Origin of the sequence: Rhodoferax sp. TS-BS-61-7, assembly GCF_002943465.1 — a bacterium.
Classification (GTDB): domain Bacteria; phylum Pseudomonadota; class Gammaproteobacteria; order Burkholderiales; family Burkholderiaceae_C; genus Allorhodoferax.
Genome location: NZ_PTQY01000001.1, coordinates 391,228 through 843,665, shown reverse-complemented (window position 1 = coordinate 843,665; position 452,438 = coordinate 391,228). Strand labels below are relative to the sequence as shown.

Sequence of the window (452,438 nt, the reverse complement as noted above, 5' to 3'; positions counted from 1 at the left end):
GGGCTCCGGTGGCTGCAATGCCTTTGCCGGCCGTGCGGTGGTGAACCAAGGGGCGCTGCAAGTCGGGCGCCTGGCAGCCACGGGCCGTCTGTGCGTGGTGCTGCCTCAGGGTGGTCAGGAAGACCGTTTCTTCAAAGTGCTGGAGTCGGCTCACACCGTGCGCCTGGTGGACGGGCAACTGGTGCTGCAAGACGCAGCGGGCCAGACCCTGGCCCGTTTTGCCAAAAAATAAACGCGCTGTCTGCTGCCAAGCGTGGCGTCAGGTGGCTTTGACCAAAGGCAAGCGGCGGTGGCGTTGCCCGGTGAGTGCAAACACCGCATTCGCCACGGCAGGGGCAATCGGCGGCACTCCCGGTTCGCCGACTCCACCGGGCGCCCGGGTGCTGGACACGATGTAGGTTTCCACTTTGGGCGCTTGCGCCAGCTGCACCACCGGGTAGGTGGGAAAGTTGGTCTGCTGTACCACACCGTCCTGGATGTCGACCTTGCCGTAGAGCGCAGCGCTTAATCCAAAAATCACTGCGCTTTCCATCTGTTGGGCCACGGTGTCGGGGTTGACCACGGTGCCGCAGTCCACCGCGCACACCACGCGGTGCACACGCGGCACACCATCCTGCAGCGACACCTCGGCAATTTCCGCCACGATGGAGCCAAAAGACTCATGCAAAGCCACGCCCATGGCATGCCCCTTGGGCAGGGCACTGCCCCAGCGGGCCTTGTCGGCCGCCAGTTGCAGCACGGCGGCGTAGCGCGGTGCATCTTTAAGCAAAGCCAGCCGGAAACCCAAGGGATCCTTCTGGGTGGCCGCGGCCAACTCGTCGATAAAACTTTCCGAGAAAAATGCGTTGTGTGAATGGCCCACGGAGCGCCAAAAACCTACCGGAACCTCCATGCGCGTGGCTACATGGGCCATGTGCTGGTGGGCAAAGCCATAAGGCAGGTCAAACAGGCCTTCGGCCGTGGTTTTGTCCGGCATGTCCACCGGGCCCGACAGGGCGGGCAATCCCCGGGCCATCCAGCGCGGGCTGATGGCATCACCGGCCGATTTGATGCGCAGGCTGCTGACCTGGCCTTGTGCATCCACCGCTGCGCGCAGCTGGGCCACATGCATGGGGCGGTAGAAGTCGTGTGTCATGTCCTCCTCGCGCGACCAGACCAGTTGCACCGGTTTGCCGTCACACGCCATGGCGACCTGCACGGCCTGGGCGACATAGTCCACCTCCAGCCGGCGCCCAAAGCCGCCTCCCAGCAGGGTGACGTGCAGCGCCACGTCCTTGGCATCCACACCGACCACCTTGGCGGCCATGGCGCGCGCCATTTCGGGCACCTGGGTGGGCGCCCACACGGTGACCTTGCCGTCCTTCACTTGGGCAGTGCAGTTCATGGGCTCCATGGTGGCGTGCGCCAGGTAGGGGGCCTGGTAGCTCGCTTCTACGAGCTTGGCGGCTGACGCTTCGGCCTGGTTGGCGTCGCCTTTCTCGTAAAAGGCAAAACCGTCTTCCGCCTTCAGCGCCTCCAGCATCCGGGCCTCAATGGCCTGGGTGTCCAGGGCCCCATTGGGCGGGGCTGCCCATTGCGCCTGCACCGCCTGCGCGGCCTGGCGGGCGTGCCAGGTTGTCTGGGCCACTACGGCAAAACCGGCGGTGGAGCCCCCCAGTGCCTCCAGCGGCACCACCTTGTGTACACCGGGTAGGGCCAGGGCCGCTTGGGTATCCAGGGCTTGAACGCTGCCGCCGATTTGTGGCGCCAAACGCAGGCTCGCGAACAGCATGCCGGGCTGGCGCACGTCAATGCCGAACTGCGCGGCCCCGGTGGTCTTGGCCGGAATGTCGCCACGCGGGGTGGGCTTGCCCAAGAGAGTCCATTGTTCGCGGGCCTTGAGGTTCACATTTTTGGGGCTGACACCGGCCGCACCCGCGGCCAACTCTCCAAAATGGGCCGTCTTACCGGAGGCGTGTTGCACCACACCTGCTGTGATGCGCAGCTCGGAGGCCGGCACTTGCCATTGCTTCGCTGCAGATTCCAGCAGGGCGGCGCGCGCTGTGGCGGCAGCGGTGCGCAGGGGCTCCCAGGCATCGGCCACGCTGGATGAACCGCCGGTGGCATTGATACCCAGCTCGCGCGCAATCTTGCCCACAAACCATTCGCCGAGTTTCACTTTGGTGGGTTTGCTGCCGCCCTCGGATTCCAGCGGGTGGAAGGGCAGGGTGGCGGTGAGCATGACCACGTTGCCATAAATGGTGTCAGGTCCGGCCTGTTGCAGCCGCAGCTTGGCCAGCGGCAGGTCCAACTCTTCAGCCACCAGCATGGACAGGGCGGTGTGCACACCCTGGCCCATTTCGCTGCGGGGCATGGCCAGCACCACCGTGCCATCGGTGGCCACCTTGATCCAGCCGTTCAGGGCCACTTCGCCGCCTTCGGGCAGCATCAGTTCGGCGCTGCCCATGCGGGAGCGGGCGGGCATCACGCCCCAGCCCACCACCAAGGCACCGGTTGCGCCCAGGGCGCTCAGTATCCAGGTGCGGCGCTTCATGCTGCGGCTCCTTGCAGTTGGCCGGCAGCGCGGTGGATGGCGGCGCGCACACGCTGGTAGGTGCCGCAGCGGCAGATGTTGGTCATGGCCTCGTCAATGTCCGCGTCGGTGGGCTTGGGTTTGCGGGCCAAGAGCGCGGCGGCGGCCATCAGCATGCCGCTTTGGCAGTAGCCGCACTGGGGCACCTGCTCGGCAATCCAGGCTGTTTGCAGCACATGCAGTTTGTCGGGGCTGCCCAGGGCCTCGATGGTGGTGATCTTTTGGCCCACCACTGCAGAGGCTGGCATGACGCAGGAGCGTACCGGCTGGCCATCCACATGGACCGTGCAGGCACCGCAGGCGGCGACACCGCAGCCAAACTTGGTGCCGGTCATGTTCAGGGTGTCGCGCAGCACCCAGAGCAGGGGCATGTCGGGTGGGACGTCGGCCGTGACGGCCTTGCCATTGATGTTGAGTTCCATGGGGCGCACTCCTTGCGGGTTCTTGTGGCCCGCATCATAGAGGTGGCGCCCGCGCCCTTGTGTCACGCAGGGCCACACAGCGGGTAATCCATGAGGGCTTTTAGAGCGCCCAAACAAAAAGCCAGACGTCTTGCGAACGTCTGGCTTGTATGTGGTGCCCGGGGCCGGACTCGAACCGGCACGCCTTGCGGCGGGGGATTTTGAGTCCCCTGAGTCTACCAATTTCACCACCCGGGCAGGGTATTCTGTGAAGCGCGAATTATGGCACATTTATGGGCATGACATTTCCCACCATCGAAGACGCCATCGGAAACACCCCCTTGGTCGCACTGCAGCGCATCCAGGCCAACGACAACCAGTCCCGCAACACCGTGGTGCTGGGCAAGCTCGAAGGCAACAACCCCGCCGGCTCGGTCAAAGACCGCCCGGCCCTGTCCATGATCCAGCGCGCGCAGGAGCGCGGAGACATCAAACCGGGTGACACCCTCATCGAGGCTACGTCGGGCAACACCGGTATTGCCCTGGCCATGGCCGCGGCCGTCAAGGGCTACCGCATGGTGCTGATCATGCCGGAGGACCTGTCCATCGAACGCGCCCAGACCATGAAGGCTTTTGGCGCCGAACTCATCCTCACGCCCAAGAGCGGTGGCATGGAGTACGCACGGGACCTGGCCGAGCAGATGCAACGCGATGGCAAAGGCCGCGTGCTGGACCAGTTTGCCAACGGCGACAACCCCCGCATCCACTACGAGACCACGGGCCCCGAAATCTGGAAGCAAACCGATGGCCGCATTACCCACTTTGTGAGCGCCATGGGCACCACGGGCACCATCACCGGTGTGTCGCGCTTTTTGAAGGAAAAGAACCCGGCCATCCGGATCATTGGTGCCCAGCCGTCCGAGGGCTCGCGCATCCCCGGCATTCGCAAATGGCCCGAGGCATACCTGCCCAAGATTTACGACCCCAAAAACGTGGACGAGCTGGTCTACGTGAGCCAGGCCGATGCCGAAGACATGTGCCGCCGCCTGGCGCGTGAAGAAGGCATCTTTGGCGGCATCTCGGCTGCCGGCGCCTGCTGGGTGGCGCAGGAGATTGCCCGGCGCGAGCGCGACGCGGTGATTGTGTTTGTGGTCTGCGACCGCGGCGACCGCTACCTCTCCACAGGTGTGTTTCCCGCCTGATTCTGAATCAAATAGGCCTCTAGCCCTCGTGGAATATGCGCGAGTAGCTACTGAATAGATAGCGAATAAATCTGCAGAAGGGTAGGTATGTCAGCAGCTTTCAAGTTCTGTCCGCAGTGCGCCACGGCGCTGGAGCACATCACGCTGGCCGAAGACGGCGGCGACAAAACCCGCCTGCGCTGCCCGGCCTGCGACTTCACGCACTGGAACAACCCCACGCCCGTGTTGGCGGCGGTGATTGAGTACAACGGGAAAATTCTGCTGGCGCGCAACGCAGCCTGGCCCGGCAAGATGTACGCGCTGATCACCGGCTTCATGGAGGCCGGCGAGACGCCCGAAGAGGGCATTGCGCGCGAGATTTTGGAAGAGACCAACCTGACCACCAGCGCGCTCAAGCTGCTGGGCGTGTACGACTTCCAGCGCATGAACCAGATCATCATTGCCTACCACGCGGTCTGCCATGGTGATGTGACGCTGAGCCCGGAGCTGGTGGACTACCGCCTCTACAACCTGGAAGACGTGAAGTGCTGGCCGGCCGGCACCGGTTATGCGCTGGCCGAGTTTTTGCGCTCGCGCGGGCACGAGCCTACCTTCATCGACCCGGTGTGGCGCCAGGACGCAGAGAAGCTGGCGATTTAAAATCAGCCTTCACGCCAGAAAGCCCATCGCATGCACACCGACAAAGAAGTTGATACCCGCGGACTGAACTGCCCGCTGCCCATCCTCAAGGCCAAAAAAGCTTTGGCGGAGCTGGTGAGCGGCCAGACGCTCAAGGTGGTGGCCACCGATCCCGGCTCCATCCGAGACTTTCAGGCCTTTGCCAAGCAAACCGGCAACGAGCTACTGGAGCAAGAGACCGTGGGCGCCGAATACATCCACGTGCTGCGTAGACGCTAAACGTTTCTTCGCTCAAAACAAAAACGCCGCAGGGTTTCCCATGCGGCGTTTTTGTTTTGCACAGGCCCCAGCGGGCCTCAGCATCAACCTAAGCGGGCCAGCTGCTCTTTCACCTTCTCCAGCGTGGCGGCAAAGTCAGCCACGCGTTTGCGCTCCTGTTCCAGCACGGCAGCAGGCGCTTTGGCCACAAAGGCTTCGTTGCTCAACTTGACGCTGGCCTTGGTGATCTGCTCTTCCAGGCGCGCCACTTCCTTGCCCAGGCGGACCTTTTCGGCGGCCACGTCCACTTCCACAAACAGGCAGACACGGGCTTCACCCACCACGGCCACGGGGGCCGACTGGGCGGCGGCTTGCCAGCTGGCTTCGTCAGCAAACACCTTCACCTCGCTGAGCTTGGCCAGCGACTGCAACACGGCGGCTGAGGCTTGCAGGAACTCACCTTCGGCCGCGCTATGGGCCACCACGAACAGCGGCAGGCGCGCGGCGGGCGACACGTTCATCTCACCGCGCAGGTTGCGGCAGGCGTCCACCAGGGCCTTGAGTTTGGCGACGTGGGCAATGGCAGCTTCGTCGATGCGTTCAGGCTGGCTGACGGGGTAGGCGGCCACGGCTACCGAGGGACCTGCACGGCCTGCAACAGGCGCCACCTTTTGCCACAGCTCCTCAGAAATGAAGGGTGTGATGGGGTGGATCAGGCGCAGGATGACTTCCAGCGTGCGGATCAGCGTGCGGCGGGTGGCGCGTTTTTGGGCGTCGGTGCCGGTGTTGATTTGCACCTTGGCAATTTCCAGGTACCAGTCGCAGAACTCGTTCCACACGAAGTCGTAAATCGTGTTGGCCACGTTGTCCAGGCGGTACTCGGCAAAGCCCTTGGCCACTTCGGCCTCGGTCTTTTGCAGCAGCGAGACGATCCAGCGGTCGGCCTGACTGAATTCCAGGTAGCCATGGGCTTCGCCGCCGGGCGCGCACTGTTCCTTGGTGTGCTCGTTCAACCCGCAGTCGTTGCCTTCGCAGTTCATCAGCACAAAGCGCGTGGCGTTCCACAGCTTGTTGCAGAAGTTGCGGTAGCCCTCGCAGCGCTTGCTGTCGAAGTTGATGCTGCGGCCCAGGGATGCGAGTGCCGCAAAGGTGAAGCGCAGCGCGTCCGCACCATAAGCGGGGATGCCTTCAGGGAATTCCTTCTCGGTGTTCTTGCGCACTTGCGGCGCGGTCTCGGGTTTGCGCAGGCCTTCTGAGCGTTTGACCAGCAGGGGCGCGAGCGAGATGCCGTCGATCAGGTCGACCGGGTCCAGCACATTGCCCTCGGACTTGCTCATCTTCTTGCCTTGCGCGTCTTTCACCAGGCCGTGGATGTAGACATGCTTGAATGGCACACGCCCCGTGAAGTGCGTGGTCATCATGATCATGCGGGCGACCCAGAAGAAGATGATGTCGTAGCCCGTCACCAGCACGCTGCTGGGCAGGTAGAGGTTGTAGTCGTCGGTGGCGCCAGTGCCCGCGCCTTCGTTGCCCCAGCCCATGGTGCTGAAAGGAACCATGGCAGATGAGTACCAGGTGTCGAGCACGTCTTGGTCTCTGGTAAGGCACGACATTGGGTTTGTCTCCAGAGCATCCTGTTCAAGGCGTGCCACCAGAACATTGTTTCCCTCTGCTTTAGCTTTTGCAATGCGTACTGGCAGGGACTGCTTCCACTGTGCAATTGCTTCAGCTTCGTTTTTGGCTACATAGTGGTTGCCGTAGTCGTCATACCAGGCCGGAATCTGGTGGCCCCACCAGAGCTGGCGGCTGATGCACCAGTCCTGGATGTTGTTCATCCACTGGTTGTAGGTGTTGACCCACATCTCGGGCACAAACTTGACCTCCCCGCTCTGCACCACGTCGATGGACTTTTGCGCGATGGACTTGCCGGTGGCGTCGCCCTTGCCCACGGTGTTCATGGCCATGAACCACTGGTCGGTCAGCATGGGTTCGATCACCTGGCCGGTGCGCGCGCAGCGCGGCACTTGCAGCTTGTGTTTCTTCACCTCGACCAGGAAACCGCCGGTTTCCAAATCTGCCACGACCTTCTTGCGCGCCACAAAACGGTCCAGGCCTTGGTAGGCCGCGGGAGCGTTCTCGTTGATCTTGGCGTCCAGCGTCAGCACACAAATCATGGGCAGCTTGTGGCGCTGCCCCACGGCATAGTCGTTCTGGTCGTGGGCGGGCGTGACCTTCACCACGCCGGTGCCAAAGGCCTTGTCCACGTAGTCGTCGGCAATCACCGGAATCTCGCGGTCGCACAGGGGCAGCTTCACCATCTTGCCGATCAGGGCGGTGTAGCGCTCGTCCTCGGGGTGCACCATCACGGCCACGTCGCCCAGCATGGTCTCGGGGCGGGTGGTGGCCACGGTGATGTCGCCGCTGCCATCGGCCAAGGGGTAGCGGATGTGCCACAGCGAGCCGTCTTCCTCTTCGCTCTCCACCTCCAGATCGCTCACCGCGCTCATGAGGATGGGGTCCCAGTTCACCAGGCGCTTGCCGCGGTAGATGAGGCCTTGCTCGTAGAGCTGGACAAAGGTTTCGGTCACCGTTTTGGACAGCTTGGGGTCCATGGTGAAGTACTCGCGGCTCCAGTCCACGCTGTCGCCCATGCGGCGCATCTGGCCGGTGATGGTGTTGCCGGACTTTTCTTTCCACTCCCACACCTTGGCGGTGAAGGCCTCGCGGCCCAGGTCGTGTCGGCTGATCTTTTGCTCTTGCAGCTGGCGCTCCACCACGATCTGCGTGGCAATGCCGGCGTGGTCGGTGCCCGGAATCCAGGCGGTGTTGAAACCGGCCATGCGGTGGTAACGCGTCAGGCTGTCCATGATGGTCTGGTTGAACGCATGGCCCATGTGCAGCGTACCCGTCACATTGGGCGGGGGCAGCTGAATACAAAACGCGGGCTGGCCGGCTTGCGGGGCTTGCGTGCCGCGGTAGCCCGCGATGCCATAGCCACGCTTTTCCCACTCGGGGCCCCAGTGCGCTTCCAGCGCGACAGGCTCAAACGATTTGGACAGGGACTGCAGGCCCGGTTGTTCGGGGGCAGTGGGGGCGGCGGTGGAGGGCGTGGAGGCGGTGTCAGACATGGGGGTTGTTCTAAGAGCGAGCGGCGATTTTACCGGGGCAGGGCTGGTCAGGATGGTGCGCGAGTCCAAATGCGCATAATGGCTCTGCCATTGACTGCTTGAGACGCCACATGTCCTTGAAGAAAAGCTCCCTCGGCCTTTGTTTTGCAGCCTTGCTGTGTGTTTGTATTGCTGCGCAGGCCCAAACTGAGGCGCGTTGTATGCAGCACTATGACGCGGAATCCATGCGAATTCAGCGTGAATTTGGGCAGAAATTACCCAATCCCGACTCGACGGAGCAAAAGCAGTCGTGGGCCAAGTCCCTGCAATCTGCCATGGCCCTGGCCGCCAAAAACGCGGAAGCCTGTGTGGCGCAGGCCAACAAAGCCACCCAGCCTCAGCGCATGGCCGCGCAACAAGGCTGCGCCGAGCAGTCGCATCGCGCTGCTGAAGAGTTGGCGCGCCGGTACCGGGGGCGAACATTGACGACCGCAGAGCAAGCTGCCTACCGAGACGAAGAGACCCAACTGCTGGATGCCCGGCAGGCGTGTATGGTGCGTGCGCTCCAGGCAGGCAAGCCATGACAAGCGTGTTACCCCCAATGCCATCGGGTACGCGCATTGCCGTGGCTGCCACCGAGGTGGCGCCGCGCACCAAGCCTTCCAACTACCCCGCGCCTTTTGCTGCGCGCGTGGCCGGGCGCGAAAAGCGGCAGCTGGGCGAGGTGTTTGGGTTGAGCAACTTTGGCGTGAACTTGGTGCGTATGGCGCCGCACACCATGTCTGCTTTGCGCCACGCGCACACCCGGCAGGACGAATTTGTTTACATCCTGCAAGGCCATCCCACGCTGCAGACGGACGAGGGGGCCACGTTGTTGGCGCCCGGCATGTGCGCGGGTTTCAAGGCCGGCACGGGCAACGCCCATTGCCTGCAGAACAACACGGCGGAGGACGTGGTGTATCTGGAGGTGGGCGACCGCACGCCGGGTGATAGCGCCAGCTACCCTGACGATGATTTACAGGCGGTGCTGGAGGCCGGCGTCTGGCGTTTTCTGCACAAGGACGGCACGCCCTACTGAGGCGTGGTCTGTCAGGCGGTGGGCGGTGCCAGGTAGGTGCCCGACTTGCCGCCGTGTTTTTCCAGCAGCTTCACGTCGGTCATCACCATGCCCTTGTCCACGGCCTTGCACATGTCGTAGATGGTCAGCAGGGTGATTTGCACGGCCGTCAGGGCTTCCATTTCCACACCGGTGCCACCCGTGGTTTCGGCAATCGCCAGGCACTGCACGGCGGGCAGGGTGGTGGCGGTGGCGGGCACCACTTCAAATTCGATGGCCACGCGCGACAGCATGATGGGGTGGCACAGCGGGATCAGGTCGCTGGTGCGTTTGGCAGCCATGATGCCGGCCACGCGGGCTACGCCCAGCACATCACCTTTGGCTGCCTGGGCGTTCTGGATCAGGTCCAGCGTGGTTTGTTGCATCTGGATGCGGCCACCAGCCACGGCCTTGCGCGCGGTCAGGGGTTTGCCGCCAATGTTCACCATGTGGGCGTCGCCCTTGGTGTCGAAGTGGGTGAGGGCAGAGGGGTTGGTATCGGTCATGGTCAATCCTGTCGTCTATGGCTTACAGCCTGCGCAGCGTGCCGTCTATATGCGGCTCGCTGCTGGGCTGCACTTTTAAAACAAAGCGGGTCATGTTCTGGTCGTCACCCGCACCCTGCGCCGTATGTAAGGCCACCTGGCCCGGAATCAACAGGGGGCGCTTGAAGCGCAGGTCCAGCGCCAGTGGTGCGTCGGCCGGCAGGTCGCGTTGCAGCAGCGCCAGGCAGCGCGCGGCGCTGAACATGCCGTGCGCAATGGCGCGTGGGTAGCCAAACAGGCGCGCAGTCAATTCGCTTACGTGGATGGGGTTCCAGTCGCCAGAGGGGCCGGCAAAGCGGCGCCCGGCGTTGCCGGCCACGGCCCACTGGGCGATGGGTGGGCCCCAGTCGGGTTCGCCACCATCGGCCGCGGTTTTTTTGCCCGACTTGCTGCGCGCCAGGGGCGACAAAAAGGTGCTGGTCTCGCGCCAGGCCACGCTGCCGCCGGTGCTCAGCGTGGTGTGGATGGCAAAGGACTGGCCGCGCTCGGTGGTCTGGATGCCGTCCAGCGTGCAGTGCATGTCCATGGCCTCGCCGTTGGCAATGGGGCGCAGGCTCTCCAACTGGTTGCTCCAGTGCACCAGGCCCAGCAGGCGCAGCGGAAAACGCGCGTGGCTCAGGATGGCCATGTGCAGCGGCATGGCCATGGCGTGCAGGTACAAGAGTGGCAGGGTGCCGGTGTCGGGCAGGTCACAGACCTGGCGGTACCTGGCCAGTCGCGTGGCATCGGGGCGGGCGCCGTGCCAGCGGGCGTCAAAACGGATGCCGTGTTGGGCATCGGGGGCCTGGGCCGGGCGTGCGGCAAACAGGCTACGCACCAAGGCGCCGCCATTGCGGGGCGGGGCCTGGTACAGAAGGGAAATGGGTGCGTCGGACATGGTCGCCATTGTGCATGGCGACCATGTCCGAGTCGTCTTACTTCGCGTCTACGAGAGCCTTGATGTCCAACAAGGTCAGCTCGTTGTCGTCCGGCTGCCCCAGGGTGCGGCCGCTGGAGTAAGGGAAGTTGTTGTCGTTCACCACCACGATGTGGGTCGCGTCCACCACGCTCAGGCCTTCAGGGCCCAGGTGCGGCAGCACAAAGTTGGCTTCGTTGGGGCCGCGCTTGGCTTTGCCATTCGGGTTGGCGATTTTGGTCAGGTCGATAAAGGCCACCTTCTTCACAAAACCATCGGCATCCAGCTGCGACAGGTCGATCTTGTAGATGCGCTTGAACTTGGCGGGGCGTGTGAAGCAGTCGGTGCGCGGCTCGTCCTTGCAGACATTGCCCGAACCTTCCGTGGCATCGTCGCGCTCGATCACCAGGCCGGTGTTCGCGTCCAGCATCTGGAAGTCGGCGGCCACATGGCCAGCCTCTTCAAACGCGTATTTCCATTGGCGCGTGCCGTAGGTGCGGGTAGCCACGTCCAGCTCCAGAATGCGGGTGAAGGGTTTGCCGTTACGCATTTCCTGGGCCTTGGCGGCGGCGTCCCACAGCGGCCACTCAAACATGGGGTACACGGTTTTGCCGTCCACCGATTTGGCCATGGGCTCGAAGCCGCCGCTGCGGCGGGTCTCGAAACCGGCGTCGCCCGGGTAGTTGGGCAGGCGGCCATTCATATAGTGGTCGGGGCTGCGGTGGGCCTTGCCACCCACCACGGTTTCCACCACACCCAGCACCTTGCCTTTGGGGTCCACGCGCAGGATGTAAGGGCCAAACTCGTCACCAATCCACCACTCGTTGCCCACCACCTGGATGGACTCGGGGTCGAAGTCGATGCCGGTCAAAAAGCGCTCGGCGGTGGCTTCGTTCTGGATGGCAAAGGGCACCTTGCGGTCGGGGTCACGCAGAAAGGTGGTTTGCTGGCGCTTCACGCTGCCCTGGGCCCAGTCGGCCTTCACGTGGTGCACCATCAGCAACGCATCCTGCGAGTTGATCTTGCTGCCAAAGCCGTTGTCGGTGAGCGCCAAAAACTCGCCCTTGCCCAGCGACACGATGCCCGAAAAGCCCTGCACGGCCTGGCCTTTAATGGGCAGGGTGCCACCGGACTTGCGCGGGTACTTAGGGTCGCCCACAAAACTGATGCCGTCGATACTGTTCAGCGTCTCGGTGCGCTGGCGGTTGGCGGCGGCAAACTTGCCCGCGGTTTCAAAAAACTTGCCGGCCGACTTGGGCGCGGTCACGGTGGTGCTGGAGGGCAGGGCAGCGTGGCCAGTCAGGGTGGCGGTGACTTCGGTTTGGGCGGATGCCGCAGCGGCGCCCAGGGTCAGGGCCGCGGCCAGGGCCAGGTGGGTCGGGGTAAAAGTGCGCATGGTCAAGAGAATTCCCGGTGGTGATGAACAAGCGGCGAAGCCTAGGCGCCCCATGTGAAACCTCCGTGACTGCCCGCCGTGGCACAAGCCCCGCCGCGCCTCTGGCCATGCCTTTCACGCTAAACTGCCCCGCACTCCCTCTGGCGCACCCTGTCTGCCTTGCCCTCACCACCATGCTGTTTCTGCTTTCCCCCGCCAAATCCCTGGACTACGACACCCCGCTGAACGGTCAGCCCCACACCGCGCCGCTGTTCGTCAAGCAGTCCAAAGAACTGATCGCCCTGCTGCGCGACTACTCGCCGCAGCAAATTGCCGGGCTCATGGACCTGAGCGACAAACTGTCCACGCTGAATGTCGCGCGTTATGCGGCCTGGTCGTCCCGCGCCACGCCCAAAAACGCGCGCCAGGCCGCGCTGGCCTTTGATGGCGATGTGTACGACGGCCTGCAGGCCAAAACCCTGGGCGCAGACGACCTGGCCTGGGCGCAGGACCACCTGTGCATCTTGAGCGGCCTGTACGGCGTGCTGCGCCCGCTGGACCTGATGCAGCCCTACCGGCTGGAAATGGGCACCACGCTCAAGGGCCCACACGGCAGCAACCTCTACCACTTCTGGGGCCGCCAGATTGCCGACTACCTGAACACCCGCCTGCGCAAGGATGCGTCGCCCGTGGTCATCAACCTGGCCTCCAACGAGTATTTCAAGTCGGTGGACACCAAGGCGCTCAAGGGCCGCGTGGTGGAGTGTGTATTCCAGGAATACAAGGACGGCCAGTACAAGGTCATCAGCTTCTTCGCCAAAAAGGCGCGTGGCCTGATGGCGCGTTACGCCATCGAACACCGCCTGATGACGCCGGACCAACTACGCGCCTTTGACGTGGACGGCTACGCCTATGCCGCCGCCGAGTCCACCCCCGAGCGCCTGGTTTTTAGACGAAAACAGGCCTGAGAGCCCGAATTACTTGCGCGAGCAGCTACTAAAACAGGAGCAATGACCAGTGCAGCCCAAGATCATCATCATTGCGGGACCCAATGGCGCAGGAAAGACGACCTTTGCACGGGAGTTCTTGCCCAATGAGGCTGCGTGTCCGGTGTTTGTGAATGCGGACTTGATTGCTGCCGGTTTGTCGCCTTTTGCACCTGAGCAGGCCGCCATCCAGGCGGCGCGCTTGATGCTGGATGCGATTGCGCAGCATGTGGCGAGACGGGAGCGTTTTGCGTTTGAGACCACCTTGTCCGGGAGGGGTTATGCACGGCAGATTCCCCAGTGGCGCAAAGCAGGATATTTGGTGGAGCTTTTCTTTTTGAGTCTTCCGAATGCTGATATGGCGGTTCAACGTGTTGCGGAGCGTGTGCGCCAGGGCGGCCACCACATTCCCGAAGACACCATCCGCCGTCGGTTCGATTCCGGACTGCAACTGTTGCGTACGGTCTACCAACCGTTGGTAGACCAATGGGTGGTGTATGACAACGCGGGCGATGAGCCCCAACTGATAGATTGGAGTGACAAACCATGACAAAGCCACATCAAGTCAATGAACCCCAGCCTTCTTATGGGCCAAGCGTTTCAGACGCCAAGTCCGACATGGCGGGGGCACAGGCTGCCATGCACCGCGCGGCACAACGTGCACGGCAGATTGCGCAACAAACGGGAACCGATTTGATCGTTGCGCGCGCGGGCCATGTTGTACGCATTTCGCCAGGAAAAATTGAAGCCAAATAGGGCCTAAGCCCCCGAATTAATTGCGCGAGCAGCTATGAAAATAAGAGCAAACGGAATCGACATTGAAGTGGAAGACAGCGCCCAGATGGATGCGTCGTTCGCCAGCAAACCTGCGGTGCTGCTCATCATGGGCCTGGGCATGCAGCTGATTGCCTGGCCGCCCGAGATGGTGGATGCCTTGGAGAAAGCGGGTTACCGCGTGGTGCGTTTTGACAACCGCGATGTGGGTCTGAGTAGCCACTTCGATGCGCTGGGCAAGCCCAATCTGCTGTGGGCCAGTCTCAAGTACAAGCTGGGCCTGGTGCCCGCTGCGCCTTACAGCCTGGCCGATATGGCAGCCGACGCCCTGGGTGTGCTGGACGCTTTGAAGATTGACCAGGCCCATGTGGTGGGCGTGAGCATGGGCGGCATGATTGCGCAGCGCGTGGCGCTGGCGGCACCCGCGCGCACGCTGAGCCTGACCAGCATCATGAGCACCAGTGGTGCGCGTGGCCTGCCGCAGGCGGCACCTGAGGTGGTGCGCGCCCTCATCAGCCGCCCGGCGGGTAGCGGTACTGATGCCGTGGTCGCCCATTCGGTGCGCCTGTTTCAGACCATTGGCAGCCCTGGCTACCCCACGCCCGAAACCGAACTGCATACACGCGTGCGCGCCAGTGTGCAACGCGCCTTTCACCCCGTGGGCACCGCGCGCCAGATGTTGGCCGTGGTGGCCGACATCACACGTGCGGCGCTGCTCTCGCGCATCACCGCGCCCACGCTGGTGGTCCACGGCAAAGCCGACCCGCTGGTGCCGCTGGCCTGTGGCGAAGACACCGCACGTCGCATTCCGGGTGCCCAGCTGCTCACCATCGACGGCATGGGCCACGACCTGCCGCCCGAACCGGTGCGCCAAATCCTGGCCGCGCTGATCCCCCATTTGAAAGCCACCGCATGAACACCCCCGAACAATCCCAGCTTGGCAAAACCTCGGCCTATGTGGACCAGTACGACGCCTCACTGCTGTTCCCCATCCCGCGTGCGGGCAAGCGCGTCGAGATTGGGATCACCGGCGCCGCGCCGTTTTTTGGTGCCGACATGTGGACTGCGTTTGAGCTGAGCTGGCTCAACCTGCGCGGCAAACCGCAGGTGGCGCTGGTGCACTTCACCATTCCGTGTGAGTCGCCCAACATTGTGGAGAGCAAGTCCTTCAAGCTCTACCTCAACAGCTTCAACAACACCCGCTTTGCCGATGCCACCGAGGTGCTGGAGCGGCTGCGTACAGACATTGCTGAAGCCGTGTGGCGCGGCGGCGTGGTGCAAAGCTCCATCGGGGTGAGGCTGATCGACGCGGCCCTGTTTGACCGCGAGCCCGTGCACGAGCTGGACGGGCTGAACCTGGACCGGCTGGACGTGGAATGCACCCACTACCAGCCTGCGCCCGAGCTGCTGACCACCGTGCCCGATGAGGGCGCTGTGGACGAGGTGCTGGTGAGCAATCTGCTCAAAAGCAACTGCCTGGTGACCGGCCAGCCCGACTGGGGCAGCGTGCAGATTCGTTACGCGGGCCTGCCGATTCAGCAGGAGGGGCTGCTGCAGTACCTGGTGAGTTTTCGCAACCACAACGAGTTCCACGAGCAGTGTGTGGAGCGCATCTTCATGGACATCTGGACGCGCTGCAAACCCACCAAGCTGACGGTGTATGCGCGCTACACGCGCCGCGGCGGGCTGGACATCAACCCCTTCCGCACCAGCCACCCACAGGCCCTGCCGGGCAATACGCGCACAGCTCGCCAATAGGCTGGGTTGCTATTGTTTTAGGAGCTGCTTGCGCAGATGGCGCGGGCGCTAGGCCGCGATTTCCTTCTGATTCAGCAAGACTTCCAGCCCGGCGGCAGGCAGAGGCCGCGCAAACAGGTAGCCCTGGAAGAGGTGGCAGCCGTGGGCAGCCAGAAAGTCGCGCTGGTCTTCGGTTTCCACCCCTTCGGCAATCACCTCCAGCCCCAGGGTTTCTGCCATGCCGATGATGGTTTGCACCATCACGGCGTCGGCGGCCTGCTCACCCAGGTTACGGATGAAGGACTGGTCGATCTTGAGCTGGTCCAGCGGCAGCCGGGTCAGGTAGGTTAGCGAGGACTGGCCGGTGCCAAAGTCGTCCATCGAAAAACGCAGGCCCAGCGCCTTCAGGGCCTGCATTTTTTCAATCGTGTCTTGCACGTTGTCCAGCACCAGGCTTTCGGTCAGCTCCAGCTTGAGCAGGTGCGGGTTGGCGCCGGTGTCTTGCAGTGCGGTGCGCACCAGGTCCACAAAGTCTTCTTGCCGGAACTGGAGTGCGCTCACGTTCACCGCCATTTGCAGCTCGGCGCGCAAAGGGTGTTGCGCCCACAGTGCAAGTTGCGCACAGGCGGTGCGCAGCACCCACGCCCCCAGTGGCACGATGAGCCCGGTCTCTTCGGCCAGGCCAATAAATGTCAGGGGGGACACCATGCCGCGCACCGGGTGGCTCCAGCGCACCAGGGCCTCGGCCCCGACGGGTTCGCCTTCGCGGGTGACCTGCAACTGATAGTGCAGCTGGAACTGGTCCAGTGCCTGTGCCTGGCGCAGGTCGCGCTCCAGCTCGGCACGCGACTCGATGGCTGCCAGCATTTGGGGGTCAAAAAAGCACAGCGCATTGCGCCCCGCATTTTTCACCTGGTACATGGCAATGTCGGCTTGCTTGAGCAGGTCAGAACTGGGCTGCTGGGTGGCGCCAAACAGCGTGGCGCCCACGCTGCAGGTGCTGCGGTACACGGTGCCGTTGAGCTCGTAGGGTTCGTTCAGCGCAGCCAGTATGTTGTCACCCACCATCTTGGCTTGTGATGCGGCTTCCATGGCGTGCATGCTCAGGTCTTGCAGCATCACCACAAACTCGTCGCCACCCAGGCGGGCCACCGTGTCGGTCTCGCGCACACAGGCCTTCACGCGCTGGGCCACTTGCTGCAGCAGCAGGTCGCCTATGTCGTGGCCCAGCGTGTCGTTCAGGGTCTTGAAGTGGTCCAGGTCCATGAACAACAGCGCCCCCCTGTAGCCGTTGCGCGCACTGGCCATGATGGCTTGCTGCAGCCGGTCGCTCAGCAGGCGGCGGTTGGGCAGGCCGGTCAGCGGGTCAAAAAACGCGAGCTGCTCGATCTCGGCGCTGGCGCGGCGGATGTGGGTCACGTCCTGGTAAACGATGACCACGCCACCGGCGGCGGTGGAGCGTTCAGTGATCTCGATCACATGGCCACCAGGCAGGTTGCGCTCGTGGCTGTGCAGGCGCTTGTGCAGCAGGGCCATGCGCTCCAAAACCCACTCCCGCCGAGCCTCGTCGCTGGCCTGCGGCAGTGTCATGCGGGCGGTGGCGGTCAGCATGGTTTCAAACGGTGTGCCCACAGCAATGTGTTCGCGCTGCCAGGGGTAGATTTCCAGGTAGCGCCGGTTCCAGCTCAGCACGCGGTGTTGTGCGTCCAGCAGCAGAAAACCGTTGTCCATCGACTCCAGCGCCTGGTCCAGGGTGGACTTGGCCTCCGAGATGGACCGCTGGGCCTGGGCCATCTGCTCCAGGTAACGCAGCGCCACGGCGCCGGCCCCCAGAATCATCAGCACAAACACAGTGGTGACGCCGGCCATCAGCCAGCTCTCGCGTCGCCACTCGCCCAGCACCGTGTCCATGGGAATGCTGGCCGTGATGAGAATGTCGTGGTACAGCATATTGCGCTGCACCACCAGGGCGGGGGCACCACTCAGGCGTGCCGGCATGCGCAGCGCGCCGGCTAGCGTGGCCCGCCCGCCCAGCGCGGGCTTTAGCAGCGTGCCAGAGAGCGAGTCCATGGCCGGCACGCTGGCCAGCAGCTGGCCGTTGCCACGCTCCAGCGTGGCCTCCAGCCGTTCAATGTCCACACCCTGCACCAGGATGGTGGCGAGCAGGGACACCTGCACCTCGGCGATGGCCAGCACCTTGGAGCCATCGGCCAGGCGGATGTGGCGTGCCAGGTACATGACCTGTTCGGAGCTGTTGAAGTTCACCACCGGCGCGCTGATGGCCAGGCTGGAGACCGGCTGGTTCAGCGCCTGCGCAACAAAGCCTTCTGGCGTGGCCAACACCAGTTCGGCGCCGCGTGGGTCGGACGATGCGAGCATCTGGCCCTGCGCGTCCAGCAAGGCCACATGGCGCACCAGCAGGTTTTGCCGCAGCGCCCCCTGGATCAGGCGGCTGGCCAGCGGGCCATCAATCCATTCGCGCTGCAGGTTGGACAGGCCAAGCAGGTTGTCCAGGCTGGCCAGCAACACGTCCACACCCAGCAGGTTGCGGTTGACGGCGGCCTCGGCGCCAGCCACAAAACGCAGGGCCTGGCCCTCGCTGTTGGCCAGCGTGGTGCGGTAGTTGTCGCGCACCAGCAGTGCGGCCAGTACCACCACGGTGATGGCAAAAAACAGCACCGAACCGATGACGGCCCGGGTAGCGCGGGACGATACCAGTCGTGTCACTTGGGGGGTGGTGCCACGATGCCGTGGGCCTGTCCGATGGTTTGGTCCCACAACTCTTTGCAACGCTGGTTGCAGCGCTGCAACCAGCGCGGCAGCACCGTGCCCACAAGAATTTCCTTGCGCCAGCGCTCGTCTTCCTTGGTGCTGGCCACTTCGGTCATGCTGCCCTTGCGGGCAGTGGTGCAGCTGGGTTGGCCGCGGTTGCAGGCCAGGCCTTCGGCGGTTTCGCGTTCGCTCTCGGCCCAGATGGCGGTTTCCAGCTTGGGCAGCTCGTGTGAGAGCACCGCCCGCAGGTCACCGGGCAGGGCCTGCCAGGCGGCCAGGTTGGCGCCAAACACGGCCAGGCCCCAGGTCACCGGCAGGGTGTGCACATGGGTGGTGACCTCATGCAGGCCCAGCAGATTGCCAGACATGGTGCCCGTGATGGCGCACTCGGTGTTGCCCGAGGCCATATTGGGCAAGAGCTGTGCAAAGCCCACCAGTACCGGGATGGCACCCAGTGCGGTCATGAAGTCGGCTTGGGTGGCAGACGACACGCGCACGCGCCGGCCCTGCAGATCGGTCAGCGAGGCCAATGCACGTTTGCAAAACAGTACCTGCGCCGGGTACACGTATACCGCCAGTACCTCGATGTCATGGCGCTCGCGCAGCGATTTTTCAAGGTAAGGGCGAAACGCCGCCAGGGTTTTGCGCAGTGTGGCAATGTTGGGGTTCAGGCCCGCCAGGTCGGGGGCCGCGTACTCGGGGTACTGGGCCGAGATATTGCTCAGCAATGCCGTGCCAAAGGGCACCACCCCCAGTTGGATGAGGCGCAGCATTTCGGTGCCCGGCACGCCAGCACGGTCAAACGGCGCAATTTCGGCGGTGTAGCGGCCCTGCGTCAGGCGCGGCAGCTCCTTGGTCCAGAACGGTTCTTCGTTGCGGGTGTACTGGTTCAGACCGGCCAGCCCGCCCACAATGCGCAGTTTTTGGGGCGGCGCGGGGCTGCTGGGGGTTTGCGCCCAGGCGGTCAGCGCGCTCCCCAGTGCCAGTGCCAGTGCCAGGGTGCGTAAGCCCGCGGTGGTGTGTGTGTTCATGACGACCTTTCGCGCTTGGTCGGGTGCTGACCTGCTTGCGCTCTGTGGCACAGCTTGGGCCCGGTTATCTTCCTGGCGCCAAGTCTAGCGGGTCTGCCAGCGCCTGAACACCTAGTTCCCGTGCGGGTGCCGGGCGGCCCAAAAAGTAGCCCTGAAAGGCGTCGCAGCCCATCTCGGCCAGCGCGTCGCGCTGGGCTGCCGACTCCACGCCTTCGGCAATCACATGCAGGCCCAAGCTGTGGCCCAGCGCCACCACAGTGCGCGCAATCACCGCATCGCTGGGGTCGGTCAGCACATCGCGCACAAAAGACTGGTCGATCTTGAGCTGCGACAGCGGAAGACGCTTGAGGTAAGACAGCGAGGAGTACCCGGTGCCAAAGTCGTCCAGCGAGAAACTCACCCCCAGCGCCTGGATGGCACCCATCTTCTCAATGATGTCTTCCATGTCGTTGACCAACATGCTTTCGGTGATTTCGAGCTTGAGTTGTGTCGCCGGCGCGCCCGACTGGCGCAGAGCCCTGCCCACGCTGCAGACAAATTCCGTCTGCGCGAGTTGTGATGCGCTCACGTTGACGGCCACGGTCCAGTGGGCGGTGGCAGGCTGCTGGCTCCAGGCCAGCAGCTGGGCGCAGGCGGTTTCCAGCACCCACTGGCCCAGCGGCAGGATCATGCCGGTCTCTTCGGCCAGCCCGATGAACTGGTTGGGTGCTACCAAGCCGCGTGTGGGGTGGTTCCAGCGCACCAGGGCCTCCACGCCCAGGCAGCGCCCCTGCTGGTCCACCTGTACCTGGTAGTGCAGGACAAACTCCTGGCGCTGCAGGCCCTGGCGAATTTCCTTGGCCAGCTCGGCGTGGGTGGCCACGGCGGCCTGCATCACGGGGTCGAAGAAGCGTGCGGTGTTGCGCCCGGCGGCTTTGGCCTGGTACATGGCGACATCGGCTTTTTTAAGCAGGTCGTCCATGCTCTCTACGTCTTGCATGAACACCACAATGCCAATGCTGGGTGTGCTGCTGTAGCTGTGTTGGCGCAGGCTGTAGGGCTGGGCCAGGGTTTCCAGAATCTTGTGGGCCACCAGCTCGGCCTGGGTGGCGGCCTCGCTGGCGTGGGCGTTCAGGCCTTCGAGCAGCACCACAAACTCATCACCGCCCAGGCGGGCCACACTGTCCCCGTCGCGCACACAGCTGCGCAGGCGTGTGGCTACCTGCTGCAGCAGTTCGTCGCCCACGTCGTGGCCCAGGGTGTCGTTGAGCACCTTGAAGTGGTCCAGGTCCAGAAACATCAGCGAGCCATGCTGCTGCAACCGTGCGGCGTTGGCCATGGCGTGGCGCACCCGGTCCAGCAGCAGGCGGCGGTTGGGCAGGCCGGTCAGCGGGTCGTAGAACGCCAAGCGGCGGATTTCTTCCTCGTCCTGGCGCTGCTGGGTGATGTCGCGCAGCAGCACCACGTAACTCTGGTGTGTGGCATGCGGGATTTTGGAGAAAGACAGGCTCACCGGAAACGTGTGCCCGTTGTGGTGGTGGGCCCGGGCTTCCACGGTTTTGCCGCTACCGCCCAGGCTGTCTACCTCTTGTAGCAGCGCCAGAACGTCGGTGGGGGTGGCCAGCAGATCCGACAGCGGCCCTGGCTCCGCCCGAGGGGCCTGCAGCCCCAGCATGTGGCCGGCGGCATTGTTGTGGCTCAGGATGCGCCCCCACCGGTCCACCGTGAGCAGGCCGTCCACCATGCTGTCCAGAATCGCCTGGCGGTAGCGTCCGGCATCCTCTAGCGCGTGCCGGGTGGCGTCCATGTGGCGCAGGTTGCGGTCCCGCTCGATGGCCAGGCCCAGCAAGTAAGCACTGCGCTGGATGGCCCCCAGCTCGGCCTGTGAGGGCGAGCGCACATGTTGGTAGTAATTGCCAAAGGTGCCCAGTGTGCGACCCTGCGAAGATCGGATCGGGATGGACCAGCAGGCTTTGAGCCCGTGGCCCAGCGCTAGGTCACGAAACGCGGCCCAGATGGGGTCGTTGGCAATGTCGGCCACCAGCACGTCCTGGCCCGTGAAAGCCGCCGTGCCGCAGGAGCCCACCCCCAAGCCAATGGCCGTGCCGTCCAGCGCCGCGCAGTAGGCGGCGGGCAGACTGGGGGCGGCACCGTGGCGCAGGTGCACGCCATCGTCGTCCAGCAGCAGCACCGAGCAGTGCACGTCCGCAAAGGTGGCCTCAAAGTCGGTGATGAAGCTGTGCATGATGTCGCCCAGCGTGGCCTGGCTGACCAGCATTTCCAGCAGCTTGCGTTCGGAGTGGGCTTGCTGCTCCAGGTGCCGTTGTTCGGTGATGTCTTGGGTGGTACCCACCAGAAACTGCGGCGCACCCGCGGCATCAAAGACCGGGGCCAGCGTGGTGTGCATGCGGCGGCGGTGCACTGCATCGGCTTGCCAGACCAGGTCTTCGTTGCTGATGGCATGGCCCTGGGCGAAGGCCGCCTGGTCCTGGGCCGCAAAACGCGCCATTTGGGCGGGGGTGAAAAACGCCGCGTCGGTGCTGGGCGCCATGGGGGCATCGCCCAGCGCCAGCGTGTTGCGCCAGGCTTGGTTCAGAAACAGCACTTCGCCCTGCGCATTTTTGATGAACAGCGGCACCGGCACCGCGTCCAGCAGGCGCTGCAGATCGCCAGGGGGGAGGGTGTTGATCAGCGAAGCGGGCATGGTCAACACTGTAGCCGTGTTGACCCCTGCTTATGGCAGCTTGAACACCTGCACCGAACGCGCCAGGGTGGCGGCGCTGGAATTCAGGCCCGCTGCGGAGGCGGCCGATTCCTCCACCAGCGCTGCGTTTTGCTGGGTCACGGTGTCGAGCTGGGTGACGGCTTCATTCACCTGCGCAATCCCCACCGCTTGCTCTTTGGTGGCGTTGCTGATTTGCTGGATCAACTCGCCCACCTCTTTGACGGACTTCACCACCTCGTCAATGGTGCGGCCGGCGCCGGTCATCTGCTGGTAACCGGCCGAAATTTGCTCGGACGATTGGGCAATCAGCTCACGAATCTCCTTGGCCGCCACGCCGCTGCGCTGGGCCAGGGCCCGTACCTCGGTGGCCACCACGGCAAAGCCGCGCCCTTGTTCCCCAGCACGTGCGGCTTCCACCGCCGCGTTCAACGCGAGGATGTTGGTCTGGAAGGCAATCCCCTCGATCACCCCAATGATGTCGCGCATCTTGCCGGAGGACGCGTCAATGGCCTGCATGGCCTGGCTCACCTGGTGCACGGCTGCACCGCCTTGGGTGGCAATGTCGGTGCTCTTGGCGCTTTGGCCCGACACCCGGTTGGCCGTCTCGGCGGTTTGCTTGACGGTGCTGGAGAGCTCTTCCATCGAGGCGGCGGTTTCTTCCAGGCTGCTGGCCTGGGATTCGGTGCGCGAGGACAGGTCCATGCCGCCCTCGGCAATCTCGGCGGCGGAGCGCGTGAAGATCGCAATCTCCCCACGCACATCGCCCACCACGGCGCGCAGATTGATCTGGATCTGCCGCAGTGCGCGAATCATGGTGCCCAGGGGCGGCGGGTACTGGCCGTCCACCGTGGTGGTCAGGTTGCAGCCGGCCAGGTCATCGGCAAAGGTTTCGGCCGCACCAATCGCGGCGGCAAAGCGCAGCTGGAACCAGGCCAGTACGCAGCCCGCCCCTAGCAACAGAGAGGCAAGCTGTGCGGCAACCGCCTGCCAGCCCTGCATGCCCAGGAACTGCGGAACCATGGCCAGCAGGGTCATGCCCAGCAGGGCCAGACCCAGGCGGGCCGTCAGGGTAATGCGCGTGAGGGCGCTAAACCAGCCGCGCGGGCCTTTGTAGCGCACCTCGCCACCACGCAGGTAGATCGATCCACCGCCTTGTTGTGCATCGGCCCGCATCTGGGCGTACAGCGCTTCGGCAGCCTGGGTGTCCTGGCGGCTGGGTTTGATGCGCACCGACATGTAACCCTTGGGCTTGCCGTTTTCCAAAATCGGGGTGACGTTGGCCTGCACCCAGTAGTGGTCGCCGTTTTTGCGGCGGTTTTTGACCAGGGCGGTCCAGGGGTGGCCGTGGCCTATGGTTTGCCACATGTCCTTGTAGGCCTCGGGCGGCATGTCGGGGTGGCGCACCAGATTGTGGGGTTGGCCTATGAGTTCTTCGTAGGTGAACCCACTGGTTTCTACAAAAGCATGGTTGCAATGGGTGATGATGCCCTTGGTGTCCGTCATGGACACCAGCATCTGGTCGGCCGGGTACTCGTACTCCCGCTGGGTTACCGGTAGGTTGGTGCGCATCAGATCTTCTCCCTAGTTGTTTAGACAAACTGTTCTTGATCAACCGCAAAAACATTTAGCAACAATCTCGGGGGGCACGTCAACCTGGATCGGGTGGGGTGTGCTGCTTAATTGACTTGGATCAAGCTTTTTCCAGTCGGGCTTCCAGTCAGGCAGGCGGTATGATTTTTGCCATGCAACGCCGTCACTTCCTCATCACTCCCCTCGCTTTCACCACCGGAGCCACCATGGCCGATACCCCCAAGGTCCAGTCGCTGGACGATGTGCTGCGCTGGCTGGACAAGCTGGACCGCGCCACCCTGGTGCACAGCGGCACGGCCTGGAAGATGTCCGCCGTGCTGGAGCACATGGCGCAGAGTGTGGACATGAGTCTGGATGGTTTTCCCGAGCCCAAAAGCACGCTGTTTCAGGCCACGCTGGGTTCGGCTGCGTTTGCGGTGTTCCGCTTGCGCGGCCAGATGACGCATGGATTGACCGAACCCATCCCCGGTGCGCCAAGCTTGCCGCAGACCGAGGGCTGGAAACCCGGCGTGGCCCGCCTGCGCACGGCGGTACAGCGTTTTCAGGCCCATACCGGCCCGCTGCAACCGCACTTTGCCTATGGCGCGCTGAGCCGCACCGACTTTGCGCTGGCGCATGCGCTGCACATTGCCAACCACCAGGACGAGATCTTGGTGGCCTGAGGGTTTTCAGGGTTTGCCCAGGGCCAGCAAGCCGGTGCGCAGTGTCTGCCAGCCGTCCATGGCGGGAGCCGTTTGGCCCAGGGCGCAGTTTTCTTCGAGGGCCTGTGCCTGGGTGCTCAAGGCGGGGTAACCCAGCATGCGCAGCACTGACTTGAAGTTGTGCGCCAAGTGCCGCAGGGCCACCAGGTCAAGCGCTTCCCAGGCCGCATCGCCGGTTTGCACATCGTGTGGAAACTGGGCCAGGCAGCTTGCACGGTAGCTTCGGAACAGTTCGCCATTGCCTGCGAAAAACAGGTCAATTGCCGTTTGGGCATGGGCGCGTTCGGTGTTTTCAGGCCAGCGTGCCACCACTGCAGCCGCAGCTTCAGGGCGCGGTGCCGGGGCGGCAGGGGGCGCCAGCGCCTCCTCCATGCAGGTTATCAGCTGCACCACAGACACCGGTTTGTCCAACATGGACCATACCCCCATGTGCGCCAGCTGCTCGCGTTTGGCCGTTGTCAGCCCGGCGCTGAGGATCACAACCCGCGCCGTGCCGCGCAACGCAGGCTGGTCTTTCAGGCGCTGCAGCAAGCCCAGCCCGGATTCGCCGGGCATCATGAGGTCGGTCACGATGGTCTGTACCGTTCCCTGCTGCAGCACCTGCACGGCGGCGTTCACACTGTCGCAGGCGACCAGGTCCACCGGCATGTCTTCGAGCGCCATCTGCACAAAACGCCGCAAGGCTGGGTCGTCATCGACCAGAAGAATGCGGGGGCGCTTCTGGGTCATCCGCGCGGCCCCGATAGTTGCTGCAGGCACGCGCTCAGCAGGCTGGGGAGCTGGCCTACGAGCTGCGGTTTGTGTACGACCGCAATGCCTTGCAGGGCAAACGCATACGGGGCCAGTTGCTGCGTGTCCAGCGAGGTCACCACGATGATTTGCATGGACTGAAACTGCGGCATGGCGCGCAGGCTGGTAATCAGTGCAGCCCCGTCAATACCTGGCAGGAGGATGTCCACCATCAGCACATCGGGCTGGTACTGCCCGACCATGGCCAGGCCCGCAATACCGTCGCTGGCGGTCAACAACTCTACCTGGGGGAATTGTTGGCCCAGTAGCAGCTTGATCAGGTTCTGGAAGTGAACCGAGTCCTCGATCAGCAGCACCCGGGCGGCGCGCTCGCCTGGCGCTGGGTTCGCGCGCGGCGTGTTGGAGGGTGTATGCGCCGGCGGCACCGTCGCACGCTCGCCCTGGCGCCATCGCTCTACGGAGGCACGGGCGATGCGCCGGTGCCCGCCGGGTGTTTTCCAGGCCTCCAGCTCGCCCCGGTCCACCATCAACTGGACGGAGCGTACCGCCAGGCCCAGCAGGCGTGCGGCTTCCAGCGTAGTGACGTGGTCGTCTGTGGCTAGCGCAGAAGGGGAGGAATTGTTTGATTGCATCAAATAAGTCTACCAAAAACATCAACTTTGACAAAAATTGATTGCAAATGATAAAAATGATACATATGATTCGTGCATTGATACAGAACAACGGTACCGCCTTGTGTGCGGATATGGCTTATGAAAAAGATTTTGATTGTGGAAGACCACGCCGACATCCGGCGCCTGATCCGCATGACGCTGGAGTTTGATAACTACGAGATTCGCGAGGCCGTGGACGGGGACTCTGCGCTGGCCATGGCCCAGGAGTTCGAGCCCGATCTGTTGCTGCTCGACGTGATGATGCCTGGCGGTCTCAATGGTCTGGACGTGTGTTCCATGGTCAAGCTTCAATACAAAGCACCTCGCGTGGTGCTGTTGTCAGCGCGGGGGCGCAGTGAGGATTTCGAAGCCGGAATGCAGGCCGGCGCCGATGCCTACCTGGTCAAACCCTTTAGCCCGCTGGCCCTGATAGAAACGATCAACGCCCAGTGGGAGGCGGCATGATTGGCGAGCCCTCACCCGGCCTGCCGGAGGCACCCGGCGCAAGCAACAGTTTCTCCTTGGAGGCTTCGATGCAGATGGAGCGACTGGTGGGCGACTTTGGCCGTATGTATCGCGAACGCAACGATGCGCTGAATGAAGTGGCCCACGCGCACCACGAGGCGCTGTTTCGCCTCTCGCTGGCCGCTGACCTGAAAGACGACGATACCGGCGTGCACATCATCCGCATCGGATTTCTGTCTGAGGCACTGGCTCTGCTGCTTGGCGAGTCTCCGGCCAAAGCAGCCATGCTGCGCAAAGCGGCCCCCATGCACGACATAGGCAAGATAGGCATTCCCGACAGTGTGCTCAAGAAGCCGGGAGCCTTTGATGTGCAAGAGCGTGCCATCATGAACGAACACTCCCGCATGGGTGCAGAAATACTGGGTCGTTCACGCATACCGTTGTTTCAGCTGGCTGCGGAGTTGGCCCTTTCGCACCATGAACGCTGGGATGGCAGTGGTTACCCGTCCCGCTTGGCGGGTCAGGCCATACCGCTGTCTGGCCGCATCGTGGCAGTGGTTGATTTTTTTGATGCTTTGACCATGGACCGCGTGTACCGTCCGGCCATGTCCGTGGACGTGGCTCTGGCGATGTTGCGGGAGCAGCGCGGGAATGCGTTTGACCCGGCGATTGTGGATACATTCTTGGAAAACGCTGTGGAACTCAATGCCCTGCGCGAGCGTATCAACGCCAGCCACTTGAGTTATTCGGATTTGGTCAGTGGAGGAGTTTAGGATGGCTAAGAAACAAGAAACCCCTGCGCAACCTTGGCAACGCTTGGCCCAAAAGTCCACGCGGCTGGTCTGGGCGGTGTCTGCAGTTGCTGGAATGTTAGCAACACATCCTGCCACTGCAGCCGGTGTGCTGGACCGGGTCAAGGCGACCGGCAGTGTGCGGGTGTGCATCTGGCCCGATTACTTTGGTGTCAGCCATCGCAACCCCAATACCCAGCAGCTCGAAGGCGTGGACATCGACCTGTCCTCAGAGTTGGGCAAAGACCTCAAGGTCAATGTGCAATATGTGGATTCCTCGTTCGTCACTTTGGTGGACGATGTGACCACCGACCGGTGCGATGTGGCCATGTTTGCCGTGGGCATGCTGGCCCAGCGCATGCAGCATCTGAAATTCTCGCGGCCCTACATGCAAAGCGACATTTACGCCATCAGCACGAAGAGCAACCGCACGGTGCGCCAATGGTCCGACATTGATCAGCCCGGGGTGCTGGTGGGCGTGCAGGGCGGCACATTCATGGAGCCGGTCATGAAAGCCAAGCTGACACAGGCCGAGATGGTTGTCATCAAGCCGCCCCTGACGCGGGAGCGTGAGCTGGAGGCGGGGCGCATCGATGTTTTTATGACCGATTTTCCCTACAGCCGCCGCTTGCTCAGCAATGCCGACTGGGCCAAGTTGATTGCGCCCCCCGCGCCTTTCTCGGTGTTGCCCTACGGGTATGCCGTCAAGCCGGGGGATGACGCCTGGCTGGCCGTGATCGACGGATTTGTGGCCCGCATCAAAAAGGATGGACGTCTGCGCGCAGCCGCTACCCGCCATGGCTTGCTGCCGATTGTGGTGAACGAATAGCTTTCGTAGCGGCACATGCACGAGTCCGAGTTTTCTCCTCACACCTTGCGCCGCATGTCGGCGCTGGCAACTGCTTTTGGGCTCGTGCTGTCGCTGGCCGTGGTTGCTGCGGTGGTATGGCTGGGTTCGTACGAGTACCAGGAAGTACTCGAATCAGACCGGGCACGGAGCGCGCTTGAAGCGCGGGTGATGGAAGACCATGCGACCCGCACGGTGGAGACATCCTCGCTGGTGCTGACCTACATCGGCGGGCAGTTGCATGCCCCTGACATGGCGCAACAGCACAAAGCAGACCCTTTGCTGGCACAGGCCTTGGCAGCGCTTCCTTTTGTACGCAGCCTGCACTTGCTGGATGAAAAAGGCCAGGTGTTGGCCAGTACGGCAGCCAGCGATGTGGGCCTGACGGTCCCGCTGGACCGGCTGGGCACCGTGGCCGAGCCTGGTCGTGAAGCCTTGGGCGTCTACCAGCGCGGACGGGGGCTCAGCGCCATGGCGCTCGCTACCCCGTCCTCTGCCACCGGCATAGGCTTTATTCCCTTCAGCCGCAGTTTACGGACGATGGACGGCAAGGCGCTGCTTCTCATCGCACTGATCAATCCGGACTTTTTGTCCGGCTTCCAACTCCTCACCCTGGGGGAGCAGAAGGACAGTGTGTACCTGTTGAACTACCAGGGTGAGGTCCTGGTCAGCAGCGGGCCAAGAGCCGCGAGCCCCGGCACCTTGTTTGGCAAGCACCCGGTATTCAGCAAGTTTTTACCCTCTACCGAGCATTTCACTTACGAGGGGGAGGGGGCCTCGCCTGGTGCCCAAGTGGTGTCTTTCCGGCTTTCCAAAAGCCGCCCCTTGGTGGTGGTGGTGGAGCAGCCTTTAAGCGCCACACGCGAGCACTGGCTCACCTCGGTGCGCTGGTTCATGGCCGCCGCGGTGGTTTCGGTACTGTTTTTGGGGCTCATGACCGTGGGTATTCGCCGCAGCTTGCGTGCCCGCGAGCAGGGTTTGGTGGCCTTGCTGCGTGCCCGCGCAGAGGTGGCCCGCAAAGAACATGATTTGCATGTGCTGGTCAAAAGTGTCCAGGAACTGCTTTTTCGCACCGATCCTTCAGGCGTCCTTACCTATGTCAACGAGCGTTGGGTCAACATGACGGGCCATAGCGTGGCGCAGGCGGAGAACCACGCCTTGACGGAATGGGTGTGTGAGGCGGACCGCGCAGGTGTGGCCCAGCTCTTTGCGCTGGATAACACGGCCCCCGTGCGCACGCAAACTGCCAGCATGCGGGCCAGCGATGGCAGTCTGCATCGCTTTGATGTTGCGGTGGTGCCGCTGTGGGAGGGCGAGCAGATCATCGGTTTTGCCGGCAGTGCGGTGGATGTCACCGAGCGGCTGGCTGCCGAAAGTGCGTTGCAGCACCAGCTTGACTTTGTCGCCTTTCTGCTGGAGATCAGCCCGCTGCCCGTAGCCACCTTTGACCGTTATGGCCGTTATGTTTCGGTCAATCGGGCCTGGGAGGACTTCACCGGATTGCAGCGCAGCAAGGTGATGGCGCAGACGGCAAGCGACTTCATGGTGCCTGCCGATGCGGCCTTTCATGCTGAAAAGGATGCCCAGGTTTGGCGTTCAGGGGGCACCTTGCGTTACGAATCCACGGTTCGGCACCGCGATGGCAGCCTGCGCGAGGTGATCATCACCAAAGTGGTCTTGCCCGGTGACGACCAACATGCCAACGGTGGCTTGCTGAGCACCATGATGGATGTGAGTGAATTTCGGGCTGCCGAACGTGCCAAGGACGCCGCCCGGCATGCGGCGGAGGAGTCGTCCCGCACCAAGTCTGATTTCATTGCCAACATCAGCCATGAACTGCGCACGCCACTGCAGTCCATTCTGGGTTTCTCCGAGCTGGGCATGATGCGTGGCAAGGACCAACCCCGGCTGATGGGCATGTTTACCGATATCCATGCGGCGGGCGCACGCATGCTGGCACTGGTCAACGATTTGCTGGATGTTTCCAAGATTGCCAGCACCCTGGGTGTGGTCAATCTGGAGCGTACGGATGTTCGGGGCCTTATCGCACCAGTGCTGCAGGAGCTGGCGCCACAAATCCAGGCCAAGGGTCTGGAGGTGGATGCCCAGTTGGGCCCCATGCCGCTGATTGCCAAAGTTGACCCAGTACGCTTTGCGCAGGTGGTGCGCAATGTGCTTGCCAACGCCATCAAGTTCGCACCGCAGCAGAGCGCGATTGAGATCAACGGCTACCTGACCAGTGATGAGCACATCTGCATCAGCGTGCGGGACCATGGCGCGGGCATTCCGTCGACGGAGCTGGAACGCATTTTTGAAGCCTTTGTGCAATCCAGCCGCACGCAGGACGGTTCTGGCGGCACGGGATTGGGGCTGGCCATTTGCAAGACCATCATGGAGGCCCACGGTGGCCGCATCGTGGCGGACAACGCCGCAGAGGGTGGTGCCACCTTCCGCATCTACCTGCCTGCACGACGCAGTGCGCAGCGCGAGACAGATTTCCACTCCCTGTATTGAGCCCCGGCCATTCTGGCGCCCCGCACACTCAGAAAAGCTGCCCCGTTAGGGTGTCTTCTGCTCCTGAATTGATAGCTGTTTGCGCAATATCTACGGGGGCTAGAGGCCTATTTTGCTTGTAATTCGGGGCTTCCTCGGCACTCAGCAGCGCACCCATGCGTACGCCCAGCAGGCGCAGTTTTTTCTGCAGCGGTGCGCGTTTCAGGCACAGGCCGGCCACGCGGCGAATCTCCTTGGCGTCGGCAATGTGGCGTTCTACCGTGATGTCACGCGTCACCGCGGTGAAGTCTTCGTACTTGAGTTTGATGCCAACCGTCTTGCCCACATAACCTTTGCGTTGCAGATCGTCGGCCAGTTGCTCGCACAGGCGCGTGAAGATGGTGCCCAGCTCGGCCTTGTCGCGCACCGCGTGCAGGTCGCGTTCAAAAGACGTTTCGCGGCTGATGCTGACCGGTTCGCTTTCCAGAGAGATGGGCCGGTCGTCGCGGCCACGTGCGGCATCAAACATCCAGGCGCCGGTGCGCTGACCAAAGGTGTCCATCAGCCACTGCAGGTCTTTGGACGCGAGCTGGCCGATGGTCTCTATGCCATGGCCCTTGAGCTTGGCGTCCGCCTTGGGGCCAATGCCGTTGATCTTGCGGCAGGCCAGCGGCCAGATCATGGTTTCGACATCGGCCTCGTAGACGATGGCGATGCCGTTGGGCTTGTTGAACTCGCTGGCCATCTTGGCCAGCAGTTTGTTGGGTGCCACGCCCACCGAGCAGGTCAGGCCCGTGTCGTCAAAAATGGCTTTCTGGATCAATCGTGCCAGCACGCGCCCACCTTCGCGCTGGCCGCCGGGCACATCGGTGAAGTCGATATACACCTCGTCCACACCACGGTTTTCCATCAGCGGCGCAATCTCGGTGATGATGGCCTTGAAGCGCTGCGAGTAGTGCCGGTACTGCGCAAAGTCCACCGGCAGCAGTATGGCTTGCGGGCACAGCTTGGCCGCCTTCATCATGCCCATGGCCGAGCCCACGCCAAACTGCCGCGCGGCGTAGGTGGCGGTGGTGATGACGCCGCGCCCCGTGTAGTCGCGCAGCAGGGGGAAGGCCGCTACCGGAATCTCATGCAACGGCAGCTCGGCGTACGCGTCACGCAGTGCATCGTCCAGCGCACGGCGTCCACCGCCAATCACCACCGGCAGGCCCTTGAGCTGTGGGTAACGCAGCAGCTCCACCGACGCGTAGAAGGCGTCCATGTCGAGATGGGCGATACGGCGTATCGGAAGGGTTGGGGTACGCATGGCACCCGAGGATAACAAGCGTCCGGTGTCACAATACAGGCGGGTGAACCCCTTTATTTCCACAGCCAGCATGACGTCGTTGTTACCACCCAAGCCTGTGAACCTGCGGCCACGTCGCCAGGTTTTAAAAAGTGCTGTGGCCGTGTTTGGCGCCGCACTGCCCCTGGCCAGCAGCCGCGCGGCGGACCGGTATGCCAAGTACCGTGGCCAGACCGTGGCGTTCAGCATTCCAGACCACCCGCACTATGACGCTATGGTCAAGCTGCTGCCGCGGTTTACCGAAGAAACCGGCATCAAGGTGGAACTGGCGCGCGAGCACATCCTGCGCATGAAGCACCGGCAAATGGCCGAAATGTCGCAGGCCCACAGCAAACTCGATCTGGTGACCTACGTCGTCACCTGGAAAAGCGAGTACGTGCACCACCGGCTTATCCGTCCGTTGCAGCCTTTCTTCAGCGATCCGGCGCTGGCCGACCCGACGTTTGACTTGGCCGATGTGGTGCCCGGGTACTTGCAAAACATGGGTTTGGTGGGTGGCCCCAAAGGCTACCTGCCTGGCCCCGGCGCGCGCCTGTATGGCCTGCCGTATGGCGCAGAAACCTCACTCTTGGCCTACCGGCGCGATGTGTTTGCCGCGCTGAAACTGCAGCCACCCAGCACCTACACCCAGCTGCGCCGCCTGCTGCCCGTGTTGCGGGACAAGGCGGGCATGGCCGCGCTCACCTCGCGTGGGCAGGCCGGGCACAACTGCGTACACGCCTGGTTGTTGCACCTCAACCCGCTGGGCGGGCAGGTGTTTGATGCGCGCTGGGTTCCGACCTTTCACCAAACACCCGGTGTGCAGGCGCTGCAATTGCTCAAGGACATTGCCGACACCGGCCCCGCAGGCATGGGCAATTTTGACTACAACGAGATGCTGCACACCTTTCTGGAAGGGCGCAGCGCCATGTACCTGGACTCCACGGCCGTGTTCGGCGCGGTGCGCAGTTCGCCGCTCTCCAAGGTTGCTGGCAAGGTGGCCTATGCCTTGCACCCGCGCGGCACCCGCATGGCTTCGCAGGCCGGCGGCATGGGTCTGGCGCTGGCCCGCACGTCCGAGCGTGCCAATGCGGCGTTTTTGCTGATGCAGTGGCTCACCTCCAAAGCGCAAGACAAGGCGGTTTGCCACTTGGGCGCGGCGCCCATGCGCCTGTCCACCCTGCGTGATGCCGAGCTGGTGCGCCGTTACCCCGAGTTCACGCTGTTGCGCGAGCAGCTGCGCCATGCCGACCCGGACTGGCGCCCCATCATCGCCCCGTGGGATGAGATCAACACCGGGCCGCTGGGGGCTGCCGTGCACCAGGGACTCACCGGTGCCCTCCCGCCCGACCAGGCGCTGGGCGCCATTCTGGGCCGGGTGACCGACATCATGGTGGCTGCGGGGTACCGCTGAGCGCGATGCAGTCTGGGGTACTGCGGCCTGGCGTTAACGCCTAGTAGGTGCCCGGAATCAGAATGCCTTTGTCCACGTTCTGGATGTTGGTGTGGCCACAAAAGGCCATGGTCACGTCCAGTTCCTTGTGGATGATTTGCAGGGCCTTGGTTACACCGGCTTCGCCCATGGCGCCCAAGCCATAGACCATGGCGCGGCCGATCATCGTGCCCTTGGCGCCCAGGGCCCAGGCCTTGAGTACGTCTTGCCCACTGCGCACGCCGCCGTCCATCCACACCTCGATCTGGCTGCCCACGGCCGCCACGATGGCGGGCAGGGCGCTGATGCTGCTGGGTGCGCCATCCAGCTGGCGGCCACCGTGGTTGCTCACCACAATCGCATCGGCCCCGCTGGCCACGGCCAGCTGCGCGTCTTCCACGTCCTGAATGCCCTTGAGGATCAGCTTGCCGCCCCATTTTTCTTTCACCCACTTCACGTCGTCCCACGACAGGCGCGGGTCAAACTGCTCGTTGGTCCAGGCCGCCAGCGACGACATATTGCTCACCGCCTCCACATGGCCCACCAGGTTGCGGAAGGTGTGGCGCTTGGTACCCAGCATGCCCAGGCACCAGCGCGGCTTGGTCGCCAGGTTGATGATGTTGGCCAGCGTGGGCTTGGGTGGGGCGGTCAGGCCGTTTTTCAAATCCTTGTGGCGCTGGCCAATCACCTGCAGGTCCAGCGTCAGCACCAGGGCGCTGCAGCGGGCCGCGCGGGCGCGCTCGATCATCTTCACCATGGCATTGCGGTCCCGCATCATGTAGAGCTGGAACCAGAAGGGCGCACTGGTGTGTTCGGCAATGTCCTCAATCGAGCAGATGCTCATGGTGGACAGCGTGAACGGAATGCCAAACTTTTCGGCCGCGCGCGCCGCGTGGATTTCACCATCGGCATGTTGCATGCCGGTCAGGCCCACGGGGGCAATGGCCACTGGCATCTTGGCGTCTATGCCAATCATCTTGGTGGCCGTGCTGCGGTTTTCCATGTTCACCGCCACGCGCTGGCGCAGCTTGATCTTCTGGAAATCGTCTTCATTGGCACGGTACGTGCCTTCGGTCCACGAGCCGGAGTCGGCGTAGTCGTAAAACATGCGCGGCACGCGTTTTTCGGCCAGCACGCGCAGGTCTTCAATATTGGTGATAACGGGCATGGAGTCTCCTGTAATGGCGCAAATGGTAGCGGCGCAGGGACAAACGGTGCGTGAAATCACCCACGCGTCGATTGAAATTATTTGCGCCTGTCTTGGGCTAGACTGGCCCGCCACAACGGCAGACAACAAGCACAGGGAGTCACAGCATGGTGATATGGGGCGCAATCTGGGGGGGCATCGTGGGTTACCTCACGGTGGAGTACGACGAGGAGGTGGGCCTGTTCATCGGCGCCATCTTGGGAGCCATTGCGGGCTGGACCCTGCGCATGGCGGTGCGCCGCGAAATCGCCGCGCAGCATGCCAAGGCCCCTGCGTCTGAGGCCGTGGCCTTCGAGCGCGCCACGGCCGCCGAACAGACCCCTGTGCCTGCAGCCGCCGCAGCCATTCCTACGCCGGCCACTGCCGTGCCTGCCGCGTCACCCGGGCTGCAGCGTGCGGACGAAGAGCCCGACGAATTTCTGGATGCCCCGTTGCCACGTGCACCGCAACCCACTACCGCCCGCGAACGCGTGGGCCGCGTGGAAGACCTGCCCGACACCGACGAATGGGTGGCCCAGCCGCCCGACGTGTTGATTCGCCTGGTGGCGCAAGCCAAGGGCTGGCTGCTGGGGGGCAACACCATCGTGCGCGCGGGGGTGTTGGTGCTGTTTGTGGGCCTGGCGTTTCTGGCCAAGTTCGCCATGGACAACGCGCTGTTGCCGCCTGAGTTGCGCCTGACCGCCATTGGTGCGGCGGGTATTGCCTTGTTTGTGTTCGGCTTTCGCCTGCGCGGCCGCCAACCCGACAAGCTGGCCTACGCGCTGACGCTGCAGGGCGCCGGGGTGGGTGTGCTTTACCTCACGGTGTTTGCGGCGTTCCGGCTCTACCAGTTTTTGCCGGCCGGTGCGGCGTTTGGTGTGCTGGCACTGGTGTGTGCGTTTTCTACCGCCATTGCCTTGATGCAAAACGCCATGCCCATGGCCTTCATCGGTTTTGCGGGTGCGTTTGCGGCGCCCATTCTTGTGTCCACGGGGCAAGGCAACCATGTGGGCCTGTTCAGTTATTACCTGGTGCTGAACCTGGCCATCGTGGCGGTGGCCTGGCTGCGCGCCTGGCGGCCGCTGAACCTGCTGGGCTTTTTTGCCACCTTTGGCGTGGCCACGGCCTGGGGCGCACTCAAGTACCAGCCCGAGCACTTTGCCAGCACCGAGCCGTTTTTGCTGGCCTTCTTCGCTATCTACCTGCTGGCCAGCCTGCTCTATGCCACGCGCCATTCGCTGGCGCCCAAACAGGCGGTGGACGCCACGCTGGTGTTTGGCACGCCGCTGGTGGCCTTTGGCTTGCAGGCCGCGCTGGTGCAACACATCGAATACGCCACGGCCTTCTCGTCGCTCGCGCTGGGTGCCTTGTATTTGGGGCTGGGCTGGTGGGCCGTGAAGCGCCAGGGCGCCAACCAGGCCGTGGGCCAGTGGCTGGCCGAGTGTTTTGCGGTGCTGGGCCTGGGCTTTGTGACACTGGCCGTGCCGCTGGCGCTGGATGCGCGCTGGACCAGCGCCGTGTGGGCCGCCGAAGGCGCTGCGGTGTACTGGATGGGCCAACGCCAGGGCCGCTGGCTCGCGCGCCTGGCAGGTTTGGTGCTGCAGGTGCTGGCCGCGGGCAGCTACCTGCACGGCCTGGACCAGATGCACACCAGTGCCTGGCCGATTGCCAACCCGGCTTTCATCGGTGCGGTGTTGCTGGCCGCCTCCGCGCTGGCTTTGGCGCACTGGACACGTTTTGCTGCCGAGCCTGCCGCGGCGGGCTCCGGCGCCAGCTGGCTGCTGGCCAAGCTGGAGCAGCGGCTGTCGCCGGTGTTGTTCTGGGTGGGTTTTCTGTGGTGGCAGTTTGCGTTGCTGCACGACATTGAACGTGCCTTGCCCGGGGCGGATGGCAACTGGGCACCGGTGCTGAGCAGCGCGCTGCAGTCGCACCTGGAGATGTTGGGCTGGGTGGCCAGCGCCTGGGTGGCACACCGCTGGGCCCTGCCCACACGCGCCAAGCCCTGGGCCATTGCGGCCACACCGGCCTGGTTCTCGCTGCCCATCATGGCTTTGTTTGCGCTGGAGGGCGTGGTGGCGCTGGACCACGTGTTCCAGGCCTGGGGCTGGATGGTCTGGCCGCTCACGCTGGTGCTGCATGCCGTGACCCTGCGCAAGCTCGATGCGCTGGCGCCCCAGCCCTGGTGGCGCGCGGTGCACACCGGGGGTGTGTGGCTGCTGGCCCTGCTGGTGGGCAACCTGCTGGTCTGGGCCGTGGGCCAGGCGCAACTGGGCGGCACCGCCTGGGCCAGCGTCATCTTTTTGGTGGCCAGTGTGCTGGTGCTGCTGGCGCTGTGTGCGCGCAGCCTGTATGACGCAGGCAGCCGTGTGCGCCAGGCCTGGCCGCTGGACCGTTTTGCCATGTCGTATTTGTGGCACGCCGCCGCACCGCTGGCAGTGGCGGTGGGCCTAGGGGCTTTGCTGGTAGCGGTGTCGTCCAACGGCAATGCACGGCCCTTGCCGTATGTGCCCTTGCTCAACCCGACCGACTTGACCGTGGCGCTGGCGCTGTTGGCCGCAGCCCTGTGGCTCACAAGGGTGCGCCAGAGTGATTTGCCGGTGCCCGCCTGGGTGTTCGGCACACGCTGGACGCTGCTGTTGTGTGCGCTGGGGTTTGTGGCGGTCAACACCGTGTGGCTGCGCGTGGCGCACCACTACGCGGGCGTGGCCTGGGATGCAGAACGCCTGTTTGCGTCATTCCTGGTGCAGGCGGGGTACTCCATTTTGTGGACGCTGCTGGCGCTGGGCCTGATGCTGGTGGCGCACCGTCGCCATACGCGCCCGGTGTGGATGGGCGGTGCGGCCCTGTTGGGGCTGACGGTGGCCAAGCTGTTCCTGGTGGACCTGAGCAACCGCGGTGGATCTGAGCGCATCGTGGCCTTTATTGCGGTGGGCGTGATGATGCTGGTGGTGGGTTACTTTGCACCCATACCGCCGGCGGCACCGGCGTCTGCGCAGGACAAAGAAGAGGAGGCTGCAGCATGAACAAGCCCCGAATCGCCCGCGTACTGCTGGCCCTGTGCAGTGTGGTCAACGTGGTGTGGGCGGCCGATGCCCCCACACCGGCCGAATTTGCCTGGCGCGGCCAACTGCTGCTGCCCCCCGGTGCCAGCCTGGTGCGGGCCGAGCTGCCGGTGGAGGCCTTGCTGCGTATGCAAAGCAGCGCCGGCCATGACCTGCGGGTGTTCAACGCCGACGGTGCCGTGGTGCCCTACGCATTGCTGCGCCCGGCCGACCTGGAACGCAGCGCCCCGGCGGTGCAAACCCGCGCCTACCCGGCCTACCCGCTGTTTGCCACCACCGCGGGTACCGCTGCCGCACGCGGTGCGGTGGAAGTGCATGTGTCTGCGGATGGCGCTGGCCCCGGCAGCGCCTGGGTGCGCTGGGGTGCGGCGGGCACCAAGGCCGGTGCTTCACTGCCGGCTGGCGCGGCGCCTTTGCAAGCCGCTTTGTTTGACACCCGGGCCGAGCAACACACCTTGTCCGCCCTGCGCCTCAAGGCCGAGCTGCCGCGCAATGCCCTGGTGCACCTGCGCCTGGAGAGCAGTGCCAACCTGCAAGACTGGCAGACCGTGCCCGTGAAAGGCCCGCTGTTCCGTTTTGACGGGGCTGACGCGCCCAACAGCACGATGCTGGAACTGCAGCAACCCCTGGATGTGAAAGGCCGCTACCTGCGCCTGGGCTGGGCCGGGCAGGACGGCGTGCAGGTCAGCGCACTCACCGGCCAGGTGGCCACGCCTCACACGCAGCCCCCGCGTGTGCGCGCCGCCTTGCCCGCTGGTGCGCCCGATGGCAATAGCCTGGTGTGGACGCTGCCTTTTGCCACGCCGCTGATGGCCCTGCATTTGCAGGCCGGGCAAGACAACACCCTGGTGCCGGTGCGCATTTCGGGCCGCAGCGACGCGGCCCAACCTTGGCGCGCGCTGGCGTCGGCCGTGGTGTACCGGCTGGACACGGTGGGCCAGGGCAGCAGCAATAGCGCGCTGACCTTGCCCGCCACATCCGTGCGGGCGCTGCGGGTGGAGGCCAGCAATGGCCAGCCACTGCCCGCTGGCGGGCTGCAGGCCACGGTGGAGTTTGCGCCGCTGCAGCTGGCGCTGCTGGCTTCGGGCACCGGGCCCTTCACCTTGGCCGTGGGCCGTGCCAACACCGCGTCGGCCGCGGTAGAGGCCACAGTGCTGGGGGCGGTGTCCCCTGCCAAGCTGGCCGAACTGCCCGCCGCCGCCGTGCAGCAGCTGCGGGCCGATTCACCCGATGCGCCCCAGCTCTGGGCCGCCAAGCTGTTGCCCAGCGGCGTGAGCTTGCGCACTGCCGCGCTGTGGCTGGTGCTGGTGGCCGGGGTGCTGGTGTTGGCAGCAGTGGCCTATGGCCTGCTGCGCCAGATCACTGGCTCAAAATGATCTGCGCAATGATGCCGGTGGCAATCGCGATCAGCACATAGTCGCCGCCCACCTGCACCCACTGGTGGCCGCGGCGGGGCGCCGGCAGGTGGTGGCCGTAGTAGTTGTTCACCACATAGATGGGGCGGCGATACTCGTGGGGCATGTAGCCGCCACGGCGGAAGTCGGGTCCGCGGGCGCCGTAGTAACCGGGGTGGCCATCCCAGCGGTGGTCCCGTCGGCCGTCGCGGTGGTCATCGTGCCGGTTGTCGTGTCGGTCATCCCGGCGCTCATCGCGGGAGTCGTTGCGGTCATGGCCACGGCCGTTGTCGTGGCGTCCCTGGTTCTGCTGGCTCCAGCGTTCGTCGTCCGGCCCGTGTCGACCACGGCCCTCGGCCTGCGCCAGGGTGCCAAACCCCATGCTGGCGATGACGATGGTGCACACAATGGCGGTAGATTTCATAAGGTGCCTATGGAAGTGAAGGAGCTTGCATAGTCCCCCGCCCAGGTGTCGGGCATGTAAAGCCTTTGCGCTTTTGTGCAAGCAATGGTTGCACTCTGTGGCGCCCCATTTTTGATTCAAATCGCCATCTAGCCCTTGTGGGATATGCGCAAACAGCTACTAAATTGATAGCTAAATACGAGCGCTTGCACGCACTTACTCGTCAAACAAGCCTGGCCCGTTGAAGCGGGCGCGCTCGGCCAGCAGCATGTGCAGTTTGGTGTTGATACCGCCGGGGGCCGAGAAGCCGCCTGCCCCGCTTTTGGCTGCCAGGATGCGGTGGCAGGGCACCACCGGGGCAAACGGGTTGGCCCCCAGCGCCTGGCCCACGGCGCGTGCGGCACCGGGCTCACCCATCAGATGGGCCAACTCGCCGTAGGTGAGTGTTTCGCCGGGCGGAATATGGCGTGCCAGCGCGTACACACGCTGGTGAAAGGGCGGCACACCCTCCATGTCCAACACCAGATGGCTCAGGTCGCGCGATTCGGTGGGCGCACCGGCCAGCAGTGCCACGATGGCGTGTATGGCGGTTTGTACTTCGGGCGGCGGCGCGGCCTCCGGCGCACGCGGATAACGGGCCTGCATGCGCAGCCGCGTGGTGGCTTCATCGGCCTCGGGCAGTTGCACACCGGTCAGGCCCTTGGTGCCCCAGGCAATGCCGCAGTGGCCCAGGGGCGTGGCAAACAAAGCAAAGGCGACGGTGGGCATGGGCGGAATGGTTTAACGGCGGTTTGTAGACGCCGCACTCTGCATGCGGGCCTGTACAAAGTCAATCAACACGCGCAGCTTGCGCGGCATGTGCAGGCGGCTGGGGTAGTAGATGTGAAAGCTGCTAACCGTGGGCCACCACGGTTTGAGCAGCGGCACTAGGCGCCCGGCGTCCAGGTCGGCCTGCACCGTCGACTCGAAGGCGCAGGTGATGCCTGCACCGGCCCGCGCGTTGCTCAGCACCACGTCGCCATCGTTGCTGATCAGCGCGCCCTCCACATCAACCTCCAGCGTGCGGCCCTTGTGGCTGTATTCCCAGCGGTACAACTTGCCCGCCCCGGGAAATCGGACATTCAGGCAGCGGTGGTGCTGCAGGTCTTGTGGCGTACGGGGTGGTGTGCGACCGAGCAGGTAACTGGGCGCGGCCACCGTCGCAATGCGCATCGTGCCGCTGAGGGGCACGGCCACCATGTCTTGCGCCAGAAACTCCCCAATGCGGATACCCGCGTCAAAGCCACCGGCCACCAGGTCGACAAAACCGTTGTCGCAGTGCAATTCCAGTTGCACGTCGGGGTAGGCGTTCATGAAGTCGGCCAGGTGCGGCAGCAACACGGTATCGGCGGCGGTGCGCGACAGGTTGAGCCGCAGTAGTCCCGCTGGTTTGTCACGCGATTCGTTCAGTGCGTCCACTGCCTTGTCCAGTGCGCTCAGGCCCGACTGGGCATCGGCCAGAAAGCGCCGGCCTATCTCTGTGACGCCCACTTTGCGGGTGGTGCGGTCTAGCAAACGCACGCCCAGGCGCTGCTCCAGCGTGCGCACGGTTTGCGACAGTGCAGAGGGCGATACCCCCATGGCCGCCGCCGCCTGCGTGAAGCTGGCATGGTGGGCCACACGCGCAAAGGCCGCAATAGCGGGCAACAACTCAGGGGGCAGGGTTGCAGTCATGCCTTTCATTGTAAAGCTGTGCTTCAAAGAGCATGCGCATTTACATGCTTTATCAAATGCAATGTGCCGCCTACAGTCGGACCTTCTTTTACCGATTGCGGTCCATTTTTTAAAGGCAAACCACCATGCGTTACAACCCCCTGGGCCACACGGGCCTCTTCGTGTCTGAACTCTGCTTTGGCACCATGACCTTCAGTGGCCAAGGCGCCTTTGGTTTTATCGGCGCCGTGCAGCAAACCGAAGCCGAGGTGCTGCTGGGCCGCGCACTGGACGCAGGCATCAATTTCATCGACACGGCCGATGTGTATTCCGAGGGCCAGAGTGAAGTGATCACAGGCCAGGCCCTGAAGAACCTGAGCGTGGCACGCGACAACGTGGTGGTGGCGACCAAGGTGTTTGGCGACATGGGCAAGGGTGCCAACCAGCGCGGCGCATCCCGCAAACACATCATGGACGCGGCCAAGGCCAGCCTGCAGCGCCTGCAGTTGGACTACATCGATCTGTACCAGTTGCACGGCTTTGATCCTGCTACGCCCATCGAAGAAAGCCTGCGCGCGCTGGATGACCTGGTGCGCCAGGGCCATGTGCGTTACATCGGTGTGTCGAACTGGGCGGCCTGGCAAATCAGCAAGGCGCTGGGGATTGCCGCGCTGCGCGGCTTGGAGAAGTTTGCCTCGCTACAGGCCTACTACACCGTGGCCGGGCGTGATGTGGAGCGTGAGCTGGTTCCCATGGCTGCCAGTGAAGGCCTGGGCCTGCTGGTATGGAGCCCCTTGGCCGGTGGTTTGCTGAGCGGCAAATACAGTCGTGCGAATACGACGGTGGAAGGCAACCGCCGGGCCACCTTTGCGTTTCCGCCGGTGGAGATGGAGCGCGCGTACGACGTGATTGAGGTGCTGCAAACCTTGGCCACGGCCAAGCAGGTAAGCGTGGCGCAGGTAGCGCTGGCCTGGCTGCTGCACCAGCGCCAAGTCAGCAGCGTGTTGCTGGGTGCGCGCACGCTGGCGCAACTGGAAGACAACCTGGGCGCGGTCCACATCACGTTCACTGCGGATGAATTGGCACAGCTGGACACGGTCAGCAAGTTGCCCAACGAGTACCCCGGCTGGATGACAGATCTATGGAGCCAGGGGCGTGCGCAACAGCTGGCGGCTGCGCGGGTGGCAGGCCCAAGCCGGGTCTGATGCCGCTCAGATAGCCTTGTGCACCACGGCGTCCTGGAACAAATAGTTGGTCATGGGCGCCATCAGCCTGCCGCGTGCAGCGCCTGGCCCAGGGTTTGCGCGCCCGGTGCGTAGGCCGCCAGGCCCGCACCGACCAGCGCTACAAATACGGCCGTTAGCGCAAAGGGCAATACGGTGCGCCTAAACGCGGTGCTGAGCCAGTGGCTGCTGTCGGCGTTGCGCAGGCGGCGGTACAGCGTGTACGACAGTACTCCGTCAAACAACAGCTCGGCAAACAGCGCGGGCGCCAGGTACACCACATACAGCGATGCAAACGCCAACCCGATGGCCAGGGCAATGGCCAGCAGCGGGATGGCGAACTCGTCTGCATCACCCACCGAGCTCACCGCATCCCCGACCGACGAGAGCACGCCGGGCTCGTCGGCAGGCAAGGCGGTTGCGGTGTCGAAGTTGCCGCTGGCGCCACCGCCGGCAAAGTCCCCGCCACCCCCGCTCTGCATCGAAGGCAGCCGCACGTCCCCCGCGCCACCGTCGCAGCCGCCCGGTGTGCCCAAGTCCGCCAGATCGGGCAAGAAGTCGTAGTCTTGCGCCTGGGTGCGCAGCCACAACCACAACAGGCCCAGAAACACCAGGTAGGCACCCGCCAGCGCTGCGGGGTAACGCAGCGCCATCTGGTCCATGCCCAGTGCCAACAAGAGGACGGACAGCAGCCAGCCTGCGGCTCCGGTGAGTGCCACGATCAGCCCCATCTGCAGGCGCGGGTAGGCCTCGTGCTCCAGCTGGCGCTGCAGGCGAACGATGGCCAGGGAACGGGTGAGGCGAATGTGGCGGCTCATGGGGGCATTTTTCGCGCGGATTGGACACCGGCGCCACGCACCTCGATGCGCACGTGGTCCAGCACCTGGCCCTTGGCGTCGGCAATCTGCACCACATGCCGCCCCGGCCACAAGGGCCACAGTGCGGTGTTGCCTTTGGCCAGCGGTTTGCCGTTCACCAGCCAGCGCAGGTTGGCGCCTTCGGCCTGCAGTGTCAGGCGTTGGGCTTGGGGCGGAATATCGGGGTCCAGCGCGATGATGGTGCCCGTGGTGGGCGCGGTGATGCGGGCCGTGGGCGTGGCCTCATTTTTTAAGCCTTTTAGGCCTCTAGACCTCGTAGATATTGCGCGAGCAGCTCCTGAATCCATAGCAAATGTGGTCTGCTGCGTGCCGTCTACAAACCACTCGGTGCGCGCAGCCTCCAGGCTGGGTGTATTGGCGGCATTGGCAAACTGCACCGCCTTTTGCACCACACCGGCGGGCGCCTTGGGCGCACGGCTGACTTGTTTGGCGTGCAGAAAGTTCATCACCGCGGCCCAGATGGGTGCTGCGCCCGTGGTGCCGCTTACGTCCCACATGGGCGCACCGCTGGCGTTGCCCACCCACACGCCCACGGTGTAGCGCTGGCTGTAGCCCATGGCCCAGTTGTCGCGCATGTCTTTGCTGGTGCCGGTTTTCACCGCGCTCCAGAAACGTGTGGCCAGCACGCTGTCGGTGCCAAAGGTGCGGGCGCGGGCCATGGGGTCACTCATGATGTCGCCCACGATGAAAGCGGCGCGTGGGTCCAGCGCCTGCGTGGCGGGTGCGGCTTTACCGGGTAGCAGCCTGGTGGGGCTGGCGCGCCCGCCATTGGCCAGAGCACGGTAGGCGTTGCTCAGGTTCAGCAGAGAGACTTCGGCGCTGCCCAGCGCCAGGCTGTAGCCATAGTAGTCGCCACTTTCTTTGAGCGGCAGGCCCAGGCGCACCAGTTGTTTCTGGAAGGCATCGGGCGACACCATCACCAGCGTGCGCACCGCCGGCACGTTGAGCGAGGCACCCAGCGCCGTGCGGGCCGACACCCAGCCCTTGAAATGCCGGTCGTAGTTCTGCGGAATGTAGAGGCCGCCCGTGGTCTGGATCTGCGTGGCCGAATCTTCCAACAGCGAGGCAGCGGTGATGCGCCGTTCGGCAATGGCCTGTGCGTAAAGAAAAGGCTTGAGCGTGGAACCAGGCTGGCGCAGCGCGGTCACCGCGTCCACATCGGCCGCGCTGCTGAGCGGGCCACTCGACCCGACCCAGGCCAGCACCTCGCCGCTGGCGTTGTCCAGCACCAGCAGGGCCGCGTCCTCCACATGGCGGCCGGCCAGTTCGCGCAAATGGCTTTGCAGCGTTTGCACGGCAAAGCGCTGCAGCGGGGCACGCAGGGTGGTGCGGATCGTTGCCGTTCGGGCTGCGCTCGTCGAAGCCTTGAGGTTGGGCAAGCCTTCGACAGGCTCACCGCGAACGGCCGTCAGTTGTCGGGCCACATGTGGCGCCACGCCTTCACTGGCCGCATAGTCGCGCCGCTGCAGCGCACCGGTCACAAACAGGTCCAGCGCTGCACAGTTGGCCGCTGCCGTTTCCAGGCTCTTGAGCACGCTGCAGGCGCGCTGCACCACCTGCGGCTCTTTAGCGTTGGGCGCGCGCACCAGGGCGGCAGCCACGGCGGCTTCGCGGTTGTCCAGCCCGTGGGCAGCCTTGCCAAACAGGGTTTGGCTCAGCGCGTCTATGCCCACCAGTTCGCCACGAAACGGCACCAGGTTCAGGTAGGCCTCCAGAATCTGGTCCTTGCGCCAGCCGCGCTCCAGGCTCTGGGCGGACCAGGTTTGGCCCAGCTTCTGCACCACGCTGCGCCCGCCGTTGCCGCGCTTCAGGTCTTCGTCCAGCAGGCCGGCCAGCTGCATGGTGATGGTGGAGGCGCCGCGCGTTTTGGTGTTCCACAGGTTGCCCCAGGCCGCGGCCGACACAGCGCGCCAGTCCACCCCGCTGTGTTCGTAAAAGCGTTTGTCCTCCGACAACACCAGCGCAGTGCGCAGGGCGGGGGACACATCGGCTAGCGCCACCCACTGTCCGCGCCGCACCGTGGCATCGGTGCGCAGGCGGTGCAGCAGCTCGCCTTCGCGCGAGAGGATGTGGGTGTCGGACGACTGGTAGCTAGTCTTTACTTCATTAAAAGTGGCTGCGGAACCCGTGGAATATGCGCAAGCAGCTATTAAAAAAATAGCAACACCCTGTATCAGGGTGTTGCTAGGGCGGGCCCTATCGCGATGGCGACGGCCCCGTACGGGCGCTTGCACCTGGGAGGTGGCTGGCGGGTGCAAGCGGGTGGTCCGGTTACTGCGATATGTGCATGTCGTAGGTTGCGCCGTTGGCAAAAGTGCAGGTGCCGGTGCCCAGCTGTGCGCTGCTCATCGTGTAGTTGCACTTGACGTAGCTGCCGCGGTTGCCGGTGGCGTTGGCAGTGCCTTTGGTGGCGCCAGGGGCGCGTGTGGCTTCGCCAGAGAACGACTCATTGGCCAAAGTAAAAGCAAACTCGCCATGGCCCCGCTCTGGGTTGCTGATGGTTCCCGACACGCGGCCCAGCGCGGCAGCGGCGTCGTTGGTGGGGTACAGGCGTGCTGTGTACACCGGGCGCATGACAGGCTGCATTGCGCCGGGCTGCTGGTTGTTGGTGGCGCCGGGTGCGGGGTGCATGGGCACCACGTAGCAACCGGTCAGCAGCGTGCTGGCTGCCAGCGCGGTGACAATAGCTTTGACTTTGAACATGCTTGAATTTTTCATTTCTATTTCGGTGTCCCATAAAAAGTTGTAGACATCAACGGAGCCGCTTCTCCTCGCTATCCCTGTATCCGCTGACCGCCGCATATTAACAAGCATTTTGCGATCGAATTTTGCGTCCGGGCTGGGTCTTGCAAGAAGCGCTGCGATCGCATCCGGACCCGCTGTAGCCTTGGTGACCCTACTGCGCTATTGCTGGGGTAGGTGCCCGTAAACTGGGTTGATCCGCAACTCACCCATCCCCGTCTGTATGTCCCACGCCGCTCCGTTGTTCCAGCCCTTCACCTACAAGGGCCTCACGCTCGCCAACCGCATTGTCATGGCACCCATGACACGTTCGTTTTCGCCCGGTGGTGTGCCCACCAAAGAGGTGAGTGAGTATTACCGCAAGCGTGCCGCATCCGCCGTGGGCCTGATCGTGTCCGAGGGCACGGTAGTGCAGCGCCCGTCGGCTGCCAACGACCCCGATGTGCCGCACTTCTGGGGCGATGCCGCGCTGGCTGGCTGGCAAGACGTTATCAACACCGTGCACGGCGCCGGTGGCGTGATGGCGCCGCAGCTCTGGCACGTGGGCGCCGCGCGCAACCCGCGCACCACCTGGGTCGCACCGTCGCCTGTCGATTCGCCCTCTGGCCTGTCACGCCCCGGCAAGCAGTTTGGCGCGCCCATGAGCGATTCGGATATTGCCGACACCATCACCGCCTTTGCCAAGGCCGCTGGCGCCGCCAAACGCTTGGGCTTTGACTGCATCGAGTTGCATGGCGCCCATGGCTACCTGATCGACCAGTTTTTCTGGGAAGGCACCAACCAGCGCAGCGACCGCTTTGGCGGCAGCGACTTGGTGGCACGTGGCCGTTTTGCAGCCGACATTCTGAAAGCCGTGCGCGCCGAAGTGGGGCCAGACTACCCGGTCATCATCCGCCTGTCGCAGTGGAAGCAGCAGGACTACAGCGTGCGCATGGCGCAAAACCCCGACGAGATGGCCGCCTGGCTGCAGCCCCTGGCCGATGCGGGCGCCGACATCTTCCATTGCTCGCAACGCCGTTTCTGGGAGCCGGAGTTTGATGGTTCCGATTTGAACTTTGCCGGTTGGGCCAAGAAGCTCACCGGCCGTCCCACCATCACCGTGGGCTCGGTCGGCCTGAGCGGCGAGTTCATCGCGGCATTTGGGGGAGAAAGCTCCAAGCCCGCATCGCTGGACGAGCTGCTGCGCCGCTTTGACCGTGGTGACTTCGACCTGGTGGCCGTGGGCCGCGCCCTCATCAGCGATCCGGATTGGGCGCTGAAGGTGCGCGAAGGCCGCATGGGCGAGCTGTCGGACTTTTCGCCAGCGGCCTTGGCGAGTCTGGTTTAAGCCAAAGTGTCCACAAGGAGCATTGCATGCAGAAACTACTTCGCCGCAAACAGGTGTGTGTATTGGGAAGCGCAGAGCCCGGTTCTGCGGCCTACGACCTCGCAGGGCAGGCCGGGGAGCTGATGGCCCGCTTGGGTATCACCGTGGTCAGTGGGTGCGGTAGTCCGGCCACCCGGTTTGCCGCAGAGCGTGCCATGGCGGCCGGTGGCACGGTGGTGAGCATCATTCCCGAAGGGGAAATGCCCGCTGCGGACTGGCCGGCGACGGTGGTGATTCCCTCCGGTGTGGGCGATGCCCGCAACCTGTTGATGGCACTGGCAGGGGACGCCTGTCTGGTGATTGGTGGGCGCGCAGGCACCATCTCCGAGGTATGCCTGGCTTGGCTGCACAAGCGGCCCTTGTTGCCGCTCACGGGTTGTGGTGGCTGGTCTGACCAGCTGGAACAGAACCCGCCCGACGAACGCAAAAACTCACCCATCCTGCCCTGGAACAGCGTGGACGCGTTGGAGCAACAGCTGCGCGCCCTGGGCCTGGTGCAGGCTTAGCGCCTGCAGCGCCAGTCGCTTTTTACAGCAGGTACAGCGCGACCAAGCCCAACACCGCGGGTACGGTCTGGATGTAGAGAATGCGCACCATCACCGTGGCAGCACCCCAGATGCCCGCCACCGCCACACAAGCCAAGCCAAAGGTGGCAAAGGCCTTGGCAATGGCCGGGTCGGGGTAGACCAGACCCAGCAAGCAGGCCGCCGCCAGAAAGCCGTTGTAGCAGCCCTGGTTGGACATGGCGGCCTTGCGCATGGCCACCTCGGCTTTCGGGATGCCAAACACCTTGACCCCACGCGACTCAAACAACACGGTTTCCAGCAGGAAGATGTAGACGTGAATCAGGCAGACCACGGCAATGAGAATTTGGGCAAGGATGTGCATGGAAAAATCTCTGGTTGATGAAGTGAAACGAAGAATACATAATAACGTTATGTTTGTAAAGAAGCCCGTTGTCGCCCACGTTACCCATGGCTGAAACCCCCACCAAACGCGACGGCCGCAAAGAAAACGCCAGCGCCACCCAGGCCGCGCTGCAGATGGCCGCGCTGCGCTGGTTCAGCGCGCAGGGCTTTGAAAAGGCGCCCGTGAGCAGCATCTGCGCCGATGCCGGTGTGACCGTGGGCGCGCTGTACCACCACTACGGCGACAAAAAAGGCCTGTTTGCCGCCGTGGTGGAGCAGGTGGATGCCGGGCTGGTGCTGGCCGCTTTGGTCGCACGCCAGGCGGTCATTGACGGCGGTGGCAGTGCCTGGGATGCATTCCTGGCGTCCATCGACACCGTGTTGCAGGCCGGTACAAATGCGCCCATGCGCCGCTTGATGCTGGTGGATGCACCTGCGGTGCTGGGCGCGCAGGTGTGGGGCGACATCCGTCAGCGGCAGGGCTTGGGCGCCATGCGCGGCAGCATCGTCGCCATCCAGGCGCATGGCATTTTTCAAGGACACGATGCAGAGCGCTTGGCACGCATCGTGTTGGGCGCGCTCTATGGCGGTATGGACTCCCTGCCGGACGATGAGGCTGGCGTGCAAGATGCGCTGGCTGACACCCGGCAATGCCTGGTGGCCATGCTGGAGGGCCTGCGAAACAAGGATGTGCGATGACGGTTCAAACCACACTTCAGCTCGGCACTGAGACCAGCACGGTGCTGTGCGCCGAAGACGGCCATGTCGTCTTGCAGCAAGAGTTGCCGCTAGGCACTGCATCACTGGCCCGCCAATGGATGCGCCACACACCGCCCACACCGCTGGACATTGAACACGCCATCGAGCAGACCGAAGACGTGGTGATGCCGTTGGCTGCCAAGCTGGTGCGCACAGAACTGTTGCAGCTAAGTGGCTCAGGCGCTGCGTTGATTCTGCAAGGTGTGGGCGCTGCGCCGGACGCCGTGTTGCACTGGAGTCTGGAAGATGTGGAAGACCTCTTCAACCGCATCGCCATGGTGAGCCAAGGGCGGCCCAGCGGGCAGGAGGCTTTGCCTACCGCGCGGGAGTTTTATGCGGCGCTGGTGATTCTGCGGGAGTGCTTGCACCACCTGCGGTTTGGTGGGGTGGTCGTGCAGGCGCCTTGATCCGGCCTCTTCAAACTTCTTGGGGCCGGATCAATAGTCGGTAGCCGTGAGTTCTTTGACCACCACGGCCACAGAGCCGGCATCTGGCAGATGCGACAGGGCTCCCACCAAAGCGTCATGTACATGGGCAAGATGTCCTTCAAAGCGCGTTGCATCGACACCTAGCGCCGTCGCAATCTCATGTATGAGAGCATGTTCGGTGGAACTAAGTTGGCCGTCGGCGTAGGCCGTCATCAGGCACATTAACACCACAGTATCGGCAAATGCTGTGCTGCTGCCTTTAAGCGCTTCCACATCTAAAACATGGTTTTTCGGAGTGGCCAGAATAGCCGCCGTGATAGGCATATCCGCACTGCGCGAGGACTCGTAGAACTGACCTATCAACGCTGCTTCCGCAGGGTGAATACCATCTACCATCGCCACAGACAACATGGCTTTAGTGAGCTGGGTAACTTGGGTGCTGCTCAGGTCCTGGTCTTGCATAGGATTCATGAAAACTCCTCAAAAAATAGAACAATCAAGTCACCTGCTCAGGGCACGCCGTTTGGCGGCCAATAGATTGCTTTGGATATCGGCCATCGCCATGTCGCGAAATCGCTTGGGCAGCATGCTGCGCCGTGATGTTTCCGAGACAGCTAGTAGTTCCATAAATTCAATCATGTCGCGTTCTTGCGGCGGCATAAAGTCAGCGCAGGCTTGGGTCAGTGCAACTGCATCCAACGGTGTAGCAAGGTTACGGGCTAGTTCAACAGCCAACAAAGCTACAGCTTCCAGATCAGCATTTGAGTAGCCGCCTAGGCTGTCGCATAGCTTGAGCAATTCCTCGTTGGTAGCCATGCAATTCTCGCCATAGCGGGACAACACTGCTTGCAACACTTGGGCGCGCTCGGCGGCAGACTCGCAGTAAAAAAACGGAATCTTCCGGTCCAGGCGGCCGGGCCGCTTGATGTCTGTATCGAGCTTATCGGGCCGGTTGGTCATCATTACAAACAGTACCTGACCCCGGTTCTCAGTTTCAGCCATAAATTCTTTGAGTCGTGCAATCACCCGCGAACTGGTGCCATCATCTCCGCCTTCGCTATCGCCAGAGCCAAAGCTGCGGTCGCCTTCGTCAATGATGACGGCAATGGGCCCCATGGCTTTGACCGTGGCAAGTACACGCTCCAGATTGGCTTCAGTGGAACCCACCCACTTGGAGCGGAAGTTCTTCAGTGCCACGGCTGACAGTCCTGCTTCTTTGAGGAAAGCTTTGATAACGAAAGTCTTGCCTGAACCCATGGGGCCCACAGCTAGCAAACCCATAGGGGTAAGCGTGGCCTCGCCTTCCTTGAGGTTTTTGGCAATGGCCAACAACTCAGTCTTGATGTTTTCGTGTCCACCCACGCTCGCCAGCCCGTGCTTGGGCTCAATGAATTCGATCAGGCCCGCACACTCTTTTTCAATCATTTCACGCTTGCGGGTGTGAATGACTTTCAGCACTTCTTGGTTCGCACCCCCTTCAGGCAAAGCCTTGCTGGGTTCTATCAGCTTGCCGATTTCTCCCGGGCTCATACCGGCAGTGATGGTGGCCAGTGTGGTCGCGCGCGTGTCGGCATCGGGCGTGCCGTGCAGCAGTTGCAAGATGAGCGTGCGCCGCTCAGCCTCACTCATGCCATGACCTTCCGAGCTGGCCATGATGCTAGCCAATTGCACGGTGCGCAAACCACCCGTTCGCTCCGAAAAAAGAGTTACCTGGGGTTCACTGAGTTTTGGGGCAAAGAACGCAATCACCTTCTGCCTCACCACTAAATCAGGCATGGGTATTTCTATCGCCGCCACCTTGGGGTTGGACAGTAGGCCCGGGTTGATGGCATTGAGCGACTCGGTGATTAGGATGGTGATGTTGTCGCCTGTAGTTAATGTCTTGTCCAACGACCAGCGGTGAAACGCCAGATAGATCTGGCGATCTTGCTGGGCCATGAAGCTGGGGTCAGCCGCAGGCAGTAGCGCATCGGCGTAGGGCACGATGACGGCGGTGGACTGTTCGTTGCGCATCTGGGCTTCTAGCGCGTGCATTGCGGTGAGTAGGCCCACATCCCCCGTTGAAGGTTCCTGCACGTCTTGGTTAGCCGCAGATGTGCCTGCGGGTTGGCCCCGCAAGGCGCGAATGCCGCGTTCCAGGCTCACTTCACAAATATGCTTCTTGGTATCCCGAAAAAGCTCAGTTACCAAAAAAGACTGCAGGTTATGCAGCGTGTCACCCACCAGGAAATTGTCAAACACATTGCGGTAAAGCACGAAGGTGGACGCTTCTCCTGCAAGGTATTTTTGGCGCAGGGACTCTGCCCATTTAGGCAAGGTGGTGCGAGTGGTTGGGGCTGTCAAAACAGTGAGTCCTAGTTCGAGACGAAGGTTTTATAGGTTTTTGGCCGGTGCGGTTTGGGCTGCCGCGCGGGCTTGCTTCATTGCATCTAGTTGTGCTTTGGCAGTAACGCTGCCACTGCTTTGGCGTAGTTTGTTCAGACGGACATCCAAGTCTGAGTTGTGCAGTTCGGAGCCCAGGCTGGCTTGGGCTACCTGGCTCTTGATGTGGTCGCGCACGGCCCCCAAGGCTTGTACTTCTGCATCTACTGACAAGCCGTCAAGCTGTCCTTGAATTTTCAATCGTGCCTGGGCGCTATGCATTTGTGCCAGCATGCGATCTTTTTCTGCCTTGAGTTTTTCAATTTCAGACTTCACTTGCATCAGAGAGTCCTTGGCGCCGTCAGCGTCTGCAGTGGCTTGAGTAGCATCTGCTCGTAGCTCGGCAATTGCTGCATCAAGTGTGTTTTTCTTTTGAATCAGCACCACAGCCAAATCATCCTGGTTGGTGGCCAGGGCGGTCTCCAGATCGGCAGCCACCGCCACTAACTCGCGTTCAGCAGATTCGAGGCGCGATGTAATTTCTTGGCGGCGCGCGATGATAGATCCTGTAGCGGCCTTGAGTTGGGTGTATTTTTCGATCATCGACGCAATCGCATTTTGGTATGCGATCTCTGGGTGAGCCTTCTCTACATCCGATACCCATAGTGAAATGAAACCGGTCCAAAGATTGGCAAGGCGAGCGAAAATTGCGTTGTTGGCCATAGGATTCTCCAGGTAAAAATTTGGTTCACCGCGAGGTGGATTGCGTGGTGCGGCGTGCCGCTGTTTGGGCTGATGACCGAGCCGTGATAGTTCCATCCGGCGATGTCAGTGGCTGTGTACTCAATTCAAACGCAGCAGAGTTGTCAAACTCAGCTGCTACTTCTTCTGCAATGCGCAGGCGTGACAAGGATTCTTCGAGCTTTTCGCCCATGTCCGAGGAGTAGGGCGAAGTGATGACCAACTGGTACACCTCCTCCATTTTGTCTGGCATAGCCAACAAGGTCGCTTCAAGCGCGCTGCGGCGCACGGCCAGACGGCGTGAGCGCTGCATGACCTCAGTGTATTCACCCAGAGCGTTACGCAGTTGACGCTCCTGTTCGAGTGGGAGGCCTGGGTGCTTCAGTTGGGCTTGCAAACTGGCAATGCGCTTGGCAGCTATTTCATCGCTGGCATGGTCTTTGCGTTGCTTGAGTGACAGGTTGACTACACACAGGCTCAAGTAGTGCACCGTTAAGTCTTCCAACTTCTCAACATCCTGGCGGGTCAGGCTGTTGCGGTTGTCGCCTGCCGTGGTGTACAGCGCCTGCACGCGATTGAACATGTGCTGGTAGGTATTCAGCGCGTTGGTGTCCCCAAAATTACTCACTTCATTTAGCAATTGCAAGCGTCTCTGGGCACGGGTTAGCAGGTGGTGTTCGCGGTCTACCCAAGCTTTGAAGGAAGGTAACTCTGGTACGCCCAGTGCAGCCAGTATCTCGGTGCCCAAGGCCACTACGCCAACCAGAGCTACACCCGTCCAGCCAAATGGAATAGAGGCAAAGATGGCTACCACGCCGCTGGTCATGAGTGCCATGCGGTTAACGCGGTGGCGCAGGAAAGCGCCCAAATAGGAGGGTTTGGAAGGCAGTTTGGACTCTGGGAGCTCAGCCATTTGTCATCACTTGGATAGCTTGTTCCAGATGCGAGCAATGTCCTGTTGGTCTTGTTCCGATAAAACGGGAATCGGGGACGAGCGGCTGAGTGAAGTAGTGCTTGGCACTACGGCAGGATTGGACTTGATACTGTCTGCCATAAATTCAGCAGCTTTCAGATTGGCATTGGCAAAACCCACGGTGTTGGATACCTTCGCAATGACTTGCGGGCGCATAAGGTAGTCGATGAATAGGTGCGCTTCACGTTTGTTCTTCGCGTTGGCCGGGACCGCCATCGCGTCAATCGCCAGTAGGCCACCGTCTGTTGGCACGCGGTATTCCACCGTGCCACGAGATTTGGCTTGCGCCTGCACAGCGTCGCCCGAAAAACCGATGGCTACGCACACCTTGCCTGTAGCCAGAGCGTCAATGTATTGGTCGGTAGGAATCACCTTGACGATGCCCACCAGACGATCCAGCACCTGAGCTGCAGCATTGATGGACGCCTTTCCATCCCACTTGGGTTGGCCGCCTGCCATCGCAGCCAGAGGCACAATATCGCTCGCAGAGTCCACTACACCTACGCCGCAGGACTGAAAGCGCCGCGCAGTTTCTGGGTCAAATACATTCGTAAGGGAATCCATGGCGCGGCCGGGATAGGCCTTTGCGGTCAGCTTTGGGTTCCATGCGATTCCCACCGTGTACCACATGTAAGGCAGACTGTAGGCGCCTTCCTTGTCCCATGCTCGCAGAGTTGCATCCACACGCGGATCAATGTTTGACAGGTTCTTTAGGTTGCCTTTGTCCAGCTTGCCGAGTAGACCTTTGGCGGCCATGGCAGGTACTGCGTTGGCTGTGGGAAACACCACGTCATATGGCATCCCGCCCCCGCGCAATTTGGTTTGCAGGTCGTCGTTGCTGGCGTAGATGTCGTACACCACGCGAATGTTGTATTCCTTCTCAAAGTCTTGCAGCACGCTTGGCTCAATGTAGTCGGGCCAATTGAGAATACGCACGGTGTCCTTGGTGTTCGCACCTGCTCCATTCACGGCGCGGCGCAGGTTCATCAGTACGGTGGCCGTAATCAAACCGTCCACACTAACGTTTTGTGACTCCTGGAATGCCTCAGTTGCCACTTGGGTTTGTGGGCCGAAAGTCCCGTCCAGGGGACCCGCGTTGAAGCCCAGTTTTCCGAGCAAAATTTGAGCTTCGCGCAGGCCAGCAGCGTCTACCAGTTTTTCACGACCTTTGTAATTTCCGCTGGACCAGTTCTGGCTCTGCCAGATGACGCGCCGAATGGAATTGAGTAGCCCATCTGTAACCTGGTTGGTGGGTACCAAACCGTGCTGACTGGAGAACGTGCGAATGGCTTCCAGTGTGGCCGGGGTCAATTGGCCGCTGGGCGGTTCGCGGAATAGACCCATACGCGCGAGTAGGCGCTGGGCCGTCTCCACTTTCCCTGAACGCGCGCCATTGGCAGCCTGCCCAGGTACCGGAGCCTGCGTTTGAGTGGTAGCTGGCTTTGCCGGCTCAGCGGTGCCAAATACAAAACCTTGGGCGTTTGCCGTAGTAGTAAGAAGTGCGCTGCAGCCCAGGGCGGTGACAAGTACGAGCGGCCGAATGGAGCAAAAAGTGGAAAGGGGCTTGCGGTTCATGGCGGGATCCTGTTCAAAAATGAAATACGGGCAATGGGCTTACTTGCCAGAGGCAAAACAAATCGCACCACGGCTTTGCGCAAGCTGGAACAGCGCGGCGGCTTTTTCCTGATTGGCGTTGATGCCACCCTGGCCCTTGAGGGTCATTTCACCCAAATGGCAGGCGGCACCGGCGTCTCCTGCCTGCACGGCGACTTCCAGATGTGTTCTTGCTTTTGCGTAGTCGCCAGTGTCGAGCAGCTTGCGGCCCAACTCTGCATTCTCTACGCCAGATGCTTTGCCATTTGTGAGATTGGTGTCTTGCACCATGGGTGCTATGGCCGGTGTAGGGCTCTCAACTGCAGCATCTTGCGGCACGTTGGTGGTTGCGCTGGCTTGTGTCGTGTTACCTGCCAACTTTTCTTTTAGGCCCAAGTGCCACACCGCAGATGCCATGGCTCCCACAACGGCTAAGCCCAATAGTCCTTTGGACAGAGGAGTCAAACTTGCCATGACGATCAATCCTTCGTGGAAGATGGGGGGGGATTTTGGAATTGCGTTGCGAGACCTTGCAAGCGCTGACGCAGTGCGTTGATGTCACTCAGCTCCCGTGCGGTTTGATCTTGGGCTGCTTTCAGGTTACTTTGCTCAGCGGTAGACTCTTTGACTGCACGGGTTTGTTCGCGTGTAGCCAGAGCCTCAAGCTCGGCAATTTGCTTGCGGATATCACCCACCGCCTGGTCTGCTCGTGCCGTAATGGCATTCATACGTGACTGGGTTTGGTCCTGCAGTATCTGCAAGTTATTTTGTAGTTGTTCAGTATGGGTGGCTAGTACGACAAGCTTGGCCGCAGCATCGGATAGTGGATCTTGGATAGACCATGATTCGTCTGCTTCATCCATCGCCTTGATGGCCATCAGTCGTGTGGCTTCATCCATCGCACTCAGACCGTCGAGCAAGCGGAGAAGACGTTCCGCAGGGTATATCGAGGGTGCAATTCCACTGTTTGCGTAAATGCTCTCCAGATCTGGCGCGTTTCCGGGAAGGGGGCTTAGCGCGGGGCCCGCGTGGAGTGCTTCTTGTCCGAGTGTTGTCGATAGGGGCTCGGCTACCGGAGGTTCAGGGGGCGGGGCCGGTATGTCGTTTTTCACGAGCCCAGCCTTCTCTAAAAATTCCAGCATCCCCTTCATTACAAAGCCCCTCCCAAGGTTTACCTCCAAAAACACAAGTTTCTGTAAAGGCTAAATGGAGTTTAATGCCAATCACTAATACAAATAGGTCCATAGCCTGTGGGTATTTCAGTGATTAGCGTGTTCATCAAACGATAGGCCGTCGCCAGACTCGAACGATCCCTACCGCCAGGACGATGAGGGACACTGTCGCAATCAGAGTTCCAAAAAACCAATACGGCAATCCCAAAACTTGGGCGATGACTGCACTGTCCGATGGGTGGCGCATGCCGTTTACGACGGCCTCTGCGGAAAACATGTAGTCCAAATCCGTAAACCAAGACATGCATAACGTGGCCGCTACCAGGTTCAGAAGAAACGCCGCCAGAACATCCGATAGCCAACGTGCTGCAAGAATCAGGATTGCAGATGTTGACAACAGAAAGAAGACACCGAAAGCATTGCGTGACCACAAAGCTGCGCATATCACCAGCAAGACCGCCAGCAACGCCAGCAATGGCCGTGCGAGCTTTGTTGAGCGTGCAAGCAGCAAAAGCGTAACGCCACCCAAGCTGGGACCAAAGAGCCCGCCAGCAGCAATGGCTGCAGTCGCCAGTCGTCCCGGGTTGCCGTGCCACACGGCAGTGCCCGAGCCATCGACATTTAACAATATGTAGTCAAAGTCTGCCCCTGTAAGTAGTGCCGTGATTCCATGTCCCATCTCATGGGCGAAAGTGGCAATAAGCGTAAGGGGGTAGAGCAACTGCCGCCCCAGTGGCAGTTGCCAAATAATGGCGATGCCAGCAGCGATAAAAACCAAAATTACACGTTGGGTCATTGGTCGGCAACTTTGTCTGCGTTTTTTTGATGCCGGATTCCACGGTCACTTCACCCCAACTACCTTCACCCTCGCATTCGGCGCCTCCCCAAACATCTCCGGCGCATACATGGCCTCCACGCGTGAGGGCGGCAGCGAGAACTCGCCGACGTTGTTCAGGCGGATGGTGTATTCCATCTTCACCACGCCTTTGGGCAGGTACTCGTAATAGCTGCGGAAGGACTCGAAGCTGCGCTCTTCGAACGCGGCCCAGCCGTAGCCTTCTTTCTTCTCGCCTTGCGTGGCGATTTCGCTGTCGCGGCCAAGGCCGCTGCCCAGAATGGTGGCGCCGCCGGGCACGGGGTCGGTGATGGCGACCCAGGTCATGTCGGCGCTGGCGTTCACCTCGATGCTGATGCGCAGCACGTCACCGCGCGTGTAGCTGCCGGCGGGCAGGCTCTTGTTGGCCTGCTCCACGGGGGTCACTGTCTTCTTGATCTGGTAGCCCGCAAAGAAGGGTGCCTTCAACTGCACCGCAGCCACCGACTGCAGCGTGAGCCAGGGCTTGCCCGCGCCCTGGTGGGTCACGTTCAGCGTGTCTTTGGCAGCCGTATTGCCCCAGGGCAGGAACATGGTGTTGTTCTTCAGGTTGCCCGGCGAAGCAGGCGCGCCAAACATAGTGGTCTGGTGCGCAGGGCCCGATGCGTCGGTGGTCTTGATGCGTTCCACTTTGTTCCAGTCCACGCTGGCTGCACCCGTGCTCATGGATGCCTTGGTGGTACCCGCCACCGGCACGGCTTCAAACTTGGCGCTGAATTTCTCCAGTGCCAGGCCGCCCCACAAGTTGGCCGTGGTGGTGTGCCAGGCGCCGTTTTGCTGGCGGCTGATGAAGCCGTTGGCCAGGCGGCCCATGTCGTCCTTCCAGGCCGGGTCGTCCAGCACACTCAAGATCAGGCGCGCGGTGTTCACGTCGCCGTTTTGCATCAGCCACCACCAGTAGTCGTCCTTCTCGCTGCTGAAGATCATCTTGGTGCCCTGATAGCTGATGCGGCTGCGCAGGATCTGGTTGGCCTCCGCAATGCGCTTGTCGCGCTCGGGCACATCGTTCACACGCTTCAAGATGTTGAGCCAGTCAATCACCGCATGCGTGGGCCACTGGTTGGGCGCGATGGTGATGCTGTTGACCATACGGCCCTGCGCCTTGCCGTAGCGCGACAGTGCTTCAATCGCGGCCAGCTTGCGCATGTCCAAGTCTTTGCGCGGGCTCCAGAACTCGCGCTGAATGCGGCCTTCCACAAACGCGATAAGGCCGCGCTCCATGGGTGCGCGAATCTCATCGCTCAGTGCAAACGCCGGGTTGATGCCCGATGCCTCATGCGTAGCTGCCAGCAGGTAGGCGGTCAACGTATCGCTGCCGCGGTTGGCCTCGCCATCGCGTGGCGGGAAGTAGTTGGCCAGCCCGTCGCTGTCCAGGTAGCTCGGGATCTGCGTGGCCACGGTTTGCCACAGCTTGCCGTCGCGCAGGCCCACGCTTTTGCTGGTCTTTTGCTCCAGGCAGGCAAAGGGGTAAAGCGCAAACCAGTCACGCACGCCTGGCAGGCCTTCAGCCAGCTTGGGCTGCAGCGCCATCTTCAGGCCACCGCGGCCGGGCAGGGCGTCCGCTGGGGCATTTACGTCCATGGTCAGCGGACCGTCGATCTGCACCAGCGTGGCTTGCTGCACGGTCAGCGGCACGGCCGGGATGATGCGCTGGCGCGCCTTCAGCGCATCACGCGCGCCACTGATCGTGTCCTTGGCCTCAATCTCCCACAGGATGGCCTCGTTGCGCGTCAGTGCCAGTTGTGCAGGCGCCGTCACATTCCAGGCCACCTCGCGCGCATCACCAGCGGGGATGTCCACCGTTTGCGGCTCCAGGGTGAGCAACGTGGCGCGCGGTGTCACCAGCACCTTCATGGCCTGTTTGGTGGTATTGCGCAGGGTCAGCTGCGCGCGGTACTGGTCGTCCTCGCGCACCAGCGGCGGCAGGCCGCTGATGATTTGCAAATCTTGCGTCGCGCGGATGCTGGTGCTGCCGGTACCAAACATGCCGGTAAAAGCATCCGCCACCGCCACGATCTTGAAGGTGGTCAGTGCATCGTTTAGCGGCACGGTGACCACAGCTTGGCCATTGGCGTCCAGCTTCACACTGGGGTTCCATAGCAGCAGGGTCTCCAGCAGCTCACGCGCGCCACTGTGGCCACCACCACCACCGGGGGCCACGGCCTTGCGGCCATAGTGGCGCCGGCCAATGATTTCCATCTGCGCGGTAGACGTTTCCACGCCCCAGCTTCGGCGCTGCAACATCGCGTCCAGCAGGTTCCAGCTGCTGTTGGGCATCAGTTCCAGCAGGGCCTGGTCCACGGCGGCCAGGGCCACCTCGGCGTTGGCGGCGGGCTGGCCATTGGGCAGCTTCACGGTGATGGTGACCTTGGCCTGGCTGCGCACCGCGTAGCTCTCTTTGTCGGCCTTCACGCTCACCGACAGCTCATGCGCCTTGGTGCCCACACGAATCTCGGCCACACCCAAACGGAAGGCGGGCTTGCTCAAATCCACCAGCGCGGTGGGCGCCACGTACTCGCGCCCCTCGTACCAGAAGCTGGTCCACCACTCGCGCGGCGCCTTGTAGCCCCAGGTGAAGAAGCTGTACCACGGCACCTCGCGCAGGCGGCCGCGCAGCACCAGCGCGCTCACATACACATTGGGGCCCCAGCCTTCCTGAATCTTCAGGCTGATGGTGGGGTCTTGCCCGTTGAGCTGCACCACCTCGCTGTGCACAATGCCTTCGCGTTCCACCGACACCAGCGCGGTGGCAAAACGAAACGGCATGCGCACCTGGAACTTGGCAGTCTCGCCGGGTTGGTAGCTCTTTTTCTCAGGCAGCAGGTCAATGCGGTCGGTGTTCTCGCCGCCAAACCACAGCTCGCCCTGCTTGGTGACATACACGCTGCTGGCGGCCTGGATGCTGTTGCCACTGCCGTCTTTGGCCGTGACCACAAGCTCCACTTCGCCGGCTTCGTTGAGTTCGGTTTCGCACAGCAGCAGGCCGCGCGAATCGCTCTTGCCGCTGCAGACACTGCCCATTTCTTTGGTGCTGGTTTTGTTGTCGTAGGTGTAGAAGCCACCCACCATGCGCTTGCGTGTGGTGGTGGTGATGCGGGCGGTGGCTTTCACCTCCAGCGCCACGCCTTCCTGCGGCTTGCCCGTCAAGTCCAGCGCCAGCGCGCGGAACTTGATCTTTTGCCCACTGGACACCCAGCCCTCGGTGCGAATGCCGGCCACCACGCTGGCGGGCCACAGCGTTTGTGTGCTGCGGATGGTTTGCACCTCGCCATTGGGGTCGGAGTAGGTGGCTTCCAGCAGCAGGTCTTGCGGCTGGCGGCTCTTGGGTACTTGCTCCAGCGTAAGTTTGCCTGCGCCGTTTTTGTCCAGCGTCAGCGGCAGCTTGTCGGCAATCACGCGGTTGTCCGCGCTGGCGTTGGCGTCTTCCTCGCCCTCACCACTGCTGGCCTGTTGGTTGCCACGCGGGGCTGAAAAATTGAACTCGCTGAAATCCGCAAAGTTGAGGTATTTGGCGCGCACCAGCGCCGACACGCGTACTGGCAGGTTCACCGCACCGCCGCCCGACACATAGTTGATCTGCACATCCACCGGCACCTTGTCCACGCTCACCAGCGCCTTCTTCTCGGCCGGTGTTACGCGGCCTTCCAGCACCGGCAGGCGGAACACTTCCACGCGGAACTGGCCGGTGTAGAAGTCTTGCTCTTCCCTGCTGCCAGACAGCTGCACCTGGTACACACCCAGCTTGGCGGCGGGGGGGATAGAGAAGCTGTTCTCGGCACTCAGACCACCGGTGGCGGTCTTGCGCCATGTCAGGTCCAGCTCGTACTGCTGGCCGCTGCCCACGTGGGTGATTAGCAGGGTGTCGGGCTGCTGTGCGGGCAGGCCAAAGCCTTTCGATGTTTCGGTGCGCAGCAGGTGTTTCATCGACACGGTTTCGCCCGCGCGCAAGAGCGTGCGGTCAAAGACGGTGTGGGCGCGTTCATCGGGCACCACGTCGCGGCTGGTGGGCACGTTAAAACGCCAGGGTTCGATGCCACGGTTCCAGTCGCTCCAGGTAAAGGCCAGGTCTTGCACCGTGCCTTTGCCGTCGCCCGCAGGTTGGGCGGCGCGCGCGCTCACAAAATAGGCTTGGCCGTAACCCTCTTCACCACTGCAGCGCGGTGGCTGGGGCGACAGGCCTTCAAAGTTGGCCACACCTTGCGCATTGGTCACGCCGGTGGCCAGTTCTTTGCCCCGGCAGTCAGACACACGCACCGTGGCACCCGCCACCGGCGTGCCCTTGTCTAGCGAGGTGACCCAGGCCAGCGCGTTCTCGCGCCCCAGCTTGAAGTGCACGCCCAGGTTGGTCACCAGCGCCGAGGTGCGCACAAACATCGTGCGGCTGTCGCCATGGCGTTCGTCCAGCAGGCTGGTGCCCAGCTTTTGCGAGGCAATCTCCACCACGTGGAAGCCGGGGGTGAGCGGAATGCCCACCACTTCAAACGGGCGCGGGTCTTTGTTTTCGGGCTTGGGCAGGTCCAGCGTCTTCACGTTGGGGCGGCCCTGCAAGAGCGACACCATGCGCGTCTGCACATAGTGCGTGTCCATATCACTCACGACCTTGGGCAGGGTGCCCTGCACATCGGCTGCGGCCTGCTTGCGCGACACGGTGTAGCTGTCATACCGCTGCAGCTTGCGCCACCAGGCAATGATGTCGGCGTCCGTGCCGGGCTGGAAGGTGCTGACCTTGCCGGCCGGTACTTTGGGCGCGGCGGTTTTGGCCTGTTCGGTGTTCAACCCCTTCACGTTCAGCGCAACTTCCACATTGCGCAGCGTCACCGGCAGCAGCGCCACGCCATTGGGTTCGGCAAAACGCTCCACGATGCCAAAGGGTGACGCCGCAAACTTGGCCAGCGGCGGCATGGCGGCGGTGGCCGTCTTGAGCGGAAAGCTGTCTGCATTGCGCAGCGTGCGGCCCGAGGCATCTTTAAAGTTCTTGGGTAGCTCAATGGTGAACGGGGTTTGCTCGGGCAGTGGCGCCGCGAAGCTGATGCCGTTGACCACGCCATCCTCGTCTTCGTTCTCGCCCAGGTTGGGCTTGAAACTCTTTTTGCCACCCACCAGGCGAATGCCTTGCAGCAGCTTCACCGGCACCGGCGCGTTGAAGTTCAGCGTCATGGGCCGAATCGGCAGGCAGGCGCTTTGCGCGTTTTCGCGTTCGCAGCTAAAGGTGGCGGCAAAAGGCTCGCGCACCTGGAAGTTAAAACGCTTCTCCACACTGTTGGGCACGCCCGCAGCGCCACCGCGCGCGGGTGTGGCCACGCCCTTGCCAAACACAATCTGCACCTTGGCCGACGACGACAGCTTGCGGTTGCAGGCCAGCGTGACGATGGACAGCGGGTTGGCCTTGGCCTCGTGTTCCATGCCTTGGGCCTGCAGCAGGCCCTCGCGCTCTTTGCCGCTGATCAGGCGCACCGCCACGCGCTCGCCCAGGCCTTCTACCGCGCACCACACATTGGCCTGCACGCTCTCCAGCGTGGCCGCACCGTTCAGGCGCAGGGTGAAGAACTGTTCCTCGTCAATGCGGTTGCCCGAATAGGGGCGAATGCTCTGCACAAACGGGCCGCCGCTATTAAATTTGTAGCTGCTTGCGCCCGTCAGCTCTGCGCCTTTGGGCGATTTGAAGCCTGCTTTGGCCTGCGCCGTGCAGCTGATGCCGGGTGGGAGGTCGTTCTCGAAATCAAACGCCCACACCCGGTCGTTCACCCAGCGACCGGTGCCCTGGGTGACCTGGGCGTCGCTGCAGCTCAGCGTCAGCGGGGCTTCCGCCTTGGGGTCGCCAAAGTTGACGGCACTTTCGTCAAATTTGGCCACCAGCTGGCGCACCTGGGCGACTTCACCCTGGGGGGACAGGCTGGTAATTTGCAGGGCCAGCGCGGCCCAAGAGGACGCGGCCAGGCCGCAGGCGATGATGATTTTTGATGTTTTCACGCGGGCTCCCGAAAAGCAGCTTGGAGGGTAGCCGAAAAAAATTGAAACCAATTGAATCCAGTCGGTCTTGGGCTGCGTACCTGTAACAAGCCGCAACGCGTTTGCCTGCGTGCCCACCTTCAACCCCTGATCGATTGGATGCCCCATGAACCACCTTCGCACCGCATTGCTCGTCAGTGCCGCCAGCCTGTGCAGCGGCCTGGCCTGTGCCGACACCGGCAAACTCCTGCTCACCGGGGGCGTCAGCTCCATCGACGGCGCCGCCGGCGGGGGCTTGACGCCCTGGGCCGTGATTGGCACCAACGCCACCGAGGGCGAGATGGGCGTGTCTGCCCACGTGAGCCGCGCCGCCACGCAGGACTACAGCCTCAACACCATGGGTGTGGCCTTTGCCTTTAACGACCGGCTGGAAATCTCGCTGGCGCGGCAAGACTTTGACGCCTCACCCGCCACGGCGCTGAACGGCCTGGGCTTTGCGGTGCAAAACGGCCAGCGCGTGAAGATGGACGTGCTGGGCGTGAAGGTGAAGGTAGCCGGCGACGCTGTGCTGGACAGCGACAGCTGGATGCCGCAGATCGCCGTGGGCGTGGAACAAAAGTCGGTGGATGCGGGCTCCATCAAGCCGGTGCTGGACTTTTTGGGTGCCAAGACCATGGGCACCGACTTTTATGTGAGCGCCACCAAGCTGTTTTTGGGCCAAAGCCTGCTGCTGAACGGCACGCTGCGCTACACCAATGCCAACCAGAACGGCCTGGTCGGCTTCGGCAGCAAAGCGCCGGGCACGAATGAAGGCAGCTGGGTGCCCGAGGTGTCGGTGGCCTACCTATTGCGCAAAAACCTGGCCATTGGCGCCGAGTACCGCGCCAAACCCAACAACCTGCGCGCGCTGGGCCAGTCCGCCGGCCTGGGCGAAGGCCTGCAGGAAGACGCCTGGAAAGACCTCTTTGTAGCCTGGGCGCCCAACAAAAACACCTCCATCACCCTGGCCTATGTGGATCTGGGCCGCGTGTTGCCCGGCGTCACCGCCAACCGCAGCCAGTCCGGCTACTACCTCTCGGCCCAAGTGGCGTTTTGATTTGAAACACAGCAAGGAACTGACATGAAACACCTCCTCATCGCACTCGCTATCGCCACCCTGGGCTTGAGCACAGCCCCCGCCATGGCACAAAGCGCCACCCCTGCGCAAAACGACACGCTCTACCAAGCCTTGGGCGCCAAGCTTGGCCTGCAGGCACTGATGGAAGTGTTTGTGGCCGGCCTCAAGGCCGACCCGCGTATTGGTGTGCAGTTCAAAGACACCAAGTCGTCTTACCTGCAAGAGCAGCTGGTGGACCAGTTTTGCGTGGTGAGCGGCGGCCCCTGCAAATACCAGGGCGCCGACATGAAGTCCGCCCACGCGGGCATGGAAATCAACAAGGCCCAGTTCAACGCGCTGGTAGAGGTGCTGCAGGTGGCCATGGACGCGCGCAACATCCCGTTTGCCACCCAAAACCAGCTGCTGGCTCGCCTGGCGCCCATGCACCGCGATGTCATCACCGCCAAGTGAGCACCACACCATGCGTTTAACTGTGAGCATGGCCGCCACCTGCGCGGCCTGGGCCCTGGCCGCCAGCGGGGCTGCAGCCGGTACCCTGGAGGTGCTAGTGCTGGACCGCGATGGCAAACCCACGCCCGATGCGGTGGTGATCGTCACCCCCAGCGGCAAAGGCCAGCCCAAAACACCGCTGCCCAACAGCGCGGTGGTGAACCAGGAGAAGCAGCAGTTTGTGCCCGCTGTCACCGTGGTGGCCGTGGGTGCCCGCGTGCGTTTCATCAATAGCGACCCGTGGAACCACCATGTGCGTGTGGGCACGGCTGGCGCTGCGGTGGGCGCGTCAGACGGGCAATCCGCCCTGCTGGAAGGCAAGGCCGAGGGCAAACCCGCCAGCGCCGCCGTATTCACCATGGACAAACCCGGCGCCATGGGCGCAGCCCTGCTGGGCTGCTTCATCCACAGCCGCATGGGCGGCGCCATCTACGTGGCCGATTCGCCTTGGACGGTGAAGACCAACAGTGAGGGCGTGGCCGTGCTGGAGGATGTGCCGGAGGGCGCCGCCAGCATCAAGGTCTGGCACGCCGCGCAGCTGGTGGAGAAAACGCCGCTGCTGGTGAATGTGTCGGGCGCACCCGCGAAGGTGACGTTTCAGCTGGACGTGGCGCCACGGCGGCGCAGCTGATCTTGCGTGGGCGTGGCGCTTAGGGGCCGGGTGCCAAAAGCAACCCGCGCCACTTCCACTCCAGGCTAGCCAACCTGCCGACAAACAGCGCCTCTGCGAGCAGATGTGCCATGCCAAAAAGTGTGGCCGTACCTGCCCAGTGCACAGCCAGCCCCACGCACACCAACGCCCACACACCGTTGGCGACGATCAAGGCGTTGAGCAGGATTGGTGTGCGCGTGCGGCGGATGGCTAGTGACAACGAGTAGCTCGCGTAGAGCACGTTGGCGACGCCAATGAATACCAAGAGGTCTGTGGGCATGCCGTACAGCGCGGCCAGCCAGTCCAGCAGTAACAACATGGCGACACCGGCGAGGGCACCGGCGATACAGTCAATCCAGAGCAGGTTTTTCATGCTGTTTGGCTTTGCAAGTTTTTGTCCCATTGTCTTTGTTGGCATCCATCAACCGCACTCGCAGAGTTGGGGCTATGGGCTCTCGCCGATTTCTGGGCGTTTGACAGTATGAGGCGGGGGCCCATAGCCCCGGCTCTGCGCGCCCACACAGCCCGACAGAAGCTAAGAGCAAAAAGCGCTATCAATTCAGTAGCTGCTCGCGCAATATTCACGGGCGCTAGAGGCCTAATTCTTATAAATCCAGCCGGAACGTTGCACCCCGGTGGCCCTTCACAACATCTTCTGAATCAGCGCGCCCTTGAACAGCACCGGCCCGGTCGGCCCAGTCTCGCTGGGCACGCCGCCTTTGGGCTCCAGACTGATGGCCAGGGTGGGTACTTCGCGCACATCGCTCTCACCGGCGGTCAGGCGCAGCAGCTTGTCGCTGCCCAGCACGCCGAGTGACTTGGGGCCGCCGGAGGGGGGCAGGGCCCAGAGTTGCAGGGAGCGGTCGCCGGCTTCCTGGTAGGCGCCCACGCGTTGCAGGGTGAGCTTTTTGGCCTTGGGGTCGAAGGTGACGAGCATGGACGCGGCCGACTTGTCGTCGGCCAGCACGGCCACGTATTCGATTTGCGGGGCGCTTTGCAACTGGGTTTGCAGACGCGCAATCTCGCCACCCAGTTCCTCGCGCATGCCAATGCCCACCGATACGGCGGCGATGGTGGCAAAGGCACCGGCCGCGGTGGCGGTGCGCCACACGGTCAGGCTGCGCAGCCAGCCACCCAAGCCGGGGGGGGCTGCAGACACAGTAGCGGCTTGCGCGCGCACGGCTTGCTGGGCAGCGCTTTGCTTCTCGCCCTGCACCAGGTTGTCAATGCGCGTCCACACCGCGCCGCTGGGTTGGGCTTGCGGTTGCAGTTCGTTGAGGCTGGCCAGGCGGCTTTGCCAGATGAGGGCGGCGGCGCGCACGGGGGCTTGCTCGCGGGCCATGGCTTCAAAGCGGCGGCGGGCGCCACCGCGCAGGGTGCCCAGCGCGTAGTTGCTGGCCAGGCGGTCCAGCAGTTCGGGGTGTTGCATCAGGTTCATGCCGGGCTCCTTAGGCAAAACGCGCCATGCACAGGCGCAGTTGGTCCAGCCCGCGGCGGATCCAGGTTTTGACCGTGCCCAGCGGCAGGCTGAGTTGCTGGGCTAGCTCGCTGTGGCTCAGGTCGCGCACATAGGCCAGGCTCACCACCTCGCGTTGTTTGTTCTCCAGCTTGCCCAGGCACTGGTGCAGGGCCCAGGCCTGTTCGCTGGCTTGCGCCGTGTCCATGGGGGTGGGGCCGTCGCCAGGCAGGGTGTCGGCCAATACCTCGTCCAGCTCGTCGGTGAGGTGGCTGCGCTCGGCAGCGCGGCGGCGCAGCATGTCCAGGCCACGGCTGCGCACGATCAGGCCCAGCCAGGCCATGGGGGGGCTCAAGCTGGCGCGGTAGTCGGCGGCAGAGCGCCATATGGTCAAAAACGCTTCCTGCAACACGTCTTCGGCCAGTTCGCGCTGGGGCACCACACGCAGGGCCAGGCCATAGAGTTTGCTGGCGCATTGGTCGTACAGGGCTTTCAGCGCAGCCTCGTCCTGGTGGGCAATGCGGTCCAACAGGACGATGAGCAGGGCGTCGTGGTTGTCGGTGGTCATGCTGCCATTGTCTTGCATGCGTGGTACCGCAGTGGGGCGCTGCGGCTTGCGCACAAAGCTGCGTAGCTTGCTATGAAAAGAGGAGCTGCTCGCGCTGTTTGCACGGGGGCTAGAGGGCAAAAACATGCTGAATTACCAGGGTTGCAAGCCAACAGGGCTTGTACTGGGTACGCAATGCGGGCGCCGCCGGATTCAGCCAGGGAATGCCCGACTGTGGCGCGGGGGCAATCTGAATCCAGTGGGGCGCGGACTGCGTATTGGCAACGTGGGACGTTTTTTTTCGTTCCCTACGGTCTCCCTCGTTTCCGCCCTTACCGATGCAAAGGACAACACCATGGCGCCCCTGACTCACCCCCCGTCTGCGGTTTCTGCCCAGGCTTCACGCAGTGCTTGCATGGGCCGTACGGGCATGTGGCCTGTGGGCGCTTTGTCTTTTGGTGCGTGAGCGGCCGCATGCGATGGCCTGTGGGTTTGCTGCTGGGCTTGTTGGGTCTTGGCATTGCAGCCCAGGCCCAGTCGGTGGCGCGCGGGCAAGCGCTGTTTGAGAGCCGCTGCACAGCCTGTCACAGCCTGGACGCCAACCGCGCGGGGCCCGCTTTGCGTGGTGTGCTGGGCCGCGCGGCGGGCAAGGCCAATGGCTATTTTTATTCCGAGGCCATGGCCGCGGCCACCCATGTGTGGGATGTGCCCCAACTCAAGGCCTGGCTGACCAACCCCGAAACCGTAGTGCCCGGGCAAGACATGAACTACCGCCTGGACATGCCCCAAGACCGCGACGACATGGTGGCCTACCTCGCTTCCGTATCGCCCGCACCTCCCATTTCCCCCATTTCCTCCACCCCCAGAAAGTAGAACCATGAAAACACGTACCGCTTTGTCCCTCTTGCTCGTTGCTGGTCTGGCCGCTTGTGCTAACCAGCCCATGCGCGCACCGTTTAACCAAGACAGCCTGCCCGCCGCCGTGAAGGTGCCCACAGGCCACACCGTGGCCATGGAAACAGCCGCCGCAGGCGACATTACCTACCAGTGCCGCGCCAAGAAGGACATGGCCGGCCAGTTTGAATGGGTGTTTGTGGGGCCAGCCGCCGGCCTGAAGGACCGCAGCGGCAAGACAGTGGGCAAGTACTACGGCCCGCCCGCCACCTGGGAGAGCACCGACGGCTCCAAAGTGACCGCAACCCAAGTGGCCGTGGCCCCCAATGGCGACGCCAACATTCCGCTGCAACTGGTGAAAGCCAACCCCGCCACGGGCATGGGCGCCATGCAAGGCGTGAGCTACATCCAGCGCGTGGCCACCGTGGGTGGCATTGCCCCCAAGGCCGCGTGCGCCCAGGCCAACGAAGGTGCCCAGCAAGTGGTGCAGTACCAGGCGGACTACATCCTTTACAAAGCCATGTAAGCGCTGCGCCGTGGTCAGGCACGGAAGGTGCTGCGTCCAAGCTGCAATATACTGTTCTTAAAAACAGTATTTGCATTTTGAACAGGGAGCCCTTCCATGCTTGACGACACCACTGCGCCTACCGGCCTGTTTGCCGACGACACCCAGGTCACCCGCTGCGTGTGGTGCCGTGCCACGCCGCACTACCAGCACTACCACGACCACGAGTGGGGCTACCCGGTGGCCAGCGACACGCGCCTGTTCGAAAAGATTTGCCTGGAAGGGTTTCAGGCAGGCCTGAGCTGGCTCACCATCCTGAACAAACGCGAGGGTTTTCGCGCGGCGTTTGCCGGTTTTGACATGGACAAGGTGGCCACCTTTGACGACGCCGACGTGAAGCGCCTGGTGCTGGACGCCGGTATCGTGCGCCACCGCGGCAAGATTGTCTCCACCATCAACAACGCGCAGAAGGCGATGGAGCTGCGTAAGGAGTTCGGCTCGCTGGCCGCCTATTTCTGGCGCTTCGAGCCCGAGGCCACCACGCGCCCCAGCCAGATCACGCGCCAGACCCTGAGCGGTATCACCACCTCAGCCGAATCCATTGCCCTGTCCAAAGACCTGCGCAAACGCGGTTGGAGTTTTGTCGGGCCCACCACCATGTACGCCTTCATGCAGGCCATGGGCCTGGTGAATGACCACCTGGAAGGCTGCCACGCGCGCGAACGTGCGCTGCAGGCGCGCCAAGTTTTCAAGGTGCCGACGCGCGCATGACGCGGCAGGCGGTGTGGCCCTAAGCCTGGGCCAGTGCCGCCCGCAAATTCTCCACACTGCCGTACAAGGCATTGCCCTGCAGCAGCCGGTCGCCCGCGGCGCTGTGCACCACCAGTGCCGGCACGCCTTGCGCGCGGTGCTGGCGCATCAGACGCTGCGCAGCTGATACGCGTGCAGCGTGGGCTTCGTGCAAGTCGGCATCGGGGTTCAGCAGGCGTTCGGCCGCCGCGGCCAGGCCCTGCGTGCGCAGCAGCTGCGCCACCACCTCCGCATCGGCCGTGTCCAGGCCCTGCACATAACGCGCCTCTTGCAGCACCTTCAGCGCTTCCAGCTCGCGGGCCGGCTCCGTCAGCGCCACGGCGCAGAGCGCCAGCGTGCTGGTGGTGGAGTCAAAGCGGCTGCCCAGCTTGCCCAGCACGTTGGCGCGGTAGGCCTCGGTGAATCGCTGGCCGGTGAGCTTGGCAATGCGCTGGTCGTTGGACCAGGCGTAGTCGGCAAACGCCGCATCCATGGTGCGCCCGCCGCCAGAAAACATGCCGGTGGGCGCCAGCGCCAGCGAGACCGATGCGTCTTGCGCCAGCTGCTGGATGGCAGGGGCGGCGCCGTAACACCAGCCGCACAGGGGGTCGAACAAATAGGTGACTTGGGTTGACATGGATGTGTGCTTTTCGGGGTCAGGGTGTGGGGTGTTGTGCAAGTGCTGTTTCAAACAGCGCCAGTTCTTCTTCCAGCGTGCCACGGCTGCGGAAGTGGCGGTTGGCGCGGTCGTACCAGTTCTCTGCGTCTTCCAGATCGCCTTCCTGCAGGTGCAAGATGCCGTGCAACCAGGCGCCCAACATGGAGCCATCTTTTTGCACCAGGTCGTGCGCAGCGTTCCAGCGCCCGGCGCGCAGGTCTTGCAACACTTGGTGAAGAATGGTCATGGTGGGCTCCTGGGTGCAAGCAGTGTGCCTGCGTTACGGGCTGGTGACGGGGTTTACCACTTCATCTCGCCAGTGTTGACCTTGGCGCCAATGTCCAGCGACAGGGCACCGTCCGTCAAGGCCGGGTAGGCCTGTTTCATCGCCGGGATCAGCGTGGCGCTGGTTTTATTCACGGCCAGGTTCTTCTCAAAGGTCTGCAGGTAGTCCTTGGTGAAGCTGATGGCACTGGCGTCCACCTGGGTGCCGGCCTTCATGTGGCCGGGGATTACCAGCGTGGGCTTCAGCGCGGCCATCTCGTCCAGCTGGGCCACCCAGGCGGCGCGCTCGGCGGCGGTCTGCGTGTCGGCGGTCCAGACATGCATGTTGCCGAACACGCCGATGTTGCCCACGATAGTCTTGATGGACGGAATCCAGGCATAGGGGCGGTGGGCCAGCAGACCCTGCGTGCCGCGGATCTCGATGGTCTGGCCTTCCAGCGTCAGCGTGGTGCCTTCCAGTGCGCGTGGCACCACGGGTTTGCGCGGTGCATTGGCGCCCATCTTGGGGCCCCAGAACGCGACCTTGCCAGCCAGCTTGGGCGACAGCTTCGCCAACACGGCGGGTGTGCTCACCACATCGGCCTGGGGGAAGATTTCTTTCAGCGCTTCCACGCCAAAGTAGTAGTCCGGATCGGCCTGGCTCACGTAGATGGTGGTGAGCTGCTTGCCGCTGTCCAGCACGTTGGCGGCAATGCGCAGCGCGTCGGCGCGGGTGAAGCCGGCGTCGATGACGATGGCGTCTTTCTGGCCATAGACCAGGGTGGAGTTGACGTTGAAGCTGTTGCCGTCGGCGTTGTAAATCTTGACGGTGAGCGGCTGCTGGGCGTGGGCAGAGGTAAAAGCGATGGCCAGAGAGGCGGCAATAACGGTGGTGCGGATCATGGAGAGCTCCTGAAGGTGGATGGGACGCTGTGAGAACATCCCGTCAGCGTTGGAGTGAACTTTAGTTTCAATAATCGCGCAGATAAACCCGATAATTTGCGCATTACTGTTTCATAAAGTGCGCAAATCATGGACCGACTGACCGCCATGCAGGTGTTTGTGGACGTGGCCCAGAGCGGCAGCTTTAGCGCCACGGCCGACAAGCTGGACATGTCCCGCGCCATGGTGACGCGTTATGTGGGCGCGCTGGAGCAGTGGCTGGGCGCGCGCCTTCTGCAGCGCACCACACGCAGCGTGACGCTGACCGATGCAGGCGAAAGCTGCCTGCGCCGCAGCCAGCAGATGCTGGCGCTGGTGGAAAACGTGGAAGAAGAAACCAGCCACCACGGCAGTGCGCTGCGCGGCCAGCTGCGCATCACCTGCAGCATGTCGTTTGCCTACGCCCAGCTGGCGGCGGCGGTGGCAGAATTTTTGGCGCAGCACCCGCAGCTCAAGATCGACCTCAACGCCAGCGAAGGCGCGCTCAACCTGGTGGAGGCGCGTATTGACCTCGCCATCCGCATCAGCGCGGAGCCGGACCCGGCGCTCATCGGCCGCATGCTGGCGCCCTGCACCTCGGTGTTGGTGGCGTCGCCCGCGTATCTGGCGCAGCACGGCACGCCGCAGCTGCCGGCCGACCTGGCCACGCACCGCTGCCTGACTTATGCCAACTTTGGCAAAAGTGTGTGGAAGCTGCAGCGGGGCGACGAGCATGCAGAGGTGCGCGTGGGCAGCCACTTCAGCGCCAATGAAGCCACGGCGCTCATGTGTGCGGCCCTGGCCGGTGGTGGTGTGGCCCTGCAACCCACCTACCTGGCCAGCCCGCACCTGGCCGATGGCCGCCTGCAGGTGGTGCTGCCGGACTGGGCGTTGCCCGACATGGCGATCTATGCGCTCTATCCCTCGCGCAAGCATTTGTCGCCTGCGGTGCGGGCCTTGCTGGACTTTTTGGTGGCACGTTTTGCCACCGTGCCCTGGTAACAAGTTTGGTAAAGGGGCGCAAATTCACCCGTTTGGGGGATAGGCATGTGGGGGGACACCCCCGCAGAATGGACGTGACGGCAGCACACACTGCCAAACGGACCAATTGGCCTCTCAACCCCCTGCGGGAAAAGCCTTGTGAAACCGATCTGGCAACGATTGATTCAGCGTTTGGGCGCACACAACCACCGTGAGGTCATTGGGCTTCTGGGCGGGCTGCTGATTTGCATTTGGGGTTTTGTCGGGTTCTGGTCCTGGTGGGAGTACACCAACACCATGAGCTCCAACACCCGGGTTCTGCAGCAGCTCACCGCCGCTGTGCAGGCGCAGACCCACAGCCTGTTCAAGCAGGCGGAGTCGCTGCTCATCGTCACCAGCCACTGGATGGCCGACCACCCCAACCAGGACCCCTCCAAAAGCCCCGATTTCATTGCCCAGGTCAACAAGCTGCGCAAAGCCTCGAACGGATTGCTCGATGTGCGCTTGGTCACGAAAACGGGGGAAGTCCGTTTTGTGCCTGACCAGGGGCAGGGGCAAAACGTCAACGTGGCGGACCGCGATTATTTTCTGGCCCAGCGCGATCCGAAAACCCGTGGCCTGTTCATCGGGCAGCCCCTTTTGGGGCGCGTCAACAAAAAGTGGGTGATCCCCATCTCGGCCCCGGTGGAGCGCGCTGGTGGTGATGTTGCGCTGGTGCTGGTGATCATTGAGCTGGAGCGTATTGACAGTGTGTTTGACGCCGAGCGCATCAAACCGGCGGGCACGATTGGCATGGTGCGCACTGATGGCACGGTGTTGTTTCGTAGCCCCATGGACCCCAAGACGATTGGCCAGTCGATTGCCAAAGGCCAGGCCTGGGGCAATTACATGAGCGTGATGGCCAAGGGGGTGTATGAATCGGCGGTCAGCCTGTTTGACAACCGGCCCCGGCTGGTGACGTTTTCGCGGGTCGACGACTACCCGCTGGTGGTGTACGTCAGCGCCAGCAAAGAGGACCTGCTGGCACCCTGGCGGCGGCACACCACCATCTTCGCCGCCTTGGCCGTATTGCTGTCCATCGTCAGCCTGGCCATGAGCTCCGCGCTGATGCGCGCCCTGACGCTCTCGCGCCGTTCTGAGGCCATCATCCATTCCACCGACGAGGCCATCGTCGGCAAGTCGCTGGACGGTGTCATTACCAGTTGGAACCCGGGAGCCGAACGCATGTTTGGCTACGCGGCCGCCGAGATGATTGGCCAGCCCATTCTGCGGTTGTTGCCTGCGGAGCGGTTGGGGGAAGAGGCCGTCATTCTGGAGAAAATTCGGCGCGGCGAAGGGGTAGAGCACTTCGAGACGGTGCGTGTTTGCAAAGACGGGCGCGAGATCAATGTCTCCGTCACCATCTCGCCGATTCGCAACAGCTTTGGTCACCTGATTGGGGCCTCCAAAATTGCCCGCGACATCACCGCCCAGAAGATGGCCACCCGGCAATTGCGGCTCACCGCCAGCGTGTTCAACAACACGGGTGAGGGCATCATGATCACCGACCGGGCCGGCCTGATTGTGGAAGTGAATGAGGCGTTCACCCGCATCACGGGCTACAGCCGCGAAGATGTTTTGGGCAACGACCCCGGTATGTTCCGCTCCAGCCGGCAGGGGCCGGAGGTGTTCCAGAACTTGCGCCGCGCGCTGCTGCGGCAGGGCGAGTGGAAGGGCGAGATGTGGAGCCGCCGCAAAGATGGCGAGGCCTACTCGGCTTGGCTCACGGTGAGCAAGGTGCGGGGCAGCTCGGGCAAGGTGCGCAATTACGTGGCGCTGTTCTCCGATGTGACCGTGCTCAAGCTGCAACAGGAAGAGCTGGAGCACGGCGCCCACTTTGATGCGCTGACCGATTTGCCCAACCGCCTGCTGCTGTCAGACCGCCTGCACCAGGCCATGACCATGTGCCAGCGCCATGGCCGGAGCCTGGCCGTGCTCTACCTGGACCTGGACGGCTTCAAGGCGGTGAACGACCAGTTTGGTCACGAGGCGGGCGACGCCTTGCTGGTGGCCGTGTCGCAGCGCATGCAGGCTGCGCTGCGCGATGTGGACACCCTGGCCCGCATGGGCGGCGATGAGTTTGTGGCAGTGCTGACCAATGTGGAAAACATCCAGGATTGCATCCAGATGGTCACACGTGTGTTGCTGGCCTGCTCGGAGCCGGTGCATATTGAGGGGCGCGATCTGAAGGTGACCGCCAGCATCGGCGTCACCATGTACCCGCAGGACAACGCCGAGGCCGAGCAGCTGATGCGCCACGCCGACCAGGCCATGTACGAGGCCAAACAAGGCGGCAAAAACCGCTTTCACATGTTTGACTCCGCCCAGGACGCCGAGGTGAAGAGCCGCAGCCTGCTGCAGGAGCTGATTGCACTGGGCATTGCCCAGCGCGAGTTTGTGTTGCACTACCAGCCCAAGGTGAATATGCGTACCGGCGCCATCGTCGGGGTGGAGGCGCTGATCCGCTGGCAGCATCCCCAAAAAGGGCTGCTGTCGCCCGATGCGTTTCTGCCTTCCATCGAAAAACACCCGCTGAGCGAAGCCCTGGGTGCCTGGGTGGTGAATGACGCGTTGCGGCAAATGGGCGTGTGGAACGCGCAAGGCCGGACGCTGCCGGTGAGCATCAACATTGCGGCGCGGCAACTGCAGCACCCGGACTTTGCCCAACACCTGGCCGGGCTTTTGGCCAAACACCCTGAGGTGGACGCCAGCCATGTGGAGCTGGAGGTGCTGGAGACCAGCGCGCTGAGCGACCTGAACTCAATTACCACCACCTTGCAAGATTGCCACCGCCTGGGTGTGCGTTTTGCGATTGACGACTTTGGCACCGGTTACTCCTCGCTCACCTACCTGCGCCATTTGCCGGTGGAAGTGCTCAAGATCGACCGCAGTTTTGTGCGTGACATGCTGGACGACCAGAACGACCTGTCCATCGTCAACGGCGTGATAGGCCTGGCCGCGGCCTTCCACCGTGAGGTGATTGCCGAGGGCGTGGAGAGTGTGGCCCACGGCCAGCGCCTGATTGAACTGGGCTGTCACCTAGGGCAGGGCTATGAGATTGCGCGCCCCATGCCGGCCGACCAGGTGCTGGCCTGGTGCGCCACGTGGAAGCCCCCGGTGGAGTGGACAGTCAGAGCCCACGAAGCGGCGGCGCAGGCCGGTTAGCTACTGTTTTAATAGCTGCTCGCGCATATTTTGCGGGGGCTAGAGGCCATTTTCGCAGTATTTTCCGCAGGTGGCTGACGCCGCAAGCCGTGTGGCAACTGGTGAGTTAGCTGTGATTCAGATGGATATCGATTTTCCCTGTCCCACGTCGGGCCGCTGCCCGGTATCCGGCAGAATGGTATTGGTACAAAAAAGCATTTATCAACTGCTTAAGCATTCAACACATTTCTAAGGGAGTATTCCGTTGGCTCAAATTACCCGGTACCCAGTGTTTGCCCATCTGCGTGGCGAGCCCAACCAGTACATCCTGCACTATTCGGCGGGTCAGATTACCCGTGAGGGGCAGGGTGCCGCATATTGGTTTCGGCCGCTGTCTGCATCTGTGGCGCAGGTGCCAGTGGAAGACTGCAGTGCCACTTTCATTCTGGCGGAGCGCAGCGCCGACTTTCAGGAGGTGTCTGTTCAGTGCACGGTGGTGTACCGGTTTCAAGATCCGCGCCTCGCGGCCAGCCGCATCAACTTCAGCCTGTCGCTAGCGACGGGACAATGGGTGGAGGACCCTCTTGAAAAGGCATCCCGGCTCTGGAACCAGCGGGCGCGGCCAGCGGTCCGCTCGTACTTGGCAACTGTTCCAGTGGCAGATGCCATTCGGACTGGCCCCGTTGCATTGGGGCACGCGTTGGGGGACTCACTGGGTGAGGATGCTGAGCTGGCGGCCATGGGCTTGAGGTTGGTCAGTGTGCAGGTTGACCAAGTGACAGCAACTCCCGAGGTGCGCAAAGCGCTGGAAACACCAACACGGGAAGCGATTCAACAAAAAGCAGACGAGGCAGTCTTTGAACGCCGCGCTTTGGCTGTAGAAAAGGAGCGCGCAATCAAACAGAATGAGCTGTCGACGGAAATTGAATTGGCCCGTCGTCAGGATGAACTGATTCGCCAGCAAGGTAGCAATACTCTGCGAGAAGTGGAAAGTGCCTCTGCAGCGGAGCGCGCCCGTCTGGATGCAGAACTGACACGCCAGAAATTGGTAACCGAAAGTGGTGTCAACGATCTAAAACTTAAGACGGAAGCCGAAGCGGCTGCTCGCAAAGCCATGGCAGATGCTGAAGCGACCAGTACCCAGTTGGTTGGGCACGCCAATGCCGCGTCTCGCAGGGCGATGCTGGATGCAGAAACAGAGGCCGAGATCCGTGGGCTAGCGGCTTGGAAGGATGTCAGTCCCGAAGTCGTGGCTGCGCTGGGCTTTAAATCCCTGAGCGAAAAAATTACCAAAATTGGCGACGTGCATTTGACGCCAGACCTGGTGGGCGACTGGCTTGGCAAATTGCTCAAGAGCAAGGCGGTGGGTGCCTTGCCCAGACCGGCTGGTGGGGTTAAAGAAACGGACGCTGCTTGAGTTTGGGTGTGTCTACCAGTCTGCCGCGCGTTGTGCTGGTCACGCGCCCGACTATGCTGGAATCCATGGTGGAGCGCTATGGCACGCGAGGGCAAGTAGAGTTTGTCCTGCGCCAACGCGGGCAGACGGTGGGGCTATTGGAGGATGCGCACCAAAAACAGATGCACGCTCTGGCAGAGGTGACGGGGAAATTACCTCCCGACCAACGACGTTCGCACATTGAGCGCTCAGACTTGCCGCAATTCTTGTTTGCTCCCGATGACGTGGTGGTGGTGGTCGGTCAGGATGGTTTGGTGGCTAATGTCGCCAAATACTTGCAAGGTCAGCGAGTTTTAGGGGTGAATCCTGACCCGGAAACCTATGACGGTGTGCTGTGTCGGTTGCGTGTGGAGCAGACCCGCCAGGCAATCGCCTGGGCTGCAGGCAATCCCGGCGGTTCTGCGCGCGCGTTCGAAATCCAGTCTCGCACCATGGCGGAGGCGCGTCGTGACGATGGCCTGCGTCTTTTGGCTTTGAATGAGATTTTTATGGGACACCGCAGCCACCAGTCCGCACGGTATGTATTACTGGCAGGTGACCGGCGAGAGCGGCAAAGTTCTTCTGGGCTTATTTGTGCCACGGGTACGGGAGCGACCGGATGGGCACGCTCCATCACCATGCAGCGGAACATGGACCATTCGCTGCCCGCGCCCTCCGATGACCAACTGGCTTGGTTTGTGCGCGAACCATTTCCTTCTGTCAGTACCGGCATCAGTCTGGATTTCGGGTCTGTGGACAAAAGTGAGCGCTTGGAGGTGATTTCGGAAATGGGGGAAGGAGGAACGCTGTTTGCCGACGGTATAGAACAGGACTCCATGGAGTTCCTGGGACCTCAAAAGGTCACTATTTCCGTGGCCGATGAGCGTCTGGAGCTGGTGATTCCGCAGGTGGCGGCCTCTTAACTTCTGGGTACACCGCTGTGGCGGCGTAATTTCAGGCAGCTTGCAGAGCTATCAATTGAGTAGCTTTTTGCGCATATTCCACGGGCGTTTGATGTCTACTGGATGCTCATGTTCAGTGCAGGTATTCAACCACCAGCAGTGCCTTGGCCAGACCCTTGCCGGTATTGCGGATGGCGTGTTGCACGTCCACCGCGTAGCGCGCGCTGTCGCCCGCTTTCAGCACCTTGCTACTGTCGGCCGCTTGCACGGTAAGCGTGCCGCTCAGTACTGACAAATGTTCACGCGCCCCCGCCTCGTGCGGTTCGGACGCCAGCACACCACCGGCCTCCACCGCCAGCTCGTACCACTCCACCTTGCCGGCCAGCGCAATGGGCCCAAGGATGCGCAGAGTGCACTTGCCGTCCGGGCTGGTGGTGACCGGGATGCTGTGCGCGGCCACCAGTTCCACCGTGGGGGCGGCCTTGTCGGCCACGCCACCGGCCAGCAGGTCGGTCAGGTTGATACCCAGTGCGGTAGCCAGGCGCCACAACACGCCTACCGTGGGGTTGGCCTGGTTGCGCTCCACCTCGGACAACATGGATTTGGACACCCCCGCGCGCTTGGACAGTTCGTCCAGCGAGAGTTGTTGCGCCTTGCGGATCTCCTGCAGCTTGGAGCCGACGGCCGGTGGGCCGTCGATGAGGGGACTGGAGGAGGGGACTTGCGCCATGGTGGTTTTGGTCGTTAAAATGGATTTTTGTTCGATATACCGGAAATATCCGTTAATCCAATCTTACACCGCCCACGCCACCATGACTACCGCCACCCCCCTGCACCCCGGCTACTACCTGCAATTCGCCAGCGACAACACCTCCGGCATCTGCCCCGAGGCTATGCAGGCCTTTGCCGCGGCCAACACGGGTTTTGCCGCGTCTTATGGCAATGACGACGCCACGCGCCTGGCGTGTGACCGGTTGCGCGAGGTGTTTGAGGCGGATGCCGAAGTCTTCTTCGTCTTCAACGGCACGGCGGCCAACTCGATTGCGCTGGCTTCGCTCTGCCAGTCTTACCAGGCCGTCATTTGCAGTGACACGGCCCACGTGGAAACGGACGAGTGCGGCGCGCCCGAATTCTTCTCCAACGGCTCCAAGCTGTTGTCGGCCCCCCACCGCCACGGTAAGCTCACCTCGGCCGGTGTGCTGGAGGTCATCACCCGCCGCACCGATGTGCACTACCCACGGCCCAAGGTGGTCACGCTGACCCAGTCCACGGAAATGGGCACGGTCTACCAAAAAGGCGAAATCAGTGGCATCAGCCGCATCGCGCAGGAGCATGGCCTGAAGGTGCACATGGACGGCGCGCGTTTTGCCAACGCGGTGGCCGCGCTCAAGGTGGCGCCGGCCGACATCACCTGGCGTGCGGGCGTGGACGTGTTGTGTTTTGGCGGTACCAAGATGGGCCTGCCGATTGGCGAGGCCATCGTGTTTTTTGACCGCAAGCTGGGCGAGGAGTTTTCTTACCGCTGCAAGCAGGCCGGGCAACTGGCCTCCAAGATGCGCTACCTGTCGGCCCCCTGGCTGGCCATGCTGACCGACGGCACCTGGCTGCGCCACGCGGCGCACGCCAACGCCATGGCGCAGCGTCTGTCTGACAAGGTGGCCGGTATCGCCGGCGCCGAACTGTTGCTGCCCACCGAGGTGAATGGCGTGTTTGTGAACCTGCCCGAACCGGCGATCGTTCGCCTCAAGGCCCTGGGCTGGACCTTCTACACCTTCATCGGCGGCGGTGCGCGCTTCATGTGCTCTTGGGCCACCACCGAAGAGGCGGTGGACCATTTGGCGCATGACCTGGAGCGGGCGCTGGCGGGTTGAGTGGTGCGGCGGATGCTACTGATTTAATAGCTGCTCGCGCATATCCCACGTGGGTTAGAGGCCTGTTTTGCTTGTAAAAAGCTATTGAAGCGCCTTGGCGGCCCAGGCTTGCAGGGCCAGGCGCACCGTGTGGCGGGCACTGGCGTCGGCGCGGCCACCGAGCCAGTAGCTCAGCAGATCGGCTGCCATCTCGTAGGGGTGGTAGAGCCCGCTGCGATCGGGGAAGGCGTTCACATACGCTGCCACGCCCAGCAGGGGCTGGGTTACGGGTTGGCCCTCGCGCTCTTGCAGGCGCCACTCGCCCTGTTCTTGGCGGTACATCACGGCCACCATCTGGAAGTCGCGCGGCATGCTGGGGGTTTTGAGGTTGCTGAGTTGCAGGTAGGGCAGTACCGCCTGGCCCGGCGCATCGGGCAGCGGGAAGATCCACTCGCTCAGCGGCGCATCAGGGTTGACCACACCGCGCGCCAACAGCGCTGGTGTTTGCGGTGCGGCAATGCGCGTAAAGCCCAGCACCTGCGTGGCCAGGGTGTCAAAAAGCGCGGACTGGCTGCGTTGCAGCACATGGGTTTGCTCGTGCACCAGCAGGTAGCCCAAAAAGCCCAGCAGCCCAGACCGATCGCCCGCGCGGTAGGGCGCCAGCAGGTTTTGCATGAGGCCGGCACTGAACACGATGGTGTCACCGCGTGTATGCGGCAAGCCGCCTTCCACCTTGTCGCTGACTTTGGCAAATTTCCAGGGCGTGCGGGCGTAGAGTGGGGCTTTCTCGGTCAGCGTGGGCCAGAGCGTGCCCACGGCCCAGCGCAACATGGCCTGCTCGTCGGCAGAAAACTCTTGCACCTCGCTGGCGTAGTGGGCGCGGGCTTGTTCACGCGCGGTCGCTAGCGGCAGGTTCAGCAGGTCCAGCCGGGTTTTGGCCACCAGCTCGGGGCCTTGCATGGCGTCGAAGTAGGTCTGTGCGCCGGGGCCTGCCATCAGGGTGGCGGCTTCGCTGCGGTTCAAAAACTGCAGCGCTGGCTCGGCGGCTTGGGCCAAGCCCATCCAGCTGCTGCCGGCCAGGCACAGGGCCAGAAGTCCCAGATGGCGGCGCAGCATGGGCGCCTCAGACCAGGCGGGCGCGGTGCCGAGCAATCTGTGCCCGCACCTGGGCTGGCGCAGTGCCACCCAGAATGTTGCGCGCGTTGAGCGAGCCACGCAGGCTCAGGCACTCGTACACATCTTTTTCGATGCTGGCATGGAAGCCCTGCAGCACGGCCAGTGGCAGTTCGGACAGGTCGCAGGCATGCGACTGCGCCGCCTTCACCGCGTGGGCTACCGTCTCATGCGCATCGCGGAAGGGCAGGCCCTTCTTCACCAAATAGTCGGCCAGGTCGGTGGCGGTGGCGTAGCCCTTGAGTGCGGCGCGCTCCATGGCTTCGGCGTTCACGCTGATGCCACCTTCTTTTTTACCCGTGGCTGCGTTCACCTGGCCGCCAATCATTTCGGAGAAGATGCGCAGCGTGTCTTTCAAGGTGTCCACGGTGTCGAACAGCGGCTCTTTGTCTTCCTGGTTGTCCTTGTTGTAGGCCAGGGGCTGGCCCTTCATCAGGGTGATCAGGCCCATGAGGTGGCCGACCACGCGGCCGGTCTTGCCGCGTGCCAACTCGGGCACATCAGGGTTTTTCTTCTGCGGCATGATGCTTGATCCCGTGGTGAAGCGGTCGGCAATCTTGATGAAGCCGAAGTTCTGGCTCATCCAGATGATGAGTTCTTCGCTCATGCGGCTGATGTGAATCATGGTCAGGCTGGCGGCGCTGGTGAACTCGATCGCAAAGTCACGGTCGCTCACGGCGTCCAGGCTGTTCTGGCACACACCGTCCATGGCCAGGGTCTTGGCCACGCGCTCGCGGTCCAGTGGGTAGCTGGTGCCGGCCAATGCGGCGCTGCCCAGCGGCAGACGGTTGGTGCGGCGGCGCACCTCGGCAAAGCGCTCGGCATCGCGGCTGAACATTTCCACATAGGCCAGCATGTGGTGGCCAAAACTCACAGGCTGGGCTACCTGCAGGTGCGTGAAGCCAGGCAGGATGACCTCGGCATTCGCCTCGGCCACATCCACCAGCGACTTTTGCAGGTCCACCAGCAGTTCGCCGATCAGATCAATCTCGCTGCGCAGCCACAGGCGCACGTCGGTGGCGACCTGGTCGTTGCGGCTGCGGCCGGTGTGCAGGCGCTTGCCGGCGTCGCCCACCAGCTGGGTCAGGCGGGCTTCGATGTTCAGGTGCACGTCTTCCAGGTCCAGCTTCCATTCAAAGGCGCCAGATTCGATCTCGCCCCAGATCTGGGCCATGCCTTTCTGGATGGCGGCGTGGTCTTCGGCGGCAATGATGCCCTGCGCGGCCAGCATGTCGGCATGCGCCAGACTGCCGGTAATGTCGGCCTGCCAAAGGCGCTTGTCAAAGAACACGCTGGAGGTGTAGCGTTTGACCAGATCACTCATGGGCTCAGAAAACAGCGCGGACCACGCCTGGGACTTTTTATCGAATTGGTTTTGGGACATGGGAGACGCTTTGCAGAATGGAGTCAAAATCCGGTGAACATGAACGACACCCAAATATTATCGACGTTCCAGGAGCTGGCCCCAGCGCAGCCGACGGACGCCAAGGCCCCGGCCCTGGTGTTCGACGCCTGCCAAATGGGTGTGGTGCTGCGGGCGGTGTTGTTTGTGGAGCTGGGGGTGGCGGTGGCGGCCATGTTCGCGTCCACCACGCTGTGGAGCTGGGTGCTGCGCTTCTCGCTCGTCACCGGCGGAGCTCTACCGGCCACGCTGGCCTGGCTGCTCTCGGCCTGCATGGCCAAGCGCTGGTTGGCGCGCCTCAAACCTGCGGCACAGTATTCGGTCGCCATTGGTTTGGGCGCGGTGGCGGGGCTGTATGGCTGTGGACTGCTCGCCATTTCGGGGCTGCTGCCCGATGCGCCCTGGGTGGGCAGCGCCAGCAGCGGGGCTTTGCTCTCGTCTATTTTGGTAGCGGCGCTGGTGATGCGTGCCAAGGGGCGCACCCCGGCTGACACGGCGGCGCGCCTGGCCGAGCTGCAGTCGCGCATCCGCCCGCACTTTTTGTTCAACACCCTCAACAGCGCCATTGCACTGGTGCGCGCCGAGCCGGCCAAGGCCGAGGCGCTGCTGGAAGACCTGAGTGATCTGTTTCGCCATGCGCTGATGGACCAGGGAACGGCCGTGACCCTGGCCGACGAGATTGCGCTGGCCCAGCGTTACCTGGCCATCGAGCAGGTGCGTTTTGGCGAGCGCCTGGATGTGCAATGGGCGCTGGACCCCGAAGCCGAACAGGCCAAGCTGCCCCCGCTGTTGCTGCAGCCGCTGGTGGAAAACGCGGTGCGCCATGGGGTGGAGCCCAGTGCCACCGGCGCGGCCATCCGCATTTCCACCCAGCGCCGGGGCTCCTCCGTGGTGGTGAAGGTAACCAACACGGTGCCCGCCGGGCAGGGTTCTGAGGGCCATGGCCTGGCCCTGCGCAATGTGCAAGATCGCCTGGCCCTGCTGCACGATGTGCAGGCCCAGTTTCGCTGTGGCTTGAAAGACGGCGTGTACCAGGTTCGCATGGAGTTCCCCGCATGACTGCAATTGCCCCTATGCGTCGCCTGCAGGTGATGGTGGTGGACGACGAGGCCCTGGCCCGTTCGCGCCTGCGCACCCTGCTGGGCGACTGCCACAACCCCGGTGCCGAGGTGGTGGCCGAAGCCGCCAACGCCGGCCAGGCCCTGGAACTGTTGCGCGGGCGCCGCCTGGATGTGGTGTTTCTGGACATCCACATGCCCGGTGCCGATGGCCTGACGCTGGCGCAAACCCTCAAAACCCTGCCGCAGCCGCCCGTGGTGGTGTTTGTCACCGCACATGCCGAACACGCCTTGCAGGCCTTTGACCTGGAGGCCGCCGACTACCTGACCAAACCCGTGCGGCTGGAGCGGCTGCAAACAGCGCTACAAAAAGCAGAGCGGCTTGCGCATGTTCCATCAGGGCTGGGGGGCGTTTTTGCTTCAGAAGAGGTGCTGGTCATCCAGGAGCGCCACCGGACCGAGCGCGTGCCGCTGCAGCAGGTGCTGTATTTCAAGGCCGAGCTGAAATACATCACGGTGCGCACTGCGGCGCGCAGCTACATCCTGGACGGGGCCCTTAACGACCTGGAGGCCAAATACGCCGAGCATTACCTGCGCATCCACCGCAACGCCATCGTGGCGCGCTGGGCCATCCGTGCGCTGGAGAAACATTACGACGCCGAAGAGGGCGAAGGTTGGGCGGTGCGCTTGCAGGGGGTCGATGAGCTGCTGTCGGTCTCGCGCCGCCAACTGGCCGCAGTGCGCAGCCTGATTGCCCAATGAAGCCTGCCCAGCGCCCCCACTGGTGGCAGGTGGCCCGAGTTGTCCTCTTTTGCTGGGCGGCTGGTGTGGCTGGGGCCGGTAGTGCGGCAGCGGAGCGCATTCGTATTGGCGCCGAGGACGATTGGCGCCCTTACTCGTATGTGGTGGAGGGCAAGCCCGTGGGTTTTGCGGTGGACTTGGCACGTGCGGCCTGGGCCGCAGCCGGGATCGAGCTGGAACTGGTGCCACTGCCCTATGCCCGTTGCATGAAAGAGGTGGACAACGGCACGCTGGCTGGCTGCTTTGACACCCTGCGCGACGCCCGCACCGAAGCCCGCTACCTGTGGCACAAACGGCCTCTGTTCAAGGCGCGCATCGCCATTTACGGGCGCAGCAATGCGCCCAACACGCGCCCCGTGGATGCTGCGGGTCTGCTGGGGTTTCGCATTGGCGTGACCAATGGCTACGACTACGGGGAGGCCTTTGACAACGACGCGCGTATGCAGCGCGACGTAGCGCCGTCCGATCTGATATCCCTGCGCAAGCTGGTGGCCGGGCGGGTGGACTATGCGCTGGTGTTTGACCGGGTGGCGCAGCAGATTGCATCCGTGCACCCGGAGCTGGCCAAGGGCTTCACCCAGCGTGGGGTGCTGGTGGAGCCTTTGCTGTACATCTCGTTTACAAAACGCATGCCGGGCCTGGAGGCCTTGATTGCCCGCTTTGACGCGGGCCTGGAGCGGGTGCGCCAATCGGGCGAATACGCCCGTATTGAAGCCCGTTGGCGCTGAAAATTACCCCGTGTTGCGCAGTCCGGCGGCAATCCCGTTGATGGAGATGTGGATACCACGCTGCACGCGTTCGTCGGCCTTGCCTTCGCGGTAGCGGCGCACCAGTTCCACCTGCAGGTGGTGCAAAGGGTCGATGTAGGGGAAGCGGTGGCGGATGGAGCGCTGCAAGGCCGCGTTGTTGGCCAGGCGGTTCTTTTCACCGGTGATGGTGGCCAGCGCTTGCGCGGTGGCGTGCCATTCGGCCTCGATGGCCGTGAAGATCTTCTTGCGCAGGCGCGCATCGCCCACCAGCTCGGCATAACGTGAGGCCAGGGCCAGGTCGCTCTTGGCCATCACCATGTCCATGTTGGATAGCAGGGTGCCGAAGAAGGGCCATTGCTTGTACATCTTCTGCAGCAGCGCCAAACGCTCTTTCTGCTCGGCCGCAGTGCCGTTGCTGATGAACTTCTGCACCGCAGAACCAAAGCCGAACCAGCCTGGCAGTGTCAGGCGGCACTGGCCCCAGCTGAAGCCCCAGGGAATCGCGCGCAGGTCTTCGATCTTCTGCGAGGCCTTGCGAGAGGCAGGGCGTGAGCCGATGTTGAGCTCGGCAATCTCGCGGATCGGGGTAGAGCTGAAAAAGTACTCGGTGAAACCGGGAGTTTCGTACACCAGCGCGCGGTAGGCCGACATGCTGTTTTGCGAGAGCTCGGCGGCGGCTTCCAGGAAGGCCTTGGTGGCCGATTTGGTGGGCTGCAGCAGGGTGGCTTCTAGCGTGGCAGCGACCAGGGTTTCCAGGTTGCGTCGGCCAATTTCGGGGTTGGCGTATTTGGAGCCAATCACTTCGCCCTGTTCGGTCAGGCGGATCTGGCCGCGTACGGTGCCGGGGGGCTGGGCCAGAATGGCTTGGTAGCTGGGGCCGCCGCCACGCCCCACCGTGCCGCCACGGCCGTGGAACATGCGCAGCTGGATCTTGTGTTGGGCGGCCAGCACGTCGAACAGCTCCACCAATGCGATCTCGGCGCGGTACAGCTCCCAGTTGCTGGTGAAGATGCCGCCGTCCTTGTTGGAGTCGGAGTAGCCCAGCATGATGTCCTGCTCGGAGCCACTGCGTTTGACCAGCTCGGCCACGCCAGGCAGGGCGTAGAACTCCCGCATGATGGGCGCGGCGTTGCGCAGGTCTTCAATGGTTTCAAACAGCGGCACCACGATCAGGTCGGCCGTGGCCTGTGCGTCCAGCGTGCCGCGCATCAGGCCCACTTCTTTTTGCAGTAGCAGCACTTCGAGCAAGTCGCTCACGGTTTCGGTGTGGCTGATGATGTAGTGGCGGATGGCTTCATGGCCAAAACGTTCACGCATGACCTTGGCGGCAGCAAAGATGGCCAGCTCGCCCTGGGCGTGGGCCGAGTACTCGACACCGTGCACGCGCAGGGGGCGGGCGTCGTTCAGCAAGCCCAGCAACAGTGTGCGTTTGGCGGCTTCGTCCAGTGCGCTGTAGTTGGCTTCCACGCGGGCCGTGGCCAGCAGTTCGGCTACCACTTCTTCGTGTTTGTCCGAGCTTTGGCGCAAGTCCACTGTGGCCAGGTGAAAGCCGAACACGTCCACTGCGCGGATCAGCGGGTGCAGGCGTTGTTTGATCAGGGCGCCGCCGTGGTGGGCCTTGAGCGAAGCGGCGATGGTGCGCAGGTCGGCCACCAAGTCCTGCGCCTGCAGGTAGGGGTTTTGTGGCGCGACGGCGTGGCGTGCGGCCTCGGTGCCGGTCAGGCTTTTCAGGGTGGCGGCCAGGCGGGCGTACATGCCGGTCAGGGCGCGGCGGTAGGGTTCGTCTTTGCGGTGTTCGTTTTGGTCAGGCGAGCGTTCGGCCAGGGCCTGCATCTCGGGAGTGCAGTCGGCCAGCATGGCAGAGATGGACAACTCGCCACCCAGGTAGTGCACCTCGGTCAGGTAGTGGCGCAGGGCCACTTCGGCCTGGCGGCGCAGCGCGTATTCCAGGGTCTGGGCGCTGACGTTGGGGTTGCCGTCGCGGTCGCCGCCAATCCACTGGCCCATGCGCAAAAAGCTGTGCACCGGCTGGGTGCCCAGCATGTCTTCCAGGTCGGCGTAGAGCTTGGGAATCTCGCGCAGGAAGGTGGACTCGTAATAACTCAGCGCGTTCTCAATCTCGTCGGCCACGGTGAGCTTGCTGAAGCGCAGCAGGCGGGTCTGCCAGAGCTGCATCACGCGGGCGCGCATCTGGGCTTCGTTGGCTGCCAGTTCCTTGGGCGTCAGCGCGTCTTTTTTGCTGTCCACCGAGACGGCGCGCAGCTTGATTTCATCACGCGTGGTCAGCAGCTGGGCGATGTCGCGCTCAGCATCCAGAATGCTCTTGCGTTGCACTTCGGTGGGGTGGGCGGTGAGCACGGGCGACACAAAACTTTGCGCCAGCGTCTGCGAGATGGTCTTGGGTGCGATGCCGGCCCAGCGCAGGCGCGACATGGCGACCTCGATGCTGCCTTCTTGCGTGTCGCCGGCACGTTCGTGGATGGCACGGCGACGGATATGGTGGCGGTCTTCGGCCAGGTTGGCCAGGTGCGAAAAGTAAGTGAAGGCGCGGATCACGCTCACGGTCTGGTCGCCCGAGAGGCCCTTGAGTAGTTTCTTCAGTGCCTTGTCGGCTTCGTGGTCGGCATCGCGTCGAAACGCCACCGACAGCGTGCGGATCTGTTCGATCAGTTCGTAGGCCTCTACGCCCTCTTGCTCCCGAATCACATCACCCAAAATTCGCCCTAAAAGGCGGATGTCTTCAACCAAGGGACGCTCGTTGTCTTTGCTGCGCTTGGCCGTCTCTGCGGCAGGTGCTTTTTTCATGGGTCTGGATGGAGGTGGGAGAGGGGGCTTCGAATGAAGCAAGGATCGCGCCCATGCTAGCATCGAAGGCATTCCACCGATTACTAGCAGGTTACGACTTTGCCCCATTTTACGATCGCCACACGCGAGAGCCGGCTGGCCCTTTGGCAAGCAGAACACGTCAAGGCCTTGCTGGAGCAGCAAGGCGCCGCCGTCACCCTGTTGGGTATGACGACCAAGGGCGATCAAATCCTGGACCGCTCGCTCAGCAAAGTGGGCGGTAAGGGCCTGTTTGTCAAAGAGCTGGAAGTGGCCTTGGAAGAAGGCCGCGCCGACCTTGCTGTGCATTCGCTCAAAGACGTTCCGATGGAGTTGCCCGCGGGTTTTGAGCTGGCCTGCGTGATGGAGCGTGAGGACCCGCGTGACGCCTGGGTGTCTACCCGTTATGCGAGTGTGCTGGATCTGCCGCAAGGCGCGGTGGTGGGCACGTCGAGCTTGCGCCGCGTGGCGCTGCTGCGCGCCATGCGGCCTGACCTGAAGATTGAGCCCTTGCGCGGCAACCTGGACACCCGTTTGCGCAAACTCGATGAAGGCCTGTACGACGGCATCGTGTTGGCCGCCGCCGGACTCAAGCGCTTGGGGCTGGCCTCCCGCATCCGCAGCACCTTTGCAGTGGAGCAGATGCTGCCGGCGGCCGGGCAGGGGGCCTTGGGCATTGAAGTGCGCACGGGCCGCGACGATGTGCGCGACGCGCTGCAGCACCTGGCCCACCAACCCACTTGGCTGGCCGTGGCCGCCGAGCGCGCGGTAAGCCGCATGATGGGTGGTAGCTGTTCCATGCCGCTGGCGGCTTACGCCACGCTTGAGGGCACGCAGCTGCACATCCGCGCCGCCTGGGGCGATGCCGAGGGAAGGTACCCGCTGGTGACCGCCCAGACGCAAGGCTCCGTACACAGCCTGGCTGATGCCACCGCCTTGGGCGAACAGGTCGCCCTGCAGTTGCAGGCCGGTGTACGGGCTTTGCCGCAAGCAGGAGTCTGATGCCATGCGTGTGATCGTTACCCGTCCCGAAGGCGAAGCCCAGAAGTGGGTCAGCACCCTGCAGAGTGCGGGTTACCAGGCCTTGAGTCTGCCTTTGATCAAGGTGCTGCCAGCCGCCCAGCCGCAAGCGGTGCATGAGGCCTGGCAGCAGATCGCGCAGTGGGACGCCGCGATGTTTGTCAGTCGCAATGCCGTGGACCACTTTTTTGCATTAAAACCGGTTGAAACCCTCGTATTTACTGCGCAGGCAGCTATCAAAAGTAGAGCGTATGTGACCGGCCCAGGCAGCTATTCCGCCTTGCTGCGTGTGGGCGCTGAGGCCTCGTGCATCGACTCCCCCGACCATACCGCTGGGCTGTTTGACTCGGAGGCTCTATGGCATGTGGTGCGCGGCCAGATGCGTCCGGGTTTCCGGCTGCTGATTGTGCGGGGCACCACGGTGGATGGTGCGGCCGGTGACGAGGGGGTGGGGCGCGATTGGTTTGCCAAGCAGGCCACGGCGGCCGGGGCCCAGGTGGATTTTGTGGTGGCTTACCAGCGTCAGCAACCCCAACTCGACCCCCAGCAGCAGGCCCAGGCGCAGATTGCGGCCAGCGATGGCACGGTGTGGCTGTTCAGCAGTTCGGAAGCGATTGCCAACTTGCAGGCCCAATGCCCCGCGCAGCTGTGGCAGGGCGCCCGTGCTGTTGTTACCCATCCACGTATTGGCAAGGCCGCGCGTGAGGCGGGCTTTGGTGTGGTGCGCGAGTCACGCCCAGCGCTGCCGGCGCTGATGGCGTCGATAGAATCGCTGCAATGAACGACGCGTCTGCCGCCCCACCCGAAACATCCACTGCGGAACAGGCACCGCCTGCAGCCTTGCTGCCCACGGTAAAGTCGTCGCGCCGCTGGTTGCGTGGTGTGGCCGTGGTGGCGGTGGTTGGCCTGCTGGGCAGCGCCTTGTTGTGGCAAAAACTCAGCACCATCCAGGAGCAGTTGGCGCGCCAGAGCGCCGACACTGGCTCCCAGGCCAACGAAGCGCGGGCCATGGCCCGCCAGGCGCAGGAGCTGGCCATTGAAACCGCAGCCAAACTCGCCATGACCGAGGCGCGGCTGAGCGAAGTGTCCTTGCAGCGCAGCCAGCTCGAAGAGCTGATGCAAAGCCTGTCCCGCTCGCGCGACGAAAACCTGGTGGTGGACATTGAATCCGCTGTGCGCCTGGCCCAGCAACAGGCCCAACTCACCGGCAGTGCTGAGCCCCTGTTGGCCGCCCTCAAAACTGCCGAACTGCGCGTGGCCCGTGCGGCACAGCCGCGCCTGACCCCGGTGCAGCGCGCCATTGCCAAAGATGTGGCGCGCATCAAGGCCACGGCATTGGCCGATTTGCCCGCCTTGCTGGTCAAGCTGGACGAGCTGGTGCAGGTCACTGACGAGCTGCCCATTGCCAACGCCGTTGCCGTTGCACGGCCGGCCGAGAGCCTCAAGCGCAAGGAAGCCGAATCCATGGCCGGCTGGTGGAACCGTGCGATTGCGGTGGTGCATGCCGAGCTGCAAAGCCTGGTGCGCGTGAGCCGCATCGACAACCCGGATGCCGTGTTGCTCACGCCCGAGCAGTCCTTCTTTTTACGCGAGAACCTCAAACTCAAATTGCTGAACGCCCGCCTGGGCCTGCTCACACGGCACAACGATTCGGCGCGTTCGGATCTGGCTGCCGCCTCCGCGGCCATGGCGCGTTACTTTGATGTGTCTTCGCGCAAGACGCAGGCCGCGCAGGCCTTGTTGCTGCAACTGCAGGGCCAAATGCGTGCGCTGGAGCTGCCGCGCGTGGATGACACCCTGGCGGCGCTGACCACGGCCGCAGCGGGGCGCTGAGATGCGGGCCGCACTTTGGCTTCTTGCCCTGTTTGCGGTGGCGGTGGCCACCGCCTTGTTTGCCGGTAACAACCAGGGCACGGTGACCCTGTACTGGCCACCGTACCGTGTGGACCTGTCACTCAACCTGGTGCTGGTGCTGCTGGCCCTGGTGTTTGTGACCCTGCACCTGGCTTTGCGCGCACTCTCGGGCCTGCTGCACATTCCGGTGCAGGCCAAGCGCTGGCGCCTGCTCTACAAAGAGCGCGCCATGCACGAGGCGCTGCTGGACTCTCTGTCCAACCTGGTGGCCGGGCGTTTTGTGCGGGCCCGCAAGGCGGCCGAGCTGGTGGTCACGCTCGAAGAGTCGCTGCGCAGCAGCGAAGAACACACGGTACACGGCGTGCGCCTGCGCACCATGTCCCACCTGATTGCTGCCGAAAGTGCCCATGCGCTGCAAGACCGCAGCCGCCGTGAGCAACATTTTCAGAGCGCACTGGAGCTGACCCGGCCGCGCGACGCGCAGGATGGTCGCGATGGTGTGCTGATGCGCGCAGCACGTTGGTCGTTTGAGGACCGTGACGCCTCTTTGTCGCTGGAGTGGTTGGACCAATTGCCCCAAGGCACAGCCCGCCGCACTATTGCCCTGCGTTTGCGCCTCAAGGCGGCGCGCCTGGCTGGCCAGGCGCGTGCGGCATTGGATGCGGTGCGCCTGCTCACCAAACACCGGGCGTTCTCGGAAGTGGCGGGTGCCGGTATTGCCCGCGGGCTGGCACTTGAAATCCTGCGCTCGGCCCATGACCCCATGCAGTTGCAACGCGCTTGGGAGGCATTGGAGACGGCAGAAAAACACATGCCCGAGGTGGCGCTAGAAGCCGCAGAGCGTTGTCTGCAACTGGGCGGCGATGTGGCCCTGTCACGCCAGTGGGTGCTGCCGCTGTGGATGGCCATGGGCGAACGCCTGGATGCATTGAGCCCGGCGCTGCGCGTGCGTGTGGTGCGCGTGCTGGAAAAAGGTTTTGCCCAGGCCACCGGCACGCCCGATGCGCCGTGGCTGCAGCGCATCGAGTCGCTGCAGTTGGCCAACCCGGGTGACCCCTTGCTGCAGTACCTGGCCGGGGTGATGTGCGCGCGGCTGGAGTTGTGGGGCAAAGCCCAGCAGATGCTGCGCCAATCCTTGACCATGCTCAAGGATGCGGACCTCAAGCGAGACGCCTGGCGCGCCCTGGCCGAACTGGCCGAACACAGGCAGGATACGGCCGCCGCCGCACAGGCCTACAAGGAAGCCTCCAAAGCGTGACGTGCTGAACTTTCGGGGCTATTATCCGCCCCATGGCCACACTCATCGACCACCTGATCAAGCTCACAGACCACCGCGACCGCGACCTGTTGGAGCTCACCCTGTCCAAGGCATTGATTGACCTGGTGCCCATCCAGCGCGTCATCGTCGCGCGGGTGGTGAGTGAAGAAGGCATCAAGCGCTGGCTGGAAGTGGCCACACTGGACGCCAAGGGCGGCGGCAAGGTGGTGGACCCGCTCCGCGTGGACTTTCAGAAATTACCTTTGTTGGACGACAACCGCGATCGCCTGCGAGCTCTGCAAAACCGCGAGCGCATCGAGATCGCCTGGGCCGGCGAAGACGGGCCCCGCATCACCTACTTTCCACTGTTTGCTGAGACTCTCAACGACGATGAAGGGGCGTTGGAGATTCACTCTGCATCCCCGCTGACGCAGGAGCAGTTGCAAACCCTGGCCCAGGTCCAGCATGTGTTTCGCAATATGTACCACCTGCTGGCTTACAGCGACCGCGATGCACTCACCGGCTTGCTCAACCGCAAGTCCCTGGATGACACGTTCTACAGTGCCGTGCTCGATGAGCTGGGCGAGGGGCCCGAGCCGCAGTCGGAGGCTTTGAAGGCGGCTGTGGCGCCTGGCCAGGAGCGCCGCCACCGGGTGCCGCCCAACTACTGGATGGGCACCATCAGCATCGACAACTTTGGCTTGCTCAATGACAAAAACGGCCACCTGATTGCCGAAGAGGTGCTGCTCTTGGTGGCGCGCATCATGAACAACACCTTTCGCACCTACGACCGGCTGTACCGCCTGGGTGGCGAGCAGTTTGCTGTGCTCATGCACTGCCCTGACGAGGCTCTGGTGCTGGCTGCGTTTGAGCGCTTTCGGGCCAATATCGAGAAATTTAACTTTCCGCAGGTGGGGCGCGTCACCATTTGCGCCGGCTTCACCCGCATCACGCCCGATGACTCACCGAGTACGGCGCTGGAGCATGCCGAGCGCGCGGTGGACTATGCGCAGCACAACGGCCGCAACAAGGTGTTCAGCCATGCGGAGCTGGTGCGCAAGGGCTTCTTTGGCGATGCGCTGAAGATAGGTGCTGTGGACCTGTTTTAAACCAGCTGCCGACAGGCCAAAAAAAGGGGCACCGTGGTGCCCCTTTTTATTTAACCCGCGTTGTTCTCTTCAAACGGCAGGCTCATGTTGCGCAAGTCGCGCCGGGTTTCCACCAGCACCAGCGGGCCAGCGTCCACCACCACAGGGGCCGGGCGCTCGCGGGGCACATGCACGGGCTTGGGCTCGGCGGCAATCGCCGCTTGCACGGCGGCAATCTTGGCGGCATCCGAATTCACCCACTGCAGGCCCGAACCTTGGGCGACTTGCTGCAAGGATGCAGTAGGCAGGGCATAACCTTCGACCTTGGGCATGCTGCCGGTGGCCACAGGGGCGGGTGCAGCGACAGGCGCAACCACGGCCACCACAGGGGCAACCGGTGCTGGGGCTGCTGCCACGATAGGCTGCACTGGCTCCATGCTGACGGACGCAGCAGCGGCTTGTGGCGCTTCTTCGGTGTGCTGCGGGGCTGCAGCTTGTTCACCACGTTCCTGGCGATTGCCACGGTCACGGCCATAACGGTCGCGTGAGCGGCGCTGGCCATCGCCAGCATTGCGGCCTTCGGCCTGGGCGGCAGTTTCGCCATCGATTTGGTTCACATCGGCCTGGGCTGTCGGGGCCGTGTCGGCAAAGGCGAGTGCAGATTGGGGTTCTGCGTCAGCGCGGTTGCCGTCGTCCTGACGGGGGCCACGTTCGTCGCGGCGGCCATTGCGATTGCGTCCACGGCCACGGCCTTCACGACCGTCTCCACGGGCTTCGGTATTCACGTCCGCGGCGCCTTCGGGGCGTGCGTCTGTGGTTTCCTCGTGGCGTGTGTCCTGGCGTTGCTCGGTGTTGCGCTCTGTGTTTTCTTCGCGCGGGCCACGGCCTTCGCCACGGTTGCGGCCACGGCCTTCACCACGCGGGGCACGGTCCTGGCGGGGTTCACCGCGGCCTTCGCCACGTGGGGCGTTGCCGTTGTCGGCGCCTGCAGACACCTGGACATCCTGGCCTGCTACGGCAGCGCCAGCGTCCATGCGTTCGTTGCGCTGGGCGCCGCCTTGGCGTTCGCCACGCTCACCACGGTTGCGGCCATTGCGGCCACCGCGTTCACCACGCTCTGCACCACCTTCGGGGCGGGCTTCACCCCGGTTTTCGTCGCGCGGGCCACGGCCGTCGGCGCGGGGCTCATTGCGGCCACCACGGCTGTTGCGGCCTTCGCCACGCTCGCCACCACGGTCGTTGCGCTCACCACGGCCACCGTTGCGGCTGCCATCGCGGCCCCGGCCGTCACGGCCTTCGCGTTTGTCGTCGGTCTTGGCAGTCGCAGGTGCGGGCTTGGCCACCGGTGCGGCTTCTTCCATGCCCAGCAGGCCCTTGATCCAACCAAAGAAACCTTTGCTGGCAGGTGCAGGCGCTGCTGCCACGGGCTTTGCCGCAGGCGCTGCAGCCTGGGGTTTGGCCACTTCGGGCTTGGGCGGCGCGATGGGGGCGGGTGCGTCGGGCAACACGCCCTTGATCACGGGAGTTTGTTTGTTGGTGGGCTCTTGCGAACGGCGGGTCACGCCGGTGGCTTCTTCTATGTCATCGGCCATCTTGTAGCTGGCTTCGATGTGGTCCAGGCGCGGGTCGTCGTGTTTCAGGCGTTCGAGCTTGTAGTTGGGCGTTTCCAGCGTCTTGTTGGGCACCATCAGCACGTTGATGCGCTGCTTGAGTTCGATTTTGGCGATTTCGGTACGCTTTTCGTTCAGCAGGAACGAGGCCACATCGACGGGCACCTGGCACATGACCGATGCCGTGTTGTCCTTGAGCGACTCTTCCTGGATGATGCGCAGAATCTGCAAAGCGCTGGATTCGGTATCGCGGATGTGGCCGGAGCCGCCGCAACGGGGGCAAGGAATGGATGCACCTTCCGAAAGGGCCGGGCGCAGGCGCTGGCGGCTCATTTCCATCAGGCCGAACTTGGAGATGGTGCCGAACTGCACGCGGGCGCGGTCCTGGCGCAGCGCGTCGCGCAAGCGGTTTTCCACTTCGCGGCGGTTGCGGGACTCTTCCATGTCGATAAAGTCGATCACGATCAGGCCACCCAAGTCACGCAGGCGCATCTGGCGCGCCACTTCGTCAGCGGCTTCCAGGTTGGTGCGGGTCGCGGTTTCTTCGATGTCGCCGCCCTTGATGGCGCGGGCCGAGTTGACGTCTACGGACACCAGGGCTTCGGTGTGGTCGATCACGATGGCGCCGCCGGAAGGCAGTTGCACCGTGCGGGCGTAGGCGGATTCGATCTGGTGTTCGATCTGGAAGCGGCTGAACAGCGGGGCGTCGTCACGGTAGCGCTTCACGCGGGCTGCGTGCTCTGGCATCACGTGGGCCATGAACTGCTGGGCCTGTTCGTACACGTCGTCGGTGTCGATCAGGATGTCGCCGATGTCGTGGTTGAAGTAATCGCGGATCGCGCGGATTACCAGGGACGACTCTTGGTAAATCAGGTAGGCACCCTTGCCACCCTTGGCGGCGCCGTCAATCGCGGTCCACAGCTTCAAGAGGTAGTTCAGGTCCCACTGCAACTCGGGCGCGCTGCGGCCAATGCCGGCGGTGCGCGCGATGATGGACATGCCGTTGGGGTATTCCAACTGGTCCATGTTTTCTTTGAGTTCTGCACGGTCATCACCCTCGATGCGGCGCGAAACGCCACCGCCACGGGGGTTGTTGGGCATCAGGACCACGTAGCGGCCGGCGAGCGACACAAAGGTGGTCAGGGCAGCGCCCTTGTTGCCACGCTCTTCTTTTTCCACTTGCACCAGCAGTTCCTGGCCTTCGCGGATCGCATCCTGGATGCGGGCGTTACCGGCGGAAACGCCTTGCTGGAAGTAGGTTTTGGAGATTTCCTTGAAGGGCAGGAAGCCGTGGCGGTCTTCGCCGTAGTCCACAAAGCAGGCTTCCAGCGATGGTTCGACGCGGGTGACGACGGCCTTGTAGATATTGCCCTTGCGCTGTTCGCGCCCTTCGATTTCGATTTCGTAGTCGAGGAGTTTTTGTCCGTCGACAATGGCCAGGCGGCGTTCTTCAGCCTGCGTGGCGTTGATCAGCATCCGTTTCATGGATTGCATCCTTCTTCAATAAGCACATGCCCGGAATGGGCGTACGGTGCCGGACTGACGAATTGAAGTGAGGTGGAATTGCCGGAGAACTTCAGGTCACACGAGGTGACGAAGCGTAGGCGCAGGGATGGGGACGAGGGGGTGCGTTTGTGAACTTGCTATCAAAAGGATAGCTCGTTGCGCAGGTTGTACCGGGGCTGCAGGCCGATATGTGCCACCCAACGGGGCGTAAACGCTCCGCAGGCACATGGTCATCAGGCTTAACAACACAAACATCTCGTTTCATTCCATTCGCAAACCGTGGGTTTGCGAATTTGGGGTATTCCGTTTCAGGGTTTCAATTCGTCGGCTTGGCCATACTGTTTGCGGGCCATCACAGGCAGGTGGCGTGTGATTTGCAAACAAGACAGCGTGGCGGCATCGACCTTCCAGCGCAACGGTTTGTGGGGTGTGGACTAAACTCCAGACAAATCAACCACTTACGGCGCGACGCTAGTGAAACACATTATAGGGGGCAATCCAGCCCCAGCCCTGCCGCAAGTCAAATCGGTGACGGTGGACGAAGACAGCGCCGGCCAGCGCCTGGACAACTTCCTGATGCGCGAGCTCAAGGGTGTGCCCAAAACCCATGTCTACCGCATCATCCGCAATGGCGAGGTGCGCGTGAACAAGGGCCGCGCCAGCGCCGACACCCGGGTCGCGGTGGGGGACGTGGTGCGGGTGCCGCCAGTGCGCATGTCCGAACGGGTGGAGCAAAAAGCTCAGGCCATGGCAGAGCAGGTGGTGGCGCAGGCGGCCAGCCGCACGCCGGCCAAAACCTTCCCGGTGCTGTTCGAAGATGACCATTTTTTGGTGATCGACAAACCCGCCGGCGTGGCCGTGCATGGGGGGTCGGGTGTGAGTTTTGGGGTGATTGAGCAGTTGCGCATGGCGCGACCCCAGGCCACGTTTTTGGAGCTGGTGCACCGCCTGGACCGGGAAACCAGTGGCATTTTGCTGATCGCCAAAAAGCGCAGCGCCCTCAAAAATTTGCAGGACCAGTTCCGCGAACGTGAAACCGGCAAAACCTACCTGGCCTTGGTGGTGGGGCAGTGGCCCACTAATAAGAAGGTGTTGGACAAATCCCTGCACAAGTACCTGCTGGCCAGCAAGGATGGTGGTGCGGATGCGGGGGAGCGCCGTGTGAAGGTGGTCGAGAAGGACCACCCCGACGCCATGCCCTCGCTGTCCTTGGTCAAGGTCCGGGCCACCTCTGGTGTGCCGGCGGTCGCCGATGCCACAGGCCAGCGCGGCTACTCGCTGCTGGAAGTGACCATCAAAACCGGGCGCACGCACCAGATTCGTGTGCATTTGGCGTCCGAAGGCATGCCAATTGCCGGCGACGACAAGTACGGCGACTTTGACCTGAACAAGGAATTGGCGCGGGGCGTCGCTCCGGCACCCCTCAAGCGCATGTTTTTGCACGCCTGGCGTTTCCAGTGCAAGCACCCGCTCACCGACAAAAAGGTCGAACTGTTTGCCGAACTGCCGCCCGAGTTGGCCGATTTCCTACATGTTGCCGTACCGGCAGCGACCTGATCCCTCTTTGAAACCAACGCTTACCCATGTCTTCCAACCCCACCCGCACCCGCCAGTTTGACCTGATCGCCTTTGACTGGGATGGAACCCTGTTTGATTCCACGGCCATCATCACCCGCTGTATCCAGGCCGCGGTGGCCGATGTGGGCGGCACCGTGCCCAGCGACAAAGACGCCGCCTATGTGATAGGCCTGGGCCTGATGCAGGCGCTGGCCCACGCTGCACCCGATGTACCTAAGGAGAAATACCCGCTGCTGGGTGCGCGTTACAAACACCACTATGTGCTGCACCAGAACGACATCAGCCTGTTTGACGGCGTGTTGCCCATGCTAGACGCGCTCAAGGCCGCAGGCCATTTGCTGACCGTGGCTACTGGCAAAAGCCGCTCGGGGCTCAACGAGGCCTTGCAGGCGGTGGAGCTGCGCGGCGTGTTTGACGGCTCGCGCACTGCCGACGAGACCGCCGGCAAACCACACCCGCTGATGCTGCAGGAGCTGATGGCCGAGTTTGGCGTGCCGCCCGAGCGGGTGCTCATGATTGGCGACACCACCCATGATCTGCAACTGGCCCTGAATGCGGGCTGTGCGAGTGTGGGCGTGAGCTACGGCGCGCACGAGCACACAGCCTTTGCGCCACTGCAACCGCGGCATGTGGCGCATTCGGTGGCCGAGCTGCACACCTGGCTGCTGGCCCACGCCTGAGGGAGTTGCCATGACATTGGGACCCGCAGGTGTGGCGATTGCGCTGTGCAACAGCGCTGATTTGGTCAACAGCGGTGACGCTGTGCCGTTTGATGTGGTTTATTGCGGCCAGACCTGCTACGGATTTGCCATCCGGTATGCCGACAAGGTCTACGCCTACCTGAACCGCTGCTCCCACGTGCCCATGGAAATGGACTACCAGCCCAACCGGTTTTTTGACATGACCGGCCACTGGTTGATATGCGCCACCCACGGCGCCATGTACAGCCCACAAACCGGCCAATGCCGCGCCGGCCCTTGCCGTGGCGGCCTGGTCTCCATTGCCCTCACGGAAGTGGATGGTGTCGTGCACTGGCATACTGCCCACAACTTACAACCTGTCGCTTTCTGATATGTCCGAATCTTCGTTTCCTCCACCGCCCGGTTCTGGCTCCAATATGCCTCCAGAGCATACCGATTATGCGCAAGCAGCTATCAATAACGTAGCAAACTCGGCTCCTGGCTGGGAGCGGGCCACGCTGGAGAAGCTGGCCATGGCGACGCTGGTGGAGCAGCGCGCCGCACGGCGCTGGCGCAATGCCATCCGCATTGCGTGGCTGGTGTTCCTGTCGGCCCTGCTGTGGCTCGGCCTGCAGCAAGGGGGCACCACCACCGATGTCAGCATGCCGCACACGGCGGTGGTTTCCATCCAGGGCGAGATTGCCGCGGGTGCCGACGCCAGTGCCGAATTTGTGGTGGCGGCCATGCGCAGCGCTTTCGAAGACGATGGCGCCAAGGCGGTGGTGTTGCTGATCAATTCCCCCGGCGGTAGCCCGGTGCAGGCCGGCATCATCAATGACGAGATCAAACGCCTCAAGGCCCAGTACAACAAACCCGTGTATGCCGTGGTGGAAGAAACCTGTGCCTCGGCGGCGTACTACATTGCCGCGGCCGCCGACCAGATTTTTGTAGACAAGGCCAGTATTGTGGGCAGCATTGGCGTGCTGATGGACGGCTTTGGCTTTACCGGCCTGATGGACAAGCTGGGTGTGGAGCGCCGCCTGATGACTGCCGGTGAAAACAAGGGGTTTTTAGACCCCTTCAGCCCGCAGACTGAGAAGCAGCGCGCCTTCGCCCAGGCCATGTTGAACCAGATCCACCAGCAGTTCATTGCTGTGGTCAAAGACGGCCGGGGCGCACGCCTGAAAGAAACCCCCGAGATGTTTAGTGGCCTGTTCTGGACCGGCCAGCAAGCCATTGAGCTGGGCCTGGCCGACCAGTTGGGCAACCTGGACTACGTGGCGCGTGAGGTGGTGAAGGCCGAGGACATCATCGACTACACCCGCAAGGACAACGTGGCCGAGCGCCTGGTCAAACGTTTTGGTGCGTCGATTGGTGATGGCGCGGTGCGCGCACTGCGTTCCTTGCCAGCCATTCACTAAATAACTCCCCGGGCTCCTCTGTTTGCGCGGGGCGCTGCCTAACGGCCGATCGCAAACACCGTGGGCGTGGCGTTGTCCAGCGACCAGCCACTCTGCTTCCACTGTTTCACTAGGTTGCTGTGGGTGCTGGCTGTGTCCAGCGTGAGCCCGCTGGAAGTGGCCAGCCGGGTGTTGTGTTGCAGGGTTTGCAGCAGGCCCTGCAGCAGCGCGGTGTTGCGGTAGGGCGTCTCGATAAAAAGCTGGGTTTGCCCGGTTTTCAGCGCCAGTGACTCCAGCTCGCGGATACGTTTGCTGCGCTCGGCCGGGTCGGCTGGCACATAACCCACAAACGCAAAGTTCTGCCCATTGAGCCCGCTGGCGGCCAGCGCCAGCAACAGCGACACGGGCCCCACCAAGGGCACCACGCGCAAGCCCAGGTCGTGCGCGGCGCGTACCACGGATGAGCCCGGGTCTGCGATAGCCGGCATGCCGGCTTCGCTGACCAGGCCCACGTGGTGGCCCTGCAGGGCTGCAGCCAGCAGCGGCGTGGCATCAAAGCCACCCGCTGCCCCAGTCAAGTGGTCGCCTTTTTTATGCACTTCGCGCGGAAGTTCCTGAATGTTCAGTTCCTGCAGGGCCGCGCCCAACGGGTGGCTGCTGTCTACGCGTTTCAAATAGGCACGTGTGCTTTTGGCGTTCTCACAGATCCAGTGCCGCAGGCTGGCGGCCACGGCCAATGTGTGGGCGGGCATGCTCTGGTCCAGCGGGCTTTGGGTGGCGCAGCCAAAGTCCAGCGGCGCGGGCACCAAATACAGCGTGCCTTTGGCGGAAGTTGGCGCCTGTGTCATACCGGCCCCAGCAGCGCGATGCCAGCCGCACGCAGCATGCGGCTGGTGCGGATCAGCGGCAGGCCGACCAGGGCGCTGGGGTCGTCGTTGTCAATGGATTCCAGTAAGGCAATGCCCAGGCCCTCGCTCTTGGCGCTGCCCGCGCAGTCATAGGGCGTTTCGGCGCGCAGGTAGTTTTCAATCTCGGCATCGCTCAGGTCGCGGAACACCACCCGCACCGGGGCCACGTCTTCCTGCACAAAGCCGCTGGCCAGGCAGACCACGGCCACCGCGGTCTGGAAGACCACGGTTTTGCCACGCATCTTTTGCAGTTGGGCGACGGCGCGTTCGTGCGTACCGGGCTTGCCCAAAGGTTCACCGTCCAGGTCGGCCACTTGGTCCGAACCAATGACGACAGCATCCGGGTATTGCTGCGCCACGGCCTGGGCCTTGGCCAGCGCCAGCCGGCGCGCCAGGGCGAGTGGGGTTTCATGGGGTTGGGGGGTTTCGTCCACATCGGGTGCGGCCACGGCAAAGGGCACGCGCAGGCGCTGCAGCAGTTCGCGGCGGTAGGCCGAGGTGGAGCCTAAAACGAGTTTTCGGGGGGCGGAGTCTTGCATATGGGGCGATTCTCTTACACTGCGCCCATGACATATGAATATTCAGCCAACAGCCTGAACATCCTGACTTTCGCCAAGAGCGAAGGGCAGTTGAAGGGCCAGGTGCCTTTGGCCCACATGCCGCGCCTGCGTGAAGAAACCCAAGGCGCGATGGATACCGTAGCCGTGCATTTTGACGCCCAGGGCGACATCCGTGCGGACGCGGCCGGGGTTGATGAACCCTGGTTGCATCTGAATGGGCACACCACCCTGACCATGACCTGCCAGCGCTGTCTCACGCCGGTGGATGTGGGCATCGCGTTCACCCGCGACTTCCGTTTTGTGGCCACCGAGGCCCTGGCAGAGATCGAAGACGAAGAATCGGAAGAGGATGTGCTGGTGCTGAGCCGCGAATTTAATGTGCTGGATCTGGTGGAGGATGAGCTGCTGATGTCCATTCCCCCCGTGCCCAAACACGAGACCTGCCCCCAGTCCGTCAAGCTGGAGGCCGTGGACCCGGATTTTGATGCGACGGCAGAGGACAAGCCCAATCCGTTTGCGGCGCTTCAAAAGCTCAAAGACAAGGGTCTTGACTAACAGGCCCTCTTTGGGCTATAATCCGAGGCTTCGCGCGCAAATCCGCCGCGTTTTACCAACCTAACCCGTGTTGCCACACCCTGTGCAGCACTTTTGCTCAGGAGCCGACCATGGCCGTTCAACAAAACAAAAAATCTCCTTCCAAGCGCGGTATGCACCGTTCGCACAACGCTCTGGTGGTGCCCGGTATCGCTGTGGAGTCCACCACCGGTGAAACCCACCTGCGTCACCACATCAGCCCCACCGGTTTCTACCGTGGTCGCAAGGTGCTGAAGACCAAGTCCGAAGCCTGATTCCCCTGAATCTCCAAAAGCCCGAAGCTACAGTGCCTGTAGCGACGGGCTTTTGTCATTTATGGCCTCTATATTCGGAAGTTTGACTTCGTTGTCGTTGGAATGATGCACGCATGATTACTGTCGCCGTCGATTGCATGGGGGGAGATCACGGTCCCCAGGTCACCTTGCCCGCCTGCACCCAGTTTCTGGAGCAGCACCCCGAGGCCGCCCTGGTTTTGGTGGGTTTGCCTGAGGCGCTGAAAGGTTTTTCCCACCCGCGTGCTACCTTGGTCACGGTGACTGAAGTTGTCACCATGGACGACCCGCTGGAAGTGGCTCTGCGCAAGAAGAAGGACTCTTCCATGCGCGTGGCCATCCAGCAGGTGAAGGACGGCGCCGCCCAGGCGGCCGTCTCGGCCGGTAACACTGGCGCTCTGATGGCCATCTCGCGTTACATCCTCAAAACCATGGACGGCATTGAGCGTCCTGCCATCGCTGGTCAAATTCCCAATGCGACCGGCGGCGCCACCACGGTGCTGGACTTGGGCGCCAATGTGGACTGCACGGCAGAGCACCTGCTGCAGTTCGCGGTCATGGGCTCGGCGCTGGTGTCGGTGCTGACTAACCAGGAATCACCGTCGGTGGGGCTGCTTAACATTGGTGAAGAAGTCATCAAAGGCAACGAAGTCATCAAAAAAGCGGGTGAACTGCTGCGAAATGCAGCCAAGTCTGGCGATTTGAACTTTGTCGGCAACGTCGAAGGCAATGACATTTTCAAGGGCACGGCCGATATCGTCGTGTGTGACGGTTTTGTCGGCAACGTGGCACTCAAGACCAGCGAAGGCCTGGCATCCATGATCGGTAACTTCCTAAAGGCCGAGTTCTCCAAAAATATCTTCACCAAAATGGCGGCTATTGCGGCCTACACGGTGTTAACAGCCCTTAAAAATCGCGTGGATCACCGCCGGTACAACGGTGCGGCCTTGTTGGGTCTGCGTGGCTTGGTGTTCAAGAGCCATGGCTCGGCTGACGTGCTGGCCTTCAGCAACGCATTGAACCGGGCGTATGATGCAGCCCGAAACAACTTGCTGGACCGCGTTCAGGTCCGCATTGCCCATGCAGCCCCTTTGCTGGCTGCGTCTGACGCAACGCAGTAGCCTGAACGGGTGCCCGCCATACCACCCATGAGACGATATTCGCGAATCACCGGCACCGGCAGTTATGTGCCTCCCCGCCGCCTGAGCAACGCCGACCTGGTAACCCAACTGGCCGCCAACGGCGTGGAAACCTCGGACGAGTGGATCGTGGAGCGCACCGGTATCCGCGCCCGCCACTTTGTGGACGACGGCGTCTACAGCAGCGACCTGGCCGTGGAAGCCTGCAAAGGCGCGCTGCAGGCCGCAGGCCTGGAAGCCAAAGACATCGACCTGATTATTGTGGCCACGTCCACCCCGGACATGGTCTTCCCATCCACCGCTTGTATCTTGCAGAACAAGCTGGGCGCCAACGGCGGCGCGGCATTTGATGTGCAGGCCGTGTGCAGTGGTTTTGTCTACGCGCTTACCGTGGCCGACGCCATGATCCAGACCGGCGCCGCCAACAAGGCGCTGGTGGTGGGCGCTGAGGTGTTCTCCCGCCTGCTGGATTTCCAGGATCGCACTACCTGTGTGTTGTTTGGTGACGGTGCGGGCGCCGTGGTGTTGGAAGCGTCGGAGACGCCCGGCATTCTGGCGAGCGACCTGCATGCCGACGGCAAACACGTGGGCATTTTGTGTGTGCCAGGCCATGTGGCCAACGGACACATTCTGGGCGACCCTCTATTAAAGATGGATGGCCAGGCGGTCTTTAAGCTGGCCGTGGGCGTCCTGGAAAGTGCGGCCCGCGCCACGCTGGCCAAAGCCGGCAAGACCGAAGCCGACATCGACTGGCTGATTCCCCACCAGGCCAACATCCGAATCATGCAGAGCACTGCCAAAAAACTGAAACTTCCTATGGATAAAGTGGTGGTGACGGTGGACCAGCATGGCAACACCTCAGCGGCCTCGATTCCGCTGGCGCTGGACGCAGCGGTGCGTGCCGGCCAGGTCAAGCCGGGCCAGACGCTGATGCTTGAAGGTGTGGGCGGCGGCTTCACCTGGGGTGCCGTGCTCCTGACTTTGTAGCTGCTCGCGCAGATTCCATAAGGGCTAGACCCCTATTTCATTGCCAATTTCTATGAAACCATTTGCATTTGTATTTCCCGGCCAAGGCTCCCAAGCCGTGGGCATGCTGGACGCCTGGGGCGACCACCCCGTGGTGGCCGAGACCCTGCGCGAAGCGTCGGACGCTCTGGGCGAAGACGTGGCCAAGCTGATCCACGAAGGCCCCAAAGAAGCGCTGGCTCTGACCACCAACACCCAGCCCGTGATGCTGGTGGCCGGTGTGGCCGCTTACCGCGTCTGGATGTCTGAGACCGGCGTGGCGCCGCAGGCTGTGGCCGGCCACTCGCTGGGTGAGTATTCCGCCTTGGTGGCTGCCGGTTCGCTGACGCTGGCACAAGCCGCGCCGCTGGTGCGCCTGCGCGCCCAGGCCATGCAGGAAGCCGTGCCCGTGGGCGTGGGCGCCATGGCGGCGATCTTGGGTATGGATGCTGCGAAAGTGATAGCTGGTTGCGCAGAGGCGACGGGGGCTTTCGGCCCCGACAGCACCGAAGTGGTGGAAGCTGTGAACTTCAACGATGCGGCCCAAACCGTAATTGCCGGCAGCAAGGCCGCCGTGGACAAAGCCTGCGAAATCCTGAAGGCCAATGGCGCCAAGCGCGCGCTGCTGCTGCCCGTGTCGGCCCCATTCCACTCCAGCTTGATGAAGCCGGCCGCCGAAAAGCTCAAGGCGCGCCTGGAAGACATCGAGATCGCTGCGCCTCAGATGGCTCTTATCAACAATATCGATGTGGCGGTGGAAGTGGATGCCGACCGTATCCGCGACGCGCTGTACCGCCAGGCCTTTGGCCCGGTGCGCTGGGTGGAGTGTGTGCAGGCCATCAAGGCGCGCGGTCTGACCACCTTGGTAGAGTGCGGTCCCGGCAAGGTGCTGGCCGGTATGGTCAAGCGCATCGATGCGGACATGACCGGCGCAGCACTGTTCGACCTCGCCAGCCTGGAAGACGTCAAGGGAGTATTGGCATGAGTGAAGTGAAATTTGAAGGCCAAGTGGCCCTGGTGACCGGCGCCTCGCGCGGCATTGGTGCGGCCATTGCGCTGGAACTGGCCCGAAAAGGCCTGAAAGTGATTGGCACGGCCACATCGGACGCAGGCGCGGCCAAGATCCGCGAAGCCTTGTCGGCCTTTCCCGGTTGCGACGGGCGCACGCTGGATGTGACGGACGGTGCCGCCGGCGATGCGCTGGTAGATGCCATTGCCAAGGAGCAGGGCGGCCTGCACGTGTTGGTGAACAATGCCGGCATTACCCGCGACACGCTGGCCATGCGCATGAAGGATGACGACTGGGACGCCGTGCTGGACACCAACCTCAAGGGCGTGTTCCGCATGAGCCGCTCGGTACTGCGTACCATGATGAAACAGCGCTACGGCCGCATCATCAGCATCACTTCGGTGGTGGGCGCCTCCGGCAATCCCGGCCAAGCCAACTATGCCGCGGCCAAGGCCGGCGTGGCGGGCATGACCCGCGCACTGGCGCGTGAACTGGGCTCGCGCAACATCACCGTCAACTGCGTGGCCCCCGGTTTCATTGAGACCGACATGACCGCCGGTCTGGGCGAAGAGCAGCAAAAAGCCTTGCTGGGCCAAATTCCCTTGGGTCATCTGGGCAAACCCAGCGACATTGCGCACGCGGTGGCCTACTTGGCCTCGCCCCAGGCCAGCTATGTGACGGGGCAGGAACTGCACGTCAACGGCGGCATGTACATGTAAGTGATTCAACCCCGCCGATGTCTGAGCGGCGGCCCGGTTAGAGACAAGTCTCTAGGGCGGGTAAAATCTCGGATTCTTTTACAACCCTTAGAGGGAACCCATGAGCGATATCGAAGTCCGTGTCAAAAAAATCATTGCCGAACAACTCGGCGTTGAAGAGTCTCAAGTCACCAACGAAAAAGCCTTTGTGGCTGATCTGGGTGCCGACTCCCTGGACACCGTGGAACTGGTGATGGCTTTGGAAGATGAGTTCGGCATCGAAATTCCGGACGAAGACGCGGAAAAGATCACGACCGTGCAAAACGCGATCGACTACGCCACGTCGCACAAAAAGGCCTAATGGGCTTGGGCAGCACCCTGGTGGGTGCTGCCGCATCTCCGCATGCTGCCGCTGCTGGCGGTATTTCATTGACGAACTGCTGAATTTCAGATTTCTATGTCCCGTCGCCGCGTCGTTGTTACAGGTTTAGGTTGCATCAGTCCCGTGGGTAACACGGTAGCCGAGGCGTGGTCGAATGTGCTGGCTGGCAAGTCTGGCATCGCCACGATTACCAAATTCGATCCCGAGGCCTTTGCCTGCAAGATCGCCGGTGAGGTGCGCAACTTCGATCTGGAGTCTTATATGACTTCCAAAGAAGCCCGCACCATGGATACCTTTATCCATTACGGCATTGCCGCCGCGGTGCAAGCCGTGAACGACAGTGGTTTGAAGACCGGTGATGCACTGGGTGAAGAAGAATCCACCCGCATCGGCTGTGTGATTGGTTCCGGTATTGGCGGTTTGCCCATGATCGAGAACACCCACGCCGAGTACACCAACCGCGGCCCGCGCCGCATTTCCCCATTTTTTGTGCCGGCCTCCATCATCAACATGACGGCTGGCCATGTGTCCATGCGTTTTGGCTTCAAGGGCCCAAACATCGCCATCGTGACCGCCTGCACCACTGGCCTGCACTGCATCGGTGAAGCCGGCCGCATGATTGAGTACGGCGACGCCGACGTGATGATTGCCGGTGGCTCCGAAGCCACGGTGTCTCCGTTGGGCATTGGCGGCTTTGCCGCCATGCGCGCACTCTCCACCCGCAACGATGACCCTGCAACCGCATCACGCCCTTGGGACAAAGACCGCGACGGTTTTGTGCTGGGCGAGGGCGGTGGTGTGATGGTGCTGGAAGAGTACGAACACGCCAAGGCGCGTGGCGCCAAGATTTACGCCGAGCTGGCAGGTTTTGGCATGAGTGCCGATGCCGGCCACATGACCGCCCCCAATATGGACGGCCCACGCCGCGCCATGCTGAGCGCCATGCGCAATGCCGGTGTCAACCCGGACCAGGTGGACTACCTGAACGCGCACGGCACCTCCACCCCGTTGGGCGACATCAACGAAACTAACGCGATCAAGGCTGCGCTGGGTGACCACGCCAAGAAGATGGTGGTTAACTCCACCAAGTCCATGACCGGTCACCTTTTGGGTGGTGCGGGCGGCCTGGAGTCAGTGTTCACCGTGCTGGCTCTTCACCACCAGAAGAGTCCTCCCACCATCAACATCTTCAACCAGGACCCCGAGTGCGACCTGGACTACTGTGCCAACACCGCACGGGATATGAAGATCGATGTGGCCGTGAAGAACAACTTCGGCTTTGGTGGAACCAACGGCACGCTGGTGTTCAAACGCATTTGATTCCCGCTATTTTCCCAAGGGACGATGCACCGGCCTCCCGCGGTTAGTTTCCCGGTAGGCCGTTCGCGTTGGCATGCCACCGTGCTGGCCGCTTGCATGTCGCTGGCATTGTTGAGCCTGTTCCCATTGGCATGGGCCGCGGACACTGAATTCCCGGCCTGGGCTGTGTGGGGGCAAGCGTTGTTGGTCTTGCTGGCGGGTATCGGAGCTGCCGTGGTCTGGCGTCGCTCCCCTGTAGGGACGTTGCGCTGGGATGGTGAGCACTGGTTGTGGGTGGTATCCCAAGACCATGCAGTTTCCGGTTTGCGCATGGTGTTTGATTTTCAGTGGCTGGTGCTCGTGTCGCTGCAACGCGCGGGGCAGCCGCTTCTGTGGTTATGGCTGGAGCCTGTGCATGGCACGCCACACAACTGGCTGGCGTTGCGCCGTGCCTTGGTGCATTCCACCCATCATGGTTTGCGGGCGCCGCCGCAGTCTACCGATCCAGAGGGGCTGCTGCCATGACGGAGCCGCTGACCACTCCTAACGATACCGATTTGCTGTTGGTAGAACGCACCCTGGCGGGAGACCAGCGCGCCTACGGCCTGCTGGTACTGAAGTACCAACGCCGTATCCAACGCTTGGTAGGCCGCATGGTGCGGGATGTGGACTTGGTGGAAGACATTGCCCAGGAGACCTTTATCCGGGCTTACCGCGCCTTGCACCAGTTTAGGGGGGATGCCCAGTTTTACACCTGGCTGTACCGCATTGCGGTAAACACCGCGAAAAAATTCCTGTTGGAGCTCAAGCGCAACCCGACGATGTCGGAGAGTTTTCTGTCATCTGCGGACGAAGATGAAACTTCTGGCCCCAAATACGAACCAACCACCGAAGAAACCCCGGAATCTGAGTTGGCGGCCAAAGAGATTGCCGGAGTGGTAAATGCCGCCATGGATGCTTTGCCAGAGGAGTTGCGCCAAGCCGTTACGCTGCGCGAAATCGAAGGTTTGAGTTACGACGAGATTGCGTTGGCCATGGACTGTCCGATTGGCACCGTGCGTTCCCGCATCTTCCGGGCCCGCGAGGCGATTTCGGCAAAAGTGAAGCCCCTACTGGAAAAGCAGACCGGGAAACGTTGGTAGGAATGAAATCTATGAACACGCAGAGCCAGCCTTTGAACGAGCGTATTTCCGCCTTGATGGACGGAGACTTGCCTGCAGCCGAGCTGGATGCACTGCTGGAGGACATGGCGAAGCAGGATTCGTCTGCTAACGATTGGCACCTCTACCATCTGGCCGGTGATGTGCTGCGCAGCAGCGCCTTGGCACCGCAGCGTGCAGACCTGGCATTTCTGGGGCGTTTGGAACAGCGCCTGGCCCAAGAGGGCGGCTCGCCGGCCGTGCTGCTGCAGCCTGTGCGTCCTGGCTCTACCGGGCAGGCACCCCAACCTGCACCTGCCAATGGCCCGTGGCGCTGGGTAGCTGGTGCCACCTTCACGGTTTTGGTGGGTGTGTTGTCCATCAGCATGTGGGAGGCGGTTGCGCCTGTGTCTGCACCACAACTGGCGGTGGCACCCGCGCTAGATGCAGTGCCGGTTGCCCTGCAGCCCGCCATCATGCTGCGTGACCCGGAGCTGGATGCGTTGATGGCAGCCCACCAGCAGCTTGGGGGGCATTCGGCTTGGCAGATGCCATCGGGCTTTTTGCGCAATGCCACCTATGAAAGGCCTGCGCGGTGAAAACCATGCGTTTGATCGTCGCGGGCGTGCTGGCACTGGTTGGGAGCCTGCTACCGCTGGGGGCTGTTGCGGAAGAGCCCTCTATCAATGCCTGGTTGATGCGCTTGCATGAGGCTTCGCGGCATCGCACCTACACCGGCACCTTTGTGGTCTCGGCCGCCGGGCAGATGACGAGTGCGCGTATTTGGCATGTCTGCGACGGTGAGCAGCAAGTGGAGCGCGTGGAGTCTTTAAGCGGAACCCCACGTGCGACCTTTCGCCGCAACGACGAGGTGGTGACGTTTTTCCCTGAGTCCAAGGTGGCGGTGGCGGAAAGTCGCGAGTCCCTGGGGCTGTTTCCCAATCTGCTCAAGTCCAATACCGCGGGCATTGCTGAGCACTACCTGATGAAACCGGTGGGGAGCGAGCGTATTGCGGGGCTGGACGCTGAGGTGGTGCAGTTGGTCCCCAAAGATGCCTTGCGTTATGGCTACCGGGTATGGAGTGAAAAGCGCTCTGGCTTGGTGGTGCAGCTGCAAACCCTGGACCCTGAAGGCAAGGTGTTGGAGCAAGCCGCCTTTTCAGAGCTGCAGCTGGATGCGCCTGTCAACAAAGCGAAACTCACCCAAATGATGGCGGCCACGGAGGGCTACCGCGTGGAGCGCCGTGACCTGCAAAAGACCACGGCCAAGGCGCAGGGCTGGGATATGGCTAAGTCGGTGCCCGGCTTCAAGCCCATGGGCTGTTACACGCGCCCGGTGGCCCTGCTGGCCGGTGCCACTGGGCGTACCGAACAAACCATGCAATGGATGTTTTCAGATGGGTTGGCCACGGTGTCGTTGTTTGTGGAGGCCTTTGATGCGCGCCGCCACAGCCGTGAGGGGGCAACGGAACTTGGGGGCGCCACGCGCACACATACACGACGGCTGGAGGCCTGGTGGATTACCGCGGTAGGCGAGGCCCCGGCGCCGACTTTGGCCCTGTTTGTGCAAGGCTTGGAACGCAAGAAATAAGTCATCGTTTGCCGTGGACGCTGCGTTGAAGGCAAAGACAGATTGAAGGGAAACTGGAGCAATGAAATCTATGCAATTGAAACCTTTGCGAGCCCTTTGGGTAGCGGCATCGTTGTGCCTAGTGGCAGTGGGGATGGTCGTGCCTGTCACGTCGGCGTCCGCGCAGGCGGTCAGGGGTTTGCCTGACTTCACGGACCTGGTGGACCAGGTCGGTCCTTCGGTGGTGAACATCCGCACCCTGGAGAAGGTGAGCACGCGTGCCCCAACAGGGGCGCCGGGCGAAGAGGAAATGCTGGAGTTCTTCCGCCGTTTCGGTCTGCCCATTCCCAATGTGCCACGCCAAGCCCCGCGGCAGAACCGTCCGCAGCAACCAGAAGAGCCACAACCACGTGGTGTGGGTTCCGGATTCATCTTGACCTCGGACGGTCTGATCATGACCAACGCCCATGTGATTGAGGACGCCGACGAGGTACTGGTGACCTTGACCGACAAGCGCGAGTTCAAGGCCCGCATCATTGGCGCAGACAAGCGCACCGATGTGGCGGTCGTGAAGATTGATGCCTCGGGCCTGCCGGCCGTGAAGGTGGGCGATGTGAGCCGCCTGCGCGTGGGGGAGTGGGTCATGGCGATTGGTTCACCCTTTGGCCTGGACAACACCGTGACCGCCGGCATTGTGAGTGCCAAGCAGCGTGATACGGGTGACTACCTGCCTTTCATTCAGACCGATGTGGCGATCAACCCCGGCAACTCGGGCGGCCCGCTGATCAACATGCGTGGTGAGGTGGTGGGCATCAACAGCCAGATCTATTCGCGCTCGGGCGGCTCCATGGGCATTTCGTTCTCCATCCCCATGGATGAAGCGGTGCGGGTCAGTGACCAGTTGCGCAGCAACGGCCGTGTCACACGGGGGCGTATTGGTGTGCAGATTGACCAGGTCAGCAAAGAAGTAGCGGAGTCCATTGGTTTGGGCAAACCCATTGGCGCATTGGTGCGTGGTGTGGAAACCGGTTCTCCCGCAGAAAAGGCGGGGGTAGAGGCCGGCGACATCATTACCAAGTTCGATGGCAAGACGATTGAGAAGTCCAGCGACTTGCCGCGTGTGGTGGGCAGCACCAAGCCAGGTTCCAAAAGCACGGTTACGGTGTTTCGCCGTGGTGCCAGCAAAGACCTGAGTGTGGTGATTGCTGAGGTAGAGGGTGACAAACCCGTGGCCAAGGCTGCAGCCAAAGAAGAGAAGCCACGTGCGTCCACGGCCGCGCAGGCGTTTGGTTTGGCAGTGGCGGATCTGACAGAGGCGCAGAAAAAAGAAGCAAACCTCAAGGGTGGCGTGCGGGTGGAGGCCGCTACGGATGCCGCGGCACGTGCCGGTTTGCGCGAGGGGGATGTGATTGTCCAGGCGGCGAATGCGGAAGTCGGCTCCGTCAAGGAGTTTGAAGCGGCGCTGGGCAAACTGGAGAAGTCTAAACCGCTGAATGTGCTGTTCCGTCGTGGGGAATGGACGCAGTTTGCAGTGATCCGCCCCACCCGTTAAGCCTGCTCCATGACCCTAAACCACAGTTGGGTTTGGGGTTGTTCGCTGGTTTTGCCTCCTTTTTGAGGCGGCCCATTGCTTTCGTGCAAATGTGGGTGGTTGCTAACTTCCAAGGCTTGTTGAAAGCACTGGTTAGAATACGGGGCTTCTACGGAAGTCATTGGATATATGTATGGGCCCAAAGTCCATCATATGGGACGGTGGAAAGAACCCCACAGTTGATCCACAACTCTCCCACATGTTGTCCCATGCTTGTGCTGTAGATTTGTTAATAAGTTGTTGATAAGTATTTTGTTGCAGTGTCGCAACTCCCCCTGAATCAGGTTTTTTGGGCTGTGCTCTCTGGACTTTTTGCCTACAATGGGCTTCCAACCTTCGCAGTTGCCAAAGATTGTTGGTTCAGGGCGCGTCGTCTTACGATGCGCCCTTTTTTCTTGTCTGCTCGTTTTAATTCAATCACTTGAAGCTCGTCGTTGATGAATCACATCAGAAATTTCTCGATCATTGCCCACATTGACCACGGCAAATCCACGCTCGCTGATCGCTTGATCCAGCGTTGCGGAGGGTTGGAGGCGCGTGAGATGGAGGCCCAGGTTTTGGACTCGATGGACATCGAAAAAGAGCGTGGGATAACCATCAAGGCACAGACCGCCGCGCTGCAGTACAAGGCCAAGGATGGACAGGTCTACAACCTCAATTTGATCGACACGCCAGGGCATGTGGACTTCTCGTATGAAGTGAGTCGTTCGCTCTCTGCATGTGAAGGTGCATTGCTCGTGGTCGATGCATCACAAGGGGTGGAGGCGCAGACCGTGGCCAACTGCTACACCGCACTCGACCTTGGTGTGGAAGTGTTGCCGGTGCTTAACAAGATTGACCTGCCCAATGCCGACCCGGACAACGCACGCAGCGAGATCGAGGACGTGATTGGCATTGACGCCACCGAGGCGATTGTCTGCTCCGCCAAAACCGGACTGGGCATCGACGACATTCTCGAAGCCATCGTCGCCAACATCCCGTCGCCCAAGGGCAATCCTGACGGCCCGCTACGCGCCATGATCATCGACAGCTGGTTTGACAGCTACGTAGGTGTGGTGATGCTGGTGCGTGTGGTGGATGGCCGACTGGGCAAGGGTGAACGTATCAAGATGATGGCCTCGGGTGCCACCTACAACGCCGACAACTTGGGTGTGTTCACTCCAGCCAACCAGCCACGCCAGTCGCTGGAAGCGGGCGAGGTGGGTTACATCATTGCTGGCATCAAGGAACTGCAGGCCGCGAAGGTGGGCGACACCGTGACCTTGATCAAGCAGGGCACAGGCGGTGCGGCGTTTACCGCCACCGAAGCCTTGCCGGGCTTCAAGGAAATTCAGCCGCAGGTGTTTGCCGGTCTGTACCCGACCGAAGCCAGCGAGTACGACTCGCTGCGCGATGCGCTGGAAAAACTCAAACTCAACGATGCCTCGTTGCACTACGAGCCTGAAGTGTCACAAGCGCTGGGCTTTGGCTTCCGCTGTGGCTTCCTGGGCTTGCTGCACATGGAAATTGTGCAGGAGCGTCTGGAGCGCGAGTTCGACCAGGACCTGATCACCACCGCGCCCAGCGTGGTCTACGAGGTGATGAAGAACGACGGTGAAGTCATCATGGTGGAGAACCCCTCCAAGATGCCCGAGGTAGGCAAGACGGCCGAGATCCGCGAGCCCATTGTCACCATGCACCTCTACATGCCGCAAGAGTATGTGGGCGTGGTCATGACCTTGGCCAACCAGAAGCGCGGCGTGCAGATGAACATGGCCTACAAGGGCCGCCAGGTCGTGCTGACCTATGAAATGCCGCTGGCCGAAATCGTGCTGGACTTCTTTGACAAACTCAAGAGCGTGAGCCGTGGCTATGCCTCGATGGACTACGACTTCAAGGAATACCGCGCGGCCGACGTTGTGAAGGTCGACATTTTGCTGAACAGTGAGAAGGTGGATGCCCTGTCCATCATGCTGCACCGCAGCCAAAGCCTGTACCGTGGCCGGGCCGTGGTGGGCAAGATGCGCGAGATCATTTCGCGCCAGATGTACGACGTGGCGATCCAGGCCGCCATTGGGGCCAATATTATTGCGCGTGAGACAATCAAAGCGCTGCGCAAGAACGTGTTGGCCAAGTGTTATGGCGGTGATATTTCGCGCAAACGCAAGCTCCTTGAAAAACAAAAAGCAGGTAAGAAGCGCATGAAACAGATCGGATCCGTGGAAGTACCGCAGGAAGCATTTTTGGCCATTTTGCAGGTGGAAGATTGATGCAAGCTTTGACGGCAGCCGTTCTCGCGGCGTTTGGGCTCTACGCGGGCTCCTGGTACTTTGGCTTGGTAGACGGCAACTTCGCCCTGTTGTTGTTTTTGGCCACGGTGGTCACTGGCCTGTATTGGCTGGCGGAGCGTTTCTACTTTTTGCCGCAGCGCCAGCAGGCGGTGGCGGTGCTAGAGGCCAATGACCTCCAGCGCCGTGCCGAACTCAGCAAAATGGGCATTGCCCAGGTGGACGGTGATATCAGCGAAGCCAAGGTCAAGCTGCTGATGCAGCCCTGGTGGCTGGATTGGACCGCGGGTTTGTTCCCGGTCATCATTGTGGTGTTTTTGTTGCGTTCGTTTTTGTTCGAACCCTTCAAGATTCCCTCGGGTTCGATGATCCCTACGCTGCTGGTGGGGGACCTGATTTTGGTGAACAAGTTCACCTACGGCGTTCGCCTGCCGGTGCTCAACATCAAGGTCACCGAAGGCAACAAGCCCCAGCGTGGGGATGTGATGGTGTTCCGTTACCCCCCCAAGCCTAGGCTGGACTACATCAAACGGGTGGTCGGCGTGCCGGGTGATACGGTGGCCTACCTGAACAAACGCCTCACCATCAATGGCAAAGCGGTGGAAACCACTGCTTTGCCAGAGTTCTTCGACGAAGACGCCATGCGGTACTTCAAGCAATTTGAAGAAACTTTTGGCGACAAGAAACACCGCGTCCTCAATGACACGGACCGCCCGGCCTTTGTACCCGGTGCGGACAAGTTCGACGGCTACGAGGCTTGCAGTTACACCGTGGAAGGCGTGACCTGCAAAGTGCCTGAGGGCCACTATTTCATGATGGGTGACAATCGCGATAATTCACTGGATTCGCGCTACTGGGGCTTTGTGCCGGATAAGAACATTGTGGGCAAGGCATTTTTTGTCTGGATGAACTTTGGCAACCTCAAGCGCATCGGCGGATTCAATTGACGTTTCAACGCAAACCATGGGGTAGGGATAAAAAATGACAGTACAAACTAAATCCAAACAACGCGGCATTTCCTTCATCGGCCTGATTTTTGTCGGTGGTGTGTTGGCTATGGCTGGCGTGGTGGCCGCGCAGGTGTTTCCCACCGTGCTCGAATTCATGGCCGTGCAAAAAGCAGTGCAGCGCGCGGCGGCAGGCCAGTCGGTGGTGGAAGTGCGCTCCCTCTTTGACAAGCAAACGGAAGTGGATGCCATCAGCTCCATCACCGGTAAAGACCTGGAAGTGGGTAAACAGGGCGACAAGGTGGTGGTGAAGTTTGCCTACCAGCGCGAGATCCATCTTGTGGGCCCCGCGTTTCTGACGCTCAAATACACCGGGCAATCCAAATAACGTGGCAGATGGTTTAACCGCGTTGCAGCAGCGCCTGCAACACCAGTTTTCGAACGTTTCCCTGCTGTCGCGGGCACTGACCCACCGCAGCTTTTCGGCTGACCACTACGAGCGCCTGGAGTTTCTGGGTGACTCGGTCTTGGGGTTGGCCATCTCCGATTTGCTCTACGCCCGTTTGGGCGCACTACCAGAGGGGGACTTGTCCCGGGTGCGCGCCAACCTGGTCAAACAAGACACGTTGCACCAGCTTGCCTTGGGTTTGGGGCTGCCTGATGTCCTCAAGTTGGGCGAGGGCGAAATGCGCTCGGGTGGACCCAAGCGCGCCTCCATCCTGGCCGATACCCTCGAAGCCATCATTGGCGCGGTCTACTTGGACGCCGGGTTTGCCAAGGCCCAAGCGCTGGTGCATCGGCTGTTTGAGGCGGTCGAGATCAATCCGCAAATGGAGGCCATTGGCAAGGACCCCAAAACCGAGTTGCAGGAGTGGCTGCAGGGTCGCAAAATGAAGTTGCCGGTGTACACCGTGGTGGGCACCCTGGGCGCGGCCCACAAACAAAGCTTTGATGTGGAATGCGAGATCCCCGAACTCCGCCTGTCCGAGCGCGGTATTGGCGGATCACGCCGAGCCGGAGAACAGGCCGCCGCGGCGGCCATGCTGCAAACCATCAAGTCAAAGGTCAAACCATGAATGCTCCTAAAAAAATAGCTGCTGGCGCAGAATCCACGGAGGCTAAGGGCCAAAAAGACTCCAAACCCGAAGTCCAAGAAGACCTGGACGCCATGCTGCAGGGCCTGCTCAAGAGCACGCCCAAGTTGGCCCTCCCTGGTGCCGACGGTGCTGGTCAGCGTTGTGGCCTGGTGGCCATTGTGGGCAAACCCAACGTGGGCAAGTCCACGCTGTTGAACGCCTTGGTGGGCCAGAAGATCAGCATCACCTCGCGCAAGGCGCAAACCACGCGCCACCGGATTACCGGTATGCACACCCTGGGCAACACCCAGTTTGTGTTTGTGGATACGCCGGGTTTTCAGACCCTGCATGCCAATGCGCTTAACAAGTCATTGAACAAAGCCGTGCAAGGTGCCGTGGCCGATGTAGATTTGATTTTGTTTGTGGTGGAGGCCGGCAGCTTTACGCCCGCCGATGCGCGTGTGCTGACCTTGCTGGGCAAAGACATTCCCACACTGTTGATCGCCAACAAGCTGGACAACATCCACCGCCGTGGCGACATTGCGCCTTGGTTGCAAACCATGACCGACAAACACGCGTTTGCCGAGTTTGTACCCATGTCGGCCAAGAATGCCAAAGACATTCCCCGCTTGCTCACGATTTGCGAGAAGTACCTGCCCGAGCAGGCATGGTGGTACGCCGAAGACGAACTGACCGACCGCAGCGAGAAGTTTCTGGCCAGTGAGCTGGTGCGCGAAAAACTGTTCCGCCTCACCGGGGATGAGCTGCCTTACACCTCCACCGTCATCATTGACAAGTTTGAAGAAGAGCCACCGCAGAAGAAGGGCCAAAAACGCCTGCTGCGCATCGCAGCCACCATCGTGGTGGAACGCGACACGCACAAAGCTATGGTGATTGGCGATAAGGGCGAGCGCATCAAGCGCATTGGCATGGAAACCCGTGTGGAGCTGGAAAAGCTGGCTGACGCCAAAGTCTTTTTGGAGATGTGGGTGAAGGTGCGCTCTGGCTGGGCCGACGACGAAGCGCGGGTGCGCAGCTTTGGCTATGAATGAGCACACCCCCCGGCTTGCTTGCTTCGCGTAGCCGCTTTCCCCCTTGCTGGGGGCAACGCCTACAGCCCGGCAAAGCCGGTTCTGTGGCGTTTGCTGGATTCAAGTCACGCTAACCGATGGCAACCAAACGAATTTCTGACGAGCCCGCGTATGTGCTGCACCGCTACGACTGGAGCGAGTCCAGCCTGATTCTGGAAGTGTTCACCCGCCACTATGGGCGCATTGCGCTGGTGGCCAAGGGGGCGAAGAAACCCAGTTCCAGCTTTCGCCCCATTTTGCTGCCGTTACAGCCGCTGCATGTGGCCTACGGGGGCGATGCCGAGATCCGCACCCTGCGCAGTGCCGAATGGCAGGGTGGTCATGTCATGCCCACGGGCGATGCGCTGCTCTCGGGTTATTACCTCAATGAACTGCTGCTGACCTTGTTGGCGCGTGACGACCCGCATGCGGTGCTGTTCGATGTCTATGCCAATGTGGTGCAAATCATTGCCAGTGAACATGGCGAGGTGTTGCAAGGTGCGCTGCGCACCTTCGAGTTGCTGTTGTTGCGTGAGGTGGGTTTTTTGCCCCGGCTGGATGTACAGACCATGACTCTGGGGGCGCTGCATGCCGACGACCACTACGTGCTGGTGCCCGAAGGCGGGCTGCGCCAAGCCCATGCCGAGGACCGTGCCAGCCTGACAGGCGCACAGTGGCTGCGCCTGCAGGCGGCTTTGCACGACGATGCCCCTTTCACCACCACCCTGCGTGCCTGTGCCGAAATGATGGCCGCCCTCAAACCCCAGCTGCGCGCGTTGCTGCACTACCATTGCGGCGTCAAGACGCTGCGTACGCGGCAGATGATGATCGACATTCAGGCTCTGTAGCTAGGCTCCCGACTATGAAAACCCATCTTTCAGTCAACCTCAACAAGGTCGCGCTGGTGCGCAACACCCGCCACCTGGGCATCCCCAGCGTCACGCGCGCGGCCACGTTGTGCCTACAAGCCGGCGCGGCAGGCATTACCGTGCACCCACGGCCTGACGCGCGCCACATCCGCCCGCAGGACGTGCTGGACCTGGCCGAGTTGCTGAAGGCCTGGCCGGACCGTGAATACAACGTGGAGGGCAATCCCTTTCACAACCTCATGGACTGCGTGCGCGACCTGCGCCAGCGCGGCTTGCCGGTGCACCAGGTGACCTTTGTGCCGGACTCTGAGGGCCAGTTCACCAGCGACCATGGCTGGGTGTTTCCGGACGATGCCGCGCGCCTGCAACCCTTGATTGACGACGCCCATGCGCTGGGCCTGCGCGTGAGCCTGTTCATGGACGCGGACCCAGCTGCCATGGCCGCCGCCAAAGCCGTGAGGGCTGATCGCATTGAGCTCTACACCGAGCCCTATGCGGCTGCCTGGGGCACGGCAGAGCAGGGCGCGCAACTCGCGCGGTTTGCTGCTGCGGCACAGGCTGCACTGGATGTGGGACTGGGCGTCAATGCCGGCCACGACCTGAACCGCGACAACCTGGCTGCGTTTGCGCAGCAGGTGCCGGGGCTGCAAGAGGTCTCGATTGGCCACGCGCTGATTGCCGACGCGTTGGAGCTGGGCTACGACGCCACCGTCAAGGCCTATCTGGACTGCCTGTGATCTACGGCATAGGCACCGATATTTGTGATGTGCGTCGCATCCGCGCCAGCCTGGACAAGCATGGTGACCGCTTTGCGGCCAAGGTGCTGAGCGACGCCGAATTCAAAACATGGAAAGCGCGCAGCGCCCGTTGGCCGGAGCGTGGTGTGCGTTACTTAGCCACCCGCTTTAGCGCCAAAGAGGCCTTCAGCAAAGCAATTGGGCTGGGCATGCGCATGCCCATGACCTGGAAGCTTTGCGAGATTGCCAATGAGCGCAGCGGCAAACCCACCATCGTGCTGCACGGTGGGCTCAAAGACTGGTTTGAGGCCCGGGCGTTGACGGTACACGTGACTGTGACCGACGAAACCGACTACGCGGTCAGCTTTTGCGTGGTGGAAACCACGTCCGAGCGCACTGGTTAGAGCTTGCCGTACTGGGTGCCGCCTATCATGATGCCGCCATCCAGCGGCGCCAAGTCTGACTGGTATTCCAGATCGCCCACATGCACTGCGGGCAGGGTGGCGCCGCGTTGCAGCGCTTCCATAAACGCGGCTTGCTCTTCCACCGAAATGGCCTGGTAGCCCGCCCGTGACAGCTTGCTGCCGGGGCGTTGGTCCTGGTGGTCCTGTCCCATGGGGGCAAAGTCGCCACTGCGTGCCGGGTCACTGGCACGCGCATGGCGTTCAAACTGCTCTTCGGTTTCGCTTACGCGCCAGTAGATGCCATCAATCAGGATGCCAAAGCGCTTGTAGGTGTTGATGCGCATGCTTTGCTCCATCGCTGCAAAACTTTTGGTTTTGCTGTTGGCGCCGGTTACAAAGGACTTGGCCACATCAATCATGGCAATGAAGCGGTGGTGCCGCTCATCCACCGGCATAACCTTGAAGCGGTACATATGGGACACCACTTCCATGGACAGAAACGTTTCGCGGATCGACTGGTACAGGCGCTCGCGCCGGTACGCCATGCGCTCTTCCAGCTCCATGCGCCGCACGACAGGTTCTTCGAGCAACACGGCCTGAATTGGTGTGCTGCGTTCACGTTTTTTGAGGAATCCAAACACGGTTGGGGGCGTTTCCAGGGCTGCGGTGGTTGGGGCGGTGCACAAGGCGCCGCAAGTGGGAATGAGTCTATCAGCAGCTTTTGGGGCAACCTGTAACAAATTGGTGCGGGGCGCGTTGCACCCCAGGCCTCATGCGCACTCCTTTTCGTCTGCTTTGGGCATCAAAAATGCCACTGGCGCCCATAGAATATGCGCAAGCAGCTCCTAAATACATAGCAATTCAAAGCGCACACCATGACCTTCCACGCCCCCCTCATCATCGACATCGCCGGCACCAGCCTCACCAAGCAGGACCGCCAGCGCCTCAAACACCCGCTGGTGGGCGGCATGATTTTGTTTGCCCGCAACTGGCAGAACCGTGAGCAGCTCACCGCCCTGTGTCGCGATATCAAGAAGGTGCGTGCCGACCTGCTGATTTGTGTGGACCACGAAGGCGGGCGGGTGCAGCGTTTCAAGACCGATGGGTTTACGCATCTGCCTGCCATGCGCAGCCTGGGCGAGACCTGGCTGCGTGAACCAGCGGGCACGGTGTCGGCCAAAAAAGCCGGTCCGCTGGACGCCACCAACGCGGCCACGGCCACCGGTTATGTGCTGGGTGCCGAGCTGCGTGCCTGTGGCGTGGACCTGAGCTTCACCCCGGTGCTGGACCTGGACTATGGCGAAAGCAGCGTGATTGGCGACCGTGCCTTTGCCCGCGACCCGCGCGTGGTCAGCCTGCTAGCCAAGAGCCTGATGCATGGCCTGCAGAAAAGCGGCATGGCCAACTGTGGCAAACACTTCCCGGGTCACGGTTTTGTGAAGGCCGACTCGCACACCGAGATCCCGGTGGACAAACGCAGCCTCAAGGCCATCCTGGCGGACGATGCCGCCCCCTACCGCTGGCTCAACACCGTGACCAGCAGCGTGATGCCCGCCCACGTGATCTACCCCAAGGTGGATGCACGCCCGGCGGGCTTCTCCAGCATGTGGCTCAACAACATCCTGCGTGCCCAGTTGGGCTTCACCGGTGCCATCTTCAGCGACGACCTTTCCATGGCCGGTGCGCGCCTGATTGACGGCCAACAAGTGAGTTACACCGAGGCCGCTGTGGTCGCGCTGAATGCGGGCTGCGACTTGGTGCTGCTGTGCAACCAGTCCCTGCCCAGCGCCGAAGGCGGTGGCAAAGCGGTAGATGAATTGATTGAAGGGCTGACCGAAGCCCAACTGAAAGGTCAGTGGCAGGCGCTGGAAGCCAGTGAAGCCCGTCGCCGTGCCCTGCTGCCCAGCACACCTGCGTTGGCCTGGGATGAGCTGATGGTGCACCCCGACTACATGCAGGCGCTGGACTGGATTGCCTGAAACACTTGCGCCAGCCCTGATGCGCCCCATAGTGGTGTGGGGGCTGGTGTTTGCTGCGGTGTGTGCCACTGCCCAGGGGCTGGAGACTGCAGGCATGGCCTTGCAGTTTCAGCGTATGGCATGGGCGCAGGGGGCTTGGTGGCAGTTGCTTACCGCCCAGTGGGTGCACTTGGGTTGGGGGCACTGGCTGGGCAATGTGCTCGCATTTGTAGTTCTGTGGGGGGCGCTGCGATCTTCCCTGTCTGTGCGGAGTCTCTTGGTGGTGCATGCCGGCGGGTTGGTGGGTGTGGCTGCCGTGCTGCTCTGGGACGCGCAATGCCAGTACTACGCGGGTTCCTCGGGAGCCCTGCACGGCGTTTGGGCTGGCGGGGCCGCGTTGCTGTTGTTGCGCGGGCCCCGCAGTTGGGGCGCTGCCTGCGGTGTCCTGCTCGTGCTCAAGCTGCTGCTTCCCTGGTGGTTTGGCGGGGCGCTGCCAGACCCCGGCTTCCCGGTGTACCACCCCGCCCATTGGGCGGGGGCGCTGGGTGGTTTAGCGACTGCCTTGGCCTTGGCTGGTGTGTCGCCTCAGTCCCCACGCCGCAGCCAGCAAGGTCACTAGCCCGCCCAGCTCCAGCCAGCCGAAAGAACCGCCACCACCTCCGCCACCGCCGCTGCTGGAGGTCGCGGGGTACAAGGCTGCGTTCACCGCAGCGTCAGCATCCAGCAGGCCCGCACCGCAGCTGTTAACGGTGTTGTATTTGCCAACGCAGTAGGTGCCAGCAGGAAAGGCTCTTGCTGAACTCGTCAAAGCAATACTCACCTGATCCGGTGTGATGCCCGGCACGGCTTGCATGATCAGCGCCACAACTCCTGCCACATGTGGTACTGCCATGCTGGTGCCTGACTTGGTCGCGTAGGTATCGGCTAACGGCGTTGTTGTACCTGTATTGCTGGTGGATTGAATGATGGTGCCCGGTGCACTTATCGTGGTGCCAAGTCCAATATTGGCCGTGAGTGAACTTGCTCCGGAGCCGGTGTGAGCGGTTACGGCGATGACCCCACTGCAGTTGGCCGGAGCGTATAGCGTGTCGTAAGAGGAGCCATTGCCAGTAGCGGCCAGCACCACGGTGCCCGCGTTGCGTGCCGCAGTGATGGCCGACTGGTAGGTGGTTCCGCACACCCCAGTGCCACCTAAACTCAGATTGATCACGCGTGCGGGTGTTGTATTGTTCGGAACTCCCGCAACCGCCAGACCTGCAGCCCAACGAATTCCGTCGGCGATATCCGACACATAACCGCCGCACACACCCAGCACGCGCACCGGCAGTATTTTGGCGCCATAGGCCGCGCCGATCACGCCCAAGCCATTATTCCCCAGCGCCGCAATGGTGCCCGCCACATGCGTGCCGTGCCAAGACGAATCGGCTATTGGGCAGCCGACGCTGGCAGTGGAATTCCAGTTGCCTGGATCCAGTGCGTCGTTGTCCCGGCTGTTGCCGTCATTGGCTGTGGTGTAAACGCCTATATTGTCTTGGCTAACGAAGTCGTAGCCAGGCAACACATTGCTCCCAAGGTCTGCATGTGATCGGTAACCACCATCCAAGACGGCAACCACCACGCCAGCACCATTCAAAGCCACACCAGAGGCCGTTCGGTCCCATGCTGCACTGAAGTTCGCGCCACCCAAGTTACCAGCCCCTCCGGGTTTCATGCTCGACTGGTCGGTCGCAAACAAAGGGTCCGTGGGTGTCATTTGTGGATAAGCGCGCTCGTCGATTTCGGCATATTCGACACTGGGATCTTGGGCCAGACGCTGTACCAGGGCATTCATGGTTGTACGGTCCATAGCCTCGCTGGTGAGTGCAACCTGTGCTTGGCTGGCAGTGGTTTTCAGGAAGTTCAATGCGATGTTCACCCCCTCCCGGGTTTGCATGGCGTGGGCGGCACCCAATTCCAGCAGACGCTGCTCGCTGGTTCTGTCACTGACAGACAGCTCTTTGCCGCGGGTTGCAGGCTGGTCCTTGAACTTGACCACCAACCGGTTGAGCAGTGGTTCTGCAGACCCCTGTGAATTGGCTTGGGGAGTTGCGCGGGAGTCGGGGCTGCGGCTGGCGGGGTCTAAGTAAAGCTGTCCTAGTGCGGTGAAAGACACCATGCCTAAGGCCAGTGATGCGCTGATTGTCAGAAATTTGAACTTCATGGAGATTGTTCGGAAGCTTTTTGATCGAGTTCTACCATCCGAATGCCTGGAGCAGCACGTAGTCCTTGCAGCACTTCATTACCAGAGAGAGTGCTTGGGGCTGTGAATTGGTAGAGATGGGTGTCTGTGGAGAGACTTCTGAGGTAGAGGACCTCATTGGCCTTACTTTGCGCAGCCAGCGTTCGCAAAATGTTGGTGTTCTGTGCTGTAACCACGCTGGAGAATTGGATGATGATCCGGTGCGATACCTGCTCGCTGGTTGTTTCTGCAGTGGATGCTGGGCGTGCAGATAACACTGGTGGTGCCGATGACGTACAGCCTGTAATCAATAGTGCCGGTCCAAGGGCCAATAAGGTGGTATGTAACCGCGCGAATTGGGCGGAAATCGGGTGCATGGTGGGCACGGTTTATGGCGACCGGTGCAGCCTCGGTGCCGACAGCGCCACAATTTGATCCGCCGTGGCTTCATCCACCAGCCGATTTTTGCTGAGCAGGCCCTTGGTGGTGAGCAGGCTGCGCAATTGCTGCAGGTCTTTCACGGTAGGTGCTACCTTGATTTGCGCCAGGGCGGCTTGGCTGTTGCCTCCCTGGATCAAGGTGGCCACTTTGGTGGCCCATACGCTTTGGCGATTCATGGTGTGTTCGACTCCCTTTTTTTGAATATGGGCAACATTTTGGCACACGGGGTATGTCCATACGGTGCAAATAGCTATCAAAATGATAGCGATTGGTGGATGTGAACGGCCAATGGGGCCGTGCACATCCGTTACCATTGCCGCTCCAAATTCAGGGAGTGCGGCGTGATGGGTTATCAAGGCGTTGGGAGGCTGCGTAGCGCAGTGTTGCTGGGCTTGGTGTGCTGTGCTTGCCAAGGGGCTTGGGCCCAAGAGGTGCGCAGTGGCACGCTCAAGAGCGTGCAGGGCAACGTGCAGGTGGGCAAAGGTGAGGTATTGCGCCCCGCGGCACCGGGCGGCGGGGTGGCTGAAGCTGAGCGCATTGTGACCGGACCCCAGGGCTCTGCGATGCTCCTCTTACGTGACGGCACGCAGATCACCATTGGTCCCAATTCTCAAGTGGACATAACCCGTTTCCAGTTCGATGCCACCACCCAGACCGGTAGCCTGACCGTGCAAGTGCTGCTGGGCACCATCCGCATGGTGACTGGCTTGCTTGGCAAGTTGCAACCCGACAATGTGAAGGTGCAAACACCCTCGTCCACGGTGAGCGTACGCGGCACCGATTTCATTGTGGAGGTGCCATGATGCGCGCGCCGATGTTTCCCCGCATGCGGGTACCCGTGCTGCTGGCGTTTTTGGTGTCCATCCTCTCGGCCTGTACACCGCTTAGCCGCGTGACCCTGTTGCCCGAAGCCGATGGGCGCGCCACGGCAGTGCTGGTGCAAGGCACAGCTGGTGGCAGCCAACGGCTGGACCAGCCCTATGCCGTGGCTGCCGTGCAACGCTCGGGCGCGGTGGACCGCGCCCAGACCACGGCCGATGACGTGCAAAAACGCCACGGCGCCTTGCTGGCGCTCCAGCCACCGGGTGTACAACGTTTTGTACTGCAGTTTGAGCCGGGCACGGCCACGCTCACGCCCGAGTCGCAGGCGCAGCTTCCCGGCATCCTGGTGCAGGCGCGCGCACTGCCAGGTGGTGAGCTGGTGGTGGTGGGCCATACCGATCGCACGGGATCGCCGCAGGCGAATGACATTTTGTCGCTGCAACGCGCGCAAGCGGTGCGTGAGTTGTTGCTGGCGCAGGGCTTCCAACCCGAGTTGGTGGAGGCTGTGGGCCGTGGCGAACGCGAGCCCGTGGTACCCACCGAGCCCAATGTGGACGAGCCGCGCAACCGCCGCGCGGAAATCATCCTTCGCTAATTTCTCTGTCCAGCTAGGCCATGGCCAAACTTTCTTTGTCCGATCTGGGTGGCTTGGTGTACTCCACTGAGGTGGGCCGCACCTGCCCGGTGTGCCGCCAGGCCATCACTGCCTGCACCTGCAACGCCCCCAAGCGCCCGGTGGGCGATGGCGTGGTGCGCGTCTCGCGTGAAACCAAGGGCCGCGCTGGCAAGGGGGTGACCCTGGTGCGTGGCGTGCCGCTGGATGACGCGGAACTGGTGGTACTGGGCAAGCAGCTGAAGGCTGCCTGCGGCTCGGGCGGCACGGTGAAAGACGGCGTGATTGAAGTGCAGGGCGACCATGTGGAGCGCGTCATGCAGCTGCTGCAGGCGCAGGGGCACAAGGTCAAACGGGCGGGGGGCTGAGATGCAGCCAGAGGATTTACAAAAACTGGTGGAGCGTGCCATGCCCTTTGGCAAGTACGAAGGCCGCCTGATTGCCGACCTGCCGGGCGACTACCTGAACTGGTTTGCGCGCGAGGGCTTTCCCAAGAGCGAGATTGGCCGGCTGTTGCAGTTGATGCATGAGATCGACCACAATGGGCTGAGCGACTTGCTCACGCCGTTGCGTAAGCCATGCTAACTGCTAAGGCAGCGGCACGTCACGCAAGGTGCCGGGTGCCAGGTCTTCCAGCGTGTAGGGTCCAATGGCCGCGCGAATCAAGCGCAGGGTGGGGTAGCCCACCGCCGCGGTCATGCGGCGCACCTGGCGATTGCGCCCTTCACGGATCCCCAACTCTAGCCAGCGCGTGGGAATAGACTGGCGAAAGCGCACCGGCGGGTCGCGCTCCCAGAGTGCTTCGGGCTTTGCGATCAATTGCGCACGGGCGGGCAGCGTGAGGCCGTCGTTGAGCTGCACACCTTGGCGCAGCGCCACCAGGGCCGCGTCATCGGGTTCGCCTTCCACCTGCACCCAGTAGGTCTTCTCCATTTTGTAGCGCGGGTCGCTGATGCGGGCCTGCAGCTTGCCGTCGTTGGTGAGCAGCAGCAGGCCTTCACTGTCAGCGTCCAGCCGGCCCGCCACATAGATCCCCGGGATGTCGATGAAGTCCTTGAGCCCGCGCCAGCGCCCTTCGGGCGTGAACTGACTCAGCACCCCGTAGGGTTTGTTGAAGCAGATCAGGCGGGAGTCGGTTGGTGCAACCATGGCAAAGGCTCAGTCAGCGGTGGCAGTGGCCCACAAGCGCTCACCCGTAGCCTCCAGGTGCGTAAGGTAGATGCGCACCTCAAACTCCAGCTGGTGGTAGCTCGGCTCCATGTGGGTGCAGAGCTTGTAGAAGGCCTTGTCGTGCTCGCGCTCGCGCAGGTGGGCCAGCTCGTGCACCACAATCATTTTCAGGAAAGGCTCAGGTGTGTCTTTGAACAGGCTGGCCACCCGGATCTCGCGTTTGCTTTTGAGCTTGCTGCCCTGCACGCGCGACACGGTGGTGTGCGTGCCTAGCGCGTTCTTCACCACATGCAGCTTGCTGTCAAAGGCGACCTTGCTCAGCGGCTCGGTGCTGCGCAGGTAGTCAGACTTGAGGTCCTGCACATAGTCGTACAACACCTTGTCGGTCCGCACACCGTGGGCTTGCGGGTAGCGCTGGGTCAACCAGCTGCCTACGCGGCCATCAATCAGCATGCGTTGCACCTGGTCCAGCGCCTCTGCGGGGTAGCCGTTCAGGTAGCGCAGCGTGGGAGTTGCTACCATTTTCATAGCTGCTCGCGCAGATTCTGCGGGGGCTGGGTGCCGATTTGGCTTCAAACCTGAATCAAACCTCGCGGCGCAGGGCCGGGAACAGGATCACGTCGCGGATGCTGGCGCTGTCGGTCAGCAGCATCATCAAGCGGTCAATGCCGATGCCGCAGCCGCCGGTGGGGGGCATGCCGTATTCCAGCGCGCGCACAAAGTCGTGGTCGTAGAACATGGCTTCATCGTCGCCGCTGTCCTTGGCGGCCACCTGCGCGTTGAAGCGCGCGGCCTGGTCTTCGGCGTCGTTCAGTTCGCTAAAGCCGTTGCCGAATTCGCGGCCCGTGATGTAGAGCTCAAAACGCTCGGTCACTTCGGGGCGGTCGTCGTTGGCGCGGGCCAAGGGCGAGATTTCGGTGGGGTGCTCCATGATGAAGGTGGGGTTCCACAGCTTCTCTTCCACCGTCTCTTCAAAATACAGCACCTGCAGGCTGGCCAGCGTGCGGCCGGCGAGTTTGTTCTTGGCTTCGTTCAGGCCCAGCTTCTTCAGCGCGTTCGTCAGCCACTCGGCGTTCTCCACGTTGTCACCCGCTTCGGTGTACTTGCGGATGGCTTCCACAATCGTCAGGCGCTCGAAGGGCTTGCTCAGGTCCACGGGCTTGTCGGCGTAGGTGAGTTGCAGCGAACCCGTGGCGCGCTGCGCCGCATCGCGGATCAGCTTCTCGGTGTAGTCCATCAGGTCCTGGTAGTTCCAGTACGCTGCGTAGAACTCCATCATGGTGAACTCGGGGTTGTGGCGCACCGAGATGCCTTCGTTGCGGTAGCTGCGGTTGATCTCGAACACGCGGTCAAAGCCGCCGACGATCAGGCGCTTGAGGTACAGCTCAGGCGCGATGCGCAGGAACATTTCCTGGTCCAGCGCGTTGTGGTGCGTCTTGAAGGGCTTGGCGTTCGCTCCACCGGGAATGGGGTGCAGCATGGGCGTTTCCACTTCCAGGAAGTTGTGGCCCACCATGAACTCGCGCAGCGCGCTCACGGCCTTGCTGCGTGCCACAAAGCGCTTGCGGGTCTCCACGTCGGTCATCAGGTCCACATAGCGCTGGCGGTATTTCACTTCCTGGTCGGCCATGCCGTGGAACTTGTCCGGCATGGGGCGTAGGCTCTTGGTCAACAGGCGGATGCTGGTGGCGTGGATGGACAGCTCGCCGGTCTTGGTCTTGAACAGCGTGCCTTCGGCGGCCACGATGTCACCCAAATCCCAATGCTTGAACGCAGCGTACAGCTCCAGACCCACGTCTTCACCGCGCAAATACAGCTGGATGCGGCCCCCACTGGGGCCGAAAGACGCGTCCTGCAGCGTGCAGAAGCTGGCCTTGCCCATGACGCGTTTGAGCATCATGCGGCCGGCGACCTTGGCCGTGGTCCCCAGGGCCACCAGCTCTTCGGCCGTCTTCTCGTTGTAGGCCTCAAACAGCTCCGCGGCCTTGTTCTCTGGCTGAAAGTCGTTGGGGAAGGCCACGCCCTTGCCCTCGGCCTGCTGCTGGCGCAAGGCCTTGAGTTTTTCGCGGCGCTCCAGGATCAACTGGTTTTCGTCTTGCGGGGCGGGAGCAGCTTGGTTTTGGTCAGACATGGGGTGGTAGGTGTACGGTGGCAGAACCAGCCAAGCCGTGGGGCTTTGGCCGTAACCCTCCATTGTAAGAGGGGTGGCTGCCGCTATGATGCGCGGGCACTGCCCCCATCTCGCCATGCTCTACCAAATCATTTCCCTGTTGCTCGAAGTTGCCGCTGGCCTGCTCACCAGCACCTGCCTGCTGCGCCTGTACATGCAGCACCAGCGCATTCCCCTGTCCGCGCGTTCCGGCAACCCATTGGGGCGTTTTGTGTTTGCGCTGACCGACTGGCTGGTGCTGCCGCTGCGCCGTGTGTTGCCCGCCATGGGGCGTTGGGACACGGCCAGCCTGGTGGGTGCGTTTTTGATCCAACTGGCACAGTTTTCCATCCTGTGGCTGCTCAACGGCCTGGGCGCCAGTCTGGTGTCCGTACTGGTGCTGGCGCTGTTTGGCGTGGTGCGCATGGCGCTGTCGGGCATGACGGCGCTGGTGCTGGTCTACGCCATCCTGTCGTGGGTGCAAACCCAGTCGTATTTGGCTGATTTGCTGGACCGTTTGGTGCAGCCGCCCTTGACTCCCATCCGCCGCGTGTTGCCGCTGGTGGGGGGCGTTGATTTGTCACCGCTGGTGCTGCTGGTGCTGATCCAGATCGCGCTGATCGTGCTGGGCTCGCTGCAGGCCATGGTGCTGGTGGCCACGGCAGGTTAAACCCTCCCGGTACCAAGCAAAAGAGGCCCGTTTGGGCCTCTTTCTCTTTGGAGCGTCGGTTGGGTTCAGATCACCGCATCGGCCGGCTGGCGTTGCAGCATGGCCAGTGTGTCGGCCACGGTTTTGCGCAGTTCGCGGCGGTCGCAAATGAAATCGATCGCACCCTTGGTCTGCAAAAACTCCGCACGCTGAAAGCCTTCGGGCAGCGTCACACGCACGGTGGATTCGATCACGCGTGGGCCGGCAAAACCGATCAGCGCCTTGGGTTCGGCAATCACCACATCGCCCAGGAAGGCAAAGCCGGCGCTGACGCCACCCATGGTGGGGTCGGTCAACACGCTGATATAAGGCAGGCCCTTCTTGGCCAAGCGAGTCAACGCAGCATTGGTCTTGGCCATTTGCATGAGCGAGAGCAGGCCTTCTTGCATACGCGCACCGCCGGTGGCGGTAAAGCATAGGAAGGGCACTTTTTGCTCGATGGCAGTTTCCACGCCACGCACAAAACGCTCGCCCACTACGGAGCCCATCGATCCGCCCATGAATTCAAATTCAAAACACGCGGCTACCAGGCTGATGCCGTGTACCGCGCCACCCATGACGATCAGCGCATCGGTCTCGCCGGTGTTTTCCAGCGCCTCTTTCAAGCGTTCGGGGTATTTGCGGCTGTCCTTGAACTTGAGGGCATCCACCGGCAGGACTTCCTGGCCGATTTCGAAGCGGCCTTCGTTGTCCAAAAACGCATTCAGGCGCGCGCGGGCGCCAATGCGGTGGTGGTGGCTGCAGCTGGGGCACACGTTTTGGTTTTGCTCCAGATCGGTCTTGTAGAGCACGGTTTCGCAGCTGGGGCACTTGATCCACAGGCCTTCCGGCACGCTGCGGCGGTCCGCAGGATCGGTTTGCTGAATCTTCGGGGGTAGCAGTTTTTCCAGCCAGCTCATCGTCAGGTCTCCTTGCAATGCCCAATCGGGCGTCCAACCAACAGGGGGCGATTATCCGCGAAACCGCCCCCGGTGCTTTTTAGGGCTTAGCCTTGGTCCATCGCCGTGCGGATCTCGCGCAGGAAGGACTGGGCCGTGGCGCCCACCTGGTCGCGCGGCTGGTCTTCCAGTAGCTGGATGATCTTGCTGCCAATCACCACGGCGTCCGACACCTTGGCAATCGTCTGGGCCGTGGCCGCGTCCCGAATGCCAAAGCCCACGCCCACCGGTGTGCTGATGTGCTGGCGGATGCGGGGCAGCATGGCCTCCACCGCGCCCACATCGAGCGCGCCCGAGCCGGTCACGCCCTTGAGCGACACGTAATACACGTAACCGCTGGCCACGCGCGCCACCTGGGCCATGCGTTCATCAGTGCTCGTGGGGGCCAGCAAAAAGATCAGGTCCATGCCATGCGCGCGCAGGTCGGCGGCAAAAGCCTCACACTCCTCAGGCGGGTAGTCGACGATCAGCACGCCGTCCACGCCAGCCTCTGCCGCGTCCTTGACGAACGGGTTGCTGGTGCCAGGCTTGGCGTGTTTCTGGTCGTAGCGTTCCACCGGGTTGGCGTAGCCCATGAGCACCACGGGTGTGGTGCTATTGGTCTTGCGGAACTCGCGCACCATGGCCAGCACCTGCACCAGGCCAATGCCAAAGGCCAGAGCCTTGTCACCGGCCTTCTGGATGACGGGGCCGTCGGCGCTCGGATCGGAGAAGGGCACGCCCAGCTCGATCACGTCGGCGCCGCCCGCCACCATGGTGTGCATGAGTTCGGGGGTCACGTCGGCATAGGGGTAGCCTGCGGTGACGAAGGGAATAAGCGCCTTGCGGCCCTGGGCACGCAGCGCGTCGAACGTTGTGGCAATGCGGCTCATGCTGCACCTCCGCTCTTCACCAATTGCACTGGCTGCTCGCCACCCTTCACGGACTGCCCCTTGCAACTGGGTCGGCAGTAAAAATCAGCGTTACTCAGGTCAGCCACCGTGCCGATGTCTTTGTCGCCGCGTCCGGATAGGTTCACCAGAATGCTTTGGTCGGTGCGCATAGTTTTGGCCAGCTTCATGGCGTAAGCCACCGCGTGGCTGGACTCCAGCGCGGGGATGATGCCCTCGGTGCGGCACAGGTAGTGGAAGGCGTCCAGCGCTTCCTGGTCGGTGATGCCCACGTACTCGGCACGGCCGATATCAGATAGGAAGGCGTGCTCCGGGCCGACGCCGGGGTAATCCAAGCCCGCGCTGACGCTGTGGGTTTCTGTGACCTGGCCGTTGTCATCCTGCAGCACATAGGTGCGGTTGCCGTGCAACACACCTGGGCTGCCTTTTTGAATGGATGCCGAGTGCTTGCCACTTTCCAGACCCTCACCAGCCGCTTCCACGCCGATCAAGCGGGTTTTATCGTGCTGGATGTAAGGGTAGAAGATGCCCATGGCATTGCTGCCGCCGCCCACGCAGGCAATCACTGCATCGGGCTGCTCGGTCTTACAGCCAGCCGTCGCCAGCATTTCCGGCATCTGCACCAGGCATTCGTTGCCGATCACGCTTTGGAAATCCCGCACCATCATCGGATACGGGTGCGGACCGGCCACGGTGCCGATGATGTAGAAGGTGTTATCCACATTGGCAACCCAGTCGCGCATCGCCTCGTTAAGCGCATCCTTCAGCGTTTTACTGCCACTCTCTACTGGTACGACCGTCGCGCCCAAGAGTTTCATCCGGTAGACGTTGGGGCTCTGGCGTTTGACGTCTTCGCTGCCCATGTAGACCACGCATTCCAGGCCGTAGCGCGCGCAGATGGTGGCGGTGGCCACGCCGTGCTGGCCTGCACCGGTTTCGGCAATCACGCGCGGCTTGCCCATGCGTTTGGCGAGCATGGCCTGGCCGATGGTGTTGTTGACCTTGTGCGCGCCGGTGTGGTTCAAGTCTTCGCGCTTCAAAAAGATTTGTGCGCCACCCATCTCCCGGCTCATGCGGGCCGCGTGGTAGACCGGAGACGGGCGGCCGACAAAGTGAGCCAGTTCAGACTGGAATTCGGCAATGAATTCCGGGTCGTGCTGGTACTTGGCGTAGGCGTCTTTGAGTTCGTTGATCGCGTGGGTCAGCGTCTCAGAGACAAAGCTGCCGCCGTATTTGCCAAAGTGACCTTTGGCGTCGGGTTGTTGGTAGTCGTACATGGTGTCAATCCAATTTCAGAACACCGTTCGGGCTCGGTTGGTCGAAGCCCAGGGCCCTTCGACAAGCGCAGGGCGAACGGATGGGTTTAGGAGAGTTGGTCCGCTGCGCGCACGGCTGCAACGAACTGAAAAATCTTCTCGGGGTCTTTGATGCCCTTGAGGGGCTTGCCCTGAGCGTCGACGGCTTCCACGCCGGAGCTCACGTCCACAGCCAACGTTTTACAGCGCGGCCGTACCGACGTGATGCCATCGCCCACGTTTGCACTGGTGAGTCCACCACTCAAGACGAGGTGAGCGTTGACGCTTGGAGGAAGAAGTGACCAATTGAATGTTTTGCCACCACCACCGTAGCCGTCCACATGGGCGTCTAACAAAATGGCTTGGGCGTTCGAATAATCGTGGGCGTATTTTACGAGGTCAAAGGCCTGCGCGTCATCCCCCAGCGGAATACGTGCCGCACGCAAGTAGGGGCGGGCGCCGTTGCCCGTCGCATCCAGGCAGTCCTGCGGGCTCTCATCACCATGAAATTGGGCTGTAGCCCCCGCAATCATTGCGCAAGCAGCTATCACTTCTGTAGCGCCTGCATTGACGAACAACAAGACGGGGGTGATGAAGGGTGGCAGGCGCTTGGCCAGCTCGGCGGCGCGCTGCGGTGTCACGGCGCGCGCGCTCTTGGGGTACAGCACAAAACCGATGGCGTCTGCCCCTGCGGCGACGGCGGCATCGACGTCTTGCTCGCGAGTCAGGCCGCAGATTTTGATACGGGTTCTATGGAGCGTGGGAGTAGACGTCATGGCAACGCATCATACGCAGCCGTGCGGTCAGGGATGCCCCATTTGGCGTCGTAGCGTGGGCCCAGGAAATACAGGCCGTCGGGCGAGAAGGTGGGTGCCGCAGCGTTGCGGTCACGTGCAGCCAGCACCTCGGCCATCCATTCAGGCGGTTTCTTGCCTTGGCCAATTTGCACCAGGCAACCCATGATGTTGCGGATCATGTGGTGCAAAAACGCATTGGCTTCAAATTCGATGCGCCAGTAAGCCCCGCGCTTGTGCAGGCTGATCTCCAGCAGGTTTTTCACCGGACTGAGTGCCTGGCATTGCGAGGCGCGGAAGGAGGTGAAGTCGTGTTCGCCCAGCAAAATGTCAGCCGCCTGGCGCATCGCGTTGTGGTCCAGGGCACCAAAGGTCCAGCCTACGCGGCCAAACTCCACGCTGGGGCGGATGGTGGATTCCAGCAGCACATAGGCATAGCGGCGCGATGTCGCACAGGCGCGGCAATGGAATGCATCGGGGGTTTTGATCGCCCACTGCACGGCAATGTCGCGCGGCAAATTGGCGTTGGTGCCACGCACCCACGCGTAAGTGTCGCGGTCCAGTTCGGTGTCAAAGTGCACCACCTGCATGAGGCCGTGCACGCCAGCATCGGTGCGGCCGGCGCACAAGGTAGAAACGCGCTGGGCAGTGAACTTGCCCAGCGCGGTTTCTAGTTTGTCTTGGATAGTGAGGCCAGAGCGCTGGCTTTGCCAGCCCTGGTAGGCCCCACCGTTGTAGCTAACGCCTAACGCAATGCGCACAAGCTCTGGATCCTGCGATGTGCCAAGCCCCGTGAGGGGCTTAGCTCAGTTTGGCCAGGGCGCGTTGGGCTTTGGCGCGCATGTCGCCACTGGCCTCGGACACCACTTCTTCGATCAGCGCACGGGCACCGTCTTCGTCACCGATGGAGATGAATTCCTCGGCCAAGGCCAGTTTGGTTTCCAAGGGGTCTTCGTTCATGCTGTCGGGAGCCTGAGTAGGGCCCTCGGCAGGAGATTCCAGGTCCAGTGAGAGAGAGCCCAAGTCGAACTCCATCAGACCAGTGTCGGCGGTTTGCGACGGCATTGCTTGTGGTGCGACAGGCAAGGGGCCTGTGGCTTCAAACTTGAGGGCCTGTGGCTCGTCGTCCTGCATGGGGGTTTCCAGGTCGTCCATCGACAAGGAAATCTCAGGCATGGATGCGACTGGCTCGGGTGCTGTTTTTGCCAAGGGCTGCACGTCGGGCAGGTCAAAGTCCATGTCCAAAGAGTTGTCTTGTGGCTGTGCAGCCATCTTGACAGTCCGGTCGGCAGCTGGGGCCATGGTGCCACCCGTTACATCGCTGATCGCACTGGCCGCGGGTTCGTCGTCCAGCGAAAAATCAAGGTCCAAATCAAGGTCCATGCCGGCTGCACCAGCGGAGCCCAATTCTGCATGGGCCGACTGGGGCACCGTGTTATTGCCGAAGCTGGAATTGCTGGCAGGTGCTGGCGCACCCCCTGCGGATGCAGGGGCCCCACCGGGCTGGTACAGGGGATTGGTTGGGTCAATGGCCAAGCCCATTTCACAAATGCGAGTCCAGTCTGGGCTGGTCGCACCGGTTAATTTGTAGGCCTGTGCCGCTGTGCTTTCAAAGCTGCGGGTATCACGGCGTTTGCTGAAGATTTCCAGCAGTTTGGTGTGGATGGCCAGGCGTCCCGGATTGGTTCGAACGGCTTCCTTGAGAATTTCTTCGGCCTGCAAGTCGCGGCCATAGGCCAAGTAGACATCGGCCTCTGCCACGGGATCCACATCATCTGCGGCATCCAGTTGGCTGGCGGAGTACACCATGGACGACGCACTGGACGGACCATTCTGGTTGGTGTCTACGCGCTGCCCGCCGCTGGCGCCAAAAAAGGAGTCGGGCTGCAAACGGCTTTCCAGGAAAGCGCTGTCAACCTGTGCAGAGTTTTTCTTGCGTTGGCGAATACGGTAAACCGCATAGCCGCCCAGCAGCGCAATCAAACCAGCGGCACCGGCGGGAACCAGAGGGTCTGCCAGCAGCTCGTCGAGCAAGGCTGGTTCTTCCGGCACGGGTACCGGTACTGCGACCTTGGGCTTGACCGGTGCAGAGGCTGCGACCTGTGGCTCTGATGCCGCAGCCAGTGGGGCCACAGCCTCAATCGGTGCTGACGCCGCCGCAACGGGTGTGGGTGCAGATGCTGCAGGGGCAGGAAGTCCCGCTACGGCCACTGCCGGGGTGCTTGGTGCGGCTGCCGCTGGGGCCGAGCTGCCAGCCACGGGGGCTGCTGCCGTTCCAATTTTGCTCAGCTCAGTGATGTTTTTGGAAATTTCTGCCGCGCGAGCGGCCGCGTCTTTGGCTTCACGCTCTTTGGCAATCTTGGCCTCGTCTGCCTTGCCCTGCACAGAACCTTTGGACAGCGTGAGCTTGTCGGGGGTGGGGCTGGTGGGTTTTTTGTCTTCCACCTTGGCTTCTACCGTGCCACTGGCTTTGCGGTCCGCTGCCGCTACAGCTGCAACAGGTGCATTGGCTGCCAAATTGCGACGGAAGTCATTGAAGTCTTTACTCTGCGCTACCACCAGTTTTGAGGCTTCGGCGGGTGAAACGCTTTGTGCCAGTTCCGGGGTGGGGACGTTGAGGACGGCCCCGGCACGAATGCGGTTCAGGTTGTCATTGACAAATGCATCGGGGTTGCTGCGCAACATGGCCACCAACATCTGGTCCAGGGAGACGTCTGCAGGCTTGATGCTGTTTGCAATCTTGCTGGCGGTATCCCCTTTGTTCACAGTCAACTGCTGGCCACTGGACTCCGTGGCAGGCCGCGTGGCTGGCGCAGTGGCCTTTGGTGCTGCCGTTTTTGCAGGACTTGTGGTGCGGGCAGCGGGTTCTGTGGCTGAAGCCGTCGGCGTTGCCGCAGCGGTGCGGGATGGCAATGTAGTGACCACGGGAGCCGTCGGCACCTGCGCTAGGGTGGGCGCCGCTGGGGTTTTGCGCAGCGCAGGGGGATCAAACAGCAGGGTGTAGTCGCGAACGATGCGGCCTTGGGCCCAAGTAGCCTCCAGAATCAAGTCCACAAAGGGGTCATTGATCGTGCGATCGCTGCTCAAGCGCAGGTAAGCACGGCCATCCGCACGGCGCTGCAAGGTGGCCTGCAGGCTGGACATGGCGGGGCTGTATTCCAGTCCTGCTGCAACAAACGCGTCTGGCAGTGCCACACCCGCTTTGAGCGATGCAGCCTCTTCGGCGGTGATTTCGGGGATGTCGATTTCCGCACGCAAAGGCTCGCCAAGCGCTGACTGGACCGTGAGCCGACCGAGCGAAAGCGCATAAGCCCCGGTTCCCGACAAGCCTAGTAGCGCAAGGGCTGCAGCCGCCAGAGCGGTCTTCTGCCAACGATGTGACTTAGCAATCAATTTATTAGCCTCCGGTGCTCGGTCGAGCGGCAATTAACTTATCAGTTTTCAGGCGAACAAGCCCGACTCTCAAAACGTAAAAAGTACAATAGCATCAATGTATTAGCCTGACAAGCTAAGAAACGTTTTAACTTTAAAAGCCGGGTGCCTTCGCTATCCGCTGCTGAAGTTTGTGTTGCCTGTCGACAACGAGCTGTAACGGCGTGTTACGCGCTCAAGAGAATGCGCAGCATGCGGCGCAAAGGCTCTGCAGCCCCCCACAAAAGCTGGTCGCCAATGGTGAATGCGCCCACGTATTCCGGCCCCATGGCCAGCTTGCGGATACGGCCCACGGGGATCGTCATGGTGCCGGTCACGGCCACAGGCGTCAGGTCCTGGATGGTGGCTTCGCGGGTGTTGGGTACCACTTTGACCCATTCGTTGTCGGCCGCGATCATGGCCTCCAGATCGGCCACAGGCACGTCCTTCTTCAGTTTGAAGGTCAGCGCCTGGCTGTGGCAACGCATGGCGCCCACGCGTACGCAGAAACCGTCCACGGGGATGGCGCTAGAGCCAAAGCCTTCGCCCATGCCCAGAATCTTGTTGGTTTCGGCCATGCCTTTCCACTCTTCCTTAGACATGCCGTTGCCCAGGTCTTTGTCGATCCACGGGATCAGCGAGCCGCCCAGGGGGACGCCAAAGTTGGCGGTCTCGGGGCCGGTCAGGGCGCGTTGCTTTGCGATCACCTTGCGGTCGATTTCCAGAATCGCGCTCTTGGGGTCGTCCAGCAGGGCCTTCACTTCAGCGTTCAGGGTGCCGTACTGGGTCAGCAGTTCGCGCATATGTTGGGCGCCGCCGCCCGAGGCTGCTTGGTAGGTCTGGGTGCTCATCCACTCGACCAAACCGGCCTTGTAGAGTGCGCCCACACCCATCAGCATGCAACTGACGGTGCAGTTGCCGCCCACCCAGTTTTTGCCACCCTTGGCGAGCGCGTCCTGTATGACGGGGAGGTTGACCGGATCCAGGACGATGACGGCGTCTTTGTCCATGCGCAGCGTGGAGGCGGCGTCGATCCAGTGGCCGTTCCAGCCTGCTGCGCGCAGCTTGGGGAACACTTCGGTGGTGTAGTCGCCACCTTGGGCGGTGATGATGATGTCGCAGCGCTTGAGCGCGTCAATGTTGAAGGCGTCTTGCAGCGTGGTTTCGTTCTTGGCCCAGGCCGGAGCTTTACCGCCGGAATTGCTGGTGGAGAAAAATAGGGGTTCGATCAGCTCGAAATCCTTTTCCTGCGCCATGCGGTCCATCAACACCGAGCCGACCATGCCGCGCCAGCCAACCAAACCTACCAACTTGCTCATATCAACGCCTTTTCAAATAGTTAAACAAACGATGCTCTTACACGGCTGTTTATGGACTGTTTGCCCGGCTCGTCTGGCCGGGTGGGCGCACGACGAACCAGGCTGGGTCAGCCCTTAATGGTCGTGGTTTTGGTGATGGTTGCGCGCGCGGCCTTGCTTGCCAAGGGGGCAGAAGCAATGCTCAGGGAGAGGGGGCGGGCGGCAAACATGGCTTTATTGTAGCCCAAAACAGGAATTTTTTGCCCCGCGCGGACTGAATTGGTTTTGACGTGGCAGGGCAACAACGCCGTGTGTCGCCCTGCGGAGGGTCGTTACGCCAATGCTTTCACCACGGCGTCGCCCATCTCCTTGGTGCTCGCGCGGATGGTGCCTTCGCTGTAGATGTCGGCGGTGCGGAAACCTTGCTCCAGCACCTTCTTTACTGCGGCTTCGATACGCAACGCAGCGGCTTCCTGGTTCAGGCTGAAGCGCAGCATCATGGCCGCACTCAGGATGGTGGCCAGCGGGTTGGCAATGCCTTTGCCCGCAATGTCAGGCGCACTGCCGTGACTGGGCTCGTACAGTCCCTGGTTGCTGCTGTTCAGGCTGGCCGATGGCAGCATGCCGATGGAGCCGGTCAGCATGGAGGCTTCGTCCGAGAGAATGTCGCCAAACATATTGCCGGTGACCAGCACGTCAAACTTCTTGGGCGCCTTGACCAGTTGCATGGCCGCGTTGTCCACCAGCATGTGGTCCAGCTCCACGTCGGGGTACTGCTGGCCGACTTCGACCATCACGTCTTTCCACAGCTGCGAGGTTTCCAGCACGTTGTTCTTGTCCACGCTGGTCACGCGCTTGCTGCGCTTGCGCGCGGCCTGGAAGGCCACGTGGGCGATGCGTTCGATCTCGGGGCGGCTGTAACGCATGGTGTCAAACGCTTCTTCGGCGCCGGGGAAGTGGCCATCGGTGGCAATGCGGCGGCCGCGCGGCTGGCCGAAGTAAATGTCGCCGGTCAGCTCGCGGATGATGAGGATGTCCAGGCCCGCAATCAGCTCGGGCTTGAGGCTGGATGCGTCCACCAGTTGCTCGTAACAAATGGCGGGGCGGAAGTTGGCGAACAGGCCCAGGTTCTTGCGCAGGCCCAGGATGGCCTGCTCGGGGCGGAACTGGCGTTCCAGCTTGTCGTATTTCCAGTCGCCCACGGCGCCGAACAACACGGCGTCGGCTTCCTTGGCGAGCTTCAGCGTGGCTTCAGGCAAGGGGTGGCCATGCGCGTCATAGGCCACGCCGCCGACCAGGGCGGTTTCCATTTCCAGGGGGAGGGCCAGCGCGTTCAGAACCTTGACGGCTTCCGCGACGATTTCGGTACCAATGCCGTCACCCGGCAATACTGCGATTTTCATATTCAGACTTTAAATTTGGTGGGGGCAGGTTGGCGCCATGCGCCATACCCTACCTGAGTTGCTATTGTTTTGGTAGCTGTTTACGCAGTCATCGTGCGGGCTAGCCATGGTTTTTGTGCTAAACGCTGGGCCTCAAAGGCCTTGATCTTGTCGGCGTGGCGCAGGGTCAGGCCAATGTCGTCAAAACCGTTGAGCAGGCAGTACTTGCGGAAGGCTTGCACGTCGAAAGGAATCTCTTCGCCCTGGGGTTTCACGATGACCTGACGCTCCAGATCGATGGTGAGCTGGTAACCAGGGAACGCGAGCGCCTCGTTGAACAGCTGTTCCACCTGGGCTTCTGTCAGCACGATAGGCAACATGCCGTTTTTGAAGCTGTTGTTGAAGAAGATGTCGGCGTAGCTGGGCGCAATGATGGCGCGAAAGCCATACTGGTCCAGCGCCCAGGGCGCATGTTCGCGCGAGGAGCCACAGCCGAAGTTCTTGCGCGCCAGCAGGATGCTTGCGCCCGCATAACGCGGCTGGTTCAGCACAAAGTCCGGGTTGGGTTTGCGGCTGGCGGGATCCTGGCCGGGAAAGCCCGCATCCAGGTAGCGCCACTCGTCAAACAAGTTCTGGCCAAAGCCGGTTTTGCGGATTGACTTGAGAAATTGCTTGGGGATGATGGCGTCCGTGTCCACGTTCTCGCGGTCCATGGGGGCGACCAGTCCCTTGTGGAGGGTGAATTTGTTCATTTTTTGGCAGCGCCTTCGATTTTTTCGCCGGCCTTCTGGATGTCCTGGCCCACGCCTTTGACGGTGTTGCAGGCGGTTAGCAACAACAGGGCAGATGCGCACACAGCGTAAACAATGGTTTTCATGGTGATGTGTCCTTGGTGGGTTAGGTCAGGAGAATTTGCGGATATCAACAAAATGGCCATGGATGGCCGCAGCGGCGGCCATGGCGGGGCTTACCAGATGGGTACGGCCCCCGGCGCCTTGCCGGCCTTCGAAGTTGCGGTTGCTGGTGGAGGCGCAACGTTCGCCAGGCTCCAGCCGGTCCGCATTCATGGCCAAGCACATGGAACAGCCAGGTTCACGCCACTCAAAACCCGCGGCCTTGAAAATCTCGTGCAGGCCTTCACGCTCGGCTTGCTCTTTCACCAGACCGGAGCCGGGCACGACCATGGCCAGCTTGATGTTCTTGGCCACTTTTTGGCCCAGCTTCTTCACCACGGTGGCCGCTTCGCGCATGTCCTCGATGCGGCTGTTGGTACAGGAGCCGATAAACACTTTGTCGACAAACAAGTCGTCCAGCGCCTTGCCGGGCTCCAGGCCCATGTAGGTGAGTGCGCGCTCAATGGCGCCGCGTTTGTTGGCGTCTTTTTCCTTGTCAGGGTCAGGCACGCGGGCATCAATGCCCAACACCATCTCGGGCGAGGTGCCCCAGGTCACTTGCGGCACGATCTGGCTGGCGTCCAGTTCCACCACGGTGTCGAAATGTGCGCCTGCATCGGAGTGCAGTGTTTTCCAGAACGCCACAGCCTGGTCCCATTCCACGGCTGCAGCTTCAGGGCTGGCGGCGTTGGCGCCAGGGGCCAGGGGGCGGCCCTTGACGTAGTCAATCGTCTTCTCGTCCACGGCCACCAGGCCAGCACGGGCACCGGCTTCGATGGCCATGTTGCAGACCGTCATGCGGCCTTCCATGCTCAGGGCACGGATGGCTGCGCCACCAAATTCAATGGTGTACCCCGTGCCGCCGGCCGTGCCGATCTTGCCGATGATGGCCAGCACGATGTCCTTGGCGGTAATACCTTGGGCAACTGCACCGTCCACCCTCACCAGCATGTTCTTGGCCTTCTTGGCCAGCAGCGTTTGCGTGGCCATCACGTGCTCCACCTCGCTGGTGCCAATGCCGTGGGCCAGTGCGCCAAACGCGCCGTGGGTGGAGGTATGCGAGTCCCCGCAGACCACCGTCATGCCGGGCAGGGTGGCGCCGTTTTCAGGCCCGATGACGTGCACGATACCCTGGCGTTTGGACAGGAAGGGGAAGAAGGCCGCGGAGCCGAATTCCTTGATGTTGGCGTCCAGTGTGGTGACCTGTTCTTTGCTGGTGGGGTCGGTGATGCCGTCGTAGCCAAGCTCCCAGCCCGTGGTGGGCGTGTTGTGGTCCGCGGTGGCCACAATGGAGCTGACCCGCCAGACCTTGCGGCCTGCGACGCGCAGGCCTTCAAAGGCCTGGGGGCTGGTCACTTCGTGGACCAGGTGGCGGTCAATGTAGAGGATGGACGTGCCGTCCTCCTCGGTGTGGACGACGTGGTCGTCCCAGAGTTTGTCGTAAAGCGTGCGTGCCATGGATGTCTTCCTTTTGAAATTCAATTTTAGGCCTTGGTCCCCTGCGGGGCCATAGCGGTGAGGTGGTCCACCAGCAGCCGCGCGGTGCGCGGCAGGGTAGAGAAGTCGCGGGCGACCAGCTCGATCTGGCGGGTGGCCCAGGGGTCGCGCAGGGCGACGGCACTGAGCTCGCCCGAGCTGTGCATCAGGGTGAAGGCGCGCAGTGGCATCACGCCGATGCCCAGGCCGTTGTGGATCATGCGGCCCATGGCGTCTAGCCCGGTGACCTGGATGCGCAGCCGGATGCTCTGCCCCAGCGCGGCGGCGGCCTGGCGCATGGCCACATAGATGGAGCTGTTGGAGTGCAGGCCCACATGGTCAAACGCCAGCGTCTCTTCAAAGGCCACCGCGCCCTGGTCTGCTAGTGCGTGGCCTGCGGGCACGACGAGTACCAGTTGGTCTTGCCGGTAGGGCCGGGTTTGCAGTTCGCCCACACCATCGGCCGTGTTGCAGACGCCGAGGTCGGCTGCGCCTTCCTGCACCGCGCGGATCACTTCGCTGCTCAGGTGTTCTTCCAGGTCAATCTTGATGCCCTGGTGCGCGCGGATGAAGGCGCCCAGGTCCTCGGGCAGAAACTGCACGGTGGCCGAAATGCTGGCGTGCATGCGCACCTGGCCACGCACTCCGTCGGCGTATTCGCTGAGTTCAGACTGCATGCGCTCCAGGCTGAACAACACGCTGCGCGCGTGGTGCAGCAGGTTTTGCCCGGCGGGGGTGAGGTGCACGCCGCGGGAATGGCGGTGTAGTAGTGCAGTTCCCAATGTCGTTTCCAGATCGCTCAGGCGCTTGCTCAGTGCGGATGGTGCAATGAACTCCCGCTCTGCCGCCTTGCCGATGCTGCCCAGCTCGCAGACGGCCACGAAGAGCTGAAGCGAGGCCAGGTCCAGGCGGCGGGTGAGGTTGGGCGGGGCGGATTTCATGGGGGGTATGCCATCGCCATTTGCGATTGCTTTCGCTATTTTCCTACCTAAATCGCAGTTTAGGCATCGTGGTTGGCGATGTCTTGTGTCGGCAGTGGTTATGACCCAAGGTGCTATGAAAAGAGTAGCTGCTGGCGCATATTCCACCGGGGCTAGAGGTCTTTTTCATATAAAAAAGCCCCGCGGCCATTGCTGGCGGCGGGGCTTTGGGTCTTTGGCAGCGAGCAGGGCTGCCGGCGATCAGCGTTGGCTGATAGGCGTCACGTCACGTTTGACCGAGCCAGTGAACAACTGGCGGGGACGGCCGATTTTGTACTCGGGGTCACCAATCATTTCGTTCAGCTGGGCAATCCAGCCCACGGTGCGGGCCAGCGCGAAGATGGCGGTGAACAGGCTCACGGGGATGCCGATGGCACGTTGCACGATGCCGGAGTAGAAGTCCACGTTGGGGTAGAGCTTGCGCTGGACAAAGTAGTCGTCTTCCAGGGCAATCTTTTCCAGTGCCATGGCCAGCTTGAACAGCGGGTCGTTTTCCAGGCCCAGGGCGGTCAGCACTTCCTTGCAAGTCTCTTGCATGAGTTTGGCGCGGGGGTCGTAGTTCTTGTACACGCGGTGGCCAAAGCCCATCAGCTTGACGCCGGAGCTCTTGTCCTTGACCTGGTTCATGAACTCGCCGACCTTGCTGATGCCACCCATCTTCTGGATGTCTTCCAGCATGTTCAGGCAGGCTTCGTTGGCGCCGCCGTGCGATGGGCCCCACAGGCACGCCACACCGGCGGCAATGGCTGCAAACGGGTTGGTGCCGGACGAACCGCACAGGCGCACGGTGGAGGTGGAGGCGTTTTGTTCGTGGTCGGCGTGCAGGATGAAGATGCGGTCCAGCGCGCGTTCGATCACGGGGTTGACCTTGTACTCTTCGCAGGGTGTGGCAAACATCATGTGCAAGAAGTTGCCAGCGTAGCTCAGGTCGTTCTTGGGGTACATGAAAGGCTGGCCAGCGCTGTACTTGTAGGCCATGGCCACCAGCGTGGGCATCTTGGCAATCAGGCGGATCGCGGAGATTTCGCGGTGCTCCGGATTGTTGATGTCGGTGCTGTCATGGTAGAAGGCCGACATGGCGCCCACCAGGCCGGTCATGATGGCCATAGGGTGCGCATCGCGGCGGAAGCCACGCAGGAAGAACTGCATCTGCTCGTTGACCATGGTGTGGTTGGTCACGCGCTTGGTGAAGTCGGCCTTGCCAGCAGCATCGGGCAGGTTGCCGTACAGCAACAGGTGGCAGGTTTCCAGGAAGTCGCAGTTGGTGGCCAGCTGTTCGATGGGGTAGCCGCGGTACAACAACTCACCCTTGTCGCCATCGATGTAGGTGATGGCCGACTGGCAGGAAGCTGTCGACAAAAAGCCCGGATCGTAGGTGAACATGCCGGTCTGGGCGTACAGCTTGCGGATGTCCACAACATCGGGACCGACATTGCCCTGGTACACCGGCAAATCGACGCTGGGGCTGCCGTTACTGAACGACAGGGTGGCTTTGTTGTCAGCTAGTTTCATCTTTCGCCTTTCAGAGAGGTTCTCTCAACATTTTCAAAACTTCGTGCACGTCCGCGCGGTCCAGCTGCGCATCCACCTGGGCCAGCGACTTGCGTGCCAGTTGCACGTCCAGCAAGTCGTTGTCGCTCAGGTCCATCAGGGCTGCCAAGGCATCGCCCTGGCGGACCGTCAAAGAGGGGCTGAACCGTTGGAAGAAGCGCTCAATGAAGAGGTCGTTTTCCAGCAGGCCGCGGCGGCAACGCCACTGCAGCTTGCTCAGGGCCCGTTCGTCAATCAGTGCTTCTGTCACGTGCTGTTTACCGGGTAAAGGTCAGACGGTCCGCAGGACCATCATTTCCTTGATCTTGCCAATCGCCTTGGTGGGGTTCAAGCCCTTGGGGCAGACGTCCACGCAGTTCATGATGGTGTGGCAGCGGAACAGGCGGTAGGGGTCTTCCAGGTTGTCCAGGCGTTCACCGGTGGCCTGGTCGCGGCTGTCCGCAATGAAGCGGTAGGCCTGCAGCAAACCTGCGGGGCCCACGAACTTGTCGGGGTTCCACCAGAAGCTGGGGCAGGAGGTGGAGCAGCTGGCGCACAAGATGCACTCGTACAGGCCGTTGAGCTCTTCGCGCTCTTCGGGGGACTGCAGACGCTCCTTTTCGGGCGGCACGGTGTCGTTGATCAGGTAGGGCTTGACCGAGTTGTACTGCTTGAAGAAGTCCGTCATGTCGACGATCAGATCGCGAACGACGGGCAGGCCGGGCAGGGGCTTCAACACGATCTTGCCGGGCAGGGTCAGCATGTTGGTCAGGCATGCCAGACCGTTTTTGCCGTTGATGTTCATGGCGTCCGAGCCACACACGCCTTCGCGGCAGGAGCGGCGGAAGGAGATGGTGGGGTCCACCGCCTTGAGCTTCATCAGGGCGTCCAGCAGCATGCGTTCGTGGCCATCGAGTTCCACCTCGATGTCTTGCATGTAGGGCTTTGCGTCCTTGTCCGGATCGTAGCGGTAGATGGAGAAAGTGCGTTTGGTCATGGTCTGAATCTCGCTTTAGAACGTACGAACCTTGAGCGGGACAGAGTCCACGGTCAAAGGTTTCATCTGGACAGGCTTGTAAGAGAGGCGGTTGCCTTCGCTGTACCACAGCGTGTGCTTGTGCCATTCCTTGTCATTGCGGCCATTGGGGTGCTCGACGGAATCGCTGTAGTCGTCCACGGTGTGGGCTCCTCGGCTTTCGTGGCGGGCTGCGGCGGACACGATGGTGGCCTGGGCGGCTTCGATCAGATTCTCGACTTCCAGCGCTTCGATGCGCGCAGTGTTGAACACCTTGGATTTGTCTTTGAGGTTGATCGCGTTGACACGGTCGCGCAGGGCGGCGATTTTGGTCACGCCTTCGTCCATGCTCTTCTGGGTGCGGAACACGCCCGCGTGTTGCTGCATGGAAGCGCGCATGTCGTTGGCCACGTCTTGGGCGTATTCGCCGCTGGTGGCGTTGTCCAGACGCGAGACGCGGGCCAGCGTGCGGTCTGCGGCATCTTTGGGCAAGTCTTTGTGGGCCTTGCTGGTCTTGATGTAGTTGACGATGTGGTTGCCGGCGGCACGGCCGAACACCAGCAGGTCCAGCAGCGAGTTGGTGCCCAGGCGGTTGGCGCCGTGCACCGACACGCAGGAGCATTCGCCCACGGCGTACAGGCCGTTGACGACTTGGTTGTGCACATCACCGTTTTGCACGACCACCTGGCCGTTCACGTTGGTGGGGATGCCACCCATCTGGTAATGGATGGTGGGCACTACGGGAATCGGTTCCTTGGTGATGTCCACGTTGGCGAAGTTCACGCCGATTTCGTACACCGAAGGCAGGCGCTTATGGATGGTGTCGGCACCCAGGTGGTCCAGCTTCAATAGCACGTAGTCTTTGTTCGGGCCGCAGCCGCGGCCTTCCTTGATTTCCTGGTCCATAGAGCGGGACACGAAGTCGCGCGGTGCCAGGTCTTTCAAGGTGGGCGCATAACGCTCCATGAAGCGTTCGCCATTGCTATTGAGCAAAATGGCGCCTTCGCCACGGCAGCCTTCGGTCAGCAACACGCCGGCACCGGCCACGCCGGTGGGGTGGAACTGCCAAAACTCCATGTCTTCCAGCGGGATGCCGGCACGTGCCGCCATGCCCAGGCCGTCACCAGTGTTGATGAAGGCGTTGGTGGAGGCGGCAAAGATGCGGCCCGCACCGCCGGTGGCCAGCAGCGTGGTCTTGGCTTCCAGAATGTGGATATCGCCGGTTTCCATTTCCAATGCAGTCACACCGACCACATCGCCGTCGGCGTCACGGATCAGGTCGAGCGCCATCCACTCCACGAAGAAGCTGGTTTTGGCCGCGACGTTTTGCTGGTACAGCGTGTGCAGCATGGCGTGGCCGGTACGGTCCGCCGCAGCGCAGGCGCGTTCCACGGCTTTTTCGCCGTAGTTGGCGGTGTGGCCGCCAAACGGACGCTGGTAAATCGTGCCGTCCGGGTTGCGGTCAAACGGCATGCCCATGTGTTCCAGGTCGTACACAACCTTGGGGGCTTCGCGGCACATGAATTCGATGGCGTCCTGGTCGCCGAGCCAGTCGGAACCTTTGACGGTGTCGTAGAAGTGGTAGTGCCAGTTGTCGTCGTTCATGTTGCCCAGCGAGGCACCAATGCCACCTTGGGCGGCCACGGTGTGCGAACGGGTGGGGAATACTTTGGAGAGGACGGCGACGTTCAGGCCGGCGCGGGCCAACTGGAGGGACGCGCGCATGCCGGAGCCACCGGCGCCGACGATGACAACGTCAAATTTGCGTTTGGATACGGAGTAAGACATGAATGGATTGCCTGGTAGGAGGGGAGATCAGAGACGCCACAGGACCTGGATGGCCCAGCCGGCGCAACCGACAAGCCACACAATGGAGAACACCTGCAAGGACAGGCGTATGGACACGGGTTTGATGTAATCCATCCAGATATCACGGATGCCGACCCACACGTGGTACAGCATGGCCACGATGACCGAGAAGGTCAACACCTTCATCCACTGGGAGGAGAAAATGCCTGCCCATTTGTCGTAGCCGATGGGGCCGCTGGAAAAAATCACCTGGGCCAGCACCACCAGGGTGAACAGAGCCATCAACACTGCGGTGACGCGTTGCGCCAGCCAGTCGCGCAGACCGTAGTGCGCGCCAACGACGACACGCTTGGAACCGTAATTCACTGCCATTTTTGTATTTCCTTTAGTAGGCGCCGAACAATTTCAAACCGAGCACCAGCGTCAATGCGGTGCCCAGGCCCAGGGTCACGATGGCCGAAGAGCGACCAAACTCTTTGCTCACTGCGTGGTTGATGTCCATCCACAGGTGGCGCATGCCAGCGATGAAGTGGTGCAGGTAGGCCCACAGAATGGCCAGCGCCACCAGTTTGAAGAACCAGCCTGGCACCACGCCGACGCCCACGCTAAATACGCTGCTGAACTTTGCAAATGAGATTTCCGAGGAGACGGAGGTGTCGAACATCCAGATAATGAAAGGCATCAGGATGAACATGATGGCGCCGCTGATGCGGTGCAGGATGGACACCCAACCAGCGGGGGGCAGGCGGTAGGTGGGCAGGTCCGACAGAGCGTTGATGTTGCGAAATTCGGGTCGAGGGCGTTTGCTAGCGGAGGTGAGCTCAGTCATGGATGGGCTTTCTTGGTTGTAACTGGTATGTAATTTTGGCGCAGCCAGCCAAAATTCTATTGCACCGCACCAATCTGACATTGGTCTTGCACGGCGCAGCGGGTCAATTTAGCGCATTTCGATAGTAGTGTGTGTCGGTCAGGTACAGGCCGCGGCGCATCTCCATGGGGGTGTCGTTATAGGTATAAGCCGTGCGCTCCACGCTGAGCAGCGGCGTCTGTGCCGTTGTGTGCAGCAGCTTGCATTGGTCCGCGTCCGGCAGTACGGCGCGGATTTTTTCTTCGGCGCGCACCATGCGCACGCCAAATTCGGTTTCAAACAGGGCGTACATGGGGCCGCTGTAGTCGGCCAGGCGCTCGGCCGTCAGCCCCTTGAATGGGGTGCCGGGCAACCACAGGTCTTCCAGAATCGTGGGCACGCCGGCAAACGACAACACGCGCCGCACCTGCAGCACCGCATCGGCCGGGCGCAGGGCGAGCGCGCGGGCGACTTCGGCGGAGGCACGCAGGCGCTTGCAGTCGATGATCTTGCGCTGGGCCGGGCCTTCGCTGTTGGGGTCGCCGTTGTCGGGGAAAAGCTTGAGAAAGCGGTACTGCACATGGTGCTCGGCATGGGTGGCCACAAAGGTGCCCTTGCCCTGGCGGCGCACCAGCAGGTTTTCCGCGGCCAGTTCGTCAATCGCCTTGCGCACCGTGCCCTGGCTGACCTTGAAACGTGCCGCCAGTTCGAGTTCGCTGGGGATGGCGGCGCTGGGCTTCCATTCGCCACTTTGCAGGCTCTGCAGCATCAACACCTTGATCTGCTGGTACAGCGGGCTGAATGCAGGCGTGAATGAGGGCCCGCTGGCCGCGCCCGTTTCGGCCTCTGCGGAGGCAGAAGGGTCGCTCGAAGAGGGTGGGATGGCGGCCATGGTGCGAGGGGGTGCGTCAGCTACAAGTCAGTCTCGAAATTAACCCCAATCATATCTTATATAAGACATAAGACAAATTGACGCAGCGCAGAAATCGGGAGTAAACTCCTGCGCATTCTGCAGCGCAACACGGATTGCAAAATGCGCTGGTCCCACGCCGTTTTCATAACACTTCCTGGAGTTTTACCATGAGCAAGAAACCCGTCCGCGTTGCCGTTACCGGCGCAGCAGGCCAAATTGGATACGCCATTCTGTTCCGCATCGCCTCTGGCGAAATGCTGGGCAAAGACCAGCCCGTCATCCTGAGCCTGCTGGAAGTTCCCGTGGAAAAAGCCCAGCAAGCCCTGCAAGGCGTGATCATGGAGCTGCAAGACTGCGCATTCCCCTTGCTGGTGGGCATCGAAGCGCACAGCGACCCGCTGGCCGCATTCAAGGATGTGGACTACGCACTGCTGATCGGTTCGCGCCCCCGTGGCCCTGGCATGGAACGCGCCGAGCTGTTGGCCGTCAATGCCGAAATCTTCACCGCACAAGGCAAGGCCCTGAACGCCGCGGCCAGCCGCAATGTGAAGGTGCTGGTGGTGGGCAACCCCGCCAACACCAACGCCTACATCGCCATGAAGAGCGCGCCGGACCTGCCACGCAAGAACTTCACCGCCATGCTGCGCCTGGACCACAACCGTGCACTGAGCCAGATCGCCGCCAAGACCGGCAAGGCCGTGGCTGACATCGAAAAAATGACCGTGTGGGGCAACCACTCGCCCACCATGTACGCCGACTACCGCTTTGCCACTATCAACGGCGAAAGCGTCAAGGCGATGATCAATGACCAGGAATGGAATGCCAACACCTTCTTGCCCACCGTGGGCAAGCGTGGTGCGGCCATCATCGCGGCCCGTGGCGTGTCGTCCGCAGCGTCTGCTGCCAACGCAGCCGTTGACCACATGCGCGACTGGGCCCTGGGAACCAATGGCAAGTGGGTCACCATGGGCATTCCTTCGGACGGCCAGTACGGCATCCCCAAGGACACCATGTTCGGTTTTGCCGTGACCTGCGAAGGCGGCGAATACAAGCTGGTGGAAGGCCTGGAAGTCGACGCGTTCTCGCAAGAGCGCATCAACATCACGCTGAAAGAACTGCAAGACGAGCAGGCTGGCGTCGCCCACCTGCTGTAAACGGCTGCTGCTGTGGCCCATCCGCGGGAAATTCTTCTAGGCGCCCAGGGCGCAGCAGGTTTGTTACCTGTCTGCGACCACTACAGCGGCGTGGAAGCGCGGATGGTCAAAAGCCTGCAACTGCAGGCCGAGATGACCGAAGAGTTTGGGGCCTGCGTTTTTGACGTGACCCTGGACTGCGAGGATGGCGCTCCTGTGGGGGGCGAAGATGACCATGCAAATATGGTTGTAGCCCTCGCCAATGCTGCGCAAACAGCTCCTAATTTGATAGCAAAAGGCCTGCGCCGCCGCATCGGTGTGCGTGTGCATGCCGTGGACCACGCGGAATTTGCGGCGGATGTGCAAACCGTGGTGGGCTTGGCCGGTGCCGCGCTGAGTTACCTCATGGTGCCCAAGGTGGAAACGCTGTGGGATGTGGAGCGTGCCGTGGCGGCCATGGATGCGGCCACCGCACTAGGTGTTGCGCCCTTGCCCTTGCATGTGCTGATCGAATCATCCGCCGCCGTGCACCGGGCGTTTGAGATTGCGGCCCACCCGCGCGTGCAGTCCATCAGCTTTGGATTGATGGACTTTGTTTCCAGCCATGGTGGTGCCATTCCGTCGTCGGCCATGGGCGTGCGGCGCTCGGACGACAGCGACACGCTGGACCAGTTTCACCACCCGCTGGTGCTGCGCGCCAAGCTGGACATTGCCAGCGCCTGCCACGCCCATGGCAAGGTGCCCTCGCACTGTGTGGTGACCGAGTTCAAGGATGTGGCGGCCCTGCAGCGTGCGGCGCGTAGCGCGTCGCGTGCGCTGGGTTACACCCGCATGTGGAGCATTCACCCAGACCAGATTCGCCCCATCGTGGAGGCCATGGCGCCCGATGCGGAAGAGGTGGCCTTGGCCGCGCACATCGTTCAGCAAGCCCAGCGTGCCGAGTGGGCTCCGATTTCGGTGGACGGCAAGCTGCACGACCGGGCCAGCTACCGCTATTTCTGGCAGGTGCTGGAACGTGCGCACCAAACTGGGCGTGTGTTGCCCGATGACGTGCTTTCTTACTTTTTGCCCGTGGTGCATTGATGTTGGAGTCCACCATGTTGAAGCCACTGGTCGCAGGTCTGCTAGCGCTAGGTTTGTGTTGGGCCAGCGTGCAAGCGGGCGAGCCCCCGAAAGCGCGCAGCAAGCCGCTGGTGAAAGCCAAACCCGCTAAACAGCCAATGGTTGCCACCCCGCCAGTAGAGCAACCGCTCGCCCTGTCGGAGGAACATTTGGCCGTGGCCCAGCGGGTGGTGCTGGGCAAGGTGCCTTGTGAGTTGGGCGCACACGTTGCTGTGACCGCCCACCAGACAGTGCCAGGCCGCTTTGTGCTGGAGCATGGCCGGCACACCTTCCACATGGTGCCGGTGTTGACGAGCACGGGCGCCATCCGCCTGGAAGACGCTGCCAGCGGCGCCGTGTGGCTGCAGCTGGCCAATAAATCGATGCTGATGGACCAAAAGCAGGGGCGCCGCCTGGCCGACGCCTGCATGAATGCCGAGCAGGTGGTGGTGGCCGATGCCATGGCGCGTTCACCGGCACCCAATTTGCTTGAACCTTTGCCGATGCCCCCCGCCGCCGTTGCGGACCCTGCCGAGCCACAGGCTGGTGTGGTCCGGACTGCTACTAATTAGATAGCTGCTTGCGCATATTCCATAAGGGTTTGCGCGACATTTTATTGTTACTGAAGGAGAAGATGATGTTAAAAGCCTACCGTGACCATGTGGCCGAACGCGCCGCGCTGGGCATCCCCCCGTTGCCCCTGTCTGCCAAGCAGACCGGCGAACTGATCGAGCTGCTCAAAGCCCCTCCCGCGGGCGAAGAAGCCTTTCTGGTGGACCTGATCACCCACCGCGTGCCCGCCGGTGTGGACGATGCCGCCAAGGTCAAGGCCAGCTACCTGGCCGCTGTGGCCCACGGCACCGAAACCTGTGCACTGATCTCTCGCGCCCGCGCCACCGAGCTGCTGGGCACCATGCTGGGCGGCTACAACATCAGCCCCATGGTGGACCTGCTGGACGACGCGGCCGTGGCTGCCGAGGCCGCCGAAGGCCTGAAGAAAACCCTGCTGATGTTTGACCAGTTCCACGACGTCAAGGAAAAGGCTGACAAGGGCAATACGTTTGCCAAAGCCGTGTTGCAAAGCTGGGCCGATGCCGAGTGGTTCACCAGCCGCCCTGAAGTGCCCCAGTCCATCACCGTCACCATCCTCAAGGTGACCGGCGAAACCAACACCGACGACCTGTCCCCCGCGCCCGACGCCTGGAGCCGCCCCGACATCCCGCTGCACGCCTTGGCCATGCTGAAGAACAAGCGTGACGGCATCACGCCGGAAGAAGATGGCAAACGTGGCCCGGTCAAGTTCATCGAAGACCTGCGCGCGCGTGGCAATCTGGTGGCCTATGTGGGCGACGTGGTCGGTACCGGCTCCAGCCGCAAGTCCGCCACCAATAGCGTGCTGTGGTTCACTGGCGAAGACATTCCTTACGTGCCGAACAAGCGTTTTGGTGGCGTGTGCCTGGGCACCAAGATCGCTCCTATTTTCTACAACACCATGGAAGATGCTGGCGCTTTGCCGATCGAGCTGGATGTGAACCAGATGAACATGGGTGACGTGGTCGAGCTGCTGCCTTACGCCGGGAAAGCGCTGAAGGATGGCCAGGTGATTGCCGAGTTCACCGTCAAGAGCGACGTGCTGTTTGACGAAGTGCGTGCCGGTGGCCGTATCCCCTTGATCATTGGCCGTGGCCTGACGGCCAAGGCACGCGAAGCCTTGGGCTTGGCGCCTTCCACCTTGTTCCGTTTGCCCACCAACCCCGAAGACACCCACAAGGGTTTCAGCCTGGCACAGAAGATGGTGGGCCGCGCCTGTGGTCTGCCCGAAGGCCAGGGCGTGCGCCCCGGCACTTACTGCGAACCCAAGATGACCTCGGTTGGTTCGCAAGACACCACCGGCCCCATGACCCGCGACGAGCTGAAAGACCTGGCCTGCCTGGGCTTCAGCGCCGACCTGGTGATGCAGTCCTTCTGCCACACCGCCGCTTACCCCAAGCCCGTGGACGTGAAGATGCACCACGAGTTGCCTGACTTCATCAGCACCCGCGGTGGTATTTCGCTGCGTCCTGGTGACGGTGTGATCCACAGCTGGTTGAACCGTTTGCTGTTGCCCGACACCGTGGGCACCGGCGGTGACAGCCACACCCGTTTCCCCATCGGTATCAGCTTCCCCGCCGGCTCCGGTTTGGTGGCGTTTGCAGCGGCCACGGGTGTGATGCCTTTGGACATGCCTGAGTCTGTCTTGGTGCGTTTCAAGGGCAAGATGCAAAACGGCGTGACCTTGCGTGACTTGGTCAACGCGATCCCCTTGTACGCCATCAAAGCTGGTCTGTTGACCGTCGAAAAAAAGGGCAAGAAGAACATCTTCTCGGGTCGCATTCTCGAAATTGAAGGTCTGCCAGACTTGAAGGTGGAACAGGCGTTTGAGTTGTCCGACGCGTCCGCCGAGCGTTCTGCTGCCGGTTGCACCGTGCACCTGAACAAGGAGCCGATCATCGAGTACGTCAACAGCAACATCACCATGATGAAGTGGATGATTGCCAATGGTTATGCCGATGCCCGCACGCTGGCCCGCCGTATTGCCGCGCAAGAAGCTTGGTTGAAGAACCCCGAGTTGCTCAAGGGTGACGCTGATGCGGACTACGCTGCCGTCATCGAAATCGACCTGGCCGACATCCATGAACCTATCGTGGCCTGCCCCAACGACCCGGACGATGTGAAGACATTGGCCGACGTGGCGGGTGCCAAGATCGACGAGGTGTTCATTGGATCCTGCATGACCAACATTGGCCACTTCCGCGCGGCTTCCAAGCTGCTGGAAAACAAGCGCGACATCCCGGTCAAGCTGTGGGTGGCCCCACCGACCAAGATGGACGCCAAACAACTGAGCGACGAAGGCCACTACGGTGTGCTGGGCAGCGCCGGTGCACGCATGGAAATGCCGGGTTGCAGCCTGTGCATGGGCAACCAAGCGCAGGTGAAGGAGGGCGCAACCGTGTTCTCCACGTCTACCCGCAACTTCCCCAACCGCCTGGGCAAAAACAGCAATGTGTACCTGGGTTCTGCCGAACTGGCTGCCATCTGCTCCAAGCTGGGTCGTATTCCGACCAAGGAAGAGTACCTGGCCGACATGGGCGTGTTGACCGCTGCCAGCGACAAGGTGTACCAGTACCTGAACTTTGACAAGATTGAGGACTACACCGAGTCTGCTGCGACCGTGAGCGCGTAAGCACCCCACGGCAGGAAGAAACAAAAGCCCCGCGGCGCACGCTGCGGGGCTTTTTACATGGGCGCGGGATAATTGGGGCCATGAGTTTTCTTTCTTCCATCCCCCTTTCGTGGCAAACCATTCTGCTGTTGGTTGCCAGCAATGTGTTCATGACTTTCGCCTGGTACGGCCACCTGAAGAGTCTGGCGACGGTGCCCTGGTACACCGCGGCGCTGGTGAGTTGGGGGATCGCGCTGTTTGAGTATTTGTTGCAGGTGCCGGCCAATCGCATCGGTTTTCAGCAAGCCGGGTTTTCGGTGGCGCAGCTCAAGATCATGCAGGAGGTGATCACGCTGCTGGTGTTCCTGCCGTTTGCCATGGTGTACCTGAAACAGCCCTTCAAAATGGACTTTGTGTGGGCGGGCCTATGTATGGTGGGAGCGGTGTACTTTATTTTTCGGACCCCCTGAAGGCCTCAAATGCCCCCGGGTGAGGGGCGGTTACACTCCGCGCAGCCCGGATTTAGTCACAAAACCGACATATTCATTCGTTAGGAGCCAGCGATGCTGTTTGGAAAGTTGTTGCCGCGTGAAGGCAATTTTTTTGAAATGTTCAACCAGCATGCAGACCGCATCGTAGAAGCGGCGCACGCGTTTTCCAAGCTGGTCGCCAATTACAACGACCTGGATTTGCGCGCCAAGTACAACCAGGAAGTGGACGATGCGGAACGTGCCGCCGACCGCGTGACCCATGAGTGCAACAAGGCGATCCACATCACCTTCATCACGCCGATTGACCGCGAGCAGATCCACTCCCTGATCAACACCATGGACGACGTGGCCGATTTGATCCAGGACTCGGCAGAGACCATGGCGCTGTACGACGTGCGCCACATGACAGAAGAAATTACCCGCCTGACCGACCTGAGCGTGAAGTGCTGCGAGCGCCTGCGCGACGCCGTCAAGCTGCTGGGCCATATTGCAGACCCCCACACAGCCGAAGCAGCGTTGAAAACCTGCGAGGAAATTGACAAGCTGGAGTCCGACGCCGATCGCGTGATGCGCACCGCCATGAGCAAGCTGTTCCGCGAGGAGCCGGATGTGCGGGAGGTGATCAAGCTCAAGGCAATTTATGAATTGCTGGAAACCATCACTGACAAGTGTGAAGACGTGGCCAATGTGATCGAGGGCATCATCCTCGAGAACTCCTGATCTCGCGGCTGGAATCATTATGGAAAACGTACAGGCAGCCCTGTGGGTCGTAATGTTGCTGGTGGTGTTGGCACTGCTGTTTGACTTCATGAACGGCTTTCATGATGCCGCCAACTCCATTGCCACGGTCGTCTCCACGGGCGTGCTCAAGCCGGGGCAGGCGGTTTTGTTCGCGGCATTTTTCAACTTCGTTGCCATCTTTGTCTTTCACCTCAGTGTGGCGGCCACCGTGGGCAAGGGCATTGTGCAGCCCGGTGTGGTGGATACCCATGTGGTGTTTGGCGCGCTGGTGGGGGCCATTACCTGGAACGTGATTACCTGGTACTACGGCATTCCCAGCAGTTCTTCACACGCCCTGATTGGCGGTATTGTGGGGGCCGTTATTGCCAAGGCAGGCGCAGGGGCCCTGGTGTCCAGCGGCATCATCAAGACGGTTGCCTTCATTTTTGTGTCACCTTTGCTGGGCTTTACCCTGGGCTCGGTCATGATGGTGATCGTGGCGTGGGTGTTCCGCCGGTCGCGGCCGTCCCGGGTGGACAAATGGTTCCGTCGCCTGCAACTAGTGTCTGCTGGGGCTTATAGCCTGGGCCATGGTGGCAATGACGCACAAAAAACCATTGGCATCATCTGGATGATGTTGATTGCCACCGGTTATGTGGCGGCATCCGATACCGCGCCGCCCACCTGGACCATCGTGTCCTGTTATGCGGCGATTGGTGCTGGCACCATGTTTGGTGGTTGGCGCATTGTGAAGACCATGGGCCAGAAGATCACCAAGCTCAAGCCCGTCGGTGGGTTTTGCGCCGAAACCGGTGGTGCCATGACCCTGTTTTTGGCAACCGCATTGGGGGTTCCCGTGTCGACCACACACACCATCACCGGTGCCATTGTGGGTGTGGGCTCCACCCAGCGCGCCAGCGCCGTGCGCTGGGGCGTGGCGGGCAACATCGTATGGGCCTGGGTGTTGACCATTCCTGCGGCAGCTTTTGTGGCTGCCATTGCGTACTGGGTCAGTCTGCAGATTTTTTAAGCGCAGTGCCTTGGGACAGGCTGCTGGCCTGTTCCATCTGGTACTCAAAGTAGTGCTGGATGCTGAAGGCCAGGCTGGCCATCAGCACCGTGGTTCCCAACATCAGGGCCAGGCCCAAGCCGATGATGGTGACCCAGTTGCTGGTGCCCTCGGCGGCGTCTTCGGGAGCCTGGGGGTTGAACTTCCGGTTCCAGTGCTCGGTGGACATCAGCCCGTAGACGATGGCCGTGAGCGCACACCCGGCCAGCGTAAAACCCAACAAAGGCATCAGCACCCAGCTCCATGGGTCGTCCACCCCAAGTGCGCGGGCACGCAGCACGCCATACCAGCCCAGCAGGGTTGGTAGGGGCAGCAGCAGGCCAAGGGCGTCAAAGCGTCCCAAGAGGTAGCGGCGGTGCAGCCCTAGAGAGCCCAGTAGCAGGGTGAGCCAGACCGCAATGGTTTTGCTCTTCATGCGGCGGTATCCGCTGCGGGGGTGCTGTTGCCGGCACCAATAAAACGCTCCATCAGCACCACATCCAGCCAGCGGTCAAACTTCCAGCCACACGAGGACAGCACACCCACCGACTGGAAGCCACAGCTGCGGTGCACGCCGATGGACCCTTGGTTGGCGGAGTCTCCAATCACCGCGATCAGTTTGCGCACCCCGGCACGTTCGGCTTGCGCCATCAGCTCCTGCAGCAGCAGGCGACCCAGGCCTCGGCCTGCGGCTGCGGGTGCCAGGTAAATCGAGTCTTCAGCCGAGAAACGGTAGGCCGGGCGGGGCTTGAACCAGTTGCAGTAGGCAAATCCGAGGACGCCCGTGTCATCCTCTAGTACCAGGTAGGGGAGTCCCTTGGACAACACATCTGCGCGCCGCGCCGCCATGTCGGTTTCCGTGGGGGGCGTGATCTCGAAAGTCCCGGTGCCGTGGAGCACGTGGTGGGCATAAATGGCGGTCATGGCGCCGACGTCGGCATCGGTGCTGGGGCGAATTTTTGTCATGAAGATGGAAAACGTTATAATGGAGAGCTATTCAGAGTGTCACTGGCCGGGTGGTCAGTTGCGTGTCTCAACTCCGAATTAAATGGCTGATTTATGTCAGTCACCCAAAGGATAAATCATGGTCGTCATTCGACTCGCCCGTGGCGGTGCAAAAGCTCGCCCGTTTTTCAATATTGTTGTGGCTGACAAGCGCACCCGTCGTGACGGCCGCTTCATCGAGCGTATCGGGTTTTACAACCCCATCGCTACCGCCAGCGAAGAAAGCATCCGCATTGCGCAGGATCGCCTGACTTACTGGCAAGGCGTTGGCGCCCAAGCGTCTCCTACCGTGGAACGCCTGATCAACCAAGCCGCTAAAAAAGCTGCTTAATGGTGAAGCTGGAACGCGTGGTCAGTCCGCGGGTTCCAGCATTTTCTGCATACCATGTTGCCCGGTCTTGACGCTGCTGAATTGCCAGCGGACGCCATAGAGGTCGGCCGCATCGCGGATGCCTGGGGCATCAAGGGCTGGTTCAGAGTCCTCCCCTACAGTGCCGACCCGGAAGCACTGTTTTCTTCCAAGCGATGGTTTCTTCTGCCTACCGAAAAAGGTGTCAAAACCTTTGTGGGTACAGCGTCGCTGTCTGTCAAAGAAGCGAAAACGCATTCCGACTCCGTCGTGGCCTGTGCCGAAGGCGTATTGGACCGCAACGCTGCAGAAGCCTTGCGGGGCGCGCGTATTTTTATTTCCCGTTCTAGTTTTCCTGCTGCTGCGGATGACGAGTACTACTGGGTCGACCTCATCGGACTGCAGGTTACCAACCGCCAGGACGAGGCGCTAGGCACAGTGCGTGAACTCCTGTCCACAGGGCCACAAACTGTTTTGGTGATTGAGTATGTGGTGGATGGCAAGGTGCAGGAACGCATGATTCCGTTTGTCTCGGCGTATGTGGATGCGGTGGACATTGCCGCCAAAAACATCCGTGTGGACTGGCTCGCTGACTACTGAGCGGCGTGTGCATGCGCTTTGACGTCATCACGCTGTTTCCTGAGCTGTTTGATCCTTTTCTCAAGGTCGGCATCACGCGCCGTGCTTACGAAACCGGGCAGGTGCAGGTCGAGCTCACCAACCCCCGAGACTTTGCCAGCGGCAACTACCGCCGCGTAGACGATCGCCCCTTCGGCGGCGGCCCAGGCATGGTGATGATGGCCGAACCACTGGAAAAAGCGTTGCTGGCGATACGCGCCAGCCGCAAGGACCAGGCGCCTGTCTTGTTGTTCTCCCCGATTGGCCAAACCCTGAGCCACGCAGCCGTGGAGCGCTGGTCGGCCAGTGAGGGCGCCATCTTGGTCTGTGGCCGCTACGAGGGTATTGATCAGCGTTTTATCGACCGTTATGTCGATGGGCAAATCAGCTTGGGCGACTTTGTGCTGTCGGGTGGTGAGATCGCTGCGATGGCCATGCTGGACGCCATTGCACGCCTGCAGCCCGGTGTGCTGAGTGATGCCGACAGCCACCACCAGGACAGCTTTAACCCCGCATTGGACGGTCTGCTGGACTGTCCGCATTACACCCGGCCCGATACCTGGGCCGAGCAACCTGTGCCTGCCGTGCTGATGTCCGGCCACCATGAGCAGATCGAGCGTTGGCGCCGTCAGCAGCGCCTGGCATTGACCGCGCAACACCGCCCCGATTTGCTGGAGACCGCGCGCCAGCAAGGGCTTTTGGACAAGCGCGACGAACAGTATTTGGCCGAGAAGCCATGAGCTTGTTATAATGGCGGGCTAACCGATCCTCTGCTCGGCCAGGCCACGCTTCTTTGGGAAGTCTGTGGTTGGTACCAATTCCGGTGCCGGCGCTTGCAAGATCACGAAGGAAATCATGAACCTGATCCAAACTCTTGAGCAAGAAGAAATTGCTCGCCTGGGTAAAACCATCCCTGAATTCGCCCCCGGTGACACCGTGGTGGTGAGCGTGAACGTCGTTGAAGGCACCCGCAAGCGCGTGCAGGCTTACGAAGGTGTGGTGATTGCCAAGCGCAATCGCGGCCTGAACAGCGGCTTCATCGTGCGCAAGATCTCCAGCGGCGAAGGCGTGGAACGTACATTCCAGACCTACAGCCCCCTGATCGCCAGCATCGAAGTCAAGCGCCGCGGTGACGTGCGCCGTGCCAAGCTGTACTACCTGCGTGACCGCAGCGGCAAGTCGGCCCGTATCAAGGAAAAGCTGCCAGCGAAGAAAACAGCCGCGTAATCCAACGCACTGTTTTTTGGCAAAAAAGCCGCCCCAGCATCTGCCTGTGGCGGCTTTTTTCATGGTCTGAACGGATTTCATCCTCTTGAGTGGTATTCAGTGAGCAACCCGCCCTTGTTTGACCCGCGTACGGTGCCCGTCGTGGGGCGTGACGTGCACCTGTCGGCAGTGCCTTCCGAGGCACTACAGCCTGCTGCCTTGCGCCGCTATTTTGCGGCGCCGCCAGTGTGGTCGCCGGAGTTGCGGGCCGAGCCGGCCTTCTCCAACCGCACACCGACCCAGGCCTCCGTGCTGGTGCCTTTGGTGATGCGCGACACACTGACTGTTCTGCTGACCCACCGGACCAGCCATTTGTCCAGCCATTCCGGGCAGGTGGCATTTCCTGGTGGCAAGGCGGACCCCGAAGATACCGATGCGGTCGCCACGGCGCTGCGCGAGGCGCAGGAGGAAATTGGTTTGAGTGCCGCACACGTGGAGGTGCTGGGGTCTATGCCCACGTACACCACGGGTAGCGCGTTTGTGGTGACCCCCGTGGTGGCGCTGGTGAGCGCGGCCATGGTGATTGAAGCCAATCCGCACGAAGTGGCCCAGGTGTTTGAAGTGCCGCTGCCGTTTCTGATGAACCCGGCCAACCACCGCCGCCACCGCGTGCAGTGGGAAGGGCAGGAACGGGAATGGTTGTCCATGCCCTACCACGATGGGCAGATGGAGCACTTTATTTGGGGTGCGACGGCGGGCATGCTGCGCAATCTGTACCGTTTCCTGCAGGCGCACTGATTATGATTGCCGCATGAGTTTCATCGCCATCCTTCTCGCGCTCTTGTTGGAGCAAGCCAAGCCGCTGCCGCAGATCAATCCGGTGCACAACGTGGTGCGAAACTGGGTGCGTTGGGTCATGCGCAACTTTGACGCGGGCAAGCCCCAGCATGGCTGGCTGTCCTGGTCGCTGGCGGTCCTCGGCCCCAGCCTGGCAGTGCTCGCAGTGCACTGGCTGCTGGTGTGGCAGTTCGGCTGGGCGCTGGCCGTGGTGTGGAACGTGGCCATCCTGTACGCCACGCTGGGTTTTCGCCAGTTCAGCCACCACTTCACGTTGGTGCGTGATGCTTTGCATGCGGGTGACGAAGCCGCGGCCCGCGAGGCATTGGCGCAGTGGATGCGCATCGACACCAGTGCCTTGCCACGCAGCGAGATGGTGCGCCATGTGATCGAACACTCCGTGCTCAGCGCCCACCGCCATGTGTTTGGGGTGTTCGCCTGGTACTCCTTGCTCACCGCGCTGGGCCTGGGGCCGGCCGGTGCCGTGTTTTACCGGGTGAGCGAGTATGTGGCGGTGTTTGCCAAGCGCACACCACGGCCCGAGGCCGCGCCCGTGAGTGAGGCGGTGCGCAGCCAGGCCCAGCGGGCCTGGGCAGTGATTGACTGGTTGCCCGCACGCGTGACCGCATTGAGTTTTGCCTTCGTGGGTAGTTTTGAGGAGGCAGTGGACAGCTGGCGCCGCCATGAGGCGGTACACCCGTTGGACAACGATGGCGTGGTGTTGGCCGCAACGGCCGGCGCCGTGAATGTGCGCCTGGGTGAGAACGACCCTGCCGCCAGTGGCATGGTGCCAGAGCTGGCCCATTTGCGCGCCGTGGTGGGCCTAGTGTGGCGCACTGTGGTGATGTGGATGGTGTTTCTGGCGCTGCTCTCGCTGGCGCGTCTCATCGGCTGAGACGTCGCCCCCACGCTCCACCGCTACGCGGGTCGCGGCCCCCCGAGGGGGCTAATTTTGGCTTCGCCGCACTACGTGAGCTTTGGGGCGGCCCTGCAGAAAATTGCCACTTCAGTAACGGGTCTGCGAGAGTTCGGCGAACAGGTCGTTATAAATTTTGTAGCGGTTCGCGCTGATTCCATGCGGGACAGCGCCCTCTTGGACCTTGGTTATCACCCCACAACCTGGCTCGTGCAAATGGCTGCAGTTGTAGAACTTGCAGGCCTGCGCATGGGCCTTGATGTCGGGCATCAGGCTGGCCAGGTGCATGGGTTCAATGTGGTTGAGGCCAAACTCCTGAAACCCCGGTGAGTCGATCACGGCCGTGGTTCGGGCCGCGTCCACCCAATACAGGTTGGTGCTGGTGGTGGTGTGTTTGCCGGAGTTCAGCGCGGTGGAGATCTCGTTGGTCAGCACCTGCGCGTTTGGGATCAGCCGGTTGATCAGCGTGCTTTTGCCCGAGCCGGATGGCCCCAGTACCAGCGTTGTCTTGCCCTGCATCAAAGGCATCAGTGCGTCCAGTTCGGTCGCCGTGATGTCCTCCGCCTTGGGTTTGAGGGCGAGCGGGACCACTTGGTAGCCCATGTCGCGGTACACGCCCATGCGTTCCCAGGCTCGACCAAAGGGCTCGGTCAAATCACTTTTGTTGAGCGCGATGATGGGGCGAATCTTCTCGGCCTCGGCGGCAATCAGCGCGCGGCACAGTTGGCTTTCCGAAAACTCGGGTTCGGCGGCGATCAGGATCAGCACCTGGTCCAGGTTGGCGGCAAAGGATTTGGTGCGAATCTCGTCCTGGCGGTAAAACAGGTTGCGGCGCGGTAGCACCTTCTCGATCGTGCCCTCGTCCTGCGTGGCCTGCCACAACACCTGGTCGCCGACAACAGTCTGGCTTTTTTTACCACGCGGGTGGCAGATCAGGCGGCGGCCATCGGGCGTTTCCACCCACACGTGGCGGCCGTGGCCTGCCACGACAATTCCGGGTTCCAGTTGGGGTGCAGCCAAAGCGGGGCCTAGGCGGGTTGCAGCGCGTCAACCAGCGCGGCGCATTCAAAGTCGGAGCGCGACACGCCATGCACATCGTGCGTGTTGAAACGTACGCTGCAGCTGCTGTAGGTGAGTAGCAGTTCGGGGTGGTGGTCCTGCTGTTCCGCGATGTAGGCCACGGCATTCACAAACGCCATGGTCTTGAGGAAGTTGTCGAAGCGGTAGGTCTTCTCGATGGCCACGTCGGCACCGTCGCCATGCAGCTTCCAGCCTTCCACCTTGCTCAGGTTCGCTATGATTTGTGTAGCTGTTAGCGCAGTACGGACGGGGGCTAGAGGCACTTTTTGTTCTGAATCAAGGGTCATATCAGGTTCCTGCAGCAGTGGAGAGCATGCGGCCCAGGCGCTCGGAGGCGGGCGGGTGTGAGTAATAAAACTTCACGTACACCGGGTCGGGCGTGAGTGTGGAGGCATTGTCCTTGTAGAGCTTGAGCAGGGCCGATGACAAATCCGCACCACTGGTGTGGGCGACGGCGTAGGCATCGGCCTCGAACTCGTGTTTGCGCGACAACTGGGCAAACACCGGGCCGACAAAGCTGCCCAACAGCGGCAGCACCATCATGAACAGTAGCAGGGCCAACGCGTCGTTGGCGCCCGTCATGCTGGGCACCACGCCCAGGCCGGTGAAGAACCACACCTGCTGGCTGACCCAGCCCAGCAGCGCAAAACCCAGCAGGCTCAGGCCAAACAGCGACACCATGCGTTTGACGATGTGTTTGTGTTTGAAGTGCCCCAGCTCATGCGCCAGCACGGCGTCCACCTCGGCAGGGCTCAACTGGGCCAGCAGGGTGTCGTAAAACACCACACGTTTGGAGGCGCCAAAGCCGGTGAAGTAGGCATTGGCGTGTGCGCTGCGCTTGCTGCCGTCCATCACGTAAAAGCCTTTGGAGGTGAAACCGCAGCGTGCCATCAGAGCCGACACCCGGTCTTTGAGCGCCGCGTCGTCCAACGGTTTGAACTGGTTGAACAAGGGGGCGATCCAAGTGGGGTAGACCAGCAGCATCAGAAGGTTGAAACCCATCCACACGCCCCAGGTCCAGACCCACCAGTAGGCACCGGTAGCGCCCATCATCCAGACCACCAGGGCGGCAATCGGCAGGCCGATGATGGCCCCCACCAGCGTGGACTTGACGAGGTCCTGCAGCCAGAGTTTGGGCGTGGTTTTGTTGAAGCCAAAGCGCTGCTCCAGCACAAAGGTACGGTACAGCGTGAACGGCAGGTCCAGCACGGAGCCGATGAGCATGAATGCGGCCAGCAAGGCGACTTGCTGCAGCACGCCAGGTTCCATCCACTGCAGCAGCGTCTGGTTGAGCCACGAGAGGCCGCCCAACAGCGTCCAGCCCAACACCACGGCCGTGCCAAACACCAGTTCCAGCAGGCCCAGGCGGCCTTGGGCAATGGTGTAGTCGGCCGCCTTGTGGTGGGCTTCCAGGCTGATCTGGGCCTGGAAGGCGGCGGGCACGGCATCGCGGTGTTGGGCCACGTGGCGCATCTGGCGCGTGGCGAGCCAGAATTTGAGCATGACGCTGGCCACCAAGGCCAGGGCGAAGGCAGCGGTCATCAGCACGGAATAGTTGGTCACGGGGGAAGCATCGGTCATGGCGCGAGAGTTTAGGCCATCGGCGACAATGGCGGCATGGCTGAATCCAACACCCCCACAACCCCTGTATTGGCTAAATCTGACAAAAACTTGGTCTGGCTGGACTGCGAAATGACCGGTCTGGAGCCGGAATCCGACCGCATCATCGAGATCGCTGTCATCGTGACCGACCCGAACCTCGGCAATCGGGTCGAAGGCCCCGTGTTTGTGATCCACCAGACCGACGCGCAACTGGACACCATGGACGCCTGGAACAAGGGCACCCATGGCAAGAGTGGCCTGATCGACAAGGTCAAAGCGTCCACCACCACCGAAGCCGAAGCCGAAGCGGCACTGATTGCCTTCCTGAGCCAATACGTGCCCGCCAACGGCTCGCCCATGTGTGGCAACAGCATTGGCCAAGACCGCCGCTTTCTGGTGAAGTACATGCCCAAGCTGGAGGCCTTCTTCCACTACCGCAACCTGGACGTGAGCACGCTCAAGGAACTGGCCAAGCGCTGGAAGCCCGGTGTGGCCGAGTCGTTCAAGAAGCAGCAAAAACACACGGCGCTGGCCGATGTGCACGAGTCCATCGACGAGTTGGCGCACTACCGAACACACTTTTTGAAATTGGATTAGGTAGAAACCCGAATCCGTGCCATAATCGCAGGCTTCGCTGGTAACGCATGTTGCGGCCAGCGAATTTTGTACATCTCCCTTCATTCACCGGGCTCGCTTTTCCAAGCGATATACGCCCCCAGCACTGAGATCCCCATGGCGGGGCAGAGCAGGTTCCGTTTGATGGTTGATGTTTTTTAACCATTGACGGAGCAGTCGCACAACCTGCGGCGCTCGCGTGTGAGAAAAAATATGACTGACACTTTTGAAGTGACAGGCGAATTCGCGCCTGCCGAAAACATTTCCATGCCTTCCAACACTGTGGAGTCCCTGGGCGAAATCGCCGAGCTGGACGCTGCTGACGCCGTGGAAACCGTCGAAGCCCCCAACGGCTTTGTTGAACTGGGCCTGGCCCCTGAGCTGGTGCAGGCCTGTAAAGACCTGGGCTACACCCAACCCACCGTCGTGCAAAACAAGGCCATTCCTTTGGCCATGGGCTCCGGCGCGACCAAAGACCAGGCGGCCAAATTTATCGACCTGATGGTGTCCAGCCAGACCGGCTCTGGCAAGACTGCTGCCTTCCTGCTGCCCGTGTTGCACACCCTGTTGACCCAAATGGCCCAAGCCGAAGCCGACGAACGCGCCGAGTTTGAGCGCCTGACCGCTGAAGCCCTGGAGAAGGGTGAGCCTGCTCCCAAGCGCGCCAAGCGCAAGGACCCCACCAATATCCGCAATTTCAAGGCCCCTACGCCTGGCGCCCTGATCGTTTGCCCCACCCGCGAACTGGCCCAGCAAGTAGCACACGACGCGATCGACCTGGTGCAACATTGCCGCGGTCTGCGCGTTGCCAACATCGTGGGCGGTATGCCTTACCAGTTGCAAATCGCCAAGCTGCAAAACGCCAACCTCGTGGTGGCTACCCCTGGCCGTCTGCTGGATCTGCAACGCTCCATGCAAATCAAACTGGACCAAGTCCAGTTCCTGGTAGTGGACGAAGCCGACCGTATGTTGGACCTGGGCTTCTCCGATGACCTGGCTGAAATCAACCAGCTGACCATTGGCCGCAAGCAAACCATGATGTTCAGCGCCACGTTTGCTCCCCGCATTCAGCAGCTCGCTGCCCGCGTGATGCGCGAACCCCAGCGCGTGACCATCGACAACCCGCAAGAAAAACACGTCAACATCAAGCAAGTGCTGCACTGGGCTGACAACGCCCAGCACAAGCGCAAGCTGCTGGACCACTGGTTGCGTGATACCGGCATCAACCAAGCCATCATTTTTGCCAGCACCCAGATCGAGTGCGACGGCCTGGCCAACGACCTGCAGCAAGACGGCTTTGACGCCGTGGCCCTGCACGGTGCCCTGAGCCAAGGTCTGCGCAACCGCCGCCTGATGGCGCTGCGCCAAGGCCAGGTGCAATTCCTGGTGGCCACCGATGTCGCGGCCCGTGGTATCGACGTGCCCACCATCACCCACGTGTTCAACTTCGGCCTGCCGATGAAGGCCGAGGACTACACCCACCGCATTGGCCGTACCGGCCGTGCGGGTCGCGATGGCCTGGCCATCACCTTTGCCGAAATGCGCGACCGTCGCAAGATTTTCGACATCGAAGCCTACACACGCCAGCCTATCAAGGCCGAAACGATTCCTGGCCTGGAGCCACAGCAACGTGCTCCTGAGTCACGCCCCAGCTTTGCAGGCCGTGCCAATCCAGGTGGCGGCTTCGGCGGCGACCGTGATCGCAAGTTCAGCAACGGCCCCCGTGAAGGTGGTTTTGGTGGCAACCGCGGCAATGGCGGTGGCTTCGGCGGACGCCCACCAGCCGGTGGCCCCCGTGGTTTCGGTGAAAACTCCCGTGACTTCGGCGGCGCAGCCAAAGAAGGCTTCAGCTACGAACGCAAGGGTGGTTTCAACGACCGTTTTGCCGGCCAGGGCGCTCCCCGTGGTGATGCACGTCCTCCACGTGACTTCCAACCGCGTGGTGACTTCCAAGCCCCCCGTGGCGATTTCGGAGCCCCTCGCGGTGACTTTGGCGCTCCCCGTGGTGACTTCGGTGCGCCGCGCGGCGACTTTGGTGCCCGCAAGCCTGCCTTTGGCAAGCCCACCGGTTTTGCCAAACCCGGCAACGGCGGTAAGGTGTTTGTGCCCCGTGACGCCAAGAAGCGTCCCGCACGCAACGCGGACTAATCTGATCCGGTTCGCCCAGTAAAAAGGCCTCGCAAGAGGCCTTTTTTTCGTCTGGAGATGGGGGCTGGTCAGGCCATGCCGTTGCGGCTGGCCAGCTCTACAAACAGGCCCGCGTGGTCCAGGTCCGCCAGGCCGTGGTCGATGCCCTGGGCGTAGAGTTGCTCAAACAGGGCGGTGATGGGCGCATCAAACCCCACTTCGTTGGCCGTGGCCAGGGCATTGCGCAGGTCCTTGATTTGCACGGTCATGCGCGCACGCGGTGCGAAGTCGCGGTCCACCATGCGCTGGCCGTGTACTTGCAGGATGCGGCTGTCGGCAAAGCCACCGGTGATGGCTTCCTTCACCTTGCCCATATCGGCACCGCCGCGTTCACACAGCAGCAGGGCCTCGGCCACCACGCCAATGGTGGCGCCCACAATCATCTGGTTGGCCAGTTTGGTCAGTTGCCCGGAGCCAATCGGCCCCACATGGGTGGGGCGACCAAACACTTTCAGCACCGGCACGGCGCGTTCAAAGTTGCTGGCCTTGCCACCCACCATGATGGCCAGGGTGCCTTGCTCGGCGCCTACGGTGCCACCCGATACGGGGGCGTCCAGGTAGTCCACGCCCAGTTCGCTCAGGCGGGCTGCATGGTCTTTGGCTTCAATCGGTTTGATGGAGGACATGTCCACCAGCAGGGTTCCGGGCGCAATGCCGGCCGCAGCTCCCAGTTCAAACAGCACATGGCCGACCACGCCGCCGTGGTCTAGCATGAGTATCACCAGCTCGGCATCTTTGACGGCCTGGGCCGGGGTGGTGTGCACTGTGGCGCCCAGGGGGATGAGCTGTTCGGCTTTGTGCCGGGTACGGTTCCAGACGTGAACCGAATGCCCGGCCTCACACAGGCGGCGACCCATGGGCAGGCCCATGAGGCCGATGCCGAGTAATGCTATTTTCATGGTGACTCTTGTGCTCCTCGGCACAAGAATAGCGCCACCCGCCGCAAGGCGGGTGTCAGGGGGTATTCAAAGGCTGTCGAATCCCTGACAGCCTTGACCTACGGCCTACATCAGCAGATGCTCGCCCGCGTTGTCGCCACCCAGGGTCACGTAGTTGACCTTGCGGATGTCCATGAGCTTTTTGCCACCCGCGTAGCTGATGGAGCTTTGCACGTCTTGCTCCATCTCCACCAGCGTGTCGGCCAGCTTGCCCTTGATGGGCTCCAGGATGCGTTTGCCTTCGACGTGTTTGTATTCACCCTTGTTGAAGTCGCTGGCCGAGCCGTAGTACTCCTTGAACAGGGCGCCGTCCACTTCCACGGTCTTGCCGGGGCTTTCTTCGTGGCCCGCGAACAGCGAACCAATCATCACCATGCTGGCGCCAAAACGGATGCTTTTGGCAATGTCGCCATGGCTGCGGATGCCGCCGTCGGCAATGATGGGTTTGGTCGCCACGCGGGCACACCATTTCAGCGCGCTGAGCTGCCAGCCGCCGGTGCCGAAACCGGTCTTGAGTTTGGTAATACACACCTTGCCCGGGCCTACGCCTACCTTGGTGGCATCCGCTCCCCAGTTTTCCAGGTCGATCACGGCTTCGGGTGTGGCCACATTGCCGGCAATGACGAAGCTGCCGGGCAGGTGTTTCTTCAGGTAGACGATCATGTCGCGCACGCTGTCGGCATGGCCGTGGGCGATGTCGATGGTGATGTACTCGGGCGTCACACCCAGTGCGACCAGTTGGTCCACGGTGGCGTAGTCGGGTTTCTTGACGCCCAGCGAGATGGACGCAAACAGGCCCTTGGCGTGCATGGTCTGGGTGAACTGCACGTTGTCCAGGTCAAAGCGGTGCATCACGTAGAAATAGCCGTTTTGTGCCAGCCATTCGCAGATGGACTCGTCCACCACGGTCTTCATGTTGGCGGGGACGGCGGGGATGCGGAATTTGCGGCTGCCCAGCTCGACGCTGGCATCACATTCGGAACGGCTCTCCACCCGGCATTTGCGGGGCAGCAAGAGGATGTTGTCGTAGTCAAAAATTTCCATGGCCCAAGCTCCTATCCAAAGTTTTTCAGGTTCAAAAACACTGGGCGCTTGGACTGGCACCGGCCATAAAAAAACCGGGTGCCAATTGCTTGGGCCCGGTGCTTGATTCTAGGCGGGTTGGGGGTAGGGCGGTATATGGTTTTTTATATGGGTGCCAAACAGGCGGCGCGCTGCGCCTTTCTACAATCGGGGCATGCATTCCCTCGCCGCCCCTGGCAACACCTCCCCCCTGTTACACAACCTCAACCCCGAGCAATTGGCCGCCGTGACGCTGCCGGCTGAACACGCGCTGATTCTGGCGGGGGCAGGTTCGGGCAAAACCCGGGTGCTGACCACGCGTATTGCCTGGCTGCTGCAGAACGGTTATGTGTCGCCCGGCGGCATTCTGGCCGTCACCTTTACCAACAAGGCGGCCAAGGAAATGAAGACCCGCCTGTCCGCCATGTTGCCGGTGAATGTGAATGGCATGTGGATTGGCACCTTCCATGGCCTGTGCAACCGCTTTTTGCGCGCGCACTACAAAAATGCCGGCCTGCCGCAGGCCTTCCAGATACTGGACACACAAGACCAGCTCAGCGCCATCAAGCGCCTGTGCAAGCAGTACAACATCGACACCGAACGTTTTCCGCCCAAGCAGCTGGGGTGGTTCATTGGCAACTGCAAGGAAGAAGGCCTGCGCCCCAAGGATGTGGTGGCCAGTGACCCGGACACGCGCAAGAAGGTCGAGGTCTACCAGCTCTACGAAGACCAGTGCCAGCGCGAAGGTGTGGTGGACTTTGGCGAGCTGATGCTGCGCTCTTACGAGCTGCTGCGCGACAACAAACCCATCCGCGAGCACTACCAGCGCCGCTTTCGCCACATCCTGATTGACGAGTTCCAGGACACCAACAAGCTGCAGTACGCCTGGGTCAAGATGATTGCGGGGCAGGGCAGTGATGGCCTGCTGAACGGCGACGGTGGCGCCGTGCTGGCCGTGGGCGATGACGACCAGAGCATCTACGCCTTCCGCGGTGCGCGTGTGGGCAATATGACGGACTTTGTGCGCGAGTTTGCGGTGCGCCAGCAGATCAAGCTGGAAGAAAACTACCGCAGCTACAGCAACATTCTGGACAGCGCCAACGCGCTGATCAGCCACAACAGCCGCCGCCTGGGCAAGAACCTGCGCACCGCGCAGGGCGCAGGCGAGCCGGTGCGTGTCTACGAAGCGCCGACCGACTTTGCCGAGGCGCAGTGGATGGTGGATGAGATGAAACAGCTCATCCGCGATGACGTGCAGCGCAAGGAGATTGCGGTGCTCTACCGCAGCAATGCGCAGAGCCGGGTGATTGAGACCGGGCTGTTCAACGCGGGCATCCCCTACCGCGTGTACGGCGGCCTGCGCTTCTTCGAGCGCGCCGAAATCAAGCACGCGCTGGCCTACCTGCGCCTGCTGGAGAACCCCAACGACGACACCAGTTTTCTGCGCGTGGTGAACTTCCCCGCACGCGGCATTGGCGCGCGCAGCATCGAGCAGTTGCAGGACCTGGCCAAGGCCACGGGTTGCTCGCTGCACGATGCGGTGAGCACGCTGAGCGGCCGCCCCGGCGCGGTGATTGCGGGCTTTGTGGCCAAGTTGGATGTCATACGCGAGCAGACCGCTGGCCTCAACCTCAAGGACATCATCAAGCTGATGCTGGAGAACAGCGGCCTGCTGGAGCACTACCGCAGTGAGCGCGAAGGCGAAGACCGCGTGGAGAACTTGGACGAACTGGTCAACGCCGCCGAAAGTTTTGTGATGCAGGAAGGCTTTGGCCGCGAGGCGCCGGGTATGACCGCGCTGGTGAGTTCACCCGAGGCGCTGACCCAAAGCCCCGCCAGCCAGGGCCTGAGTGCCGAAGCGCTGGATGCGGCGCCCGACGAATTTGGTGACACCGGCGAAACCCTGTCGCCCCTGCAGGCCTTCTTGACCCATGCGGCGCTGGAGGCCGGTGACAACATGGCCGCCGCCGGACAGGACGCGATCCAGTTGATGACCGTGCACAGCTCCAAGGGCCTGGAGTTTGACTGTGTGTTTATCACCGGTATGGAGGAGGGCCTGTTCCCGCACGAGAACTCCATGAGCGACCACGACGGACTGGAGGAAGAGCGGCGCCTGGCCTACGTGGCGATCACGCGCGCACGCAAACGCCTGTACCTGAGCCATTCGCAAACCCGCATGCTGCACGGACAGACGCGTTTCAACCTCAAGAGCCGCTTCTTTGACGAGCTGCCGGAGGAGTGCCTCAAGTACCTGACGCCCAAACAGCAGCCCATGTCTGCAGGCGGCGGGTTCGGGGGCGGCTTCAGCGGTGGGTACGGCGGCAGCGGCGGTACCGGCAACAGCTGGGGTGGTGGTGGCTATGCTCCCAATTCAGGAGCTGGTCGCGCATATTCCACGGGGGCTACAGGCCAATTTGACACCTATTCTGTCCCTCAGAAGGAAGTGCCCCGCAAGGAAGAACCCACCGGCCTGCGCAAGGGCCAGAAGGTATTCCATGCCAAGTTTGGCGAAGGCACGGTGCTTACGCTCGAAGGTGCGGGCGACGACGCACGCGCGCAGATCAACTTCCCCCGTCACGGCACCAAGTGGCTGGCGTTGAGCGTGGCCAAACTCACACCAGTTCCTTGATTCCCAGACCTTTCCGAAAGCACCGCCCATGAGCCTGGAAATTGCCAACACTCCGCCCGCGCCCTATTACGCGGTCATCTTCACCAATCTGCGCACCGCTGTGGACGAGGGGTATGGCGACATGGCCGAGAAGATGGTGGCGCTGGCCGCGCAGCAACCGGGCTTCTTGGGCGTGGAGTCCGCGCGCGATGGCTTGGGCATTACGGTGTCGTACTGGGCGGACCTCGAATCCATCCGCGCCTGGAAATCTAACGCCGAGCACCAGGTGGCCCAAAAACTAGGTCACGAAAAATGGTACGCCGCCTTCAAGACCCGCATTGCGCGGGTGGAGCGCGATTACGCGCTGTGAGTGGCCAATAAAAAAGGCCTGTCAACGACAGGCCTTGTACCGCAGCGATGACGAATCAGGCGGCTTTGCGCAACTGACGGCTACGCGCCACAGTGCCCATCAATCCCAAGCCCGCCAGCAGCAGGGCATAGGTTTCAGGTTCTGGTACGGCACTCACAGAAATATTGTCCAGTGCTGGTCCGGCCGGGCCGCTGACTTGGCTGGCAAAACTCAGAGTGGTGCTGGTGCTGACCGCAGCAAACTGCGTGGTGTAGCGGGTCCAACCCATGTTGGTCGTGGAGTGGCCTGTGGTGTCAAAGCTGTAGAGGCCGATAGGGCCCAAGTTCACTGACAGACCTTTGATCGCTGGGCCGGCAACGGGGTTACCAGCCAATTCGAAGGAGAGGGTGTAGACTTGGCCAACCACGGTGCTCAGTACCTGGGAGATCACACCTTTGCCCAGGCCATTGAGGTCCAAGCTGTTGTTGCCCGATGCGGCGGTCCAGTAAGCGTTGCTCACCAAGTCCACGGTACGCAGGTTCACGGTCCACCCAGTCAAGCCTTGGGAGATACTGTTGAAGGTGTCAAAACCCGCGCCGGTGTTCAGCACGGTTTGGGATTCAAAGCCGCCGTTGGCAACCAAATTGGTGGCATTGGCTTGGGTAGCGCCTGCCAGCAGGGCAACGGCCAGTGTAAGAGCGTGAATTTTTTGCATTGTGTATTCCCTTCTTCAGTTCACTGGGCCGCAGCTTGGCGCTTGCGGCGTGCTGCGGCACCAATTAGCCCCAGACCGGCCAGCAGCATGGCGAAGGTTTCGGGTTCTGGCACTGCGGACACCGAGACGTTGTCCAGCGCCACACCGTAGGGAGAGTCCTGCAGGCCTGCAAAGTGCAGGGTGCTTTGGGTGCTGACGGCCTGGAACACAAAACTCTTGGTGGTCCAGCCCATGTCAGCACGGCTCTTGCCAGTGGTGTCGAAGGTGTAGATCGGTTGCTGGCTCAGGCCCACTTGCAAGTACTTCAAGGCGTCGGTGTCGTCTGGGTTGCCTGCCATGTCGAAGGACACCACGTATTTCTGGCCAATCACCGTGGCAAAGCTCTGGGCAATGGTGCCGTCAGATCCACCGCTCAGGTCCAGGCTGTAATTGCCGTGGGAGGGCTGCCAATGCGTGTTGATCAGGTCCACACTGCCTGTGGTGATGTCCCAGCCGAGCAGCGCGCCGGAGCCAGCGGCAAAAGTGGTGAAACTCCCGCTGATGAAGTCCGCACCATTGGATTCAAAACTGCCGTTGGTGATCAGATTGGGCGCTGCTGCGGCGAACGGAGAGAGCGCCACCAAAGCCATACCGGCCAACCATTGCTTAGAAATTTTCATAACCATCCCTGTATTTGATAGGGCAGAGCCGCATAGGCTTTGCACACTTGCCGGATTCTCCAGGGTTTACCCCCGGTCGGCCATAGTCCGTCCGGACTAGGTGCAACGCTCCTCTATAGTCCTGCCTGCCCATGTCCCGAGATTCCTCGCCTTCTGCCCATTCTTCGTCCCGCCCTTCCTTGCAGGTGGTGGCGGGGCGCTACCAGTTGTTGCGCAAGATTGGCAGCGGGGGCATGGGGGCGGTGTACCTGGCCAAGCAGCTGGGGGTGGGCAAGCAGGTCGCGCTCAAGTTTCTGCCGGCCCATCTGTCCGACGACCCGCAACTGCGCAAGCGTTTTGAGCGCGAAGCGGCGCTGACGCTGGAGGTGAGCCACCCCGGTGCGGCGCAGCTGCTGGACACGGGGGTGGACGAGGACGGTCACCTTTACCTGGCGTTTGAGTATGTGGAGGGCGATGACCTCTCCACCCTGCTGGACCGTGAAGGTGCGCTGGCGTTTGCCGACGCCCAGGAAATTGCCTGCAAGGTGGCCGAAACCCTGGCCTTTGCGCATGCCAAGGGCGTGGTGCACCGCGACATCAAACCCGAGAACATCCGTGTGCGGCGCGATCTGGCCGGCTGGCATGTGAAGGTGCTGGACTTTGGCATTGCCCGCGTGATGGACGAGATGGCCACACGCCTGACCATGGAGGGCGGCGTGGCCGGCACGCCACGCTACATGGCGCCCGAACAAATCAGCGCCGGCAGCGTGGACGCGCGCACCGATGTGTACGCGTTGGGTTTGGTGTTGTTCGAGGCACTCAGCGGGCGCGAAGCCTTTGACCGCGACAACACCTCGCAGTTGTTATGGGCCCAGCTCAACGACCCGGTACCGCTGCTGCGTGACGTGCAGCCCTTGCGGGACTACCCGGCGCTGGATGCGCTGATCGCCCAGGCCTGCGCTAAAGACCCGGCCGAGCGTATCCAGACCATGCAGGCGCTGGTGACTGAGCTCAAGGCTTTGCATGCCCCGCAGTGGTGGGGCCAGTCGGTCCCGGTGCGGCGCCGTTCGCGACCCAGTTTTGCCCAAAGCCCGGAGGCCTCCGGCAGCGACGCGCGCGAGCCCGTGCAACTGCCACGCCCGGGGCGCAAAACCTTTTTGCAAATGCGTGCTAGCGTCTGGTTGGCGGTGCTGGTGGGCGCGTTGGCCGTAGGCCTTGCAGCCACGGCTTTGTGGGTGGCGTTGGATCGGCGCCCGCCCGTGGCTGCGGCACCGGAGCAGCCAGTGGTCGCGGTGGTGCCCGCCACCAGTGCGCCGGTGCAGGCACCTGCCGCTGCTACGGTGGCATCGGTACCCAGGCCTGCGACCCTACCCGTGCCACCACCCGACATACCAGGTACGCGCCCGGCCAATCCAGCCGCGTCTGCCACCCAGCCACGCCCGGTTCCCACGACCGCGCAAGCTGCGCCTGCAGTGGCTCGCCAGACGGCAGAGCCGGACAGTGAGGAGCCAGCCGCCCCGGTGCGATCTGCCGGCGAAATGCCCGAGTGCCCGCAGCTGAGCGTGTATGACGACAGCCCCATGATCCGTATGACGGTCGCCCAGCTGGAGCAACGCGTGCGCGCTGTGAAATACATGTCGCCCTCTGTCATTGCCAACCAGCTCGTCACGCTCAAGGCCAGTGCGGACTCCTTTCACCGCAACGCGCGGGAATGTCTCTACCGCTCCATGCTGATCCGCGTGGTGTTGAATGAAAAAGTAGTGCTGGCCTCCAGCCCCACGCTGTGGGGTCACAGCCGCGATGTGCCTGAGTTGGAGCGCCTGTTTCTGGAGCAGCCCCTCAAGCAGGACTGGAGCCCGGCCCAGCGCAAAGACGTGCTGCGCCAAGTGGAAACTGTCTTCATTGCCAACCTGCAGAAAGACGCGCCCGGCGACGATGTCTACTGGCGCCGCATGTACTACGGCATCCTTTTCGCCTGCGAGGCCGATGACGAGGCGCGTAGCAAGGCCGGTGCCAAGCGCATCCCCGAGAACAGCTGCCTCAAACTCAAGCCCACGCTCTGATTTAAAGTCAAATAGGGATCTAGCCACCGTGGATATTGCGCAAGCAGCTATCAAAAAAATAGCGGGTTGCATCGCTGCAACCCGCTGGTCTTGCTGCCCCGCAGGGCGTGGCAAGGGGTTTAGCTACCGATCACACCACCGTCTTTTTTGGTAATGACGATGGTGGCCGAGCGGGGGCGCTGGCCGGCACCGTAACCGGCGTTGGCAGGCCACTGGCTGGTGTACTTGGCAGGGTTGTTCACCTCGGCCATGGGTGTGGTTTCACCGGGGTGCTGGATGTTGATGAACATCGCTTTGCCGTCCGGGGTTTCGCACAGGCCGGTGATTTCGCAGTCCACCGGGCCGACCAAAAAGCGCTTGAGGATGTCGGGCGACTGGGACTTGCCCATGTAGGTGTCGATGCGTTTTTCGCTGCCATCGGGGCGTTTGTAGCTCAAGGTCTTCTTGCCGCCGTCACCCACCTTGCCGGGGATGCCTGCCAACAACATGCAGTTGGTCTTGTCGGTGTAGGCGCCGTCGTCGGTCTGGATCCAGCACAGGCCGGTGGCCTGGCTGAAGGCCAAGCCGTCGGGGGCCGACATGTCGTTCTCGTCCGTCAGGTTGGACAGGTTCACCTTGGCCTTGTCGGCATCGGCTTCCGACGCAAACAGGTAGATGTCCCACTTGAAGGCGGTGTCGGCAGGGTTGGCCTGCGCCACACGGATGATGTGGCCGTGCACGTTGCCCTTGCTTTCCTTGCTGCCCTTCATGTCGCTGTAGACGCGTGGGTTGGCCGCGTCGGCACCCATGTCACCGTCTACGGTGCGGTTGCTGTTGTTGGTCAGCGTCATGTAGAAGTCGCCAGTGCGGGGGTGGATGCCACCCCACTCTGGGCGGTCCATCTTGGTGGCGCTCACGCCGTCAGCGGCCAGGCGGGTGAAGATGGCCACGTCGGCATCGGACTTGAATTCGAAGTCGGGGTTGGCGGCCACGACGGGGTTGTTCATGGACAGCTCAATCCAGGTGCCGGTGCCGTCGTCCTTGAAGCTGGCCACAAACAGTGTGCCCTTGTCCAGGTACTTGTCACCCACGGCCATGCGGTTGCTGGCGTTGGCATCGGCGGCGTCCCACTTGGCGGCAGACACAAACTTGTACATGTATTCGCCGCGTGAATCGTCGCCCATGTAGGCCACGATGGGCTGGCCGGCCACTGCCTTGGCAAAACTCACGCTCTCGTGGGCAAAACGGCCCAGGCCGGTGCGCTTGCGCACGGGCTGGCTGCCGTCGTAGGCGTCCATTTCCACCACAAAACCGAAGGTGTTCATCTCGTTGCGGTAGTCGGCTTTGGCGTTGGCAGCCAGGGCGCCATTGTTCCAGCGCACAAACTTGTCGTCGCTGCCTGCGCTCTCCCAGCCGTGGCGGCTGGCGGCACCGGCGGGGCGGCCGTAACGCACCAGGCCGGCCACTTGTTTGTCTTTTTTGCCGCGGCGCTCGTCGTCCTTGGCATCGCGGTGGAAATAACCAAACCAGTTTTCCTCGCCCGACACAAAGGTGCCCCAGGGCGTTTTGCCGGTGCCACAGTTGTTCAGCGTGCCGCGCGCGCGGGTAGCGTCGGGGCTGTACTTGGTGGCCAGGTGCTCGCTGCCCTTGGCCGGGCCGCTGATCAGCACCTCGGTCATGGTGGTGATGCGGCGGTTGTAGTTGGAGCCCGGTTTGTAGGTCCACTGGCCGTTTTGCGCGGCGACTTCCACCACGGACAGGCCGTGGATGGCGAGTTCCTTGTCCACTTCTGACGCAGGGCGTGGCAGGGTGGAGGTGCCACCGCTGCTGTGGATGAAGAAGGAGCTGAGTTTCTGGTCGGTGGTGGCTTCGTGGTTCACGGCCAACAGGCCGCGTGTGATGCCGTTGGCAGAAGGTTTGCCGCTGGCGTCCAGGCCAAAGTACTCCATGCCGTCATGGTGGTCACCGGCGCGGTTGTCCCAGTCGGTATCGGTGCCGTCGTTCTTGAAGGCGGCGGTGCCGGCCTTCAGCGGGTCACCCAGCGCGTAGATCACCTGCACGTTGTAACCAGCGGGCACCACCACTTTGTCGGCCAGGCTCTTGCCCACAGCGGCAAAGCCTAAGGTGCTCAAAGGGGCGCTCATGGCGGCGGCGGTGCCGGCGCTGGTCGATGCCGTGGCACAGCCAGTCAGGGCGCCCGCGCCGAAGAGTGAGGTGGCAGCTGCACCCATACCGCCCAGCAGCAAACCGCGGCGGTTCAGGCGGGCGGTCATGATGTGGTCGATATGCGGGTTGGCAGTGGTGTTGGAATCTTCGTTGTTGAAGATGTCGCTGGAGGAGCGGGTGGTGTCGGTCATGCAAGAGGCCTCAAGTTAAACAAGCCCTCGTAGCATGCGGCGGTGATGTTTCAGCTTTGTGACAAGTGGGGTGGAAGCTCGGGTATTGCAGAGCCGCTACATTGCACACTCTTTCATCTTTTTTTGCAGGTGAGCCATGAAGACACAACTGTTGCTGTGGGTGCTTCTCTGTGCCGGCGTATGCCAGGCCGCGGATGTGCCGGTCATGAATGTACCGACCGTGAACCAACGCATGAAAGCTGCGCGGGAGGCGATTGCCAAGTCCGACTGGCGCATTGCCAAATATGAAACGGGAAAAGTGATTGCGGACGAACCCGGCCATGCCGATGCCCACAACCTACTGGCCTACGCCTACCGCAAGCAAAGCCAGCCTGACCTTGCCCGGGCCTTTGAGCATTACAAAATCGCCTTGCAGCTCAACCCACAGCACAAAGGCGCGCACGAGTACATCGGTGAAGCCTATCTCCTGGACCACAAGCCGGAGATGGCGGAGCACCATCTGGCAGCGCTGGAGCAAATCTGCGGCAACCGCGTGTGCGAGGAATATCTGGATCTGGCCCACGCCTTGGCGGCCTACCGCAAGGCCAAGCCCTGACGCACCAGGGCACTGCGGTTTAACAGCTCAGGAAATCAGCTTTTCAGCCGGGTGGGGCTGGTCGGGTTTTTCGTCCATGTAACCCTTGCCGTCTTTCACACCCTTGCGGCCCAGCACCTGCCAGGCGGTGCGTTGGTCCACCAGTTGGGCCAAAAACTCCAGCTCTTCGTCGGTGTGGTTCAGGGCTTTGGCCGGGGTCAGGCTGCGCCCATCCTTGGGCTGCACTTCACCCCAGAAGGCCTGGTGGTAGTTGGCGCGGCTCACGGTTTTGTCGCGGCCGGACGACATGTCCACCGTGCCATAACAGTTGCAGAAGTAGCTGCGCCCGCCCTGGTTTTCAAAAATCTCGGTGTAGACACCCGTGCCGCGGATACCGGCCGTCATGGTGGGGGTGACGATCTGGCGGTTGCTGCCCTTGCCCCACACGCTGACCACGGCACCCGTGACCAGGCGCAACAGGCTCACGGCATTGAGGCTGGCACCACGCTCCACGGTCATGCGCGAGTTTTGGCGCACATGGAAGGCGGAGTTGCCAATCACAAACACCAGGCGCGAGTCTGGGCCGGTCACAATTTCATCGCCACTTTGCACACCTTGCTGGGTCAGCAGCCGGCGGCCATTCACGGTGGCATCACCCACCAGCTCCACCACGTTGCTGCGCGACTGGGCGTGGGCGGCGGCAAAACCACCCATGCTGGTCCAGGCGGCGGCGGCCTGCAAAAAGCCGCGGCGCTGGAACCACAGAACTTCGCTGTCGCTGCGGCCGTCAAGGGTGTGCTGGGTCATGCGGGGTCTCCTGTGCTGACTTCAAACGAGTCGTCAAACGTGAAATAAAGCGAGGTAAAAAACATGGCCGCCATGGCCATACCTGCGGGCAGCAGTATGGCACCCACCAACTGCGGGCTGCCCAGCAGTGCGGAGATGACGGCCACCACCAGACCCATGCCCAGAAAGGCCGCCATCCAGGTCAGTCCGAACACCGTGAAGGCCCAGAAGTTCCGCCCACAGGCCACCAGGCTGAAGAACAGGCTTTTCAAGGGCGAAATGCCATGCCAGTGCACCAGCGCCGGTGCATGCCAAAACAGCAGCGACAAGGGTAGGTACAGCGCCATGGCGACCAGAGCGGCCGCCTCAAAGTCGCTTTGCATCAGCAGATCGGCACTCAGTTCACCGCCCACCAGGTACAGGCGGGCAAACTGCCCACCGTCCACCAGCGCCGACAGGCCCATGACCACCAAAAAACCCAGCGCGTAGAGCCCGCCCAGCACCAACATGCCGCGCAGCTGCTGGCGCCCGGCGCGGAAGGCGCTGACCAGCACCGTAGGCATGGGGAACTTGCCTTTGCTGGCCTCCTGGGTGGCCGCCATCAGGCCCAGTGTGGCGGCGGGCAGCAGGGCCAGCGCCACTACGCTGCCCAGCACTGGCACCAGGCTCAGTACCGACATGGCCGCCATAAACAGGAAAAACAAACCCGTGAGGGCCAACGGCTGCTTGAAGAAAGTGCGCACACCCATCTTTACCCACACCGCGCCCTGGCGGGCCGGCACCATGCGCAGCTTCATGCGGCCACCGCCGCGTTCTGTTCCAGCTGGGCCAGGGTCAGGGGCTGGGCCACACGCTGGCGCAGCACACGCTCAAAGTGGGTGGGGTCGTGGGGTTTGAGCATGGAAGCTTCTCGCGGCAAATACCAATCCCAAAGGCGGGAGATCCAGAAACGCAGGGCGCCGGCGCGCAGCAGGGCGGGCAGCAGTTCGCGCTCTTGCGGGGTCAGCGGGCGCACGCTGGTGTAAGCCTGCACAAACGCGGTCGAGCGTTCCAGGTCGGCCACGCCCGTGGGCAGGTCAATACACCAGTCGTTCAGGCACACGGCCAGGTCAAACAGCCAGGCGTCGGTGCCGGCAAAGTAGAAGTCAAAAAAACCGCTCAGTACCGGGGCGCCATCCACGCGGTCAAACATCACGTTGTCGCGGAACAGGTCGGCGTGGATGGGGCCACGCGGCAGGCCGGTGTAGGCGCTGCCCTCGGCAATGTGGTTTTGGTAGGCCAGCTCGGCCTGCAGCAGCTGGGCCTGGGCCGGCTCCAGGTGCGGCAGCACCACGGGCACGGTCTCGTTCCACCAGGACAGGCCGCGCAGATTGGGCTGCTGCATGCTGAAGTCGCGCCCCACCAGGTGCATACGCGCCAGCGTGGCGCCCACCTGGCGGCAGTGCTCCACACCCGGGGCCAATTCACTTTTGCCCTTCAGGCGGTTCACCACGGCGGCGGGTTTGCCATTCAGGCTGTGCAACACATCGCCATCGCGGTTGGCGGCAGGGTCGGGCACCGGAATGCCGTGGAACGCCAGGTGTTTCATCAGCCGCAGGTAAAACGGCAACTGCTCCGCACTGAGCCGCTCGAACAGGGTCAGCACATACGGCGCCTGGTCGGTGGTGACAAAGTAATTGGTGTTTTCAATACCCCCCGCGCAGCCTTCCAGGGTTTGAAGGTTGCCGAGCTTGAGGGACGTGAGGAAAGTGCTGGCCTCGTCGAGCGAGACCTCTGTGTAAACCGCCATGGGCCAATTGTAGGGGGCCGTTGCCGAGCAGTAGAGCCACTCGGGCGAGGCGTAAATTTGCCGCCGGGCCGCCCCAAGGCAAATTAGCCCCCTTGGGGGGCAGCGACCCGCGCAGCGGCGGAGCGTGGGGGTTGTCATTACTTGCGTGGGGGCACAATACCCGGATGAGCGAACCCCGTAAAACCCTGCTGCTGGTCGATGGTTCCAGCTACCTGTACCGCGCCTTCTTTGCTGGCGGCGAGACCATGAGCATCACGCTGCCCGATGGCACGGTGCAAAAGACCGGTGCCATCCGCATCATGATCAACATGATGAACAGCCTGCGCAAGGAAGTGCCGGCCGACTATGTGGCCTGTGTGTTCGACGCCAAGGGCCCGACGTTCCGCGACACCATCTACCCCGAGTACAAGGCCCACCGCGACCCCATGCCCGACGACCTGCGCAGCCAGATTGCGCCCATCCACGAGGTGGTGCGCCACCTGGGCTGGACGGTGCTGGACGTGCCCGGTGTGGAGGCCGACGATGTGATTGGCACGCTCGCCGTGATGGCCGCCCAGCAGGACATTGAAGTGATCGTGAGCAGTGGCGACAAGGACCTGGCGCAGCTGGTCAACGAGCGCATCACCATCATCGACACCATGAACGGCAAACGCCGCGACATGGCCGGTGTGCAGGCCGAGTTCGGCATTCCCGCCCACCTGATGCTGGATTACCAGAACCTGGTGGGCGACACCGTGGACAACGTGCCCGGTGTGCCCAAGGTGGGCCCCAAGACCGCCGTGAAGTGGCTGCTGGAATACGGCTCGCTGCAAGCCGTGGTGGAGAACGCGGACAAGATCGGCGGCGTGGTGGGCGAGAACCTGCGCAAGACGCTGGACTGGCTGCCCACGGGCCGCGCGCTGCTCACCATCAAAACCGATTGTGATTTGAAGGACTGGTTGCCCGGCCTTCCTGCTATGGATTCAATAGCTGTTGGCGCAGAGAATACGGGGGCTTTGGTCACTTTTTATGAAAAATATGGCTTCAAGGGCCTGGCCAAGGCTGCCGGCGCCGCCAGTGGTGGCGACGCCCCTGCGCCTGCGGCCAAAGCGCCCAAGGCTGCCAAAGTCTCGGCCGCTGCACCTGGCTTGTTTGATGAGCCGGCCGACCCTGCGGAGGAATCAGCCCCCCGCGTCAGCAACCTGAACTACGACACCGTGCTGACTTGGGAGTCCTTTGACGCCTGGCTGGTCAAGCTGCAAGTGGCCGAGTTGGTGGCGCTGGACACCGAGACCACCTCGTTGGACGAAATGCGCGCAGAGATTGTGGGCATCAGCTTCAGTGTGGCGGTGGGCCATGCCGCCTACATCCCGGTCGCCCACCGTTACCCCGATGCGCCCGAGCAGCTCAACCGCGAAGAGGTGCTGGCCAAACTCAAGCCCTGGCTGGAAAACCCGCAGGCCAAAAAGCTGGGCCAGCACATCAAATACGACCGCCATGTGTTCGCCAACCACGGTATCGAGGTGCAGGGTTATGTGCACGACACCATGCTGCAGAGTTATGTGCTGGAAGTGCACAAGCCCCACGGCCTCAGTAGCCTGGCCGAGCGCCACCTGGGTCGCAGCGGTATCAGCTTTGAAGACCTGTGTGGCAAGGGCGCCAACCAGATCAGTTTTGATCAGGTGGAGATTGCCAAGGCCTCTGAGTACTCGTGTGAAGACTCGGACCAGACGCTGGATGTGCACCTGGCGTTGTGGCCGCAACTTGCGGCCGACGCCAAGCTGACCTTCATCTACGAACTGGAGATCGCCAGCAGCGAGGCGCTGTACCGTATTGAACGCAATGGTGTGTTGATTGATGCCCCCACGCTGGCCAAACAAAGCCACGAACTGGGGCAGCGCATTCTGCAGCTGGAGACCGAGGCCTACGAGATCGCCGGGCAACCTTTCAACCTGAGCAGCCCCAAACAACTGGGCGAAATTTTCTTCGACAAGCTGGGCATGCCCGTGGTCAAGAAAACTGCCACCGGCGCACGCAGCACCGATGAAGAGGTGCTGGAGAAACTGGCCGAGGACTACCCGCTGCCCGCCAAGCTATTGGAGCACCGGGGGCTGGCCAAACTCAAGGGCACCTACACCGACAAACTGGCGCTGCTGGCACTGCCACGCACGGGTCGTGTGCACACGCACTACGCGCAGGCCGTGGCGGTGACCGGGCGCCTGAGTAGCAACGACCCCAACCTGCAGAACATTCCCATTCGCACCGCGGAAGGGCGGCGTGTGCGCGAGGCGTTTGTGGCACCCGCAGGCAGCGTGATTGCCAGCGCCGATTACAGCCAGATCGAGCTGCGCATCATGGCCCACATCAGCGACGACGCAGCGCTGTTGCGCGCCTTCCATGACGGCCTGGACGTGCACCGTGCCACTGCGGCCGAGGTGTTTGGTGTGGCGGTAGACCAGGTGAGCAGCGAGCAACGGCGTTACGCCAAGGTCATCAACTTCGGCCTGATCTACGGCATGAGTGCCTTTGGCCTGGCGCGCAATTTGGGCATCGACAACACCGCGGCCAAAAACTACATCGCGCGTTATTTTGAGCGTTACCCCGGCGTGAAGCTCTATATGGAGTCCACCCGCGCGCTGGCCAAAGAGCAGGGGTATGTGGAAACCGTGTTTGGCCGGCGCCTGCAACTGGCGGGCATCCAGACCGCCAAAGGCGCACTGCTGGCCGGGCTGGAGCGTGCGGCCATCAACGCGCCCATGCAAGGCACGGCGGCGGATCTCATCAAGTTGAGCATGGTCAAGGTGCAGCAGGTGCTGGACGGCCAGAATAAAGCGACCAAAATGATCATGCAGGTGCATGATGAACTGGTGTTTGAGGTGCCCGAGGCCGAGGTGGACTGGCTCAAGACGGAGATTCCACGCCTCATGGCCGAGGTGGCGACGCTTAAGGTGCCCCTGCTGGCCGAGGTTGGGGTTGGCCCTAATTGGGACAAGGCGCATTAAGGTAGACGATGTGCTGGCGGCGCCCACCCGCCGCACTGTAGCGAATAACTAAACTAAAGAGGTCGACGTATGGGACTCAATGGACTGAAGATTGCCACCAAGCTGTGGGCATTTATTGTGCTGGTGATTGCCGCTATCTGTGCGGTGGCCATTGTGGGCTTGCTGCGCAGCGCGGGCATTCTGGCGGAAGGGCGAGCGCACCAGGCCCAGGTGGAAGAGCTGGTGCAAATCTCCACCGAATGGAATGGCCTGACCATGACCAATGCGGCGCGCAACCAGGCCATCATGCTGGCGGAAGGTTCGGCGGTGAACGATTCGTTCAAGGACCCGATTACCGCCACCAGTGCCCAGATTGGCGAACTGCAGAAAAAGATCGAGGCCATGCCGCTCACAGAGGCGGACAAGGCGCAGATGAAGAAGATCGGGGACCTGCGCAAGGCCGTGATTGACCTGCGCACCAAGGCCCGCGACGCCAAGACGGCGGGCAACGCGGAAGAAGCCCTGAAGATCATGAATGCGCAGTACCTGCCGACCATGGCCGCCTACATCGGGGCCCAAAAGGAGATGGTGGAACTGCAGAAAAAGCAGCTCAACGAGGTCAAGGAAACCACCGAGCGCCGCCGCGGTGCCAACAGCATGGGCATCATGGTGGGGCTGTCCGTGATCATTGCGATGATTTTTGCGGGCACCGCCTGGCTGGTGCGCTCCATCCGTGAGCCCCTGACCCAGGCCAATGACCTGGCTGCGCGTATTGCCCAGGGCGACTTGAGCTCAGTCATTTCCACCAACCGCGCCGACGAATTTGGCACCCTGCTGGTGTCGCTGCGCGCCATGAACGAGTCGCTGGCCAGCATGGTGTCGCAGGTGCGCAGCAGCACCGACAACATTGCCATTGCCAGTGCCGAAATTGCTACCGGCAACAACGACCTGGCGCAGCGCACCGAGCAAACCTCCAGCAACCTGCAGGCCACCGCCTCCAGCATGGACGGCCTGACCATTACCGTGCAACAAAGCGCCGACAACGCCCGCCAAGCCAGCGGCCTGGCCGCCAGCGCCTCCAGCGTAGCCCAGCGCGGTGGCGAGGTGGTGACCCAGGTGGTCAGCACCATGCAAGAGATTGATGCCAGCAGCAAAAAGATCGCCGACATCATCAGTGTGATCGACGGCATTGCTTTTCAGACCAACATCCTGGCGCTGAACGCGGCGGTGGAAGCCGCACGTGCCGGTGAGCAGGGCCGCGGTTTTGCGGTGGTGGCCAGCGAAGTGCGCAGCCTGGCCGGGCGCAGCGCCGAAGCGGCCAAGGAAATCAAGGGCCTTATCAGCACCTCGGTCGAGAAGGTCGAGTCCGGTACCAAGCTGGTGACCGACGCGGGCGCCACCATGCAGGAGATTGTGCAAAGTGTGCGCCGCGTGGCCGATGTGATTGGGGAAATCACGGCGGCCGCCAACGAGCAGAGTGCCGGCATTGCCGGTGTCAACCAAGCCATTGGCAATCTGGACCAGATGACGCAGCAAAACGCCGCACTGGTGGAAGAAAGTGCCGCTGCGGCCGAGAGCCTGCGTGAGCAGGCCGACCGCATGAAACAGGCGGTGGCGGTGTTCAAGTTGGGGGCTGCCTCCGAGCGTGGGGTGGTGCTGGCGGCGGTTCCGGTGCGTTCGCAGGCTTCCAAGGCGCCGCCTTTCAAGGGGCCAGAGCGCCGCAGCGCGGCTGATGCCGGCCCTGCCGCGCGGGCTGCGTCGCCCAAACCTGCCCCGGCCAAAGCGCCTGCCGCCAAAAAACCGGTGCCCCCTGTCAACACCACCGCCAAGGTGGTGCCCCACACCTCTACCCGGGTAACGCCCGCCGGTGGCGACGAGGATTGGGAAACTTTTTGAGACGCCAAGGGTCTGCCAAAGACCCGCGGCCAGCACCCGCATCAGGCTTGTGCCTACACTGCGGGCTGCGCTGTTTCAACCCAAGGAGAATGCTGTGCTCGATGCTTTGAAAAATGAAGTGATGTCCCTGTTGCCCGGTCAATCCACCGAAGACGGGGCCACCCGCCGTACCGCCCTCAAGGCGGCGCTGGGCGTGGGTTATGCCGCCACCGCCATGCCCATCATGGCGCAAACCGCCATCAAGACACCCGCCACCGGTTTGGCCGCGGGAGAGGGTATTTTTGATGTGGATGGTTTCACGGTGCCCTTTTATTACGCCGCACCGGAGGGCAAAAAGAACCTGCCCATCGTGTTGGTGGTGCAAGAGATTTTTGGTGTGCACGAATACATCGCCGATACCTGCCGCCGTTTTGCCAAGGCCGGTTATCTCGCCATTGCCCCTGATTTGTTCGCCCGCCAGGGTGACGCTTCCAAGTACACCGACATTGGCAAGCTGATTGCTGAAGTGGTGTCCAAGGTACCGGATGACCAGGTCATGGGCGATCTGGATGCGGCGATAGCCTGGGCTGGTGAAAACGGGGGGAACGTCAAGAAAGTTGCTGTCACCGGTTTCTGCTGGGGTGGTCGCATTACCTGGTTGTATGCCGCGTACAACAAAAACGTCAAAGCCGGTGTGGCCTGGTATGGCCGTTTGGTCGGTGCCAGCAACGCAGTGAATCCCAAACACCCGGTGGAACTGGCCGCTTCGCTGAAAGCACCTGTCCTCGGCCTGTACGGCGGCCAGGACGGCGGCATTCCGCTGACCACCGTGAATGAAATGAAGGATGCGTTGGCCGCGGCCAAGGGCAATGCGGCGGCGCAGGCTTCCGAGTTTGTGGTGTACCCCACGGCGCCCCACGCCTTCCATGCTGACTACCGCCCCAGCTTCCGCAAAGATGCGGCAGAAGACGGTTTTGCGCGCGCCTTGGCCTGGTTCAAAGCGAAGGGTGTGGCTTGACGCTGATTGCAATCTTGATGGGAACCCTGGCGGCCGGCATTGGAAGTGTGTGGCTGGCCGCCGCCCTGAGTTTTGGCGCCCTGGGGCGCTACACCCAGCACATGCTGAGCCTGGCGGCCGGGGCCTTGATGGCCACGGCCTTCATGCACCTGTTGCCCGAGGCCTTTGAGAGCCAGGCCGGTGCGCGGGACCTGTTCCTGGTGCTGCTGGTGGGGCTGGTATTTTTCTTTTTGCTGGACAAGGCCGAACTGTGGCACCACGGCCATGAGCACCACCACCACGCGGCAGACGTGGGTTCGGCGGACCACGACCATGGGCATGGGGCACACGACCACCATCACCACGGCCATGCGCATGCCGCAACCAATCGCCCGGCCGGCGCCTGGGCGGTGTTGGCGGGGGACAGCGTGCATTGTTTTGGCGATGGGGTGTTGATCGCTTCGGCGTTTATGGCGGACATGCGCCTGGGCGTGATTGCCTCGCTGGCCGTGCTGGCCCATGAGGTGCCGCACCATATGGGCGACCTGGTGGTCTTGCGCGCTGGCACCGCCAGCCGCCGCGCCGCGCTGACCAAGGTGTCCTTGGCCGGTGCGGTTACCGCCATTGGCGGGTTCACCGGTTATTGGCTGGTGGATCAGTTGCAGGACTACCTGCCGTTTTTTCTGGTGGTGGCGTCCAGCAGCTTCATTTATGTGGCACTGGCCGACCTGATTCCGCAGCTACAAAAACGCCTGAGCGCGCGCGAAACCACGGCGCAGATCGCCTGGCTGTTGGCCGGCATTGCCCTGGTCACGCTGGTCAGCGGCCTGGCCCACGCGCACTAGCGCACACCGATACGCAGGTTGCTGATGTGGCAATGGCAACTGGCAGACAGTGAGCTGGCCGAGGTGCAGCAGCGGGGGGAGCGGGTGTGTTTGCACCTTTCTGCCGTGACGGCACGGGCCCTGGGCGCGCCCTCCAACTGGGGCTATGCCCTGGGTGTGGCGCTGGACCTGGAGCAGACCAACGTGCAGCAGTACGACACACACGCCTTGGGCCGCATCGCCGAAGGGCGCCTTAGCCTGGCGGGCCAGCCGCTCGCGCATTTGCCGCTGCCCGGTGGTGGGCAGGGCCTTACCGAACTCCATCTGCGTTTTGCCAATGGCGCTGTTCTGCAGCTCACCGCACAGGCATGGCAATGCCGCTTTGTGGCGGAGCCCCGGTTTCGCGAGTCCTACGCCTGCTGAAACAGCAAAAATCCCGGTTTTCAAACAGGGTTTTTGAGTCTAGTTAAATCAATCGTTTGATTTATTTGGCTAGAATCCGCGGCATGTCCCTTGCCCCGAATTCTGAAACCAGCGCACTTCCCGTGGGCAGCGCCACGCCCAAACCGCTGCGCAGCGATGGCCAGGAGGCCCGCACCCGCTTGCTCGATGCGGCGCTGGTGTTGTTTGCCGACAAGGGGTTTGCCAAGACGTCCACACGCGAAATCGCCTTGGCCGCCCAGGTCAATGTGGCCTCCATCAGTTATTACTTTGGCGACAAGGCCGGCCTGTACCGCGCCGTGTTCACCGACCCGCGCAGCAACCCCAGTGTGGAGCCCGCCAGCATTGACCACCCCGACCAAAGTTTGGCGGATTCGCTGCGTGCCATGCTGGACACCTTCACCGAACCCATGAAAAACGGCGTGGCCATGCAGAACTGCATGAAGCTGCACATCCGCGAGATGCTGGAGCCCACCGGCCTGTGGCAGGCCGAGATTGACGACAACATCAAGCCCGCCCACATGGCGCTGGTGCAGATGTTGTGCCGCCATCTGGGTGTCACACAGGCCGACGACGATGTGCACCGCCTGGCCTTCTCCATCGTCGGGCTGGGCATGATCTTGCATGTGGGCAGCGACGTGATCCAGGCCATCCGCCCCGCGCTGATTGGCTCGCCTGCGGCGATTGACGCCTACGCCGAACACATGCTGGTAGCAGCCTTGTCCATGGTGGAGGGCGAAGCGCGCCACCGCCAGGCCCTGTCGTCCACCGCCGCTTTACCGTAACCCGACCTCTCTCTACCCCCATGGCACTTCATTTGCACCCACGCACCCCCATGCAACTTCCTGCTTTGCGCGGCACGCCCCGCCACCTCTCTGGTTTGGTTTTGTCGGCGTGTGTGCTCGCACTCTCCGGCTGCGCCATCACCATGCCCGCCACCCAGGTGGACGCCCCGGTCACCGCGCAGTGGCAGGCGCCCTTGCCGCACCAGGGCACCGTGGGCAGTTTGGCCCAGTGGTGGCAGCAGCAGGGCGACCCCGTGCTGGTGGAGCTGATCGAAGCCGCGCAAGCCGTGAGCCCGTCGGTGGCGCAGGCCATGGCCCGGGTGGAGTCGGCCCGCGCCCAGCGCACCACCGCCGGCGCGGCGTTGTTGCCCAAGGTGGATGCCTCGGTCGCGGCCAGCCGCGGCGTGAGCCAGCCCAACGTGCCCGTCGCCACCACCCAGACCGTCGGCCTGCAAGCCGCCTGGGAGCTGGACCTGGTGGGAGCCAACCGCGCCGTGAGCAAGGCCGCCGACGCCCAGCTGCAAGGCACCCAGGCCCAGTGGCACGATGCCCGCGTGGCTGTGGCCGCCGAAGTGGCCAACACTTACTACAGCCTGTCCACCTGCTACCAGCTGCTGGACGTGGCGCGCAAAGACGCGGCCTCGCGCCAGGAAACGGCGCGCCTGGCCGACATCAGCGCCAAGGCCGGTTTCACCGCACCGTCGGTGGCGGCCCTGGCCCGCGCCAGCGCGGCAGACGGCAGCAGCCGGGTGACCCAGCAGACTGCGGCTTGTGAGATTGACACCAAGGCCCTGGTGGCGCTGACCGGTGTAGCCGAAGCAGATTTGAAGCAAAAACTGGCCCTGGCCCTCGCCAAACCTGCGCAAGCAGCTCCTCTTTCGATAGCAAGCGTGCCAGCCCAGACGCTCACCCAGCGTCCCGACGTGTTTGCCGCCGAGCGCGATGTGGTGGTGGCCAGTGCCCAGGTGGGCAGCGCCAAGGCCCAGCGGTACCCGCGCCTGACCCTGAGCGGCAATGTGGGCGCCCTGCGCTACAGCAGCATGGGCACCGAAACCAACCTGGACACCTGGTCCTTTGGCCCGCTGGCGCTGACCCTGCCGATCTTTGATGGCGGTGCGCGCAAGGCCAATGTGGTGGCCGCCGAGGCCAGCTACACCCAGGCCGTGGCCGTGTACCGCGCCAAGGTGCGCCAGGCCGTGCGCGAGGTGGAAGAAGCCCTGGTCAACCTGCAAAGCACCGATGCGCGCAAGCAGGACTCCGAGGTGTCCACCCAGGGCTACGCCGAATCGCTGGCGGCCACGCAGTCGCGTTATGGCCAGGGCCTGGCCAACCTGGTGGAGCTGGAAGACGCCCGCCGCTCGGCGCTGGCCTCCCAGTCGGCCCAGCTCTCTTTGGCACTGGAGCGCAACCGCGCCTGGGTAGCGCTGTACCGCGCGCTGGGCGGCGGTTTTGAGCCCAGCGCCAACTGACCCGAATACACACCATTTGTCTGATTGATTTTTAGCGAGACCTCACCATGAACCGTCTTTTGAACCGCCTTTCCTTCCAACCGCTGACCCTGGGCCTGGTGGCTGCCGGTCTGCTCACTCTGGCCGGTCTGGGCCTGTTTGCCACCCGCAGCCAGGCGGCCGATGAGGCCAAACCCGGCGCGGCCACCGCCACCAAGCCTTCGCTTACCGTCATCACCACCCAAGCCCAAAGCGGCATGTTGCCCATCAAGCTGGCCGCCAATGGCAGCGTGGCTGCGTGGCAAGAAGCCAGCGTGGGGACCGAGGTGAGTGGCCTGCGTGTGCAGGAGCTGCACGCCGCCGTGGGCGACCATGTGCAACGCGGCCAGGTGCTGGCCACCTTTGCGGCCGAGAGTGTGCAGGCCGATGTGGCACTGGCCCGCGCCGCGGTGTCTGAAGCGCAGGCCAATGCGGCCGAAGCCCTGGCTAACGCCGACCGCGCCCGCGCCGTGCAGGGCACCGGCGCCCTGAGTGCCCAGCAGGTCAACCAGTACCTCACCGCCGAACTCACCGCCAAGGCGCGCGTGGAGTCGGCCAAGGCCCAGCTCGATTCGCAGCTGCTGCGCCTCAAGCACACCCAACTGCTGGCCCCCGACAGCGGCACTATTTCCTCACGCACCGCTTCGGTCGGCTCCGTGGTGGGCGCGGGTACCGAGATGTTCAAGCTGATCCGCCAGAGCCGCCTGGAGTGGCGCGGTGAAGTCACCTCGGCCGAACTGGGCCGCATCACCGTGGGCACCAACGTGTTGGTCACCTCGCCCAGCGGTGCGCAGCTCAAGGGCCGCGTGCGCATGCTGGCGCCCACGGTGGACGCTGCCACGCGCAACGGCACGGTGTATGTGGACCTGACGGGCGCTGCTGTGGGTGCCAAGGCTGCACCGGGCGCGTTCAAACCCGGCATGTATGCGCGCGGTGAATTCGAACTCGGCAGCTCCGGCGCGCTGACCGTGCCGCAGACCGCGGTGGTGGTGCGTGATGGCTTCAGTTATGTGTACCGCGTGGGTGCGGATAACCGCATTGCCCAGCTCAAGGTGCAGACCGGCCGTGTGGTCGGTGACCAGATTGAAGTGCAAAGCGGCGTGAAGCCCGAGGACAAACTGGTGGCCACCGGTGGCAGCTTCCTGAGCGAAGGCGATCTGGTCAAGGTGGTGGAGGCGCCCAAGGCAGTTTCCAAGCAAAAAGAGGCTGTAGTGACCGCCAATACTGCGCAAGCAGCTACTAAATAAGGAGCAAAACAGATGAATGTTTCTGCTTGGTCCATTAAAAACCCGATACCGGCGGTCATGCTGTTTGTGCTGCTGACCTTGGCCGGCATCATGTCCTTCAACGCCATGAAGGTGCAGCAGTTCCCCGATCTGGAGCTGCCCACCGTCACCGTGTCCGCCAGCCTGCCCGGTGCCGCACCGGCGCAGCTGGAAACCGAAGTGGCGCGCAAACTGGAAAACGCCATTGCGCCGCTGTCCGGCCTGAAAAACATCTACACCCGCGTCTCGGACGGCAATGTGTCGGTGACCGCCGAGTTCCGCCTGGAGAAGGCGACGCAAGAGGCCGTGGACGATGTGCGCAGCGCGGTGCAGCAGGTGCGCAGCGACCTGCCCAGCGATGTGCGCGACCCCATCGTCAGCAAGATGAACCTGTCGGGCGCGCCCATTCTGGCGTTCACCATCCGCTCCAGCAACATGGACGACGAGGCGCTGAGCTGGTTTGTGGACAACACCATCTCGCGTGCGCTGTTGGGCGTGCGGGGCGTGGGCTCGGTGGTCCGCGTGGGCGGTGTGACGCGTGAAGTGCAAGTGGCACTGGACCCGATCAAGCTGCAGGCGCTGGGCGCTACCGCGGCCGACATTTCGCGCCAGCTGAAGCAGGTGCAGACCGAAAGCGCCGGCGGCCGTGCCGACCTGGGTGGCTCCGAGCAGCCTATGCGCACCCTGGCCACGGTGGCCACGGTGGAAGAACTGTCGCGCCTGGAGCTGAGCCTGTCCAGTGGCAAACGCGTGCGCCTGGACGAGGTGGCCACCGTCAAGGACACCGTGGCCGAGCAGCGCAGCCTGGCCTTGCTCAACGGCAAGCCGGTGGTGGGGTTTGAAATTACCCGCAGCAAAGGCGCCAGCGAAGTGGAAGTGGGCGCTGCCGTGCAAAAGGCACTGGCGGAGCTGAAGGTGCAACACCCCGATTTGGAACTGACCCAGGCCTTTGACTTTGTGACGCCGGTGCAGGAGGAGTTTGACGCCTCCATGACCATGCTGTACGAAGGTGCCGTGCTGGCCGTGATTGTGGTGTGGTTCTTCCTGCGCAGCTGGCGCGCCACGCTGGTGTCTGCCGTGGCGCTGCCGCTATCGGCCATTCCTGCCTTCATCGGCATGAACTACATGGGCTTCACGACCAACATCGTGACGCTGCTGGCGCTCTCTTTGGTCATCGGCATTTTGGTGGACGACGCGATTGTGGAAGTGGAAAACATCGAACGCCACCTGCGCATGGGCAAGACGCCCTACCAGGCCGCGATGGAAGCGGCCGATGAAATTGGCCTGGCCGTGATCGCCACCACCTTTGCGCTGATTGCCGTGTTTTTGCCCACCGCTTTTATGAGTGGTGTGGTCGGCAAGTTCTTCAAGCAGTTTGGCTGGACCGCGGTGTTTGCGGTGTTTGCCTCGCTGGTGGTGGCGCGGGTGCTCACGCCCATGATGGCCGCCTACATCATGAAACCCTCCACCCATGTGCACGAAGAGCCGGTGTGGATGCCGCTGTACCTGCGCATGACACGATGGACGCTGAGCCACCGCTGGATCACCATGTTTGCGGCCATCGGATTTTTTGTCGGCTCCTTGTTCCTGGTACCCCTGATTCCCAGCGGTTTTATTCCGCCCGACGACAACTCGCAAACCCAGGTCTATGTGGAACTGGCCCCAGGCAGCACCCTGAGCCAGACCTATGCCGCGGCCGAACACGCGCGCAGCCTGATTGGCAAGGTTGAGCATGTGAAGACGGTGTACACCACCATTGGTGGTGGTGCCGTGGGGTCGGATCCTTTCCAGGGCGGCTCCACCAGCGAGGTGCGCAAGGCCACGCTTACCGTGCTGCTGGACGAACGCGGTGCACGCCCGGTCAAACAAGTGATCGAGAGCCAGATGCGCAGCGCGTTGGCCGAGTTGCCAGGGGCCCGCTTCAAGGTGGGCCTGGGTGGTTCGGGCGAGAAGTACCAGCTCGCCCTCAAGGGAGAAGACCCCGTAGCGCTGGCGCAAGCCGCCGCCGCCGTGGAGCGTGACCTGCGCAAGATTCCGGGCCTGGGCAACATTTCATCGAGTGCCAGCCTGACACGCGCCGAAATTGCCATCCGCCCCGACTTCGGCAAGGCCGCTGACATGGGCGTGACCAGCAGCGCGATTGCCGAGACGCTGCGCATCGCCACCGTGGGCGACTACGAGTCGGCGCTGTCCAAACTCAACCTGAGTCAGCGCCAGGTGCCCATCGTCGTCAAGCTCGACACCGATGCGCGCCAGGACCTGGAGCTGCTGGGCCGCCTGATGGTGCCCGGCGTCAAGGGCCCGGTGATGCTGAGCCAGGTGGCCGCACTCGAAATGTCGGGAGGCCCCGCCGTGATCAGCCGCCTGAACCGCGTGCGCAACGTGAACTTTGAAGTGGAACTCTCTGGCGTGCCGCTGGGCGAGGTGACCGAGGCCGTGGCCAAGCTGCCCAGCATCGTGAACATGCCCGCCGGTGTGCAGCAGTTGGAGGTGGGTGATGCCGAAGTGCAGGCCGAGATGGTGGCCGGCTTTGGCCTGGCCATGCTGACGGGCGTGTTGTGTATCTACATCGTGCTGGTGTTGCTGTTCAAGGACTTTTTGCACCCGATCTCCATCATCCCCGCGGTGATCCTGTCGTTTGGTGGTGCCTTCATCGGCCTGCTGGTCACCGGCAAGATGCTGTCCATGCCGTCGTTCATCGGGCTGGTGATGCTGATTGGGGTGTCCACCAAAAACTCGATTTTGCTGGTGGAGTACGCCATCATGGCGCGCCGTGACTTGGGCATGACCCGTTTTGACGCGCTGATTGACGCGTGCCACAAGCGGGCCCGCCCCATCATCATGACCACCATTGCCATGGTGGCCGGTATGTTGCCGCTGGTGGTGGGTCTGGGTAGTGCCGACAACAGCTTCCGCGCGCCCATGGCGGCGGCGGTGATTGGGGGCCTCATCACCTCCACCATCTTGAGCCTGTTGGTCACGCCCAGCTTCTTCACCATCGTGGACGACATCGAACACTTTGTCGGCCGCCTCAAGCGCCTGGTGTTGCGCCAGCCCGCAGTGCCAGCGGTTCCGGCCGCGGTGGCCGAGTCGCACTGAGGTTGCGTTACTCGTCAGCGTCGCTGTGCGGCGCTGGCGCCACACGCGGCAGCGTGATGGTGATGGTGGTGCCCGCGCCCTGCACCGATGTCACATGCAGGCTGCCGCCCAGTGTGGACTTGACCAGGTTGTCCACGATGGACATGCCCAGCCCCGTGCCACCACTCCCAATGCGGGTGCTGAAGAAGGGCATAAACATCTTCTCCAGCGTTTCGGGTGCAATGCCCCGGCCGTTGTCCTGGCACACCAGGGTCACCTCGCTGTCGGTGGCACTGGCGCGCAGTTGCACCGTGCCCTGGGCCATGCCCTCAAAGGCGTGCAGGTAGGCGTTGTTCACCAGGTTGATGACCACCTGGCCCAGCGGGCCGGGGTAGCTGTCCATGGTGATGCCTTCGGGCACGTCCAGCGTCACTGCATGGGCCTCGCGCTTGAGGCTGGGCGCCAGCGTGTGCAGCACTTCGCCCAGTACTTTGCGCAGGTCAAACTCGCGGCGCTGTTCGCTGGCTTGGTCGGCCGCTACCTGGCGAAAGTTTTTGAGCAGGGCCACGGCACGCTCCAGGTTGCGCATCAGCAGGGCATTGCCCTCGCGCACCTGGGTGATGAACTCGGTTAAAGCGGAGCGGCGCAGGGTACCGGAGTCTAGCAGGGTCTGAAAGTGCCGGGCCTGGTCGGCCAGCGTGCTGGCGGTCATCAGGCTGTTGCCCATGGGTGTGCCCATCTCGTGGGAGACGCTGGCAATCAGCGTGCCCAGCGTGGCGCGCGCCTCGCTGCGGGTCACCTCTTCCTGCATGCGTTGCTCCAGCGAGGCGTTGAGCTGGCGGATGCGCTCTTCGGTTTCCTTGCGCTCGGTAATCTCCAGGTTGGTGCCGCCCAGGACCAGCGGTTTGCCATCGGCATCACGCTCCAGCAGCCGGGCACGTGCGCCAATCCAGATCCAGTGGCCTTGCTGGTGGCGGATGCGGTATTCGTAATCGAAATGCGTGGTCTTGCCCGCAAAGTGCTCGTTCAGTGCCACAAAGAAGCGCTGCAGGTCGTCGGGGTGGGTCAGTTCCAGCCAACGCGCGTAGAGGTTGGGGCCCAGCTCGGCCGTGGTGTAGCCGGCCATGGTGCCCCAGCGTTCGCTGACCTGCAGCGTGCGCGTGGCGTAGTTGAACTCCCAGCTCGCCACGCCCGTGCCTTCCATGATGTTTTGCAGGCGGCTTTGCTCCAACGCCAGTGCCTCGCGGGCGCGCGAGGCACGGTGCCGTGCGAATTCGATGCTGCGCCGGTAACGCTGGGCCCGCCACACCGCGGCCGTAATAAGCCCGGTGAGCAGCAGGCCCGCGCCCAGCACATAGGGCGCGTAGCTGGAAGTTAGGTCCGCATAAAACGCGGGCCGGGGGTGCAGCACCACCTGCCAGGGGCGGGTGGCCACGTCCAGCGCCACCACAAAGTCGTTGTGGTTTTTTTCTGCCCGGTGGGCCTCGCTAGGGGCGTCTTCGGCGGCAGTGCCCAGTCGCGCATAAATCGCTTCGGTGTGGGCGCGTGCGGCACCCTCCAGGTCGTAAACCATCAGGTCCATGCCGACCAGGTTGGCGCGGTTGCCGGCATCACGCAGCAGGGCGTGCAGGGGCACGATAGATTCCACAAACCCACGGTGGCGCACGATGGCGTCGGTGGTGACATCCCGCTCATACACCGGCGCAGTTATGGCAATGGCGGGTACCCCGGCACCGTCGTGGCTGGGGCTGACCACCGGAAACACCGCCGACGCCACCGGCCTGCCAATCACACGTGCCTGCTGCTCATGGGCCGCCTCACTACCACCGGCCGGCAACCAGCGAATGGCAGAGAGCGTGTGCAGGTCTGCCATGACCCGTCGGCTCAGCAAGTCGAACTGTTTGCGCTGCACCTGGGGCTGGCTCTCCACCACCAGGCTGATGTTGTGCGTGGCTTCCACGGTGCGGTGGATGTCCAGCTCCAGCACGTCTTGCACGGTGCGCGCGCTGGCGGTGTGGATATTTTGCAGGCGCAGTGCTTCGGTTTGCCGCAGGCCCACAAAGGCCAGAGCACTGCAAAGCGTGCCAATGCCCAGCACAAAGGCCAACACCAGCACATCAGGCAGCGGCTTGCTGCCCGGAGTGGGCGAGGGGAGGGACTCGGGCGCCATGGTCCCGCAGTGTAGTGCTGCCCGTGCGGTAGCGAAAGTCCGGGGGCTTTGGCCGGTTTAGCCCTGCGCGACCGGGCGCGTGGCATCGCTGCACCACTCGCTCCAGCTGCCGGCAAACAGTGCGGTGCCGCCCAGGCCCGCAATTTCCATGGCCAGCACATTGGGCACGGCACTCACGCCGCTGCCGCAGTGGTGCACCACGTCTTGCGGCTGGCGCTGGCCCAACAGGGCTTCAAATTCGGCACGCAACACCGCCGCAGGTTTGAACAGGCCATCGGGCCCCAGGTTGCTGCTGAACACGCGGTTCAGCGCGCCCGGAATGTGGCCCGCAACCGGGTCGATGGGCTCCACCTCACCGCGAAACCGCGGTGCGCCGCGCGCGTCGATGATGTGTTGGTGGTTCTGGCCCAGATTGCGCAACACGGTGTCCACACCCACCAGCGTCACCAGCGGGTCGGTCACGGCAAAGGTGGACGCCGGGCGGGGCGCCTCGGCACCACTTGCCACCGCACCGCCTGCCGCCTCCCAGGCCTGAAAGCCACCGTCCAGCACCGCCACATTGGCATGGCCCAGCCACTTCAGCATCCACCACAGGCGGCCGCAGTAGTTGGCGCCTTGGCGGTCGTAGACCACCACTTGGTCGCTGTTCTTCAGGCCCACGCTGCCCAGCCACTCCGCAAATTTTTGGCGAGAGGGCAGGGGGTGGCGCCCGCCTGAGGCGGCACCGGTCACGGCCGGGTCGCCCTTGGCGCTGAGGTTGTTGTCTAGGTGCGCATAGAGCGCGCCGGCAATATGGCTCTCGGCGTACTGCGCCGGGCCTTGTGCGGGCTGCATCAGGTCGCAGCTGCAGTCGAAGATGACGGCGGGTGTGGCGCTGGCTTGCAGGGCTTGGAGTTGGGCGACGGAAATGAGGGTGGTGTGGGGCATGGTGTTCTCATTATCTATTTGCTTCTGTGCCGTTGTTGGCGCGCGCTGGGCCATGTGGCGCATACCCGGTGGCCTCATCTGTCCGCTGTGCGGCCAGCAAATCGGCTACCGGCTACACGCCACATAGCCCTGGGTGTGGGTACGCTCACGCAATGAAAGGTATTGGGGTTGACGGGCGTTATGCGGCGAGAGCACACGGCTTAGTTCATCGCGAATTTTTCATTTTTCTGCGCCGCCCGGTGAAAAGGCCGGCGGCTTTCATGTAAGCGGCGTTGAGCTTGCTCGCCTCGCTCTTGGTCATCCAGGTGCAATTGCCGGGAACGTATCCCAGAGTTTTGTCTAGGCGGGCAAAGGCCATGCCAGGTTGCGGCGGGGGGCCGTTCTCGGACAGGAATACATTGAAATTGCGCCACGCAGGGTGCAGCTCAACTCCTGCAATGTAGTCAGTTGAATTGGGGTTGGTCACGACATGAACCAGTCGACTCCATGCTTTGTAGGCTGGTGTGGAGACAATGCTCTCGCCTGGCTTGCGTGGACTGATTGCGTCGAGTCGTTTTTTGCGAATCCGAGCCTTGGCTGCATGGTGAGTGATGCCGCGCGTGCGAGCTACGTAGTCAGTCGCTGCGGCATTGCTTTGGAATTGGATGCCATCAACCTTGGTGGCCTGCGGGTTGGATCCGCCACTCGTGCCCCCCGGCGAGATGTTGAATCCCGATGGCTTCAGTGTGTTTAGGCGCTGAATCCATTCGCGTTCCTTGGCCTCCAGCGTCCCTTTGCTGGTTCCGTTATCAATCTGTTCAATGGTGAAAGCCGACTTTCCGAAGGTGCGAATTGCGGTGTGCAAGGACTCTTCGCCAAGTACGCCGCCGGATTTTGCATCGAGCAGGTGCTGTTGCCAACGTCTGGTCAGTGTCTGGATGGTGATGCCGACGTACTGTTTCGCGCTGTTCAGGTGGGTCACTAGATAGATGATGCCGTCCCCGTACCCCGGATTGGGCACTCGGGTGAAAGCTTCTTCTGGGGTCATTCCCCTCGCAATCCACCTGCTGATGGTGTGTGGGCTGGAGGGAGGTTTCAGGCTGCGTACAGCCTCTTCCATGTTGGGGTATTCGATGTTATTGACCGTAATGGGAGCGACCTCTCGCGAAGAGCGAAGGGTGCTCTGCTCAAGGATTCGCTCTTCGGCCATCCCTTTCTGGCGACGTTTGAGGGCTCGCCAATAGTTGACTCCCAACTCTTCACATCGTTGTTTGAATGTCCCCTCTGACAGCTTCAACTTGGCACATTGTGGGCATTCCGTCCCACGCAGATGGTTGGAAGGGGTTTGCTCAAAGGGGCCATGGTCGGGGCAATGGATGACGCCTTTCATCCCCATGTTCACATAATGGAAGTCGTCGTACTGATATTTGTCGCCGTGGACGGACCGTGCCTGGATTCGGAAGCGGTCACGCAGGGCAGTGTCGGATGACGCTGGCTTCAACTGCCCTTCATCTAAGGCATGCTTCAGCGAAATGCATTTCGGGCAGCCTATATGGCCTCGCAGGTGGTTGCGGTGCTCTTGCTGAAAAACCAAATCATGTGCCAGACAGTGGATGCTGACTTTCTCACCAGCAGGTGGCAACTCAGAAATCAGGCTGTAGTCATATCGATCACCAAAGTGCTCTCTAGATCGCTCAATAAATTCGGCTTTAGAGGTCTTCTGGCGATCGAAGTAGCACTGGCGGCAGCCCACGCCATTTAGGTGATGGTTGGGGGCGATGAGGAATGCACCGTGTTGGCGGCAGATGACCTCTACTTTTGTAGAGCTATTCTGGTACCGTACATTGGAGTAGTCGTACCGATCCGAATGCAGGGCATGGAACTCGGCAAGGACTTCTTCTAAGATTTTCTTTCGGGGCATATCAGTGCAGCGCTAGCGAGCGTCCACTTTTGGCTCTAAATCCGATCTGACATATTTCTGCCTAGGGTCAGACTTGAAAAATCATACCGATGCAGGTGTTACTGCTATCAGACTGAAACCGCTTAATGCTCTTCCGCCGGCGTATTCGGCATGGCCCGAGACCGCAGCACCGTCGCCAGCAAGCCGCTGGCCACAATCACGGCGATGCCCAGCCAGCCCATAGGCGCGATCTTGTCGCCAAACAGCAGCAGGCTGAACAGGGCGGCAAACACAATGCCCGAGTACTGCATGCTGGCCACGACCAGCGTGGCACCTTTGCGGTAGGCGCGGGTCATGCACCACTGGCCTAGCGAGGCGAGGATGCCGATGGGGATGACCCACAGTGCGTCCTGCAGGCGCACCTCTGACCAGGGCGTCACGTCGGTGAACAGCAGGCCCACGGCGCCGACCAGGGCGGTGCCGACCGAGAAATAAAACACCGTGCGTTCTTCAGGCTCGCCCACCTTGCCCAGGGCGGTGACCTGCATATAGGCCAGCGCCGCGCCCATGCCCGAGAGCAGGCCCACCACGCCGGCGAACAGCTGGTTCTGGTCGATGGTGGGGCGAAGGGTCATGACCACGCCCACAAAACCCAGCAGCACGGTGCCCAGCAGCGGCCCCTGCTTTTGTGCGTCGCCATAGAGCAGGGCGCCGCCCACGATGAAGGCGGCCACCCACACGCCGCTCATGTAGTTAAGCGTCATGGCGGTGGCCAGGGGCAGGTGGGCAATGGCGTAAAACCAAGCGCTGAGCGAGAGCACGCCAATGGTGCTGCGCCAGACGTGCATCATGGGTACGGGGGTGCGCAGCGTGGCGCCGCGGGCGCGCACCACGATGGCCATAAACACCATGCTGACCAGGCCCCGGTACAGCACCAGCTCCAGTGTGCCAAAGCTGTTGGACGCGTATTTGATGCCCACGGCCATGAGCGCAAACCAGAACGAGGCGAGAACCATCCACAAGGCTTGCATGGGTGTTTACCAGTCAAATAGGGTGCCAGGGCGCATGGATATTGCGCAAGCAGCTATGAAATTAATAGTGATGTAGGGCTCAGGCGGGCAGGCCCGAGAGGTCTACCTTGCCGCGGTACCACTCGTGGAAGTGCTGCATGCCGTCTTCCATGGGGCTTTGGTAGGGGCCGACTTCGTTGTCGCCGCGAGCCAGCAGGGCGGCGCGGCCCGCGTCCATGCGCTCGGCAATCTCGTCGTCTTCCACACAGGTTTCCATGTAGGCGGCCTGTTGGGCTTCCACAAACTCGCGCTCGAAGGCGGCAATTTCCTCGGGGTAGTAAAACTCGACCATGTTCATGGTTTTGTTCGGCCCCATGGGGTGCAGGGTGGACACGGTGAGCACATGCGGGTACCACTCCACCATGATGTGCGGGTAGTAGGTGAGCCAGATGGCGCCCTGCTTGGGGGGCACGCCGCCGCGGTAGTCCAGCAGCGCGTTTTGCCAGCGTTCGTAAATGGGGGAGCCGCCGGTGGCATCGGCCTTGCCCAGGCGGTTGGCCACGCCCACGGTTTGCACCGAGTAGTTGTCGTGCATTTCCCAGCGCAGGTCGTCACAGGTGACAAACTGGCCCAGACCGGGGTGGAAGGGACCCACGTGGTAGTCCTCCAGATAGACCTCGATGAAGGTCTTCCAGTTGTAGTTGCATACGTGCATCTCGACCTTGTCGCGCACATAACCCTCAAAACTCAGGTCGGCGCGCGGGCCCATGTTCGCCAGCTGCGCGGCCACATCCACGCCGTTGGCTTCAAACAGCAGGCCGTTCCATTCCTGCAGCTTGTAGTTGTTCAGGCTCAGGCAGGGGTCTTGGGCGAAGTGGGGCGCGCCAATCAGCGTGCCGCTTTGGCTGCCGTTGTGGCCCGCGTGGGCGCCGCTGTAGGTCCAGCGGTGCAGCGGGCAGACGATGTTGCCGCTTTGCATGCCTTTGGCGTCGTGTGTGAGCGAGCCGCTACCCTTGAGCATGATGGCCTGGCGGTGGCGGCAGACGTTGGAGATGAGTTCAATCCCGCCGGCATTGCGCACCAGCGCGCGCCCTTCGTTCTCTTGCGGCAGGGCGTAGTAGTCCCCGACGTTGGGAACGCTCAGGGAGTGCCCCACGTAGCGGGGCCCTTGCTGAAAGATACTTTGCATTTCAAGCGCGTAGAGCGCCGGGTCAAAGTAGCTTGAAACTGGTAGTTGGCTGTGTGCCTGCTGCAGTTGAAGACTTAAATCAGACATGGGTGACCTGACCTGAAGACTCCCCACAGGGGGGTGCGCCATAGGGTGCGCATGGCGCGCGCGGTAAATGGGAGCCGTCCATCCCAGAAGCGGGAGGCCGGATGCGGGAGGGGCGATTGTACCTGCTTGGGGCATTCGCCTAGGCAAAAGCACCAGGGCTTGGGCCTAAAATCGCGGTTTGCTTTTTGAACCATCATTCCATGCCCAAGGCCAGCGCTCCATCCCCCACCACTGCCCCTCTGCCCGCCAGCTACGAAGCGGCCATGCAGGAACTGGAAGGCCTGGTGGGCCGTCTGGAGTCGGGCGAACTGCCGCTGGACCAATTGTTGAGTGGTTACCAGCGCGGCGCGGCGCTGCTGCAGTACTGCCGTGAGCAACTGCAGGCGGTGGAAGAACAAATCAAGGTGCTGGACGATGGCGCCCTCAAACCCTGGAAAGCCTGATGCACGCCGTTGTTGCCCCCCAAGCCGTGGCCCCGTTTGACTTGGACGGCTGGAGCCGCGAACGCCTGCAACAGGTAGAGCGCGCGCTGGAAACTTGGATCACGGCGGATGCGCCCCAGGGCGTGGACCACGGTGCGCCCGCCGCGCTGGTGGAGGCCATGCGTTACTCGGTGCTGGACGGCGGCAAACGCCTGCGCCCGCTGCTGGTGCTGGCGGCGCACGAGGCCGTGGCCACCGAAGGCCATGGTTGCCCGGCCGCCGCCCTGCGTGCGGCCTGTGCGGTGGAGCTAATCCACGCCTATTCACTGGTGCACGACGACATGCCCTGCATGGACAACGACGTGTTGCGCCGGGGCAAACCCACGGTGCATGTGCAGTTTGGCGAGGCCAGTGCCTTGCTGGCAGGGGACGCGCTGCAGGCCCTGGCGTTTGAGTTTTTGACGCCGCAGGACGACTCGGTGCCTTGCACCACGCAGGCCAAACTCTGCGGCCTGCTGGCACGTGCTGCCGGCAGCTCCGGCATGGCCGGTGGCCAGGCGATTGACCTGGCCAGCGTGGGCCTGCCACTGACCGAAAACCAGCTGCGCGAGATGCACCAGCTCAAGACCGGTGCGCTGCTGCAGGGCAGCGTGGTGATGGGCGCGCACTGTGCGGCCCCCTCGGCCCAGGCGCTCAAGGGCCTGGAAGCCTATGGCGCGGCGATTGGCCTGGCCTTCCAGGTGGTGGACGATATTCTGGACGTGACCGCCGACTCGGCCACGCTGGGCAAGACCGCGGGCAAAGATGCCGACAATGACAAGCCCACCTATGTGTCGCTGATGGGGCTGGACGCCAGCCGGGCCTATGCGGCCCAGTTGTTGCAGCAGGCGCTGGATGCGCTGCAGGCCAGTGGCCTGGCCGACACCCGCGCCCTGCAGGCCCTGGCCGGCATGGTGGTGCACCGCGCAAGCTAGGATTTAAGAGTCAAATAGGCCTCTAGCCCCCGAATAATATGCGCAAGCAGCTACTAAAAAGATAGCAAATGCCCTCTACCGATCTGACTCCCCCGTCTTTGCTCTCCACCATCGACGACCCCGCGGCGCTGCGCCAGCTGCCGCGGGCACAGCTGCGCGCCTTGGCCGACGAGCTGCGCACCTACCTGCTCAACAGCGTGGCCAAAACCGGCGGGCACCTGAGCTCCAACCTGGGCACGGTGGAGCTGACCGTGGCGCTGCACTATGTGTTCAACACGCCCGAAGACCGCGTGGTCTGGGACGTGGGCCACCAGACCTACCCGCACAAAATCCTCACCGGCCGGCGTGACCGTATGCACAGCCTGCGCCAGTTTGGTGGCTTGTCCGGCTTTCCGCGTCGTGACGAGAGCGCCTACGACACCTTTGGCACCGCGCACTCCAGCACCTCCATCTCGGCCGCGCTGGGCATGGCGCTGGCCGCCCGCATCAAGGGCGAAGACCGCTACTCGGTGGCCGTGATTGGTGACGGCGCGTTGACGGCCGGCATGGCGTTTGAAGCGCTCAACAACGCAGGCGTGGAAGACTGCAAGCTGCTGGTCATCCTGAACGACAACGACATGAGCATCAGCCCGCCCGTGGGTGCGCTGAACCGCTACCTGGCGCAGTTGATGAGCGGCCAGTTTTACGCCGCCGCCAAAAACGTGGGCAAAAGTGTGCTCAAGGGCGCGCCGCCGCTGTTTGCACTGGCCAAACGTATTGAAGAACAAGCCAAGGGCATGGTGGTGCCCGCCACACTGTTCGAAAAGTTTGGCTTCAACTACATCGGCCCCATCGACGGCCACGACCTCGACTCACTCATCCCCACGCTGGAAAACATCAAACACCTGAAGGGCCCACAGTTTCTGCACGTGGTGACCAAAAAAGGCCAGGGTTACAAGCTGGCCGAGGCCGACCCCGTGGCCTACCACGGCCCTGGCAAGTTCGACCCGGCCGTGGGTCTGGTCAAGTCCACTGCGGTGGCCAAGCCCACCTTTACCCAGGTGTTTGGCCAGTGGTTGTGCGACATGGCCGCCGCCGACCCCCGCCTGGTCGGCATTACGCCCGCCATGCGCGAAGGCTCGGGCATGGTGGAGTTTGAAAAACGTTTTCCGGCGCGTTACTTTGACGTGGGCATTGCCGAGCAGCACGCAGTCACGTTTGCTGGCGGCCTGGCCTGCGAAGGGCTCAAGCCCGTGGTGGCGATTTACTCCACCTTTTTGCAGCGCGCCTACGACCAGTTGATCCACGACGTGGCATTGCAAAACCTGCCCGTGGTGTTTGCGCTGGACCGCGCTGGCCTGGTGGGCGCCGATGGGGCCACGCATGCGGGCGCCTATGACATTCCATTCCTGCGTTGCATTCCCAACATGAGCATTGCCTGCCCGGCCGACGAGGCCGAGTGCCGCCAGTTGCTGAGCACGGCGTTTGCCCAAAACCACCCGGTGGCCGTGCGTTACCCGCGTGGCAGTGGTGCGGGCGTGGCGGTGCCGGCCAGCCTGGACGGTTTGCCGTTTGGCAAAGGCGAGATTCGCAAGCAGGGCCAGGGCATTGCCATCCTCGCGTTTGGCACGCTGCTGCAGCCCGCCTTGGTGGCCGCCGAAGCGCTGGGCGCCACGGTGGTGAACATGCGCTGGGCCAAGCCGCTGGACACCGAACTGCTGCTGCAGGTGGCGGGCAGCCACCGGGCGCTGGTGACGGTGGAAGAGGGCGCCACCATGGGCGGCGCGGGCAGTGCGGTGCTGGAGGCCTTGCAGGCCGCTGGGCTGGAGTTGCCGGTGCTGCAGCTGGGCCTGGCCGATGTGTTTACCGAGCATGGCGACCCGGCTTATTTGCTCACGCTGCAAGGGCTGGATGCCGTCGGCATTCAGGCGTCGATCACGCAGCGTTTTGGTGCATTGTTGGCACCCGCAGCGCGCGCTGCGTAAGTCCCAAGTCAGTTAGAAGCCAGCGTGCAATGCGCTGGCTTGCAGAATCCTGAATGCGGCGCTTCAGCCTGTCCGTGTCGAGGGAAAACCCCCACGAAAGGGGGGCACCGCGTTCCTACAATCGCGCTTGACTATTGCAGTCCTTGTGCCTTGGAACAACTGGGTCGCAAGATGGTTACAACACAATTACCGGAGTACACCGAATGGATCGTCGTTCAATTATCAAAAACGCTGGTATCGCTGGCGTGCTGGCCGCGGGCGCGGCACCAGCGGTTCATGCGCAAGCGGCAGTGCGCTGGCGCCTGTCGTCGAGCTTCCCCAAAGCCCTGGACACCATCTATGGCGCGGCAGAAGTTTTCTCCAAGCAAGTGAAAGCCATGTCCGGCGGCAAGTTTGAAATCTCGGTGCACGCTGGTGGTGAAATTACCCCGCCCTTTGGCGTGGTGGATGCGGTGCAAAACGGCGCCATTGAGTGCGCTCACACAGCACCGTATTACTTCTTCGGCAAAAACGAAGCGTTTGCTTTGGGTTGCGCAGTGCCCTTTGGCCTGAACAGCCGCCAGATGACTGCCTGGATGTACGAAGGCAACGGCTTGAAGCTGATGCGTGAGTTCTACGCCAAGTACAGCATGATCAGTTTCCCCATGGGCAACACAGGTGCCCAGATGGGTGGCTGGTACCGCAAGGAAATCAAGTCGCTGAAAGACATCAAGGGTCTGAAGATGCGCATTGGCGGCTTTGCTGGCAAGGTGTTTGAACCCATGGGCGGCGTGCCACAAAACATTCCCGGCGGTGAAATCTACACCGCGCTGGAAAAAGGCACGATTGATGCAGCCGAGTGGGTCGGTCCTTACGATGACCAGAAGCTGGGCTTCAACAAGGTGGCACCGTACTACTACTACCCTGGCTGGTGGGAAGGCGGTCCCCAGCTGGACCTGTTCGTCAACCAGAAGGCCTACGATGCGCTGTCGCCCGAAAACAAGGCCATCATCGAAGCCGCTTCGACCTATGCCCACGTGGACATGCAAGCCAAGTACGACGGTCGCAACCCCATGGCCTTGAAGCAACTGGTGGGTGCCGGTACCAAGCTGCGTCCGTTCCCCAACGACGTGCTGGCCGCGGCGTTCAAGGAAGCCATGTCGCTGTACACCAAGCTGAGCGATACCAACGAAGACTGGAAAAAAATCTACGCGGACTACTCCAAGTTCCGTGCCGATTCCAATCTGTGGTTCCGTTTCACCGAAGCCAAGTTCGACACCTTCATGCAAACGCAGAAGCTGTGATTCGGCCCCATTAAAAAAACCGCGCTACGGCGCGGTTTTTTTTTCGTCTGCACATTCGCTCAGCGCGCTTGTTTGAGCGCGTTCAGGGCGTCTTCCAGTCGTTTGAATTCGCTCAGCATCGCCGGTTGGGCGGTGTAGAAAATGACCAGCTTGCCACCAAACGTCTTGGTGTAGAACCGTGGGGCAATCAGCCATTCCAGGCCGGGTATGCGAATCACTTTGGCGTAGGCTAGGTTGTGCAATTCCACCCGCTTGCTCCACATCCAGCTTTGTTCCACCGCTGTGCTGGAGAGGCGGGTGGTGCCGGTCACCACAAACCAGACCGTGTAGGCCATCAGGGCCCAGGGCGCCCATATCCAGAACACGGTGTTCTGCGCTGTCAAGGGGCCTGTACCCATTTGCATTTTCCAGGCCCAGGCACTGGCCAACACCATCAGAATCAGGGCAATGCCCTTGAACACCGGGCTGTAGGCGGGGGCGACCATGTCGCCCCCTTGGGGGGCAAACTGCAGGGTGGCAGGGGTGGTGGTGCGCTGGCCGGCGTCGTCCGTGGGGGTATCACTCATGGGCGTAAAGGTTCCATAAAAAAAGCCCCATCCGAGGACGGGGCTGGTGGGCCGGGTTGGCCAGAGGGCGTTTATTTCTTGAACAGCTCGTCGATTTTTTTCTGCTCGTCATCGGCGGCTTTTTCTGCCGCTTTGTCGGCGGCAGCTTCGTCCACCGGTTCGCCTTCTTTGGGCATGGGCAGTTCGCCGGGCTTGAGTTCCATGCCGGGGGCGGGCTCCTCAACGGGCATTTCAATGACCACCTTGTCCACGTCCACGTCGATCTTTTCGTCCAGGAACATGGTGACCGATTGCGGTACGAAGATCACGATGACCACCAGGATGATTTGCATGATCACCCAGGGAATGGCGCCCAGGTAGATGTCGTTGGACAGCACCGGACGGGGAATGCGTTTGTCCTTGAACAGCGTGTCGGCAATGCCGCGCAGGTAGAACAGTGCAAAACCAAACGGCGGGTGCATGAAGCTGGTCTGCAGGTTCACACACAACAACACACCGAACCAGATCAGGTCGATGCCCATCTTGTCGGCCACGGGTGCCAGCATGGGCACGATGATGAAGGCGATCTCGAAAAAGTCCAGGAAGAACGCGAGGAAGAACACAAACACGTTCACCACGATCAGGAAACCGGTTTGGCCGCCTGGCAGGCCGGTGAGCAGGTGTTCGACCCACTTGGCGCCGTCCACCCCCTGGAACACCTGGCTGAACACCCGTGAACCGATCAGAATGAACACCACCATGGCGGTCAGGCGCATGGTGCCGGCCATGGCTTCCCAGATCAGGGCCTTGCTCAGGCGTTTGGACATGGCGGCCAGGATCATGGCGCCGACCACACCCATGGCACCGGCTTCGGTGGGGGTGGCAATGGCGTGGTTCTGGAACGGCAGGCCGCCCATGGAGCCCAGCACGGTAAAGATCAGGATGGCCGAGGGCACGATGCCGCGCAGGCATTTTTTCCAGAGCGCCCAGCCGTTCAGGGTGCGCTCCGACACGGGGATGCCGGGCAGGTAGTTGGGTTTAACGCGGGTGAGCAGGAAGGTGTAGAGCGCAAACATGCCGACTTGCATGAGCGATGGGCCCCAGGCACCCTTGTACATGTCACCCACGGGGCGGCCCAGTTGGTCCGCCAGCACCACCAGCACCAGCGACGGCGGCACCAGCTGCGTGATGGTGCCCGAGGCGGCCAGCACGCCGGTGGCGTAACGCATGTTGTAGTTGTATTTCATCATCACGGGCAGTGAGATGAGGGCCATGGCGATCACCTGACCCGCCACGGTGCCGGTGATGGCACCCAGGATGAAGCCCACGATGATGACCGAGTAGCCCACACCACCGCGCATGGGGCCAAACAGCTGGCCCATGGAGTCCAGCATGTCTTCAGCCAGGCCACACTTTTCCAGAATGGTGCCCATGAAAGTGAAGAACGGAATCGCCAGCAGCAATTCGTTGTTCAGGATGGAGAAGATGGAGATGGGCAGGTTGCCCATGAAGGCGGCGGGGAACCAGCCCATCTCGATGGCGTAGAAGCCACTGGCAAGCCCCAGGGCCGCCAGCGAGAAGGCAACCGGGAAGCCGATCAACATGATGATGACCAGCCCCGCAAACATGATGGGTGGGAAGTGTTCCATTTGCATATCTAGTTCCTGAATCTCAAAACGGGGGCGTGCCTACAAGGCAAGGGCGCAGCAGCTGAAGCGGGCGATCAGCGCATCATTGCAAAGGCTTTTCGTAGTGCGTGTCCATCTGGTACTTGCCTTGCAAGTAGGCGACACGTTTGATGATTTCGGCCAGGCCTTGCAGTACCACCAGGCCAAAGCCCAGGGGCATGGCCAAAACGGCGGGCCAGCGGATCAGGCCACCAGCGTTTTGCGACATTTCGCCGGAGGTCCAGGAGTTCACAAAGTAACCCCAGGACAGGACCATCAGCAGGGTGATGACCGGCAGCAGAAACACCACCAGACCAAACAGGTCGACATAGACCGGCTTGTTGCCCTTGATCTTGCCGTAGATCAGGTCGACCCGGACGTGTTCATTGAGCTTGAGCACTAGCGGCGCACCCACCATCACCATGTAGGCGAAGAGGTACCACTGGATTTCGATGAAGGAGTTGGAGCTCCAGTCAAATCCGTAACGCACAAAAGCATTGGCGGCACTGATCAGTGCTGCGAATAACACGGTCCAGGATGCGAGCGTGCCGAATTTTTCGCTGACCCAGTCCATGCCGAGTGCGAGTTTCAAAAGGATTGCCACGGGAAGTCTCCAATCTTTAATAGCGATGGACACGGGCGGGGAGAGCCCCGCTGCATCAATAGGGGAATAGTGCCTTAAATCCCCTGTAGAAAACCTGACGCGGCGGCTTGGTGTTTACCCTTAAATCTGTTGCGTGTGCGGCGTTGGCGCTGCGCTGGTTCAGGCCATCCAGTGCTGCTGTGCCAGGTAGGTCAGTGCGCCCGCAATGTAGCCCAGCAAGGCCAGGCCGCTGATCTTGCGGACGTACCAGAGAAAGTCGATTTTCTCCAACCCCATAGCGGCCACACCTGCTGCAGATCCGATGATCAGGATGGAGCCACCCGTGCCTGCGCAGTAGGCCAAAAACTCCCACAAAAAGCTATCGGTGGGGTACTGCGCCAGGCTGTACATGCCCATGCTGGCTGCCACCAGGGGTACGTTGTCCACCACCGCACTGACCAGGCCAATCAGCAGCACGATCAGGTCTTGCCGCCCCACGGTGGTGTCCAGCCAGTGGGCAATGGAGGACAGCACATGGGCATGCTCCAGCACCGCGACACTGAGCAAAATGCCGATGAAAAATACGATGGAGCTCATGTCGATACGCGTGAGCGCACGGGCCAGCGTCAGGCGTTGTTTGCGCAAGTCTTCTTCTTTGCGGTGCACCAGGTCGCCTACCAGCCACAGCAGGCCCAGGCCCAGCAGAATGCCCATGAAAGGGGGCAGGTGGGTCACGGTCTTGAACACCGGCACCAGCACCAGAATGGCCAGACCCATGAAGAACATCAAGTTGCGCTCGAAGGCGCTGGTTTCGAACGGAATGTCGTCTGCGTGTTGCTGGGGGGCGATCACCGGACGCTGGCCCAGCCAGGCGCTGGTGACCGCTAGGGGCACCAGCAGATTGACCAGCGAAGGGAGGAACAGGCCTTTCATGATTTCTGTGGCGGTGATTTGTCCGCCTATCCAGAGCATGGTGGTGGTGACGTCCCCGATCGGGGTCCAGGCGCCACCTGCGTTGGCGGCGATGACGATGATGCCGGCGAAGAACAGGCGGTCCTCACGGCGGTCCAGCAGTTTCTTCATCAGGGACACCATGACGATGGTGGTGGTCAGGTTGTCCAGGATGGAGCTCAGGAAGAAAGACACACCACCGACCAGCCACATGAGCTTGGACAGGCGTGTGGTGCGGATGCGCGAGGTGATGACTTCGAAGCCATTGTGCGCATCGACCACCTCGACGATGGCCATGGCACCCATCAGGAAGAACACGATCTGGGCGGTGCCCATCAGCGATTCGCCCAGCTGTGCATTCAGGGCTTGCGGGTTGTCCTGGCCCAGGGCATACAGCGTCCACATCAGCCCGGCACCCAACAAGGCGGTGGCGGACTTGTTGACTTTGAGCGGGTGCTCCAGCGCAATCGCGAGGTAGGCAAGAACGAACACCAGGATCAGGGCAGTCAGCATCGGAGGGGCTTTCAAGGTTCGGCGGTGGCGGTTAGCGCACCGGGGTGGCAGTGTAATGGCTGTGTCACACCGACGTCATGCGTACCAGCGAGCATTTCATGCCATAGGAGGGCGGTATGGCATGGCTTGCGCGTTTGCGGATTCGATCCCGTTTACTGGTGTTGTTGGTGTTCTCTGTGTTGGCCCTGGCCGCGGTGGGCGGCTTTGCGGCGTGGACCATAGACCGCGAGGCCACGCGTGCCACCGACTTCATCGATTCGGAGTTTGAGTCGCTGCAGGTGCTGGGTGCGGTGCGCACGCACATGGGTGATGCGCGCCGCTTTGAGAAGGATGTGTTGCTGACCATGGGCGACGAGGTGGCCACCGAACGCTTCAGCCTGTTGTGGAGCCAGTCGCTGGCGGCCACGCAGCAGTCGCTGGCGCAGGTCCAAACGCTGGCGCAGGCGGTGGAGGCCGCAGCCTTGGGGGAGATGGCGCGGCGCCTGCGTGTGTATGAGGCGGGGTTCAAGGACATATTGGGCAAGCTGGCGCGGGGGGAGTTGCACGACCCGTGGGCAGCCAACGCGGCCATGGCGCCCCTGGCCGCAGACATGCAGGCCACGGAGCAGGCGTTGGCGGCGGTGTCCCAGGCCATTGCCACGCGCGCCAGTGAGCGTCGTGCCGGCCTGGCCCGCACGGGCGGCCAAGCCCCCTGGGTGGTGCTGGCGGCCACTGCGGCGGTGGCGGCGCTGGCCACGCTGCTGGTGCTGGCGATTGTGCGGTCCATCGTGCGCCCCATGCAGGTTCTGCAGGCCACTGCCAAGGCCTGGGGCCAGGGGGATTTGACGGCCACCGTGCAGGCGCAGGGCCGAGACGAAATTGCGCAGGTGCAGCAGGACCTGGGGCGCATGCACACGGCACTGAGCCAACTGGTCTGGCAGGTGCGCACCGGTGTAGAGGTGGTGGGGGACAACACCGCCGAGATTGCCATGGCCAATGGCGAGTTGTCCGAACGCACCGAGCGGGCCGCAGCGGCGCTGCAGCGCACGGTGGCGTCGATTGAGCAGCTGTCGCTGGCGGCGCGCCACACGGCCGATTCGGCCACCCAGGCGGTGGGTTCGGCCGATGCGGCCCAGCAAGTGGCGCAGCGGGGTGGCGCGGTGGTGAACCAGGTGGTGCACACCATGCAGGACATCAACAACGCCTCCCGCAAGATCGCCGACATCATTGCGGTGATTGACGGCATCGCTTTTCAGACCAATATCCTGGCGCTGAATGCGGCGGTGGAAGCGGCCCGTGCGGGCGAGCAGGGGCGGGGGTTTGCGGTGGTGGCCAGCGAGGTGCGTTCACTGGCCGGGCGTTCGGCCCAGGCGGCGCGCGAGATCAAAGCCATCATCCATGCCTCGGTCGAAAAAATTGACCAGGGCTCGGCGCTGGCGGCCCAGGCTGGTCAGACCATGCGTGAGATGGTGGCAGGGGTGGGGCAGGTGGTGGGCGTGATTGAGAGCATCCGCGCTGCTGCACATGAGCAACTGCAAGGCATTGGCGCTATCAACACTGCCATGGGAGGCATTGACCAGGCCACGCAACAAAACGCGGCCATGGTGGAGGAGTCGGCAGCCGGTGCCATGAGCCTGGCCCAAGAGACCCAGCAGTTACGCGCCGCGGTGCGGGTGTTTCAGCTGGATACGCAGCCGCTGACTTTGATGCCAAATAGGCCTCTAGCCCTTATGAATTAAGCGCGAGCAGCTATCAAATAAGTAGCGGATCGCAGGCCGGCCACGGTCAGCAACAAGGAGCCCATCAGGTGCAATGCTGCGGTGCCCAGCGCCAGGGCGTAGCGCTGCTGGCCCAGCATGGCTACCACTTCGGCCGAGAAGCTGGAGAAAGTGGTCAGCGCACCAAGAAAACCGGTGACCAGGGCCAGGCGCCAGACTGGGTCCAGCTGCGGCAGGGCCTGGAACACCGCCACACACACGCCCACCAGGTAACCCCCCAGCAGGTTGGCCGCCAGCGTGCCCCAGGGCAGCACGGTGCCCGCCGTGGCCACCGGGTTGAGCCACAGGCCCAACTGCCAGCGGGCCAGCGCGCCTACACACGCGCCCAGGCAAATGGCCAGCACCTGAGGTATCACGGCGAGGTGCCTTTGGTGTTGAACGGTGCGCCATTGACGGTCAGGCCTTCGGCGGACAGTTTGCTGGCCGCAGGCCCTTTGATGCCTTTGACGCGGGCCATGAAGTCTGCCCAGTCTTTGAAGGGGCCGGCCTCACGCGCCTGCAATATGCGCCCGGTGCTGCTGGGGCCCAGACCCTTGACGCTGTCGAGTTGCGCTTCGGTGGCGCTGTTGACGTCGAGTGCCCAGGCCGAGGCGCTGATCAAGACACTGAAGGCACACACGGCAAGCTGGCGTGGGATCGACATAAGCACTCCTGGGGTAGGGGAGGGAATCAGGCTTTGCGCTGGGCCAGCCACTGCACGTACTGGGCCACACCGGTTTGCACATCCACAAACGCATGGTCACAACCGGTGGCGCGCAGCGCAGACAGATCGGCCTGGGTGTAACACTGGTACTTGCCGCGCAGCGCATCGGGGAAGGGGATGTACTCCACCAAGCCCTGGGCTGCAATGTCGCTCAATGGCAGCGCCGTTTCGCCTCGGATGGCGCGCATGGCGTTGACCACCGAGCTGGCAACGTCGTTAAAGGGCTGGGCGCGGCCGGAGCCGAGGTTGAAGATGCCGCTTTGGCCAGGGTTGTCAAAGAACCAGAGGTTCACGGCCACCACATCGTCGATGAAGACGAAGTCGCGCATCTGGCCGCCTTGCGGGTAGCCGCCGTATTCGCCAAACAGCTTGACCTTGCCCTCGGCATTGAACTGGTGGTACTGGTGGAAAGCCACGCTGGCCATGCGCCCCTTGTGCTGCTCGCGCGGGCCATACACGTTGAAGTAGCGAAAGCCCACCACCTGCATGGTCTTGCCGGCCTTGGTGCGCTGGAAGTCGTTGCCACACTCACGGCGCATGCGCTGGTCAAACAGCAGCTTGGAGTAGCCGTAGACATTGAGCGGCGCCTCGAATGCAGGGTCTTCGCGGAAGGTGTCGGAGCCGCCGTAGGTGGCCGCGCTGGACGCGTACAGCAGGCGTGCGCCACGCTTCTGGCAGGCCTGGAACAGGTGCCAGGACAGCGTGTAGTTGTTCGCCATCATGTACTTGCCGTCCTGCTCCATGGTGTCGCTGCAGGCACCTTCGTGGAACACGGCTTCCACCTGGCCATAGTGGCCCGATGCAAACTCGTCGTAGAAGGTGTCTGCGTCCACATAGTCGGCGATCTGCAGGTCGGCCAGGTTGCGAAATTTGTCGCCCTGCTTGAGGTCGTCTACCGCAATGATGTCGGTCAGGCCGCGTGCGTTGAGCCCGGCAATGATATTGCTGCCAATAAAACCGGCTGCGCCGGTGACCACGATGCGTGTCATGCAAAAAGCTCCTCGTAAGACACCGTGGCGGTGCCGAATTTACCTACCACCAGACCACCGGCGCGGTTGGCCAGAGGCACCGCGTCACGCAGGCTCAGGCCCGCGCCCACCAGGGTGGCCATGGTGGCAATCACCGTATCGCCGGCACCGGTCACGTCAAACACTTCGCGCGCCTGAGCGCTCACATGCAGTTGGCCCGCGGCGTCAAACAGGGTCATCCCCTCTTCGCTGCGGGTCAGCAGCACGGCATCGAGTTTGAGCTGTTCACGCAGGTTATGCACCTTGGTGCGCAGGTCGTCCTCGCTGCTCCAGCCGCCAATCACCTGTTGCAGCTCGGCCCGGTTGGGGGTGATCACGCTGGCGTTCTGGTAGCGCGAGTAGTCGCTGCCTTTGGGGTCAATCAGGATGGGTTTGCCGGCGGCGCGCGCACGCGCAATCATGTCGCTCACGTGGGCCAAGCCGCCCTTGCCGTAGTCGGAGAACAGCACCGCATCGTGCTCGGGCAGCAGCTGTGCAAACGTGGCGGTTTGTGTGGCCAGGATCTCGCTCTTGGGTGTGTTTTCAAAGTCCAGGCGAATCAGCTGCTGCTGGCGGCCAATGACGCGGAGCTTGACCGTGGTTTTGAGGTCGGCATCGCGGCCAAAGTGGGTGCGGATGCCGGTGGTGGCCACCAGCGCTTCGAGTTTGTGGCTGGCCTCGTCGTCGCCCACCACGGTGAGCAGTGATGCCTGAGCCCCCAGCGTGGCCGCGTTGAAGGCCACGTTGGCGGCACCGCCGCAACGCTCTTCTTCGCGCGTGATGCGCACCACCGGCACCGGCGCCTCGGGGCTGATGCGGTCCACCGCACCGTACCAGTAGCGGTCCAGCATCACATCACCCACGACCAACACGCGGGCTTTTGACAGAGTCAGTTTGGAAATCGTCATGGTCTTGTTATAGCGATTCAGAGTTCTTCTACACGGCGTGCGGGGTAGCTGTCCCAGGCTTGGCAGCCAGGGCATTGCCAGAAGTGCACTTTGGCTTCGAAGCCGCAGGCGGCGCAGCGGTACCGTGTGAGGGGTTTGACGGCGTTGTCCAATGCGCGCTGCACATGGGGGTGGAAGGCTTCATGCTCCAGCTTTTCGCCGGCAATCCACTTGGCGGCAGCCACCAACGAGGGTTCGGTCTCCAGATGGCGGGCGTACCACTCACGCGCTGTGGGTGTAGTGTGGGTACTGGCGGCTTCCAGCGCCACGATCGCGTCCAGCACGTCCAGCGAGTGCCCATGGGCATAGACTTTTTTCAGCAAGTCCAAGGCTTTGGGCTCTTGCCCTGCTGCAATCGCCTGCTGCGCAAGCAGCGGTGCAATCAAGCCAACGGCAGTGGGGGCTGCGTGCATGGCGTCCGTCAGTGTGGTGCAGGCCTGGGCTGCGTGGCCTGCCTTGCTTTGCAGCTGGGCCAGGTCCATGCGCGGGCGCGGGGCCTCCGGGGCGGTGGCGATGGCCTCATTGAGCAGCACGTTGGCTTCCTCGGTGTGGCCCGCAGTGGCCAGGGTTGCCGCTTGTTCGCACAGGTAGTGGGCCAGGCGCCCCTTAAAACTACCCTGGCCGCTGGATTCGAGCTTCTGCGCCACCAGCGCCGCATGTTCCCAGTCACGCGAGCGTTCGTAATTGGCCAGTAGGGCCAAGCGGGCCTGGGCTTCAAAACGGGTACCTTCGAGCTTGAGCAGGGCGTCTTCTGCGCGGTCGAGCAGGCCGGCCTTGAGGTAGTCCAGTGCCAGCGCGTGTTGGGCCCGGTGGCGGTCGTCTTCGCTCAGGTCACCACGCGAGAGCAGGTGCTCATGCACACGCACCGCACGTTCGTACTCGCCACGGCGGCGAAACAGGTTGCCCAGCGCGAAGTGCAACTCCGAGGTGTCGGGGTCGTTCTGCACCGCTTCGATGAAGGCATCAATCGCCTGGTCTTGCTGCTCGTTGAGCAGGAAATTCAGGCCCTTGAAATAGGCCTTGGGAGCCTGGCGGTTTTCCATGCGCAGCTGGCGCAGGTCCATGCGCGAGGCTAACCACCCCAGCACAAAGGCCACGGGCAGGCCCATGAGGATCAGGGTGATATCAAAGTCCATGCGGTGGCGGTGTTGGGGTTTTGTCGGCTTCTGCGGCTACGGTGGCCAGTGCGGTGGCGGCTTGGTTGCGGGCCTGCTTGGCAGCGCGGCGATGGCGCCACCAACGCGGCACCATGCCCAGTACGCCAATGGCTACACCGGCGGCAAAGGTGATCAGCACCACCAGCACCATGGGCGCGGTCCAGCGTGTGCCAAAGAAAAACTGCACGGTGACATCGCCCTGGTTGTTCAGGGCAAAAGCGAACAGGGTAAAAAAAATGGCCGCTTTAAGTAGCCACTTAAAGAGCCATACGAGCTGTTTCATTCATCTCCTCGGTGCCCGGAGATTCTACTCAGGGATTGGTCTTGGATTCCAGCTCGGCAGTGCGTTGGTCCACGGCTTCGCGCAGGGCTTTGCCGGGCTTGAAGTGAGGCACGCGTTTTTCGGGAATCGCCACACTCTCTCCACTGCGCGGATTGCGGCCCATGCGGGGCGGGCGGCGGTTGATGGAGAAGCTGCCAAAACCACGGATTTCAATGCGGTGTCCCCGGACCAGGGCGTCGTTCATGGCGTCCAGAATGGCCTTCACGGCGAACTCGGCGTCGCGGTGGGTCAGTTGGCGGAAACGGTTGGCCAGTTCTTCAACAAGGTCGGAGCGGGTCATGGGTGTCTAGGCTAGGGAGAAGAAAAAACGACCGGCACCCCAAGGGAGCCGGTCGTTCGTTCAGGTCAGCAACATATCAGATGTTGTGTGGGACAGACCTTTGGCTCTGTCCCCAACTGATTAGGAGTTGTTGTCCAGTTTGGCACGCAACAAAGCGCCCAGGCTGGTCGTGCCGGCGTTTTCGCGGGCAGACTGCTGGCTCAGGGATTGCATGGCTTCGTTTTGGTCAGCCATGTCTTTCGCCTTGATGGACAACTGGATGTTGCGGGTCTTGCGATCCACGTTCACCACCACAGCCGTCACTTCGTCGCCTTCTTTCAGCACGTTGCGCGCATCTTCCACGCGGTCACGGCTGATTTCGGAAGCGCGCAGGTAACCCAGGATGTCTTCGCCCAGGTCGATTTCAGCACCCTTGGCGTCCACAGTCTTGACCTTGCCGGTCACGATCTGGCCCTTGTCGTTAACCGACACGAAGGTGGTGAAAGGATCGGAATCCAACTGCTTGATACCCAGGGAGATGCGCTCGCGGTCCACGTCCACAGCCAAGACCAAAGCCTCAACTTCTTGACCCTTCTTGAACTCGCGCACGGCGGTTTCGCCAGACTCGTTCCAAGACAGGTCGGACAGGTGCACCAGGCCGTCGATACCGGCAGCCAGACCCACAAACACGCCGAAGTCGGTGATGGACTTGATGGGGCCCTTCACGCGGTCACCGCGCTTGGTGTTCTGAGCAAATTCTTGCCATGGGTTGGCCTTGCACTGCTTCATGCCCAGGGAGATGCGACGCTTGTCTTCGTCGATTTCCAGAACCATGACTTCGACTTCGTCACCCAGGGCAACGATCTTCGAAGGTGCAACGTTCTTGTTGGTCCAGTCCATTTCGGACACGTGGACCAGACCTTCGATTCCGGGTTCCAGTTCCACAAACGCGCCGTAATCGGCGATGTTGGTGATCTTGCCGAACATGCGGGTACCTTGGGGGTAACGGCGGTTCACGCCCATCCAAGGATCGTCGCCCATTTGCTTCAGACCCAGAGACACGCGGTTCTTTTCGGTGTCGAACTTCAGGATCTTGGCAGTGATCTCTTGACCAGCAGTCACCACTTCGGAAGGGTGACGGACGCGGCGCCATGCCATGTCGGTGATGTGCAGCAGGCCGTCGATACCGCCCAAGTCCACGAACGCACCGTATTCGGTAATGTTCTTGACCACGCCTTGCACCACAGAACCTTCTTTGAGGGTGTGCATCAGCTTGGCGCGCTCTTCGCCCATAGAGGCTTCGACCACGGCACGGCGAGACAACACGACGTTGTTGCGCTTGCGGTCCAGCTTGATAACCTTGAATTCCAGGGTCTTGTTTTCGTAGGGAGACAGGTCCTTGGTAGGACGTGTGTCGACCAGCGAACCGGGCAGGAAAGCGCGGATGCCGTTGACCAGAACGGTCAGACCGCCCTTGACCTTGCCGGAGGTGGTGCCGGTTACGAATTCGCCAGATTCCAGGGCCTTTTCCAGGCTCATCCAGGAAGCCAGACGCTTGGCCTTGTCGCGGGACAGGATGGTGTCGCCATAGCCGTTTTCCACGGAGTCAATGGCCACGGACACGAAGTCGCCCACTTGGACTTCGATTTCGCCCTTGTCGCTCTTGAATTCTTCGATTGGCACGTAGGCTTCGGACTTGAGGCCAGCGTTGACAACGACGAAGCTGTGCTCGATGCGGACGACTTCAGCGGTGATGACTTCACCGGTGCGCATTTCCGAGCGTTGTAGCGATTCTTCAAATAGGGCTGCGAAAGATTCAGACATGAGTGTTGCGGTTTGCACCGCGGGGTTAAGTTATTGAACCCCACAGCCGGTGCGCAGACGCGCGAGAGGAGCTATGGGGACCACACAAAGGCACAAGCCTTTGTTTTCTACCAACTGCCTGGTTAGCCGGGGCTAAAAAGGCTGCTTGCTTTGCCACCAGGCCAACACCGTTTCAACAGACGATTCGACTGTCAAATCCGAGTTGTCCAGCAACTGGGCATCTTCTGCAGGCTTCAAGGGGGCGACGGTGCGGGACGAGTCCCGGGCGTCGCGCGCCTCCAGGTCGGCACGAAGACTGTCGATTGTAGTTTGAATTCCCTTTGAAATCAACTGCTTATAGCGCCGCTCGGCCCGGCAGGCGGCGCTGGCGGTCAGGTAGACCTTGAGCGGGGCGTCTGGAAAGATCACCGTACCCATGTCGCGACCGTCGGCGACCAGCCCCGGTAGCTTGCGAAAACCGCGCTGCAGGTCGATCAAAGCAGCCCGTACGGCGGGGAAAGCCGATACCTTGGAGGCGTTCATGCCAGCCTCTTCGGTGCGGATGGCTTCGCTCACGTCCTCGTTGGCCAGCCAGATGTGGCTGCCTTCGAAATGGATGGGCAGGCTGCGCAGCAGGGTTACGATGGCCTGTTCGTTGGCCACGTCCAGCGTGATGCCGGCGCGCGTTGCGGCCAGCCCGGTGATGCGGTAGAGCGAGCCCGAGTCCAGGAAGTGGTAACCCAGCTTTTCGGCCAGCACCGCGGCCAGTGTGCCTTTGCCCGAAGCGGTGGGGCCATCTACGCAGACCACAGGAATGGCGGCGGTGTGGGCCGTGGCGACCGAAAACAGCGCCTCAAAGTAATCGGGAAAGGTTTTGGCCACGCATTTGGGGTCTTCAATGCGGATGGGCAGGCTTGCCGGGTTGAACGCGGCCAGCGAGAAACACATGGCAACGCGGTGGTCATCGTAGGTGTGGATACTGCCGGTGGTCCATGCTTCTATGGAAGCGGGCGGCGTCACGCGGATGAAATCCGCGCCTTCGACCACGGTAGCCCCCAGCTTGCGCAGCTCGGTGGCCATGGCGACGATGCGGTCGGTTTCCTTGACACGCCAGCTGGCGATGTTGCGCAGCGTGGTGGTGCCGTCGGCATAGAGGGCCATCACGGCCAGGGTCATGGCGGCATCGGGGATGTGGTTGCAATCCAGGTCGATGGCCTTCAGGGGCCAGGCGCCGCGCTGGATCTGCAGCCAGTTCGGGCCACTTTCGATCTGGGCACCCATGGCCTGGGCGGCCTCCATGAAGCGGATGTCGCCTTGGATGGAGTCCGCACCTACCCCTTGAATTTTGATGCCATTTTTGCCACTAGAGCCCGTAGATATTGCGCCAAGCGCTATGAAATAGCTAGCACTGGAAGCGTCGGCCTCGACGTGAATGTCACCGGGCGACTGCAGTTGGCAGCCTGCGGGAATGGTGAAACGTTGCCAGCCGTCGCGCTGCACCTGCACGCCAAAGCGCGCCAGCAGGTTGAGCGTGATCTCGATGTAGGGGCGAGAGATGAGTTCGCCAACCACTTCGATCACGATGTCTTTGGTGGCTACCAGCGGCAGCGCCATCAACAAGGCGGTGAGGAACTGGCTGGACACATCACCGCGCACCTGAATGGGTGCGTCGAGTTTGAGCGCCGGACGACCCAAGCGCAGTGGCGGGTAACCGTCATTGCCCAGGTAGTCAATGATGCAACCCAGCTGGCGCAGTGCATCCACCAAATCACCAATGGGGCGTTCGTGCATGCGCGGCACGCCGCTGAGTTCGAAATCACCGCCCAACACGGCCAGTGCGGCGGTCAACGGGCGCATGGCGGTGCCGGCGTTGCCCAGGAACAGTTTGGCCGAGGCGTTGGGCAACTGACCGCCCAGGCCGGTGATGCGCACGATGGCGCCGGATTCTTCCACGCCGCAGCCCAGCGTGCGCAGTGCTACCAGCATGACGCGGGTGTCGTCGGAGTCCAGCAGGTCGTGGATGGTGGTGGTGCCCGCGCTCATGGCGGCGAGCAGCAGCACGCGGTTGGAAATGCTTTTGGAGCCGGGGAGTGTGACAGTACCCGCCGCATGGGCGAGGGGGGGGAGGTCCAGGAAGGCGGTGGAGAACATTATTTATTGTGTTTGGACGCCATGGTCCAGTTGGCGCGGGTGTTGCTGGCCTGCTCGATCAGGCCTTCGAGCGCATCGCCATTGCCGCTGGAGATCATCAGTTCCATGGCCTGCAGGGTGCGCTGGAACACCTTGCTTTGCTCCAGCAGTTCTTCGCGGTTGGAGACCATGATGTCGCGCCAGATCTTGGGGTCACCCGCCGCGATACGCGTGAAATCACGAAAACCGGGGCCGGCCAGCGAGAGGTAGTCTTTGCCTTGGGGTTGGCTGGAAATCGCGTTCATGAGCGCAAACGCAATCAGGTGCGGCAGGTGGCTCACGGCGGCAAAGGCGGCATCGTGTTGCTCGGGCGACATTTTCAGCACGCGGCAGCCCAGCGCAGTCCACACGTCCACGGCCTTTTGCAGCTGGGTGGTCAGGGTGCGTTCAATCGGGGTCAGGATGATTTGTTTGCCGGCGTACAGGTCGGCATCGGCATGTTCTACGCCCGACAGCTCTTTGCCTGCAATCGGGTGGGCGGGCACAAACGAACCGATGTGCTCGCGCAGGCCACGGCGGCCCGCGTCGATCACGTCGCGTTTGGTGGAGCCCACGTCCATGATCAGCATGCTGGGGGTGACCAGGTGTTTGATGGCCTTGAAGGTGGCCTCGGTGGCAGACACCGGCACGGCGATCAGCACGATGTCGGCGCCGGAGACGGCCAGCAGCGCCGACGGTGCCTCGATGTCGATCACTCCCATTTGGCGCGCGCGCTCGGTGGTGGAGGGCGACTTGCTGTAGCCCACCACGCGTTTGACCAGGCCAGCCCGTTTGAGGGCCAGGGCAAACGAGCCGCCCATCAAGCCACATCCAATCAAGCCAAGCTGTTCAAACATAAAGGGTCCTGCAGGTGTGCATCAGTCGGCCAGCGGGTAGGTTCCCAGCACCTTGTAGAAGGCGCACAGGCTGGACAAGTCTTTCAGGGCCGCCGCCACAGGGGGCTGGGACGGGTGGCCTTGCAAGTCGATGTAGAAATAGTATTCCCATTGGCCGGAACGTGCGGGCCGGGATTCAAAACGTGTCATGGACACGCCGTGGCGTTTGAGCGGCACCAGCATGTCATGTACCGCGCCGGGTTTGTTGGGTACGGACACCACCAGGCTGGTGCAGTCTTTGCCCGACGCCTCGGGCGCGGGCAGCACGCTGGGCAGGCAGACGACGACAAAACGGGTGCGGTTGAAGGCCTCGTCCTGGATGGCGTGCGACGCAATGTGCAGGCCAAATTCGGAACCCGCGCGTTCGCTGGCGATGCCGGCCCAGGCCGGATTCGTTGCAGCCAGGCGCGCGCCTTCGGCGTTGCTGGAGACCGCTCGGCGCTCGGCGTTCGGCAGGTGGGTGCTGAGCCACTGCTGGCACTGGGCCAGCGCCTGTGGATGGGCCAGCACGACCTCAATGCCGTCCAGCGACGCAGTCGTGCGCAGCAGATGGTGGCGCACCAGCAGGCTGATTTCGCCCACGATGTGCAGCGGGGAGTTGAGCAGCAGGTCCAACGAGCGGGTGACCACACCCTCAGTGCTGTTCTCCACGGGGATCACACCAAACTCGGCCGAGCCGGCGGTGGCGGCGTGGAACACTTCGTCAAAGTTGGCGCAGGGCACGTGGGTGATGCTGGAGCCGAAGAAACGCACCGAGGCTTCCTCGCTGAAGGTGCCTTTGGGGCCCAGGTATGCCACACGCTGCGGCGCTTCCAACGAGCGGCAGGCCGACATGATTTCGCGCCAGATGACGGCCACGCTTTCATTCTTCAAGGCGCCCTGGTTGGCCTGCTGCAGGTTCTGGATCACCTGGGCTTCGCGGTCGGGGCGGAAGACGGCCGAGCCGTCCAGTTTTTTGACTTCGCCGACCTCGTTGGCCAGGGCCGCGCGGCGGGAGAGCAGGGTCAGCAGCTCCTGGTCGACGGCGTCGATCAGGACTCGGAGTTCGGGGAGGGTGCGTGCCATGGTGGGTGTTTTAGCCGTGGGTGCGTTCAAACTCTTGCATGTACTGCACCAGTGTTTGCACACCTTCGATGGGCATGGCGTTGTAAATACTGGCGCGCATGCCGCCGACCGACTTGTGGCCTTTGAGCTGCAGCAGTCCGGCGGCTTTGGCCCCGACCAGGAAGGCGTCGTTGAGCGATTCGTTGCGCAGGAAGAAGGGCACGTTCATGCGCGAGCGGGCGCCGCGGGCGACTCCGTTCATATAAAAACCGGTGGCATCAATCGCGCCGTATAGCAGTTCGGCCTTGGCGATGTTGCGCGCTTCCATGGCAGCAATGCCGCCCTGGCGCTTGAGCCACTGGAACACCAGACCCGCCATGTAAATAGCGTAGGTGGGCGGTGTGTTGTACATGGATCCGTTGTCGGCCACCGTTTGGTAGTTGAAGGCACTGGGGCAGACCGGCAAGGCATGGCCTAGCAGGTCTTCACGCACCACCACGAGGGTGAGGCCGGCAGGGCCCAGGTTCTTTTGGGCGCCGCCAAAGGCCAAGCCCACCTTGCTCCAGTCCACCGGGCGCGAGGCCACGTGGGACGAGAAGTCGATCACCAGCTCCGCCTTGGAGCCCAGGGCTTTGAGGTCTGGCAGGGCCTGGAACTCCACGCCGTTGATGGTTTCGTTGGTGCACAGGTGCACGTAGCTGGCATCTGTGCTCAGGTGCCAGCCGCTGACAGGCGGAATGGCCGTGAAGCCTCCGTCTTTGCCTGACACTGCGGTGCGGGCTTGGCTGTACTTGCCCGCTTCCTTGAGCGACTTCTCGCTCCAGCTGCCGGTCACCACAAAGTCCGTCACACCCGGCTGTCCCGACTGAGCCCGCAGGGCGCTGAGGTTCAGCGGCACGATGGCGTTTTCAGCCAATCCGCCGCCCTGCATGAACAGGATCTTGAACTGCGCGGGCACTTCCAGCAGTTCCCGCAGGCTGGCCTCTGCGGCCTCGTAAATGCTCTGGAACTCCTTGCCGCGGTGGCTCATCTCCATCACACCCATGCCACAGCGCTGGCCATTGGCGTCGGGCCAGTCCAACATCTCGTCGGCAGCTTGCGCCAGCACTTCCGCTGGCATGGCGGCCGGACCGGCCGAGAAGTTGTAGGGACGTTGCATTCGCAGGTTTATGGGTTAAATAGGGCTCTAGCCCCCGTTAAATATGCGCCAGCAGCTATCAATTCAGGAGCGTTTCGCTGTGCTTACGCGCCTTCGGCCTCGTCGCCTGCATCCTCGCCCGACTCTGCGTCGGCCGGGTTGGCGTCGTTTTCCACAATGCGTTGCAGGCCACTGAGCTTGGAGCCTTCGTCCAGTCCAATCAGCGTCACACCTTGCGTGGCACGGCCGAGCTCGCGGATCTCGCTAACACGGGTGCGCACCAACACGCCCTTGTCGGTGATCAGCATGATTTCGTCGTCCACATGCACCAGCGTGGCGGCAACCACTTTGCCGTTGCGCTCGGACTGCTGGATCGCAATCATGCCCTTGGTGCCACGGCCGTGGCGGGTGTATTCGGTGATGCTGGTGCGTTTGCCGTAGCCGTTTTCAGTCGCGGTCAGCACGCTTTGCTGTTCGTCTTCGGCGACCAGCATGGCAATCACGCTTTGGCCCACGTCCAGCGACATGCCGCGCACACCGCGAGCATTGCGGCCCAGCGGACGCACATCGTCTTCGTCAAAGCGCACAGCCTTGCCGCCGTCGCTGAACAGCATCACGTCGTGTTTGCCGTCGGTCAGTGCGGCGCCAATCAGGTAGTCGCCCTCGTCCAGGTTCACGGCAATGATGCCGCCCTTGCGCGGGTTGCTGAATTCGTCCAGCGCAGTCTTCTTGACCGTGCCCATGCTGGTGGCCATGAACACATACTGGTCGGCCGGGAAGGTGCGTTTTTCACCGGTTAGTGCGAGCACCACGGTGATTTTTTCGCCCTCTTGCAAGGGGAACATGTTGACGATAGGGCGGCCGCGCGAACCGCGCGAGCCCTGCGGCACTTCCCAGACCTTGAGCCAGTACAGCCGGCCGCGGTTGGAGAAGCACAGGATGTAGTCGTGGGTGTTGGCCACAAACAGCTGGTCGACCCAATCGTCTTCTTTGGTGGCGGTGGCCTGTTTGCCACGGCCGCCGCGCTTCTGGGCGCGGTATTCGCCCAGCGGTTGGCTCTTGATGTAGCCGCTGTGGCTCATGGTCACCACCATGTCGGTGGGGGTGATCAGGTCTTCGGTGGACAGGTCAAAAGAGGAGTGTTCGACCAACGAGCGGCGTGCGCCCAGCTTGCTTTGGCCGAATTCCTGTTTCACATGGCCCAGCTCTTCACCAATGATGGTGGAGACACGTTCGGGCTTGGCCAGAATGTCCAGCAAGTCTTCGATCTCGCCCATCACCTCTTTGTATTCGGCAACCACCTTGTCTTGTTCCAGGCCGGTCAGGCGTTGCAGGCGCATCTGCAGAATTTCCTGCGCTTGTGTGTCGCTCAGGCGGTACAGGCCGTCCTTGCCCATGCCAAATTCTTTTTCCAGGCCATCGGGGCGGTAGTCGTCTGCATTTACCACACCGCCGTCAGCGCGGGTGCGCGTGAGCATCTCGCGCACCAGTTTGCTGTCCCAAGGGCGGTTCATCAGTTCCAGCTTGGCCACGGGTGGCGTGGGCGATTCGCGGATGATACGAATGAACTCATCGATGTTGGCCATGGCCACGGCCAAACCTTCCAACACATGGCCGCGTTCACGGGCCTTGCGCAGGTTGAAGACCGTGCGGCGTGTCACCACTTCACGGCGGTGCTGCAGGAAGACCTCGATCAGGTCCTTCAGGTTGCACAGCTTGGGCTGGCCATTCACCAGCGCCACCATGTTGATGCCGAAGGTGTCCTGCAACTGCGTCTGCTTGTACAGATTGTTCAGCACCACCTCAGGCACTTCGCCGCGCTTGAGTTCGATCACCAGGCGCATGCCGGACTTGTCGGACTCGTCCTGGATGTGGCTGATGCCTTCGATTTTCTTCTCGTGCACCAGTTCGGCCATGCGTTCCTGCAGCGTCTTTTTATTGACCTGGTAGGGCAGCTCGTCGACGATGATGGCCTGGCGTTGGCCTTTGTCGATGTCTTCAAAATGGCACTTGGCGCGCATCACCACGCGGCCGCGGCCGGTGCGGTAACCGTCCTTGACGCCATTGATGCCGTAAATAATGCCGGCGGTAGGGAAGTCGGGCGCCGGGATGATTTCCATCAATTCGTCGATGGAAGCACCTGGGTTTTTCAGCAAATGCAAGCAAGCATCCACCACTTCGTTCAGGTTGTGCGGCGGGATGTTGGTCGCCATACCCACGGCAATACCCCCCGAGCCGTTGACCAGCAAGTTGGGGATACGGGTGGGCAGCACCAGCGGTTCTTTTTCGGAGCCGTCATAGTTGGGCCCGAAGTCCACGGTTTCCTTGTCCAGATCGGCCAGCAGTTCGTGGGCCATTTTGGACAGGCGGATTTCGGTATACCGCATCGCCGCCGCGTTGTCGCCGTCCACAGAGCCGAAGTTGCCCTGGCCGTCCACCAGCATATGGCGCATCGAAAAGTCTTGCGCCATACGCACGATGGTGTCGTAGACCGACTGGTCACCGTGGGGGTGGTATTTACCAATGACGTCACCCACGATACGGGCGGATTTTTTGTAGGCGCGGTTCCAGTCGTTGTTGAGCTCGTGCATCGCAAACAGCACACGGCGGTGCACCGGCTTCAAGCCGTCCCGCGCATCGGGGAGGGCGCGGCCCACGATCACGCTCATGGCGTAATCGAGGTAGCTCCGACGCATTTCCTCTTCAAGACTGATGGGCAGGGTTTCTTTGGCGAACTGGGTCATGGATAGACTGTGGACGGTGTCATGGACAGCTCTCGATTCTACGGCCGCCTTGCTGTGGCATCAGAGCAACAAACACGGGCTCCCTGCCGATGGAGTTACATGCGTGATACAGATGTTTCAAAAGCGGCCCTGCGCTATGGCACAATAGTGCGAACGTCTTTGGTGCACAAGGCCTAGGGCGTCACACAATTAGTCGCAGCCATGCTGCAGTTTGTCCCGATAAAGGAAGGTCTCATGAAACAATTGAACAAAGTAGCAATCCTGATCGCTACCGCCGCTTTGGCGACTGCCGCTGGTGCCCAAGAAATCCACAACTGGCGCAGTGCTGCTGGTGATGTCTGGAAGAACGCTTCCGGCCAATGCTGGCGTGATGCTAGCTGGACTCCTGCCACTGCAGCCGCTGGTTGCGATGGCGCTTTGGCTGCTGCTCCTGCCGCTCCCGCTGCTGCACCAGCTCCTGCTGCTGCCAAGCCCGCAGCTGCTGCTCCCGCCGCCGCTGCACCAGCCGCTGCTGCAGCTGCCAGCAAAGTCACTTACGCTGCCGACGCTTTCTTTGACTTTGACAAGTCTGTGTTGAAGCCTGAAGGTAAAGCCAAGCTGGACGATCTGGTCAGCAAAGTCAAGGGTATCAACCTGGAAGTGATCATTGCAGTGGGTCACACTGACTCCACCGGTGATGATGCGTACAACCAAAAGCTGTCTGTGGCACGTTCCGAAGCTGTGAAAGCTTATTTGGTGTCCAAGGGCATTGAAAAGAACCGTGTTTACACTGAAGGCAAGGGCGAAAAGCAACCCGTTGCTGACAACAAGACCAAAGAAGGCAAGGCTAAAAACCGCCGCGTGGAAATCGAAGTGGTTGGCACTCGCGCCAAATAATTCGACCATCCCCATGGTTTCTGAAAAAACCCGCTTCGGCGGGTTTTTTCTTGTCTATGCCACCATCGCACTATGAACCCCACCTTGAATGCCGATCCGGCCGAATTGGCCAAATTTTCTGAACTGGCCCACCGTTGGTGGGATCTGGAAAGTGAGTTTCGCCCACTGCACCAGATCAATCCTTTACGTCTGGATTGGATTCAGTCGTTTGCACTACTACAGGGCAAAACGGCGCTGGATGTTGGATGTGGCGGAGGCATTCTGGCGGACTCCATGGCCCGCAAAGGTGCATTGGTTACCGGTATTGATTTGTCCTCCAAGGCTTTGCGTGTGGCTCAGCTGCACGCGCTGGAGGCACAAACCCCCAATGTTGGTTATCAAGAGATCAGTGCGGAGGCCTTGGCTGCCGAGCAGCCTGCGGCTTATGATGTAGTGACTTGTATGGAAATGCTGGAGCATGTGCCAGATCCAGCCTCCGTCGTGCAAGCCTGTTCCACTTTGGTGAAGCCGGGTGGTTGGGTGTTCTTCTCGACGTTGAATCGAAACTCGATGGCGTTTCTTCAAGCCATCGTGGGTGCCGAATATTTGCTCGGTTTGTTGCCGCGTGGAACACATGAGTACGCCAAGATGATCCGTCCCAGTGAGCTGGCCTTGTTTTGTCGGCGTGCGGGCCTGGATCTGCAAAGCAGCTGTGGCCTGGGTTACAACCCGCTGACCCGTCGTTATGCCATGAGTAGCAACACCCAGGTCAATTACTTGGTTGCGACCCGTAAACCGCTGGTGACCACCTGATGCCTACATTTTCCAACGTATGTGCCGTGCTGTTTGATCTGGATGGCACGTTGATCGACAGTGCGCCCGATCTGGGCGCCGCTGCCGACAAGATGCGGGTAGACCGTGGGTTGCCCTCCCTGCCGTCTGCGCTTTACCGCCCTATGGCGGGTGCCGGCGCGCGTGGAATGTTGCAAGTGGCGTTTGGCATGTCACCACAACACCCTGATTTTGAGACGATGCGGGAAGAGTTTTTTGTCAATTACGAGCGCTGCATGACGCACAGCACCTATGCGTTTGAGGGCGTTCCGGCCTTGTTACACGCCTTGGAACAGCGCCAACTTCCTTGGGGCGTGGTGACCAATAAGTCCCAACGTTTTACCAATCCGCTGACCCAATCCATACCCTTGTTTGCCAGTGCGGGCGCCATCGTGAGTGGAGACACAACCCCCCACGCCAAGCCGCATCCCGCCCCGCTGCTGGAAGCGGCCAGGCGCTTGGGGGTAGACCCGCAGGCCTGCATCTACGTCGGGGATGACGAGCGCGACATCGTGGCGGGGCGTGCCGCTGGCATGCGCACCGTTGCCGCGACCTACGGTTACCTCGGCAGCCACCTCGACACCGCAGCGTGGCAGGCGGACGCCGAAATTAAATCTCCCCTGGCCCTCTTGCAATTGCTGCCTGGCACCTAAAATAGATGCTGAGGGGCTGCACTGGTTTCGACGTGGATTCGGACGCGCAGCAGGGCATGTCGAGCTGAATGCGCTCGTAAAACAGATTCAAACAAACTAACTGCAAACGACGAACGTTTCGCACTCGCTGCTTAATTGCACGTGAGGCTCACAACAGCAAGCCGATAGGCTGGGCAAGGGTGGCGCAAGCCATCCAGGCTGTGGGCTAATTTCATTCGGCTGGGCCTGCCTTGGGTAACTTAGGGTGGGTCGAGACAATAGGTTGCTGGCGTCTTGCATAGCGTGCCACTGCGCGATGCAAGGAGCGAGATCCAAACCAGATGGCTACACATGTAGAACTGTTCGAAGAAGGTTTGCGGACGGGGGTTCAAATCCCCCCAGCTCCACCATACTGAAGTCCAAAGGCGTTTGCTGAAGTTCGGCAAACGCCTTTTTTCTTTTATAAATCAATGTCTTACGTATATCTTGCTTCCGCATTCATCCAGTGCGGTGTGCGAACATCCGACCCAAGTTGGGGGAACAAACGGGGGAACAGAGTGGGGGTAGACTCCGAATATTGAGTTTGTTCCCCCGTTACCCTGGAGGATGTTCCCCATGCTGACCGATGTCGAATGCAAAAATGCAAGTTGTCCCCAAGACAAGAAGCGGGTACGCCTCGCCTGCTCAGGCGGTCTTTACTTGGAAGTTGGCCCCAACGGCTCGAAACGCTGGTTTTGGAAGTACCGCAAAGACGGCAAGGAGGGGCGCATGGCCCTCGGGAGCTATCCCGATGTGGGCCCCAAAGATGCTCGGAAAGCCCGAGATCAGGCAAAGACCCAGAAGTCTGACGGCGTCGATCCAGTAGCAGCTCGCAAGGTCGAAAAACTAAAGACAGCGATACCAGTTGGCACCACGTTCAGGGCAGTCGCAGCGGAGTGGTATGCGAAGCAAGCACCGCAATGGAGTCCAACTCACGCCACCCGATCATTGCGCCAGCTTGAACGCGACCTATACCCGTGGATCGGTGAACGTCAAATGGAGGAAATCCATCCCTTGGAATTATTGGCTGTGCTGAAAAAGGTGGAGGAGCGGGGCGCCTTAGAAACAGCAGATCGCGTCTTGATGCTATGCCGCCAAGTGTGGGACTACTGGCTACCCACAGCGAATGCTTCGCAGCGCAACATCACAGAGGGTTTGAAGAAGCGCCTCACGCCCTATCACAGCAAGTCTTTTGCCGCTATCGTAGAGCCCGCACCATTTGGAGAGCTGCTGCGGGCCATGTTTGCATACAAAGGCGGCATAGTGGTACGCACTGCGTTGCAGATCGCTCCACTTGTTTATCAGCGGCCCGGAAACTTGCGAGAAATGGAATGGACTGAGCTCGACCTAGACGCAGCCTTGTGGACCATTCCAAGTGCCAAGATGAAACGTACCAAGGCAGAGAAAGAAAACGGCGAACCCCACGTCGTACCGCTTCCGGCGCAAGCGGTTGCCTTGTTGCAAGACCTGCATCCGGTCACTGGCCATGGCCGATATGTTTTTCCCGGCGAACGTAGCCATGACCGACCCATCAGTGACAACTCTGTGCGCAGTGCACTCTATGCCCTAGGCTACGGCAAAGCACAAACTTGGCATGGGTTCCGTGCAAGCGCACGGACAATGATGGTCGATCAGCTCAACCTTGACCCGCTGGCTATCGAAGCCAATCTTGCCCACGCGGTGAAAGATTCAAATGGCCGAAGCTACAACCGCACCCAGTACCTGGCCCAGCGTTTCAAGCAAATCCAGATTTGGGCAGACTACCTAGACCAATTGCGTTCAGGCGCCGACGTCATTCCTTTTCCCGGCAGAAGCGCCGCAAAGCAGTTTGCCCAAACATCGCCGTGAGGAGGCTTGTGCATGCCTGCATGAAACCAAAACAGTGAAGGCAATGTGGACAAATCAAAAAAAGCCAATGTTTACGAGGACTTGGTCCACTAGCAGTAGTGGGGGCGAATTGGGGACACACTGAAAGCAAAGTGAGTGCATTTTGTTTTCATTCCAACATATACTAAAGTCTGGTTCCGCGGAAGCCAGCGATCCCCATTCGCAAAGTCCTCACCGTAGTCAAATTCATTGATGTCGAAATTTTCTTAGCCACATTCATGGCTCACTGGTGTTGGGGATCCACCAATTGAGTCGTTGTGCTGGAGAAAATTGATGACTCATCCTGAAGTCACCCAAGAGGTGCTAGATCTATTTCGCAGATTGGCGAGAGAGACATCGCGCAAGGACAATTCAAAAAGCTATACCCAGTGGCTTGATCATTTCTGCCACGCATATGGATTCACTTTCGCATCGGCAAAACAATACTTAGAAGACAAAGTTTGGGACGAAAAATTCCAGGGTGTACGTGTATGGGGATCTCCCCCGAGTCAAAAGAACTATAAACAGGCCTTTCCAGAAACGGATCGCACAGAAGTCGCTTGGCCTAATTGCTTGAACGGAAGTGCATTGTTTTCCGTCAGCGAAAGCTCTTTCCGCGCATCGCGATCCGGCCCTGTATTCAACTTAGATCAAGCTGAGATCTCATACGAAGGCGAGGAACTTCGAGTCGAGCAGGACCAGACATTGCTGATGGGGTTGATCACCATTTCACGGGATAAACCTTGCGGAATCACTTTTGAATTCACATTGAAGATGTTGGAGCAAGAAATTGGCTACCCGATACCACCGTCCAGAGTTAAAAAAACTGACAAAGAAATCGAGCGATCTCTTTGGCGGCTGGCCAACTGCCGACTGACCATGCCCGCATTCGGATTTGACGGACCATTCTTGTCTTATGTGGATGTGAGTGAGTCACCACAACACTACAAGTGCGCCTTCAACCCATCTTTTCTGTGCCTTTACTACTCGTGAATGGCAGTCAGGATTCGCCTGCCAAGACTAATCTGGATCCAAGGAATCCGCGCATTGATCCCTCTCCTTTGTCTTTCGTAGGTAGGTGAATGGCCACAGGCGCATCTTGCCCCGGCTTCGGGTGTAGTTTCCATAGCTAGCCCTCAATCATGTCGATCTTTCGATTGATTCAGTTTGGCGACTCTTTAGTATGGTCTCGAATGACCACTTCCCAGCTACGAAATCTGCAATTCGAATGTCTGAAGTGGTTGATTCAACCGGTGGCAGTAGACTTTCCCGCATGGGCGCTTGGCGGGCACCTCGCTTACGGGGCACTTTTGCAGGCGTTGTCCTCGTATTCGACGGGCTATTCTGGTCCAGTGATGCCGAGGCGCTGATCGGATTCCAGTCTCGCGCGCTCTTCTGCCTCCCTGCGTTCCTCTGACTGCCACTCGGCCTCTATTTCAGCATCGCGCTCCTCACCGTATCGCAGCTTGCTGTTTTCCCAGCGGGTCTTAGCAGTAAGGCTGTCGACCTTATCGTGCAGTTTCCCAGATAACTCTCCGTCGATCCAAGCCCTATGGATGACAGCAGCCAGGGGTTTCTGGATTGTTTGCAGCTGCGGATCACCGGGTTCCAGATAGATGTCTAACTCGATATTTTTTTCTTCAAGCGCTGCATCCGAAAGGTTGCTGCTGCCGACGATCGCCCATTCGAGGCGATCAAGAGGCGTTACATGTGACCACATGCTGTAGAACTTCGCATGGAGCTTGTGAAGGAATACGACCTCCATCCGCTCTTCGATACACCGTGCAAAGTTGCTGAGATTGGCCACCACTTTGGTGCACGCGTCGATCTTTTCCTTTCTTTGCCGCGGAGTGTCGTTCTCGTGTTGATGGTCTCCGATGAAAATCCGGAATCTGCGGTTCTGATCACTCGCCAGCCATGATTCCAACGCCTCACCGAATCGGTTGAACGTTGCCCCGGTCAGGTGTTGGGCGAATCCAACGCCCACGTCGAATCGATCTCCCTTGTTCGTTGCAAGCGCTTGCTCGATCGATTCGAGCAACGTGGTCCCAAAGTACGCATTGATGAGTTGCATGGGTTGTCCGTATCGCTGTTTCTGGAGTGGTCATGACGCTAACTGATTGATTGGCGCACATCGTCCCCGATCAACGACACTTGGTTAGTCGGCGCGCCGCAGTGAGGCGTTGGCCAACGGTGCTTCGAGCAATTGGCTAGGCCCCCCGTGTTCTTTGGAGCTTGACACTAAGATCTTACGTGCGGCGCGGCTGGCGCCGAGGTAAACGCGGGACACATAGCGCCGGCGCGTGCCCTGACCCTGGTCTTTGTCATAGTCCGCACTGTCGGCATGTATAAGAAAAACCGTGTGGAACTGTAGCCCAGCCACGAACTCGGGCATGCTGAAGACGCACTTGTTCTTGGCGTAGCTCAGTTCCTTCAGGTCGTCACGCGTGGTAATTGGCACGAATTTGTCCTGAACACGCCCGGCGACACGGATTTTGTCGAACAGCGTCTCATTGAGACACAGCACCGCCACCTGGCTTCCGCCACCATCAATCTCTCGGGCAACGCGGGCGGCTTGCTCAAAGACGTTATCGACCAGCTTGATGTCGGTTTGGTAGATGGTCAGAGTCGGCGTTTCGCCGTCATCCTGCTGCGACTCGGCCACATAGGTTGCGTACTCACCCTCCAAGTCCATGGCCGGGAAAGAAGCGTCTAGGTCGCGCAGGAACGCTGTGATCTGCGGCGTGGAGCGATAGACCTGTTTGAGTTCAGTCAGTACTGACTCTCCCACGCCTGGATTCCGGAATTTCTCCATACCACCGCTAATGGCAACGTCATTGGAGCCCTGCTTGATGTCGTAGGCCATGAGTAAAGGCCAGCGGCCACCGACCTGTGCCCGCGTCTTGAACAGGTTGTGCAGCAGCATGGCCTCCGCGCGCGTGAAGTAGTGGTATTCATCGACGAACACTAGGTCAAAACCATCACGATCGCGCAGGGCGCCCCACTCGTGCGTCCCAAGATAGCCGTCGAAGTCCGCGACCATCTGATCCATGCCCAGCATCTTCTCCGCGCGCAGACGCGCTCGGTATACGTCATGGATCTCAAGGACCACTCGGCGGTGTGCTTCGCTTGGCAAGACCATCTGCCATGGCTCCCTCGAGCCGCGCGCATAGCGGTTGGCCTCGTGCGTGTCTTTCTTGATGGCTTCCAGATCCAGCACGCAGGCGAATTCGTTCATGAGTTCGTCAATGAGTGTGATGTCCTCGGAGCGATTCGTCATGCGTTCTTGGAAATCCGGACAGCTTGGGAACAGGTCGAGCACGATACGAGGATCTTGAACAACCTGGCTGATGGCTTCTTCGATAAGCATCCGCTGGTATTCACGTCCATCACGACCATCCAGAGATAATGGCTTTAAGCCCTTTTTCTCGTACCCCAGCTTCTCCTGGGCCAGTTCGTAGATGGTACCGATCCAAAGTCTCGGTTGCCCGGAGGGTGTCTTCAATGTCGTCCAGCGCTCCGTGGGGTCCAGTGCATGGAGCATGCCTCGCACACCCGCATGGGCCAATGCCGAGCTGTGGGTCAAGAATGCGAAGGTCTTGTCGCCGTCAGCGTCAGCGTAAAGGTCGCGCAGGCACTTCACCACCATTGACTGCGTCTTGCCTGTGCCTGCGGCGCCACGCAGCCTAACTGGCCGGTCATGCGGCTGATCGACAAATTTGCGTTGTTCACGGTTCAGGCGCTGGTCGTACCATTCCTGCAATGTCCCAGCACTTGCCAGCCAGACGCCCAGAGGTTCCGATAGTAAAACGCCAAAGTTGCCAACGGGGGGGGCGACCGGAGGGTCCGTCAGCAGGGCGTCGCAAATGCCCTCTACCGCACGTCGATAAAGTGCACTATCTTCTGGAACTCTATCTAGGTCCTCGGGGTTGCTGGTGACGGCAAAAGCGTAGAGATTGCCAGCGTCATCTGGAGATTGGTCGAAGTAGATCCGCTGCTTTGAATCTCGGGAGGATTGTGCGTAGACCGAAAGCCGGGAACCTACGTGATATGGCTGCCACTGAATGGGAATCGCAATGCCGCGGTCGAAATGGCGCAATGCCACGCGGATCACCCGCTCGAAGGCCGTGCGTGGCTTGGGGAGTCCTGCCGCAGCAGCGAACATCGCAGTGTTTATGACTAGGTAGCCATCATCCAAATCGGCATCTTCAGACAGCAGGTAGACGATGCCGTTTGATTCCACACGACGCAGGCCGTCCGTGTTCTGCGGCACTTCGAATTTCTGCAGCCAGGCATCCTCTACGAATGCCCGGTCCAGGATGCCGACGGCTTTCTGGTCGATTACGAGGGCGGATAAGGTCATCGTCATGCTCATGCCTCCTGTACGTTTTTCTTGAAGAATTCCTCGACCGTGAGTTCGGCGGCCGTTTCGCAGGCGGATTCGAAGGTCTTGGGCATGCCAATGCGCGAGAACAAAAAAGCCAGCTTTTGGGTAATCGAGAAGCGGATTCCGTCGTTGAGGCGCCCGACACGATGGAACGCGTCGGGGCGGTCATTGATGCGTGCGTCCTGCTCGGTGAGATAAAGGTCGGGGGACATGATGGTCCACATAGAGCGCAGCATCACTACAAAGCCGAAACCGCTTTGGCGCGGCAGCTCCGGCAACACGAAATAGTCCTGGAAGCCGCCGCCGTCCTTGAATGCATTGCGGACGTTTTCCTGCTGGACCTTGTCGTCGACACCGAAGAGTGTCCAGGCGGCTTTCAGCCGGCTGAAAGCGTTCTGGTTTTTGTCAGAGCTAACAGAGAGTGCGAAGCCCTGCAGATCGCGTAGTGGTTTGCCATCTGCGGTTGGCACCTGGCCGGTGGAACTCGCCAGGACCTCTTCGGCAGTCTTGTTGCGCAGCCACTGCGTCAGTGACTCCTGTGTCAGTGGCGCAAGGCCGGGCCGAAGTTTGCGGATTTGACCGTTTAGATACTCGCATATCACCTTGGAACGTTTTTCAGCCAGCTTCCGCAACTGCTCCTGCGCCCACGGGCCTTCGATATAGGCTGCCATTGGCACGATCTCCAGCCAGGTGTAGCGTTCGCCAGCCTTCCTTTGCGCGATATCGCAATCGGCTGTGATTACGATTCCCAGCTGCTCGACCTCGCCGGTCTTGGGATGGAGCTTGCGGATGATGTCGCCTTGGCGCACCTCATCCGTGTCTTCGATATGAGTAAAAAATCCCGTCATTCATCTTCTCCCTAGATGGGTCATTGACGCCCATTTGTACGCGGAATGTTACATGATGGTACTTCTCCCTTTTTTGTTGCTTGAGTGCAGTACCGAACGATCAGTATGTCTTGCTCCGAGGTGAGCTCGGGCAGCAGGGAGACGGTTACAGTACCACTCAGGTACGAGAGATCGGCTCTCTTTTCTCCGATCAACAAGGGCCCAAGGTCAACCTAGACTGGTATCTTTTTTTTTGTGGCTGCAAAGGCTCTCGAGAAAAGTAGTAGTTGATTGTTCTAAAGCACGAAAGATTTGTTTGTCTGTGCTTGGGGTAAGTTGGGGAAGTTATCTTTAGCCCTGCGTTCAATCTCGCGCTCTTCGTTTGCTGGACGTTGTGCGATATAGCCCCGCAGCGCCGTTTAGTTCTGCTTTTAACAACATTCAATATGGGTAACGATTACTCTGGATACTGGAAGTATTACTCTGATTCCTTTGGATGGAATGAAACTGCATTCTTTCAGCCGTTGGATGACCTTCATACAAAAGACGTCCTTAAATCAGCAGGTCTGAGTGAAGCACAGGCAAATGGTCTCATTGCTTCGGGGTACGTTTGCGTCCCACATAGTGATGTAGTGATCGACCGGTTTTATGGAGGACCCTTGGCTTCCTCTGACTCTGTATCCCGATTCTTGCCCGATCGAATACAAGAACTATTCAGTGAACCACGTTCCCGAGCATGGGTTAAAACGGCGAACTCCCTCGAAGAACTAGCTGAGATCATCGATGAGACGAAGTCACGGTCACGGAAGCCGATCTTGTTCAGAGGCCAAAGACAAAACTACACAGTAAATCGGGAGATCAACAATCCTAACTTCACGATACCCAACGTGGGGGAAGTGTCTCTTTTGTCTTCCTTTTGGCGCAAGGCATACGCGATCAACCGCAACTGCTTTTGCGATTTTCATTCGTTGTCCTTAACTGAGTGGAGCGATATTTTCTATTCAGCTTACGACTTGAATGAAATCGAAAGGCGACAAAAAGCAGCGATTGCTAATGGCGAATGGATTTATTCGGCGCAGGATATGGCTGACTCGGATGATTCGTTGCTAAGCGAATTTGGGAATCATCGACTGGACCTTGATATGGGGATGAACTTCAACTTATCAGACACATTGTCAACCCTTCTACAGCACTACGGACTTATGTCCACAGTTATAGATTTAACCAGCTCGGTGGACGTTGCCCTCTTTTTTGCCACCCATAAGTACGACAAGCACGATGGCAGAGATCGATACAACTTCGTTGGAACTAACAATGGCAAGTCAGTGCTCTATTTAATTCAAGCGGATAAGAATGAGATGGTGGCACACGCTGCTGCAGAAAGAGTGCTTTCAAAGCTCACTCCGGAACGCCCTTTAAGACAACACTGCGTGATATCTAGGTCGTCTGCCTTTTCTATCAACTTGCCGGCTTTCTTTCTGCTGGGCATCGTCTATTTGAACTTTCAAGTTGATGGTAGTAATTCCAAGAGACAGGTAGCTTCTTATTTTCCAAATGCGAATGAGGACAAATTTCTCGCGGCACTAAAGTCCAGCATCCGGTACTCCCGGCATATCACCGACTTTGGTCCGTACGAGGATAGGTGCACCAAAAGATAGAGATGAACCCGTTCGGCCCTGAAGAAAAAACCGTAATGGCCTTCTACCGCAATAGGCAGGCCCAGTTCACGCAGCTTGCCGACGAACTGCAAGTGCCCATGCTGGGCCTTCAAGTACACAAAGAGTTGGCCCATCTCATTGGCCAAGACAACGTTTCGCTGCTGGAATCAATTGCCCGAATCGGCTGCTATGGCGATACCAAGGAAATGTCGCGTGCGCGCACAGCACTTGCCGCAGAGATGAAGAAACATGGCCATCTTCCCCAACGGGGAAAACGCACTGGCGCCGGACTCAAAGAGATGGTTGAAGACCTCACTCCTGTATTGCGTTACTTTGGGGTCCCGCCTTCGTTGAGCGAAACCGGGCCGCTGGTCACCGCGCTCCGGTTCATCTGTGAGGGCATGGGGGTTCCTGGAGATCCACGCAATGAACTGCGTAAATTGGAGCGCTTGGCAAAAAGCTCAGCCACTTTGGATGGGCAGGCAATCCGCGAAGCAGTCAAAAACGGGTTGGCCAGCCTCAAGATATCACCCCCCTCCTAATATCTACCTCGTCACGGACTTCGTTAACTGGGAAATTCCGCACACCTTAACAACCTTCAGAGGTGTGCAATGAGTCCAAATGGACAACCCCAAACGGCGCAAACCACGGCAAGCGCTTCCAATCACCCCAGCGAGAACCCGATATTTCCGGTCCCCGCAAAGCCGGGCAAGCTGCTGCGCCTTACCCATGTAGAAGCGCGCACCGCGCTGAAGAAGTCCTCCATTTATGCAGGCGTAAAGTCCCGCACCTTTCCTGCACCAGTTCGCCTGGGGGCACGCGCGGTGGCATGGCGTGAGGAGGAGATCGACCGTTGGATTGTTGAGCGCGTGAAGGTGGGGGCGTCAGCGTGATCAGCCTGGTTCAACCCAAGGCGGACGCCACGCCCCACGCTTACCACACCAACTTCTTTTCGTGCTCAAAATGCTAAATCCCACCCCTGAGCTGATCCGTTCCGCCCTCGGGCACATTCCTGCGGACACATCGCGCGATGAATGGGCACGCGTGGCCATGGCCATCAAGAGCGAAATCCCGGACGACGCAGGCCGCGAACTGTTTACCGAGTGGAGTGCCACCGCAGCCAATTTCGATCCGAGGGCGTGTATTGACACCTGGCGCAGTGTGCGTGCCAGCGGTAGCGTGACCATTGGAACACTGTTCCACTTGGCCAAGCAGAATGGATTTACCCTGCCCAAGGCAGGGAACAGTGTGCTGCCTCAAGGCGGAACCGGGCAAGCCACCCGTGAGGCCCAACGTCGTGCGCGTGACACTCAAGAGGAAGCTACACGCGCAGCTGCACAAGACAGCGCTGCAGAGCTGGCCGCCAAACAGTGGGCTGCCGCTGCAGATGCGACCAAGCCCACGGACGGGCCCTATCTGCAGCGCAAAGGCGTGCTGCCCTACGGTGTGCGTGTCGCCGATGGTTGGCTGTTGGTACCTCTCAAGGATGCTGAAGACAAACTTTGGAATGTTCAGCGCATCGCTCCTGTAAAACCCACACATGGCCCGGAAAAACTGTTTTTGAAAGGTGGACGCAAGACCGGGTTGTGGCACCTGTTGGGTGAACTCGCCGGACCGGCTTCTCCTGGTGCCGTCTTGCTGGTCGCTGAAGGCTACGCCACCGCGGCCACGTTGCACCAAGCCACCGGGCATCCCGTTGCCGTTGCCTTTGATGCCGGCAACCTGGCCCACGTGTGCAAGGCGCTGCGCCAACGCTACCCCAATGTGCTGCTGGTCGTATGTGGAGACGACGATCGCACCACTGAGCAAGAAACCGGCATCAACCCTGGCCGTACCAAGGCCACGGCTGCGGCCGAGGCAGTGGGCGGACTGGTGGTGTTTCCCAATGGCTTGCCGGAGCAGGGCACCGACTTCAATGATCTGCACCAACACCTTGGTGGTGACAAAGGCTTGGCTGCCGTGCGCAACAAAGTACAAACCGTTATCGAAGCGCACCAAGCAAGCCAGAAAGCCGGGCAGTCCGCCAAAGCGTCTGGCGTGGCAAAGGCTGGCAAGGGTGCCTCATCCAATGACCGCTTCACAGTAGATGACCGCGGCGTGTGGTACACCGCTACAGATGGCGATGGCAACGAGCGCCCGTCCTTGTGGGTGTGCAGCCGCCTGCAAGTATTGGCCCGCACCCGTGACCAAGATGGCGGTGGCTGGGGTTACTTGCTAACGTTTGCAGACCCTTCCGGCCACTCCAGGCAATGGGCCATGCCTGCCCGTATGCTGGCGGGGGAGGGCAGTGAATACCGTGCCACCTTGCTGGGCATGGGCTTGCTGATCGCTACCAGCCCGACGGCTCGCAACCTGCTCACCCAATACATTCAAACCCGCCAGCCCGAGGGGTATGCCATTTGCACTGACCGCGTGGGCTGGCACGGCCCTGCGTTCGTCTTGCCACATGAAACTCTGGGCGAACGTGACCAGCGTATCGTCTTTCAGTCCGACTCTCCCGTAGAGAACACCTTCCGCATCCGTGGCAGCGAAGACCAATGGCGCGAGCAAGTGGGGGCTTTGTGTGCGGGCAACAGCCGCTTGGTGTTCGCCCTGGCGGCGGCCTTTGCGGGGCCGCTGATGCGTCATGCCCGCATGGAAAGCGGGGGCTTTCACTACCGGGGCGACAGCTCCAGTGGCAAAACCACCGCCTTGAAGGTGGCCGCCAGCGTGTACGGTGGCCCCAGCTTCCTGCAGCGCTGGCGCACCACAGACAATGCGCTGGAAGCCACCGCGGCCCAGCACAGCGATTGCTTGCTCATCTTGGACGAGCTGGCCCAGATAGACCCCAAAACCGCCGGTGAATGCGCCTACATGCTTGCCAACGAGCAAAGCAAGGCACGCGCGTCTCGCACCGCTGCGCCCCGCCCACGCCTGACCTGGCGCCTGATGTTCCTCAGTGCGGGCGAGTTGGGCCTGGCTGACCATATGGCTGAGGGTGGCAAACGCACGCGCGCTGGGCAGGAGGTGCGCATGGCTGACATTCCTGCCGATGCGGGCAAGAGCTTGGGGGCCTTTGAAGATCTGCATGGCCACGAGGGTGGGGCGGCGTTCTCCCGCCACCTGGTGGGGCAAGCTGCCTCTAGCTATGGCGCAGTGGGTCGTACTTGGCTTTTGTGGCTCGCCGATCAGGCCGACACGGTGGGTAGCACCATTCGTGAGGCCAGCACGCGCCTGGCCTCGGTATTGGTGCCTGGTGGCGCCAGTGGCCAGGTGGAGCGCGTGGCGGCTCGCTTTGCCTTGGTAGGTGCGGCCGGCGAACTGGCCACCAGCGCTGGCCTTACAGGTTGGGCGGCAGGCGAAAGCGAGCGCGCGGCTAAGGCCTGCTTCAACGCCTGGCTGGCAGCCCGCGGTGGCAAAGGCAATGGCGAAGTGGTCGCCATGCTCCGCCAGGTGAGAGGCTTCTTGGAAACGCATGGTGATGGTCGCTTTGCTATGTGGCACCGTGCCGCCGACGACCATGCCCCCAAGACCTTGCAGCGTGCCGGTGTGCGGCGAATGCTGGACGCAAGCGGCAAACCCTTCAAGTCTAGTAGCCACCATGGTGCAGAGTATGGCGACAGGCAGCCTACAACCCTGGCAGAAGGTATCAGTTTTGAGTACTTCATACTGGCCGAAAGCTTTCGCCAGGAGGTTTGCCAAGGCTACGACTACCAAGCGGTGTGCCGCGTATTGCTGGAGCATGGCTGCCTGACGCCTGACAAAGGCCGCCCCTTCGACTGCAAGCCACGTTTGCCGGGTATTGGCAATGCAGTCTGCTACCGCATTACGCCGACCATTTTCGAGCTGGACTTATAGGCCAGACCACACCATTGTGTGGTGGGCGAGGGTGGGGGCCTTGAACGGGTATGCTTTCAGGATTCCCAGTAAAGACGCTCTCAAAAAACAACAATTCATGGCCATCAAGAAGTCAGACCTCTATTCCAAACTTTGGGCCTCCTGCGATGAACTGCGCGGCGGCATGGACGCCAGCCAGTACAAAGACTACGTGCTGGTCATGTTGTTCATCAAGTACATCAGCGATAAGTACGCCGGCCAGCCCTTTGCGCCCATCCAAATCCCGCAGGGCGCTAGCTTTGCCGATATGGTGGCGCTCAAGGGCAAGAGCGACATTGGCGACCAAATCAACAAGAAAATCGTTCGCCCGCTCGAAGAAGCCAACCGCTTGCGCATCAAAGCCGACTTTGACGACGCCGCCCTGCTGGGCGCCGGCAAAGAAAAGGTTGAAAAACTCACCAACCTGGTCGGCATCTTCGAATCCAAGGACCTGGACTTCTCCAAACACCGTGCCGATGGTGATGACATCCTGGGCGATGCCTACGAATACCTGATGCGCCACTTCGCCACCGAAAGTGGCAAGAGCAAGGGCCAGTTCTACACCCCCGCAGAAGTCAGCCGCGTGATGGCCCAAGTGCTGGGCATTGCAAAAGCCAAAACCACCCCCGACACCACTGTGTACGACCCCACCTGCGGCTCGGGCTCGCTGCTCCTGAAGGTGGCCGAGGCTGCGCGCACCCCCGTCACCGTTTACGGGCAGGAGAAGGAAGAAGCCACCAGTGGCCTGGCGCGCATGAACATGATCCTGCACCACAACCCCGGTGCAGTGATCGAGCAAGGCAACACCCTGGCCGACCCGAAGTTCCTGGAAGGCGCCCAGCTCAAGACCTTCGACTACGTGGTTGCCAATCCGCCGTTTTCCGACAAGCGTTGGAGTACAGGTCTGGTGGGCGACCAGTTTGGCCGCTTCGAGGGGTTTGGCACACCGCCCGACAAGCAGGGCGACTATGCCTACCTGCTGCACATCATCCGCTCGCTCAAGAGCACCGGCCGAGCTGCCTGCATCTTGCCGCACGGCGTGCTGTTCCGCGGCAATGCGGAGGCCGAGATTCGCAAGAGCTTGGTGCGGCGCGGTCTCATCCAGGCCATCATCGGCCTGCCGGCCAACCTGTTCTACGGCACTGGCATTCCGGCTTGCATCTTGGTCATCGATAAAGCCGGTGCTGCAGCGCGCAAGGGCATCTTCATGATCGACGCCGCCCAAGGCTATATGAAAGATGGCCCCAAGAACCGGTTGCGCGAGCGAGACATCCACCGCATCGTTGATGCTTTCACTACGCTCGACGGCAGCAATCCGCGCTACGCCCGCATGGTGGGCCTGGACGAGATCGAGAAGAACGACTTCAACCTCAACCTGCCGCGCTACATCGACGGCAGCACCCCTGAAGACCAACAGGATATCGACGCTCACCTCAACGGCGGCATCCCTGATGCGGACGTGCAAGCGCTCGGCCGCTACTGGGTTGTATGCCCCAAGCTACGCGCGGTCCTGTTCAAACCGCGCCGTCCCGGCTATCTAGACTTGGCGGTGGCACCTGCGACCATCAAGCCCACCATTCACCAGCACCCGGAGTTCCAGTCGTTCACCACGGCGATGAACCAGCACTTCGACACCTGGCGCGATGCAGCGGCCAGCAGCCTCAAGGCCCTAGAGAAGGGCGGCTTTCACCCCAAAGACTTGATCCGCGGCGCCGAAGGCCTGTTGGCCCATTACGAACACCAGCCGACGGCCGAAAAGCTGATCGACCCCTACGCCGTCTACCAACACCTGATGGACTACTGGGCCGAGACCATGCAGGACGACGCCTACCTGATCGCTGAAGACGGCTGGAAGGCCACGCCCTACCGCGTGCTGGAAACCAAGAAGAACAAGGATGGCACACCGGGCAAGACGGTGGACAAAGGCTGGGCCTGCGACCTGGTGCCCAAGGCGTTGCTAGTGCAGCACCACTTCGCCGCCGAGCAGGCCGAGCTGGATCGGCTGAGCGCCGAGCTGGAAAGCACCCTGGCCGCGCAGACCGAGCTGGAAGAAGAGCACAGCGGTGACGACGCCGTGTTCGGCGGCTTCGACAAGATTAACGACAAGGAAGTGAAGTCGCGGATCAAGGAGATCGGGCGCAATGCCGATGCGGCTGACGAACTGGCTGTGCTGAAAGCTTGGCTGGCCCTGTCAGAGCAGACTGGCCGCCTGAAGCGGCTCATCAAGTCGCTGGACTTTGAGCTGGACGCCAAGGCACTGGCCCACTACCAAAAGCTATCGCCCGAAGAGGTGAAGGTGCTGGTGGTGGACCACAAGTGGATGGCGGCGCTAGATGCATCGGTTCACGGCGAGCTGGAGCGTGTGAACCAGGCGCTGACCGGGCGGGTGAAGGAGCTGGCCGAACGCTATGGGCGGACGATGCCGGAGCTAGCGCAGCAGGTGGGCGACCTGGAGGCACGGGTGGGTGGGCATCTGGCGAAGATGGGATTCGCATGGAAGTGAGAGAGCCCTCTGCCCGATATCTGAGGGCCGTTCGCCGTACCGAGTTGGGTGAATTCCCGGCGGACTGGAAAATCGTTCCGCTCGGAACGTTCGAGCCGTTTATTACCAGTGGATCACGCGGTTGGGCCGCGTACTACTCGGACATTGGGGCTACCTTTCTCCGCATCACGAATCTTTCGAGGTCGCGCATTTACCCTTCGCTGGAGGACCTGCGCTACGTTGCCGTCCCACCAGACAACAGCGAAGGAATACGGACAGCGTTGAAGAGCGGCGATGTTCTGATCTCTATCACGGCAGATATCGGAATCATTGGGTTGGTAACAGACGAGGTTGATCTTCCTGCCTACATCAATCAGCACATTGCCTTGGTACGGTTCGCCGATGAGGAAGTAGAAAGCCGTTACGTCGCGTACTTCCTGGCGGGGGCGGCGGCACAGCGCCGATTCAAGTCGATGACAGATGCAGGCGCTAAAGCGGGCATGAGCTTGACTGGCGTCCGTGAAGTGCTGGCTGCGATTCCTCCAACTAAGGCTGAACAAGGTGCGATTGCCGACGCCCTCGCCGACGCCGACGCCCTGATCGACTCGCTGGAGCAACTGCTGACAAAGAAGCGCCAGATCAAGCAAGGTGCCATAGGGGAACTGCTCACTGGCAAGCGGCGATTGCCGGGGTTTGATGGTGAGTGGGAGATGAAGCGGTTGGGGGAAATGGCGGGGTTGATGAAAGGCTCAGGCCTCTCCAAGGACGCGACGACAGCATCTGGCCGCCGCAAGTGCGTCCTCTATGGTGAGCTGTTTACGACCTATGGGCAAGTGATTCATGATGTGGTCGGCCGAACAAACTCCAGTGATGGTCTTGTATCCATATCAGGAGACGTTTTGGTGCCCGGTTCAACCACGACTGATGGCATTGATCTCGCAACTGCTTCAGCACTGCTTGAAAGCGGCGTGGCATTGGGAGGGGACATCAATATCATTCGGCCTAAAGCAGATGCGTTTGATTCCTGCTTCCTAGCAAACTACCTAACGCACGCCAAAAAACGGGAGATTGCAGAGCGTGCACAAGGCACTACGATCGTTCACTTGTACGGGCGCGACTTGTCAGACTTATGGCTCCATCAGCCTAGCCTGGTTGAACAGGGAGCCATCGCCCAAGTCCTCTCCGACATGGAAGCGGAAATCGCAACTATCGAGGCCCGCCTTACCAAAGCCCGCGCCATCAAACAAGCCATGGCCCAGGCCTTGCTGACCGGCCACATCCGCCTTATGGAGTCCACCTGATGAGCAAACCATCCAAAAGCTACTACCGCGTGATGTTGGGCCGTCAGAGCGCCTATGCGGCCGAGTGTCTGGCCGGTGACTTCATCGGGGCAGACTTCGACATTGAGCAAGACCTGAGCGGCCAGTTGCCCGAGGCGTGGCGACAGTTCAATGCTGCCTTCATCCCGGTGTTCTTGGCCGGCCATCCTGACAAGAGCAAGATCGCAGCTGGTTTGGCCTGCGGCGCACTGTGGACGGTGTCCAAGGGCATTCGGCCCGGTGACGTGGTGCTGAGCCCGGATGGTACCGGCGTGTATCACGTGGGCGTTGTCGAAGGCGAGTACTACTATGCTCCCGGCCAGGTGCTTCCGCACCGCCGCAAGGTGAAGTGGCTGCCCCTCACCATCGCCCGCGCTGCCATGAGCGAAGCGCTGCGCAACTCCACGGGCTCCATCGGTACGGTCAGCACCATCACCGAGTACCACCAAGAGATCGAGCAGTTCCTGGCTGCGCTGCCCGGCCAGGCCGCGCCCAACATCGTGGCCACCGACCCGGTGGTGGAAGATCCGGTGGCCTTCGCGATGGAGAAGCACCTGGAGGACTTCCTGGTGAAGAATTGGGCGCAGACTGAGCTTGCGCAGACCTTCAAGATTTACGAGGAAGACGGCGAGCTGGTGGGCCAGCAGTACAGCACCGATGCTGGGCCCATCGACATCCTGGCCATCAGCAAGGATGGCAAACGCCTGCTGGTGGTGGAGCTGAAGCGGGGGCGCGTTTCGGACGTGGTGGTGGGTCAGATCCTGCGCTACATGGGCTATGTGAAAGAGCAGATCGCCGAGCCGAACCAGACCGTGGAAGGCGTGATCATTGCGCTGGACGATGACCAAAAGCTGCGCTGGGCCTTGGCTGCAGTGCCCAACATCAGCTTTTACCGCTACCAAGTTAGCTTCAAATTGATCAAACACTGACAAAGGCCACCAAGAGCCGTGCAGACAGGGAGGAAACCGAATGAACGACGTCAGCAAGCCCGAACGTGCCACCCAGGACAGGGTGATCGAGCTCTTCACGCAAAAACTGGGCTACCGTTACTTGAGCGACTGGTCGGACCGCGAGGGTAACCACTGCATAGAGGAAAGCTTGCTGACGGAATTTCTGACCCGTAGCGGCTACGGCCCCGCACACATCAGCGCCGCGCTGAACAGGCTCCGCTCAGAGGCCTCGCTACATGGGCGCAGCCTGTATGCGGCTAATCGAGCGGTATACCAGTTGCTGCGCTACGGCATCTCGGTGAAGGTGGAAGCAGGGCAGGTGAACGAGACAGTGCACTTGGTGAACTGGGGCAACCCCGCCGGTAACGACTTTGCGATTGCCGAAGAAGTGACGCTCAAGGGCGGACACGAGCGCCGGCCTGACATCGTGCTTTATCTGAATGGCATCGCCGTGGGCGTGCTGGAGCTGAAGAACAGCCGCGTGGGCTTGGGAGAGGGCATACGCCAATGCCTGTCGAACCAGCAACCTGAATTCAACGATTGGTTTTTCAGCACCGTGCAGCTGGTGATGGCGGGCAATGACTCTGAAGGCTTGCGCTACGGCAGCATCGAAACGCAGGAAAAGTATTTCCTGAGCTGGAAGGAAGACGAGGCCGACAACACCGGTTACAAGCTGGACAAGTACCTTTCCAAGCTGTGTAACAAGGCCCGCCTGCTGGAGCTGATACACGACTTTGTGTTGTTTGATGGTGGCATCAAGAAGCTACCCCGCGTGCACCAGTATTTCGGTATCAAGGCGGCGCAAAACCATGTACAGCAGCGGCGCGGCGGCATCATCTGGCACACCCAGGGAGCGGGGAAAAGTATCTTGATGGTGCTGCTGGCGCGCTGGATTCTGGAAAACAAACCCGCCGGCCGCGTGGTCATCATCACCGATCGGGACGAGCTGGACCGGCAGATCGAGCGTGTGTTCAAAGACGCGGGCGAAACCATCCACCGCAGCCAAAGTGGCCAAGATTTGATGGCGCAGCTCGCGCAACCCAATCCGCGCCTGCTGTGTTCACTGGTGCACAAGTTTGGCCGGCGGGACGTTGATGATTTCGAGGCCTTTTTGCGCGACTTGGCCGCACAGCCATGTCAGACCCAGGGTGAGATCTACGTCTTTGTGGACGAGTGCCACCGCACCCAAGGGGGCAAGCTGCACCGGGTGATGAAGGCCATGTTGCCCAATGCGGTGTTCATCGGCTTCACCGGCACGCCGCTCATGAAGGCAGACGCCCAATCCAGTCTAGAAGTGTTTGGTGGCTACATCCACACCTACAAATTTGCCGAGGCCGTGGAAGACGGGGTGGTGCTGGACCTGGTTTACGAGGCCCGCGACATTGACCAGAAGCTGGGCAATACCGACCAGATCGACCAATGGTTCGAAGCCAAGACCAAGGGCTTGAATGACTGGCAGAAGGACGAGCTGAAAAAGCAGTGGGGCACCATGCAGAACGTGCTCAGCTCACGCTCTCGTATGGACCGGGTGGTAGCCGACATCGTTTTTGACTTTGCGGTCAAGCCGCGCCTTTCCAGTGAGCGGGGTAACGCCATCTTGGTGGCGTCCAGCATTTACGAGGCGTGCAAGTACTTCGTGCTCTTCGGCAAGACGGTGTTCAAGAACCGCTGTGCAGTGGTCACCTCCTACAACCCACTGGCCTCAGATGTGAGCAAGGAAGAGACTGGTGCTAACACTGAGAGCGATAAGCAGTTCATCTACAACACCTACACCGAGTTGCTGAAGGATGTAGTGGCCCGCTCGGGCATGAACAAGACTGAAACTTACGAGCAGGATGTAAAGGAGCGCTTCGTCAAGGCCCCCGCTCAGATGAAGCTGTTGATCGTGGTGGACAAGCTGCTGACGGGCTTCGATGCCCCGCCTTGCACCTACCTCTACATCGACAAGTCCATGCAGGACCATGGCCTGTTCCAGGCCATTTGCCGCACCAACCGGCTGGACGGCGAAGACAAGGACTTTGGCTACATCGTCGACTACAAGGACCTTTTCAAAAAGGTAGAGAAGGCAATAGCGGTATACACGGCAGAGCTGGACCATAGCGCCGGGGGCGGTGATCCAGAAGTCCTGCTCCAGGATCGCCTGGAGTCCGGCCGTGGACGCTTGGGCGACGCGATAGAGGCTTTAGCCTTGCTGTGCGACCCCGTGGAGCCGCCCAAGGGCGACTTGCAGCACATCCACTATTTCTGTGGCAACACCGAGATTGCCGATGACCTGAAGGCGCGAGAGCCGCGGCGTGTCGCTCTCTACAAGGCCGTGGTGGCGTTGGTGCGTGCCTATGCCAACCTGGCCGATGAGCTGGAGGCGGCGGGCTACACACCAGAGCAGATCGAGCACATAAAAGGTCTGCAGAAACACTATCTGAACTTGCGCGAGATCATCCGCATGGCTGCTGGTGAGACGCTGGACCTGAAGCCCTATGAGGCCGATATGCGCCATCTCATCGACACCTATATCGAAGCCCAGGCGCCGCGCAAGATTTCGCCGTTTGATGGCGTCGGTCTGCTGGATTTGATTGTCAAGACCGGCATTGCCGATGCAATTGCCGAGCGCTTGGGGGACCTGAAGGACAACCGGGAGTCCATAGCCGAGACGATTGAGAACAACGTTCGCAGCAAGATCCTGAAAGAGCAACTGACCGACCCGGCGTATTTCGCCAAGATGTCGGCCCTGCTGGACGAGATTATTCGGTTACGCAAGGAGCGCGCGATCGAGTACGAGGAGTACCTCGCTCGGATCGCCGATGTGGCCAAGCAAGTAGTCGCTGGCAAGTCAGCCGACACGCCTCAACAGTTGAATACCGCCGGACGGCTTGCCCTGTACAACAACCTGAAGGACCATGTCGTCACCGACGCCGCGCAAGAGCCACTAGCTGCATATGGTGACGCAAGCAAAGCACTGGACACCGCGCTATTGCTGGATGCCGCCATCAAAGCCAAGCGCCCGGATGGCTGGCGTGGTGTTGTGGCGAAGGAGCAGTTGGTCAAGCAGGCCATGTTCGATGTGCTCAAAGATATCAAGGAAGTGAACCGCTTGTTCCCCATCGTTTTTGCCCAGAAGGAATACTGATGCGGGACATGTTGGACTTGGGCGAGTTGCATGCTGAGGTGACACGCAAGGCGATTAAACATGTCCATCTGAGTGTGTTGCCGCCGTCGGGCAAGGTACGCGTGGCCGCGCCACAGAGCATGGCGCTGGACACGATCCGGCTCTTCGTTATTTCCAAGCTGGCGTGGATCAGAACCCAGCAGCGCAAGCTGCAGACCCAAGAGCGCGAGACACCCCGCGAGTTCTTGAACAAGGAAAGCCACTATCTGTGGGGTAAGCGTTACCAGCTGGAGGTCAACCACGCCGATGCGGCGCCAGAGGTAAGCCTGACACCCCGTAAGCTGAAGCTGCAAGTACGTCCCGGCGCAGATCCGGCACGGTGCGAGGAGGTGCTGGACGGTTGGTACCGACAGCAAGTGCACGAAGCCGCGCCCACACTGATTGCCAAGTGGGCGCCGCTGTTGGGCGTGCAAGTGGCGCGAGTGTTCGTGCAGCGCATGAAAACGAAGTGGGGCAGTTGCACCCCCGAATCCGGCTACATCCGACTCAATACCGACCTGGCCAAGAAGCCGCCTGAGTGTTTGGAGTACATCTTGGTGCATGAGCTGGTGCACCTCTTGGAGCCAACGCACAACGAGCGGTTCATGGCACTCATGGACTTATACCTGCCGCATTGGCAGCATCTAAGAAAGCAGCTCAATCGCCTGCCAGTAAGGCACGAGAACTGGGAGTATTGATCGCCGTGTGTTGACTACGCCCGACGATTTGCCCACATGAGCCGAAACACTCGCAAGCGAGTGAGGGCACGTGAAGCCCCTGTTTATGCGGTGCCCACACTGCTCACATTGCCCTCAGTACAAGAGCGGACACCCCAAAGCTGTGTGCTAGATTGATACTAAGTGTGAGTTGATTCGCACTTAATCTGTACAAGTAATAAAGGGAGTATGAAATGGAAGTAGTCGGGGTAGTCATCGGAATCGCTGTGGTCATTGGATTGTTTTGGATCGGCCGCGAGCTGCTTTGCTGGTACTGGAAGATCAACGAATCGCTGGCGATGCTTACTGAAGTACGCACACTCATGGCGAGAAGCGTCAAAGCGCAAGAACGAATCGTCGATTTGCTGGAAGCGGCACAAACAATGGGCAACACCAGCGCGCAAACAGACGCAGCTCCCGGTCTCCCGCCAATGTTTCCTCATAACTAGTGCAGGGGGGGTACTCAAGGTACTCCCGCCTCAAACTCCCCACGGGTGAATTCAACGGTGATGAATCGCTAGTTTGCATGGTGACCCAGGGGGGTTATCTTGCTGAAGATACTCAAGCTGACCAGAGATAGGCTGTGTTGCGCTAGTGAAGCTAAGGCGGGGGAACAGACGGGGGAACAATTTCAACCGCCTACATTGAAAGCCTTGTATTCATGAGGCTTTCAAAGCCTCTTTCAATTGACGCCAGCCCAACTCCCAGACCAAAGCCGCCAGCTAGCAATAGTTGGTGGCTTTTTTCTTGCCTACTCCACAGGTTTGCCGCGCTGGGCTTTGATCGCCGAGCGCTGGGTTTTGGACTGAAGGCGGCGCTGCCGTGAGGCGTAAGTGGGTTGGGTTGCCTTGCGGGGCTTGGGGGGCGTGGCCACGCTGTTGACCAGGGTGTGCAAGCGCTCAAAGGCATCCAGCCGGTTGAGTTCCTGGGTGCGGAATTGTTGGGCTTTGAGAACCAGAACGCCTTCGCGTGTGATACGGCTGTCTTGCAAGGCCAAGAGTCGCTCTTTGACATCGTCCGGCAGTGACGATGCTCCAATGTCAAAGCGCAGGTGAATGGCGCTGGACACCTTGTTGACGTTTTGACCGCCGGCACCTTGGGCACGAATCGCTGTAGTTTCTACCTCTGCTTCTTGAATTTGAATCTGTTTTGGCATGGGCAGGGGTTGGGGCAGTTAAACTGGTTTGACATTACCACCAACACCAAGGAGGCCACCATGGCCAAAGGTCAGCAAAAATCCAACAAAGAATCGAAGAAGCCTAAAAAGGACACTTCACCGCCTAAACCTTCCAGCGGGATTGTGGATCCCGTGCGTACCACGGTCACCACTGCGGTGATTCCCCGCGGTAAGCTCAAAAACAAATAGGTTTAGCCAGCGGTCTGTACTTCTGCATAACGCGGGGGCTGGCAGCCCGCGCGTTCGCAGTTGATGGCGGCAGCGCGCATGGCCTCTTGCAAGGTGTTGGCCACTCGCTGGTTGGCACCGTCCGGGTTCAACACCCAATCCCCCAGGCAGTTCCCCCAGAAGGTATCTCCGGCACCCACGGTGTCCACCACCTTCGTGGCAGGAACATCCGCTTGCGCAGCCGTGCCATCCACGCCCAACCAAGCGCCTTGTGCACCAAAGGTCAGCGCCACACGGCTTGTGCCTTGTGCGGTGAAATGGGCCGAAATTTTGGCGCCGTCCGCCCGCGTCGGGTTGGTAAAGCCCAGCAATTCCAGATCTTCATCACTGGCCTTGAGCCAGTCCGCATGTTGGGCAATGGCCTGAACGGCCTCGATGTATTCCGCCAGGTTGGCTGCCAGCTTGGGGCGCAGATTCACATCCACGCTGATGGTCCAGCCCAGTGACTTGGCGCCTTGCAGTATCTCCAGCACTTTGTGGTGTTCGGGTGGTACCAAGAGCAGTGAGCCCGTGTGTAAAACGCCGCGAGGTTGCGTTTGCAGGCGTTGCAATACCGCGTTGACCGTGTAGTCCCGGTCTGCAATGCCTTCGCGGTAAAAGCCGTAACTTGGCTGGCCGTTGTTGATTTGCACCACGGCGAGTGAGGTGGGCAGGGCGCTGGGAGGGCTCATGGGAGTTACCCCGTCTTGTACCAACTGCTGGTGCATGCGTTGCCCAAATTGGTCTGTCGACAATGGGTTGGCATATCCCACCGAAGCACCCCGCAGCGCAGCGGCACGTGCCATATTAAAAGGGCTGCCACCCATAAAAGGGCGTAGCGTTCCATCTGCTTGCGCTACGCAGTCCATCAGGGCTTCGCCCAATACCCAAATTGATGCGGTCATGTGTTTCTCGTTCTGTTTGCTGCTCAGTGGGGTGGTCCGGCCAAGCGCTGCAGCTTAAACCAGCACTGGGCACTTGGTTATGCCGCTGGCTTTGATTGTTGGTACGCTTTTGCGCAAATGTGCACTTGATCGACCTTATAAAAGGTTGTTGTGTATTACACCAAAAAAACCTATAAATAAATCAAGTAGTTTTACTAATATGATTGGAATGCTGTGTCTGGCATGCTCAGGCACGATCTCACCACAGGTTTTTCATGCATCCCACCCTCATTCGTCTCGCTTACTCTTTTGATACGTTGAATATCCAGTATCTGGTTTCTTTGGAGCTTATCGCATGTTAAAAGGTATCGATCCGCTCTTGACCCCGGAACTTCTCATGCATTTGTCTGCCATGGGGCACGGGGAGTGGGTGGCCGTGGTGGATGCCAACTTCACGGCCGATTTTTTGAGTGCCGGCAAACCACTGGTGCGTTTGCCGGGCCATTCGCTGGAGCGGGTGAGCCGCGCGGTGTTGTCGGTCATTCCTCTGGCAGAAGATGTGGCCAGCCCGGCTGCCTATATGCGGGTGTGCCACCAGCCCGACAGCCATCGCACGGACGCACAGCAGGCTATCGTGCATTTGCTGCAGACGCAGGGTCTGCCTTCCGCGCGAGTCGAGCCGGTAGAGCGGTTTGCGTTTTACGACAAGATCAAGGGTGCCAGCCTGATTGTGCAGAGTGGTGAAGCCACCGCCTACGGCAACGCGATGTATTGCAAGGGTGTGATTCTTTAAAGGACGGCGCTGTGAAGATTTACCTTGATTCAGCCCATGTGGGTAGTTGGAAGCTGCCTTCGGGCTGCCCGGCTGTACGTGGTGTCACGACCAATCCCAGCCTGGTGCACCAGGCTGGGCTGCCCGTGAACCTGCCAGCCTATCTCGATTTGCTGCGGGCGGCGGCGGACCATGCATTTGCCGAGCTCATGCTGCAGCTCCCCAGCAGCGACCTCACACAGGCGGAATCGTGGCTGGGTTCTTTGCGGGAGCTGTCGCAGCGCTTGTCCGTGCAGCTGACAGTCAAGTTGCCCTGCGCACCCGACTGGGAGGCTTGTATTCGGTGGGTCAAGGCACAGGGACAAGATGTCTTGCTAACGGGTTTGTCCAACCCTGTCCAACTGCTCTGGGCCCGTGACATGGGGGCCGACTACGTGGCGCCCTATGTGGGGCGCCTGGTCAACGATGGGCGCAATGTGTGGGCGCTGATGCAGGCGTGTGTGACGCAGCAGGGCAGTGGTCCACAGTTGCTGGCCGCGAGCATCAAGTCTCCCGACGTATTGGCCCAACTGATGGGATTGGGGGCTGCGGCGGTGACCTTGCCGCCCGCCAGCTTGCTGGCCTGGAGCACCGATGCCTTGACCCAGGCCGCCATTCAGCAGTTTGACCGGGACGTACAGGCCAGCTTACGTAGTGCCTGACCGAGCAGGCAATAGGCGCCGCCCCGCCTGCCTTGTTCAGTGCTTGAGTTCGTCAATACGGCTGTCTAAGGGACTCACAAAGGAATTGAGCTCCCAGCCGGAGGCCAAGCGGCTCTCCGGGAATTCAGGCATGGTCAAAGGCGTGAGCCCCGAGGGTGTGGCGTCGTTGCCTTTGCTTTGACGGCGGCGTGTCACCACCGCATGCAAGTGCTCGCGCACATCCTGAAACCGGGAGTCCAGTGGCTGGCTTGCCGTGGTCTGGGCGGCCTGCTCGCCCAAAAAGGCCGCGCGGATTTGGCTCAGGTGCGGCAGGTTGCTCGGGTCTACCACCCAATAGCGGATGCTGCACTGGTCCAGCAGGCTGTGCTTGAGGGTCTGGTTGCCCATGGACAGACCATTGGGGCCCGGAACATCCACACAGCCGATGACCTTGCCGTCCAGGCTGCAGATGGTGAAGGTGCAGTACACGCCGTTCAGCAGCTTGTACCAGTGGGTCGCTTCGGCTTGGTTGGCGGGGGCGGTGAAGCGGGTGACGGGCAGTTTGATGAGGATGTGCTGGTCGAACATCACCTTGGTCAGCCAGATCCAGACACGGCGTTCCTGGGTGTTGACGAGAGGGCGGGTTTTGAGGGGCCAACTGGAGGGAATGCGGCGACGCTGTCGCTCCACGTAGCGGTTGCGCCACAAGAGCAGAGCGGCACCCGCCAAAACCCCCAAAACAAAAGAAAGCAACATCAAACACCACCCTGTAAATGACGCCATCTTTGTGTGGCTCAGTTATTTGGATGAAAGTTTACATGGCGCTTCAGCCCGCGTATATAGCCTCAATGGCCTGTCGCTGGGCCTGTACCAATGCCACCAGTTGGGGGTCGAAGTGGGTGCCTGATTGCGCCAACAGGTAGTTAAGCGCGTCGGGTAAGGGCCAAGCCGGTTTGTAACAACTGGCGCAAACCAGTGAGTCCAGCACATCGGCCACCGCCGCAATACGCCCGGCCAGGCTGATCGCGTTGCCAGCCAGACCCTGCGGGTAGCCGCTGCCATCCCAGCGCTCGTGGTGTTCCAGCGCCACCTGGGCACCCAGCGTGTGGACGCGGGAGCGGGAGTGCGACAAAAGTGCATGTCCCTCTTGCGCGTGGGTTTGCATGGTGGCCCATTCTTCGGGGTTCAGGGGGCCGGGTTTGGTCAGGATGTGGTCGGGAATGCAGGCCTTGCCCACATCGTGCAACGTGGCCGCAACCCGCATCAGCTCCACCTCTTGTTCGGTGCCGCCGGTGGCCGCGGTCAGCAGGGCTGCAATGTCCCCCACGCGCTGCAAGTGCAAGGACGAAGATTCATTGCAGCGTTTCTCTATGGCACCACCCAGAATACAGATGGTGGTGCGTTGCGCGGTTTCGGTGTCATCGCGCAGCAGCAGGCCGTCGTAGGTGATGGCCACGTTGCGGGAAAACAGCTCCAGCAGCTCCCGGGCCTGCTCACTCACCGCTTCGGCAAACTCCATGTAGATCAGGCTCTCGCTGCCGGCCTTGGTCTTGAAATACCCCGCGTAATAACGCTCGCCATGGTGACTGACCTTCTCCACCAGCGCGCGGGTGATGGCCGTTTGCACGCCCTGCGGCAGGTTGCGCACCTCTTCATCCACCATGAGTTGGGAATAGGCCTCGGTGGCAGCCAGTACCTTGAGGTGTCCCTGGGTGGTGTTGGCCGTGTAGGCCGATACCCGGCTGGCACACAGGCCTTCGCCATGCAGGTCCAGCAGGTAATTCACCTGCTCCAGCACCGCCGAGGCAAAGCTGCGCAGATTGCGCGAATCACAGACCTGGCTGATGGCCTCGATGGAGCGGCGCAGCCCCAGACTGGCTTGTTCGATGCGCATCAGGTCGCGGTAGGCGCGCAGCCCGGCGTAAAACACCGTGATCAGCTTGCGCCGCGTGAGGTCGGTTTTTTCCTTGTAGTCGTTGATGTCATAGTCGCGGATCACCTGCTCTTCGGGCGCCTGCCCGGGCTGGCCGGTGCGCAGGATGATGCGCACATTGAGGTTGCCCAAATCTTCGCGGATGTGGCGTGCCAGCTCCAGCCCGGCGTGTTCCGATTCCATCACCACATCGAGCAGGATCAGCGCAATGTCGGTGCGTTCTGCCAGTACGGTGCGTGCCTCGGCCGCGCTGTAGCAGTGGGTGAAGTGCAGGCCACGCCCATCCATCTCAAAGTCCGACATGACCAGCTTGGTGACCTCGTGCACGGCAGGCTCGTCGTCCACCACCAGAATCTGCCAGGGCGGCAGGGTCTTGCGGCTGCTGGTTTCGGCTTGCTCGTCACTAAACACCAAATCATCAGACATGAGGCGGGCTTTCGCTGGACTGTGGTGCTTTGCAGTTTATCGGATTGTGGCTGCGATACTAGGGACCATGCAGCTTCAGGAAATTCTCTATTCACAGGGCTTTGGCACGCGCCGGGTCTGCGCCGGTTTGATCCAGCAGGGTCTGGTTCAGGTTTATATGCCAGATAGTGCTCTGGCCCCCGTCACTATTGCGCAAGCAGCTACTGAATTTGTAGCGGATGGGCTGCGCTTCAAGGTGCAGGGTGTAGAGTGGCAGTACTTTGAGAAGGCCTATCTGGTGCTGCACAAACCGGCGGGTACCGAGTGCTCGCAGAAGCCCTCCACCTACCCCAGCATCTACACCTTGCTGCCATCCCCCCTGCGTCTGCGGCCGCAGAAGGCGGCCGTGCAGGGTGTGCAGGCGGTGGGTCGGTTGGACCAGGACACCACCGGCATGCTGCTGCTCACGGACGATGGCAAATTCATCCATCGTATGAGTTCACCCAAACACCATGTGCCCAAGGTCTATGAAGTCACGGTCAAGCACGCGCTGGACGAGCGCCAGGTGCAGAAGCTGCTGGCCGGCGTGGTGCTGGACGACGACCCGGCACCGGTGCGTGCAGCTGCTTGCGAGGCGGTGAGCGAGTTTCACCTGCGCCTCACGCTGACCGAGGGCAAGTACCACCAGGTCAAGCGTATGCTGGCTGCTGTCGGCAACCGGGTGGAGGGCTTGCACCGTTCGCGTATTGGCGGTGTGGCCTTGCCTGCCGATCTGGCGCCTGGCCAATGGCGCTGGCTCAGTGCCGAAGAGCTGGTGGCTGTGCAGGCCAAGGAGTAATTCATGAATGCCATGCTCGACGCGTTTTGGCGCTCGGTTGCCTACTGTCTGCACCCCAAGGTGATCGGACTTTCCCTGTTGCCGCTGCTGTTGGTGATCGGTTTGATCGCTGGTCTGGGCTACTTTTATATGGACCCGGCGCTGGCTGCTGTGCAGAGCTTGCTGGAGTCCTCGGATCTGCTGAACCAGCTCTGGGCCTGGCTCGAATCGATTGGTGCGGGCAAACTCAAGACGGTATTGGTGCCGCTGATCGTGATTGCCCTGGCCACCCCGCTGATTGTGGTGGCCAGCTTGCTGGTGGTGGCCACGCTGATGACGCCCATGATTGTGCGGCTGGTCACGCAGCGCCGCTTTCCCGCGCTGGAGCGCACGGGGGGGGCGTCGTATCTGGTGAGCGTGTTGTGGGGTCTGAGCGCCAGCCTCATCGCGCTGGTGCTTTTGCTGTTGTCCATGCCCCTGTGGTTTGTGCCGCCGCTGGTGCTGGTGTTGCCGCCGCTCATTTGGGGCTGGCTCACTTACCGCGTGTTGGCGTTTGACGCATTGGCAGACCACGCCACGACCGAGGAGCGCCACACCCTGATGCGCCGCCACCGCTGGTGGCTGCTGGGCATGGGCATCTTCACGGGTTACCTGGGGGCGGCGCCCAGCCTGGTGTGGTCGATCGGTTTTGTGGCGGTGGCGCTGGCCCCAGTGTTGGTGCCCCTGTCCATTTGGCTGTACACATTGATCTTCGCCTTCTCCTCGCTCTGGTTCACCCACTACTGCCTGGCGGCGCTGCAGCAGTTGCGGCTGGAACAAGTCGCCGCCGCGGCCCAGGAGCCTTTGCCGGTGGCGGATGTGCTGGAGCTACCATGAACTTTGGACTGGTCATCATCGGGGACGAAATCCTCTCGGGTAAACGGGCCGACAAACACCTGGCCAAAGCCATCGAGCTGCTGTCGGCGCGAGGCCTGTCTGTCGCCTATGCCGACTATGTGGGTGACGATCCGGAACGCATCACCCAGACCCTGCAGCGCGCCTTTGCCTCGGGGGACGTGGTGTTTTCGTTTGGCGGCATTGGCGCCACGCCCGATGACCACACCCGCCAGTGTGCAGGCCGGGCGCTGGGCCTGCCGCTGGTGCTGCATCCGCAGGCGGAGGTGCTGATACGCGAACGTATGCAAGACGTGGCCAAAGAGCAAGGCCTGCCGTACGAACCCGACCGTGCCGACAATGTGCACCGGCTCAACATGGGCACGTTTCCGCAGGGGGCCGAGATCATTCCCAACCCCTACAACAAGATTCCGGGCTTCAGTTGCTTGGGTCGGGGTGGCGGCCATGTCCACTTTGTCCCCGGTTTTCCGGTGATGGCCTGGCCCATGGTGGCCTCCGTGCTGGATGCGCGTTATGCCCACCTGTTTGTGCGTGAGGCGCATCTGGAGCGTTCCGTGATTGTTTTTGGTGCCATGGAGTCGGCCCTCACGCCGCTCATGGAAACCCTGGAGCGCGACTACGCCATCAAGGTGTTCAGCCTGCCCAGTGTGGACCACCCCGAGTGGGGGCGCCACATCGAGTTGGGTGTCAAGGGCGCACCTGCAGTGGTGGAGCCGGCCTTTGCTGCACTGCGTATGGCCCTTCAAAACATGGGTATGTCATTGGGCCCCGAATTGGTGCGCAACTAAACAGGCATGTCTTTGGTGCATTCTTTGATTGCACCAAATTGGTGCTTCGTTGGCATCGCAGGGGGTTACCGGCGCGCTTCTTTACGGTGCACTATCAAAAATGCGGGTTTTCTCAGGGCAAAATAAGGACGTTTGCCTAATTGCCGGGGCCGTGGCCTTTGGCACAAAAGCTGCATTGTGGGCAGGGCAATTCTTTTTACAACCGTGCAACAGGAGTATTTGATGGCCAAGACCGTCGCAGACGTAATGAAGATGGTGAAGGAAAACGAGGTCAAATTCGTTGACTTCCGTTTCACCGATACCCGTGGCAAGCAGCAGCACACCACCGTGCCCGTCTCGCATTTTGATGAAGACAAGTTCACTTCCGGCCACGCATTCGACGGTTCTTCCATCGCTGGCTGGAAAGGCATTGAAGCGTCGGACATGTTGCTCATGCCCGATCCCAACACCGCGAACATCGACCCCTTCTTCGAAGAAACCACCATCATCATGAACTGTGATGTGGTTGAGCCTTCGGACGGCAAGTCTTACGACCGCGACCCCCGTTCCATTGCCAAGCGCGCTGAAGCCTACCTGAAGGCCTCCGGTATTGGCGATGCAGCCTACTTCGGTCCTGAGCCAGAATTCTTCATCTTCGACGGCGTGCGCTGGAGCACTGACCCCAACCACACGTTCTACGAAGTGGACGAGTACGAAGCACCCTGGAACACCGGCACCAAGCTCGAAGGCGGCAACCGCGGCCACCGTCCCACCACCAAGGGCGGTTACTTCCCTGTTCCTCCTGTCGACAGCACGCAAGACATGCGCGCCGAGATGTCCCTGATCCTCGAATCCCTGGGCATCCCGGTTGAAGTGTTCCACCACGAAGTGGCGGGCGCTGGCCAAAACGAAATCGGCACCCGTTTCTCCACCCTGGTGGAACGCGCTGACTGGACCATGCTGCAAAAGTACGTGGTGCACAACGTGGCCAATGCCTACGGCAAAACCGCCACCTTCATGCCCAAGCCCTACCACGGTGACAACGGTTCCGGCATGCACGTGCACCAGTCCGTGTGGAAAGACGGCAAGAACCTGTTCGCCGGCGACGGCTACGCAGGTCTGTCCGACTTCGCGCTGTACTACATCGGCGGCATCATCAAGCACGCACGTGCCCTGAACGCCATCACCAACCCCGGAACCAACAGCTACAAGCGTCTGGTTCCTCACTTCGAAGCCCCGGTCAAACTGGCGTACTCCGCCAAGAACCGTTCCGCTTCCATCCGCATTCCGTTTGTGGCGAACCCCAAGGGCCGTCGCGTGGAAGCCCGCTTCCCCGATCCATTGATGAACCCTTACCTGGGCTTTGCTGCCCTGTTGATGGCGGGTCTGGACGGCGTGGAAAACAAGATCCATCCCGGCGAAGCTGCTACCAAAGACTTGTACCATCTGCCTCCCGAGGAAGATGCAAAAGTCCCAACCGTGTGCCACAGCCTGGACCAAGCGCTGGAACACTTGGACAAGGACCGCGCGTTCCTGACCAAGGGTGGCGTGTTCACTGACTCCATGATCGATGCCTACATCGACTTGAAGATGCAAGAAGTGACCCGTTACCGCATGTCAGTGCACCCTGTTGAGTACGACATGTACTACTCCCTGTAATGCCTGCTGCCTTCACGGCAGCGCTGCAGGACAAAAGGACGGCGCAAGCCGTCCTTTTTTTTGCGAACAAAGTGACACAGATTCCGGTCCAATCCGCATGGATACTGGGGCACTTTTTGTTTTTGGGCACTTTTTGGCGCATACTGAATCTAGCGCTTAGGCCCTGTTGGCGCGGACACTGCATGAAAACCACCTTTTTGATTTCCTGGATGACTCTGGCGTGCGCCACTTCTGCGTTGGCGCAGGACCGCATTTACCGGTGTGGTAACGAGTACACCAACACGGTGACTGAAGCGCAGGCCAAAAACTGCAAGCTGGTCTCCGGGGGTAATGTGACCGTGGTGCAGTCCACCAAGCCAGCGGCCAGCGCTGGAGTCAAAGTCGCCTCTAGCGGTGGCGGAGCTGCGGCGCCACGTATTGATTCGTCCGACCAGCGTGCCAAGGACTCCGATGCCCGCCTGATTCTGGAAGCCGAGCTGAAAAAGGCCGAGGCGCGCCAGATTGAGCTCGTCAAGGAATACAACAATGGCGAGCCCGAAAAGCTAGGGCCCGAGGCGCGCAACCACCAAAAATACCTGGACCGGGTGGCCGAGCTTAAGGCCGCTATTGCCCGCAACGAGAGCGACATTGCCGGCATTCGCCGCGAACTGGGTCGTGTGCCCGCATCCAACGCGCCCCTGGCCTCCGTCAAATAAGCCTGTCGCTGCGTGCCTGCGGCGCGCAGCCTTCCCAAGTCTCTTGCCGTGAACCGACCCGAATTCGTTTCTGAATACTTTGCGTCTTTTGACCTGCTCGCCACTTTGGTAGCCGTGGTCCATGTGGATGCCCGTGTGTTGTTCTCCAATGCCGCCCTGGAGGACGCCTTGGGTACCTCCCGCCGCATGCTGCTGGGCTCCAGTTTTGCCGAGCTGTTTACCGAGCCCGCGTCTTTGCAAAGCGCCTTGGAAGGCGCCTCAGAGAACGCCTTTGCCGCGCTGCGTTACGACGCCTGGCTCAAGCGTGCTGCGCATGAACCCATGCCCGTGCATGTGATCGTGACCCGCACCGAACAATCGGAAGACATCATCATCGAGATGGTGCCGCTGGAGCAGCAGGCGCGGCAAGACCGCGAAGAGCGCCTGGCCGAGCAGGCCCAGACCAACAAGGAACTGATCCGCAACCTGGCCCACGAAATCAAGAATCCGTTGGGCGGCATCCGTGGTGCCGCGCAGCTGCTTGAAATGGAGATGGAGTCGCCCGAGCTGATCGAGTACACGCAGGTCATCATCCACGAAGCGGACCGCCTGCAAAGCCTGGTGGACCGCCTGCTGGCCCCACACCGCCGCCCGCACCTCGTGGGCGACGTGAACATCCATGAAGTGTGCGAGCGTGTGCGCTCCCTCATCCTCGCGGAGTTCCCGCGCGGCTTGCGTGTCGTGCGCGATTACGACACGTCCATTCCCGAGTTTCGAGGCGACCGCGAACAGCTGATCCAGACCGTGCTCAACATCGCCCACAACGCCTGCCAGGCGCTCGCAGAGCGCATTGCTGCGGGGGATGCCAACCTCACGTTTCGCACGCGTGTGACCCGGCAAGTAACGTTCGGTAAACAGCGTTATCGGTTGGCATTGGAATTGCATGTGATCGACAACGGACCTGGCGTGCCAGATTCGATCAGGGACCGCATTTTTTACCCGCTCGTGTCGGGCAGAGAAGGTGGTTCGGGGCTGGGGCTGACATTGGCACAAACCTTTGTTCAGCAACACCACGGCCTGATCGAAGTCGATAGCGTGCCGGGCCGAACGGACTTCAAGATTCTGATTCCGTTACCGTAAACACAAGAACACAAGGGTGCGCCACAACATGAAGCCGATTTGGATCGTAGATGATGACCAGTCCATCCGCTTCGTGCTGGAGAAGGCGCTGTTGCGCGAGCATTTGCCCACGCGCAGCTTTTCCAATCCACGCGATGTACTGAGTGCCCTGGCCACGGCCGCGGACGACGAAGGCCCCCAAATCCTGGTCAGCGATATCCGCATGCCCGGCGGTTCGGGCCTGGACCTGCTTGAAAAGGTCAAAGCCAAACACCCCGGTTTGCCCGTCATCATCATGACGGCCTTCTCGGACCTGGACAGCGCCGTGAGTGCCTTCCAGGGTGGCGCGTTTGAGTACCTGCCCAAACCTTTCGATTTGCCCAAAGCGGTGGAGTTGATTCGCCGCGCGGTGGAAGAAAGCCAGCGGGAAGAGGTCAGCGAAGAGCGCATGGCCGAGTCGCCCGAGATGCTGGGCCAGGCGCCCGCCATGCAGGACGTGTTCCGCGCCATTGGCCGCCTGAGCCAGAGCAATGTGACGGTCATGATCACCGGCGAATCGGGCTCCGGCAAAGAACTGGTGGCGCGTGCGTTGCACAAACATTCACCACGTGCCGATGGCCCCTTTGTGGCCATCAACACGGCGGCCATTCCCAAAGACCTGCTTGAGAGCGAACTCTTCGGCCATGAGCGTGGCGCCTTCACCGGCGCACAAACCATGCGCCGCGGCCGTTTCGAGCAGGCCGATGGCGGCACGCTGTTCCTCGACGAAATTGGCGACATGCCGTTTGAGCTGCAAACCCGTTTGCTGCGCGTCTTGAGCGACGGCCATTTCTACCGCGTGGGTGGCCACAGCGCCGTCAAATCGAATGTGCGCGTGATTGCTGCGACCCACCAGGACCTGGAACAGCGCGTCAAAGATGGCGTGTTCCGCGAGGATTTGTTCCACCGCCTCAACGTCATCCGCCTGCGCCTGCCCGCGCTGCGCGAGCGCAAGGAAGACGTGTCCATGCTGACGCGCCACTTCTTGCAACAAAGCGCCAAACAACTGGGTGTGGAGCCCAAACGCATTTCTGACCTGGCCTTGGCCTGGCTGGAAGGTTTTGGTTTCCCCGGCAATGTGCGCCAGCTGGAGAACATCTGTCACTGGCTCACCGTGATGGCGCCGGCCCAGGTGATTGAGCGCAAAGACTTGCCGCCGGAGGTGAGCTTGGGCCGTTCGGAGTCCGGCGAGCCGCTGGTTGCCAAGCCTGTGCTCACCGCCGCGCCCGAAGCCCAGCTCAAGGACGTGCCGCTGGACCCGCACACCCATGTGCCTGCCGCTGCACACGAGTCCGAAGACCTGTCGCATGTGCTGGCCCGGGCCGCGGCTGCGCATGGCCCGCTGGAAGGCTGGGAGGCCGAGCTGGAGACCGAGGCCGTGGCCTTGCTGGGCTCCGGCCAGCCCGAGGTGTGGGACACGCTGACGCGCCGCTTCGAGTCGCGCCTGATTCTGGCGGCACTGGCCAACACCAAGGGCCGCCGTATCGAGGCGGCGCACAAACTGGGCATTGGCCGCAACACCATCACCCGCAAGATCCAGGAGCTGGGGTTGGAGTAATGAATAGCAATTTAGGGCTCTAGCCCGCTTGGGGTCTGCGCAAGCAGCTCCTGAAACCATAGCAAAAAGCCGACGCCTGTGTCGGCTTTTTGTTTATGCGGTTGGCGCAATCTCCACCACCACCGGCGCGTGGTCGCTGGGGCGTTCGTTTTTGCGGGGCTGTTTGTCAATCGTGCAGGCGGTCACGCGGGGGCGCAGGGCCTCGCTCACCAGAATGTGGTCGATACGCAGGCCGCGGTTGCGTCGAAAGCCCGCGTCGCGGTAGTCCCACCAGCTAAAGCTTTTGGGCGGATGGTCAAACAGGCGGTGGCTGTCGTGCAGGCCCAGGGCGATGAGGGCGCGCAGATGGTAGCGTTCTTCTTCAGTGCAGTGGATGGTCTCGAACAGGGCTTCGGGGTCCCACACATCGTCATCGTCAAAGGTGATGTTGTAGTCGCCCATCAGCACCAGTTGCGGGTGCCGGGTCAGCTCGTCCTTGACCCAGCGGCGCAGCGCCGTGAGCCATTCCATCTTGTACTCAAACTTGTCGCTGCCGGGCTCCTGCCCGTTGGGGAAGTAGGCGCCAATCACGCGCATGCCGTCCACGGTGCCGGTGATGACACGCGCCGTGTCGTCGTCAAAGCCGGGGATGTTTTTGAGCACATCGGTGGCGGGGGTACGGGTGAGCAAGGCCACGCCGTTGTAGGTCTTCTGGCCAAACCACTGGGCCTGGTAGCCTGCGGCGGTAAAGGCGTCGGCGGGGAATTTGTCGTCGGTGAGTTTGAGCTCCTGCAGGGCCAGCACATCGACAGGGTTGGCGGCCAGCCAGTCCAGCACCTGCGGCAGGCGCACGCCCAAAGAGTTCACGTTCCAGGTGGCAAGTTTCATGGTGGTTGGCAGTATCGGGTGAGGGGCGTGGAGGTCGACGCATGTAGTATCAGCACCGCATTTTCGCACCATGCCAGAGGCATCTGGCCCTTGCCGCTACCTGGACCTGGTGGCCTGGCTCAGCGTTGCGCTTGGTAGCTGCGCACCCAATCCTGAAACATTTCCGCCGGCATGGGCCTGGCGATGAAGTAGCCCTGCGCGATGTCGCAGCCCATGGCGAGCAGCAGGTCCCACTGTTCCCGCGTCTCCACGCCCTCGGCGACGGTGTGGCGGCCCAGGTCGTGCACCAGGTCGATGGTGGAGCGCACGATCAGGGCAGAGTCCTTGTTGGTCTGCATCTGCCGAACGAAAGACTGGTCGATCTTGATGTAACTCACGGGCAATTTCTGCAGGTAGCTCAAGGACGAATAACCCGTGCCAAAGTCGTCGATGTAGAGCGGTATACCGTCGGCCTGCAGGCCCTGCAGCACCCGCAGTGCCAGCTCGGCATCTTCCATCACTGCGCTCTCGGTGATCTCCAGCTCCAGCAGCCCGGTGCGCAGCCCCGCAGCGGCACGCCAGTTCCGGATCTGCTCCAGCAGCGTCTCGTCCCGCAAGTTGCGGGCAGACAGGTTCATGGCAATCGGCATGGCGCTTTGCTGCTCTTCCCACTGTTTGAGAAGCCGCACACCGCTCTGGATCACCCACTCCGTGAGCGGCTTAATCAGGCCTGTGTGTTCGGCCAAACCAATGAATTCACCTGGGGGAATGATCCCCCGCTCGGCATGTTTCCAGCGCACCAGGGCTTCGGCACCACACACACGGCCGGTCTGCATCTCGACTTTGGGTTGCAGGTAGAGCATCAAATCGCCAGCCGCGATCGCGCGCTGCAGCTCTCCTGCCAGGTTCAGGCGTTGGGTCTGGTCCTGGCTTTGGTGCGGGTCAAACACCACATGGGGCATGCCCGTTTTCTTGGCCTGGTGCACCGCAATGTCCATGTGGCGGTACAAGTCGTGTGGGGTGTTTCCGTGCGCTGGGAACAGGCTCACCCCTATGCGGGCGGACACCTGCAGTGCGATATCTGCCACCGGGAATGGTCGGGCCAGCAAGTCGTTAAGCCGCTGCACAACTGCCAGCGCTGACGCGGTGTCGCTGCCGGGCAGCAGGATGGCGAACTCGTCCCCGCGCAGCCGGGCCACACTGGCGTGTGCCGGTGCTGCGGCGCTGATGCGCTCCCCAAACTGCTGCAGCATATGGTCCCCATGGCTGAAGCCCAGGGCATCGTTGATTTCGCTCAGGCGTTCAATATTGGCCTGCAGCACGGCAAAAGACTGCCCGCTGCGTGTGCTGGACGCGATGGTGGTGGACAGCAGTTCGGTGAATTGGGTCTCGTTGGGCAGCCCCGTCAGCGCGTCATACCGTGTCAGTTGGTACATCGCGTCCTGGGTTCTCTGTTGCTCGGCGCGCGCGCGCAAGGTGGTAATGCCAAAGGCCAGGTCGTCGGCAGATTCGCCGAGCAGCGCCACCTCGTCGGTACCAAAGGTGTCGGCCTCCACGTCGTAGATGGCCATGGCGCCGATGACGATGCCGTCTACCCAAATAGGACATGCCAGGGCCGACGCTGCACCGCGCACCTGCGCGCGCCAGGGCGCGTAGCTGGCATCGGTGACCATATCCGCCACCACCTGCGTTTGGCCGCTGCGTATGGCGGCACCTACGACCCCCTGGCCATGGAGCTTGTCTGCCCAGGTGGCTTTGAGCTGCCGCAAGGCGGCGATGCCATCGGGGTAGCCGTTCTCGGCCATGGCCAGCAGCGACTGCTGGGGATCGTCCAGCCGGTACCAGACAACGGCCATGCCGTAGCCACCTGCGTTCACGATGGCCTCGCACATATGGTTCAGCAGGTCTTGCTCGGTGGTGGCTCGCAACATGGCGCGGTTGCCTGCACTCAGGGTTTTCAGCGCGCGGGTGGCGTGTTCCAGCTGGCGCACATGCTGTGCCAGCGTGGTGTTGAGCGACTGAATATCTTCCTCCGCCCGCTTGCGTGCGGTGATGTCATTGCCCAGCACGTAGTAGCCGCTCACCTCGCCCGGGGCATTGCGTTTGGCGATGTATTGAATGACCTGCCACACACCGGGAAAGGGCTGCCAGTCATAGGTCTGGTTTTCTCCCGCCAGCACTTTGGCAATCAGCGGGGCGGCAATCGCGTAGCGTGTTTCCCCCAAAATTTCGCGCACGTTGCAGCCGGTGATGTCGGCGTGCTCCGGGGCAAACCGTTCGCGGTACTGCTGGTTGACATACACATACCGCTGCTGCGCGTCCACATACGCAATCATGGCGGGCACATTGCTGATCACGCTTTGCAAATGGCCTTCACTCTCATGCAATTGCAGCGTTCGCTCCTGCACCCGCTGTTCCAACAAGGTGTTGTAGTCATGAATGGCACGCTGGGCCCGGCGTGCCACTGTTTCATTGCGAAACACCAGCACGACCCCCGTCATTTGGCCTTCGCCGTTGCGGATGGGCGCTGCGCTGTCGGCAATGGGGCATTCACGCCCGTCGCGCGCCACCAGGACCGTGTGGTTGGCCAGTTGCTGCACTTCGTTGGTCGCCAGTACCTGGGCCACCGGGTCAGGCGCGGGGGCACGCGTGTATTCGTGGACGATGTGAAAAACTTCGATCACGGGTTTGCCGACAGCGGCCTCCAGGTCCCAGCCAGTCAGTTGCTCCGCCACCGGATTCATGCGCCTGACACGGCCTTGCAAATCGGTCGCCAGCACCGCGTCGCCAATCGAATTCAGCGTGGTGGCCAGGTTTCTTTCGTTGTCCGCCAGGGCGCGCTGGCTGGCCCGGGTGTCTTGCAGCTGGCGCCGTATCAGCACATAGGTGGCCGCCAGCAAGGCGAACAACAGCCCGGCCACCAGCAGCCCCATGTAAACCATTACGGCCCGGGTGGCGGACTGCTCCTTGTCACGCGCCGACAGCAAGCGGTTTTCTTCCTGCTCCAGGGCTTGCAACAAATGATTGACCAGCGCACGTGTCTCGCGCAGGGGAGCGCTGGCGACAAAGGCGTTGGCGGCCTCCATGCCTTGTGTTTTGCGTAGCATCTCCACTTGCCTGGAAATGGCCAAGCGTTGGTCGATCACGGCCCGCAGCTGGGACCAGCGCGCCTGTTGTGGCGGGTTGTCCACAGTCAGCTGTTGCAGTTGGGCCAGTGTCTTCTCGCGGGCCGCAATGCGCAGGTCGCGCTCTGTGATGTGGGCTGGGTCACCAGAGACCCGAAAGCTCTGCGTGCTCAGTTCAATCTGGAGGGTGTCCGCACGGATGTAGGCCACATTGCCCAGCACTTGGTGGGTGTGCGCCACCAAACTGGCGGCGTCGGTGGCGTCTTGGGCCAGTTTCCAGGCGGCTGTGATGAGCGCAGAGACCACACAGGCAGCGGCCACAAATGCGGCGAGCACCTTGGTTTCAAAGCTGGAGCGTGAGTACACAGAATGTTCCCAACCTGCAATGTGTGACGCGTCCATTCTGCATCAGATGCCCGGGGCGGTCCAACATGGGAAAACGCCCTCCATGCCTTGCGGTATGGAGGGCGTGCGGGCCTGGCTGGCTTAGTCTTTTTTGACAAACCAGGCGTCGGTCGCCTTGCGTTCCCAGGCCGCCAGTTGCAGCTCTGCTTCGTCTTTGGCGACGCCGTAGCGTTCCTGAATCTTGCCTGCGAGTTGGTCGCGCCGGCCGGCGATGACGTCGAGGTCGTCATCGCTGAGTTTGCCCCATTGTTCTTTGGCGCGGCCGGTCAGTTGTTTCCAGTTACCTTCAATGCGATCCCAGTTCATGGTGTTCCCTTGGTGAAGTGATAAAGAGAGAAAAACGGGGGCCGACGGGCCCCCATGGATCAAGGACGGACCGTGATCTCGTTCTTGACAGCCTTCACGCCCTTGACGCCCCAGGCCAGGGTGGCTGCAGTGGCTTTTTCGTCACCGCTTTTGGCAAAGCCCGACAGCATCACGGTGCCGTTGAGCGTCTCGACGCTGATGGCGGCGGCGTCGACGGTTTTGTTTTCCACAAAGCGGCTCTTCACGGCGGTGGTGATGGCTGTGTCATCAACATAAGCGCCCACTGTGGACTGCCCGCGTTGTACGGCACAGCCGGTGGCGGTCAGGGTGAGCAGGGCGGCAAAGGTCAGCGCGAGGATGGTGCGAAAGTTCATGGTGAATCTCCAATGGATGGGTGAATAAAAGTCCGGATGGACAAGGTAGTGATAGGGCCCCACTACCGGTGGGCACACGGGAAGGGGTCAGTTTTTTCGGAAGAACCCGAACAGGTAACTCACCACGGCGAGCACCAGGAAAACAAAGAACAAAATCTTGCCGATCTCGACCGCGCTGGCGGCGATGCCACCAAAGCCAAACAAGGCAGCGATCAGGGCAATGACAAAAAAGACAACGGCGTAGTGCAGCATTTCGGGGCTCCTAAAAGGGATGCCCCAGTGTGCTTGCCATGGGCTGGAATGGCGATCAGGCAGCCCGCCGTGTGCGTGTGGGCCAAGCGCGCAGGTGCGCGTAGGACCAATCCGACAGGCTCAGGCCGGCGGTGGTGTGTGCTGCGGCAGGCGCGCCAGAATCTGCGTGCCCTGCCCGGGGCGGGACTGCAGATGCAGGCTGCCACCTTCGGCCCCCACCCGAAAACGCATGCCCACCAGGCCGTAGGCCGACTGGGGTTTGGTGCCGGTGTCAAAACCCAGACCGTCGTCGCGCACCGACACCTCCACCTGGCCGGCGCGGCTGCACAGCTCGATCCAGACATTGCGCGCCTGGGCGTACTTGGTGATGTTGGTAATGGCCTCTTGCACCAGCCGGTACACCACCAGTTCGGCCGATGGGCGCAGGGGCACAGGTTCCAGCTGGCAATGCACCGCCACGCCCGATTGGGCCGCGTACTCGCGGGCCAGAATCTCCAGCGTGGCCACCAGACCCAGGTTGCTCAGCGACGAGGGGCGCAGGTCTTCGATGATGCGCCGCCCCAGTGCAATGCCGGTATTGAGCGTGCCCACCAGGTGGGCCAGCAACTCCAGGGCTTCGGGGGCGGTGTTGGCCAGGCGCGACTTGATACGGGCGGCGTCCAGCTTGGCCGACGTCAGCAGCGACCCCAGCTCGTCGTGCAGGTTGCGCGCCAGGCGCTGGCGTTCGTCTTCGCGGGCGGTTTGCAAGTGCTGCGCTAGCTCAATCAGCTCGGCGGTGCGGTTGGTCACCTCCACCTCCAGCCGGTCACGCTCCAGCTGCACCACGCGTTGCAGCTCCATTTGCTGAAGCTTCAGGGCTTGCGACTGGCGCAGGTAGAAAAACAGCGCCAGCAGGCTGATGGCACTCAGCAGCGCCACCCCAAAACGCCCCAGCGCCAGCGTGACGTCCAGCTCGGCACGGCTCGCACTCACGGCGCGGGTCTGGTACTCCAGCAGCTCGGCGCTGGTGGCGCGGATGGCGTCCATCTTCTCGCGCCCGATGTCGGTCATCAGAATTTCCTGGCCCGCCTTGCCGCGGCCTTCTTCATTGAGCCGCAGGGTCAGGGCCAGCTCGGAGAGCTTGGTCTCGGTCAGGTCATGCAGGCGCTGCAACAGCGCTTGGGATTCGGGGTCGTTGCCGTAGTAGGCGTCCAGCACCCGGTAGGCCTCTTCAATGCGCAGCAGCGCCTGGGCATACGGCTCCAGGTACTCCTTGCGGTGGGTCAGCAGGTAGCCGCGCTGGCCGGTTTCTGCATCCAGCATGCTGCGTTCCAGCACCTGAATCTGGGTGCGCGCCGCGCCCATGGCGCTAAGCTCTTGCAAGGTGCCGGCCGAGCGCCAGTACGAGGCCTCACTGATAAACACCGTCGCCGCCGCGGCGGCGAAGGCCAGTCCCATGACCCAAGGGTTGCGTTGAAAGACGGTGAGTGTTTTCATGGACCGGGCGCAGGGCGAATTGTGGGATCATGCCGCATGACTAATTTCCCGCGCCCATGATTCGGATTGCCATCGTTGACGACCACGCCATGGTGCGCGCCGGGCTGCGCCAGTTTTTTGCCGACCAGCCGGACTTTGCCGTGGTGGCCGAGGCGGTGAACGGCCGCGAAGCGCTGGACATCGTGCGCCAGGGCGAGGTGGATGTGATGGTGATGGACATCTCCATGCCCGACCACAGCGGTGTGGACGCGCTGGTGGCCATCAAGGCGCGGGCGCCCGATCTGCCGGTGTTGATCCTGAGCGGTTTTGCCGAGGTGCACTACGCCACCACCCTGCTGCGCCAGGGCGCCAGTGGTTACCTCAACAAGGACTGCGACCCCGAGGACATCGTCAAAGCCATCCGCACCGTGCACCGTGGGCGCAAGTACATCACCCCCGGTGTGGCGGAGCTGCTGGCCGACGGCCTGGCAGATGGGGGCGACAAGCCGCTGCACACCCAACTGTCCGAGCGCGAGCTGCAGGTTTTCTTGCGCCTGGCCCGGGGCGAGACGGTGGGCCACATTGCCACCAGCATGTCGCTGAGTGTGAAAACGGTGAGCACCTACCGCACCCGGGTGATGGAAAAAATGCGCCTGGAGTCGAACAGCGACCTGACCTACTACGGCCTCAAAAACGGCTTGATCCAGTAGGGGTATCAGACGGGGCATCAGAAGGTGGGCGCGTTGGCCACACTGTCATTCGCCAGCGTCTGGCAGTAGAGAATTAGCGCCTCAATCTCGGTGGACTTGTCAAACACCCGCTGGGCACCAAGCGCCAGGCAGACGGCGCGCATGTCGTTGGTGGCGTAGTTGCTTAGCACCACCAGAGCCCGCTCTGGCCAACGCTGCCGGGCTGCGCGCAACACCCCCAAGCCGGAGCCGCTGCGCAGAAAAATGTCCACGATCACAAGATCCACTCCGTGGGCGGGCTCGGAGAGCCATAGCAGGGCGGCCTGCTCGTCCTCCGCCACACCCACCACGGTGACGGGGGTGAGTTCTTGTAGCGTGGCAATCAGGCTCTGCTGAATGACCGGGCTGTCTTCGACGAGAAACGTGGTGAGCGCGGGCATGACGACTTGATAGGTATCTAGTGGCCCAGTGTGCCTGCAAATTGGGGGGCCGGCCATGGGCCGCCAGCCCGACTGGGTGTAGGACAAGACCTACGGCTATTTGCGGCGCTGTCTGCTACCCACCGCACGGTGGCGTACAGATACTTCCACCATCAGAGTTTGCTGATGTTTTATACCAAGGTCGTTCCATGAAAAACACTTCCACTTCCCTGCGTAGCACTGCTGTTGTGCTGGCCCTGCTGGTTTTGAGCGGCTGCGCCGGCATGACAAACCGAGAGAAAAACACCGCCGTCGGTGCCGTCATTGGTGGCGTGGCGGGCAACGTCATCGGGGGCGGCGTGTTGGGCACCGCGGCTGGCGCGGCAGCCGGTGGCGTCATTGGCCACCAGGCCAGCAAAAAGTAATCAACCGCCTGTATCAGCTGCGGGTGTAGGTCACAAAGCTGAAAGCCAACCCGTTGGCCGCCACCTGGCGTTCACGGGCAGTTTCTTTCCAGGCCTCACCCAAGGTGGGTGCAAAGGCATCACCCGCAAAGTCTTGCTCGATCTCGGTCACCACCGCAGTGCTGGCCAGCGGCTCGGTCAGCGCGTACAGCTGGGCCCCGCCAATCACCCACACATCGGTAGATTGCTCACAAAATTGTAGCGCCTTGCGCAGGTCTGGCACGGGCTGAGCCCCTGTTTCGTTCCAATCTGGCTGGCGCGTCACCACAATGTTGGTGCGCCCCGGCAGCGGGCGAAACTTGGGCGGCAGCGAATCCCAGGTCTTGCGCCCCATGATCACGGGGCAGCCCAGCGTGGTGCGCTTGAAGTGCGCCAGGTCTTCGGGCAAATGCCAGGGCAGGGTGCCGTTCACGCCAATGACGCCATTGGCGGCACGCGCGTAAATCAGGTGCAGGCGCGGGCTTGAGGCAGCAGCGTTCGTCATGCTCAGACCGCCACGGGCGCCTTGATGGCGGGGTGGCTCTCGTAGCCCAGCACCTCAAAATCTTCAAACTGGTAGTCGAAGATGCTGTCGGGTTTGCGCTTGATATTGAGCGTGGGGTAGGCCAGGGGTGCGCGGCTCAGTTGCAGCTCCACCTGCTCGTGGTGGTTGCTGTAGATATGGCAGTCGCCTCCGGTCCAGATGAAGTCACCCACGTCCAGGTCACACTGCTGCGCCACCATATGGGTGAGCAGCGCGTAGCTGGCAATGTTGAAGGGCACGCCCAAAAAGATGTCGGCGCTGCGCTGGTACAGCTGGCAGCTGAGTTTGCCCTTGCCACCCTCTGTCTCGGCCGGTGCTACGTAGAACTGAAAGAACGCATGGCAGGGCATCAGCGCCATCTTGTTGAGCTCGGCCACGTTCCAGGCGCTGACGATGATGCGGCGGCTGTCGGGGTTGTTCTTCAGGGTCTTGATGACGTCGGCAATCTGGTCGATGTGGCCGCCATCCGGCGTGGGCCAGCTGCGCCATTGCACGCCGTACACGGGGCCCAGGTCCCCAGTTTCGGGATTCGCCCACTCGTCCCAGATGCTCACGCCGCGTTCTTTGAGCCAGTTGTTGTTGCTGCTGCCGGTCAGGAACCACAGCAGCTCCTGGATGATGGAGCGCAGGTGCACCTTCTTGGTGGTCACCAGCGGAAAGCCTTCGTTCAGGTCAAAACGCATCTGGTAACCGAACACACTCTTCGTGCCGGTACCGGTGCGGTCGGCCTTGTGTACGCCCGTGCTGTACACATGGCGCATGAAGTCTTCGTATTGGCTGCGCACCGGGCGCACGGGGGATGGGCTGGTCATGGCGGAATTCTAGAGGCAGGGTGGAAGGGTACGCCTGTGGCGCTTAGGTCATTCGGTTGAGGGCCGTGGTCAGCGCCAGCAGCGCGATCAGCAAGACCACCACCACTGGCATCACCGCAGAGAGGCCGGCCCAGGTGGCCAGCAGGCCAAAGGCGGCGGGCACCACCGAGCCGCCGATGTAGGAAAACGTCATCTGGCGGCCAATCACGGTGCGGGCTATGTCATCCGGAAAACGCCGTGCGGTTTCGTGCATCAGCGAGGGGAACACCGGCGCACAGCCCAAGCCCATGAGCACCAGCCCCAACTGGGATGCCGCGCCGAGCAGGCCATGGGCGGCAAACACGGCCGCTCCCACGGCGGCCACGGCCAAGCCCAGCTGTACCAGCTTGCGGTTGCCCAGGCGGTTGGCGATCAGGCCGACCCCAAAGCGGCCGGCGGTGATGGAACCAAAGTAAACCGACACCCAGACGCCTGCGTCGGTGGGCGAGAGGCCGCGGTCGGTCACCAGGATACTGGCGGCCCACAGGCCCGTGCCCATTTCGGCGGCCACGTAGAACAGAAAGGTCAACGGTGCCAGCCACAGGGCCAGTGGGCGCACTGGCTTAAAGCTGGTGGCGCCGTGTTCGCCGTCTTCTTTGGGCGGCGTGGCGTGTTCCTTGGCCCACAGGGAGAGGGTGCTCCACAGCACCACGGCCAGGCCCAGCTGGATCAGGCCAATGGTTTGTGCACCGGCCGTCCAGCCGGTGCTGCTGGCCAGCGCCAGGCCCATGATCAGCGGGCCGGTGGTGGCACCCACGCCCCAGAAACCGTGTAGCCAGTTCATGTGGCGCGAGGAGTAATGCGCCGCCACAAAGTGGTTCAGGCTCGCATCCACCGCGCCGGCCCCCAGGCCCAGCGGAACCGCCAGCGCCACCAGCCAGACAAACGAGGGCGCATAGGCAAACCCGATGAGCGCCAGCGCTGTCATGAGGCAACTTGTGGCGACCACTGCACCGGTGCCCACCCGCTTGGCAATTGGCCCGGCAAAGTAGCTGGCCGTGGCCGAGCTGATGGTCATGGCGATGGTGATGGCGCCCACGGCCGCCAGCGGCTGGCCCATGTCGGCGCGGATGGCCGGCCAGGCCACGCCCAGAATGCCGTCCGGCAGCCCCAGGCTGATGAAGGACACATACACAATGCCTAGAAGAATGAAGTGCGCCACAGCGGGGTCCTGAAAAATGAAGGGTGGGAGAGGGGCCAATTTTATATAAATGAGGCCTCTAGGCAGCGTGGAATAAGCGCGAGCAGCTACTCTATTGATAGCACTCTGCCTGGATTCATCAGATTTTTCGGATCTAGCGCACCCTTGATGGCGCGCATGGCGTTCAGGGCGACTGGCGATTTGTGGTGCGCCAGCTTCTCGCGCTTCAAGCTGCCAATGCCGTGTTCGGCCGAGATGGAGCCCCGGTAGCGGTCCACGACCTCGTACACCAGGGCGTTGATCGGGCCTTCCTGGTCGCGCAAAAAGGCTTCGGCATTGGCGCCATCCGGGGCCTGCACGTTGTAATGCAGGTTGCCGTCGCCCAGGTGGCCGTAGTTGACCAGGCGCGCGCCCGGAAAGTGCTGCGCTAGCAGCGCATCGGTTTCGCGCACAAAGGCGGGGATGCGCGACACCGCAATCGAGATGTCGTGTTTGATGTTCAGCCCCTCTTGGGCCTGCGCCAGCGGAATGCTCTCGCGGATGTGCCACAGCGCGCGGGCCTGGGCGATGTTCTCGGCCACCACGGCGTCCAGCACGCAGCCCTGCTCCAGCGCGGCTTCCAGCAGGCGCTCAAACTGGCCGCGCGCATGGCTCTCGGACTCGTGGTCGGAGTTTTCCAGCACCACGCAGTAAGGGCTCATTCCGCCAAACGGCACGTTTTGTTGCGGAAAATGTTTGCGCACCAGGCCCAGCGCAAAGTCGCCCATCACTTCAAAACCGGTCAGCCCCGCATTCAGGTGCTGGTGGGCCAGGCCCAGCAGTTCTACCGCGGCTTCCAGCGAAGGCACGGCGGCAAAGGCCGTGAGCTGGGCTGCGGGCAGCGGGTACATGCGCAGCGTGGCCGCGGTGATCACGCCCAACGTGCCCTCCGACCCAATGAACAGGTGGCGCAGGTCGTAACCCGTGTTGTCTTTGCGCAGGCCGGTCAGGCCGTCCCACACCTCGCCTTGCGCCGTTACCACTTCCAGGCCCAGGCACAGCTCGCGCGTGTTGCCGTAGCGCACCACCTGCGTGCCGCCCGCATTGGTGGCCAGGTTGCCACCTATGGTGCAACTGCCTTCGGCGGCCAGGCTCAGCGGGAACAGAAAACCTTCTTTCTCACACGCCTCTTGCAGCGTCTGCAGCACGCAGCCAGCTTCCACCGTCACCGTGAGGTTGGCCGCGTCAATGTGGCGGATGCGGTTCAGGCGCTGCAGGCTCAGCAGCACCTGGGTGCCGCTGGCATCGGGGATGGAACCCACCACCATGCCAGTGTTGCCACCCTGGGGCACCAGGCTCACGCCGGCGGCCGCGCAGGCGCTCACCACCGCAGCTACCTCGGCTGTGGTGCCGGGGCGCACCACAGCCAGGGCACGCCCGCGTTCGCGTTTGCGCCAGTCCTGCTCATACGCAGTCAGGTCGCCATCGGTGAGCACATGGGCATCACCCACGAGGGTGCGCAGCGTGGCGCGCAGGGCTTGGGGATCGGTCATGGGGCAGGGCGGATGGTTGGTTCGTCAGGGGCTGCAGCCAGCTTGGCGTGTTTGAGGCGCAGACGGATATGGGCGGTGCACGCCACAAAAAGCACGATGCACAGCAGCACCTCCAGCAGCGCCAGCCAGTTGCCGGGCGCCTTGTCGCTCCAGGCGCGCACCACACCTTCGGTGAAATACAGCCACACCATCAGGCTGACCCAGCGGTAGGTGTACATGCGGTTTTTCAGCAGGCCGGCCAGCGGAATACACAGGGGCAGCACCTTCAGGGCCAAGGTGCCAGTGCCGGTGGGTGCCAGCCACAGCTCCCAGAGCAGGCCCAGCAGGATCAGGCCCACGGTGCTGATGACGGCGACCCATCGACTGAGCTGCACGGTGTGGGAAGAGGAGGGAGTGGGGGGAGTTGCTTGCATAGGTAAGCCGCGTAGCTTAAAACAAATGCCAGCCGCGGCCGGGCAGCACGGGGCCAAGCCCCGGCAGAGGGCCGGTTTTCCCCTCTTGCTGGCAGCCGGTGATAGGGATAGGCTGGCTCAGCACCGTCGGTGGCTTGGAGTACTGGCAATGAGCTCGCACCTGCGTCAATGGGGATGGATCAGTGGCCTGTGGCTAGGGTTGACCGCGGGGGCGCAGGCGCAGTGCAACCGCGTGGTGCTCACGGCCGACCCGTCATACCCGCCCCTGCACTGGTACGACGGCAACACCCTGCAGGGCGCCAGCATTGAAATTGCCAAGCGCGTGCTGACCGAACTGAGAATTCCCTACGAGGTGCGCTACCAGGGGCCGTTTCCGCGGATCATGACCTTGGCCGAGCGTGGCGAGGTGGACATGATTGCCACGCTGAAAAAGACGCCGGAGCGTGAGGCCTTCTTGCTGTACCCCAAGACGCCGGCCCTTTCCAACCCGGTGGCCGTGTTCGGTGCGCGTGAACACCCGTTTGAATTCCGTGACCGGGCCGACCTGATCAGGCTGCGCGGCGGCATCACGCGCGGCAACGTGTTTGGCGGAGGCGTGGACGAGTACCTCAGGGACAAGCTCACCATCCAGGAGTCCAACAGCCCCGAGAGCAATTTCGAGAAACTGGCGCTGGGTCGCATCGACTACTTCATCACCGGCTACTACACCGGCATGGCGCTGCTGCTCAAGCGCGGGGACGAAGAGCGCTTCGTGGTCAAGGAGCCGTATCTGGTGGACAGCCCCAACTACATCGTGCTCACACGCAATGGCAAGTGTGCGGACAAACTGGACCTGATCGACGCGCGCCTGGCCTTGCTGAAGAAAAGCGGTGCGCTGGATGAGTTGATTCGCATGAGTTTTCAGAAGTGGAAGTCTCAGCCCACCCTGGCCGAGAAGTAGGTTTTTCCCCCGGCCGTCTGCGTCGGCGCTGATGGCATGATGGCGGGATGCAACTGATAGAACGTCTGAAACCTTGGCTGCGCGACGTGGCCAGCATCCCCTGGCGGGACGCTGCCATCATCCTGCGCGAGCGCTTTCGCGAAGACCGCCTGGGTCTGACGGCCAGCAGCCTCACCTTCACCACCACCATTGCGCTGGTGCCCTTCATCACTGTGGCGCTGGCGGTGTTCACCGCCTTCCCCATGTTTGCCAAGTTTCAGGATGTGCTGCAGAAGTGGCTGATCGAAAGCCTGGTGCCCGACAACATTGCGCGCCAGGTGCTGGGTTACCTCAACCAGTTTGCCGGTAAGGCCAGCCGCTTGGGCGTGGCCGGCCTGGCGGTGCTGCTGGGCACGGCGCTGGCGCTGATTTTTACCATTGACCGCACGCTCAACAGCATCTGGCGCGTGCGCAAACGCCGGCCCCTGGGCCAGCGGGTGTTGATCTACTGGGCGGCCATGACCCTGGGGCCCTTGCTGCTGGGGGCCAGCCTGTCGCTCACGTCGTATGCCGTGTCGGCCTCCAAGGGGCTGGTGGGCGGGCTGCCGGGTGGGGTGAGCCTGCTGCTGGACAGCCTGCAGTTTGTGCTGGTGGCGTCTGGCATGGCGGCCATGTTTCACTTTGTGCCCAACACCCAGGTGCGTTGGGGCCATGCCTGGATGGGCGGGCTGTTTGTGTCCGCCGGCATGGAGCTGGCGCGAAAGGGCCTGGCCCTGTACCTGAGCAAGGTGCCCACCTATTCGGTGGTCTACGGCGCGTTTGCCACCGTGCCCATCCTGCTGGTCTGGATTTATGTGGCCTGGGTCATCGTATTGCTGGGCGCGGCGCTCACCGCCTACCTGCCCAGCCTGATTGCGGGCGTGCCGCGCCGCCGCCTGGGCCACGGCTGGCAGTTCCAGCTGGCGCTGGAATCACTGCAACTGCTGGAGCGCGCCCGCAGCGGTGTCGAGCGAGGCCTGACCCTGACCCAACTGCGCACCACCATGCAAGTGGACCCGCTGCGGCTGGAGCCGGTGCTGCAAATGCTGGTGGAACTGGACTGGGTGGGCCAGCTCAGCGAAGAGGGCGTGCACGACGTGCAGGCTCGTTACGTGCTGCTGGTGGACCTGGACACCACCGTGCTGGAGCCGCTGATGCGCGCGGCCCTGCTCAAACCCGATGCGGTTACCGAAAATCTATGGAAAATTGGCCGCTGGCCCTCTACTACCTTGCGCGAGGCGCTACTAAAAGAGTAGCGGTTATTGCGCGTGTTTATTTCGCGTCAAGCTTCAACGCAATTCAACACCCGCTATGCAGAGTAACTATAAGCACTGTTGATTTTCCAAGCTACATCTCACGTGCGCCCCACCGACCCGACTGACCACCTACTCCAGAATTCTTGCTCGCGCATCTATTTTTTGATAGGGCGTTTGGTCTTTCATTTTTTTGGTGCGTCAGTGACGTTGCCCCCATCAGTGACGCGATTTATACGGGTTTCAGTACGCCATAACCTAGGCAAATTGGCTGCGCGGGGATCTGCCAGTCGTAGTCCATCGCAGCTAGCTCTGTCCCGAACACGCTAAGCGTCAGGTAGTTCGATTGCCAACTGGCGACGTTAGCGGTTCTGATAGTGGAGTCTTGATACTGTAAGCGTGCCATGAGGCCGAAGTCCAATCCCTGTCCACGCGCTTTTAGCCAGGCTTCCTTGCGGGTCCAATAGCGCAAAAAGGTTTGCTGGGCCTGGGGAGCGGGTAGTTGGGACAGGTGTGCGTGTTCTTCGGGATGGCAAACCTGTTCGGCCATGGCCTGTATGGGTCTGGGGCGTCCGTGGTTTTCGATATCTACGCCGACGGGGGCATCGCCCATGGCAGCGAGCAGGTAATGCGCACTATGTGAGAGTGAGAGATAGCAGTCGTTTCGATCCAGAACCGTGGGAGGCTGGTCGGCCTCGGCTGTCAAGGGCCAGTCCGATGGCTTGCCCCCCCAGCGTTGAATCATTAGGCCCCGCAACAGATCTCGCGCCGCCTTGAAGCGCGAGCGTTGGCTCCGAGTGGTTAGTGCTTCCCAGCGCTTCTTTTCGCTGGCGCTCCAATGGGCGGGTGCGTACAGGTCCGATGCCTCGAGAGAGGCTGGGCAGGCAATGAGTCGAATCTGCAGCACAGCTCAGCCGGGCCAGCGACGCAGGATCAGTGAGGTGTTGATGCCGCCAAAAGCGAAGTTATTTGTCATGAGAAACTCGCCTTCGATGTTGCGGCCGGTGTCCATCAGGTAGTCCAGCGGCGCGCAGCGCGGGTCGACTTCCTTGAGATTGAGTGTGGGGGCGAACCATCCGTCGCGCAGCATTTCTATGCTTATCCAGGCCTCTAGCGCGCCGCAGGCGCCCAAAGTGTGGCCCATATAGCTCTTGAGCGACGAGATCGGAATGCGTTCGCCAAACACCGCATGGGTGGCGCTGGCTTCGGCTACGTCGCCGTGGTCAGTGGCCGTGCCGTGGGCATTTACATAGGATATGTCGACGGGGCTCAGTCGGGCGTCGTCCAGCGCTAGGCGCATGGCGCTAGCCATGGTGTCCATATTCGGTTGGGTCACATGGCGGCCGTCGCTATTGGTGCCATACGCCAGGATTTCTGCATGGATCCTGGCGCCCCGGGCCTGGGCGTGTTCGAGCTCTTCGAGTACAAGGGTGCAGGCGCCTTCGCCCAGCACCAGTCCATCTCGGTGGGCGTCGAAGGGCCGGGGGGTCAGTTCCGGGCTGTCGTTGTGCTTGAAGCTGGTCGCAAACAGGGTGTCGAATACGGCGGCTTCGGTTGCATCCAATTCTTCGGCGCCACCGGCCAGCATGGCGACCTGCTTGCCCGACTGGATGGCTTCAAACGCATAACCAATGCCCTGGCTGCCCGAGGTGCAGGCGCTGGAGGTGGTGATGATGCGCCCGGTGATGCCGAAGAACACGCCGATGTTGACGGCCGCGGTGTGCGACATCATCTTGATGTAGGTGGTGGCGTTGATGCCTTCTGTCGACTTCTCGGCAATCATGCGGCCGAAGTCACCGATGGAGGCGGGCGTACCAGCCGAGGACCCATAGGAGATGCCCATGCGCCCGCTCTTGACTAGTGCATCACCGAGCAGGCCCGCGTCTTCTAGCGCCAGTTCGCTGGCGCGCGTTGCCATCACTGCCACGCGTCCCATGCTGCGCATGGTCTTGCGGTTGTAGTGCGCGGGCAAGGTAAATGGGGCAGCGGGCGCGCCGACCTTGGTGTTGAGTCCGTCGTAATCGGCCCATTCCGCCATGACCTGCACGGCATTGCGCCGCGCCTGTAACCGGGCTTTGACCGTGGCCCAGTCGTGTCCCAAGGGGCTGATGGCGCCTACGCCACTGACAACGACACGTTTCATCCCACCATTCCCCCATTCACAGATATCACTTGTCGCGTTATGTATCCTGCATCTTCACTCATCAAGAAGCTTACAAGGGCCGCCACTTCCTCCGTCGTACCCACCCTCTTGGCGGGGATTAGCTTCAAGGCCTCGTCCAGCAGCGCCGCGTCGACCATCTCCGTATCGATCAGTCCTGGCGCCACGCAATTGACGGTGATGGCCCGGCTGGCCAATTCCACCGCTAACGCCTTGGTGGCGCCGATGATGCCGGCCTTGGCTGCGCTGTAATTTACCTGCCCGCGATTGCCCATAATGCCCGAGACGGACGCCAGCGTGACAATGCGCCCTGGCTTGCGGCGGCGCACCAGTGGCATGGTGAGCGGGTGCAGTACGTTGTAGAAGCCGTCCAGATTAGTGCGCAGCACCGCATCCCAATCCTCCGCGGGCATAGCCGGAAATGCGTTGTCGCGCGCAATGCCCGCGTTGCAGACCACACCGTAGTAGCAGCCATGGGTCTCCACGTCGTCCAGCAGTGTCTCGGCGGCCAGCGCCCGGGCGGTCAGATCAAACTGCAGTATGCGTACGGCCTGTCCCAGCGCCTCGATCTGTGCGGCCACTTGGGCAGCCTCGTCCACCCGGCTGCGACAATGCAGCACGATGTCATAGCCCTCGCGGGCCAGGCGCAGGGCAATGGCCCGCCCAATGCCCCGGCTGGAGCCGGTAACCAGTATAGTTTTACTATCCATGATCCATCTCTTCCAGAAATAAAGAGGCATCCGAAGGTTCAAACACAGTCAGGGCCGCGGTTGCCACGACGGTCTGGTTGACCTCAATCCGGCAATCAAACTGCCCCAATCCATTGTCGGCCTGGAACTGGCGCGACACATGGATGTGCAATATCTCCCCTAGCGTATAGCCTGGGCGCTGGCTCACATAACGTCGGCAGCCCAGCAGAAAGCCGATCTTGGGCAGCTGGGCTTGCTGCCGGGCCTGCCATCCTGCCCAAGCCGCAATGGCTTGGGCCATGTATTCCATGCCCACCCAGGCACCTACCGCGCCGTCGTGGAAGAACAGCCCGTTAGCTCGGATGGTCACCTGGGCCGACAGGGTTTCCGTATCGGCGCTGAGAACCTTGTCCAGCAAGCACATGGCGCCGGCCTGCGGCACCAGCTCGGAAACGGGAATCTCATGCGGCTCACGCATGGTGCACCTCTTTCGGTCTATCTGGCGCAGTGTGGCACCCCAGCACCAAGGACACATTGTTGCCGCCAAAGGCGAAGGAATTGCTCATGACATGGCGCAGCGCGGTGCCGCGCGTGCGGCCCGGTGCCACTAGGTCCAGCGCCGGCAGGGTAGGGTCGTGGGCACCGTCCCACCAATGGGGCGGCAAGAGCCCTTCGGGGTTATCCGTGAGGCTGAGCCAGCACAGCGCTGCTTCTAGGGCGCCTGCGGCACCCAGGGTATGGCCGGTCAGAGGTTTGGTGGAGCTCACGGGAACGCAGTTGCCGAAGAGTTCGAAGATGGCGCGGCTTTCCATGGCATCGTTCTGCACGGTGGCAGTGCCGTGCATATTGAGGTAATCTATTTCGGCAGTAGAAAGCTGCGCGCGCTGCAGTGCCCCGCGCATTGCCCCGAGCGCGCCCTTGCCGGAGGGATCGGGGGCCGAGATGTGGTGGGCATCCGAACTCTCGCCCCAGCCTTCCAGACGAACCGGACCGGGCTCGCGCGTCATCAGAAAGAGCACGGCCGCTTCGCCGATATTGATGCCATTGCGATGGACACTCATGGGGTTGCAGCGCTCGGCACTGACCGACTCCAGCGCAGCAAATCCTGCGACTGTGAAGTCGCATAGTGAATCCACGCCGCCGACCAGGACCGCATCGCACAGGTCCGCCTGCAGCAGGCGGGCCGCGCTGGCCAGTGCCTTGGCGCTCGACGAACAGGCGGTCGACACTGTGTAGGCTGGGCCGCGCAAACCCAGCAGCCCCGACAGAGCTGCGGATGGCGACCCCATTTCCTGTTGCGCCAAGTCAAAACCAGGGGGTAGTACGCCCTGGGTCTGGAAGTAGGCAAATGCTTGTTCGCTCTCACCAATGCCCGAGGTGCTGGTGCCCACTACGGAGGCAACGCGGTGCGCCCCGAAGCGCGCCAAAGCGGCGTCGACCTGTGGCCGGATCTGCGCCAGCGCGGTCAACAGCAGCGCGTTGTTGCGGCTGCGTTGTGCCGGCGGCAGGCATGCCAGATCGGCGAGGGGGCCGCGTACTGCGCCCTGGTGCAGGGCGCGGCCCGAGGCCCGTGCCGGCTGCACCAAGACACACTGCGGCTGCGCGCCAAACAGTGCAGCACGGGTGAGTTCCAGGCCCTCGCCCAGAGCGCTCACCAGTCCCAGTGCATTCAGGTACGGCGCAGAACTCATGGCGACGGGGCTTGCGTGGACACGGAGTCAATCCGCATGCGATAGCCCTCCAGATAGTTGCTGAGCGTGGCCTGCCCGACCCAGCGCCGGGCATCGCTGTAGACAATTTCCACCTGCGCTTGGCCAGAGTAGCGCAGCGTGCGCAGGCCGGCAGTATCGTCGATGGACCACGCTGCCGGCAGCTGGGCGCGAATCGCCTCTGCGGGCCAGTACAGCAGCTGGATGTCGCGCAGCACATGGACCGCGTCGATGGCTGCAGGGACGTGTTCGTTGCGCGTGGCTTGCAGGCGCTCGCCATCCCACTGCACCGTCAAGACGCGCTGGCCCATGGTGATGACCGCTAAACGTAGCGATTGGGCATCCATCTCCAGCAATGCTTCCAGTTCCGTTTGCGGCAAGCCCATGCCGCCGGCTCCCGGCGCGATGCGTGAGACGCTGAGGTGCTGGGCCAGGCTCAGCGGTGTGCCCAGGGTCTGCGGCGACAGCCGCAGCTCTGGCACCGTGCGGCTGGCACCGAGGGGCGCAGCGCAAGCCCCCAGGCACAGCAGCAGCCATATAACGATCAGACTGCGCATAGCTGTTCTAGCGTCTTGAGCCGACCGGGCTCTGCCACATAGGGGTTCTTGGTATCCCAAGCGTAGCCTGCCAAGATGGCGGAGATCATGCGCCGTACCTCGTCCGAGGGATGGGGGTGGAAGATCACATCCTGGAAGCCTCCCGCATACCAGCTCTCCACAAAAGCGCGGAAGGCGTCCACGCCGCGCTTCAAGGGAGTGGCGTAGTCGGCTTGCCAGTCCACTGTTTCACCGGCCCATTCGCGGGCAATGGCCGCGGCCGCAAGGCTGGCCGATTTGACGGCGATGGTGACGCCGCTCGAAAATACCGGGTCAAGGAACTCCCCGGCGTTGCCCAGCAAGGCAAAGTTGCGTCCCACCAGGGATGTGACATTGGCTGCATAACCCGTGAGCTGCCGCGCGGGCGTGTCCCATACGGCCTGGCGCAATAGGTTTGACAGCGTGGGCACTTCCGCAATGATGGCCTGCAGGCGTTCCTGTTCGGTGCCCTGGTAGCGGTTGAGAAACTCTGTGCGCGCGACCACGCCCTGCGAGCAGCGGCCATTGGAGAACGGAATAGTCCAGAACCATACATCCACGTGCTTGGGGTGCACACTCACCAAGATTTTGCTGCGGTCAAACGAGCCCGCAGGAATGTTGTCCTGAATATGCGTGAAGTAGGCCCCGCGCACCGGGAAGTTTGAGGGCGTTTCCAGATCCAGCAGGCGCGGCAGGATGCGGCCGAAGCCGCTGGCATCCAGCAGAAACTTTGCGCTGATCTGGTAGAGCTCGCCCTCGGGCGAGCGCACGTGAACCAGGGGTTGCTCTCCGCAGATGTCCACCGCTTCCACTTTGTGCTGATAGCGCACTTCGGCTCCGGCTTTGGCGGCGGCCTTTGCGAGCACCTCGTCAAAGGTCGCGCGCTGTACTTGGTAGGTGGTGCCCCAGCCTCTGGAGAACTTGTCGCGAAAATCGAAGGTGGTGTACTTATCGCCACGCTGGAACGCGGCGCCGTTCTTGTACTGGAATCCTGCCTCCACCACGTCCTGCAGGTAGCCCGCCTCCTCGATATAGGTCATGGACTGCGGCAGCAGGCTCTCGCCGATCGAAAAGCGCGGGAACTGCTCCTTCTCAATGAGCAGCACCTGCCGGCCCTGTTGGCGCAACAAACCTGCGGCGACCGAGCCCGCGGGTCCTGCGCCCATGATCAGAATTTCAGTGTGTTCGGTTTTCATGTGTTTCCCCGGTAATGGCTTGTTTATTGAAGGATGGACGCAGCCCGCAGAATGCCGACCACGCCCACCAAAATCCAGAAACTATTGAGCAGCGTGTAGGCCGCGTCGCGGCGCAGGCGCGAACACCAGGCCAGCACGATGGCATCAATCGTGTTGAACACCCAGACGAACATGAATGGGCTCTGCGGTCCCATCCAGCTCACCAAGCTGAAGCTGAAGATGCGCATTAGCACACCCACCATCTCTAGAGCCCGGATATGGGTGAGTACAAATTTATTCAAACTGTCTAGCATGGTCAGTGGCCGTGGGGTTGCGTAGTGGGAGCGGTGGGCCTGAAAAAGGGCGTGAGGATCCAGATCGATATCTCGCCGATGAGCATGGTGAGCCCGAAGGCCCGCAAAGCCGGTGTGGCTGATAGGCCCAGCAGGCCGAAGGAAAGCAGGGTGCTGACGCCGGCTAGGGCCACGGCCACCCAGGCACTGCCATCGCCGGGATGTTCCAACAGAAAAATACCGTAGTCCACTCCCATGCCCAGCAACAGGAGTAGGGCCAGCACTGTGAATAGCTGGATGGGCTCTCCGATCCAGCCAAAGATGGATAACGTCATTAGCGTGCCCAGAATGGTGGGCATGAGTGCGCGCCAGGCCTGACGCCGGAAGCGCCACAGCAACAGCAACAGCACGCCGGTATAGCCCGCCAACAGATAGCCCAACATCACATCGCGGTAGCGGGCTATGAGGTCGGAGATCTGTGCGGTGCGGTTGACCCATTGCACGCCAGTCAGACCGTCGCCCGCGGCCTCTATCTCGGCGAGATTGCTTTGCTGTACCCCACGCAGCATGACCAGACTGTAGGACTGTCCGTCCATATCCCCCAGCCACTGCCCGCGGATGGCCTTGGAGGCGGGGCTGGCCAGCCAGGTTTCTGCGTCGAGCGCAGCGTGAGGCGGGGCCGCTTGCGTGGCCATCTGCCCCGTGGCTCGTGTCACGGCGGACCAGGCCTGTTGCTCCGCGCGCCGCACCAGCTCTGCATTGCGCTCCTGCATCGCGCGAGATGGCAGCCAGTCCGAGACCGCCCGGTAGCCGCCCAGTACACCGCGCTGCACCAGCGGCGTCAGGCGGGCACCCAGCGCTTCCTCATGCTGCAGCAGTTGCTGCGCCGAATCACCGCGTACCAGAAAGAACTGGGCCGGGCTGGGTTGCCCCAGCAGCTCGTTGATCTGGACTTGTTCGGCTAGCAGCTGTGCCGGCGCGCTGTAGAGTTGCCGGATATCGTCCTGGCTGCGCAGCTGGACCAGGCCCGCCAGGGTGAGCCCCCCCAGACACAGCCCGAATACCAGCCAATTGCGCGTAGCCTGCAGGCGCGGCCAGCGCTGCAGATTGTTGGCCACGCGCGCCGCAAAAGTGGTCTGGTGAAGGGGCCCGCGGTCCATCCAAGGGAACCAGCACACCACTGTGAGAAAAGCGGCTAGCAAGCCAGTGGCGGAAAACACCGCCATTTGCTGCAGGCCGGGGAAAGGTGCAATGCCCAGGGCCAGGTACGCCAGCACGCTCGTGCCTAGCGCCAGCAGCAGCCCGGGCAACAGCGCCTCCAGCACCCGGTAGCGGTCAGCTTCGCCCTTGCCCTGGCGTGCGGAGAAGTAGTGAAAACCATAGTCTTCGGCCACGCCCACCAGGCTGGAGCCAAATACCAGTGTGAGCAGATGCACCTTAGGAAAGATCAGGGCCGTCACGCTCAGCGCCACCGCGCAGCCCGCCACCAGCGACAGCCCGACCAGCACAATCGGGCGCAGCGCACGAAAGGCCAACCAGACTAACAGCAAAACGGCCAGCATGGAGCCTATGCCGATGGTAGACATCTCGTCATTGGCCTGGGCCGCCGCCGCTTCGGCGTACAAGGGCACGCCGGCTGCAATGACCTGGGTCTGTCCCTCGTCGTGCGCGGCCGCCTGCCTGGCCGCTTGCAGCGCGTTGCTGATCGGCGTTGCGCCGCTGACTGCAAAGGTCCCCGCCTTGCTGTCGAACAGCACCAGCACCCACTCCCGACCCTGCGCGCTGAGCCAGAGTTCGCCGTCACGTGGGCGCACATTGCTCTCTGCGGCCCGGGAGAGCCACCAGTCCTGCCACAGGCCCAGGGGGTCTGCGTGCCAGTCGGTCAGCCGCGGACCGGTGGGCTGGTAGAGCCGCATAAGCGCAGCGTCTCCCAGTGCATTTGCCGAGGCCTGGCCCAGCCAGTCGCGCTGCGCGGGTGTCAGCAGGCCCGCGCGTGCTGGGATGTAAAACGCCATGGCTTCCTCCAGCGAGGCGGCGGTCACCGAGGACGGGGCCAGTACGTCGCTGTGCTGCGTCATCTCTGCGCGAAAACGGGTTGCGGCCGCGCGTGTCTGGTCCCAGTCCGGTGCGCCTACGAGCACCACGATTTGCCGGCCATTTTCGTCGGTGAGCTTACGCGCCACGGTGTTGATGATGGGTTGGTGCTCGTCAGGGGGCAGCAGCGCCAGCACATCGGTGTCCAGGCGCGAGGACTGCCAGAATTGCACCTGGTCCCAAGCGACCAGCAGCATCAGGGCAGCCCATAGGCCAGCCAACCAACGGTAAAGAACGGGCCTAGTCGGCAAAGTTCTTCACCTCTTCCGGGGTCGCAGCAGGGCCCTGCTTGGTCTGGCTGAAGCGTATGGCCGTCAGGTCACCGTTCTGGTCTTCGAGCCGGATGTCTTGCACGAAGCGCGCGCCGCTGAGTTCGATGCTCTTGAACACCTTGGTGAGTGCGGCATCGGTGGGGGCCAGGCGCAGCTGCCAACCCTCGGCGCCGACCAGTTTCCCGCTCATCTGAAAGCGCTGCGCCAGCAGGCTGACATCGCCTGACAGGAGTGCAAACAGAATGTCGTTGGCCAGCAGCAGCCCGGGCTCTTTTTTTGCATCCATCTTCAGGGTGGTAGTGCCCTGGCTCTGGGTGATGCCATGGCGCGTCAGCGTGAGGCGCGAATCAAACGGCGTGCGCGTGTGCCAGGATAGGCCGTGATCACGCCACAGCAGAAAGTCGCCGCTCGATACCAGCGCTTGCTTGAAGCCCGCCAGGCTCTTCTTCTGTTCGAATTGCCCGCGCAATAGAGGGGCGTCAGCCAGGCGCGCGGCAATGTCAGTGGCCAAGTCGGCGGCCTGGCAGGCTAGGGCTAGCCCGCCCAGGGCCAGTGCGAGTAACAGGCGTTTCATGGTTGCACCCCCAGTTTGTCCCAAAGGATCTGCGGACAGACGTACTGCATCTCGCGCGTGACGATCTCCAGCGCGACCTGGATGGTGTAAGCCTTGTTGAGCCGCTTGCCGGTGGCAGCGTCCGTCACCAGGTAGTCGATGCGCAGGCGGTTCTCCCACTCGGTGATCTCAGCGCGTACCTTGAAGGCTTGGCCATAGACCACCATGCCGGTGTACTTGAGGTGCATATGCACAATCGGCCAGGCATAGCCGGACTCGCGCATCTGCAGGTAGTCGTAGCCGTACTTCTGCAGCAGCGCGCAGCGGGCCACTTCCAGGTACTTCACGTAATTGCCGTGCCACACGATGTCCATGGGGTCCAGGTCATGGAAGGCTGGTGTCAGGGTGATTTCGTGGCTCAGATCAGGCTTCATACAGGGCCCATTGTTCGGATTGGATGCCGCGCACCAGGGCCAGCAATTCTTTGTCCAGCGCCCGGTCTTCCACCAGCAGCGGAATCTGGGCCTGCAGCGCAGCTTGCATGGCTTGCAGAGCTGGCGAGAGTTGCAGGTTGCGGTCCATGTCCTGGCGTAGGTTGAGGCCCTGGCGCGCGGCAACCAGCATGGCCGCCAGCACCTGTTCGGTGAGTTCGAGTACGCGCAGACAGTCGCGCGCGGCGATGGTACCCATGCTGACCTTGTCCTGGTTGTGGCATTCGGTGGAGCGGCTGAAGACCGAGGCCGGCATGGTCAGCTTGAGTGCCTCTGCGGTCCAGGCCGATACGCTGATCTGTACGGCCTTCAGGCCGTGGTTGATGGCAGCGCGCGGACCTTGTGCCGCTGATAGATTGGAGGGGAGGCCGTGGTTGAAGCGGGTGTCCACCAGCAGTGCCAGCTGCCGGTCCAGCAGATCGGCTACGTTGGCGACCGTGGTCTTCAGGCTGTCCATGGCAAAGGCGATGTGCCCACCATAGAAGTGGCCACCGTGCAGCACGCGTTCCTGCTCGCCGTCAATGATGGGGTTGTCGTTGGCGCTGTTGAGTTCGTTCTCGATCAGCGTGCGCAAGAAAGGCAAGGTGTCTTGAAGCACGCCCAGGACGTGCGGGGCGCAGCGCAGTGAGTAGCGATCCTGCAGCCGTTGTTCGTTGCGACTGGGGCGGTCGGATGCCAGGTCCTCGCGGATGCGCCGGGCCACCAGCTGCTGGCCGGCATGGGGTTTGACAGCAAAGAGTGCCTCGTCGAAATGGTGGGCATTGCCCGCGCTGGCCAGCACATTCATGGCGGTAATGCGGGTGGCGAGCTGGCACAGGTAGTTAGCGCGCGACCAGGCCAGGCAGGCCATGGCGGTCATGACGGCCGTGCCGTTCATGATGGCCAATCCCTCCTTGGGGCGCAGGCGCAGTGGCTGGATGCCGAGTGCCTGCAGCACCTCGGCTGCGGGTCGGACCTCGCCTTCAAACAGCACCTCGCGCTCGCCGCACAGCACGGCCGCCAGGTAGGACAAAGGGGTGAGGTCACCGCTCGCGCCGACCGAGCCTTCGGCAGGGATTTGGGGCAGCACATCGTGCTGGAGCAGGCGCGTGATCTGTTCCAGCAGTCCCACGCTGACGCCTGACATGCCTTGCGAGAGCGATGTCAGGCGCGTGGCCAGCACGGCGCGGGTTTCCTGCGGGCTCAGCATGCGTCCGGCGCCGCAGCCATGGTAGGCGTAGAGGTGGTGGGGCAGCTCGGGTACCAGCTCGGGCGGAATCGTGACCGTGCAGGAGTCGCCATAGCCCGTGGTGACGCCGTAGATCACACCGTCTTCGGCGAGCAGCCGGTCCAGGAACTCGGCCCCCTTGGCTATACGCCGACGGAAGACGATGTCGGTGGACAGTTGCACCGGACGCTGGCGCAGCGACAAGGCAACCACGTCCTCTATGCGCAGGCGCTGGCCGTCAAAGGTCACGGGCTCGGGATGGGGGTGTGTCATGGGTTTGCTCCCAGAAGGGGAAAAAGTTGAACCAGTCGTAAGGGGAGCGCACCAGCTGTGCGGTCACTGCCTGGACATACAGGCTGGCGTAATGCGCCATGGCCTGCTGCCGTGTGGCACGGGGTAGCAATACCTGCTGGGCCAGTAGCTCGAATTGCACGGCATAACCTGCGCCCTGGTGGATGCAACCGAGGAAGTACAGCGGGCATTTGAGTAAGCTGGCCAGGACATAGGGCCCCACGGGCAGCGGCGCCGGGTGGCCCAGGAAATCGATGCTTACGGTCTGACTGGCCAGCACGGGGACGCGGTCGCCGGCAATCACTACATACTCCCCTTGCCCAACCTTCTCGGACAGCAGCAGGGCGGTAGCCGGGCTGATCTCGGTGACCTCAAGTAGATGGACCTCGTTGCTGGGGTTGAGTCGTTTCAGGATGCGATTGAACTCGGTGGCGTGGCGGGTGTGCACCAGCACATGCAGGCGCAGCGTCTTGCCCTGCTCCGCCATGGCGCGGCATAACTCCAGGCAGCCCATATGGGCCACCACGATCAGGCCGCCCTGGCCCGAGTGCGAGGCCCGGTAGAGGGGCTCGCGCCCCTGGGTCTGCACACGTTGCAGCGGATAGCGCCCTGCCACGGCCAGCAATTTGTCCAGCAGCGTCTCTGCAAACAGCCGCATGTGACGCAGGGTGTCACGCCAGCTGGGCGCGCGCCCCAGTGCGCCCGTAGCCTGCTCCAGGCGCTGCAGATATTGCAGCGAGGCGCGGCGCAGAGCGGGGCGCAGTGCCCATTGGGTCAGGACTACCGGGTACAGGCAGAGTCGGAATGGCCAGTGTCCGAGGATGCGGTGCACGCCATAGAGGAACCATATACCCAGCACAAAGGTGCTTTCGCCCATGGACGCCCAGTGCAGGCCAGTGCGGGCGGACTTCATCGCGCTGCGCGCGTCCAGCGCCGCGCAATCAACATAGGGGCGCGCCACAACATACCGACAAACAGCCGGGCATGCATGGCGCTGATGAGCACATTGTCGCGAAACACCCGGAAGTGCGAAATGCCTCCGCGAGGGTAAAGCACTCGGGTGGGCAGGTTGACTAGGTGCATGCCGCGCCACACCAGACGCACCAGGATCTCGGTATCGAAATCCATGCGGCGCCCGATGTGCGTGGTGTCAAGCAGCGCGACCGTCTCGGCTAGAGGGTAAATGCGAAAGCCGCACATGGAGTCGCGGATCTCCAGTGACAAGGTGTTGATCCAGACCCAGACATGGGTGGCGTAGCGGCCGTAGAGCCGCGCTTTGGGGACGCTGTCGTCGTAGATAGGGCAGCCGCAGATCACTTTGTCGGGCTCGCGTTCGGCCTGCGCCACAAACAGAGGAATGTCGGTGAGTGCATGCTGTCCGTCCGCATCGATTTGCAGGGCGTGGGAGTGTCCGGCTGCTAGCGCTGTCCGCAGGCCTACCGCCATGGCCGCCCCCTTGCCGCTGTTGATCGGCAGGCGCACCAATTGCACATGCACAGGGTCGGCAGCTGCCAGGGCGTCGAGCACCTGGGCGCAGGCCGGGGTGCTGCCATCGTCCACGATGAAGCAGGGCAAACCTTGGCCGCGCAGTGCAGCCAGCACTGCACCCACAGTGTCGCCATGGTTGTACACGGGGATGACTGCGCAGGGGGTCATGTGGCGTCTCCCAGCACAACGCGACCAGTGGCGTGCTGCCCCGCGCTCGATTGCAGTGTGAACTCTAGGCGGCCGCGCTCGCGCAGAAAGTGCAGTTGCAACTGGACGACGCTGCCCGGAACAATCACGCGTTGGAATTTGAGCGCTTCCAAGCCGAGGAAGACGGGCGGCAGTGCGAACAGCATGCGGCCAAAGTACAGAGCCCACTCCACCTGGGTCACGCCGGGCAGGATGGGGGCTTGAGGGAAGTGGCCTTCGAACTGGGGGATGTCTTTGGCCACCACAATCTGAACCTGCGCATTCTGTTCGGCGCGAGTGATATAGGTGGCTTGCGGCAGCCGCAGGTCGAAGCAGCACTCCAGCGCAGCTTGGGTGGTCTTACCTTGGCTGTTGACCGGAAGGCTCCAGGCATAGCGCCAGCGCCGCGGCAGCGCGCTAGCCTCAATCTGACCAGCCACGCAGGCCCGCAGCAAACGGTTCAATGCCGACTTGCCCTGCTGCTGCAGCAAGGTCCAGCCCTTGGCATTGGGGGCGGCGACCACCGCCAGGGTGCTACGTGCACCGGGCAGGACGAAGGTCGCCACGGCCTCCAGGCAGCCCGAGGCCAGCAGGCCCGCGTCCAGGGCGGTTAGCGAGATCCGCTTCTCCTCGATCTTGACGATGCGGTCGCTGCGTCCCAGCAGCTCAAAGCCGTCTGCTTGCAGGGCAACCCGGTCGGTGCTGGCAAACCACTGGGTATCTGACAGATGCGCAGAGCGCACTTGCAGCAGGTCGTCTGCCACCTGGACTTCCACGCCTGGGAGTGGTGTCCAGCGAACTATGGATTCCGTTGCACACTGCCGCCAGGCAATGCCGCCGGTCTCCGAGCTGCCGTAAATTTCAATGGGCGTCTGCCCGGTCAGGCGCAGGCACTCATGCGCTGCCTCGGGGGACAATGCTCCTCCTGAGGAGAATACCGCGCGCAGGCCGGCCCGCTGCACCGAAGGCCAGTCCAGTTGGTCGGGTAGGCGCTTCAGGTGGGCCGGACTGGCTATCAGTACCGACGGACCTTGGGCCATAGCATCCACCATGGATTCCGGGTAAAGCAAGCGCTCGGCCTGCAGGGGGCGGCCTGAGGCCAAGGGCCACAGCACGCGAAACAGCAGGCCGTAGATATGCTGGTGCGATACGGTGCCCAGTACGGTCGCGTCGCTCGCCAAGGTGTCCCAGCACCGGGCTAGCGTGGCGACTTCAGCATCGAGCTGGCGCAGATGCTTGGGGATCGCTGCGGGCTCGCCATTGGAGCCTGAGGTGTAGACCACCAGCATGGTGGTCTCGGCGTCCAGCGCGTGCCATGGTGGCGTGCTGGCACCTTCGACTGGATTCAAGGGTGCGTACTCGGGGGAGAGCTGACCCGCAAAACCGTCCACCTGGTTGCGCAGACTGCCTAGCGTGGCGGGCAGCGCATCACCCGGCAGGTAGACCACCTTGCCGGCTTGCCATGCGCCCAGCAGCGCGGCGGCAAATTCCAGGGTATCTTCGAAATACAGGGCCCAGCGCTTGCCGGGTTGGGCCGCGCATGCGGCATACCAGGCGCCTGCCATGGCATGGAAGCGAGAGAAGTCGACCGCCGCGCCAGCCTGCCGCGCGACGGGGTGGTAAGCCGACCGACCGCGCGATAGCAGCTCAGCGATGGCACAAAAATCAGACATGGCGCGCTTTCACACGTTGGCGGACCAGCCATTCGCCGGCAAACAGCAGGCCCATAAGCACATAGGCAATCAGGCCGTTGTACAAGGCCCATACAGACTCGTTGGCCCACATGGCCGTTGCCATGGAGATGGCGCCATTAAGCGCAAAAAAGCCACACCACACCTGGGTCACCGTGCGCGTGTACGCCACACCGGCTGCGTTGAGCTTGGGCTCCCGCAGGCGTGCAATACGTTCAATCACCGTAGGAGGGTGCAACAGGCTGGCACCGAAAACGGCCAGCAGTACCCCACTCACAAGCACCGGGTAAAGCTTGAGCGGCAGCGCATGGTTACCCCAGACGCTCACGGCTGCCAGCAGCAGGGCACCCGCAGCCGCCACACGCCACATCCGGTCCGGGGTGGCAATCGCCCGTGCAATGGCGACGCCGGCCAACAGCAGGGCCAGCCAACGTGGTTCCCAACGGCCCAAGCCCACGTAGACCAGCAACGGGTAGAACAGCGTGAGTAAGCCAACGACCAGATTACGCATGGGATTCAGGTGGTCGGATCGTTCAGCAGTCCGTAGACGGTTTCCACCACATCGTTCAGTGTGCGCACGGATTTAAAGGCGTCGGGTTGCAGACGTTTTCCCAGCAGTGGGCGCAGCTGCACAATCATGTCGACCGCGTCGATGCTGTCCACATCCAGGTCTTCATACAGCCTGGCCTCCAGTCGGATTTTCTCTGCCGGAATATCAAAAATGTCTTGCAGAATGCTGCTCAGGCGTTCGAAGAGTTCGGTTTTTGTCATGGTGCGTGCTCAGCGAAATGGCAATCGAATGGAGGCTTACTGGGGGCTTGCGCTTGCGACAAAGGCCGCAAGGGCCTGGACGCTGGCAAAATGCGCTCGCGTTTCGGCCGAGTCTGCAGACAGACTGACGCCATAGCGTTTCTGTAGCGCCAGACCCAGTTCCAGCGCGTCGATCGAGTCCAGTCCCAGGCCCTCAACGAACAGCGCAGCGCCTGCTTCAATATCGTCCGGCCGGATGTCTTCAAGATTGAGCACATCGATGATGAGTTGCTTCAACTCTTGTTCAAGCGATTGCATGGCGGGGTTCTCCTGGGAAAAAGTAGTCGGTCAAAAACTGAGTAAGCTGCCGCGCGGCCAGCGCTTCGCTGGTGCCGGCCTGCAGGAAAGGCTGGATCGAAATATCCTCACCCACCCGCAGTTCAAAATGGGCGCGTCGCTGCGGCACCTTCCACCAGGGCAGGCCCTTGGTGAGCGTCTGGGGCTGACAACGGATATACACCGGGGTGATGTCCTGCTGGCAGCGGATGGCAATGTTGGCCGCACCGCGCTGCAGGAGCGCAGGCGCATCGGGGCGGGTGCGGGTGCCTTCGGGAAATACGATGAGGTTGCCGCCCTGCAGTAGCGAGTGCCGGCAATCTTCCAGCATGGCCGCGCCCGAGTCATTGCAAATATAGTCAGCGGCCCTCACTGGCCCGCGCGTGAAGGGGTTGCGCGCCAGGCTGCCTTTGACAATGCAGTCGGCATTGGGCAGCAAGGAAATCAGGAAGACTACATCGATCAAGGTGGGGTGGTTGGCCAGGATCAGCAGGCCATCGCGGTTTAGGCGCTCTTGCCCACGGATGTCAAAGCTCAGGACGCCCATTGCACGCATGAATCCGATGAACCAGCGAAACGTGTGGTGCACCGTTAGCCGGGACAGGCGAGACTCTTCTTGCCTGCTCAACCAGAAGCACTTGGACAGCAGTGGAAACCAGACCAAGCGCAGCACCAGTCCGCCCAGGCCGAAGAAGGCAAAGGACAGACCTGTGGCCAGTACGCGCCAAGCCCTCTCCAACCGCTCAAGCATGGCGACTCCAGACCCAGTGGCCCTGTTGCAGGGCCGCTTGTTCTGAGGTGAGAAAGCGCAGCACCGCAAGATCAGGCGGCAGTTCTGTCGGGGTGGCTGTGTCTGCTCGACGCAGCGAGATGCCTTGCGCGTCCGCCTGGGAGATGCGGCATGCCCAGGCTCTGGGAAATTCCTCGTGCGTAGCGTAGTGGCTGTAGACCGAGGGCAGGGGCTCGTCATAGACCACCAGCAGGACCGATTGCGCTCCGTCAGCCAATAGTCCCATGGCCTCCATGAAGGCCATGGGAGCCGTGGCGTCCCCAGCAGCCAGGGCGATGTAGTTGCTGGTATCTCCGCGCGCAATCGAATAGAGCGCACCGATTGCGTTGTGTACTGACAGGCTGAAAGAGGTGGGCGACAGGCTTTCCTGGCGGGCCAGGCTCTGCAGCAAGTCCACAGACCTGCGGATGTCGCCGTAGCGGGAGGCAAAGATGACGGGTTCGCCGCCTTGGGCGCCTTGGCACCAGTAGGCCGCTTGCAGTGCGGCCCGGCCCAACTGCTCTACGCGCCTGCGCATCATGGCCGGCATTTCGTCCAGCAACGGTTTGTCATTGGCGGTGATGGGCGTGGGGTGCGTCAGCCAGCGCTGCCAGGCCGTTTGATCGGCCAGTCCTGGCCCCCATGCGGCCCATTTATCGACGGAGAAACGATTTGACATACCAACGGCTGGCCTGCGGTGCACGCCAATTCACTCCTGGACTTTATTTTTTGCGGCAATACGACTGACTGCCGGATCGCGCACCTTGTGCATGCGCGCGTATGCGATGCCTAAATCTTCAGCAGCTCGATACGAATCGCTTCATTGAGGTCCTGGACCCAGCGGTTGTAAAACGGGTGGATGAGCGTCTGTCCGTCGCGCTCCATCACATTCATATTAACGGCGTCTTTAAATAGTAGGGAGTACTTGTCACCTCTGAGTACGATGCTGACGGTAACAGTGTGCTTGTTGCGCACTACCAGCGTGGCTATCAGGGCGTCTCCGTCCAGGGCCACCGTCCAGCTCTTGGAGGCAGCGGCTGCGCGAATGGCCTGTTTGGCTGCATCGGCAGATACCAGCTTGCCCGAATTGCTGGCCAGTTGCACATTCTCGTAGTTCACGACAGGCACAGAACCCCGGGCTTGGGCTGTACCCGTCAGAGCGATAAAAACCAAGGCCAGCAGCGGCAAAAATCGTGTCATAGAAACTCCCTTGCTTATAATTTTGCATCAGAGATTATGAGGCATCTCACCCGAAATCCATCTCTTGGTAGGCACTAATTGGCCATGCCCCCTAGAGTGAGCTGGTGACTGGCTTGCCCCTTCAAGACTGTATTTCGCAGATCCTCGAGAACTTCAGTAGCGCTGCCAAAAGGCGCAAATAAATCCACGTCCGCACCTGTGCACCGCTTTGCCAATAGCCTGACGCCAGCTGATGGGGCGCAGCACTGTAACGCTGGACAACCTTGTCTGACAGTTTGGTCCATGAAACATAGGCAATTGGCGCGTTGTCGCGCATGTGGGGTCTTGCCTGATCCAGCACCAGAGACGGCAGTACTCGCCACTATTGCTCACTGATTAAGGTATATCGCATTGTGTTGAGCTGCAACATTAACCAAGTAATTGCACCCAGCAAAGGTAACTTGCTTATCACACGTTGGACCTGCGCCTTGAGTTGCACAGAAAACTCAGCAGCCTATTAAGGCGTCATGACACTATCGACGGATTTCTTGGATTCAGAGGTTGTGTCTGTCGTGGGTACCGGCACCAACGCCCCATAGCTCTGGGTCTTGAAGACTGCACTCTCAGTGGCGTTACCCTCTATCGCATAGGCTTAGCTTTCATTGTAGGCGTGGCCTGCCGCACCGGCCCCTAACTGGGCGGCTATCTAGCACTGGTCTGCCCCTTAGGCCAGCATTTGTTGCATATTGCCCAGCTGGGTTTGCACCTGCCAGGCCGGGGCGATGCCGACGTTCTCGGTCAATACTTCAAACAGGCGTTGGGCCAGGTTGTTGCCCTGTATTGCTTCCCGGTATTCCCATCGAGATCGGCATTGCCACCGCTTGGATCGCAACAACAAATAGCAGCGAGAACTTCTTTGGATTCCTTCTTGGAGTGACTATTGCCCCTGCGTACTTTGTTTAAAAAACCTGCTGTCTGTACACACAGGGCCGTAAGTACGAAAAAGAGCTGACGGTTCTCATTAAGGAGATTGCGCAGATTTGGGCTGAGACAATGCAACATTCATCCGCCCGAGTGGCGGGTCTTCATCAGAACGGTGGCCGGGTTTGGACTGGAATACGCACCGTTGCAATTTGGTCCGCACCACGGATTTTCAGGTTATCCGGGGTGTCGATGGTTGGAAGTGGGCTGGTACGCATAGGAATTGGTGTTGGTTGCAAACCATTCACTAAAGCGGGCATTCGGGTACGACTGCAGATGGCCCCTAACTGGAATTAGCAACCGTCAAGAATACGAACAGCATCAATGCTTTTGATCTTGTTAAGGTTATCCGTTTGAACCGTTAAGGACACGGAGTTGCGGATGCAAATTGCGCTAGATTCAGTCATTGAGCAGTTCAAAGATTGCCCCATTGGGTTTTGAACGCAACTTCCACCAAGCTTTCCAACGTAGCTTTTCAGATTCTCCGAATCTGTACCGTAAGGAAACTTGGCATTCAAAGCGCCTGTGAGGGCGGGAAAGGGACGTACGGGACTCTTGATTTGGCTTGGTGTAAGCCCTTTAGGATAAAGCGTTTCCATGGCAATTCGTTTCCTGTTGTCTTTCCCGAGCAAGGATCATCTGGAAAACATAAGGGCAACAGATAGGAGCGCGAACAGTTGCATGAGAGGCTAATGTACTAACTGAGTGTACGGGAGCAGGCTTGGTCCCTAGGCAAGGTTCGTCGCTCTAAACCTGCTATTCGTGGATGTCGGCGGCTGGCCCGAAGAAGACCAAACATTGAGCATTATTCGCAGTCCGCAGATTCCGCTGTTACAGTTTAAAAAAAGCCTCTAGCGCCCATCCCATATGCGCGAGCAGCTACAAAATAAATAGCGAAATGCGGCCTCTGGCCAGTTCGGTTATCCGGCTCAAAACCGGATCTTCCCGGTCCAGATGTCCCGGTACATGCACCAGTCGCCCATAAAGCTGTAGAGCGGGCGCTTGAAGCTGGCGGGCTTGTTTTTCTCAAAGCCAAAGTGGCCGACCCAGGCAAAGCCGTAGCCGCACAACAGGCCGTACAAAAGGTACTGCGGCTTGCCGGTGGCCAGCAGCATGGCCAGGCACAGCAGGGTGAGGGTGGAACCCACAAAGTGCAGGCGGCGGCAGGTGGTGTTGCTGTGTTCGCCCAGATAAAAGGGATAGAACTCCGCAAAGCTGTGGAAGCTGCGCGGATCCACGGCGGTGGGGCTGGGGGTGTTGGTGGCGTCCATGGTCGCTCTCCTGATCGGTAGTGCGCCATGGTCGGGCACCGGGTAGGCGCTTGGCAAGCGCACTTGCCCTAGGGGCTGGCCAAAAACTGTCGCATGGCGGACAGGGTTTGCTCCGGGGCTTCGGTCATCTGGTGGTGGCCCACGGGCACCATTTGCAGCTCGGTGCGTGCGGTGCGTTGGCGGGCTGCGGCCAGCAAAACCTGCGCGGCCTTGGGTGTGGTCATCTGGTCTTGTTCGCCCAGCACAAACAGTACCGGGCACAGCACCTGCGCCATGGCCTCTTCGCCACGCGCGTAGTTGTTGCAGGCCGAGAAACCGCGGTGGAACACATTAACGGCCGTGTTGCTGGCTAGCACCCGGCGGCCCAGCGCCATGCTGCCGCCATAGACCCAGGTGCCCGGCCCCAGCGCCGACGGTGGCGCGGCCAGCGTGCTGCGCGAAAACACGTTCACCATGGTCAGCGCTTTCATCGGGTCGCTGAGCGAGGTCTCCAGCAGCGCGGGCGACACCTTCATGGGGTAGGCCGTGCCTACCAGCACCAGATGGCTTGCGCGTTCTTTCAGGCGTGAAGCCGCTTCCAGTGCAATCAGCGAGCCCCAGCTGTGGCCCACCAGCGCGGCTTTGTTTATGCCCGCGGCATCCAGCAGCGCGACGATGAAGTCCGCCGCTTCTTCCACGGACGAGGGCGCTTCGCCCCCGCTGCGGCAGTGGCCGGGCAGGTCCACGGCCAGCACGTTGTAGCCGTGGTTTGCCAGGTAGCGGCTCTGCAGTGCCCACACGCTATGGTCATTGAGCACGCCGTGGATGAAGACCACGGTGGGTTTGGCGGCATCAAAAGGTTTGCCACCGGTGTAGCAATAGGCGGTGGCACCGTTGACGGTGAGCTGCATTACGCACCTGCCTTTTCTGCGGCCTTGAGCGCGCGTTTCAGGTCGTCAATCAAATCATCCGGGTCTTCCAGGCCTATGGACAGGCGGATCGTGCCCTGGGTGATGCCCCCGGCGGCCAGCGCCTCGTCGCTCATGCGGAAGTGGGTGGTGCTGGCGGGGTGAATGACGAGGCTGCGGCAGTCGCCCACATTGGCCAGGTGGCTAAAGACCTTGAGGGTCTCAATGAACTTTTTGCCTTGCTCGCGGTTGCCCTTCAGGTCAAAGCTGAAGACGGAGCCCGCGCCCTTGGGCAGCAGTTTTTTGGCCAGCGTGTGGCTGGGGTGGCTCTCCAGCAGCGGGTGGCCCACGCGGCCCACAAAGGGCTGGCTGGCCAGAAACTCCACTACCTTTTCGGTGTTGCTGATGTGGCGCGCCATGCGCAGGCCTAGCGTTTCGATGCCCTGCAAAATCAGCCAGGCGGTGTGCGGGCTCATGCAGGCGCCAAAGTCGCGCAGGCCTTCGCGCCGCGCGCGCAGCAGGAAGGCGCCCACGGTGCTTTCCTCGCTGAAGTTCATGTTGTGGAAACCCTCGTAGGGCGCGGCCAGCTCGGCAAAACGGCCCGTCGCCGCATGGGCGCGGGCCCAGTCAAAACTGCCGCCGTCTACCACTACGCCACCAATCACCGTGCCGTGGCCGCTCAGGAACTTGGTAGCCGAGTGGTAGACCAGATCGGCCCCCTGCGTAAAGGGCTGCACCAGCCAGGGGGAGGTGAGGGTGGAGTCCACCAGCAGCGGCACACCGACCTCGTGCGCAATCTGCGCAATGGTGGGCGTGTCCAGCACGTCCAGCCCGGGGTTGCCCACCGTCTCGCCAAAAAACAGGCGTGTGTTGGGCCGCACGGCGGCGCGCCAGCCGTCCACATCGCCGGGCTTCACAAAGGTGGTGTCAATGCCAAAGCGGCGCAGCGTGTAGTGCAGCAGGTTTTGCGAGCCGCCGTACAGCGCGGTGCTGGCGACGATGTGGCCGCCCGCGCCCATGAGGGTGGCCACCGCCAGGTGCAGCGCGGCCTGGCCGCTGGACGTGGCAATGGCGCCAATGCCGCCTTCGAGCGCGGCCATGCGCTGCTCAAACACGGCGTTGGTCGGGTTGCTGATGCGGCTGTAGACGTGGCCCGCGCGCTCCAGGTTGAACAGCGACTGCGCGTGCTCGCTGGACTCGAACACAAACGAGGTGGTCAAGTGGATGGGCACAGCGCGGGCGCCTGTGGTGGGGTCGGGCGCGGCACCGGCGTGCAGGGCCAGGGTGTCAAAGCCGGGGTCAGCGTAACCAGGCATGGGGTTCTCCGGTGAAAGTCACTTGGTAATCGGGATGAAACTGGGGCATTGTGGGCTATATTTGATGCTCAGTTTCAACCCCAGTGTCACGAGGAAGTCCCCATGAAAGTCAGCGATATCCTGCGCGTTAAAGGCGGTACGCTTTTCACCACCACGCCGGAAGACACCCTGGCCGATGCCGCCCAGCTCATGGCTGAAAAAGACATTGGCTCACTGGTGGTGATTTCGCACGGCCTGGTGGTGGGCATGCTGACCTTCCGCGAAGTGATCCAGGCGGTCGTCAAAAACGGTGGCAGCTTCGGCACCACCACCGTGTACCGCGCCATGGACCCCGGCCCGCTGACCTGCACCATGGAAACCGAGATGGACGAGGTACGCCGCATGATGCTGGACCGCCACGCGCGTTACATGCCCGTGATCGACAACCGCATGCTGATGGGCGTGGTTAGCTTCTATGACGTGGCCAAGGCCGTGGTGGACAGCCAGAACTTCGAGAACAAGATGCTCAAGGCCTACATCCGCGATTGGCCCGAAGGCGAAGACGCCAAGCCCGAGGCAGAGAACACCTAAGAGTTCGCCGCCGGGCCGCCCCAAGGCGAGCTAGCCCCCTCGGGGGGCAGCGGCCCGCGCAGCGGCGGAGCGTGGGGGCCTACTCACTGGCGTGGATCATGTCCCGCACACGCGGGTAAATCTGCTGGTTCCACTTGCGCCCGCTGAACACACCATAGTGCCCCACACCGGTCTGCACATGGTGTGTTTTTTTATACGGGCGCACGCTGCTGCACAGGTCCTGCGCGGCCACCGTCTGGCCCACGGCACAGATGTCATCGCGTTCGCCTTCCACCGTCATCAGCGCCGTACGGCGGATGGCGGCAGGGTTGACGATGCGGTCTTTGTAGGTGAGCTTGCCCAGCGGCAGGTCGTAGGTTTGGAAGACTTTCTCTACCGTCTCCAGGTAGAACTCGGCCGGCAGGTCGTTCACGGCCAGGTACTCGTCGTAGAACACACGGATGATGTTGGCCTTCTCCACATCACCATTCACCAGGTGCTGGTACAGGTCCTTGAAAGACTGTTTGTGGCGGTCCAGGTTCATGCTCAAAAACGCGCTGAGCTGCACAAAGCCCGGGTAGACACGGCGCATGTAACCCGCGTGGGGCAGCGGTACATGGCTGATGAGGTTTTTCTCGAACCATTCAATCGGTTTGCTCACCGCCAGTTTGTTCACCTCGGTGGGGTTCACGCGACAGTCTACGGGGCCGGCCATCAGCGTCAGGCTGCGTGGCTGGGCCGGGTCGTCGTCCTCGGCCATGATGGCCGTGGCCGCCAGTGCTGCCACACAGGGCTGGCAAACCGAAATCACATGCGTGCCGGGCCCAATGGTTTGGGTGAAACGGATCATGTGGTCGATGTAGTCGTCCAGCCCGAAGGCGCCATGGCGCAGCGCCACATCGCGGGCGTTGTGCCAGTCGGTAATAAAAACGTCGTGGTCTTGCAGCAGGGTGCGTGCGGTTTCACGTAGCAACGTGGCAAAGTGGCCGGAGAGCGGCGCCACCAACAGCACCTTGGGCTGGGGTTCGGTGATGGGCTCCTGCTTTTCAAAGTGCAGCAAGGTGCCAAAGGGCATGGTCAGCACAGCCACTTCGGCTACCGGAATATCGCGCTCACCCACCTTCACGCTGTCAATCCCATAGGCCGGGCGGGTGTGGGTGAGGCGCAGGCGCGATAGCACTTCCATACTCGCCGCCATCTTGCGCAGCATGCTGCCTTCGGTTTGGCTCATCCACAGCGAGGCGCCCAGGCCTTGCGCCATCAGCCGCAGGGGAGAGGTGAAGTCGGACTGGGTTTGGTAAGCCTGGTACAGCATGGTGGGTCCTGGGGTCAAAGCGGCTTGTGGCCGGATGGCCTATGCGCAGGCAAGTTATGGGCCAATGTGTTGGCACAAGCCTTGCGACGGAATGGGCATCACTTTCCCGCAGGAGGGCATTCCATGGCCAAGGCAGTACTGACCATCAGCAGCAAAAACTACGGTGCCTGGGCTTTGCGGGGTTGGCTGATGGCCAAGCTGGCAGGTCTGGACTTCACCGAAAAAGTGATTTCCCCGGATGACCCCGCCATGAAGGCCGAGATGTTGCTGCTCTCCAGCAGCATGCTGGTGCCCTTTTTGCAGCACAACGGCGTCACCGTGTGGGACACGCTGGCCATTGGCGAATACCTTAACGAGATCAAGCCCAAGGCCGGCCTGCTGCCGGCCGACATCAAGGCCCGTGCCCACTGCCGCGCGGTGTGCGGCGAAATGCATTCGGGCTTTGCCTCCATGCGCGGCTCGCTGCCCATGAACCTGAAGGCGCACTTTCCCAAGTTCAAGGTGTGGTCGCGCGCGCGGGCCGATGTTGACCGCGTGCTGGCGATCTGGAAAGACTGCTTGCAGCACTACGGCGGCCCCTACCTGTTTGGCAAACAACCCTGCGTGGCCGACGCGATGTACGCCCCGGTGGTGACGCGTTTTCTGACCTACGACGTGGCCATCGACAAAGAGGCTGCGGCCTATTGCAAACGCATCATGGCGCTGCCCGCCATGCAAGAGTGGATCACCGCCGCCAAGGCCGAGCCCGAGGAAATTGACGAGCTCGACGCGGAGTTCTAAGCCCCCACGCTCCACCGCTGCGCGGGTCGCTGCCCCCCGAGGGGGCTAATTCCGCTTGGGGCGGCCCGGCGCGGAATTGCCGTTCACGCCCAAGGCGTGGGCGCTGGCACCGCACACACCGGGTCCACGTCAATCGACTTGAAGTCTGCCGGGGAGACGATTTCCAGGTACTCCATGTCGGGCGAGTAGTCGAATAGGAAGTGGCGGATGCCCGGGCGCTGGTGTACCACGTCACCGGCCTGCACCAGCGTCTCTTTGTCTTCGTACATGAACTTGGCCCAGCCCTTGGTCATGATGACGATCTGGAAATCTGCCTCATGGCGGTGCCATCCGGTGCCTGTTTCTGGTGCCATGTTCGCCTTAACCAGGTGCGCAATCACCTTGCCGTGCGTCGCCTCGGCAATGCCCAGGTCCTTGTACAAAAAGAAATCGCGCAGTCCGCCAGAGACAAACTGTGTGTCTTCGGGCTTGACGTGGGAAAACTGCGTGGTGGTGCGGTCTAGCATGGCTCACTCCTGTTCAAACAAGCTGAAAACACTGAAATGGTGCGCTGCAGCACGATGCATAAAGTGTTCCAGCCCGCAGGGCGGTGCGGCGCGGTCTGGGATAATTCGGCCACTATGAGCGGCAACACCTTCGGACACCTTTTCACCGTCACCAACTTTGGTGAATCCCACGGCCCGGCCATTGGCTGTATCATTGATGGCTGTCCCCCGGGCATGGCGCTGTCCGAGGCCGACATCCAGATTGACCTGGACCGCCGCCGCCCCGGCACCAGCCGCCACGTGACCCAGCGCAACGAGCCCGATGCGGTGCAGATTCTCAGCGGTGTGTACCAGGGCAAAACCACCGGCACGCCGATTGCGCTGTTGATCCAGAACACCGACCAGCGCAGCAAGGACTACGGCAACATTCTGGAGACCTTCCGCCCCGGGCATGCCGATTACAGCTACTTCCAAAAATACGGCATCCGCGACCCGCGTGGTGGTGGCCGTTCCAGCGCGCGCCTGACCGCGCCCATGGTGGCCGCCGGTGCGGTGGCCAAAAAGTGGCTCAAGGAAAAATACGCCACAGAATTCCGCGGCTGCATGACCCAGGTGGGCGAGTTGCCGATTGCGTTTGAGAGCTGGGACCACGTGCCCCACAACCCCTTCTTTGCCCCCGTGGCCGATGTGCAGGCGCTGGAAGACTACATGGACGCACTGCGCAAGGCGGGCGACTCCTGCGGCGCCAAGATCCGTGTGAGCGCCACCAACGTGCCCGTGGGCCTGGGCGAGCCGCTGTTTGACAAAATGGACGCCGACATTGCCTACGCCATGATGGGTATCAACGCGGTCAAGGGCGTGGAAATTGGCGCCGGTTTTGCCAGCGTGTCGCAGCGCGGCACCACGCACGGCGACAGCCTCACACCCAACGGCTTTGCCAGTAACAACGCCGGCGGTGTGTTGGGCGGCATCACCACCGGGCAAGACCTGGAGGTGAGCATTGCCATCAAGCCCACCAGCTCCATCATCACGCCACGCGACTCGATTGACTCGCAGGGCAACCCCACTCAGGTGATCACCAAAGGCCGGCACGACCCCTGTGTGGGCATACGCGCCACGCCGATTGCCGAGGCCATGCTGGCCCTAGTGGTGATGGACCACGTGCTGCGCCACCGCGCGCAGTGCGGTGACGTGGTGCCTGCGCTCACGCCCATCGCAGGCAGCATTTGAGTACGGTGGCCGCGTCCCCGGCACAGCCCGGCCAGCAGCGGCGCCAGATCATGCCGTTTGCCGCGCTGACCGCGGCCTACTGCGCCCACGCGGGCTTTTTTAATCCGTTTTTGCCGCTGTGGCTCAAAGACCTGGGTCTGAGCCTGGTGGTCATCAGTGTGTTGACCTCGGTGCAGGCGGCCACGCGCATGTTTGCGCCCTACGCCTGGGGCACGCTGAGCGACCGCACCGGTGAGCGCGCCAAGCTGCTGCGCTGGGGTGCGGTGATTGCACTGGTGGCCTCGGCCGGGCTATGGTTCGACGGCGGTGTGTGGTGGCTGGCGGTGGTGTTGCTGGTGATGTTCACCCAGACCAGCGGCATGATGCCCATGACTGAAGCGGCCGTGGCCCATGTGGTGAGCCAGGGCGGCACCTTTGACACCAAGCTCTATGGCCGCGTGCGTCTGTGGGGTTCGCTGGGTTTTATGCTGGCGGTGCTTGGGGCCGGGGCCTGGTTTGAGCACGTGGGCATGCGCAGCTTTCCGCTCATCGTGACGGTGAGTCTGGCGGTGCTGGTGGTGTTTGCCTACCGCATGCCCGATGTGAAAGAGGCGCACCACGCCACGGCGGGCGCGGTCTCGCTGCCCATCGGCCCAGTGCTGGCGCAGCCGGCCGTGCGCTGGTTGTTTGCCTCGGTGTTTTTCCATGTGCTGTCACACATGGGTATCTACACCTTCTTTTCGCTCTACATGGACTCGCTGGGCTACAGCAAAACCATGATTGGTTTGCTCTGGGCGGTGTCGGTCACGGTGGAGATTGGCTGGTTTTTTACCCAGAGCCGCTGGATGCCCAAGGTCAGCCTGACCGGCTGGCTGGTGCTGTGTGCGGTGGTCATGGTGTTTCGCATGGCGGTTACCGCATCGCTGGCCTCGGTGCTGTGGGTGCTGGTGCTGGCGCAGGCGCTGCATGCGCTCACCTTTGCGGCCCACCACAGTGCCTGCATTGCGCTGGTGTCGCACCACTTTCCGGGCAGCCTGCGCGGGCGGGGCCAGGCGCTGTACATCATCATTGGTTATGGCATCCCCGGCGTGTTGGGTGGGCTGCTGGGTGGCCAGCTCAGCCAGCATTGGGGGCTGGACAGTGTGTTCTGGGGCACCTCGGCCATGGCCGTGCTGGCTACCGGTTGTGCCTACAAAGTTTGGCGCCTGCGCCACCCGGCGGCACTGCCCGCCGCGTAAACCTTTTTCTTCAAGGACGTTTTCATGAAAACAGCGCTCATCCTCAACGGCCCCAACCTCAACCTGCTGGGCACCCGCGAGCCCCAGGTCTACGGTTCGCAAACCCTGGCCGACGTGCAGGCCTTGTGTGAGCGCGCTTGCCAGACCCATGGGTTCACGCTGGACTTTCGCCAAAGCAACCACGAGGGCACGCTGGTGGACTGGCTGCACGAAGCCGGACAGCTGCATGCCAAAGGCCAACTGGCCGGTGTGATTTTGAACGCGGGTGCCTACACGCACACCAGCGTGGCGTTGCACGACGCCATCAAGGGCACCGGCATCACGCTGATCGAGCTGCACATCAGCAATGTGCATGCGCGCGAGGCGTTTCGCCACCACTCCTACATCTCGCCCGCGGCCAAGGCCGTGATGGCGGGTTTTGGCGTCAACGGGTATGCGCTGGCCGTGGCCGGTCTGGCCGGCATGCAAGCCTAAGGGCGTTTGCCTGCGGCGTTGGCGCGCACATAGGCTTGTGCCAGCGCGTTGATGTCCACCTTTTTGAGCCCCGCGTTCAGTGCCTGCAGCATGGCCTGGGCGCGTGTGCCAGAGTTAAAACACACATACAGCGGCAGCCGCGACGTGGTGAGCTGCTTGGCCAGCTCCAGGCCGTGCAGGTCATGTTCTCGCTGCAGGTAGTTGAACACCTGGGTATCGACCGATGCATAGTCCACCCGCTGCGCCAGCACCTTGCGCAGGTTGGCCAAATCGTTCATGGCCACATCCACCTGCACCGCTTTGTTTTCCATCAGCGCGGTGAGCTCCGGGCCGTTGTCGTAACCCTCCACCACGCCCATGCGTTTGCCCTGCAGGTCTTTGGCGGTTTGCCATTGCTGGCGGTGGCCTTTGCGCTGTGCCAGGCCAAACTGGTAGTAGCCAATCGGGTCGGAGGTCAGCCCTTTGGCTGCGCTGCATTCGGCGCGTGAGGCGGAGTAGAAGCCCAACACGGTGTTGCCACCGCTCATGGCCGCTTTGACCGCACGGTTCCAGGGGTAGACCTGCACCTGTACCGTGTGGCCGTTGTGGGCATAGGCCTGGCGCAGCACCACGGACAGAAAACCTTGCTGGGCAATGGCGCCGGAGTAGGGCGGCCAGTCCAAGGTGGTGAGTTGGACTTCCTCGGCGTTGGCGGCGGTGGTCCCGCTCCATGCCAACAGCATATTGCACAGCAGTGCCCAACGCAGCGGTTGGCACCAAGTCGGGCGGGGTATCAGACGTTCCAAAAAATTAAACCGATGGATGGGCCATTCTGGCACCAAAAACTGCGGGCAGATGGGGGCTCAGGGTTTCCACGCGGGCGTCTGGAAGGCCTGGACCAGAAAGTCCACCATGGCGCGCACCTTGCCCGGCAAATGTTTGCGCGTGGGGTACACCGCATGGACGCCCAGCGTGGGACCTTGCAGATGTGGCAACACCCGCACCAATCGCCCCGCGCGCACGTCGTCGCCCACCAGAAAACCGGGCTGGTAAATCAGGCCCTGGTCGGCCAGCGCGGCGGCGCGGCAGGTGTCGCCGCTGTTGGCGCGCAGGCGCGGATGGGTGGCCACGCTGTGGGGTTGGCCCTGGGCGTCGGTCAGCGTCCACACATCACCACCCGACCACCACGAGTACGCCATCACGCTGTGCGCCGCCACATCGTCCAGCGTGGTGATAGGCGGCGCGGCGCGCAGGTAGGCGGGTGAGGCACACAGCAGCACCTGGTCGTGTGCCAGCGTGCGCGAGACCAGAGACGAACTGGCCAAGAGCGCAATACGCACCGCCATGTCAAAGCCTTCGTCCACCAGGTCCACCACGCGGTCTGTCAGGGTGATGTCCAGCTCCACCTGCGGGTGCAGCTTCAAAAACTCACCCCACAGTGGCGCCAGGTGCATGTTGCCAAAGGTGAGCGGCGCGTTGATCTTGAGGCGCCCGCTCACCACGCCGGTGCCTGCGCTCACGGCCGCGTTGGCATCGTTCACGTCTTCCAGAATCTGGCGGCAGCGCTCCACATATTCGCTGCCCGCGTCGGTGAGCGAGAGGCGGCGTGTGGTGCGGTTGAGCAGGCGGGTGTTGAGGGTCGCTTCGAGCTCCAGCACCAGGCGCGAAACCACGGCCTTGGAGGTGTCCAGCCGCTGCGCCGCCTGCACAAAACTGCCGGCCTGCACCACGGCCACAAAGGCCTGCATCTGGCGAAACTGGTCCATGGCGGTGGCCGCGGCTTTGGTGCCTCAGGGCACGATGGTGGTGAACAAATAGGTGGCCAGCAGCACCAGGTGCACCACACCCTGCAGCACCGTGGTGCGCCCGGTGCTGAGCGACAGGCTGGAGACAAACAATGACAGGAGTAACAGCACGCTGGACTTGATGTCCAGGCCCAGCGTCAACGTCCAGCCCGTGGCCAGCGACACGATGGCAACTGCCGGAATGGTGAGGCCAATGCTGGCCAGGGCCGAGCCCAGCGCCAGGTTCAGGCTGGTCTGCAGGCGGTTGGCACGGGCCGCGCGGTAGGCGGCCAGGCCTTCGGGCAACAGCACCACCATGGCGATGATGATGCCCACCACGGCCTTGGGTGCACCGGCGCCGGCCACGGCGGCCTCGATCGTGGGGGCCAGTGCCTTGGCCAACAGCACCACGGCCACCAGGCCCAGCAACAGCAGGCCCGCGCTGGTGGCGGCCAGTTTGCCGCTGGGCGGGTTGGCGTGGGCTTCTTCGTCGGTCTTGGCGTCGGGGGGCAAAAAGTAGTCGCGGTGGCGCACGGCCTGCACCAGCACAAAGGTGCCGTACAGCACCAGCGAGACGATGGCCACAAAGGCCAACTGGCTAGGGCTGTAGACGGGGCCGATCACGCTGGTGGTGTAGTTGGGCAGCACCAGCGTGAGCACCGCAATGGCGGCCAGTGTGGTGAGGGATGCACTCACGCCCAGCTGGCCAAAGGTTTGTTCGCGGTAGCGGCTGCCGCCGGCCAGCAGGCAAATGCCCACGATGCCGTTCAGGATCAGCATCACTGCGGCAAACACGGTGTCACGCGCCAGTGCCGTGGTTTCGGGGCCACCGGCCAACATCATGGAAACGATCAGCGCCACTTCGATCACCGTGATGGCCAGCGCCAGCACCAGCGTGCCATAAGGCTCGCCCACCTTGTGCGCTACCACCTCAGCATGGTGCACGGCGGACAGCACCGTGCCCACCAGCCCAGCCGCCAACAGCGCCACCCACCAGCCACCGGCCACACCCAGCAGGCTGCCCCCCAACAACACCCAGCCCACCACGGGCCAGGCTACAGACCAAAGGGGGAGGGGGGCTTGTTGTTGCATGGGTGGTCTTTCTTCAGAAAACGGGCTGGACAGGCCTATTGTCAATAAAACAAGGACATTGAATCAATAGCTTGCTTATTTATCTTTGGTTTGTGGACTTTTACAGTGCAGTCATCACTTTTGAACCCCTGAAGGATGTTGCCATGACCACCTTGCCCAGCCTGTTTGTCTCCCACGGCGCGCCGCTGTTTGCGGTGGACGCTGGTACCACCGGCCCCGCACTGCAGGCCTGGGGCGCCACGTTGCCGGCCGACCTGCGCGGCATTGTGATCATGTCGCCCCACTGGATGGCGCGCAGCCCCGCGGTGATGACCACGCCGCAGCCCAGCACCTGGCACGACTTTGGCGGCTTTCCGCCCGCGCTGTACGAATTGCAGTACCCCGCACCGGGCAGCCCGGCGCTGGGCCTGGAGGTGATGGCGGCGCTCCAAGCCGCAGGTATCACCGCCCAGCCCGACGACCAGCGCCCGCTGGACCATGGCACCTGGGTACCGCTGATGCACATGTTGCCGCAGGCGAATGTGCCGGTGGTGCAAGTGGCCCTGCCACTGGGTTATGGCCCGCGCGAGGTGTATGCCATGGGCGCGGCCCTGGCCGGTCTGCGCGCGCAGGGGGTGTTGGTCATGGGGTCGGGCAGCATGACGCACAACCTGGGTGAGTTTTTTGGTGGCGAGCGCGCCGTGGCGCCTTATGTGACCGAGTTCAGCCGCTGGATCGAAACCCAACTGAGCACCGGCAACCTGGACGCGCTGCTGGCCTACCGCGCCCAGGCGCCGCACGCCAGCCGGGCCCACCCGAGCGACGACCACTTTCTGCCGCTGTTCTTCGCGCTGGGCGCCGCGGGGGCCGATGCGCGGCCCAGCTACCTGAGCCGCGAGGTGATGTACAGCATGCTGGCGATGGATGCATTCACCCTGCAGTGAGCCGTGGTTTGAGTGCCAAAAGTGCCTCTAGCCCTTATGGAATATGCGCAAGCAGCTCCTGATTCAGGAGCGTTTTGCAGGCTAGGGGTAGCTACCACTGGGGCACATGTGGCTTGATTTATTTTCGATTATTTCGAATTTGTCATATTTCTTTGTAAAAATAGGGGCCTGAACAACTTTGGCGCAGCACATGTGCTGAACCTCCATGGCCCACCCCAGCGCAGCACCCAGCCACACGCTCCCCGCATTACACGGGCTGTTTGAGCAACTCAAAACCACCTTTGCGCAACACGTGGAGGTGGCCGACGGCCCCGCTACACGTGTGCTGCGTGTGGCCGGGCTGGAGCTGCCGCTGCCGCTGCCATCTGCGGTGGGCAGCTCCCAAAACCTGGTGGACACCGTGTGTGAACGGCTGGCAGAGGTGGCCGCGTTTGGCATCACCACGGCGCTGACCGATGGGTCTGCCCAGGGCACCCGGCGGCGCATGGAGCTGGTGAGCGCCCTGGCCTTGCTGGAGACCACCGCCGGCACACCCATGGCGCAAAGCACCGCCCGCCGTGCAGACGCCACCGGCGACCTGCTCACCACGGCCGAGGTGGCCACCCAGCTGGGCATGAGCCGGCCATATGTCTCCATGTTGTGTGACCAGGGCAAGCTGGGCGAAGTGACGCGCTCCGAGGGCGGCCACCGCCGCATTGCCAAACAGGCGGTCGATGCCTACTTGCGTGCCCACGCCCAGCCGCCGCGCCCAACCCCTTTGCCCTGAATCGCCATGGAACACTCTGTCAGTCTTATCACCACCCTGGCCGCCGGTTTTGGCCTGGCGCTCATCCTGGGGTTTGTTGCGGTGAAGCTGAAGTTTCCCGCGCTGGTGGGTTACCTGCTGGCCGGCATCATGATTGGCCCGGCCACGCCGGGTTTTGTGGCCGACGCGCAGATTGCCTCGCAGCTGGCCGAGGTGGGCGTGATGCTGCTGATGTTTGGCGTGGGCCTGCACTTCTCCATCGACGACCTGATGGCGGTGCGCAAGATTGCCTTGCCTGGCGCGGTGGTGCAGATTGGGGTGGCCACGGCGCTGGGTGCAGGCGTGGCCTTGTTTTGGGGCTGGTCGCTGGGGGCGGCGCTGGTGTTTGGGGTGTCGCTGTCGGTAGCCAGCACCGTGGTGCTGCTCAAGGCGCTGGAGAGCCAGGGCCTGACGGATGCCACCGATGGCCGCATCGCCATTGGCTGGCTGGTGGTGGAAGACCTGGCCATGGTGTTGGTGCTGGTGCTGTTGCCAGCCCTGGCGCCTTCGCTGGGGGGCAGCGCCATAGAGACCGGCCGCAGCACCGCCATGACGATTGCCATCACGCTGGCGCAGGTGGGCGGTTTTGTCGCCTTCATGCTGGTGGTGGGGCGGCGCTTGTTTCCGTGGATCCTGTGGCAGGTCACCAAAACCGGCTCGCGCGAGTTGTTCACCCTGAGTGTGGTGGCCGCGGCGGTCAGCATTGCCTATGGTTCGGCGGCGCTGTTTGGCGTGTCGTTTGCGCTGGGGGCCTTTTTCGCCGGCATGGTGCTGCGCGAGTCGGAGTTCAGCGCCCGCGCGGCCGAGCAAACGCTGCCGCTGCAAGACGCGTTTGCCGTGTTATTTTTTGTGTCGGTGGGCATGTTGTTTGACCCCATGGTCATCGTGCAGGAGCCGCTGCGGGTGCTGGCCACGGTGGCGGTCATTATTTTTGGCAAAACCCTGGCGGCGGTGGTGCTGGTGCTGGCCCTGGGCTACCCGGCGCGCACGGCGCTGGTGGTGGCGGCCAGCCTGGCGCAGGTGGGGGAGTTCTCGTTCATTCTGGCGGGCCTGGGCATGGCGCTGGGCCTGCTGCCCACCGAGGGTAACAGCCTGATTCTGGCCGGCGCGCTGATCTCGATTGCGCTGAACCCGCTGGTGTTTAGTGCGGTGCAACCGGTGCTGCGCTGGCTGCAGCGCCACCCCGGGTTGGCCGCGCGGCTGGAGCTGGCCGCCAACCCGTTGGCCGAGCTGCCCATGAGCACCGATGCCAAGTACCTCGCCAACCAGGTGGTCATCGTGGGCTGGGGGCGTGTGGGCAAGCTGATTGCCAAGGCGTTGACGACGCAGGGTATTCCGTTTGTGGTGGCCGAATCCAACCGCGACGCGGTGGAGGCGCTACGTGCCCAGGGCATCCCCGCCGTGTGGGGCGATGCAACGGAGCCCATGGTGCTGGTGCAGGCGCACATCCACGAGGCGCGCGCCCTGGTCATCGCTACACCCGAGACCATCCAGGTGCGCGGCATGGTGGAGGTGGCCCGCACGCTGAACCCGCTGATCCATGTGATCGTGCGCAGCCACAACGTGGAGGAGGCCGAGCGGCTGGAGAACGACGGGGCGGGCAGCGTGTTTGTGGGCGAAAGCGAGCTGGCCAAGGCGATGATTGCCAGCGTGCTGGAGGTGGTGCCGCCTGTGGGGGGCTCACGCCACTAAAGGGCAGGCCTCTCGCGCGGCTGCGGCCCCTGGCCGATGCCATCCAGATCGCCGAGACCCTGGCCGCGGGTGACCTGAGACATGACTTTGAAAACACCCGCGTCGTCCGCGGACATCGTGCAGGCCAGCACCCACAGCTCGCGCAAGGTGGTGGACATCATTGCCGTGATTGAAGGCATCTCGTTTCAGACCAACATCCTGGCGCTGAACGCCGCGGTGAGCAACACCGCCACCGCCGCCACCGCCATGAGTCAGCGCGTGCGCGAGCGGCAGAGCGCGGTGGACCAGTTCAAGGTGTAAGGCCTCCCATTTTTACATGATTTAGGGCTCTAGCCCTCTTGGGATGTGCGCGAGCAGCTATTGAATTAGGAGCAAATGTTTGCTGGAGTGCGCACCTTCAATGATGGTGCTTGGGCTGCTCGGCGGGTGTTTGCTGCGCCAGCATCCGATTTACCAATACGCCAGGGAGTCAATATGATCCCTGCTTCATTTCAGGTTGAAATATCTTGGACTTCTTAAAAATTACTTTGCTCTTCGTAGCCACCGCCATTGCTGAAATCGTGGGTTGCTACTTGCCATGGCTCGTTCTCAAGCAGGACAAGACGACATGGTTATTGGTTCCTGCAGCAGTGTCCCTAGGGCTGTTCGCCTGGTTGCTGACACTCCATCCCAGTGCGGCTGGCAGAACGTATGCGGCCTACGGAGGCGTCTACATTGCAGTGGCCCTCGCGTGGCTCTACCTGGTTGACGGTGTGGCGCTGACCCGATGGGATATGGCTGGGGCTGGCATCGCGCTGGTGGGCATGGCAGTTATTGTTTTGCAACCGGCCAACCCATAACAGGCAACTCCGACTTCGTAAGGTGGCGGCTTCTCAGCAGCAACTCTTGGCTGCGACCGGTTGCACGCTGCTTGAACCGATGTTCTCCAAGATGTTGCATTGAGGTGCGGGGCCACCAATGCAATTTTCTGTGCAAGATTGGATGAACCTGGTCAGGTTCTTCTCCAACTGGCGTAGCTCAGCCAGTTTTACCTTTACGGCGTTGAGGTGAGTCTGGGCAACTTCACGGGTCTCGTCGCAAGGGAGTTGCGCGTTTGTTGAGAGCAAGACGAGCTCTCGGACTTGCTCGATGGAAAACCCGAATTCCCGGCAACTGCGTATGACTGCCAGTACCTCGCGGGCCTTTGCTCCGTACACCCTGTGACCACTGGGCCGCCGGTGGGCTTTTGAAATCAAGCCGATTTCCTCGTAGTACCGGATGGCGGATACGCTCACCCCGGTGCTCTGGGCCAAAGCGCCAATCGTTATGTACTCAGCCGTGGAAAGGTCTTTCACAGAAACTCCTTGCATCTCAAGTTACTTGAGGTTCTACATTGCAGTTTAAGGGAATCGTCCCGAGACTTCTTTGTGAGGATGAACTATGAAAAAAGCAGGACTGACTGCGTTGGGTGTGGCTGGTGCGTGCGCGGCCTGTTGCGCAATTCCGTTGGCTATCCCGATCATGGGTGCATTGTCGGTTTCAGGCTTGTCGATTCTGGCAATCGATCAGTTTCTTTTGGGCCCTGCCGGAATCGCTATTGCTGCGGCTGTCAGCCTGGTTGCTGCTGTTTGGGTGGGGGCTTGGTACGTGGGGCAGCGCCGTAAGCGTGCGGCAATGGCCGAGAGCGGTGCAGCTTGCTCCGTTCCAGACAGTAGTGGCGCTGGTGGTTGCGCCTGCTCCAAAGGTGTGTCATGAAACGCCGAGAGACCTTGCTTGCAATGAGCGGCATCCTGACTACCGCGAGTCTGTCTGGCGTTGCAAGTGCCACCACAGCGAATCAGGAGAAGGCTGCACCGCCTTTTGCGGTAAACGACGCCACTGGAAACCGGCGAACGCTGGAGGAGTTCAAGGGAAAAATAGTGGTGTTGGAGTGGACCAGTCCCTCTTGTCCATTTGTTCGAGCCCAGTACGCCAGTGGAAAGATGCAGGAGTTGCAGGTGTGGGCGAAGGCACAAGGCGTTGTATGGCTGTCCGTGCTCTCAACCTATCCTGCACGGGGTGACTACCTTGCTCCGCAAAAAGCGCAGGCCTTCAACCAAGAGCGCAAAGCGCAGTCAGCTGCCCTGTTGATGGATTCCTCGGGTCAGATGGGTCAAACCTATGGGGCGCGCAACACTCCCCATATGTTTGTCATCAATAGTGTCGGACGCATTGCCTACGCTGGGGCCATTGATACACAGCCAACGGTCGATGAAGCGGTCGTTCCCAAATCGCAGAACCTGGTACGTGCTGCGCTGGAAGATCTGTTGGCAGGCAAGGCAGTCGCACGACCAAGAACAACACCTTATGGTTGTCTCGTGGGGTATTCCGCGTAGTTGATCTAGATGTAGGGTTTGGATACCGCATACCGGCCATGTGTTAGCTACAGCAATTGGCCTGCTTCAGCCCAATTGCCGCTACTGAGTGTGCCCATCCAAGCATTTCAACCCTGCCAGACGCGTCACCTCACCGTCAACAGTTGTGAGCGCCAGAAAGCACAGAAAATAGCGCCTTAGACAACGAGGCCCCTGTGAATCCATCCCCTGCCCATGCCGAACTCATTGCCACTTTCAGGAGGGCAGAGGCCGATGCTGCGCACAAGTTCGGATTGATCCAAGTGGTTGCCAACAAGGGGCCCAAGGCGATTCAGGCGGCTGTGGAAACAGCGGCAAAGGCCGCAAAACGCCGGGATTCGTTTGCAAAAAAGCTGAATGCCCTGGGAGTGGATCTGAAGGATTGAGCGGGGCTTTGTGTTCTGGCCCGCCGGGTCAGGTGGGGGCAGCGCGGAATGTTTTGTAAGACGCCGCCAGTGGTATGGTGAACAAGATAACGAACACAAGGTTCAACACGGCGTTTTGCCAGAAACCAGACCACCACGAAAACAGGGTGTCTGGGACGAACCACACGGCCACTGACACTGCAACGATGTGCCAGCCCTCCATAGCGCCACTCGCAAAGGGCCCGCGCACCACCAGCAACAAGGCGGTGCCCCAGCCCACCATGACGGCGCCCAGCACCGCGTGCACGAGCGAGATGTATTCCACCGCCTTGGGGTCGAAGGCGGCAATGCTTGCGGTGTTGCCATACACCAGCAAAGAGAAACCTTCCCGCGTGAGCTGTGGAAACAGCACCAGGAGGAGGCCAAACCCCATAACCGCCAGCGTGACAACTTGGAGCCAACGGGTCCAGAACGGAGCTGGTGTTTTCACTGGGTGCATACAAGGCTTGGGGTGGTGAACGAATGCCAAGTTTCAGCGGTGCGGTGCACCGGCGCCATGACCTTGCAGGTCATGCCCACCTCTGCCCTTAACACTCCACAATATTCACCGCCAGCCCGCCGCGCGCAGTCTCCTTGTACTTGGTCTTCATGTCGGCGCCGGTTTCGCGCATGGTCTTGATGACCTTGTCCAGGCTCACGAAGTGGCTGCCGTCGCCGCGCAGCGCCATGCGGGCGGCGTTGATGGCCTTCACCGATGCAATCGCGTTGCGTTCGATGCACGGAATCTGTACCAGGCCACCCACGGGGTCGCAGGTCAGTCCCAGGTGGTGTTCCATGCCGATTTCGGCGGCGTTTTCCACTTGCTCGGGCGTGCCGCCCATCACCGCGCATAGGGCGGCGGCGGCCATGCTGCAGGCCACGCCTACCTCGCCCTGGCAGCCCACCTCGGCACCGCTGATGGATGCGTTCTCTTTGTAGAGGATGCCGACGGCCGCTGCGGTAAGCAGGAAGTCGATCACGCCCGCGTCGGTGGCACCCTGCACAAAACGTGTGTAGTAGTGCAACACGGCAGGGATGATGCCGGCCGCGCCGTTGGTGGGCGCGGTGACCACACGGCCGCCGGCGGCGTTTTCCTCGTTCACGGCCAGCGCGTAGAGGTTCACCCAGTCCATCACCTGCAGCGGGTCGCGCAGCGCGTGTTCGGGGTTGGCGGTCAGCGCCTGCAGCAGCGCCTTGGCGCGGCGCTTGACCTTGAAGCCACCGGGCAGCACGCCGTCTGTGGCGCAGCCGCGCTTCACGCAGTCTTGCATGACCTGCCAGATGCGCAGCAGGCCGGCGTCAATCTCGGCATCGCTGCGCCAGTGCTGCTCGTTGCGCCGCATGATCTGTGCAATGCTGATGCCTTGCTGGGCGGCCAGCTGCAGCAACGCGTCGCCGCTGGTAAAGGGCAGGGGCAGCACGGTGGCGTCGGGGGCAATCACCTTTTGCCGCGTGCCGTCAGCCGCCACCTCGTCGCTGACGATAAAGCCACCACCCACCGAGTAGTAGATGCGCTCGGACAGCTCCGTGCCCGCCGCATCCAGCGCCACAAAGCGCATGCCGTTGGCGTGGAAGGGCAGGGGCGCACGCATGAAGAGCAGGTCGTCTTTCTCGTGGAAGGCAATGCGGTGGGTGCCACCCAGTGTGAGCTGCTGGCTGCTGCGCACCTCGGCCAGCAATGCTGGGATCACGTCCACCTCCACCGTGTCGGGCTCGTGGCCGCTTAGGCCCAGCAGCACGGCCACGTCGCTGGCGTGGCCCTTGCCAGTGGCACCCAGCGAGCCATGCAGCCAGCAGCGCACCGTGGTGGTCTGCTCCAGCACGCCGCTGTGCTGCAGCCGCGCCACAAACTGCCGCGCCGCCCGCATGGGGCCCACGGTGTGCGAGCTGCTGGGGCCGATACCGATTTTGAACAGGTCGAAAACAGAGACTGCCATGGTGGACTCCTGGGGGTAGTGTGGACGGGTTTGACTCAGACTGCAAAGTGCTGCTGCACGTGGCCTGCCAATTGGTGCGCGGTGATGGCGGACAGCGTCCAGCCCAGGTGGCCGTGTCCGGTGTTGTAGAACACGTTGGCGCGTTTGCCCTGGCCCACGCGCGGCAGCATGTTGGGGAGCATGGGCCGCAGGCCGGCCCAGGGTTCCGCGCGGCGCGTGCTCACGCCCGGAAAGCATTGGTTCACCCATTGAACGAGCGGGCGGATGCGGTCGGCGCGTATGTCGTGGTTCAGGCCATTGAATTCGGCCGTGCCCGCCACGCGGAACCGGTCTTGGCCCAGGCGGCTGGTCACCAGCTTGGTCTCGTCGTCCAGCAGGCTCACCTGCGGCGCGGCCTGCTGGCTGGCTTCGTCATTCAGCTGCACGGTGATGGAGTAACCCTTGACCGGGTAGATGTTGAGCCGGTCACCCAGCTGCGCGGCAATGCCACGCCCGTACACACCGGCGCACACCACCACACCATCAAACACCTGTGTCTCGGTGCCACCTTCGTGCTGCAGCGTGAGCTGCGCGCTGTGGCCATCGGCCGAGGCGCTGTGCACCTGATGGCCATACAAAAACTTCACGCCCAGCCGCGCGCAGGCTTGCGACAGGCCGTGCGTGTATTTGTGGATGTCGCCGGTCGAATCGCTCTCGGTGTAGTAACCCCCGTAGTACTGGCCTTGCAGCGTGGGTTCAATCGCGCGCATCTCATCGGGCGTGACGGCACGGCGTGGCAGGCCACCAGCGGCCAGCATGGTGGACACGGTGCCTGCGTGGTCAAAACCCGCCTTGTTGCGGTAGATGTGCAAGATGCCTTTGCGCTTGTGGTCGAAGTCAATGCCTTCCTTCTCGGCCCAACCAAACAGGTGCTCACGTGCGGCAATGGCCAGGCGCGTGGTGGCTTCAGTGTTGTCGCGGTACTTGGGTATGGCGGCTACAAACTCCGCCATCCAGCTCAGCTTGTGCCAGGTGGGCGTGGGGTTCATCAAGAGCGGCGCATCCTTGGTGAACATCCATTTCAGCCCTTTGACAATGGTGCTGGGGTGGGTCCAGACCTCGGCGTTGGACGCCGACAGCTGGCCGCCGTTGGCATAGGACGTTTCCATGCCCGCGTAGCGGTTTTTCTCAATCAGGGTGACCTGGTAACCCGCCTGGGCCAGGGTGTAGGCGCTGGTGACGCCGGTGATGCCGCCGCCAATGATGGCAATGTGTTTCATAGAGCTCTCGCAAAACAGTCGCAAACATAGAAGTCGCCGCCCCACACACCATGTGCAGGTGACGACCCCCTCTGTTTGAGACCTGAGAGATTCACCACCGGCTTTGTGGGCCAGCGGCTTGCTCCTGCGGTGTGCCGCGGGGACTAATCCACGGCAGCTCTTCAGAGTGCTAAGGGATTCAACATCCCTATCGAAGCGGTCCTTTTGCCTGAGAGTTTCCGGGGTGGTTGCTCCTTCGGCGCTGGCGTTTTGAGGCGCCAGGCTCTCCCGCTGCGATGCCAGGTCCAGCCTGGCCAGGGTGGCTGCATGCAATGCAGTGCCACCCTGAAATTTCCAACTTAGCTTTCAGCGTATTCCGACAAGGGCACGCAGCTGCAGAACAGGTTGCGGTCGCCATATACGTTGTCCACCCGACCCACAGAGGGCCAGTACTTCACCGCCTTCAGGCTGGCCACCGGGAAGGCGCCCACCTCGCGGCTGTAGGGACGGTTCCATTCGGCGCCCAGCAAGCTGGCGGCAGTATGGGGAGCATGCTTCAAAGGGTTGTTGTCTTGTGGCCAGCTTCCGGCTTCGACTTGTGCAATTTCGCCACGGATGGCGATCATGGCGCTGATAAAGCGGTCCAGCTCGGCCAACGTCTCGCTCTCGGTGGGTTCCACCATCAGCGTGTTGGGCACGGGGAAGCTCAGCGTGGGCGCGTGGAAGCCATAGTCCATCAAACGCTTGGCCACGTCTTCGGCCATCACGCCGCAGGTGTCCTTGAAGCCACGCAGATCCAAGATGCACTCGTGGGCCACATGGCCGTTGGCACTGGCGTACAACGTGGGGTAGTGGTCTGTCAATCGCGCGCTGATGTAGTTGGCCGCTAGGATGGCCGCTTCGGTCGCGTGCTGCAGGCCGTCGGCGCCCATCATTCGGCAGTACATCCAGCTGATGGGTAGCACGGCGGCATTGCCCAGTGGCGCGGCGCTGACTGCGCCTGTGCCGGGAACGCCACCGGTGGCGTGCCCGGGCAGGAAGGGCACGAGGTCGGCCACCACACACACGGGGCCGACACCGGGGCCACCACCGCCGTGGGGGATGCAGAAGGTTTTGTGCAGGTTCAGGTGGCTCACGTCGCCGCCAAACTCGCCGGGGGCTGCGGTGCCTACCAGCGCGTTCATGTTGGCGCCGTCCACGTACACACGGCCGCCGTGCTGGTGCACCAGGGCGCACAGCTCTTTCACGCTGGTTTCAAACACGCCGTGGGTGCTGGGGTAGGTGATCATCACCGCGGCCAGGTTGGCGCTGTGCTGTTCACACTTGGCTTGCAGGTCGGCCATGTCCACGTTGCCGTTGTCATCGCACTTGGTCACTACCACTTGCATGCCCACCATCTGCGCGCTGGCCGGGTTGGTGCCGTGCGCGCTGCTGGGGATCAGGCAGATATTGCGGTGGCTTTGGCCTTTGCTGGCGTGGTACGCCTGAATGACCAACAGGCCTGCGTATTCGCCCTGGCTGCCAGCGTTGGGCTGCAGGCTGATGCCGGCATACCCGGTGGCCGCGCACAGCCAGGCGCGCAGTTGTGCGTCCAGCTCGGCATAACCTTGGCGCTGGTCGGCCGGGCAGAAGGGGTGGATGTTGGCGAACTCGGGCCAGGTGATGGGGATCATCTCGCTGGTGGCGTTGAGCTTCATGGTGCAGGAGCCCAGCGGAATCATGCTGCGGTCCAGCGCCAGGTCCTTGTCGCTCAGCATGCGGATGTAGCGCAGCATGCCGGTCTCGGAATGGTGGGTGTTGAACACCGGGTGCGTCATGAATGTGGAGGTGCGGCGCAGTGCGGCGGGGATCAGCGACTCGGCGGTGCCTTCCAGCGCGTCCACGCTGGGCAGGGCCTGGCCGGGTTGGGCAAACAGGCTCCACACCAGGGCCAGGTCGTCACGCGTGGTGGTTTCGTCCAGGCTGACGCAGAGGTAATCTTTAAAGTAAATTCGCAGGTTAGCCCCCGCAGATACTGCGCGAGCAGCTATCGAATTCGTAGCATCCCCGGTCTTGACCGTGACGGTGTCAAACACGGCGTCGCTGGTCAGCGTGTGGCCCAGTTGCTCCAAGCCCTTGGCCAGAATGGCGGTGAACTTGGCTACGCGCTGGGCGATGCGGGTCAGGCCTTCGGGGCCGTGGTAGACGGCGTACATGCTGGCAATGACGGCCGGCAGCACTTGCGCGGTGCAGATGTTGGAGGTGGCTTTTTCGCGGCGGATGTGTTGCTCGCGCGTTTGCAGCGCCAGGCGGTAGGCCGGGTTGCCATGCGTGTCGATGCTCACGCCCACAATGCGGCCGGGCATGGAACGTTTGTATTCGTCGCGGCAGGCCATGTAGGCGGCGTGCGGGCCGCCGTTGCACAGCGGCATGCCGAAGCGCTGGGTGGTGCCGACCACAATGTCGGCGTCAAATTCGCCGGGTGGCGTGAGCAGCGTGAGCGCCAGCAGGTCGGCGGCCACGATGAAGGCGGCTTGTTTGCTGTGCACCAGCGCTACGTCGGCACGCAGGTCGTCAATGCGGCCGCTGGTGGCGGGGTACTGGGCCAGCACAGCAAAGTAGTCGCCTGCCAGCGCGGCTTCCCACTCGGGCGCGGAGTTGGCAAGCAGGACGGTGATGCCCAGCGGCGCGGCGCGCGTCTGGATCACCTCAATGGTTTGCGGGTGGCAGTCGCCAGCCACCACAAACACATTGCTCTTGCTTTTGACACTGCGCTTGGCCAGCGTCATGGCTTCGGCCGCGGCGGTGGCTTCGTCCAGCATGGACGCATTGGCCATGGGCATGCCGGTCAGGTCACACACCATGGTCTGGAAGTTCACCAGCGCTTCCATGCGGCCCTGCGAAATCTCGGCCTGGTAGGGCGTGTAGGCGGTGTACCAGGCGGGGTTTTCCAGGATGTTGCGCAGGATCACGCCAGGCGTGTGCGTGCCGTAGTAGCCCTGGCCAATGAAGCTTTTGAGCACCTTGTTCTTGCCCGCCAGCACCTTGATCTCGGCCAGCGCCGCCGCTTCGGTGATCGCGGCGGGAATATCCATCTTGCTGCTGCGCGCAATGCTGCGCGGCACGATGCTGTCGATCAGCGTACGGCGCGAGGTCTCGCCGATGGCTTGGAGCATCAGCGCTTCGTCGGCCGCATCGATGCCGATGTGGCGTGCGTGGAATTCGCTGGCGTTTTCCAGCTGTGCGAGGGTGGAGGCAGGGGTCGTTGGCATGGACGTTCAGGCTTATTAGTTAGAGGTTGAAAGGGCAATTTCCCGCCGGGCCGCCCCAAGGGAAATTAGCCCCCTCGGGGGGGGCAGCGACCCGCACAGCGGCGGAGCGTGGGGGCTTAGCCCGCGGAGAAGGCGGAGTAGCTGGTTTCGTCCATCAGGCCGTCGAGTTCGGCGGGGTTGGACAGCTTGACCTTGAAGAACCAGCCGGCGCCCAGCGGGTCGGTGTTGGCCAGGCTGGGGTCGGCGCGCAGGGCTTCGTTCACTTCGGTGATCTCGCCGGTCACGGGCATGTAGACGTCGGCAGCGGCCTTGACGGACTCGACCACGCCGGCCACGGCCTTGGCGTCAATGGAGGCGCCCACTTCGGGCAGGTCCACAAACACCACGTCGCCCAGCGCGTCCTGCGCGTGGTGGGTGATGCCCACGGTGGCGATGCCACCTTCAACATTGAGCCATTCGTGGTCGGGGGTGTACTGGATGGGCATGGAGAGCTCCTGAAAAACGGATGTTGGAAAGAAATAAAACAATAAAAACGAACCTGCCAGGACAGACTTTAGCCGCCCCGGCCTGGTGGTTTAGCCGCGGTAGTAGCGCGTGGGCACAAAGGGCATGGCGCTGACTTCCATGGGTACGGGTTTGCCGCGCACGATGGCCACCACTTTGGTGCCCACAGCCGCCCATGCCGCGTCCACATAGCCCATGGCCACGGGCTTGTCGATGGTGGGGCCGAGCAGGCCGCTGGTCACCTCGCCGATCTTGTTGCCGTTGCCGTCCTGCAGCTCGGTGTGGTCACGCACGGGGATGCGTTCCAGGGCGATCAGTCCCACGCGTTTTTTGGTGCCTTTTTGGCCGCTAGCCCCCGTGGAATCTGCGAGAGCAGCTAGTATTTTTGTAGCGCCCGGGAAACTACCTTCGCGGGCACCACCCGCGCGGCGCACCTTTTGCATGGCCCACAGCAGACTGGCTTCGACCGGGGTGGTGGTGGTGTCGATGTCATTGCCATACAGGCACAGGCCGGCTTCCAGGCGCAGGGAGTTGCGTGCGCCCAGGCCAATCGGCTTGACTTCGGGCTGGGCCAGCAGGGCGCGGGCGAGAGCTTCGGCGTGGTCGTTGTGGACAGAAATCTCGAAGCCGTCTTCACCGGTGTAGCCGCTACGGGTCAAGAATACGTCGATCTTCTGCGTGCCCGTGTCGACCGTGAAGTTGCCACCAGTCATGAACACCAGCTTTTCTACGCCAGGTGCTAGGCGGGAGAGGGCGGTCACAGCCTGCGGGCCCTGCAGCGCCAGCAGCGCGTAGTCGGGCAGGGGGACGACTTGGCAGCGGCTGCCAATCTTGGCTTGGATGTGGGCGATGTCGCCCACCTTGCAGGCGCCGTTGACGATGACGAAGAGCTCGTTGTCGCCCTTGTTGAAGAACATCAGATCATCAATGATGGTGCCTTCGTCTGTCAGCAGCAGGCCATAGCGCTGCTTGCCCACGGCCAGGTCCATCACGTCCACGGGCATCAGCGTTTCGAACGCCGCCGCCGCATCGGGGCCGACCAAGCGCAGCTGGCCCATGTGGGACACATCGAACAGGCCCGCGGCGTTGCGGGTGTGGTGGTGCTCGGCCATCAGGCCGGCGGGGTACTGCACGGGCATGGAATAGCCGGCAAACGGCACCATGCGGGCGCCCAGCTCAATGTGCAGCGCGTTCAGCGGGGTGGTCAACAAAGCGGTGTCGGTGGCGGACATGGCGGCAATCCAGGTAGGGGCAAGTCAAAACCCGGGGCGAGTGCATGGCTGCGCCCGCCCGGTGCTGCCCCCGCTGTCCGCTTTACCTGAGAGATTCGCCGGGCCTGCGTGCACGGTGTGCGCAGACTGCGGGTTGCTCCTTCGGTGGGCTGTGCACCAAGTGCTGCAGCCTCTCTCCAGTGGGGTGTCGTTGATAGCCAAGCCATCAACGGATGTCAGTCCTTTTGCCTGAGCGTTCAGACCGCTGCAATCAGCCGTCCTGCGCCTTCGGCGGCCTCCGCGGGGGAAGCTCTCTCCTGACTGGGCAGCATTCTAAACCAGCCGCCGTTGGGTATCGGCCCCAAGCGGACGTGGCCGATCTGATGTGCCGCAAAGTCTGCCCACGCGGGCTGGCCTAAACTCCTGTCCGTTCGCGCCGCCACATCTCCAGCGGTATTTCATCTTCCTTACGGGCCGCGCCTGCATGCTCTACATCCTCCGCCTCGCCATGCTGGGCCTCTACTTTCTGGTGGCTTCGGCAATCAATTTCGTCATTTGTTTTGCCCGTCCGTTCAACCCCGACAACTCGCGCCTGTGTGGCTGGATGTATTCGGCACCCGCCTTGCGCCTTCTGGGGCTCACAGTGCGGCTGGAAACGGAGGGCATGCTGGCGCAACCCAACCCCTTTGTGATCGTGGCCAACCACCAGTCCAACTGGGACTTGTTTGTGCTGGGCTGCTCGGTGCCGCGGCGCACCGTGTCGCTGGGCAAGAAGAGCCTGAAGTGGATCCCCTTCTTTGGCCAGATTTACTGGTTGGCCGGCAACATCCTGATCGACCGGGGCAATGCCTTCAAGGCCAAGCAGGCCATGCTCAAAACTACCGATGTGATGCAGCACCAGGACACCTCGATCTGGGTGTTTGCAGAGGGCACGCGCAACCTGGGCCGGGGCTTGCTCCCGTTCAAGAAAGGGGCCTTCCAGATGGCCATTAACGCGGGTGTGCCCATCATCCCCCTGTGCTGCAGCAACTACAAACGCAGCATGAATCTCAATCGCTGGCACAGCGGCACCATCGTCATCCACACCTTGCCGCCTATCGCCACCACTGGCATGACCTTGGACGACATGCCCGCGCTGATGGAGCGCTGCCGAACACAGATGGCGACCTGCCTGGACACGCTGGACGCACAGCTGGTCTAGTGCGTTGCCGGGTCCTGCAATAAGCGGGGGCATTGCAGCGCGTTTATTCGCTTTCCAAACAACATCCGGGTGGGGAACCAACTGGACTGCGCCGCAGTCCAAGGCATATACTGAAATCGAGAATCTGCCGCTAGGGATTCAGGTTTGTTGTTCCAGCCCGGAGGTCTTATGGACGCCATTGGTAACTACGTAGCCCGCCACGCACGCAGCCGCGAAGAAGAGATGACTCTGGACGAGTATCTGGCTGAGTGCAAACGCAACCCGCTCACTTACGCCACAGCGGCTGAGCGCATGTTGGCCGCCATCGGTGAGCCGGTGGTGCTGGACACTCGTAACAACCCGCAGCTCTCGCGCATCTTTGCCAACAAGCTCATCAAGGTGTATCCCGCCTTCTCCGAGTTTTATGGCATGGAAGACGCCATCGAGCAGGTGGTGAGCTACTTCCGCCATGCGGCGCAAGGGCTGGAAGAGCGCAAGCAAATCCTCTACTTGCTGGGCCCGGTAGGCGGCGGCAAAAGTTCGCTGGCCGAACGCCTCAAACACCTCATGCAGCAAGTGCCGTTTTATGCGATCAAAGGCTCGCCGGTGAACGAAAGTCCGTTGGGCCTGTTTGATGCGGTGGAAGACGGCCCGGTGTTGCAAGAGAGTTATGGCATTCCGCCGCGTTACCTGCAGCGTATCCTGTCGCCGTGGGCCGTGAAGCGGCTGGACGAGTTTGGTGGGGACATCCGTCAGTTCAAGGTGGTCAAACGTTTCCCCAACACCTTGCGTCAGATTGGTGTGGCCAAGACCGAGCCCGGCGACGAGAACAACCAGGATATTTCATCCCTGGTGGGCAAGGTGGACATTCGCAAGTTGGAGAGCTTTTCGCAGGACGACCCCGATGCTTACAGCTTCTCGGGCGGTCTTTGCCTAGCAAACCAGGGGCTGCTGGAATTTGTGGAAATGTTCAAGGCGCCCATCAAGGTGCTTCACCCTTTGCTGACTGCTACGCAGGAGGGCAACTTCAAGGGCACCGAGGGCTTTGGGGCGATTCCGTTTGATGGCATTGTGCTGGCCCACAGCAACGAGAGCGAGTGGAAGGCCTTCCGCAACAACAAACACAACGAAGCGTTTCTGGACCGCATCTACATCGTCAAGGTGCCGTACTGCCTGCGCGTGAGCGAAGAGATCAAGATTTACGAAAAACTGATTCGCGATTCGTCGTTGGGCCAGGCCAAGTGCGCCCCGGGCACGCTGAAGATGATGAGCCAGTTTGCCATCCTCACCCGGCTGAAGGAGCCTGAAAACTCCAGCCTGTACAGCAAGATGGAGGTGTACGACGGCGAGAGCCTAAAGGACACCGATCCGCGCGCCAAGAGCTACCACGAGTACCGCGACTACGCGGGTATGGACGAGGGCATGAACGGCGTGTCCACCCGTTTTGCGTTCAAGATTTTGTCCAAGGTGTTCAACTTCGACAGCGCCGAGGTGGCCGCCAACCCGGTGCACCTGATGTATGTGCTGGAGCAGCAGATCGAGCGCGAGCAGTTTCCGGCCGATCTGGAGCAGAAGTACACCGGCTTCATCAAGGAGCTGTTGGCCCCGCGCTATGCCGAGTTCATCGGCAAGGAAATCCAGAAAGCCTATCTGGAGAGCTACAGCGAATACGGACAAAACATTTTTGACCGCTACGTGACCTATGCTGACTACTGGATCCAGGACAACGAGTACCGCGACACCGATACGGGTGAAGTGTTTGACCGCGTGGCGCTGAACGCAGAGCTGGAGAAGATCGAGAAGCCCGCGGGCATTGCCAACCCCAAGGACTTCCGCAACGAGATTGTGAATTTTGTGCTGCGGGCGCGCGCCAACAACCAGGGCAAGAACCCGGCGTGGACCAGCTACGAAAAGCTGCGCCAGGTGATCGAGAAAAAGATGTTCTCCAACACCGAAGAGCTGCTGCCCGTGATCAGCTTCAACGCCAAGGCCAGTGCGGACGAAGCCAAGAAGCACGAAGACTTTGTGACGCGCATGGTGGAAAAAGGCTACACCGCCAAACAGGTGCGCTTGCTGTGCGAGTGGTACCTGCGGGTGCGCAAGAGTTCGTGAATGGAGCCCCCACGCTTGTCACTTCGTGTACTGCGCTGCCCCCCGAGGGGGCGCTGCCTTGCTTGGGGTGGCCCGGCGCAGCGGCAAGAGGTTTTGTTGAAGGGTTGACATGGCACTGCAAATCGTTGACCGCCGGCTGGCGGGCAAGAACAAGTCCATTGGCAACCGGGAGCGGTTTTTGCGTCGCCACCAGGAGCAGATCCGTGAGGCGGTGCGCAAGGCCGTGACAGGCCGCGGCATCCGCGATATCGAGCAGGCCGAGAACATCACCATTCCCAAGAAAGACATCAGCGAACCCGTGTTCCACCACGGCGAGGGCGGCGTGCGCGACACCGTGCACCCCGGCAATACCGATCACCTGCGTGGCGACCGCATCAAGCGCCCGCAGGGTGGTGCGGGCGGTGGCAAGGGGCAGGCCAGCGATTCGGGGGAGGGCGAAGACGACTTTGTCTTCACGCTGAGCAAGGAAGAGTTCATGCAGGTGTTCTTCGAGGGCCTGGCCTTGCCGCACCTCATGCGCACCCAGATTGGCGACGCGCCCGAATGGAAAACCCACCGCGCGGGCTACACACGCGACGGAACGCCCAACAACCTGCACATCCTGCGCTCCATGCGCGGTGCGCTGGGGCGTCGGCTGGCCTTGGGAGCGGGCGCACGGCGTGAATTGGCACAAAAGAAGCGGCTGCTGGCAGAGCTGGAACGCACGCCTGTGGGGCACGAGCCCGAGATACGCACGCTGCGCCAGGAGATCCAGGAGCTAGAGCTGCGAATCAAGAAGATCCCGTTTCTGGATCCGGTGGATTTGCGGTTCCGCGGCCGGGTTAAAACGCCGGTGCCTACGTCCAAGGCGGTGATGTTTTGCCTGATGGATGTGTCCGGCTCCATGGACGAAGAGCGCAAGGGCCTGGCCAAGCAGTTCTTCATCCTGCTTTATCTGTTTCTGACCCGCCACTACGAGAAGATCGACATCGTCTTCATCCGCCACCACACGCAGGCGCAGGAGGTAGATGAGGATACTTTCTTCCACGCGACCGAGAGCGGCGGCACCGTGGTTAGCAGCGCGCTGGAGCTGATGCAAAAAATTCTGGAGCAACGCTACCCTGCATCCGAGTGGAACATATACGGCGCCCAGGCCAGCGATGGTGACAATTTCAGCAACGACAGCGGGCGCTGCCGCGATCTGCTCAACGATGCGCTGCTGCCACTGTGTCGCTACTTTGCCTATGTGCAGGTGGCCGATACTGAGCAGGACCTGTGGGAGGAATACACCCAGCTGGCGGAAGAACACGCCAACTTTGCCATCCGCAAGGTGACCGAACCCGAGCACATCTACCCGGTGTTTCGGGACCTGTTCAAGAAGGAAGGAGAAACCGCATGAGCGACCTGCTTCCCATCCTTGCCCAGCGCCCGGTGGAGCATCGGCATCTGGACGACCCAGCCCGCATTCCGCCCAGCGGCGAGCGCCGTACGCGCATCGTCTTGCAAGAGCCCATGCCAGCGCCGCCGCGCGCGAAGGAGCCGTTACCAGATAGCAGCGATTGGACCTTTGAGCTGATCGAGCACTACCACGATGTGATCCGCGAGACCGCGGCCCGCTTTGGCCTGGACACCTACGCCAACCAGCTGGAGATCATCACGGCCGAGCAGATGATGGACGCCTACGCCAGCGTGGGCATGCCCATCAACTACCGGCACTGGAGCTACGGCAAAGAGTTCATCGCCACCGACAAACGTTACCGCCGTGGACACATGGGCCTGGCCTACGAAATCGTCATCAATTCCGACCCCTGCATCAGCTACCTGATGGAGGAAAACACCACGGCCATGCAGGCGCTGGTGATTGCGCACGCGGCCTATGGCCACAACAGCTTCTTCAAAGGCAACTACCTGTTCCGCATGTGGACGGACGCCTCCAGCATCATCGACTACCTGGTGTTCGCGCGCCGCTACATCAGCGAATGCGAGGAACGCTATGGGCTAGAGACGGTAGAGCTATTTTTGGATTCTTGCCACGCACTGGCCAACTTTGGGGTGGACCGTTACCGCCGACCCAGCAAGAAGAGCTTGGCGCAGGAGCTCAGTGCGCGCAAGGCCCGCGAAGCCTATGCCCAGCAACAGGTCAATGACTTGTGGCGCACCGTGCCCAAAGGGGCAGACAAACCTGACGATGCGCCCGAGAGCCAGCGCTTTCCGCCAGAGCCGCAGGAGAATCTGCTGTACTTCATTGAGAAGAATGCGCCTTTGCTGGAGCCCTGGCAGCGTGAAGTGGTACGCCTGGTGCGCAAGATCGCGCAGTACTTTTACCCGCAGCGCCAGACCCAGGTGATGAACGAGGGTTGGGCCACGTTCTGGCACCACAAGCTGCTCAACACGTTGTATGACGATGGCCACCTGAGCAACGGCATGATGATGGAGTGGCTGAGCTCGCACACCAACGTGATCTTTCAGCCCCCCGTGGGCCACCGGGCTTATAGCGGCATTAATCCCTATGCGCTGGGCTTTGCCATGTACACCGACATCAAGCGCATCTGCGACGCACCGACTGACGAAGACCGCGCGTGGTTTCCCGACATTGCCGGAAGTCCCTGGCTGCCCACGCTGGACCACGCCATGCGCAACTTCAAGGATGAGAGCTTTATCGGGCAGTTTTTGAGCCCGAAGTTGATGCGCGACATGCGGCTGTTTGCTGTCCACGACGACGAGAAAAATACACAGCTGGAAGTGGCTGCCATCCACGACGCGATTGGCTACCGCGAGCTGCGCCAATCGCTGTCCCAGCAGTACGACCTTGGTACGCGGGAACCCAATGTCCAGGTCTGGAACGTAAATCTGCGCGGTGACCGCATGCTCACGCTGAGGCACACGCAGTACCAAAATCGGCCTTTGGGTGAGAGCACGCTGGAGGTGCTCAAGCACACGGCGCGGCTTTGGGGTTTTGGCGTGGCGCTGGAGAGCGTGAACAACGCGGGCGAGGTCACGCGACAGTGGAGCGTGGCGGCACCGGCATAAAAAAAGGGGCTGTCAGCCCCGTTTTTTTACATCCCCGCGTAGTTGGGGCCGCCGCCGCCTTCCGGCGTCACCCAGACGATGTTTTGTGTGGGGTCTTTGATATCGCAGGTTTTGCAGTGCACACAGTTTTGCGCGTTGATCTGCAGGCGGTCGGTGTTGTCTTCGTTCTTCACAAACTCGTACACACCAGCCGGGCAGTAGCGAGCCTCGGGGCCGGCGTATTTGGCCAGGTTGATGCTCACGGGCACAGACGCGTCTTTGAGCGTCAAGTGCGCGGGCTGCTGCTCTTCGTGATTGGTGTTGCTGATGAACACGCTGCTCAAGCGGTCGAAGGTGAGTTTGCCATCGGGCTTGGGGTAGACGATGGGCTTGCACTCGGCAGCGGGCTTGAGGTAGGCGTGGTCGGGCTTGTCCCGGCGTAGCGTCCAGGGAATGTGGCCACGCAGCACGAACTGCTCAAAGCCGTTCATGAGGGTTGCCACCGTCAGGCCGTACTTGAACCAGTTCTTGAAGTTGCGGTCCTTGTTCAGTTCGGTGTGCAGCCAGCTCTTCTCAAACGCTTCGGGGTAGGCGCTGAGCTCGTCGTGCTGGCGGCCGGCCACCACGGCGTCATACGCAGCCTCAGCGGCCTGCATGCCGGTCTTGATGGCGGCATGGCTGCCCTTGATGCGGCCCACGTTCAGGTAGCCGGCGTTGCAGCCGATCAGGCAGCCGCCGGGGAACACGGTCTTGGGCAGGGCGTTGATGCCGCTGGCGTTGATCGCGCGGGCGCCGTAGCCCAGGCGTTTGGCCGTGACTTCGCCTTTGTCGTTCTCAAAGTAGTAGCGCACATTGGGGTGGGTCTTCCAGCGCTGGAATTCTTCAAACGGGCTCAGATAGGGGTTGGAATAGCCCAGGCCGGTGACGAAGCCCAAAGCAACCTTGTTGCCGTCCAGGTGATACAGGAATGCACCGCCATAGGTGTCCGACTCCATGGGCCAACCCGCGGTGTGCATCACAAAGCCGGGTTTGTGGCGGCTGAGGTCAATCTCCCACAGTTCCTTGATGCCGATACCAAAGCTTTGTGGATCGCGGCCTTCGTCGAGCTTGTACTTGGCGATGAGCTGCTTGCCCAGATGGCCGCGTGCACCTTCGGCAAACACGGTGTACTTGCCCAGCAATTCCATGCCGAGCTGGAAGTTTTCGGTGGGTTCGCCGTCCTTGCCCACACCCATATTGCCGGTGGCCACGCCCTTGACGGAGCCGTCCTCGTTGTAGAGCACCTCGGCTGCGGTGAAGCCGGGGAAAATTTCCACGCCCAGGGCTTCGGCCTGTTCGGCCATCCACTTGGTGACAGCGCCCAGGCTCACGATGTAGTTGCCATCGTTGTGGGCAAAGGGGGGCAAGACCATATTGGGCACGCGCACGCCGGTTTTTTCACCCAAGAAGATGTACGCGTCATCAGTCACGGGCTGGTTGAGTGGGGCACCCAGTTCTTTCCAGTTCGGGATCAGCTCGGTCAAGGCCTTGGGGTCCATGATGGCGCCCGAGAGAATGTGTGCGCCGGGCTCGGAGCCCTTCTCCAACACCACCACGGAGATGTCTTTACCTTGGTCTGCCGCCAGCTGCTTGAGGCGAATCGCAGTGGCCAGACCACCAGGCCCACCACCAACGACGACCACGTCGTATTCCATGGATTCACGGGGGCCGAACTGGGCCAGAATTTCCTGGTTTGTCATGGGGTGTCTCGCTTAATAATGGGTGGTCTTCTGATCGGCCTGCGCATGCACAGGTGCACCGAACTGGAATTGGATTTTATTCGCTGAATTCACAAAAAAGAACGGTCGTTCTTTTTATTTTGAGGAGGCACTCTAAATGGCTTACAGCATCGATCTCTCAGGGCGTGTCGCTTTCATTACGGGCGCATCCGGTGGACTGGGGGCGCAGTTCGCCAAAACTTTGGCGGCCGCGGGCGCGGCGGTGGTGCTGGCCAGTCGCCGAGTGGACAAACTCAAAGACCTGCGCGCCGAAATCACCGGGCAGGGGGGCGATGCCCATGTGGTGGAACTGGACGTGACCGACCACGACTCCATCAAGTCAGCCGTGGCCCACGCGGAGACGGAAGTGGGTTCGATCGACATCCTGATCAACAACTCTGGCGTGAGCACCACGCAGCGCCTGCAGGATGTGTCGCCCGATGATTACGACTTCATGTTCAACACCAATGTGAAGGGCGCTTTTTTTGTAGCGCAAGAAGTGGGCAAACGCATGCTGGCCCGGGCCAAGGGCTCGGCGCCTGGCAGTTACACGGGCGGGCGTATTGTGAATATTGCGTCCATGGCGGGGCTGCGGGTGTTGCCACAAATCGGGGTGTATTGCATGAGCAAGGCCGCCATCATCCAGATGACCAAGGCGCAGGCGCTGGAGTGGGGCAAGTTCGGCATCAACGTCAACGCGCTGTGTCCGGGCTACATCGATACCGAAATCAACCACCACCACTGGCAGACCGATGCGGGCCAGAAGCTGGTGCAGATGCTGCCGCGCAAACGCATTGGCCACCCGCAGGACCTGGACGCCATTCTGGTTACGTTGTGTTCGGACCAAAGCCACTTTATCAATGGAGCCGTGATTGCTGCAGACGATGGTTTTGGTATTTGAGGGCTTGCGTTTGAAGCGTCGGGTGCGGGTTTGCTAGTCGGCATTCTGGCCGGGTTGGCGGCGGGAGCGTTGTGGGGCCTGGTGTTTGTGGCCCCGGCGCTGGCGCCGGGCTTGGCTGCGGTAGATCTGGCCGCGGGCCGCTTTGCCAGCTATGGCCTCACGGCGCTACTGGTGATGTTGTTCGCACGTGGCAAGCGGCGCTGGCCCACTGTGAGCCAGTTGGGTGCAGCACTGGGTTTGAGTGTGTTGGGCTTCTCGGGCTACTACCTGCTGCTGGTGCTGTCCATCCGCGACGCGGGGGTAGAGGTGCCCACGCTCATCATTGGCACCATTCCCATTTGGGTGATGCTGCTGGGCAAGCCCGAGCATCTGCTGTGGCGCAGTCTGCTGCCGGGTTTGCTGCTCACCATTACCGGTGTGCTTTTGATGATGGGCACGGAGACGACCGGTGCCGCAGCGCACGCCGCGCAGGGCTGGGTCTACTGGCGCGGCATTGGCTTTGCACTGTTGTCCATGCTTTGCTGGACCGCATTTGCGGTGCTGAACTCGACCTGGCTCAAGCACCACCATGACGTGAATGTGACGGACTGGACCAACTGGCTGGGCGTTGCGTCGGGCATGGGTGCCGTGGCGTTGTGGTTGGTGTTAGGTTCAGAGCCGAAAGCACTGCTAGCCCACGCAGATATTGCGCAAGCAGCTATGGTTTGTATAGCAACTGGGGTGGGGTCGGCCTGGCTGGCCACCGTTTTGTGGAACATCGCCAGCCGCCGTCTGAGCGCCAGTCTGTGCGGCCAGCTGATTGTGAGCGAGACGCTGTTCGCCTTGCTCTACGCGTTTGTGGGTTACGGCGTGTGGCCGCAATGGCTGCAACTGCTGGCCAGTGCGGTGTTTGTGCTGGGCATCATCGCGTCCATCCAGGCGCACAAATAGCCCCCACGCTCCGGCCCCCCAAGGGGCCTTCGCGCCTTGGGGCGGCCCGGCGGCGCTTAAGCGTTTGTGACGCTTACTTCGGTGCCAGGCGAATAGCGCCGTCCAGGCGGATCACTTCGCCGTTGAGCATGTCATTCTCAAAGATGTGCACGGCCAGCTTGGCGTAGTCCTGCGGCGTGCCCAGGCGCGAAGGGAAGGGCACACCGGCAGCGAGTGCATCTTGTACTTCTTGTGGCATGGAGAACAGCATGGGCGTACCAAAAATCCCGGGGGCAATCGTCATGTTGCGGATGCCATTGCGTGCCAGGTCGCGCGCAATCGGCAAGGTCATGCCCACTACGCCACCCTTAGAAGCGCTGTAAGCGGCCTGGCCAATTTGTCCATCGTAGGCTGCCACCGAAGCGGTGGAGATCATCGTGCCACGCTCACCCGTGGCTTCGGGGTCGTTCTTGCTCATGGCGTCTGCGGCCAGGCGAATCATATTGAAGCTGCCAATCAGGTTGACGGTGATGGTCTTGCTGAAGGATGCCAATGCGTGCGCACCGTTTTTGCCTACAGTCTTTTCTGCGGGGGCAATGCCAGCGCAGTTCACCAGGCCCATGAGCTTGCCCAGTGATACGGCCTTGGCCACCACGGCTTGGCCGTCAGCTTCATTGCTCACGTCGCATTTAATAAACGCGCCACCAATGTCTTTGGCAATGGCTTCGCCTTTTTCGGCCTGCATGTCGGCGATTACCACCTTGCCGCCTTTGGCCGCCAGCATGCGTGCGGTGCCTTCGCCCAAACCGGATGCGCCGCCCGTGACGATAAAGACTTTGCCTGCGATATCCATAGAAAACTCCTTGGGTTGGTTGGATTTGTTTACGTTTACGTAAACGTCAATTATGGCGCAGCGTCGCGTGCCCAATGTCAGCTTTCGCACGCGTCAGTCCGGGATGGGTCAAGTTTGCTGCTATACTTCGGCCTCTCGGATATATGTAGGCGCATAGCTCAGCTGGTTAGAGCACCACCTTGACATGGTGGGGGTCGTTGGTTCGAGTCCAATTGCGCCTACCAAATTTCCAATATCTCCTGCTCCTAGGGTTATCCTAGGTCAATGCCAGGCGGTCACTCCCTAGAATGTGCTGCAGTGCAACACCATTTTGGCTCCCACGTTGAGTGACGAGCGATCGCAATGCAAAAAACCTCTTCCAAAGATTCCAAGAAGTCGCAGCGGGTCATCAAAAAATACCCCAATCGCCGCCTCTACGACACCGACACCTCGACCTACATCACGTTGGCAGAGATCAAGCAGTTGGTGATGGACAGTGAAGTGTTTTCTGTGGTGGATGCCAAGTCGGGTGAAGACATCACGCGCAGCATCTTGTTGCAGATCATTCTGGAAGAAGAGGCGAATGGTTCGCCCATGTTCACCACACCAGTGCTTTCGCACATCATTCGCTTTTATGGCCATGCCATGCAGGGCATGATGGGTGGGTACTTGGAGAAGAACATGCAAGCGCTGATGGACATGCAGGCACCCATGGTGCAGGGTGTCATGAGCAACAACGTGTTCCAGCAAATGCAGGAACAAATGCAGAAACAAACAGAGCAGTTCCTCGGCACCTTTGGCCTGAAGCGCTAGTCGTATTCGGTGGGTGGCGGCGCTGCTTCTATGGATTGATGGATATGACAGACGTATTGACCCCCAGCCAACCCGCGCACACTGCGCCCAAAGTCGGCTTCGTCAGCCTGGGTTGCCCCAAGGCCTTGACCGACTCCGAGCTGATCCTCACGCAACTGAGCGCGGAGGGTTACCAAACCTCCAAGACCTTCCAGGGCGCGGACTTGGTCATCGTGAATACCTGTGGTTTCATTGATGATGCGGTGAAGGAGAGCCTGGACACGATTGGCGAAGCACTGGCCGAAAACGGACGCGTGATCGTGACCGGTTGCCTGGGTGCCAAAACCACCGATGGTGGTGAGAATATGGTGCGCCAAATGCACCCCAAGGTGTTGGCCGTGACCGGCCCGCATGCCACGCAAGAGGTAATGGATGCGGTGCACCTGAATTTGCCCAAGCCCCACGATCCTTTTTTGGATCTGGTGCCGCAGTCCTTTGGTGTGGCGGGTATCAAACTCACGCCGCGCCACTATGCCTATCTGAAGATCAGCGAAGGCTGCAACCACCGTTGCACCTTTTGCATTATTCCCAGCATGCGTGGTGACTTGGTGTCCCGCCCGATTGGGGATGTGCTGAGCGAGGCGAAGGCGCTGTTCGAAGGTGGCGTGAAAGAGTTGCTGGTGATCAGCCAGGACACGTCTGCCTACGGTGTGGATGTGAAATACCGCACAGGCTTCTGGGATGGCAAGCCCGTCAAGACCCGCATGCTGGAGCTGGTGCAGGCGCTGGGCGATATTGCCGAACCCTATGGCGCCTGGGTGCGTTTGCACTATGTGTACCCATACCCCAATGTGGACGACATCATTCCTTTTATGGCGACCGGCCGCGTGCTGCCTTACCTGGATGTGCCGCTGCAACACAGTCACCCGGATGTACTGCGCCGTATGAAGCGCCCCGCCAGTGGCGAGAAAAATCTGGATCGCCTGCAGCAGTGGCGTGAGGCGTGTCCTGAACTTGTAGTGCGCAGCACTTTCATTGCCGGGTTCCCAGGTGAAACCGAAGCCGAGTTCGAGCATTTGCTGGACTTCATCCGTGAAGCCCAGATCGACCGCGCCGGTTGTTTTGCCTACAGCGCGGTGAATGGGGCAACGGCTAATGATTTGCCGGGCATGTTGCCCATCGAATTGCGCGAGGAGCGCCGTGCCCGATTCATGGCTGTAGCCGAAGAAGTGTCGGCTGCGCGCCTGCAGCGTCGCGTGGGTTCGGTGATGCAGGTGCTCGTGGATTCCGCGCCAGCTCTCGGTCGCAAGGGTGGGGTGGGGCGCAGTTACGCGGATGCTCCCGAGATTGACGGTGTGGTGCGTTTGCTGCCACCCGAAAAGATCAGCAAGACCCTCAAAGTGGGTGAGTTCACCAAGGCGCGCATTGTGAGTGCACAAGGGCACGATCTGGTGGCCTTGCCCATCTAAATTCAGCGCTGCTGACCGATACAACAACCGGTCAGTGGCATGAATGAGGCACAAGAAAAAGGCCTGTGACTTTCGTCACAGGCCTTATCTTTTAGTGGTGCCCAGGAGAAGACTCGAACTTCCACGGTCTTGCAACCGCTAGCACCTGAAGCTAGTGCGTCTACCAATTTCGCCACCTGGGCAAGTCTCAAATTGTAGCACTAGTCTTTTCGCTCTTTTGCCTGGTCGCACAACTTTTTTGCGATTGACGTAAAACCGCTGTGCCGATGGATGGATTTGTTGCGGCACAGCGGCTGCTTCCACAAAATAGCATTGCGGTTCGGCGGCGTTGGTGTGCTGTCAATTTCGCAACATTTCTAGCGCATACTTATAACCGTGTATCCAACTCAGCCGTCACGGCACCTTGGGAAAGAGCGAGGGTTTTATCAAAAACATTAACCATTCCAGCGAAATGCTGGACGAAGTTGAGGGCGTCGTGCAAGGCCATCGCGACGGACACGGTTTTGTGTCGCGCGACGATGGTGCTTCCGACATTTATTTACCCCCCAATGAGATGCGCGCCGTGCTCCACAAGGATCGCGTCAAGGTGCGCATCGTGCGCAGCGACCGCAAGGGTCGCCCCGAGGGGCGTGTGGTGGAGATCATGGAGCGTTCCACGCAACCCATCATTGGCCGCCTTTTACAAGAGAGTGGTGTCTGGCTGGTAGCGCCTGAAGACAAGCGTTATGGCCAGGACGTGCTGATTCCCAAAGGCGCGACCAGTGCGGCCAAACCTGGCCAAGTGGTGGTGGTTGAGCTGGTGGAGCCGCCTGCCTTGTTTGGTCAGCCCGTGGGCCGCATCAAGGAAGTGCTGGGCGAGGTGGATGACCCCGGCATGGAGATTGAAATTGCCGTGCGCAAGTACAGCGTGCCGCATGAGTTTTCGGACGCCTGTATTGCGCTGGCGCGCACGCTACCCGACAAGGTACGCCCGCAGGACACGCTGCAACGCATTGACCTGACCGACATCCCGCTGGTCACCATCGACGGTGAAGACGCACGCGACTTTGACGACGCGGTCTACTGCGAGCCTGCCACCAAAGGCCGTGGCAAGACGGCACTCAAGGGTTGGCGCCTGCTGGTAGCCATTGCCGATGTGAGCCACTATGTAGAGACCGGCTCGGCCATCGATGTGGACGCCTACGACCGCGCGACCAGCGTGTATTTCCCGCGCCGCGTGATTCCCATGCTGCCCGAGAAACTGTCCAACGGCCTGTGTTCGCTGAACCCCGAGGTGGAGCGCCTGTGCATGGTATGCGACATGTTCGTGACCAGCGAGGGTGAGGTGGATGCCTACCAGTTTTACCCCGCGGTGATGTGGAGCCACGCGCGCTTCACCTACACCGAGGTGGCCGCCATTCTGGGTAACACCCGGGGGCCGGAGGCCAGCAAGCGGCGCGATCTGGTGCCGCAGTTGCTGGACCTGCACGGCGTCTACCAGGCCTTGCTGAAGTCGCGCCACAAGCGGGGTGCAGTGGACTTTGAAACCACCGAGACACAAATCGTGTGTGATGAAAACGGCCGCATTGAAAAGATCGTGCCGCGCACCCGCAACACCGCCCACCGCCTGATTGAAGAGGCCATGCTGGCGGCGAACGTGTGCAGTGCTGACTTCATTGCACAAAACAAACACCCCGGTTTGTTCCGGGTGCACGAAGGCCCCACACCCGAGAAGCAGGAAACTCTGCGCAACTACCTCAAGGCCAGTGGCATTGGCATGAGCATCAGTGACAAGCCCGCGCCCGGCGAGTTCCAGGCCATTGCCATGGCGACCAAAGACCGGCCCGATGCGCAGCAAATCCACTCGATGTTGCTGCGTTCCATGTCGCAGGCGATTTACACGCCCATCAACAGCGGCCACTTTGGCTTGGCGTTTGACGCCTACACCCACTTCACCAGCCCAATTCGTCGCTACCCCGATCTGCTGGTGCACCGGGTTATCAAGGCGATTTTGGCCAAGGCCAAGTACCAGTTGCCCGTGTTGCCAACACCGGGTGAGGCGCATGCCAAGCTGGCACGCCGGCTGGAGAAAAACCTGGCCGGTCGCGTGGCAGAACCCGGCACAAAGCCCAAGAAAATGAATGCCGAAGGCACCGCCTGGCAAGCGGCCGGCCTGCATTGCAGCGCCAACGAACGTCGCGCCGACGAGGCCAGCCGCGACGTGGAGGCCTGGCTCAAATGCAAATATATGCGCGAGCATTTGGGCGAGGAGTACGCGGGGGTGGTCAGCTCGGCTACCACCTTTGGCCTGTTTGTCACGTTGGACGCCATGTATGTGGAGGGCTTGGTGCACATCACCGAGCTGGGTGGGGAGTATTTCCGCTTTGACGAGTTGCGCCAGGAATTGCGCGGTGAGCGCACCGGCATCCGTTATGCCATTGGCACGCGGGTGCGTATCCAGGTGAGCCGTGTGGACTTGGATGGCCGCAAGATTGACTTCCGTCTGGTGCAGGAAGGCCAGAGTCTGCAGCCGCGTGCGGTGGCCGACAAGGGCGCACCGCGGGAAGCCAAAGGGCGCCCGGAGTTTGCCGACCGCGTGGAGTCGGATGGTGGTGGCGCATTCAAGGGCAAAGCACGGCAGCGCGCCAGCGCCAAGGCCCCACGCAGTGCCCGCGCCAACGAGAAGGCCTCGGGTGCCTCCAAAAAGGCAGCCAAGAAGCAGCGGCGCTAGGCTGGGATAGCTGCCAGGCGCCTGGGGCGTCTGGTGCTTAGGCTGGGTTTGCTATATAAAAGATAGCTGCTTGCGCATATGCCACTTGGGCTAGAGGCATTTTTTCTTAAATATGGCGGGCCAGGTCAGGGGCAGTCAGCGTTGAAGTCATGGCCCATTGGTCTGCCACGTGGCCATGCCGGTAGCAGGCTTCGCAGGCTGCCTCAAAGCTACCGTAGCCCTGTGCCATCAGGCTGCCCAAGAGTCCGGCCAGCACATCGCCAGTGCCGGCCGTTGCCAGCCGCGCGTTGCCGGTGGGGTTGATACGTGGCACCTCTGTTGGGCTGGCGATGATGCTTCCTGATCCCTTCAGCACGACGGTGCATTGGAAGGTGTGCGCCAGTGCCTGGGCACTGGCTAGGCGATTAGCCTGCACCTCTGCGGTGCTGCAGCCCAGCAGGCGTGCGGCTTCCAGGGGGTGGGGCGTTAGCGCGGTGGTACCCGCCTTGCGCGCCGCCAGCGCCGGGTGCCAGGCAGGGTGGCGGGCCAGGGTGTTGAGGGCGTCGGCGTCCAGCACCAGTTGTCGGGCGCTAACCAGGAGCCGGGGCAAGCTGGCGGCCATGGCTTCCCCGCCGCCACACCCCGCCACCACAGCCATGTTTTCGATGGCGAGTTGCGCTGCGCCGCACTGCATCAGGGCTGGGTGGGTGGCGAACACCGCGTGGTGATCCTCCGGGTCCAACAAGGCCAGGTAGACGCGCCCTGCACCACCATGCAGGGCGGCGGTGCCTGCCAGCAAGGCTGCCCCCACCATGCCGGTGGCACCTCCCACCACGGCCACATCGCCAAAGCTGCCTTTATGGGACGCATGCTGGCGCGGGGTGTTGTGCTGGGCGGTGTTCAGCCAGGCATCGGGAGTCTGGAGGACGGCAGCCCCCAGGTTGTCCAGCCAGATGTCGCCACAGGCATCGCGTCCCTGGGCGGTGAATAGCCCTGGCTTGAGGGCCAGAAACGACAGCGTGGCCCGCGCCCGCACACAGGCGCCCGGAGTGTGGCCGGTGTCGGCCACCAAGCCGCTGGGCACATCGGCCGCCACGATGGGGCCATCACCAGCCTGCATGGCCTGGATGGCGTCCAGTGTTGCGCCGCGGGGCGCCGCCTGTAGGCCGATACCAAGCAATGCGTCGATGCACACATCCCAGTGCGGTGGTGCACCGGAGTGGATGGCCACACCCGCTGCCTGGGCGTTTTCCAGAGAGGCTGCGGCATCGGCAGGCAGGGGGCGGGCAGATTCGGGCAAAGACAGCCACACGGCTTTTCCCCAGCGTTGCAGGTGCATGGCTGCCTCGAAGCCGTCGCCCCCATTGTTGCCACGGCCGCAGGCCACCCAAACGGTTTGGGCGTGGGGCGCGTAGGCCAGGGTGAGCTGCGCCAAGGCCAGCCCAGCGCGCTGCATCAATGTATGGGCGGGGAGGGTGCTGGCGGCATGGCCCTCTAGGGCGCGCAGCGCGGCGGTGCCCAGCAGCGGGTAGGGCGTGGGGCGCAACGGCCCCTGCGGGCCCAGTACCCACTCAGAATTCGTAGACATCACCTTCGCGGGCCAGTCGGATGTCCATGCCCTGTGCCATGGCGGCGTTGGTGCTCAGCGCCTCGACGAATGCCGCCTCCAGCGTGTCGTCGCTGCGTGTGGGTTCGTGGTGGGTACAAAACAGCAGCTTGGCACCAGCGCCGTGTGCGCTGGCAATACTGGTGCTAAAGGTGCCGTGGCCCCAGCCTTTTTTGGCAGGGTACTCGGCATCGGTGTACGAGCTGTCGGCAATGTAGACGTCTACGCCGCGGATGGCCTCCTGGATGGAGCGCTCTTTTTCATCCACAAACACCTGGTACTCGTCGTAGGCCTCGTCGCCGGGCTCATAGATGTTGTACGGCGGCTCGTGGTCTCCGGTGAAAAATACCGACTTGCCGTTGCATTCAATGCGGTAGCCAAAGTCGATGACCGGGTGGTTCAGCAAGCAGGGCGTCACGGTGGCCGATCCAATCTGGATGGGCTGGTCCGGCATCAGGGTGACGTACTCGATGCGGGCCTTCATTTCGGCTTCGCGCACCGGGAAGTAGCTGTACTGCAGCTGCACTGCCATGACCTGCTCAATGCCCTTGCCAGATACCGGGTCGAAGCAACCATGCAGGCGCAGGGTGTTGCCAGGAATGAAGTTGGGAATGAAGAAGGGCAGGCCCTGGATGTGGTCCCAGTGGGAATGGGTGATCAGTACGTTGGCGGTCACCGGCATCTCTGCCAGCAGCGTTTGCGAGAGCGGGAAAATGCCGGTGCCGGCGTCCAGAATGATGAGTTCGTTGTTGTCCGTGCGGATTTCGATGCAGGTGGTGTTGCCGCCGTAGCGCACGGTTTTGGGGCCCGGCGAAGCGATGGACCCACGAACTCCCCAAAACTTCACCTTCATGCCGTCTCCTTTTTACAGTTTGGCAAAAACCTGTGCTTCTGCAAACAGGGTGTCCAGATTGCCCATGGAGGCAATCACCGTGTCCAGATCACCGCCCAGACGTTTCTGGATTGCAGCCGGGAGCTCTTCCACCTTGTGGTTGCCGGCAAAGCCGTACTGCAACTTCTTGCTGATCTGGTTGGCTGCAAACACACAGGCAATCATGTCCGTGTCTTTGAGGTCGTCCACCCGCTGGTGCCGTATGGTATCGATCAAATGGGGGGCAAAGCGCCATTTCTCGACCAGCATGGCGCCAACAACGGCATGGTCCGCACCAATCGTCATTTGCAGTGCTGTGTGGAGCGAGCTCTGTCCATCCTCGCTCATGTGCAGTGCAGCCCGAAATTCGATGGGCATGAACTGGGCAAACACCACCTTGCCAAAGTCGTGCAGCAGGCCCGCAATGAAGCAGTCCATGGGGTCTGCGTCGTCCACCTTGAGCGCCAGCTGCTTGGCGATGCCCGCGGTGGCCAGTGAATGCAGCAGGTACTGCTGCACGTCAAAGCCTGCCGCGTTGTCCTTGGGCAGCATCCCAATGGCCGCAATGCTCAAGGCCAGATTTTTGATAGTGTTGAAGCCCAGGTACACCACGGCGTGGCCAATCGAGGTGATTTGCTTGGGCAGGCTGTAGTACGCCGAGTTCACGACCTTGAGGACCTTGACGGTCACCACAGGGTCCTTGTCGATGACGTCCACGAGGTCTTTGGGGGTGCTGTTGACGTCACCCGTCAGCTCCAGAATGCGTTGCACGCTTTTGGGAAACGCGGGCATGCCGTCCACGGCAGCGGTCAGTTTTTGCGAAAGTTCAGGACTCATGGATAAAGCATCTCCCTCGTCCCATTGTGTCAGCACTGTGCGGGCGTCGACAACAGTTTTTAGCGGAGAAATCGGGTTGGCAGCATCGGATCCATCGTCATAGCCGCGAGCCGCCCAGCTATCTGGTCGGCCAGCAAGCGCGCTGAGCCGCAGGCCCAGGTCCAACCGCAGGCGCCATGCCCGATGTTTAGCGACAGGTGAGGCAGTCCGCTGGGGCCAATGGCTGGCAGTCCGTCGGCGATGGTGTGGCGTGTGCCATGCCAGACTTGGGTGCCCGCCGGGTAATTGGCAGCACCAGGGAAGTACAGCTCCAGCGCTCGGTACATGGCGTTGACAACCTTTGCATTCTTGGTTTCCGGCTTGGGGCCCAGTTCTGCTCCCGCACTCACACGGATGCGGTTACCCAGGCGGTTGATGACCAGGTTGCCGTGCAAGTCGTGCACTGCGCTGCGGGGGGCATTCAGTGGTTCGCGAACCGCAACACTCAAGACGTATCCATGCAACTCCACCATGGGGATATTCAGGGGGTGTTTGAGCAACAAATGCCGCGGTGCCCGGTTGGTACATAACACCACATGGTCTGCGGTGACCACTTCGGTGCCCTGGCTGTTTGCTACTGTCAAAGTGGGCCGTGGCTGCAGGTTCAGGTCTTGGACATCTGCGCCGAACTGGTAGTTCACCCCCATTTTTTGGGTGACGGTTTTCAATTCCAGGGCGAACTGGCGGCAGTTGGCTACCTTGTCTCCGGGGAGCCACAGGGCTGCGTGAAAGGGGGCTTCGCTGTGCAAGGATGGTTCTTGTTTGCGGGCCTCCTCGGGGCTCAGCACCTTGCAGGCGATGTCTTGGGTTTTGAGGGCATCCAATGTCGGCTGTAGGCGTTGTAAGGCTTGTTCGGTGCGCACCAGCACTAACTGGCCTTCACTGCGTTCTATCTCGATCTGGCTGCGCTCGATGACGTATTGCAGGCGCTCCGCGCTGTAACGTCCCAGCTGTTGCGCTGACGCATATTGTTTCGCATGCGTATCTGGGCCGTGGGGGTGTGTCCAGCGCCACAAGGACTTTATCTCTTGTAGGGCGCTCCATGGGCTTCGGGTCAGTCGCCGTCCCGTGTCCAGGAAACGCATCGTTGCATTCCCCTTTTCACTAGGGAAGGCAAAGGGCAATTGCATGCTGGGGGCGACCAGGCCACTGTTGGCAAAGCTGGCTTCCTCGCAGGCTGCCGCTGATTTGTCAAAAACTGTGACTGTGTGCCCGTCCGCTGCCAGCTCATAGGCTGTGGCGATACCGACTACACCGGCGCCCACTACTGCTATTTTCATCGTTACTTTCAGATACTTTGTCGCAAACCTTGCGCTTGCGCTGCAGGCTATTTTTTCACAAGCATGGGCCAGATCTGCCGTGTGGCCGCAGTTTGTGCATGAAAAAGCCCCCACGGCCGGGTCTTTTGCGCAAAGCGCCTGCGTGGTATACTCGACTGGCTTTGCTAGGGGCGCATCCGTGCCCGGCAATAGCAATCACAAACCGGTCCAGCCAAGGTGTTGCGCCTGCTTAGCAGGGGCGATGTGCGGACCGGATTTAAGACCTAACCTTTGGAGTTAATCATGGCAGTTACTATGCGCGAAATGCTGGAAGCCGGCGTTCACTTTGGACACCAAACCCGCTTCTGGAACCCTAAGATGGCACCCTTCATCTTCGGCCACCGCAATAAAATTCACATCATCAACCTGGAAAAATCCCTGCCGATGTTCCAGGATGCGGCCAAGTTTGTCCGCCAACTGTCTGCCAAGCGCGGCACCATTCTGATGGTGGGTACCAAGCGCCAGGCTCGCGAAATCGTGTCGGCCGAAGCGCAGCGCGCAGGTGTTCCCTTTGTGGATCAGCGCTGGTTGGGCGGCATGTTGACCAACTTCAAGACCGTCAAGACCTCTATCAAGCGCTTGAAGGACATGAAGGTTCAGCAAGAAGCTGGCTTGGACAGCATGAGCAAAAAAGAGCAGTTGATGTTTGCCCGTGAACTGGAAAAGCTTGAAAAAGACATCGGTGGCATCCAGGACATGAACACCTTGCCTGACGCAATTTTCGTGATCGACGTGGGCTACCACAAGATCGCCATCGCTGAAGCCAAGAAGCTGGGCATCCCCCTGATCGGTGTGGTGGACTCCAACCACTCCCCAGAAGGTATCGACTATGTGATTCCTGGTAACGATGACTCTTCCAAGGCGGTGACTTTGTACGCCCGTGGTATCGCCGATGCGATCCTGGAAGGTCGCGCCAACGCCGTGGACGACGTGGTCAAGGCAGTCTCTGCTGAAAGCGAAGACGAATTCGTTGAAGTGAGTGAAGCCTCCGCCTAAGGCGCTGCGTCACCCTTCAAAAGGGGGCTTTGTTGCCCCTTTTTTTTAGCTCTTACTTAAACTACTGAATTACGGAGAATCCAAATGGCAGCAATTACAGCAAGCATGGTGGCAGAACTGCGCGGCAAGACCGATGCCCCCATGATGGAATGCAAAAAAGCATTGACCGAAGCCGAAGGCGACATGGTCAAAGCTGAAGAACTGTTGCGCGTCAAGTTGGGCAGCAAGGCCGGCAAGGCTGCGGCCCGCGTGACAGCCGAAGGCGTGGTTGCCACCAGCATTGAAGGTGCCGCTGGGGCGCTGATCGAAGTGAACTGCGAAACTGACTTCGTGACCAAAAATGACAGCTTTTTGGCTTTGGCCAATGCCGCAGCGTCGTTGGTCGCCAAGCACAATCCCGCCGATGTGGCGGCTTTGAGCGCGCTGGCCTACGAGCAAGACGGTTTTGGCCCCACGCTGGAAGACGTGCGCAAAGGCCTGATCGGCAAGATCGGCGAGAACATGACCTTCCGCCGTTTCAAGCATTTCGACGGTTCGACCAAGCTGGCTTCTTACCTGCACGGTACCCGCATTGGTGTGGTGGTGGAGTTTGACGGTGAAGAAGTCGCCGCCAAGGACGTGGCGATGCACGTGGCGGCCATGAAGCCCGTGTCTTTGTCTTCTGACCAAGTGCCCGCCGAGTTGGTGGAGCGTGAGCGCTCTGTGGCAGCTGCCAAGGCTGCCGAAGACGCTGCGGTGGCCACTGCTGCTGGCAAGCCTGTTCAGTCCGCTGAAATCGTCGCCAAGCGCATTGAAGGCGGTGTGCAGAAGTTCCTCAAGGAAGTTTCTTTGTTCAACCAGCCTTTCGTCAAAAACGACAAACAAACCGTGGAGCAAATGCTCAAGGCAGTCGGTACCACTGTTAAGGGCTTCACCTTGTACGTAGTGGGCGAAGGCATTGAGAAAAAAGTGGACGACTTTGCGGCAGAAGTGGCTGCACAAGTTGCCGCTGCCAAGCAAGCGGCTTGATCCAGCCCTTGCCAATTACCACCCCTACCTTTCGGAGTCACCCATGAGCCAAGACCGTCCTGCCTACAAGCGTATTTTGCTGAAGCTGTCGGGCGAGGCACTCATGGGCGATGACCAGTTCGGTATTAACCGCAACACCATCGTTCGCATGGTGGACGAAATTGCCGAAGTAACCCGTTTGGGCGTCGAGGTGGCGGTGGTGATTGGCGGTGGAAATATCTTCAGGGGTGTCGCTGGTGGTTCTGTCGGTATGGACCGTGCCACTGCCGATTACATGGGTATGCTGGCAACGGTGATGAACGCCTTGGCCTTGGGTGACACCATGAACAAGGCGGGACTTATTGCACGTGTCATGTCCGCGATTGGCATTGAGCAGGTCGTGGAGCCCTATGTGCGTCCCAAGGCCTTGCAGTACCTGGAAGAAGGCAAGGTCGTGATTTTTGCTGCCGGTACTGGCAATCCTTTCTTCACGACGGACACGGCCGCGGCCCTGCGTGGTGCCGAAATCGGTGCTGAGATCGTGCTCAAAGCCACCAAGGTGGATGGCGTCTACAGTGCGGACCCAAAGAAAGACCCTGCTGCCACGCGTTATTCGAAAATTACTTTTGATGCAGCCATGACCCAGAACCTAGGCATCATGGACGCCGCTGCATTTGCGTTATGTCGCGACCAAAAGCTGCCGATCAAGGTCTTCTCTATTTTCAAACACGGTGCACTGAAGCGCGTTGTGATGGGTGAGGACGAAGGCACTTTGGTTCACGTTTGATACCTCTACAAGCCTCATTCGCCTGTACCCAAGGAAGTCACCATGTCACTCGCCGATATCAAAACCAACCTTGAAAACAAGATGGACCAATCCATCGCGGCTTTCAAGAACAACTTGACCAAAGTCCGCACAGGGCGCGCCAACCCTGCACTGCTGGATACGGTGCAGGTCGACTATTACGGTTCGATGTTGCCCTTGAGCCAGGTCGCGAACCTGTCCTTGATCGATGCACGCACGATCAGCGTTCAGCCTTGGGAAAAAGGCATGGGCGCCAAGATCGAGAAAGCCATTCGTGAAAGCGACCTGGGCTTGAACCCTTCCAGCATGGGTGATCTGATTCGCGTGCCTATGCCCGCGATGACCGAAGAGCGTCGCCGCGAATTGACCAAAGTGGTACGTTCCGAAGGCGAGGCGGCCAAAATTGCGGTGCGCAACTTGCGCCGCGATGCCAATGAGGCCGTGAAAAAACTTGTGAAAGACAAACTGGCTTCGGAAGACGACCAAAAACGCTCGGAAGCGGATGTGCAAAAACTCACCGATCGGCACATTGCCGAGGTAGATAAGCTCGTCGCGTCCAAAGAGCAAGACATCATGGCTGTTTGACGGCCCGTCGCTTTATGGCACACCCCGATGCCGGGCCACACCATCTGGCCATCGTGATGGATGGCAATGGGCGCTGGGCATCCAAACGATTTTTGCCGCGCCTTGCAGGGCATAAACAAGGCGTTGACACCCTCAAGCGGATCGTGCGTGCCTGCGCCCAGCGACACATCGCTGTCCTGACGGTGTTTGCATTCTCGTCAGAAAACTGGAATCGTCCCCAGGAGGAAGTCTCGGGTCTGATGGACTTGCTTGCGGGGGCGTTGGCTCGCGAAGTTTCTCAACTGAAACAAGACGGTGTGCGCCTGCGCTTTGTGGGCGATCGGTCTGGCTTGTCAGAGCGCGTGCGCGTGGGCTTGTCACGTGCGGAGCTGGATACTGCCGACAATGACGTGCTGACACTGAATGTGTGTTTCAACTACGGTGGTCGATGGGAGATTGCCCAGGCGGCTGCCCAATTGGCTGCGCGTGGCGAGCCGATCACCGAAACCTCCCTGTCCCAGGCGATGGCACTGGGTGCTGGGCCGGATCCCGATCTGTTGATTCGCACGGGCGGGGAGTTCCGTCTGAGCAACTTTCTGCTGTGGCAGTCTGCGTACACCGAACTGTATTTCAGCCCCGCTTTTTGGCCGGACTTTGATGAACAGGCACTGGACCAGGCGATTGCCGAATACCATGCGCGTGAGCGCAGGTTTGGTAAAACCTCTGCGCAAGTGACGCACGCTAGCGTTTCCCCCGTTTAAAAGGACTGCCCATGTTGCGGCAACGAGTCATTACCGCGGTGCTGCTTTTGGCAGTGCTGCTCCCCGCTGTTTTTTACCCTCAGCCAGTGGCGTTTGCTGCAGTGGCAACACTGCTGATTGCCGCGGGTGGCTGGGAGTGGGCGCGATTGAATCAGTTGGGCTCACAAGGGGCCTTGGCCACAGGCGCCGTCTGCGGCGTGTTGTGTGCGGCGTCCCTGTATTACACGCAGGGGCCTGTGCGTGCCGGGGCTTTATGGCTCACAGTCACTGCCGTCTGGATTTTGGGCGGGAGCTGGTTGTTGGCCCGTGGTGCCGCGGGTTGGGCCCTGGTGCCTAAAGCGGTGCGTTGGTTGGTTGGGGTGGCCTGTCTGTGTGCTGCCTGGTTTGCTGTCACCCAGGCCCGGGTGATTGGCATCAACTTCCTTTTCTCGGTGATGGTTCTGGTGTGGGTGGCCGACATCGGTGCGTATTTTTTAGGTCGCCTGCTGGGTGGAAAACTGTTCACGCGCAAATTGGCGCCGTCCATCAGCCCAGGCAAAACCTGGGAAGGTGTTTTGGGTGGTTTGCTGGGTGTGGCACTGTGTGCGTTGTTCTGGATGCAGGTGGAGCAGCGGGTCGAGCTAGACAGCGTCAGCATTTACGGCAAGTTATGGCAGCATGGTGGGGTGGTCATGACCATTGCCATCATATGGTTGACAGCCTGGAGTGTGGTCGGGGACTTGGTGGAGTCCCTGATCAAGCGCAGCGCTGGCGTCAAAGACAGCAGCAACCTTCTGCCCGGCCATGGCGGCGTGTTGGACCGTCTGGATGCGCTGTTGCCTGTGCTCCCCATGGCCATGATGTTGCAGTTGCTATGAGTGCCTTGTTACGTCACGTGGTTGTGTTGGGCTCGACCGGTTCCATTGGCGTGAATACGCTAGATGTGATCGCGCGGCATCCTGCCCAGTTCAAGGTGTTCGCACTAACGGCCTCCACAAATGTAGAGGTGATGCTGGCGCAGTGTGTGAACCACCGTCCGCAGTTTGCCGTGATGGTGAGCGAGCAGCATGCGCTGGAATTACAAACCCGTTTGCAGGCAGTCGATGTATCTACCCGTGTGCTCAGTGGCGCTGCCGCACTTGAAACAGTGGCTGCACACCCAGAGGCCGACACGGTGATGGCGGCCATTGTGGGCGCGGCCGGCTTGCCATCCTGCATGGCAGCAGCCAGGGCGGGCAAGCGCCTGCTCCTGGCCAACAAGGAGGCACTGGTCGTAGGCGGGCAGTTGTTTATGGATGCGGTGCAATCCGGTGGTGCCACCCTGTTGCCCATCGACAGTGAGCATTCGGCGATTTTTCAATCCTTGCCCGAGAGTCGCTCACTGTGGGCCTCCACGGTGGACAAAATCATCTTGACTGCGTCTGGTGGACCCTTCCGTACCCGAGCGCCCTCGACCTTGTGTGATGTCTCTCCGGAAGAGGCCTGCGCCCACCCCAATTGGGTGATGGGGCGGAAAATCTCGGTGGACTCTGCCACCATGATGAACAAGGCACTCGAAGTGATCGAGGCACGGTACCTGTTTGGTGTGCCACCGGAACGTATCGAAGTGGTGATTCACCCGCAGAGTGTCATTCACTCCATGGTGCAGTTTGTTGATCACTCGGTGGTGGCGCAGCTTGGCACACCCGATATGCGTGGCCCCATCGCTTATGGGTTGTCTTGGCCACAACGTGTGGTTTCTGGCTCCGCCGCCATCGATTTTTCCCAACTGGCTGGCTTGAGTTTTGAGGCCATTCATTCGCACGGGCACCAGGAGCGTTTTCCCGGTTTGCAACTGGCATGGGATGCGATGGCAGGACCCCAGGGAACTACGGCAGTACTCAACGCCGCCAACGAAATTGCTGTCGCAGCTTTTTTGAATCGCCAGATCCGTTTTGACCACATCCACCAAGTGAACTTGGAAACGATGGCTGCAACCCAGTTTGGACTCCCTGTTTCGATTGAGGACCTTCTGGAAATTGATGGCTCTGCCAGACGCATTGCTGAACAAGTGGTGCGCAGACTGGCGCACTGAACCCCAAGGATTGCCGCCATGCTGACCATTGCCGCCTTCATTTTTGCCATCGCGATTCTGATTACGGTGCATGAGTGGGGGCACTACCGCATGGCCGTGGCCTCTGGCGTCAAAGTGTTGCGTTTCTCGATTGGTTTTGGTCCCAGGCTGTGGGGCAAGACCTCGGCGCGCACGGGAACGGAGTTTGTTCTGTGCGCCTTGCCGCTTGGCGGGTACGTAAAAATGCTGGATGGGCGGGAAGGCCCCGTGGATCCTGCCGAATCACACCGTGCTTTTAACACCCAGAGCCTGAGAACGCGGTCGGCCATCGTGGCAGCGGGTCCTATTGCGAACTTGGTTTTGGCAATCTTGCTTTACTGTGTTGTGTATTGGTCGGGGTCAACCCAACTGGACGCGGTGCTGTCTCGGCCTTTGGCGGGTTCCGTTGCGGCCCAAGCCGGATTTACGGGCGGCGAGCGTGTATTGGCTGCGGGGACCGATGCAGGTGCGCTGGAGCCCGTGCGTTCGTTTGAGGATTTTCGCTGGTGGTTGACGCAGGCGGCATTGGCAAAAAACAGCTTGATTGTCGAGCACCGTGAGCCTGGCCCGACGCAGACTGCGGTAGACACGGTGCTGCGTAAAACCCTGAAACTGGAGACGCTGGATACCCGTTTTGCTGATGCGAGTTTATTCAGGGCCATTGGATGGCAAGGCCCTTTGTCTGCGCCACAGATTGGTGAAGTGATGCCTGATGGTGCGGCGGCGGAGGCAGGCTTGCAAGCGGGCGATCTGGTCATCTCTGTGGATGGTGTGGTGATGGCCGATGCAGCGCAGCTGCGCGAGTTGATTCGTACTGCAGGTGAGCAAGAGCCAATGGCTGCCCAGCGTTGGCAGCTGGATCGCGGGGGGCGGCAGCTGTTGCTGCCCGTCACACCACGCCGGGAGTTGGTGGAAGGGGTGGCCATTGGACGTGTGAACGCCATGGTAGGGGCCAAACCCGCTACGGTGGTTGTGCGCTACGGTGTGTGGGAAGGGTTCACGCGCTCTTTGGCACGTACCTGGGAGGTGTCGTTGTTGACGCTAAAGATGATGGGCAAGATGGTGTTGGGCGAGGCGTCCCTCAAGAACCTGAGTGGCCCGCTGACGATTGCTGATTACGCAGGCAAGTCGGCTGCAGTGGGGTGGTCCCAGTACCTGGTGTTTTTGGCCTTGATCAGCATCAGCCTGGGGGTGCTCAATTTGCTGCCTATCCCCGTGCTCGATGGAGGGCACCTGATGTATTATCTTTGGGAGTCGTTGACAGGGCGCCCGGTGTCAGACGCCTGGATGGGTTACCTGCAACGTGCTGGCTTGGGTGTGCTCTTGGCAATGATGTCGATTGCGGTATTCAACGATGTGGCACAACTGTTGAGTTGAGCGCGAGCCACCAGGCCGTGCAGTCCACACTATTAGAACTGGCAACTATGTATTTCAAACGATCTTCTTTGCGTGCTGTGGCATGTTCCTTGGCACTTGGTGTGCTTGCCCAGGCAGCCATGGCACTGGAGCCATTCTCGGTACGAGATATCCGGGTGGAAGGATTGCAGCGGGTCGAAGCCGGAACCATTTTTGCATCACTGCCTGTGCGTGTGGGCGATACCTATACCGATGACAAGGCGGCAGCCTCCATTCGCGCCCTGTTTGGCTTGGGCTTGTTCAAGGATGTTCGGATTGAGGCCAACAATGGGGTGTTGGTGGTCATTGTGGAAGAGCGCCCTACGGTCGCAGATGTGGATTTCACAGGTACCCGGGAGTTTGACAAGGACGTGCTCAAAAAAGCACTGCGTGAGACCGGTTTGACAGAAGGGCGTCCTTTTGACAAGGCGCTCGTGGATCGTGCCGAGCAAGAACTGAAGCGTCAGTACATCAACAAGAGTATGTACGCGACCGAGGTGGTTACCACAGTCACACCGATTGAGCGCAACCGTGTCAACCTGAGCTTTGCGGTTGTTGAGGGTGATACCGCCAAGATCAATGACATAAAGATTGCGGGGGCCAAGGCCTTTTCCCAAAGCACTCTGCGGGACTTGTTTGACTCCGATACCGGCAATTGGCTGAGCTGGTACACCAAGTCCAACCGTTACTCCCGCACCAAACTCAATGCCGATATCGAGTCCTTGCGCTCGTACTACCTGTCGCGTGGTTACCTTGAGTTCAAAGTTGATTCGACCCAGGTTGCTATCTCGCCGAACAAACAAGATATTGACATCACCATCAATGTGACTGAGGGTGAACGTTTTGTTGTGTCCGGTATCAAGCTGGCCGGCAACTACTTGGCCAAAGATGAAGAGTTCCAGTCCCTAATTACCATCAAGGCTGGAGAGGCCTATAACGCCAGTGAGGTGACACAAACGACCAAGGCGTTCAACGATTACTTCGCTAACTTCGGCTATGCGTTTGCCAGAACCGAGGCACGCACTGACATTGACCGCAGCACCAACCGCGTGGCGCTTACTCTGGTGGCGGAGCCATCGCGCCGTGTGTATGTGCGCCGCATCAATGTGGCAGGTAACGACAGAACCCGTGACGAAGTGATTCGCCGGGAGTTCCGTCAGTTGGAGGCCGCGTGGTACGACGGTGAGAAGATCCGCCAGTCCCGCAACCGGGTGGACCGGCTGGGCTATTTCACCGAAGTTGGCATCGAAACCCAGGAGGTGTCTGGTGCGCCGGATCAGGTGGACTTGACGGTGAACGTTGCGGAGAAACCCACGGGCAGCATCAGCTTGGGTGCTGGCATTTCGAGTTCGGATGGTCTAGGTTTGTCTTTCGGCTTCAAGCAGGAAAACGCCTTTGGTTCTGGCAACTCTCTCGGAGTGGAAGTGAACACCAGCAAAACCAACCGTACGGTGGTGTTCAGCACGACCAATCCTTACTTCACGGAAGACGGCGTTTCACGCTCTATTGATGTGTACCAGCGCACGTCCCGTCCTTATGACGACGTTGACACCTATGCCATCGAAACTACCGGCGCCGCTGTGCGGTTTGGTATTCCGTTTACCGATTCGGACACCATCTACCTCGGTGTAGGCGCCGACCGCACCCGCATCATTCCAGGGACACTCCTGCCTACCGTGTACCAAGACTATGCCAACGAGTTTGGTTACAGCAGCACGGCGCTTCCTTTGACGCTGGGTTGGTCGCGGGATACGCGTGATAGTGCCTTGGTACCCAGCACCGGCAAGGTTTTACGCACCAGTGCGGAGTGGAGTGTGGGCGGTGATCTGCGTTATGCACGTGGTACTGCCCAGTACCAGCAGTTTTTTCCCATTTCCCGCAAGGTGACGGCTGCTTTCAACTCGGAAATTGCCATGGGCGCTGCAACTGGCAACACCACCTATCCGGTGTTCAAAAATTACTACGCAGGCGGTTTGGGGTCGGTGCGCGGGTTTGAGCAGGGTAGCTTGACCACCGCAGCGCAACGCGCTGGCTCTTTGACTGCAACTGGTGGCACCAAGCGGATTACCTTCAACGGTGAATTGTTGGCGCCTTTGCCAGGCGGCGGCAACGACCGCACCCTGCGCGTTTACGGTTTCGTCGATGCAGGCGGTATTTATGGCGCTGATGAGTCCATTCAGTTGGGCGATATGCGTTCCTCGTTTGGCGTCGGTATTAGCTGGATTTCTCCAGTCGGGCCTCTGCGTTTGGCCTTCGCCCGTCCTATCACCAAATTTGAAGGCGATAAAATCCAAAGTCTTCAATTCCAAATCGGAACAACTTTCTAATGAAACACGTTAAAGCAATGTGGGGTGTCGCACTGGTTCTGGCGTTGGCCTCCGTGGGTGCCCATGCCCAAGACTCCAAGATTGGCTACATCAACACCCAGCGCATCACCACCGAGTCTGGGCCTGCCAAAGCCGCCCAGGCCAAGCTGGAGTTGGAGTTCTCCAAGCGCCAGAAAGAGCTGGGCGACCAGCAAACGGCCCTGAAGACCATGAGCGACCGTTTTGAACGTGATGCGCCTACGCTGACCGAGACGCAACGTGTCACCCGCCAGAAAGAATTTGCCGAACAAAGCCGCGATTTTCAACGCAAGCAGCGCGAGTTTCAGGAAGACCTGAATGGCCGCCGCAATGAAGAGCTGCAACAGGTGCTGGACAAAGCCAACAAGGCCGTCAAGCAAGTGGCCGAGGCCGAGAAGTACGATCTGGTGATTCAGGAAGTGGTGTACAGCAATGCACGCCATGACATCACCGAGAAGGTTCTGAAGATTCTTAATTCTGGCGCCAAGTAAGCCTTGGATTGCCGCATGCGGGGGGAAGGCATGGACCTCGCTTCCATAGTGCGGGTGTTGGGCGGGGAGCTGCACGGTGATGCAGAATGCGTCATCACGGGACTGGCCCCGCTGGAGACCGCTACCCCCCAAGACCTGAGTTTTCTGAGCAACCCCAAATACCAACAACAGCTGGCGGCCTCCCGGGCCGCCTGTGTCATTGTGTCGCCAGCCCTGGGCGATGCTGCGCTGGCACGCGGTGCCTGCATCGTCACTGCCCAGCCGTATCTGTATTTCGCCAAGGTCACTCAGTTGTGGAAACAGCAGCGAGACTTGGCCGGGGGCGATGGGTCCGGCAAGGCGGTGTCATTGGTGCATCCCAGTGCGGTGGTCGATGCTACGGCGGTGGTGGATCCCACGGCCCGCATCGGTCCGCTGTGTGTGGTGGAGGCCGGAGCGCGTATTGGCGCCCACACCGTGCTTAAGTCCCGTGTGACCGTGGGCGAAGACTGCGTGGTGGGCGCACGTTGCATCCTGCACGCGGGCGTGGTCATCGGCGCGGATGGTTTTGGTTTTGCCCAGGATGGCGAGCGCTGGGAGAAGATTGAGCAGCTCGGTGCGGTGCAGATTGGTGACGACGTGGAAATTGGCGCCAACACCTGTATCGACCGCGGTGCCTTGCAAGACACGGTCATTGAAGACGGCGTGAAACTGGACAATCTGATCCAGATCGGCCACAACGTGCGGGTGGGGCGCAACACGGCCATGGCCGGTTGCGTGGGCGTGGCGGGGTCCGCCACCATCGGACCCAATTGCACCATTGGCGGTGGCGCCATTGTGCTGGGTCATTTGACGCTGGGTGCCAATGTGCATATTTCGGCTGCCACGGTAGTCAGTAAATCGATTTTGAAGCCCGGTCATTACACCGGCATGTTCCCGATTGACGAGAACGCCTCGTGGGAGCGCAATGCTGCAACGCTGAAGCAGTTGCACAGCCTGCGCGACCGTATCAAAACCTTGGAAAAAGAGTTACCCAAATGATGGACATCCACAAAATTCTCAAGCAACTGCCGCACCGTTACCCCTTCCTCCTGGTGGACCGCGTGCTGGAGCTGGACAAGGGCAAGACCATCAAGGCCTTGAAAAACGTCACCATCAACGAGCCTTTTTTTGAAGGCCACTTTCCGCACCGTCCCGTGATGCCGGGCGTGTTGATGCTGGAGGCGCTGGCCCAGGCCGCGGCCTTGCTGGCCTTTGATGCTTTGGACACCTCGCCCAATGACCAGATGGTGTATTACTTTGCGGGCATTGATGGCGCGCGTTTCAAGCGCCCGGTTGAGCCGGGTGACCAACTGATTTTGAACGTGGAGTTGCTGCGCATGAAAGCTGGTATTTTCAAGTTCAAGACCAGCGCGACCGTCGGTGATGAGCTGGCTTGTGAAGCCGAGCTGACCTGCGCCATGCGCGCGATTGCCTGAGAGGTGCGCGTGTCTGCTATTCACGCCACTGCCATCATCGACCCCAAGGCCGAGCTCGACAGCTCGGTGACCGTCGGGCCCTACACCGTCATCGGCCCGCATGTGCGTATTGGTGCCGGCACCACGGTAGGCCCGCACTGCGTGATCGAAGGCCACACCACCATTGGCCAGGACAACCGCATTTTCCAGTTCAACTCGCTGGGTGCGATTCCACAAGACAAGAAGTACGCGGGCGAGCCCTGCGAGCTGATCATTGGTGATCGCAACACCATCCGCGAGTTTTGCACCTTCAACATCGGCTCGCCCGGTGACATCGGCAAGACGGTGCTGGGCAATGACAACTGGATCATGGCCTATGTGCACCTGGCCCACGACTGCCTGATAGGCAACAACGTGATTTTTGCCAACAACTCGCAGCTGGCCGGCCACGTGCATGTGGATGACTGGGTGATTCTGGGCGGTTTTACCGTGGTACACCAGTTTGTGCGCCTGGGTGCGCACAGCATGACGGCCATGTGCTCATTGTTGTTTGCCGATCTGCCACCGTTTGTGATGTGCCAGGGCCAGCCGGCTGCTGCCCGTTCCATGAACTTTGAAGGCCTGCGCCGCCGTGGCTTCTCGCCTGAGCGCATTTCGGGGGTCAAGGCCATGCACAAGGCCCTGTACCGCGACGACCTGACGCTGGAGCAGGCCAAGCAGCGCATTGCAGAACTGGAAGCCACGCAACCAGAAACGGCACCCGATGTGGCCATGATGAATGGCTTCCTCAGTGCCGTGTCCGCCCAGCGCGGCATCGTTCGCTAAGCACAGTTTCGTCCAGGTATGAGCCCGTCCCACGCCCCTGTTGGCGGCCCCACGGTGGCCATGGTGGCGGGAGAGGCATCGGGCGACCTGCTGGCCGGTCTGCTGCTCGGTGGTGTGCACCAGCGCTGGCCTGACGCTGTGGCCCAAGGTATTGGCGGCCCGCAGATGGTCAAGCAGGGCTTTCTGGCCTGGTGGCCGCACCACAAGCTGGCGGTGCACGGCTTTAGCTGGGAGCTACTCAAGCGCTACCGCGAGATTGTGGGCATCCGCCGGCAGTTGGGCGACCGCTTGCTGGCCCACAAGCCCGACGTGTTCATTGGTGTGGACGCGCCCGACTTCAATCTGGACCTGGAAGCGCGGCTCAAAGGGCAGGGCGTCAAGACCGTGCATTTCGTCTGCCCGTCCATCTGGGCCTGGCGACCCGAGCGGGTGGAAAAAATCCGCCGCAGCACCGACCATGTGTTGTGCATCTTCCCGTTCGAGCCCCAGTTGTTGGCGGCCCACGGCATTGCCGCCACCTATGTGGGCCACCCGCTGGCCAACGTCATCCCCATGGAGCCCGACAAGGCTGCGGCCCGTCGCGCCTTGGGCCTCACAGATGACGATGCGGTAGTCGCCATCCTGCCGGGTAGCCGCCAGTCCGAGATTCGCCATCTGGCCTTACGCTTCTTTAAGGCTGCAGCCCACGTCCACTCTGCGCGACCAGCTACCAAATTCATAGTGCCGTGCGTGCCCGGCCTGCTACCCGAGATCGAAGCTTTGGCGCAGAAGAGCGGCATGCAAGGTCGCTTGCAGTTGCTCACTGGCCAATCCCACACCGCACTGGCGGCTTGCGACGTCACGCTGATTGCCAGCGGCACGGCCACGCTGGAGGCCGCGCTGTTCAAGCGCCCCATGGTCATCGGGTACCACATGGCCTGGCTGTCCTGGAAGATCATGCGGCGCAAGCGTCTGCAGCCCTGGGTGGGTTTGCCCAATATTCTGTGTCAGCGTTTTGTGGTGCCCGAGCTGCTGCAGGACGCTGCCACGCCCGAGGCACTGGCGCGCGAAGTGTTGGCCTGGCTGGATGCGCGCACTTCTGATCCTGCGAAAATAGCAGCCTTGCACACCACCTTCACTACGCTGCACGCCACGCTGCAGCGCGACACCGCCACCCTTGCCGCCGATGCCATCGAAAAAGTCCTCCAAGCCTGAGCCTGCCCAGCAGGTCGCCTTTGTCTGGGACCTGCCCGGGCTGATTGCCGGCGTGGACGAGGCCGGCCGCGGCCCGCTGGCCGGGCCCGTGGTGGCCGCTGCGGTGATTCTGGATGATCTCAATCCGATTGCCGGCCTCAACGATTCCAAGAAGCTCACTGCACTGCGGCGCGAAAAGCTGTTCGACGAAATCCGCGCCAAGGCGCTGTGCTGTTCGATTGCGCAGGCCAGCGTGGAGGAAATCGACGAAATCAATATCCTTCAGGCCACCATGCTGGCCATGCGCCGCGCCGTGGAGGGCCTGCGCCTTAAACCCGCCAAGGTGCTGGTGGACGGCAACCGCCTGCCGGTGCTGGACGTGTTGGCTGAGGCCATTGTGCGCGGCGACGCCACGGTGCCCGCCATTTCCGCCGCGTCCATCCTGGCCAAGGTGACGCGCGACCGCTGGTGCGCCACGCTGGATCAGCAGTACCCGCAGTATGGCTTTGCGGGCCACAAAGGCTATGGCACGGCCGAGCACCTGGCGGCCCTCAAGGCGCATGGCGCCTGCCCCGAGCACCGCAAAACTTTTGCTCCCGTCACCCAGGTGTTGCAGGCTTTCCCATGAGCGAACCTGTTTTTGTCACTTCGCGCGAGAACACGCTGCTCAAGGAGCTGCGCAAGCTCAGCACCGACAACACCGCCTACCGCAAGGCGGGGCGCTTCTGGGTGGAGGGCGACCACCTGTGTAGCGCTGTTTTGCATCGCGGCTTGAAGCCTTCTGTACTGGTAGTTTCAGAGTCATTTTGGCCTCTAGCCCCCGTGGAGTATGCGCAAGCAGCTATAAAAATCATAGTAATTCCGGACGCATTGTTCCGCGAGTTGAGTGGTCTGGAGTCGCCCGCCAAGGTGGGCTTTGTGCTGGACTTGCCGCTCCATACCGTGTTGCAGCCGGGCGCGGCTACGGTCATCCTGGACCGTGTGCAGGACGCGGGCAATGTCGGTTCCATCCTGCGTAGCGCCGGGGCATTCGGTTTTCGCCAGGTGTTGGCGCTCAAGGGCACGGCGGCGCTCTGGAGTCCCAAGGTGCTCCGCGCCGGCATGGGCGCGCACTTTGGTCTGCACTTGGTGGAGGGGCTGGCGCTGTCCGATCTGGATGCCTTGGCCGTTCCTCTGGTGGTCACCAGCTCCCACCAGGGCGATCTGGTGCAAAAACTGGACTTGCCCCACCCCTGCGCCTGGGCCATGGGCCACGAAGGGCAGGGGGTGTCGGCTGAACTTATGGCCCGCGCCAGTGTGTTTGCGCGTATCGGTCAGCCCGGGGGCGAGGAGTCGCTTAACGTGGCAGCAGCAGCAGCCATTTGCCTGCATGCAAGCAGTTTGAAGCTTGCCTGCAACTGAATTTCGCTGAGGCCTCGGCTATAATGGGAGGCTATCCAGAAAACAGCCGTCCCAAGCGCACCTCTGAACTTCCCCTCACAGCAGCACCCGCCAAGAGCCCTTCTTGAGCGCGTTTGGGCGTACCCGTAACCCATCCGGAGAAACCAGTGCTTTTGTCTCTCAAGGGAACTACCCCACCCGCCATCTTGGCGCTCGCAGACGGCACGGTCTACATTGGCAATTCCATTGGAGCCGCCGGCTCCACCGTCGGTGAAGTCGTGTTCAACACCTCCATGACCGGCTACCAGGAGATCCTCACCGATCCCAGTTATTGCCAGCAGATCGTCACCCTGACCTACCCCCACATCGGTAACTACGGTGTCAACCCCGAAGACGTGGAGTCCCACAAAGTCTTCGCAGCCGGCTTGATCATCAAAGACCTGCCGCTGGTGGCCAGCAACTTCCGAAAAACCCAAACGCTGACCGAGTACTTGGTCGCCGAGGGCACCGTGGCGATTGCCAACATCGATACCCGCCAGCTGACCCGCCAACTGCGCACCCAGGGCGCGCAAAACGGCTGCATCCTGGCGTTGGCTGCCGGCGAGTCGGTGACCAAAGAAACCATCGAAAAGGCTGTGGCCGCTGCCAAGGGCGCGCCCAGCATGGCTGGTCTGGACCTGGCCAAGGTCGTGTCCAGCACCGAGAGCTACGGTTGGACCGAAGCCGAGTGGACACTGGGCGAAGGCTACGGCCAGCAAACCGCACCCAAGTTTCATGTGGTCGCGTATGACTTTGGCGTGAAGAAAAACATCCTGCGCATGCTGGCCGAGCGCGGCTGCAAGGTCACCGTGGTGCCTGCGCAAACATCCGCTGCCGAGGTGCTCAAGCTCAACCCGAACGGCATCTTCCTGTCCAACGGCCCTGGCGACCCCGAGCCTTGCGATTACGCGATTGCCGCGGCCAAGGAACTCATCGAAACCGGTACGCCCACCTTCGGCATCTGCCTGGGTCACCAGATCATGGCCTTGGCCAGCGGTGCCAAGACCTTCAAGATGAAGTTTGGCCACCACGGTGCCAACCACCCGGTGAAAGACCTGGACAGCGGCCGCGTGTCGATCACCAGCCAGAACCACGGTTTTGCGGTGGACGAGAAGACATTGCCCACCAACCTGCGCCCCACGCACATCAGCCTGTTTGACAACACGCTGCAAGGGCTGGAGCGCACTGACAAGCCCGCGTTCTGCTTCCAGGGTCACCCCGAGGCATCGCCCGGCCCGCACGACATCGGTTACCTGTTCGACCGCTTCATCACCGAGATGGAAAAGAAGGCAGGATAAGCAGCATGAGCTTCTACGGTGTCACCGACCTTTGGACCTACGTGATAGGCGCTTTGGGCATCATCTTGCTGCCCGGCCCCAACTCGCTGTTTGTCCTGTCGGTGGCCACCGTGCGCGGCGTCAAGGCAGGCTATCAGGGTGCCATGGGTGTGTTTGTGGGTGACACGATTTTGCTGTTGCTCACCGCGCTGGGCGCTGCCAGCCTGCTGCGCACCTATCCGGCCCTGTTCATGGTCGTGAAGTACGCAGGCGCGGCCTACCTGACCTGGGTGGGTGTGAACCTGTTCATTGCTGCTGTGAAGAAATGGCGCAGCCACAGCAAGGTGGATCTGTCGGCAGACGCCGCGGTAGCAGAGGCTACGGCCAACTTGCAACAGCCCTTCAAGCGCGCCCTGGTCATCAGCCTGCTGAACCCGAAGGCGATCTTGTTTCTGCTGTCCTTCTTCGTGCAGTTCATCGACCCCAGCTACGACACACCGGCCGTGCCTTTTCTGATCCTGAGCGCCATCATCATGGTGTTCAGCGCACTGTATTTGTCTGCCCTGATTTTTGCAGGCGCCCGTCTGGCCCAGGGCTTTGGCCGCCGCAAGCGCCTATCTGCCAGCCTGTCCAGTGCCGTGGGCGGCCTGTTCGTCTGGTTCGGCGCCAAGCTGGCCACCGCGAGCCTGAATTAATTAAAACGTAAAGAGCCCCAAAAGCTACGAGTCTCACCATGCCAAAACGTACCGACATCAAAAGCATTCTCATCATCGGCGCCGGCCCCATCATCATTGGCCAGGCTTGTGAGTTCGATTACTCCGGCGTGCAAGCGTGCAAGGCATTACGTGAAGAGGGCTACAAGGTCATCCTGATCAACAGCAACCCTGCGACGATCATGACCGACCCGGCCACCGCCGACGTTACCTACATCGAACCCATCACCTGGCAAACGGTCGAGAAGATCATCGCCAAGGAAAAGCCTGATGCCATCCTGCCCACCATGGGTGGCCAGACTGCGTTGAACTGCGCGCTGGACCTGTGGCACCACGGCGTGCTGGACAAGTACAAGGTCGAGCTGATTGGTGCCACACCTGAGGCCATTGACAAGGCCGAAGACCGTCTGAAGTTCAAGGACGCCATGACCAAGATCGGTCTGGGTTCCGCACGCTCGGGCATTGCCCACAGCATGGAAGAAGCCTGGACCGTGCAAAAGACGCTGGGCTTCCCCACGGTCATCCGCCCCAGCTTCACGCTGGGTGGCACGGGCGGCGGCATTGCCTACAACTCCGAAGAGTTCGAGACCATTTGCAAGCGCGGCCTGGAAGCCTCGCCGACCAACGAGCTGCTGATTGAAGAGTCGCTGCTCGGCTGGAAAGAGTACGAGATGGAAGTGGTGCGCGACAAGGCGGACAACTGCATCATCGTCTGCTCGATTGAGAATTTGGACCCCATGGGTGTGCACACCGGTGACTCCATCACCGTGGCCCCTGCGCAAACGCTGACCGACAAGGAATACCAGATTCTGCGCAATGCCTCCCTGGCCGTGCTGCGCGAAATCGGCGTGGACACCGGTGGCTCCAACGTGCAGTTCTCTATCAACCCGGTCGATGGCCGCATGGTGGTGATCGAGATGAATCCGCGTGTGTCGCGCTCTTCTGCTTTGGCCTCCAAGGCTACCGGCTTCCCCATCGCCAAGGTTGCGGCCAAGCTGGCGGTCGGCTTCACACTGGACGAGCTGCGCAACGACATCACCGGCGGTGCTACCCCCGCATCGTTTGAGCCCAGCATCGACTACGTGGTCACCAAGATTCCACGTTTTGCGTTCGAAAAATTCCCCACGGCCGACAGCCGCCTGACCACGCAGATGAAGTCGGTGGGTGAAGTGATGGCCATGGGCCGTACCTTCCAGGAATCCTTCCAGAAAGCCCTACGCGGCCTGGAAGTGGGCGTGGATGGCATGAACGAGAAGACCCAGGATCGCGAAGTGCTCGAAAAAGAGCTGGGCGAGCCTGGCCCCGAGCGCATTTGGTACGTGGGTGACGCGTTTGCCCAGGGCATGAGCGTGGACGAAGTGTTCGCGCTGACCAAGATCGACCCCTGGTTCTTGGTGCAGATCGAACAGATCGTGAAGCTGGAACTCGAAATTGAGCGCCTGCCCCAGCCCGCAGTGGGTAGTGCCTTGGACAACATCGACGCGCCCACTTTGCGTGCCTTGAAGCAAAAAGGCTTCTCGGACCGCCGCCTAGCGCGCCAATTCAAGACCACCGACAAGGCCGTGCGCGAAAAGCGCCGCGCCCTGGGCGTGCGCCCCGTCTACAAACGTGTGGACACGTGTGCGGCCGAATTCGCCACCAACACCGCCTACATGTACTCCACCTACGAAGCCGAAGGCTCCGAGTGCGAAGCCGCGCCTACCGACAAGAAAAAAATCATGGTGCTGGGTGGTGGCCCCAACCGCATCGGCCAGGGTATCGAATTTGACTACTGCTGCGTGCACGCCGCATTGGCCATGCGCGAAGACGGCTACGAGACCATCATGGTCAACTGCAACCCAGAAACGGTGTCCACCGACTACGACACCTCCGACCGTCTGTACTTCGAGCCGCTGACGCTGGAAGACGTGCTGGAAATCGTCGACAAGGAAAAGCCGGTTGGCGTGATCGTGCAATACGGCGGCCAAACGCCTTTGAAGCTGGCACTCGATTTGGAAGCCAACGGCGTGCCCATCATTGGCACCACGCCGGACATGATTGACGCGGCTGAAGACCGTGAGCGTTTCCAGAAACTGCTGCACGAACTCAAACTGCGCCAACCCCCCAACGCCACGGCCCGTACCGAGCCCGAAGCGCTGGAAAAAGCCGCAGCCCTGGGCTACCCATTGGTCGTGCGCCCCAGCTACGTGCTGGGCGGCCGCGCCATGGAAATCGTGCACGAACAGCGCGATCTGGAGCGTTACATGCGCGAAGCCGTCAAGGTGAGCAACGACTCCCCCGTACTGCTGGACCGTTTCCTGAACGATGCCATCGAGTGCGATGTGGATTGCATCCGCGATGGCTCCGGCGACACCTTCATTGGTGGCGTGATGGAACACATCGAGCAAGCCGGCGTGCACAGCGGTGACTCTGCTTGCTCGTTGCCGCCCTACAGCCTGGGCGCGGACACCGTGGCCGAGATCAAGCGCCAGACCAAGGCCATGGCCGGTGCCCTGAACGTGGTGGGCCTGATGAACGTGCAGTTCGCCATCCAGAACGTGGACGGCAAGGACGTGATCTACGTGCTGGAGGTGAACCCCCGCGCCAGCCGCACCGTGCCCTTTGTCTCCAAGGCCACCGGCATCCAACTGGCCAAGGTGGCCGCACGTTGCATGGCCGGTCAGACCCTGGCCAGCCAGGGCATCGGCAAGGAAGTGACACCGCCGTACTTCAGCGTAAAGGAAGCCGTGTTCCCATTTGTGAAGTTCCCCGGCGTGGACACCATCCTCGGCCCCGAGATGAAGTCCACCGGCGAAGTGATGGGCGTGGGCAAGACCTTTGGCGAAGCTTTTGTGAAGTCGCAGCTGGGCGCAGGCGCCAAGTTGCCACGCGGCGGCAAGGCCTTTATCTCGGTCAAACAAACCGACAAGCCGCGCGCTGTGGAAGTGGCGCGCAGCCTGGCGGCCATGGGTTTTGAGATCGTGGCCACCAAGGGCACGGCAGCCGCTATCAACGCGGCCGGCGTGGCCTGTGGTGTGGTGAACAAGGTGGCCGAAGGTCGCCCGCACATCGTGGACATGATCAAGAACGAAGAAATCTCCATGGTGGTCAACACCGTGGAAGAGCGCCGCAACGCGATCGCCGATTCCCGCCAGATCCGCACCTCGGCTTTGCTGGCCCGTGTCACCACGTACACGACCATCGCCGGTGCCGAAGCCGCGGTGCAAGGCATGAAGTACCTGGACAACCTGGGTGTCATCTCTGTGCAGGAAATGCACGCTGAACTTCAGGCTTGAATGATGGGCGGATAAGTTGGCATAATCTTGCCAACCGCATAGGACAGTGCCGCGCGCAAGCGCCGCACTGTCCTTGTACTTTGAGGCCACCAAAATACCTAGTTAGAGACTCCATGGCAACCTATCCCATCACCAAACGCGGCGCTGACATGCTCAAGGCCGAGTTGCACAAACTCAAAACCGTCGAGCGCCCCTCCGTCATCCAGGCCATTGCCGAGGCGCGTGCCCAGGGCGACCTGAGCGAAAACGCCGACTACGACGCAGCCAAGGAACGCCAGGGCTTCATCGAAGGCCGCATCCAGGAAGTGGAGGGCAAGTTGTCTGCGGCCCAGGTAATCGATCCCTCCAGCATCCAGGCCGACGGCCGCGTGGTGTTTGGCGCCACGGTGGAGCTGGAAGACGAAGACTCCGGCCAGCGGGTGAAGTACCAGATCGTGGGCGAAGACGAGGCCGACCTCAAGCAAGGCCTGATCAACATCGGCAGCCCGATTGCCCGCGCCCTGATCGGCAAGGTGGAAGGCGACACGGCTGTGGTGCAGGCGCCCGGTGGGGACCGTGCCTACGAGGTTGTGGCGGTTCAGTACATCTGATGCGCCAACTGCCCGTTTGGCTGGCTGCGGCTTGGGCCATGAGCCTGGGTGTGCTGGGTTTGATGGTGGTGCCCATGCTGTTTGTGCACCTGCCCACACCGGCCGTGGCGGGTCAGATGGCCGCCAAACTGTTTGCTGCGCAGACCTGGGTGTCGGTCGTGTGTGGCGCCTTGTTGCTCATGGTTTTTAGATCAAATCGTGCACTAACCCCCGTGGATACTGCGCGAGCAGCTACTCTTTTTGTAGTGGCTGGTGTCTTGCTGGCGCTCCTGGTGGAGCTGGCGGTGGCGCCTCGCATCGTGGCACGCGACAACCTGATGCTCTGGCACCGGGTGGGCACTGCCATGTATGTGGGGCAGTGGGTGTGCGCACTGGTGGTGTTTGGCAAACTGGCCGCTGTGGCCGGTAAAACGCCGCCATCACTTTCCGAATCGGCATAAAAAAACCGGAGCACCAGGCTCCGGTTGTTATGTTCAACAGACCCGAATCTCAGGTCTGGCTGCGTTTCTTCAAACTTGTTTTGGGCTTCGGTTTGGCACGTTTGACGTTGCCGCCGGGCGTGAGGCGCTGGTTGCCCAGCACACGCAGGGTTTTCACCTCGGGGCGCTGGCCGGGGCGGCCAAACTTCAAGACCTTGAAATCGCGTGGGCCCGGCTTGCGGTCCTCGGAAACGACTTTTTCCTTCTCGGGCTGGGGGCGCCACAGCACCAACAGCTTGCCGATGTGCTGGATGGGCGCGGCATTGAGCTCGTCCGCCAGGGTTTTGAACATCTCTTCGCGGGCGGCGCGGTCGTCCGAAAACACGCGGACCTTGATCAAGCCGTGGGCGTTGAGGGCCGCATCGATTTCTTTTTTGACATTGGCCGTCAGGCCATCGCCACCCACCATGACCACGGGGTCCAGGTGGTGGGCTTCAGCGCGATGATCCTTGCGCTGGGCGGGAGTTAGTTGTATTTGGGGCATGTGGGTATTATCGACGCAATGAATACGCAGAGCAAAAGTAGCAAGCCGGATAACAGGGCCGGCAACAAAAAGGTCAACAAGGCTTGGTTACACGACCATATCAACGACCCCTATGTGAAGTTGGCCAACAAGGAGGGGTACCGCGCGCGCGCGGCCTACAAACTGAAGGAAATCGACGAAACCTTGCACCTGGTGAAGGCGGGCCAATTGGTGGTGGACCTGGGTTGCACACCCGGTGCGTGGAGCCAGTACCTGCGCCGCCGCATGTCGCCCAACGGGGCCGCCGTGGGAGAGATGAATGGCACCATCATCGGGTTGGACCTGCTGCCCATGGAGCCCATCGAGGGTGTGACCTTCATCCAGGGGGATTTCCGCGAGGCCGATACCCTGGCGCTGCTGGAGACCGCTTTGGGTGGCAAACAGGCCGATCTGGTGGTGTCGGACATGGCGCCCAACCTGTCGGGTATATCGTCCGCAGACGCGGCGCGTATTGAATACCTGGTGGAACTGGCGATTGAATTTGCCCAAAACCACATGAAGCCCCAGGGGGCGTTGGTGGCCAAGGTGTTCCACGGTGGCAGTTACAACGATGTGGTGCAGCGTTTCAAGGCGGCCTTTGTCACCGTTAAACCGTTTAAACCCAAGGCCTCGCGGGACCGTTCGTCAGAAACTTTTTTGGTGGGCATGGGCCTGAAAAAGGCCTGACAGGCTGTCACCCTATTCCCATGCTGTTTCTGAGGCCGTAAACCTTGAAATATCGGCTTTCATCGCTTGAAACGCCTAAAATGGGTCCTAAGTACGCAAGGTTCGTTTACTTGCGCCAGTATTGGAGCTTCGCTTGAATAATCAGTGGTTTTCTAAAATTGCAGTGTGGTTGGTGGTGGCCTTGGTGCTGTTCACCGTGTTCAAGCAATTTGACACGCGCGCTGCAGCGTCGGGCACAGTTGGTTATTCCGACTTCCTGGAGCAGGTGCGTAACAACCAGATCAAGAGCGTGCTCATCCAAGAGGGGCAGGGCGGTACCGAAATTTTGGCCGTCACCTCGGATGACCGCAAGGTGCGCACCACCGCCACCTACCTGGACCGTGGCCTGGTCGGTGACCTGATCGCCAACAACGTCAAGTTTGACGTCAAACCCCGCGAAGAAGGTTCCCTGCTCATGACCCTGTTGGTCAGCTGGGGCCCCATGTTGCTGCTGATCGGCGTGTGGGTGTATTTCATGCGCCAGATGCAGGGCGGCGGCAAGGGCGGAGCCTTCAGTTTCGGCAAGAGCAAGGCTCGCCTGCTGGACGAAAACACCAACACCGTGACCTTTGCCGATGTGGCCGGTTGCGACGAAGCCAAGGAAGAAGTGAAGGAGGTCGTGGACTTCCTGAAAGACCCCTCCAAGTTCCAGAAGCTGGGCGGTCGTATTCCGCGTGGCCTGCTGCTGGTTGGCCCTCCCGGTACCGGCAAGACCTTGCTGGCCAAGTCCATTGCCGGCGAAGCCAAGGTGCCGTTCTTCAGCATCTCGGGCTCGGACTTCGTGGAAATGTTTGTTGGCGTGGGCGCGTCCCGTGTGCGCGACATGTTCGAGAACGCCAAAAAGAATGCCCCTTGCATCATCTTTATCGACGAAATTGACGCTGTGGGCCGCCAGCGTGGCGCAGGCCTGGGCGGTGGCAATGACGAGCGTGAGCAAACCCTGAACCAGATGCTGGTCGAGATGGACGGTTTTGAGACCAACGTCGGTGTGATCGTGGTGGCCGCCACCAACCGCCCCGACATTTTGGACGCCGCTTTGCTGCGCCCCGGCCGTTTTGACCGCCAGGTCTATGTGACGCTGCCCGATATCCGTGGCCGCGAGCAGATTTTGAACGTGCACATGCGCAAAGTGCCCTTGGGCCAAGATGTGAGTGCCATGACCATTGCCCGCGGCACGCCTGGCATGAGTGGTGCCGACCTCGCCAACCTGTGCAACGAAGCCGCCCTGATGGCCGCGCGCCGCAATGCGCGTCTGGTGGAAATGCAGGACTTTGAGAAGGCCAAGGACAAGATCCTCATGGGCCCCGAGCGCAAGAGCATGGTCATGCCCGAAGAAGAGCGCAAAAATACGGCCTACCACGAGTCCGGCCACGCCCTGATCGGCAAGCTGTTGCCCAAGTGTGACCCGGTGCACAAGGTCACCATCATTCCCCGTGGCCGCGCCCTGGGCGTGACCATGAGCCTGCCCGCACAAGACCGTTATAGCTACGACAGCGAATTCATGCTGAACCAGATCAGCATGTTGTTTGGTGGCCGCATTGCCGAAGAAGTGTTCATGAACCAGATGACCACCGGTGCCAGCAACGACTTTGAACGTGCCACCTCCATTGCCCGCGACATGGTGACCCGCTACGGCATGACCGACGCCCTGGGCCCCATGGTGTATGCCGAGAACGAAGGTGAAGTGTTTTTGGGCCGCAGTGTGACCAAGACCACCAGCATGAGCGAACAGACCATGCAGAAGGTGGACTCGGAAGTGCGCCGCATCATCGACCAGCAGTACGCGTTGGCGCGCAAGCTGATCGAAGACAACCAGGACAAGATGCACGCCATGGCCAAGGCCCTGCTGGAGTGGGAAACCATTGACAGTGAGCAACTCGACGACATCATGGCTGGCCGCGAACCCCGTCCGCCCAAAGACTGGACACCCCGCACCCCCAACAACGGTGGTGGCGGTAGCGGCGGCGCACCTGCGGTGGCGGCTGACCCCGCACCCACTGCGGCCTGATAGCAGCCAGCGCACAGTTCCACAGGGCCTTCGGGCCCTGTGGGCTTTTTAGGGTTCCGCCTCCCCAGTCGCTCATTGGTCAGCACCGATAATTCAGTCCATGCATTGGCAAACCTCCCGCTTCGCGATTGACCTGTCCACTCCCCAGGTGATGGGCATCGTCAATGTCACGCCCGATTCGTTTTCGGATGGCGGCTTGCATGCCTCGCACAGCGCAGCGCTGTCGCATTGTGAACGCCTGCTCAAGGACGGCGCCCACATTTTGGACATCGGTGGCGAATCCACCCGACCAGGCGCTCCGCCAGTCTCGTTGGAGGAAGAGCTGGCGCGTGTGCTGCCCGTCATTCGCCATGCCGTGACCTTGGGGGTGCCGGTGTCGGTGGACACCTACAAGCCCGTGGTGATGCAAGCGGCGCTGGACCTGGGAGCGGACATCGTCAATGACGTCTGGGCGCTGCGTTGGCGCGACGGGCAGGGCGGTCGCACGGGTGAGTCCGTGGTGGCCGCGCACCCGAAGTGCGGCGTGTGCCTGATGCACATGCACCGCGACCCGCAGACTATGCAGGTGGCGCCCATGGAAGGGAATGTGGTGCCGCAGGTGCTATCGTTTTTAGAGCTGCTCGCGCAGCATTTAAAAGGGTTAGGGGTCGATTCGACCCGTATTTGCCTGGACCCGGGTATTGGTTTTGGCAAGACCGTGCAGCAGAATTTTGCGCTGCTGGCGCGCCAGGCGCAGGCCGTGCCGGCGGGCTACCCGGTGCTGGCCGGCTGGTCGCGCAAATCGTCGCTGGCGGCAGTGACCCAAACCTCGCTGAGCCAAGTGGCCAGCATGGACGTGGATCAGCGCCGCGCACCCAGCATCACGGCGGCGGTGCTGGCGGTGCAGAACGGGGCCCATGTGGTGCGCGTGCACGATGTGCGCGACACCGTGAGCGCACTGAAGGTTTTGGCTGCCATGCAAGCCGCTGTCTAAAACCACACAATAACGACAACGAACAGGAAGAAAACATGGGACGACAATATTTCGGCACCGACGGCATTCGCGGTACCGTGGGGCAAGCCCCCATCACCCCCGACTTTGTGCTGCGCTTGGCGCATGCCGTGGGCCATGTGCTCAAGGAAACCGAGGCGCGCCCCACGGTGCTGATCGGCAAAGACACCCGTATCTCGGGCTACATGCTGGAGAGCGCGCTGGAGAGCGGCTTCAACTCCGCCGGCGTGGACGTGGTGCTGCTAGGCCCACTGCCCACGCCAGGCGTGGCCTACCTGACGCGCGCACAACGTGCCTCGCTGGGCGTGGTCATCAGCGCCAGCCACAACCCGTTTGCCGACAACGGCATCAAGTTCTTCAGCGCCAAAGGCAGCAAGCTGCCCGACGCTTGGGAGCTGGCGGTGGAAGCCGAGTTGGAGAAACCACCGGTGTGGGTGGACTCCGCCAGCTTGGGCAAGAGCCGCCGCTTGGACGACGCGGCGGGTCGTTACATCGAGTTTTGCAAGAGCACCTTTGCCAATGATTTGACCCTTAAGGGTTTGAAGATCGTGGTGGATGCGGCGCACGGTGCGGCGTACCACATCGCCCCCAAGGTGTTCCACGAGCTGGGCGCCGAGGTCATTGCCATTGGCTGCTCGCCCGATGGCCTGAACATCAACAAGGGCGTAGGTGCTACGCACCCCGAGGCGCTGGTGCAGGCCGTCAAAGACAACAAGGCTGACTTTGGCGTGGCGCTGGATGGCGATGCCGACCGCCTGCAACTGGTGGATGCGGACGGCCGCCTCTACAACGGTGACGAGCTGCTCTACCTGATGGCCGACGACCGCTTGGGCCGCGACGAGCATGTGCCCGGTGTGGTGGGCACACTCATGACCAACATGGCGGTGGAAGTGGCGCTCAAAGCCCGCGGTGTGCAGTTTGTGCGCGCGAAGGTGGGCGATCGCTATGTGCTCGAAGAGCTGGAAAAGCACAAATGGATCTTGGGCGGCGAAGGTTCGGGCCACCTGCTGGCGCTGGACAAACACACCACGGGTGACGGCCTGGTGTCGGCCCTGCAGGTGCTGCAAGCCTGTGTGCGCAGTGGCAAGACCATGGCGCAACTGCTGGACGGTGTGACGCTGTTCCCGCAAACCCTGATCAACGTGCGACTGGCGCCGGGCCAAGACTGGAAGTCCAACACGCGCCTGAGCGAAGAAACCAAGGCGGCCGAAGCCGCGCTGGGTGACAGTGGCCGCGTGCTGATTCGTGCCAGTGGCACCGAACCGTTAGTGCGTGTGATGGTGGAAGCGCGCGATGCCGCACAGGCTCAAAGCTGTGCCCAGCGCATTGCCGATACCCTGAAGGTCTGAACCCATGACGAATGCGATCCGCGTGGTCCGTGCCGACTACGCCAACCCCGTGCATGCCGCGGCCTTGGTGATGCTGCTGGATGCCTATGCCAGCGACCCCATGGGCGGCGGCGAGGGCCTGAATGACTTTGCCAAGGCCAACCTCGTGCCCTCGCTGGCTGCGCGCCAGCAGGCCTTCAGTGTGATGGCATATGCGTCGCAGGACGATGCCACGCCTGTGGGCCTGATCAACTGCATTGAAGGCTTCTCCACCTTTGCCTGCAAGCCGCTGGTGAATGTGCACGACGTCGCGGTGCTGCCCGGCTATCGCGGCCAGCGCATTGGCGAGAAGATGCTGGCGCTCGTGGAGCAGATCGCGGTGGAGCGCGGTGCCTGCAAACTCACGCTCGAAGTGCTGTCCGGCAACGGCGGCGCGGTAAAGCTGTACGAACGCGTGGGCTTTGCCTATTACGAACTGGATCCGGCCATGGGGCAGGCCGGGTTTATGCAGAAGTGGCTGGCCTGAAAGGTCTTATTTTTAGCCTTTTAGGCCTAAAGCGCCGGTGGATATTGCGCAAGCAGCTCCTATTTTGATAGCGAAGTCAGCGCGCTAAGCGCTGCTATGCCCACCGGCCGCTCTGCCAGCCACGGCACCAGGTAGGTGTTACGGGACAGGCCGTTGGCAATCCGGTCCATTTGTTGTTGTTCACCCGCCAACCGCGCGGCCAAGAGCGGGTCGTGGGTGCCAGCGGCGGCCATGCTTTTGTTGATGACCCAGGCGAAGGGCTCAATCTTGGCGCGGCGCAGGTCGTCTTGCCGCGCGGCCGCTTGCGACACGGGCGTGACCTCGGGCAGCGTGACCAGCACGATGCGGGTGTGCTGTGGGTCTTGCAGGCGCATCAGCGGGGTGACCAGGCGGCCGGGGTTGGCATCGCCATACTCGCGCAGCATTTGGCGGTGGTACGCGCCGGTGGCATCCATTAGCAGCAGGCTGTGGCCGGTGGGTGCGGTGTCCAGCACCACAAAGGCGCTGCGCGCCTCACTCACGATGCGCGAAAACGCGTGGAACACCGCCACCTCTTCGGTACAGGGCGATTGCAGGTCTTCGTGCAGTAGCGCGATGCCCGCCGCATCCAGGCCTGGCGATTTGGCCGCCATCACCTTGGCGATGTATTTTTCGGTCTCTACCTTGGGGTCGATGCGGTCGACCTTGAGGCCGGGTAGGCTGCCGTCCACGGTGACGCGCAGGTGGTCTGCCGGGTCGGTGGTGCTCAGGTGCACCGAGTGGCCGCGCTCCACCAGCCCTGCGGCAATGGCTGCAGCCACAGTGGTTTTGCCCACACCGCCTTTGCCCATCACCATGATGAGCCCGCGGCCCGGAGCGGCGAGTGCATCGGTCAGCGCGGCGAGTGTAGGCCTTGCGTCCACTTGCTGAGTGGTCTGCGTGGGAGTGGATGGTGGTGCAAGGCTTTCCCGCGTTTGCAGCAGCGCACGCAACGCGGGTAGTCCCACAGTGTCAAACGCGCGAAGTGGAATATGGTCTTGCGGCAGCGCCTGCAAGTGGGCCGGCATGGCCGCCAGTGCCTGTGTGCCCAGCGCTTCAAATGCGGTGGCTACCGCATCGTCCGCCACGCTGGCGTGGAACACCCCGTTGATTGCCAGCCGCTGGTTGTGCAGGCCCAAGTCCTGAAGCTCCAGCGAGGTGCGGGCCGCCTCCGTAATCGCACCCACGTCGGGCCGGGTTACCAACACGACCATGGTTTGGTTGGCGTCGCTCAGCGTTTGCAAGGCTTGGGCAAACCGGGCTTCTTGCATCTTGAGGCCCGAGTGCGGCCCGAGGCACGACGCGCCGCGGTCGTTGCCCTCCAGAAAACCAGTCCAGGCCTTTGGCAGGCTCAAGAGGCGCAGCGTGTGGCCGGTGGGCGCGGTGTCAAACACCACGTGGTCATAGCCAGCGGCATCGCCGCTGAGCAGGTTGGCAAACTCGTCAAACGCGGCAATCTCGGTGGTGCAGGCGCCCGACAGCTGTTCTTGTACCTGGCTGCGCTCGTCCTCCGTACTGGCCGGGTCCATTTGGGCCAGCACGCGGGCGCGGTAGCTTTGGGCAGCGTTGTCGGGGTCGATGTTGAGTACGGACAAGCCGGGCACACCGGGCACCGGCACCGGGGTGTTGGCTAGGGTGATGCCCAGCATCTCGTCCAGGTTGGAGGCGGCGTCGGTGCTCACCAGCAGCACCTGCTTGCCGCCGTCGGCCAGCGCAATCGCGCAGGCCGTGGACAGCGAGGTTTTGCCCACGCCCCCCTTGCCAGTGAAGAACAGGTGACGGGTGGGGTGGTCTAACAGCTTGAGGCGTGGCATGGCAGGTTTTCCATCAGGCGAGAGGGCGTGGGCCCATCGGGCACCCACATGACAGGAGCGAAACCGCCGCCTTCTGTTCGGAAATTGGTGGTCTGGCCGCTATAAGTGCGGGCGGCCAGCAGTTGCACGTGCCCGGCGTAGGTGTAGGCGCGCAGATCGAATTTCAGTTCAGTGGCCGCATCACCTACCTGCATGGCACGCAGTGGCGGAGGTACCAGCGTTTGGGCGATGTAGTCGCCTTGCTGAATTTGCTCCCACACTTTTTTGGTGAGTTTGTCGCCGCGGTACACCGCACGGCCGCCAAAGCCGTCTAGCGGTTTGAAGAACAGCTGTTTGCGTTGCTCCCAGAGCGCTGCGGCGTTGGCGGCACTGACGCGTTCGCAGGCAGGCACCGTGGCCAGCAGGGTTTGTTGGTCCGCTGGCGGGACGCCCAAGGCCTGCAGCGTTGCCGCCTGACCCAGCGTGACCAGATGTTGTTTGTTGGCGCGCAAGGCATGGGCGCGTGGGTGCGGCGTGACTGCCACCACATCTTTTGCGTAGGCCTGCGCCAGTGCCGCGTGTATCGGGTCCGACAGGTCAAAGTCCGTCAGGCGGTTGTAAACGAGGTCCAGCGCCAGTGCACCGCTGTAGAGCACGCCGTTGCGCAGTTGCAGCATGCCCGGATCTGTCACCACGGCCTGAATGCCATGGCGCTGGAACAGCTCGGCAAACAGCGCGAACTCGGGCGCAAGGTACTGGCTCTGGGGGGCTTCGTCCACGATGGCAATGCTGCGCAAAAGGCGAGGTGCCTGCCCGCGCGCGCGGTTGAACAAGTCCCACTCGGCCTGGAACATGGCCACAAACTCGTCTTCCAGCGTGGCCATGTTGCGGTAGGCGTTGAGGGCCGGGTTCATGAGCCCGCAACACACAGCTTGCGCGCGCAGCAGCACCGCGTTGAGCATGGCGCCGCCCGCATTGGTGTTGATCTCAATCAGCTGTGGGCCTTGCGGCGTGATGTGGAAGTCGTAGCCCATGAATACGCCCAAGGGCCCATGGTCTGCCTGCGCCATCGCGCTGGCGCCTGGCAGCACCTGCTGGGCCCAGGCGGGCAGGGACAAGGTGCGTTCTAGCGCCGCCACCGCCGCCTGCACGGCTTGCACCGTGGCCTGCGAGGCAAATACGGCTGTGTTGGAGAACAGGTGCGGATGGGTGAGTGCCAGCGTGTCCGCCACATCGCGCAGGCCCGCATCTCGGCCCAGTTCGCGCTGCAGCTGGGCTGCATCCAGCGTCTGGCAGCGGCAGCCGTGGTTCAGTGCATCGGCCAGAGCGGTGGGTGTGTGTTGCATGGGTTGGGGGCTTGTTGCTACAGGCTACGCTGATTCACCCGCTTCATCAGTTGCTCAGCGCTCTCTTTGCGCTCGCTGTAGCGGTCCACCAGATAGGGTGAGGCGTCACGAGTGAGTAGCGTGAACTTCATGAGCTCTTCCATCACATCGACCACGCGGTCAAAGTAAGCAGAGGGCTTCATGCGGTCGTCGTCACCGAACTCCATGTACGCCTTGGCCACGGAGCTTTGGTTGGGGATGGTGAGCATGCGCATCCAGCGGCCCAGCACACGCATCTGGTTCACGGCGTTGAAGCTCTGCGAGCCGCCGCTCACCTGCATCACCGCCAGCGTTTTGCCCTGGGTGGGGCGCACCGCGCCGCTGTTGAGCGGAATCCAGTCGATCTGCGCTTTCATGATGCCGGTCATGGCGCCATGCCGCTCGGGCGAGGTCCAGACCATGCCTTCGCTCCACCGGGTCAGTTCCCGCAGCTCCTGCACCTTGGGGTGGGTGTCGGGTGCGTCGTCGGGCAGGGGCAGGCCGCTGGGGTTGAAGATACGGGTTTCGGCGCCCATGGCTTGCAGCATGCGGGCCGCTTCCTCGGTCAACAGCCGGCTGAAAGACCGGGGCCGCAGCGAGCCGTAGAGCAGCGCAATGCGGGGCGCGTGGGGGGAGGGCGCCGGGCGCAGCGCGGCCGCATCGGGCAAGCGGAAGTGCGCTGCGTCCAGCTGGGGCAGGGGGTTGATCAACTCAGGCACGTTCGCCCTTGTCATTCACCACCGCTTCGCCGTCCTCTTTGGCGAATGCGGCTTGTTGGGCTTGGGGCAGGATGTCCAGCACCAGCTCGGAGGGGCGGCACAGGCGGGTGCCTAGCGGGGTTTCCACCACGGGGCGGTTGATCAGGATGGGGTGGGCCAGCATGAAGTCCAACAGCTCGTCGTCGGTCCACTTCTCGTTCGCCAAATCCAGCTCGGCGTAAGGCGTGCCTTTTTCGCGTAGCAGGGCGCGCGGGCCGGTGCCCATAGCCGCCAGCAGTTCTTGCAAGCGCGCTTTGGTGGGCGGAGTTTTCAGGTACTCAATAACCTCTGGCTCGACGCCGCTGTTGCGGATCATGGCTAGCGTGTTGCGCGACGTCCCGCAGGCAGGGTTGTGGAAGATGGTAATGGTCATACGGTTTCTTTCTTGATGGAGAGCGCATGGGCCAAGGCAACGCCGAGCATTGCGCCCACGCATTGCGCCAGCACAAAGCCAATGGCGCTGGCCGGCGCAATGCCGGCAAAGCTGTCGCTGAACATGCGGCCCAAAATGGCCGCCGGGTTGGCAAACGAGGTGCTGGCAGTGAACCAGTAGGCCGCGCCGATGTAGCAAGCCACCAATGCGCTGGCTTTGCCTTCAGGCGCCCGCAGGATGGTGAACAGCAGGCCGCCGGTGGCCACGGCTTCGGCCACCCACTGGCCCCAGCCGGTGAACTGGTTGGCCGCGTCCCAGCCACCGCGCAGGTGTTGGCTGACGTGCAGCAGCGGCAGCTCGAACATAGCGTTGGCCAGTGCAGCGCCCGCGACCGCACCCGAGAGTTGTGCTGCTATAAAAAGAATAGCTGTTCGCGCACTATTGACGGTCGTCAACTGGCCTTTTGACCACATAACCAAGGTGACCAGCGGGTTGAAGTGGGCCCCGCTCACAGGCCCCAGGGTTTCAATCAGCACATACAGCGCAAACACGGTGGCCAGCGTGTTGGCCAAGAGCGCCACGCCGTCGTTGCCGCCGCTCATGCGCTGGGCCATGATGCCGGAGCCTATGACGGCGCAGAGCAGGGCGGCGGTGCCTGTGAATTCTGCGAGTAGCTGTTGTGCGAGCGGCTGTGGGCGTGCCTTTGGTACGAGGCGCCTGGGCGGCAGAGCGTTCTGCTTCGTGTCCTCCGCCCGCTGCGGGGTCTCACCCTTTACCTGCGCAGAACGCTCTGCCGCCCAGGTGTCTGGTGTGGCGTTGCGACGCGATTTCATCTTCGTGGGTTCGCTCATGCTTTCGCCAAATCTTTCGCGGTTTGCTGGATGGCCATGGTCTCCAGTTTGTCAGCCGGTAGGTTCACCAGCAGGTCCAGCCGGCGGCGGATGGCGTGCAGGGTGTGTTTGAAAGCTTCGGCTTTTTCCGCGTCCGTACCGTCGCCCGCAGACGGGTCGGCATAGCCCCAGTGGGCGGTCGCGGGTTTGCCGGGCCAAAAAGGGCAGACCTCGCCGGCGGCGTTGTCACACACGGTGATGATCAGGTCCATATGCGGTGCGGCGGGCAGGGCGAATTCATCCCAGCTTTTGCTTCGCAGGCCGTCGGTAGTAATGCCTGCGTTGCGCAGGGTTTGCAGGCCGATGGGGTTGGGTTGCTGGTTCTCGCGCGGGCTGCTGCCAGCGGAGAAGCCCTTGAAGCGGCCGCCCCCGATGTGGTTGAGCGTGGCCTCGGCCAGGATGCTGCGGGCCGAGTTGTGGGTGCACAAGAAGAGGACGTTGAGGGGCGATTTGGACATGAGGGCTCCTGGTTTGAGGGCGGTTAAGGGGTATTTGCTATGAATTCAGTAGCTGCTTGCGCATAATCCACAAGGTCTAGAGGCCAATTTGGCTTGTAAATGCAGAGTGGGCTAACAGCTGGCGCAACCCGCCGTGCTGTCGCTCACCTCGCAGCTTTCGCCCTGGCAGCAGTGCATGGTCATATAGGCCAGCAGGCCGTTCATTTGGGCAAAGTTGGCGCGGTAAATCAGGTTGCGCCCGCGCTGCTCGATGTCTACCAAGCCGGAATGGGCCAGTTCCTTGAGGTGGAAAGAGAGGGCGCTGGGAGCGCTGTCCAACTGCTGGGCCAGTGTGCCGGGGGTCAGGCCTTCGGGGCCGGCCACCACCAGGGCCTTGAAGGCGCGCAGGCGCTGGGCCTGGGCCAGGGCAGTCAGGGCCTTGAGGGCTTGGGCTTCATCAAAGGCTGTGGTGTTCATATTTCAATAATACTTGAAATATTGAATCAATTGCCACGACGCAATTTGTGTCACAAAAACTTCACGCGTCTGCCATGTGTGGGTCACAGGTGCTCTTCACACTTCCCGGTCAGTGCAATCACGCTCAAGGAAGGGGACAAGAATGCCAACAATATCCGCCACTGCCGTGCCTACGCTGGCCTCACCCACCGTACACCCCATTGCGCCTATCGCGGTGCAATCCATCGCCGTACAGGCGTCAGACGCTGTGCCCGTGCGCAACGGCATCGAGGTCTCCTGGGCCCGCCACCAGGACGAAGTGCGCGCCGCCCAGCGCCTGCGCTTTGACGTGTTTGCCGGTGAAATGGGCGCCCGCTTGAACACCCCCATTGCCGGTCACGACGTGGACCTGTTTGACAACTACTGCGAGCACCTCATCGTGCGCGACCAGGCCAGCGGCCAGGTTATCGGCACCTACCGCGTGCTCACCCCTACCCAAGCCAAGCGCGTGGGCAGCTTTTACAGCGACACCGAGTTCGACCTGACCCGCCTGCGCAGCATGCGCGAACGCATGGTGGAACTGGGCCGCAGCTGCGTGCACCCGGACCACCGCCATGGTGGCGTCATCATGGCGTTGTGGGGGGCGCTGGCCGAGTTCATGGTGCGCAACCAGCTCGACACCATGATTGGCTGCGCCAGCGTGCCCATGCTGCACAACGGCATCGTGAGTGGCGACGCGGCGGCCAGCATCTGGCGCCAAGTGCAAGCCACGCATTTGGCCCCCATTGAATACCACGTGCGGCCGCGTCTGCCGCTGCCAATTGATCAACTGGACAGCACGCTGGACGTGGAGCCGCCAGCGCTCATCAAAGGCTACTTGCGCCTGGGCGCCAAGGTGCTGGGCGCGCCAGCCTGGGACCCGGACTTCAACTCGGCCGACTTGCCGATGCTGATGCGCATTGCCGACTTGCCGGCCCGTTACCGTAAGCACTTTCTGGGGGCCTGATGCGCACCGCCTTCGACGCTCTGGGCGCCAACTGGCAGGGTTTGGCGCCAGGCGCCGAAGTCGATGACGATGAGGTGGGCCACCGCCGCTACCGCGCGGTGTTTGTGTCCGACATCCACCTGGGAACCGCCGGCTGCCAGGCCAAGGCCTTGTTGGATTTTCTGAAACACCACCCCAGCGACCACCTGTATCTGGTGGGTGACATCGTGGACGGCTGGCAGCTGCGCCGCCGCTGGTTCTGGCCGCAGGCGCACAACGATGTGGTGCAGAAGTTGCTGCGTCGCGCACGTAAAGGCTGCCGCGTGGTCTTCATCCCCGGCAACCACGACGAATTCGCCCGTGCCTTTGTCGGCCACCAGTTTGGTGGCATCGAGGTGCATCAGGATACGGTGCACACCACAGCCGACGGCCGCACGCTGTGGGTTACGCACGGCGACTACTTTGATGGCGTGATCCAGTGCGCCAAGTGGCTGGCCTACCTGGGCGACAACGCCTACGAGTTCACCCTCAAGCTCAACCGCTACCTCAACACCCTGCGCGCACGCATGGGCCTGCCGTACTGGTCGCTCTCGGCCTACCTCAAGCACAAGGTCAAGAAGGCGTTGAACTACGTGACCGACTTTGAGAAAGCCGTGGCCCACGAGGCGCGCCGCCGGGGCCACGACGGCGTGGTCTGCGGCCACATCCACCATGCCGAGATGCGCACCATCGAGGGCACGCTGTACTGCAACGACGGCGATTGGGTGGAAAGCCGCACCGCGCTGGTGGAGCACCTGGATGGCCAGCTTGAACTCATTTACTGGGCGGGAACGCCCACTCCCCCGGCCACCGCGGTGGCCACCCCCGCTTTGCAGGAAACTCACGCATGAAACTCGCCCTGATTACCGACGCATGGCAACCACAGGTCAATGGCGTGGTCACCACCCTGGTGGAGCTGGTGCGCGAACTCAAAGGCCTGGGCCACGTGGTGGAGGTGATTCACCCCGGTTTGTTCAAGACCCGGCCCTGCCCGGGCTACACCGGCATTGATTTGGCCGTGCGCCCCGGCAAGGCGCTGGCGCTGATGCTGGACGCCTGCGCACCCGACGCGATTCACCTCGCCACCGAAGGCCCCTTGGGCTGGGCCGGGCGCAGCTACTGCCGCAAGCACAAGCTGGCTTTCACCAGCGCGTACCACACGCGTTTCCCTGAAATCCTGCAGGCCGCGCTCAAGATCCCGCTCTGGATGGGCTATGCGCTGTTCCGCCATTTCCACAAGCCGTCCTCCGGTGTGATGGTGCCCACGCCCAGCGTGCTGCGCATGCTGGATGCGCAGGGTTTTCGCAAGCTGCGCAGCTGGACCCACGGCGTGGATGTGCAGCTCTTCCCCTACCAGGAGGAACCGCGGGTGTATGCACCGCTGGGCCTGCTGGCACGGCCGGTGTCGCTGTTTGTGGGGCGCGTGTCGTACGAAAAAAATATCGACGCTTTTCTGCAGATGGACGTGCCGGGCACCAAGGTGGTGTGTGGCGTGGGCCCGCTGGAGGCCAGCCTGCGCGAGCGTTATCCGCATGTGCGCTGGCTGGGCGTGTTGCCGCGTGACGAGCTGGCCCGCGTGTATGCCGCGGCCGATGTATTCGTCATGCCCAGCCGCTCCGAGACCTTTGGCTTGGTGATGCTGGAGGCCATGGCCTGCGGCACACCGGTGGCAGCCTATCCGGTGGAGGGGCCCAACGAGGTGGTGGGTGCTCCCCCGCAGGGCGGGGTGTTACATGCCGACCTGACCCAGGCCTGGTACGGTGCCTTGTCGGTGCCGCGCCACGAGGCACGTGCGCGGGCCCTGCACTTTGGTTGGGCGTATGCGGCGCTGCTGTTTGCCGGCCACCTGGTACCGGCGCGGGTCGCGCCTGCCAGCGCACCCGCTGCGGCACAAGATGTCACATCACTGTCATCTTGAAAGTCAACAATCCTTCACCGTTGTGTCATAAATGGGTAGGTGTTCATGTTGTCTGTTCTCCGCAAGCGCTTTGCCAAGCCCGCGCCCGTCGCGCCCGATTTGCTGGACCGCGACCACAGCATCCTGGCCTTTAATGAGCGTGTGCTGGACTGGGCGGTGCGTGACGATGTACCGCTGCTGGAGCGCTTGCGCTACCTGTGCATCGTGTCCTCCAACCTCGATGAGTTTTTTGAAGTGCGCGCTGAGCCGCACCTCACGGCCAGCCAGGCCAATGACCAGAAGGGCCAGTTCAGCGTAGGCTCTTTCGACCGCCTGGCCGATGCCCTGCACACCCTGGTGGCGCGCCAGTACACGCTGTACAACGAACAGCTCATGCCAGCCTTTGCGCGCGAAGGCCTGCACATCGCCTCGCATGGCGAGCGCACCGTGGCCCAGCGCGCCTGGGTGCGCCAGTACTTCGAACGCGAAGTCCGCCCGCTGCTGATCCCAGTGGGGCTGGACCCCTCGCACCCGTTTCCCCAGGTGGCCAACAAGTCGCTGAACTTCATCGTGCGCCTCAGTGGCAAAGATGCCTTTGGGCGCGAGAACGAAATCGCGATTGTGAAAGTGCCACGGGTGTTGCCGCGCCTGATTCGTATGCCCGATAAGGTGGCGGGAAAACGCACGCTGTTTGTGTCGCTGTCCAGCGTCATCCGTGCACACCTGGACTCGCTGTTTCCGGGGCGTGTGGTGGGGCAGTTTTCGCAGTTCCGTGTGACCCGCCACTCAGACCTGGCGGTGGACGAAGACGATGTGCAAAACCTGCGCACCGCCTTGCGCCAGGGCCTGGTGCACCGCCATTACGGCCAGGCCGTGCGGCTGGAAGTGTCGGCTGGTTGTTCCGAACACCTGGCGGACTTTTTGCTCAAACAGTTTGCCCTGCCGCCCAAGGCGCTGTACCGCGTGCACGGCCCGGTGAACCTGGTGCGCCTCACGCAGCTGATTGACCTGGTGAACCGGCCTGACCTGTGTTTCCCGGCCTACCGCCCCTCGTTTCCGGCGCAGCTGCAGCAGGCGCAATCCATCTTTGCGCAGCTCAAGCAGGGCGACATCCTGATGCACCAGCCGTTTGAGAGTTTTGACGGCGTGCTGGCCTTTCTGCGCGAGGCGGTGAACGACCCGCAGGTGCTGGCCATCAAACAAACCATTTACCGCACCGGGGCCGATTCAGAGTTGATGGACCTGCTGCGTGAAGCGGTGCGTCGCGGCAAAGAGGTGACGGTGGTGGTGGAGCTCAAGGCCCGTTTTGACGAAGAGGCCAACATCAACTGGGCCGAGATGCTGGAGTCGATTGGCGCGCAGGTGGTGTACGGCGTGGTGGGCCTCAAGACACATGCCAAGATGATGTTGATCACCCGGCGCGAGGGCAAGTCGCTCAAACGTTACGGCCATTTGTCCACCGGCAACTACAACCCGCGCACGGCCCGGCTGTACACCGATATCAGCCACCTCACGGCAGACACCAGTATCACCACCGACATGGAGCACGTGTTTGTACACCTGGCCAGCCAAAGCAAGCTGCCACGCCTGTCCAAGTTGTGGATGGCGCCATTTCATTTGCACCGCAACCTGGTGGCCAAGATTGACGCGCTGGGCGACGCCGCGGGCCGGGGGGAGTCCACCCGCATCGTGGCCAAGATGAATTCACTGACCGACGAGGCCCTGATCCGCAGCCTGATGCGCGCGGGTGCGCAGGGTGTGCAGATCGACCTGATCGTGCGCGGTGCCTGCATGCTGCCGGCCCAGGTGTCGGGCCGCACCGAGAACATCCGCGTGCGTTCGGTGATTGGTCGGTTTCTGGAGCACTCACGGGTGTTTTATTTCCGCCAGGGCGAGGTGGAAGACCTCTACCTGTCGAGCGCCGACTGGATGAACCGCAACATGGTGCGGCGTGTGGAGCTGGCCTGGCCGGTGACCGACCCGGTGTTGCGCCAGCGCATGGTGGATGAGTGCCTGGTGGCGTATTTGCACGATGGGGTGGACGCCTGGGATCTGGGTGCCGATGGCCGCTACCAGCGGGTGCAGTCACACAGTCCGCACACCCCCGCCCATGGGGCCCAGGCCGCACTCATGGCACGTTACGGCCACCATACAAAAGCCTGAACAAGGGAGAGGGAGCGATGGATTTGATTCTCTGGCGCCACGCGGAAGCCATTGACCTGGATCTGGTGGGCGACGACATGCTGCGCACACTGAGTAGCAAGGGGGACAAACAAGCGACCCGCATGGCCGCTTGGCTGGATCGGCAGCTGCCCGACGGTGCCCGCATCTGGGCCAGCCCGGCGGCGCGCACCGACCAGACGGCGCAGGCGCTGGGCCGCAAGTTCAAGACCCATGCCGCCATTGCCCCGCTGGGCAGTGTGGACGATCTGCTGGGGCTGGTGCAATGGCCCCATGCCAAGGGCTGTGTGCTCGTGGTGGGCCACCAGCCCACATTGGGGCAGACCATTTCGCGCCTGCTGGGCCTCAACGAGAGTGAATGCGCCATCAAAAAAGGCGCGGTGTGGTGGCTGCGCTACCGCGAGCGCGAGGGTGCAGGCCAGACCGTGGTGGTGACCGTGCAATCCCCCGAGTTGCTGTAGCTCGGGCCTGGCTCCGGTGGGTCAGGCCTTCTTGGCTTTGGCCGGGCGGCCGGTTTTCAGGCTGGGCACGGCCAGCAGGGCTTGTTTGAAGGCCGCATCAGACAGGGCCGCAATGGCTTTGACGCCAGCGCGGATCAACTCGGTCTTCTTGACCGGGCTGCCCAGTTTGGCGGCGCGCAGCTTGAGCACATTCAGTACGTCGTATTCGGGCTTGGGGATGGTGAAGCTGTCGCGCACCATCTTGGGCTTCTTGGCCTTGGGCGTCTTGACTGCTACGGGCTTGGCAGCGGGTTTCACCGCGGGTTTTGCGCTGGTCTTGGCAGCCGGCTTGGTGGCTGCCACGCTGGCCTTCTTGGGGGCGCTGGCCACAGGTTTCTTGGCCACAGCCACTTTGGCTTTGGGGGCTGCTGGTTTGGCGGCTGCCTTGGTTTTTGCAGCGGGCTTGGCAGCGGCTTTGGGCGCAGGCTTCTTGCTCACCACAGGTTTGGCGGGAGCAGCAGGTGCAGCAGCTGGTGTGGGGGGGAGTGTTTTTTCGGTCGAAGTCACGTACAAAATCCTTCTGAAAAGTGAAACGGTATATACAGTTTATACCGTTTAATTTTAGGGGAAAAATACACAGCGCCACACTGTCATGACACTGTCACCGAGGCTTCATAAACTCGCCTGCCCCTAGTGTCTTGGAGAACGTGCCATGCAGCCACAGCCTTTGCGTTTGGTATCCGGCATTGCGCCCCTCACCCCGGGTCTGGGGCCGTTGCAAAAAGTGCTGCAGGACGCGAGTCTGTACCCCGTGTTTCAGCCGATTGTGAATCTCTCGGATGCCTCTATCCACGCCCACGAGGCGCTGATTCGCGGCCCCGCCGGAACACCCCTGCACACCCCCGACAGCCTGCTGCGTGCGGCTGCGGTGGAGGACCTGCGGTATGAGTTTGAGAACGCCTGCGTGGTGTCCACCTTGCGCACCTGGGGACATATGCGCAGCGGCGGTCGGCTGTTTGTGAATATCAGCGCCAATGCTTTGACCCGCATCTTCAACCTGCGCGGGCGCGAAGGCCTGCTGCGTTGGATTCTGGACCTGCGGGTGATGCCGCGCACCCTGGTGCTGGAGATTACCGAGCACGAACGTGTGGACAGTATGGACCGCCTGGCCGAAGTGGTGCAGGAGATCCGCTCGGCGGGTGTGTCACTGGCGCTGGATGACTTCGGCGATGGCCACTCCAGCCTGCGCCTGTGGTCGCAGCTCAAACCCGAGGTGGTGAAGATCGACAAGTACTTCACGCGTAACATCAGCGCGCATGGCGACAAGCTCAAGACCATCCAGGCCCTGCAGCAGATTGCCACCATCTTTGGCAGCTCATTGGTGGCCGAGGGCATAGAGACCGCCGAAGATTTGCGTGTGCTGCGCGATCTGGGCATCGAATACGGCCAAGGGTATTTCTTGGGCCACCCGGACCGCAAACCGCTCAAGTACCTGGGGGTGGACCCCCAGCGTGTGCTGGGTGAGCGACAGGTGGTGGTTTTTCCTGAACTGGGGCGCATGTCGCAAGGCGGGCATTTGCGCAGCCTCTCGCTGCTGCGGGCACCCACAGTCACACCCGACACGCACAACGACGCGCTGGCCGAGATCTTTCTGGAGCACCCCACCTTGCATGCGGTGGCCATGCTCGACGGCGAGCGGCCGGTGGGCATCATCAACCGTGCACTGTTTATGAACGAATACAGCAAGCTCTACTACCGCGAGGTGTGGGGGCGCAAACCGTGTGGCGTGCACGCCAACCCGGAGCCCCGCCTGATTGAGCGCGAGCACAGCGTGGACGAGCTGGTGGGCATCCTCACCTCACAAGACCAGCGTTATTTGAACGACGGTTTTATTGCCACCGAAAACGGCCGCTACGTGGGCCTGGGCACCGGTGACCAACTGGTGCGTTCGGTGACTGAGACACGTATCGAAGCGGCGCGCCACGCCAACCCCCTGACCTTTTTGCCGGGCAATATCCCGATCAGCCAACACATGGAGCGGCTGCTTAAAAAACAGGTGCGTTTTGTGGCCTGTTATGCCGACCTGAACAACTTCAAGCCGTTTAACGACTACTACGGTTACTGGCGCGGCGACGAAATGATTCGCCTGCTGGCACGCGTGGCCATGGAGCAGTGTGACTCGCAGCGCGACTTCTTGGGCCATGTGGGCGGTGACGACTTCATCATCCTGTTTCAGAGCCCGGACTGGAAGGTGCGTTGTGAGCGCCTGGTGGCCGAGTTTGCGGAGCGTGCGCTAGCCATGTTTGACGAGGCAGCGCGTACACGCGGTGGTATTGAGGCCGAAGACCGCCACGGTGTGCAGCGCTTCTTTCCGTGCACCACGTTGTCCATCGGTGCCGTGGCGATTGATGGCAGCCAGTTTTCGCGTGCCGAGGATGTAGCCAATTTGGCGGCGATGGCCAAACATGCGGCGAAGCAGGCGGGGGTGGGGTTGTGGGAGCGTGAGGCTCTGTTGCCTTGATTTTTTAACACCCACTCCCCCAGCCCCTCGCCCCGTCGGCGAGGGGAGCCTTTAACAGCCGAATTTATCTCTTGCGCGCCGGCTACGGGGCTACTGGGGTGAGGTTGCCACGGTCAGTTCGCTCCACGGCCAGCGCCTTCGGTTGTGGATACCTCGGAAATGTCGGTCTGCCAACGCTGGCGGCTGCGCCCGCCAGTGGCGGAGTGCCGGCCCATGCGAAGCGCTACAACCGTTGGCACTGGCCGTGGTGTGCCTACCCGTTTGCAACGCTTCTTCTGTAGCACCGTAGCCGAAGCGAGCTCACCAAATCGGCTGTTGAAAAGGCTCCCCTCGCCGACGGGGCGAGGGGCTGGGGGAGTGGGTGTTAAAAAAAGCGGTGCAGCGCGAACAAAAACACAGCAAGAAAACCAGGACTCAAACCCCCACCAACTCCAAACTCCAAGGCGTCTTCTGCCAAAGCTGCACTTCCTCTTGCAGCAAGTGCGCGCTCTGCGGGAAGGCGGTTGCCCAGCCGTTGCGGCAACGCAGCCGGAATGCATGGTCCTCGCCGCGCGCCAGCGCCATGCCCTGCAGGTCCGGCGCACGCCGTGCGTGGCACAAAATCACGGCTAGGCGCAGGCACATCAGTTGCAGCACCAGGTCGTCCTGCTCCAGCGAAGATTCCAGCTTGCGCAGCTTGCCGCGGTGGCCCAGCACCAGCAGGCTCAGGCGGTGCATCTCAGAGAGCGAGAATCCCGCCGCATCGGCGTTGTCCAGAATGTAGGCGCCGTGTTTGTGGTAGTCGCTGTGCGAGATGTGGCTGCCAATTTCGTGCAGGCGGGCCGCCCAGTGCAGCTTGCGGAACGTGCGGCCGTGTTCGGGGTGGTGTTCGTCCAGCGGGCCGCCCAGCACCTGCTGCAGCAGGTGGGTGGCCACGGTGCCCACACGTTCGCCGTGCGCCGTGTCCACATTGAACTTGCTGGCCAGGCGCTGCACACTTTTGGCACGCAGGTCGCCATAGGTGTTGGCCGTGCCCAGCAGGTCACAAATCAGGCCGTGGCGCAGGCCGCCGGCGGCATGTTGCATCTCGGTGATGCCCAGCAGGCTGAAGACGGCGCGCATGACACTCACGCCGCCACCGATGATGGCCTTGCGGTCTTCGCGCATGCCGGGCAGGCGCAAGCGGTCTGCGCTTTGCGCGGCAATCAGGCGGTCTTGCAGCCAGTCCAGCCCGTCCTGCGAGACCGTGCCGGCGGGCCAGCCCGCGGCCACCAACACGTCACCAATCGCACCCACCGTGCCAGCGGAGCCGTAGGCGGTGTCCCAGCGGTCCGGCGGGTAGGCGTCCAGCGCTTCGTCCAGCACCGCCTTGGCCGCAATTTCGGCCATTTCGAACGATTTTTTGCTGAAATTTCCGTCCGGAAAATAACGCTTGGACCAGGCAATGCTACCCACGCGGTATGACTCCATCACGTTGGGAGTCAGGCCGGTGCCCAGAATCAGTTCGGTGGAGCGGCCACCAATGTCCACCACCAGGCGGCGTTCTTCGGTGGCGGGCAGCATGTGGGCTACGCCCTGGTAAATCAGGCGGGCCTCTTCGCGGCCCGAGATCACGTCGATGGGGAAACCCAGCACCGCGTTGGCACGTTCCAGAAAGGCATCGCGGTTGCGCGCCTCACGCAGGGTCTGGGTGGCCACGGCCTTGACTTCGCCGGGTTTGAAGCCTGCCAAACGCTCGCCAAAACGGGCCAGGCATTCCCAGCCAGCCTGCATGGCGGCGGGGGTGAGGTTGCGGTCTTCGTCCAGACCGCCGCCCTGGCGCACGGTCTCTTTGAGGTATTCGGTCCGTCGAAATTCACCGTGGTCTACACGCCCAATTTCCAGGCGGAAGCTGTTGGAGCCCAGGTCCACGGCGGCCAGGCGATTTCCGTTTTGCATCGACGTTGTGTCAGGTAAGGGTTAAAAGCTGCAGGGAGCATAGCACCGGCCTGTGGCCGGACAAGGTCGGGCTTAACCCACCAGGCGGCCATCGGCGGCCACCATGCTTTGGGTGACGAACGCGGGTGTTTTGCGTCTGGGGTCGGGGTTGATGCGAAAGCCCCCCAGGTCCATGGGCAGGCGGCGGGCAAAGGCTTGCAGGGTATTGGCACGGTTCAGGGCACCGTCCAGGTTGCCCAGCACCTCTTGGGCGTAGCGGGCCGACAGGTAACCGGCCAGGCTTTGTGGGGTAGGGGGCTCGTCGTACAGGCGGTTCAGGGTTTCGCGGTAGCTGCGCACGATGGGCTGGTTGCCATTCACCGGGGGCACGGCCTGCGTGGCAATCACCGGGGTAAAGCGGGACACGCCCAGCTGCTGCAGGGCCTGCAGGTTCACGTCCGACATGGCCACGATGTAACGCTGCGCCGCCTGTTTTTCGATACCCTGGGAAAACTGCAGCAGCTCGGGCGTGCCGCCCAGAAAGATCAGGATGCGCGGGCTGTCGGGCCGCAGCTCGGTGGCCAGCGCTTGCAGGCTGGTGCTGGGCACATAGGTTTTGAGCTTGAGTTTCAGGCCGGCGGCGGCCTGTTCCAGGTCGGTTTGGTAGCTGGCACGCTCGGCAGCGGATGCAAACACGGCGCCAACCTCGGTCACGCCCATGATGGACAGGGATTTGACAGCGTGTGCAATTTGCTCCTGCCGCGTGGCAAAAATGCCAAAAGTGTTGTCTTGTCCTTCAGGCGCCACGCTGTGCAGCCAGGGCGCCACGTGGGCCACATCGGCCGCTTCGCGTTGCAGCAGGGTCGCCAGCTGGCTGGCCGCCCGGTGGCCGGCGCTGCCCACCACGGCCAGGCACTCGGGCATGGCCTTGAGGGTGTCCAGCACCGCGCGCAGGGACGGCGGGCTGCCGTCCACTTCCACCACCACATGTTTGATGGCCTTGCCGCGCACACCGCCGCGGCTGTTGAGGTCTTGCCAGGCCGCCCGGGCACCGATCAAAAAGTCCTTGGACACGTCAACCTGGCTGGCCGACATGTCCACCACCTGCAGCACGCTGGGCATCACCGCCGTGGCGCGGGGGCCTTGGGCCCAACTGGTGGCGGTGCCGAAGAGGCCGGCGCTGCAGGCCAGCGAGCCAAGAAACGTGCGACGCAGGAGGGGGCGGGGAAAAGTGTCAACCATGGGGGCGTTCCAACGAGATATGTTTGCTATAAAAATAGGAGCTGCTCGCGCATATTCCATAAGGTCTAGGTGCCAATTTGAATGAAAAATGGCCCGCTATCGGGCCATTGGCACACTTGGCAGTGCTTTACTTGCCCGCTGGGGCTGGCAGCACGGTGTCCACCACATGCACCACGCCGTTGGTGGCGGCGATGTCGGCTTGGGTCACGGCGGCGGTTTCCACCGTCACAAAGTCGCCCGCTTTGGCCACGGCCAGCATGCTGCCCTGCACGGACTTCACATTGCTGTTTTTCACGTCCGCCGCCATCAATTTGGCGGGTACCACGTGGTAAGTCAGCAGGGCTTTGAGTTTTTCGGGGTTTTTGGCCAGTTCGTCCATGGTTTTGGCAGGCACGGCCTTGAACGCGTCGTTGCTGGGCGCAAACACGGTGAAGGGGCCGCCTGTTTTCAGGGTCGCGGTCAAGCCGGCTTGGGTCACCAAGGTGTTGAGGGTGCTGAGCGAGGGGGTGTTGGCCAGGGTTTGGGCCACATCGACCGGGGCCGGGCGGGTGGCGCAGCCCACCAGGCCGGTGAGCAGGGCGGCCGCCAGCAAGCTACGGCGGCCAGAGTTGAAATGGGTGCTGAATGTCATGGTGTGCTCCGGGTTGAAAGCGCGAAGCGTAGAAAGTCAACGTGACAAGAATGTGACAAACACTTGAAAACCAGATGACGCAGCCTGTGTCACCCTGCGGCACCAGAAAAGCTGAAAAATGTCATACCGTTGTCACAAAAGGTTCTTAAATTCACATCGTTCGCTGTTTTCTTAACCAACCGATTGAGGTTTTCCCATGATCATTTCCTTCCAACGCGCACTGCTGGTCTCCGCGATGACCGCGGCAGTGGGCTTTGCCGGTGCTGCTGGCGCCCAAGAAATTACCGGTGCGGGCGCTTCTTTTCCCGCTCCCATCTACGCCAAGTGGGCTTCTGACTACAACAAGGCCACCGGTGTGAAGGTGAACTACCAGTCCATCGGTTCCGGTGGCGGTATCAAACAAATCGACTCCAAGACCGTGGACTTTGGCGCGTCTGATGCACCTTTGACCGACGAAGTGCTCAAGTCCAAGGGCCAGATGCAGTTCCCCACCGTGCTCGGTGGCGTGGTGCCCGTGATCAACGTCAAAGGCATTGAGCCTGGCCAGCTGAAGCTGACCGGCCAGGTGCTGGGCGACATTTTCCTGGGCAAGATTGCCAAGTGGAACGATCCCGCCATCAAGGCACTGAACCCCACATTGGCTCTGCCTGATGCGGCCATTGCCCAAGTGCGCCGTGCCGATGGTTCTGGCACTACCTTCATCTTCACCAACTACCTGAGCAAAGTAAACGCTGAGTGGAAGTCCAAAGTGGGCGAGGGCACAGCCGTGAACTGGCCTGTGGGCGCCGGTGGCAAGGGCAATGAAGGCGTGGCCGCGTTTGTGGGCCGCCTGCCCAACTCCATGGGTTACGTGGAATATTCCTACGTCAAGCAAAACAAGCTGAACTACGCCGTGATGCAAAACTCGGCCGGCAACTTTGTGAAGCCCGATGACGAAGCGTTCAAGGCCGCCGCAGCCGGTGCTGACTGGAACAAGTCCTTCTACCAAATCCTGACCAACCAGCCTGGCAAAGACGCTTGGCCCATCAGCGGCGCGACCTTCATCCTGATGCACCTGAAGCAGGACAAGCCCGCCAATGCGACCGAGACCCTGAAGTTCTTCAACTGGGCCTACGCCAACGGTGGCAAGGCTGCGGCCGATCTGGACTACGTGCCTATGCCTCCTTCCGTGATCGCTGCCATCCAGAAATCCTGGGGCGAGATCAAGGACGGTGCTGGTAAGCCCGTGGCCTTCAAGTAATCGACAGCTGCTACTGAACTGACGGAGAACAACCCCATGTCCTCTACACTCGTGCATGGGGATTCCCCGTCCAGCCTGTCTGCTACTTTGCCTACCCGTGCCATGACCCAACCACCTCCCGTCAAGCGTGCCCGCTCCGGCCCCCTGGCCGACCGAATTTTCGGCTGGCTCGCCAAAGGTTCTGCCCTGCTGACGCTGGCCTTGCTGCTGGCCATCCTGACCTCGCTGACCATCAGCGCCTGGCCAGCGATCAGCAAATACGGCCTCTCGTTTTTGACCAGCACCGTCTGGGATCCGGTCCAAAACGAGTACGGCGGACTGGTGATGATTTATGGCACCCTGGCGACCTCGTTCATCGCGCTGCTGATTGCGGTGCCGGTGAGTTTTGGTATCGCCCTGTTTCTGACCGAGCTGTCGCCCGCCTGGCTCAAGCGCCCGCTGGGCACGGCTATCGAGTTGCTGGCGGCGGTGCCCTCCATCGTCTACGGCATGTGGGGCTTGTTGGTGTTTGGCCCAGTGCTGGCCACCTATGTGCAGCAGCCGCTGCAAAGCCTGACCAACGGCATCCCCTACCTGGGCGCGTTTTTCTCAGGCCCACCCGTGGGCATCGGCATCCTGTCGGCCGGCATCATCCTGGCCATCATGATCATCCCCTTCATCGCCTCGGTGATGCGTGATGTGTTTGAAGTGACCCCGCCCTTACTCAAAGAGTCGGCCTACGGACTGGGTGCTACCACCTGGGAAGTGGTGTCCAAGGTGGTGTTGCCTTACACCAAGACCGGTGTCATTGGCGGCATCATGCTGGGCCTGGGCCGCGCTATTGGCGAGACCATGGCCGTGACCTTTGTCATCGGCAACTTCAACCAGCTCGATTCGCTGAGTTTGTTCCAGGCTGCCAACAGCATTACCTCTGCGCTGGCAAATGAGTTTGCCGAAGCTGGCGAAGGCCTGCACCAGGCCGCCCTGATGTATCTGGGGCTGGTGCTGTTCTTTATCACGTTCGTGATCCTGGCGCTGTCCAAGTTGCTGTTGTCGCGGCTGCGTAAATCCGAAGGAACCAAAACATGAGCGCCACCTTGTCGCAAGTCCGCGCCGCCCGCTTTGCCCAGCGCAAGCGTGTGAATTACGTCGCCACGGGCCTGGCCCTGGCTGCCATGGCCTTTGGCCTGTTCTGGCTGTTCTGGATCCTGTGGGAGACCTTTCGCCTGGGCATTGGTGGCATGAACTGGGCCACCTTGTCCCAGATGACACCACCGCCCAACGAAGAGGGCGGCCTGGCCAACGCCATTTACGGCTCCTTCCTGATGGTGTTTCTGGCCACCTGCGTGGGCACCCCCATCGGTGTGATGGCCGGCATCTACCTGGCGGAGTTTGACTCCAAGAGCTGGCTGGCCTCACTGACCCGCTTTGTGAACGACATCCTGCTCTCTGCTCCGTCCATCGTGATTGGCCTGTTTGTGTACGCCGTGGTGGTGTCGCGTTTCAAGTCCTTCTCGGGTTACGCCGGCATCATGGCGCTGTCGTTGATCGTGATTCCGGTGGTGATTCGCACCACCGAAAACATGCTGCAACTGGTGCCTTCCGGCCTGCGGGAAGCTGCCTATGCCTTGGGTGCGCCCAAGTGGAAGGTGATTCTGAGCATCACGCTGAAAGCCGCCCGTGCGGGTGTGATTACCGGTGTGCTGTTGGCCGTGGCCCGCATTGCCGGCGAAACCGCACCGTTGTTGTTCACCGCGTTGAGCAACCAGTTCTGGACCTCGTCTTTGGGCGAACCCATGGCCAGCTTGCCGGTCACGATCTTCAAGTTCGCCATGAGCCCGTATGAAAACTGGCAGCAACTGGCTTGGGCCGGTGTCTTCCTGATCACGGTGGCCGTGTTGGGCCTGAACATCCTCGCCCGGGTGCTGACCCGCAACAAATCCTGAGGCCCGCGGGCCCTGTACTGAACGGAAACCTTGTTATGTTGAACACACCTAGCGCCCCGACCAAGTCCAAGATTTCGGTCAAAGACCTGAACTTCTACTACGGCAAATTCCACGCCCTCAAGGGCATCAACCTGGAAATCCCCGAGAAGCGCGTAACCGCCTTCATCGGCCCTTCGGGTTGCGGCAAGTCCACCTTGTTGCGCATCTTCAACCGCATGTTTGAGCTTTACCCCGAGCAGCGTGCCGAAGGCCAGATCCTGCTGGACGGCGAGAACCTGCTGACCAGCAAAGAAGACGTGGCGCTGTTGCGCGCCAAGGTCGGCATGGTGTTCCAGAAGCCCACACCGTTCCCGATGTCGATCTACGACAACATCGCCTTTGGCGTGAAGCTGTTTGAAAACCTCAACGCCACCGATATGGAAGAGCGTGTGGAGTGGGCGCTGCGCAAGTCGGCCTTATGGTCCGAAGTGAAAGACAAGCTGCACCAAAGTGGCTCCAGCCTGTCGGGTGGCCAGCAGCAGCGCCTGTGCATTGCACGTGGCATTGCCATCAAGCCCGAAGTGCTGTTGCTCGACGAGCCTTGCTCGGCACTGGACCCGATTTCCACGGCCAAAGTGGAAGAGTTGATCGTGGAACTCAAGAATGACTACACCGTGGTCATCGTGACGCACAACATGCAGCAGGCTGCCCGTTGCAGCGACTACACCGCTTATATGTACCTGGGTGACTTGGTGGAGTTTGGTCCTACCGAGCAAATGTTCTTCAAACCCACGCGCAAAGAAACCGAAGACTACATCACCGGCCGCTTCGGCTGATCGACACAGAGGTCCCTATGTCTGATAAACATCTATCTACCCAGTTCGACAGCGAACTCACATCGGTCTCCACCCAGGTCATGGAGCTCGGTGGTCTGGTGGAGTCGCAAATTCGCCAAGCCATTTACGCGCTGTCCCAGTTCAGCGTCGAGGTGGCCAATGAGGTGACTTCGCGCGAAGCCCGCGTCAACGCCATGGAAATCGAGATCGACCGCGATCTGTCGTCCATCATTGCGCGCCGCCAGCCGACCGCCCGTGACCTGCGCCTGCTGATTGCCATTTCCAAAACCACGGCCAACCTGGAGCGCGTGGGCGACGAGGCCGAGAAGATTGCACGTATGGTGCGCTCCATCATTCAGAGTGGTGCTCCGCGTTCCTTGCCCTCGCTGGAGCTGCGTGTGGCAGCCGACTTGGCTTCCGGACTGCTCAACAAAGCGTTGGATGCGTTTGCCCGCCTGGACGTGAATGCGGCCGTGGCCATCCTCAAAGAAGATGACCTGATCGACGCTGAGTTCGATGGCTTTGTGCGCAAGCTGGTCACCTACATGATGGAAGACCCCCGCATGATCTCTCCCAGCCTGGACCTGCTGTTCCTGGCCAAGGCGATCGAGCGCATTGGCGACCATGCCAAGAACATCGCTGAGTTCATCATTTACGTGGTCAAGGGTGAAGACGTTCGCCACTCCACCATGGAAAAAATCGAGTCCATCGTCAAATGAGAAATATGCCTGCCGTCTTGGTGGTTGAGGATGAGTCGGCGATTGCCGAACTCATTGCTGTCAATCTGCGGCACAACGGTTTTCGCCCCCGCTGGGCCATGGACAGCGAATCTGCCCAGCGCGAGATTGACGCGGCCGTGCCCGACCTGATTTTGCTGGACTGGATGCTGCCTGGCGAGAGTGGTCTGACGCTGGCCAAGCGCTGGCGCACCGACCCACGCACCAAGGACACGCCCATCATCATGCTCACGGCGCGTGGCGACGAAGCGGACCGTGTGGCGGGGCTGGATGCCGGGGCCGATGACTACATTGCCAAGCCCTTCTCCACCAAAGAGCTCTTGGCCCGTGTGCGCGCCGTGCTGCGCCGCCGTGCACCCGAAGAGGCTGGTGAGGTCATCACCATTGCCGGTTTGAGCCTGGACCCGTCCACCCACCGGGTGACGTTTGAAGGCCAGGCGCTGAAACTCGGACCTACCGAATTCAAGCTGCTGAATTACCTCATGGGCCACGCCGAGCGTGTGCACAGTCGGGCCCAGTTGCTCGACAAGGTGTGGGGCGACCACGTCTATATCGAAGAACGCACGGTGGATGTCCATGTGAAGCGCCTGCGCGAGGCGTTGACCTTGGCCGGAACGATGGTGGAAACCGTGCGCGGTGCGGGTTACCGCCTGACTGCCAAGCCCGCCGTGGCGGTGTCGACCGACAAAGCCAGCGTGTGAACCAAGGCGGATCGGGCATGGTTTGGCGCCTGCTGTCCTTTGTGGGGCTGCAGAGCGTTGCTGCGGCATTGGCCTGGTTTTTGGTGGAGCCCGCTGCGCGCGTGCTGACTGCCTTGCTGGCCGCCATAGGGGCTGGTTATCTTTGGCTGTTGTTTGATGCGGTGCGCGGTATGCGCTTGCTCAACTGGTTGCGGCGTGGGGAATCCACCGAAGTGGCCCTCGGCGCCGGGCTGTGGGGTGAAGCGGCAGACCGCATGCGCCGTTTGTTGCGCACCCGTGAGCGCCAGGTGGTGGAGGGTGAGGGCAAGTTGCAGGATTTTTTGGCCGCCTTGCAGGCATCTCCCAATGGTGTGGTGTTGCTCGATGCGCAAGGGCGCATTGAGTGGTTCAACCAGATCGCAGGGGAACACTTTGGTTTCGATGCACGCCGCGATTTGCTGCAGCATTTTGGCAACCTGGTGCGCGACCCTGCGTTTGCTGCCTATTTTTCCGAACGCGATTTCAGCCACGACGTGGTGATGCCCGGACGCGACAGCACCAGCGCCAAGCCGGTGCGCCTGTCTGTGCACCTGCACCCGTATGGTGAAGGGCGCAGCCTGTTGTTGTCGCGTGACATCACGGCGGTGGAGCAGGCCGAGGCCATGCGTCGTGACTTTGTGGCCAATGTGTCGCACGAGATTCGCACGCCCCTTACGGTGTTGGCTGGGTTTGTGGAAACCCTGCAGGCACTGCCGCTGGGCGAGGACGACCGCCAGCGCTACCTAGGGCTGATGGCCCAACAGGCGCAGCGCATGCAAAGCCTGGTGAACGACTTGTTAACCCTGTCCCGGCTGGAGGGCAGTCCCTTGCCCTCGGTGCACGACTGGGTGCCTGTGCCTGCCGTGTTGCAAGCCTGTGAGACCGAAGCACTGGAGCTGTCGCGTTTGTTGTGGGGGCGCGCCCAGGACATCGTTTTTGAATCGGATGCGCCTTGCGAACTGGCCGGCTCGCAGCCTGAGCTGCACAGTGTGGTGTTTAACTTGGTGGGCAATGCGGTGCGTTACACCCCCGCAGACAAGAGCATTCGTGTGCGTTGGCAGGCCTTGGGCCATGGTGGTGCTGTGTTGTCGGTCGAAGACACCGGTCCCGGCATCGCGCCAGAACATTTGCCCCGGTTGACCGAGCGTTTTTACCGCGTGGACCGCAGCCGTTCGCGCGATACCGGTGGCACCGGCTTGGGGCTGGCCATTGTCAAACACGTGGCCCAACGCCACGGCGCGGAGCTGCGCATTGACAGCGTGCCGGGCAGGGGCTCTGTGTTCTCCATCGTGTTCCCCGCCAGTCGGGTGCGTGCTATGGCAGAACTCAGCCTGGCCACTGTCTGAGCCCTTAGCGGCGGTGTAACAGCCACACGGCTTCGGCCCGGTCCACCGGATGGCGCAGCAGGGTGTGGGGTGTCCAGCGTGTGGTGTCCACCGAAGGTTGCACTTCCATGTCTTCGGCGGGCTCGCTGAGCTGCCATTCACAGGCGCTTTCACCGTTGGCGGCTACCAGTCGTACGGTGCTGTACCACTGGAACGCAGACAGGTGCACGGCCTTCAGGGTGCCGGTTTCTGCGCAACCCTCGGGTCCCACCAGGGGGGAGGCCTGTTGCACCAGACTGCGGTAACTTTGTGCGTAATTGAGCAAAGGCATCCACAACGTCATGAGCAGCAGCCAGCACAAGGCCGCCCCACCCGCAGGCAGCACCAGGCTCTTCCAGATGGCCGCGCGGTGCCGCCCCACCCGCCATTTGACGAGCCAGGCCCAGGCCAGCGTGGCCAGTACTGCCATGCCAAAGGCAAACAGCGAAAAACTGGCCTGAAAACCTGGGGCGAGGCGCGCCACGTTGGCTGCGGGCTGGCTTGGCACGCCGGTTTGCATGGCGATCCAGACCACCCAGATGGTGAAGCCGCAGCCCGAGAAAAACAGCAAGGTAAACCAGTCGATCAGGGCGGCGACCTGGCGCTTCAGCGTGGGTAATGCAAACGCTGCCAAAGTGGCCAGCGCAGGCAGGGCCAGCAGCAGGGTGCGGTCGGAGTCGCTGCCAAACGGCGTGGCCACCACGGTGACGGCAGCGAACCAGAGTGGCCAGGCCAGGTGCCGGTGCAAGCGCCGGCCCCACAGCTGCCAGCGCCAGCGCCACAGTGTCCACAGGGCCAGCGGCCAAGCAGGCCAGGTGAACCAGATCAGCAACTGGGCAAAACCATCCACCGTGCGCCAGGACAGTGGGGGCAGCTCCAGCTTCCAGCGCCACAGGTTCAATGCATACGCCACGGCACATGCCACGCCAGCGTAGGCCAGCAGCGCCCACAGGTCGTTGTTGCGCGCCGACCGTGGGGCATCCGATGTGCGGCCGTTGTCACGGTCCAGCCAGTGCACCAGCATGCCGCCCACCAGGTACAGCATGGCCATAGTCGGGGCGCCCGACAAACTCAGGCCCAGCAGTCCCATGAAGGCTGCCATGTGTGGCCCGAGCGTGCGGTAGGGCAGGGCTGCAATGCCGTAGAACAGCAGGGCGCTGAAGCCCAGTTGGGCAAGCGCGGGGGTTGTTTCGTGGGACAGCTGGGCGAGCCCCAGACAGGCAATCAAGGCCAGCACGCCGCCATCGGCCATGGCACGTGCGTAATCGGTGGGCTGGGCTTCGCCGCCAAAGGCAAACGCCACGGGTTGGGCGGCCGGGTTGCGGGCCAGGTAATACGTGCCGTACCAACTGGCCAGCAGGGCTGTGGCCAGTAGCAGGCCAAAGGGGATGCGCGCCACAAAATCAGCCGGCCAGGCCGCTGGCGCCAGTTGCAGGGCCAAGGCGCCTAGCCAATAGGGCAGCACCGCAGGGTTGTCCGGCAACCAGCCCAACAGGCTGGGCGACCACCAGGATGACGTGCCATTGGCCAAAGCACCCATGAATCCCAGCGCCGTGATGTCGGCACTGCGCCAGGCATCGCGGCCCATGAACCCGGCACAGACATAACTCAGGCAGAGCAATAACAAAGCCCAGCGGGGCAGGCGGCGCACGGCCGACTGGGAAACGATGGCGGGATTGGGGTGGTTCACGGGCAAAGAATCAGGTGAAAAAAAAGGCAGCTCGGAGGGCCGGGCTGCCTTTTGCAGAGAACTCAGGCGCAAGCCTGATTCCGCATTACTTGGCGGCAGTTTTGCCGAAGCGGTTGCGGAAGCGCTCCACGCGACCACCCATGTTGTCCACGGACTTTTGAGTGCCCGTGTAGAAGGGGTGCGATTCGCTGGTGGTGTCGAGCTTGAACAGAGGCAGCTTGCGGCCGTCTTCCATGTCGATCATTTCCTTGGTGTTGGCGCAAGAACGTGTCACGAATTTGAATCCATTGGACATGTCCTGGAAGCAAACTTCGCGGTAATTGGGGTGAATGCCTTCTTTCATATCTTCTCCATCAGTTGCGTCAGCCGCGCCAGCCTATCCGGCGTACTTTTCGCGAAACCATCAATTATAGCGTATTGATCAGAATCAGCCGCCCCGACGCATCATGTCGAAGAACTCGCTGTTGTTCTTGGTGGCCTTCATCTGCTTGAGCACCATCTCCATGGACTCCACTTCGTCCATGTTGTAGAGGAACTGGCGCAGGATGCGGGTTTTTTGCAGAATTTCGGGCTGCAACAGCAGTTCTTCGCGGCGGGTGCCACTGCGGTTGAGCTGGATGGACGGGAACACGCGCTTTTCGTATAGGCGGCGGTCCAGGTGAATTTCGGAGTTGCCGGTACCCTTGAATTCTTCAAAGATCACTTCGTCCATGCGGCTGCCGGTGTCGACCAGGGCCGTGGCGATGATGGTCAGCGAGCCGCCTTCTTCCACATTGCGTGCAGCACCCAGGAAGCGCTTGGGGCGCTGCAGGGCGTTGGCATCCACACCACCGGTCAGCACCTTGCCCGAGGATGGCACGACGTTGTTGTAGGCGCGGGCCAGGCGGGTGATGGAGTCCAGCAGGATCACCACGTCTTTTTTCAGTTCCACCAGGCGCTTGGCGCGCTCGATCACCATTTCGGCGACGTGCACGTGGCGGGCAGCGGGCTCGTCAAAGGTGGAGGCAATCACCTCGCCCTTGACGGTGCGCTGCATTTCGGTCACTTCTTCTGGGCGCTCGTCAATCAGCAGCACCATCAGGTAGCTGTCTGGGTAATTGGCGGAGATCGCGTGCGCAATGTGCTGCATCATCACGGTCTTGCCGCTCTTGGGCTGCGCCACGATCAGGGCACGCTGGCCCTTGCCGATGGGCGCAATGATGTCGATCACGCGGCCGGTGATGTTCTCGTCGCCCTTGATGTCCTGCTCCAGCTTCATTTGCTCTTTGGGGAACAGGGGGGTCAAGTTTTCGAACATGACTTTGTGCTTGTTGCCTTCGGGCGGGCCGCCGTTGACCTTGTCCAGCTTGTTCAGGGCAAAGTAGCGCTCGCCATCCTTGGGGGTGCGGACTTCGCCTTCGATCATGTCGCCGGTGTGCAGGTTGAAGCGGCGCACCTGGCTGGGGCTGATGTAGATGTCGTCGGTGGATGCGGTGTAGCTGGTGTCCGGGCTGCGCAGGAAGCCAAAACCGTCGGGCAGGATTTCCAGCACGCCGTCGGCAATGATCTGTTCACCAGTGCGGGCCCGCTTCTTGATGATGGCGAACATCAGCTCCTGCTTGCGCATGCGGCCGGTGTTTTCAATCTCAAGTTCTTCGGCTTGCTTGAGGACTTCAGACACGTGCAGTGCCTTGAGTTCGTTTAAGTGCATGGAGTGGGTCCCGGTGAGGGCGTTGACCGATGTTCGGCGAATTACAAAAATCTGGGGGAATGGGGGAGAGGCAAAACTGGGTAAGCGCCTCTGCGTTCTGTGCCGGGAATCGGCGCCTGCCTTGGGGTGGGCGGGTGAACGGGATTTATTATGACAGGAAAACGCCGCGGTGCTGTATTTTGCATGCACGCAGGCTGCTGCGTGTGCCGCGGCGGGCCGCCAAGCGGTTCAGAACTTGGGGCGGCCCGACGAAACATCGCCTTGCTGCCAAGGCGATGGGGGCTCCATCAGGCCAGTTGCTGGTCGATAAAGGCGGTCAACTGGGCCTTGCTCAACGCGCCGACCTTGGTGGCGGCCAATTGGCCATCCTTGAACAACATCAGCGTGGGGATGCCGCGAATGCCGAACTTGGCGGGGATGTCGCGGTTTTCGTCCACATTCATCTTGGCGATCTGCAGCTTGCCTTCGTAGGTGGCCGACACTTCGTCCAGGATGGGGGCGATCATCTTGCAGGGACCGCACCACTCGGCCCAGTAGTCCACCAGAATGGGTTGTGCCGCACCGAGCACATCGGCTTCGAAGGTGGCATCGGTGACATGTTTGATGAGCTCGCTGGCCATGGTGTTTCCTTTGGGAGATTGCTATAAGAGCTAAAGTTGCGGCATTGTGACAGAAACCAAGCCCATCCCCCATGCCGCTACGCCTATGGCTAGCATAGCCAAAAGCGATAGCAACACGGGTCTCAGGGCCTTCAGTTATGGGGCAGAACACCCCGCCATGGCCCTGTGGCTGGCCGATGCCGCGGGCCTGTTGCCCCGCATCCACGCCCAGCTGCAGGCCCGCCAAGCCCATCCGGCGCGCACCCTGGTCTTGCTGCCGTATGCCCAACTGCTGCCCCTGGCCAGCCGGCTCTGGGCAAGGCTCTATCCAGACGGATTTTCCCCCCGCTTTGAAACCACCCAGAACTGGGTGGCCACTACGGGCGGGCGAGTGCTGGACGCGCAGGACATCAGCATGGACCCCGCCGTGGACACGCTCACTGCGCAGGCGTTGCTGGCCGGTAGCGGTGCGCAAGGGCAGGAAGCCCTGGCGCCGTTGCTGGTGCAAGCCGCCTACCAGCTCGCACCCCTGGCCGCGGCGGCCGGGCCGGCGCAACGTGCAACCTGGGCCCAGACCGCACGCGTGCATGCCGGCCTGGGTATGGACAGCCAGGCGCTAGCCTGGGAAGCCCGCGTGGCACGCCTGGCGGTGGAGTGGGCTGCCGTGTCCTCTTACATCAGCGATGCCCTGTTTGACATCCAATGGCCCGAGACGCTGGACTGTCTGGTGCTGGTGCAGGGCGCCAATCAAGATGTTTTGCCGGCCGGGCTAGCCCCGGTCTGGGGCGACAAGCTGGTGAGCCTCCCTTTGGCGGAATCCCAGGCGGACGAGCCGCCCGCTCATAGCGAGGCGCTGGCTTTGCATGCCTGTGAGGATGCCGAAGACGAAGCCCAGCGCACCGCGGCCTGCCTGTTGCAGCACATCGCAGCCGACCGTTATCCGGTGGCTTTGGTAAGCGCCGACCGTGCACTGACGCGCCGCGTACGCGCTCTGTTGGACATGGCCGGTGTGGCGGTACGGGACGAAAACGGCTGGAAACTTTCCACCAGCCAGGCCGGGGCCAGTGTGATGGCGCTGCTGCGCTCTGCACAGTGGAATGCCAGCAGCGATGCAGTGCTGGCCGCCTTGAAGCAGGCGCCGGGGTATCTGGGTACGCTCGATGCGCTGGAGGCCGCGGTGCGGCGCGACCAGGTGCGCGATTGGCGCCAGGTGGCGACCAGTCTCGCCGTGGCCAAGAGCCCGGCGCTGCTGGCCGCGTGTGCCGAGGTGGAGCAACTGCGCAGCGCGCTGGCCGGGCGCAAGCCGCTGGCCGGGTGGCTGGCAGCCTTGCAGCAAGCCTTGCAACGCACCGGTTTGTGGTCGCGCCTGCAGGAAGATGGTGCCGGCAGCAAGCTGCTGGTGGTGTTGCGGCTGACGCCGGCCGACGCCGCGCAGTGGAGCCAACTGCTGGGCCAGGCCCTGTGGGCCGGGCAGAAGCTGGACCTGATGGAATTCACGCGCTGGGTCAACCAGGCGCTGGAGGGCGCGAGTTTTCAACCCGACTACCCGGATCAGGAGCAGGTGGTGATCCTCCCGCTGAGTCAGATGCTGGGGCGACCTTTTGCTGCGGTGGTGATGGCGGGGTGCGACGAGGTGCGGCTCAACCCGTCGCCTGAACCTGCGGGCGGGTGGACGCCGGCGCAGCGTGCGGCGTTGGGTCTGCCTTCGCGTGAAGCGCTGGAGGGCCAGTTGCGCCTGGTGTGGCGCCATGCGCTGGCCAGCCCGGCCTGTGATGTGCTCTGGCGCAGCAGTGACGACACGGGCGAAGCGCTGCAGCCCAGCGCGCTGGTACAGCAGTTGCGCTTGAACGACACGGGGTTCACAGACGGACATGACCCGCGCACCATCCGCATGGTCACGCCCCAGCCCTGCCTGCCGCCCCAGCCCACCGGCCCTGCGCTGGCGGTGCACACGCTGTCGGCCAGTGCCTACGAAGACCTGCGCCACTGCCCCTACCGCTTTTTTGCCCAGCGCATGCTGGGCCTGCGCGCGGTAGACGAGCTGGACGCCGAGGTGGACAAACGCGACTTTGGTCTCTGGCTACACGCGGTGCTGCAGGCCTTCCATGCGGCCTTGGCAGAGCAAGCGGTGGCGGAGTTGGCGGCGCGCAGCGCTTTGCTGGACCGGTGCAGCGCCGAGGTCACCGCTGCCATGGCCTTGCCCGAAGGCGAGTTTTTGCCGTTTGCCGCGGCCTGGCCGGCGGTGCGCGATGGCTACCTGGACTGGCTGACCCAGCACGAGGCGCAAGGCGCCGTGTTTGCCAGCGGTGAGATGCCGCAGCGCCAGCGCATTGGCCCCGTCACCTTGATTGGCCGCACCGACCGTACCGACACCTTGCCCGATGGCACGGTGATGCTGCTGGACTACAAGACCGAACCTGTGGGCAAGACCCGTACGCGCATCCAGGACCCGCTGGAAGACACGCAGATGGCCTTCTATGCCGCGCTCTTGTCACACGACACGCTGCGCGCCGCCTATGTGAATGTGGGCGAGCGCGACGGCACCGATGCGTATGAACAAAAAGAGGTGGTGATGGCGCGTGACGCCCTGATTGACGGCGTGCAGAGCGATATGGCCCGCATTGCGCAGGGCGCCGCACTGCCGGCGCTGGGCGAGGGTACGGTGTGCGACTTCTGCCAGGTGCGGGGCCTGTGCCGCAAAGACTTTTGGGAGGCTGCATGAGCCCCACCCCCTCGTCCACGCAACACGCGGCCTACGAGCACAACGGCCGCTTGGTCGAAGCCCCGCGTTTTTACGAGATTGCCTGCGACCCGCGGCGCAGCGTGGTGGTGGAGGCCTGTGCGGGTGCCGGCAAGACCTGGATGCTGGTCTCGCGCATGCTGCGCGCGCTGCTGGAGGGCACGCAGCCGCACGAGATCTTGGCCATCACCTTCACCAAAAAAGCGGCGGGCGAAATGCGCCAGCGCTTGCAGGAATGGCTGCGCGAATTTGCCCACCTGGACGATGCCCGTTTGCAGCAGGAGCTGCAGCTGCGCGGTGTGCGGCAGCCGGTGGATGCCGCTCAGTTGCAGACGCTGCGCGGCCTGCATGCCCAGCTGTTGGCGGGTGGCCGGCCGGTGCAGATCCGCACCTTCCACAGCTGGTTTGCCGCGCTGCTGGGCAGTGCGCCGCTGGGCGTGCTGCACCACCTGGGCCTGCCCACGCAGTACGAGCTGCTGGAGAACGACGCCGTGGCTGTGGCGCAGGTGTGGCGGCGTTTTCAGACCCGCGTGGCGGGGGATACGGCCGTGCTGGCCGACTACCTGGACGCCGTGCGCCTGTATGGCCGCCACCAGACCCACAAGGCATTGGAAGCCGCACTCAACAAACGCACGGAGTTTGACCTGGCCGATGCGCAGGGCGTGGTGGACGCCTCGGTGCAGCATTTCGCCACGCAGTTTCCGGCCTTTGCTGGCTTGCAGGCGCCGCAGGAACGCCTAGCGCAAGCCTCTGTGCAAACCCTGCTGTGGGACAGCGCGCGTGCGCTGGGCCAGTGCAGTGGCAAGACCTGCCTGACCGCTGCCAGCGCGCTGGAGTGCGCGCTGACCGATGCGCACTGGCCCGGTGTGGTGGACGCCCTGTTCACCAAGACCGGTGGGCCACGCAAACTGACGGACAAGCTGGTGGACCTGACAAGCGTGCAGGCCGTCCAGGCGCTGCTGCAAGAGGTACAGCAGGCCCAACTGCAAGACCAAGCTTGGCAGCACCAGCAGCGCATGGCCCGGCTGGCGCGTGGCTTGCTGCAGGACTATGCCGCCCTCAAGCGCGAGCGCGGCTGGCTGGACATGGGCGACCTGGAGCGCACGGCGCTGGTGCTGCTGTCGGACGCCGAGCTCAGCGGCTGGGTGCAGGAGCGGCTGGATGCACGCGTGCGGCATTTGCTGATTGATGAATTCCAGGACACCAACCCGCTGCAGTGGCAGGCGCTGCACAGCTGGTTGTCCTCCTACGCCGGGGCCGGCAACGCGCCCAGTGTGTTCATCGTGGGCGACCCCAAACAAAGCATCTACCGCTTCCGCCGTGCCGAGCCGCAGGTGTTCCGCGCGGCCAAAGCCTTTGTGGCAGATGGCTTGGGCGGCGACCAGCTGAGCTGCGACCACACGCGGCGCAATGCGCCCGAGATCATTGCGCTGGTGAACCAGACCATGGGCCAGGCGCAGGACGAGGGCGCCTACCAGGACTTCCGCGCGCACAGCACCGCGTCCGACCAACATGGCCAGGTGTTCAAGCTGCCGCGCATCGAGCGCGAACCCAAAGCCGACAAGGAGGCGCTGCCGCCCGAGGCCGTGTGGCGCGACTCGCTGAGCATGCCCCGCCACGAGGCCGAAGACACGCGCAAGACGCTGGAGTGCCGCCAGGCTGCCCAGTGGCTGGCGGCGCAGATGGCCGCAGGGCACTACCAGGCCAAAGATGTCATGGTGCTGGCGCGCAAGCGCGAACGGCTGACCCTGATGGAGCAGGAACTCTCGGCGCTGGCCATCCCCGCGCAGCAGCCCGAGAAGGCCGAGCTGGGCGAGTTTGCCGAAGTGCAGGACCTGGTGGCGCTGCTCGATGTGCTGGTGTCGCCACGGCACGACCTGGCGCTGGCCCGCGTGCTCAAGTCGCCGGTGTTTGGCGCGTCCGACGACGACCTGGTGGCCCTGGTGCTGCGCCTGCGGGCGCTGCAGGCGGCCACCGAGGACGAGGCTGGCAAGGGCGAGGTGCTGAGTTGGTGGCAGACCCTGCAGGCCAGCGTGGCCCAGGAGCTGCCGCCCGCATTGGTCAACGTGGGGCCCACGCTGCTGCGCTGGCAGCAGTGGGTGACGCAACTGCCTCCACACGATGCGCTAAGCGCTATCTATGACGACGGCGATGTGCTGGCCCGCTACGCAGCAGCCAGCCCGCCCGCGCAGCGCGAGCGGGTGTTGGCCAATGTGCGGGCCTTGTTGAATGCAGCGCTGCAGGTGGACGGCGGGCGTTACACCACGGCCTATGGCCTGGTGCGCGCGCTGCGGGCCGGGGGCAACCCCGCACCAGTGCGCGCCAATGCCCAGGCCGTGCGCCTGCTCACCATCCACGGGGCCAAGGGGCTGGAGGCGCCGCTGGTGCTGATGCTGGACACCGATGGCGAGGCCGGCAAGACCGAGACCATGGGCGTACTGGTGGACTGGCCCGGCGAAGACCCGCACCCCCGGCGCTTTGTGTTCCTGGCCAGCGAGTCCCGCCCGCCCGCCTGCGTGGTGGACGCGCTGGCGCATGAGCAGGCGGAGCGAAGCCGCGAAGAGCTCAATGCGCTGTATGTGGCGCTCACACGTACCCAACACACGCTGGTGATCTCCAGCCTGGCGCCGCACCGGGAAAACGCCGGCAGCTGGTGGCGCCGGCTGGAAGGCCAGGCGCAGGACGCGCCAGAGGCGCCTGCAGCATCTGTCGCGCAGAGCGATGCGACGGTGGGTGGGGAGGACGCCTTGGCGCCCTATGCCCTAAAAATAGTGCCAAAAGTGGCTGTAGCCCCCGTCGATATTGCGCAAGCAGCTCCTGAAAAGATAGCGACTTCAGTGCCTGCATCTACCGAGGAGAGTCTGGAGTCCCGCTTGGGCCAGGCCATGCACCGTTTGTTGGAGTGGGTGTCATCGGCACCCGGCGGCTACGCCCAACAGCCCTACACTTGGGGCCCCACGGCATTGGCGCGGGTGGCACAGGCCTTTGCGCTGGACCCTGCGCAGGCGCAGGCCGCGGCGCAGATGGCCCAAGCCATCCTGCATGGCGAGGGTGCCTGGGTGTGGGACAGCATCCAACTGGCCTGGCACGCCAACGAAGTGCCCATCACCCAGCGTGGCCGTTTGCTGCGCATGGACCGCCTGGTGCAGCAACGCAACGGCGCCTGGTGGGTGCTGGACTACAAATCGAACGCACAGCCGCAGCAGGATGCGGCCCTGTGCGCCCAGCTGCTGGGTTACCGCGATGCCGTCGCCCTGGCCAACCCCGGGCAGGCCGTACGTGCCGCTTTTTTAACGCCGCAAGGCCAACTGATTGAATTGACCCCCGCATGAGTTCTGAACTTTCCCAGTCCGCCGCTTCTGTGCCTTTCTCCAGCGAGGTCCGCAGCGTGGACGTGGCCATCGTGGGCGGTGGCCCGGCCGGCCTCATGGCGGCCCAGCAACTGGCCGAAGCCGGCGTGGCCGCACACCTGTTTGACGCCATGCCCAGCATTGGCCGCAAGTTTTTGCTGGCCGGCAAGGGCGGACTCAACCTCACGCACTCGGACCCGGCGGACCGTTTTGCTGAACGGTATGGCGCACGCCGCAGCGCGATCGAGACGCTGCTGCAGGGCCTGGACGCCACGGCCTTGCGTGCCTGGGCCGAGGGCCTGGGCATTGAGACTTTTGTGGGCTCCTCGGGGCGGGTGTTTCCCAAAGACATGAAAGCCGCGCCGCTGCTGCGCGCCTGGCTGCAGCGCCTGCGCAACCCCACGGCACCCGGTGTCGGCGTGCAGTTCCACATGCGCCACCGCTGGACCGGTTGGGGCGAATCTGGAGCCGGCGCTACTGGTGCAACGCTATGTTTTGACACGCCCAGCGGCCCCCAGCAGGTGCAGGCGCGCGCGGTGGTGCTGGCGCTGGGCGGTGGCAGCTGGGCACGCCTGGGATCCAATGGGGCTTGGGTGCCGCTCCTGGCCCAGCGCGGCGTGTCGGTGGCACCGCTGTTGCCAGCCAACTGTGGTTTTGATGTGCAGGGTGGCTGGAGCCCGTTTTTTGCCGACAAGTTTGCCGGTCAGCCGTTCAAGTCGGTGGCCATTGGCGTGACCACGGCCCAGGGCCAAAGCTTTCAGCGCAAGGGCGAGTTCGTGGCCACCGCCACGGGCGTGGAAGGCAGCCTGGTCTATGCCGCGTCCAGTCTGCTGCGCGACGAGATCATTCGCAACGGCAGCGCCAGCTTCACGCTGGACCTGCTGCCGGATGTGCCGGCTGAGAAGGTGCTGGCCGAAGTACGCCACCCGCGCGGCAGCCGTTCGCTGTCCAGCCACCTGAAGAGCCGCTTGCACCTGGAGGGCATCAAGTCCGCCATCCTGCATGAGCGCCTGTCCAAAGAGGCGATGAACGACCCGGCCCAGCTGGCAGCGGCTATCAAGGCCCTGCCCATCCCGCTGCAGGCCGCGCGCCCGATCGACGAAGCCATCAGCACGGCCGGTGGGGTGCTGTTTGAGGTGCTCACGCCCCAGCTTATGCTGGAACAGTTGCCTGGCGTGTTCTGCGCGGGGGAGATGCTGGACTGGGAGGCGCCCACGGGCGGTTACCTGTTGCAGGCCTGCTTTGCCAGTGGGATGGCGGCCGGGCAGGGCGCCTTGGCCTATGTGCGGGCCTGAGGCCGGTTTTGATAAGAAATCAGCGCCTAGCCCTCGTGGAATAAGCGCGAGCAGCTACTAAATTAGTAGCGAATCAGCTGATTTGCCGGGTGCTGATACGTGGCACTGCGGCGCGCACGCAGTTGCGGCCGTGGTGTTTGGCTTCGTACAGGGCCTTGTCGGCATCGGCCACCAGCGTAGCGGTCGAAGTCAGGCTGGCCGGAATCGCGCTGGCCACCCCAAAGCTGGCCGTGATGCGCAGGTTGCGGCCCTCGATCGGGATCTCCAGCCTGGCGATGTCGGCGCGCAACTCTTCTGCCACGTCCAGCGCGTCGCCCAGGGTGCTGTTGATCAGCAGCACCACAAACTCTTCACCGCCGTAACGGGCCAGCACATCACCGGCGCGCTGCACCTTTTGGCGCAGAAAGTCGGCCAGGTAACGCAGGCAGGCGTCACCCGCCGGGTGGCCCCAGGTGTCGTTGATGGATTTGAAGTGGTCGATGTCCAGCAGCAGCAGGGCCAGCGGCTGCTTCTGGCGGCTGGCGCGTTTGTGTTCGGTCTGCAGGGCTTCGTCAAAGTAGGCACGGTTGCCGACCTGGGTCAGGCTGTCAGTGTTGGAGAGGCGCTGCAGCTGCGCGTTCAGGGTCTGCAGCTTTTCCAGCGCATCGTGCAGCTCGTTGGTGCGTTCCTGCACGCGGCTTTCCAGCTCGCGGTTGGCTTGGGCGGTGGAGTCGATCAGGGCTTTTTGTGAGGCGCGGGCTTTTTGTGCATGGGCCAGCGCCACGGCCTGGGCATTGATGCGCAGGCTACGGTCGGTGTTGATGCGGTCGGCCAGCGTGAAGGACAGCAGCAGCACCAGCAGCATGACACCGATTTGCGAGGCGTTATCGATCCAGAAGTTGGACGGCAGCAGGCCGAACTTACCAATCGTCAACACGCTCACCCCCACGAACACCGAGGTCCAAGACAGGCAGTAGAAACGCGCAAAACGCGCACCGGCCCACCAGCGCCAGTAGCCACACACCAGCGCCACCACCGACACCACCAGAATCATGGCCGAGTTGACCCGGATGATGAGCTGGTAGGGCAGCACAAAGCTGCCCGCCAGCAGCAGCGCACTCGCCCAGGCCAGGCCCAGCACGCCCCAGTGCAGCGGGCGCGAGAAGCGGCGCAGCTTGAGAAAGCTGTCGGCAAACAGGCTGGCCGCTACGCAGGCTGAGGCGATGAACACCGGCACCGCAATGCTGTTCCAGCGGATCTCGTTGGGCCACACATAGGCAAAGGTGTAGCCCCACAGCGTGCTCCAGAACAACAGGTAGCTGGCCACGAAGGCGATGTAGTAAAGGTAGTTGATGTCGCGCGTGGACAGGTAGATGAACAGGTTGTAGACGATCATCACCACCAGCATGCCCAGCACGGCACCAGCCAGCAAATGTTCTTTGGCCGCGGCGGCTTGGAAGGCGGCAGGCTCCCACAGGCGCAGCGGCGCCTCGATGGTGCCGCTGGAGGCCATGCGCAGGTAGATCTGGTGCACACCGGGGGCCAGCGTGAGCGGCATCACCAGGTTCTGGTGCTGCACTACGCGTTGCACAAAGGGCTGTTCGTCGCCCAGCGCGTATTTGGTGATCAGCTGGCTGTCGTGCAGGTGGAACAGGCGCACGTCGTCGATGAAGGCTCGGGGCAGCTCCAGCAGGCGCTGCTGGGTTTTGTCTGTGCGGTTGTCCAGTGCGAAGCGGAACCAGTACGCCTTGTCGGTAAAGCCGAAGTTGGGGCTGGTACGGTCCATGCCGACCCAGGTCTGCAGCGGGCCGCTGGCCTGCTCCTGCGAGAGTTTGCGATCCGGGTCTTCCAGGTAGGCCAGATGGGCGCCCAGCTCTATGCGGGTGGGCGTGGTGTCCGTAAGCGCAATGAGGGGGAAATCGGTGGTGTGACCCGGTGTAGCGGCCCAAGCGGCCACCGCTGCTCCGCATGCCAGCAGCACTGCACCAACCCAACGGGAACACACGTTGAGAGTCATTCCCGGAAATCCTCAGGGGTGGCAAGGGATGGAATGGGGGTTGACGAGCCTGACCCCGGCACTGGCTCCACAGTTAGGGCTGCTTGGTTCCCCACCTGACCCGGTTGGCCGCTTCACCATGCGGGAAGGCCCGTCAGCCTGCATTGTACCCAAAGCGCGGGTGGTTTCGGACCGCCTCAGAGCAGGTTGGGCTGGGTGTTGGCATCCGACGTGAAGCGGTAGCCATTGCGGCCACCGGCCTTGGTGCGGTACATGGCCCGGTCGGCGTTGTTGATCACCTCTTCGGCGGTGTGGCCGTCGTCAGGGAACTGGCTGATGCCGACACTGAATTCCACACACAGGGTGTGGCCCTCAAAGTCCATGGGCGCTTTGAGGGCGGCCAGCAATTTTTCGGTGAATGCGCTGATCAGGTTGCGTTCCGAGAAGTTGTCGATCATCACCACAAATTCGTCGCCACCCAGGCGGGCCACGGTGTCCACCTTGCGGGTGTTGCTGGCCAAGCGCTGCGCCACGGTCTTGAGCACGGCGTCGCCAGCGGCGTGGCCCAGGCTGTCGTTGAAGTTTTTGAAGTTGTCTACGTCGATGAACAGCAGGGCAAAACCTTCTTCCGTACGCTCGGCCCGGGCAATGGCCTGCGCCAGCCGATCCATGAACATGCGCCGATTGGGCAGCTCCGTCAGCATGTCGTGTTGGGCCAGGTGTTCGAGCTCTTCGCGGCTGTCGTGCAGGTCGTCCATTTGCTTGCGAATCTGGCCCTGCATGCGGGCAAAGCTGCGCGCCAGCGTGCCGATTTCGTCGCTGCGTTCCACCGGCAGGGGCAAGGCTTTGTTGTCGTTGGAGAAGCGGTGCACCGCCGCAATCATGCTGTTGATGGGGCGTGTGAGCGCACGCGCGACCAGCACGGCCAGCAAGGCGCAGGCCAGGCTCACCAGAATGACGATTTGCACAATGGTGCGTCCGAGCTGGTCGGTTTGCTGCAGCACCCCCTCCAGCGGGCGGGCCAGTCCCAAGATCAGGTGGTTCTCTTCGCCCCTAACCAGCACCGGGCGGCCAATGAACGCGGCCAGCAGGGGCGAAAAGGCATGCAGGCCCTGATCAGCCTGCAGCAGGATGTATTCGGTGTTCTGGCGCAGCAAGGCCTCGGTTTGCGGAAATTCGTCTTGCACCAGCACCCGGCGTCCCTTGTCAAATCCGAAGGTTTTGCTGCTGTCGGGGTGGATCAGGTAGTCGCCGCGGTGATTGGACAGGTAGAGCGAAAAATCTTTGGGCAGGTCGGCCGAGAGCAGGGCAAACATGCCGTCCAGGTCCAGGTTGATGACCAACAAGCCCAGGGCCAGGCCGTGGGGGTCACTCACCGGGGTGGCCAGTTGCAGGGTGGGGCGGTCCAGGCTCGCGTGGGAGCCCTGCTCATGGTTGATGGCGATGGGCGACAGGTAGGTCTCGCCGTAGGCCAGCTTGAGGGTTTCGGACACATAGGCAAAGTGGCCTTTTTCCTGTAAATCCTCACCGGTCACCTCCTGCAGGGTGCCGCTGTCACGGTCCACGCGCACCCGTTCCATGCCGTGGTCTTGCGCGCTGATCAGGCGGATCTGCAGGTAGGCCGGGTTGGCCTCCATCAGCACCTTGAACAGCGTTGCCATTTGCGCCTGGGCACTGGGTGACCTGGGCTGCAGAGAGGCCTGGGCCGCCGGGTGGGACGCCAGCACCATGAGGTTGCGCGAGACCTCCTGGCGCGTGAGCGCAATGCGGCGCGCCAGTACCTGGGTGGACAGCAACAGCTCGTTTTGCGAGGACTGGACCAGCAGGCTGCGGCTGACATGGAAGGCGTAAAACCCGGTAAAACCCGCCACCAGCAAGCCCACCAGGGCCAGCACCAGGGTCAGCCGGGCGCTGATGCCGAACTTCATGGCGCCAGCACCTTGCTGGCGCGGTCGCCAGACACAATACGGTTCCACAGCTGGTTTCTGCGTTCCACGTTTTCCACTGGCTCCAGCCAAATCAGTTTGTCCTCCGGCCTCAGGTAGGGCGAGGGGGCGGTGGTGTTGGCCAGGCCCTGGCGGTCCAGCAGCACCTTGCCGGGGCCGTCTTCCAGCGTGTAGTTGATCCAGGCTTCGGCCAGCGCCAGGTTTTTGGCGCTGCGGGTGATGACCCAGCAGTCCAGCCAGGCCAGCGCCCCCTCCTTGGGGATGGCGTAGCCCACATCCAGGCCTGCGGCCTGGAGCTGCTTGAATTGTTGGGAGCCATAGTTGGCAAACAGCAAAGCGGCCTTGCGGCTCTGGAACCAGTGCACCGAGTCGTCCAGCTGGGTGTAGAAGGTCAGGGCATTGCGCCTGAGCGCAATCAGTTGTTCTACCGCGCCTTCCCACTGCGCGGTCGGCAGTGCAAACGGGGTTGTGCTGCCCAGGGCCTGTGCAGCCAGAGAGAAGCTGTGGGAGCCTCCGTTGTAGAGCAAGACCTTGCCTTGGTAACGCGGATCCCACAGCGCCTTGAGGGAGGTGGGTGGTGTTTTGATCTGCTTGCGGTCATAGATCAAGCCCATTTCGGCGTAGGTGTAGGGGATGGCAAACACCTTCTCGCCATGCACGATGCCGGGAATCTTGGCCAGTGCCTGGAAGCGCGGCAGCTGGCGCTGGGTGTTGGTGATGGCGCGCAGATTGATGGGGACGACCAGCGCTGTCTGGATGTAGCGCTGCAGTTCGGCCGTATTCACGGCGAAGACATCGAAGTCGCCGGCCTGGTTTTTGGAGATACGCGCCCACAGGGCCTCGTCTGTGTCGATATAGCTGACCTCGACCTTGGCTCCGGTGCGTTGCTCGAAGGTTTTGACGATGTCAGGGTCGGCATAACCCGCCCAAGCCAGTACCCGCAAGGTACCGCCGGCCTGTACTGCGCTGCTCCACAGGCAAGCCGCCAGCAAAAAAGACAGCCATAAAAAGCAGCTTCTCAACAAAGTGGGCACGTTGGTGTGGGTAGTGGTCTTTGTGGGCTTCCAGTCTAACTGAGACTGGCAGGGGCGGCGCACTAGAATCGGAGCATGTCTTACCTCGTGCTCGCCCGCAAATACCGTCCGCGCAACTTCACCGAAATGGTGGGGCAGGACCATGTGGTGCAAGCTCTCACCAACGCGCTGACCACCCAGCGCCTGCACCACGCCTACCTCTTCACCGGCACGCGTGGCGTGGGCAAGACCACCGTGTCGCGCATTCTGGCCAAGTCGCTCAACTGCCAGGGTGTCGATGGCAATGGAGGAATCACCGCTACCCCTTGCGGTGTCTGCCAGGCATGCTCTGATATTGATAGCGGTCGGTTTGTCGATTACACCGAGCTGGACGCTGCCAGCAACCGCGGCGTGGACGAAGTGCAGGCCCTGTTGGAGCAGGCGGTCTACAAGCCGGTGCAAGGGCGCTTCAAAGTCTTCATGATCGACGAAGTGCACATGCTCACCAACACGGCGTTCAACGCCATGCTGAAGACGCTGGAAGAGCCGCCCGAGTATTTGAAATTTGTGCTGGCCACCACCGACCCGCAAAAAGTGCCTGTGACGGTGCTCTCTCGCTGCCTGCAGTTCAACCTGCGGCCCATGGCGCCCGAAACGATTCGCGAACACCTGACCAAGGTACTGGAAGTGGAGCAGGTCAGCTCTGAGGTGCAGGCCCTGCGCCTCTTGGCCCGTGCGGCCCGCGGCTCCATGCGCGACGCGCTGAGCCTGACGGACCAGGCGATTGCTTTTGGCTCCGGCCAGTTGCAGGAGGCCACGGTGCGCCAAATGCTGGGCAGTGTGGACCGCTCGTACGTGTTCCGCCTGATTGAGGCGCTGGCGCTGGGCGACGGCAAGACTGTGGTGGAAACCTCCGAAGCCCTGCGCCACAACGGCCTGAGCGCGGCCTCCACCCTCGAAGAAATGTCCACTGTGCTGCAGCGCATGGCGGTGCTGCAGGCCATGGGTGCTGCGGCCGCTGCCGACGATAGTGACCCCGAAGCGGCAGACACCGCCCGCCTAGCTGGCCTGCTGCCTGCCGATGAAACCCAGCTGCTCTACAGCATCTGCCTGCATGGCCGTGCCGACCTGGGCCTGGCGCCCGACGAATACGCGGCGTTGACCATGGTGTTGCTGCGCCTGCTGGCCTTCAAGCCCCAGACCGGCGCAGCGCCACTGGCTGAAAAAAAAACTCTAACTGACGCCCCAGCGCCGGTTCGCACGCCACCCCCAGTGGCTCCCGTGGCTGCTGCCGCGCCGGTGCCTGTGGCCCGTCCTGTTGTCGCCGCCCCTGCACCGGTTGTGGCCCCCGTGCCTGCTGCGCCTGTTCCAGCCCCCGCCGTGGTGCGCGCCCCGGTGGTGCAGCCTTGGGAGGACGCACCCGCAGCGCCTGACCCCACCGTTGCGGTGCAGGAACCGGCAGACATTCCCCCCGGTCAAGTGTTGACGGTGCGCGACAGTGGCCCGGACGAGGACGAAGAGCCCGCCGACCTGTATGAAGATGAAAATAGGCCTCTAGCCCCCGTCGTATCTGCGCAAGCAGCTACTAAAGTTGTAGCAGTTCCGGTGCGGACCCAGGCCGAAAGCCGATCAGATGCAGTGGCCACACAAGCACCACAAGTGTTATTGCCCACCGAAGAGGGCGACTTCTGGCACGCCACGGTGCAGCAGTTGATCCAGTCCGAGGCGATTACCGCCATGGTGCGTGAACTGGCCTTGCAGTCGCAGCTGATTGCGCGCGACACCGACCAGTGGCTGCTGCGGTTGGAGCGTGAATCGCTGAACCAGCCCGCGACACGGGACCGGCTGACTGCGGCACTGGCCGCGGCAGGTTTCCCGGTCAAGCTGGCGGTCGAGGTGGGGCGGGTGACTGACAGCCCGGGTCGGCGCAACGCAGCCGCATCCGCCGAGAAGCAGCTGGCGGCCGAGAAGATAATCTCCGACCACCCGTTTGTGCAATCCATGGTGCAACACTTTGGCGCGAAAATCGTGCCCGGTTCCATCCGGCCCCTTTAGGGCTGGCCCCTTTTTTCTCTTTCTCACTCAAGGACATCCATGTTCAACAAAGGACAACTCGCAGGCCTGATGAAACAAGCCCAGGCGATGCAGGACAACATGAAAAAAGCCCAGGACGAGCTGGGCAATATCGAGGTGACGGGCGAGTCCGGCGCCGGGCTGGTGAAAGTCACCATGACCTGCAAACATGATGTCAAACGTATCACCATCGACCCCAGCCTGCTGGCCGATGACAAGGACATGTTGGAGGACCTGGTGGCCGCCGCCTTCAACGCCGCCGTGCGCAAGGCTGAAGAGACTTCGACCGAAAAAATGGGCAAGCTCACCGCCGGCATGCCAGGTTTGCCCGGTGGCATGAAGTTTCCGTTCTGAACGCCGCCACGCTGCTTCGTACCCTGTGTCCGATACCAACGCCTTAGACGCCCTGGTCCAGGCGCTCAAACGCCTGCCGGGCGTGGGGGTGAAGTCGGCCCAGCGCATGGCTTTCCACCTGCTGCAGCATGACCGTCCCGGTGCCCAGCTGCTGGCACAGGCCTTGCAACAAGCCAGCACCCAGGTGCACCACTGCGAACGCTGCCACACCTTCACCGAGCAGGCGGTATGTGCTTCCTGCCTGGACCCGCGGCGCGACCACAGCCAGCTGTGTGTGGTGGAGACCCCAGCCGACCAGGCCGCCATGGAGCGCACGGGCGCTTACAAGGGCCTGTACTTCGTGCTCATGGGCAAGCTCAGTCCGCTGGACGGCGTGGGGCCGCACGACCTGGGTTTGAAGAAGTTGTTTGAGCGTGCCTGTGATGGTCTGGTGCAGGAAGTGATTCTGGCCACCAACTTCACGGCCGAAGGCGAGGCTACCGCCTATGTGATTGCTGAAGGGCTCAAGGCGCGGGGGCTCAAGCCTACGCGCCTGGCGCGCGGTGTGCCCGTGGGCAGCGAGCTGGAGTATGTGGATCTGGGCACGATTGCCCATGCCCTGGTCGACCGCCGCTAACGTGTGCTGCGCCGGTCCGGGCTGATTTTTGAAAGTAATTTGTTCATGCAATACCCCCATTTCACTGTTGCTTATTGGTGCGTGCTGATTGCCGCGTTGTTGCCTATTGCCTGTGCCGGACTGGCCAAGTGGGGCCGCGTCAATGTGCCGCGCCGCGAGGGCGGTTACGACAATGTGAATCCGCGCGAATGGCTGGCGCGCCAGACCGACTGGCGTGCCCGCGCCAACGGGGCGCAGGCCAACAGTTTTGAGGCGCTGCCGTTTTTTATTGGTGCGGTCATCATTGCCCACCAGCTTGGCGCGCACCAGGCACGGCTGGACATTCTGGCCTTCCTGTTCATCGTGCTGCGCATGCTCTACATCATGATGTATGTGGCCGGTTTGGGCACGGCCCGCTCCGTTGTCTGGAGCCTGGGCCTGGCCAGCAATATCGCCATCTTGTTGGTCGGCTACCGCTAACAGGCCGGCTCGGCCGGCCGGCCTGGCTGCGCCTGAGCGTACGCGGCGCGCGTCGGCTTACTTTTTGGCCACTTTGGTGGCCGTGCTGCGCGGTTTGGCTGCCACGGTTTTGCCTTTGGCGGGCGCTTTGGCAATGGTGGTTTTGCCACGGGTTTTGGCGGTGCTGGTTTTGCTGCGTGCCTTGGCCGGCAAGAACAATACCACCTGCTGACCAGCCTTGAAGCTGGCACTGGCACTGACCTTGTTCCATTCGGCCACCGAGGCCGCACTGACCTTGTACTTGCGCGCGATGCTGGCCACGTTGTCGCCCTTGGTGGCCCGCACGTTGGAGCGGCGCAGGGCGACTTCGGGGGCTAGCGTGAGCTGGCCGTTGTCAGCCACTTTTTCTGTCACATCGGCCATGTGTGCGCTACGGGGCACCAGCAGCGTGGAGCCCGCACGAATGACGACGCGGGCAGGGATGTTGTTGATGCTGCGCAGCTCGCTCTCGGACATGCCTACCCGCTTGGCCACATCGGCCGGGCGCAGGGTGGTGGGGGCGACCCAGGCGGTCCAGCTGGCCAGGCGGTTGCTGCCATAGGCCTCCAGGTTGGACTGAAACACTTCGGCGTTGTCCCAGGGCAGCAGGATTTGTGGTGTGCCCGCGGCCAGGATGACGGGGCGGTTGATGGACGGGTTCAAAGCCTTGAAGTCGGCCAGGTCCACTTCGGCCAGCTTGGCGGCCAGGGTCAGGTCAATGTCGCGCTGGATGGTGACCGTCTGGAAGTAGGGGTGGTTTTCAATCAGGGGTAACTTGGAATTGAACTGGGCCGGGTTGGAGACGATGTTTTTGACCGCTTGCAACTTGGGCACGTAAAACCGCGTTTCCATAGGCATGCCCAGGTCCTGGTAGGTAGTGGCCTGGCCCGCGCGTTTGTTTTTGGCAATGGCGCGCCCCACGCTGCCTTCCCCCCAGTTGTAGGCCGCCAGGGCCAGATGCCAGTTGCCAAACATGCCGTGCAGCTTTTGCAGGTAGTCCAGTGCGGCACGGGTGGAGGCGAGTACGTCGCGGCGATCATCGCGGAACGCGTTTTGTTTGAGTTCGAAGTACTTGCCGGTGGCGGGCATGAACTGCCACATGCCGGCCGCCTTGGCGCTCGACACCGCCTGGGGGTTGAAGGCGCTCTCGATGAACGGCAGCAAGGCCAGTTCGGTCGGCATGCCGCGCAACTCCAATTCTTCAACAATGTGGAACAGGTACTTTTTGGAGCGCTCCGTCATGCGGAAGATGTAATCGGGGCGGCTGCTATACCACTGCTCCCGGTCACGCACCAGCTCGGTGTCCAGGTCGGGCATGCCGTAGCCCCGGCGAATACGTTCCCACAGGTCGGCTGGCGGGGCCAGGGCGACCACGGTACGCGAGGGCAGCGACTGGGCGTCAATATTGCTCAATGGGCCCGTGTTGGTGCTGCGCTCTGGCGCGCTCGGTTTCACGGGCGCCTTGCGTTGCAGCTCCCGGCTGGTTTGCAGGTTCAGGTTGTCTGCTGGTGCGGGGCTTGTGCTGCTGGTTGTGGTTGTTGTGCCGGTCGCCTCAACGCTGCTGTTAACGGGTTGTGGCGTGCTGGCGCAAGCAGTCAGCAGGGCCATGGCCAACAGGCTGGTGATTTTCAGAAATTTCATCGGTAATCGTTCTTCCAACGCCGCAGCGTGGCAAAGGCTCCATCGCGGGCCAGTCCGGGCGCGTCAAATTGACGCAGGGCAGCCAGGATGGGGGGCGCAGATGCGCGCAAAAAAGGGTTGATGCGCCGCTCCAAGTCTATCGAAGACGGCAAGGTGGGCAAATCTTGGTCGCGCAGTGCCTGGCAATGGGCCTGGTAGGCCAACAAGTCGGCGTTGTCCGGGTCCACGGCCAGTGCGAAGCGCAGATTGCTCAGGGTGTACTCATGGGTGCAGCATACCCGGGTGGTGGCGGGCAGGGCGGCTAGCCGGTCCAGGGAATCCTCCATCTGGGCGGGCGTGCCTTCAAACAGGCGGCCGCAGCCCGCGCTGAAAAGGGTGTCGCCGCAAAACAGCAGGGGTGCGCCGTCCATGTCTGCGGTGTAGAAAGCAATATGGCCGGCGGTGTGGCCCGGTACGTCCATCACCTCAAAGGCCAAGCCCAGGCGGTGGACCTGCTGGCCCTGCACCAGGGGCTGGTAAGGCGTTGGAATGGTTTCCTGGGCGGGGCCCCAGACCTGGGCACCTGTGGTGTTGCGCAGAATGTCCACGCCTCCCGTGTGGTCGGCATGGTGGTGGGTGACTAGAATGCTGCGCAGTTCAACGCCTTCCCGCTGCAGGGCCTGCAATACAGGCGCAGCGTCTCCCGGGTCCACCACCAGTGCTTCTCGTCCATCGTGCAACATCCAGACATAGTTGTCTGAAAACGCGGGTAGCGGTATTAACGTCATGAGCGAACAAATTATAGGTTTGCACGACTGGTTCCAAACGCCGGCGGGCCAGTACCTGTTGCGCTGGGAAGATGTGCAGCTGCAGTCCGCGGTGGCCGACATCTTTGGTTACCACGCGTTGCAACTGGGGGTGCCGCAGTTGCATGGCCTGCGGGCCAACCGCATGCCCCACCAGTGGCTGGGTATGCCTACGCCCGAGCCCGTGCCAGGCGCTTCTGCGCTGCGCACTGCGTTGGTGACCGACTACGCCGCTTTGCCTTTTTCGGCCTGCAGCCTGGATTTGGTGGTCTTGCCCCACACACTGGAGCTCAGTGCCGATCCCCATGCCACCCTGCGCGAGGTGGAGCGGGTGCTGGTACCCGAAGGGCGCGTGGTGATTTGCGGTCTGAACCCGGCCAGCCTGTGGGGGCTGCGGCAGCGCCGCGCCCGTGCCCTCCAGCGGTTGGGCATGGGTGACTTGTATTTGCCCGATTGCGGGGAGTTCATCGGCTACTGGCGCTTGCGGGATTGGTTGCGTTTGTTGAGCTTTGAAGTGGAAGAGGGGCGTTTTGGCTGTTACCGTCCTGCGGTGCGCAGTGAGAAGTGGCTGGAGCGCTGGGCCTGGATGGACCGTGCGGGGCCGCGTTGGTGGCCGATTGTCGGCGCCGCCTATTTTGTGGTGGCAGTAAAGCGGGTGCGGGGCATGCGTTTGCTGGGCCCAGCCTGGAAGGCGGTGCCGGCGCGCGCAGGTGCTTCGGTCCCGGTTGCGCAGCGCAGCCAGCCCAATGGTTATGCGCAAGAATGAAAGTATCAGGAAAGTGACTCAGAGCATGAATTCAGTGGTGATTTATACCGATGGCGCCTGCAAGGGCAACCCCGGGCCCGGTGGCTGGGGGGTGTTGTTGCGGTCTCCCGACGGGAGCGAAAAAGAGCTGTTTGGCGGAGAGTTGGGCACGACCAACAACCGTATGGAAATGATGGCCGTGATCCAGGCCCTGGCGGCACTCAAGCGCCCTTGCGCGGTGGTGTTGCATTTGGACAGCCAGTATGTGCTCAAGGGCATTACCGAATGGTTGGTGGGCTGGAAAGCCAAAGGATGGAAGACGGCGGCCAAGCAGCCGGTCAAAAACGTGGATTTGTGGCAGCAGTTGGACCAGCTGGTGAGTACATCAGGCCACACCATCGACTGGCGCTGGGTGAAGGGCCATGCCGGTGACCCCGGCAATGAGCGTGCGGATGCGCTGGCCAACCAAGGGGTGGATAAGGTGTTGGGGCGCGGCTAGCGCCGTGGGCTTGAATTCCTGTGCGCAGGCACGGGGCTTGCGTCGGTCCACGCCCAGTGTCATGCACCGACGCTACCATTGACGATTCGTCTGTTTACAACCCACTCCACCGATTTCTTCCTATGGCATCTAAAGCTGTTTATTCTGCGGTCGCAATTGTGGGTATCGCGGCCCTGTCCGGTGCGGCGTGGTGGCACCAGTCCAAGCCCCAGGGCCCCAAAGAAGTTTTGGCGGGCAATGCCAGCGCACAGCCGGCGGGCAAGTCACCTGCTGCCGCACCAGCACGGCCCGCTGGGGTGGAGGTGGCCAAGGTGGCCCGCATCACTTTGCAGGACGACGCCCAGTCGGTCGGGTCTTTGCGTTCACGCCAGAGTGTGATGGTGCGGCCGGAGGTGGCCGGCCGGGTCAAAACCCTGGGTTTCAAAGACGGTGCGACGGTGCGCAGGGGGCAATTGCTGGTGCAGCTGGACGACACCCTGCAACGCGCCGAGCTGAGCCAGGCGCAGGCGCAGCTGTCTATTGCCGAGGCCAACTTCAAGCGCAACCAGGAGCTGGTGGCGCAGAATTTTGTGGCCCAGCGGGTGCTGGACGAGAGTGCTGCCAATGTGCAAGTGGTGCAGGCACAGCTCTCGCTGGCCCAGGCCCGTTTGGGGCGCATGGCCATCGTGGCGCCGTTTGATGGCACGGTGGGCTTGCGTGCCGTGAACGTAGGCGACTATGTCAAGGACGGTGCGGACCTTATCAACCTTGAAGACACGGGCAGCATGCTGGTGGACTTTCGCCTGCCCGAACGTTACCAACGCAAGCTGCGCCCTGGTCTGGTGGTGGAGCTGGCCCTGGATGCTTTTCCCGGCCGCGCTTTCAAGGCGCGTATTGAGGCGGTAGACCCTTTGCTGGATGCCAATGGCCGTTCGGTCGGGGTGCGCGCAGTGTTGCCCAACAACGGTGGAGAACCCGCGGGTGCGGGTGGTGGTGCTCCGTTGCGGCCCGGCATGTTTGCCCGCGTGACCGCCATTTTTGGGGTCAACACCGCAGCGCTGGTGGTGCCGGAAGAAGCCCTGGTTCCCCAAGGTGGCAAGCAGTTTGTGGTGCTGGTGGTGGCGCCCTCGGAAATGCCATCGGCGGCCAATCTGCCGCCTGACACGGAGTGGGTCTCCAAACGGCAGGAAGTGAAACTGGGCGTGCGCCGCCAGGGCAAGGTCGAGGTGAGTGAAGGCTTGAGTGAAGGCCAGACCATTGTGGTTGCTGGCCAGCAGCGTTTGCAGCGCGACGGTACGGCCGTGCGCATTGTGGAGTTGGGGCGTGCGCCTGCTGCAGGCCCGGCCTCTGCCGCATCTGCTCCCGCCAGCGCGCCTGCTGCGCGCGCTTCCGGAGGCTGATACACCATGCAATTGGCCGAAACCTCCATCCGCCGGCCGGTCTTTGCGACCGTGCTGTCCCTGCTCATCATGTTGGTCGGCGCGGTGTCCTTCACCGGGCTGTCGGTCCGGGAGTACCCCAAGATTGATGAGCCTGTGGTCACCGTGACCACGCGTTTTGCCGGTGCCTCTAGTGAGGTGGTGGAAGCGCAGGTCACCAAGGTGCTGGAAGATTCATTGGCCGGCATTGAGGGGGTGGATGTCATTACCTCCAGCAGCCGCCAGGAACGCAGCCAGATTTCCATCCGTTTTGCACTGTCGCGCGACGCTGACTCGGCAGCGGCCGATGTGCGGGACAAAACCTCTCGCGTGCGCCAGCGCCTGCCACAGGGTATTGACGAACCGGTGATTGCCAAGGTCGAGGCCGATGCATTCCCGGTGATTTTTTTGTCGCTGAGCTCGGACACGCACAACGCCCTGCAGCTGTCCGAGATGGCCAACACCCTGGTCAAGCCCATCTTGCAGACAGCGCCCGGAGCCGCAGATGTCACGATTTCGGGAGAACGCAAGTTTTCCATGCAAATCTCCCTGGACCCGGCCAAGCTGGCTGCATTTCGCTTGACGATCCAGGATGTGGAAGACGCCTTGCGTCGCTCCAATCTTGAAGTACCCGCCGGGCGTATTGAAAGCAACTTGCGCGAATTCAACGTCACCGCGGCGACCGATTTGAGCCGGCCTGGTGAGTTCTCGCAAGTGATTGTCAAAACGGTGAACGGGTTTCCGGTGCGTATTGCCGATGTGGCACGCGTGGCCCAGGGGCCGGCAGAGGAACGGTCCAGTGTGCGCCTCAATGGCAAGGACGCCATTGGCGTGGGGGTGATCCGCCAGGCGACGGCCAATCCGCTGGATTTGTCTGCGGGCGTACGCGCCCTGATGGACAAGATCCAGAAGGACCTGCCACCGGGGGTGGTGGTGGAGATTGCCAATGACAACTCGGTCTTTATCGACCGCTCCATCAAGGCCGTGTACCAGACCATTGTGGAGGCCTCGGTGTTGGTGGCGCTGGTGATTTTTGTTTTCCTGCGCACCTTGCGCGCTGCCATCATTCCACTCGTCACCATTCCCGTCGCGCTGATTGGGGCGTTTGCCCTGATGGCGTTGGCAGGCTTCAGTATCAACACCCTGACGCTGCTGGCCCTGGTGCTGGCCATTGGTCTGGTGGTGGACGATGCCATCGTGATGCTGGAGAACATCTACCGGCACATCGAGGATGGGGTGCCGCCGTTTCAGGCTGCCATCCAGGGCGCACGGGAGGTGGGCTTTGCGATTGTGGCCATGACACTGACGCTGGTGGCGGTGTATGTGCCTCTGGCCTTTGCGCCGGGCCGTACCGGGCGCCTGTTCACCGAGTTTGCTCTGGCCTTGGCGGGCGCGGTGCTGGTGTCAGGCCTGGTGGCGCTCACGCTGTCGCCCATGATGTCTTCGGTGCTGCTGCGCCACAACCCGCGCCCCAGCTGGTTTGACCGTGGCATGGAGCATGCGTTGGTGTCTTTTACCAACGCGTACAGCGCGGTACTGGCTTGGACCTTGCGCCACCGTTGGCTGGTGGTGCTGGTCATGGTGGGCAGCGGTGCGGTCACCTGGTCGGTCATGGGTTCCATCAAGCGCGAACTGTCGCCCATGGAAGACCGGGGCGTGGTGCTCGCGCAGATCAACGCGCCTGATGGCGCCACGCTGGACTACACCAACCGTTACGCGCGCTCCATCGAGAAGGTGGGTGAGAATTTTCCGGAGTTTGACCGCATTTTTGCCAACATAGGCAGCCCCACGGTGGCCCAGGGCAATGTGTTTTTCCGGGCCGTACCGTGGGAAGAGCGCAAGCGCACCACGATCGAGATGGCGCGTGAAATGACACCCCGGGTGGCGGGCATGCCGGGCGTCACGGCCTTCCCGATCACACCCCCCTCGTTGGGCCAGGGTTTTACCCAGCGCCCCGTGAATTTTGTGATCATCACCTCCGAGAGTTACCAGAACCTGTCGCAGGCTGTGCGTGCGTTTCAGGATGAATTGGCCAAAAACCCGGGTTTCCTGCAGGTGGACACCGATCTACGCCTCAACAAACCCGAATTCCGCCTGGAAGTGGACCGGGAGCGTGCCGCCGACATGGGCGTGGGCGTGGACGTGATTGCACGTTCTATTGAAACCGTGCTGGGGGGACGCAATGTGACCCGCTACAAACGTGACGGTGAACAATACGATGTGGTGGTGCGTACCGCGTCGGCCGGGCGGGACACACCCGATGACATCGAGAACATTTTTGTGCGTGCCAAGGGGGATGCCATGGTGCCCCTGTCTGCCTTGGTCAAAATCAAGGAGGTGGTGGTTCCGCGGGAGTTGAACCACTTTGGCCAGCGTCGTTCGGCCACAGTCACGGCCAACCTGTCGCCTGACTACTCTTTGGGCGAAGCACTGGATTTTCTGGACGCTACCGCCAAGAAGGTGCTCAAGCCGGGTTACGCCACCGATGTAAACGGTTCTAGCCGCGAGTTCCGCAAGTCCTCGGATTCGTTGACGCTGGTGTTTTTGCTGGCCTTGGTGTTCATTTTTCTGGTGCTGGCCGCGCAGTTCGAGAGTTTTGTGGACCCACTTGTCATCATGCTAAGCGTACCGCTGTCCATGGCGGGTGCATTGGTGGCGCTCAAGTGGTCCGGGGGCACCTTGAATGTGTTCAGCCAGATTGGCCTCATCACCCTGGTGGGTCTGATTACCAAACACGGCATTTTGATGGTGGAGTTTGCTAACCAGTTGCGCGAGCAGGGCATGCAGACGCTGCAGGCGATTCAGCAGTCCGCCGCCCAGCGCATTCGCCCGATTTTGATGACCACTGGTGCCATGGTGCTGGGCGCGATTCCACTGGCCTTGGCCTCGGGCGCAGGGGCTGAGAGCCGTCAGCAGATTGGCTGGGTGATCGTCGGGGGCATGTCGGTGGGGACCTTGTTGACGGTGTTTGTGGTTCCCACCATGTACACCCTGCTGGCCCGCAAACACGCACCAGGCGCTAAAAAAGACCCGGTCTGAACTAGGGAGGGGGCCTGGCGGCCAGGTCCGCCAGGTTGTTCAAGTTGTCAAACGCATTGGCCGCATAGGCCGGTGTGTCAAAGTCTACCCACTGCACTCCGCAGGCCTCCATCCACGTCTGCACTTTGCGTTGCCCGCTGTCCAGGTAGCGACCTAGTTCCGGCATCACATGGAGAGACAGCAGGCAGGCCAATGGGTGGGTGCGTGCGTTTGCGCGCGCGGCCGCCAAGCGGGCTGGTGTGGCCGCTAATGCGCTCGACAAGCGCAGGGCCAGATCCAGTGGCAAGTGTGGCGTGTCGCACGGCACCAAAAGCACGTAATGGAGCGGCACTGGCCAGCTGTTGGCGTGTTGCAGGGATGCCATAACACCTTGCAGCGGACCGTCGTAACCGGGACGTACATCTGCCCAGACGGGGTAACCCAGTGCCGCGTATTTTTCCAGGTTGCGATTGGCACTGATGCCGATGTGCTGCGCAACTCCCCAGCTTTGCGCCCGCAGGCGGGCCAGACTCCAGGCGACCAGTGCTTGGTTTTGGTAGAGCTGCAGCCCCTTGTCCACGCCGCCCATGCGCTGGCCCTGGCCACCTGCCAAAACCACGCACAAGGTGTTGGCGGGGCTGGCAGCAGGTGCTTGGCTGAATTCAGCCACCGATGTAACTCATCTCCACCCGGCGCACCGCAGACGCAGCGTCAGCGGGCAGGGCGCTGCGCAAGGCTGAATACTGTTCGCTGCGCTGGTGCCAGATCTGGCGAATCGCGGCAGCCAGTGGTGCATCGTCATTGCCGCTGCGCAGCAGGCTGCGCAAGTCGTAGCCCTGGCTGGCGAACAGGCACAGGTACAACTGCCCTTCGGTGGAGAGTCGGGCCCGGTTGCAGTCACCGCAAAAGGCCTGGGTGACGCTGCTGATCACACCAACTTCTCCCGCCTCGGTGTCATGCCGTCCTGTGGCGTCCGCGTATCCCCAGCGTTGTGCGGTTTCTCCCGCGCTGGCGTGTTCCAGGGCCACCAGGGGCCATTCGGTTTGCAGCAGGCGGACCACGTCGGCCGAGGGCATCACCTCGTCCATGCACCAGCCATTGGTGGCGCCTACATCCATGTATTCAATGAAACGCAGTACGATGCCCGTGCCCTTGAAGTGCCTGGCCATGGGCAGTATCTGCTGTTCGTTGGTGCCCCGTTTGACCACCATGTTCACCTTGATCGGTCCCAGGCCCGCGGCCTGCGCGGCGTCGATGCCACGCAGCACGTCTTCGACCGGAAAATCCACATCGTTCATGCTGCGGAAGACGGCGTCGTCCAGTCCATCCAAACTGACCGTCAGGCGCTGGAGCCCTGCATCTTTGAGTGCGCGCGCTTTTTTGGCTAGCAGGGAGCCATTGGTGGTCAGGGTCAGGTCCAGTGGCAGGCCATCGGGTGTGCGCAGGGTCGACAACTGCGCGACCAAAACCTCGATGTTCTTGCGCAGCAAGGGTTCACCGCCGGTGAGGCGTATCTTGCGCACGCCTTGGGCGACAAACTGGCGCGCCAACCGGGTAATTTCTTCAAAGTTCAACAGGGCGGTCTGCGGCAGGTACTGGTAGTCCTTGTCGAACACCTCCTTGGGCATGCAGTAGCTGCAGCGGAAGTTGCAGCGGTCGGTCACGCTGATGCGCAAATCCCGCAGCGGGCGGCCAAGCACATCTGTCAAACCGGCCTCTTCGGGCCAGGTTGCACGCGGGTCGGGTGCCATGCTGGCGACAGCGATGGAGCGGGAGCGTTGGTCTACCAAGGGTACGATGCGCAAATTGCCGGGTTCTGCCATGCGCACTATTGTCCACGCTTCTGCGGCGAGGGGCGAATCGCAGGGCAAAATCAGGCACTACAAGAACACATAGTCTGTCGTTGGAGAAGAAACCATGTCCTCCAAACTTTTACCCCTATTGTTAACACTTGCCTGCGTGACGGCCCGAGCCCAAAGTGGTTCTTCGGCTAGCGCGGTGAGCGAGCGCGACTTTTTGGGCGAGGTGCCTGTGGTCCTATCGGTATCTCGATTGGCCCAGCCGTTGGACGAAGCGCCAGGGGCGGTGACCATTCTGGACCGTCCATTCATCCGTATGTCCGGCGCTCGGGATGTGGCCGATCTTTTGCGCATGGTGCCCGGGTTTCAGACCACTACGTCGTTCGAGTCTGATGCGCCTTTGGCCTCCTACCATGGGCGCAGCGACGACTGGGCCAACCGTATCCAGGTCCTGGTGGATGGGCGTTCCGTGTACTCCGGTCATCTGCAGGGTTCGGCGGGTCTGGGTTTGCAAACCCTGGCCCTGGATGACATCGCGCGGATCGAGGTCCTGCGGGGCTCCAACTCAGCGGCCTATGGCGCCCGTGCATTCCTCGGCGTGGTCAATATTGTGTCCCGTGATGTGCGCGAGACAGTGGGTAGCAGTTTTTCATTGGCGACCGGTGACAACGGAGTGGCCGATGCGGGAGGCAGTGTGGGCTGGGGAGGGCCGGGCGCGGCCTACCGCATCAGCATGGACAGCCGCGGTGACCAGGGCTTGCGGGGCGCTTATGGACGCAATCGGGTGTCGCGGTTGAATGCGTCTGCTGCCTTTGACCTGGATGCGGGAGCCGATGTGGATGTGCGTGTGGGGGCACTGGGCATAGACGCGGGGCGCGGTACCGAAGGTGATGCGGGCAATGCGGCGCGCATGCGGTTTTTGGGTTCGCAGTTCTTGCAGGCCGATTGGCATACCCCGATGGGAGAAGACCAAGACCTGCTGTGGAGTTATTCCCACACGGAAAACACGCATCGCGACAACTTTCCCTACCTTAGCAACGCGGCGGGTGTGAACTACTTTGGCATTCCTGTTGACTTTAGCGCGCAGGAAATCAACGATGCCCTGACCCTGCAGCACACCGTTCGCGCGTCTGCAGTACTGCGTGCAGTGTGGGGCGCCGAGTTGCGCCGTGAAGCTGTCAGTTCGGCGTCCAGCTTCGACCTGCGTGGGCAAGTCGTATCCCATTTTTCACGGCTGTTTGGCAATGTGGAGTGGCGCCTAGATCCCCAGTGGGTGCTCAATGCAGGCGCGATGGTCGAACATAGCAATATGGGCGGAGATACGGTCTCACCGCGCCTGATGCTCAATTGGCATGCCGCCGCAGGGCATACCTTGCGGGCGGGCGTGAGCAGCGCCTTTCGTCCCCCCAGTGCTTACGAAAAATACGCTTCAGTGCGCTACTACGATGTGAATGGGCAGAACCCCATCACCACGGTGAAGAGCAATGGCACGGTGGGGCCCGAGAAAATCTACACGCGAGAGCTGGGATACAACTTCTCCCTGAACCACAACATCTGGTCTGGTGATATTCGCCTGTTCGAGGAGCGTATTACTGACGGTATTGAACGCCCCGCGAACCTCAGTCCCGAGGAATACCAGAATATCGAGAACGTCAACATCACTGGTGCGGAGTACCAGGTGCAATGGCGGCCCGCTTTGGACACCCAGGTTTTCTTCACCCAGACCTGGACTGACATAGCCGATAGCACCCGCTTTAAGACTTCGCACGCGGCTGCGCGTTATGCCGCCTCGTTGGCACTGATGCACACGCTGCCCGCCGGGGTCATGGTGTCACTCATGCACCAGCAGTCGGAAGACATTGGTTTGATGTCTGGCAACAACCAGCGTTATGCGGTGGCACGCACCGATGTGCGTCTTGCCAAGGCCTTGCGCCTGGGCAAACAGAAGGCAGAGCTGGCGTTTACGGTGCAGAACCTGGACCAACCTTACCGTGATGGTGATCGCAAGTTTTTGTTTGACCGCAGGGCCTTTGTCTCCCTGCGGGTGGACTACTAAGGCATGGGCTTGGTGATCGCGCTGCGTGGCATCCTGGTCGGCTGGGCGCTGTGGGGCGCGGGCCTCGCCTTGGCCGCAGAGGTGCTGGTTCTCAGCAGCGAACGCAGCCCCAGCTACACCGACGCGAGCCAGGCGGCTGTGTCGGAGTTGGTGCGCCTGGGTGTGCGTCGTACGGATATTGCCTTGCTGTATGTACCTGAACTCACCCCGGGAGAGTTGGGTGCCACACAGGGTGCCAAGGTCTGGATTACCTTGGGCTCGGATGCGCTGGCCCGTGCCCTGGCACGCGAAGGGCGACCGCCCGTGGTGTCGGCCCTGATTCCTCGCCTGGGTTTCGAACGTTTGCTGCGGGAGAGCACGGGCAAAACAGCGGCACCCGTGGTGGCGGTGTACCTGGACCAGCCGTTTGGCCGACAGTTGGACCTGATGCACCAGGCTCTGCCCGATGTCAAACGCGTGGGGGTCTTGTGGGGGCAGGAGTCGCTGTTGCAACAGGCGAATCTGCAGGCCGCGGCACAAGCACGGGGGGTTGAGCTGGTGGCTGGTGTGGTCCCGACCTCGACCAGCCTATTTGCCGGCCTGAAAACGGTGCTGGATGGTGCGGATGTTTTGTTGGCCGTGGCGGACCCACAGGTCTACAACGGCGCCACCATTTCCAATATCTTGCTGGCCACTTACCGCGCCCGTGTTCCGATGGTGGCGTTTTCGCCGGCCTATGTAAAAGCGGGCGCCATGCTGGCGGTGTACAGCACGCCGCGCCAGATTGGCGTGCAAGCGGGTGCACTGGCGCGTACTGTGCTGCAGGGGGGGGCTGTACCTGCATCGCAATACCCGCTGGAATTCAGCGTCGCGGTGAATGAACACGTGGCCCGCTCGCTGGGAATGGTTCTGGATGAGGCCACCCTGAATGAACGCATGCACCGGATGGAGAGGCGCCCATGATGTTTCCTGGTATTCGCACACGCATGTTGGCGGCGGCGCTGGTGCCGGTCACCCTGGTGGTGCTGGCGCTGGTTGCGGTGTTCTGGACCAGCCGCGTCTCGGACCTGGATGAATCCCATGGCCTGCGCACACGCCTGATGGCGCGCCAAGTAGCGCTGGCCAGCGAGTACGGTATTTTTTCGGGCAACGTGGCCGCCCTGCAGGCGGTTTTGGCCGGGTTGCAGCGCGAACCCGATGTCCGCTCGGTGGCCGTGTTTGACATGGATGGACGCATGCTGGCCAGCTCCGGGGCACTGCATTACAACGGTTTTAAAGAGGCCAGTAGTCCGGCTTACGCCCAGTACCAGCGCAACGCTAGCATCGATGTGGTGGTGGAAGATGTGACCTCGGGCAATGTGGCTATTGATGATTTGTTTTCCCCTTCTCCCGGCGCGCAGGGGGCCGCACCGGAGGCGTTTGGCCACGTGGTGCTGGAGGTTTCCCGTGTTCGCTTGGTAACGCGTGAACGCGAGTTGCTGGTTCTGGCCTTGGGTATTGGCTTGGCGGGCCTGGTGCTGGGCGGCATTTTGGCCACCCGGATGGGAGAGGGCGTGGTGCGACCGGTGCTGCGCGTGTCCCGCATGATCGAACGCATTGGTGAGGGCGACCTGACGCCGAGCTCCGAGTCGCGCCCGACGGACCCGCTCTACGACCTGCAGACCCGTTTGAACCAGATGGCCCAGCGTCTGGCCTGGGGACGCGAGGAGATGGAGTTCCGGGTGGAGTCCGCCACGCGCGAGCTGCGAATCAAGAAGGAAGAGGCTGAGACGGCCACCCTGGCAAAGTCACGCTTTCTGGCCGCGGCCAGCCATGACCTGCGCCAGCCCACCCACGCCCTGGGCATGTTTGTGGCTCGGCTCGGGCAGTTGCCCCTGGACGCCCAGACGCGCCAACTGGTGGCCAGCCTGGAGGCCTCGGTGCAGTCCATGCAAGATTTGCTCGATGGCCTGCTCGATGTGTCTCGCCTGGACGCTGGTGCGGTGCAGGTGCAGGTTGGTGCGGTGAATATGGGGGAGCTGTTCCACAGCCTGCGCAGGGCCCTGCAACCGTTGGCGGAGAGCAAGGGGCTGCGCTTGCGCATACGCCCCAGCCCGTACTGGGCCATGACGGACCCCGTGCTCCTGCAGCGCATGGTGATGAACCTCGCTAACAACGCGATTCGCTACACCGAGCGGGGCACGGTGATGATTGTCTGCCGGCGTGTGGATGGTGGCCGCAAGGTGCGCCTGGATGTGGCAGACAGTGGCATTGGTATTTCGCCCGCCCACCAAGAAGACATCTTCCGGGAGTTTTACCAAGTGGGCAACTCGGGGCGGGACCGGGCACAGGGTCTAGGCCTGGGCCTGAACATTGTGGAGCGTACCGCCCAGCTGCTGGGCCACCGCATCACGCTGCGCTCGGCACTGGGCTGTGGCACGCGTTTTTCCATCCACCTGCCCGTGGCGCAGGCGGTGGAGGCCTCTACGGCCCTGCTTCCCATCGAGCCCCAGGGTCTGGGCGGTGTGGAGGGTATGCGCGTGCTGGTGATTGAAGACGATGGTTTTGCGCTGGAGGCGATCCGTGACTTGCTGAGCTCTTGGGGCTGTGTGGTGAATGCGGCGGCTACTGTGGCCCAGGCGCTGGACTTTGTGAACGCTTATGCGGCGCCTGATGTGGTGCTCAGCGACTTTCGCCTGGGAGAGGCGCGCAATGGCCTGGATGTGATTGCCATGGTGCGTGCCCATGCGCGGCGTGAGATCCCGGCCTGCCTGATGAGTGGTGACACGGACGCTGGCCTGATTCAGGCGGCCAAGGATGCGGGTTTAACACTGCTGCATAAACCGGTGCGCCCAGCCAAGCTGCGCAGCTTCTTGCGCCGCTCGGCCATGGCGGCCGAAGTGGAAGACTCCGCTGAGCTTTAGTTAGGCTGCCGAGGTGGGGCGGTAGCCGCAGCGTGCGGCTGCGACAACAGCCTGGGTGCGGTTCTGCACATCAAAATAGCGCAGGATGGAGGCGACGTGGGTCTTGACGGTTTCTTCTGACACATTGAGGGAGCTGCCAATCTCCCGGTTCGACCGACCATCGAGCAACTCGCGCAACACCAGCTCCTGGCGCTGCGTGAGTGGGGGTTTGGCATTGGCGCCGTCAAACGACAGAGCGCCAAAGTCGCTGCCCAGCTCGGAGGGCGAATAGACGTCGCCATTGAGCACCAGGCGCACCGCGTGCAGCAGTTCGTCGCTGAGGCTGGATTTGGTGACGAAACCCGACGCACCGGACTGCAGCACCTGGCGCATGATTTGCACATTGGCCGAGCCCGACAACATGACGATGGGGAGTTCGGGGTGTTTTTTGCCAAACACATCCAGGGCTTGCAGGCCCGTCATGTCGGGCAGGTGGTAGTCCAGCAGCACCAAGTCAATATCGGCATGGTTTTCTGCCAAGGCAAACGCCTGCTCGCAGGTACCTGCCTGCAGCACAGAGACGTTTTCATCCAGACCCTTGAGCACCTGGTGCAGGCCTTCGCGCACCAGGGCGTGGTCGTCAATCACAAGTATTTTCACGGGCTTGCTTCAAGAGAGGGGCGCAAGACGCGCCTGTGGCAGCATGGTAGCGCAAAGCGGCAACTGCCAGCCACCATGCAAAAGGCCCACCGAGGCGGGCCTGTGTGGCAAGCGGGGAGAACTCAGCCGCCGTGGATCTTCATCATCAGCGGCACGATGAGCAGCGCCACGATGTTGATGATCTTGATCAGCGGGTTGACGGCTGGGCCGGCCGTGTCTTTGTAAGGGTCGCCCACGGTGTCACCGGTGACCGCGGCCTTGTGGGTTTCGGAACCCTTGCCGCCGTGGTGGCCGTCTTCGATGTACTTCTTGGCGTTGTCCCAGGCGCCGCCACCGGTGCACATGGAGATGGCCACAAACAGACCGGTCACGATGGTGCCCATCAGCAGGCCGCCCAGTGCGGCGGGGCCCAGGGCCAAGCCGACCACAATGGGCACCACCACCGGCAGCAGCGACGGAATCATCATTTCCTTGATCGCAGCCGTGGTCAGCATATCCACCGCGGTGTCGTACTCGGGCTTGCCCGTGCCATCCATGATGCCCTTGATCTCCTTGAACTGGCGGCGTACTTCCACCACCACCGAGCCCGCCGCGCGGCCTACGGCCTCCATCGCCATGGCACCAAACAGGTAGGGAATCAGGCCACCGATGAACAGACCGATGATGACCATGGGGTCGCTCAGGTCGAAGGTAATGTGTTTGCCAAACGCGTCCAGCTTGTGGGTGTAGTCGGCAAACAGCACCAGCGCGGCCAGGCCGGCAGAGCCGATGGCGTAGCCTTTGGTCACGGCCTTGGTGGTGTTGCCCACGGCATCCAGCGGGTCGGTGATGTCGCGCACACTGGCGGGCAGTTCCGCCATTTCGGCAATGCCACCGGCGTTGTCGGTGATGGGGCCGTAGGCGTCCAACGCCACCACAATACCGGCCATGCTCAGCATGGAGGTGGCGGCGATGGCGATGCCGTACAGGCCGCCCAGACTAAAGGCACTGTAGATCGCCATACAAACAAAAATCACCGGCCATGCGGTGGAGCGCATGGACACCCCCAGACCGGCAATGATGTTGGTGCCGTGGCCAGTGGTCGAAGCCTGGGCGATGTGCTGCACCGGTGCGTACTGTGTGCCGGTGTAGTACTCGGTGATCCAGACCAACGCACCCGTTAGCACCAGGCCCACGGTGCAGGCGCCAAACAGGCTGCTGGCGGACAAGACGTGGCCGTCCGTCAAGGTGATGGCGGCGGGGAACATGGACTGCGTCACAAAGTAAAACGCAATCAGCGACAACACGCCGGCAATGGCCAGACCCTTGTACAGCGCAGGCATCACATTCTTCATACCGGGTGAGGCCTTGACGAAGAAGCAGCCAATGATGGACGCCACAATCGACACCGCACCGAGCGCCAGAGGGTATAAAACGGCGGTAGCCCCCGCTGTACTTGCGAGAAGTGCTCCTAAAACCATAGTGGCGATCAGGGTCACCGCATAGGTTTCAAACAGGTCGGCGGCCATGCCAGCGCAGTCGCCCACGTTGTCGCCCACGTTGTCGGCGATCACGGCAGGGTTGCGCGGGTCATCCTCGGGAATGCCGGCTTCCACCTTGCCCACCAAGTCGGCACCCACGTCGGCGCCCTTGGTGAAAATGCCACCGCCCAGGCGGGCGAAGATGGAGATCAGCGAGGAGCCAAAGGCAAAACCGATCAACGGGTTGAGTTTGGCGGCGGTTACCACACCGTCCGGTACCAGGTACCAGTAAAAACCAGTGACACCCAGCAGACCCAGGCCCACCACCAGCATGCCGGTGATGGCGCCGCCGCGGAAGGCGACATCCAGCGCGGGGCCAATGCCCTTGGTGGCCGCTTGTGCGGTGCGCACGTTGGCGCGCACCGACACGTTCATGCCGATGAAGCCGCAAGCACCCGAGAGCACCGCACCGACTACAAAGCCCACGGCACTGAGGGGATCGAGAAAAATACCAATCAGGATGGTCAGGATCACGCCCACGATGGCGATGGTCTTGTACTGGCGAGAAAGGTAGGCGGCGGCGCCGGTCTGGATGGCGGCTGCAATCTCTTGCATGCGCGCATTGCCGGCGTCTTGGGAAAGGATCCAGCTGCGTGCCCACACACCGTACACCACGGCAATGAGACCACAGCCAAGCGCCAGAAACAGCGCTGTGTTGCCCGTCATAGAAATACTCCTCTATGGTTGTTTCGCAAAGATGGGAGCAACGCTAGCGAGGCCCCCGCTGCGTTGCTTCCTCAGTGCTCCAACCCTACAAAGCAAGGGGAGATGATTGGCCAACGGGCCGAATGTAGCGTGCTTTGAAGACAGCACGTGAAAAACGAAAGTGTGTAGTCAGTAAAATCCGGGTTAATCCCTAGGTTTCTGTTTTAACTTCACTAAGAGAACTCCATGTCCCTCGACAAAGTCACCCCTGGCAGCAAAGTCCCTGAGGCGTTCAACGTCATCATCGAAATCCCCATGAACGCCGACCCGGTGAAGTACGAAGTGGACAAGGACTCTGGCGCCATTTTTGTGGACCGCTTCATGAGCACCGCCATGCACTACCCCACCAACTACGGTTATGTGCCCAAGACCATCTCTGGTGATGGCGACCCCGTGGACGTGTTGGTGATCACCCCCGTGCCCCTGATCCCCGGTGTGGTGGTGACTTGCCGCGCCATCGGCATCCTGAAGATGACCGACGAAGCCGGTGAAGACGGCAAGGTGTTGGCCGTGCCCGTGGACAAGATTTTGTCGCTGTACAGCCAGTGGAAGAAGCCGGAAGACCTGAACCCCTTCCGCTTGAAGACCATTGCCCACTTCTTTGAACACTACAAGGATCTGGAAGAAGGCAAGTGGGTCAAGGTGCAAGGCTGGGAAGGCCCAGAGTCCGCGCAGAAGGAAATCATGGACGGCATTGCCAACTACAACAAGCAGCAAGCCTGAACCGGCCTGCGACGGGGTTTTAGAGGTCAAATAGGCCTCTAGCCCGCGTAGATACTGCGCAAGCAGCTATCAAAAGAAGAGCGCTTTCCCGTAAGGGGCAGCGCTCTTGGTGTTTGTGGCCCGCTGAAACTGCGCGCCCCGGCAACGCTCAGGGCCGTGTGGGGTCGGGAAACACCCACTGCTGCAGCTTGCCCGTGCGTTCAAACGGCTTCCAGGTGTCCGGGGTTTGGGCCAGCCTGTCGGCTACCACCCACCAGGCGCTGGGGTTCAGTCCCAAGCCAATGTGGCTGGCAAATACTTCCACGTTTTCGGTGTGCGGGTTGGCCTGGCTGGGCGCCTGCAGGCTGGCGGGCCAAGCCACTACACCGTCGGTGCGCGAGTAGATGGAGGTGGTGGGCACCGGCGGCGCTGCCGGCAGGTCGAAGTTCTCGACTTCCTGCGCAATGCTGCGGCCACTGGTGAGTTCGTACAGGCGCCAGGCATTGGTGCTTTTGTGCGAACCCGCAAAGGGCGTGCCCAGCGTGATGACACTGCGGACATGCTGGGGCAGCTCCTTGGCCAGCTCGCGCGCGTAGACGCCGCCCAGGCTCCAGCCCACCAGGCTCACGGCCTCGCCGCTGGCCTCGGCCGTCTCTTGCACCTGGCGTTTGGCGGTTTCCAGCACGCCGGCGCGCGGGCCAAAATTGTAGCCCTGGTTCCAGCCCGAGATGTCGTAGCCCAGGTTGTTGAGGTAGGCCCGCAGTGGCAGCGTGGAGCCGTCGCTGGCCGAGAGGCCGGGGAACACAATGACCGGGTGCCCATCGCCCACCGGCGCCTTGGCCAGTGCCGGCCAGCTGGGCAGCACCGACCACAGCTCCCAGGGGGCGCGCAGTTCCAGGGCCATGAGCCAGGCATTGGGGGCAGGGTGGTGATCGCCCTTGGGGGCACGCGCTTTGGCCATACGACGTATTTCAGGCCCGTTTTGCAGGCTGTTTTTTTGAAGGGGATTTCACAGTAGCAGCTTTTGCGGCCGTGCCCCACCGTGGTGCGGTGGCTTTAGTTGGGCCACTCTGTTTTTTTGTCGCCCTGGCGACTGGTGCTGCGGCCGGTGCTGCGCCCAGCAGGGTGCGGCCTTCTTCAAACGCGGCCACCAGGGCCTGCGTCAGGTCTTGCACCTGGGGTACCGCCTGGGCGTCGGCAATCACCCCAAAGTCCACGCTGCCGGCATAGGTCTGCACCGTGATGTTGAGGGCAATACCGTGCACCACGATGGACATGGGGTGGAAGGTCTGCATGCGTGCACCGGCCAGGTACAGCGGCACGCGTGGGCCCGGCACATTGCTGATGACCAGGTTGGCCACCATGGGCAGGCGGTGTGAGAGGCCGGTGGCGCTGTAGGTTTTGAACGCGGCCTTGGCCACGCCGCCCACAATCCACGGCGCCAACAGCGAGGGGTAGTCGGTGGGCAGCATGCCTTTGAGCTGCACCATGGCGGTTTTGACCTTGGCCGTGGAGTCCATGATGGCCTGCAGGCGCTTGAGTGGCTGGGCCAGGTGCGTGCCCAGTGCCACCACGGTCATGGAGGCCTGGGTGCTGTAGTCGGTATTGCCCTCTTCGCGCAGGCTCACCGGCATGGCGGCCAGCAGGGGTTTGCGCGGAATGCTGCCGTGCTGGGCCAAGTAGCTGCGCAGCGCGGTGGCGCAAATCCACAACACAATGTCGTTGAACGAGCCACCTGCGGCCTGCGCCATGGCGCGGCAGTCTTCAAACGGAATGCTGGCCGTGCCAAAACTGCGTGCCGTGCCCACCGCCACGTTGAAGTCGGTCATGGGGGCCAGCGTAAAGGGCGACTTGGGACGCAGCCCACTGCCCTTGCCCTGCAGGCTTTGCCGTGCCACGGTGCTGCCCAGGGCCTGTGCGGCCTGGGGCAGGGCGCGGGCCAGCTTGGCGTACTGGGCCAGCGAGTTGGAAAACACGGCGCCGAGCATCTGGCCGACTTTGAGGCTTTGCGCCTTGCGTGGCTTCTCGTCGGGTGGCGGCACGGCGCGCGGCGTGGGGCCCACGTCCATCATGGCCTGCGTCAGGATGGTGCCGCTTTTGCCATCCAGCGTGGCGTGGTGGATCTTGGAGTAGAGCGCACCGCAGACCGTGCCGTCGGGGCACAACACGCGGTCGAAGACGTGGAATTCCCACAGCGGGCGGCTGCGGTCGATCAGGCCGCTGTGCAGTTCGGCCGCCAGGGTCTGGGCTTGCGCCAGCGGCAGGGCGCGGCCTTTGACCTTGCGGATGTGAAAGCCCAGGTCCACCTCACCGGCCTGCAGCCACACCGGGTGGCCCAGGTCCAGCGGCATGAACCCCAGCTTGCGTGTGAACACGGCGGCCAGGTGCAGGCGCTGGCCAATGTGGGCGCTGATGGCCTTGTGCAGGCTGAAGCGCGGGGTGTCGGGCAGTTCGTAGAGACAGAAGGAGCCCACATGCATGGGCATCTGCGGCGTCTCCAGGTACAAAAAGGTGGCGTCCAGGCCGCTCAAGGTGTTCATGGTGGGGTCTCCTGCGCACAGGGTAGCAGTGCCCACAGGGCCTGCCAGCTAGGGTTTGCCAAGGGCCGCAGCCCCAAGCTGGACGCCCCGTTTTGACACTGCAAATGCCGGGTTCCCGAAGCGGGGGTGCGCGTGTATGATGAATTGCAAGGCGTTGGAATCCCGTTTGCCGGGCCTGATCAGGAGTTCCTATGGACGTGCCACGAAACGCATCGATGCTGGACCACAGCCCTGCCCAGGGCGCCGCAGCCCATGCTGATTCCGGCCAGTACCTGACCCTGCGTCTGGGCACTGAAGAGTACGCCATCGACATCATGCGGGTGCAGGAGATTCGCTCCTACGAGCAGCCCATCAGCATGGTGAATTCCCCCAGTTTCGTCAAAGGTGTGATCAATTTGCGCGGCGTGATCGTGCCCATTGTGGATCTGCGCCTCAAGCTGCGTTTGCCGCACGTTGTTTACAACGACTTCACCGTGGTCATCATCCTCAAGCTGCGGGGCAGTGTGGTGGGGGCGGTGGTGGACGGCGTGTCGGATGTGGTGACGCTGAACGCCCAGTCCATCAAGCCGACGCCGCAATTCGAATCGGCGCTGGACGCCCGTTTTATCCTGGGGCTGGCCCATGTGGGCGAGCGCATGCTGATTGTGGTGAACATGGAATTGTTGATGGGCAATGCCGAAATCGGTGTTGCAGTGGCCACCTGAACTTACTGGAGCACAAACGATGGCACTTGGTTTTTTGACCTCCCTGCGCGGGAAAATTGTGGCAACCGTGGGGCTGCTGGTGGCCGCGGGCTTGCTGGTTTTGTCGGCTACCAATGTCTATACGGCCCGCAGCCATGCGCTGCAGTCTCTGGAGGAGCAGACCAAGGCCCTCTCCCGCGCGCACGCTGCGGGCGTGGCGGACTGGGTGACCTCGCGCAAGCAGGTGGTGATCTCGTTTGCGGGCGCCATTCCCGAGGCGGACCCCATCAAATTTCTCCAGCAGGCCAAGATTGCGGGGGATGTGGACACCGCCTACATCGGCTTTGCAGACAAGCGCACGGCCTTTTCCAGCCCGCAAGAGCTGCCGCCAGATTACGACCCCACCTCGCGCCCCTGGTACCAGCTGGCGGCCAAGGAGTCGGGCCCGGTGGTGACCGACCCTTACCTGGATGCGGGCACCAAGAAACTGGTAATTACATTTGCCTCGGCGGTGAAGGACGGTGCGCAGGTGAGTGCGGTCACTGCACTGGACGTGTTCATGGACGGCGTGGTGCGTAATGTGGCCTCCATCCGGCCCACGCCAGGCACCTACGGCCTCATCGTCGGCAAGGACGGCAAGATTGTGGTGCACGAGGACACGGCACTGGCCATGAAACCCATCACCGAGATCGCCCCCGAGCTGGGCGGCGATGGTCTGGACGCCCTGGTTCAGGCCGGCACCCTGCGCGAGGTGACGATGCGCGGTGAACCCCGCCTTGTGTATGCCCAGCCGATTTCCGGTACCAGCTGGACCCTGCTGGTGGCCCTGAACCGCGCAGAAGCCATGCAGGGCGTCACGGCCCTGGTCTGGTCGGCCGCGGCTTGGAGCGTGGCGATTGCTGTGATTGCGGTGCTGGTAATTGGCGCCCTCCTGACCCAGCTGCTGGGCCGGCTGGTGGTGCTGCGCAACGCCATGCAGGACATTGGCTCGGGCGAGGGTGACCTGACCCAGCGCATACCCACGGCGGGCAATGACGAGCTGGCCGCCATTGCCGCCGGCTTCAACCAGTTTGTGGAGAAAACCCAGGGCGTGCTGCGCCAGGTGCGCTCCAGCGCCGACAGCGTGGCCAACGCCAGTTCAGAGATCGCCCAGGGCAATAACGACCTGAGTGCCCGCACCGAACAACAGGCCAGTGCGCTGGAAGAGACGGCCGCCAGCATGGAGGAGCTCGGCTCCACCGTGAAGCAAAACGCCGACTCCGCCCGCGAAGCCAACCAGCTCGCCATGAGCGCGTCGACGGTGGCTGTGCAGGGTGGAGAAGTCGTCGGCCAAGTCGTGGAAACCATGAAAGGCATCAACGAATCCTCCCGCAAGATCGCCGACATCATCAGCGTCATCGACGGCATCGCCTTCCAAACTAACATCCTGGCCCTGAACGCCGCCGTAGAAGCCGCCCGGGCGGGAGAGCAAGGACGCGGCTTTGCCGTCGTCGCTTCCGAAGTCCGATCCCTGGCAGGACGCTCAGCCGAAGCCGCCAAAGAAATCAAAACCTTGATTGGCACCAGCGTAGAGCGGGTGGAGCAAGGCACGGCCCTCGTCGACAAAGCGGGCACCACCATGACCGAAGTCGTCAGCAGCATCCGCCGTGTGACCGACATCATGGGAGAAATCTCAGCGGCCAGCTCTGAACAAAGCAGTGGGGTTGCCCAAGTGGGTGAAGCCGTCACCCAGATGGACCAGGCCACGCAGCAGAACGCGGCGCTGGTGGAGGAGATGGCAGCAGCGGCCAGCAGCCTGAAGAGCCAGGCCAACGACCTGGTGCAGGTGGTGGCGGTGTTCAAGCTGGGCAACGAGCCTGCTGGCCACCATGCTGTAGCACATCTGCCCAAAGCCCAGGTACGATCCAACGCGCCCAAGGTGCCTGCCTTCAAGGGGCCCGAGCGCCGTGGCGATACCAAGCCAGTTGCAGCCAAACCCGTCGCAGCCCATGCACCCGCCGGTAAGGCGCCTGCTGCCAAACCCAAGGTTCAGCCCGCTGCAGCGGCCCATGCCCCCACCACGGTAGTACCCAAGACCAGCACCAAGGTCACCCCAGCCGGCGGGGACGACGACTGGGAAACCTTCTAAGCTGCGTGGCAGCAGGTCAGGCCGGCCGCTTGAACGGCGAGCGCTGGCCTAGGTCGTCTAGGTAGTGACCGATGCCCTGGCCCTCGCGCTCCAGAAAGCGGGCCACGGCGTCCGCAAAGGCGGGGTGCGCCAGCCAGTGCGTGCTGGTGGTTTTAACCGGCAGCAGGGCCCGCGCCATCTTGTGCTCGCCCTGGGCACCGCCCTCAAATCGCTGGTAGCCGTTGGCAATACACCAGGCCAACGGCTGGTAGTAACAAGCCTCAAAGTGCAGGCAGTCCACCGGCTCCAGGGCGCCCCAGTAGCGACCATAGGCGACACGCGTGGTTTGAGTGCCATTTAGACCGCTAGCACCCGTGGAATATGCGCCAATAGCTATCAAACTGCTAGCAACCGCACGGCCGTTGCGCTCCGCCACAAACAGCAGCCAGTTCTCCGGCATGGTGCGTGCCATGCGCGCAAAGAAGTCGCGGTTCAGGTAGGGCGGGTTGCCGTGTTCCAGGTAGGTGCGCTCGTAGCAGCGGTAGAAAAAATCCCAGTCGGCTTCTGAAATTGCGCTGCCTTGCGCATGTCGAAACGTCACGCCAGCCTCGGCCACCTTGCGCCGCTCCTGGCGGATCTTCTTGCGCTTGTCCTGCGCCAGGCTGGCGAGAAAGGCGTCGAAGTCGGCGTAGCCGGGGGGGGTGTTTTGCCAGTGGAATTGCACGGTGTGACGCAGCATCAAGCCGGCGTTATCACTCGCTTGTACATCGTCGTCGCTCGCAAACAGCGTGTGCAGTGACGACGCGCCAACCTCTTCGCACCAGTCCACCACGGCCCGCAGCAGTACGGCCCGTGCTTTGGCATCCCGCGCCAGCAGCCGGGCACCCGGTACGGGTGTGAAGGGCACGGCAATCACCGCCTTGGGGTAGTAGGGCACGCCATGCTGCTGGTAGGCGCTGGCCCAGGCCCAGTCGAACACGTATTCGCCATAGGAATGGTGCTTGAGGTAGACCATGCAGGCCGCCTGCAGCACGCCGCCCGCGTGCAGGGTGATGCAGTGCGGCGCCCAGCCCGTGTCGGCGGTGGCGCTGCCGCTTTCTTCCATCGCGGCCAGGTAGGCGTGGCGCATAAAGGGGCTGGGCTGGGCCTGTGCGGCCAGCAGGCCGTCCCAGGCGGCAGCGTCCACGCCATGCACCGAGGCATGGACCCCGATGACATAATTGACTTCACCCATGGAGCGCACCCTGCGCCATGGCGGCGCACACTGCGCTGCCCCGAACAACTATTGGCTGGTTCATGACTCTTTCACTGTGCGTGGCACAACTCAATTTCATCGTTGGCGACTTGGACGGTAACGTCAAAAAAATCGTAGCTGCGGCGACCCAGGCCTATGCCGATGGCGCGCGCTTGCTGCTCACCCCCGAACTCTCCATCTGCGGCTACGCGGCCGAAGACCTGTTTCTGCGTCCCGCCTTTATCGCCGCCTGCGATGATGCCGTGAAAGCCGTGGCCCAGCAGCTCGCCGGGTTAAAAGGCCTCTGCGTAGTGGTGGGCCACCCCCAGGGCGGCGACAGCCGCACGCGCTCCACCGCAGTGCAGCAGCGCCACAATGCGGCCAGCGTGCTGCGCGAGGGCCAGGTGGTCGCCACCTACGCCAAGCGCGAGCTACCCAACTACCAGGTGTTCGACGAACGCCGTTATTTCACTCCCGGCAACGGGGTCTGCGTGTTCACGGCAGGCGAGGGCGCTGACGCCGTCAAAGTGGGCCTGCTGATCTGTGAAGATGCTTGGTTTGAAGAGCCCGCGCGCCTGGCCCAAGAGGCGGGGGCCGAGCTGCTGGCCGTTATCAACGCATCCCCCTTCCACGTGGGCAAGGGTTATGAGCGCGAGGCCAAGATGGCCGAGCGCTGCCAAGCTACGGGTCTGCCGCTGGTCTATGCCCATCTGGTGGGCGGGCAGGACGAAGTGGTGTTTGAAGGCCACTCGTTTGCGTTGAACGCCGATGGCACGGTGGCCGGTCGTGCCCCGAGTTTCAAGGAAAATCTGTTTCTGGCCCAGGTGGAGCGTGCGCAAGCAGCTATCAAAATCGTAGCGACGGTGGAGCCGGAACGCAGCCCTGAGGCGGATTTGTGGGATGCACTGGTGCTGGGTGTGCGCGACTATATTGGCAAAAACGGCTTCCCCGGTGCGCTGTTGGGCCTGTCGGGTGGCATTGACTCCGCGCTGGTGCTGGCCGTGGCGGTGGATGCGCTGGGTGCCGACAAGGTGCGCGCGGTGATGATGCCCTCGCCCTACACGGCCGACATCAGCTGGATCGACGCCCGCGACATGGCCGCCCGCATGGGCGTGCGCTACGACGAGATTTCCATCGTGCCCGAGTTCGAAGCCTTCAAGGCCTCGCTGGCGAAGGAGTTTGCGGGCCGCGCCGAAGACACCACCGAAGAGAACATCCAGGCCCGTATCCGCGGCACGCTGCTGATGGCGTTGTCCAACAAGTTCGGCAGCATTGTGCTGACCACCGGCAATAAGAGTGAAATGGCCACCGGCTACTGCACGCTGTACGGTGACATGGCGGGCGGCTTTGCCGTCATCAAGGACCTGGCCAAAACCGCGGTGTTCAAGCTCTGCCGCTGGCGCAACCTGCACGACCCGTATGGCACGGGTGTCGGCCCCATCCCCGAGCGCATCATCACGCGCCCGCCCAGCGCCGAGCTGCGCCCCGACCAGAAGGACCAGGACAGCCTGCCGCCCTACGAGGTGTTGGACGGTATTCTGGAGCGTTATATGGAGAACGACGAGAGCATCGAATCCATCATCGCGGCCGGCTTTGCGCGGGCCGACGTGGAAAAGGTGACCCGCCTCATCAAGATCAACGAGTACAAACGCCGCCAGGCACCCGTGGGCATTCGTGTCACACACCGCAGCTTTGGCAAGGATTGGCGTTATCCTATTACCAGTAAATTCCGGGCCTGAGCTGCGAAGCCCGCCCGTTCATTCCTTCACAGAGACAAGACCATGAAACAAATCACCGCCGTTGTTAAACCTTTCAAACTCGAAGAAGTGCGCGAAGCCCTGGCCGACTGCGGTGTGACCGGCCTGACCGTGACCGAGGTGAAGGGTTTTGGCCGCCAGAAGGGCCATACCGAGCTTTACCGCGGCGCCGAGTATGTGGTCGACTTTTTGCCCAAGGTGAAGGTGGAAGTGGTCGTGAAGACCGAAGACGTGGACCGCTGTGTGGACGCCATCGTCAAGGCCGCGCACACCGGCAAGATCGGTGACGGCAAGATTTTCGTCACCAGCGTGGAACGTGTGATCCGCATCCGCACGGGTGAGCAGGACGAATCGGCGGTCTAAAGAAAACGCTGGCCCAGCGCGGCCAGCCAGATGCCTGCACATACCAGCAGGCTCAGCAACACCGCGGCACTCCCCATGTCCTTGGCGCGCTTGGACAGGTCATGCCATTCAGGCCCCACACGGTCGATGGCCGTTTCGATCGCGGTGTTGAGCAGCTCCACCACCATCAGCAGCAGCACGCTGCCGGCCAGCAGGGCAACCTCCACCCAGGTTTGGCCCAACCAAAAGCTCAGCGGTACCAACACAAAAGCGGCAATGCATTCCTGGCGAAAGGCGGTTTCGCCCCAGCCCGCACGCAGCCCGGCCAGTGAATAGCCCAAGGCGTGCCACACACGGTTCAGTCCGGTACGTTCTTTTTGCGGGTTCACCGGGATATCGACAGTTGACACAGTAGGTTCCATGGGGACGTGCTTTAACGGCTCAGGGGCAGGGAGGTGACCAGCCGGGTGCCGGCCAGCGCATCGTGCCAAAACTGGCGCTGCGGATGAAAGCGGCTCAACACGGCCCAGACCGCAATCCAGCCAAAGGTGATGACAACCATTTCTCCCGCATTGAGGTGGAAATAGGCAATGGCCAAGACTGGCGGCACAAACCAGATCCAACTTAAAGCGTAGCGTCCCAGGGCGCGCAGCTGGGTGACGGCACGTCCCTGGCGGTCCACCAAGCGGATATTCCAAGTCTTCATGGGCAGTGTTTGACCATGGGCCCAAAACCAGACGAAATAAATACCAAAGATCACGAAAAGGAAGGCGATGAGGAGTGGGCGTCGCGGATCAATACCACTGCGCATTTGGCCCAATGTGCTGAATAACCAGGTTGCGAGGAAAGCCACAGCAAACAACAACATGCCTTCATAAAGCCAGCAGGCCATACGTCGGCGCAGGCTGGGGGCGTCCAGGGACGGGGAGGTGATGGCGGCTTGCAAAGATTCGGGGGACGACATGTCCCCGATTGTAGAGAGGGGCTTGTGGGCCTCTGGGGCTGGCGGGCTGTTATTTGGGCGGCGCCAAGGGCAACAGGGTGTTGGGGTCAATCGCCTGTTGTGCGGTGAACTTGGCCCGGTCGGTTTCGGGCGACAGGCGGGTCACAGGCACCGGGGTGAGTTTGCTGGGGGGCAGGGGTTTGGTGGAGACGGCGGCACCCGCAGGTTTGGCGGGGGTCTTCTTGGCCAAGCGTTTTTTCTCTTCGGGGCTCAGGGCCTGGTAGGCCTCCCAGTTGGCGGCACGCTCGGCGGGTGTCACTTTTTTGGTTTCCGCAAAGTTCAAGCGTGCCATTTCACGGGCACGTGGCTTGAGGGCTGCCCACTCGGCCATGCGGCCGTGCATCTTGGCTTGTTCGGCCGGGGCCAGTTGGGGGTAGTTGTGGGCCAGCGCAATCCACTTGCGTTTGTGCCCGTCGTTGAGTGTGTCCCAGGTACTTTCAAGAGGTTTGAGGGACTGGCGTTGTACGGCGCTCAGGTCTTTCCAGGCCAGTGCCATCAGCGGAGTGCTGAGGGGTTTAGGGGCTGGCGTCGCGGTGGCTTGTGCCAACACGGAGAGAGGCGCAACGGCTGCAAACAGGCACACGACGCCCCAGCTTGCCAGTGGCAGGGAGGTCTTGGGTCGCAGGTCAGTCGAGCGCATGGCGTGGCAATGGGTCTTGGGGTGGAGGCGGTTGATCTTTACTCAGTGCGGTTCAGTCGCAGGTACTGGGCAAAACCGGGGTCGGTAAAGGCGTCTGGCGGCAGGTCGTCGGTCAGCAGTTCCACATCCACATCGGCAATTTCCTGGGCGCGGAAGTCGTCTTGCACAAAATCGATGGTCACCAGACCGGCCACCAAGGCCAGCAAGGGCAGCCAAGCGCCCAGCAAGCGCCATTTTCCGCGCAAGCCATCACCCAATTGCAGGGCTGCAGAGCCGCCCGATGCCACGACAGCCGACGCAAGCCGCACCTGCGCCTGACGGCGCTTTTCCAGGGCCAACATGCGGGCGGCCTTGAGGCGTTCGCTCACGTCATGGGGCAGTTGCTGGGATGCCTCATGGAGGCGCGACGTGATGGCGCGGCCCAGATCATCCTGGCTGGCGATACGGTGGTTGGCGTGTTGTTTGGCTGTCATAGTCGAATTCCCTTGGCCTTGAGGGCGGCGCCCAAGGCATGTACCGCTCGAGAGCAGTGTGTTTTAACACTTCCTTGGGAGCATCCCATGGCGGCGGCCGTCTCCGCGACGTCCATGTCTTCCCAATAACGCATCAAAAAGGCTTCGCGTTGACGTGTCGGGAGCTCCAAAATCTCAGTTTCTATCGCCCGCAAGGTTTGTGCCCGTTCCAGTTGGGTCTCGGAACTTTCGTTTTGTTCCGGAACACTCTCGGAATGCAGGGTTTCCAGCAGGTCAAAATCCCCGTCTTCGTTGGATGACTCGAAGTCACCCATGGTCGAAAACAGGGCGTTGTAGGTTTTTTGCCTACGGAACCAGTCCAGGGTGCAGTTCGACAGAATGCGCTGGAACAGCATGGGTAGTTCATTGACGGGCTTGTGCCCGTAGTGCTCGGCCAATTTCATCATGCTGTCTTGCACGATATCCAGTGCCGCCTGCTCGTTGCGCACGTGGTAGACCGAGCGCTTGAAGGCCCGCCCTTCGACGCTTTTCAGAAAATCGGACAGCTCTTGTTCGGTAGCCAAGCGGTAGGGGCCTTTGAGTACGGGTTTGCCGCCGCCAACAGGGCTGAGCGCGCCCGGATTATGGCACCGCGTCGGCCCGATCCACAGGGGGCGCAGGGGCCTAGCAAAACCAGTGCGATAATGCGGATGCAAATTAAAAGGCAAACGGATCCTGGTCCGGCGCAATATTCAGTGCGCCCATGGCTTGGATCTCAAGTCCCGACACGACTCCACAAGAGTTTGCGTAGGGGCACCCAAGGTTTTTCGTTAGAGAAATTCACAAAGGTTCATCATGGAAATTACTAAAGCTGAAATCGCTTCGGCATCCTCTGCGTCCAAGTCTCCCACTGCTGCTACCCCCGCCGTTCCCGAGCTGCGTGGTGCGGAGGTGCTGATCAAATCCCTGCAAGCCGAAAACGTCAAATACATCTGGGGTTACCCCGGCGGCGCGGTTTTGCACATTTACGACGCGTTTTACAAACAAGACACGATTCAGCACGTGCTGGTACGCCACGAACAGGCGGCTGTGCACGCTGCCGACGGCTATGCGCGCGCCACCGGTGACGTGGGTGTGGCCCTGGTCACCTCCGGCCCTGGCCTGACGAATGCCGTGACCGGCATCGCCACGGCGTACATGGACAGCATCCCCATGGTGATCATCAGTGGGCAGGTCCCTACACACGCCATTGGCCTGGATGCATTCCAGGAATGCGACACGGTCGGCATCACGCGCCCCATCGTGAAGCACAACTTCCTGGTCAAAGACGCCAAGGACATGGCTGATGTGATGAAAAAGGCCTTCCACATCGCACGCAGCGGCCGCCCCGGCCCCGTGGTGGTGGATATCCCGAAGGACGTGTCCTTCAAAAAGGTCCCTTACCACGGCTACCCCGAAACGGTGGAAATGCGCTCTTACAACCCGGTGCGCAAGGGCCATGGCGGACAAATCCGCAAGGCACTGCAATTGCTGCTGGCGGCCAAGCGCCCCTATATTTACACCGGTGGCGGCGTGTTGCTGAGCAATGCCTCGGCAGAGCTGCGCACCCTGGTGGACATGCTGGGTTACCCCTGCACCAACACCTTGATGGGCTTGGGCGCATACCCCGCCAGCGACCGTAAGTTCCTGGGCATGTTGGGCATGCACGGCACAGTGGAAGCCAACAACGCCATGCAGAACTGCGACGTGCTGCTGGCCGTGGGCGCCCGTTTTGACGACCGCGTGATTGGTAACCCCAAACACTTTGCGCAGAACGAACGCAAGATCATCCATATCGACATTGATCCGTCGAGCATCTCCAAGCGCGTCAAGGTGGACATTCCGATTGTGGGCGACGTGAAAGACGTGCTTAACGAAATGATCGCCATGATCCGCGAGGGCAGCACCAAGCCCGATGCGAACGCACTGGGCGCCTGGTGGGACACCATCGAGGGCTGGCGCAAGCGTGATTGCATGAAGTACAGCTTGGGCAATGGCGACGTGATCAAGCCCCAGTATGTGGTCGAGACGTTGTGGAACATGACCAAGGACGTGGACACCTACATCACGTCCGACGTGGGCCAGCACCAGATGTGGGCGGCGCAGTACTACAAGTTTGACGAACCACGCCGCTGGATCAACTCCGGTGGCCTGGGCACCATGGGTGTGGGCATTCCCTACGCCATGGGCATCAAACTGGCCAAGCCTGACAGCGAAGTGTTCTGTATCACCGGCGAGGGCTCGGTGCAGATGAACATCCAGGAGCTGTCGACCTGCCTGCAGTACAACACGCCGATCAAGATTTGCTCCCTGAACAACCGCTACCTGGGCATGGTGCGCCAGTGGCAAGAGGTGGAGTACGAAGGCCGCTACAGCCACAGCTACATGGATGCGCTGCCCAACTTCGTCAAGCTGGCCGAGGCCTATGGCCACGTCGGCATGCTGATCGAAAAGCCGGGTGATGTGGAGCCCGCGCTGCGCGAGGCCCGCAAGCTCAAGGACCGCACGGTGTTCATGGACTTCCGCACTGACCCCACGGAGAACGTGTTCCCCATGGTGCAGGCTGGCAAGGGTATTACCGAAATGCTGCTGGGCTCGGAGGATCTGTAAGCCCGGATTACAAGCGAAATAGGGGTCTAGCCCGCATGGAATATGCGCAGACCGCTATCATTTTTGAATGAATCTATTGTCTGCCAAGCTGTGCGGTTACCGCCGCACGGGGAGGGCAGCGAAAAGAGGAATCGGTATTTATGAAACACATCATTGCAGTTTTGCTGGAAAACGAGCCTGGCGCTCTTTCCCGCGTTGTGGGCCTGTTCTCGGCCCGTGGTTACAACATTGAATCCCTGACGGTGGCTCCCACTGAAGACCCCACCTTGTCCCGCATGACAATTCAGACGTCCGGGTCGGATGACGTGATTGAACAAATCACCAAGCATCTGAACCGGCTGATTGAAGTCGTGAAGGTGGTGGACCTGACCGAAGGCGCCTACATCGAGCGTGAGCTCATGATGGTCAAGGTGCGTGCGGTGGGCAAGGAGCGTGAAGAGATGAAACGTATGGCGGACATCTTCCGCGGTCGCATCATCGATGTCACTGAAAAAAGTTACACGATTGAACTCACGGGCGACCAATCCAAGAACGATGCATTCCTCGAAGCCATCGAGCGTGCGGCGATTCTGGAGACGGTGCGTACGGGCTCCAGCGGTATTGGCCGCGGTGAGCGCATTCTGCGGGTTTGATTTCGGTTTTCCTGTGTGTGCTTCGGCTGGCTCACCACGCAGGGATTGTTTGGCGACAGTGTTTACCGTTCGCCCTGAGCTTGGGTAGTTTTTGCAACTGGGCGCTTTTCGCCAATATTTATTTCGGAGAGAAAAATGAAAGTTTTTTACGACAAGGATTGTGACCTGAGCCTGATCAAGGGCAAAACTGTTGCCATCATCGGTTACGGTAGCCAGGGCCACGCCCACGCACAAAACCTGAACGACAGCGGCGTCAAGGTCGTGGTTGGTCTGCGCAAGGGTGGCGCTTCCTGGGACAAGGTTGGCAAGGCCGGCCTGAACGTGATGGAAGTCAACGACGCCGTCAAGGCCGCTGACGTGGTCATGATCCTGTTGCCCGATGAAGACATCGCTGGCGTGTACAAGAACAACGTGGAACCCAACATCAAGCAAGGCGCTTCGCTGGCCTTCGCCCACGGTTTCAACGTGCACTACAACCAAGTCGTGCCCCGCGCCGATCTGGACGTGTGGATGGTCGCCCCCAAGGCGCCTGGCCACACCGTGCGCAACACCTACACCCAAGGTGGCGGCGTGCCCCACCTGGTGGCTGTGCACCAGGACAAGACCGGCAAGGCCCGTGACTTGGCTCTGTCGTACGCGATGGCCAACGGTGGCGGCAAGGCCGGCATCATTGAAACCAACTTCAAGGAAGAAACCGAAACCGACTTGTTCGGCGAACAAGCCGTGTTGTGCGGTGGTGCGGTTGAGCTGATCAAGATGGGTTACGAAACCCTGACGGAAGCTGGCTACGCCCCTGAAATGGCTTACTTCGAATGCCTGCACGAGCTCAAGCTCATCGTCGACTTGATCTACGAAGGCGGCATTGCCAACATGAACTACTCGATCTCCAACAACGCGGAGTACGGCGAGTACGTGACAGGCCCTGAAGTGATCAACGCCGAATCCCGCGTTGCCATGCGCAATGCGCTGAAGCGCATCCAGACTGGCGAATACGCGAAGATGTTCATCCTGGAAGGCCGCACTGGCTACCCCAGCATGACCGCTCGCCGCCGCTTGACCTCTGAGCACTCCATCGAAGTGGTGGGCGCCAAGCTGCGCGCCATGATGCCTTGGATTGCCAAGAACAAGCTGGTCGACCAGACCCGCAACTGATTCTTGCGCGACCTGTGAAAAGGCCACCTTGGTGGCCTTTTCCTTTTGTGGGGCTTGCGCTTTTGGGGGCTTGTGCTGGCTTACACTGGTGTGTGTTGGTGGCGCGAGGCCGTCCTGGGTCAACGGGACCCCGAGTGTCTTGCTGCGACCCTGGAGAAACTACATGCATGACGGTTCTGATTTAAAAGACAACGGCACAGAAGGCGTTGTGATTTCCAAGCGGCGCAAGGGCATCTACGTGTTGCCCAATTTGTTCACGCTGGCTGCTTTGTTCGGCGGGTTTTACGCAATCGTGATGGCCATCAATGGTCGCTTTGACCAAGCCGCCGTGGGCGTTTTTTGTGCCATGGTGCTGGACAGTCTGGACGGGCGCGTGGCCCGCATGACCAACACCCAGAGCGCCTTTGGTGAGCAGATGGACTCCTTGTCCGACATGGTGTCCTTTGGTGCGGCACCTGCCTTGATTTCGTACGTATGGGCTTTGCAAGGCTTGGGCCGTTGGGGCTGGATTGCGGCCTTTGTGTACTGTGCCTGTGCAGCCTTGCGTTTGGCGCGCTTCAATGTGAACACGACGGTGGTGGACAAGCGTTATTTTCAAGGCTTGCCCTCACCCGCTGCTGCCGCCCTGGTGGCGGGTTTCATCTGGTTGTTGACGGAGAGTGGCCTGAAGGGGACTGACGCGTTGGAACTGGGGGCGTTCGCGCTGCCCGTGCCTTGGATCATGTTTACCTTGGCTCTGTACGCGGGGTTGACCATGGTGACCAATGTGCCGTTTTACAGCTTCAAGGATGTGAGCATGAAACGCAGCGTGCCGTTTGCCGTGATCGTGCTGATCGCCCTGGGCATTGCGGTGATCAATATTGACCCGCCCACCGTGATGTTCGGTGTGTTTGTGGTGTACGGCGTGAGTGGTTATGTGGTGTACGGCGTGCGCCGGGCCCGGGGGGTGCGCACCAGTGTGATCAGCACGTCAACCGACGAGCCCGAAGAGCGCGGCTTGCACATGTGAATGGAAGAATGAGGAGAACGGGTATGGCAGACAAACTAATTATTTTTGACACCACCTTGCGCGACGGCGAGCAATCGCCCGGCGCGTCCATGACCCGTGACGAGAAGCTGCGCATTGCACGCCAACTGGAGCGTCTGAAGGTGGATGTGATCGAAGCCGGTTTTGCAGCCAGTTCCAATGGAGATTTTGAGGCTGTGCAGCTGATTGCCAACACCATCAAAGACTCCACCATTTGTTCGTTGTCGCGTGCCAATGACCGTGATATCTCCCGCGCGGCGGAAGCCCTCAAAGGTGCCAACAGCGCGCGCATCCACACCTTCATTGCCACCTCGCCATTGCACATGGAGAAGAAGCTGCGCATGACACCAGACCAGGTGTTTGAGCAGGCCAAACAATCCGTGCGCTTTGCCCGCAACTTGGTAGCGGATGTGGAGTTCAGCCCCGAAGACGGCTACCGCAGCGATGTGGATTTTCTGTGCCGTGTATTGGAAGCGGTCATCACAGAAGGTGCGACCACGATCAACGTACCTGACACCGTGGGTTACGCCGTTCCTGAGCTGTATGGCCACTTCATCAAGACGCTGCGCGAGCGTATTCCCAATTCCGACAAAGCCATCTGGTCGGTGCATTGCCACAACGACTTGGGCATGGCCGTGGCCAACTCGTTGGCCGGCGTGAAGATCGGGGGCGCGCGCCAGGTGGAGTGCACCATCAATGGCCTGGGCGAGCGGGCCGGCAATTGCAGCCTGGAAGAAATTGTCATGGCGGTCAAAACCCGCAAGGACTATTTCGGGCTGGAGTTGGGGATTGATGCCAAGCACATCTTGGCCGCCAGCCGTATGGTCAGCCAGACCACGGGGTTTGTGGTGCAACCCAACAAGGCCGTGGTGGGAGCCAACGCTTTCGCCCACGCCTCTGGTATTCACCAGGATGGTGTGTTGAAGGCGCGTGACACCTACGAGATCATGCGTGCCGAAGACGTGGGTTGGACCGCCAACAAAATTGTGCTGGGCAAGCTCAGTGGCCGCAATGCGTTCAAGCAGCGCCTGCAGGAGCTGGGGGTGCAACTGGAGAGTGAGGCCGAAATCAATGCTGCCTTTGCCCGTTTCAAGGAACTGGCCGATCGTAAAAGCGATATCTTCGACGAAGACATTCTGGCCCTGGTTAGCGACGACAGCGTCACGCTGGACAAGGAGCAATACAGTTTTGTGTCCCTGTCGCA

At 61.8% G+C, this 452,438-nt stretch carries 421 protein-coding genes, 3 tRNA genes, 2 other RNA genes, 1 pseudogene and 4 riboswitches (2 of these 431 only partly in view); of the genes and pseudogenes, 223 read left to right on the top strand and 204 right to left on the bottom strand.

All coding sequences use genetic code 11. The features are described from left to right. Nucleotides 1-232, top strand: the 3' portion of a protein-coding gene (locus tag C5F53_RS03995) for an META domain-containing protein (protein WP_161499882.1). The gene continues 185 nt to the left of window position 1, outside the view; 232 of the gene's 417 nt are visible here — the last part of the coding sequence; its start codon lies beyond the left edge, outside the window; the stop codon is at nt 230-232. Nucleotides 233-259: 27 nt separating this feature from the next. Here C5F53_RS03995 and C5F53_RS03990 read toward each other — a convergent pair whose 3' ends face one another. The 3 genes from C5F53_RS03990 to C5F53_RS03980 form a co-directional block, all read right to left on the bottom strand. Then, nucleotides 260-2,533 (bottom strand): molybdopterin cofactor-binding domain-containing protein, encoded by a 2,274-nt coding sequence (locus tag C5F53_RS03990; protein ID WP_105260000.1) that lies wholly within the window; start codon nt 2,531-2,533, stop codon nt 260-262. Then, complete coding sequence (locus C5F53_RS03985; RefSeq protein WP_105259999.1) at nt 2,530-2,994, bottom strand: (2Fe-2S)-binding protein; 465 nt, start codon at nt 2,992-2,994, stop codon at nt 2,530-2,532. The genes C5F53_RS03990 and C5F53_RS03985 overlap by 4 nt, the downstream gene beginning before the upstream one ends. Before the next feature lie 152 nt (nt 2,995-3,146). Next, nucleotides 3,147-3,231, bottom strand: a tRNA-Leu gene (locus C5F53_RS03980). A gap of 41 nt (nt 3,232-3,272) precedes the next feature. On the opposite strand from C5F53_RS03980, the gene cysM reads away from it, so the two are divergent. From cysM to C5F53_RS03965, 3 genes are all read left to right on the top strand, one after another. Continuing rightward, a complete protein-coding gene (cysM, locus tag C5F53_RS03975) occupies nt 3,273-4,175 on the top strand; it encodes a cysteine synthase CysM (RefSeq protein WP_105260400.1) in 903 nt (300 codons plus the stop codon). Between the two features lie 87 nt (nt 4,176-4,262). Continuing rightward, nucleotides 4,263-4,814 (top strand): NUDIX domain-containing protein, encoded by a 552-nt coding sequence (locus C5F53_RS03970; protein ID WP_105259998.1) that lies wholly within the window; start codon nt 4,263-4,265, stop codon nt 4,812-4,814. Between the two features lie 30 nt (nt 4,815-4,844). After that, entirely contained in the window at nt 4,845-5,072 is a 228-nt protein-coding gene (locus tag C5F53_RS03965) for a sulfurtransferase TusA family protein (RefSeq protein WP_105259997.1), read from the top strand. Between the two features lie 83 nt (nt 5,073-5,155). Here the strand turns inward: C5F53_RS03965 and C5F53_RS03960 are convergent, their stop codons facing one another. Further along, complete coding sequence (locus C5F53_RS03960; protein ID WP_105259996.1) at nt 5,156-8,179, bottom strand: valine--tRNA ligase; 3,024 nt, start codon at nt 8,177-8,179, stop codon at nt 5,156-5,158. A 224-nt stretch (nt 8,180-8,403) separates the two neighbouring features. On the opposite strand from C5F53_RS03960, the gene C5F53_RS03955 reads away from it, so the two are divergent. After that, nucleotides 8,404-8,742: a hypothetical protein gene (locus tag C5F53_RS03955; RefSeq protein WP_146097288.1), complete on the top strand. Its 339-nt coding sequence runs from the start codon at nt 8,404-8,406 to the stop codon at nt 8,740-8,742. Beyond that, on the top strand, nt 8,739-9,236 hold the full coding sequence (locus tag C5F53_RS03950) for a cupin domain-containing protein (RefSeq protein WP_236635202.1): 498 nt from the start codon (nt 8,739-8,741) through the stop codon (nt 9,234-9,236). Before C5F53_RS03955 ends, C5F53_RS03950 begins: the two co-directional genes overlap by 4 nt. Before the next feature lie 11 nt (nt 9,237-9,247). On the opposite strand, the gene moaC is transcribed toward C5F53_RS03950, so the two are convergent. From moaC to C5F53_RS03935, 3 genes are read right to left on the bottom strand one after another with little or no spacing between them, the layout of a single operon-like run. After that, a complete protein-coding gene (gene moaC, locus C5F53_RS03945; RefSeq protein WP_105259993.1) occupies nt 9,248-9,760 on the bottom strand; it encodes a cyclic pyranopterin monophosphate synthase MoaC in 513 nt (170 codons plus the stop codon). 22 nt (nt 9,761-9,782) lie between these two features. Beyond that, entirely contained in the window at nt 9,783-10,676 is an 894-nt protein-coding gene (locus C5F53_RS03940; protein ID WP_161499881.1) for a MaoC/PaaZ C-terminal domain-containing protein, read from the bottom strand. A 37-nt stretch (nt 10,677-10,713) separates the two neighbouring features. Further along, the gene (locus C5F53_RS03935; protein WP_105259991.1) at nt 10,714-12,090 is read right to left on the bottom strand and encodes an esterase-like activity of phytase family protein; all 1,377 of its coding nucleotides are present in this window, start codon (nt 12,088-12,090) and stop codon (nt 10,714-10,716) included. Between the two features lie 173 nt (nt 12,091-12,263). Between C5F53_RS03935 and yaaA the strand changes: the two genes are divergently transcribed. From yaaA to queF, 4 genes are all read left to right on the top strand, one after another. Further along, entirely contained in the window at nt 12,264-13,037 is a 774-nt protein-coding gene (gene yaaA, locus C5F53_RS03930; protein ID WP_105259990.1) for a peroxide stress protein YaaA, read from the top strand. 49 nt (nt 13,038-13,086) lie between these two features. Then, the gene (locus tag C5F53_RS03925; RefSeq protein WP_105259989.1) at nt 13,087-13,605 is read left to right on the top strand and encodes a zeta toxin family protein; all 519 of its coding nucleotides are present in this window, start codon (nt 13,087-13,089) and stop codon (nt 13,603-13,605) included. Between the two features lie 240 nt (nt 13,606-13,845). Next, complete coding sequence (locus C5F53_RS03920) at nt 13,846-14,745, top strand: alpha/beta fold hydrolase (RefSeq protein ID WP_105259988.1); 900 nt, start codon at nt 13,846-13,848, stop codon at nt 14,743-14,745. Further along, nucleotides 14,742-15,587, top strand: a complete 846-nt coding sequence (queF, locus tag C5F53_RS03915) for an NADPH-dependent 7-cyano-7-deazaguanine reductase QueF (RefSeq protein WP_105259987.1) — start codon at nt 14,742-14,744, stop codon at nt 15,585-15,587. The genes C5F53_RS03920 and queF overlap by 4 nt, the downstream gene beginning before the upstream one ends. A gap of 48 nt (nt 15,588-15,635) precedes the next feature. On the opposite strand, the gene C5F53_RS03910 is transcribed toward queF, so the two are convergent. From C5F53_RS03910 to C5F53_RS03895, 4 genes are all read right to left on the bottom strand, one after another. Beyond that, entirely contained in the window at nt 15,636-18,293 is a 2,658-nt protein-coding gene (locus C5F53_RS03910) for an EAL domain-containing protein (protein ID WP_105259986.1), read from the bottom strand. Continuing rightward, nucleotides 18,290-19,369: a TRAP transporter substrate-binding protein gene (locus tag C5F53_RS03905; protein ID WP_105259985.1), complete on the bottom strand. Its 1,080-nt coding sequence runs from the start codon at nt 19,367-19,369 to the stop codon at nt 18,290-18,292. Before C5F53_RS03905 ends, C5F53_RS03910 begins: the two co-directional genes overlap by 4 nt. Nucleotides 19,370-19,433: 64 nt before the next feature. Continuing rightward, nucleotides 19,434-22,052, bottom strand: a complete 2,619-nt coding sequence (locus tag C5F53_RS20440; protein WP_105259984.1) for an EAL domain-containing protein — start codon at nt 22,050-22,052, stop codon at nt 19,434-19,436. A 30-nt stretch (nt 22,053-22,082) separates the two neighbouring features. Further along, nucleotides 22,083-23,642 carry a PAS domain-containing methyl-accepting chemotaxis protein gene (locus C5F53_RS03895; RefSeq protein WP_105259983.1) on the bottom strand — a complete coding sequence of 520 codons (1,560 nt, stop codon included), beginning with the start codon at nt 23,640-23,642 and terminating at the stop codon, nt 22,083-22,085. Nucleotides 23,643-23,869: 227 nt separating this feature from the next. On the opposite strand from C5F53_RS03895, the gene C5F53_RS03890 reads away from it, so the two are divergent. Beyond that, complete coding sequence (locus C5F53_RS03890; RefSeq protein WP_236635201.1) at nt 23,870-24,325, top strand: DUF1569 domain-containing protein; 456 nt, start codon at nt 23,870-23,872, stop codon at nt 24,323-24,325. Nucleotides 24,326-24,331: 6 nt separating this feature from the next. Here the strand turns inward: C5F53_RS03890 and C5F53_RS03885 are convergent, their stop codons facing one another. After that, nucleotides 24,332-25,093: a response regulator gene (locus C5F53_RS03885; RefSeq protein ID WP_105259982.1), complete on the bottom strand. Its 762-nt coding sequence runs from the start codon at nt 25,091-25,093 to the stop codon at nt 24,332-24,334. Beyond that, entirely contained in the window at nt 25,090-25,746 is a 657-nt protein-coding gene (locus C5F53_RS03880) for a response regulator (protein WP_105259981.1), read from the bottom strand. Before C5F53_RS03880 ends, C5F53_RS03885 begins: the two co-directional genes overlap by 4 nt. Nucleotides 25,747-25,866: 120 nt before the next feature. Here C5F53_RS03880 and C5F53_RS03875 point away from each other — a divergent pair, with 120 nt between their 5' ends. The 4 genes from C5F53_RS03875 to C5F53_RS03860 are packed head-to-tail and all read left to right on the top strand — an operon-like array spanning nt 25,867 to nt 30,384. After that, complete coding sequence (locus C5F53_RS03875) at nt 25,867-26,232, top strand: response regulator transcription factor (RefSeq protein ID WP_105259980.1); 366 nt, start codon at nt 25,867-25,869, stop codon at nt 26,230-26,232. Further along, a complete protein-coding gene (locus tag C5F53_RS03870; RefSeq protein ID WP_370446698.1) occupies nt 26,229-27,005 on the top strand; it encodes an HD-GYP domain-containing protein in 777 nt (258 codons plus the stop codon). The genes C5F53_RS03875 and C5F53_RS03870 overlap by 4 nt, the downstream gene beginning before the upstream one ends. A gap of 1 nt (nt 27,006) precedes the next feature. Beyond that, nucleotides 27,007-27,852, top strand: coding sequence for an ABC transporter substrate-binding protein (locus C5F53_RS03865; protein WP_105259979.1), 846 nt, complete (start codon nt 27,007-27,009; stop codon nt 27,850-27,852). Nucleotides 27,853-27,867: 15 nt separating this feature from the next. Continuing rightward, nucleotides 27,868-30,384 (top strand): ATP-binding protein, encoded by a 2,517-nt coding sequence (locus tag C5F53_RS03860; protein WP_105259978.1) that lies wholly within the window; start codon nt 27,868-27,870, stop codon nt 30,382-30,384. Between the two features lie 28 nt (nt 30,385-30,412). Here the strand turns inward: C5F53_RS03860 and dinB are convergent, their stop codons facing one another. Then, entirely contained in the window at nt 30,413-31,672 is a 1,260-nt protein-coding gene (gene dinB / locus C5F53_RS03855; protein WP_105260397.1) for a DNA polymerase IV, read from the bottom strand. 70 nt (nt 31,673-31,742) lie between these two features. On the opposite strand from dinB, the gene C5F53_RS03850 reads away from it, so the two are divergent. Then, nucleotides 31,743-33,104, top strand: a complete 1,362-nt coding sequence (locus C5F53_RS03850) for an ABC transporter substrate-binding protein (RefSeq protein ID WP_105259977.1) — start codon at nt 31,743-31,745, stop codon at nt 33,102-33,104. 40 nt (nt 33,105-33,144) lie between these two features. On the opposite strand, the gene C5F53_RS03845 is transcribed toward C5F53_RS03850, so the two are convergent. Further along, complete coding sequence (locus C5F53_RS03845) at nt 33,145-34,290, bottom strand: alpha-hydroxy acid oxidase (protein WP_105259976.1); 1,146 nt, start codon at nt 34,288-34,290, stop codon at nt 33,145-33,147. Nucleotides 34,291-34,436: 146 nt separating this feature from the next. Here C5F53_RS03845 and C5F53_RS03840 point away from each other — a divergent pair, with 146 nt between their 5' ends. Both C5F53_RS03840 and C5F53_RS03835 read left to right on the top strand, forming a co-directional pair. Beyond that, complete coding sequence (locus C5F53_RS03840) at nt 34,437-37,331, top strand: DUF2339 domain-containing protein (protein ID WP_105259975.1); 2,895 nt, start codon at nt 34,437-34,439, stop codon at nt 37,329-37,331. Next, complete coding sequence (locus C5F53_RS03835) at nt 37,328-38,746, top strand: DUF3999 family protein (RefSeq protein ID WP_105259974.1); 1,419 nt, start codon at nt 37,328-37,330, stop codon at nt 38,744-38,746. The genes C5F53_RS03840 and C5F53_RS03835 overlap by 4 nt, the downstream gene beginning before the upstream one ends. Here the strand turns inward: C5F53_RS03835 and C5F53_RS03830 are convergent. From C5F53_RS03830 to C5F53_RS03820, 3 genes are all read right to left on the bottom strand, one after another. After that, nucleotides 38,730-39,188, bottom strand: a complete 459-nt coding sequence (locus C5F53_RS03830) for an RcnB family protein (protein ID WP_105259973.1) — start codon at nt 39,186-39,188, stop codon at nt 38,730-38,732. The two genes, C5F53_RS03835 and C5F53_RS03830, sit on opposite strands and share 17 nt — an antisense overlap. A 195-nt stretch (nt 39,189-39,383) precedes the next feature. Further along, on the bottom strand, nt 39,384-39,935 hold the full coding sequence (locus C5F53_RS03825; protein WP_105259972.1) for a methylated-DNA--[protein]-cysteine S-methyltransferase: 552 nt from the start codon (nt 39,933-39,935) through the stop codon (nt 39,384-39,386). A 12-nt stretch (nt 39,936-39,947) separates the two neighbouring features. Further along, on the bottom strand, nt 39,948-40,880 hold the full coding sequence (locus C5F53_RS03820; protein WP_236635200.1) for a LysR family transcriptional regulator: 933 nt from the start codon (nt 40,878-40,880) through the stop codon (nt 39,948-39,950). 125 nt (nt 40,881-41,005) lie between these two features. Between C5F53_RS03820 and C5F53_RS03815 the strand changes: the two genes are divergently transcribed. Beyond that, nucleotides 41,006-42,064: an aldo/keto reductase gene (locus tag C5F53_RS03815; RefSeq protein ID WP_105259971.1), complete on the top strand. Its 1,059-nt coding sequence runs from the start codon at nt 41,006-41,008 to the stop codon at nt 42,062-42,064. Between the two features lie 62 nt (nt 42,065-42,126). Here the strand turns inward: C5F53_RS03815 and C5F53_RS03810 are convergent, their stop codons facing one another. The 3 genes from C5F53_RS03810 to C5F53_RS03800 all read right to left on the bottom strand — a co-directional run bounded on the left by C5F53_RS03810 (nt 42,127) and on the right by C5F53_RS03800 (nt 45,663). After that, complete coding sequence (locus C5F53_RS03810; protein ID WP_236635199.1) at nt 42,127-42,900, bottom strand: hypothetical protein; 774 nt, start codon at nt 42,898-42,900, stop codon at nt 42,127-42,129. Next, nucleotides 42,897-45,134, bottom strand: coding sequence for a penicillin-binding protein 1C (gene pbpC, locus C5F53_RS03805; RefSeq protein WP_370446708.1), 2,238 nt, complete (start codon nt 45,132-45,134; stop codon nt 42,897-42,899). Before pbpC ends, C5F53_RS03810 begins: the two co-directional genes overlap by 4 nt. Nucleotides 45,135-45,231: 97 nt before the next feature. Beyond that, nucleotides 45,232-45,663: a hypothetical protein gene (locus tag C5F53_RS03800; RefSeq protein WP_105259970.1), complete on the bottom strand. Its 432-nt coding sequence runs from the start codon at nt 45,661-45,663 to the stop codon at nt 45,232-45,234. 262 nt (nt 45,664-45,925) lie between these two features. On the opposite strand from C5F53_RS03800, the gene C5F53_RS03795 reads away from it, so the two are divergent. Both C5F53_RS03795 and C5F53_RS03790 read left to right on the top strand, forming a co-directional pair. Further along, the gene (locus tag C5F53_RS03795; protein ID WP_105259969.1) at nt 45,926-47,029 is read left to right on the top strand and encodes an NADH:flavin oxidoreductase; all 1,104 of its coding nucleotides are present in this window, start codon (nt 45,926-45,928) and stop codon (nt 47,027-47,029) included. Between the two features lie 26 nt (nt 47,030-47,055). Continuing rightward, complete coding sequence (locus C5F53_RS03790) at nt 47,056-47,574, top strand: Rossmann fold nucleotide-binding protein (RefSeq protein ID WP_105259968.1); 519 nt, start codon at nt 47,056-47,058, stop codon at nt 47,572-47,574. A gap of 22 nt (nt 47,575-47,596) precedes the next feature. Here the strand turns inward: C5F53_RS03790 and C5F53_RS03785 are convergent, their stop codons facing one another. Beyond that, complete coding sequence (locus tag C5F53_RS03785) at nt 47,597-47,956, bottom strand: DUF1304 domain-containing protein (RefSeq protein ID WP_105259967.1); 360 nt, start codon at nt 47,954-47,956, stop codon at nt 47,597-47,599. Nucleotides 47,957-48,042: 86 nt separating this feature from the next. Between C5F53_RS03785 and C5F53_RS03780 the strand changes: the two genes are divergently transcribed. Together C5F53_RS03780 and C5F53_RS03775 are read left to right on the top strand one after the other, a co-directional pair. After that, nucleotides 48,043-48,675, top strand: a complete 633-nt coding sequence (locus C5F53_RS03780; protein WP_105259966.1) for a TetR/AcrR family transcriptional regulator — start codon at nt 48,043-48,045, stop codon at nt 48,673-48,675. Further along, nucleotides 48,672-49,142 (top strand): hypothetical protein, encoded by a 471-nt coding sequence (locus C5F53_RS03775; protein WP_105259965.1) that lies wholly within the window; start codon nt 48,672-48,674, stop codon nt 49,140-49,142. Before C5F53_RS03780 ends, C5F53_RS03775 begins: the two co-directional genes overlap by 4 nt. 30 nt (nt 49,143-49,172) lie before the next feature. Here C5F53_RS03775 and C5F53_RS03770 read toward each other — a convergent pair whose 3' ends face one another. From C5F53_RS03770 to C5F53_RS03730, 10 genes are all read right to left on the bottom strand, one after another. Further along, entirely contained in the window at nt 49,173-49,634 is a 462-nt protein-coding gene (locus C5F53_RS03770; protein WP_105259964.1) for a TerB family tellurite resistance protein, read from the bottom strand. 30 nt (nt 49,635-49,664) lie between these two features. After that, the gene (locus C5F53_RS03765; protein ID WP_105259963.1) at nt 49,665-51,479 is read right to left on the bottom strand and encodes an ATP-binding protein; all 1,815 of its coding nucleotides are present in this window, start codon (nt 51,477-51,479) and stop codon (nt 49,665-49,667) included. A gap of 57 nt (nt 51,480-51,536) precedes the next feature. Beyond that, nucleotides 51,537-52,247 carry a PspA/IM30 family protein gene (locus tag C5F53_RS03760; RefSeq protein ID WP_105259962.1) on the bottom strand — a complete coding sequence of 237 codons (711 nt, stop codon included), beginning with the start codon at nt 52,245-52,247 and terminating at the stop codon, nt 51,537-51,539. Between the two features lie 25 nt (nt 52,248-52,272). Further along, nucleotides 52,273-53,100: a hypothetical protein gene (locus tag C5F53_RS03755; RefSeq protein WP_146097287.1), complete on the bottom strand. Its 828-nt coding sequence runs from the start codon at nt 53,098-53,100 to the stop codon at nt 52,273-52,275. 84 nt (nt 53,101-53,184) lie between these two features. Beyond that, nucleotides 53,185-54,813 carry an extracellular solute-binding protein gene (locus tag C5F53_RS03750; RefSeq protein ID WP_146097286.1) on the bottom strand — a complete coding sequence of 543 codons (1,629 nt, stop codon included), beginning with the start codon at nt 54,811-54,813 and terminating at the stop codon, nt 53,185-53,187. Between the two features lie 39 nt (nt 54,814-54,852). Next, nucleotides 54,853-55,122, bottom strand: a complete 270-nt coding sequence (locus tag C5F53_RS20430) for a hypothetical protein (protein ID WP_236635198.1) — start codon at nt 55,120-55,122, stop codon at nt 54,853-54,855. Between the two features lie 188 nt (nt 55,123-55,310). Then, nucleotides 55,311-55,730: a hypothetical protein gene (locus tag C5F53_RS20425; RefSeq protein WP_236635197.1), complete on the bottom strand. Its 420-nt coding sequence runs from the start codon at nt 55,728-55,730 to the stop codon at nt 55,311-55,313. Between the two features lie 181 nt (nt 55,731-55,911). Next, nucleotides 55,912-56,076, bottom strand: a complete 165-nt coding sequence (locus tag C5F53_RS20310; RefSeq protein ID WP_201740810.1) for a hypothetical protein — start codon at nt 56,074-56,076, stop codon at nt 55,912-55,914. Nucleotides 56,077-56,109: 33 nt separating this feature from the next. Beyond that, nucleotides 56,110-56,799, bottom strand: a complete 690-nt coding sequence (locus tag C5F53_RS03735; protein ID WP_105259957.1) for a M50 family metallopeptidase — start codon at nt 56,797-56,799, stop codon at nt 56,110-56,112. A 45-nt stretch (nt 56,800-56,844) separates the two neighbouring features. Further along, complete coding sequence (locus C5F53_RS03730; RefSeq protein ID WP_236635196.1) at nt 56,845-62,847, bottom strand: alpha-2-macroglobulin; 6,003 nt, start codon at nt 62,845-62,847, stop codon at nt 56,845-56,847. A gap of 145 nt (nt 62,848-62,992) precedes the next feature. Between C5F53_RS03730 and C5F53_RS03725 the strand changes: the two genes are divergently transcribed. From C5F53_RS03725 to C5F53_RS03715, 3 genes are read left to right on the top strand one after another with little or no spacing between them, the layout of a single operon-like run. Beyond that, nucleotides 62,993-63,922 carry a DUF3034 family protein gene (locus tag C5F53_RS03725; RefSeq protein WP_105259955.1) on the top strand — a complete coding sequence of 310 codons (930 nt, stop codon included), beginning with the start codon at nt 62,993-62,995 and terminating at the stop codon, nt 63,920-63,922. 24 nt (nt 63,923-63,946) lie between these two features. After that, nucleotides 63,947-64,393: a group 1 truncated hemoglobin gene (locus C5F53_RS03720; protein ID WP_105259954.1), complete on the top strand. Its 447-nt coding sequence runs from the start codon at nt 63,947-63,949 to the stop codon at nt 64,391-64,393. Between the two features lie 10 nt (nt 64,394-64,403). Then, nucleotides 64,404-65,063, top strand: a complete 660-nt coding sequence (locus tag C5F53_RS03715; protein WP_236635195.1) for a plastocyanin — start codon at nt 64,404-64,406, stop codon at nt 65,061-65,063. 19 nt (nt 65,064-65,082) lie between these two features. Here C5F53_RS03715 and C5F53_RS03710 read toward each other — a convergent pair whose 3' ends face one another. The 3 genes from C5F53_RS03710 to C5F53_RS03700 all read right to left on the bottom strand — a co-directional run bounded on the left by C5F53_RS03710 (nt 65,083) and on the right by C5F53_RS03700 (nt 67,126). Beyond that, nucleotides 65,083-65,457 carry a hypothetical protein gene (locus C5F53_RS03710; protein ID WP_105259952.1) on the bottom strand — a complete coding sequence of 125 codons (375 nt, stop codon included), beginning with the start codon at nt 65,455-65,457 and terminating at the stop codon, nt 65,083-65,085. 270 nt (nt 65,458-65,727) lie between these two features. Next, entirely contained in the window at nt 65,728-66,522 is a 795-nt protein-coding gene (locus C5F53_RS03705; RefSeq protein WP_105259951.1) for an anti-sigma factor domain-containing protein, read from the bottom strand. Nucleotides 66,523-66,532: 10 nt separating this feature from the next. Further along, a complete protein-coding gene (locus C5F53_RS03700; protein ID WP_105260393.1) occupies nt 66,533-67,126 on the bottom strand; it encodes a sigma-70 family RNA polymerase sigma factor in 594 nt (197 codons plus the stop codon). A gap of 435 nt (nt 67,127-67,561) precedes the next feature. Between C5F53_RS03700 and C5F53_RS03695 the strand changes: the two genes are divergently transcribed. From C5F53_RS03695 to C5F53_RS03685, 3 genes are all read left to right on the top strand, one after another. Continuing rightward, nucleotides 67,562-67,960: a cytochrome c family protein gene (locus C5F53_RS03695; RefSeq protein ID WP_105259950.1), complete on the top strand. Its 399-nt coding sequence runs from the start codon at nt 67,562-67,564 to the stop codon at nt 67,958-67,960. Nucleotides 67,961-67,964: 4 nt separating this feature from the next. Beyond that, nucleotides 67,965-68,507 (top strand): DUF3455 domain-containing protein, encoded by a 543-nt coding sequence (locus C5F53_RS03690; protein ID WP_105259949.1) that lies wholly within the window; start codon nt 67,965-67,967, stop codon nt 68,505-68,507. 96 nt (nt 68,508-68,603) lie between these two features. After that, nucleotides 68,604-69,257, top strand: a complete 654-nt coding sequence (locus C5F53_RS03685; RefSeq protein WP_105259948.1) for a DNA-3-methyladenine glycosylase I — start codon at nt 68,604-68,606, stop codon at nt 69,255-69,257. Between the two features lie 19 nt (nt 69,258-69,276). On the opposite strand, the gene C5F53_RS03680 is transcribed toward C5F53_RS03685, so the two are convergent. From C5F53_RS03680 to C5F53_RS03670, 3 genes are read right to left on the bottom strand one after another with little or no spacing between them, the layout of a single operon-like run. Then, nucleotides 69,277-69,912: a DsbA family protein gene (locus tag C5F53_RS03680; RefSeq protein ID WP_105260392.1), complete on the bottom strand. Its 636-nt coding sequence runs from the start codon at nt 69,910-69,912 to the stop codon at nt 69,277-69,279. 19 nt (nt 69,913-69,931) lie between these two features. Then, a complete protein-coding gene (locus tag C5F53_RS03675) occupies nt 69,932-70,180 on the bottom strand; it encodes a hypothetical protein (protein WP_105259947.1) in 249 nt (82 codons plus the stop codon). A 53-nt stretch (nt 70,181-70,233) separates the two neighbouring features. After that, nucleotides 70,234-71,100 carry an MBL fold metallo-hydrolase gene (locus C5F53_RS03670; protein WP_105259946.1) on the bottom strand — a complete coding sequence of 289 codons (867 nt, stop codon included), beginning with the start codon at nt 71,098-71,100 and terminating at the stop codon, nt 70,234-70,236. Between the two features lie 129 nt (nt 71,101-71,229). Here C5F53_RS03670 and C5F53_RS03665 point away from each other — a divergent pair, with 129 nt between their 5' ends. From C5F53_RS03665 to C5F53_RS03650, 4 genes are all read left to right on the top strand, one after another. Then, entirely contained in the window at nt 71,230-72,120 is an 891-nt protein-coding gene (locus C5F53_RS03665; RefSeq protein ID WP_105259945.1) for a LysR family transcriptional regulator, read from the top strand. Nucleotides 72,121-72,396: 276 nt separating this feature from the next. Beyond that, the gene (locus C5F53_RS03660; RefSeq protein WP_146097285.1) at nt 72,397-75,303 is read left to right on the top strand and encodes an EAL domain-containing protein; all 2,907 of its coding nucleotides are present in this window, start codon (nt 72,397-72,399) and stop codon (nt 75,301-75,303) included. Nucleotides 75,304-75,547: 244 nt separating this feature from the next. Further along, the gene (locus C5F53_RS03655; RefSeq protein WP_161499880.1) at nt 75,548-76,699 is read left to right on the top strand and encodes an SPFH domain-containing protein; all 1,152 of its coding nucleotides are present in this window, start codon (nt 75,548-75,550) and stop codon (nt 76,697-76,699) included. Nucleotides 76,700-76,707: 8 nt separating this feature from the next. Continuing rightward, the gene (locus tag C5F53_RS03650; RefSeq protein ID WP_105260391.1) at nt 76,708-77,640 is read left to right on the top strand and encodes a hypothetical protein; all 933 of its coding nucleotides are present in this window, start codon (nt 76,708-76,710) and stop codon (nt 77,638-77,640) included. Between the two features lie 112 nt (nt 77,641-77,752). On the opposite strand, the gene C5F53_RS03645 is transcribed toward C5F53_RS03650, so the two are convergent. Then, nucleotides 77,753-78,349, bottom strand: coding sequence for a helix-turn-helix domain-containing protein (locus tag C5F53_RS03645; protein WP_105259942.1), 597 nt, complete (start codon nt 78,347-78,349; stop codon nt 77,753-77,755). Nucleotides 78,350-78,431: 82 nt separating this feature from the next. Between C5F53_RS03645 and C5F53_RS03640 the strand changes: the two genes are divergently transcribed. After that, nucleotides 78,432-79,490, top strand: coding sequence for a low specificity L-threonine aldolase (locus C5F53_RS03640; RefSeq protein WP_105259941.1), 1,059 nt, complete (start codon nt 78,432-78,434; stop codon nt 79,488-79,490). 81 nt (nt 79,491-79,571) lie between these two features. Here C5F53_RS03640 and C5F53_RS03635 read toward each other — a convergent pair whose 3' ends face one another. After that, nucleotides 79,572-80,585, bottom strand: a complete 1,014-nt coding sequence (locus tag C5F53_RS03635; protein ID WP_105259940.1) for a hypothetical protein — start codon at nt 80,583-80,585, stop codon at nt 79,572-79,574. 7 nt (nt 80,586-80,592) lie between these two features. Beyond that, complete coding sequence (gene argH, locus C5F53_RS03630; RefSeq protein WP_105259939.1) at nt 80,593-82,026, bottom strand: argininosuccinate lyase; 1,434 nt, start codon at nt 82,024-82,026, stop codon at nt 80,593-80,595. Nucleotides 82,027-82,065: 39 nt separating this feature from the next. Between argH and C5F53_RS03625 the strand changes: the two genes are divergently transcribed. From C5F53_RS03625 to C5F53_RS03615, 3 genes are read left to right on the top strand one after another with little or no spacing between them, the layout of a single operon-like run. Continuing rightward, on the top strand, nt 82,066-83,103 hold the full coding sequence (locus tag C5F53_RS03625) for a sensor histidine kinase (protein ID WP_105259938.1): 1,038 nt from the start codon (nt 82,066-82,068) through the stop codon (nt 83,101-83,103). Then, the gene (locus tag C5F53_RS03620; protein ID WP_236635194.1) at nt 83,100-83,864 is read left to right on the top strand and encodes a LytTR family DNA-binding domain-containing protein; all 765 of its coding nucleotides are present in this window, start codon (nt 83,100-83,102) and stop codon (nt 83,862-83,864) included. The genes C5F53_RS03625 and C5F53_RS03620 overlap by 4 nt, the downstream gene beginning before the upstream one ends. Continuing rightward, entirely contained in the window at nt 83,861-84,631 is a 771-nt protein-coding gene (locus tag C5F53_RS03615) for an ABC transporter substrate-binding protein (protein WP_105259937.1), read from the top strand. The genes C5F53_RS03620 and C5F53_RS03615 overlap by 4 nt, the downstream gene beginning before the upstream one ends. A 3-nt stretch (nt 84,632-84,634) precedes the next feature. On the opposite strand, the gene ppc is transcribed toward C5F53_RS03615, so the two are convergent. Next, nucleotides 84,635-87,457, bottom strand: a complete 2,823-nt coding sequence (gene ppc, locus C5F53_RS03610; protein ID WP_105259936.1) for a phosphoenolpyruvate carboxylase — start codon at nt 87,455-87,457, stop codon at nt 84,635-84,637. 99 nt (nt 87,458-87,556) lie between these two features. Here ppc and hemC point away from each other — a divergent pair, with 99 nt between their 5' ends. From hemC to C5F53_RS03585, 5 genes are read left to right on the top strand one after another with little or no spacing between them, the layout of a single operon-like run. Continuing rightward, nucleotides 87,557-88,477: a hydroxymethylbilane synthase gene (hemC, locus tag C5F53_RS03605; protein ID WP_105259935.1), complete on the top strand. Its 921-nt coding sequence runs from the start codon at nt 87,557-87,559 to the stop codon at nt 88,475-88,477. Nucleotides 88,478-88,481: 4 nt separating this feature from the next. Beyond that, nucleotides 88,482-89,276, top strand: coding sequence for a uroporphyrinogen-III synthase (locus C5F53_RS03600; protein ID WP_105259934.1), 795 nt, complete (start codon nt 88,482-88,484; stop codon nt 89,274-89,276). Then, a complete protein-coding gene (locus tag C5F53_RS03595) occupies nt 89,273-90,328 on the top strand; it encodes a uroporphyrinogen-III C-methyltransferase (protein WP_105259933.1) in 1,056 nt (351 codons plus the stop codon). Before C5F53_RS03600 ends, C5F53_RS03595 begins: the two co-directional genes overlap by 4 nt. A gap of 1 nt (nt 90,329) precedes the next feature. After that, nucleotides 90,330-91,607, top strand: a complete 1,278-nt coding sequence (locus C5F53_RS03590) for a heme biosynthesis protein HemY (protein WP_105259932.1) — start codon at nt 90,330-90,332, stop codon at nt 91,605-91,607. A 32-nt stretch (nt 91,608-91,639) separates the two neighbouring features. Further along, entirely contained in the window at nt 91,640-92,716 is a 1,077-nt protein-coding gene (locus C5F53_RS03585) for a GGDEF domain-containing protein (RefSeq protein WP_105259931.1), read from the top strand. A 50-nt stretch (nt 92,717-92,766) separates the two neighbouring features. Here C5F53_RS03585 and C5F53_RS03580 read toward each other — a convergent pair whose 3' ends face one another. Continuing rightward, nucleotides 92,767-95,790, bottom strand: coding sequence for an Rne/Rng family ribonuclease (locus tag C5F53_RS03580; RefSeq protein ID WP_105259930.1), 3,024 nt, complete (start codon nt 95,788-95,790; stop codon nt 92,767-92,769). A gap of 495 nt (nt 95,791-96,285) precedes the next feature. Between C5F53_RS03580 and C5F53_RS03575 the strand changes: the two genes are divergently transcribed. The 4 genes from C5F53_RS03575 to C5F53_RS03560 are packed head-to-tail and all read left to right on the top strand — an operon-like array spanning nt 96,286 to nt 99,490. Further along, nucleotides 96,286-97,368, top strand: coding sequence for an RluA family pseudouridine synthase (locus C5F53_RS03575; RefSeq protein ID WP_146097284.1), 1,083 nt, complete (start codon nt 96,286-96,288; stop codon nt 97,366-97,368). Between the two features lie 26 nt (nt 97,369-97,394). Continuing rightward, complete coding sequence (locus tag C5F53_RS03570; RefSeq protein ID WP_105259929.1) at nt 97,395-98,069, top strand: HAD family hydrolase; 675 nt, start codon at nt 97,395-97,397, stop codon at nt 98,067-98,069. Nucleotides 98,070-98,079: 10 nt separating this feature from the next. Beyond that, nucleotides 98,080-98,460 carry a Rieske 2Fe-2S domain-containing protein gene (locus C5F53_RS03565; RefSeq protein WP_105259928.1) on the top strand — a complete coding sequence of 127 codons (381 nt, stop codon included), beginning with the start codon at nt 98,080-98,082 and terminating at the stop codon, nt 98,458-98,460. A 46-nt stretch (nt 98,461-98,506) separates the two neighbouring features. Beyond that, nucleotides 98,507-99,490: a S49 family peptidase gene (locus tag C5F53_RS03560; protein ID WP_236635193.1), complete on the top strand. Its 984-nt coding sequence runs from the start codon at nt 98,507-98,509 to the stop codon at nt 99,488-99,490. A gap of 38 nt (nt 99,491-99,528) precedes the next feature. On the opposite strand, the gene C5F53_RS03555 is transcribed toward C5F53_RS03560, so the two are convergent. Beyond that, the gene (locus tag C5F53_RS03555; RefSeq protein WP_105259926.1) at nt 99,529-100,317 is read right to left on the bottom strand and encodes an SAM-dependent methyltransferase; all 789 of its coding nucleotides are present in this window, start codon (nt 100,315-100,317) and stop codon (nt 99,529-99,531) included. Continuing rightward, nucleotides 100,314-100,916 (bottom strand): Maf family nucleotide pyrophosphatase, encoded by a 603-nt coding sequence (locus C5F53_RS03550; RefSeq protein WP_105259925.1) that lies wholly within the window; start codon nt 100,914-100,916, stop codon nt 100,314-100,316. Before C5F53_RS03550 ends, C5F53_RS03555 begins: the two co-directional genes overlap by 4 nt. A 27-nt stretch (nt 100,917-100,943) precedes the next feature. Here C5F53_RS03550 and C5F53_RS03545 point away from each other — a divergent pair, with 27 nt between their 5' ends. The 21 genes from C5F53_RS03545 (at nt 100,944) to acpS (ending at nt 119,005) form a co-directional block, all read left to right on the top strand. Then, a complete protein-coding gene (locus C5F53_RS03545; protein ID WP_236635192.1) occupies nt 100,944-101,492 on the top strand; it encodes a DUF177 domain-containing protein in 549 nt (182 codons plus the stop codon). Nucleotides 101,493-101,602: 110 nt separating this feature from the next. Then, nucleotides 101,603-101,785: a 50S ribosomal protein L32 gene (rpmF, locus tag C5F53_RS03540; protein ID WP_105259923.1), complete on the top strand. Its 183-nt coding sequence runs from the start codon at nt 101,603-101,605 to the stop codon at nt 101,783-101,785. Nucleotides 101,786-101,898: 113 nt separating this feature from the next. Continuing rightward, entirely contained in the window at nt 101,899-102,924 is a 1,026-nt protein-coding gene (gene plsX, locus C5F53_RS03535) for a phosphate acyltransferase PlsX (protein WP_105259922.1), read from the top strand. 27 nt (nt 102,925-102,951) lie between these two features. Then, the gene (locus C5F53_RS03530; RefSeq protein WP_105259921.1) at nt 102,952-103,929 is read left to right on the top strand and encodes a beta-ketoacyl-ACP synthase III; all 978 of its coding nucleotides are present in this window, start codon (nt 102,952-102,954) and stop codon (nt 103,927-103,929) included. A gap of 52 nt (nt 103,930-103,981) precedes the next feature. Further along, complete coding sequence (gene fabD, locus C5F53_RS03525; protein WP_105259920.1) at nt 103,982-104,932, top strand: ACP S-malonyltransferase; 951 nt, start codon at nt 103,982-103,984, stop codon at nt 104,930-104,932. Then, complete coding sequence (gene fabG / locus C5F53_RS03520; protein ID WP_105259919.1) at nt 104,929-105,675, top strand: 3-oxoacyl-ACP reductase FabG; 747 nt, start codon at nt 104,929-104,931, stop codon at nt 105,673-105,675. Before fabD ends, fabG (C5F53_RS03520) begins: the two co-directional genes overlap by 4 nt. Nucleotides 105,676-105,775: 100 nt before the next feature. Next, entirely contained in the window at nt 105,776-106,015 is a 240-nt protein-coding gene (acpP, locus tag C5F53_RS03515; protein WP_094479684.1) for an acyl carrier protein, read from the top strand. Nucleotides 106,016-106,111: 96 nt separating this feature from the next. Further along, nucleotides 106,112-107,356 (top strand): beta-ketoacyl-ACP synthase II, encoded by a 1,245-nt coding sequence (gene fabF / locus C5F53_RS03510; RefSeq protein ID WP_105259918.1) that lies wholly within the window; start codon nt 106,112-106,114, stop codon nt 107,354-107,356. 96 nt (nt 107,357-107,452) lie between these two features. Next, a complete protein-coding gene (locus tag C5F53_RS03505) occupies nt 107,453-107,860 on the top strand; it encodes a hypothetical protein (RefSeq protein ID WP_105259917.1) in 408 nt (135 codons plus the stop codon). Then, on the top strand, nt 107,857-108,477 hold the full coding sequence (rpoE, locus tag C5F53_RS03500) for an RNA polymerase sigma factor RpoE (protein WP_105259916.1): 621 nt from the start codon (nt 107,857-107,859) through the stop codon (nt 108,475-108,477). Before C5F53_RS03505 ends, rpoE begins: the two co-directional genes overlap by 4 nt. A gap of 11 nt (nt 108,478-108,488) precedes the next feature. Beyond that, complete coding sequence (locus C5F53_RS03495; RefSeq protein WP_161499879.1) at nt 108,489-109,073, top strand: sigma-E factor negative regulatory protein; 585 nt, start codon at nt 108,489-108,491, stop codon at nt 109,071-109,073. A gap of 5 nt (nt 109,074-109,078) precedes the next feature. Then, on the top strand, nt 109,079-110,065 hold the full coding sequence (locus C5F53_RS03490) for a MucB/RseB C-terminal domain-containing protein (RefSeq protein ID WP_105260389.1): 987 nt from the start codon (nt 109,079-109,081) through the stop codon (nt 110,063-110,065). A 133-nt stretch (nt 110,066-110,198) separates the two neighbouring features. Then, on the top strand, nt 110,199-111,596 hold the full coding sequence (locus C5F53_RS03485; protein ID WP_236635191.1) for a Do family serine endopeptidase: 1,398 nt from the start codon (nt 110,199-110,201) through the stop codon (nt 111,594-111,596). A 476-nt stretch (nt 111,597-112,072) separates the two neighbouring features. Next, on the top strand, nt 112,073-113,884 hold the full coding sequence (gene lepA, locus C5F53_RS03480) for a translation elongation factor 4 (protein ID WP_105259913.1): 1,812 nt from the start codon (nt 112,073-112,075) through the stop codon (nt 113,882-113,884). Next, nucleotides 113,884-114,849, top strand: a complete 966-nt coding sequence (gene lepB / locus C5F53_RS03475; protein ID WP_105259912.1) for a signal peptidase I — start codon at nt 113,884-113,886, stop codon at nt 114,847-114,849. The genes lepA and lepB overlap by 1 nt, the downstream gene beginning before the upstream one ends. Nucleotides 114,850-114,883: 34 nt before the next feature. Next, nucleotides 114,884-115,237, top strand: a complete 354-nt coding sequence (locus tag C5F53_RS03470) for a DUF4845 domain-containing protein (RefSeq protein WP_105259911.1) — start codon at nt 114,884-114,886, stop codon at nt 115,235-115,237. A 1-nt stretch (nt 115,238) separates the two neighbouring features. Continuing rightward, nucleotides 115,239-115,925 (top strand): ribonuclease III, encoded by a 687-nt coding sequence (rnc, locus tag C5F53_RS03465; RefSeq protein ID WP_105259910.1) that lies wholly within the window; start codon nt 115,239-115,241, stop codon nt 115,923-115,925. A 92-nt stretch (nt 115,926-116,017) separates the two neighbouring features. Then, nucleotides 116,018-116,977, top strand: a complete 960-nt coding sequence (era, locus tag C5F53_RS03460; RefSeq protein WP_236635232.1) for a GTPase Era — start codon at nt 116,018-116,020, stop codon at nt 116,975-116,977. Between the two features lie 116 nt (nt 116,978-117,093). Beyond that, entirely contained in the window at nt 117,094-117,843 is a 750-nt protein-coding gene (gene recO / locus C5F53_RS03455) for a DNA repair protein RecO (protein ID WP_105259908.1), read from the top strand. 14 nt (nt 117,844-117,857) lie between these two features. Then, nucleotides 117,858-118,601: a pyridoxine 5'-phosphate synthase gene (locus C5F53_RS03450; RefSeq protein ID WP_105259907.1), complete on the top strand. Its 744-nt coding sequence runs from the start codon at nt 117,858-117,860 to the stop codon at nt 118,599-118,601. After that, the gene (gene acpS / locus C5F53_RS03445; protein WP_105259906.1) at nt 118,598-119,005 is read left to right on the top strand and encodes a holo-ACP synthase; all 408 of its coding nucleotides are present in this window, start codon (nt 118,598-118,600) and stop codon (nt 119,003-119,005) included. Before C5F53_RS03450 ends, acpS begins: the two co-directional genes overlap by 4 nt. Here acpS and C5F53_RS03440 read toward each other — a convergent pair. Continuing rightward, entirely contained in the window at nt 119,002-119,646 is a 645-nt protein-coding gene (locus C5F53_RS03440; RefSeq protein WP_146097282.1) for a hypothetical protein, read from the bottom strand. The two genes, acpS and C5F53_RS03440, sit on opposite strands and share 4 nt — an antisense overlap. A gap of 234 nt (nt 119,647-119,880) precedes the next feature. Between C5F53_RS03440 and nagZ the strand changes: the two genes are divergently transcribed. Both nagZ and rrtA read left to right on the top strand, forming a co-directional pair. Next, nucleotides 119,881-120,984 carry a beta-N-acetylhexosaminidase gene (gene nagZ / locus C5F53_RS03435; RefSeq protein WP_105259904.1) on the top strand — a complete coding sequence of 368 codons (1,104 nt, stop codon included), beginning with the start codon at nt 119,881-119,883 and terminating at the stop codon, nt 120,982-120,984. After that, the gene (rrtA, locus tag C5F53_RS03430; RefSeq protein ID WP_146097281.1) at nt 120,977-121,582 is read left to right on the top strand and encodes a rhombosortase; all 606 of its coding nucleotides are present in this window, start codon (nt 120,977-120,979) and stop codon (nt 121,580-121,582) included. Before nagZ ends, rrtA begins: the two co-directional genes overlap by 8 nt. Here rrtA and C5F53_RS03425 read toward each other — a convergent pair. The 3 genes from C5F53_RS03425 to C5F53_RS03420 are packed head-to-tail and all read right to left on the bottom strand — an operon-like array spanning nt 121,514 to nt 123,798. Continuing rightward, nucleotides 121,514-123,163: a S8 family peptidase gene (locus C5F53_RS03425; RefSeq protein WP_105259902.1), complete on the bottom strand. Its 1,650-nt coding sequence runs from the start codon at nt 123,161-123,163 to the stop codon at nt 121,514-121,516. The two genes, rrtA and C5F53_RS03425, sit on opposite strands and share 69 nt — an antisense overlap. After that, the gene (locus tag C5F53_RS20045) at nt 123,160-123,558 is read right to left on the bottom strand and encodes a hypothetical protein (protein ID WP_146097280.1); all 399 of its coding nucleotides are present in this window, start codon (nt 123,556-123,558) and stop codon (nt 123,160-123,162) included. Before C5F53_RS20045 ends, C5F53_RS03425 begins: the two co-directional genes overlap by 4 nt. A 12-nt stretch (nt 123,559-123,570) precedes the next feature. Continuing rightward, nucleotides 123,571-123,798, bottom strand: coding sequence for a hypothetical protein (locus C5F53_RS03420; RefSeq protein ID WP_105259901.1), 228 nt, complete (start codon nt 123,796-123,798; stop codon nt 123,571-123,573). Nucleotides 123,799-123,918: 120 nt separating this feature from the next. Between C5F53_RS03420 and C5F53_RS03415 the strand changes: the two genes are divergently transcribed. The 4 genes from C5F53_RS03415 to C5F53_RS03400 are packed head-to-tail and all read left to right on the top strand — an operon-like array spanning nt 123,919 to nt 125,642. After that, complete coding sequence (locus C5F53_RS03415) at nt 123,919-124,425, top strand: FecR domain-containing protein (RefSeq protein ID WP_146097279.1); 507 nt, start codon at nt 123,919-123,921, stop codon at nt 124,423-124,425. After that, nucleotides 124,425-125,039 (top strand): OmpA family protein, encoded by a 615-nt coding sequence (locus C5F53_RS03410; RefSeq protein WP_161499878.1) that lies wholly within the window; start codon nt 124,425-124,427, stop codon nt 125,037-125,039. Before C5F53_RS03415 ends, C5F53_RS03410 begins: the two co-directional genes overlap by 1 nt. Before the next feature lie 20 nt (nt 125,040-125,059). Beyond that, nucleotides 125,060-125,425 (top strand): translation initiation factor Sui1, encoded by a 366-nt coding sequence (locus tag C5F53_RS03405; RefSeq protein WP_105259898.1) that lies wholly within the window; start codon nt 125,060-125,062, stop codon nt 125,423-125,425. Nucleotide 125,426: 1 nt separating this feature from the next. After that, nucleotides 125,427-125,642, top strand: a complete 216-nt coding sequence (locus C5F53_RS03400) for a DUF3820 family protein (protein ID WP_105259897.1) — start codon at nt 125,427-125,429, stop codon at nt 125,640-125,642. Nucleotides 125,643-125,645: 3 nt separating this feature from the next. On the opposite strand, the gene C5F53_RS03395 is transcribed toward C5F53_RS03400, so the two are convergent. Genes C5F53_RS03395 through lysS form a run of 3 tightly spaced genes read right to left on the bottom strand, consistent with a single transcriptional unit; the run spans nt 125,646 to nt 128,358 of the window. Then, the gene (locus C5F53_RS03395; protein WP_105259896.1) at nt 125,646-126,206 is read right to left on the bottom strand and encodes a pseudouridine synthase; all 561 of its coding nucleotides are present in this window, start codon (nt 126,204-126,206) and stop codon (nt 125,646-125,648) included. A gap of 9 nt (nt 126,207-126,215) precedes the next feature. Continuing rightward, entirely contained in the window at nt 126,216-126,755 is a 540-nt protein-coding gene (locus tag C5F53_RS03390) for a YgjP-like metallopeptidase domain-containing protein (protein WP_105259895.1), read from the bottom strand. A gap of 55 nt (nt 126,756-126,810) precedes the next feature. Further along, a complete protein-coding gene (lysS, locus tag C5F53_RS03385; RefSeq protein WP_105260388.1) occupies nt 126,811-128,358 on the bottom strand; it encodes a lysine--tRNA ligase in 1,548 nt (515 codons plus the stop codon). A 115-nt stretch (nt 128,359-128,473) separates the two neighbouring features. Between lysS and C5F53_RS03380 the strand changes: the two genes are divergently transcribed. Further along, nucleotides 128,474-129,046: a YggT family protein gene (locus C5F53_RS03380; protein ID WP_105259894.1), complete on the top strand. Its 573-nt coding sequence runs from the start codon at nt 128,474-128,476 to the stop codon at nt 129,044-129,046. A gap of 65 nt (nt 129,047-129,111) precedes the next feature. On the opposite strand, the gene accD is transcribed toward C5F53_RS03380, so the two are convergent. The 19 genes from accD to C5F53_RS03285 form a co-directional block, all read right to left on the bottom strand. Further along, nucleotides 129,112-129,984 (bottom strand): acetyl-CoA carboxylase, carboxyltransferase subunit beta, encoded by an 873-nt coding sequence (gene accD / locus C5F53_RS03375; RefSeq protein WP_105259893.1) that lies wholly within the window; start codon nt 129,982-129,984, stop codon nt 129,112-129,114. Nucleotides 129,985-130,070: 86 nt separating this feature from the next. Then, entirely contained in the window at nt 130,071-130,895 is an 825-nt protein-coding gene (gene trpA, locus C5F53_RS03370) for a tryptophan synthase subunit alpha (protein WP_105259892.1), read from the bottom strand. Then, complete coding sequence (gene trpB, locus C5F53_RS03365; RefSeq protein ID WP_105259891.1) at nt 130,892-132,190, bottom strand: tryptophan synthase subunit beta; 1,299 nt, start codon at nt 132,188-132,190, stop codon at nt 130,892-130,894. Before trpB ends, trpA begins: the two co-directional genes overlap by 4 nt. Before the next feature lie 86 nt (nt 132,191-132,276). Then, entirely contained in the window at nt 132,277-132,984 is a 708-nt protein-coding gene (locus C5F53_RS03360) for a phosphoribosylanthranilate isomerase (protein WP_105259890.1), read from the bottom strand. Then, a complete protein-coding gene (gene truA, locus C5F53_RS03355) occupies nt 132,981-133,763 on the bottom strand; it encodes a tRNA pseudouridine(38-40) synthase TruA (protein WP_105259889.1) in 783 nt (260 codons plus the stop codon). Before truA ends, C5F53_RS03360 begins: the two co-directional genes overlap by 4 nt. Before the next feature lie 40 nt (nt 133,764-133,803). Then, nucleotides 133,804-136,260, bottom strand: a complete 2,457-nt coding sequence (locus C5F53_RS03350; protein ID WP_236635189.1) for a FimV/HubP family polar landmark protein — start codon at nt 136,258-136,260, stop codon at nt 133,804-133,806. A gap of 341 nt (nt 136,261-136,601) precedes the next feature. Then, nucleotides 136,602-137,732: an aspartate-semialdehyde dehydrogenase gene (gene asd, locus C5F53_RS03345; protein WP_105259888.1), complete on the bottom strand. Its 1,131-nt coding sequence runs from the start codon at nt 137,730-137,732 to the stop codon at nt 136,602-136,604. Between the two features lie 311 nt (nt 137,733-138,043). Next, nucleotides 138,044-139,114 carry a 3-isopropylmalate dehydrogenase gene (leuB, locus tag C5F53_RS03340; protein WP_105259887.1) on the bottom strand — a complete coding sequence of 357 codons (1,071 nt, stop codon included), beginning with the start codon at nt 139,112-139,114 and terminating at the stop codon, nt 138,044-138,046. Between the two features lie 80 nt (nt 139,115-139,194). Continuing rightward, nucleotides 139,195-139,845: a 3-isopropylmalate dehydratase small subunit gene (leuD, locus tag C5F53_RS03335; RefSeq protein WP_105259886.1), complete on the bottom strand. Its 651-nt coding sequence runs from the start codon at nt 139,843-139,845 to the stop codon at nt 139,195-139,197. Next, nucleotides 139,842-139,970, bottom strand: coding sequence for an entericidin A/B family lipoprotein (locus tag C5F53_RS03330; protein WP_105259885.1), 129 nt, complete (start codon nt 139,968-139,970; stop codon nt 139,842-139,844). The genes leuD and C5F53_RS03330 overlap by 4 nt, the downstream gene beginning before the upstream one ends. A 25-nt stretch (nt 139,971-139,995) precedes the next feature. Next, complete coding sequence (gene leuC, locus C5F53_RS03325) at nt 139,996-141,444, bottom strand: 3-isopropylmalate dehydratase large subunit (RefSeq protein WP_105259884.1); 1,449 nt, start codon at nt 141,442-141,444, stop codon at nt 139,996-139,998. 26 nt (nt 141,445-141,470) lie between these two features. Next, complete coding sequence (locus C5F53_RS03320) at nt 141,471-142,403, bottom strand: LysR family transcriptional regulator (RefSeq protein WP_105259883.1); 933 nt, start codon at nt 142,401-142,403, stop codon at nt 141,471-141,473. A 240-nt stretch (nt 142,404-142,643) separates the two neighbouring features. Further along, nucleotides 142,644-143,954: a citrate synthase gene (gltA, locus tag C5F53_RS03315; protein ID WP_105259882.1), complete on the bottom strand. Its 1,311-nt coding sequence runs from the start codon at nt 143,952-143,954 to the stop codon at nt 142,644-142,646. Between the two features lie 10 nt (nt 143,955-143,964). Further along, the gene (locus C5F53_RS03310; protein ID WP_105259881.1) at nt 143,965-144,243 is read right to left on the bottom strand and encodes a succinate dehydrogenase assembly factor 2; all 279 of its coding nucleotides are present in this window, start codon (nt 144,241-144,243) and stop codon (nt 143,965-143,967) included. 21 nt (nt 144,244-144,264) lie between these two features. After that, nucleotides 144,265-144,969 carry a succinate dehydrogenase iron-sulfur subunit gene (locus C5F53_RS03305; protein WP_105259880.1) on the bottom strand — a complete coding sequence of 235 codons (705 nt, stop codon included), beginning with the start codon at nt 144,967-144,969 and terminating at the stop codon, nt 144,265-144,267. Between the two features lie 15 nt (nt 144,970-144,984). Further along, a complete protein-coding gene (gene sdhA / locus C5F53_RS03300; RefSeq protein WP_105259879.1) occupies nt 144,985-146,775 on the bottom strand; it encodes a succinate dehydrogenase flavoprotein subunit in 1,791 nt (596 codons plus the stop codon). 27 nt (nt 146,776-146,802) lie between these two features. Next, complete coding sequence (gene sdhD, locus C5F53_RS03295) at nt 146,803-147,168, bottom strand: succinate dehydrogenase, hydrophobic membrane anchor protein (RefSeq protein WP_105259878.1); 366 nt, start codon at nt 147,166-147,168, stop codon at nt 146,803-146,805. Between the two features lie 13 nt (nt 147,169-147,181). Further along, a complete protein-coding gene (gene sdhC / locus C5F53_RS03290; protein WP_105259877.1) occupies nt 147,182-147,625 on the bottom strand; it encodes a succinate dehydrogenase, cytochrome b556 subunit in 444 nt (147 codons plus the stop codon). A gap of 103 nt (nt 147,626-147,728) precedes the next feature. Further along, nucleotides 147,729-148,535 carry a GntR family transcriptional regulator gene (locus C5F53_RS03285; protein WP_105259876.1) on the bottom strand — a complete coding sequence of 269 codons (807 nt, stop codon included), beginning with the start codon at nt 148,533-148,535 and terminating at the stop codon, nt 147,729-147,731. A 188-nt stretch (nt 148,536-148,723) separates the two neighbouring features. On the opposite strand from C5F53_RS03285, the gene C5F53_RS03280 reads away from it, so the two are divergent. From C5F53_RS03280 to C5F53_RS03250, 7 genes are all read left to right on the top strand, one after another. Beyond that, the gene (locus C5F53_RS03280) at nt 148,724-149,710 is read left to right on the top strand and encodes a malate dehydrogenase (RefSeq protein WP_105259875.1); all 987 of its coding nucleotides are present in this window, start codon (nt 148,724-148,726) and stop codon (nt 149,708-149,710) included. A 12-nt stretch (nt 149,711-149,722) separates the two neighbouring features. Continuing rightward, a complete protein-coding gene (locus tag C5F53_RS03275) occupies nt 149,723-150,772 on the top strand; it encodes a CoA ester lyase (protein WP_105259874.1) in 1,050 nt (349 codons plus the stop codon). Between the two features lie 14 nt (nt 150,773-150,786). Further along, nucleotides 150,787-151,362, top strand: a complete 576-nt coding sequence (locus tag C5F53_RS03270; protein ID WP_201740777.1) for a hypothetical protein — start codon at nt 150,787-150,789, stop codon at nt 151,360-151,362. A gap of 65 nt (nt 151,363-151,427) precedes the next feature. Continuing rightward, complete coding sequence (gene acnB / locus C5F53_RS03265) at nt 151,428-154,013, top strand: bifunctional aconitate hydratase 2/2-methylisocitrate dehydratase (protein ID WP_105260386.1); 2,586 nt, start codon at nt 151,428-151,430, stop codon at nt 154,011-154,013. A gap of 80 nt (nt 154,014-154,093) precedes the next feature. Beyond that, nucleotides 154,094-154,462, top strand: a complete 369-nt coding sequence (locus C5F53_RS03260) for a DMT family protein (RefSeq protein WP_105259873.1) — start codon at nt 154,094-154,096, stop codon at nt 154,460-154,462. Between the two features lie 93 nt (nt 154,463-154,555). Next, nucleotides 154,556-155,203: a DUF47 domain-containing protein gene (locus C5F53_RS03255; protein WP_105259872.1), complete on the top strand. Its 648-nt coding sequence runs from the start codon at nt 154,556-154,558 to the stop codon at nt 155,201-155,203. Nucleotides 155,204-155,222: 19 nt separating this feature from the next. Continuing rightward, nucleotides 155,223-156,233 (top strand): inorganic phosphate transporter, encoded by a 1,011-nt coding sequence (locus C5F53_RS03250; protein ID WP_105259871.1) that lies wholly within the window; start codon nt 155,223-155,225, stop codon nt 156,231-156,233. Here the strand turns inward: C5F53_RS03250 and C5F53_RS03245 are convergent. Further along, complete coding sequence (locus tag C5F53_RS03245; protein WP_105259870.1) at nt 156,214-156,687, bottom strand: hypothetical protein; 474 nt, start codon at nt 156,685-156,687, stop codon at nt 156,214-156,216. The two genes, C5F53_RS03250 and C5F53_RS03245, sit on opposite strands and share 20 nt — an antisense overlap. Continuing rightward, nucleotides 156,684-157,217 carry a GNAT family N-acetyltransferase gene (locus C5F53_RS03240; RefSeq protein ID WP_105259869.1) on the bottom strand — a complete coding sequence of 178 codons (534 nt, stop codon included), beginning with the start codon at nt 157,215-157,217 and terminating at the stop codon, nt 156,684-156,686. The genes C5F53_RS03245 and C5F53_RS03240 overlap by 4 nt, the downstream gene beginning before the upstream one ends. A gap of 118 nt (nt 157,218-157,335) precedes the next feature. Here C5F53_RS03240 and rpsP point away from each other — a divergent pair, with 118 nt between their 5' ends. From rpsP to C5F53_RS03210, 6 genes are all read left to right on the top strand, one after another. Beyond that, complete coding sequence (gene rpsP / locus C5F53_RS03235; protein ID WP_105259868.1) at nt 157,336-157,587, top strand: 30S ribosomal protein S16; 252 nt, start codon at nt 157,336-157,338, stop codon at nt 157,585-157,587. A 54-nt stretch (nt 157,588-157,641) separates the two neighbouring features. After that, a complete protein-coding gene (gene rimM, locus C5F53_RS03230) occupies nt 157,642-158,205 on the top strand; it encodes a ribosome maturation factor RimM (protein ID WP_105259867.1) in 564 nt (187 codons plus the stop codon). Between the two features lie 11 nt (nt 158,206-158,216). After that, on the top strand, nt 158,217-158,963 hold the full coding sequence (gene trmD / locus C5F53_RS03225; protein ID WP_105259866.1) for a tRNA (guanosine(37)-N1)-methyltransferase TrmD: 747 nt from the start codon (nt 158,217-158,219) through the stop codon (nt 158,961-158,963). A gap of 115 nt (nt 158,964-159,078) precedes the next feature. Then, on the top strand, nt 159,079-159,450 hold the full coding sequence (rplS, locus tag C5F53_RS03220) for a 50S ribosomal protein L19 (RefSeq protein WP_105260385.1): 372 nt from the start codon (nt 159,079-159,081) through the stop codon (nt 159,448-159,450). 99 nt (nt 159,451-159,549) lie between these two features. Continuing rightward, on the top strand, nt 159,550-160,227 hold the full coding sequence (locus C5F53_RS03215) for a CoA pyrophosphatase (RefSeq protein WP_105259865.1): 678 nt from the start codon (nt 159,550-159,552) through the stop codon (nt 160,225-160,227). 13 nt (nt 160,228-160,240) lie between these two features. After that, complete coding sequence (locus tag C5F53_RS03210) at nt 160,241-161,161, top strand: cobalamin biosynthesis protein (protein ID WP_105259864.1); 921 nt, start codon at nt 160,241-160,243, stop codon at nt 161,159-161,161. Between the two features lie 111 nt (nt 161,162-161,272). Here the strand turns inward: C5F53_RS03210 and rsgA are convergent, their stop codons facing one another. From rsgA to C5F53_RS03195, 3 genes are read right to left on the bottom strand one after another with little or no spacing between them, the layout of a single operon-like run. Then, nucleotides 161,273-162,202 (bottom strand): ribosome small subunit-dependent GTPase A, encoded by a 930-nt coding sequence (gene rsgA, locus C5F53_RS03205; RefSeq protein ID WP_236635188.1) that lies wholly within the window; start codon nt 162,200-162,202, stop codon nt 161,273-161,275. 8 nt (nt 162,203-162,210) lie between these two features. Beyond that, a complete protein-coding gene (locus C5F53_RS03200; protein ID WP_105259863.1) occupies nt 162,211-162,549 on the bottom strand; it encodes a 4a-hydroxytetrahydrobiopterin dehydratase in 339 nt (112 codons plus the stop codon). A 1-nt stretch (nt 162,550) separates the two neighbouring features. Then, nucleotides 162,551-163,843: a M48 family metallopeptidase gene (locus tag C5F53_RS03195; protein WP_105259862.1), complete on the bottom strand. Its 1,293-nt coding sequence runs from the start codon at nt 163,841-163,843 to the stop codon at nt 162,551-162,553. 36 nt (nt 163,844-163,879) lie between these two features. On the opposite strand from C5F53_RS03195, the gene orn reads away from it, so the two are divergent. After that, the gene (orn, locus tag C5F53_RS03190; protein WP_105259861.1) at nt 163,880-164,461 is read left to right on the top strand and encodes an oligoribonuclease; all 582 of its coding nucleotides are present in this window, start codon (nt 163,880-163,882) and stop codon (nt 164,459-164,461) included. A 231-nt stretch (nt 164,462-164,692) separates the two neighbouring features. Further along, nucleotides 164,693-166,627: a DEAD/DEAH box helicase gene (locus tag C5F53_RS03185; protein ID WP_105260383.1), complete on the top strand. Its 1,935-nt coding sequence runs from the start codon at nt 164,693-164,695 to the stop codon at nt 166,625-166,627. Nucleotides 166,628-166,695: 68 nt separating this feature from the next. On the opposite strand, the gene C5F53_RS03180 is transcribed toward C5F53_RS03185, so the two are convergent. After that, nucleotides 166,696-167,565, bottom strand: coding sequence for an NAD(P)-dependent oxidoreductase (locus tag C5F53_RS03180; RefSeq protein WP_105259860.1), 870 nt, complete (start codon nt 167,563-167,565; stop codon nt 166,696-166,698). 105 nt (nt 167,566-167,670) lie between these two features. Next, on the bottom strand, nt 167,671-168,648 hold the full coding sequence (locus C5F53_RS03175; protein ID WP_105259859.1) for a GMP reductase: 978 nt from the start codon (nt 168,646-168,648) through the stop codon (nt 167,671-167,673). Nucleotides 168,649-168,841: 193 nt separating this feature from the next. On the opposite strand from C5F53_RS03175, the gene C5F53_RS03170 reads away from it, so the two are divergent. Both C5F53_RS03170 and C5F53_RS03165 read left to right on the top strand, forming a co-directional pair. Further along, on the top strand, nt 168,842-171,295 hold the full coding sequence (locus C5F53_RS03170; protein WP_105259858.1) for a UvrD-helicase domain-containing protein: 2,454 nt from the start codon (nt 168,842-168,844) through the stop codon (nt 171,293-171,295). A 34-nt stretch (nt 171,296-171,329) separates the two neighbouring features. Next, nucleotides 171,330-171,644, top strand: coding sequence for an antibiotic biosynthesis monooxygenase (locus C5F53_RS03165; protein WP_370446707.1), 315 nt, complete (start codon nt 171,330-171,332; stop codon nt 171,642-171,644). Nucleotides 171,645-171,699: 55 nt separating this feature from the next. On the opposite strand, the gene C5F53_RS03160 is transcribed toward C5F53_RS03165, so the two are convergent. Both C5F53_RS03160 and C5F53_RS03155 read right to left on the bottom strand, forming a co-directional pair. After that, complete coding sequence (locus tag C5F53_RS03160) at nt 171,700-172,338, bottom strand: choice-of-anchor C family PEP-CTERM protein (protein ID WP_105259856.1); 639 nt, start codon at nt 172,336-172,338, stop codon at nt 171,700-171,702. A 20-nt stretch (nt 172,339-172,358) separates the two neighbouring features. Then, complete coding sequence (locus C5F53_RS03155; RefSeq protein ID WP_161499877.1) at nt 172,359-172,997, bottom strand: choice-of-anchor C family PEP-CTERM protein; 639 nt, start codon at nt 172,995-172,997, stop codon at nt 172,359-172,361. A 131-nt stretch (nt 172,998-173,128) separates the two neighbouring features. On the opposite strand from C5F53_RS03155, the gene C5F53_RS03150 reads away from it, so the two are divergent. Continuing rightward, the gene (locus tag C5F53_RS03150; protein ID WP_105259854.1) at nt 173,129-175,039 is read left to right on the top strand and encodes a serine/threonine-protein kinase; all 1,911 of its coding nucleotides are present in this window, start codon (nt 173,129-173,131) and stop codon (nt 175,037-175,039) included. 119 nt (nt 175,040-175,158) lie between these two features. On the opposite strand, the gene C5F53_RS03145 is transcribed toward C5F53_RS03150, so the two are convergent. Next, nucleotides 175,159-177,375 carry a PhoX family phosphatase gene (locus C5F53_RS03145; RefSeq protein ID WP_105259853.1) on the bottom strand — a complete coding sequence of 739 codons (2,217 nt, stop codon included), beginning with the start codon at nt 177,373-177,375 and terminating at the stop codon, nt 175,159-175,161. 136 nt (nt 177,376-177,511) lie between these two features. Between C5F53_RS03145 and C5F53_RS03140 the strand changes: the two genes are divergently transcribed. Beyond that, nucleotides 177,512-177,970 (top strand): tetratricopeptide repeat protein, encoded by a 459-nt coding sequence (locus C5F53_RS03140; protein WP_105259852.1) that lies wholly within the window; start codon nt 177,512-177,514, stop codon nt 177,968-177,970. 27 nt (nt 177,971-177,997) lie between these two features. Here the strand turns inward: C5F53_RS03140 and C5F53_RS03135 are convergent, their stop codons facing one another. Genes C5F53_RS03135 through C5F53_RS03125 form a run of 3 tightly spaced genes read right to left on the bottom strand, consistent with a single transcriptional unit; the run spans nt 177,998 to nt 180,524 of the window. Continuing rightward, a complete protein-coding gene (locus C5F53_RS03135) occupies nt 177,998-178,756 on the bottom strand; it encodes an iron dicitrate transport regulator FecR (protein WP_105259851.1) in 759 nt (252 codons plus the stop codon). Continuing rightward, the gene (locus C5F53_RS03130; RefSeq protein ID WP_105259850.1) at nt 178,753-179,532 is read right to left on the bottom strand and encodes a BPSS1780 family membrane protein; all 780 of its coding nucleotides are present in this window, start codon (nt 179,530-179,532) and stop codon (nt 178,753-178,755) included. The genes C5F53_RS03135 and C5F53_RS03130 overlap by 4 nt, the downstream gene beginning before the upstream one ends. Next, the gene (locus tag C5F53_RS03125) at nt 179,529-180,524 is read right to left on the bottom strand and encodes a homoserine kinase (RefSeq protein ID WP_105259849.1); all 996 of its coding nucleotides are present in this window, start codon (nt 180,522-180,524) and stop codon (nt 179,529-179,531) included. The genes C5F53_RS03130 and C5F53_RS03125 overlap by 4 nt, the downstream gene beginning before the upstream one ends. Before the next feature lie 164 nt (nt 180,525-180,688). Between C5F53_RS03125 and polA the strand changes: the two genes are divergently transcribed. From polA to C5F53_RS03075, 9 genes are all read left to right on the top strand, one after another. After that, nucleotides 180,689-183,505 (top strand): DNA polymerase I, encoded by a 2,817-nt coding sequence (gene polA / locus C5F53_RS03115; RefSeq protein WP_105259847.1) that lies wholly within the window; start codon nt 180,689-180,691, stop codon nt 183,503-183,505. 69 nt (nt 183,506-183,574) lie between these two features. Then, a complete protein-coding gene (locus C5F53_RS20655; RefSeq protein WP_105259846.1) occupies nt 183,575-185,380 on the top strand; it encodes a methyl-accepting chemotaxis protein in 1,806 nt (601 codons plus the stop codon). 121 nt (nt 185,381-185,501) lie between these two features. After that, a complete protein-coding gene (locus C5F53_RS03105) occupies nt 185,502-186,377 on the top strand; it encodes a dienelactone hydrolase family protein (protein WP_201740801.1) in 876 nt (291 codons plus the stop codon). Further along, on the top strand, nt 186,374-187,201 hold the full coding sequence (locus tag C5F53_RS03100; protein WP_105259845.1) for a ZIP family metal transporter: 828 nt from the start codon (nt 186,374-186,376) through the stop codon (nt 187,199-187,201). Before C5F53_RS03105 ends, C5F53_RS03100 begins: the two co-directional genes overlap by 4 nt. Before the next feature lie 24 nt (nt 187,202-187,225). Next, nucleotides 187,226-187,603, top strand: coding sequence for a hypothetical protein (locus C5F53_RS03095; protein ID WP_105259844.1), 378 nt, complete (start codon nt 187,226-187,228; stop codon nt 187,601-187,603). A gap of 83 nt (nt 187,604-187,686) precedes the next feature. After that, the gene (locus tag C5F53_RS03090) at nt 187,687-188,406 is read left to right on the top strand and encodes a CerR family C-terminal domain-containing protein (RefSeq protein ID WP_105259843.1); all 720 of its coding nucleotides are present in this window, start codon (nt 187,687-187,689) and stop codon (nt 188,404-188,406) included. Nucleotides 188,407-188,456: 50 nt separating this feature from the next. Then, nucleotides 188,457-189,875 (top strand): efflux transporter outer membrane subunit, encoded by a 1,419-nt coding sequence (locus tag C5F53_RS03085; RefSeq protein WP_105259842.1) that lies wholly within the window; start codon nt 188,457-188,459, stop codon nt 189,873-189,875. A 47-nt stretch (nt 189,876-189,922) separates the two neighbouring features. Then, nucleotides 189,923-191,140 (top strand): efflux RND transporter periplasmic adaptor subunit, encoded by a 1,218-nt coding sequence (locus C5F53_RS03080; protein WP_105259841.1) that lies wholly within the window; start codon nt 189,923-189,925, stop codon nt 191,138-191,140. A gap of 12 nt (nt 191,141-191,152) precedes the next feature. Further along, on the top strand, nt 191,153-194,257 hold the full coding sequence (locus tag C5F53_RS03075) for an efflux RND transporter permease subunit (protein WP_105259840.1): 3,105 nt from the start codon (nt 191,153-191,155) through the stop codon (nt 194,255-194,257). 7 nt (nt 194,258-194,264) lie between these two features. Here the strand turns inward: C5F53_RS03075 and C5F53_RS03070 are convergent, their stop codons facing one another. From C5F53_RS03070 to C5F53_RS03050, 5 genes are all read right to left on the bottom strand, one after another. Next, on the bottom strand, nt 194,265-196,406 hold the full coding sequence (locus C5F53_RS03070) for an ATP-binding protein (protein WP_105259839.1): 2,142 nt from the start codon (nt 196,404-196,406) through the stop codon (nt 194,265-194,267). A gap of 57 nt (nt 196,407-196,463) precedes the next feature. Beyond that, entirely contained in the window at nt 196,464-197,333 is an 870-nt protein-coding gene (locus C5F53_RS03065; RefSeq protein ID WP_105260381.1) for a sulfurtransferase, read from the bottom strand. A gap of 205 nt (nt 197,334-197,538) precedes the next feature. Next, nucleotides 197,539-199,233, bottom strand: coding sequence for a GIY-YIG nuclease family protein (locus C5F53_RS03060; protein WP_105259838.1), 1,695 nt, complete (start codon nt 199,231-199,233; stop codon nt 197,539-197,541). A 122-nt stretch (nt 199,234-199,355) separates the two neighbouring features. Continuing rightward, the gene (locus C5F53_RS03055) at nt 199,356-200,243 is read right to left on the bottom strand and encodes a DMT family transporter (RefSeq protein ID WP_105259837.1); all 888 of its coding nucleotides are present in this window, start codon (nt 200,241-200,243) and stop codon (nt 199,356-199,358) included. A gap of 79 nt (nt 200,244-200,322) precedes the next feature. Next, nucleotides 200,323-201,498: an aromatic ring-hydroxylating dioxygenase subunit alpha gene (locus tag C5F53_RS03050; protein WP_105259836.1), complete on the bottom strand. Its 1,176-nt coding sequence runs from the start codon at nt 201,496-201,498 to the stop codon at nt 200,323-200,325. A 200-nt stretch (nt 201,499-201,698) separates the two neighbouring features. On the opposite strand from C5F53_RS03050, the gene C5F53_RS03045 reads away from it, so the two are divergent. The 4 genes from C5F53_RS03045 (at nt 201,699) to C5F53_RS03030 (ending at nt 206,141) form a co-directional block, all read left to right on the top strand. Continuing rightward, nucleotides 201,699-201,941: an exodeoxyribonuclease VII small subunit gene (locus C5F53_RS03045; RefSeq protein WP_105259835.1), complete on the top strand. Its 243-nt coding sequence runs from the start codon at nt 201,699-201,701 to the stop codon at nt 201,939-201,941. After that, complete coding sequence (locus tag C5F53_RS03040) at nt 201,941-202,894, top strand: polyprenyl synthetase family protein (protein WP_105259834.1); 954 nt, start codon at nt 201,941-201,943, stop codon at nt 202,892-202,894. The genes C5F53_RS03045 and C5F53_RS03040 overlap by 1 nt, the downstream gene beginning before the upstream one ends. A gap of 68 nt (nt 202,895-202,962) precedes the next feature. Beyond that, nucleotides 202,963-204,858 (top strand): 1-deoxy-D-xylulose-5-phosphate synthase, encoded by a 1,896-nt coding sequence (gene dxs / locus C5F53_RS03035; RefSeq protein ID WP_105259833.1) that lies wholly within the window; start codon nt 202,963-202,965, stop codon nt 204,856-204,858. 203 nt (nt 204,859-205,061) lie between these two features. After that, a complete protein-coding gene (locus tag C5F53_RS03030; protein ID WP_105259832.1) occupies nt 205,062-206,141 on the top strand; it encodes a TRAP transporter substrate-binding protein in 1,080 nt (359 codons plus the stop codon). A gap of 59 nt (nt 206,142-206,200) precedes the next feature. On the opposite strand, the gene C5F53_RS03025 is transcribed toward C5F53_RS03030, so the two are convergent. The 4 genes from C5F53_RS03025 to nhaD all read right to left on the bottom strand — a co-directional run bounded on the left by C5F53_RS03025 (nt 206,201) and on the right by nhaD (nt 210,400). After that, the gene (locus tag C5F53_RS03025) at nt 206,201-206,707 is read right to left on the bottom strand and encodes a hypothetical protein (protein WP_105259831.1); all 507 of its coding nucleotides are present in this window, start codon (nt 206,705-206,707) and stop codon (nt 206,201-206,203) included. Between the two features lie 71 nt (nt 206,708-206,778). After that, nucleotides 206,779-208,341, bottom strand: coding sequence for a TRAP transporter large permease subunit (locus tag C5F53_RS03020; RefSeq protein WP_105259830.1), 1,563 nt, complete (start codon nt 208,339-208,341; stop codon nt 206,779-206,781). 76 nt (nt 208,342-208,417) lie between these two features. After that, nucleotides 208,418-208,957: a TRAP transporter small permease subunit gene (locus tag C5F53_RS03015; protein ID WP_105259829.1), complete on the bottom strand. Its 540-nt coding sequence runs from the start codon at nt 208,955-208,957 to the stop codon at nt 208,418-208,420. 159 nt (nt 208,958-209,116) lie between these two features. Next, nucleotides 209,117-210,400, bottom strand: coding sequence for a sodium:proton antiporter NhaD (nhaD, locus tag C5F53_RS03010; RefSeq protein WP_105259828.1), 1,284 nt, complete (start codon nt 210,398-210,400; stop codon nt 209,117-209,119). A 116-nt stretch (nt 210,401-210,516) separates the two neighbouring features. On the opposite strand from nhaD, the gene C5F53_RS03005 reads away from it, so the two are divergent. Continuing rightward, nucleotides 210,517-212,118, top strand: coding sequence for a methyl-accepting chemotaxis protein (locus C5F53_RS03005; protein WP_105259827.1), 1,602 nt, complete (start codon nt 210,517-210,519; stop codon nt 212,116-212,118). Here the strand turns inward: C5F53_RS03005 and crcB are convergent. The 13 genes from crcB to gyrA form a co-directional block, all read right to left on the bottom strand. After that, a complete protein-coding gene (crcB, locus tag C5F53_RS03000; protein WP_105260380.1) occupies nt 212,115-212,510 on the bottom strand; it encodes a fluoride efflux transporter CrcB in 396 nt (131 codons plus the stop codon). The genes C5F53_RS03005 and crcB overlap by 4 nt on opposite strands. Then, on the bottom strand, nt 212,510-212,800 hold the full coding sequence (locus C5F53_RS02995) for a helix-hairpin-helix domain-containing protein (protein WP_105259826.1): 291 nt from the start codon (nt 212,798-212,800) through the stop codon (nt 212,510-212,512). The genes crcB and C5F53_RS02995 overlap by 1 nt, the downstream gene beginning before the upstream one ends. A gap of 26 nt (nt 212,801-212,826) precedes the next feature. Continuing rightward, nucleotides 212,827-213,849, bottom strand: a complete 1,023-nt coding sequence (rfaD, locus tag C5F53_RS02990; RefSeq protein WP_105259825.1) for an ADP-glyceromanno-heptose 6-epimerase — start codon at nt 213,847-213,849, stop codon at nt 212,827-212,829. Further along, nucleotides 213,846-214,775, bottom strand: coding sequence for a D-glycero-beta-D-manno-heptose-7-phosphate kinase (gene rfaE1 / locus C5F53_RS02985; protein WP_105259824.1), 930 nt, complete (start codon nt 214,773-214,775; stop codon nt 213,846-213,848). Before rfaE1 ends, rfaD begins: the two co-directional genes overlap by 4 nt. Nucleotides 214,776-214,792: 17 nt before the next feature. Beyond that, complete coding sequence (gene lapB, locus C5F53_RS02980; protein WP_105259823.1) at nt 214,793-215,950, bottom strand: lipopolysaccharide assembly protein LapB; 1,158 nt, start codon at nt 215,948-215,950, stop codon at nt 214,793-214,795. Continuing rightward, nucleotides 215,940-216,254, bottom strand: coding sequence for a lipopolysaccharide assembly LapA domain-containing protein (locus C5F53_RS02975; protein ID WP_105259822.1), 315 nt, complete (start codon nt 216,252-216,254; stop codon nt 215,940-215,942). Before C5F53_RS02975 ends, lapB begins: the two co-directional genes overlap by 11 nt. Nucleotides 216,255-216,282: 28 nt before the next feature. Continuing rightward, nucleotides 216,283-216,594: an integration host factor subunit beta gene (locus C5F53_RS02970; RefSeq protein ID WP_105259821.1), complete on the bottom strand. Its 312-nt coding sequence runs from the start codon at nt 216,592-216,594 to the stop codon at nt 216,283-216,285. Between the two features lie 120 nt (nt 216,595-216,714). After that, nucleotides 216,715-218,397, bottom strand: coding sequence for a 30S ribosomal protein S1 (gene rpsA / locus C5F53_RS02965; RefSeq protein WP_105259820.1), 1,683 nt, complete (start codon nt 218,395-218,397; stop codon nt 216,715-216,717). A 132-nt stretch (nt 218,398-218,529) separates the two neighbouring features. Next, nucleotides 218,530-220,527 carry a bifunctional 3-phosphoshikimate 1-carboxyvinyltransferase/cytidylate kinase gene (locus tag C5F53_RS02960; protein ID WP_105259819.1) on the bottom strand — a complete coding sequence of 666 codons (1,998 nt, stop codon included), beginning with the start codon at nt 220,525-220,527 and terminating at the stop codon, nt 218,530-218,532. After that, nucleotides 220,527-221,402, bottom strand: a complete 876-nt coding sequence (locus tag C5F53_RS02955; protein ID WP_105259818.1) for a prephenate dehydrogenase/arogenate dehydrogenase family protein — start codon at nt 221,400-221,402, stop codon at nt 220,527-220,529. The genes C5F53_RS02960 and C5F53_RS02955 overlap by 1 nt, the downstream gene beginning before the upstream one ends. A gap of 21 nt (nt 221,403-221,423) precedes the next feature. Beyond that, complete coding sequence (pheA, locus tag C5F53_RS02950) at nt 221,424-222,506, bottom strand: prephenate dehydratase (RefSeq protein WP_105259817.1); 1,083 nt, start codon at nt 222,504-222,506, stop codon at nt 221,424-221,426. Nucleotides 222,507-222,516: 10 nt separating this feature from the next. Continuing rightward, nucleotides 222,517-223,644 (bottom strand): 3-phosphoserine/phosphohydroxythreonine transaminase, encoded by a 1,128-nt coding sequence (gene serC / locus C5F53_RS02945; protein WP_105259816.1) that lies wholly within the window; start codon nt 223,642-223,644, stop codon nt 222,517-222,519. Nucleotides 223,645-223,727: 83 nt separating this feature from the next. After that, on the bottom strand, nt 223,728-226,367 hold the full coding sequence (gyrA, locus tag C5F53_RS02940; protein WP_105259815.1) for a DNA gyrase subunit A: 2,640 nt from the start codon (nt 226,365-226,367) through the stop codon (nt 223,728-223,730). A gap of 234 nt (nt 226,368-226,601) precedes the next feature. On the opposite strand from gyrA, the gene ompA reads away from it, so the two are divergent. The 6 genes from ompA to C5F53_RS20040 all read left to right on the top strand — a co-directional run bounded on the left by ompA (nt 226,602) and on the right by C5F53_RS20040 (nt 231,583). Continuing rightward, nucleotides 226,602-227,243 (top strand): outer membrane protein OmpA, encoded by a 642-nt coding sequence (gene ompA / locus C5F53_RS02935; protein ID WP_105259814.1) that lies wholly within the window; start codon nt 226,602-226,604, stop codon nt 227,241-227,243. A 72-nt stretch (nt 227,244-227,315) separates the two neighbouring features. Next, the gene (ubiG, locus tag C5F53_RS02930) at nt 227,316-228,035 is read left to right on the top strand and encodes a bifunctional 2-polyprenyl-6-hydroxyphenol methylase/3-demethylubiquinol 3-O-methyltransferase UbiG (protein ID WP_105259813.1); all 720 of its coding nucleotides are present in this window, start codon (nt 227,316-227,318) and stop codon (nt 228,033-228,035) included. Continuing rightward, nucleotides 228,035-228,706, top strand: coding sequence for an HAD family hydrolase (locus tag C5F53_RS02925; RefSeq protein ID WP_105259812.1), 672 nt, complete (start codon nt 228,035-228,037; stop codon nt 228,704-228,706). Before ubiG ends, C5F53_RS02925 begins: the two co-directional genes overlap by 1 nt. A 12-nt stretch (nt 228,707-228,718) precedes the next feature. Then, nucleotides 228,719-229,095: a transfer-messenger RNA gene (gene ssrA, locus C5F53_RS02920) on the top strand. 205 nt (nt 229,096-229,300) lie between these two features. Next, nucleotides 229,301-230,572: an integrase arm-type DNA-binding domain-containing protein gene (locus C5F53_RS02915; protein ID WP_105260379.1), complete on the top strand. Its 1,272-nt coding sequence runs from the start codon at nt 229,301-229,303 to the stop codon at nt 230,570-230,572. Nucleotides 230,573-230,884: 312 nt separating this feature from the next. Further along, nucleotides 230,885-231,583, top strand: coding sequence for a hypothetical protein (locus tag C5F53_RS20040; protein ID WP_146097278.1), 699 nt, complete (start codon nt 230,885-230,887; stop codon nt 231,581-231,583). 346 nt (nt 231,584-231,929) lie between these two features. Here the strand turns inward: C5F53_RS20040 and C5F53_RS02910 are convergent, their stop codons facing one another. The 3 genes from C5F53_RS02910 to C5F53_RS02900 form a co-directional block, all read right to left on the bottom strand. After that, a complete protein-coding gene (locus tag C5F53_RS02910; RefSeq protein ID WP_105259811.1) occupies nt 231,930-232,664 on the bottom strand; it encodes a phospholipase D-like domain-containing protein in 735 nt (244 codons plus the stop codon). A gap of 84 nt (nt 232,665-232,748) precedes the next feature. Beyond that, nucleotides 232,749-234,959: a UvrD-helicase domain-containing protein gene (locus C5F53_RS02905; RefSeq protein WP_146097277.1), complete on the bottom strand. Its 2,211-nt coding sequence runs from the start codon at nt 234,957-234,959 to the stop codon at nt 232,749-232,751. A gap of 2 nt (nt 234,960-234,961) precedes the next feature. Continuing rightward, nucleotides 234,962-235,825, bottom strand: coding sequence for a hypothetical protein (locus tag C5F53_RS02900; RefSeq protein WP_105259809.1), 864 nt, complete (start codon nt 235,823-235,825; stop codon nt 234,962-234,964). 425 nt (nt 235,826-236,250) lie between these two features. On the opposite strand from C5F53_RS02900, the gene C5F53_RS02895 reads away from it, so the two are divergent. The 10 genes from C5F53_RS02895 (at nt 236,251) to C5F53_RS02850 (ending at nt 250,378) form a co-directional block, all read left to right on the top strand. Further along, on the top strand, nt 236,251-237,462 hold the full coding sequence (locus tag C5F53_RS02895; protein ID WP_105259808.1) for an FRG domain-containing protein: 1,212 nt from the start codon (nt 236,251-236,253) through the stop codon (nt 237,460-237,462). Nucleotides 237,463-237,464: 2 nt separating this feature from the next. Continuing rightward, the gene (locus C5F53_RS02890) at nt 237,465-238,004 is read left to right on the top strand and encodes a hypothetical protein (protein WP_105259807.1); all 540 of its coding nucleotides are present in this window, start codon (nt 237,465-237,467) and stop codon (nt 238,002-238,004) included. Nucleotides 238,005-238,073: 69 nt separating this feature from the next. After that, a complete protein-coding gene (locus tag C5F53_RS02885) occupies nt 238,074-238,355 on the top strand; it encodes an AlpA family transcriptional regulator (protein WP_105259806.1) in 282 nt (93 codons plus the stop codon). Nucleotides 238,356-238,425: 70 nt separating this feature from the next. Continuing rightward, complete coding sequence (locus tag C5F53_RS02880) at nt 238,426-241,299, top strand: DUF927 domain-containing protein (protein WP_105259805.1); 2,874 nt, start codon at nt 238,426-238,428, stop codon at nt 241,297-241,299. Nucleotides 241,300-241,396: 97 nt separating this feature from the next. Beyond that, nucleotides 241,397-243,820, top strand: coding sequence for a class I SAM-dependent DNA methyltransferase (locus C5F53_RS02875; RefSeq protein WP_105259804.1), 2,424 nt, complete (start codon nt 241,397-241,399; stop codon nt 243,818-243,820). Then, nucleotides 243,811-245,100 carry a restriction endonuclease subunit S gene (locus C5F53_RS02870; RefSeq protein ID WP_105259803.1) on the top strand — a complete coding sequence of 430 codons (1,290 nt, stop codon included), beginning with the start codon at nt 243,811-243,813 and terminating at the stop codon, nt 245,098-245,100. Before C5F53_RS02875 ends, C5F53_RS02870 begins: the two co-directional genes overlap by 10 nt. Continuing rightward, nucleotides 245,100-246,047 (top strand): endonuclease NucS domain-containing protein, encoded by a 948-nt coding sequence (locus C5F53_RS02865; RefSeq protein ID WP_105259802.1) that lies wholly within the window; start codon nt 245,100-245,102, stop codon nt 246,045-246,047. The genes C5F53_RS02870 and C5F53_RS02865 overlap by 1 nt, the downstream gene beginning before the upstream one ends. 40 nt (nt 246,048-246,087) lie before the next feature. Next, nucleotides 246,088-249,195: a type I restriction endonuclease subunit R gene (locus C5F53_RS02860; protein WP_105259801.1), complete on the top strand. Its 3,108-nt coding sequence runs from the start codon at nt 246,088-246,090 to the stop codon at nt 249,193-249,195. Continuing rightward, nucleotides 249,195-249,911 carry a M48 family metallopeptidase gene (locus tag C5F53_RS02855; RefSeq protein WP_105259800.1) on the top strand — a complete coding sequence of 239 codons (717 nt, stop codon included), beginning with the start codon at nt 249,195-249,197 and terminating at the stop codon, nt 249,909-249,911. Before C5F53_RS02860 ends, C5F53_RS02855 begins: the two co-directional genes overlap by 1 nt. Before the next feature lie 212 nt (nt 249,912-250,123). Then, nucleotides 250,124-250,378 (top strand): hypothetical protein, encoded by a 255-nt coding sequence (locus tag C5F53_RS02850; protein WP_105259799.1) that lies wholly within the window; start codon nt 250,124-250,126, stop codon nt 250,376-250,378. Between the two features lie 302 nt (nt 250,379-250,680). Here the strand turns inward: C5F53_RS02850 and arfB are convergent, their stop codons facing one another. Further along, nucleotides 250,681-251,085, bottom strand: a complete 405-nt coding sequence (gene arfB / locus C5F53_RS02845; protein WP_105259798.1) for an alternative ribosome rescue aminoacyl-tRNA hydrolase ArfB — start codon at nt 251,083-251,085, stop codon at nt 250,681-250,683. Between the two features lie 60 nt (nt 251,086-251,145). Between arfB and C5F53_RS20305 the strand changes: the two genes are divergently transcribed. Then, nucleotides 251,146-251,295, top strand: a complete 150-nt coding sequence (locus tag C5F53_RS20305; RefSeq protein ID WP_201740776.1) for a hypothetical protein — start codon at nt 251,146-251,148, stop codon at nt 251,293-251,295. Nucleotides 251,296-251,297: 2 nt separating this feature from the next. Here the strand turns inward: C5F53_RS20305 and C5F53_RS02835 are convergent, their stop codons facing one another. Beyond that, a complete protein-coding gene (locus tag C5F53_RS02835) occupies nt 251,298-252,218 on the bottom strand; it encodes a PfkB family carbohydrate kinase (protein WP_105259796.1) in 921 nt (306 codons plus the stop codon). 334 nt (nt 252,219-252,552) lie between these two features. Here C5F53_RS02835 and C5F53_RS02830 point away from each other — a divergent pair, with 334 nt between their 5' ends. Then, the gene (locus C5F53_RS02830; RefSeq protein ID WP_105259795.1) at nt 252,553-252,990 is read left to right on the top strand and encodes an RbsD/FucU family protein; all 438 of its coding nucleotides are present in this window, start codon (nt 252,553-252,555) and stop codon (nt 252,988-252,990) included. Between the two features lie 11 nt (nt 252,991-253,001). Further along, entirely contained in the window at nt 253,002-253,670 is a 669-nt protein-coding gene (locus C5F53_RS02825) for a transaldolase family protein (protein WP_161499876.1), read from the top strand. A gap of 36 nt (nt 253,671-253,706) precedes the next feature. Here C5F53_RS02825 and C5F53_RS02820 read toward each other — a convergent pair whose 3' ends face one another. Both C5F53_RS02820 and C5F53_RS02815 read right to left on the bottom strand, forming a co-directional pair. Then, complete coding sequence (locus tag C5F53_RS02820; RefSeq protein ID WP_105259793.1) at nt 253,707-254,405, bottom strand: DUF2726 domain-containing protein; 699 nt, start codon at nt 254,403-254,405, stop codon at nt 253,707-253,709. A 70-nt stretch (nt 254,406-254,475) separates the two neighbouring features. Then, nucleotides 254,476-256,008, bottom strand: a complete 1,533-nt coding sequence (locus tag C5F53_RS02815) for a DUF3369 domain-containing protein (RefSeq protein ID WP_105259792.1) — start codon at nt 256,006-256,008, stop codon at nt 254,476-254,478. 67 nt (nt 256,009-256,075) lie between these two features. Between C5F53_RS02815 and C5F53_RS02810 the strand changes: the two genes are divergently transcribed. From C5F53_RS02810 to ntrC, 7 genes are all read left to right on the top strand, one after another. Continuing rightward, complete coding sequence (locus tag C5F53_RS02810; protein WP_105259791.1) at nt 256,076-256,825, top strand: 16S rRNA pseudouridine(516) synthase; 750 nt, start codon at nt 256,076-256,078, stop codon at nt 256,823-256,825. A 3-nt stretch (nt 256,826-256,828) separates the two neighbouring features. Continuing rightward, nucleotides 256,829-257,680 (top strand): EI24 domain-containing protein, encoded by an 852-nt coding sequence (locus C5F53_RS02805; protein WP_105259790.1) that lies wholly within the window; start codon nt 256,829-256,831, stop codon nt 257,678-257,680. Then, nucleotides 257,677-258,486: a molybdopterin-binding protein gene (locus tag C5F53_RS02800; RefSeq protein WP_105259789.1), complete on the top strand. Its 810-nt coding sequence runs from the start codon at nt 257,677-257,679 to the stop codon at nt 258,484-258,486. Before C5F53_RS02805 ends, C5F53_RS02800 begins: the two co-directional genes overlap by 4 nt. A gap of 222 nt (nt 258,487-258,708) precedes the next feature. After that, complete coding sequence (gene glnA / locus C5F53_RS02795) at nt 258,709-260,124, top strand: type I glutamate--ammonia ligase (protein WP_105259788.1); 1,416 nt, start codon at nt 258,709-258,711, stop codon at nt 260,122-260,124. Between the two features lie 182 nt (nt 260,125-260,306). After that, a complete protein-coding gene (locus C5F53_RS02790) occupies nt 260,307-260,819 on the top strand; it encodes a hypothetical protein (RefSeq protein ID WP_105259787.1) in 513 nt (170 codons plus the stop codon). Between the two features lie 48 nt (nt 260,820-260,867). After that, complete coding sequence (gene glnL, locus C5F53_RS02785; RefSeq protein ID WP_105259786.1) at nt 260,868-261,938, top strand: nitrogen regulation protein NR(II); 1,071 nt, start codon at nt 260,868-260,870, stop codon at nt 261,936-261,938. 28 nt (nt 261,939-261,966) lie between these two features. After that, complete coding sequence (gene ntrC, locus C5F53_RS02780) at nt 261,967-263,514, top strand: nitrogen regulation protein NR(I) (RefSeq protein WP_105260378.1); 1,548 nt, start codon at nt 261,967-261,969, stop codon at nt 263,512-263,514. A 93-nt stretch (nt 263,515-263,607) separates the two neighbouring features. Here ntrC and C5F53_RS02775 read toward each other — a convergent pair whose 3' ends face one another. The 6 genes from C5F53_RS02775 to C5F53_RS02750 form a co-directional block, all read right to left on the bottom strand. Beyond that, nucleotides 263,608-264,381, bottom strand: coding sequence for an exodeoxyribonuclease III (locus C5F53_RS02775; RefSeq protein WP_105259785.1), 774 nt, complete (start codon nt 264,379-264,381; stop codon nt 263,608-263,610). Nucleotides 264,382-264,500: 119 nt separating this feature from the next. Beyond that, nucleotides 264,501-267,851: an EAL domain-containing protein gene (locus C5F53_RS02770; protein WP_236635186.1), complete on the bottom strand. Its 3,351-nt coding sequence runs from the start codon at nt 267,849-267,851 to the stop codon at nt 264,501-264,503. Nucleotides 267,852-267,971: 120 nt separating this feature from the next. Next, the gene (locus tag C5F53_RS02765) at nt 267,972-268,196 is read right to left on the bottom strand and encodes a CsbD family protein (RefSeq protein WP_105259783.1); all 225 of its coding nucleotides are present in this window, start codon (nt 268,194-268,196) and stop codon (nt 267,972-267,974) included. Nucleotides 268,197-268,255: 59 nt separating this feature from the next. Beyond that, complete coding sequence (locus C5F53_RS02760; protein WP_105259782.1) at nt 268,256-268,570, bottom strand: BON domain-containing protein; 315 nt, start codon at nt 268,568-268,570, stop codon at nt 268,256-268,258. Nucleotides 268,571-268,657: 87 nt separating this feature from the next. Continuing rightward, nucleotides 268,658-268,822: a DUF1328 domain-containing protein gene (locus tag C5F53_RS02755; RefSeq protein WP_105259781.1), complete on the bottom strand. Its 165-nt coding sequence runs from the start codon at nt 268,820-268,822 to the stop codon at nt 268,658-268,660. Between the two features lie 120 nt (nt 268,823-268,942). After that, nucleotides 268,943-270,298 carry a CHASE3 domain-containing protein gene (locus tag C5F53_RS02750; RefSeq protein WP_236635185.1) on the bottom strand — a complete coding sequence of 452 codons (1,356 nt, stop codon included), beginning with the start codon at nt 270,296-270,298 and terminating at the stop codon, nt 268,943-268,945. Nucleotides 270,299-270,354: 56 nt separating this feature from the next. Here C5F53_RS02750 and C5F53_RS02745 point away from each other — a divergent pair, with 56 nt between their 5' ends. Continuing rightward, nucleotides 270,355-270,987, top strand: a complete 633-nt coding sequence (locus tag C5F53_RS02745; RefSeq protein WP_105259780.1) for a response regulator transcription factor — start codon at nt 270,355-270,357, stop codon at nt 270,985-270,987. Between the two features lie 17 nt (nt 270,988-271,004). Here the strand turns inward: C5F53_RS02745 and C5F53_RS02740 are convergent, their stop codons facing one another. Further along, a complete protein-coding gene (locus C5F53_RS02740) occupies nt 271,005-271,406 on the bottom strand; it encodes a response regulator transcription factor (protein WP_105259779.1) in 402 nt (133 codons plus the stop codon). Between the two features lie 188 nt (nt 271,407-271,594). Between C5F53_RS02740 and C5F53_RS02735 the strand changes: the two genes are divergently transcribed. Further along, nucleotides 271,595-271,810: a glycine zipper 2TM domain-containing protein gene (locus tag C5F53_RS02735; protein WP_236635184.1), complete on the top strand. Its 216-nt coding sequence runs from the start codon at nt 271,595-271,597 to the stop codon at nt 271,808-271,810. Between the two features lie 13 nt (nt 271,811-271,823). Here C5F53_RS02735 and C5F53_RS02730 read toward each other — a convergent pair whose 3' ends face one another. From C5F53_RS02730 to C5F53_RS02710, 5 genes are all read right to left on the bottom strand, one after another. Next, a complete protein-coding gene (locus tag C5F53_RS02730) occupies nt 271,824-272,333 on the bottom strand; it encodes a dihydrofolate reductase (RefSeq protein WP_105259778.1) in 510 nt (169 codons plus the stop codon). A 2-nt stretch (nt 272,334-272,335) separates the two neighbouring features. Beyond that, entirely contained in the window at nt 272,336-273,184 is an 849-nt protein-coding gene (locus tag C5F53_RS02725; RefSeq protein ID WP_105259777.1) for a thymidylate synthase, read from the bottom strand. Nucleotides 273,185-273,227: 43 nt separating this feature from the next. After that, nucleotides 273,228-274,385, bottom strand: coding sequence for a sugar MFS transporter (locus tag C5F53_RS02720; RefSeq protein WP_161499875.1), 1,158 nt, complete (start codon nt 274,383-274,385; stop codon nt 273,228-273,230). An 86-nt stretch (nt 274,386-274,471) separates the two neighbouring features. Beyond that, on the bottom strand, nt 274,472-275,896 hold the full coding sequence (locus C5F53_RS02715) for an FAD-binding oxidoreductase (protein ID WP_105259776.1): 1,425 nt from the start codon (nt 275,894-275,896) through the stop codon (nt 274,472-274,474). Beyond that, nucleotides 275,893-276,309 (bottom strand): DUF2069 domain-containing protein, encoded by a 417-nt coding sequence (locus C5F53_RS02710; RefSeq protein WP_105260375.1) that lies wholly within the window; start codon nt 276,307-276,309, stop codon nt 275,893-275,895. The genes C5F53_RS02715 and C5F53_RS02710 overlap by 4 nt, the downstream gene beginning before the upstream one ends. Before the next feature lie 148 nt (nt 276,310-276,457). Here C5F53_RS02710 and C5F53_RS02705 point away from each other — a divergent pair, with 148 nt between their 5' ends. Together C5F53_RS02705 and C5F53_RS02700 are read left to right on the top strand one after the other, a co-directional pair. After that, the gene (locus C5F53_RS02705; protein ID WP_161499874.1) at nt 276,458-277,249 is read left to right on the top strand and encodes an ABC transporter substrate-binding protein; all 792 of its coding nucleotides are present in this window, start codon (nt 276,458-276,460) and stop codon (nt 277,247-277,249) included. Between the two features lie 47 nt (nt 277,250-277,296). Continuing rightward, the gene (locus tag C5F53_RS02700) at nt 277,297-278,523 is read left to right on the top strand and encodes a YhjD/YihY/BrkB family envelope integrity protein (protein ID WP_105259774.1); all 1,227 of its coding nucleotides are present in this window, start codon (nt 277,297-277,299) and stop codon (nt 278,521-278,523) included. A 229-nt stretch (nt 278,524-278,752) separates the two neighbouring features. On the opposite strand, the gene C5F53_RS02695 is transcribed toward C5F53_RS02700, so the two are convergent. The 26 genes from C5F53_RS02695 to C5F53_RS02575 form a co-directional block, all read right to left on the bottom strand. Then, entirely contained in the window at nt 278,753-279,226 is a 474-nt protein-coding gene (locus C5F53_RS02695) for a 4'-phosphopantetheinyl transferase superfamily protein (RefSeq protein WP_161499873.1), read from the bottom strand. A 204-nt stretch (nt 279,227-279,430) separates the two neighbouring features. Then, nucleotides 279,431-280,663 (bottom strand): beta-ketoacyl-ACP synthase, encoded by a 1,233-nt coding sequence (locus C5F53_RS02690; protein ID WP_105259772.1) that lies wholly within the window; start codon nt 280,661-280,663, stop codon nt 279,431-279,433. Next, nucleotides 280,660-281,391, bottom strand: coding sequence for a 3-oxoacyl-ACP reductase FabG (gene fabG, locus C5F53_RS02685; protein WP_105259771.1), 732 nt, complete (start codon nt 281,389-281,391; stop codon nt 280,660-280,662). The genes C5F53_RS02690 and fabG (C5F53_RS02685) overlap by 4 nt, the downstream gene beginning before the upstream one ends. Then, nucleotides 281,384-281,848 carry a hotdog family protein gene (locus C5F53_RS02680; protein ID WP_105259770.1) on the bottom strand — a complete coding sequence of 155 codons (465 nt, stop codon included), beginning with the start codon at nt 281,846-281,848 and terminating at the stop codon, nt 281,384-281,386. The genes fabG (C5F53_RS02685) and C5F53_RS02680 overlap by 8 nt, the downstream gene beginning before the upstream one ends. Further along, nucleotides 281,841-283,061 carry a beta-ketoacyl-ACP synthase gene (locus tag C5F53_RS02675; protein ID WP_105259769.1) on the bottom strand — a complete coding sequence of 407 codons (1,221 nt, stop codon included), beginning with the start codon at nt 283,059-283,061 and terminating at the stop codon, nt 281,841-281,843. The genes C5F53_RS02680 and C5F53_RS02675 overlap by 8 nt, the downstream gene beginning before the upstream one ends. Beyond that, on the bottom strand, nt 283,058-283,636 hold the full coding sequence (locus C5F53_RS02670) for a DUF3261 domain-containing protein (protein ID WP_105259768.1): 579 nt from the start codon (nt 283,634-283,636) through the stop codon (nt 283,058-283,060). Before C5F53_RS02670 ends, C5F53_RS02675 begins: the two co-directional genes overlap by 4 nt. Beyond that, nucleotides 283,624-284,850 carry an NAD(P)/FAD-dependent oxidoreductase gene (locus tag C5F53_RS02665; RefSeq protein WP_105259767.1) on the bottom strand — a complete coding sequence of 409 codons (1,227 nt, stop codon included), beginning with the start codon at nt 284,848-284,850 and terminating at the stop codon, nt 283,624-283,626. Before C5F53_RS02665 ends, C5F53_RS02670 begins: the two co-directional genes overlap by 13 nt. A gap of 23 nt (nt 284,851-284,873) precedes the next feature. Then, nucleotides 284,874-285,143: a hypothetical protein gene (locus tag C5F53_RS02660; RefSeq protein ID WP_201740775.1), complete on the bottom strand. Its 270-nt coding sequence runs from the start codon at nt 285,141-285,143 to the stop codon at nt 284,874-284,876. Nucleotides 285,144-285,145: 2 nt separating this feature from the next. Then, nucleotides 285,146-287,413 (bottom strand): MMPL family transporter, encoded by a 2,268-nt coding sequence (locus C5F53_RS02655; RefSeq protein WP_105259766.1) that lies wholly within the window; start codon nt 287,411-287,413, stop codon nt 285,146-285,148. Nucleotides 287,414-287,456: 43 nt separating this feature from the next. After that, nucleotides 287,457-288,062, bottom strand: a complete 606-nt coding sequence (locus tag C5F53_RS02650) for an outer membrane lipoprotein carrier protein LolA (RefSeq protein WP_105259765.1) — start codon at nt 288,060-288,062, stop codon at nt 287,457-287,459. Beyond that, complete coding sequence (locus C5F53_RS02645; RefSeq protein WP_105259764.1) at nt 288,059-288,475, bottom strand: thioesterase family protein; 417 nt, start codon at nt 288,473-288,475, stop codon at nt 288,059-288,061. The genes C5F53_RS02650 and C5F53_RS02645 overlap by 4 nt, the downstream gene beginning before the upstream one ends. Beyond that, entirely contained in the window at nt 288,465-290,012 is a 1,548-nt protein-coding gene (gene hutH / locus C5F53_RS02640) for a histidine ammonia-lyase (protein ID WP_105259763.1), read from the bottom strand. The genes C5F53_RS02645 and hutH overlap by 11 nt, the downstream gene beginning before the upstream one ends. Beyond that, nucleotides 289,978-290,943, bottom strand: a complete 966-nt coding sequence (locus C5F53_RS02635) for an acyltransferase (protein ID WP_105259762.1) — start codon at nt 290,941-290,943, stop codon at nt 289,978-289,980. Before C5F53_RS02635 ends, hutH begins: the two co-directional genes overlap by 35 nt. Beyond that, the gene (locus C5F53_RS02630) at nt 290,940-291,686 is read right to left on the bottom strand and encodes a glycosyltransferase family 2 protein (protein WP_105259761.1); all 747 of its coding nucleotides are present in this window, start codon (nt 291,684-291,686) and stop codon (nt 290,940-290,942) included. Before C5F53_RS02630 ends, C5F53_RS02635 begins: the two co-directional genes overlap by 4 nt. Further along, complete coding sequence (locus C5F53_RS02625) at nt 291,683-293,377, bottom strand: AMP-binding protein (RefSeq protein WP_105259760.1); 1,695 nt, start codon at nt 293,375-293,377, stop codon at nt 291,683-291,685. The genes C5F53_RS02630 and C5F53_RS02625 overlap by 4 nt, the downstream gene beginning before the upstream one ends. Then, entirely contained in the window at nt 293,370-293,906 is a 537-nt protein-coding gene (locus tag C5F53_RS02620) for a hypothetical protein (RefSeq protein ID WP_201740774.1), read from the bottom strand. Before C5F53_RS02620 ends, C5F53_RS02625 begins: the two co-directional genes overlap by 8 nt. Nucleotides 293,907-293,911: 5 nt before the next feature. Beyond that, a complete protein-coding gene (locus C5F53_RS02615) occupies nt 293,912-294,166 on the bottom strand; it encodes an acyl carrier protein (protein ID WP_105259758.1) in 255 nt (84 codons plus the stop codon). A gap of 36 nt (nt 294,167-294,202) precedes the next feature. Next, complete coding sequence (locus C5F53_RS02610; RefSeq protein ID WP_105259757.1) at nt 294,203-294,463, bottom strand: phosphopantetheine-binding protein; 261 nt, start codon at nt 294,461-294,463, stop codon at nt 294,203-294,205. Continuing rightward, complete coding sequence (locus C5F53_RS02605) at nt 294,450-295,232, bottom strand: 1-acyl-sn-glycerol-3-phosphate acyltransferase (RefSeq protein WP_105259756.1); 783 nt, start codon at nt 295,230-295,232, stop codon at nt 294,450-294,452. The genes C5F53_RS02610 and C5F53_RS02605 overlap by 14 nt, the downstream gene beginning before the upstream one ends. Next, complete coding sequence (locus tag C5F53_RS02600; protein ID WP_105259755.1) at nt 295,225-295,929, bottom strand: beta-ketoacyl synthase chain length factor; 705 nt, start codon at nt 295,927-295,929, stop codon at nt 295,225-295,227. The genes C5F53_RS02605 and C5F53_RS02600 overlap by 8 nt, the downstream gene beginning before the upstream one ends. A 110-nt stretch (nt 295,930-296,039) precedes the next feature. Beyond that, the gene (locus C5F53_RS02595) at nt 296,040-296,450 is read right to left on the bottom strand and encodes a hypothetical protein (protein ID WP_105259754.1); all 411 of its coding nucleotides are present in this window, start codon (nt 296,448-296,450) and stop codon (nt 296,040-296,042) included. 121 nt (nt 296,451-296,571) lie between these two features. Continuing rightward, nucleotides 296,572-296,802, bottom strand: coding sequence for a toxin-activating lysine-acyltransferase (locus tag C5F53_RS20755; RefSeq protein ID WP_370446706.1), 231 nt, complete (start codon nt 296,800-296,802; stop codon nt 296,572-296,574). A gap of 351 nt (nt 296,803-297,153) precedes the next feature. Continuing rightward, nucleotides 297,154-297,327, bottom strand: a complete 174-nt coding sequence (locus C5F53_RS20230) for a hypothetical protein (RefSeq protein WP_161499871.1) — start codon at nt 297,325-297,327, stop codon at nt 297,154-297,156. Nucleotides 297,328-298,339: 1,012 nt separating this feature from the next. Next, nucleotides 298,340-298,681 carry an Mpo1-like protein gene (locus tag C5F53_RS02585; protein ID WP_105259752.1) on the bottom strand — a complete coding sequence of 114 codons (342 nt, stop codon included), beginning with the start codon at nt 298,679-298,681 and terminating at the stop codon, nt 298,340-298,342. A gap of 68 nt (nt 298,682-298,749) precedes the next feature. Beyond that, nucleotides 298,750-299,571: an alpha/beta fold hydrolase gene (locus tag C5F53_RS02580; protein WP_105259751.1), complete on the bottom strand. Its 822-nt coding sequence runs from the start codon at nt 299,569-299,571 to the stop codon at nt 298,750-298,752. After that, nucleotides 299,571-300,884, bottom strand: coding sequence for an O-acetylhomoserine aminocarboxypropyltransferase (locus C5F53_RS02575; protein WP_105259750.1), 1,314 nt, complete (start codon nt 300,882-300,884; stop codon nt 299,571-299,573). The genes C5F53_RS02580 and C5F53_RS02575 overlap by 1 nt, the downstream gene beginning before the upstream one ends. A 102-nt stretch (nt 300,885-300,986) precedes the next feature. Here C5F53_RS02575 and C5F53_RS02570 point away from each other — a divergent pair, with 102 nt between their 5' ends. Then, nucleotides 300,987-301,454, top strand: coding sequence for a CBS domain-containing protein (locus C5F53_RS02570; protein WP_105259749.1), 468 nt, complete (start codon nt 300,987-300,989; stop codon nt 301,452-301,454). 79 nt (nt 301,455-301,533) lie between these two features. Here the strand turns inward: C5F53_RS02570 and C5F53_RS02565 are convergent, their stop codons facing one another. Next, the gene (locus C5F53_RS02565) at nt 301,534-302,748 is read right to left on the bottom strand and encodes a polyhydroxyalkanoate depolymerase (protein WP_105259748.1); all 1,215 of its coding nucleotides are present in this window, start codon (nt 302,746-302,748) and stop codon (nt 301,534-301,536) included. Between the two features lie 123 nt (nt 302,749-302,871). Here C5F53_RS02565 and C5F53_RS02560 point away from each other — a divergent pair, with 123 nt between their 5' ends. Further along, nucleotides 302,872-303,528, top strand: a complete 657-nt coding sequence (locus C5F53_RS02560) for a glutathione S-transferase (RefSeq protein WP_105259747.1) — start codon at nt 302,872-302,874, stop codon at nt 303,526-303,528. A gap of 83 nt (nt 303,529-303,611) precedes the next feature. Here C5F53_RS02560 and C5F53_RS02555 read toward each other — a convergent pair whose 3' ends face one another. Beyond that, nucleotides 303,612-304,034 carry a cupin domain-containing protein gene (locus C5F53_RS02555; protein WP_105259746.1) on the bottom strand — a complete coding sequence of 141 codons (423 nt, stop codon included), beginning with the start codon at nt 304,032-304,034 and terminating at the stop codon, nt 303,612-303,614. 114 nt (nt 304,035-304,148) lie between these two features. On the opposite strand from C5F53_RS02555, the gene aroC reads away from it, so the two are divergent. The 3 genes from aroC to aroQ are packed head-to-tail and all read left to right on the top strand — an operon-like array spanning nt 304,149 to nt 306,934. Then, nucleotides 304,149-305,243 carry a chorismate synthase gene (gene aroC / locus C5F53_RS02550; protein WP_105259745.1) on the top strand — a complete coding sequence of 365 codons (1,095 nt, stop codon included), beginning with the start codon at nt 304,149-304,151 and terminating at the stop codon, nt 305,241-305,243. Nucleotides 305,244-305,248: 5 nt separating this feature from the next. Then, a complete protein-coding gene (locus C5F53_RS02545) occupies nt 305,249-306,460 on the top strand; it encodes an MFS transporter (protein ID WP_370446705.1) in 1,212 nt (403 codons plus the stop codon). A 24-nt stretch (nt 306,461-306,484) separates the two neighbouring features. Next, nucleotides 306,485-306,934 (top strand): type II 3-dehydroquinate dehydratase, encoded by a 450-nt coding sequence (aroQ, locus tag C5F53_RS02540; RefSeq protein WP_105259744.1) that lies wholly within the window; start codon nt 306,485-306,487, stop codon nt 306,932-306,934. Here aroQ and C5F53_RS02535 read toward each other — a convergent pair. From C5F53_RS02535 to C5F53_RS02525, 3 genes are all read right to left on the bottom strand, one after another. Continuing rightward, nucleotides 306,931-307,656, bottom strand: a complete 726-nt coding sequence (locus tag C5F53_RS02535) for an ABC transporter substrate-binding protein (RefSeq protein ID WP_105259743.1) — start codon at nt 307,654-307,656, stop codon at nt 306,931-306,933. The two genes, aroQ and C5F53_RS02535, sit on opposite strands and share 4 nt — an antisense overlap. 120 nt (nt 307,657-307,776) lie before the next feature. After that, on the bottom strand, nt 307,777-308,679 hold the full coding sequence (locus C5F53_RS02530; protein ID WP_105259742.1) for a LysR family transcriptional regulator: 903 nt from the start codon (nt 308,677-308,679) through the stop codon (nt 307,777-307,779). A 24-nt stretch (nt 308,680-308,703) separates the two neighbouring features. Further along, nucleotides 308,704-309,789: a calcium:proton antiporter gene (locus C5F53_RS02525; RefSeq protein ID WP_105259741.1), complete on the bottom strand. Its 1,086-nt coding sequence runs from the start codon at nt 309,787-309,789 to the stop codon at nt 308,704-308,706. 143 nt (nt 309,790-309,932) lie between these two features. Between C5F53_RS02525 and C5F53_RS02520 the strand changes: the two genes are divergently transcribed. From C5F53_RS02520 to C5F53_RS02500, 5 genes and pseudogenes are all read left to right on the top strand, one after another. Then, nucleotides 309,933-310,712, top strand: coding sequence for a class III extradiol ring-cleavage dioxygenase (locus C5F53_RS02520; protein ID WP_105260372.1), 780 nt, complete (start codon nt 309,933-309,935; stop codon nt 310,710-310,712). Between the two features lie 205 nt (nt 310,713-310,917). Further along, on the top strand, nt 310,918-311,478 hold the full coding sequence (locus tag C5F53_RS02515) for a helix-turn-helix domain-containing protein (protein WP_105259740.1): 561 nt from the start codon (nt 310,918-310,920) through the stop codon (nt 311,476-311,478). A gap of 6 nt (nt 311,479-311,484) precedes the next feature. After that, the gene (gene ybaL / locus C5F53_RS02510; RefSeq protein ID WP_105259739.1) at nt 311,485-313,188 is read left to right on the top strand and encodes a YbaL family putative K(+) efflux transporter; all 1,704 of its coding nucleotides are present in this window, start codon (nt 311,485-311,487) and stop codon (nt 313,186-313,188) included. Between the two features lie 132 nt (nt 313,189-313,320). Further along, nucleotides 313,321-313,407 (top strand): annotated as a pseudogene (locus C5F53_RS02505) (methyl-accepting chemotaxis protein); the annotation flags it as partial. Nucleotides 313,408-313,694: 287 nt separating this feature from the next. Continuing rightward, entirely contained in the window at nt 313,695-314,027 is a 333-nt protein-coding gene (locus C5F53_RS02500; RefSeq protein ID WP_105259738.1) for a YnfA family protein, read from the top strand. A 33-nt stretch (nt 314,028-314,060) separates the two neighbouring features. Here the strand turns inward: C5F53_RS02500 and C5F53_RS02495 are convergent, their stop codons facing one another. Beyond that, entirely contained in the window at nt 314,061-314,522 is a 462-nt protein-coding gene (locus tag C5F53_RS02495; protein WP_236635183.1) for a helix-turn-helix domain-containing protein, read from the bottom strand. An 85-nt stretch (nt 314,523-314,607) separates the two neighbouring features. Here C5F53_RS02495 and C5F53_RS20035 point away from each other — a divergent pair, with 85 nt between their 5' ends. The 3 genes from C5F53_RS20035 (at nt 314,608) to C5F53_RS02485 (ending at nt 315,946) form a co-directional block, all read left to right on the top strand. After that, nucleotides 314,608-314,922, top strand: a complete 315-nt coding sequence (locus C5F53_RS20035; RefSeq protein WP_146097274.1) for a hypothetical protein — start codon at nt 314,608-314,610, stop codon at nt 314,920-314,922. Beyond that, on the top strand, nt 314,919-315,542 hold the full coding sequence (locus C5F53_RS02490) for a redoxin domain-containing protein (RefSeq protein ID WP_146097273.1): 624 nt from the start codon (nt 314,919-314,921) through the stop codon (nt 315,540-315,542). Before C5F53_RS20035 ends, C5F53_RS02490 begins: the two co-directional genes overlap by 4 nt. A 194-nt stretch (nt 315,543-315,736) precedes the next feature. Next, complete coding sequence (locus C5F53_RS02485; RefSeq protein WP_105259735.1) at nt 315,737-315,946, top strand: hypothetical protein; 210 nt, start codon at nt 315,737-315,739, stop codon at nt 315,944-315,946. Between the two features lie 28 nt (nt 315,947-315,974). Here the strand turns inward: C5F53_RS02485 and C5F53_RS02480 are convergent, their stop codons facing one another. The 6 genes from C5F53_RS02480 to gcvT all read right to left on the bottom strand — a co-directional run bounded on the left by C5F53_RS02480 (nt 315,975) and on the right by gcvT (nt 324,126). After that, entirely contained in the window at nt 315,975-316,424 is a 450-nt protein-coding gene (locus C5F53_RS02480; protein WP_146097272.1) for a hypothetical protein, read from the bottom strand. Nucleotides 316,425-316,512: 88 nt separating this feature from the next. After that, nucleotides 316,513-317,901 (bottom strand): L-serine ammonia-lyase, encoded by a 1,389-nt coding sequence (locus C5F53_RS02475; protein ID WP_105259733.1) that lies wholly within the window; start codon nt 317,899-317,901, stop codon nt 316,513-316,515. A 35-nt stretch (nt 317,902-317,936) separates the two neighbouring features. Next, a complete protein-coding gene (locus tag C5F53_RS02470; protein ID WP_105259732.1) occupies nt 317,937-319,160 on the bottom strand; it encodes a D-amino acid dehydrogenase in 1,224 nt (407 codons plus the stop codon). A 61-nt stretch (nt 319,161-319,221) separates the two neighbouring features. Continuing rightward, nucleotides 319,222-319,335, bottom strand: a riboswitch (glycine riboswitch). A gap of 11 nt (nt 319,336-319,346) precedes the next feature. Continuing rightward, a riboswitch (glycine riboswitch) is annotated at nt 319,347-319,440 on the bottom strand. Nucleotides 319,441-319,498: 58 nt separating this feature from the next. Beyond that, nucleotides 319,499-322,390 carry an aminomethyl-transferring glycine dehydrogenase gene (gene gcvP / locus C5F53_RS02465; RefSeq protein WP_105259731.1) on the bottom strand — a complete coding sequence of 964 codons (2,892 nt, stop codon included), beginning with the start codon at nt 322,388-322,390 and terminating at the stop codon, nt 319,499-319,501. Between the two features lie 116 nt (nt 322,391-322,506). Further along, complete coding sequence (gcvH, locus tag C5F53_RS02460) at nt 322,507-322,875, bottom strand: glycine cleavage system protein GcvH (protein ID WP_105259730.1); 369 nt, start codon at nt 322,873-322,875, stop codon at nt 322,507-322,509. A gap of 90 nt (nt 322,876-322,965) precedes the next feature. Continuing rightward, nucleotides 322,966-324,126, bottom strand: a complete 1,161-nt coding sequence (gene gcvT / locus C5F53_RS02455) for a glycine cleavage system aminomethyltransferase GcvT (protein WP_105259729.1) — start codon at nt 324,124-324,126, stop codon at nt 322,966-322,968. Between the two features lie 63 nt (nt 324,127-324,189). After that, nucleotides 324,190-324,316, bottom strand: a riboswitch (glycine riboswitch). 16 nt (nt 324,317-324,332) lie between these two features. Continuing rightward, nucleotides 324,333-324,435: riboswitch (glycine riboswitch) on the bottom strand. Nucleotides 324,436-324,589: 154 nt separating this feature from the next. Here gcvT and C5F53_RS02450 point away from each other — a divergent pair. The 4 genes from C5F53_RS02450 (at nt 324,590) to C5F53_RS02435 (ending at nt 330,406) form a co-directional block, all read left to right on the top strand. After that, complete coding sequence (locus tag C5F53_RS02450; protein ID WP_105259728.1) at nt 324,590-325,306, top strand: 1-acyl-sn-glycerol-3-phosphate acyltransferase; 717 nt, start codon at nt 324,590-324,592, stop codon at nt 325,304-325,306. 168 nt (nt 325,307-325,474) lie between these two features. After that, nucleotides 325,475-327,397 carry a PrkA family serine protein kinase gene (locus C5F53_RS02445; RefSeq protein ID WP_105259727.1) on the top strand — a complete coding sequence of 641 codons (1,923 nt, stop codon included), beginning with the start codon at nt 325,475-325,477 and terminating at the stop codon, nt 327,395-327,397. Nucleotides 327,398-327,506: 109 nt separating this feature from the next. After that, entirely contained in the window at nt 327,507-328,775 is a 1,269-nt protein-coding gene (locus tag C5F53_RS02440) for a YeaH/YhbH family protein (protein ID WP_105259726.1), read from the top strand. Between the two features lie 113 nt (nt 328,776-328,888). Continuing rightward, complete coding sequence (locus C5F53_RS02435) at nt 328,889-330,406, top strand: SpoVR family protein (protein WP_236635231.1); 1,518 nt, start codon at nt 328,889-328,891, stop codon at nt 330,404-330,406. A 26-nt stretch (nt 330,407-330,432) separates the two neighbouring features. Here C5F53_RS02435 and C5F53_RS02430 read toward each other — a convergent pair whose 3' ends face one another. Continuing rightward, nucleotides 330,433-332,124 (bottom strand): electron transfer flavoprotein-ubiquinone oxidoreductase, encoded by a 1,692-nt coding sequence (locus tag C5F53_RS02430; RefSeq protein WP_105259724.1) that lies wholly within the window; start codon nt 332,122-332,124, stop codon nt 330,433-330,435. A gap of 136 nt (nt 332,125-332,260) precedes the next feature. Between C5F53_RS02430 and C5F53_RS02425 the strand changes: the two genes are divergently transcribed. Both C5F53_RS02425 and C5F53_RS02420 read left to right on the top strand, forming a co-directional pair. Beyond that, on the top strand, nt 332,261-333,043 hold the full coding sequence (locus C5F53_RS02425; RefSeq protein WP_105259723.1) for an SDR family oxidoreductase: 783 nt from the start codon (nt 332,261-332,263) through the stop codon (nt 333,041-333,043). A 30-nt stretch (nt 333,044-333,073) separates the two neighbouring features. Beyond that, on the top strand, nt 333,074-333,973 hold the full coding sequence (locus tag C5F53_RS02420; RefSeq protein WP_105259722.1) for a DMT family transporter: 900 nt from the start codon (nt 333,074-333,076) through the stop codon (nt 333,971-333,973). A gap of 73 nt (nt 333,974-334,046) precedes the next feature. On the opposite strand, the gene C5F53_RS02415 is transcribed toward C5F53_RS02420, so the two are convergent. Then, entirely contained in the window at nt 334,047-334,805 is a 759-nt protein-coding gene (locus C5F53_RS02415; protein WP_105259721.1) for a 3-hydroxyacyl-CoA dehydrogenase, read from the bottom strand. 147 nt (nt 334,806-334,952) lie between these two features. On the opposite strand from C5F53_RS02415, the gene C5F53_RS02410 reads away from it, so the two are divergent. From C5F53_RS02410 to rimO, 3 genes are all read left to right on the top strand, one after another. Next, nucleotides 334,953-335,029, top strand: a tRNA-Val gene (locus C5F53_RS02410). A 118-nt stretch (nt 335,030-335,147) separates the two neighbouring features. Then, nucleotides 335,148-335,597, top strand: a complete 450-nt coding sequence (gene phaR / locus C5F53_RS02405) for a polyhydroxyalkanoate synthesis repressor PhaR (protein WP_105259720.1) — start codon at nt 335,148-335,150, stop codon at nt 335,595-335,597. Nucleotides 335,598-335,641: 44 nt separating this feature from the next. After that, nucleotides 335,642-337,045 carry a 30S ribosomal protein S12 methylthiotransferase RimO gene (gene rimO / locus C5F53_RS02400; protein ID WP_105259719.1) on the top strand — a complete coding sequence of 468 codons (1,404 nt, stop codon included), beginning with the start codon at nt 335,642-335,644 and terminating at the stop codon, nt 337,043-337,045. 95 nt (nt 337,046-337,140) lie between these two features. Here the strand turns inward: rimO and C5F53_RS02395 are convergent. Beyond that, a tRNA-Leu gene (locus tag C5F53_RS02395) sits at nt 337,141-337,227 on the bottom strand. 269 nt (nt 337,228-337,496) lie between these two features. Between C5F53_RS02395 and rnr the strand changes: the two genes are divergently transcribed. Further along, nucleotides 337,497-339,755, top strand: a complete 2,259-nt coding sequence (gene rnr / locus C5F53_RS02390; protein WP_105259718.1) for a ribonuclease R — start codon at nt 337,497-337,499, stop codon at nt 339,753-339,755. A 106-nt stretch (nt 339,756-339,861) separates the two neighbouring features. Here rnr and C5F53_RS02385 read toward each other — a convergent pair whose 3' ends face one another. From C5F53_RS02385 to C5F53_RS02370, 4 genes are read right to left on the bottom strand one after another with little or no spacing between them, the layout of a single operon-like run. Continuing rightward, nucleotides 339,862-341,322 carry an NAD(P)H-hydrate dehydratase gene (locus tag C5F53_RS02385; protein WP_105259717.1) on the bottom strand — a complete coding sequence of 487 codons (1,461 nt, stop codon included), beginning with the start codon at nt 341,320-341,322 and terminating at the stop codon, nt 339,862-339,864. After that, a complete protein-coding gene (locus C5F53_RS02380; RefSeq protein WP_105259716.1) occupies nt 341,306-342,193 on the bottom strand; it encodes an MBL fold metallo-hydrolase in 888 nt (295 codons plus the stop codon). The genes C5F53_RS02385 and C5F53_RS02380 overlap by 17 nt, the downstream gene beginning before the upstream one ends. Before the next feature lie 12 nt (nt 342,194-342,205). Then, entirely contained in the window at nt 342,206-343,048 is an 843-nt protein-coding gene (locus C5F53_RS02375) for an HDOD domain-containing protein (RefSeq protein ID WP_105259715.1), read from the bottom strand. A 59-nt stretch (nt 343,049-343,107) separates the two neighbouring features. Then, a complete protein-coding gene (locus C5F53_RS02370) occupies nt 343,108-344,481 on the bottom strand; it encodes an FAD-dependent oxidoreductase (protein ID WP_161499870.1) in 1,374 nt (457 codons plus the stop codon). Nucleotides 344,482-344,649: 168 nt separating this feature from the next. Between C5F53_RS02370 and rpsB the strand changes: the two genes are divergently transcribed. From rpsB to C5F53_RS02265, 21 genes are all read left to right on the top strand, one after another. Continuing rightward, nucleotides 344,650-345,402 (top strand): 30S ribosomal protein S2, encoded by a 753-nt coding sequence (gene rpsB, locus C5F53_RS02365; protein WP_105259713.1) that lies wholly within the window; start codon nt 344,650-344,652, stop codon nt 345,400-345,402. Between the two features lie 84 nt (nt 345,403-345,486). Continuing rightward, complete coding sequence (gene tsf / locus C5F53_RS02360; protein ID WP_105259712.1) at nt 345,487-346,410, top strand: translation elongation factor Ts; 924 nt, start codon at nt 345,487-345,489, stop codon at nt 346,408-346,410. Between the two features lie 43 nt (nt 346,411-346,453). Then, the gene (gene pyrH / locus C5F53_RS02355; RefSeq protein WP_105259711.1) at nt 346,454-347,176 is read left to right on the top strand and encodes a UMP kinase; all 723 of its coding nucleotides are present in this window, start codon (nt 346,454-346,456) and stop codon (nt 347,174-347,176) included. 42 nt (nt 347,177-347,218) lie between these two features. Continuing rightward, a complete protein-coding gene (gene frr / locus C5F53_RS02350; RefSeq protein ID WP_105259710.1) occupies nt 347,219-347,779 on the top strand; it encodes a ribosome recycling factor in 561 nt (186 codons plus the stop codon). A 14-nt stretch (nt 347,780-347,793) separates the two neighbouring features. Continuing rightward, nucleotides 347,794-348,519, top strand: coding sequence for a polyprenyl diphosphate synthase (gene uppS, locus C5F53_RS02345; protein ID WP_105259709.1), 726 nt, complete (start codon nt 347,794-347,796; stop codon nt 348,517-348,519). An 11-nt stretch (nt 348,520-348,530) separates the two neighbouring features. Then, a complete protein-coding gene (locus C5F53_RS02340) occupies nt 348,531-349,376 on the top strand; it encodes a phosphatidate cytidylyltransferase (protein ID WP_105259708.1) in 846 nt (281 codons plus the stop codon). After that, entirely contained in the window at nt 349,373-350,572 is a 1,200-nt protein-coding gene (gene ispC / locus C5F53_RS02335; RefSeq protein WP_105259707.1) for a 1-deoxy-D-xylulose-5-phosphate reductoisomerase, read from the top strand. Before C5F53_RS02340 ends, ispC begins: the two co-directional genes overlap by 4 nt. An 18-nt stretch (nt 350,573-350,590) precedes the next feature. Continuing rightward, nucleotides 350,591-351,967 carry an RIP metalloprotease RseP gene (gene rseP, locus C5F53_RS02330; protein ID WP_105259706.1) on the top strand — a complete coding sequence of 459 codons (1,377 nt, stop codon included), beginning with the start codon at nt 350,591-350,593 and terminating at the stop codon, nt 351,965-351,967. Between the two features lie 47 nt (nt 351,968-352,014). Beyond that, nucleotides 352,015-354,312: an outer membrane protein assembly factor BamA gene (gene bamA, locus C5F53_RS02325; RefSeq protein WP_105259705.1), complete on the top strand. Its 2,298-nt coding sequence runs from the start codon at nt 352,015-352,017 to the stop codon at nt 354,310-354,312. Next, a complete protein-coding gene (locus tag C5F53_RS02320; protein WP_105259704.1) occupies nt 354,312-354,821 on the top strand; it encodes an OmpH family outer membrane protein in 510 nt (169 codons plus the stop codon). The genes bamA and C5F53_RS02320 overlap by 1 nt, the downstream gene beginning before the upstream one ends. A 30-nt stretch (nt 354,822-354,851) precedes the next feature. Further along, the gene (gene lpxD, locus C5F53_RS02315; RefSeq protein WP_236635182.1) at nt 354,852-355,841 is read left to right on the top strand and encodes a UDP-3-O-(3-hydroxymyristoyl)glucosamine N-acyltransferase; all 990 of its coding nucleotides are present in this window, start codon (nt 354,852-354,854) and stop codon (nt 355,839-355,841) included. Then, nucleotides 355,838-356,278, top strand: coding sequence for a 3-hydroxyacyl-ACP dehydratase FabZ (fabZ, locus tag C5F53_RS02310; RefSeq protein WP_105259702.1), 441 nt, complete (start codon nt 355,838-355,840; stop codon nt 356,276-356,278). Before lpxD ends, fabZ begins: the two co-directional genes overlap by 4 nt. 9 nt (nt 356,279-356,287) lie before the next feature. Next, a complete protein-coding gene (gene lpxA, locus C5F53_RS02305) occupies nt 356,288-357,082 on the top strand; it encodes an acyl-ACP--UDP-N-acetylglucosamine O-acyltransferase (RefSeq protein WP_105260371.1) in 795 nt (264 codons plus the stop codon). A gap of 60 nt (nt 357,083-357,142) precedes the next feature. Further along, nucleotides 357,143-358,276: a lipid-A-disaccharide synthase gene (lpxB, locus tag C5F53_RS02300; protein WP_105260370.1), complete on the top strand. Its 1,134-nt coding sequence runs from the start codon at nt 357,143-357,145 to the stop codon at nt 358,274-358,276. Then, nucleotides 358,248-358,883 carry a ribonuclease HII gene (gene rnhB, locus C5F53_RS02295; RefSeq protein WP_105259701.1) on the top strand — a complete coding sequence of 212 codons (636 nt, stop codon included), beginning with the start codon at nt 358,248-358,250 and terminating at the stop codon, nt 358,881-358,883. The genes lpxB and rnhB overlap by 29 nt, the downstream gene beginning before the upstream one ends. Next, complete coding sequence (locus C5F53_RS02290) at nt 358,880-359,656, top strand: RNA methyltransferase (RefSeq protein ID WP_105259700.1); 777 nt, start codon at nt 358,880-358,882, stop codon at nt 359,654-359,656. Before rnhB ends, C5F53_RS02290 begins: the two co-directional genes overlap by 4 nt. Nucleotides 359,657-359,802: 146 nt before the next feature. Then, on the top strand, nt 359,803-360,972 hold the full coding sequence (gene carA / locus C5F53_RS02285; RefSeq protein ID WP_105259699.1) for a glutamine-hydrolyzing carbamoyl-phosphate synthase small subunit: 1,170 nt from the start codon (nt 359,803-359,805) through the stop codon (nt 360,970-360,972). 5 nt (nt 360,973-360,977) lie between these two features. Beyond that, the gene (gene leuE, locus C5F53_RS02280; protein WP_105259698.1) at nt 360,978-361,646 is read left to right on the top strand and encodes a leucine efflux protein LeuE; all 669 of its coding nucleotides are present in this window, start codon (nt 360,978-360,980) and stop codon (nt 361,644-361,646) included. Nucleotides 361,647-361,684: 38 nt separating this feature from the next. After that, nucleotides 361,685-364,939 (top strand): carbamoyl-phosphate synthase large subunit, encoded by a 3,255-nt coding sequence (gene carB, locus C5F53_RS02275; protein ID WP_105259697.1) that lies wholly within the window; start codon nt 361,685-361,687, stop codon nt 364,937-364,939. A 113-nt stretch (nt 364,940-365,052) separates the two neighbouring features. After that, nucleotides 365,053-365,529: a transcription elongation factor GreA gene (gene greA, locus C5F53_RS02270; protein ID WP_105259696.1), complete on the top strand. Its 477-nt coding sequence runs from the start codon at nt 365,053-365,055 to the stop codon at nt 365,527-365,529. Continuing rightward, nucleotides 365,529-365,969, top strand: a complete 441-nt coding sequence (locus C5F53_RS02265) for a DUF4149 domain-containing protein (RefSeq protein ID WP_105259695.1) — start codon at nt 365,529-365,531, stop codon at nt 365,967-365,969. The genes greA and C5F53_RS02265 overlap by 1 nt, the downstream gene beginning before the upstream one ends. Nucleotides 365,970-366,018: 49 nt before the next feature. Here C5F53_RS02265 and C5F53_RS02260 read toward each other — a convergent pair whose 3' ends face one another. Continuing rightward, the gene (locus C5F53_RS02260) at nt 366,019-366,492 is read right to left on the bottom strand and encodes a YhbY family RNA-binding protein (RefSeq protein ID WP_105259694.1); all 474 of its coding nucleotides are present in this window, start codon (nt 366,490-366,492) and stop codon (nt 366,019-366,021) included. An 18-nt stretch (nt 366,493-366,510) separates the two neighbouring features. On the opposite strand from C5F53_RS02260, the gene C5F53_RS02255 reads away from it, so the two are divergent. The 5 genes from C5F53_RS02255 to C5F53_RS02235 all read left to right on the top strand — a co-directional run bounded on the left by C5F53_RS02255 (nt 366,511) and on the right by C5F53_RS02235 (nt 372,089). Further along, nucleotides 366,511-367,197, top strand: a complete 687-nt coding sequence (locus C5F53_RS02255; RefSeq protein WP_105259693.1) for an RlmE family RNA methyltransferase — start codon at nt 366,511-366,513, stop codon at nt 367,195-367,197. A 133-nt stretch (nt 367,198-367,330) separates the two neighbouring features. Continuing rightward, nucleotides 367,331-369,244: an ATP-dependent zinc metalloprotease FtsH gene (gene ftsH, locus C5F53_RS02250; RefSeq protein WP_105259692.1), complete on the top strand. Its 1,914-nt coding sequence runs from the start codon at nt 367,331-367,333 to the stop codon at nt 369,242-369,244. Between the two features lie 100 nt (nt 369,245-369,344). After that, complete coding sequence (folP, locus tag C5F53_RS02245; RefSeq protein ID WP_105259691.1) at nt 369,345-370,217, top strand: dihydropteroate synthase; 873 nt, start codon at nt 369,345-369,347, stop codon at nt 370,215-370,217. 35 nt (nt 370,218-370,252) lie between these two features. Further along, nucleotides 370,253-371,584, top strand: coding sequence for a phosphoglucosamine mutase (glmM, locus tag C5F53_RS02240; protein ID WP_105259690.1), 1,332 nt, complete (start codon nt 370,253-370,255; stop codon nt 371,582-371,584). A 4-nt stretch (nt 371,585-371,588) separates the two neighbouring features. Continuing rightward, a complete protein-coding gene (locus C5F53_RS02235; protein ID WP_105259689.1) occupies nt 371,589-372,089 on the top strand; it encodes a GNAT family N-acetyltransferase in 501 nt (166 codons plus the stop codon). 59 nt (nt 372,090-372,148) lie between these two features. Here the strand turns inward: C5F53_RS02235 and arsA are convergent, their stop codons facing one another. The 7 genes from arsA to C5F53_RS02200 form a co-directional block, all read right to left on the bottom strand. Beyond that, a complete protein-coding gene (gene arsA / locus C5F53_RS02230) occupies nt 372,149-373,921 on the bottom strand; it encodes an arsenical pump-driving ATPase (protein ID WP_105259688.1) in 1,773 nt (590 codons plus the stop codon). After that, nucleotides 373,900-375,246: a hypothetical protein gene (locus C5F53_RS02225; RefSeq protein WP_105259687.1), complete on the bottom strand. Its 1,347-nt coding sequence runs from the start codon at nt 375,244-375,246 to the stop codon at nt 373,900-373,902. The genes arsA and C5F53_RS02225 overlap by 22 nt, the downstream gene beginning before the upstream one ends. Before the next feature lie 17 nt (nt 375,247-375,263). Then, nucleotides 375,264-375,998, bottom strand: a complete 735-nt coding sequence (gene arsH, locus C5F53_RS02220) for an arsenical resistance protein ArsH (RefSeq protein WP_105259686.1) — start codon at nt 375,996-375,998, stop codon at nt 375,264-375,266. After that, nucleotides 375,976-376,395 (bottom strand): arsenate reductase (glutaredoxin), encoded by a 420-nt coding sequence (arsC, locus tag C5F53_RS02215; RefSeq protein ID WP_105259685.1) that lies wholly within the window; start codon nt 376,393-376,395, stop codon nt 375,976-375,978. Before arsC ends, arsH begins: the two co-directional genes overlap by 23 nt. After that, nucleotides 376,392-377,246, bottom strand: a complete 855-nt coding sequence (locus tag C5F53_RS02210; RefSeq protein ID WP_236635181.1) for an MIP/aquaporin family protein — start codon at nt 377,244-377,246, stop codon at nt 376,392-376,394. Before C5F53_RS02210 ends, arsC begins: the two co-directional genes overlap by 4 nt. After that, nucleotides 377,243-377,743 carry an arsenate reductase ArsC gene (locus C5F53_RS02205; RefSeq protein ID WP_105259684.1) on the bottom strand — a complete coding sequence of 167 codons (501 nt, stop codon included), beginning with the start codon at nt 377,741-377,743 and terminating at the stop codon, nt 377,243-377,245. The genes C5F53_RS02210 and C5F53_RS02205 overlap by 4 nt, the downstream gene beginning before the upstream one ends. 111 nt (nt 377,744-377,854) lie before the next feature. Then, nucleotides 377,855-378,199: a helix-turn-helix transcriptional regulator gene (locus C5F53_RS02200; protein ID WP_105259683.1), complete on the bottom strand. Its 345-nt coding sequence runs from the start codon at nt 378,197-378,199 to the stop codon at nt 377,855-377,857. Between the two features lie 142 nt (nt 378,200-378,341). Here C5F53_RS02200 and C5F53_RS02195 point away from each other — a divergent pair, with 142 nt between their 5' ends. The 5 genes from C5F53_RS02195 to C5F53_RS02175 are packed head-to-tail and all read left to right on the top strand — an operon-like array spanning nt 378,342 to nt 383,741. Next, nucleotides 378,342-379,184: a GNAT family N-acyltransferase gene (locus C5F53_RS02195; RefSeq protein WP_201740773.1), complete on the top strand. Its 843-nt coding sequence runs from the start codon at nt 378,342-378,344 to the stop codon at nt 379,182-379,184. Continuing rightward, the gene (locus C5F53_RS02190; RefSeq protein ID WP_105259681.1) at nt 379,184-380,053 is read left to right on the top strand and encodes a UDP-2,3-diacylglucosamine diphosphatase; all 870 of its coding nucleotides are present in this window, start codon (nt 379,184-379,186) and stop codon (nt 380,051-380,053) included. Before C5F53_RS02195 ends, C5F53_RS02190 begins: the two co-directional genes overlap by 1 nt. After that, nucleotides 380,050-381,120, top strand: a complete 1,071-nt coding sequence (locus C5F53_RS02185) for a glycosyltransferase family 1 protein (protein WP_105259680.1) — start codon at nt 380,050-380,052, stop codon at nt 381,118-381,120. Before C5F53_RS02190 ends, C5F53_RS02185 begins: the two co-directional genes overlap by 4 nt. Nucleotides 381,121-381,165: 45 nt before the next feature. Then, a complete protein-coding gene (gene ppk1 / locus C5F53_RS02180) occupies nt 381,166-383,262 on the top strand; it encodes a polyphosphate kinase 1 (RefSeq protein ID WP_105259679.1) in 2,097 nt (698 codons plus the stop codon). Between the two features lie 17 nt (nt 383,263-383,279). Next, nucleotides 383,280-383,741 (top strand): histidine phosphatase family protein, encoded by a 462-nt coding sequence (locus C5F53_RS02175; RefSeq protein WP_105259678.1) that lies wholly within the window; start codon nt 383,280-383,282, stop codon nt 383,739-383,741. A gap of 21 nt (nt 383,742-383,762) precedes the next feature. Here C5F53_RS02175 and C5F53_RS20225 read toward each other — a convergent pair whose 3' ends face one another. Continuing rightward, on the bottom strand, nt 383,763-384,287 hold the full coding sequence (locus C5F53_RS20225) for a hypothetical protein (protein WP_161499869.1): 525 nt from the start codon (nt 384,285-384,287) through the stop codon (nt 383,763-383,765). 145 nt (nt 384,288-384,432) lie between these two features. On the opposite strand from C5F53_RS20225, the gene C5F53_RS02165 reads away from it, so the two are divergent. Then, nucleotides 384,433-386,241 (top strand): phosphodiesterase, encoded by a 1,809-nt coding sequence (locus C5F53_RS02165; protein WP_105259677.1) that lies wholly within the window; start codon nt 384,433-384,435, stop codon nt 386,239-386,241. Between the two features lie 414 nt (nt 386,242-386,655). Here C5F53_RS02165 and C5F53_RS02160 read toward each other — a convergent pair whose 3' ends face one another. The 3 genes from C5F53_RS02160 to C5F53_RS02150 form a co-directional block, all read right to left on the bottom strand. After that, complete coding sequence (locus tag C5F53_RS02160; protein ID WP_105259676.1) at nt 386,656-388,158, bottom strand: Ppx/GppA phosphatase family protein; 1,503 nt, start codon at nt 388,156-388,158, stop codon at nt 386,656-386,658. 72 nt (nt 388,159-388,230) lie between these two features. Next, on the bottom strand, nt 388,231-389,379 hold the full coding sequence (locus C5F53_RS02155) for an ABC transporter substrate-binding protein (protein ID WP_161499868.1): 1,149 nt from the start codon (nt 389,377-389,379) through the stop codon (nt 388,231-388,233). 127 nt (nt 389,380-389,506) lie between these two features. Next, nucleotides 389,507-390,010: a fasciclin domain-containing protein gene (locus C5F53_RS02150; protein ID WP_105259674.1), complete on the bottom strand. Its 504-nt coding sequence runs from the start codon at nt 390,008-390,010 to the stop codon at nt 389,507-389,509. A 196-nt stretch (nt 390,011-390,206) separates the two neighbouring features. On the opposite strand from C5F53_RS02150, the gene pstS reads away from it, so the two are divergent. Genes pstS through phoR form a run of 7 tightly spaced genes read left to right on the top strand, consistent with a single transcriptional unit; the run spans nt 390,207 to nt 396,792 of the window. After that, entirely contained in the window at nt 390,207-391,250 is a 1,044-nt protein-coding gene (pstS, locus tag C5F53_RS02145) for a phosphate ABC transporter substrate-binding protein PstS (protein ID WP_105259673.1), read from the top strand. Between the two features lie 36 nt (nt 391,251-391,286). After that, nucleotides 391,287-392,318 carry a phosphate ABC transporter permease subunit PstC gene (pstC, locus tag C5F53_RS02140; RefSeq protein WP_201740772.1) on the top strand — a complete coding sequence of 344 codons (1,032 nt, stop codon included), beginning with the start codon at nt 391,287-391,289 and terminating at the stop codon, nt 392,316-392,318. Next, a complete protein-coding gene (pstA, locus tag C5F53_RS02135; protein WP_105259671.1) occupies nt 392,315-393,175 on the top strand; it encodes a phosphate ABC transporter permease PstA in 861 nt (286 codons plus the stop codon). The genes pstC and pstA overlap by 4 nt, the downstream gene beginning before the upstream one ends. A gap of 35 nt (nt 393,176-393,210) precedes the next feature. Beyond that, entirely contained in the window at nt 393,211-393,990 is a 780-nt protein-coding gene (gene pstB, locus C5F53_RS02130; protein WP_105259670.1) for a phosphate ABC transporter ATP-binding protein PstB, read from the top strand. A 17-nt stretch (nt 393,991-394,007) separates the two neighbouring features. Then, nucleotides 394,008-394,709, top strand: a complete 702-nt coding sequence (phoU, locus tag C5F53_RS02125; RefSeq protein ID WP_094478445.1) for a phosphate signaling complex protein PhoU — start codon at nt 394,008-394,010, stop codon at nt 394,707-394,709. Then, nucleotides 394,706-395,428: a phosphate regulon transcriptional regulator PhoB gene (gene phoB / locus C5F53_RS02120; protein WP_105259669.1), complete on the top strand. Its 723-nt coding sequence runs from the start codon at nt 394,706-394,708 to the stop codon at nt 395,426-395,428. Before phoU ends, phoB begins: the two co-directional genes overlap by 4 nt. 17 nt (nt 395,429-395,445) lie before the next feature. Then, nucleotides 395,446-396,792, top strand: a complete 1,347-nt coding sequence (phoR, locus tag C5F53_RS02115; protein WP_105259668.1) for a phosphate regulon sensor histidine kinase PhoR — start codon at nt 395,446-395,448, stop codon at nt 396,790-396,792. Between the two features lie 4 nt (nt 396,793-396,796). Here the strand turns inward: phoR and C5F53_RS02110 are convergent, their stop codons facing one another. From C5F53_RS02110 to trxA, 4 genes are all read right to left on the bottom strand, one after another. Beyond that, nucleotides 396,797-398,500 (bottom strand): hypothetical protein, encoded by a 1,704-nt coding sequence (locus C5F53_RS02110; RefSeq protein ID WP_105259667.1) that lies wholly within the window; start codon nt 398,498-398,500, stop codon nt 396,797-396,799. Nucleotides 398,501-398,585: 85 nt separating this feature from the next. After that, nucleotides 398,586-398,843: a type B 50S ribosomal protein L31 gene (locus tag C5F53_RS02105; RefSeq protein ID WP_105259666.1), complete on the bottom strand. Its 258-nt coding sequence runs from the start codon at nt 398,841-398,843 to the stop codon at nt 398,586-398,588. Nucleotides 398,844-398,927: 84 nt separating this feature from the next. Then, nucleotides 398,928-400,190, bottom strand: a complete 1,263-nt coding sequence (gene rho / locus C5F53_RS02100) for a transcription termination factor Rho (RefSeq protein ID WP_105259665.1) — start codon at nt 400,188-400,190, stop codon at nt 398,928-398,930. A gap of 287 nt (nt 400,191-400,477) precedes the next feature. Further along, complete coding sequence (gene trxA, locus C5F53_RS02095; RefSeq protein WP_105259664.1) at nt 400,478-400,810, bottom strand: thioredoxin TrxA; 333 nt, start codon at nt 400,808-400,810, stop codon at nt 400,478-400,480. Between the two features lie 157 nt (nt 400,811-400,967). Between trxA and C5F53_RS02090 the strand changes: the two genes are divergently transcribed. Genes C5F53_RS02090 through C5F53_RS02080 form a run of 3 tightly spaced genes read left to right on the top strand, consistent with a single transcriptional unit; the run spans nt 400,968 to nt 408,174 of the window. Beyond that, nucleotides 400,968-403,511, top strand: a complete 2,544-nt coding sequence (locus C5F53_RS02090; RefSeq protein WP_236635179.1) for a PD-(D/E)XK nuclease family protein — start codon at nt 400,968-400,970, stop codon at nt 403,509-403,511. Continuing rightward, nucleotides 403,508-406,861 carry an exodeoxyribonuclease V subunit beta gene (locus C5F53_RS02085; protein ID WP_105259663.1) on the top strand — a complete coding sequence of 1,118 codons (3,354 nt, stop codon included), beginning with the start codon at nt 403,508-403,510 and terminating at the stop codon, nt 406,859-406,861. The genes C5F53_RS02090 and C5F53_RS02085 overlap by 4 nt, the downstream gene beginning before the upstream one ends. Further along, nucleotides 406,858-408,174 (top strand): TIGR03862 family flavoprotein, encoded by a 1,317-nt coding sequence (locus C5F53_RS02080; protein WP_105259662.1) that lies wholly within the window; start codon nt 406,858-406,860, stop codon nt 408,172-408,174. Before C5F53_RS02085 ends, C5F53_RS02080 begins: the two co-directional genes overlap by 4 nt. A gap of 73 nt (nt 408,175-408,247) precedes the next feature. On the opposite strand, the gene C5F53_RS02075 is transcribed toward C5F53_RS02080, so the two are convergent. The 4 genes from C5F53_RS02075 to C5F53_RS02060 form a co-directional block, all read right to left on the bottom strand. Next, on the bottom strand, nt 408,248-410,170 hold the full coding sequence (locus tag C5F53_RS02075) for a diguanylate cyclase (RefSeq protein WP_105259661.1): 1,923 nt from the start codon (nt 410,168-410,170) through the stop codon (nt 408,248-408,250). 39 nt (nt 410,171-410,209) lie between these two features. Beyond that, an RNA gene (gene ffs, locus C5F53_RS02070) (signal recognition particle sRNA small type) lies at nt 410,210-410,305 on the bottom strand. Nucleotides 410,306-410,346: 41 nt separating this feature from the next. After that, nucleotides 410,347-412,077: a GGDEF domain-containing protein gene (locus C5F53_RS02065; protein ID WP_105259660.1), complete on the bottom strand. Its 1,731-nt coding sequence runs from the start codon at nt 412,075-412,077 to the stop codon at nt 410,347-410,349. Beyond that, nucleotides 412,074-413,129, bottom strand: coding sequence for a PotD/PotF family extracellular solute-binding protein (locus tag C5F53_RS02060; protein ID WP_236635178.1), 1,056 nt, complete (start codon nt 413,127-413,129; stop codon nt 412,074-412,076). Before C5F53_RS02060 ends, C5F53_RS02065 begins: the two co-directional genes overlap by 4 nt. Before the next feature lie 75 nt (nt 413,130-413,204). Between C5F53_RS02060 and dnaX the strand changes: the two genes are divergently transcribed. From dnaX to C5F53_RS02040, 4 genes are read left to right on the top strand one after another with little or no spacing between them, the layout of a single operon-like run. Beyond that, nucleotides 413,205-415,163 (top strand): DNA polymerase III subunit gamma/tau, encoded by a 1,959-nt coding sequence (gene dnaX, locus C5F53_RS02055; protein WP_105259659.1) that lies wholly within the window; start codon nt 413,205-413,207, stop codon nt 415,161-415,163. A gap of 39 nt (nt 415,164-415,202) precedes the next feature. Beyond that, the gene (locus C5F53_RS02050) at nt 415,203-415,535 is read left to right on the top strand and encodes a YbaB/EbfC family nucleoid-associated protein (RefSeq protein ID WP_105259658.1); all 333 of its coding nucleotides are present in this window, start codon (nt 415,203-415,205) and stop codon (nt 415,533-415,535) included. Nucleotides 415,536-415,560: 25 nt separating this feature from the next. Next, nucleotides 415,561-416,151, top strand: a complete 591-nt coding sequence (recR, locus tag C5F53_RS02045; RefSeq protein WP_105259657.1) for a recombination mediator RecR — start codon at nt 415,561-415,563, stop codon at nt 416,149-416,151. Nucleotides 416,152-416,196: 45 nt separating this feature from the next. Further along, on the top strand, nt 416,197-416,610 hold the full coding sequence (locus C5F53_RS02040; RefSeq protein WP_105260366.1) for an MAPEG family protein: 414 nt from the start codon (nt 416,197-416,199) through the stop codon (nt 416,608-416,610). A 57-nt stretch (nt 416,611-416,667) separates the two neighbouring features. Here C5F53_RS02040 and C5F53_RS02035 read toward each other — a convergent pair whose 3' ends face one another. Together C5F53_RS02035 and gloB are read right to left on the bottom strand one after the other, a co-directional pair. Continuing rightward, nucleotides 416,668-418,269 (bottom strand): transglycosylase SLT domain-containing protein, encoded by a 1,602-nt coding sequence (locus C5F53_RS02035; protein WP_105259656.1) that lies wholly within the window; start codon nt 418,267-418,269, stop codon nt 416,668-416,670. Then, entirely contained in the window at nt 418,266-419,036 is a 771-nt protein-coding gene (gene gloB, locus C5F53_RS02030) for a hydroxyacylglutathione hydrolase (RefSeq protein WP_105259655.1), read from the bottom strand. Before gloB ends, C5F53_RS02035 begins: the two co-directional genes overlap by 4 nt. Between gloB and C5F53_RS02025 the strand changes: the two genes are divergently transcribed. The 4 genes from C5F53_RS02025 to C5F53_RS02010 all read left to right on the top strand — a co-directional run bounded on the left by C5F53_RS02025 (nt 419,035) and on the right by C5F53_RS02010 (nt 424,734). Continuing rightward, nucleotides 419,035-419,820, top strand: a complete 786-nt coding sequence (locus C5F53_RS02025; RefSeq protein WP_236635177.1) for a class I SAM-dependent methyltransferase — start codon at nt 419,035-419,037, stop codon at nt 419,818-419,820. The two genes, gloB and C5F53_RS02025, sit on opposite strands and share 2 nt — an antisense overlap. Before the next feature lie 25 nt (nt 419,821-419,845). Beyond that, a complete protein-coding gene (gene rnhA / locus C5F53_RS02020; RefSeq protein WP_105259654.1) occupies nt 419,846-420,298 on the top strand; it encodes a ribonuclease HI in 453 nt (150 codons plus the stop codon). Nucleotides 420,299-420,420: 122 nt separating this feature from the next. Then, nucleotides 420,421-421,677, top strand: a complete 1,257-nt coding sequence (locus tag C5F53_RS02015; RefSeq protein WP_105259653.1) for an efflux RND transporter periplasmic adaptor subunit — start codon at nt 420,421-420,423, stop codon at nt 421,675-421,677. A 6-nt stretch (nt 421,678-421,683) separates the two neighbouring features. Continuing rightward, the gene (locus C5F53_RS02010) at nt 421,684-424,734 is read left to right on the top strand and encodes an efflux RND transporter permease subunit (RefSeq protein WP_105259652.1); all 3,051 of its coding nucleotides are present in this window, start codon (nt 421,684-421,686) and stop codon (nt 424,732-424,734) included. Nucleotide 424,735: 1 nt separating this feature from the next. Here the strand turns inward: C5F53_RS02010 and mobA are convergent, their stop codons facing one another. Continuing rightward, nucleotides 424,736-425,383: a molybdenum cofactor guanylyltransferase MobA gene (mobA, locus tag C5F53_RS02005; RefSeq protein ID WP_105259651.1), complete on the bottom strand. Its 648-nt coding sequence runs from the start codon at nt 425,381-425,383 to the stop codon at nt 424,736-424,738. Then, nucleotides 425,376-426,464 (bottom strand): GTP 3',8-cyclase MoaA, encoded by a 1,089-nt coding sequence (gene moaA, locus C5F53_RS02000; protein WP_370446704.1) that lies wholly within the window; start codon nt 426,462-426,464, stop codon nt 425,376-425,378. Before moaA ends, mobA begins: the two co-directional genes overlap by 8 nt. Before the next feature lie 208 nt (nt 426,465-426,672). On the opposite strand from moaA, the gene C5F53_RS01995 reads away from it, so the two are divergent. Genes C5F53_RS01995 through C5F53_RS01985 form a run of 3 tightly spaced genes read left to right on the top strand, consistent with a single transcriptional unit; the run spans nt 426,673 to nt 431,450 of the window. Further along, a complete protein-coding gene (locus C5F53_RS01995; protein ID WP_161499867.1) occupies nt 426,673-428,568 on the top strand; it encodes a TonB-dependent siderophore receptor in 1,896 nt (631 codons plus the stop codon). A gap of 3 nt (nt 428,569-428,571) precedes the next feature. Next, the gene (locus tag C5F53_RS01990) at nt 428,572-429,510 is read left to right on the top strand and encodes an ABC transporter substrate-binding protein (RefSeq protein WP_105259648.1); all 939 of its coding nucleotides are present in this window, start codon (nt 428,572-428,574) and stop codon (nt 429,508-429,510) included. Next, nucleotides 429,507-431,450, top strand: a complete 1,944-nt coding sequence (locus C5F53_RS01985; protein WP_105259647.1) for an ATP-binding protein — start codon at nt 429,507-429,509, stop codon at nt 431,448-431,450. The genes C5F53_RS01990 and C5F53_RS01985 overlap by 4 nt, the downstream gene beginning before the upstream one ends. On the opposite strand, the gene C5F53_RS01980 is transcribed toward C5F53_RS01985, so the two are convergent. Both C5F53_RS01980 and C5F53_RS01975 read right to left on the bottom strand, forming a co-directional pair. Next, a complete protein-coding gene (locus C5F53_RS01980) occupies nt 431,451-432,089 on the bottom strand; it encodes a response regulator transcription factor (protein WP_105259646.1) in 639 nt (212 codons plus the stop codon). It abuts the gene before it with no gap. A 122-nt stretch (nt 432,090-432,211) separates the two neighbouring features. Then, complete coding sequence (locus tag C5F53_RS01975; RefSeq protein WP_105259645.1) at nt 432,212-434,275, bottom strand: sodium-translocating pyrophosphatase; 2,064 nt, start codon at nt 434,273-434,275, stop codon at nt 432,212-432,214. Nucleotides 434,276-434,500: 225 nt separating this feature from the next. On the opposite strand from C5F53_RS01975, the gene ppa reads away from it, so the two are divergent. Next, complete coding sequence (ppa, locus tag C5F53_RS01970) at nt 434,501-435,037, top strand: inorganic diphosphatase (protein ID WP_105259644.1); 537 nt, start codon at nt 434,501-434,503, stop codon at nt 435,035-435,037. 148 nt (nt 435,038-435,185) lie between these two features. Here the strand turns inward: ppa and C5F53_RS01965 are convergent, their stop codons facing one another. Both C5F53_RS01965 and C5F53_RS01960 read right to left on the bottom strand, forming a co-directional pair. Further along, the gene (locus tag C5F53_RS01965; protein WP_105259643.1) at nt 435,186-435,977 is read right to left on the bottom strand and encodes a triacylglycerol lipase; all 792 of its coding nucleotides are present in this window, start codon (nt 435,975-435,977) and stop codon (nt 435,186-435,188) included. A gap of 10 nt (nt 435,978-435,987) precedes the next feature. After that, nucleotides 435,988-437,556, bottom strand: coding sequence for a wax ester/triacylglycerol synthase family O-acyltransferase (locus tag C5F53_RS01960; protein WP_105259642.1), 1,569 nt, complete (start codon nt 437,554-437,556; stop codon nt 435,988-435,990). Between the two features lie 191 nt (nt 437,557-437,747). On the opposite strand from C5F53_RS01960, the gene C5F53_RS01955 reads away from it, so the two are divergent. Together C5F53_RS01955 and C5F53_RS01950 are read left to right on the top strand one after the other, a co-directional pair. Further along, the gene (locus tag C5F53_RS01955; protein ID WP_370446697.1) at nt 437,748-438,260 is read left to right on the top strand and encodes a chemotaxis protein CheW; all 513 of its coding nucleotides are present in this window, start codon (nt 437,748-437,750) and stop codon (nt 438,258-438,260) included. 19 nt (nt 438,261-438,279) lie between these two features. Continuing rightward, nucleotides 438,280-440,367 carry a methyl-accepting chemotaxis protein gene (locus C5F53_RS01950; RefSeq protein WP_105259640.1) on the top strand — a complete coding sequence of 696 codons (2,088 nt, stop codon included), beginning with the start codon at nt 438,280-438,282 and terminating at the stop codon, nt 440,365-440,367. A 16-nt stretch (nt 440,368-440,383) separates the two neighbouring features. Here C5F53_RS01950 and C5F53_RS01945 read toward each other — a convergent pair whose 3' ends face one another. After that, entirely contained in the window at nt 440,384-441,580 is a 1,197-nt protein-coding gene (locus tag C5F53_RS01945) for a GNAT family N-acetyltransferase (protein WP_105259639.1), read from the bottom strand. A 62-nt stretch (nt 441,581-441,642) separates the two neighbouring features. On the opposite strand from C5F53_RS01945, the gene C5F53_RS01940 reads away from it, so the two are divergent. Next, nucleotides 441,643-443,319, top strand: coding sequence for an NAD+ synthase (locus tag C5F53_RS01940; RefSeq protein ID WP_105260364.1), 1,677 nt, complete (start codon nt 441,643-441,645; stop codon nt 443,317-443,319). Between the two features lie 42 nt (nt 443,320-443,361). Further along, nucleotides 443,362-443,700, top strand: coding sequence for a P-II family nitrogen regulator (locus tag C5F53_RS01935; RefSeq protein WP_094478505.1), 339 nt, complete (start codon nt 443,362-443,364; stop codon nt 443,698-443,700). Here C5F53_RS01935 and C5F53_RS01930 read toward each other — a convergent pair. Genes C5F53_RS01930 through C5F53_RS01910 form a run of 5 tightly spaced genes read right to left on the bottom strand, consistent with a single transcriptional unit; the run spans nt 443,697 to nt 446,358 of the window. After that, nucleotides 443,697-444,101, bottom strand: a complete 405-nt coding sequence (locus C5F53_RS01930) for a diacylglycerol kinase (RefSeq protein ID WP_105259638.1) — start codon at nt 444,099-444,101, stop codon at nt 443,697-443,699. The two genes, C5F53_RS01935 and C5F53_RS01930, sit on opposite strands and share 4 nt — an antisense overlap. Nucleotides 444,102-444,112: 11 nt before the next feature. Next, nucleotides 444,113-444,643, bottom strand: coding sequence for an RDD family protein (locus tag C5F53_RS01925; protein ID WP_105259637.1), 531 nt, complete (start codon nt 444,641-444,643; stop codon nt 444,113-444,115). A 49-nt stretch (nt 444,644-444,692) separates the two neighbouring features. After that, complete coding sequence (locus C5F53_RS01920) at nt 444,693-445,322, bottom strand: DUF3106 domain-containing protein (protein ID WP_105259636.1); 630 nt, start codon at nt 445,320-445,322, stop codon at nt 444,693-444,695. A gap of 38 nt (nt 445,323-445,360) precedes the next feature. Continuing rightward, complete coding sequence (locus tag C5F53_RS01915) at nt 445,361-445,795, bottom strand: DUF3619 family protein (RefSeq protein WP_105259635.1); 435 nt, start codon at nt 445,793-445,795, stop codon at nt 445,361-445,363. Beyond that, nucleotides 445,792-446,358: an RNA polymerase sigma factor gene (locus C5F53_RS01910; RefSeq protein ID WP_105259634.1), complete on the bottom strand. Its 567-nt coding sequence runs from the start codon at nt 446,356-446,358 to the stop codon at nt 445,792-445,794. The genes C5F53_RS01915 and C5F53_RS01910 overlap by 4 nt, the downstream gene beginning before the upstream one ends. Nucleotides 446,359-446,629: 271 nt before the next feature. Here C5F53_RS01910 and C5F53_RS01905 point away from each other — a divergent pair, with 271 nt between their 5' ends. The 5 genes from C5F53_RS01905 to C5F53_RS01885 form a co-directional block, all read left to right on the top strand. Next, on the top strand, nt 446,630-448,423 hold the full coding sequence (locus C5F53_RS01905) for an acetolactate synthase 3 catalytic subunit (protein WP_105259633.1): 1,794 nt from the start codon (nt 446,630-446,632) through the stop codon (nt 448,421-448,423). Between the two features lie 140 nt (nt 448,424-448,563). Beyond that, complete coding sequence (gene ilvN / locus C5F53_RS01900) at nt 448,564-449,055, top strand: acetolactate synthase small subunit (RefSeq protein ID WP_105259632.1); 492 nt, start codon at nt 448,564-448,566, stop codon at nt 449,053-449,055. Nucleotides 449,056-449,190: 135 nt separating this feature from the next. After that, nucleotides 449,191-450,207, top strand: a complete 1,017-nt coding sequence (gene ilvC, locus C5F53_RS01895) for a ketol-acid reductoisomerase (RefSeq protein WP_105259631.1) — start codon at nt 449,191-449,193, stop codon at nt 450,205-450,207. Nucleotides 450,208-450,370: 163 nt separating this feature from the next. Further along, nucleotides 450,371-451,216: a CDP-diacylglycerol--serine O-phosphatidyltransferase gene (gene pssA, locus C5F53_RS01890; protein ID WP_105259630.1), complete on the top strand. Its 846-nt coding sequence runs from the start codon at nt 450,371-450,373 to the stop codon at nt 451,214-451,216. Between the two features lie 23 nt (nt 451,217-451,239). After that, nucleotides 451,240-452,438 carry the 5' portion of a 2-isopropylmalate synthase gene (locus C5F53_RS01885; RefSeq protein WP_105259629.1) on the top strand. Its footprint extends 340 nt past the window's final position, so 1,199 of the gene's 1,539 nt are visible here — the first part of the coding sequence; it begins with the start codon at nt 451,240-451,242; its stop codon lies off the right edge, out of view.

Excerpts from the sequence above, each read along its gene's own strand:
- C5F53_RS03990 (WP_105260000.1), bottom strand. The coding sequence starts at position 2,533 with ATGAAGCGCCGCACCTGGATACTGAGCGCCCTGGGCGCAACCGGTGCC.
- C5F53_RS03985 (WP_105259999.1), bottom strand. The coding sequence starts at position 2,994 with ATGGAACTCAACATCAATGGCAAGGCCGTCACGGCCGACGTCCCACCC.
- cysM (WP_105260400.1), top strand. The coding sequence starts at position 3,273 with ATGACATTTCCCACCATCGAAGACGCCATCGGAAACACCCCCTTGGTC.
- C5F53_RS03970 (WP_105259998.1), top strand. The coding sequence starts at position 4,263 with ATGTCAGCAGCTTTCAAGTTCTGTCCGCAGTGCGCCACGGCGCTGGAG.
- C5F53_RS03965 (WP_105259997.1), top strand. The coding sequence starts at position 4,845 with ATGCACACCGACAAAGAAGTTGATACCCGCGGACTGAACTGCCCGCTG.
- C5F53_RS03960 (WP_105259996.1), bottom strand. The coding sequence starts at position 8,179 with ATGTCTGACACCGCCTCCACGCCCTCCACCGCCGCCCCCACTGCCCCC.
- C5F53_RS03955 (WP_146097288.1), top strand. The coding sequence starts at position 8,404 with ATGCGAATTCAGCGTGAATTTGGGCAGAAATTACCCAATCCCGACTCG.
- C5F53_RS03950 (WP_236635202.1), top strand. The coding sequence starts at position 8,739 with ATGACAAGCGTGTTACCCCCAATGCCATCGGGTACGCGCATTGCCGTG.
- moaC (WP_105259993.1), bottom strand. The coding sequence starts at position 9,760 with ATGACCGATACCAACCCCTCTGCCCTCACCCACTTCGACACCAAGGGC.
- C5F53_RS03940 (WP_161499881.1), bottom strand. The coding sequence starts at position 10,676 with ATGTCCGACGCACCCATTTCCCTTCTGTACCAGGCCCCGCCCCGCAAT.
- C5F53_RS03935 (WP_105259991.1), bottom strand. The coding sequence starts at position 12,090 with ATGCGCACTTTTACCCCGACCCACCTGGCCCTGGCCGCGGCCCTGACC.
- yaaA (WP_105259990.1), top strand. The coding sequence starts at position 12,264 with ATGCTGTTTCTGCTTTCCCCCGCCAAATCCCTGGACTACGACACCCCG.
- C5F53_RS03920 (WP_105259988.1), top strand. The coding sequence starts at position 13,846 with ATGAAAATAAGAGCAAACGGAATCGACATTGAAGTGGAAGACAGCGCC.
- queF (WP_105259987.1), top strand. The coding sequence starts at position 14,742 with ATGAACACCCCCGAACAATCCCAGCTTGGCAAAACCTCGGCCTATGTG.
- C5F53_RS03905 (WP_105259985.1), bottom strand. The coding sequence starts at position 19,369 with ATGAACACACACACCACCGCGGGCTTACGCACCCTGGCACTGGCACTG.
- C5F53_RS20440 (WP_105259984.1), bottom strand. The coding sequence starts at position 22,052 with ATGCCCGCTTCGCTGATCAACACCCTCCCCCCTGGCGATCTGCAGCGC.
- C5F53_RS03895 (WP_105259983.1), bottom strand. The coding sequence starts at position 23,642 with ATGCGCACCAACCTACCGGTAACCCAGCGGGAGTACGAGTACCCGGCC.
- C5F53_RS03890 (WP_236635201.1), top strand. The coding sequence starts at position 23,870 with ATGGCCGATACCCCCAAGGTCCAGTCGCTGGACGATGTGCTGCGCTGG.
- C5F53_RS03885 (WP_105259982.1), bottom strand. The coding sequence starts at position 25,093 with ATGACCCAGAAGCGCCCCCGCATTCTTCTGGTCGATGACGACCCAGCC.
- C5F53_RS03880 (WP_105259981.1), bottom strand. The coding sequence starts at position 25,746 with ATGCAATCAAACAATTCCTCCCCTTCTGCGCTAGCCACAGACGACCAC.
- C5F53_RS03875 (WP_105259980.1), top strand. The coding sequence starts at position 25,867 with ATGAAAAAGATTTTGATTGTGGAAGACCACGCCGACATCCGGCGCCTG.
- C5F53_RS03870 (WP_370446698.1), top strand. The coding sequence starts at position 26,229 with ATGATTGGCGAGCCCTCACCCGGCCTGCCGGAGGCACCCGGCGCAAGC.
- C5F53_RS03865 (WP_105259979.1), top strand. The coding sequence starts at position 27,007 with ATGGCTAAGAAACAAGAAACCCCTGCGCAACCTTGGCAACGCTTGGCC.
- C5F53_RS03860 (WP_105259978.1), top strand. The coding sequence starts at position 27,868 with ATGCACGAGTCCGAGTTTTCTCCTCACACCTTGCGCCGCATGTCGGCG.
- dinB (WP_105260397.1), bottom strand. The coding sequence starts at position 31,672 with ATGCGTACCCCAACCCTTCCGATACGCCGTATCGCCCATCTCGACATG.
- C5F53_RS03850 (WP_105259977.1), top strand. The coding sequence starts at position 31,743 with ATGACGTCGTTGTTACCACCCAAGCCTGTGAACCTGCGGCCACGTCGC.
- C5F53_RS03845 (WP_105259976.1), bottom strand. The coding sequence starts at position 34,290 with ATGCCCGTTATCACCAATATTGAAGACCTGCGCGTGCTGGCCGAAAAA.
- C5F53_RS03840 (WP_105259975.1), top strand. The coding sequence starts at position 34,437 with ATGGTGATATGGGGCGCAATCTGGGGGGGCATCGTGGGTTACCTCACG.
- C5F53_RS03835 (WP_105259974.1), top strand. The coding sequence starts at position 37,328 with ATGAACAAGCCCCGAATCGCCCGCGTACTGCTGGCCCTGTGCAGTGTG.
- C5F53_RS03830 (WP_105259973.1), bottom strand. The coding sequence starts at position 39,188 with ATGAAATCTACCGCCATTGTGTGCACCATCGTCATCGCCAGCATGGGG.
- C5F53_RS03825 (WP_105259972.1), bottom strand. The coding sequence starts at position 39,935 with ATGCCCACCGTCGCCTTTGCTTTGTTTGCCACGCCCCTGGGCCACTGC.
- C5F53_RS03820 (WP_236635200.1), bottom strand. The coding sequence starts at position 40,880 with ATGACTGCAACCCTGCCCCCTGAGTTGTTGCCCGCTATTGCGGCCTTT.
- C5F53_RS03815 (WP_105259971.1), top strand. The coding sequence starts at position 41,006 with ATGCGTTACAACCCCCTGGGCCACACGGGCCTCTTCGTGTCTGAACTC.
- C5F53_RS03810 (WP_236635199.1), bottom strand. The coding sequence starts at position 42,900 with ATGAGCCGCCACATTCGCCTCACCCGTTCCCTGGCCATCGTTCGCCTG.
- C5F53_RS03800 (WP_105259970.1), bottom strand. The coding sequence starts at position 45,663 with ATGTTCAAAGTCAAAGCTATTGTCACCGCGCTGGCAGCCAGCACGCTG.
- C5F53_RS03795 (WP_105259969.1), top strand. The coding sequence starts at position 45,926 with ATGTCCCACGCCGCTCCGTTGTTCCAGCCCTTCACCTACAAGGGCCTC.
- C5F53_RS03790 (WP_105259968.1), top strand. The coding sequence starts at position 47,056 with ATGCAGAAACTACTTCGCCGCAAACAGGTGTGTGTATTGGGAAGCGCA.
- C5F53_RS03785 (WP_105259967.1), bottom strand. The coding sequence starts at position 47,956 with ATGCACATCCTTGCCCAAATTCTCATTGCCGTGGTCTGCCTGATTCAC.
- C5F53_RS03780 (WP_105259966.1), top strand. The coding sequence starts at position 48,043 with ATGGCTGAAACCCCCACCAAACGCGACGGCCGCAAAGAAAACGCCAGC.
- C5F53_RS03775 (WP_105259965.1), top strand. The coding sequence starts at position 48,672 with ATGACGGTTCAAACCACACTTCAGCTCGGCACTGAGACCAGCACGGTG.
- C5F53_RS03770 (WP_105259964.1), bottom strand. The coding sequence starts at position 49,634 with ATGAATCCTATGCAAGACCAGGACCTGAGCAGCACCCAAGTTACCCAG.
- C5F53_RS03760 (WP_105259962.1), bottom strand. The coding sequence starts at position 52,247 with ATGGCCAACAACGCAATTTTCGCTCGCCTTGCCAATCTTTGGACCGGT.
- C5F53_RS03755 (WP_146097287.1), bottom strand. The coding sequence starts at position 53,100 with ATGGCACTCATGACCAGCGGCGTGGTAGCCATCTTTGCCTCTATTCCA.
- C5F53_RS03750 (WP_146097286.1), bottom strand. The coding sequence starts at position 54,813 with ATGAACCGCAAGCCCCTTTCCACTTTTTGCTCCATTCGGCCGCTCGTA.
- C5F53_RS20430 (WP_236635198.1), bottom strand. The coding sequence starts at position 55,122 with ATGGTGCAAGACACCAATCTCACAAATGGCAAAGCATCTGGCGTAGAG.
- C5F53_RS20425 (WP_236635197.1), bottom strand. The coding sequence starts at position 55,730 with ATGGATGAAGCCACACGACTGATGGCCATCAAGGCGATGGATGAAGCA.
- C5F53_RS20310 (WP_201740810.1), bottom strand. The coding sequence starts at position 56,076 with ATGGACCTATTTGTATTAGTGATTGGCATTAAACTCCATTTAGCCTTT.
- C5F53_RS03735 (WP_105259957.1), bottom strand. The coding sequence starts at position 56,799 with ATGACCCAACGTGTAATTTTGGTTTTTATCGCTGCTGGCATCGCCATT.
- C5F53_RS03725 (WP_105259955.1), top strand. The coding sequence starts at position 62,993 with ATGAACCACCTTCGCACCGCATTGCTCGTCAGTGCCGCCAGCCTGTGC.
- C5F53_RS03720 (WP_105259954.1), top strand. The coding sequence starts at position 63,947 with ATGAAACACCTCCTCATCGCACTCGCTATCGCCACCCTGGGCTTGAGC.
- C5F53_RS03715 (WP_236635195.1), top strand. The coding sequence starts at position 64,404 with ATGCGTTTAACTGTGAGCATGGCCGCCACCTGCGCGGCCTGGGCCCTG.
- C5F53_RS03710 (WP_105259952.1), bottom strand. The coding sequence starts at position 65,457 with ATGAAAAACCTGCTCTGGATTGACTGTATCGCCGGTGCCCTCGCCGGT.
- C5F53_RS03705 (WP_105259951.1), bottom strand. The coding sequence starts at position 66,522 with ATGAACCTGATGCAACACCCCGAACTGCTGGACCGCCTGGCCAGCAAC.
- C5F53_RS03700 (WP_105260393.1), bottom strand. The coding sequence starts at position 67,126 with ATGCAAGACAATGGCAGCATGACCACCGACAACCACGACGCCCTGCTC.
- C5F53_RS03695 (WP_105259950.1), top strand. The coding sequence starts at position 67,562 with ATGCGATGGCCTGTGGGTTTGCTGCTGGGCTTGTTGGGTCTTGGCATT.
- C5F53_RS03690 (WP_105259949.1), top strand. The coding sequence starts at position 67,965 with ATGAAAACACGTACCGCTTTGTCCCTCTTGCTCGTTGCTGGTCTGGCC.
- C5F53_RS03685 (WP_105259948.1), top strand. The coding sequence starts at position 68,604 with ATGCTTGACGACACCACTGCGCCTACCGGCCTGTTTGCCGACGACACC.
- C5F53_RS03680 (WP_105260392.1), bottom strand. The coding sequence starts at position 69,912 with ATGTCAACCCAAGTCACCTATTTGTTCGACCCCCTGTGCGGCTGGTGT.
- C5F53_RS03675 (WP_105259947.1), bottom strand. The coding sequence starts at position 70,180 with ATGACCATTCTTCACCAAGTGTTGCAAGACCTGCGCGCCGGGCGCTGG.
- C5F53_RS03670 (WP_105259946.1), bottom strand. The coding sequence starts at position 71,100 with ATGATCCGCACCACCGTTATTGCCGCCTCTCTGGCCATCGCTTTTACC.
- C5F53_RS03665 (WP_105259945.1), top strand. The coding sequence starts at position 71,230 with ATGGACCGACTGACCGCCATGCAGGTGTTTGTGGACGTGGCCCAGAGC.
- C5F53_RS03660 (WP_146097285.1), top strand. The coding sequence starts at position 72,397 with ATGAGCTCCAACACCCGGGTTCTGCAGCAGCTCACCGCCGCTGTGCAG.
- C5F53_RS03645 (WP_105259942.1), bottom strand. The coding sequence starts at position 78,349 with ATGGCGCAAGTCCCCTCCTCCAGTCCCCTCATCGACGGCCCACCGGCC.
- C5F53_RS03640 (WP_105259941.1), top strand. The coding sequence starts at position 78,432 with ATGACTACCGCCACCCCCCTGCACCCCGGCTACTACCTGCAATTCGCC.
- C5F53_RS03635 (WP_105259940.1), bottom strand. The coding sequence starts at position 80,585 with ATGCTGCGCCGCCATCTGGGACTTCTGGCCCTGTGCCTGGCCGGCAGC.
- argH (WP_105259939.1), bottom strand. The coding sequence starts at position 82,026 with ATGTCCCAAAACCAATTCGATAAAAAGTCCCAGGCGTGGTCCGCGCTG.
- C5F53_RS03625 (WP_105259938.1), top strand. The coding sequence starts at position 82,066 with ATGAACGACACCCAAATATTATCGACGTTCCAGGAGCTGGCCCCAGCG.
- C5F53_RS03620 (WP_236635194.1), top strand. The coding sequence starts at position 83,100 with ATGACTGCAATTGCCCCTATGCGTCGCCTGCAGGTGATGGTGGTGGAC.
- C5F53_RS03615 (WP_105259937.1), top strand. The coding sequence starts at position 83,861 with ATGAAGCCTGCCCAGCGCCCCCACTGGTGGCAGGTGGCCCGAGTTGTC.
- ppc (WP_105259936.1), bottom strand. The coding sequence starts at position 87,457 with ATGAAAAAAGCACCTGCCGCAGAGACGGCCAAGCGCAGCAAAGACAAC.
- C5F53_RS03600 (WP_105259934.1), top strand. The coding sequence starts at position 88,482 with ATGCGTGTGATCGTTACCCGTCCCGAAGGCGAAGCCCAGAAGTGGGTC.
- C5F53_RS03595 (WP_105259933.1), top strand. The coding sequence starts at position 89,273 with ATGAACGACGCGTCTGCCGCCCCACCCGAAACATCCACTGCGGAACAG.
- C5F53_RS03590 (WP_105259932.1), top strand. The coding sequence starts at position 90,330 with ATGCGGGCCGCACTTTGGCTTCTTGCCCTGTTTGCGGTGGCGGTGGCC.
- C5F53_RS03585 (WP_105259931.1), top strand. The coding sequence starts at position 91,640 with ATGGCCACACTCATCGACCACCTGATCAAGCTCACAGACCACCGCGAC.
- C5F53_RS03580 (WP_105259930.1), bottom strand. The coding sequence starts at position 95,790 with ATGAAACGGATGCTGATCAACGCCACGCAGGCTGAAGAACGCCGCCTG.
- C5F53_RS03570 (WP_105259929.1), top strand. The coding sequence starts at position 97,395 with ATGTCTTCCAACCCCACCCGCACCCGCCAGTTTGACCTGATCGCCTTT.
- C5F53_RS03565 (WP_105259928.1), top strand. The coding sequence starts at position 98,080 with ATGACATTGGGACCCGCAGGTGTGGCGATTGCGCTGTGCAACAGCGCT.
- C5F53_RS03560 (WP_236635193.1), top strand. The coding sequence starts at position 98,507 with ATGCCTCCAGAGCATACCGATTATGCGCAAGCAGCTATCAATAACGTA.
- C5F53_RS03555 (WP_105259926.1), bottom strand. The coding sequence starts at position 100,317 with ATGACACAGGCGCCAACTTCCGCCAAAGGCACGCTGTATTTGGTGCCC.
- C5F53_RS03550 (WP_105259925.1), bottom strand. The coding sequence starts at position 100,916 with ATGCAAGACTCCGCCCCCCGAAAACTCGTTTTAGGCTCCACCTCGGCC.
- C5F53_RS03545 (WP_236635192.1), top strand. The coding sequence starts at position 100,944 with ATGACATATGAATATTCAGCCAACAGCCTGAACATCCTGACTTTCGCC.
- rpmF (WP_105259923.1), top strand. The coding sequence starts at position 101,603 with ATGGCCGTTCAACAAAACAAAAAATCTCCTTCCAAGCGCGGTATGCAC.
- plsX (WP_105259922.1), top strand. The coding sequence starts at position 101,899 with ATGATTACTGTCGCCGTCGATTGCATGGGGGGAGATCACGGTCCCCAG.
- C5F53_RS03530 (WP_105259921.1), top strand. The coding sequence starts at position 102,952 with ATGAGACGATATTCGCGAATCACCGGCACCGGCAGTTATGTGCCTCCC.
- fabD (WP_105259920.1), top strand. The coding sequence starts at position 103,982 with ATGAAACCATTTGCATTTGTATTTCCCGGCCAAGGCTCCCAAGCCGTG.
- fabG (WP_105259919.1), top strand. The coding sequence starts at position 104,929 with ATGAGTGAAGTGAAATTTGAAGGCCAAGTGGCCCTGGTGACCGGCGCC.
- acpP (WP_094479684.1), top strand. The coding sequence starts at position 105,776 with ATGAGCGATATCGAAGTCCGTGTCAAAAAAATCATTGCCGAACAACTC.
- fabF (WP_105259918.1), top strand. The coding sequence starts at position 106,112 with ATGTCCCGTCGCCGCGTCGTTGTTACAGGTTTAGGTTGCATCAGTCCC.
- C5F53_RS03505 (WP_105259917.1), top strand. The coding sequence starts at position 107,453 with ATGTCGCTGGCATTGTTGAGCCTGTTCCCATTGGCATGGGCCGCGGAC.
- rpoE (WP_105259916.1), top strand. The coding sequence starts at position 107,857 with ATGACGGAGCCGCTGACCACTCCTAACGATACCGATTTGCTGTTGGTA.
- C5F53_RS03495 (WP_161499879.1), top strand. The coding sequence starts at position 108,489 with ATGAACACGCAGAGCCAGCCTTTGAACGAGCGTATTTCCGCCTTGATG.
- C5F53_RS03490 (WP_105260389.1), top strand. The coding sequence starts at position 109,079 with ATGCGTTTGATCGTCGCGGGCGTGCTGGCACTGGTTGGGAGCCTGCTA.
- C5F53_RS03485 (WP_236635191.1), top strand. The coding sequence starts at position 110,199 with ATGGTCGTGCCTGTCACGTCGGCGTCCGCGCAGGCGGTCAGGGGTTTG.
- lepA (WP_105259913.1), top strand. The coding sequence starts at position 112,073 with ATGAATCACATCAGAAATTTCTCGATCATTGCCCACATTGACCACGGC.
- lepB (WP_105259912.1), top strand. The coding sequence starts at position 113,884 with ATGCAAGCTTTGACGGCAGCCGTTCTCGCGGCGTTTGGGCTCTACGCG.
- C5F53_RS03470 (WP_105259911.1), top strand. The coding sequence starts at position 114,884 with ATGACAGTACAAACTAAATCCAAACAACGCGGCATTTCCTTCATCGGC.
- era (WP_236635232.1), top strand. The coding sequence starts at position 116,018 with ATGCTGCAGGGCCTGCTCAAGAGCACGCCCAAGTTGGCCCTCCCTGGT.
- recO (WP_105259908.1), top strand. The coding sequence starts at position 117,094 with ATGGCAACCAAACGAATTTCTGACGAGCCCGCGTATGTGCTGCACCGC.
- C5F53_RS03450 (WP_105259907.1), top strand. The coding sequence starts at position 117,858 with ATGAAAACCCATCTTTCAGTCAACCTCAACAAGGTCGCGCTGGTGCGC.
- nagZ (WP_105259904.1), top strand. The coding sequence starts at position 119,881 with ATGACCTTCCACGCCCCCCTCATCATCGACATCGCCGGCACCAGCCTC.
- C5F53_RS03425 (WP_105259902.1), bottom strand. The coding sequence starts at position 123,163 with ATGAAGTTCAAATTTCTGACAATCAGCGCATCACTGGCCTTAGGCATG.
- C5F53_RS20045 (WP_146097280.1), bottom strand. The coding sequence starts at position 123,558 with ATGCACCCGATTTCCGCCCAATTCGCGCGGTTACATACCACCTTATTG.
- C5F53_RS03420 (WP_105259901.1), bottom strand. The coding sequence starts at position 123,798 with ATGAATCGCCAAAGCGTATGGGCCACCAAAGTGGCCACCTTGATCCAG.
- C5F53_RS03410 (WP_161499878.1), top strand. The coding sequence starts at position 124,425 with ATGCGCGCGCCGATGTTTCCCCGCATGCGGGTACCCGTGCTGCTGGCG.
- C5F53_RS03405 (WP_105259898.1), top strand. The coding sequence starts at position 125,060 with ATGGCCAAACTTTCTTTGTCCGATCTGGGTGGCTTGGTGTACTCCACT.
- C5F53_RS03400 (WP_105259897.1), top strand. The coding sequence starts at position 125,427 with ATGCAGCCAGAGGATTTACAAAAACTGGTGGAGCGTGCCATGCCCTTT.
- C5F53_RS03395 (WP_105259896.1), bottom strand. The coding sequence starts at position 126,206 with ATGGTTGCACCAACCGACTCCCGCCTGATCTGCTTCAACAAACCCTAC.
- C5F53_RS03390 (WP_105259895.1), bottom strand. The coding sequence starts at position 126,755 with ATGAAAATGGTAGCAACTCCCACGCTGCGCTACCTGAACGGCTACCCC.
- lysS (WP_105260388.1), bottom strand. The coding sequence starts at position 128,358 with ATGTCTGACCAAAACCAAGCTGCTCCCGCCCCGCAAGACGAAAACCAG.
- C5F53_RS03380 (WP_105259894.1), top strand. The coding sequence starts at position 128,474 with ATGCTCTACCAAATCATTTCCCTGTTGCTCGAAGTTGCCGCTGGCCTG.
- accD (WP_105259893.1), bottom strand. The coding sequence starts at position 129,984 with ATGAGCTGGCTGGAAAAACTGCTACCCCCGAAGATTCAGCAAACCGAT.
- trpA (WP_105259892.1), bottom strand. The coding sequence starts at position 130,895 with ATGAGCCGCATTGCCACAACGTTCGACGCGCTGCGTGCCCAGGGCCGC.
- trpB (WP_105259891.1), bottom strand. The coding sequence starts at position 132,190 with ATGTACGACTACCAACAACCCGACGCCAAAGGTCACTTTGGCAAATAC.
- C5F53_RS03360 (WP_105259890.1), bottom strand. The coding sequence starts at position 132,984 with ATGACGTCTACTCCCACGCTCCATAGAACCCGTATCAAAATCTGCGGC.
- asd (WP_105259888.1), bottom strand. The coding sequence starts at position 137,732 with ATGAGCAAGTTGGTAGGTTTGGTTGGCTGGCGCGGCATGGTCGGCTCG.
- leuB (WP_105259887.1), bottom strand. The coding sequence starts at position 139,114 with ATGAAAATCGCAGTATTGCCGGGTGACGGCATTGGTACCGAAATCGTC.
- leuD (WP_105259886.1), bottom strand. The coding sequence starts at position 139,845 with ATGAACAAATTCACCCTCCACAAGGGACTGGTCGCCCCCATGGACCGC.
- C5F53_RS03330 (WP_105259885.1), bottom strand. The coding sequence starts at position 139,970 with ATGAAAACCATTGTTTACGCTGTGTGCGCATCTGCCCTGTTGTTGCTA.
- leuC (WP_105259884.1), bottom strand. The coding sequence starts at position 141,444 with ATGGCACGCACGCTTTACGACAAACTCTGGGACGACCACGTCGTCCAC.
- C5F53_RS03320 (WP_105259883.1), bottom strand. The coding sequence starts at position 142,403 with ATGAAATCCGCCCCGCCCAACCTCACCCGCCGCCTGGACCTGGCCTCG.
- gltA (WP_105259882.1), bottom strand. The coding sequence starts at position 143,954 with ATGAAACTAGCTGACAACAAAGCCACCCTGTCGTTCAGTAACGGCAGC.
- C5F53_RS03305 (WP_105259880.1), bottom strand. The coding sequence starts at position 144,969 with ATGACCAAACGCACTTTCTCCATCTACCGCTACGATCCGGACAAGGAC.
- sdhA (WP_105259879.1), bottom strand. The coding sequence starts at position 146,775 with ATGTCTTACTCCGTATCCAAACGCAAATTTGACGTTGTCATCGTCGGC.
- sdhD (WP_105259878.1), bottom strand. The coding sequence starts at position 147,168 with ATGGCAGTGAATTACGGTTCCAAGCGTGTCGTCGTTGGCGCGCACTAC.
- sdhC (WP_105259877.1), bottom strand. The coding sequence starts at position 147,625 with ATGACTGAGCTCACCTCCGCTAGCAAACGCCCTCGACCCGAATTTCGC.
- C5F53_RS03285 (WP_105259876.1), bottom strand. The coding sequence starts at position 148,535 with ATGGCCGCCATCCCACCCTCTTCGAGCGACCCTTCTGCCTCCGCAGAG.
- C5F53_RS03280 (WP_105259875.1), top strand. The coding sequence starts at position 148,724 with ATGAGCAAGAAACCCGTCCGCGTTGCCGTTACCGGCGCAGCAGGCCAA.
- C5F53_RS03270 (WP_201740777.1), top strand. The coding sequence starts at position 150,787 with ATGTTGAAGCCACTGGTCGCAGGTCTGCTAGCGCTAGGTTTGTGTTGG.
- acnB (WP_105260386.1), top strand. The coding sequence starts at position 151,428 with ATGTTAAAAGCCTACCGTGACCATGTGGCCGAACGCGCCGCGCTGGGC.
- C5F53_RS03260 (WP_105259873.1), top strand. The coding sequence starts at position 154,094 with ATGAGTTTTCTTTCTTCCATCCCCCTTTCGTGGCAAACCATTCTGCTG.
- C5F53_RS03255 (WP_105259872.1), top strand. The coding sequence starts at position 154,556 with ATGCTGTTTGGAAAGTTGTTGCCGCGTGAAGGCAATTTTTTTGAAATG.
- C5F53_RS03250 (WP_105259871.1), top strand. The coding sequence starts at position 155,223 with ATGGAAAACGTACAGGCAGCCCTGTGGGTCGTAATGTTGCTGGTGGTG.
- C5F53_RS03245 (WP_105259870.1), bottom strand. The coding sequence starts at position 156,687 with ATGAAGAGCAAAACCATTGCGGTCTGGCTCACCCTGCTACTGGGCTCT.
- C5F53_RS03240 (WP_105259869.1), bottom strand. The coding sequence starts at position 157,217 with ATGACAAAAATTCGCCCCAGCACCGATGCCGACGTCGGCGCCATGACC.
- rpsP (WP_105259868.1), top strand. The coding sequence starts at position 157,336 with ATGGTCGTCATTCGACTCGCCCGTGGCGGTGCAAAAGCTCGCCCGTTT.
- rimM (WP_105259867.1), top strand. The coding sequence starts at position 157,642 with ATGTTGCCCGGTCTTGACGCTGCTGAATTGCCAGCGGACGCCATAGAG.
- trmD (WP_105259866.1), top strand. The coding sequence starts at position 158,217 with ATGCGCTTTGACGTCATCACGCTGTTTCCTGAGCTGTTTGATCCTTTT.
- rplS (WP_105260385.1), top strand. The coding sequence starts at position 159,079 with ATGAACCTGATCCAAACTCTTGAGCAAGAAGAAATTGCTCGCCTGGGT.
- C5F53_RS03210 (WP_105259864.1), top strand. The coding sequence starts at position 160,241 with ATGAGTTTCATCGCCATCCTTCTCGCGCTCTTGTTGGAGCAAGCCAAG.
- C5F53_RS03200 (WP_105259863.1), bottom strand. The coding sequence starts at position 162,549 with ATGACCCTTGATTCAGAACAAAAAGTGCCTCTAGCCCCCGTCCGTACT.
- C5F53_RS03195 (WP_105259862.1), bottom strand. The coding sequence starts at position 163,843 with ATGACCGATGCTTCCCCCGTGACCAACTATTCCGTGCTGATGACCGCT.
- orn (WP_105259861.1), top strand. The coding sequence starts at position 163,880 with ATGGCTGAATCCAACACCCCCACAACCCCTGTATTGGCTAAATCTGAC.
- C5F53_RS03185 (WP_105260383.1), top strand. The coding sequence starts at position 164,693 with ATGACTGACACTTTTGAAGTGACAGGCGAATTCGCGCCTGCCGAAAAC.
- C5F53_RS03180 (WP_105259860.1), bottom strand. The coding sequence starts at position 167,565 with ATGAAAATAGCATTACTCGGCATCGGCCTCATGGGCCTGCCCATGGGT.
- C5F53_RS03175 (WP_105259859.1), bottom strand. The coding sequence starts at position 168,648 with ATGGAAATTTTTGACTACGACAACATCCTCTTGCTGCCCCGCAAATGC.
- C5F53_RS03170 (WP_105259858.1), top strand. The coding sequence starts at position 168,842 with ATGCATTCCCTCGCCGCCCCTGGCAACACCTCCCCCCTGTTACACAAC.
- C5F53_RS03160 (WP_105259856.1), bottom strand. The coding sequence starts at position 172,338 with ATGCAAAAAATTCACGCTCTTACACTGGCCGTTGCCCTGCTGGCAGGC.
- C5F53_RS03155 (WP_161499877.1), bottom strand. The coding sequence starts at position 172,997 with ATGAAAATTTCTAAGCAATGGTTGGCCGGTATGGCTTTGGTGGCGCTC.
- C5F53_RS03150 (WP_105259854.1), top strand. The coding sequence starts at position 173,129 with ATGTCCCGAGATTCCTCGCCTTCTGCCCATTCTTCGTCCCGCCCTTCC.
- C5F53_RS03145 (WP_105259853.1), bottom strand. The coding sequence starts at position 177,375 with ATGACCGACACCACCCGCTCCTCCAGCGACATCTTCAACAACGAAGAT.
- C5F53_RS03140 (WP_105259852.1), top strand. The coding sequence starts at position 177,512 with ATGAAGACACAACTGTTGCTGTGGGTGCTTCTCTGTGCCGGCGTATGC.
- C5F53_RS03135 (WP_105259851.1), bottom strand. The coding sequence starts at position 178,756 with ATGACCCAGCACACCCTTGACGGCCGCAGCGACAGCGAAGTTCTGTGG.
- C5F53_RS03130 (WP_105259850.1), bottom strand. The coding sequence starts at position 179,532 with ATGAAGCTGCGCATGGTGCCGGCCCGCCAGGGCGCGGTGTGGGTAAAG.
- C5F53_RS03125 (WP_105259849.1), bottom strand. The coding sequence starts at position 180,524 with ATGGCGGTTTACACAGAGGTCTCGCTCGACGAGGCCAGCACTTTCCTC.
- polA (WP_105259847.1), top strand. The coding sequence starts at position 180,689 with ATGAGCGAACCCCGTAAAACCCTGCTGCTGGTCGATGGTTCCAGCTAC.
- C5F53_RS20655 (WP_105259846.1), top strand. The coding sequence starts at position 183,575 with ATGGGACTCAATGGACTGAAGATTGCCACCAAGCTGTGGGCATTTATT.
- C5F53_RS03105 (WP_201740801.1), top strand. The coding sequence starts at position 185,502 with ATGTCCCTGTTGCCCGGTCAATCCACCGAAGACGGGGCCACCCGCCGT.
- C5F53_RS03095 (WP_105259844.1), top strand. The coding sequence starts at position 187,226 with ATGTGGCAATGGCAACTGGCAGACAGTGAGCTGGCCGAGGTGCAGCAG.
- C5F53_RS03090 (WP_105259843.1), top strand. The coding sequence starts at position 187,687 with ATGTCCCTTGCCCCGAATTCTGAAACCAGCGCACTTCCCGTGGGCAGC.
- C5F53_RS03085 (WP_105259842.1), top strand. The coding sequence starts at position 188,457 with ATGCAACTTCCTGCTTTGCGCGGCACGCCCCGCCACCTCTCTGGTTTG.
- C5F53_RS03080 (WP_105259841.1), top strand. The coding sequence starts at position 189,923 with ATGAACCGTCTTTTGAACCGCCTTTCCTTCCAACCGCTGACCCTGGGC.
- C5F53_RS03075 (WP_105259840.1), top strand. The coding sequence starts at position 191,153 with ATGAATGTTTCTGCTTGGTCCATTAAAAACCCGATACCGGCGGTCATG.
- C5F53_RS03070 (WP_105259839.1), bottom strand. The coding sequence starts at position 196,406 with ATGGCGCCCGAGTCCCTCCCCTCGCCCACTCCGGGCAGCAAGCCGCTG.
- C5F53_RS03065 (WP_105260381.1), bottom strand. The coding sequence starts at position 197,333 with ATGCCCCACACCACCCTCATTTCCGTCGCCCAACTCCAAGCCCTGCAA.
- C5F53_RS03060 (WP_105259838.1), bottom strand. The coding sequence starts at position 199,233 with ATGCCCCGAAAGAAAATCTTAGAAGAAGTCCTTGCCGAGTTCCATGCC.
- C5F53_RS03055 (WP_105259837.1), bottom strand. The coding sequence starts at position 200,243 with ATGCAAGCCTTGTGGATGGTTCTCGCCTCGTTCTGGTTTGCGCTCATG.
- C5F53_RS03050 (WP_105259836.1), bottom strand. The coding sequence starts at position 201,498 with ATGTCTGATTTAAGTCTTCAACTGCAGCAGGCACACAGCCAACTACCA.
- C5F53_RS03045 (WP_105259835.1), top strand. The coding sequence starts at position 201,699 with ATGCCCAAGGCCAGCGCTCCATCCCCCACCACTGCCCCTCTGCCCGCC.
- C5F53_RS03040 (WP_105259834.1), top strand. The coding sequence starts at position 201,941 with ATGCACGCCGTTGTTGCCCCCCAAGCCGTGGCCCCGTTTGACTTGGAC.
- dxs (WP_105259833.1), top strand. The coding sequence starts at position 202,963 with ATGCCCTCTACCGATCTGACTCCCCCGTCTTTGCTCTCCACCATCGAC.
- C5F53_RS03030 (WP_105259832.1), top strand. The coding sequence starts at position 205,062 with ATGGATCGTCGTTCAATTATCAAAAACGCTGGTATCGCTGGCGTGCTG.
- C5F53_RS03025 (WP_105259831.1), bottom strand. The coding sequence starts at position 206,707 with ATGAGTGATACCCCCACGGACGACGCCGGCCAGCGCACCACCACCCCT.
- C5F53_RS03020 (WP_105259830.1), bottom strand. The coding sequence starts at position 208,341 with ATGCAAATGGAACACTTCCCACCCATCATGTTTGCGGGGCTGGTCATC.
- nhaD (WP_105259828.1), bottom strand. The coding sequence starts at position 210,400 with ATGCTGACTGCCCTGATCCTGGTGTTCGTTCTTGCCTACCTCGCGATT.
- C5F53_RS03005 (WP_105259827.1), top strand. The coding sequence starts at position 210,517 with ATGGCATGGCTTGCGCGTTTGCGGATTCGATCCCGTTTACTGGTGTTG.
- C5F53_RS02995 (WP_105259826.1), bottom strand. The coding sequence starts at position 212,800 with ATGTCGATCCCACGCCAGCTTGCCGTGTGTGCCTTCAGTGTCTTGATC.
- rfaD (WP_105259825.1), bottom strand. The coding sequence starts at position 213,849 with ATGACACGCATCGTGGTCACCGGCGCAGCCGGTTTTATTGGCAGCAAT.
- rfaE1 (WP_105259824.1), bottom strand. The coding sequence starts at position 214,775 with ATGACGATTTCCAAACTGACTCTGTCAAAAGCCCGCGTGTTGGTCGTG.
- lapB (WP_105259823.1), bottom strand. The coding sequence starts at position 215,950 with ATGGACTTTGATATCACCCTGATCCTCATGGGCCTGCCCGTGGCCTTT.
- C5F53_RS02975 (WP_105259822.1), bottom strand. The coding sequence starts at position 216,254 with ATGAAACAGCTCGTATGGCTCTTTAAGTGGCTACTTAAAGCGGCCATT.
- C5F53_RS02970 (WP_105259821.1), bottom strand. The coding sequence starts at position 216,594 with ATGACCCGCTCCGACCTTGTTGAAGAACTGGCCAACCGTTTCCGCCAA.
- rpsA (WP_105259820.1), bottom strand. The coding sequence starts at position 218,397 with ATGTCTGAATCTTTCGCAGCCCTATTTGAAGAATCGCTACAACGCTCG.
- C5F53_RS02960 (WP_105259819.1), bottom strand. The coding sequence starts at position 220,527 with ATGTTCTCCACCGCCTTCCTGGACCTCCCCCCCCTCGCCCATGCGGCG.
- C5F53_RS02955 (WP_105259818.1), bottom strand. The coding sequence starts at position 221,402 with ATGTTTGAACAGCTTGGCTTGATTGGATGTGGCTTGATGGGCGGCTCG.
- pheA (WP_105259817.1), bottom strand. The coding sequence starts at position 222,506 with ATGGCACGCACCCTCCCCGAACTCCGAGTCCTGATCGACGCCGTCGAC.
- serC (WP_105259816.1), bottom strand. The coding sequence starts at position 223,644 with ATGCAACGTCCCTACAACTTCTCGGCCGGTCCGGCCGCCATGCCAGCG.
- gyrA (WP_105259815.1), bottom strand. The coding sequence starts at position 226,367 with ATGACCCAGTTCGCCAAAGAAACCCTGCCCATCAGTCTTGAAGAGGAA.
- ompA (WP_105259814.1), top strand. The coding sequence starts at position 226,602 with ATGAAACAATTGAACAAAGTAGCAATCCTGATCGCTACCGCCGCTTTG.
- ubiG (WP_105259813.1), top strand. The coding sequence starts at position 227,316 with ATGAACCCCACCTTGAATGCCGATCCGGCCGAATTGGCCAAATTTTCT.
- C5F53_RS02925 (WP_105259812.1), top strand. The coding sequence starts at position 228,035 with ATGCCTACATTTTCCAACGTATGTGCCGTGCTGTTTGATCTGGATGGC.
- C5F53_RS02915 (WP_105260379.1), top strand. The coding sequence starts at position 229,301 with ATGCTGACCGATGTCGAATGCAAAAATGCAAGTTGTCCCCAAGACAAG.
- C5F53_RS20040 (WP_146097278.1), top strand. The coding sequence starts at position 230,885 with ATGACTCATCCTGAAGTCACCCAAGAGGTGCTAGATCTATTTCGCAGA.
- C5F53_RS02910 (WP_105259811.1), bottom strand. The coding sequence starts at position 232,664 with ATGCAACTCATCAATGCGTACTTTGGGACCACGTTGCTCGAATCGATC.
- C5F53_RS02905 (WP_146097277.1), bottom strand. The coding sequence starts at position 234,959 with ATGACGATGACCTTATCCGCCCTCGTAATCGACCAGAAAGCCGTCGGC.
- C5F53_RS02900 (WP_105259809.1), bottom strand. The coding sequence starts at position 235,825 with ATGACGGGATTTTTTACTCATATCGAAGACACGGATGAGGTGCGCCAA.
- C5F53_RS02895 (WP_105259808.1), top strand. The coding sequence starts at position 236,251 with ATGGGTAACGATTACTCTGGATACTGGAAGTATTACTCTGATTCCTTT.
- C5F53_RS02890 (WP_105259807.1), top strand. The coding sequence starts at position 237,465 with ATGAACCCGTTCGGCCCTGAAGAAAAAACCGTAATGGCCTTCTACCGC.
- C5F53_RS02885 (WP_105259806.1), top strand. The coding sequence starts at position 238,074 with ATGAGTCCAAATGGACAACCCCAAACGGCGCAAACCACGGCAAGCGCT.
- C5F53_RS02880 (WP_105259805.1), top strand. The coding sequence starts at position 238,426 with ATGCTAAATCCCACCCCTGAGCTGATCCGTTCCGCCCTCGGGCACATT.
- C5F53_RS02875 (WP_105259804.1), top strand. The coding sequence starts at position 241,397 with ATGGCCATCAAGAAGTCAGACCTCTATTCCAAACTTTGGGCCTCCTGC.
- C5F53_RS02870 (WP_105259803.1), top strand. The coding sequence starts at position 243,811 with ATGGAAGTGAGAGAGCCCTCTGCCCGATATCTGAGGGCCGTTCGCCGT.
- C5F53_RS02865 (WP_105259802.1), top strand. The coding sequence starts at position 245,100 with ATGAGCAAACCATCCAAAAGCTACTACCGCGTGATGTTGGGCCGTCAG.
- C5F53_RS02860 (WP_105259801.1), top strand. The coding sequence starts at position 246,088 with ATGAACGACGTCAGCAAGCCCGAACGTGCCACCCAGGACAGGGTGATC.
- C5F53_RS02855 (WP_105259800.1), top strand. The coding sequence starts at position 249,195 with ATGCGGGACATGTTGGACTTGGGCGAGTTGCATGCTGAGGTGACACGC.
- C5F53_RS02850 (WP_105259799.1), top strand. The coding sequence starts at position 250,124 with ATGGAAGTAGTCGGGGTAGTCATCGGAATCGCTGTGGTCATTGGATTG.
- arfB (WP_105259798.1), bottom strand. The coding sequence starts at position 251,085 with ATGCCAAAACAGATTCAAATTCAAGAAGCAGAGGTAGAAACTACAGCG.
- C5F53_RS20305 (WP_201740776.1), top strand. The coding sequence starts at position 251,146 with ATGGCCAAAGGTCAGCAAAAATCCAACAAAGAATCGAAGAAGCCTAAA.
- C5F53_RS02835 (WP_105259796.1), bottom strand. The coding sequence starts at position 252,218 with ATGACCGCATCAATTTGGGTATTGGGCGAAGCCCTGATGGACTGCGTA.
- C5F53_RS02830 (WP_105259795.1), top strand. The coding sequence starts at position 252,553 with ATGTTAAAAGGTATCGATCCGCTCTTGACCCCGGAACTTCTCATGCAT.
- C5F53_RS02820 (WP_105259793.1), bottom strand. The coding sequence starts at position 254,405 with ATGTTGCTTTCTTTTGTTTTGGGGGTTTTGGCGGGTGCCGCTCTGCTC.
- C5F53_RS02815 (WP_105259792.1), bottom strand. The coding sequence starts at position 256,008 with ATGTCTGATGATTTGGTGTTTAGTGACGAGCAAGCCGAAACCAGCAGC.
- C5F53_RS02810 (WP_105259791.1), top strand. The coding sequence starts at position 256,076 with ATGCAGCTTCAGGAAATTCTCTATTCACAGGGCTTTGGCACGCGCCGG.
- C5F53_RS02805 (WP_105259790.1), top strand. The coding sequence starts at position 256,829 with ATGAATGCCATGCTCGACGCGTTTTGGCGCTCGGTTGCCTACTGTCTG.
- C5F53_RS02800 (WP_105259789.1), top strand. The coding sequence starts at position 257,677 with ATGAACTTTGGACTGGTCATCATCGGGGACGAAATCCTCTCGGGTAAA.
- glnA (WP_105259788.1), top strand. The coding sequence starts at position 258,709 with ATGGCCAAGACCGTCGCAGACGTAATGAAGATGGTGAAGGAAAACGAG.
- C5F53_RS02790 (WP_105259787.1), top strand. The coding sequence starts at position 260,307 with ATGAAAACCACCTTTTTGATTTCCTGGATGACTCTGGCGTGCGCCACT.
- ntrC (WP_105260378.1), top strand. The coding sequence starts at position 261,967 with ATGAAGCCGATTTGGATCGTAGATGATGACCAGTCCATCCGCTTCGTG.
- C5F53_RS02775 (WP_105259785.1), bottom strand. The coding sequence starts at position 264,381 with ATGAAACTTGCCACCTGGAACGTGAACTCTTTGGGCGTGCGCCTGCCG.
- C5F53_RS02765 (WP_105259783.1), bottom strand. The coding sequence starts at position 268,196 with ATGAACTGGGATCGCATTGAAGGTAACTGGAAACAACTGACCGGCCGC.
- C5F53_RS02760 (WP_105259782.1), bottom strand. The coding sequence starts at position 268,570 with ATGAACTTTCGCACCATCCTCGCGCTGACCTTTGCCGCCCTGCTCACC.
- C5F53_RS02755 (WP_105259781.1), bottom strand. The coding sequence starts at position 268,822 with ATGCTGCACTACGCCGTTGTCTTTTTTGTCATTGCCCTGATCGCTGCC.
- C5F53_RS02750 (WP_236635185.1), bottom strand. The coding sequence starts at position 270,298 with ATGAAAACACTCACCGTCTTTCAACGCAACCCTTGGGTCATGGGACTG.
- C5F53_RS02745 (WP_105259780.1), top strand. The coding sequence starts at position 270,355 with ATGATTCGGATTGCCATCGTTGACGACCACGCCATGGTGCGCGCCGGG.
- C5F53_RS02740 (WP_105259779.1), bottom strand. The coding sequence starts at position 271,406 with ATGCCCGCGCTCACCACGTTTCTCGTCGAAGACAGCCCGGTCATTCAG.
- C5F53_RS02735 (WP_236635184.1), top strand. The coding sequence starts at position 271,595 with ATGAAAAACACTTCCACTTCCCTGCGTAGCACTGCTGTTGTGCTGGCC.
- C5F53_RS02730 (WP_105259778.1), bottom strand. The coding sequence starts at position 272,333 with ATGACGAACGCTGCTGCCTCAAGCCCGCGCCTGCACCTGATTTACGCG.
- C5F53_RS02725 (WP_105259777.1), bottom strand. The coding sequence starts at position 273,184 with ATGACCAGCCCATCCCCCGTGCGCCCGGTGCGCAGCCAATACGAAGAC.
- C5F53_RS02715 (WP_105259776.1), bottom strand. The coding sequence starts at position 275,896 with ATGACCGATCCCCAAGCCCTGCGCGCCACGCTGCGCACCCTCGTGGGT.
- C5F53_RS02710 (WP_105260375.1), bottom strand. The coding sequence starts at position 276,309 with ATGCAAGCAACTCCCCCCACTCCCTCCTCTTCCCACACCGTGCAGCTC.
- C5F53_RS02705 (WP_161499874.1), top strand. The coding sequence starts at position 276,458 with ATGAGCTCGCACCTGCGTCAATGGGGATGGATCAGTGGCCTGTGGCTA.
- C5F53_RS02700 (WP_105259774.1), top strand. The coding sequence starts at position 277,297 with ATGCAACTGATAGAACGTCTGAAACCTTGGCTGCGCGACGTGGCCAGC.
- C5F53_RS02690 (WP_105259772.1), bottom strand. The coding sequence starts at position 280,663 with ATGAAACGTGTCGTTGTCAGTGGCGTAGGCGCCATCAGCCCCTTGGGA.
- fabG (WP_105259771.1), bottom strand. The coding sequence starts at position 281,391 with ATGGATAGTAAAACTATACTGGTTACCGGCTCCAGCCGGGGCATTGGG.
- C5F53_RS02680 (WP_105259770.1), bottom strand. The coding sequence starts at position 281,848 with ATGCGTGAGCCGCATGAGATTCCCGTTTCCGAGCTGGTGCCGCAGGCC.
- C5F53_RS02675 (WP_105259769.1), bottom strand. The coding sequence starts at position 283,061 with ATGAGTTCTGCGCCGTACCTGAATGCACTGGGACTGGTGAGCGCTCTG.
- C5F53_RS02670 (WP_105259768.1), bottom strand. The coding sequence starts at position 283,636 with ATGCGCAGTCTGATCGTTATATGGCTGCTGCTGTGCCTGGGGGCTTGC.
- C5F53_RS02665 (WP_105259767.1), bottom strand. The coding sequence starts at position 284,850 with ATGAAAACCGAACACACTGAAATTCTGATCATGGGCGCAGGACCCGCG.
- C5F53_RS02660 (WP_201740775.1), bottom strand. The coding sequence starts at position 285,143 with ATGCTAGACAGTTTGAATAAATTTGTACTCACCCATATCCGGGCTCTA.
- C5F53_RS02655 (WP_105259766.1), bottom strand. The coding sequence starts at position 287,413 with ATGCTGCTGGTCGCTTGGGACCAGGTGCAATTCTGGCAGTCCTCGCGC.
- C5F53_RS02650 (WP_105259765.1), bottom strand. The coding sequence starts at position 288,062 with ATGAAACGCCTGTTACTCGCACTGGCCCTGGGCGGGCTAGCCCTAGCC.
- C5F53_RS02645 (WP_105259764.1), bottom strand. The coding sequence starts at position 288,475 with ATGAAGCCTGATCTGAGCCACGAAATCACCCTGACACCAGCCTTCCAT.
- hutH (WP_105259763.1), bottom strand. The coding sequence starts at position 290,012 with ATGACACACCCCCATCCCGAGCCCGTGACCTTTGACGGCCAGCGCCTG.
- C5F53_RS02635 (WP_105259762.1), bottom strand. The coding sequence starts at position 290,943 with ATGAAGTCCGCCCGCACTGGCCTGCACTGGGCGTCCATGGGCGAAAGC.
- C5F53_RS02630 (WP_105259761.1), bottom strand. The coding sequence starts at position 291,686 with ATGACCCCCTGCGCAGTCATCCCCGTGTACAACCATGGCGACACTGTG.
- C5F53_RS02625 (WP_105259760.1), bottom strand. The coding sequence starts at position 293,377 with ATGTCTGATTTTTGTGCCATCGCTGAGCTGCTATCGCGCGGTCGGTCG.
- C5F53_RS02620 (WP_201740774.1), bottom strand. The coding sequence starts at position 293,906 with ATGCGTAATCTGGTCGTTGGCTTACTCACGCTGTTCTACCCGTTGCTG.
- C5F53_RS02615 (WP_105259758.1), bottom strand. The coding sequence starts at position 294,166 with ATGACAAAAACCGAACTCTTCGAACGCCTGAGCAGCATTCTGCAAGAC.
- C5F53_RS02610 (WP_105259757.1), bottom strand. The coding sequence starts at position 294,463 with ATGCAATCGCTTGAACAAGAGTTGAAGCAACTCATCATCGATGTGCTC.
- C5F53_RS02605 (WP_105259756.1), bottom strand. The coding sequence starts at position 295,232 with ATGCTTGAGCGGTTGGAGAGGGCTTGGCGCGTACTGGCCACAGGTCTG.
- C5F53_RS02600 (WP_105259755.1), bottom strand. The coding sequence starts at position 295,929 with ATGTCAAATCGTTTCTCCGTCGATAAATGGGCCGCATGGGGGCCAGGA.
- C5F53_RS02595 (WP_105259754.1), bottom strand. The coding sequence starts at position 296,450 with ATGACACGATTTTTGCCGCTGCTGGCCTTGGTTTTTATCGCTCTGACG.
- C5F53_RS02585 (WP_105259752.1), bottom strand. The coding sequence starts at position 298,681 with ATGGACGCCACCAACACCCCCAGCCCCACCGCCGTGGATCCGCGCAGC.
- C5F53_RS02580 (WP_105259751.1), bottom strand. The coding sequence starts at position 299,571 with ATGCAGCTCACCGTCAACGGTGCCACCGCCTATTGCTACACCGGTGGC.
- C5F53_RS02575 (WP_105259750.1), bottom strand. The coding sequence starts at position 300,884 with ATGCCTGGTTACGCTGACCCCGGCTTTGACACCCTGGCCCTGCACGCC.
- C5F53_RS02570 (WP_105259749.1), top strand. The coding sequence starts at position 300,987 with ATGAAAGTCAGCGATATCCTGCGCGTTAAAGGCGGTACGCTTTTCACC.
- C5F53_RS02565 (WP_105259748.1), bottom strand. The coding sequence starts at position 302,748 with ATGCTGTACCAGGCTTACCAAACCCAGTCCGACTTCACCTCTCCCCTG.
- C5F53_RS02560 (WP_105259747.1), top strand. The coding sequence starts at position 302,872 with ATGGCCAAGGCAGTACTGACCATCAGCAGCAAAAACTACGGTGCCTGG.
- C5F53_RS02555 (WP_105259746.1), bottom strand. The coding sequence starts at position 304,034 with ATGCTAGACCGCACCACCACGCAGTTTTCCCACGTCAAGCCCGAAGAC.
- aroC (WP_105259745.1), top strand. The coding sequence starts at position 304,149 with ATGAGCGGCAACACCTTCGGACACCTTTTCACCGTCACCAACTTTGGT.
- aroQ (WP_105259744.1), top strand. The coding sequence starts at position 306,485 with ATGAAAACAGCGCTCATCCTCAACGGCCCCAACCTCAACCTGCTGGGC.
- C5F53_RS02535 (WP_105259743.1), bottom strand. The coding sequence starts at position 307,656 with ATGCTGTTGGCATGGAGCGGGACCACCGCCGCCAACGCCGAGGAAGTC.
- C5F53_RS02530 (WP_105259742.1), bottom strand. The coding sequence starts at position 308,679 with ATGGACCAGTTTCGCCAGATGCAGGCCTTTGTGGCCGTGGTGCAGGCC.
- C5F53_RS02525 (WP_105259741.1), bottom strand. The coding sequence starts at position 309,789 with ATGCAACAACAAGCCCCCCTCCCCCTTTGGTCTGTAGCCTGGCCCGTG.
- C5F53_RS02520 (WP_105260372.1), top strand. The coding sequence starts at position 309,933 with ATGACCACCTTGCCCAGCCTGTTTGTCTCCCACGGCGCGCCGCTGTTT.
- C5F53_RS02515 (WP_105259740.1), top strand. The coding sequence starts at position 310,918 with ATGGCCCACCCCAGCGCAGCACCCAGCCACACGCTCCCCGCATTACAC.
- ybaL (WP_105259739.1), top strand. The coding sequence starts at position 311,485 with ATGGAACACTCTGTCAGTCTTATCACCACCCTGGCCGCCGGTTTTGGC.
- C5F53_RS20035 (WP_146097274.1), top strand. The coding sequence starts at position 314,608 with ATGAAAAAAGCAGGACTGACTGCGTTGGGTGTGGCTGGTGCGTGCGCG.
- C5F53_RS02490 (WP_146097273.1), top strand. The coding sequence starts at position 314,919 with ATGAAACGCCGAGAGACCTTGCTTGCAATGAGCGGCATCCTGACTACC.
- C5F53_RS02480 (WP_146097272.1), bottom strand. The coding sequence starts at position 316,424 with ATGCACCCAGTGAAAACACCAGCTCCGTTCTGGACCCGTTGGCTCCAA.
- C5F53_RS02475 (WP_105259733.1), bottom strand. The coding sequence starts at position 317,901 with ATGGCAGTCTCTGTTTTCGACCTGTTCAAAATCGGTATCGGCCCCAGC.
- C5F53_RS02470 (WP_105259732.1), bottom strand. The coding sequence starts at position 319,160 with ATGAAACACATTGCCATCATTGGCGGCGGCATCACCGGCGTCACCAGC.
- gcvP (WP_105259731.1), bottom strand. The coding sequence starts at position 322,390 with ATGCCAACGACCCCTGCCTCCACCCTCGCACAGCTGGAAAACGCCAGC.
- gcvH (WP_105259730.1), bottom strand. The coding sequence starts at position 322,875 with ATGCCCATCCAGTACACCCCCGACCACGAATGGCTCAATGTTGAAGGT.
- gcvT (WP_105259729.1), bottom strand. The coding sequence starts at position 324,126 with ATGTCCGCCACCGACACCGCTTTGTTGACCACCCCGCTGAACGCGCTG.
- C5F53_RS02450 (WP_105259728.1), top strand. The coding sequence starts at position 324,590 with ATGCTCTACATCCTCCGCCTCGCCATGCTGGGCCTCTACTTTCTGGTG.
- C5F53_RS02445 (WP_105259727.1), top strand. The coding sequence starts at position 325,475 with ATGGACGCCATTGGTAACTACGTAGCCCGCCACGCACGCAGCCGCGAA.
- C5F53_RS02440 (WP_105259726.1), top strand. The coding sequence starts at position 327,507 with ATGGCACTGCAAATCGTTGACCGCCGGCTGGCGGGCAAGAACAAGTCC.
- C5F53_RS02435 (WP_236635231.1), top strand. The coding sequence starts at position 328,889 with ATGCCAGCGCCGCCGCGCGCGAAGGAGCCGTTACCAGATAGCAGCGAT.
- C5F53_RS02430 (WP_105259724.1), bottom strand. The coding sequence starts at position 332,124 with ATGACAAACCAGGAAATTCTGGCCCAGTTCGGCCCCCGTGAATCCATG.
- C5F53_RS02425 (WP_105259723.1), top strand. The coding sequence starts at position 332,261 with ATGGCTTACAGCATCGATCTCTCAGGGCGTGTCGCTTTCATTACGGGC.
- C5F53_RS02415 (WP_105259721.1), bottom strand. The coding sequence starts at position 334,805 with ATGGATATCGCAGGCAAAGTCTTTATCGTCACGGGCGGCGCATCCGGT.
- phaR (WP_105259720.1), top strand. The coding sequence starts at position 335,148 with ATGCAAAAAACCTCTTCCAAAGATTCCAAGAAGTCGCAGCGGGTCATC.
- rimO (WP_105259719.1), top strand. The coding sequence starts at position 335,642 with ATGACAGACGTATTGACCCCCAGCCAACCCGCGCACACTGCGCCCAAA.
- rnr (WP_105259718.1), top strand. The coding sequence starts at position 337,497 with ATGCTGGACGAAGTTGAGGGCGTCGTGCAAGGCCATCGCGACGGACAC.
- C5F53_RS02385 (WP_105259717.1), bottom strand. The coding sequence starts at position 341,322 with ATGTCTACGAATTCTGAGTGGGTACTGGGCCCGCAGGGGCCGTTGCGC.
- C5F53_RS02380 (WP_105259716.1), bottom strand. The coding sequence starts at position 342,193 with ATGAAGGTGAAGTTTTGGGGAGTTCGTGGGTCCATCGCTTCGCCGGGC.
- C5F53_RS02375 (WP_105259715.1), bottom strand. The coding sequence starts at position 343,048 with ATGAGTCCTGAACTTTCGCAAAAACTGACCGCTGCCGTGGACGGCATG.
- rpsB (WP_105259713.1), top strand. The coding sequence starts at position 344,650 with ATGGCAGTTACTATGCGCGAAATGCTGGAAGCCGGCGTTCACTTTGGA.
- tsf (WP_105259712.1), top strand. The coding sequence starts at position 345,487 with ATGGCAGCAATTACAGCAAGCATGGTGGCAGAACTGCGCGGCAAGACC.
- pyrH (WP_105259711.1), top strand. The coding sequence starts at position 346,454 with ATGAGCCAAGACCGTCCTGCCTACAAGCGTATTTTGCTGAAGCTGTCG.
- frr (WP_105259710.1), top strand. The coding sequence starts at position 347,219 with ATGTCACTCGCCGATATCAAAACCAACCTTGAAAACAAGATGGACCAA.
- uppS (WP_105259709.1), top strand. The coding sequence starts at position 347,794 with ATGGCACACCCCGATGCCGGGCCACACCATCTGGCCATCGTGATGGAT.
- C5F53_RS02340 (WP_105259708.1), top strand. The coding sequence starts at position 348,531 with ATGTTGCGGCAACGAGTCATTACCGCGGTGCTGCTTTTGGCAGTGCTG.
- ispC (WP_105259707.1), top strand. The coding sequence starts at position 349,373 with ATGAGTGCCTTGTTACGTCACGTGGTTGTGTTGGGCTCGACCGGTTCC.
- rseP (WP_105259706.1), top strand. The coding sequence starts at position 350,591 with ATGCTGACCATTGCCGCCTTCATTTTTGCCATCGCGATTCTGATTACG.
- bamA (WP_105259705.1), top strand. The coding sequence starts at position 352,015 with ATGTATTTCAAACGATCTTCTTTGCGTGCTGTGGCATGTTCCTTGGCA.
- C5F53_RS02320 (WP_105259704.1), top strand. The coding sequence starts at position 354,312 with ATGAAACACGTTAAAGCAATGTGGGGTGTCGCACTGGTTCTGGCGTTG.
- lpxD (WP_236635182.1), top strand. The coding sequence starts at position 354,852 with ATGGACCTCGCTTCCATAGTGCGGGTGTTGGGCGGGGAGCTGCACGGT.
- fabZ (WP_105259702.1), top strand. The coding sequence starts at position 355,838 with ATGATGGACATCCACAAAATTCTCAAGCAACTGCCGCACCGTTACCCC.
- lpxB (WP_105260370.1), top strand. The coding sequence starts at position 357,143 with ATGGTGGCGGGAGAGGCATCGGGCGACCTGCTGGCCGGTCTGCTGCTC.
- rnhB (WP_105259701.1), top strand. The coding sequence starts at position 358,248 with ATGCCATCGAAAAAGTCCTCCAAGCCTGAGCCTGCCCAGCAGGTCGCC.
- C5F53_RS02290 (WP_105259700.1), top strand. The coding sequence starts at position 358,880 with ATGAGCGAACCTGTTTTTGTCACTTCGCGCGAGAACACGCTGCTCAAG.
- leuE (WP_105259698.1), top strand. The coding sequence starts at position 360,978 with ATGAGCTTCTACGGTGTCACCGACCTTTGGACCTACGTGATAGGCGCT.
- carB (WP_105259697.1), top strand. The coding sequence starts at position 361,685 with ATGCCAAAACGTACCGACATCAAAAGCATTCTCATCATCGGCGCCGGC.
- greA (WP_105259696.1), top strand. The coding sequence starts at position 365,053 with ATGGCAACCTATCCCATCACCAAACGCGGCGCTGACATGCTCAAGGCC.
- C5F53_RS02265 (WP_105259695.1), top strand. The coding sequence starts at position 365,529 with ATGCGCCAACTGCCCGTTTGGCTGGCTGCGGCTTGGGCCATGAGCCTG.
- C5F53_RS02260 (WP_105259694.1), bottom strand. The coding sequence starts at position 366,492 with ATGCCCCAAATACAACTAACTCCCGCCCAGCGCAAGGATCATCGCGCT.
- C5F53_RS02255 (WP_105259693.1), top strand. The coding sequence starts at position 366,511 with ATGAATACGCAGAGCAAAAGTAGCAAGCCGGATAACAGGGCCGGCAAC.
- folP (WP_105259691.1), top strand. The coding sequence starts at position 369,345 with ATGCATTGGCAAACCTCCCGCTTCGCGATTGACCTGTCCACTCCCCAG.
- glmM (WP_105259690.1), top strand. The coding sequence starts at position 370,253 with ATGGGACGACAATATTTCGGCACCGACGGCATTCGCGGTACCGTGGGG.
- C5F53_RS02235 (WP_105259689.1), top strand. The coding sequence starts at position 371,589 with ATGACGAATGCGATCCGCGTGGTCCGTGCCGACTACGCCAACCCCGTG.
- arsA (WP_105259688.1), bottom strand. The coding sequence starts at position 373,921 with ATGCCACGCCTCAAGCTGTTAGACCACCCCACCCGTCACCTGTTCTTC.
- C5F53_RS02225 (WP_105259687.1), bottom strand. The coding sequence starts at position 375,246 with ATGCAACACACACCCACCGCTCTGGCCGATGCACTGAACCACGGCTGC.
- arsH (WP_105259686.1), bottom strand. The coding sequence starts at position 375,998 with ATGACAAGGGCGAACGTGCCTGAGTTGATCAACCCCCTGCCCCAGCTG.
- arsC (WP_105259685.1), bottom strand. The coding sequence starts at position 376,395 with ATGACCATTACCATCTTCCACAACCCTGCCTGCGGGACGTCGCGCAAC.
- C5F53_RS02210 (WP_236635181.1), bottom strand. The coding sequence starts at position 377,246 with ATGAGCGAACCCACGAAGATGAAATCGCGTCGCAACGCCACACCAGAC.
- C5F53_RS02205 (WP_105259684.1), bottom strand. The coding sequence starts at position 377,743 with ATGTCCAAATCGCCCCTCAACGTCCTCTTCTTGTGCACCCACAACTCG.
- C5F53_RS02200 (WP_105259683.1), bottom strand. The coding sequence starts at position 378,199 with ATGAACACCACAGCCTTTGATGAAGCCCAAGCCCTCAAGGCCCTGACT.
- C5F53_RS02195 (WP_201740773.1), top strand. The coding sequence starts at position 378,342 with ATGCCAACAATATCCGCCACTGCCGTGCCTACGCTGGCCTCACCCACC.
- C5F53_RS02190 (WP_105259681.1), top strand. The coding sequence starts at position 379,184 with ATGCGCACCGCCTTCGACGCTCTGGGCGCCAACTGGCAGGGTTTGGCG.
- C5F53_RS02185 (WP_105259680.1), top strand. The coding sequence starts at position 380,050 with ATGAAACTCGCCCTGATTACCGACGCATGGCAACCACAGGTCAATGGC.
- ppk1 (WP_105259679.1), top strand. The coding sequence starts at position 381,166 with ATGTTGTCTGTTCTCCGCAAGCGCTTTGCCAAGCCCGCGCCCGTCGCG.
- C5F53_RS02175 (WP_105259678.1), top strand. The coding sequence starts at position 383,280 with ATGGATTTGATTCTCTGGCGCCACGCGGAAGCCATTGACCTGGATCTG.
- C5F53_RS02165 (WP_105259677.1), top strand. The coding sequence starts at position 384,433 with ATGCAGCCACAGCCTTTGCGTTTGGTATCCGGCATTGCGCCCCTCACC.
- C5F53_RS02160 (WP_105259676.1), bottom strand. The coding sequence starts at position 388,158 with ATGCAAAACGGAAATCGCCTGGCCGCCGTGGACCTGGGCTCCAACAGC.
- C5F53_RS02155 (WP_161499868.1), bottom strand. The coding sequence starts at position 389,379 with ATGGTTGACACTTTTCCCCGCCCCCTCCTGCGTCGCACGTTTCTTGGC.
- C5F53_RS02150 (WP_105259674.1), bottom strand. The coding sequence starts at position 390,010 with ATGACATTCAGCACCCATTTCAACTCTGGCCGCCGTAGCTTGCTGGCG.
- pstS (WP_105259673.1), top strand. The coding sequence starts at position 390,207 with ATGATCATTTCCTTCCAACGCGCACTGCTGGTCTCCGCGATGACCGCG.
- pstC (WP_201740772.1), top strand. The coding sequence starts at position 391,287 with ATGTCCTCTACACTCGTGCATGGGGATTCCCCGTCCAGCCTGTCTGCT.
- pstA (WP_105259671.1), top strand. The coding sequence starts at position 392,315 with ATGAGCGCCACCTTGTCGCAAGTCCGCGCCGCCCGCTTTGCCCAGCGC.
- pstB (WP_105259670.1), top strand. The coding sequence starts at position 393,211 with ATGTTGAACACACCTAGCGCCCCGACCAAGTCCAAGATTTCGGTCAAA.
- phoU (WP_094478445.1), top strand. The coding sequence starts at position 394,008 with ATGTCTGATAAACATCTATCTACCCAGTTCGACAGCGAACTCACATCG.
- phoB (WP_105259669.1), top strand. The coding sequence starts at position 394,706 with ATGAGAAATATGCCTGCCGTCTTGGTGGTTGAGGATGAGTCGGCGATT.
- phoR (WP_105259668.1), top strand. The coding sequence starts at position 395,446 with ATGGTTTGGCGCCTGCTGTCCTTTGTGGGGCTGCAGAGCGTTGCTGCG.
- C5F53_RS02105 (WP_105259666.1), bottom strand. The coding sequence starts at position 398,843 with ATGAAAGAAGGCATTCACCCCAATTACCGCGAAGTTTGCTTCCAGGAC.
- rho (WP_105259665.1), bottom strand. The coding sequence starts at position 400,190 with ATGCACTTAAACGAACTCAAGGCACTGCACGTGTCTGAAGTCCTCAAG.
- trxA (WP_105259664.1), bottom strand. The coding sequence starts at position 400,810 with ATGGCCAGCGAGCTCATCAAACATGTCACCGATGCCACCTTCGAAGCC.
- C5F53_RS02090 (WP_236635179.1), top strand. The coding sequence starts at position 400,968 with ATGGCCCTGTGGCTGGCCGATGCCGCGGGCCTGTTGCCCCGCATCCAC.
- C5F53_RS02085 (WP_105259663.1), top strand. The coding sequence starts at position 403,508 with ATGAGCCCCACCCCCTCGTCCACGCAACACGCGGCCTACGAGCACAAC.
- C5F53_RS02080 (WP_105259662.1), top strand. The coding sequence starts at position 406,858 with ATGAGTTCTGAACTTTCCCAGTCCGCCGCTTCTGTGCCTTTCTCCAGC.
- C5F53_RS02075 (WP_105259661.1), bottom strand. The coding sequence starts at position 410,170 with ATGACTCTCAACGTGTGTTCCCGTTGGGTTGGTGCAGTGCTGCTGGCA.
- C5F53_RS02065 (WP_105259660.1), bottom strand. The coding sequence starts at position 412,077 with ATGAAGTTCGGCATCAGCGCCCGGCTGACCCTGGTGCTGGCCCTGGTG.
- dnaX (WP_105259659.1), top strand. The coding sequence starts at position 413,205 with ATGTCTTACCTCGTGCTCGCCCGCAAATACCGTCCGCGCAACTTCACC.
- C5F53_RS02050 (WP_105259658.1), top strand. The coding sequence starts at position 415,203 with ATGTTCAACAAAGGACAACTCGCAGGCCTGATGAAACAAGCCCAGGCG.
- C5F53_RS02040 (WP_105260366.1), top strand. The coding sequence starts at position 416,197 with ATGCAATACCCCCATTTCACTGTTGCTTATTGGTGCGTGCTGATTGCC.
- C5F53_RS02035 (WP_105259656.1), bottom strand. The coding sequence starts at position 418,269 with ATGAAATTTCTGAAAATCACCAGCCTGTTGGCCATGGCCCTGCTGACT.
- C5F53_RS02025 (WP_236635177.1), top strand. The coding sequence starts at position 419,035 with ATGAGCGAACAAATTATAGGTTTGCACGACTGGTTCCAAACGCCGGCG.
- gloB (WP_105259655.1), bottom strand. The coding sequence starts at position 419,036 with ATGACGTTAATACCGCTACCCGCGTTTTCAGACAACTATGTCTGGATG.
- rnhA (WP_105259654.1), top strand. The coding sequence starts at position 419,846 with ATGAATTCAGTGGTGATTTATACCGATGGCGCCTGCAAGGGCAACCCC.
- C5F53_RS02015 (WP_105259653.1), top strand. The coding sequence starts at position 420,421 with ATGGCATCTAAAGCTGTTTATTCTGCGGTCGCAATTGTGGGTATCGCG.
- C5F53_RS02010 (WP_105259652.1), top strand. The coding sequence starts at position 421,684 with ATGCAATTGGCCGAAACCTCCATCCGCCGGCCGGTCTTTGCGACCGTG.
- moaA (WP_370446704.1), bottom strand. The coding sequence starts at position 426,464 with ATGGCACCCGACCCGCGTGCAACCTGGCCCGAAGAGGCCGGTTTGACA.
- C5F53_RS01990 (WP_105259648.1), top strand. The coding sequence starts at position 428,572 with ATGGGCTTGGTGATCGCGCTGCGTGGCATCCTGGTCGGCTGGGCGCTG.
- C5F53_RS01985 (WP_105259647.1), top strand. The coding sequence starts at position 429,507 with ATGATGTTTCCTGGTATTCGCACACGCATGTTGGCGGCGGCGCTGGTG.
- C5F53_RS01975 (WP_105259645.1), bottom strand. The coding sequence starts at position 434,275 with ATGACGGGCAACACAGCGCTGTTTCTGGCGCTTGGCTGTGGTCTCATT.
- ppa (WP_105259644.1), top strand. The coding sequence starts at position 434,501 with ATGTCCCTCGACAAAGTCACCCCTGGCAGCAAAGTCCCTGAGGCGTTC.
- C5F53_RS01965 (WP_105259643.1), bottom strand. The coding sequence starts at position 435,977 with ATGGCCAAAGCGCGTGCCCCCAAGGGCGATCACCACCCTGCCCCCAAT.
- C5F53_RS01960 (WP_105259642.1), bottom strand. The coding sequence starts at position 437,556 with ATGAACACCTTGAGCGGCCTGGACGCCACCTTTTTGTACCTGGAGACG.
- C5F53_RS01955 (WP_370446697.1), top strand. The coding sequence starts at position 437,748 with ATGGACGTGCCACGAAACGCATCGATGCTGGACCACAGCCCTGCCCAG.
- C5F53_RS01950 (WP_105259640.1), top strand. The coding sequence starts at position 438,280 with ATGGCACTTGGTTTTTTGACCTCCCTGCGCGGGAAAATTGTGGCAACC.
- C5F53_RS01945 (WP_105259639.1), bottom strand. The coding sequence starts at position 441,580 with ATGGGTGAAGTCAATTATGTCATCGGGGTCCATGCCTCGGTGCATGGC.
- C5F53_RS01940 (WP_105260364.1), top strand. The coding sequence starts at position 441,643 with ATGACTCTTTCACTGTGCGTGGCACAACTCAATTTCATCGTTGGCGAC.
- C5F53_RS01935 (WP_094478505.1), top strand. The coding sequence starts at position 443,362 with ATGAAACAAATCACCGCCGTTGTTAAACCTTTCAAACTCGAAGAAGTG.
- C5F53_RS01930 (WP_105259638.1), bottom strand. The coding sequence starts at position 444,101 with ATGGAACCTACTGTGTCAACTGTCGATATCCCGGTGAACCCGCAAAAA.
- C5F53_RS01925 (WP_105259637.1), bottom strand. The coding sequence starts at position 444,643 with ATGTCGTCCCCCGAATCTTTGCAAGCCGCCATCACCTCCCCGTCCCTG.
- C5F53_RS01920 (WP_105259636.1), bottom strand. The coding sequence starts at position 445,322 with ATGCGCTCGACTGACCTGCGACCCAAGACCTCCCTGCCACTGGCAAGC.
- C5F53_RS01915 (WP_105259635.1), bottom strand. The coding sequence starts at position 445,795 with ATGACAGCCAAACAACACGCCAACCACCGTATCGCCAGCCAGGATGAT.
- C5F53_RS01905 (WP_105259633.1), top strand. The coding sequence starts at position 446,630 with ATGGAAATTACTAAAGCTGAAATCGCTTCGGCATCCTCTGCGTCCAAG.
- ilvN (WP_105259632.1), top strand. The coding sequence starts at position 448,564 with ATGAAACACATCATTGCAGTTTTGCTGGAAAACGAGCCTGGCGCTCTT.
- ilvC (WP_105259631.1), top strand. The coding sequence starts at position 449,191 with ATGAAAGTTTTTTACGACAAGGATTGTGACCTGAGCCTGATCAAGGGC.
- pssA (WP_105259630.1), top strand. The coding sequence starts at position 450,371 with ATGCATGACGGTTCTGATTTAAAAGACAACGGCACAGAAGGCGTTGTG.